We start from the raw sequence: 338354 nt of genomic DNA, 5'->3' as shown, positions 1-338354 counted from the left end.
GGAGAGGGGGAGAGGGGGAGAGGGGGAGCGCGGCGGGGCGTCAGCTGCCGAGCTGCCCCGCGGCCTCCCTGGCAGGCACGCGCAGCAGCGCGCCCTCATGTCGCACGGTCGCGGCCGCGATCGTCATCGCCGCGTCGAGGGCGAGCGACCAGGATGCCTCGTCGACGGGCAGCCCGCCATCGCCGATGTGGTGCGCGACGGCCGACAGGGTCGCATCGCCCGCCCCCATCGTGTCGATCACCGGGCCGGGCAGCGAGGCGATGTCGGCGTGCACGTGCAACCCTCCGTGATGCACCGCCGCACCCTCGCGCCCGGCGGTGGCCAGCACGGCGAGCGGGCGGGTGCGCGAGGCATCCGGGGCGTCGACGGACGCAGCACCTCGCAGGCGCGCGACGAACGCGTCGAGCCCGTCGCCGAGCAGGAGTGCGGCGTCTTCATCGCCGACCTTCACGAGCATGGCGCGCGCGGCGACGCGCTCGAATCCCGCGAGGAACGCGGCACGGTCGCGCAGCATGCCTTCGCGCGGGTTGCCGTCGACGACGAGACGGTGCTCGGGCTCGTCGATCGCACCGACGAGGGCGTCGAGCTGCTGCGCATCGTCGAAGGGGAAACAGCTCACCACGACGAGGTCGGCCGCGGCGATCGCCGAACGCGCCGCAGCGTCGAAGTCGAGCCGCCGCCGCCTCGCGGCGTCATTGAACTCGTAGCGCGGCTCGCCGTCTCGGCGGTCGGAGATCGCGCGCGACGTGCCGAGGGCCGACGGGGTCGCCACGAGCCGCACGCCGTAGTCGGCGAGGTACGAACGGATGCGCCGGCCCGCCTCGTCGTCGCCGACCATGGCGACGAGCGTCACGTCGTCACCGAGAAGAGACAGGCCCACCGCGACGTTCAGCGCGGCACCGCCGACGAACTCGCGCGAGCCCTTCGGGTCGCGCAGCTCGTCGATGAGTGCGTCGCCGATGACGGTCACCCGCGTGCGGCGAGCTCGCCTGCCCGCCGTCGTGCCGCCCGTCACCGCTCGGCCTTCGGCGGCAGCTCGCCCGATCCGCGCACGATGAGCGTCGTGGGCACGACCGTGCGCAGCGCGGGCGCCTCGTCGCCGTCGAGGCGGGCGAAGACGCGTTCGGCGGCGAGGCGGCCGATCTCCTGCGGATGCTGCGCCACGACGGTGATGCCGGGATCGAGCAGGTCGCCGAGCGGTACGTCGTCGAAGCCGACGAGCGCGGTGTCGTGGTGCCGACCGAGTTCGCGAAGCGCCCGGATCACGCCGATCGTCACGAGGTTCTGCGAGCTGAAGATCGCGGTCGGCGGCTGGTCGCCCGCGAACAGGGCGAGGGTGGCCTCGCGGGCGGTCGCCTCGTCGTGCAGTCCTTCGACGACCGGGAGGTCACGTGTCGCGACGCCGGCCCGGCCGAGCTCTTCGAGGAATCCACGACGGCGCTCGCGCGCAGTCTGGATTCCGGCCCGGTCGCCGAGGTAGGCGAGGCGGCGATGGCCGTGCTCGAGCAGGTGCCGGGTGGCGAGCGCCGCCCCATCGGCGTTGTCGCTGACGACGGAGTCGGAGGTGAGGCCCGCGGGCTCGCGGTCGACGAAGACGACGGGGGTGCCGCGGCGCAACTCGGGCGCGAGGTAAGCCTGGCTCTCGGAGACCGTGGTGAGGATGAGGCCGTCGACCCGGCGACGGAGGAACGCCGCGACCGCCTCCTGCTCGCGGGCCGGGTCGTCGTCGAGGCTCGAGGCGAACACGGCCACGCCCCGGTCGGCCGCCGCGTCTTCGACGGCGCGATGCACGGCGCCGGCGAAGGGGTTGTCGACGCTGCCGACGAGGAGCCCGAGGGTGCGGGTGCGGCCGTCGGCTCGACGGAGGTTGCCGGCGTGCAGGTCGGGCTGGTAGTCGAGCTTGCGGGCGGCGGCGTTGACCTTCTCGATCGTCGCGGCCGAGACATTGGGCTCGCCGTTGATGACGCGCGAGACGGTCTTCACGCCGACGCCCGCGAGTGCGGCGACGTGTCGCATGGTGGGTCGCGATCGGGTGTCGCCCGCTGCGGGCTCCGACTCTGACAACGGTGTCACGTTTCGGTCTCCAATGTGCTCGTTGGACTTGACTATACACATGGTGATCGACTAGACCTACCTTTGACATCGTTGTCAGGAGGACAACGGGTCCCCCACACCAGAGGAGATTCATCGATGAATCACGCAGCAACCGGCGGGCTCCGCCGTCGACTGATCGCCGGCGTCTCGATCACCGCAGCAGCCGCCTTCGCCCTCACGGGCTGCGCGTCGGGCAACGGCTCGAGCGCGTCGGGCGCCGACGACGAGATCGGCGTCTCGCTCATCGTGAAGACGACGACCAACCCGTTCTTCGTCGCGATGCAGGACGGCGCGAAGACCGCCGCCGACAAGCTCGGCGTCGAACTCACGCTGGCCGCGGGCAAGGAGGACGGCGACGAGGACACCCAGATCCAGGCGATCGAGAATGCCATCTCGAAGGGCGACGCCGGCATTCTGATCACCCCGAACGGGCCCGGCGTCGAGGACGCCCTCATCAAGGCCCGCGACGCCGGTCTCTACGTCATCGCCCTCGACACCCCGCCCGCCGATCCCGAGGCCGTCGACATCACCTTCGCGACCGACAACTTCCTCGCCGGCCAGGAGATCGGCGAGTGGACCGCCGCGAAGCTCGACGGCGAGAAGGCGACGATCGCGATGATCGACCTGTTCGACGACAAGGTCGTCTCGGTCGACGTGAACCGCGACCAGGGGTTCCTGGACGGCATGGGCATCGACCTCGCCGACGACACCAAGAACGGCGACGAGGCGAAGACCGGCAGCTACTCGGGCGGTGACTACGAGATCGTCGGCAACGAGGCATCCCAGGGCGCCGAAGACGGCGGCCGCACCGCCGCCGAGACGCTGCTGTCGCAGAACCCCGACATCAACGTCGTCTACACGATCAACGAGCCCGCCGCCTACGGCGCCTACGAGGCGTTCAAGGCGGCCGGCACGACCGACGACCTCATCGTCGTCTCGGTCGACGGCGGCTGCGCGGGCGTGCAGAACGTCGCCGACGGCGTGATCGGCGCGACGAGCCAGCAGTACCCGGTGAAGATGGCCGACCTCGGCGTGCAGGCGATCTTCGACCTCGTGGAGACCGGCGAGAAGCCCGAGACCAGCGACGGCCTCGACTTCTTCAACACCGGCGTCGCGCTCGTCACCGACGACCCCCAGGACGGCGTCGAGTCGATCGACACCGCCGAGGCCGGCGAGATCTGCTGGGGCTGATCGCGCCAGCCGCTGCAACCCGGTGCGGGTCGGGTGACGGATGCTCCGGCATCCCGTTCCTCCCCGGCCCGCACCGAACGCACGGGCGACGCCGCTCCGCGGCATCCCGCCCCTCGCACCACCGCACCGACCGACACGACGGAGTATCAACGTGAGTCAGCACACCACCGAACCGGCGCCCGCGCCGGGCCAGCCCGCCAGCGGGCCGCCGACCTCGGCGCTCGACCTGGCCGAGGAGTTCCTCGACCGATCCACCCCGCTCAGCCGCATCCGCAACGTCCTGCACCGCTACCCGGCGATCAGCCCGGCGATCGTGCTCGTCATCGCGGTCATCGTCTTCGGACTGCTCAACGACCGGTTCCTCAACCCGGCGAACCTCTCGCTCATCACCCAGCAGGTCGCCGTCGTCGGCACCCTCGCCGTCGCGCAGACGCTCGTCATCCTGACCGCGGGCATCGACCTCTCGGTCGGCGCGGCCATGGTGCTGAGCTCGATGGTGATCGCGCAGACCAGCGTGAACCAGGGCGTCCCCGCCGTGCTGGCGCTGCTGCTCGGGCTCATCGTCGGGCTCGCCGCCGGCGCGCTCAACGGCGTGCTCGTGACGCGGCTCAAGCTGCCGCCGTTCATCGTCACCCTCGGCACGCTCAGCATCTTCGTCGCGCTCACCCTGCTCTACTCGGGCGGTGCGACGGTGCGCGGCGGCGAGATGCCAGAACTGCTCACCTGGACGGGCTCGACGTTCGACATCGGCGGCGTCAACTTCACGGTCGGCGTGCTGCTCATGCTGCTGCTCTACGTGGCGATCGCACTGATCCTGTCGAAGACCGCATGGGGGCGGCACGTCTACGCGGTCGGCGACGACCCCGAGGCCGCGCGCCTGGCCGGCATCAGCGTCAACCGCGTGCTCATGAGCGTCTACCTCACCGCCGGCGCGATCCTCGCGCTCGCCGCGTGGATCCAGATCGGCCGCACCAACGCCGCCTCGCCGAACGCGGGCGCCGAGCTCAACCTCGACTCGATCACCGCCGTCGTCATCGGCGGCACGAGCCTCTTCGGCGGCCGCGGAACCGTGTGGGGAACCCTGCTCGGCGCGCTCATCGTCGGCGTGTTCCGCAACGGGCTCTCGCTCGCCGGGCTCGACGTGCTCTGGCAGACCTTCGCGGTCGGCGTGCTCATCATCGTGGCCGTCTCGGTCGACCAGTGGATTCGGAAGGTACGCAAATGACCATCGCAACGCCCGCAGGGGCGGCAACGGAGACCCGCACCCCGGTGCTGCAGGCACGCCGGCTCGTGAAGACCTTCGGCCGGGTCGTCGGCCTCGACGGGGTCAGCCTCGAGCTCTACCCGGGCGAGGTGCTCGCCGTGATCGGCGACAACGGCGCCGGCAAGTCGACGCTCATCAAGTGCCTCACCGGCGCCTACGTGCCCGACGAGGGCGAGATCTTCCTCGACGGGCAGCCCGTGCACTTCAAACGACCGCAGGACGCGCGCGCCGCCGGCATCGAGACGGTGTACCAGAACCTCGCCGTCTCGCCCGCGCTCGACGTCGCGTCGAACCTGTTCCTCGGCCGCGAGGTGCGCATGAAGGGCATCCTCGGCTCGGTGTTCCGCGTCGTCGACCAGAAGGGCATGCGCAAGCAGGCGCGCGAGCAGCTCACCTCGCTCGGCATCTCGACCCTGCAGGACGTCACCGTGCCGGTCGAGAACCTGTCGGGCGGCCAGCGCCAGGCCGTCGCCGTCGCCCGAGCCGCGGCGTTCGGGTCGAAGGTCGTCGTGCTCGACGAGCCGACGGCGGCGCTCGGCGTGCGCGAGTCGAACCAGGTGCTCGAGCTCGTGAAGCGACTGCGCGACCAGGGGATCCCCGTGATCCTCATCTCGCACAACATGCCGCACGTGTTCGAGGTGGCCGACCGCATCCACATCCAGCGGCTCGGCAAGCGCGCCGCGACGATCACGCCCGAGTCGCACTCGATGACCGACGCGGTCGCGATCATGACGGGCGCGTCGCAGGCATGACGCGACCCGTACAGCTCATCGCCGAGTTCACCGCCCGGCCGGGGCGCGAGGAGGAGGTCGAGCGCCTCCTCCTCGCGCTCACCGCCGAGGTGCGTCGAGAACCGGGATGCCTCGAGTTCACGCCGCTCAGGGTCGCGACCGTGCCCGTGCTCGACGCGGGCACGACGCTCGGCGTCACGCCCGGTCCGGCACCGGTGGGCCGCCGCTTCATCGTCACCGAGACGTATCGGGATGCCGCGGCCTTCGCCGACCATCTCGCCGCGCCGCACGGGGCGGTCTTCAACGCCGCGCTCGCACCCCTGATCGAAGAGGACGGCTCGCAGCTCACGTTCGTGGACGCGCTCGGCTGACCCGTCGAGCCCGGTCGCCGATGCGGCGCGGCCCCGATCCGGTCTACGCGGCTCCGTTGCGGCGACGTCGCGCGAGCAGCAGCACGAGGCCCGAGCCGAGCAGGAGGGCGCCACCGATCACGACGGGGAGGACGTCGGTGCCGGTGCTGGCGAGGTCGCCTGACTCGGAGCCCGACGCGGAGCCCGCGGGCTCGGCGTCCGGATCGGTGCCGCCGGAGCCGCCATCGCCCGGCGCCTCCCCACCGGGAGTCTCGACGCCGCCTGCCGCGGCCGTCACGGTGAGCTCGGCGGAGGCGCTGACGTCGCCGTCGCCGGTCACGACGACCGTGTGCGCTCCGGGCGCGGTGTCGGCGGGGATCGTCACGGTCGCCTGGAACGCGCCGACGTCGTCGGCCGTCACCGTGCCCAGCAGCACCGGCGTCGAGTGCAGTTCGACCCGCAGCTCGGTGCCCGGCGCGAAGCCGCTGCCCGAGATGGCGATCGTCGCACCGGCGGCGACGGAGCCCGCTCCGAGCTCGATGACCGGCGCGGCCGGCTCGCCGTCGTCGCATCCCTCATCGCAGACGCGGAACTCGGCGAGGACCGCCTTGTGGTCGCTCGGCCAGACGGCGTCGGGCGTGAGGATCTCGTCGGCGCTGTCGTCGTCGACCCGCTCGTTGCGCACGATGCTCGACTGCGGGCCGACGACGGCGGCATCGTCGATCGCGAGCCGCTCGTCGGGGGTCGCGAAGATGTAGTCGATGCGGTCGCGCTCGTCGGCCTCGGGCGCCCAGGTCAGCGAGGAGGTGGGGAACCGCTCGTTGTCGGACGGCCAGGTGATGCCGGGGTTCGCGACCGGGTCGGGGAACACCTCGCGGTACGCGTCGACGAGTCCGCCGTCGAGCAGGGTCTGCGTGGTCTGCCACTCGACCACGACGCCGTTGTGGTCTTGAAGGTCGGCCGTCGCCGCAGTCCAGTCCTGCGCCGAGGGCTCGTTGAAGTCGCCGCCGACGATCGCGATGCGGCCGGCCGCGCGCTCGGCGGCGATGTCCTCGACGAGGTCGGCAGCGGTCGCGGGCCTCCCGGACTGCACGTTCGCCGCGAGGATCTGCTCCACGTCGGTGACCGGGGCATCCAACTTGTTCCAGGTGTTCCAGCCCGACGGCCAGTCGCCGTGGATCTCGCCGCCGTAGCCGCGCGGCAGGTACGTGGTGTACCAGCGGTACTCGAGGTGGCCGCCGTACACGACGACCTCGGTGCCGTGCACGTCGATCACGGCCTTCGTCCACCAGCGGTCGATCGTGTCGCTCGAGACGATCGGGTAGCGCGAGACGACGCCCGTGTCGGTCGCGATGAGGTGCTCGTAGCCGAGCAGCTCGGCGACCTGCGCGGGCGCCTGCCCCACCTCGGGCAGGAACGTGACATCGGCGTCGGTCTCGCGGATGATGTCGGCGATCTCCTGCGCGCCGTTCGGGATCTGGGTGCCGCCGTGCCAGACGTTGAACGCGAGCACGTCGAGCTCGCTCACCCCGTCGACCTCGGGCTTCGGATCGGCGGGCGGCGTCGTCGGCTCGGTCGGCTCGCCGGTGACGGTGAGATCGATCGGGCCGGCGAGCACGCCGTAGCCGTCGTCTTCGAGCAGGTAGACGTCGTAGTCGCCCGCGCCCATGGTCGCGGTGTTGTGCGTCCAGCCGTCGCGAGCGGACGGACCCCACGAGACCGTGCCGCTCGGCTCGGGCACGTAGCGCCAGTCGAGGGACGCCGGGCCGCCGGGCATCACGCCGTCGCGGTAGATGCCGATCCAGTTGCGCTCGTGCACCGCCTCGCCCGCGTCGAAGGTGATCTCGACCGTCTCGTCGGCGGCGATGGTTGCGACATCGAGGCTCAGCGAGCCCCCGGCCGCGTGCGCCGGCGGCACGTACAGGAAGGCGGTGAGAGCGACACCGGCGCCGACGAGCGAGATGAGTGCGCGTTTCGCCGGCAGGGAGGCGGAGGCCATGCAGCTGGTCCTTTCAGAGGAGATCTGTCGGGACGCAACGGTAGGAGTGCGACATGGCCCGCGCCTTGCCGCGAGGTGAACGGGCGCGGGTGGCCGCGCAATTCAGGATGAGCGCGTCGACGGGTCTCGTGCGGGCACCGGCGACCGGCACATCCTGAATTGTGCGGATGCACTCCTGAGCGACGCGCTCGTCGACGGCTGCGACTAGATGATCACGGGGAACGTCGACATGATGACGATGCCGACAACGGCGACGACGAGCGCGAGTCCGAGCAGCGTGCGCGACACCCAGGTCGGGTTCTCGCGCTGCGACATCGCGGTGAGGAAGAGCACGAGCGCGAAGAGCACCGTGAGCAGCGAGTAGCGGTCGCCCCGTGCGTTGTTCTCGAGGGCTTCCTCGAACTTCGCGTCGGCGCGGGCGCTCGCCTCCTCGGCCTCGACGGTGCCTTCCGGCACGTACTCGGGCCTCGCGAACGGGCCGTTCTCGACCATGCCGTCGGCGCTCCAGGCGTCGTAGGCGACCTGGAACTCGGGCGTGAACCGGGCGCTGATGTAGTCGGCGAGCTCCTGGTTGCCGCCGCCGACGGCCTCGACGTACGCGCCGTAGACCGTCAGGTCGAACGCTCTCGCGTCGCGGGCCGCTCCCTCCGCGGACGCCGCGGTGATACGCGCGCTCGACGCCTGGCTGAACGCGATCGACATCTCACCGCCCCACTTCGACGACTCGAATCCGCACCACGCCGTGAGCACCGCCGTGATCGACAGTAGGAAGACGCCGACGATCTCGGTCGCGCGTGTCCACATCTTCGCTCGCTGCTGCTCGTCCTTCATGGGCGGCTTCCTCCTCCCAGCGCCGCACCCGGCGCCCCCGGGTGCAGCGTAACCGGTCGGGTCGCGCGCGCCGTGGATGAACCTGCCACCCGATGCTGTGCCGATGCACGGAGTCGTGGCGTCGTCGCGCTCGTTGAGTTGCCTGCACAAATCGGGATGAGCGCGTCGACGGCATCGGGCGCGAGCCGGAGGGCCGGTCGCCTCGCTACGGCGCCGACTCGCGCACGACGAGCCGGTAGGGCGCCTGCTCGACGCGCGGCGGCGAGTTCGGGTCGTCGACGAGGCGCAGCAGGGATGCCACGGCGAGCCGCGCGAGCTCGGTGAGATCTGGGGCGATGCTCGTGAGGGACGGTGCGGCGTACGCCGACTCGGGGGAGTCGTCCCAGCCCACGACGGCGACCTGACCCGGCACCTCGACCCCCGCCTCGCGGAAGGCGCGCAGCGCACCGATCGCGAGCAGGTCGTTCGCGCACACGAGCCCATCGAGGCCGTCGAGCGGGTCCGACCCGCCGCGCCCGGACCGGCCCGCGAGCAGCGCCCGCACCCGGGCATAGCCCTCCTCGCGCGAGTAGTCGCCGTCGGGCGAGGCCGGGTCCCACGGGGACACCTCGAGGAGGTGCTTCGGCCTCGCCTCGAGCCCTGCTGCGCGCAGCGCCGATCGGAAGCCCTCGAGCCGGAGGTCGGCGGCCGCGGCGCCGCTCGAGGCATCCGGAACCGCGCCGAGGAACCCGAGGGTGTCGCGGCCCGACGCGATCAGGTGGGCCGTGGCATCCCGCGACGAGGTGACGCTGTCGACGACCACGCGATCGACGCGAGCGGCGCGGATGCGCTCGCCGAGTACGACGAGCGGCGTGTTCCCGCGCGCGGCGACGAGCTGCGCGTCGCTCAGCGACATGGGGCTCAGCAGGATGCCGTCGGTGAGGAGCGTCTGGAATCCCGCGGCCGCGCGCAGCTCGCGTTCGGGGTCGCCGTGCGTCTCGTCGACCACGACGTCGTAGCCGACCCGTTCGGCGGCGCCGACGACGGCGTGCGCGAGCTGGGCGAAGTACGGCAGCGACAGGAACGGCACGGAGAGGGTGATCAGGTTGCTTCGTCCCATCCGCAGCTGGCGCGCGGCGAGCTGGGGCCGATAGCCGAGCTCGGCGATCGCGACCTCGACCCGCTCGCGGGTCGACTCGCTGACGTGCACCCGCCCGTTGATCACGTTCGAGACCGTGCGGTACGAGACGCCGGCGATCGCTGCGACGTCTTTCAGCGTCGGACCCGCCGAGCGGTGGCCGGGGCGCCCCGCCGGCGTCTCGGGCTCCTCGCCGCCCGTCACCAGCGGTTCCTGACGTCCTCGGCCCAGCCGAGCAGTGCCGTGACCTCGATGCGCTCGCCGCCGGCGTCGACCCAGCCCGAGTAGTGGCCGAAGCACTGGTGCCCGTGCGAGCCGAACACGACGAGCTCGGTCGCGCTCACCCGATCCCAGAACGGCTCGAACCGCAGCTCGACGTGCTCGCCGTGGATGCGCCACGGTGCGAGCCAGTCGTCGGCGTCGTATTCCCAGTCGAGCTCCTCGCTGATCTTGTGCAGCCGACCGTCGACCACGACGGCGTTCTCGGTCGACCCGGTGCCGTCGGTCCACTTGCCGCCGAGCTGCAGGCCGATGGTGCGGCCGTCGACGTGGCCCGAGGCGGCGCCCCAGTTCCAGATCATCTTGTACGGCCAGCGTCCGCGGCCGTGGTCGAGCACCGCCCAGCTCTCGCCCTCGGGCAGCTCGATCCGCTCGACGGTCCGGTCGCCGCCACCGACCTCGAGCCACCCGGTCGCGGGGCGCGCGACATCTTTCACCGTGTACTGGAACCGCCGATCCGACCACGGTACGACGACGCCGAGGCTCTCGTGACCCGCCGGGCGGTGCGCGACGAGGTCGAGGCGCACCCCCTCGGCACTGCCGCGGAGCCGAGTGCCGGCGGCGTCGGGCAGCTCGTCGATGTCGATCTCGATCGTCGAGGTGCGGGCTCGGGCAGGCCCGTCGCCGAGCGAGGCCGGCAGCGTCGCGCTCGAGCCGAGCGGCGCGATCGCCGAGCGGTCGATCGTCGAGCCGTCGCGTCGGTCGTGCACGAGGATCGCGTGCACCGCCGCGTAGTCGATCGACGAGACGGTCAGCGCGATGAGGTGGGTCGGCGTCGTGATCGCCCAGTACTCCCAGCGCTTGTTGCGGCCCCACACCCGTCGGCCGTCTATGCCCGAGGTGTCGTGCAGCGGCGTGCGGGTCCAGCCGACGGCGTCGCGGTTCAGCCGCCCGTCGGGCCCGCAGAGGGCGACGGGGGCGGTGAGCTCGCGCTCGGCGATGGTGCGGGCCATGGGGTTCCGTTCTGGGGTCGGGAATCAGCGGGTGGGGTGGGTCGGCGCCGGCGAGGCCGGGGATGCCGCCGCCGGTATCGCGACCGCGGCGAACTCGGCGAACAGCTCGCCGATGACGTCGCGCACGCGGTCGGCGTCGACCTTCACGACGGTGCGGTCGGCGGTGACGAGCCCGTTGAGCTCGTCCTCGACGTCGGAGAGCTGCGTGTACACGATGCCCGACAGCCCCGCCGCGATCGCGGGCAGCACCTCGTCGCGGTGCAGGCGGGCGAACCCTTCGGTGAGCGCGTCGACGCTGCGGTAGCGCCGATAGCCGAACTCGCGCGGCCCGAACTCGTGGCCAGGCAGACGCAGGCTGTACCCGCCGTACTCCGAGACCACGACGGCGCGCCCGTCGCGGCCCCAGCCTCGTCGCGGCCGCAGCCTCCGGAAGTACACATGCAGGCTCTCGAGGTCGCCGCCGCGCTGATCGTGCCATCCGCTCGCGTGGTCGATCACCCGGTCGGGGTCGATCGCCCGAACCCGGTCGACGGCCTCGAGCGCGTCGAACTGGCCCCAGCCCTCGTTGAACGGCACCCACACGGCGACGCTCGGAGCGTTCTTCAGCAGCCGCACCGTCGCCTCGAGCTCGGCGGTGAACTCCGCCCGCCCCGCGGCATCCTGCCGGCCGAACAGCCGGTGCCTGCGGTCGTCGAGGCGCACCGGCAGCTTGACCGGCGCCGTGATGACGGCCGGGTTGTAGCGGCGGCCGCCGTTCACCATGTCCTGCCAGACGAGGAGTCCGAGCCGGTCGCAGTGGTGGTACCACCGCAGCGGCTCGATCTTGATGTGCTTGCGCACGGCGTTGAAGCCGAGCTCCTTCATGCTGCGGAGGTCGTGCAGCATGGCCTCGTCGGACGGCGGCGTGTAGAGCCCGTCGGGCCAGTAGCCCTGATCGAGCACCGCCGCGTGGAACACGGGCTCGCCGTTGAGCATGAGCCGCGGTCGGCCGAACACATCGGGCGCGACGCCGACCGAGCGCATGCCGACGTAGCTCTGCACGAGGTCGTCGCCGAGGCGCACCTCGACCTCGTGGAGGAAGGGGTCGTCGGGGCTCCAGCGCCGGGCATCGGGCACGGGGATCGTGAGGGGTCGGCCCGCCGGGCCCTCGGCCCGGGCGAGCTCGCGGCCGTCGGCGCGCACGACGACGGCGGCGAGCGCCTGCTCGCCCGCGGCGATGCCATCGGGCACGGATGCCTCGACCACGACCTCGATCGTCTCGTCATCGAGTCGCGGGCGCAGCTCGAGGCGCCGCACGTGGAGGGCGGGCACCGACTCCATCCACACGGTCTGCCAGATGCCCGATTGCGCGGTGTACCAGATGCCGCCGCGCTTCAGCGACTGCTTGCCGCGCGAGTGGTACGAGGTGTCGCTCGGGTCGACGACGTCGACCGTCAGCTCGTGCTCCTCGCCGTCGGCGAGGGCGTCGGTCACGTCGAGCGAGAACGGCAGGTAGCCGCCCTCGTGCGCGCCGATCTCGACCCCGTCGATGAGCACCCGGCAGCGCTGGTCGACCGCGCCGAAGTGCAGCAGCAGCCGATCGACGAGGAATCCCTCGGGCATGCGCACAGTGCGCCGGTACCAGAGATGCTGGTCGGGCTGCAGCTGCCGCCCGACGCCGGAGAGCGCGGCCTCGGGCGAGAAGGGCACGAGGATGCGGCCGTCCCAGGCACTCGGCCGCCGGTCGTCGGCCGTGAACGCGTACTCCCACCATCCGTTGAGGTTCAGGTGGCTGTCGCGGACGAGCTGCGGGCGCGGGTACTCGGGCAGGACCGCGTCGGGGTCGAGTTCGTCGGCCCAGGGGGTACGACGGCTCACGGGCGGGTCTCCTCGGCGGGCACGGCGGCTTCGGCGGCTTCGGCGGGCACGTCGGGGCGTCGCAGCACTCGCGCGCGGAGCGCGGCCAGCACCGGCACGGCGAGGAGCACGAGGGCGGCGACGGGGAAGATCTCGGGCCCGGGCACGGGGTGCTCGCGCCCGAGCTCGACGTAGCTGTGCGCGGCGCCCGAGATGACGGCGGCGCCGATCGCGGGGCCGATCACCATCGGCAGCATCACGGCCATGATCATGCGGGCGCCCTGCACGCCGCCCGCCCGGTCGGCGGGCGTCTGGTCGCGCGTCATCGCGGAGACGGCGGCGATCGAGGCCATCATGCCGGCCATCATCAACGTCGCGGCGACGATCACCCAGGCGAAGTCGCGCACGAAGGCCATCGCGACGAGTCCCGCCACGAAGACGCCGACGGCGGGGAGGAGGAACCGCTCCTTGCCGACGCGATCCATCACACGGCCGCCGACGACGCTGAGCGCCGAGGCGAGGATGAGCACGATGCCGAGCGCGATCGCCGAGGCCTCGAGCGCCAGCGAGTAGCGCAGGTAGATCAGCACGAAGGGGATGAACACCTGCGAGCTGATTCCGATCACGCACCAGATCGCGAGGGTGAGGAAGAGCGCCGGCTCGCGCCGGATCGTCGAGGGCCGGAGGCCGTCGACGACCGCGCGCAGCACGCCGTGCTCGCGCGGGACGACGCCCCGGTCGCGGACGAGGAACCAGGCGGCGAACCCGGTGGCGGCGGTGATCCCGCCGACCAGGGCGAAGAAGGCCGGCCACTGCCCGGCCTGCGTCATCGGGTCGAGCAGCACGAACACGAGCAGCATCGCGACGAGCGGCATCGTCGCGAGCCACCCGTCGACCCGTCCGCGATTCGCGGGCACCGTCGAATCGGTGACCCAGGCGGCGAAGGCTGCGTCGTTCGCGCCCGAGCCGATGAAGCTCATGATGCAGTCGAGGGTGATGATCGCCACGACCGCGCCGATGAGCACCGGGGCGGCCTCCGCCGTGGCATCCGGTGCGCCGACGAGACCGAAGGCGGCGGTCACCGCGCCCCACGCGAGGTAGCCGCCCGCGACGAGTTCGCGGCGGCGGCCGAGTCGATCGGACCAGGCGCCCACGATGAGGGTCGCGACCGTCGCGGCGATCGCGCTCGCGGCGACCATCCAAGCGATGACGCCGGGGTCGGTCGAGACGGTCTCGTAGACGAACAGGTTGAGGTACATGTTCTCGATCACCCAGGCGAGCTGGCCGACGAGGCCGACGAGGATGATCGCGGCCCAGGTGCGCGGGCCGAGTGCGGGCGTGGTGGCGGCGCCGGCGATCGCGGTGCCGTGCGGTCGGGTTCGAGTCGTCATTGTCCTCTGCAAGCCGTTGTTTCAACGTTGAAATCAACACGACATTAGCAGGTGGCGCCGTGCTGCGGCGGCGATCTTCGGCTCATCCCTCGCGGGTTCGACGCGCGGGCGCCCGAACCCCGCCCCATCGTTCCGGCCCGCTATGGTTGCCCCATGACCGACGTCACGCGTCCCTCCCGGTTGGAGCCGATCGGCGTCATCGCGTTCGTGCTCGGCATCGTGCTCGTCCTCGTCGACTTCGCGAGCATCTTCATCGACGCGGCGTTCATCCGGTCGGGCGACTACACCTCGTTCTCGACGGTCTCGTTCGTCATCACGACGATCTCGGTGGTGCTCGCGCTCACCGCGATCACGATCGGCATCGTGGCCTGCCTGCGCGGCGGAGCCACCCGGGTCTACGGGGCCATCGGCACCACGGTCGGCGCGATGGTGCTGCTGCAGCAGTTCGGCACGCTGGTCTACGCACTCATCGTCAACGTCTGACCTCGCACTCATCGTCGACGTCTGACCTCGCCCGCCACCGACGGATGCGTCGGCGGCGCGCGCCGCCTATCCTCGTTCGTGGCGCCGAATACCGGCCGCACGACGAAACGAGGCCGAGATGAGCGACGGAACCGAACGCGGTCCGCGACCGCGCGGTCGCCGTGCCGCCGAGCCGGCCTCGCCGTTCGCGAAACGGGTCGATGCCGTCGCCGCCCGGCTCGCGCCGGCGCTGGCCGGTGCCACGACCTGGGTGTCGGCGCACCGCGCGGTGGCGCTCACCGGCGCCGCGGCGATCCTCTCGGTCGGGATCATCGCGGGCGGTGCCGCCGTCATCCAGTCCACCGGCGGCGGTGCACAGGACACCGAGGCCTCGTCAGGACTTGAGACGCCCCGACCCACCCCGAACGCACCGGCGAACACCCAGGCGTTCCCCCCGGTGCTGCCCACGGCGACGCCCGCACCCCCCGACGAAGCGGGCGCGGCCGAGCCGGGCGACGAGCCCGTCGCAGACGAACCCGACGAGCCGGCCGACGACCCCGTGATCGAGCCCGAGCCCACGCCCGAACCCGAGCCCGAGCCCGACCCCGGCACCGACGACGACCACCCGGGCCGCGGGCAGGGGTCGAAGAAGCCCAAGGGCTGACGGCGCGGCCGCAGGGCGCATCGAGAGGCGTCTCGGCGGCGCCCCGAGGCATCCGCAGGGCCTTTCACAGGCCCGGGGACTACCCTGAAGCGTGACTTCTGAAGAACTTCCCGCCCCGGACGCGGCTCCCGCTGAGCCCGCCGCGACGACATTCGCAGACCTCGGTCTCGACGGGGCGGTGCTCAAGGCGCTCGACGACGTCGGCTACGAGACGCCCTCCGCCATCCAGGCCGCGACCATCCCGACCCTGCTCGAGGGGCGCGACGTCGTCGGCCTCGCGCAGACCGGAACCGGCAAGACCGCCGCGTTCGCACTGCCCATCCTCGCCCGCCTCGACCTCTCGCAGAAGACGCCGCAGGCGCTCGTACTCGCCCCCACCCGCGAACTCGCGCTGCAGGTGTGCGAGGCGTTCGAGAAGTACGCCGCGCACCTGAAGGGCGTGCACATCCTGCCCGTCTACGGCGGCCAGGGCTACGGCGTGCAGCTCTCGGCGCTGCGTCGCGGCGTGCACATCGTCGTCGGTACGCCCGGCCGCATCATGGACCATCTCGACAAGGGCACCCTCGACCTCTCGGAGCTCAAGTACCTCGTGCTCGACGAGGCCGACGAGATGCTCAAGATGGGCTTCGCCGAAGACGTCGAGACGATCCTCGCCGACACTCCCGACGACAAGCAGGTCGCGCTGTTCTCGGCGACCATGCCGGCCGCGATCCGCCGCATGTCGAAGCAGTACCTGCACGACCCCGAAGAGATCACGGTCAAGACGAAGACGCAGACCTCGGCGAACATCACGCAGCGGTCGCTGATCGTCGCGTACTCGCAGAAGGTCGACGCGCTCACCCGCATCCTCGAGGTCGAGAACTTCGAGGGCATGATCATCTTCGTCCGCACGAAGAACGTCACCGAGGAGCTCGCCGAGAAGCTGCGGGCCCGCGGATACGCGGCCGCCGCGATCAACGGCGACGTCGCGCAGGCCCAGCGCGAGCGCACCGTCGAGCAGTTGAAGAACGGCAAGCTCGACATCCTCGTCGCCACGGATGTCGCAGCCCGCGGCCTCGACGTCGAGCGCATCTCGCACGTGGTCAACTTCGACATCCCGACCGACCCCGAGCCGTACGTGCACCGCATCGGCCGCACCGGCCGGGCCGGGCGCACGGGCGACGCGATCAGCTTCGTCACCCCGCGCGAGCGCAGCCTGCTCGCCCGCATCGAGAAGACGACGAAGCAGCCGATGACCCCGATGACGCTGCCGAGCGTCGACGACGTCAACGTCACCCGGCTCGCCCGCTTCGACGACCGCATCACCGCGGCGCTCGAGCAGAACGAGCGCATCGAGGGCTTCCGCGACATCATCGCCCACTACCTGCGCCACCACGACGTGCCCGAGGTCGATGTGGCCGCCGCGCTCGCCGTGGTCGCCCAGGGCGAGTCGCCCCTGCTGCTCGAGCCCGAGCCCGAGCGGCCCGCGCGCTTCGACCGCGAGCGGGGCCGCGACGACCGCGGGCGCGACCGCGACGACCGGCGCGACGACCGTGGCCGCGGCGACCGCTACGACCGCGACGAGCGACCCGCGCGCCGCCCCCGAGGCAGCGGGGCGCCCATGGCGACCTACCGCATCGCCGTCGGCCGGCGTCACCGCGTCGAGCCGCGCCAGATCGTCGGCGCGCTCGCGAACGAGGGCGGCCTGAACCGCGACGACTTCGGTGCGATCCAGATCAAGCCCGAGTTCTCGCTCGTCGAGCTGCCCGCCGACCTGCCCCGCGAGACGCTCGAGCGCCTCGACGGCACCCGCATCTCCGGACGCCTCATCGAGCTGCGGCCCGACCGGGGCGCGCCGCGCCGGGGCGACCGCGATCGCGACGGCCGCGGCGGGGGTTCGCGGTATCAGCGCGACGACCGTCCGCGTCGTGACGACCGGTACGAGCGGCCTCGTCGCGACGACCGCGACGACCGGCCTCGCCACGACGACCGGCCTCGCCACGACGACCGTGCCGTCGAGGCGGGCGATGACCGCCCGGCCCGCAAGCCCCGTCACAAGGGCCCGCGCGACGAGTGAGCCGCGCGGCGGGTGACCGGGGTGCGCGACTGGCATTCGCCGCGACCGCTGCGGTCGTGCTGCTCGTCGGCCTCGTGCTGCAGCTGCAGGGCCGCACGGTCGCGATCGACCTCGCCGGCAGCGCGCTCTACGCGTGCCTCGTCGGGCTCGTGATCGCGGTCGTGCGGCCGAGTTCGCCGGCGTGGGCGATCGCGGTCGCCGGGTTCGGCGTCTCGGCGGCGGTCGAGCTGCTGCAGCTCACCGGCGTCGCGTCGCGGCTCGTCGACGCCGTGCCGCCGCTGCGGCTCGTGTTCGGCAGTTCGTTCGACCCGGTGGACTTCATCGGCTACGCCCTCGGCGCGCTGCTGCTGCTCGGGCTCGTGCCGGTCGCACGCGCGGTGGCGGCCCGGGTCCTTTCCGGGGCTCGGGCGGCCCGTTCCGGCTCCTGACGCCCGGCGCGCTGGGTCCGTCAGTCGCCCGTGCCGGACCGTGACGCCTGCCAGATGGCGCGGAAGGCGTTGACGACGTCGTCAGGCGCGGCATCCGCCGCGTCGACCGCGACGACGAGTTCGCGGAGACGTCGCACGAGGCCGCCGGGGAGGGCGCCAGCGCCCTCGGCCACTCTCGTGCCGGCGCCGGTGCGTGCGACGACGAGCCCCTCCTGCTCGAGCATCTTGTAGGCCCGTGCCGCAGTGCCGGGAGCGACGCCGAGGTCGGCAGCGGCCTGCCGGACCGTCGGCAGGCGCTCGCCCGCGCCGAGTTGGCCCGACGCGATCATCCCACGGAATCGGTGCGCGATGTCGGTCGCAGCGTTCGTCGTATTCGCCTCGCCGAGCAGCGGCGAGGTGCCCGGTGTCCGTGATGCGGCCGGGGTCATCGGTTCGCGCTCTTTTCGACGTCGTCGGCTCCTGCTGCGATGTCGGATGCATCCGGCTGAGGGCGACGAGTTCGGCGGACCCTGCTGGCGACGAGCAGCAGGAGGACGAAGCCCGCGATCTCGGCGAACGGGGCGAGCCACCCGGCGAGCACCGCCAGTTCGGCGTACTGCCAGGTCGTGTCGTACAGATTCGGGTCACCCTCGATGCCGAGTTGCGAGGCGGTACCCGACCGGGCGATGAATCGCCATGCCCCACCGAGTGCCAGCAGCATGCCCGCTGAAGCGAGGCGGGCGGTCGCTGTGGCGATGCCGGCTCGCATCGTGGATTCGGACGCGACGGTCTCGGGCCGGAGGAACGGCCGGGCGGCGTTGACGTGCAGGACTGCCCAGACAGCCGCGATGAGAAATGCCGTGCAGATGAGGACCGGTACGCCGAAGGACCACCCGTAGAACCACAACTCTAGCGAGGAGATCTCGGTGTTCGGGACGGGGATCGACAGGTAGATGAATCGGCCCCGATCGTCCGACGATGAGGCGACACCTGCGCCGATCGTCGTCGCGATCAGGGTGACCGCGATGGCGCCGGCGCCGATGAAGGCGACGCGCGAGCCGAAGCTCGCCCAGGTGCGCCGGAGCGTCGAAAGCACCGGTGCATCCGGTGTGCGCCGTCGCAGCACGATGACGCCGAGCAGGGTGAGCGTCACCAGCAGCACTGCGAACACCGGGGTCGCGAACTGCCACCACTCGACGATGTCGGTGAGGTTCAGCACGTACCCGCGCACGATGTTCTCGACGGCGCAGCCGATGATCACGGCGATCGCGCCGATCGAGAGCGTGAGCACCTCGGGTCGGAATCGGGTGGCCGTGACCCCGGAGAACGCATCGGATCCAGCCTCCTCGGCCACGCGCGAACGGCTGAACGCGAGCACGAGGCCGGCGATGAACCCGGCGATGACCAGGCTGAACAAGGGAAGCGAGAACAGCGCTGCGATGAGGATGCCGGGGTCGGCGAACAGGGCGAGTCGGTCCATGGGTCTTCTCTCGATCGATTGTGTCGACAAGCTAGCACAATTTGTATTTAGGTATCGATACAATTTCACGCACGCGCTCGACTTCGTCGGGCAGCTCTCGCTCACGACAAGCCGGTGCCGGCCTGCCGCAACGGGCTGTCGCGATCCGTTTCCGGAGTACGGCGCGACCCGATATTCCCGCGCGATCGAACCTGTACGCGCACACATGTTCGCGGCGTAACGTCCGATCATGAACGCTGTACGAGGAGCCATCCGCCCACCCCCGGCAGAAGACGCGCGAGTCACCGTCCAAACCGCCGAGCACCGCCGGACCGACGCCTTCTGGACGCACTTCGAGGCGAACGGGTCGAGTCCGAACCGCTGGGCCGACAGCGCGGCGGCCTACTGGCGCGCGGCCGATGAGGTGAGCGCATCATGATCACCGCAGAAACGGATGTCTCGACCCTCGGGCCGTTCGCGATCGACCACGTCGTGGCGAGCGAACTGCCCGCCTCACTCGGCACGTCCGGGGCCCCCGAACGATACGTCGTGACCGCGGTCTTCACCCGGCGTCCCGACCCGCTCGAACTCGAGATGCTCGCCGCGGCGGGCCTCGCCGAACAACTTGCCGCCGACGGCTACCCGGGCATCACGCTGATGGCCGCAGACCGCCGGCTGCTCATCGGCAACACGAACCTGCTCGAACTCGAGTCCGGGCTCGCGCAGCGCATCGGGGAGATCCTCGCCGAGATCGGGACGCAGGTCGCGACGCTCCGCAGGACTCGTGACCTCGAGCGCGCGCGGCTCGCCGAGCAGGAGTCCGATCGTGCCGCAGCGATCGTGAAGCTGGCGAACCGCATCAGCTTCGACCCCCACAGCTCGACATACCGATGAACTGATTCGCGCTGCCCCCGGGCGGCGCGGGCTGGGAGCACGGCCTCATGGACGAGGCATCCGGGACGCGACTGGAGGCGGCCGCGCCGGCCGCCCGGACGAACCCCAACAGCGACTTCACCGAACTGGCACGGCTCGTGAAATCGGCCGGCCTCATGCGCCGGCGCTACGGCTACTACTGGACGAAGCTCATCGTCGTGCCGATGTCGGTCGCCGCGGCGATCGCCGTGTTCATCTGGATCGGCGACAGCTGGTGGCAGATGTTCACGGCCGCCGTCTTCGCGTTCCTGTTCACGCAGACCGCGTTCCTCGGGCACGATGCCGCGCACCGCCAGATCTTCCGCTCGGGCAAGTGGAACGACTGGACGAGCCTCGTGCTCGGCGGCATCGTCGGCATGAGCTACGGCTGGTGGCAGCACAAGCACACCCGGCACCATGCGAACCCCAACCAGCTCGGCGCCGACCCCGACATCGAGCTGCCGGTCGTCGCGTTCACACCCGAGCAGGCGGCGCGCGACCGCGCGGCGTTCTCGCAGTGGGTCATCGCGCACCAGGGCGTGTTCTTCTTCCCGATCCTGCTGCTCGAGGGGCTCTCGCTGCACGCGTCGAGCGTGCACCGGGTGCTCGCCCGCGAGCACCTCGCGCACCGCCCCATCGAGATCGCCTTCCTCGCCGTGCGCATCGTCGGCTACCTCGCCTTGGTGTTCCTCGTGCTCTCGCCGGACAAGGCCGCCGTGTTCCTCGCGATCCAGCTCGGCCTGTTCGGCTTCTACATGGGCATGTCGTTCGCACCGAACCACAAGGGCATGCCGCTCGTGCCCAAGGGCATGAAGCTCGACTTCCTGCGCCGTCAGGCGCTCATGAGCCGCAACATCCGCGGCAACCGGGTGCTCGACTTCGTGATGGGTGGGCTCAACTACCAGATCGAGCACCACCTCTTCCCGTCGATGCCGCGCCCGCACCTGCGGCGGGCCGCCCCGCTCATCGCGGGCTACCTGCGCGAGCACGACGTGCCGTACACGCAGACGACGCTGTGGCGCTCGTACGTGATCGTGTTCCGGTACATCAACCGGGTCGGGCTCGGCGAGCGCGACCCGTTCGAGTGTCCGCTCGTGGCGCAGCGCGCGAGTATCTGAGGGGCCGGGGTCTCGATACGCTCGCTGCGCTCGCTGCTCGACCGGCGGGGTATCGCCCTGCCCGCGGTCGGGTGACCCCGTGTGACACCCGGTTCCCCCGTGTGACGGGTGGGCTCGCGGCATCCGATCGCCTTCTCTAGCGTCGGAGCCCGGAGGTCGAGACATGACACGACTCATCATCGGCGCAATGGTCAGGGCGATCGGCGCCTACCCCTCGGGCTGGCGGTATCCGGGCGCGCATCGAGATCCGAGGGGGGATGCCGCGGTGCTGCGCCGCACGGCCGAGGTCGCCGAGCGGGCACGCCTCGACTACCTGTTCTTCGGCGACTGGCTCGCGACCGGGCACGACCTCGAGTTCCGCGACCCGTATCTCGTCGCGCGCATCGATCCGTTGTCGGCGGTCACCTACCTCGCGGGCGTCACCGAGCGCATCGGCCTGATCGCCACGGCGAACACGAGCTACTCCGACCCGTTCACGCTCGCCAGGGCGACCGCCTCGGTCGACCTCCTGAGCGGTGGTCGCGCCGGACTCAACCTCGTGACGGGCGCCGAACCGCGGGCGGCCGGCAATCACGGGCGCGACTTCGACGCGGCCAACGAGACCCGCTACGACCGCGCCGTCGAGTTCGAGCACGTGCTGCGCCGCCTCTGGGACTCCTTCGAAGACGATGCGATCGTCGCGGATGCCGCGGCGGGCGTCTTCATCGACCCGTCGAAGCTGCACGCCACCGACTTCGAGGGCCGGCACCTGAGCGTGACCGGGCCGCTGAACGTCGCACGGCCGGTGCAGGGGCACCTGCCGATCGTGCACGCCGGCACCTCGCCGCGCTCGCGCCTGTTCGCCGCGCAGAACGCCGACCTCGCGCTCGTCGCGGTGAGCGACCTCGAGCACGCCGTGCAGGTGCGCGAGGAGCTTCGGGCGCTCGCCTTCGAGTCGGGGCGCGACGACCGCACGCTGAAGGTCATCGCGCCCGTGCTGCCGATCGTGGGCGAGACCCGTGCCCATGCCCAGTCGATCGCCGACGAGCTCAGCGAGCTCGTGCAGATCGCCGAGGACTGGCCAGACGGCCCGCCCGCGGCGTTCCCCGCGAACCGTTCGCTGGCCCAGCTCTCGACCCTCCTGGGGGTGGATGTCTCGGGGCTGTCGCCCGACCGCGCGGTCACCCCGGCGATCGTCGCCGAGTTCAGCGCCCCGGGCCAGGAGCTCGTCGAGATCGTCGCCGAGCGCACCGGGCGAGGCCCCGCCGGCGAACGGCCGCCGACCCTCCGCCACCTCGTCGTGGCCGCCTCGGTGAACGCGTCGATGATCGTCGGCACCGCAGAGGACATCGCGACCGAGTTCGAGGCCTGGGGGGACGCGGGCGCCGTCGACGGCTTCAACGTGCTCTCCGCGATCCAGCCCGCCCAGTTCGACGCGTTCGCCCTCGGGGTCGTACCCGAGCTGCAGCGGCGCGGGGTCTTCCCGACCGAGTACGAGGGCGAGACGCTGCGCGATCACCTCGGTCTCGCCCGCCCCGAGAACGTTCACGTGGCACCGCTCGTCGCCTCCTCGGGAACGGCCCTCGCGTGACCCGCATCGGATTCTTCACCCGCCTGCTCGACGATGCCGGCGCCGCCGAGCGCTACCGCATCGCGACCGAGCAGGTCGTGGCGGCCGAGCGCCACGGCTTCGATTCGGCATGGGTCGCGCAGCACCACTTCCGTGCCGCCGAGGGCGGGTTGCCGTCGCCGTTCGTGTTCCTCGCGCACGTCGCCGCGCAGACCTCGCGCATCCGGCTCGGCACGGGCGTCGTGACGCTGCCCCTCGAAGACCCGGTGCGGGTCGCCGAGGATGCGGTCGTGCTCGACCTCGTCTCGGGCGGCCGCGTCGAGCTCGGCCTCGGTTCGGGCGCCACGCCCGCCTCCTTCCTCGCCTTCGGCGAGCGCTCCGAGGATCGGGGCCGGGTCTTCGGCGAGAAGATCGACTCGCTCGTCGCGGCGCTCGCCGGCGGGGCGCTGGGTGACGACGCCAACCGGCTGCAGCCGCCAGGCCGCGATCTTCTGGGCCGCGTCTGGCAGGCGACGTTCTCAACGTTCGGCGGCACGCGCGCCGGTCGCGCCGGTCATGGCCTGATGCTCTCGCGCACCCAGCCGCGAGGGGCGGATGCTCCGCACGCGAGCCTCTCGGAGATGCAGCAGCCGGTCGTCGACGCCTATCTCGAGGCACTGCCGCACGGGGTGCCGCCGCGCATCGTCGCCTCTCGCACCGTGTTCGTCGCCGACTCGCGCGAGGAAGCCCGCCGTCACGCCGAGATCGGGCTGCGTCGCGCTGCCGTCGGCTTCACCCGCATGGGCCAGCCGCCGGCCGGCGACACGCTCGACGAGCTCATCGCCGCCTACGACACGCACGTCGGAACCGTCGACGACGTGATCGAGTCGCTCTCGCGCGACGCAGTCGCCGCGCAGGCGAGCGAGGTCGCCTTCCAGGTGCACTCGGTCGATCCGCCGCACGAGCTCGTGCTGCGCTCGATCGAGCTCATCGCCCGCGAGGTCGCGCCGGCCCTCTGCTGGGGTGCGACCGCGCCCGCGCTCGCCCGCTGAGCCGATCGGGCAGCACCTCGACGCCGCAGGGGAGCGGGAGGTCGTCCTTCGAGCAGCGCGACCACATGACCACTCGGCCACACGTCCTCCGAAGGCGAGTTCCTCAGGTGTCTGCGCGCACGCGGCCTGCGGCCCTCCCGAGGAGCACTGAACAGCGAAGAAGGGCGCGAATGGCGGACCTCATCGACTGTCTCGTGGGGATCGCCGCCCCTGCATCGCAAGATCCCTCCGGCCGGCGTCACCCCCTTCGTATGTCCGATTGTTGCGCGCCGTGACGGCCCGCGTCACGAAGGGTTGAGGCGGTGCAGGGGCATCCGTAGCGTCGTCCGAACCACGCACCGAGGAGAGCCCTGTGATCGCCACCGAGTCGACCGCCGCCCGCATCGCGCGCACGTCGGAGCCGACGGCGATGATGGATGCCCCGGCCCCCGGCCCGCTCGCGCGCCTCGTCGACGCCGGCCTCGAGGTGCCGGTGCTCGGCGGCGGCCTCGTGCGGCACGTGAACCTCGACACCGCCGCCTCGGCGCCCGCCCTCGCGGCCGTCGCCGCGCACGTCGTCGAGGTGCTGCCGTACTACGCGAGCGTGCACCGCGGCACCGGGTACCCCTCGCAGCAGACCACCGCCCTCGTCGAGGCCGCCCGCGCGACGGTGGCCCGGCACGTCGGCGCGCGCGACGACGACCTCGTGGTCTTCACCCGCAACACGACCGACGCGCTCAACCTGCTCGCGGCGGCCGTGCCCGGCGACACGGTGGTGCTCGACCTCGAGCATCACGCCAACCTGCTGCCGTGGCGCGCAGGTGGGCGCCGGGTGGTCGTCGCCCGCCCGACGATCGCAGAGACCCTCGAGGTGCTCGACGCCGAACTCGCCCGATGTCCCGCCGCCCTCCTCACCGTGACGGGTGCCTCGAACGTCACCGGCGAAGTGCTGCCGGTCGACCGCCTCGCCACGCTCGCCCACGCGCACGGCGCCCGCCTCGCGGTCGACGCCGCGCAACTGCTGCCGCACCGCAGGGTGTCGCTCGAGGCATCCGGCATCGACTACCTCGCCTTCTCGGGGCACAAGGCCTACGCGCCGTTCGGTGCCGGCGCCCTCGTCGGCCGGGCCGACTGGCTCGACGCCGCGCCCGCGCACCTCGCCGGCGGTGGCGCCGTCGAGTCGGTCTCCCTCGACCGCGTCGCATGGAAGCAGGGCGCCGCCCGCCACGAGGCCGGCACCCCCAACGTCGTCGGCATCGCCGCGATCGCGCGTGCGCTCAGTGAGCTCGAGCGCCTCGGCGACGCCGCCCGCGACGGGCACGAGCGGGCGCTCACCGAACGGCTGAACTCGGGGCTCGCAGCGCAGCGCGGCGTGCGCGTCGTGCGCGGATTCGACGACGTCGACGACCGCCTCGGCATCGCCACGATCGAGCTCGAGCGCGGTTCGGTGGGGCTGCTCGCCGCGGCCCTCGGCGCCGAGCACGGCATCTCGGTGCGGGCCGGACGGTTCTGCGCGCACCCTTTCTTCGAGCGGGTCGCGAGCCGCGCGAACGGGTTGCGGGCGAGCCTCGGCGCGGGATCCTCGGCCGACGATGTCGACCGGTTCCTCGCGGCGCTCTCGCGACTCCTCGCCGACGGCCCGGCGCACGCCTACGACCGCGGGCCCGAGGGGTGGCACCCGCTCGTCGACGATCGGCCTCGCCCGGTCTTCTGAGGCACGGGTTCGCGTCGCCTACGGCGGCGCGTCGGGTCGGCTCGGCGGGGCTTCGCGATTCGCTCCTGTTGCGCGTCGCGTTCTGCAGGATGAGCGGGGCGCCGGCGCGTATACGAGGGGTGGTGAGGTTCTCGTCCTGGATTGTGCGGGCGGGATGCCGCGGACGGGGGACTGTTCGCCCGCCATCCGACGGACTAGCGTCGGCATCGGAGGGGCCTTGACGAGCGACGACGCGGAACTCGAGGCGCGGGCCGACGCCCTGCGCCGGATCGTCTACGGCACTCCCGACGGCTACGCCTCCGGCGCCGCCGACGAGCTCGAGTCGGTCGAGGCCGAACTCGCCCGGCGGGCCGCCGAGCGCGAGCGGGCGACCGCAGCCATCCGCGCCGGGCCGGGGCGGCCCGACGAGCAGCGGCAAGGCGAGGCTTCCGAGCCGGGCAATACCGGGGCAGGATCGGCCGCCGACGGCGACGTCACCGCGGGCGCGACGGAAGCGGGCGACCCCGTGGCATCCGCGACCCGCGACCGATGGCCGCGCCGTCTCGGCGCCCGCGTCAGGAGCGAACTCGCCATCGCAGCCGTGCTCGCCGGCTTCGCCGTGGCCGGCGCGGTCGCCGTGGTCTCCCTCGCAGCGCCGGTGCGGGGCCTCGCCGTATTCGACCGACCGCAGAGCTCCCGCGACGAGAGCCTCACGGTCGCGCTCGGCGCGCAGGCCGATACCGTGCGCCGCATCGACGAGGTCTTCGGCCGCGGCTTCTGGGTCTACCTCAACGGCAACGACCAGGTCTGCCTCTCGGTCGTGCAGCTGGGCACGAGCCTCGTCGAACGCGGCGAGTGCGCCTCGCGGGCGCGCTTCGTCGAGCACGGCATCCTGGTGCAGTACGCGGCGACCGAGCTCGGCCCGCACCGCCCCGACGGCATGGGCGAACGCGATGTGGTCGTGATCTCGTGGTCGGACGAGAGCGAGGGCGTCACCTGGGAGCTCGTGCTCATCGATCCGCCCGCCTCCGATCGGTCGACCTACGACGAGTGGTCGGTCAGCAGGGATGCCCCCCGCTGAGCGGGCTGCAGAGCCCGCTTCGTAGACTGGGGGAGTCGCACGAGGGGAGCCGCATGCAGCCGCTGGTCGAGTCCGAGGTTCGGGCGGTGCTCGGCAACGCCGAGGCCGCCGAGCTCGAACAGCTCTCGCTGCCGGTGAAGTTCTTCGTCACCGAATGGGCGCATCTCGACGCCTTCGCGTGGCGCGACCCGCGCATCGCCTCGCGCGGGTACCTCGTCACCGAACTCGGCGGCGAGCCCGCCGGCATCGTGCTGCGCAGCGCCGAGCGCACCGGTTCGCGGCATCGCGCCGCGGTCTGCAACCTCTGCCACACCCACCAGCCGGGCGATCAGGTCACGCTGTTCTCGGCCCGTCGCTCGGGTGCGGCGGGAGCCCGCGGCGACAGCGTCGGCACCTACATCTGCGGCGACCTCGCCTGCCAGGAGACGGTGCGGCTCGGCCGCCCGCCTGCGCCGTCGGAGGTCATGCCGAGCGCGCACGAGCTCGAACGCATCGAGGGGCTCGCGCGGCGCACCCGGGCGTTCGTCGCGGATGTGCTCGGGGCGTCGGGCTGACGCCCGGCCTCAGCGCGTCGGGCCGGAGTCGACCACCTCGAGCGTCGCGCGCTTCGCGACCCGCCCGTCGCCCGACGAGCGGCCGGTGAGGCGGCGCCCGATCCAGGGCAGCACGAACTCGCGGTAGTACGCGGCGGTGTTGCGGCTGCGCGGCCCGGGCGGCGCGGCGGCGACCTCCTCGACCCCCCACTCGGGCGGCACGGGCACCTCGAGCGCAGTGAGCACGTTCGACGCGACGCGCGCGTGGCCGAGGGCGTTGAGGTGCAGCTTGTCGGGCGACCAGTACCGGATGTCGCGGAGCCCCCGGTCGTTGAAGTTGTCGACGAAGGTGACGCCCTCGAGGGTGCCGAGGTCGACGAGCGCCGCGGTCAGGCGCGCACCGCGCGAGTCGAAGACCCGGCCCATCGGCAGGTGCTCGGTCGGGTTCGCTCCGCTCAGCATGAGCACGTGGATGCCGGCCTCGCGGATGCGGTGGATCGCGTCGCGGAAGCGGGTCGCGGTCGCCTGCTCGTCCATGCGGGGGCGCAGCATGTCGTTGCCGCCGCCGTTGAAGCTCAGCAGCTCGGGCTGCAATGCGATCGCGGCATCCAACTGCTCGTCGATGATCGGCCCGAGCTTGCGCCCGCGGATGGCGAGGTTCGCGTAGCCGATCGGCTCGCGCGCGTGCTGCGCGAGGCCGAGCGCCACGAAGTCGGCCCAGCCGCGCACGCTGCCGTCGGGAAGCTCGTCGCCGACGCCCTCGGTGAAGCTGTCGCCGATCGCCGCGTAGGAGTGGAACATGCCCTCCACGCTAGCGCGCCGAACTCACTGCTCGGTGTGCTCGATCTCGCAGTCGGCGCCGGGGTAGAGCAGCGTCTCGTGGCCGTCGTCGAAGCGCACGAGGTAGGGCGGCCCGCCGTTCTCGCCCCGCACTTCGAGGATCTCGCCGTGGCGGCCGGGCTGGCCGACCTGCTTGCCGTGGATGACGAGGCGTTCGCCGACCGTCGCATTCATCGGGGCCCCCTTCGACGCCTCCAGCGTACGCTCGCGCGCCGCGGGCGGGAAGAGGTGCCGGCCCTTCCGTGGGTGAGCCCTGACCGCTAGGGTGGTTCGAACTGGGTCAAGCGTCCCAGTTGGCGACGGACAGTGAGGTTCACGATGCAGGATGCCCCGACCACGCGTGCGACGACGGCCGAGCCGGCCGCCGCGGCCGAGTCCGCGCTGCGACTGCCCGCGGGTTTCCGCTGGGGCGCGGCGACGGCCGCCTTCCAGATCGAGGGCGCCACGGATGCCGAGGGACGAGGCCCGAGCATCTGGGACACCTTCACCGCCGAGCCCGGCCGGGTGATCGACGGCTCGAACGCGCTCGTCGCCGCCGACAGCTACCGGAGATTCCGTGACGACGTCGCACTGCTCGCCGAACTCGGCGCGAGCGACTACCGCTTCTCGATCGCCTGGCCGCGCGTGCAGCCGGGCGGCACCGGGCCCGCGAACGCGGCGGGGCTCGACTCCTACGAGCGGCTCGTCGACGCGCTCGCCGAAGCCGGCATCGACCCGCTGCCGACGCTCTACCACTGGGACCTGCCGCAGCCCCTCGAAGACGCCGGTGGCTGGCTCGTGCGCGACACCGCCGAGCGCTTCGCCGAATACGTCGGGCTCGTGCTCGACCGCCTCGGCGACCGGGTCGGGCGGTGGATCACCCTCAACGAGCCCGCGATGACGACGCTCGAGGGCTACGCGCTCGGCACCCAGGCGCCCGGCCGTCAGCTCATGCTCGGCGCCCTGCCGACCGTGCACCACCAGCTGCTCGGGCACGGGCTCGCGGTCGCCGCGATCCGGGCGGCGGCACCGTCGGCCGAGGTCGGCATCACGAACAACCACACCCTCGTCGTGCCGGCCGGCGACTCGGCGGCCGACCTCATGGCGGCGGGCGCCTTCGACCTGATCTACAACCGCATCTTCGCCGGCCCCGTGCTCACGGGCGCCTACCCCGATCTGACTGCGTTCGGGCTCGAGGAGTTCCCCGGGCTCGAGGCGGGCGACCTCGAGCTCATCTCGGCGCCGCTCGACTTCTACGGGGTGAACTTCTACAACCCGACGTACGTGGCCGCACCCGCCGCCGGCTCGGAGTTCGCCGCCGCCGGGCTGCCGTTCGAGCCGGTCGCGCCGCCCGAGGGCACACCGCTCACGGGCTTCGGCTGGCCGATCGTGCCCGCCGCGTTCACCGAGCTCCTCGTCGGGCTGCGCCGCGACTACGGCGACGCGCTGCCGCCCGTCGTCATCACCGAGAACGGGGCGTCGTTCGTCGACGAGGTGGTCGAGGCATCCGACGGCCGCGCGGTGCACGACGCCGAACGCATCGCCTACCTCGACGGCCACCTGCGCGCCGTCGCCGCGGCGATCGAGCAGGGCGTCGACGTGCGTGGCTACTTCGCATGGTCGCTCATGGACAACTTCGAGTGGGCCCAGGGCTACACGCAGCGCTTCGGCCTCGTGCACGTCGACTTCGAGACTGGCGAGCGCACCCGCAAGGACTCGTTCGACTGGTACCGGCGCCTGATCGCCGCGCAGCCGCTCTGACCCGGGGCTGAGCACACGGGCATGTGCCCGCCCCACTCGGGGCCGCGCCGGGCTGCGCCTACTCGACCGCGAGCAGCGCCGCCCAGAGGTCGGCGCGCGCGTGGAACCCCGAGAGGTCGCGACCGAGCAGCCGCTCGGCGAGGGCGATGCGGCTGCGCACCGTGTGCCGGTGCACGCCGAGGGCCTGCGCGGTCGCATCGAACTGCCCGCCGCGCTCGAGCCAGGTGCGGGTCGTCACGACGAGCGAGGTGCCGTTCGCGGCGTCGTGCTCGGTGAGCGGGGCGAGGGTCGCGAGGGCGACGGCCCGGGCGTCGGTGCGGGCGAGGAACGCGAGCACGCCCTGCCTGCTGATCTCGTCGAAGTTGACGACGCCCGCGCCGCTCTCGCGGGCGCGGTCGAGGGCGCGCAGGGCCTGTTCGTGAGCCTGCGCGACGGCGCCCCCGCCGACCGGGTCGGAGACGCCGACGGGCAGTTCGAACTCGGTCGCGATCTCTTCGGCGAGCGGCGCGTCCGACTCCTCGACGACGAGCACGTACTGCTCGTCGTCGCGGCCGAAGAACAACCGCCCGCCGCGCTCTTCGACGCGGAGCTCGAGGAGCTCGGTGAGGCGATCGGCTTGGGTGAGCGGGGCATCCGTCACCATGATGCGCAGCGGCGGCTCGGGCAGCGGCCCCCACATCTCGGCCGAGACGCGCTCGGCGAGGGTCGTGTCTCCGGCGAGGATGCCGCTGAGCAGCCCCGATCGCAGGTGGCCGCGTGCGCGGTCGAGGTCGCGGTTCTGCTCGAGCGCCAGGCCCGCGAGCGCGATCACCGAGGTGACGACCTCGCGTCCGGCCTGATCGAGCTCGGCCGAGTCGCCGATCGCGAGCACGCCGCGCAGCGCCCCGCCGCCGCCGAGGGTCTGCAGGGTCATTCGCTGCGGTGCGTCGGTCGACTCGGCGGCGAGCAGCGTGCGGCTCGCCCGCTGGCCGCGGCGCAGCATCGATCTGGCCTCGCCGACGACCTCGCCGAGCGCGGGCTGCGCGAGGCCGCCCTCGGGCGCCTCGCGGTCGAGCGATCCGGTCGCGTCGATGAGCCCGACCCAGGCGCCGAGCCGGTGCGAGAGCTCGGCGAGGGTCGCCGAGAGGCCGTCGGGGCGCAGCGCGGCGAGCGAGATCGCGCGCTGCGCGGAGAGCGCCCACGCCTGCCTGGCGTAGGCGTCCTCGGCGATGAGGTCGGCGACGGTGCGTGCGATCGCGATGAACGGGGTGCGGTAGGGCACCTCGAAGAGCGGCAGGCCCTGTGCGAGACACGCCGCGATGAGCGTCTCGGGGGTGCCGGCGCGGATCACCTCGGTGCCGAAGCCGAGGGCCGCGATACCCCGCTCGCGGAGCCGCTGCACGAAGGACTCGGCGAACTCGGCGTCGGCCGCAGCGCCGTCGGCGAACTGGGTGCCGGTGGTCAGCAGCACGTGCCCGGCGTCGAGGAACGGCGTCGGGTCGGCGAGGTCGGAGCTGTGCGCCCACACGACCGGGGCGTCGAGCGCGCCGTCGGGCAGGGCGACGGCGGGGGTCAGCAGGCCGAGGCCGAGCTCTGGGCGGTCGAGCAGGGTCTGCACGGTGGGCTTCACGGGGCTCCTCGGTGATCCCGGGTGGATCTCGAGTCGGCCCTGGCGGGCCTACTCGACCGGCGAGGTGGTGTACACGCCGGCGAACATGATGCCCTGAGTGTACACATCGGCCCCGTGGCATCCGTCGAATGTTGCGTGATGCCGCGATGGAGAGCTGGAGGTCAGGTGACCGCCCCGCGTCGCGCGAAGCGGGGCTCGCGCCAGCTCCCGCTCCTGAGGATCTCCTCGAGCGCCGCGACCGCGTCCCAGACGTCGGTGTGCGTGACGTAGAGGGGGGCGAAGCCGAAGCGCATGAGGTCGGGCGCGCGGAAGTCGCCGATCACCCCGCGCGCGATGAGCGCCTGCATGAGGGCGTACCCGTCGCCGGCGTCGAGCGTGCCGACCGCCCGCAGGGCGACCTGGCTGCCGCGCCGCGCCGACTGCCGCGGCGTCACGACCTCGATGCCCCACTCCGCGAGCCGTGCGTCGACGAGGCAGATGAACAGCTCGGTGAGCCGCAGGCTCTTCTCGCGCAGTTCGGCGAGGTCGACCTCGGCCCAGAGATCGAGGCTCGCCTCGAGCCCGGCGACCGCGAGCAGCTGCGGCGTTCCGACGCGGAACCGCGTGATGCCGTCGGCGGGTTCGTACCCGACGGTGAAGTCGAAGGGGCGGGCGTGGCCGTGCCAGCCCGTGAGCGGCGGCCGGGCGACGCCATGATGGCGACCCGCGACCCAGATGAACGAGGGTGAGCCCGGCCCGCCGTTGAGGTACTTGTAGGTGCAGCCGATCGCGAAGTCGGCCCGGGCGGCGTTCAGCTCGACCGGCACCGCGCCGACGCTGTGGCAGAGGTCCCACACCATGAGCGCACCGGCCTCGTGCACCCGCCGCGTCACCTCGGCCATGTCGTACATGCGGCCGGTGCGGTAGTTCACGTGGGTGAGCACGACGACCGCGACGTCGCCGTCGAGCACTTCGTCGAGCGTCGGGCCGTCGTCGTCGATCAGCCGGCGCTCGAGCGGGCGGCCGGGCTCGCCGAGGAGCTCCTGCACCGACTCGAGCACGTACAGGTCGGTCGGGAAGTTGCCGCACTCGGAGATGATCACCCGGCGGCCGGGGCGTATGCGGGCTGCCGCCGTGACCACCTGGAAGAGGCTCGCCGAGGTCGAGTCGCCCAGCACGACCTCGCCCGGCGCCGCACCGATGAGCGGCGCGATGCGGTCGCCGAGGACGGCGGGCTTGTCGAACCATCCCGCATCGTTCCAGCTGCGGATGAGGCCCGTGCCCCATTCCTCGGCGATCACCCGCTCGACATGCCCCGGCGTCGCGCGGGGCAGCGCGCCGAGCGAGTTGCCGTCGAGGTAGACGACGCCCTCGGGCAGCGCGAAGCGCTCGCGGAACCGGGCGAGCGGGTCGGCCGCGTCGAGTGCGGCGCACGTCGCGCGGTCGATCGAGTGGGGTGCGGATGTCGCGAGGCTCATGTGCGGGGTCTCCGAGGTCTGGGATCGGGGGAAGGGAGAGGGGCCGGAGAGGGACCGGGGGAGGTGGCCGGGCGGGGTGCCCGCGGCGCGGGCGCCCCGCTCAGATCGCCAGGAAGCGGCGGGCGTTGCCGTGGCGGATCGCCGCCTTCTCCGCGTCGCTCAGGAAGTCGGCGCGGTCGAGGACCGAACCCACCGGGCGTTCGCCGAGCGGGTACGGGTAGTCGCTGCCGACCATCACGTGCTCGGCGCCGAGCGTGTCGACGAGGAGGCGCAGCGGCGCCTCGTCGAAGACGACGGAGTCGACGCTGAACCGGTCGAGGTACGTCGAGGGCGGTCGCTCGCTCGTCGCGATGAGATCTGCCCGGCGGTGCCAGGCGTTCTCGAGGCGGCCGAGCCAGAACGCGAACGAGCCGCCGCCGTGGGCGAAGGCGATGCGCAGCGAGGGCGGCACCCGGTCGAAGACGCCTCCGAGGATCATCGCGATGATCGACAGGTGCGTCTCGGCGGGCATGCCGGTGAGCCAGCGGGCCATCCAACGGTCGAGTCGCGGCGACTCGGGCATGTCCCATGGGTGCACGAGCACCGGGACGCCCTGCGCCGCGCAGTGCTGCAGGAACGTGACGACGCCCTCGTCGTCGAGGTCGCGGTCGCCCACGTGGTTGCCGATCTCGACCCCGCGATGCCCGGCGGCGATCGCGCGGTCGACCTCGGCGCACGCGGCGTCCGTGTCCTGCAGCGGCACCTGCGCGAACGGCAGCAGGCGATCGGATGCCGGTGCGCAGATCTCGAGTGCGAGGTCGTTGAAGATGCGCGCCACCTTCACAGCCTCGTCGCCCGACTTGTCGTACGAGAAGAAGACGGGCGTGGGGGAGACGACCTGGAGGGCGACCCCGTCGGCGTCCATGTCCGCGAGGCGTGCCTCGGCATCCCAGCAGTCGGACTCCACGCGACGGAACTCGGCCTCGCCGAGCATGATCATCGCCTCGCGCTCGGAGTCGACCCGCAGCGACGGCCAGACCCCCGGCCCGATCTGCTGCGACAGATCGGGCCAGGCGCTCGGCACGTAGTGCGTGTGGATGTCGATCGTGCCCAAGGGGGTCAGCCCTTGCCGGGGTGGACGGTGCCGCAGTTCGGGCACGTCCGACCCTCTTCACTCTCGTAGAACTCGCGGAAGACGGGCGGCAGGTCCTCGACGATGTCGCGCACCTGCAGCTCGACCTCGTGCACCTTCGTGTTGCAGTTCGGGCAGAACCACGCGAACTTCTCGAGCGTGCCCTCCTCGCGGATGCGCTCGATCACGATGCCGATCGAACCCGGTTCGGGGCGCTGCGGCGAGTGGTAGACGTTGCCGGGCAGCAGCCACATCTCGCCCTCGCGGATGTCGATGCGCTTGGGGCCGTCCTCCGTCTGGATGTTCACGTGCATGTTGCCGCGGTACTGGTAGAACCACTCCTCGTACGGGTCGAAGTGGAAGTCGGTGCGCTGGTTGGGCCCGCCGACGACCTGCACGATGAAGTCGTTCATCGGGATGAACGCCTGCTTGTTGTTCACCGGCGGCTGGAGCAGGTGCTCGTGCTCCTTGATCCACGCGGCGAAATCGATCACGGGTGGGATGGTGCTCATTTCTTCTCCTCCTCGAGAGTGGCGGTATCGGGAACGTCGGAAGGCTCGGGGCGCCGCGCGACCGCCTGGATCTCGATGCGCAGGTGCGGGTGCGGCAGCTGGTGCACGGCGACGGTCGTGCGCGACGGGCCCTGCTCGTCGAAGTACTCGGCCCAGACCGCGTTGTAGGCGGCGAAGTCGTTCATGTCGACGAGGTAGCTCGTCGCCTGCACGAGGTCGTCGAGCGTGCAGCCGGCCTCCGCGAGGATCTCGCGGAGGTTCTCGATGACCGCGCGGGTCTGCATCGCGATGTCGAGCCGGGTGGCGCCGAACTCGTCGGCCTCTGCGCCCGCGATCGTGTTGTCGGGCCGGCGGCTCGAGGTGCCCGACACGAAGACGAGGTCGCCCGCGACCTTCGCATGCGGGAAGCGTCCGCGAGGGGTCGCCTTGCCGGCGACGAGGATGCCACGGGCGTCGCTCATGACGCGTCCTCCTGCTTGTCGGGGCCGCCGTCGGGCGAGCCGTCGGCGGTCGCCCCGCGCTCGACGCGGAACGACACCCGGCCGAGACCGGCGATCGTCGCCTCGACGAGGCCGTCGGCCGGAAGCGGGACGGCGGCGGTCGCGGCGCCGGCCAGCAGCACGGTACCGGCTCGCAGCGCGAAGCCGTGCTCGCGGGCGAGCCGGCGGGCGGCGGCGAGGGCGCGCACCGGGTCGCCGAGGATCGCGGCGGTCGAACCGGCCTGCGCGAGGCGGCCGCCGAGCTCGAGGCGCACCGCGCGGTTGTCGAGGGGGCCCGCCGCGGTGGGGGAGCTCCACGGGCCGATCGCGTAGGCGGCCGCCGAGGCGTTGTCGGCGACCACGTCGTCGAGGCTGAAGCGGAAGTCGCGGTAGCGCGAGTCGATCACCTCGAGCGCGGGCGCGACCGCGGCGATGGCGGTGGCGGGGTCGAGCTCGTCGTCCGACGCGTCGACGAGGTCGACGCCGAGGAGGTACGCGACCTCGGGCTCCACTCGGGGGTGGATCGCCGCGCGGGGGTCGAAGGCGCCGCCGTCCTCGATGCGCATCGCGTCGGTGAGCGTGCCGATGATGACGTCGTCGACGCCCATCTGCGCGGCCTTCGCCCGGCTCGTGAATCCGAGCTTCACGCCGGTGACGCGCTCGCCGCGGGCGACGCGGCGGGCGACGAGCGCGTGCTGCGCGGCGTAGGCGGTGCCGAGGCCGATGACCTCGCCCGCATCGAGGCGCGCGATCGGCGAGGCGGTGCGCTGCGCGCGGTCGAGCGCGGCGGCGAAGGCGGCTGCGGCGGTCATGCGGCGTCTCCGCTCGCGCGGGAGTCGGCGAGGGTGCTCGCCGCGGCGCGCTCGGCGACGAGGTCGAGGGCGACGTCGACGATCATGTCCTCCTGGCCGCCCACCATGCGGCGGCGGCCGAGCTCGACGAGGATGTCGCGGGCGTCGAGCCCGTGGCGCTCGGCGGCGCGCTCGGCGTGCAGCAGGAAGCTCGAGTACACCCCGGCGTAGCCGAGCGTGAGGGTTTCGCGGTCGACGCGGACGGGCCGGCGCTGCAGCGGCCGCACGAGCTCCTCCGCGGCATCCTGCAGCGCGAAGAGATCGCAGCCGTGCCGGAAGCCGAGGAGGTCGGCGACGGCGACGAACGCCTCGATCGGGCAGTTGCCGGCGCCCGCACCCTGCCCCGCGAGCGAGGCGTCGACGCGGAAGACGCCGTGCTCGACGGCCGTCACGCTGTTGGCGACGCTGAGCGAGAGGTTCTCGTGCGCGTGGATGCCGATCTGGGTCTCGGGCGAGAGCACCTCGCGGTACGCGTCGACGCGGTCGGCGACGCCCTGCATCGTGAGCCGGCCGCCCGAGTCGGTGACGTAGACGCAGTGCGCGCCGTACGACTCCATGAGCCTCGCCTGCTCGGCGAGACCCCGGGGGTCGTTCAGGTGGCTCATCATGAGGAAGCCCGAGACATCCATGCCGTGCTCGCGCGCCCAGCCGATGTGCTGGGCGGCGACGTCGGCCTCGGTGCAGTGCGTCGCGACGCGCACGCTCGCGACGCCGAGGTCGCGGGCCCGCGCGAGGTCGTCGATCGTGCCGATGCCCGGCAGGATGAGGGTCGTGAGCTTCGCCCGGTCGAGCACCGAGGCGGCCGCCTCGATCCACTGCCAGTCGGTGTGCGCGCCCTGCCCGTAGGCGACGCTCGAGCCGCCGAGGCCGTCGCCGTGGGCGACCTCGATCGCGTCGACGCCGGCGGCCTCGAGGGCTCGCGCGATGTCCTGCACCTGGCCGATCGTGTAGCGGTGGGCGATCGCGTGCATGCCGTCGCGGAGCGTGACGTCCTGGACGTACACCTCGGGCGCGGAGGCCGGCGCCGGCGTGGACGCGGTCTCGGCGGCGTTGGCGGTCATGCCGTGGCTCCGTTCCGCGCGGCGACGAGCCGTTCGGCCGTGCGCAGCGCCGCCGAGGTCATGATGTCGAGGTTGCCCGCGTACTCGGGCAGGTAGTGGCCGGCGCCCGCGACCTCGAGGAGGACGGTGACGCGAGTGCCGCGGAACGGCCGGTCGAGCGCGGGCACGTAGGGCTCGTCGACGCGGTCGAACTGCACCTCCTGCTTCAGCCGGTAGCCGCCGACGTAGCCCTGCACCTCGGCGACCATCGCGGCGACCGAGTCGCGGACGGCACCCTCGTCGAGCGGGGCGCGGTCGCCCCCGTCCTCGACGAGGCAGTAGACCGTGTCGCGCATGATGAGCGGCGGGTCGGCCGGGTTCAGCACGATGATCGCCTTGCCGCGCTCGGCGCCGCCGATCACCTCGAGCGCCCTCGCCGTCGTCTCGGTGAACTCGTCGATGTTCGCCCGGGTGCCCGGGCCCGCCGAGCGCGACGAGATCGACGCGACGATCTCGGCGTACGCCACCGGCGCAACGCGCGAGACGGCCGCGACCATCGGCACGGTGGCCTGGCCGCCGCACGTCACCATGTTCACGTTCGTGGCGTCGAGCTCGTCGCCGAGGTTCACGACGGGCACGACGTAGGGCCCGATCGCGGCCGGGGTCAGGTCGACCATCAGGCGGCCGCGATCGCGCACGATCGCGTCGTTGCGCGCGTGCGCCCCCGCCGAGGTCGCGTCGAAGACGAGCTCGACGCCCTCGAACTCGGGCATCGCGACGAGCCCGTCGACGCCCTCGTGGGTCGTCGCGACGCCGAGCCGTCGCGCCCGCGCGAGCCCGTCGGAGTCGACGTCGATGCCGGCCATGGCGGCCACGTGCAGGGTCGACGAGAGGCGCTTGACCTTGATCAGGAGGTCGGTGCCGATGTTGCCCGAACCGATGATGGCGACGGCGGTGGTCATGCTGCGGCTCCTTCGAGAGCGGTCGTCGTGAAGTCGGCACGCACCTCGCCGAGCCCGTCGAGGCGGGCGTGGAAGACCCCCGCGCTCGCCGCGACCATCGGCCCGAGCGCGCCCGAGAGCACGATCTCGCCCGCGCGGAGCGGCCGCCCGTGCCGGGCGACCTCACGGGCGAGCCAGGCGACGGCGATGACGGGGCTGCCGAGGCATGCGGCGCCCGACCCGGTCGAGACCGGCTCGCCCTCGTGGTCGAGGCGCATGCCGAGCTCGGCGAGGTCGAGGCCCTCGATCCGGCGCGGCGCGGTGCCGAGCACGATCGCCCCGCTCGAGGCGTTGTCGGCGATCGTGTCGGTGATGCGGATGTCCCAGCCGGCGATGCGGGAGTCGACGACCTCGATCGCCGGGAGCACGAACTCGGTGGCGGCGAGCACCTCGGCGACGTGCGTCGTGGGGGAGTCGAGGTCGCGGCCGAGCACGAAGGCGACCTCGGCCTCGACGCGGGGCTGCAGGAAGCGCCCGAGGTCGATCGGCTCGCGGTCGGCGAAGACCATGTCGTCGAGCAGCACGCCGTAGTCGGGCGTGAACACGCCGAACTGCGCCTGCACCGCGGGTGAGGTGAGGCCGATCTTGCGGCCGACGATCCGCCGTCCCTCGGCGAGCCGGCGCGCGATGCCGAGCGACTGCACGGCGTAGGCCGCATCCTGGTCGGTCTCGCCGATGAGCTCGCGCACGGGCGAACAGGCGAGGCCGTCGCGGGCAGCCGCGTGCAGCCGCTCCTCGGCGGCGTGCAGTGCCGCGGCCGTCGCGTCGCCCATCACAGCTGCACGCACACGTTCGTCGGCTCGGTGTAGAACTCGAGCGAGTGGTGGCCGCCCTCGCGGCCGATGCCGGAGAGGCCCACGCCGCCGAAGGGGCTGCGGAGGTCGCGCAGGTACCAGGTGTTGACCCACGACATGCCGACGCGCATGCGCTGCGCGACCCGGTGCCCGCGGGTCAGGTCGCTCGTCCACGTCACCGCGGCGAGCCCGTAGTCGGTGTCGTTCGCGAGCGCGATCGCCTCCTCTTCGGTGTCGAAGGGGATGAGGGCTGCGACCGGGCCGAAGATCTCCTCGCGCACGGTGCGGTGCGAGTTGTCGAGGCCGGTCCAGAGGGTCGGTTCGATCCACGAGCCGCCGTCGAGGCCGTCACCGAGGGTCGGGATGCCGCCGCCGGCGAGCACCGTCGCGCCCTCGGCCACGGCCAGGTCGAGGTAGGAGCGGACCTTCTCGCGGTGCGCGTGCGAGATGAGGGGCCCGGTCGTGGTGGCGGGGTTCTCGGGGCGGCCGAGGCGCAGTCGGCGCGCCTGCTCGGCGAGGCCGGCGGCGACGTCGTCGAAGACCGCGCGCTCGATGTAGATGCGCTCGGTGCAGAGGCACACCTGCCCCGTGTTGAGGTAGGTCGAGCGGGCGAGGCCCGCGACGGCGGCGTCGAGGTCGGCGTCGGCGAAGACGACGGCGGCGTTCTTGCCGCCGAGCTCGAACGACACGGGGCGCACCCGCGGCGCGACCGCGCGCATGATGGCCGAACCGGTCGAGGACTCGCCGGTGAAGGTGACGCCGTCGATGCCGGGATGCTCCGTGAGGAACGCCCCGGCCGAGCCGGCGCCGAAGCCGTGCACGACGTTGACGACGCCGGCCGGCAGCCCGGCCTCGGCGAGGATCTCGGCGAGCATCGTCGCCGACGACGGCGTCTCCTCCGAGGGCTTCACGACGACGGTGTTGCCCGCGGCGAGCGCCGGGGCGAGCTTCCAGGTGAGCAGCAGCAGCGGCAGGTTCCACGGCACGATGACCGCGACGACGCCGAGCGGCTTGCGCACGGCGTAGTTCAGCGCCCGGCGCCCGTCGGGCAGCTCGGTGAGGAACGAGTCGAGCCCGGCCGCCGCGACGGTGTCGGCGAACGAGCGGAAGTTCATGGCCGCCCTGGCCACGTCGAGGTCGCGGGCGAGGGTCTCGGGCTTGCCCGTGTCGCCGACCTCGGCCGCGACGAGCTCCTCGGCCCGGCGGTCGATGACGTCGGCGATGCGCCGCAGGAGGCGCGTGCGCTCGATCACCGACATGCGGCCCCACGGCCCGTCGAGCGCGGCGCGCGCGGCGGCAACGGCACGGTCGACCTCGACTCGGCCCGCCTCGTGCACCTGCCCGACGAGCGACCCGTCGACGGGATCGAGCTTGTCGAAGCCCCGGATTCCGTCGACGAACTCGCCGTCGATGAAGTTGCGGATCTGGCGGGGCGCGCGAGGCGTCGGCTTGGTCGGCAGGGCGATCGTCGCCGGTGACGTCGGGGAGGACATGGCTTCAGGTTAGGAACCGGGCGGGATGCCGACAAATGCCGAGTTGCCGCACTGCCATGCCCATTCGGCTATGGTTCGGTGGCATGAGCACTGACCGACTCCTCGATGGCCGACTCAAGATCCGGCACCTCGTCCTCGTCGCCGCCATCGCCGACGAGGGCACCCTCGTGCGCGCCGCCGAGGCGCTCCACATCACGCAGCCCGTCGTGACCCGCGGGCTGCGCGAGGTCGAGGACCTGCTCGGGGTGCCGCTGTTCGAACGACTGCCCCGGGGCGTCACGCCGACGGAGTACGGACGGCCGTTCATCGAACGCGCCCGATCGGTGCTCGCCGAGCTGCGCATCGCGGGCGAGGAGGTGCGGCTGCTGCAGTCGGGCCAGCTCGGCACGGTGACCGTCGGCACGCACCTGGCCGGATCGAACCTGCTGCTGCCCCGGGCGATCGCGGGGCTCAAGGCCGAGCATCCGCGCCTCACCGTCGTCGTCCGCGAGGGCACGCCCGACACCCTGCAGCAGCTGCTGCTCGCGGGCGACCTCGACCTCACCGTCGGCCGGCTCTCGTCGAGCGTGCCCGTTCGGCTCGAGCAGGAGCGGCTGCATCTCGAACCGATCCGGCTCGTCGCGCGGGCGGGGCATCCCGTGCACGACGGCCCGACGACCGCGCTCGCCCAGCTCGTGAGCTACCCGTGGATCTTCCCCGTGGCGCAGACGGCGCTGCGCGCCGAGCTCGAGGCCGTCTTCTTCCACGAGGGGCTGCCGCTGCCGGCCGACCGGGTGGAGTGCACCTCGATGCTGACGCTGCGCAACCTCCTCGTCTCGACCGACGTCATCGCCGCGCTGCCGATGTTCATCGCCGTCGACGACCGCGAGCTCCGCATCCTGCCGACGCCGCTGAGCTCGATCAGGCGCGCGGTCGGGGTCACGCGGCTCACCGACCGGGCCCCGTCGGCGGCGGCCTCGGCCCTGCTCGAACACCTCAGGGTCGAGGGTGCGCGCCTCGCGGAGTTCGAGCGCGAGCACGCCGAGCACGAGGCGCAGCAGTTCGGTCGGTATGCCTGAACGGTCATGGCTGCGAGCCGAATAGATATTGGACGGCATCGCAACTTCTGGCGACGCTGATGGGGACGACGCACCGCGTCGCGACGATCTCTGTTCCAGCTGCCAATGGAGGCGACATGGCCGGCTCTCCCTACGTTCCCGACGCGAAGAAGTACCGCCCCGAGGACTTCGAGCGCGTCGACGGCGAACCCCGCGATCCCGAGCCCGGCACCTGGGGCATGCAGCCCGACGGCAGCTTCCTGCCGCCCGAGTCCACCCCGTCGGTTCCCCGCGACGTGTTCGTCGACTGGCCGGGCCAGCTCGACTATCGCGACCCCGAGACGTACGCCCTCAACGCGACCGCCGAGGCGTTCTACCCGATCGTCGTGAACACGAGCCACTCGTGGCAGTGCATCTACGACCTCGACGGCACCCGCTACATGCTGCACTACGGCGGCGGCAACCACTGGAAGCTCTACGACATCACCGACCCGCGCGACCTGAAGATCGTCGATGAGGAGCAGTGGGGCTGGGCAGACCCGCGCCCGCAGTTCGGCGCGACCACCGTGCAGTGGAACGAGCGGCTCGGCAAGCACATCGCGATCCAGGCGAGCGAGACCCCGCGCTACTTCCTCAAGGGGCGCGTCGCCAACAAGTGGCTCGACGACACCGTCGAGGGGCAGCTGAAGGAGTGGGAGGGCCTGCGCGGCTTCCGCACCTGGGAGATGAACGGGCCGAGCCCCCGCGACTGGACGCTCCTCACGGAGGTCTCGACCGACCCGGACCACGGGCCCGACGAGATCCAGGAGGGCAACGGCGTGCTCGACCTGCCGGTCTACTACGGCGACAAGTACCTCTTCGTCGCGACCGCGCCCGACAACACCTTCACGAACCAGCCCTACCGCACGACGCTCTGGACCGCCGGCCACGCGGCGTACGACGTCAGCGACCCGGCGAATCCCGAGCTGCTCTCGCAGTGGTGGGTGCCGGGCTCCCGCGCCGGAGAGGAGGACGACTCCGAGTACCTCGCGGGCAACGACCGCTGGAACAACAAGACCTCGTGGTTCGGCTCGCGCATGGGCATCTTCATGCCGCGCTCGGTCGAGTCGGGGTGGAAGTACGGCTACGCCGCCCAGGGCGGCCAGGGCTTCTTCGTGCTCGACGTCTCGGACCCCTCGAACATCCACCACGTCGGATGGTGCGAACTGCCGACGAGCGTCGCCGGCACCGAGGGCGACAACGTCGACACGACCCAGGTCGAGGAGACCGGCTACGTCTACGTCTCGGGCTACCCGATGAACACCGACTGCTACGAGCCGGCGAAGGAGATCTACCAGATCGACGTCTCCGACCCGGCGAATCCGCGGGTGGTGCGCACGATGCCGCGCCCGATGCCGCCCGCCGAGGCCGCGTTCACCGACTGGGCGCAGCGTCGCGGTTCGTTCGGGCCGAAGCGCTCGGGCTACTTCACCAACACGGGCACCCCGCACGGCGGCGTGATCCCCTACGCCTTCTATGCGGCGGGGCTGCAGATCTTCGACGTCCGAGACCCCGAGGACCCGAAGGTCGGTGCATACTTCGTGCCCCCGATGGGCCTGAAGGACGACGACGACCTCGCGGCGCCCGTGCACGGCATCTTCGTCGAGTGGGACCGCAACCTGATCTGGCTCTTCGCGAACCACGGCATCTACGCGGTCTCGACGCCGCTGCTCGGCGAGCCCGTCGTCGGGCTGCCTGGCGAGCCATCCGCTGCGAGCTGAACCGCACCCCCGGCCCGTGACCTCCCCCTGCGAAAGCCGACCATGAACCAGACCGCCAGACCGTGGCCCGCCCTCTGGGCGCTCGTCATCGGGTTCTTCATGATCCTCGTCGACACGACGATCGTGTCGATCGCGAACCCGGCGATCCTCGCCGACCTCGACACCGACCTCACCGCGGTGATCTGGGTGACGAGCGCGTACCTGCTCGCGTATGCGGTGCCGCTGCTCATCACGGGCCGGCTGGGCGACCGCTTCGGCCCGAAGCGGGTCTACCTCGTCGGGCTCGTGGTGTTCACGCTGGCCTCGCTCTGGTGCGGACTCTCCGGTGACATCACGACGCTCATCGCGGCACGCGCAGTGCAGGGGCTCGGCGCCGCGCTGATGACCCCGCAGACGATGGCGGTCATCACCCGCGTCTTCCCGCCGACCCAGCGCGGTGCCGCGATGGGGCTCTGGGGCTCGGTTGCCGGAGTCGCGACGCTCGTCGGTCCGATCCTCGGCGGCGTGCTCGTCGACTCGCTCGGCTGGCAGTGGGTGTTCTTCGTGAACCTCCCGGTCGGCGTCGTCGCGTTCGTCGCGGCGTGGCGACTCGTTCCCGACCTCGAGACGCACGCGCACCGCTTCGACTGGCTCGGCGTCGCGTTGAGCGCCATCGGCATGTTCCTCCTGGTCTTCGGGATCCAGGAGGGCGGGACGTACGACTGGGGCGTGATCGTCGGACCGATCACGGTCTGGGGGCTCATCGTCGCGGGCCTGGTCGTGCTCGCGGGCTTCGTCGTCTGGCAGGCGTTCAACAAGGCTGAGCCGCTGCTGCCGCTCGGGCTCTTCCGCGACCGCAACTTCTCGCTGTCGAACGTCGCGATCTCGCTCGTCGGCGTCGCGATGACGGCGATGCCGCTGCCCCTCGCGTTCTACTTCCAGGTGGGGCGCGGGCTCACGCCGACGCAGGCGGCGCTCATGCTCGTGCCGATGGCGGTCATCTCGGGCGTGCTCGCCCCCCTCGTCGGCCGGTTCAGCGACCGGATCGACCCGAAGTGGGTCGCGCTCGCCGGGCTGTCGCTCTCGGCGCTCGCGCTCGCCTGGTACAGCGTGCTCATCGGGCCGGATGTCCCGTACTGGCTGCTGCTCCTTCCCTCGGCGCTGCTCGGGTTCGGCATCTCGGGCGTCTTCGCACCGCTCGCCTCGACCGCGACGCGCAACCTGCCGCGGGCGCAGGCCGGCGCCGGCTCGGGCGTCTACACGATGACCCGCCAGCTCGGTTCGGTGCTCGGCTCGGCGGCGATCGCCGCGCTCATGGGGTTCACCCTCGCCGCGCAGCTGCCGGGCGCCGGCGCCGAGCAGCTCGCACCCGGGGCGGTCGGAGCGCTGCCCGAGGCTGCGGTCGGCGGGTTCTCGACGGCGATGGCCCAGTCGCTGTGGCTGGCGGTCGGCGCGTTCGCGCTCTGCGCGCTCGTGGTGCTCTTCTTCGCCAAGCCGAAGGTCACGGTCGGCTGGGGCGCCCCGGCCGCGGCGGACCCCCGCGCCGAGGCGCCGACGCAGGCGGGCCCGCGCTGATGCCCGCGGCCCGATCCCGGCGGGGCATCCTCGCCCTTCAATCGGATCCAGAATACAGAAATCGCCAAGGAGTGGACGCATGACTACTGCAGCACACGGAGGCGGCCGCCTCGTCGTCGACGGCCTCGAGAAGCAGTACGAGCTCGACGGCGGCGCGGTGCCCGTGGTGAAGGGCGTCAGCTTCACCATCGAGCCGGGCACCTTCACCTCGCTCCTCGGGCCCTCAGGGTGCGGCAAGACCACGACGCTCCGCTGCGTCGCCGGCCTCGAGACGAGCAACGGGGGGCGGATCACGCTCGACGACAAGGTGCTCTCGACCGGCACCGAGCACATGCCGCCCGACAAGCGCGACGTCGGCATGGTGTTCCAGAACTACGCGATCTGGCCGCACATGACGGTCTTCGCCAACGCCGTGTTCCCCCTGCAGGTGTCGAGCGGCAAGCTTCCGAAGAAGGAGGCGCGGGCCCGGGCCATGGAGGCGCTCGAGCTCGTGCAGCTCGACGCCTACGCGAACCGGCCGGCCACCGCGCTCTCGGGCGGCCAGCAGCAACGGCTCGCCCTCGCCAGGGCGCTCGCGCACCGGCCCCGGCTGCTGCTGCTCGACGAGCCGCTCTCGAACCTCGACGCGAAGCTCCGCGACACGATGCGCAACGAGCTGCGCAGCCTTCAGCAGCGGCTCGGCATCACGGCGCTCTACGTCACGCACGACCAGTCGGAGGCGCTCTCGATGTCGGACCGCGTCGCCGTGATGAACCAGGGTCGCATCGTGCAGGAGGCGGCGCCCCGCGACCTCTACTACCGGCCGGCCGACCGCTTCGTCGCCGACTTCGTGGGCCGGGTCAACATGATCCCCGCGGTCGTGCGCGAGCGCGGCGGCGCGGGCGAGGTGCTCGTCGAGGCCTTCGGCACGCGCCTCGCGACCCCGTGCCCCGACGGGGTCGGAATCGGCGACGAGGTCACCGTCACCTTCCGCCCCGAGAGCGTGCGCTGGCACGAGACGGCGCCCGACCGCCCGAACCTGCTGCCCGCCCGCGTCGTGCGGGTCGAGTTCCTCGGCGAGATCGTCGAGTACGAAGCCCAGATCCTCGCCGGCGAGACCGTCGTCGGCACGATCGTCGCCCGCGGCGCCCCCCTCGACTCGCCCGCGAACGGCAGCGAGATCGTGCTCGAACTCGCGCCGCACGCCTGCCGCGTGCTCGCGGGCTAGCCACCCCATCGCGCAGGAAAGGTCGCTCCACCCGCTCCATCGCACCGTCCCCGCTCCACCCGCACCGTCCCACCCAGAGATCCACGTCAGAGAGGACACCAGGATCATGAAGACACCCACAGCCCGCAGCGGCCTCATCGCGCTCGCCGCGACCGGCATGCTGCTGCTCAGCTCGTGCAGCACCCCGTCGTCGACCCCGCAGGCCGTCGAACCGTCCGGTGACGCAGCGCAGGCCGGCGCCTGCGAGGCCGTCGAGGTCGGCCCCGTGACCCGCTGCGAGAACTTCTACGAGGACATCTGGCCTGCGATCGACGAGCAGATGGACGCCCTCTACGAACAGGCCAAGGAGACCGACGGCGGTCGCCTCGTGATCTGGGACTGGTACGAGCTCTCGCCCGAGGTCATCGCCGAGTTCAACAAGAGCTACCCCGACCTGAAGATCGAGACCCAGGGGCTCACCTACAACCTGTCGTCAGCGATCATCTCGGCCAAGGCCACCGGGGCCCGCAACACCGACGTGATCTCGGGCTCGATCGTCTCCTCGGCCGCGATGACCGACGAGGGCTACTGGGCCGACGTCGAGTGGACGAAGTTCGGCGTGCCAGAGGAGTTCCTCACCCTCGGTTCGCCCGGCATGCTGCCCGACAGTGTCAACGGCTCGCTCATGCAGGTGAACACCGACGAGATCGAAGCCCCCGCGACGCTCGACGGACTGCTCGCCCCCGAGTACACGGGCAAGGTCTCGGTCGCGAGCTACAACGCGAACGTGTTCTCGGGCGTCGGCATGGCCGACGGCGAAGACGCGATGGTCGACCTCATCGGCCAGCTGAAGTCGTCGGGCACTCTCCAGGTGCTCGAGGACCAGGACTCGCCGCTCTCGAACGGCGACGTGCCGATCGCGCTCGGCCAGACCCTGTTCAACCCGAACCCGAGCCTCACGGTGCAGCCGTACGAGAACGGCCCGGTGTTCGCGCAGTTCTCGGGCGTGAACGTCGACGCGAAGAACCAGGCCGGCGGCATGCTGTGGGTGCTCTGGAACGCCTTCAACCCCGAGTGGCTCAACCTCCGCATGACCGACGAGCAGTTCTCGACCACGCAGGTGCCGTACGCGGGGCTGCCGACCTCGGTGTTCGACGAGGCGACCGGCCTCATGAAGACGAACGCCGACGCGCTGCTCGCGGGCCTCGAGGGCACGACGAACATCGAGTCGCCCGAGAACCGCGACGACTGGATCGCGATGATCAACGCCGCCGACGCGGCACTGAACGGATAACCGCATGTCGACGGCAGGACGGACCACGACGGCCGGGCGAACCCGGCCGACCGGAATGAAGATCGCGACGATCGTCGCAGGAGCGGTGATCACCCTCCTCCTCGCGATCCCGCTCGCCGTGCAGGTCATCACGGCGTTCCGTGGTCCGTTCCTGCCGTTCGGCGTGTCGAGCGCGAAGTGGTCGGTCGACAACTTCGTCACCCTCTGGGAGCTGCGCGAGGACTTCTGGTCGGTGCTCGGCTCGACCGCCGTCTTCGTCGGCGGTTCGACGATCATCTCGCTGCTGCTCGCCTTCGGCCTCGCGTGGGTCACGGTGCGCACCGACATCCCGTTCAGGCGGGTGATCTCGGTGCTCGTCGTGGTGCCGTTCATCATCCCGCCCATCGTCAAGGCGCAGGCGTACCAGCTCATGCTCTCGCCCGAGTCGGGCGTGCTGAACCAGCTGCTGCGGCTGCTACCCGGCGACCTCGTCATCGACCCCTACTCGTTCGCGACGATGACGGTCGTGCAGTCGCTCACGAACGTGACGTTCCCGTTCCTCATGATCGTGCCGATCCTCACCTCGATGGACGGCTCGCTCGAGGAGTCGGCACGGGTGTCGGGCGCGTCGTGGGGGCAGACCCTGCGACGGGTGACCCTGCCGATGCTCTGGCCGGGCCTCCTCGGCGTCGCCGTGCTCACCGGCATCCTCGGCCTCGGCAGCCTCGAGATCCCGCTGCTGTTCGGCCAGGAGGCGGGCAAGGACATCTTCGCCCTGAAGCTCTGGAACCTCATCAGCGCGGGCGCCGGCGAACTGCCGCAGTACGGGCTCGCCGCGGCGTGGGGCTGCGTGTTCCTCGTGATCACGACGATCGCCTTCGTGATCTACCTCCGGGCGACCCGTAGCGCGGAGCGCCGCGCCTCGATCTCGGGCAAGGGGTTCCGGCCGACGACCATGAAGCTCGGCGGCTGGAAGGCGCCGGTGCTCCTCGCCATCTTCGTCTTCGTGCTGCTCACCGCCGTCCTACCGATGTTCGCCCTGCTCTGGTCGGCGATCACGCCGTACCCGATCGCGTTCTCGTTCGAGGCGCTCGCCACGCAGACGCACTTCACCGCCTTCGGCGAGGTGCTCGCCGACGGCGAGTTCTGGGCGTCGCTCGGGCGGACGCTCCTCATCGCGGCCGCCAGCGCGACGATCGCGTGCGTCGCGGCGACGGTGCTCGCCTACGGCATCGCGCGCGGTCGACGCACCCCGGGCGCAAGGGCCATGGATCTCTTCGCCTCCTCCTCGGTCGCGATCCCCGCGGTCATCGCGGGCTTCGCGATGTTCCTCACCTTCCTCGTGATCAACCCGGTGATCCCGCTCGCCGGCACGATCGCGGCGCTCGTGATCGCGTACTCGTACCGGGTGTCGATCGCGTACCGCTCGAGCTACAGCGCGACGCTGCAGATCCGCAAGGAGCTCGAGGAGGCGGCGGTCGTGAGCGGCGCGAGCCCCCTCGAGGGCTTCCGTCGCATCGTGACGCCGCTGCTCATGCCGACGGTTTTCGCGGTGTGGATCCAGATGTTCATCCTCGGCACGAACGAGTTCACACTGCCGGCGTTTCTCGCGACGCCCGAGTCGCGGCCGTTGTCGGTGTACATGTACGCGATGATCAGCCCGCGTTCGGCACAGCTCTACCAGCCCGACCAGGGAGCGGCGATGGCGCTCATCTTCACCCTGCTGGTGTTCCTCATCGGCTACGGGCTGCAGTGGGCGGTGTCGCTGCGCGCGATCGGCCGGGCTCGTCGTCGCTCGGCGATCCCGGGGCTCGGTGCGCGGACGGCGGCGCCGTCGAACGAGCCGCCCGCCCCCGCGACGCGCGCGGTCGCGGCGCAGGAGCTCGAAGAGCAACGGGAGCTCGCCGGTCGCTGAGACCCTCTGGCCCGACACCCGGCTTCTGCAGGAAATTCGTCACGATGGTCGCCTGACACGGCGTCTCGCGTCATTTCTCCTGCAGAAGCCGGGTGTTCGCGTTGTACGCAGCGTCCAAGAAGTGGATGCTTCGTGTACACGCGGGCGCCGAGGCATCCGTGCCGCCCGACCTACCATCGACGCATCAGCCACCGTCGTCACATTGCATCGGAGCAGCCATGACCCTCGTCGACACCCCGGCCACCACCACCCCCGGCGGCCCCGCACTCGCCCAGGAGCGCCGTCTCGTCACGGCCATCCCCGGCCCCCGCTCGCAGGAGCTCATCGCCCGCAAGGCGCAGGCCGTCGCGGCCGGCGTCGGCCACACCCTGCCCATCTCGGTCGTCGCCGCAGGCGGCGGCGTCGTCGTCGACGCCGACGGCAACTCGCTCATCGACCTCGGCTCGGGCATCGCCGTCACCGGTGTCGGCAACTCGGCCCCGCGCGTCGTCGACGCCGTCGCGGCGCAGCTGAACGCCTTCACCCACACCTGCTTCACCGTCTCGCCGTACGAGGGCTACGTCGCCGTCGCCGAGAAGCTCAACGAGCTCACCCCCGGCGACCACGAGAAGCGCTCGGCCCTGTTCAACTCGGGCGCCGAGGCCGTCGAGAACGCGATCAAGATCGCCCGTCACTACACGAAGAAGCAGGCCGTCGTCGCGTTCGACCACGCCTACCACGGCCGCACGAACCTCACCATGGGGCTCACCGCGAAGAACATCCCGTACAAGAGCGGCTTCGGCCCGTTCGCCCCCGAGGTGTACCGCGCCCCCCTCAGCTACCCGTTCCGCGACGGCGGCCTCGACGGCCGTGAGGCCGCGGCCCGCGCGATCCTCCAGATCGAGAAGCAGGTCGGCGTCGAGAACCTCGCCGCGATCATCATCGAGCCCATCCAGGGCGAGGGCGGCTTCATCGTGCCCGCCACCGGGTTCCTCGCCGCGCTCGTCGAGTGGGCGAACAAGAACGGCGTCGTCTTCATCGCCGACGAGGTGCAGACCGGCTTCGCCCGCACGGGCGCCTGGTTCGCGAGCGAGCACGAGGGCATCGTTCCCGATGTCATCGTCACCGCCAAGGGCATCGCCGGCGGCCTGCCGCTGTCGGCCGTCACCGGTCGCGCCGAGATCATGGACTCCGCCATGGCCGGCGGCCTCGGCGGCACCTACGCGGGCTCGCCCCTCGCCTGCGCCGCCGCGCTCGCGACGATCGAGACCTACGAGCAGGACGGCCTCGTCGAGCGCGCGAAGGAGATCGGCTCGGTGCTCATCGGGCGCCTCAACGCGCTGCGCACGGCCGACCCCCGCATCGGCGACGTCCGCGGTCGCGGCGCCATGGTCGCGATCGAGCTCGTCGACCCCGCCACCGGTGCTCCCGACGCCGCGCTCACGAACGCGGTCGCGAAGTTCGCCCACGAGCAGGGCGTCATCCTGCTCACGTGCGGCACCTACGGCAACGTGATCCGCTTCCTGCCGCCGCTCACCATCTCCGACGAGCTCCTCATCGAGGGCCTCGGCGTGATCGCAGAGGGTCTCAAGCAGGCATGAGCACCGTGATCGACAACGTCGTCGCCCCCATCTCCACCCCGCTGGCCGACGCGCGCTCGCAGCTGGCCGAGGCCATCGGGCTGCTCGGCTTCTCCGAGGGCACCCACCAGATGCTCGCGACCCCGCGTCGCGAGCTCACGGTCGCGGTGCCGCTGCGCCGCGACTCGGGTGAGACGGTGCTGTTCACGGGCTACCGCGTGCAGCACAACTTCAGCCGCGGCCCCGCCAAGGGCGGCCTGCGCTACGCGCCGAACGTCGACATCGACGAGGTGCGGGCGCTCGCCATGTGGATGACCTGGAAGTGCGCCCTGCTCGACGTGCCGTACGGCGGCGCGAAGGGCGGCATCGCGATCGACCCCCGCGAGCACTCCACGGCCGAGCTCGAGCGCGTGACCCGTCGCTACACGAGCGAGATCCTGCCGATCATCGGCCCGGAGCGCGACATCCCCGCGCCCGACATCGGCACCGACGAGCAGACGATGGCCTGGATCATGGACACCTACTCCGTGAACAGCGGCTTCACGGTGCCCGGCATCGTGACCGGCAAGCCGATCGCGCTCGGCGGATCACAGGGGCGCGCGAGCGCGACGTCGCGTGGGGTCACGCACATCGCGCTCGCCGCCCTCCGCCACGCCGGCATCACCCAGTCGCAGGCCACCGCGGCCGTGCAGGGCTTCGGCAAGGTGGGCGCGGATGCCGCGCGGTTCCTCACGGAGGCGGGCGTCACCGTGCAGGCCGTGAGCGACCAGTACGGCGCCGTCTTCAACGCCGCCGGCCTCGACATCGAGGCGCTCAGCGCCCACGTCCGCGAGACCGGAGCGGTCGTCGGCTTCGCCGGCGCCGAGGCGCTCGACGGCGCGGCCCTGCTCGAACTCGAGGTCGACCTGCTCGTGCCGGCCGCCGTCGAGGGCGTGCTGCACGAGGGCAACGCCGCACGGGTGCAGGCCAAGGTCATCGTCGAGGGCGCCAACGGCCCGACCACGCCGGCGGCCGACCGCATCATGCGCGAGCGCGGCATCCTCGTCGTCCCCGACATCCTCGCGAACGCGGGCGGCGTGATCGTCTCGTACTTCGAGTGGGTGCAGGCGAACCAGGCCTACTGGTGGCGCGTCGACGAAGTCGAGGCCAGACTGGAGGAGCGGATGCTCAGCTCGTGGCAGCACGTGCTCGGCTATGCGACCTCGCGGGGCCTGTCGCTCCGCACCGCCGCCACCGCGCTCGCGGTCGAGCGGGTCGCCGAAGCGCACAAGCTGCGCGGCCTCTACCCCTGACCCGACACCTTCCTCCCCGAGTCGCCCGTCTTCGCACGGAAGCGGGCGACTCGGAGACATCCGCACCCGCAGCACACTGCACGAACTGCACGAATCATCGAACGGGAAGTCACACATGACGAACGCAACGCTGGAAGCCTCGGTGCTCGACAAGGTCGAGACCGGCCTCTTCATCGCCGGCGAATGGGTGCCGGCCGAGGGCGGCAAGACCCTCGCCGTCGTCGACCCCGCCACGGGCGACACCATCAAGGAGATCGCCGACGCCTCGGTGGCCGACGGCCTCAAGGCCCTCGACGCGGCCGTCGCCGCGCAGGACGAGTGGGCGGCCACCGCCCCCCGCGTCCGCGGCGAGCTGCTGCGCCGCGCCTTCGACCTGCTGCAGGAGCGCAAGGAGGAGTTCGCGCTCCTCATGACCCTCGAGATGGGCAAGCCCCTCGCCGAGGCGCGCGGCGAGGTCGCCTACGGCGGCGAGTTCCTGCGCTGGTTCAGCGAGGAGGCCGTGCGCATCTCGGGCCGCTACGGCCTGAACCCCGAGGGCACCGGCCACATGGTCGTCTCGCAGCGCCCCGTCGGCCCCTCGTTCTTCATCACCCCGTGGAACTTCCCGCTCGCGATGGCGACCCGCAAGATCGCCCCTGCGCTCGCGGCCGGCTGCACCGTCGTCATCAAGCCCCCGGCACTCACGCCGCTCACGACGATCGCGTTCGTGCAGCTGCTCGAAGAGGTGGGCCTGCCCAAGGGCGTCGTGAACGTCATCGCGACCTCGACCTCCTCGGCCGTCTCGGGCCCGATCATCGAGGACCCGCGCCTGCGCAAGCTCAGCTTCACCGGCTCGACCGGCGTCGGCCGCGCCCTCATGAAGCAGGCGGCCACCGGCATCCTGCGCACCTCGATGGAGCTCGGCGGCAACGCCCCGTTCGTCGTGTTCGGCGACGCCGACCTCGACAAGGCGGTCGACGGCGCGATGCTCGCGAAGTTCCGCAACATCGGCCAGGCGTGCACCGCGGCCAACCGCTTCATCGTGCACGAGTCGGTCGCCGCCGAGTTCTCGAAGCGGGTCGCCGAGCGCGTCGCCGGCTTCTCGGTCGGCCGCGGCACCGAGGACGGCGTCAACATCGGCCCGCTGATCGACGACAAGGCGGTCGCCACGACCGACGAGCTCGTGCAGGACGCGGTCGGCAAGGGCGCGAAGATCCTCACCGGCGGCACCGTCATCGACGGCGCGGGCACGTTCTACGCGCCGACGGTGCTCGGCGACGTCTCGGCCGACGCCCGACTCCTCAAGGAGGAGATCTTCGGTCCGGTGCTCGGCATCACCACCTTCTCGACCGAAGACGAAGCGGTGCGCCTCGCCAACGACACCGAGTACGGCCTCGTCTCCTACGTCTTCACGCAGGACCTGGCGCGCGGCCAGCGCATGATCGAGAAGCTCGCCACGGGCATGATGGGCCTCAACACCGGCCTCGTCTCGAACGCGGCGGCCCCCTTCGGCGGCATCAAGCAGTCGGGCATCGGCCGCGAGGGCGGCGCAGAGGGCATCCACGAGTACCTCGACACCAAGTACACGCTCATCCCGGTGAGCTGAGCGATGCGAGCGGATGCCACCGGCCGAGCCCGTGGCATCCGCTCGCCTCTTTTCGGGCGCGAGCCCCACGAACCGCAAGCGAAAGCGAAACGAAGAAGATCATGGAACGCATCGAGACCGACGTCGTCATCGTCGGCGCGGGGGCCGCAGGCCTCACCGCCGCCAACAAGCTGAAGGACGCCGGCGAATCGGTCGTCGTGCTCGAGGCCCGCGACCGCGTCGGCGGGCGCCTCTGGACCGGCGACGTCGACGGCGCCATGCTCGAGATCGGCGGCCAGTGGGTCTCGCCCGACCAGGACGCCCTGATCGAGACGCTCGCCGAGCTCGGCCTCGAGACCTACACGCGCTACCGCGAGGGCAAGAACGTCTACATCGCGGAGGACGGCGAGCGGCGCCTGTTCGAGGGCGAGATCTTCCCGGTTCCGGCGAAGACCGAGGGCGAGATCGTCGGCCTCATCGAGAAGCTCGACGCGCTCGTCGCCGAGATCGACCCCGACGCCCCGTGGGAGCACCCGCGCGCGAAGGAGCTCGACGAGATCTCGTTCGCCGAGTGGCTCGGCACGCAGACCGACGACGAGGAGGCGAAGCTCAACATCGGCATGTTCATCGCCGGTGCGATGCTCACGAAGCCGACGCACGCGTTCAGCGCGCTGCAGGCCCTGCTCATGGCCGCGTCGGCCGGCTCGTTCTCGAACCTCGTCGACGCCGACTTCATCCTCGACGCCCGCGTCGTCGGCGGCCTCCAGCAGGTGCCGCTCGGCCTCGCCGCGAAGCTCGGCGACGCCGTGCGCCTGAACCAGCCGGTGCGCAAGATCCGCTGGAACCCCGACGACCTCGCCGAGGGCGTCGTCGCCGTCACCGACTCGATCGAGGTGCACGCCAAGCGCGTCATCCTCGCCGTGCCGCCGATCCTCTACAGCCGCATCTCGTACGAGCCGCCGCTGCCCCGCCGTCAGCACCAGCTGCACCAGCACCTCTCGATGGGCTTCGTCATCAAGGTGCACGCCGTCTACGAGACGCCGTTCTGGCGCGAGCAGGGCCTCTCGGGCACCGCGTTCAGCCCCTACGAGCTCTCGCACGAGGCGTACGACAACACGAACCACGGCGACACCCGCGGCACCCTCGTCGGCTTCGTCTCCGACGAGGAGGCCGACGGCGTCTTCGCCCTCTCCGCCGAGGAGCGGAAGGCGAAGATCCTCGAGTCGCTCTCGCACTACTACGGCCCCGAGGCACTCGACCCCGTCGTCTACTACGAGAGCGACTGGGGCAGCGAGGAGTGGACGCGCGGCGCGTACGCCGCGAGCTTCGACATGGGCGGCCTCGCCCGCTATGGCGCCGACCTGCGCAAGAACGTCGGCCCGATCCACTTCGCCTGCTCCGACATGGCCGGCAAGGGCTACCAGCACGTCGACGGTGCGATCCGCATGGGCCGCCTCGTCGCCGAGCAGATTCTCAACGAGCAGAGTCTCGCGAGCTGAGCGGAGTCCCCACGATGTCCGAATCGATCCGCATCGTCGTCGGCTACACGGCCGACGACTCGGGTGCCGACGCGCTCGCGTTCGGCGCACGGCTCGCCGGGGCGACCGAGGCCTTCCTCGAGGTCGTCATGATCCTGCCCATCGAGGCCCGCGGCGGCGTCGTCCCCCGCGACCCCGGCTACGAGCGGCACGTCAAGGCGCGCTCGCAGCGCTGGCTGGCCGAGGCGAGCGCGAAGATCGGCGACGACATCGAGCAGTCGCTGCACATCCGCTACGCCGAGTCGTTCGCCGAGGGACTCGTCGACGCCGCGCACGAGTTCGGCGCGTCGCTCATCGTGGTCGGTTCGGCCCGCGGCGCCGCGCTCGGGCGCGCGCGCATCGGTTCGGTCGCGAGCGCGCTGCTGCACGCCGCGGATGTCCCGGTCGCGCTCGCGCCCGCGGGCTCCCGCGAGGTGCCGACCTCGCTCGGCGTCACCCGCATCACCGCGGCGATCGGCCTGCGCGCCGGGGCGAGCGCCGTGCTCGAGGCATCCGTTCGCCTTGGGCGCGCGACCCACGCGCCGCTGCGCCTGCTCTCGCTCGTGCCCATCGACCTGCCGAACGGCATGGACGAGGAGCTCGCCGACCTCACCAGCACCGCCCACGCCGACGAGGTGCTCGCCGAGGCGCAGCGGGCGCTGCCCGACGGCGTCGAGGCGACCGTCTCCACCGCGACCGGCTCCTCGATCGAGGAGTCGGTGCGCGGACTCGACTGGCACGCCGGCGAGATCGTGCTCGTCGGGTCGAGCCGGCTCGCGACCCCGAGCCGCCTGTTCCTCGGGTCCACCGGCTCGAAGATGCTCCGCGAGCTGCCGGTGCCGATGATCGTCGTGCCGCGACCCAACAACTGAAAGACTCCGCAATGACGCACCCCCACCACTCCGAACCGCACGCGCCGCTCACCACCGCGAGCGCGTCCGTCGACGGGTCCGACACGGGCCTCTCGAAGAAGGGCCTCTCGGCAGGATCGGTCGGCCTGATCGGCGCGATCGTCATCGGCATCTCGTGCATCGCGCCGGCGTACACGCTGACGGGGGCGCTCGGCCCGACGGTCGCCGAGGTGGGCACGCAGCTGCCCGCGATCTTCCTGCTCGGGTTCATCCCGATGCTGCTCGTCGCGTTCGGCTACCGCGAGCTCAACAACGCGATGCCCGACTCGGGCACCTCGTTCACCTGGGCGACGCGGGCGTTCGGCCCGTGGCTCGGCTGGATGGGCGGCTGGGGCCTCATCGCGGCGACGGTGGTGGTGCTCTCGAACCTCGCGGGCATCGCGGTCGAGTTCTTCTACCTCGCGGTCTCGCAGCTCGTCGACTTCTTCGGCGGCGACGGCGCGGCCGTGGCCGCCCTCGTCGGCAACCCGTTCGTGAACGTCGCCACGTGCCTCGTGTTCATCCTCGGCGCGACGCTCATCTCGTACCGCGACATGCAGACCACCCAGAAGGTGCAGTACTGGCTCGTCGGGTTCCAGCTGCTCGTCATGATCGGCTTCGGCGTCGCCGCGTTCTGGCACGTCGCGAACGGCACCGCGTTCGACGCGACTCCCGTCGAGCTCAGCTGGTTCAACCCCTTCGAGGTCGGCTCGTTCTCGGCCGTCGTCGCGGGCCTCTCGGTCTCGCTGTTCGTGTTCTGGGGCTGGGACGTCACGCTCACGATGAACGAGGAGACGAAGGGCTCGCGCACCACGCCCGGACGTGCGGCGACCCTGACTGTCACGATCGTCGTCGCGATCTACCTCTTCGTCGCGATGGGCTCGCTCGCCTTCGCGGGCGTCGGCACCGAGGGCGTCGGCCTCGGCAACGAGGACATCCAGGAGAACGCGTTCTTCTACCTCGCGGGCCCAGTCCTCGGCCCGCTCGCGATCCTCATGTCGCTCGCGGTGCTCTCGAGCTCGGCGGCCTCGCTGCAGTCGACCTTCGTGTCGCCCGCGCGCACGCTGCTCGCCATGGGCCACTACGGCGCGCTGCCCGAGAAGTTCGCGCGCGTGAGCCCGCGCTTCTTCACGCCCGGCTACGCGACCGTGGTCGCGGCGATCGTCGCGGCCGTGTTCTACACGGTCATGCGCTTCGTCAGCGAGGACGTGCTGTGGGACACGATCACGACGCTCGGCATGATGATCTGCTTCTACTACGGCATCACGGCGTTCGCGTGCGTCTGGTACTTCCGCAAGACCTGGTTCCGCTCGGGCCGCGACTTCTTCTTCCGGCTGTTCGCGCCGTTCGTCGGCGGGCTCATCCTCACGGTGCTGTTCTTCACGACCCTCATCGACAGCATGGACCCGGCCTACGGCTCGGGCTCGAACATCCTCGGTGTCGGCCTCGTGTTCGTGCTCGGCATGGTGATCCTGCTCACGGGCGTCGTGATCATGTTCTGGCAGAGCTGGAAGCGCCCGGCCTACTTCCGCGGCGAGACGCTCTCGCGCGCGGTCGCGGAGGAGTGACGCCCGCGTCCCCTCCGTACGTACGACGAGGCCGCCCCCTGCGACACCAGGGGGCGGCCTCGTTCGTGCGCGTGGCCCGCGCGCGGTCCTTCCGTCCGTTGCGCGGCGGTCCCGTGGGGTGCGGTGCCCGCTCTCCGGTGCGCGCCATCCGGAGCGCCGAGGGCCCATGCCCGGGGGTGCTCTCTCCGGCTGGCGTTCTCCGGTGGGCGTTCTCCGGTGGGCACACTCTCCGGCCGGAGTTCTCTCGGCCGCCGTTTCTCCGCCGGGCGCTCTCTCCGGCGGGCGTTCTCGGGCGTGCGTTCTCCGGCGGGCGTTCTCGGGCGTGCGTTCTCCGGTGGGCGCAGATGGCCCGATGAGCTGTGCCAGTTGCGCCTCATCATGAGGCGGAACTGGCACAGCACCGAAGGATTGCCCTGCACCACGCGTGCTCAATCGGCGCCTGGGCATGGAGGGCCGACGAGACCAGGGGCCAGACCAAGGACCGAGCCGGGACCGACGCCAGGGACCGAGACCAGGGACCGAGACCAGGGATCGAGCCGGGACCGAGCCGGGACCGAGGCCCGGGGACCCGAGACCCCTACGCCTCGTAGGCGGTGCGGCCGCCGACCACGGTGCGGATGACCCGGGCGGTGAGCAGTGCCGCATCGCCCGCCGCGAACGGGTCGGCGTCGAGCACGGCGAAGTCGGCCGCGAGCCCTTCGGCGAGGCGGCCGCGCAGGTGCCCCTCGCGGATCGACGCGGCGGCGTCGCGGGTCGCATGGCCGACGGCCTCGCCGAGCGGCAGGGCGTACTGCGGCGTCAGTGCCTCGAGCGAGTGGTCGAGCGCCGAGCGCCGGGTCGCGGCGATGTAGAGGTTCGCCAGGGCCTCGTGCGGCGCCGTCGGCGCATCGGTCGAGAACGCGAGCAGCGCCCCGGCGTCGCGGTACTCGCTCCAGGCGAAGCCGCGGTCGGCGCGGGTGTCGCCGAGCTGCGCGATCCAGTTGTCCATGACCGCGGGGTCGCAGTGCACGGGCTGCATCGAGGCGGTGACCCCGAGGCGGGCCATGCGCTCGGCCGTGCCTGGGGCGGCGTACTCGAGGTGCTCGATGCGGTGGCGGCGGGACAGGTCGCCGTTCACCTCCGCCGCATGCTCGAGGGCGTCGAGCGCCGATTCGCTCGCGAGGTCGCCGATCGCGTGCAGGGCGATCTGCAGTCCGGCGGCGTCGGCGGCGGCGACGACCGGGGCCATGCGATCGTACGGCCAGATCGGATCCTCGTTCGAGCCGTCGGCGTAGGGCTCCTTCATGGCGGCGGTGCACGCGTCGATCACCCCGTCGGTGATGAGCTTGATGCCCACGATGCGAACCCCCGTGGCATCCGACCGCTGCGCCAGTTCGGCGGCTCGTGCGACCTGCGCCAGGTTCTGCTCGTCGTCGCCCGTGTTGTCGATGAGCCAGTACGCGACGAGGTGGAAGGGCAGCCCGCCGCGTCGCGCGACGACGCGCTCGATCGAGGCGAGCTCGAGCTCGCCGAACGCCATGTCGGCGGCGCCGGTGACGCCCGCCGCGAGGTAGGCGTCGAGTGCGCGTTCGACGGCGGCGTCGCGGTCGGCCTCGGTCGTCTGCTCGGCGAGGAACCGCCACACGAAGAACTGCGTCGCCGTCTCGTAGAGCATGCCGTCGGGTTCGCCGTCGGCGTCGCGCCCGATGCGTCCGCCGATCGGGTCGGGGGTGTCGCGGGTGATGCCGAGCTCGGTGAGGGCGGCGCTGTTCACCCAGGTCGAGTGCAGGTCGTTCGCGTCGAGGTAGACGGGCACGTCGGCGACGACCTCGTCGATCATCTGCCGGGTGGGCGCGCCGCCGGGCACCGAGTCGAACAGCCACGAGACGCCGAGGAGTCGCGGTGCCTCGGGGTCGGCATCGCGGCCCGCGCGGAGGCGCGCCTGGATCTCGCCGAGGTCGTCGGCGTCGCGCAGCTGCACCCGGCCGAGCGCGTCGCCGAGCATGTGCAGGTGCGTGTGCACGTCGAGGAAGCCGGGCATCACGAGGCGGCCGCCGAGGTCCTGCACCTCGGCGTCGGGGCCGGCGGCCAGGGCCGCGCCCGCGGCATCCCCGACGTAGGCGAGCGTCTCGCCGTCGACGACGAGCGACTCGGCCCATTCGGCGCCGTCGCCGGGCCGGTTCGCGGTGAAGATGCGGGCGTTCGTGACGAGCGTTCGGCTCATGCGGTGACCTCCTGGGTGGGGGTGGATGCCTCGGGCCGCGCGCCGGCCGACGGGTCGGCCTCGGCGCGCTGCAGGCGGGTGGACAGTCGGGCGACGGCGACCGCCGGCACGGCGAGCACGAAGCTCGCGATGCCGAGGGCGACCGCGAAGCCCTGGTAGCCGAGCACCCCGACGAGCGCCGCACCGATGACCGGGGTGAGGCTCGAGCCGACGAGGTAGACGGCGAGCAGCGGGCCGGACCAGCGGCCGTCGGCGTCGAGCGCCGCCGAGGTCGAGACGAAGTACATGAAGGCGAGGGCGTAGACGGTGTTCCAGGCGATGAACACGACGATGAAGCTCGTCTCGTCGCTCGTGAAGCCCTCCACGATCTTCAGGATGCCACCGAGCGCGAGCAGGATGCCGAGCGGGAGCGCGCGTCCGAAGCGGTCGCCGACGATCATGAGCAGCACCGAGCCGACGAGTCCGCCGGCGGTCGCGCCGCTGAGGGCGAGCCCGAGGCCCTCGGGGGTGAGCCCGGCCTGCTCGGCGCCCATCGACCCGGCCATCGCCCAGAGCGAGTCCTCGCTCGCGGCCCAGAGCGCGAAGGTCACGAGGAGCGTGAACCCGGCGATCGCGACGAGGCGGGTCGTGGCGGGGCTGCGCTCGGGCATGGCGCGCACTGCGCCGGTCGGCGGCACCTCGACCGGCACGGCCTCGGCGACCGCGGCGCCGGCCCGCGGTGCATGCACGGGCGCGGCGGGCAGCCAGCCGCTCACGACGATGCCGATGAGGCTGAAGAGCGCGAGCGCGCCGAAGACGTCGATCGGGGCGAGGCCGATGAGCGGGATGACGAGGAGCACGATGGTGATGACGCCGCGGTTCGCGAGTCCGTTGAAGCCCGCGACCCGGTCGGGGTTGCGGAACGCCGCGAGCGCGGCGCCCGCCGCGGCGACCGCGCCGCCGGCGCCGGCCCCACCGACGAGCAGCCCGCCGACGACGACGCCGGGTTCGGGCACGAGCGCCGCCGCGCCGAAGCCGACGACGCCGAGGGCGAGGCCGGCCCGGGCGACGAGCAGCCGGCGGGGGCCGGCGCAGAGCGGCGCCATCGCGAGGCCGACGATCGCGGTGGCGAGGAGGGCGCCCGTGACGATCCAGCTCGCGGTGAGCAGGTCGGCGTCGAGCGCGGTCTGCAGGGCCGTGATCATGTACGGGGAGAGGTTGACGCCGAGGTAACCGGCGATGGCGATCGCGAAGGTCGCGGTCGCGGTGGGCAGGCGCAGCGGAACGCGTGCGCTGAGGTCGGAGTGCGACATCGGGGCTCCGTGGGGGTCGGGGCACTGCGGTGTGCCGGAGGATGCGGCGGGGCGCCGCATTAAACGAATAGTGTTCGTTTATTATGCATCGTGAGTTCTGATCGCGAAACCCCGGCCCGGGGCATCCGCGTAGGCTGACCTGGCTGCTCGAACCCGAGCGACCGACCCGAGGAGTGCGCATGGCGAGGCCGAAGGTGCCGCTGCTGTCGGCCGATCGCATCGCCGACGCCGCGATCGACCTCGTCGACTCGGGCGCCGCCTTCGGCGTCAACGCGCTCGCCCGCAGTCTCGGCGTCACCCCCTCGTCGCTCTACAACCACGTCGACGGACGCGATGGCATCATCGAGCTCATGCGCGGTCGCCTCGGCCACCGGTACCTGCCCGAGCTCCCCACGGGCGCCTGGGACGAGGTCGTCGTCGCCACGATGCAGGGCCTGCGCCGGCTCTACGCCGAGCACCCGGCGATCGTGCCGCTGCTCGTCGGCAAGACGATCACCGACGACACCGTGATCGCGAGCTATGACGCCCTCGCGTCCGCGCTCGTCGAGGGCGGCTTCCCCGACGACGAGGTGCTCTCCGTCGTCGCGGTGCTCGACGCGTTCGCCCTCGGCTTCGGGCTCGACTACGCCTCGCCCGACGACATCTGGCAGCCCGGCGCGCCGACGCGGAGTCTCGACCGGCTCATCGCCTCGGCGGAGCGCGGCGACGCGCGCTCCGACCGGGTCTTCGAGCTCGGCCTCGAGCTCGTCCTCGATGCGCTGCGACTGCGGCTTGTGCGGCTGCAGGGCGACTGAGCCGACGGCGACCGCCCGGGCGGACGGCCCGGCCGGGTTCCGTCGGGGTGCCTCTTCCGCAGGCGCCGTCCCGCCCGATACCGTGAAGCCGCGGCGCCCCGACGGCGGGCGCGCAGAAATGGGGAACCCGAATGGCTGCAATCGACGACATCATCGCCGACCTTCCGATCGGCGACATCGCCGCGAAGCTCGGCGTCGACGAGGCCACTGCGAAGCAGGCCGTCGGCGATGCGCTGCCCGCGCTGCTCGCCGGCATGGGCGCCAATGCAGCCGACCCGGCCGGTGCGGCCTCGCTCGAGAAGGCCGTCGCGAAGCACGACCCGAAGCTCGTCGAGGGCGGGGTGAAGCTCGCCGACGTCGACGAGGCCGACGGCGAGAAGATCGTGAAGAACGTCTTCGGCGGCAACACCGACCAGGTCGTGAAGGCGCTCGACACGAAGCAGGGAGGCGGCGCCGGTGACCTCATCGGGCAACTCCTGCCGATCCTCGCGCCGATCGTGATGAGCTTCCTCGCGAAGCAGTTCCAGCAGAAGCAGGCCGCACCGGCCGAAAGCGAGGCCTCGGGCGGCGGCATCGGCGACCTGCTCGGCGGGCTGCTCGGCGGCGGCTCGGGCTCGGGCTCGGGGGGCTCGGCCGGCGGCATCGACCTCGGCGGGCTGCTCGGCGGGCTGCTCGGCGGCGGCTCGGGCGGCTCCGGCGGTTCGAGCTCGGGCGGCGGCCTCGGCGACCTGCTCGGGGGCCTGCTCGGCGGCGGCAAGCGCTGACCGGTCGACCCGCCCCGAATAGACTGGCCGGGTGTCTGTGAACCCCGAGCTGCAGGGGCGGGTCTACCCGTCCACCGAGCCGTACCTCGTCGGTCGTGAGAAGGTGCGCGAGTTCGCCCGCGCCGTGTTCGCGACGAACCCGATCAACCTCGATCCCGAGGCCGCCGCGGCCGCCGGCTACGCCGACGTCGTCGCACCGCCGACCTTCGCCGTCGTCGTGCAGGAGCACTCGCTCGCCCAGCTGCTCGCCGACTCCGACGCGGGCATCGACTTCTCGCGCGTGGTTCACGGCGACCAGCGCTTCACCTCGACCCGGCCGATCGTCGCGGGCGACCTGCTCACCGCGACCCTCACGGTCGCGAGCGTGAAGAGCCTCGGCGCCCACTCGATGGTGACCGCCGAGACGGCGATCACCGATGCCGCGGGCGAGCACGTCGTCACGGCGATCTCGACGCTCGTCATCCGAGGAGAAGACTGATGGCCGCCCCCGACTTCGCCTCCCTCGCCGTCGGCGACGTGGTCGCCGAGCGCGAGTTCCCGCTCACCCGTGACTCGCTGGTGCGCTACGCCGGCGCCTCGGGCGACTTCAACCCGATCCACTACCGCGACGACGTCGCCGCGTCGGTCGGCCTGCCGGGCGTGCTCGCCCACGGCATGCTCACGATGGGCTTCGCCGTGCAGCCGGTCGTCGACTGGGCCGGCGACCCCGGCCGCGTCGCCGACTACCAGGTGCGGTTCACCCGACCGGTCGTCGTCGACCCCGTCGACGGCGCCCTCGTCACCGTCTCGGCCAAGGTCGGCCAGCTCGACGAGCAGGCGACCGTCGCCCGCATCGACCTCACCGTCAAGCTCGGCGACGACACCGTGCTCGGCAAGGCGCAGGTTCGCGTCGCGCTCGGCTGACATGAGCAGCGCCACCTCGTTCTCGGAGCTCACGACCCTGCAGGTCGGCGGGCCGATCACCCGGCTCGTCACCGCGACGACGCAGCGCGACCTCGTCGACCTCGCCACCGCGGCCTGGTCGTCGGATGACCCGTGGCTCGCGCTCGGCGGCGGCTCGAACCTGCTCGTCGGCGACGACGGATTCGACGGCACCGTCATCCGCGTCGCGACCAAGGGCATCGAGGTGCTGCCGCGAGACGGCGGCACTGACGACATCGCGCGCCTCCGCGTGCAGGCCGGCGAAGTGTGGGACGACCTCGTCGCCTGGACGGTCGAGCACGGCTACTCGGGCCTCGAGGCGCTCTCGGGCATCCCGGGCTCGGTCGGCGCAGCACCCGTGCAGAACATCGGCGCCTACGGGCAGGAGCTCGCCTCGACGCTTGTCGCGATCGAGTTCCTCGACGAGGGCGCCGAGCGCCCGCGGCGCATGACGGCCGAGGAGCTCGAGCTCGGCTACCGCACCTCGGTGCTGAAGCAGGGGCTCCGCGGCATCGTCGTCTCGGTCGAGCTCGAGCTGCACGACACCGCCTCGGAGCTGGCAGTGCTCGGCGAGGCGCCGGGGCAGCCCATCGCCTACGCCCAGCTCGCCGGCGCCCTGCACGCGCAGCTCGGCGACCGGGTGCCGATCGCCCGGGTGCGCGAGACGGTGCTCGCGCTGCGCGCCTCGAAGGGCATGGTGCTCGACCCGGACGACCTCGATTCGGTCAGCGCCGGCTCGTTCTTCACGAACCCGATCGTGACCGAGCGCACGGCCCGCGCGATGCCCGCCGACGCCCCGCGCTGGTACCTCGAGCCCGACGAGCCCGACGAGGTCACGCCGCTCGCGACGATCGCCTCCGGCACCCCGCTCGACGCGTTCCTCGCCCTGCAGGCCGAGCTCGAGGCATCCGACCTCGAGACGCCGGCCGCGGCCGCAGGCCCCGGAGCCCTCGTGAAGCTCTCGGCGGCGTGGCTGATCGAGCACTCGGGCATCTCGCGCGGGTTCGCCCTGCCGGGATCGCGCGCCGCGATCTCGTCGAAGCACACCCTCGCGCTCACGAACCGCGGCGGTGCGAGCGCCGACGAGCTCGCACAGCTCGCGCGCTTCGTGCAGCAGCGGGTGCAGGCCGAGTTCGGCATCGTGCTGCGGCCCGAGCCCGTGCTCGTGGGCGTCGAACTCTAGCCCGGCGCGGCTGAGTGACGTTCGGCGCGCCGAGGCCGGTTCGAACCGTCCTCACGGCGAAGAACCTGCCGAGGAGTGCGCGAGCGGCGTGCCGGAGCGGGCTATCGTCGAACGGGTGGACCGCACCGACTTCATCGAACATCGCCGCCCCGACGGTGAGCTCGTCGGCTGGCTGCGCCCCGAGGGCGAGGGCTTCGTGCCGATCGACCTGCTCGGTCGCGAGCTCGGCGGCGCCGTCGACTGGCTCTCGGGTGAAGAGCAGCTCGAGGCGCACGGCATCGGCTACCTCGCCGACCCGTACGTGCTTCGGCTCGACGACGGTGCAGAGCTGCGGGTGCGCATCACCGAGGTGAGCACCGATCGCATCCTGGTCAAGAAGGACGACTTCGGCGCGATCGACATCCCGCTCATGCGGTTCGAGCTCGCCTGGCCGATGCCCGCCGAGCTCACGCCGCTCGGCGACCGCGAGCTGCCCGTCTGGTGAGTGCTCGAGCCGGGCAGACGCCGCGGCGAGTCAGCCTCGTGCGGCGCGGCGCTGGCGCTCGCCCCGGCGGATGAGCCCGACGACGCCGAAGAGCGCGACGACGACGCCGGCCGCTGCGAGCAGGTAGAGCGGCACGAGCTGCATCGGCACGGCGGCGATCCAGAAGAGCACCTCGTCGCGGTGCTGCAGGTCGACGAGCGTCCAGAGCGTGAACCCGGCGATCGTGCCGAACAGGAGCGCCCAGACGAGGGCGCCCCAGCGGATGGTCGGCCGGGGGAGCGGCGTGCTCGTCGCCGCGGCCTCGCCGATCGGCGCGGTGGCGGTCGCGGCGGCCGGGAAGCCGGGCGCGGGCGAGGGCGCGGGTGTGAGGGGGGTTTCGTCGGCGAGCACCCGGTCGAAGGCCGGCGTCTCGGTGTCGTCGTCGAGACGGGCGGTGGCGTCGAGACGGGTCGTCTCGGCGAGCCGCTCGGCGTCGTCGCGGCGCTCGTCGGGCGTGGGTTCGGGCATGTTCGCTCCGTTCATTCGTTGACATCGATGAAGACCGAGCCGGAGTTCTGGCGGAGGACGAGGCGCGCGTCGGCCGAGGCGCCCTCGGTGTCGTCGGCCGCCACATCGCCGAGCACCAGGACGCGGTCGTCGACGTCGCCGAACTGCCGCTGCGACGGAGTGCCGTCGGCGCCCCAGACGGTGTACGTGATGGCCCCCGCCTCGGTCGCGTCGAGCACGATCGACGTGTTCGGGTCGACCGAGATGTAGGTATCGCCCGTGCCCTGGGTCAGGGTGATCACCTGCGCATCGTTCGGGTAGCCGTCGTACGAGCCGGTTGAGACATATGCGTCGCCGACGGGCTGCAGGAGCTGCTGCGGGTAGCCGAGCGAGATCGACTGGGTAGGGCCGATGAGCGTGCCGTACGGGGCGAAGGCCGACACCGCGGTGCTCACGAGCATCGCCACGAGGCTCGCCGCCGTGATCGTCGCGAGGATGCCGCTGCGACGGCGCCGGAGTGCGGCGACGACCATGCCGAGCGAGAGCACGAGGGTCGCGGCGGCGAGTGCGATCGCGGCGCTGAACGCCGAGGTCTCCGGGGCGCCGTAGGCCCAGATCGCCGTGATGGCGCCGATCACGACGGCGATGCCGAGCAGGGTGAACACGTAGGCCGCGCTCGCACGGGGGCGGCTCGCCCTGCGGGCGGCGCGGGCGGCCGCCGCCTGGGCCTGGAACTCGAGGGAGCGCGCCCGTGCCTCCTCGGCGGCCTGTTCGCGGGCGGCGCGGTCGGCTTCGGCCTGACCGGCCTTCCACTCGGCGTGCGAGAGGCGCCACGCCTCGTGCTGGGCTCGCCAGTCGGCGATCGCGGCCGCGTCGGCGCCTTCGGCGGGCACCGGCGGTTCGGCGCCCGCGGGCGGCATGGCGGCGGCGGATGCCCCGGCCGAGACCGAGCCGGCCGCGAAGGCGGCGACGGCCGGACCCGATGCGGGGCCTGCGGCCGGTGCGCCCTGGTGCGCGGCACCGGTCGCGCTGAGCCCCGAGTCGGCGGCGCCCGGCGCGGAAGCCATTCGCGCCGCACCGCCGACCGGGGAGCCTGCGGAGGCCCGACGAGCGAGCCAGACGACGAACCAGACGATTGCACCGACGACGAGCAGCGCCCAGATGACGCGCAGCGGCCACGTGAGGTTGAACCCGAAGATCGGGTCGGACACCTGCCAGTCGGGCCACCAGCGCCAGCCGAGCCATCCGCCCTGCACGAGGGGGATGAAGCCGATGACGCCCATCACCGCGATGCCGACGACCGCGGGGTCGACGATGCCGCGGGTGAGCCGCTCGAGGTGGATCTCGCCCTCGACGTCGGGCAGCAGCATCCAGGCGATCGCGTACACGAGCACGAACGGGGCCCCGAGCACCGCGAGCACGACGACGATGCCGCGCACGATGATCGGGTCGATGCCGAGTCGGGCGCCGACGCCGGCGCAGACGCCGCCGAGCCAGCCGGCCCGCCGCGGCACCCCGAGCCGGCGGAGCCAGGCGTAGAAGCCGGGGCCCGTGGCATCCGGGCCGCTCATCGGGTTCGGAGACGAACCGGCCGCCCCGTCGGCCTGCTGGCCGGCGGACGTGGAGTCCCCCTGCACATCCTCCGGCGCTGGGCCGGCCCCTGGGGCGGTCTGGTTCGTCTCCATGCTTCGATGCTGGCAGCCGCGGCGGGTCGCCCGCCATGGGGTGGATCCCTGATTCGACCCTGAGGACGGCGCCCCCACCCGTGGTCGTGGCCCGGCCGTCTGCTTGGATTGCAGTCATGGAGCAGCGCACGGTGCCGGAGAGGGCCGCGTCGGCGACCGCCGAGGCGCCGCCGAGGATGTCGCGCCCGCGCGCCTGCCTCGCGACGGGCACCGCGGCCGGGCTCGCCGACCACCTCGGCTGGCCGGTCTGGATCGTGCGCGCGGCCTTCGTCGTGACGAGCCTCGTGAGCGGCGCCGGCCTGCTGCTCTACCTGTGGCTGTGGACGCTCACCCCGTGGCAGGAGGGCGAGGAGAAGCCCACCCGGAGTGCGCCGGTCGCGTGGATCCTGATCGTCGCCTCGACGGTGTGCCTCATCGTCGCGTGGGCGACCCCGGGGCGCGTCGTCGAATCGGGCGGCGAGGGCCTCATCGCCTGGCTCGGCCTCGTCGCCGCCGGGGTCGCGCTGGCCGTCGGCGCCGGGGCGTGGGCGACGCTCGTCGACCGCCCCGACCCCGAGCGCGGGCCGCGGGCCGAACTCGCGATCCGCACCGTCGCGACCCTGCTGCTCGCCGTGACGGCGCTCGCCCTCGTGCTCGGGCCGACCGCGTCGTGGTACCCGGTGCCGACCTTCGTCGCCGCGTTCGCCGCGCTCGTCGGCATCGGCCTCGTCTACCTGCCGACCCTGCTCGCACAGTGGCGCGAGCTGAGCGACGAACGCACGAAGCGCATCCGCGAGGAGCAGCGCAGCGAGATCGCCGCGCACCTGCACGACTCGGTGCTGCAGACGCTCGCGCTCATCCAGAACCGAGCCGGGGCGACGAGCGAGGTCGCCCGCATCGCCCGCGCGCAGGAGCGGGAGCTCCGCGACTGGCTCTTCGCGGGCGACACCCCGGCCGACAGCGATCTCGGCACCGACCTCCGCGACTTCGGGGCGGCGCTCGAGATCGACCACGCGGTGACGGTCGACGTCGTCGTGGTGGGCGAGATCCGCGAGCGGGCGAGCGGCGAACTCGCGGCGGCGGCCCGCGAGGCGATGTTGAACGCGGCGCGCCACGCCGGGGGAGAGGTGTCGGTGTACGTGGAGTCGAGTCACGAGGCGGTCGAGGTGTTCGTGCGCGATCGCGGGCCGGGGTTCAGCCTCGCCGAGGTGCCGGGCGACCGGCTCGGCGTGCGCGAGTCGATCATCGGGCGGATGCGCCGGGCCGGCGGCTCGGGCTCCGTCGCGCCGGGCGCGGGCGGGGTCGGCACCGAGGTGCGCCTGCGCTTCCCGGCCGAGCGCGTGAACGGGGAGGCGGGCCGTGGCTGAACGCGTGCGGGTCGTCGTGGTCGACGACCACTCGATCTTCCGGTCGGGCCTGAAGGCCGACCTCGACGACACGATCGAGGTCGTCGGTGAGGCGCACGACGTCGAGTCGGCGGTCGCGCGGGTGACGGATGCCGCGCCCGACGTCGTCCTGCTCGACGTGCACCTTCCCGGGGTCGCCGTGCCCGCGGGCACGAGCGGCGGGGCAGAGGTGATCCGGCGTGCGGCGAACGCCGTACCGGGCACGAAGTTCCTCGCGCTCTCGGTCTCGGACAAGGCCGAGGACGTCGTCGGCGTGATCCGCGCCGGGGCCCGCGGGTACATCACGAAGGGTTCCTCGGGCGCCGATGTCAGCCGAGCGGTGCACGCCGTCGCGGGCGGCGATGCGGTGTTCTCGCCGAAGCTCGCCGGATTCGTGCTCGACGCCTTCGGCGCCGCGGTCGGCGAGACGGCGCAGGCGAGCGACGAGCTCGACCGGCTCTCTGCTCGCGAGCAGGAGGTCATGCGGCTGATCGCCCGCGGCTACGCCTATAAGGAGGTCGCCGCCGAGCTCTTCATCTCGACGAAGACGGTCGAGACGCACGTCTCGGCGGTGCTGCGCAAGCTGCAGCTCTCGAGCCGTCACGAGCTGACGGCGTGGGCGAACGCGCGGCGCCTGCTCTGAGGCATCCCGTGCCCGTCGAGTCGTCGCGCACCGCTCCTCCCCAGGTTGCGATCTCCTCTCCTCGTCGCCGCCGTCGACTCGGCCACGCGCGCCGCGACCCGGCCGGGGCAGTATCTCCTCGGAAGATCGCGCCGCAACGCTGCACCACCACCGGTCCTGCGGACGGAAGGTCCCCGGCTGCGCAGCGATGCGTCGCCGATGGCTCCGAGAGGAATGACGACATGCCCGACGTCTCGATCAGGGTCGACGCCGACACGCACCGCGCGCTGACCGATCTCGCGTACCTGCTCGGCACGACGAAGAAGGCGGTCGTCGCCGATGCCCTCGCCGACTTCACCGAAACGCACGGTGCGGTCGTGCGAGCACCGGGACGCGTGACGTTCGACGAGTTGCCAGTGCTCGATCGGCTCGCTCTGCGGCGCCGTGCACTGCTGCGGGCGTTCGCCAAGCGCGATGCGACCGAGGTGCGGGTGATGCGCCGCGACGAGTCCGACCCCGATGCGCCCCTCGAGCTGCTCGTCACGACCGACCTCGGACGCGGCGGCGGTGAGGCCGACGAGCTCGCTCGGATCGCCCGCGGGCTGCTGCGCGAGTTCGTCCGGGTCGAGTCGGCGACTCGCCTCGAACTGTTCGATCGACCGGCGCTCGAACGCGCTCGGGCTTGCTCGACCCCGCTCTGACCCCGACTACCCGACACGGTCGAGGAGCGCATCGCGCACCTCGCGGCGCAGCACCTTGCCGATGAGCGACCGCGGCAGCTCGTCGAAGGGCTCGATGCGCTTCGGCACCTTGTAGGGCGTGAGGCTCGCCCGGCAGAAGTCGCGCAGCGCCGTCTCGTCGAAGACCGCGCCCTCGCGGAGCTCGACGCCGGCCGCGACGACCTCACCGCCCGAGCGACCGGGAAGACCCACGACGGCCGCCCCGCGCACGTCGGGATGCGCGAGCAGCGCCACCTCGACCTCCGACGGCGAGACGTTGAATCCGCCCGTGATGATGAGCTCCTTGCGGCGATCGACGATCGTGACGAAGCCGTCGCCCGAGACGCGCACGATGTCGCCGGTGCGCAGCCAGCCGCCCGGCAGCAGTGTCTCAGCGGTCTCGGCGGGGCGCCGCCAGTAGCCCTGGAACACCTGCGGCCCGCGCACCAGCAGCTCGCCGGCCTCGCCCTGCGGGAGGTCGACCTCGGGGTCGTCGGGGTCGACGACGCGGATCTCGGTGCTCGGGAACGGCACGCCGACCGTGCCCGGCCGACGGGTCGGGCCCATCGGGTTGCCGAGCGTGATCGGCGAGGACTCGGTCATGCCGTAGCCTTCGACGAGCAGCCCGCCGGTCGCGTTCTCCCACAGGTCGACGGTCGCGATCGGCAGGCTCATGGCGCCCGAGATGGCGAATCGGATGCTGCGGAGCGCGCGCGGCTGCTTCACGGCGTCCCGCACGAGGCGGTCGTAGATCGGCGGCACCGCCGGCAGGAACGTCGGCGGTGAATGCCGTGCGGCGTCGAGCACGAGCTTCGAGTCGAACGTCGGGAACAGCACGAGCCGCGCACCGATGCTCATGGCGAAGGTGAGGCAGAGGGTCATGCCGTAGGCGTGGAACAGTGGCAGCACCCCGAAGAAGACCTCCTCGCCCTCGGCGAGGCCCGGCACCCAGGCGCGGCCCTGCATCGCGTTCGCCCGCAGGTTGCGATGGCTCAGCACCGCGCCCTTGGGTCTGCCGGTGGTGCCGCTCGTGTACTGCAGCACCGCGGTGTCGTCGATCGCGGGGCGCGGGTGCCGCTTCGAGAGCGCGCGCCGCGAGGTGAGCCGCTCCCACGCGACGAGGCCGCGCGCGGTCGGCGTCGTCGTGAGCGCCGCTCGCGAGCGGCGCGCCCGCGGGATCGGCAGCCGGAGCGCCAGGCGCTTGCCGAGCGGGAAGGCGCGCGTCAGGTCGATTGCGACGATGTGGGCCGGCCGGATGTCGCCGGGGAACTCCGCGACCGTGTCGGCCACCGAGTTCCAGACGATCGCGACCTTCGCCCCATGGTCCTCGAACTGGTGCCGCAGCTCGGGCGGCGTGTAGAGCGGGTTGTGCTCGACGACGATCGCGCCGAGCCGCAGCACCGCGTAGAACGCGACGACGTGCTGCGGGCAGTTCGGCAGCACGATCGCCACGCGGTCGCCCGCCTCGACGCCGAGGCGGCGCAACCCCTCGGCGGCGCGGGCGATCTGCTCGCCGAGCTCGCCGTAGCTCGTCTCCGCCCCGAAGAACTCGAGCGCGGTGCGGCGGCGGAACCGGCCGACCGCGTCGTCGATCATGTCGACGAGGGTCTGCGACGGCTCCTCGATGGTGTGCGGCACGCCCTCGGCGTAGTGCGCGAGCCAGGGGCGGTCTTCGAACGGGGTCATGCGAGCCTCTCGAGGTCATCGGCATGCGCCGACGACTGGCTCGGCCCGTCGTTCCAGCGGTGCATGCGGACGCCACGTCAAGCGTAGGCGAATCCGCATGCACCCGACCGGATGCACGCCCGTCAGCCCTGAGCGGGCGTCGACCCCGTCGCCGACGAGACGGTCTCCCCGTCCTCGGCGGGCCCGGTCACCACGGTGCCGCCGCCCTCGCGCAGCGCCCGCTCCGCGGCATCCGCCTCGTCGCCGGCGACCGCCTCGCCGCGGGCGACCATGCCGGCCTCGTCGGAGAGCGGGATCTGCTTGAGGAACAACGCGAGCACGAACGCCGCGAGGATGAACGGGATGAGGTACCAGAACACGGGCGCGAGCGAGTCGGCGTACGCCGTCACGATCGCGTCGCGCATGGGATCGGGCAGCTCCGAGAGCGCCTGGGGGTCGAGGGTCGACATGGCGTCGCCGGCCTGCGAGGCGCTGGCCCCGGCGTCCGTGAAGATCTTCGTGAGGTTCTCGGAGAGGCGCGTCGTGAACATCGCGCCGAAGATCGCGACGCCGAGCGAGGCGCCGACCTCGCGGAAGTAGTTGTTCGTGCTGGTCGCGGTGCCCACCTGGGTGGCCGGCACGGCGTTCTGCACCACGAGCACCACGACCTGCATGATGAGGCCGAGGCCCGCGCCGAACACGAACAGGTACACGCAGATCAGCCAGATGGGGGTGTCGGCCGAGAGCGTCGTCATGGCGAGCATGGCCGCCGCCGTCACGAGCGTTCCCGCGATCGGATAGGCGCGGTAGCGGCCCGACTTCGAGATCGCGATGCCCGACCAGATCGAGGTGCCCATCATGCCGGCCATCATCGGCAGCATCAGCAGGCCCGACGCCGTCGCCGAGGTGCCCGACGACATCTGCAGGAAGGTCGGCACGAACGCGATGGCCGAGAACATGCCGATGCCGAGCGTGAATCCGATCGCGGTGGCGTTGATGAAGACGGGGTTCTTGAAGAGCGACAGCGGGATGATCGGGTCCTCCGCGCGTGCCTCGACCCAGACGAACACGCACGCGGCGGCGAGGAGGCCGACGCCCCACGCCCAGGTCTCGATCGCGTCCCAGCCGTGCTCGGCGCTGCCGCCGAAGTCGGTGAAGAAGATGAGGCAGACCGTCGCGGCCGAGAGCAGCATGACGCCGAGCACGTCGATGCGGTGCGTCGCCTTCTTGCTCGGCAGGGTCAGCGTGAACCACGCGATCGCGAACGCGGCGATGCCGATCGGGATGTTGATGTAGAACGCCCACTGCCAGGTGAGGTGGTCGACGAAGTAGCCGCCGAGCAGGGGGCCGGCCACGGCCGAGAGGCCGAAGATGGCGCCGAGCGGGCCCATGTACTTGCCGCGCTCGGAGGCCGGGACGATGTCGGCGATGATCGCCTGCGAGAGGATCATGAGCCCGCCGCCGCCGAGGCCCTGCATCGCACGGAACGCGACGAAGGCCCAGAAGGTCGGGGCGAACGCGGCGCCGATCGAGGCCACGGTGAACAGCGCGATCGCGATGAGGAAGAGGTTGCGCCGCCCGAGCACGTCGCCGAACTTGCCGTAGATCGGCATGACGATGGTGGTGGCGAGGAGGTAGGCCGTGGTGATCCACGCCTGGTGCTCGACGCCGCCGAGCTCGCCGACGATCGTCGGCATCGCGGTCGAGACGATGGTCTGGTCGAGGCTCGAGAGCAGCATGCCGGCGATGAGCGCCGAGAAGATGATCCAGATGCGCCGCTTCGTGAGGAGCAGCGGCGCGGCCGGGGCGGGCGGTGCGGTGGTCATTCGGTTCCTTCGGGGGTGGGGGAGAAGAGGGCGCGTGCCGCGTCGAGCGAGTCGACGAGCAGTGCGCCGAAGTGGGTGGTGCTGCCGGGGGCGAAGTAGCGGGCGGCCGATGCGCGCACGAGCGTGCCGATGAGCTGCACCGCCATGGCCGCGCGCGGGTCGCCCGCCTCGAGCCCTTCGCGGAATTCGATGACGCCGGTCATCCTGCGCTCGAGCTCGGCGCCCTCGCGCATGAACTTCGGCAGCAGCTGCGGCTCGCGTTCGACGAGCATCTCGGGGTTGGGCTCGTCGTCGAGGTGTTCGTCGTCGAAGGGGATGCTCGCGACAGCGAGGGCGACGAGGTCGGGCATGAGCGTCGACGAGATGCCGGTCGCCCCGCTCGGGCGCGCGTTCACGAACTCGGTGAGGGCCTGTTCGTCGAGGGTGTCGTCGCGGTGGCCGATGACCGCGTCGTCCTTCGCGTGGAAGTAGTTGAAGAAGGTGCGGCGGGAGACCCCGACGCGTTCGCAGAGCTCTTCGACGGTGAATCCGTTGAGGCCGTGCTCCATGGTGAGCAGGCGCGCCTGCCGAGTGAGTTCGCGGCGCGTGCGCTCGCGGCGTTGCGCGCGCACGCCGTCTGTTTTCGTTGCACTCTCGCCCATGGAGTGCAATTTTGCACTATTTCATTCGGAGTGCAAAATCTAGAGGAGCCCGAGCTCCATCGCCCGGGTCACGGCGCGGGTGCGGTCGTTCACCTCGAGCTTCTCGAAGGCGTGCAGCAGGTGCGTCTTCACCGTCGCCTCGCCGATGAACAGCTCGCGCGCGATCTCGGGGTTCGAGCGGCCCGAAGCGACCAGGCGCAGCACCTCGAGCTCGCGCGGCGACAGCGAGGGCGCGGCATCCGCGGTCTCCGCGGCACCCGCGCGCACGCGGGCGACGAGCTTCGCCGCGATCGACGGCGCGAGCACGGTCTCGCCGCCCGCCACCGCGCGGATCCCCGCGAGGATCTCCTCCTGCGGCGCCGCCTTCAGGAGGTACCCGCCGGCGCCCGCCTCGATCGCCGACAGGATGTGCTCGTCGGACTCGTAGGTGGTCAGCACGAGCACCCGGGTGCCCGGCACCCCAGCGACGATCTCGGCGGTCGCCGAGGCGCCGTCGACGCCGGGCATGCGCAGGTCCATGAGCACGAGGTCGGGATGCTCCGCGCGCGCCAGCTCCACCGCCTCCGCCCCGTTCGACGCCTCCCCGACGACCTCGATGCCGGCGGCCGTGCCGAGCAGCCCGACGATGCCCGCCCGCACGATCGGATGGTCGTCGGCCACGACGACGCGGATCGGATTCATCCCTGCTCCTTCCGCGGCACGGTCACCCGCAGCAGCGAACCGCCGCCCTCGGCCGCACCGAACTCGAACGCCCCGCCGACGAGCGCCGCGCGGTCGCGCAGGCCCGCCAGCCCGAAGCCGCCGGGCGCCGCCGGATCGCCGGTCCGCGCGCCGGGGCCGACGCCGTCGTCGCGCACGGTCAGCTCCACCCGGTCGACGTACGCCGTCACCCCGATCTGCGCCCGGCTCGCCTGCGCGTGCTTGCGCACGTTCGCGAGCCCCTCCTGGGCGCACCGCAGCAGCACCACCTCGAGCTCGCGGTCGAGCCCCGTGGCATCCGCCTCGATGCCCACCCGCACCCCCGTCTCGCGTTCGAAGGCGGCGCCGAGCCGACCGAGCGCGGCGGCGAGGCCGCCGTCGGCCGAGACCGGCATGAGCGAGGCGACGAGTCCGCGCGCCTCGGTGAGCGCCTCGCGCGCCATCTGCTCGATGAGCTCGACGTCTCCACGCGCGGCGACCGCCGCCGCGCCCTCGACGGTCGCGAGCCGGTTCTCGGTGCGCTGGGCCACCATCACGAGGCCGGTGAGGCTCTGCGCGATCGTGTCGTGGATCTCGCGGGCGAGCCGCGCGCGCTCCTCATTGACCCCGGCCTCGCGGTGCATCGCCGCGAGCTGGCCCTGCGCGGCCTGCAGCTCGTCGAAGAGCCGGGCCCGCTCCTCGCCGATCGACGCGATGTGGGTGATCCAGAGGCCGAGGGCGATGCTGAAGCCGAGCGAGAGCCCGGCGACGGTGAGGCCCGCGAGCCAGGCGCCGAGGCCGAAGTGCACCAGATACCCGGCGAGCAGTGCGAGCGCGATCACCACGTTCGCGATGATCGCGCGCCGGGTCGACGGGGCGGTGATCCAGATGAAGGGGTAGGCGAAGGCCTGCAGGATCGACGCGCTCGGGTCGTAGGCGACGCCCGTGCCGACGACGACCGCGAGCACGATGGTGATGACGACGTGGCGCGTCGCATCCTCGCCGCCGATGCCGCCGCGGAGGTAGGCGAAGTAGAGCACCAGGAACACGCCGGCGACCGCCCATGCGCCCCAGTCGCCGGGGCCGTAGGGCGGTTCGGCGAGCCCGAAGAGCACGGTCACCGCGGCGACCGCGAGCGCCCCGAGATCCCACCAGCGGCGGTTCAGCATGCCGTCATGCTCTCACGGGGCGAGCGCGGGGACCGCGATCGCTCGCGGGCCCCGTGCAGTGGGAGTTCACGCATCCCGCCGGATCCAGCGGAACGTGATCCGGCTGATCACGAGCCCGACCACGAGCCAGATGCCGAGCGCGATCGCGACGCCGGTCAGGTTCCACGACTCGTTCTGCTCGAGCACCTCCCAGCCCTCGGGCAGGAACACGTACCGCATGCCCTGCGCGATCCACTTGAGGGGGAAGAGGCTCGCGATGTCCTGCAGCCAACTCGGCAGCATGTTCCACTGCAGGTACACGCCCGAGATGAACTGCAGCAGCAGCACGATCGGGATCACCACGGCGGTCGCGCTCTTGCCGCTGCGCGGCACCGCCGAGAGGGCGATGCCGACGAGGGCGCAGGTCACGAGGCCGAGCACGAACACCCAGGCGAAGGTGAACCACTTCTCAGGTTCGGTGGGCAGCTCGATGCCGAGCACGAGCCATCCGGCGAGGATGAGCAGCGCCGCCTGCAGCGTGCCGGTCACGAAGACCTGGCCGATCTTGCCGAGGAAGTAGCCGACCGGCGACAGCGGCGTGCCGCCGAGGCGCTTGAGCGTGCCGTTGCTCTTCTCCAAGGCGATGTCGACCGCGAGGTTCTGCACGCCAGACAGCAGGATGCCGGCGGCGATCATGCCCGGGAGGTAGTACGCGGCGATCGAGATCTCGGCCCCGGGAGGGCCGACCTCGCCCTGCGCGCTGAACGCGGCGGAGAAGATCGCGAGCATCACGAACGGGAAGAGGAACGTGAAGAACAGGGTGTCGATCGAGCGGAAGTACGTCTTCGTCTCGTAGCCGATGCGCGAAGCGCCAAGGGCGACCGTGCTCATGCGAGCACCTCCTCGGGTTCGGCAGCGCCCTCGACGCTGCGCACGAGTTGCAGGTAGATGTCCTCGAGGCTCGGACGGATCACCTCGAGGCCGTCGGGCTCGCCGCCCGAGGATGCCACGACCGCGGCCACGACCCGGCCCGGCTCGTGGGTGCGCTCCTCGTGGAGCACGCCGCCCGCGTCGCGCCAGCGCACGAGCGGCACGCGGGCGGCGGCGCCGCCGATCTCGTCGATGCCGCCGAGGTCGACGAGCCGGCCCGCGGCGATGACCCCGGCCCGGTCGGCGAGCTGCGCGGCCTCGTCGAGGTAGTGGGTCGTGAGCAGGATCGTGGTGCCCTCGGCCTTGAGCCCTCGGATGACCTCCCAGAAGCGGCGCCTGGCCTCGGGGTCGAAGCCCGTCGTCGGCTCGTCGAGGAAGAGCAGCTCGGGGCGCCCGATGATGCCGAGCGCGACGTCGACGCGCCGCTGCTGCCCGCCCGAGAGCTTCGCGATGCGCGTCTTCGCCTGCGCCTCGAGCCCCACGGCCGCGATGACCTCGTCGACGTCGCGGGGGTTCGGGTAGAACCCGGCGAAGTGCTTCAGCTGCTCGGCCACGGTGACGAGACCGGTCTCGCCGGTCGTCTGCAGCACGATGCCGAGCCGCGCCTTCCAGCCGAGGCCGCCCTTCGCCGGGTCGATGCCGAGCACGCTCACCTCGCCGCCGGTGCGGCTGCGATACCCCTCGAGGATCTCGATGGTGGTCGACTTGCCTGCGCCGTTCGGCCCGAGCAGCGCGAAGGTCTCACCGGGGCTGATGTCGAAGCTCACCCCGTCGACCGCGGTCTTCTGGCCGTACTGCTTGCGGAGCTCCCGCACGCGCACGGCCGTCTCGTTCGTCGTCATGGCTCCAGCGTGGCAGGCGGCTCGCCCGGGCGGCAGCGTCCAACGGGTCGATTTCCGGCATCCACCGGTCGGTGGATGCCCACCCCAACTGGGGGTGACTGTCGAGCGGCCGAGGGAATAACGTGGGCGGCGACCGGCGCCGCGGACGACCCGACCGTGCACCGGAGATGGGGGACTTCCGATGCCTCGCTCCCCGCGCTCGCTCGCGCTCGCCGTCGTGACGGCGCTCGCCGCAACCCTCGGTGCCGTGATGATCGTCGGGTCGGCGTCACCCGCGGCGGCCACTCATGTGCCGAACCCGTCGGTCGACTGCTACTACGGCACCTTCGACGGGTGGCTCGGCAACAACAACGTCGGCGCGACCGACGACGTCTACGACCGCGACGAACTCGCCGTCCGCTTCTCGCCTCCGCCGTTGTACAACACGCTCCCCCTCGGGGTGTACGGCTCCGCAGTCGGCGTGCTCGAGAACGACTGGAGATACGTCGGCTTCACCGACGAGAAGGAGCCGGTGCTGAACTACAGCACTCGGGCCGTGCTCTGGCGCGGGCCCGACCACGCGAAGTCCTTCACGCTTCACGAGGACGGCACGTTCGACTACGTGCCGCAGGACGGCTACTTCGGCGCCGACAGCTTCCAGTACGTGTACGCGCGCGACGCGGTCGGCGCGCCGTGCTCGAATCCGGCGACGGTGAGCATCCCGGCGGTCGACCAGATGCGAACGCAGAACGACAGCTACACGGCGTATACGGATACGCCGCTCGAGGTCGGCAAGTTCGTCTGCGGCTTCACCTGCGGCGTGCTCGACAACGACGTGCTCGGCAACCGCAACAGCGAAGTCGGCTTCATCGCGTCCCGGTTCCCGGTGGTCTTCACCGCGCAGGCCGTCGGGACGTTCGCCTCGAAGGAGACCGCCGCGGGCGGCACGCTCACGTCGGTCAGCGCGAACGGGTCGTTCATCTACACGCCGCCGCCCGGATTCACCGGCACCGACTACTTCGCGTATCGTGCCTGGGGCGAGACGCCGACGGGCCTGCAACCGTCCTTGGGGCCGGAGCCCGATCACTATGCGAAGGTGACCATCCACGTGGTCGATCCGCCGCCCCCCGATGTGCCGGCGGGGTCGCCCGACAAGATCGACGTCGTCGAAGACGGGTCGGTCACCGTCACGAGCGGCGAACTCCGCGCGAACGATGCGAATGCGGCGTACGTCACCTATGTGAGCGGGGCCCTGTTCCAGAACCAGACCCCAGTCCGCACCGCGCACGGCACCCTCGACGTCAGCTGGACGCCGTTCATCCCCGGCGTGCCGTTCAACTACTACATCACCCAGATGACGTACACGCCCGACCCCGACTTCACCGGAATCGACCACTTCACCTACTACGTGGCGAACAACGTGATCGACGGCCCGTCGAACCCGGTGAGCGCGTACTTCGTCGTCTCGGAGGTCGCCGACGCCCCGAAACCGGTCAACGACACCGCCACAACCGAAGAGGACACGGCCATCACGATCGACCTCGCCGCGAACGACTACGACGGCGACGGCGATCTCGTACGGTCGTCACTCGCCAAGGATCCGTGCAACGCGCACCTGTGCGCGCCGGTCGGTTGGGACAACTACCTGCACGGCGAGTGGGCCGTGATCGGCGACGGCGTCGTGAAGTACACGCCCGAGGCCGACTACACGGGCGAGGCGATCTTCCTCTACGAGGTGCGCGATGCCGGCGGCAGGCTCGGGTACGCGCGGGCGACGGTGACGGTCGTCGCCGACGACGCGGTCGACGACGTCTACGACTGGCACGAGGACGAACAGCTGGTCGTGCCTGGGGCGACGGGCGTGCTCGCGAACGACGACGAGCCCGCTGCATCCGATGCGGCGACCCTCGTGTCGCAACCCGATCACGGAACCGTGCTGCTCGGTGCCGACGGGGCGTTCTGGTACACGCCCGATGCGGACTTCGCGGGCGACGACGCCTTTGAGTACTCGGCGGGCGGCGATACCGGTACCGTCTCGATCCGGGTCATCGGGCTGAACGACGCACCGGCGATCATGCTGCGGCCCTTCTGCGACTCGTCGCAGCCGAACGTCGTCTGCATCGGCGACCTCGACGACCGCGACCTCATCGAGGGCGAGACGGCGCAGTTGCGCGGCTCGATCAGCGACCCCGAATTCGATGCGGGGACCTTCACGATCGACTGGGGCGACGGATCGACGACGACCGGGATCTACCCGTGCGACGGCGACGAGTGCCCCTTCGCCGTGGAGCCGACCTGGAACACCGGCTGCATCGGCGACTGTCCGCAGTTCGACGGGCCGCTCTACTTCGAGTTCACGCACCGGTACGCCGATGACGCGGCGGGTGATGCGGCGGCGTTCCCGGTGTCGATGATCGTCTCCGACGGCGCGGCCAGCGTGTGGAAGGACACGTCCGCCCGCGTCGCGAACGCGCCGCCGAGTCTCGCGATCGGGCCGCACTGCGACCCCGGCGGAGTGGTCCTCTGCGTCGGCAACGTGTCGCTGCTCGAGGGAAGCCCCGGCGACGAGTTGCGCCTGAGCGGCAAGGTCACCGATCCGGGCGCCGACACCGGCACCGTCACGATCGACTGGGGCGACGAGACGGAGCCGACGGTGATCCCGACGGGTTGCGGCATCGACGACGACACGACCTGCCCGACACCGCCGCTCGAGCCCGACCTCAGGTGCCTGTCGCCGTTCACGGCACCGCCGGTCTGCGGCTACTTCGGCGCGACGCACGAGTACGCCTCGGGCGGCAGCTACGAGATCACCGTGACCGCCGACGACGGCGACGGCGGCACCGACGTCGAGACGACGAGCGCCGAGGTCGCGTGGGTGAACGCGGCGCCGACCGCCGAGGACGCGGTGCGCGAACTCGACGAGGACGGCGAGATCATCATCGACCTCACGGAGCTCGCCGGCGACGCCGAGACGTCCGACGCCGACCTCGGCTTCGTCGTCATGGAGGGCGGCGAACCGGTGAACGGCGAGTTCTCGAGGAGCGGCTCGCAGCTGAAGTACATTCCCGACGCCGACTACGTCGGACCGGACTCGATCACGTACGAGGTGTCCGACCAGGGCGCACCGTCGGGCTGCGGCGTGCCCGGACCCGACTGCGACGCCTCCGGGTCGGCGACCGGCACGATCGACTTCGACGTCCGGCCCGTGAACGACGCGCCGGCCTTCACCGGCGGCGACGACCAGCAGCAGGTGGCCGACGGCGTCGCGCGCAGCGTGCCCGGCTGGGCGACCGGCATCAGCGCCGGGCCGGCGAACGAGAGCGGGCAGACGCTCGAGTTCCAGGTGACCCCGCAGGACGCCTCGTTGTTCGCGCCCGACGGCCAGCCGGCGGTCTCCGCGGACGGCACGTTGACGTACACGCCCGTCGCGCCCGGTGAGACCGACCTCGAGGTCGTGCTCGCCGATGACGGCGCCGCTGAGGCGCCGAACGACGCGACGAGCGAGCCGGTGACCTTCACGATCACGCTGACCCCGCCGAACCTGCCGCCCGTCATCAGCACCGTGCCGATGGCCGCCACCTACTCCGACGCGGCGTCGTTCGACGTCTCCGCCCTCGACCCCGAGGACGGCAGAACCGGCGTGACCCTCGCGGTCGACGGGTTGCCCGCCGGGCTCGCCTTCTCGAGCACCGGTGCGAGCGGCACGATCTCGGGTGTCGCGACCGCCGAGCCGGGCGAGTACCCGTTGACGGTCACGGCGTGCGATGCCGAGGAGGCCTGCGCCGAGGCATCCGCGAGCCTCACCGTCGTGCCCGAGCAGGCGGTCGTGGTCATCGATGCGGCCAAGTCGGTGAAGGCCGCCAAGCCGACGGGTGCGGCGCCGGCGTTCGCAGTGCGGGCGAAGATCACCGAGGCCGCCGACCGCAGTTGGGGCGACCTCTCTCACGTGGCTCCCGACGACGTGCGGATCGTGCTCGAGTCCGGTGGATCGATCGTCGCGACGTGCGTCCCGGCCCTCGGCACGCCGAAGCCCGCCAGGGGCGCCGCCGGCGGCAGCGTCGACGTCTCGTGCGGCTTCGCGGTCGGTGTCCCGAAGGGCGCCTACACGCTGCGGGCGACCGTCTCGGGATGGTTCGCAGGCACCGCGAGCCAGTCGTTCACGGTGTCGAAGTAGGGTCGTCGACGTTCGCGAGGCGGCGCTCGAGGAACCGCACCTCGGGCGCCGTCGGCGCGAGCGCGATGGCGGCCCGATAGCGCTCGGATGCCTCGGCGAGCCGGCCCGCGCGGCGCAGGAACTCCGCCTGCGCCGCGGGCAGGAGGTGGTACTCCGCGAGGCGCCCGTCGGCCTCGAGGCCCGCGAGGGCGACGAGCGCCGCGGTGCCGCCCTCGGCCTCGCCGATGGCGACGGCCCGGTTGAGCCGCACGAACGGCGAGTCGGTGAGCGCCGCGAGCGCGTCGTAGCAGGCGACGATCCCGGGCCAGTCCGTCGCCTCGGCGGTCGTCGCCCTGGCGTGCACCGCCTGGATCTCGGCCTGCAGGCGGTACGGCCCGGCGAGCGTTCGCGCCGCTTCGGCTGCCGGGCTCGTGCGGTCGAGGAGGGCGAGCCCCTCGTCGATCTCGTCCGCGTCCCACCGGGACCGGTCCTGCTCGGCGAGGGGCACGAGGTCTCCCGCCGCGTCCACGCGCGCGGCGGCGCGCGCGTGCTGGAGCAGGAGCAGGGCGAGCAGGGCGCCGGCCTCGTCGGAGTCGGGCATGAGCGAGACGACGAGCCGGGCCAGCCGGATCGCCTCGCCCGTGAGGTCGAGGCGCTGCAGCCGATCGCCCGACGACGCGAGGTAGCCCTCGTTCGCGATCAGGTAGACGACAGCGAGCACGCCGCCGAGCCGTTCGGGCAGCGCCTCGGGCGGCGGCACCCGGTAGGGGATCCCGGCGTTCCGGATCTTGCGCTTCGCGCGAGCGATGCGCTGGCCCATCGTCGACTCGGGAACGAGGAACGCCCTGGCGATCTCGCGGGTCTCCAGCCCGCCGACGGTGCGCAGCGTGAGTGCGACCCGCGCCTCCATCGGCAGCGCCGGGTGCGCGCACGTGAAGACGAGGCGGAGCCGGTCGTCCCACGCCGGGTCCTCGCCGTGCGCGACGACCTCGCCCGGGTCGGCGGGGCCGTCGAGGCTTCCGTCCGCACGGGCATCCATCAGCCACTCCCTCACCTTCTCGGCCTCGACGCCGCGTCGACGCAGCCGATCGAGCGCGATGCGGCGTGCGGTCGTCGTGAGCCATGCGCCGGGGGTGCGCGGCACCCCGTCGCGCGGCCAGGTCGCCGTCGCCCGCTCGAACGCCCCGGCCGCGGCCTCCTCCGCGACGTCCCAGTCGCCGGTCGCGCGGATGAGGGTCGCGACGACCCGTGCCCACTCGCCGTCGAACGCATCGCGGAGCGCCCGCTCGACGTCGGCCGGAACGGCCCCGCCCTCCTCGGGCGGAGCCGCGTCGGGCGTGCCGTGCGCGCCGCCGGCCCGCGTCAGGACCCCGCCCCCGCGGCCGCTCCGACGACCTCGGCGGACCGGGGCTCGAGTCGCACCGCGACCTCGGCCGCCTCGCGCTCGACCCGTTCGACGTGGTCCTCGTGCGGGTCGAACGGCCACAGCGGGCGCAGCTCGAGCGTTCCGCCACGGGCCATCGGATGCTTCGACGCGACCTCGATCGCCTCGGCGAGGTCGGCCACCTCGAGCAGGTCGAAGCCCGCGATCCACTCCTTCGCCTCGGTGAAGGGCCCGTCGGCGACGAGCACTTCGCCGTCCCTCCGGCGCACGAAGGTGGCATCCTCGGGGCCGCGCAGCACCTCGCCGAAGAGACGCACGCCGCGGCCGTCCATCTCGGTCACCCACGCCTCGGGGTCGTCGTCACCGGCGTCGCCGTCGCCCGCGGGACGCTCACCTGCGGGGTCGACGATCACGAGCAGGAGGTACCGCCTGCCCGCCGGCTCCCGCTCTGCGAAACCGGCGGGCACGATACGGGCGCCCGGCTCCGCGCCGGGCCATCGCACGAAGGGACGCACCTCGACGCGCCCGAACGACGCGACCGGGTGCCGCGAAGCGATCTCGATCGCCTCGTCGAGGTCGCGGGCGTCGATGACGTCGAACCCGCCGATCGACTCCTTCGATTCGGTGAACGGTCCGTCGCTCACGAGCAGCTCGCCGCCCCGCACACGCACGGTCGTGGCATCCTGCTCGGGGCGCAGTCGCTCGCCGAACTCGGAGACGCCGCGCGCGACGACCTCGTCGACCCACTCGCCGACGTTGTCGTCGGCGGCGACGTAGGGCAGGGCGTCCGCGCCCTCTGCGTACAACAGCGCGTATTCCATGGTGGAATCCTCTCTCTCGATCACGCTACGCAGGTACGACGAACGGCGGAAGCGGTTTTCGACACCCCACGCGAGCTCGCGAGCGAGCGGCGCTCTCTCCACCCCGGGTCAGGCGCCGACGAGGAGCCTCGGGTGCTGCGCCTCGACGACGTTCGGGTGGGCGCGGAGCCGGCTCTTCAGCCAGTTCTCGCCGAACACGGCGTGCAGGGGGTTCGCCGGGTCCCGGGTGATTCCCGGCGCCTCGGCGGCGAGCTCGGGAGCGAGCTCGACCGTCGGGATCACCGCGTCGAGCGCCGGCCCGTGGAAGTAGGGGATCGAGATGCGCTCGGTGCCGGGCGCGGGCGAGACCACGCGGTGCTTGGTCGCCTTGAGGTAGCCGTCGGTGGCGATCTCGAGCAGCTCGCCGATGTTCACGATGAACGCACCGGACGGGGCGACGACGTCGATCCACTCGCCGTCCTTCTCGACCTGCAGGCCGGCCTTGCCGTCCTCGACCGAGAGCAGCGTGAGCACGCCGAGGTCCTTGTGGGCGCCGACGCCCTGGGCGGGCTGCTCGGCCGAGACGCCGGGGTAGCGCACGATCTTGAGGTACGGAGAGGGGCGTTCGAAGGCGGCGTCGAAGGTGTCCGGCGCCGCGCCGAGGGCCTCCGCCCAGGTGCGGAGGAGGCGCATGCCGACCTCGTCGAGCCGGGCGATCCACTCCTCGGAGACCGCCCGAAGTTCGGGCAGCGCCTCGGGCCACAGGTTCGGTCCCTCGAGGATCCAGTAGTCGGGGGCGTCGGCGGTCATCGCAACGGCCGGGCGCTCGGCGCCGAGGTCGATCTGCTCGCGGATGTCGACGCGTCCGAGCGTGCGTTCGCCGCCCATGCGCGTATAGCCGCGGAAGTGCGGGCTCGTGACGTTCTCGATCGCGAGCTTGTGCGACTCGGGGAGCGCGAAGAAGGCTCGCGCCGCCGCGTAGGCCCGGTCGATGAGCTCGGTCGGCACGCCGTGGCCGATGAGCGAGAAGAAGCCGACCTCGTGCGTCGCGCGACGGAGGTCGTCGCGGAACTTCGCCTGCTGCTCGGTCGTGCCGTTGAGCAGTGAGAGGTCGAGAACGGGGATGCCGGACATGGGATGGTCCTTTCGAGTGCCGGATGGTGCGCCGACGACGCGGCGGCCCCGGCATCCGTTGACGTCGGCACTGCGGCATCCCGGTTCGAGGTCGATGCGAGATCGGTTCGAGCGGGATGCCACGGACCTGACGCGGACGCGTCGGATGCGGCGTGAGCACGGGGCTGCGGTCGGCGGCGCGGGGAATCGCGCCCTGGGGTCGTCGGGGAGACGACCGCCTAGCGGCGACAGCAGCGACAGGTGTTGGTGCTCACGATGTCGGAAACGGTAGCACGGGCGGGGGCGACCCGCTATTCCCGATCAGTGGGGCAGCACGAGCGAAGCCGCGATGGCGAACATGACGACCGCGATCACGCCGTCGAGGATGCGCCAGGCCCGCGGGGTCGCGAGCACCCGGCCGAGCAGGCGCGCGCCGTACGCGAGGGCGAAGAACCAGACGAGGCTCGCGGCCCCCGCGCCCGCGGCGAACGCCCATCGCCCGTCGCCGTGGCTGTTCGCCACCGACCCGAGCAGGAACACGGTGTCGAGGTAGACGTGCGGGTTCAGCCAGGTGAGGGCGAGACAGGTGAGCACCGCTGCGGCGAGGGTCGATCGGGCCGGTCGGGTGCGTGTCGGCGCGAGCACCGTCGCAGGTGCCGCCGGGCCGAAGGGCGCCCTGGAATCCGCGGACGCGGCGGGAGTCCCGGCCCCCGCGTCCGCGGATTCCAGGGCGTCCGTCGCCGCCTCGCCGGTGACGAGCGCCTCACCGCCGGCCCTCAGCGCACGCCGGGCCGCGAGCAGCCCGTAGCCGACGAGGAACGCGGCGCCGACCCAGCGGATCACCTCGACGAGCCACGGCACGGCGCCGAGCACGGCGCCGATGCCCGAGACGCCCACGATGATGAGCACGAGGTCGCTCACGGCGCAGATCGCCGCGACCGCGAAGACGTGCTCGCGACGGATGCCCTGGCGCAGCACGAATACGTTCTGCGCACCGATCGCGACGATGAGCGAGAGGCCGAGGCCGAAGCCGGCGAGCACGGAGGAGAGGGGCATGGAACGAGGCTATGAGCCGAATTCACCTGAATCCAGCTCAAGATCCTTCAGAACCATTAGCCTTGCTTCAGATGCAGATTCCGCTCGACCTCGCCCGCACGCTCGCCGCCGTCATCGACGAAGGCACCTTCGACGCGGCCGCCCGGCGGCTGCGGCTCACCCCGTCGGCGGTGTCGCAACGGGTGAAGACCCTCGAGCAGCAGCTCGGCAGGGTGCTCGTCGTGCGCTCGAAGCCCGCGCGGGCGACCGAGGCGGGTGCCGCCGTCGTGCGGCTCGCCCGCCAGTTGGCGCTGCTCGAACACGACGCGCTCGCCGAGTTCGGGCTCGACGCCGATCACGCGGGCGGCCCCGCCGCCCGCAGCGGCCAGCCCGCCGCCGCTCCGCGCCACGTGACGATCCCGCTCGCGGTCAACGCCGACTCGCTCGCCACCTGGTTCCTGCCCGCGCTCGCCCGCGTCGCGCTGGTGCACCCCGTCGTGTTCGACCTGCATCGAGACGACCAGGACTTCACCGCCGGCCTCCTCGAGTCGGGCACCGTCATGGGAGCGGTCACCTCGCAGGCCACCCCGGTGGCCGGATGCCTCGTGCGCCCCCTCGGCGTCATGCGCTACGAGGCCGTGGCGACGCCGGCGTACCTCGCCCGGTGGTCGGCCGGGCACGGCGAATCCCGCAAGGCGGGTTCCGTGGCATCCACGCTGCCCGCCTGGTTGGCGCACGCACCGCTCGTCGACTTCGATCGTCGCGACCATCTGCAGCACGATGCACTGCAGGCCGCCGGATTCGATCCCGAGCGCGCCCCACGGCACTACGTGCCCGCGTCGAACGACTTCGCGAGCGCCGTGAAGCTCGGGCTCGGCTGGGGCATGCTGCCCGAGTTCCAGTCGTCGGCCGAGCTCGAGCGCGGCGAGCTCGTGCGCCTCGGCGGCGCGCCCGTCGGCGTCCCGCTCCACTGGCAGCAGTGGAACCTCAGCTCGCCCCTGCTCGACGCCGTGGCCGACGAACTCGCGCGCGAGGCCAGGAACACGCTGGTCTGAGCGCGCCGGTCGGCGAGACTCCAGTGCTGGCACGCATGCGGAGTCCAGTGCTGGCACGCACGCCGTCGGCCGGAGCCTGCGCTAGCGTCTCAGGCGACCCGGGCGAGGAGCCGCCGGCTTGGCGAGGAGCTGCGCATGAAGATCTGGGTGGTCGCGGCGATGGTCGCCGCAGCCACCATCACCGCAGTCGCCGCCGGATACGGCGTCGGGACCCTCGTCGGCCTGCAGGTGGCCACCTCGAGCGGGGCGACGGTCGAGCCGGAGGTGCCCGAGACGCCGGACACGCACGCCGGCGACCTCCGTGGCGACCTCGTCGTCCGCGAAGCCCAGGAGGTGCTCGGGTCGTACGACAGCGCGGGCTCCGCGGTCGCGTATTGCGAGCGCGGCGAGCTCGCGATGGGCGGCGGACGTCTCGGCTCGGGCAGCGGACTGCGGGCGGTCGACGACGGGCCGGTCGCGGGGAGCGCCGGTTCCACCCTGCCGATCGGCTGGCGGATCGAGGTCGAGCGGATCGAACCCGATCGGAGCCCGAGGTACTTCGCGGCCTACGTCGTCTGCCGGGTGGGCTGACCCGACCCCAAGCGAGCCGCGACGGACGCTAGCCGAAGAGGCGCTGCAGGCGCTGCACGCCCTCGAGCAGCGGCTCGTCGCCGAGCGCGTAGCTGAACCGCAGGAAGCCGCTCGGCCCGAACGCCTCGCCCGGCACCGCGGCGACCTCGGCCTGGTCGAGGATCAGGTCGGCGAGCTCGAGCGAACTCGTCGGGGTGACGCCGCCCCACTCGCGGCCGAGGAGGCCGGTCACATCGGGGTAGACGTAGAACGCGCCCTCGGGCACGGGCACCGTCATGCCGTCGATCTTCGAGAGCTCGGCGACGATCAGGCGGCGGCGGCGGTCGAACGCCCGGCGCATCTGCTCGACCGGCTCCTGCGGGCCCGTGAGGGCGGCGATCGCGGCGCGCTGCGAGATGTTCGACACGTTCGACGAGAGGTGCGACTGCAGGTTCGCGGCGCCCTTGATGACGTCGGCGGGGCCGACCATCCAGCCGAGGCGCCAGCCGGTCATCGCGTAGGTCTTCGCGACGCCGTTGACGAGGATCGTCTGGTTCGCGAGGCCGGGCACGGCCTCGACGATCGAGACGGCGCGCGGGGCGGCGCTGCCGACCTCGGAGTCGAGCGGGCCGTAGGTGAGGTTCTGGTAGATCTCGTCGGAGACGACCCAGATGCCGTGCTCGAGGGCCCATTCGCCGATCGCACGTGTCTGCTCGGGCGAGTAGACGGCGCCGGTCGGGTTCGACGGCGAGACGAACAGCAGCACCTTGGTGCGCTCGGTGCGTGCGGCCTCGAGCTGCTCGACGGTGACCAGGTAGCCCTGGTCGCTGCCGGCGAAGACGTCGACCTGCGTGCCGCCGGCGAGCTTGATCGCCTCGGGGTACGTGGTCCAGTAGGGGGCGGGCACGAGCACCTCGTCGCCCTCGTCGAGCAGCACCTGGAACGCCTGGTAGACCGCCTGCTTGCCGCCGTTCGTCACGACGACCTGGCCGGGGGAGACCTCGAGGCCCGAGTCGCGCAGCGTCTTCGCGGCGATCGCCTCGCGCAGCTCGGGCAGGCCCGCCGCGGGCGTGTAGCGGTAGTTCTTCGGGTCGCGCGTCGCGGCGAGGGCTGCCTCGACGATGTGCTCGGGCGTCGCGAAGTCGGGCTCGCCTGCGGCGTACGAGATGACCGGGCGGCCCTCGGCCTGGAGGGCCTTCGCCTTCGCGTCGACCTTCAGGGTCGCGGACTCGGCGATGGCGGCGATGCGGGCGGAGAGACGGGCGCGTTCGGTCACGGCAACCAGCCTACGGCGCGCGCGCCGCTGATGACAGGCGGTGACGCGGCGCAATCCATCCGGAGATGGCGGCCGTTCAGCCGAGGTGTGCGAGCTCCTTGCCGTGCACCGTGAGCGCGTAGATCACGAGGATGTCGAGGGTCAGCACGATGAGCGACCACCAGGGCTGCACCGGGAGCAGCGCGAGCTGACCGAGGGCGTTCACGATCACGAGGATCACCGCCACGACGCGCGCCCACGTCGCTCCGGTGAAGAGCACGGCGCCGACGAGGATCAGCAGCGCGCCGCTGATGACGTGCCACCAGCCCCAGCCCTGCACGTCGAAGAGCAGCAGTCCGCCCTGCGAGGTGACGAAGTAGGCGCTGTCGGACATGAACAGCGCGATGAATCCGTAGAGGAGGTCGAAGCCGCCCGCGACGATCAGCATGATCCCCGCGAACGCCCCCCAACCGACCCACCCGGTAGGCCGGGCTTCCCCGGTCTGCGTTCCACTCATGAGCCCACTCCCTGCTTTGCCGGGGGTCGAGCCTTACGGCGCCCCGCGTGATGATGCGTGATGGTGGTGCTGAGCCACATGCTACTCATCTCGAGCACTCAGCGGGAGTGGATCACGGTTCTGATCAGGTGAATCGCCGAGCGGATCAGAGGTTCTGGCCGATGTCCCACAAGCGGTCGGGGCGGCCGTCGATCGCCTCGGAGACCGCGAGCGCCTGGTCGTCGGAGAGGGAGGCGACGTAGTCGACGACGCCGCGGCCGACGCCGAGCCGGCGCACCGCGCCCGCGTCGGGCACGGGCACGCCGTCTGGCCGGGCGACCCGCACGAGCTCGTACCCGGCGATCGCGATGTCGACGAGCTCCTTCAGCCGCTGCGGCACGCGGTGCCGGTCGTAGTCGTCGGTCACCCACGCGGTGAGGCCCTTGACGGCCCGCGTCAGCACTCGGCTGAGGCCGCGCTGGTACATGGCGATGTCGGCCCGATCGAGGATGAAGTGCCGGTGCACGAACTTCAGGATCTCGACCTCGTGCCACGCACCGCGGTCGAGCGCGACGAGCCCCGTGCGGGCGACCCCCTCAGGGGCGGGCACGACCGAGGTCTGCAGGTGACCGATCCAGCGGTTCGTGAACGAGGAGAGGGCGCGCTCCGACGCGATCGAGCCGTCGAAGGGCGTCGCGAGCAGGCCGTCGACGAGATCGTCGGCGACGGTGTCGACCGCGGCGGCGAAGGCGTCGTCGTCGGCGATCCAGGCGTCGCTCGCGCCGAGCTTGCGGCGGAGCGCCTCGAGGGCGGCGCCCGCCGGCGCGCTGCGGGAGGCGAGCTCCTCGTCGCCGAGCCGGCGCAGCTTGCTCCAGCCCTCCACCCAACCGCGGAACTCGCGCGCGACCGCACCGTGGCTCAGCAGGCCCGCCCGGTAGAAGTCGTCGACGTCGTGGATCGAGTAGGCGATGTCGTCGGCGGTGTCCATCACCGAGCACTCGAGCGACTGCACCATCGGCGGCAGGCCCGTGCGCGCCGCCGCGAGATCGGCCGCGTCGAGGCCGTAGGCCGAGAACTTCGTCGCCACCGCCTCGCCGTCGACGAGGCGCATGCCGCGCGGCAGCCCGCCGTCGGGGAACGGCGCGGTCGTCGCGAAGCGGGTCCACGGGTACTTCGCGATCGCCGAGCGCACCGCGGCGGTGAGGTTCAGTCCATGGGATGCCGCGGTGCTGACGTCGAGGGTCGCGATGATGCGGTAGCTCTGGGCGTTGCCCTCGAACCCGTCGTCGAGGCCGAGCGTCTCGCGGGCGAGCCGGTCGAGCACGCGCTCGCCGAGGTGCCCGAACGGCGGGTGCCCCAGGTCGTGGGCGCTCGCCGCGGCCTGCACGACGACGGCGTCGCAGCCGTGCCTGGCCGCGAGCGCATGGGCCGGCGACGAGGCATCCGCGAAGCCGACCGCGATCGCGCGCGCGACGGCGGTGACCTTGATGGAGTGGGTCAGCCGGTTGTGGATGAGCGGGCCCGCACCCGGCTGCGCGATGACCTGGGTGACGGCCGAGAGCCGCGAGAAGTAGGGCGAGAATCGGATGCGTTCGAGGTCGAGGCGGAACTGCGAGTGCTCCCCGACGACCTCGACGCTCGAGCTCGGCTCGGGGGTGCGGCGGGCGGCGCGATCGAGGGTCATGAACCCAATGTAGGCGTCGGTTCGCGCGAGCCGCTCGCGTCGCATAGACTGTTCGATGTTGCTTTCCTCGGCAAAACTTCACTGCGCCCGAAATCCAGATTTCGGGTGCATGGAGTCGAGGCGGTGACTCCGAGGTGCCCTCGCAACAGGGCCCGAGGGCGGTGGCTCAATTGGTAGAGCAGCGGTCTCCAAAACCGCAGGTTGCAGGTTCGAGTCCTGTCCGCCCTGCGAGCCGGCAGTGATTGCCGGCCCACGAAAGGTGTACGAGGTGGCACGAAAAGTAATCGACGAACCGAGTGAGGACGTCGTCGCCAACGCGAAGCGCGACCGCGCCGCGCGTCGGAATCCCTTTTCGCGCATCGCCCTGTTCATCCGGCAGGTCATCGCTGAGCTGAAGAAGGTCGTCACCCCCACGCGGAAGGAGCTCTTCAGCTTCACGGTCGTGGTGCTGGTGTTCGTCATCATCATGATGGCGCTCGTCTGGGGCCTCGACCAGCTGTTCGGGTGGCTGGTGCTGTACGTCTTCGGAACGACCGGGGTCTGATCGAGGCCTTCGGCTCGCCAACCCGTTCGCCGTAGGCGCACGAAGAGAAGGATCGAGAATTGTCAAGGACTGAGCACGACGACGTCGATTGGGCCACCGCTGCAGAGCAGTCGGCCGAAGACGACGAGGCGCAGACGGGCAACGTCAACGAGCACGAGGAGCAGTCCTCCGAGTCGGCCGAGCACGTGGCCGTGCACATCGTCGACGACGAGGGCAACGACGTCGACCTCGACGCCGTGCTCGACTCGCTCGCCGAGGCGAACGACCCCGAGGCCGACGCGATCGTCGACGACGCACTCGACATCGACTCCGCCGACGAGGCAGAGGCCGCACTCGAGGCCGTCGAAGAAGAGGCCGACACCGAATTCGACCCGTACGAGGAGTTCCGCGCCGAGCTGCGCTTCCTCCCGGGCAAGTGGTACGTCATCCACTCGTACGCGGGCTTCGAGCGCCGCGTGAAGGCGAACATCGAGCAGCGACGCGAGTCGATGGCGATGGCCGACTACATCTACCAGGTCGAAGTGCCGATGGAAGACGTGGTCGAGATCAAGAACGGCCAGCGCAAGATGGTCACCCGCGTCCGCATCCCCAGCTACGTGCTCGTGCGCATGGAGCTGAACGAGGAGAGCTGGTCGGTCATCCGCCACACGCCCGGCGTCACCGGCTTCGTGGGCAACGCGCACAACCCGACCCCCCTCCGCTTCGAGGAGGCCTTCGGCATGCTGAAGAGCCTCGTCGAGATCAAGGACGTCGCGCCCGCCAAGGGTGCGAAGGCCGGCGCCGCCACCGGTGCCGCCCGCCAGATCCCCGCCGAGGTCGACTTCGAGGTCGGCGAGACGATCACCATCAAGGACGGCTCGTTCGCGGGCCTGCCCGGCACGATCAGCGAGATCAAGCCCGAGAGCGGCAAGCTCACCGTGCTCGTCTCGCTCTTCGAGCGCGAGACCCCGGTCGAGCTCAGCTTCGACCAGGTCACCAAGCTCTAGGGTTCTCACCCGGCACCCAGCCGACCCACCGGTATACTCGGGGGGTTGTGCTGTGTCGGCCTCCCGCCGAGCACACACAGATCACCGCATCCCGGAACGGCCGGGCGTGCGGGAGAGTGCCCCGATCGGGGCGTTCGAACAGAAAGAGAGAAATCATGGCACCGAAGAAGAAGGTCACTGGTCTGATCAAGCTTCAGATCAACGCCGGCGCCGCCAACCCCGCACCGCCCATCGGTCCGGCCCTTGGTCAGCACGGCGTGAACATCATGGAGTTCTGCAAGGCCTACAACGCGGCGACCGAGTCGCAGCGCGGCAATGTGATCCCCGTCGAGATCACGGTCTACGAAGACCGCTCGTTCACCTTCATCCTGAAGACCCCGCCCGCCGCCGAGCTCATCAAGAAGGCCGCCGGCGTCGCCAAGGGTTCTGGCGTCCCGCACACCACCAAGGTCGGCAAGCTCACGCAGGACCAGGTCCGCGCGATCGCCGAGCAGAAGATGGCCGACCTCAACGCGAACGACCTCGACGCCGCGTCGAAGATCATCGCGGGCACCGCCCGCTCGATGGGCATCACGGTCGAATAAGGCCGCGGCGGAGCTCGTCTGATCTCCGCTCCTCAGAACTCAGCATCAGTGGCAGCGCCCGCCAGGCGCAGATGACCACACTCTCTCAAGGAGAAGCAACATGGCACAGAAGTCCAAGGCCTACCGCGCCGCGGCCGAGAAGATCGAAGACGGCAAGTTCTACACCCCGAGCGAGGCCGTGGCCCTCGCGAAGGAGACCGGCTCGGCGAAGTTCGACTCGACCGTCGAGGTCGCGCTGAAGCTCGGCGTCGACCCCCGCAAGGCCGACCAGATGGTGCGCGGCACCGTCATCCTTCCGCACGGCACCGGCAAGACCGCCCGCGTCATCGTGTTCGCGACCGGCCCTGCGGCCGAGGCCGCGATCGCGGCGGGCGCCGACGAGGTCGGCGGCGCCGAGCTCATCGAGAAGGTCGCCGGCGGCTACACCGCGTTCGACTCGGCGGTCTCGACCCCCGAGCTCATGGGCCAGGTCGGCCGTCTCGGCAAGGTGCTCGGCCCCCGCGGCCTCATGCCGAACCCGAAGACCGGCACCGTGACCCCGAACGTGGGCCAGGCCGTCTCCGACATCAAGGGCGGCAAGATCGAGTTCCGCGTCGACAAGCACGCCAACGTGCACTTCGTCGTCGGCAAGGCCTCGTTCACGACCGAGCAGCTCGAAGAGAACGCGAAGGCGGCCCTCGAAGAGGTCCTGCGTCTGAAGCCGTCGAGCTCGAAGGGCCGCTACATCCAGAAGGGCGCCGTGTCGACCACGTTCGGCCCCGGCATCCCGCTGGACGTCAACGCCATCTGAACGACCCGGTGACCGGGCGCGCGCAGCGCGGCCCGAACTCCGAGAAGGCCCCGCCGGTTCGCCGGCGGGGCCTTCGTCGTCTGCGCGCGCTGCGCAGCGGATCAGTGCGGAACGGCGTCGTGGTGGGCCTGCATGCTCGGCCGGACGGCGAGCAGGGCGACGACGAGCGCGACGGCACCGCAGATCCACGACATCCAGGCGGCCCCGAACGTCATCGCGTCGGCGTAGCCGCCCATCCACGGCGAGAGGATGAGCAGGGCGCCGAGCGCGGCCTGGATGTACTCCATCGCGACCATGCCCGGTGCGGCGAGATTGACGACACCGGAGATGATCAGCAGGGCGCCCAAGACGAGCATCAGGGCGACCGAGGCGCCCATCGGGGGAACGAACAGCGTCGAGAGCATCGCCACGGCACCGGCGGCGATCGCGACCCAGTCTTCCCAGCGAGTCCATTTCTTCATAGAAACCAGCCTCCTCAAGGTCGGTGGCTCCCATTCGGGGGTCACTCCAACGGTACGTCCGCGCGATCATGCGGTCAATGAGCCGGCTGCGCGGGCTTCTGCCGGGAGTGAGGCGCTCGCGGGTCAGCGGATGATGCGGAAGCCCTCGTCGTCGCGCGGATCGAGCTCGGTGACGACGAGCCCCGTGACGCGCGCGCCCGGCGGGCCGGCCTCGAGCCGGCGGAGCATCTCGTGCACCGCGGCGTCCGCACCCTGCACCTCGGCCTCGACGGAGCCGTCGGGGAGGTTGCGCACCCAGCCCGTGACGGCGAGCCGAACGGCGTGCTTGCGGGCGAGATAGCGGTAGCCGACGCCCTGCACGAGGCCGTTCACCACCACATGCCGTCGGATCATCCGCTCACCCTATCCCGCGAACGGCGGCGAGGGCGGCCCGGGGCACTGCCCGGGACCGCCCTCGTTCGAGCTCGCGGCGCCGTCGCTCAGCGGGCGGCGGGTGCGTCCACCGCGGCGGTCGCGCCCGTGCGGGTGCGGATCTCGTCGGCGACCGCGATCGCGTCGCCCGCGGGGGCGTCGGACTTGCGGTCGGGGCGGGCGATGAACAGGTAGAGCGCGCCCGAGATCGCGACGACGCCGAGACCGATGAGCACCACGTAGTCGGTGAAGAAGTCGCCCGTCGCACCCGGCGTCGCGAGCAGCACCATGGCGAACACGCCGTAGGCGAGCGCCAGGATGTTGACGATGAGGCCCCAGGCTCCGAGCGAGAAGGGGCCGGCCGGCCGCCAGCCCTTGAGGCGCTGTCGGAGTGAGGCGAGCACCACCATCTGGAACGCGACGTAGATGCCGAGCACCGCGAACGAGGTGATGGGCAGCAGCAGGCCGTCGTTCAGGAAGATGAGCACCGCGAGGAGCGCCGGCACCGTGCAGGCCACGATGAGCGCGTTGGTCGGCACCTTGTTCTTCTCCGACACCTTCGCGAGCCAGCGGTGGCCAGGGATCATGCCGTCGCGGGCGAACGAGAAGAGCAGTCGGCTCGCGGCCGCCTGCAGGCTCAGCACGCACGAGATGAACGCGGTGACGGCGACGACGAGGAACAGCTTCGCGCCCACCGGGCCGAGCGTCGACTCGAGGATGTGGGGGATCGGGTCGGGGTCGTCGCCCGCGACGATCGACGCGAGGTCGGGGGCGGCGAGCACGTAGCCCCCGAAGGAGAACAGGGCCGAGACGCCGCCCACGAGGATCGTCATCGTCATCGCCTTGGGGATGCGGCGGGCGGGGTTCGACACCTCCTCGGCGACGTCGCCGCAGGCCTCGAACCCGTAGAAGAGGAAGAGCCCGGCGAGGGCGGCCCCCATGAACGCGGTGAGGTAGCTTCCGTCGCCTTCGACGCCCATGGTGTCGAAGAAGACGCTGAACTCCTGCTTGCGCTGGAAGATCAGCAGGTAGAGGCCCAGGCCGATGACGCCGACGAGCTCGGCGGCGAGGCCGATCTGCGCGACCCGGGCGAGGGTCTTCGTGCCCGAGAAGTTGAAGACGAACGCGAGCACGAGCAGCGCGAGCGTGATCGCGAGGTTGATCGTCGGAGTGAGCTCGAGCTCGAACAGGCTCGCGACGAAGCCCGAGCCGAACTCGGCGACCGAGGTGATCGTGACGATCATGGCCCAGATGTAGACCCACGCGGCCATCCAGGCGTAGCGGCGGCCCCAGAGGCGGCGGGCCCACGGGTAGACGCCGCCGTGGATCGGGTACTGCGAGACGACCTCGCCGAACACGAGCGAGACGAGGAGCTGTCCGGCGCCGACGATGACGATCCACCAGATCGAGGGCGGGCCGCCGATGGTGAGTGCGACGGCGAAGAGCGAGTAGACGCCGACGAGCGGGGAGAGGTAGGTGAAGCCGAGGGCGAAGTTCGCCCAGAGGCTCATCGAGCGGTTGAACGATCCCTCGTAGCCGAGGACCTTCAGGTGTTCGTCGTCGCCGAGCTGGTTCGGCGTGGGTTCTGCTGGCATGGTGCCCTTTCGATCGACGTTGATCTCGCGCCCACCCCACCCAGCAGGCGCACGGTACGGGCCAGCATAGCCATACCTGCGGCGCTAAAGCTATAGCACCGGATGATTTATTTCGGATGCCGCGCGGCGGGCTCCGTGGCAGGATGCGGGCATGGGAACCGTCACCGACTACCTCGCCGAACGCGAGGGTGAGAACCGCGTCGCACTCGAACACGTCATCGCGGTCGCCCGCGAACTCTCGCCCGACGCCGTCGAGGGCGAGAGCTACGGCATGCCCGCCCTGCTGCACCGCGACAAGGCGCTCGTTGCGGCGCTCGAGGCCAAGCAGCACCTCGGGCTCTACCCGTTCAGCGGGCAGATCCTGCCTGGGCTCGCGGCCGAGCTCGATGCGGCGGGCCTGAGGTGGTCGCCGGGGGCCCTGCAGTTCACGGCGGAGCATCCGGTGCCCGACGAGCTGCTGCGCCGCATCTTCGCCGAGCGCATCGCGCAGATCGACGCCCAGCTCGACAAGAAGCGGCGCTGACCCGCCTCCCGTGAAGGGGGCGCGGTCGTGTGACGACGGATGCCCCGGGGCGAACCCCGGGGCATCCGATCGTGAGGCGGTGATCAGCCGATGCGGATCATCTTCTTGTTGACGAACTCGTCGGCGCCGAAGCGGCCGAGCTCGCGACCCGAGCCCGAGCGCTTCACGCCGCCGAAGGGCAGCTCGGCGCCGTCGGCGCCGACCAGGTTCACGAAGACCATGCCGGCCTCGATGCGGTCGGCGACGCGCAGGGCCTGCTCGGCGTCGGTCGTGAAGACGTACGAGCCGAGGCCGAACGGGGTGTCGTTCGCGAGCTCGATCGCGGCCTGCTCGTCGGCGACCTTGAAGACCTGCGCGACCGGGCCGAAGAACTCCTCGTGGAACGCGTCGGAGCCGGGCTGCACGTCGGTGAGGATCGTGGCCGAGTAGTAGTTGCCGTTCTTCTTGCCGCCCGAGTGCAGCGTCGCGCCCTGCGCGACCGCGCGCTCGACCTGCTCGGCGAGCCCCTCGGCGGCCTTCGCCGACGAGAGCGGGCCGAGTGCCGTGCCGTCGGAGGCGGGGTCACCCTCTTCGACCGCGTTCATGGCGGCCGTGAACTTCTCGAGGAACGGCTCGTAGAGGTCTTCGACGACGATGAAGCGCTTCGCCGCGTTGCAGGCCTGGCCGTTGTTGTCGACGCGGGCGAAGGTCGCCGCCTCGACGGTGGCGTCGAGGTCGTCGGTCGAGAGCAGGATGAAGGGGTCGGAGCCGCCGAGCTCGAGCACGACCTTCTTGAGGTGACGGCCGGCGATCTCGGCGACGATCGCGCCGGCGCGCTCGGAGCCCGTCAGCGAGACGCCCTGCACGCGGCGGTCGGCGATCACGGTCTCGATCTGCGCGTGCGAGGCGTACAGGTTGACGTAGGCGCCCTCGGGGAAGCCGGCGTCGAGGAAGATGCGCTCGATCGCGGCCGCCGACTCGGGGCACTGCTCGGCGTGCTTCAGCAGGATCGTGTTGCCGATGATGAGGTTCGGGCCGGCGAAGCGGGCGACCTGGTAGTACGGGAAGTTCCACGGCATGATGCCGAGCAGCACGCCGAGCGACGAACGACGGATGAGCGCCGATCCCTCTCCTGCGAGCAGGTCGATCTGCTCGTCCTTCAGCAGCGCCTCGGCGTTGTCGGCGTAGTACTCGTAGATCGCGGCCGAGAACTCGACCTCGCCGACGGCCTGCTCGCGCGGCTTGCCCATCTCGCGCACGATGATGTCGGCGAGCTCGTCGACGCGCTCGTTGTGCAGCTCGGCGACGCGGCGGATGAGGGCGGCGCGCTCGGCGACGGTCGACTGCTTCGACCAGCCGCGGTGGGCCTCGTCGGCCGAGGCGATCGCGGCCTGGAGCGCCTCATCGGTGATGGTGTCGAAGCTCTTGACGACCTCGCCGGTGGCGGGGTTGGTCACGGCATAGGGCATGGGGATTCTCCTTCTCGGGGCACGCACGCCAGTCGGCCGGGGCCTGTCGGAGGGGTCGTCTGCCGCGGTGCATACGCTCGTCCGTCAAAGATATAACAACGGATGATTCTTCTCGACCCGTGCTCAGCGGATGCTCGGGTTCGGGATTCCGCCCTCAGCGATCGGTGGGTGCGGGCTCGACGAGCACGCGGAACGGCGTGCCCGGGCAGTCGAGCGAGGCCGGCGCCGCGGCATCCGCGAGCTGCCCGACCTGCAGGGTCGGCTCGGTCGAGAGCACCACCCGGCCGTCGGCGTTCACGAGCGCGAGCGGCACCTCGACGCCGAGGAACCGGGCGAGCAGCTCGCGCTCGAGCCGCCGCACCGAGATGTCGGCGCCGACGACGCCGACCATGCGCTCGCCCCCTTCTCCGTGCACGGGCATGGTGAGCGTGAGGATGTAGTCGCAGGTGCAGAGGTGGTCGACGAACGGCCCCGTCACGTGCGCGTGGCGGGTCGTCGCGGGAATGCGGTACCACTCGAGCGCGCGGAAGTCGCGGAGGTACTCGGTGTAGCCGCGGGTCGAGAGGTCGAGCCTCGTCGGGCCGTCGGTCGAGCCGAGCACGGGGTTGTCGTCGAGCGGTCCGAGCCACCAGGCGAAGTGCACCTCGCGTCCGCGCACGATCTCGCCGTCGGCGATGAACCCCGCGCCGGTGAGCAGCGCGTCGGGCTCGACGAGCCGGGGGATCACGAGGTCGGCGACGGTCTGGTCGAGCTCGGCCGGCCGCACCTCGCCGCCCGAGGCGGAGGAGCGGGCGATCATCGCCTCGATCGGGGTGCGCCAGGCGGCGAGCTGGTCGAAGACCCGCGCGAAGACCTCGCCGACGGCGTCGGCGACCGGGGTGAGCTGCTCAGTCGTGGTCATCGAGACCGCCTCCGCGTTCGACTCGGGCCTTGGCGGCGAGGAGGCTGGCCGAGAGCGCCGTGACGAGCACGCCGGCGGCCTCACGGGCCCGCGCCGGGCGATGGGTCGTGACGGCGCGCACGATGCGGCGGTCGGCCGCGGCCGCCTCGGCACGGGCGTCGGCGTCGTCGAGGCCGAGGAGCAGCAGCGGGCCGAACTCGGCCTGCAGGCGGATCTGCTCGCGGACGAGCCGGGCGGACTGGCTGAGCACGGCGAGCTCGAGGAAGAAGCCGCCCTGGTTCGTGCGGGCGCTCGCCGCGGTGCCGAAGTCCGCGGAGTCGAGCCACGCCGAGAGGCGGCTCGCCTCGGGGTCGCTCGCGCGTTCGGCGGCGCGCTCGGCCGCCCCGGCGAGGATCGCGCCGAAGTAGACCGCCATGTCGCTGAGCTCGACCTGGGCGAGCCCACGCAGCCGCGCGGTGAGCAGCGTGCGGTGCTCGGCGTCGTCGTGCACGACGAAGCTGCCGCCGTCGCGACCGCGGCGGGTCTCGACGAGTCCGGCCTCGCGGAGGATGCCGAGCCCCTCGCGCACGGTGATGAGGGCGACGCCGAAACGACGGGCGAGCTCGGGCTCGCTCGGGAGGCGCTCACCGGGGTCGAGCACGCCGAGCACGATGCCGTCGATGAGGCGCTGTGCGACCTGTTCGGCTCGACCCGCGTCGGCGAGCTGGGCGAACACGGCTTCGCGCGCGCCGGGGCCCACCCTCGATTCCATGCGTTCACGATAGCCGAGCGAGCCCGGGCCGAGTGGCGCCGCGCGCAAAAAAGATTCACTATAGGATGAATGGAGCGAGGCCGAACGGCCGGCACATGCGAAGGCGGATGACCCATGCACGAGCGACCCGACACGACGACCGGTGCCGCGCCGCGCGGCGCGCGCGACGGAGTGCTCGCCGGGCTCCGCGTCGCCGACTTCTCGCGCGTGCTCGCCGGCCCCTACGCGACGATGATGCTCGCCGACTACGGCGCCGACGTCATCAAGATCGAGCCGCCCGCGGGCGACGACACCCGGCACTGGAAGCCGCCGGTCGACGCCAACGGCACCGCGAGCTACTTCGGCAGCGTCAACCGCAACAAGCGCTCGGTCGCCCTCGACCTCGCGAGCGAGGAGGGCCTCGCCGAGGCGCGCCGCCTGGCGGCCACGGCCGATGTCGTCATCGAGAACTTCCGGCCCGGGGTGATGCGTCGCTTCGGCCTCGACCCCGAGGCCGTGCGCGCCGCGAACCCGGGCGTCGTCTACTGCTCGATCACGGGCTTCGGTGCGGGCGAGGGCGCCGGGCTCGCGGGCTACGACCTCCTCGTGCAGGCGGTCGGCGGCCTCATGTCGATCACCGGCGAGCCCGAGGGCGAACCCTCGAAGGCGGGCGTCGCCCTGGTCGACGTGCTGTGCGCGCAGAACGCGCTCGCCGGCATCCTGCTCGCGCTGCGCGACCGCGATCGCACGGGCGTCGGCGCGCACGTCGAGATCAACCTCATGCAGAGCCTGCTCTCGGCGCTCACGAACCAGGCCGCCTCGACCCTCGTCACCGGCCGCGCGCCGCGCCGGCTCGGCAACCAGCACCCGTCGATCGCGCCGTACGCGGTGTTCCCCGCCGCCGACCGCGATCTCGTCATCGCCGTCGGCAACGACAAGCAGTTCCGCGCGCTCGCCGCGATCCTCGGCCTGCCCGGGCTCGCCGACGACGAGCGCTACGCGACGAACGAGGCGCGCGTGGCCCACCGCGAGCACCTCCGGGCCGAGATCGAGGGCGCCCTCGCCGTCGGCCGCGCCGCCGCTTGGGCCGAACGGTTCAGCGCGGCCGGCGTGCCAGCCGGACTCGTGAACGACGTCGCCGAGGCGATCGCGTTCGCCGAGTCGCTCGGCCTCGAACCCGTCGCCGAGATCGACGGCAGCCGCACCGTGGCGAACCCGATCCGGCTCTCCTCGGCCCGCGCCCGCTACCTGACCCCGCCGCCCCGGCTCGACCAGCACGCGGGCGCCGACTGGCACACCGTGACATCCGACCTCACCGCCGACCCCTCGAAAGGACCCCGCGCATGACCACCGCCCCCAGCATCGACCAGGTCTTCGACTTCGACGCCCTCCTCAGCGAGGAGGAGCGCACGTGGCAGCAGAAGGCGCGCACCTTCGCACAGGAGCGGCTGCTCCCGGTGATCGAGGAGGACTTCGAGCAGAAGCACTTCCGTCGCGAGTTCGTGAAGGAGCTCGGCGACCTCGGGTTCCTCGGCATGCACCTGAAGGGCTACGGATGCGCCGGGGCCGGCGCCGTCTCGTACGGCCTCGTCTGCCTCGAGCTCGAGGCCGCCGACTCGGGCTGGCGCACCTTCGTGTCGGTGCAGGGCTCGCTCGCGATGAGCGCGATCCACAAGTACGGCTCCGAGGAGCAGAAGAACCGGTGGCTGCCCGGCATGGCCGCGGGCGACCTCGTCGGCTGCTTCGCCCTCACCGAGCCGCAGGGCGGCAGCGACCCCGCCGGCATGACGACGACCGCGCGCCGCGACGGCGACGGCTGGGTGATCGACGGCGCGAAGCGCTGGATCGGGCTCGCCTCGCTCGCCGACGTGGCCGTGGTCTGGGCCAAGGTCGACGACCCCTCCGGCGCGTTCGGCGAGGGCGGCAGCGCGGTGCGCGGATTCCTCGTGCCGACCTCGACGCCCGGCTTCACGGCGACGCCGATCGACGGCAAGCTGTCGATGCGCGCCTCGGTGCAGTGCGACATCGAGCTCGACGGCGTCCGCGTCGGCGACGACGCGATCCTGCCCGGGGCGCGCGGACTGAGCGGCCCGTTCGGCTGCCTCAACGAGGCGCGCTACGGCATCGTGTGGGGCGCGATGGGCGCCGCGCGATCCTGCCTCGAGGCCGCGATCTCGCGCTCGACCTCGCGCGAGGTGTTCGGCAAGCCGATCGGCGCGAACCAGCTCATCCAGGCGAAGCTCGCCGACATGTTCCTCGAGGTCGAGAAGGGCATCCTGCTGGCGCTGCACCTCGGCCGGCTCAAGGAGCGCGGAGCCCTCACGCCCGCCCAGATCTCGGTCGGCAAGCTCAACAGCGTGCGCGAGGCGCTCGCGATCGCGCACGAGGCGCGGGCCATCCTCGCCGGCGACGGCATCACGAACGCGTGGCCCGTCATGCGGCACGCGGCCAACCTCGAGTCGGTGCGCACCTACGAGGGCACCGACGAGATCCACCAGTTGATCCTCGGGCGCGAGCTCACGGGCCTCAACGCCTTCTGAGGGCGGCTCGGCAGCGGCGAGCGCAGTGACGAACGAGAAGGGTTCACGATGACGAACAGGGATGCCACGGGGATCGCACCGCGGGACGAGCCGGCGTTCGGGCGCGATGATCGCGTCGCGCTGTCGGCCGCCGCGGCCGTCGAGCTCGCGGTACGGGTCGCAGGGGCGTCCGGCCTCGGGCGTTCGAGCCGCGCCGAGCGGGGCAGCTGGCTCGTCGCGATCGCCGACGCCGTCGAGTCGCACCGCGACGAACTCGTCGCGCTCGCGGGCGAGGAGACCCATCTCTCGGCCGCACGCCTCGGCGGCGAGGTCACGCGCACCGCGACCCAGCTGCGGTTCTTCGCCGGCGTCATCGACGAGGGCTCCTACCTCGAGGCGACGATCGACTCGCCCGACGCCTCACTCCTGCCGCCGCGCCCCGAACTGCGGCGGATGCTCCGCCCGCTCGGCGTCGTCGGCGTGTTCGCGGCCTCGAACTTCCCGTTCGCGTTCTCGGTGCTCGGCAACGACACGGCCTCGGCGTTCGCCGCCGGGTGCCCCGTGGTCGTGAAGGCCCACCCCGGCCACCCCCGGCTCTCGCGCCGCATCACCGAGATCGCGCACGAGGCACTCGCCGCGGCGGGCGGACCCGCGGGCGCGCTGCAACTCGTCGAGGGCATGGAGGCGGGCCTCGCACTCGTGCAGCACCCGCGCGTCACTGCGGTCGGCTTCACCGGCTCGACCCGCGGCGGCCGAGCCCTCTTCGACCTCGCCGCCGCACGCCCCGAGCCGATCCCGTTCTACGGCGAGCTGGGCTCGCTCAACCCCGTCGTCGTGACGCCGGCCGCGGTCTCGGACGCCGGGCCCGGCGCCGAGGCGATCGCGGCCGGCCTCGCCGGGTCGTTCACCCGCGACGGCGGCCAGTACTGCACGAAGCCCGGCCTGGTGTTCGTGCCCGAGGGGTCGGGCATCGAGGACGCGCTCGTGGCCGCGCTCGGCGACGCCGCACCGCAGCGCCTGCTGACCGACGGCATCGCGGCGGCGTTCGACCGCGGCTCGGTCGAGCTGGCCGAGCGCGCCGACGTCGAGCTCGTCTTCGCGGGTGCGCGCGCGGCCGACGTCGCCGCACCCGTCGTCGTCTCGACGAGCACCGAGGCGTTCGTCGCGGCCCGAGAGACCTTCCTCGAGGAGTGCTTCGGCCCGCTCACGCTGCTGGTGCGCTACGCCGACGACGCCGGACTCGCTGAAGCGCTCGCCGCGCTCGAGGGCTCGCTCACCGCGTCGATCCACCACGCGCCCGGCGAGGACGTGACCGCGCTCGCCGCGGTGCTCGAACCGGTCGCCGGTCGCCTCGTCTTCAACGGCTGGCCGACCGGCGTCGCGATCGCGTGGGGCCAGCACCACGGCGGCGGATGGCCCGCCACGACCGCCTCGGTGCACACCTCGGTCGGCGCGAGCGCGATCCGCAGATGGCTGACTCCCGTCGCCTGGCAGGATGCCCCGGCCGCCGTGCTGCCGGCCGAGCTCGCCGACGGCAACCCGCTCGGCGTGCCCCGCCGGGAGGACGGGGTGCTGCGCCATCCCTGACGAGGCCGAGGCTTCTGCAGGAGAATTGCACTGAGATGGGTTGACAGCCGACCATCGCGCCCATTTTCCTGCAGAAGCAGCGGGGGAGCACGGGATGCTGGTGCGAGCGGGGAATGCAACGCGGGGTAACGCCGTTTCCCCTGAGGGTCGGTCCGTGATGGACTCGACCGCATCGTATCGCCGCCATCTGCGGCCCGCATCCCTCCCCACGAACGGAGCCCCCATGTCCCGCGCACCCCGTGCCCGCACCCTGCTCGGCCTCGCCGCCGCCTCCCTCGCGGTCGTCGCCCTCGCCGCCTGCTCGTCGAGCGCCCCGGCCGCGAGCGACTCGGCCGCCGGCGACGACGAGTTCGGGCTCGTGAACGCGGGCACCCTCACGGTCGCGACCGAGGGCACCTACCCTCCGTTCACCTATCACGAGGGCGGCGCGGGCGAGCTCGTCGGCTACGACGTCGAGGTCGCCGAGGCCGTCGCCGACAAGCTCGGCCTCGAGATCGCCTTCGAAGAGACCCAGTGGGACGCCATCTTCGCGGGCCTCGACGCCGGCCGCTTCGACGTGATCGCCAACCAGGTGTCGATCAACCCCGACCGGGAAGAGGACTACCTCTTCTCGACGCCCTACACCGTGTCGCCGAGCGTCGTCGTCGTCAACGAGGGCGACGACTCGATCTCGAGCTTCGAGGACCTGAAGGGCAAGACCACCGCGCAGTCGCTGACGAGCAACTTCTACCAGCTCGCCGTCGACGCGGGCGCGAACGTCGAAGCCGTCGAGGGCTGGGCGCAGGCCGTCGCGCTCCTCGAGCAGGGCCGCGTCGACGCGACGGTCAACGACAAGCTCACCTACCTCGACTACGTGAAGCAGACGCCCGACGCGAAGCTCGCGGTCGTGGCCGAGACCGACCCGAGCGAGAGCGCCCTCACCTTCACGAAGGACAAGACCGCCCTCGTGAAGGCCGTCGACGAGGCGCTCGCCGAACTCCGCGAGGAGGGCGTGCTCGCCGAGCTCGGCGAGAAGTACTTCGGCGAGGACGTCTCGCAGTAGCGCTCACCTGATCGACGGGCGGATGCCGCGTTCCGCCCCTGGTTCGCACGGGGAACACCCCCGGTGGAATCATGGGGTGACGCGGCATCCGCCGTATCTCGGAAGGCGGTGAGGCGATGACCGACTGGCAACTCGTGCTCGACTCGTTCTGGCCACTGCTCTGGGGCGGCCTCAGCGGCACCATCCCGCTCGCGCTGGCCTCGTTCGCGCTCGGGCTCCTGCTCGCGCTCGGGGTCGCGCTCATGCGCATCAGCCGCAACCGGGTGGTGAGCGGCATCGCGAGGTTCTACATCTCGGTGATCCGCGGCACCCCGTTGCTCGTGCAGCTGTTCGTGATCTTCTACGGCATGCCCTCGATCGGCATCACGATCGACCCGTGGCCGAGCGCGATCATCGCGTTCTCGCTCAACGTCGGCGGATACGCCGCCGAGGTGATCAGGGCGGCCATCCTCTCGGTGCCGAAGGGGCAGTGGGAGGCGGGCTACACGATCGGCATGTCGCCGGGCACGACGCTCACCCGGCTGATCCTGCCGCAGGCGGCGCGCGTCTCGGTACCGCCCCTGTCGAACACCTTCATCTCGCTCGTGAAGGACACCTCGCTCGCCTCGCTCATCCTCGTCACCGAGATGTTCCGGGTGGCGCAGGAGATCGCGGCGTTCAGCCGGGAGTTCCTGCTCGTCTACATCGAGGCGGCGCTCATCTACTGGCTCTTCTGCCTGGTGCTCTCGAGCGGACAGAACCTGATCGAGAAGAGATTGGACCGCTATGTCGCCCACTGATCACGAGCGGTCGGCGAACGACGGTGCGGCGAACGGCGGCGCGGCGAACGGCTCGGATGCCGCGGGCGCCGACCCGCTCGCCCCCGGCCAGACACCCGACGACAGCGTGCTGCTCGAAGCCCGCGGCATCCGCAAGTCGTTCGGCGACAACGAGGTGCTGCGGTCGATCGACCTCGAGGTGCGCCGCGGCGAGGTCGTCGTGCTGATCGGCCCGAGCGGATCGGGCAAGACGACCGTGCTGCGCTCGCTCAACGGCCTCGAGACGCCCGACGGCGGCACGGTCTCGATCGCGGGCGGGCCGTCGCTCGACTTCTCGACGCCGATCTCGAAGGCCGAGCGCTTCGCGCTCCGCGACCGCTCGGCGATGGTGTTCCAGCAGCACAACCTCTTTCCGCACATGACCGTGCTGCAGAACGTCATCGAGGGCCCGGTGCGGGTGCAGAAGGTGCCGAAGGCGCGGGCCGAGGCCGAGGCATCCGCCCTGCTCGATCGCGTCGGCCTCGCCGAGAAGCACGACGCCTACCCCTTCGAACTGTCGGGCGGGCAGCAGCAGCGCGTCGGTATCGTGCGCGCGCTCGCGCTGAAGCCGCAGCTGCTGCTCTTCGACGAGCCGACGAGCGCGCTCGACCCCGAGCTCGTGGGCGAGGTGCTGCAGGTCATCAAGGAGCTCGCCGACGAGGGCTGGACGATGGTCGTCGTCACCCACGAGCTGGGGTTCGCGCGGCAGGCCGCCGACGAGGTGCTGTTCATGGACGGCGGCGTCGTGGTCGAGCGCGGGGCGCCCGGGCAGTTGTTCACCGCGCCGCGCGAGGAGCGCACGCGGCGGTTCCTGCAGCGGATCCTGCGTCCGCTCGACTGAGGCTCGAGGTCAGGGCGGAGGTCTCGATACGCTCCTTCGTCGCTACTCGACCGGCCGGCGGGGGCGGCTAGCGTGGAGTCATGGCGGGCCCGCGTTCACCGGACGACGCGGGTCCACTGCGCGCGCGGCGGACGCTCGGCGTCTTCCGGCTCGCGATCGCGGCACTCGAGATCGTGGCCCTCATCGGCAACTTCGAGTACGTGCTCGGGTTCCGCTTCTTCGCGACCGCGAACTTCTTCAGCTACTTCACGGTGCAGTCGGCGTTCCTCGCGGTCGTGACGCTCGGCATCGCCGGCGCCTTCGCGCTCCTCGCGCCGCGAGACCCGGCGTGGCTCGGCGTGCTGCGCACGATGGTGACCGTGTACGTGCTGGTCTCGGGCATCGTGTTCGGGGTCATCGTCACCCAGGCCTCGACGCGCGACTACCGCGTCGACGTGCCCTGGTCCGACACGCTGCTCCACTTCGTCGTCCCGGCGCTCGCCGTCGTCGCCTGGACCGCCGACAGCATCATGGCGGTGAACCCGCGCGTGCCATGGGCGACCGTCGGCTGGGTGCTCGTCTTCCCCTCGGTGTGGCTCGGGTACACGCTCGTGCGCGGCGCCGACGTCGGCTGGTATCCGTACTTCTTCCTCGACGAGGCGCAGGTCGGCGGACCGGTCGGCGTCGCGCTCTACTGCGCCCTCGTGCTCGTCATCTTCGTGAGCCTGACCGCGGGCCTCGTGGCGGTCAACCGCCGGCTGTGGCGAAGGGCACGAGATCGGCGAGCACCGCGGCCCGGAACGCCTCGTCGTCGAGCGCCTCGAGACGTTCGGCCTGCGTCGCTGCGATGAGCCCGACGAGCACCGGCTCGCCGTCGGGACCGCCCGCGTCGAGCCAGGCGGCGACGCTCGGGGTCTCGCCGACGACGGTCAGCACCGCGACGGATGCCTCGGCGCCGGCGTCGTTCGAGTCGGCGTCGCCGTTCGGGCTGCGCCAGAACGCGTCGTCGAAGCGCAGCCACACCGTGTCGACGAGGCCGACGCCGAGGCGGGAGATCGCGCGCTGGTGCAGGAGCGGCAGGGCGGGGGAGAACTGCAGCGTGTCGGTCTTCAGCACGCCGAGGGGGACCGTCACGACCACGCGGTCGACGGTGAGCGACTCGCCCGAGTCGAGGCGCAGGCTCACCCGGCGCTCGTCGTAGGCGATGCGGGTGACGACGCTCATGACGGCGATGTCGAGCGCGTCGGCGTCGGCGTCGAGGGCGCCGGCGAGGCCGCGGGCGAGCGTCGGAGAGGTCCCAGCGGGTGCGTCGGGGTCGGCGCCGATTCCGGGTCCGGCCGCCGCGGCTCCCGGGCCGAGATCGGCGAGGGCCGCGACGCGGTTCGCCGTCGCCCCCGTCTCGACCCCGACCCCGCTCGTCACCGAGTGGGCGAGCCAGGCCGCGGGCGAGACCCCCGTCGCGTCGGGCGCGGTCGAGAGGGAGGCGCTCGTGCCCGACTCGACGAGCGCGGTCGCGAGCGAGAGCTGACGGGCACGGGCCTCGGGCTGCGCCGCGGCCCACGCCTGCGCCGCGGCGATCGCATCGGGGCCGGTGGTGGGGATGGCCACCGTCGTGCCGGCCGCCGTGCGCGCGTCCTCGGGGGCGGCGATCGGCAGCAGCGCGACCGAGTCGGGCAGCGCCGCCCGGAGCACCGCGCTGCCGACGACGAGCGCGCCGAGTTCGATGGGGCCGTCGAAGCCGTCGGCATCGACCGTGTCGATGCGTCCGCCGATGCGGTCCCTGGCTTCGATGACGACGACCTCGAGGTCTCGGTCGGCGAGCTCGCGGGCGGCCGTGAGCCCGGCGAGCCCTGCGCCGATCACGGCGACCCGTTCGCCGGGTTCCGCGAGATCGAGCACGAGGGACGCGGCGCGGGCGCCCGAGCTGCGGGCGCCCTGCAGGGTGCCGGGCGCCTCGGTGTCGCAGGCCTCGCCCGCGAAGAACACGCGTTCGGCGACGGGCTGCGCGAGTGCCTTGCGCAGCTCGTCGGTGCTGCCCGCCGCGTCGAAGCCGAAGGCCCCACGGGCGAAGGGGTCGGCGCCCCAGCGGGAGCGGCGCAGCGCGAGCGGTTCGGGGACGGGTGACGGCGTCGGCGCGGGGGAGGGCGTCGGGGAGGGTGTCGGCGTACCGGTCGGCGGTGGGCTGGGAGTCGGCTGCGGTTCGGTGCAGCTCGCGAGCACGACGGTCGCGGTGCCGGCGAGCGCGGCGGCGAGGAACCCGCGGCGGCTCACGCCGCTCCCGCCAGCCCGCACTCGCATGCCCTCAGGCTATCCGGATGGCGCCCCTGCGGTCGCCGGGCTGCGGCGACGGCGCGCGCCTCACGGCCGGAGACGACGGATCGCCCGCATCCATGCAGATGCGGGCGATCCGGTTCGAGTGGTGCGACGGCTACGCGGTGACGTACCCGTCGGCGACCGTGAGCGCCTCGTCGATGATGTCGAGGCCGCGCACGAGCTCCTCCTCGCTGATCACGAGCGGCGGGGCGACGTGCAGCCGGTTGAAGTGCACGAACGGCCAGAGGCCGGCCCGCTTGCAGGCGGCCGCGACCGCGCCCATGGGCGCCGCGTCGGCGCCTGCGGCGTTGAACGGCACGAGCGGCTCGCGCGTCGAGGCATCCTTCACGAGCTCGATCGCCCAGAACAGGCCCACGCCGCGCACCTCGCCGACCGAGGGGTGCTTCGCGGCGATCTCGCGGAGGCGGGGGCCGACCACGCGCTCGCCGAGGTCGCGCACGCGCTCGAGGATGCCGTCGCGCTCGAACACCTCGAACGTCGCGACGCCGGGAGCGCAGGCGAGCGGGTGGCCCGAGTAGGTCAGGCCGCCCATGAAGGCCACGGTGTCGAAGTGCGAGGCGATCTTCTGCGAGATCACGACGCCGCCGAGCGGGGCGTAGCCCGAGTTGACGCCCTTCGCGAAGGTGATGAGGTCGGGCGTGACGCCGAAGCGGTTCACCGCGAACCACTCGCCGATGCGTCCGAATCCGACCATGACCTCGTCGGCGATGTAGACGATGCCGTACTTGTCGCAGAGCGCGCGAACGCCCTCGAGGTAGCCGGGCGGCGGCACGAGCACGCCGTTCGTGCCGACCACCGTCTCGAGGATGAGTGCGGCGACGGTCGACGCGCCCTCGAGCACGATGACCTGCTCGAGATGGGCGAGCGCGCGCTGCGCCTCCTCTTCGGGCGAGGTCGAGCCCCAGGCCGAGCGGTACTCGTACGGGCCGAAGAAGTGCGCGACCGAACCGTCGCTGGGCTCGTTCGCCCAGCGGCGCGGATCGCCCGTGAGCGAGATCGCGGTGGCGGTGCCGCCGTGGTAGCTGCGGTACATCGAGAGCACCTTGCGGCGGCCCGTCACGGCGCGCGCCATGCGCACCGCGTACTCGTTGGCGTCGGCGCCGCCGTTCGTGAAGAACACCTTGTCGAGATCGCCCGGGGCGACCTCGGCGATGCGGCGGGCGAGCTCGCCGCGCACGTCGGACGCCATCGAGGGCTGGATCGTCGCGAGACGCCCGGCCTGCTGCTGGATGGCGGCGACGAGGTCGGGGTGCTGGTGCCCGAGGTTCAGGTTCACGAGCTGCGACGAGAAGTCGAGGTACGCGTTGCCGTGGTAGTCCCAGAACGTCGCGCCCTCGCCCGCGGCGATCGGCAGCGGGTCGATGAGGGCCTGCGCGCTCCAGGAGTGGAAGACGTGCGCCCGGTCGTCGGCGCGCACCTGCGCGTCGGCGGCGGCGTCGGGCAGCGCGTGCACGGCGCCGTGGCGGTCGGCGTACACCGCGGTGGCGGTGTCGATCGGGTCGATGGCGGTGTCGGTCATGTGATGGCTCCTCGCGAGATCAGTGGTTCTGGGGGAAGCCCAGGTTGATGCCGGTGTGGCTGCTGTCGTTGCGCGTGGCCGGGTCGAGCCAGCGGCTCGTGATGGCCTTCTCGCGGGTGAAGAAGTCGAAGCCGTGCGTGCCGTACGCCTTCGAGTCGCCGAACAGCGACTGCTTCCATCCGCCGAACGAGTGGTAGGCGACCGGCACGGGGATCGGCACGTTGATGCCGATCATGCCCACCTGCACCTCGTTCTGGAAGCGCCGGGCCGCGCCGCCGTCGTTCGTGAAGATGGCGGTGCCGTTGCCGAACTGGCCCGAGTTGATGAGGTCGAGGCCCTCGTCGTAGCTCGCGACGCGCACGATCGAGAGCACCGGGCCGAAGATCTCCTCGGTGTAGGCGCGCGAGGTCGTGGGCACGTCGTCGATCAGGGTCGGGCCGAAGAAGAAGCCGTCCTCGTGGCCGTCGACGGTGAAGCCGCGGCCGTCGACCACGATCTTCGCGCCGTCGGCCTCTGCGATGTCGACGTACGAAGACACCTTGTCGCGGTGCACGTCGGTGATCAGCGGGCCCATGTCGGGCTCACTGAGCGTGCCGTCACCGGCGTCGACGCCGGCCCCGTTGCCGATCTTCAGCTTCGCGATGCGCTCGGTGACCTTGGCGATCAGTTCGTCGGCGACGGGCTCGACCGCCAGCACGACGGAGATCGCCATGCAGCGCTCGCCGGCCGCGCCGTAGCCGGCGTTCACGGCCTGGTCGGCGACGAGGTCGAGGTCGGCGTCGGGGAGCACGAGCATGTGGTTCTTCGCGCCGCCGAGCGCCTGCACGCGCTTGCCGTGCTTCGAGGCGGTCTCGTAGATGTACTGCGCGATCGGCGTCGAGCCGACGAACGAGATCGACTGCACGATCGGCGAGGTGAGCAGCCCGTCGACGGCGAGCTTGTCGCCCTGCAGCACGGTGAAGACGCCGTCGGGGAGCCCCGCCTCCTTCCAGAGCTCGGCCAGCCAGAGCGCCGCCGAGGGGTCCTTCTCGCTCGGCTTCAGGACGACCGCGTTGCCGGCGGCGATCGCGATGGGGAAGAACCACATCGGCACCATCGCGGGGAAGTTGAAGGGGCTGATGATGCCGACGACGCCGAGCGGCTGCTTCAGCGAGTAGACGTCGATGCCCGACGAGGCGTTCTCGGAGAACGCACCCTTGATCAGGTGCGGGAACCCGGTCGCGAGTTCGACGACCTCCTGGCCGCGGAGGATCTCGCCCATGGCGTCGGAGAGCACCTTGCCGTGCTCGGCCGTGATGATCGCGGCGAGTTCGCCCTTGCGCGAGTTGAGCAGCTCGCGGAACGCGAACATCACGGTCTGGCGCTTCGCGATCGAGTAGCCGCTCCACACCTCGTAGCCGGCCTGGGCCGAGGCGAGCGCCGCGTCGATCTCGGCCTGGTCGGCGAGCGCGACCTCGGCGCGCACGGCGCCGGTGGCGGGGTTGTAGACCGGGGCGGTGCGACCAGAGGTCGACGCACGCAGCGCGCCGTCGATCCAGTGCCCGATCGCCGGGACTTCGGCGTTCGAAGTGGGCGACGATGCGGTCTCGGTGATACTCATGGCTGGTCCTTCCGGGCAGTGCATTCGGGGCGTTCAGACAGAATGGCCGACGCTCGGCTAAGCTTCTGATTCCCAGTGTTGCAGAGCCGAAGAGAGTGAAGCGGTGCCAGATCGTCGCGAAGATCAGTCGATCCGAACGGATCGTCCGGACGCCCGGAGCGGGGTGGTGGCGGGCGCGGCCGACGACGGTGCGGCCCTGCCGACGGTGCGCGAGATCCTGGCGCTCCCAGCGGTCGCGGCGGGCGTGCCCGAGGTGCTGTCGGGCGATGACGGGGCGCTCGACGCCCGGGTGCGCTGGGTGCACGTCTCCGACAGTGCGGGCGTCGCCCGGCTGCTCGACGGCGGCGAGCTGCTGCTGTCGACCGGCTCGGGCTGGCCGACCGACCCCGACGAGCTCCACGACTTCATCTCGGGCCTCGTCGACGCCGGCCTCGCCGGCCTCGTGCTCGAGCTCGGCGTGCACTACCGCTACGTGCCCGCGGTCGTCGAGCAGGCGGCGCGCGATCGCGGGCTCGCGCTCATCGCGCTGCACCGCGAGGTGAAGTTCGTCGCCCTGACCGAGGCGGTGCACAGTCGGATCATCTCCGAGCAGACGACCGCCCTCCGCGCCCGCGACGAGGTGCGCGAGCGCTTCACCGCGCTGAGCCTGCGCGGTTCGCCCGCCGACTACATCGTCGCGCAGCTCGCGCAGACGCTCGGGTCGCCCGTCGTGCTCGAGAACCTCGCCTACGAGGTGGTCGCCGCCGAGGTTCCGGCCGGGGCCGAGGAGGCGCTGTTCGCGAACTGGGAGCAGCGTTCCCGTCAGGCCCACCGCAGCCCCGGCGAATGGCTGATCGTGCCCGTCGAGGCGCGGGGCATCCGGTGGGGCCACCTCATCGCACTGCCCGGGCCGGCGCATCCGGCCGGCCGTACCGGCGTGCTCGAGCAGGGGGCGATCGCGCTCGCGCTCGGGCGCCTGGCCGACGGCGACGACGCCGACGAGTGGGTGCGCGCGGGGCGGCAGCGGCTCATCGACGGACTGCTCGAGGGGCGGTTCGCGGGGCTGCCCGCGGCGGCGGCGCGGCTCGGCGCCGCGGGCCTGCCGGTCGAGGGCGCGACGCTGCACGGCCTCGTCGTCACGGGCGCGCCGGTCACGGCGCCGCGGGCGGATGCCGCGGCCCAGGCGTTCGGCGGCCGTGCGCTCGCCGGGGCGGCGCCGGGCTGGCCGAGGCAGACCCAGGCGAGCGTCGTGCTGCTGTCGCTCCCGGCGGGGGCGCAGTTCGCCGATGCGACCGCGAGCGAGTTCGCCCGGGCCCTGGTCGGCGACGAGGCATCCCCCGAGCATCTGGTGCTCTCGGTCGGGCAGGCGGCGTCGGGGCTCGACGGGCTGCTGGGCTCGGTGCAGGAGGCGATCGACCTGGCGCGCGCACCCGGTGCCCGCTCGCGGCGGGGACTCGTGATCCGTCGGGCGGAGGACCGCCCGCTGATCCGGCTCGTGACCTCGCTGCGCGACGATCATCGGCTGTTGCGGCACAGCGAGCAGATGCTCGCGCCGCTCATCGAGTACGACCTCGCCCGCGGCGGCGACCTGCTCGACGTGCTCGCCGCGACGCTCGCGCACCCCGGCAATCGCACCGCCGCCGCGGGCGCGTCGCACCTGTCGAGGTCGGTGTTCTACCAGCGGCTGTCGCTCATCGGGCAGCTGCTCGGGGTGGATCTCGACGACGGCGAGACGCTCACGGCGCTGCACCTCGCGCTGCTCGTGCGGCGCAGCGCGTTGCGCTGATCCGGGATCGGGCGATGCCCGGGCGAGCCCTGCACGGGATGGGGAAGAACTACTCACTTGCTATTGACAAGTGAACTTGCAAAGAGCAAGCTGGGACTCGAAGCACCCGAACACGACACTGACGATCCCTCGGAGGCGATCATGACCGCGACCAGCATCTTCGTGAACCTGCCCACCAACGACCTCGACCGCTCGAAGGCGTTCTACGAGGCCCTCGGGTTCACCATCAACCCGCTCTTCACCGACGAGAACGCCGCCTGCGTGGTGTTCAGCGACAACATCTACTTCATGGTGCTCACCCGCGAGTACCTCGGCACCTTCACCGAGAAGCAGATCATCGACACGAAGACGCACGCGCAGGCGCTCATCGCCCTCAGCCGCGAGTCGCGCGACGAGGTCGACGCGGTGCTCGCGAAGGGCCTCGCCGCCGGAGGTACCGAGCCGCGCGACGCGCAGGACTACGGCTTCATGTACTCGCGCGACCTCGAAGACCCCGACGGCAACGTGCTCGAGTTCCTGTTCATGGAGCAGGCGGCCGCCGAACAGGGCCCCGAGGCCTACCTGGCCGACCAGGCCCAGGCCGCGCAGTCGGCCACGGCCTGACCGGATGGCGACCCGCGGCGCGCGCGGCTTCGGCCAGTACGGGGGAGCCGCCCGCGCACTCGAGCGGGTCGGGGACCGGTGGGCGCTGCTCATCGTCCGCGACCTGCTCGTCGGCGCGCGCCGATACGGAGATCTGAAGGCCGGGCTGCCGCGCATCCCGACGAACATCCTGAGCGACCGGCTGAAGGAGCTGCAGGAGGCGGGCGTCCTGCGCCGGGTGCCGAGCGTGCGCGGCGGCTACGAACTCACCGAGCTCGGGAGGGGCCTCGAGCCCGTCGTCGTCGCCCTCGAGCGCTGGGGGTGGTCGCTGCTGGGCGAGCCCGGCGACGGCGAGACGTTGAGCGCCGACTCCATCGCCTTCGCGCTGCGCGCGGCGTTCCGGCGGGATGCCGCGGCGTCGCTGCCGCCCACCGAGTACGTGCTGCACGTGGCCGACGACGGGTCGGCGGTCTCGGTGTCGGCCATCGTCATCGGCGCGGCCCTCGACGTCGCCCCGGTCGGCCCGGGCGCGCTGCCTCAGCCGCGCCGCTCGGCGCTCGAGCCGGTGCCCCAGGCCGTGCTCGAACTCGAGCTCGCGCCGGGCCCGCTCCGCGCGCTGCTCGTCGGCGGGGCATCCCCGGCCTCGTTCGTCGGCGATGCCGAGCTGCTCGCGCGATTCACCTCGACCTTCCGCATCGAGCCGGCGGGCCCGGTGCCCGGCGCGATCGACCGGGCCGGGGCAGTCGTCGCCTGAGCGCGCCGCGGGCGTTATCGAAGCGATATCGTTCGACGCTGCCGATTCGCGTGCTCCTGTCGTTAGCGTGAAGCAGGCGGTTCCTCCGCATGACCTGAAGGAGCACCCATGTCACGGAGCCGCCGGTTCGCCCGGTCGTCGATCGCCCTCGGCATCGCCGCGATCGCGATGTTCGCCCTCTCCGGCTGCGCCGCGCCCGGCGAAGCGGCCAGCGAGGAGCCGACGAACCCCGCCCCCTCGGCGGAACCCACCGTGATCGGGACCCCGTCGGCGACGCCGTCGGCCGCGCCCGTCGACCCTGCCGACGTGACGACGTGGACCATCACCACCGGCGGCATGGGGCCGATCCAGCGGGGAGCACCGGCCGAAGCGACGCTCGCCGGCCTCACGGCGTTCGAGACCGACGAGTACTGCCCCGGCAGGATCGCGCTTTCGGCCGACGGGGCGGCGACGCTGCTCGTGATCCACCCCGAGGGCGTCGACGAGGTCTCCGCCGTCTGGGCGAACGGGCGGCCCGACGCAGACGGCGTCCTGCCTGCGTCGCCCGCGACCGAGGCGGGCATCGAGCTCGGCTCGACCATGGACGAGCTCACCGCGGCCTACCCCGAGCTCGAGCCGACGAACCAGCCCGCCGCGGAGTCGTTCGGCTACGCCGTGGGCGATGATGCGAGCGGCTACGTCAACTTCCTCGTCGAGGACGACACGGTCGTGATGATCGGCGTGCAGGAGCGCGCGGGCGTGCCGAAGGAGTTCTGCGGCTGATCCGCATCGCGGGTCCCTGCTGAGACCCGACGAGGTCGGCCCGAGACGAGAACGGGCCCGCCGGCGAGTTCGCCGGCGGGCCCGTTCGGGTCTTGCGGTCGACTACCTCGCGACGAAGGAGAGACGGCGGTTGGCGAACTCGCCGATGCCGACCGGGCCCATCTCGCGTCCGAAGCCCGAGCGCTTCACGCCGCCGAAGGGCAGCTCGGCGGCCTCGGCGGCGATCGTGTTGACGTGGGTCATCCCGACCTCCAGGCGCGAGGCGACCCGGGCGGCGCGAGCCTCGTCGGTCGAGAACACCGAGCCGCCGAGGCCCAGCGCGCAGTCGTTGGCGAGCTCGAGGGCCTCCTCGTCGCTGTGCACCCGGTAGACGGTCGCGACCGGTCCGAACAGCTCTTCGCCGTACGACTCGGAGTCGCGGGGCACCCCGGTCAGCACCGCGGGCGAGTAGTACGCGCCGGGCCCGTCGGAGAGGACGCCGCCCGCCTCGAGGGTCGCGCCCTCGGCGACGGCCTTCTGCACCTGGGCGTGCACCGTCTCGGCGGCGGCGCGGGACGACATGGGGGCGTACTGCCCCTCGCGGAGGTCGAGCTGGTCGCCGGGCTCGAGGCCGGTGGCGAGACGGCGCAGCTCGGCGACGAACTCGTCGTAGATGTCGTCCATCACGATGAGCCGCTTGTTCGAGTTGCAGACCTGGCCGCCGTTGTAGACGCGGAAGTCCCACGCCGCCTTCGCGACGCCCGCGACGTCGTCGGCGTCGAGCACGACCATCGGGTCGATACCACCGAGCTCGAGCACGCACTTCTTCAGGTGCCGGCCGGCCTGCTCGCCGATGATGGCCCCGGCGCGCTCGGAACCCGTGAGGGAGACGCCCTGCACGCGGGGGTCGGCGATCATGCTCGCGATCTGCTCGTGCGAGGCGAAGACGTTCTGGTAGCCGCCGACCGGAACCCCGGCCTCCTCCATGATCTCCTGGATCGTCAGCGCCGAGCGGGCGCAGATGTCGGCGTGCTTCAGGATGATCGTGTTGCCGAGCACCAGGTTCGGCGCCGCGAAGCGGGCGACCTGGTAGTACGGGAAGTTCCACGGCATGACGCCGAGGAGCGCCCCCACGGGCAGCTGCTCGATGATCGCCTTGCCGGGGATCGTCGACGGGATCTCGTGGTCGGTGATCAGGCTCGGCCCGTGCACCGCGTAGTACTCGATGATCGAGCGGGCGAACTCGACCTCGTCGAGCGACTCGGCGATCGACTTGCCCATCTCGACCGCGATGAGCCGGGCGAGCTCGTCCTTGCGCTCCTCGAAGAGCTCGGCCACGCGCTTGACCGCCGCGGCGCGCTCCTGCACGCTGCGTTCGCGCCATTCACGGTAGGCGGCGTCGGCTGCAGCGAGGGTCTGCTCGATCTGCGCGTCGGTCGCGACCTCGAAGGTCTCGACGATCTCGCCGGTGGCGGGGTTCTGTACTCGATACTTCGTCATGGGTGATCCTCCTCCGTCGCGCCTCAGCGCGAGATGAATACCTTGCGCAGGTTCTCGCGCACCGTCCAGACGGTGCGCATGCCGGCCTCGAGCCGCACCACCGAACCCGGCGCGAGCACGATCGGGCTGCGGTGCAGCCCGTCGGACGCGGCCGACTCGAACTCGACCGTCGCGGCCCCGGCGAGCACGACGAAGACCTCGTCGACCTCGACGTCGCGCATGGCGCCGACCGACATCTCCCAGACGCCGATCTCGCCCGCCTCGGACTCGTCGAGCGCGAGGTAGGCCGTCGTCGGACTGCCGGCGACGACCTGCTCGGCCGGCACGGGCTCGTGTTCGAGGGCGAGCCCCGTGGCATCCGTCAGTGCGCCGGCGACGAGCCGGAGCACCGCGTCGGCCGCGCGCGTCTCGTCGCCGCTCACGAGTCGAACCCCAGGCCGAGCGCGTCGAGCGTCTTCAGCAGCACGTTGCGCTTGCCCCGGTTGTGGTCGGCGCGATCGAGCGACCATCGGGTCGCGTTGATGCCGATCGCGGCGGCCGGCTCGGGCGGGAAGGGCAGCGGGCGCTTGCGCACCATCTCGAGCGAGGTGCGCTCGTTCTCGCGGCGCTCGAGCAGGTCGAGCATCGTCTCGGCGGCGAAGCGCGTCGAACCCACGCCGAGCCCCGTGAAGCCCGCGGCGTAGGCGACGCGGTGGTCGCGGGCCGTGCCGAAGAACGCGGTGAACTGCGTGCTCGTGTCGATCGCGCCCGCCCACTGGTGGCTGAACTTCAGCCCCTCGAGCTGCGGGAAGGTCGTGAAGAAGTGGCTCGCGAGCCGCTGCCAGCTCTCGGGCCGGTGCTCGTACGACTCGCGCACCTTGCGACCGTAGTTGTAGATGGCGTCGTACCCGCCGAAGAGGATGCGGTTGTCCTTCGAGAGGCGGTAGTAGTGGAACTGGTTCGCCATGTCGCCGATGCCCTGGCGGTCGTTCCAGCCGATGTCGGCCAGCTGCTGCGCCGAGAGCGGCTCGGTCATGAGCACGTAGTCGTAGACCGGCACGGTCATGAGCCGGTTGCGCTTCAGCAGCGACGGGAACACGTTCGTCGCGAGCACCGCGTGCTTCGCGTCGACGCGGCCGCCGTCGGTGACGACGCTGACCGCACCCGTCGAGCCCGGCGTCTCGAGGCGGCGCACGGGGGAGTGCTCGAAGATCTCGACGCCGTGCTCTTCGGCGACGCGGGCGAGCTCCGCGGCGAGGCGGGCCGGGTGCAGCATGCCGTTGGTGCGCTGCTCCCAGACGCCCGCGAGATAGGTCGGCGAGGCGACCGAGGCCTGCATCGCGGCCTGGTCGAGGTAGACGAGCCCCTCCTCGCCCCGAGCGGTGCCCTCGGCGTACCACTCCTGCAGCCATTCGACCTGGTGCTCTTCGACGGCCGGTGCGAGCTGCCCGGTGCGCTCGAACTGGAAGTCCATGCCGTACTTCGCCTCGGCCGCCTCGATCGCGTCGAGGTTTTCGAGACCGAGCCGGTCGAGCGTCTCCATCTCCTTCGGCCAGCGCGCCATGCCGTTCTCGTGGCCGTGCGTGAGGCTCGCCTCGCAGAAGCCGCCGTTGCGGCCCGAGGCCGCCCAGCCGACCCGCTTCGCCTCGACGATGACGACGTGCGCATCGGGATTGCGGTCCTTGGCGAGCAGCGCCGTCCAGAGGCCGGTGTAGCCGCCGCCGACGACGACGAGGTCGGCGACCGCGGTGCCGACGAGCTTCGGCCGCGAGGGCTTCAGCGCCTCGGGCAGGTCGTCGATCCAGAAGGTCGAATGCGAGGTGCCACCGAGCGCGTGCTCGATGACGGAGGGCTGGGGGATGCGTCGTTCGAAGACGGTGGTGCCCACGGGATATCACTCCGATGCGATGGTTGGTCCCACCATCCTCGCCCGCAGGGGCGAGGGTCCGCCACCTCGCGCTGTCGCGAGTTCGGAGGTGGTCCGGACAAGGTGTCGTGCGGGGGTTCGGCGCGCGGACTCCCTAGACTCCGGTTATGGGCGGACTGACGACCGTGCACGAGGACGCTTCGTCGCGAGCGGGTGACGAGCCCGCCTCGTCGAAGTTCGCGCCGCCGCGCGGTCGCGGCGGCGGGGTGAGCCGCCGGCGTCTCATCGATCGCGCCCGGGCGTCGCGCGCTTCGCTCGTGAGCCTCGCGGCGCCGGCCGGGTACGGCAAGTCGACGCTGCTGCGCGAATGGGCGGAACTCGATGATCGCGTGATCGTCTGGGTCTCGCTCGACCGCTTCGACAACGACCCCTCGGCGCTCATCAACCTGCTGGCCCGTGCGTTCGACCGCGCGGTGCCCGGCGACGAGCGGCTGGCCGCCGTCGCCGCGCTCCCCATGACCGGCCCCGCGGTGCTCGGCCGGGCGGCCCCGATGCTCGCCGCCGCGATCGAGCTCGTCGACTCGCCGTTCGTGCTCGTGCTCGACGACGTCCACGAGGCCGCGACGCCCGCCTGCCAGGACGCGCTCGAGGTCGCGCTCGCACGTATCCCGACGGGGTCGCAGGTGGTCATGGCGAGTCGGCGGGTACCGGAGTTCCTCTCGCGCCTGCGTCTCGGCGGGGAGGTCGTCGAGATCGGAGCCGATCAGCTGCGCCTCGACGCGGGCGACGCCCGACGGGTGTTCGACACCCTCGAAGCCGCGGCGGACGACGAGGACCTGGCGCGTCTTGTCGCGCACACCGAGGGATGGCCGACGGGGATCGCGCTCGCCGCACTCGCCGCGCGCGACGGCGGCCATCCGGTCGACATCGACGGCGACGACCGCTTCGTCGCCGACTATCTCTACCGGGCCTGCTTCCGCGCGCTCGACGCCGACGACCAGTCGTTCCTGCGGCGCACCGCCCTGCTCGAGCACCTCTCCGCCGGATGCTGCGACGCGGTGCTCGCCCGCGACGATTCGCGAGCCCGCCTGAGCGAGCTCGAGCACCGCGGGCTCTTCCTGGTGCCGATCGACCGGCGTCGCGGCGACTACCGGTACCACCAGTTGTTCCGCGAGTTCCTGCTCGCCGAGTTCGACCGGGTCGAGCCGGGCGAGGGCCCCGAGCTCCACCGCAGGGCGGCGGCGTGGTGCGAGCAGCACGGCGAGGTCGCGTTCGCGATCGAGCATCTGCTCGCGGCGGGCGATCGGCGGCGGTCCGTGCGGCTCGTCGCCGAGCGTGCGCTGGGCGCCTATCAAGCCGGCGAGCTCGCCGCGGTGGCGCGATGGATGCACGAACTCGGCCAGGAGGCGATCGCCGGGTACCCGCCGCTCGTCGTGCTGGCGGGCCTGCGCGCCATCCTCGACGGGCACGCGGCGGAAGCCGACGGCTGGGCCCGGCTCTTCGACCGCATCGAATACGACGGCCCAGCCGAGTTCGGGCTGCCGAACTACGACTCGGCCCGTGCGATGGTGCGGGCGATCATGTGGCGCGACGGGCTCGCCGCGGCCACGGCCGACGCGGCCTTCGCGCTCGCCTCGGAGTCGCCGTCGAGCCTGTGGTACGACCAGGCGCTGCACCTCATCGGGTGGACCCGGTTGCTCGCGGGCGAGACGGAGGGGGCGATCGAGGCGTTCGAACGGGCGTCGGGCCAGGCAGAGCTCTTCGGCAACGCCGACTCGCTCGCGCTGAGCGAGGGCGAGCTCGCGATCATCGCACTCGACCGAGGCGACGTCGCGAAGGCCGACCGTCACGTCGATCGGGGGTTGACGGCGATCGCCGAGCACGGCATGGACGGCTACGCGACCACGACGCTCGTGCTCGCGGTGGGCGCCCGCGTCGCGATCCGCCGGCACGACGCCGCCGCTGCGAAGCGCCTGCTCGCCCGCGCGATGCGCGACCGGGGACTCTGCACCCACGTGATCCCGGTCCTCGCGGTGAAGGTCCGCCTCGAACTCGCCCGCGCCTTCGTCGCGCTCGGCGACGGCTCGACGGCGGCGCATCTGCTGGAGGAGGTCGACGACCTCCTCCGGGTGCGCTCCGGCCTCGGCACGCTCCTCGACGACGTCGCCGAGCTGCGTTCCTCGATGGAGCAGTCGCGCGACGCGCTCGGCGCCTCGCCGCTCACGCCGGCCGAGCTCCGACTGCTGCCGTACCTGCAGACCCACCTGACGATCGGAGAGATCGGCGATCGGTTGTTCGTCTCCCGCAACACCGTGAGCTCGCAGCTCGGGTCGATCTACCGCAAGCTGCGCGTGACGACGAGGGGTGCGGCCGTCGAACGGGCGCAGGAGCTCCGCCTCCTCGGCTGAGCCTCAGTCGTCGGCGGTCACGAAGGTCTCGAGGTCGAGGCCGAGCGCCACCGCGAGATGCTGGGCCGCCGCCACCGCGCGCGGCATGCCGATGACCGGCACCAGCGAGACGATGAGCTGCACGAGTTCGGGCGCCGTCGAGCCCGCCCGGATCGCCGCGTCGGCTGCCGAGGAGAATGAGGCATCGGTGCCGCCGACGCCGCAGAGCGCGCCGAGACGGGCGAGGGCGAGCGGCTTCGAGCGCAACGGCCCGGCCTCGGACTCGGCGACGCCCTCGCCCGAGAGCCGGTCGTCGTCGATCGCCAGGCGACGCAGCAGTTCCAGGTGATCCATGGCCGGGCTCCAATCGGTCCCCCGATTCCACCCCCTCCCAGGGGCCCCCGCATCATGCAGATCAGGCGAATGACGGCTGCGGCGTCCGCGTCCGCGTCGCGCGGCGATCGCGATTCACGCGAACTGCATGATGAAACGGGCTCCGGCCGCTCACTAGCGTGACCACGACGGACGCGGTGCGCGCCCGCCGAATCCACTGGGAGGAATCGACATGAGCGACACCGAAACGACCGGCTGGGTCGGTTGGGGGTACTTCGCGGCGATCATGCTGCTCGTCGCGGGCATCTTCGACGCGATCTACGGCCTCATGGCCATCATCGGCCCCGACAGCGCGTACTTCCTGACGAACGAGGGCCTGTTCCTCATGGATGTCTCGGGCTGGGGCTGGTGGCACATGATCATCGGCATCGCGCTGATCCTGGCTTCGCTGGCTCTGTTCGCCGGTGCGACCTGGGCGCGCGTGGTGGCGATCATCCTCGCGATCGTGAACGCGATCGGCCAGCTCTTCCTGCTGCCGTCGCAGCCGTGGTGGTCGCTCATCGTCATCGTGCTCGACATCCTCGTGATCTACGCGCTCACGGTGCACGGCAAGGAGCTCCGCAAGGCGGCGAGCTGAGCCGTTCGACCGACGCCCGGGCGGGCCGGACTCGTGCCGGTCCGCCCGGGCGATTCTGCGGGGTGCCGCCCGTCGCCGGCCGCCTCGCGCCGGCTCAGCGGGGGGCGTGCGCCTCGAGGAACTGGAAGACCTCGGTCTGGTCGACCCCGGGGAACGTGCCGGTCGGCAGTGCCGCCAGCAGCGAGGTCGGCGTGCGTGCGGCGGGCCACGAGGCATCCGCCCACTTCTCGGCGAGGCCCGACGGGGCCTGGCAGCACGCGGGGTCGGGGCATCGCGACACCGCACGATGGGGTGTCTCTCGCCCTCGGAACCACTTGACGTGCTCGAACGGCACGCCCACCGACACCGAGTACTCGCCCTCTTTCGCCTTCTCGATGCGCGAGGTGCACCAGAAGGTGCCCGACGGGGTGTCGGTGTACTGGTACCACGGGCTGTAGCGGTCCTCGACGTCGAAGACGGTGCGCGCCGTCCAGTTGCGGCACATCGTGGTGCCCTCGATCGCGCCGAGCGCGTCGCTCGGGAAGCGCACCCGGTCGTTCTCGTACGCCTTGATGATCGTGCCCGACTCGTGCACCTTCGTGAAGTGCACGGGGATGTCGAGGCGGGCGGTCGCGAGGTTCGTGAAGCGGTGGGCTGCGGTCTCGTACGAGACGGCGAAGGCGTCGCGCAGGTCCTCCATCGAGATGCGACGCAGGTTCTTCGCCTCGGAGAGGAAGCGCACGGCCGCCTGCTCGGGCAGCAGGAGCGCGGCCGTCAGGTAGTTCGTCTCGATGCGCTGGCGCAGGAAGTCGCCGTAGTTCTCCGGCTCCTCGTGGCCGAGGAGGTGGCTCGAGAGCGCCTGCAGGATGGGCGAGCGCGAATCGCGCGAGGGCGACTGCTGCGTCGGGAGGTAGATGCGTCCGTGGTGCTTGTCGGTCACCGATCGCGTCGAGTGCGGCAGGTCGCCGACGTAGTGCAGCGAGTAGCCGAGGTGGCTCGCCATGTCGGCGACGAGCTGGTGCGACACCGGGCCGCCGGTGTGCCCGACGGCCTCGAGGAGCTCGGCCGCCTTCTGCTCGAGCTCGGGGTAGAAGTTGTCGCGGGCGCGCATCTCGGCCCGGAGCTCGGCGTTGGCGCGGCGCGCCTCCTCGGGGGTGGCCGCGCGCTCGCGGTGGAGGCGGTCGATCTCGTTGTGCAGGGCGAGGATCGTCTGCAGGGTCTGGTCGTTCATCGTCTTCGCGACGCGGAACGGGTCGAGTCCGAGGGCGGCGAACACGGGGCCGCGCTGCGCGCGCTCGACGGCGATCTCGAGGGCGACCCGCTCGTTCGGGGCGTCGCTGCGCAGCAGTTCGTCGACCGTGGTACCGAGTGCGAGCGCGATCGTGCGCAGCATCGAGAGGCGCGGTTCGCGCTTGCCGTTCTCGATGGCGCTCACCTGCGACGGCGCCCGGTCGATGGCGCGGGCGAGCTCGCCGAGGGTCAGTCCTCGGGCGGTGCGACGGTCGCGGATGCGCCGGCCGAGCGTGAGCGCGTCGAGCTGCTCGGCGGCTTCGGCGGTGGCATCGACGGTGATCATGCCTTCGATGGTCACACGCGCCGACGGTTCACGCAAACGGAAGAATCGCAGAAGTTCTGCGAGCGATGCGTTGTGAACGAGGTCTGGTCAGTGAAACGGATGCCTCGGCCGCGAAGAATCGGCGAAGTGCTCACCCTGCGCGATGATCTCCTCGGCGCTCGCGACCGCGGCGTAGCTGCCGTCGAGCGCCGCCATGAAGGCCGCGTGCACCTGCGCGCCCGGCACGAGGACCCCGCCGAACTCGAGGTCGGGGGCGGCGCAGGCGTCGTGGGCGACGGTCACCCGGTAGCCGGCGTCGGCCGCCGCGCGCACCGTCGCGTCGACGCACATGCTCGACATCATGCCCGCGATGACGAGCTCGTCGGGGGCGAGTGCGCGCAGCCGCTCGTCGAGCTCGGTCTCGAGGAACGAGTTCGGATTCGCCTTCGTGACGAGCGGCTCGCCGGCGAGCGGCGCGACCGCGGGGTGGATCTCGACCCCCGGCGTGCCCGGCTGGAAGAACGCCGCGTCGGGGGCGTCCCAGATGTGCTGCACGTGCACGACCGGTTCGCCGCGCTCGCGCCAGGCGGCGAGCAGCCGGGCCGCGGCCGCCGCGGCCGCGTCAGGGCCGACGAGCGGGTGCCGGCCGCCGGGGAAGTAGTCCTGCTGGATGTCGATGATGATGAGCGCTCGGGTCACTCGCCCAATGTAACGAGCGCCGTCGCGACGTTGCGCGCCGATTCCGACCGCGCCCGCCGGAATGGCAGCCGAGATGCCGAGATTGGCGCCGTCGCGCCGTCGCGCCGTCGCGCCGTCAGCCCGTGGCGCGCTCGCGGGAGGCGAGCACCTCGGGGACATGCTGCTCCGCCCATTCGCGCATCGCGGCGATCGGCTCGAGCAGGGAGGTGCCGAGCGGCGTGAGCGAGTACTCGACGCGCGGCGGGGAGTCGGCGTAGGCGCGACGTTCGACGAGCCCGTCGGCCTCGAGCGCGCGCAGCGTCTCGGTGAGCACCTTCGGGGTGACCTCGCCGACCGTGGCCCGCAGCTCGGTGAACCGCAGCGTTCCGGCGCGCGAGAGGGCGAGGATGACGAACATCGTCCAGCGCTCCCCGATGCGGCTGAGGATCACCCGGCTCGGGCAGTCGGGCGAGAGCACGTCGCGTTCCACGTCGTCGGGGGGAGGCGCGATCGAGGTGGCGGGCGTCGTGGTGACGTGGTGTTGCGGCATCCGACCCCCGATGACGGCTCGTGCTTCCCTCGAGGGAAGTTCCGTTGAAGTAACCGGCGTCGGCTCCGTAGCGTCGCAGGCATGAGGATTCTACTGACCGGGGGAACCGGGTACATCGGATCGGCCGTGCTCGAGGAGCTCGTCGAGCACGGCCACGAGGTCGTCGCGGTCGTGCGCAGCGAGCGCGCCGCCGAGGCGGTCGCGGCGCGCGGCGCGACCGCCGCGATCGGCGATGCGACGGATGCCGCGTGGCTCGCGCCGCTGCTCGCCGACGCCGACGGCGCGGTGCACGCGGCCGCGCCGGCGTCGGACGCCGCGGCCTTCGACGCCGCGATCGTCGACGCCGTGCTCGGGGCCTTCGGCGGCACCGCCCGCCGCTACGTGCACACCGGCGGCATCTGGGCGTACGGCGCCGGCGACGCGCTCGACGACGACGGCCGGCCCGATGCGCCCGCGCTCGTCGCCTGGCGCGTGCCGATCGAGGAGCGGCTGCTCGAGTCATCCGTCTCGGCGACGATCATCGCGCCCGGCGTCGTCTACGGCGACGACCGCGGACTCGTGCAGCTCGTCACCGAGGCGCCGCGCGACGCCGAGGGCCGGATCCTGCTCCTCGGCGACGGCGAGCAGCACTGGACGTGGGTGCACGTCGACGACCTCGCCCGCCTCTACCGGCTCGCACTCGAGCACGACCGCGCCCTCGGCCGCATCATCGGCAGCGACGGCTCGCCCACGACCGTGCGCACGGTCGCCGAGGCCGTCGTGGCGCAGGGCGCTGCCGCCGGCGTCGTCGCCGAGGGGGCGGATGCCTCGCGCTCGCGCCTCGGCCCGGAGTTCGCCGACGCACTCCTGCTCGACCAGCAGGCCGACGGCGCGAAGGCGCGGGGGCTCGGCTGGCGGCCCGCGCACGAGAGCGTCATCGACGAGGTCGTCGGGCGGGAGGAGTCCGCCGCCTGACCGGCGGGCGGAGGGCCGGTGTCACCCCTCCTGCACGAGTTCGTCGCGCGCGGGCCCGGCGAGCATGTCGAGGTAGTGCACGTTCGTCATCACCCCGAGCACGTTGCCGAAGGGATCGACGACCGACGCGGTCACGAAGCCGGGGCCGTGCTCGGTGATCGGCAGGAGCGGGGTGGCGCCGAGCTCGACGAGCCGTGCGACGGCGGTCTCGAGCTCGTCGACGTGCCAGTGCACGAGGGCTCCGCCCACACGTCCGGCCGCATCGCCGGCCAGCCCGGCCGGGGCGAACCGGCGGTCGATGAAGCCGAGCTCCTGCTGGTGGTCGCCGATCCGGAACTCGACGTACGCGGGGCGCCCGTCGGGGCCGGGGCGCGAGAAGTACGGCTCGATGCCGAGCACCTCGGTGTACCAGGCGGCGGCGGCGGCCGGGTCCTCGACGTAGCAGTTGACGGTCGCGATGCCTCGCAGCATGGGGTTCTCCTTCGGTGATTCCGGCGACCCGTCGTCGCCGATGTTCTATGATCGAACGCAGAAGTGCTCACCTTCTGACTACTTTTACGAGGAGAATCGGAACATGCGCGCAGACCGGCTCGTGGCCACCCTCCTCGTCATGCAGGCGCGCGGTCGGGTCACCGCCCGCCAGCTCGCCGACGAGCTCGAGATCTCGGTCGCGACCGCCCGTCGCGACCTCGAAGCGCTCTCGGCCGCGGGCATCCCCGTCTATCCGCAGCCCGGTCGCGGCGGGGGATGGCGGCTGCTCGGCGAGGGCCGCACCGACCTGAGCGGCTTCACCGCCTCGGAGGCGCGGGCGCTCTTCCTCCTCCTCGGGCCGCGCGCCGGTGAGAGCGAGGCGGCGCGCTCGGCGCTGCGCAAGGTGCTCAGGGCGTTGCCCGCGACCTTCCGCGCCGACGCCGAGGCGGCCGCCGAGGCGGTGATCGTCGACTCGGGCGGTTGGGATGCCCCCGCGTCGCGACCGCCCCGCGCGGTCGAGCTCCTGCAGCAGGCGGTGCTCGAGCGGCGCGTCGCCAGGTTCGCCTACACGAGATGGGGCGGCGAGGCCGCGATGCGCAGGGTGCGCCCGCTCGGGCTCATCGAGACGCGCGGCATCTGGTACCTGATCGCCGATGTCGTCGGTGATCATGGCGCCGAGGCTCCGGTCGGCGAGGGCGTTCCCGTGGACGCTCGGCGACGGAGCTACCGGGTCGACCGCATGGCCGACGTCGTCGTCGAGGACGAGCGTTTCGAGCGCTCTGCTCCGTTCGACCTCGACGCCGAATGGGCGGCGCTGCGGGCGGCGGCGAACACGGCACGGCACCGGGCCGAGGCGACGGTGCTCGTCGACGCCGGGGTCGCGGAGGAGTTCAGGGGGTGGGTCACCGGCAGCAGCGCCGACGGCGATGCCGAGGCCGACGGCCGCGTCCGGCTGCGCGTCTCGGCTCCGAGCGAGCAGGTGCTCGAACGGCGCCTCGCCGCGTGGGCCAGTGAGGCCGAGGTGGTCGAGCCCGCGAGCCTGCGCGACCGGCTCGCCGGGCTCGGCGCCGCCCTCGCCGCGCGCTACGGCTGAGCGCGCCGGGCGTCCCCGATCCGCGGGCGTCCGCGATGCCGACGACGGGCAGCCCTCCCCATTTCCCGTTGTGGGCGGCGACTGCTTTGATGTACCGGGGGCCCGGGATCGACCCGGGACCGTTCTTTTAGGGGAATCATCACGATGACTGCATCACGTCCGCTCGCCGCCGCCTCGTTCGCGCTGCTCGCACTCCTGCTCACCGGCTGCGCTGCGGGCGCTCCGGCGGCCGACGCCGGCTCGAAGGGCGACGCCAAGACCGACGCCGCCGCACCCGCCGCCGACCAGTCGAAGGAGGAGGCCTGCGAGCTGGTGAAGACCACGCTGACCGAGCTCGAGGGCCTCTCGTCGGTCGACACGAGCGACCCGGCCGCCGCGCTCGAGGCGTTCAAGGGTGCCGAGCAGACGGTCAGCGAGACCGCCGCCCAGATCAGCAACACCGAGGTGAAGGCCGCCGCCGACAGCGCCGCCACCGCGATGACCGAGTACGTCACCTACGTCGACGGCATGCTCGCCGACCCGGCGAACGCCGACGTCTCGGCCATGGGCGACCACCTCACCGCGCTCACCGAGGGCATCACCGAGCTCACCACCGTCTGCGCCTGACGCACGACGTACGCGAAACGGGGGCGCACCGATCGGTGCGCCCCCGTTTCGCGTACTGGTCGCGGAATGCTCAGCTGCCCGCCATCGTGCGGGCGATGTCGGCCGCCGAGTCTCCCGCCCGCCGCAGCACGAGCGCGACGAGGCCGAGTGCGATGAGCGTGAGCACGAGCATGATCGTCGAGACCGCTGCGATCTCGGGCTTCAGGCCGCTGCGCAGCGCGCTCAGCACGTAGACCGGCCACGGCGTCGACCCCGAGACCGAGACGAATGCCGCGATGACCGTGTTGTCGAGGCTGAAGGTGAACGACAGCATGAATCCGGCGAAGACCGCCGGCATGGCGAGCGGCAGGGTGACCTTGCGGAACGTGCGGGTCGGCGTCGCATACAGGTCGGCCGAGGCCTCCTCGAGCTGCGCCTCCTGGCCCACGAGCCTCGCGCGCACGAGGTACGAGACGACCGTGATCGAGAACAGCGAGTGGCCGATCACGAGGCGCACGATGCCGTCGTTGAAGATCGACATGCCGAGGTCCTGGCCGAGGAAGACGGTCCACGGCAGCAGCGCGACGGCGTCGACGATCTCGGGTGTCACCGAGACGAGCAGCAGCAGTCCCATGAACCACCACACCCACTTGCCCGGATGCCGCGCCATCGCGATGCCCGCGAGGGTGCCGAGCGCCGTGGCGACGAGGGCGGCGATGAAGCCAGTCTGCACCGAGATCCAGACCGCGTCGCGGATCGCCGGCTTCGCGAGCAGTGCGAGGAACGAGTCGAATCCGAAGTGGTCCCACGAGACCAGCAGTCGCCCGACGTTGAACGAGGAGACGATGATCACCGCGATGGGGGCGAACAGGAAGACCATCACCAGGATGCCCCACACGTTGAACGCGACATCCGACCACGCCCTGCGCGGCCGTCGCACCTGTCGCTGCGCTGCTGGAGCACTCATGCCGCGACCTCCTCTCGAATCGAAACGGATGCCGGCGCGGCGGCCGGCGCACCGATCACGAGGCGGTGGCTCGCCCTGATCGGCAGGGTGACGAGCCACACGATGCCGGCGCCGATGGCGACGGTGAGGAGGATGACGAAGATCAGCACGACCGCCATGGCGGAGCCGAGCGCCCAGTTCTGCGCGGTCTGGAACTGGCTCGCGACGAGCTGGCCGACCATGTTGCCCTTCGCCCCGCCGAGCACCGTGGCGGTGATGTAGTCGCCCATGAGCGGAATGAAGACGAGCAGCACGCCCGCGACGATGCCGGGCTGGGCGAGCGGCAGGGTGATGCGGAAGAAGGTCGTCCACTTGCCGGCGCCGAGGTCCTTCGAGGCCTCGCGCAACGGCCCGTTGACCCGGTCGAATGCGACGAACAGCGGCAGGATCATGAGCGGCAGGTAGTTGTAGACGACGCCGAGGAGCACTGCGCCGCGCGTGTTCAGGATCGCGAGGGGCTCGAAGCCGACCGTCTGCAGCGCCGTCGAGATCCAGCCCTCGGGCGAGAGGATGACCTGCCAGCCGATCGTGCGCACGAGGAAGTTCGTCCAGAACGGCACCATCACGAGGGCGATGAGGAGGCCGCGCCGCGACGGCGGCGCCTTCACGGCCATCCAGTACGCGACCGGGAGCCCGATCAGGAAGCACAGGACGGTGCCGGCGACGCCGACCCACAGCGTGTTCTGGAACGTCGCGAAGAACGTCGGGCTGAACACCTCGGCGTAGCGGTCGAACGAGAGCTTGTCGGTGGCCTGGGTGGCGAAGATGCTCGGCTTGTAGCCGAAGCTGAACCACACGACCATCGCCACGGGTGCGACGAAGAAGATCGTGAGCCACGCCCAGGCGGGCGCCGCGAGCAGGAATCCGGGGAGTCGTCTACGCACCAGCCGCCGCCTTCGTCGTGTTCCAGATCTGCACGACGCGTTCCTGCGCCTCGGTCAGTTCGCCCTCGTGCATGGTCGCGAGCTGCTCGGGGGAGTAGAACACGAGGTCGAGCATCGGCAGGCCGGCATCGGCGGCCACCTGCTGGATGCCCTTCGCGCCGGTGTCGTATCCGATGTAGTCGAGTTCGGCGAGCGCATTCTCGGGGGAGAGCACGTAGTCGATGAACGCGTGCGCGGCCTCGGGGTTCGGAGCACCTGCGGCGATCGCCCAGTTGTCCATCCAGATCTCGGTCGCCGGTGAGCCGAGCACGAACTTCCAGCGATCGGGGTCGGGGCTCTCGAGCATGCCGAGTCGGGCGTCGCCGTTGTACGACTGCATGAGCATCTGCGTCGCCTGAGGGATGGCGCTGCCGCCGGGGTAGGAGTCGAACGCCGAGATGTGCGGCGCGAGGTCGACGAGGAACTCCTCAGCGGCGTCGAGGTGCTCGGGATCGGTCGTGGTCCACGGGATGCCGTTCGCCCAGAAGTAGAGCCCGGTGAGCTCCGACGGGTCGTCGAGGAGCGAGGTCTTGCCGCTCGCCTCGTTCTTCGCGGCGTCGATGAAGTCGTTCCAGTCCTTCAGCTCGCGGTCGATCAGGGTGACGTCGTAGACGAAGCCGGTCGTGCCCCACGCCTTGCAGATCGAGTACTCGTTGTCGGGGTCCCAGGTGCGGCCGAGGAACGCCGGGTCGACGTGCTTCAGGTTCGGGATGAGGTCGTGGTTGAGCTTGGCCAGCAGCCCGTGCTCGGCCATCTGCGCGACGAACGTGCCGGTCGGCACGACGATGTCGTAGCCGCTCGTGCCCCGCGCGCCGACGAGTTTCGCCACCATCTCCTCGTTCGAGTTGAAGGCGCTGAGCGAGATCTTCGGGCCGAGGTCGGCGGTGAAGGCGTCGAGCACATCGGGTGCGTCGTAGTCGCCCCAGGTGTAGATCGACAGCTTGCTCTCGAGCGGGCCGCCGGAGGCCTGCACGGTGGCGGGCGAACCGTTCGGCGCGCAGGCGGCGAGCAGCCCGGCCGAGCCAGCCGCGGCGGCGAAACTCAGGAAGCGGCGCCGCGAGAGCTCCCGGCGGATGGTCTTGGCCGCGCCCGCGGGCGCGAGGATTCGGATCTCTTCGGATGACATCGTGGCTCCTCGGGCGTTCAGGCCGTCGGCGGCGCGACGTAGCCGCCCGCGCTCGCCGCATCGTCGGCCGGGAAGAGGAGCACGCTCTCGGCGCGCCACGAGCAGACGACCGCGTCGCCCACCGCGAGCTGGGGCGCCTCGGGGGAGGGGCGGCGGGCGATGAGGCTCTGGTCGTCGCCGAGCCGCACGAGGTACTGCATGGTCTCGCCGAGGTGCGAGACGCCGATGAGGGTGCCCCGGGCGGTGTTCACCGCGCCGGAGGCATCGGCCGAGGCATCCGCGTCGATGCTCACGAACTCGGGGCGCACGGCCGCGAGGCCGGCGGTGCCCTCCTGGAGCGCGGGCGAGGCGCCGCGCACGAGGGCGTGGGCCGAGTCGACGGCGGCGCCGCGCTCGGCGACGGCGCCTCGGAAGAAGTTCTGCTGCCCCACGAAGGCCGCGACGTAGGCCGAGGCGGGTCGGGCGTAGACCGTGTCGGCGTCGGCGAGCTGCTCGATGCGTCCGCTGCGCATGATCGCGATGCGGTCGCTCATCGAGAGGGCCTCGCCCTGGTCGTGCGTGACGAAGACGAAGGTGATGCCGAGGCGCGACTGCAGCAGCTTCAGCTCGAGCTGCATCTCTTCGCGCAGCTGCCGGTCGAGGGCGCCGAGCGGCTCGTCGAGGAGCAGCACCGAGGGGCGGTTCACGAGGGCGCGGGCGAGCGCGACCCGCTGCTGCTGGCCGCCCGAGAGCTGGGTGGGCTTGCGGTCGGCGAATCCGCGCATCTGGGCGAGGTCGAGGGCGTCGACGACCCGGTCGCGGATCTCGGACTTCGGGGTGCGCTTCTGCTGCAGCCCGTAGGCGACGTTCTCGGCCACCGACATGTGCGGGAAGAGGGCGTAGGCCTGGAACACGGTGTTGACGTCGCGGCGGTACGGCGGCACGCCGAGCAGGGAACGGCCCGAGACGCGGATGTCGCCGGCGTCGGGCTCCTCGAAGCCGGCGATCATGCGCAGCGTCGTGGTCTTGCCGCATCCTGAGGGGCCGAGCAGCGAGATGAACTCGCCGGCCTCGATCGTGAGCGAGAGGCCGTCGACGGCCGTCGAATCGCCGTAGCGCTTCGTGACGGTGTCGATGACGACCGTTCCGGGTGCCTCACCGCGGGATGTCACGGGTTCGGGAGCCGTCCCCGATTCCGCCTCGATCGTGGATGCCTGGGTCACTGGCGACGCCTCCTGTTCACTCGCGCGCCATCGCGCAGAGGCCATTCAATCCCCGCGTCAGGGCGGGCGCAACGCGGTGCCCGGCGAATGAGACGAACCATCGGACGGGGGCGCGGTGACCTGACAGTCCGTCTGGTCGGTCGGCGCCCCCGCCCGGATCAGGTGCTGAGCGCGGCCGTCGGCGAGGTGCGCGCCGCACGGGCCGCGGGCAACGCGCCGGCGACCGCGCCGACGGCGACCGTCGCCCCGACCGCGGCCGCGAGCACCGCGATCGGCACCGCGACGGGCCATCCGTTGGCCCCGGCGACGACCGCCGTGATCGCCCAGCCGATCGCCGTGCCGGCGATGCCGCCGCAGAGCGCCAGCAGGATCGCCTCGACGAGGAACTGCGAGCGGACGTGCCTGCGGGTCGCCCCGAGCGAGCGGCGCAGGCCGATCTCCTGTCGGCGTTCGAGCACGGAGATCACCATCGTGTTCGCGACGCCGATGCCGCCGACGAGCAGGGCGATGGACCCGACGCCCACGAGCAGTCCGGTGAAGGCCTGATCGATCGTGTTCTTCGCGGCGAGCGCGTCCGAGGGTCGGCTGACCTTCACCTGGGTCGGCGACTCGGGGTTGATCGTCGCCGGGAGCAGGGCTCGCACCTCGGCCACGAGGTCGTCGTCGGAGCGCTCGTAGATGACCGACGGCGAGCCCCCGAAGTCGAAGTGCTCGGTCGCGACCGGCGCGCCGATGAGCGCGACGGAGTCGAGTTCGGGAGCGAGGGGCGATCGGTCGAGGATGCCGGCGACGGTGAACTGGCGACCCCCGATCTCGATCGCACTGCCGATCGTGACGATGCCGAGCCGTTCGGCCGCGGCAGCGCCGAGCACCGCCACCGGGAACTGCTCGGTCGCCCGGTTGAGCCAGACGCCGGAGCCGAGCTCGGTACCGGTCGCCTCGAGCAGTTCGAGATCGGCGACGGCGACCGTGAGTCCGCCGGTCGCACCTCGGTCGATCATCTGGTTGCGGTAGACGTGCACTTCGGAGAGCGAGGCGGTCCAGCTCGCCCGCTCGACACCCTCCACCCGGCGCACGCGGTCGATCGCATCGGGCGGGAGCTCGGCGTCCTGCCCGAAGAAGTCCGACCCGGCCGACGCGGTGAGCAGGTTCGTGCCGAGCGAGGCGAGCCGCTGCTTCACGAGCGCCTCGCTCGACGTCGAGATGCCGACGACCGCGACCATCGCCGCGATCCCGATGGCGATGCCGAGCGCCGAGAGCACGGCGCGCATCGGACGTGCGCGGAGCCCGTGCAGGCCGAGCGAGAGGAGGTCGCTCGGACGCAGCCGGGAGCGCAGGCCGTTCACGATCCGGCTCCGGCGAGGACGCCCGCGCCCGTCGACAGCACACCGTCGCGGATGCCGACGCGGCGGGGCATCCGCTCCGCGACCTGCAGATCGTGCGTGATGACGACGACGGTCGTGCCCCCCGCGTTGAGCTCGGCGAGGATCGACACCACGGTCTCGCCCGAGCGGGTGTCGAGCGCACCGGTCGGCTCGTCGGCGAGGAGGAGGGCCGGTTCGCCCACCACCGCCCGTGCGATCGCGACACGTTGACGCTCACCGCCCGACAGTTCGTTCGGACGATGGCGGGCGCGGGGCGCCAGGCCGACGCGCTCGAGCGCGGCGGCGGCGCGCGCCCGCCGCTCGGCCTTCGGTGCGCCCGTGTACAGCAGGCCCGTCGCGACGTTGTCGAGCGCGGTCACTCCCTCGGCGAGGTGGTACTGCTGGAACACGAACCCGATGGTGTGCGCTCTGAGCCCCGAGAGCTCGGCGTCGCTCATCGCGCCGGTGTCGTGGCCGTCGATGCGGATCTCGCCGGAACTCGGCCGATCGAGCGTGCCCATGAGATTCAGGAGCGTCGACTTGCCCGAGCCGCTCGGCCCGACGATCGCGAGCATCTCGCCGCGATCCACGTCGAGGTCGGCGTGCGAGAGCGCGACCGTGGGCGGCGAGCCGTACGTGCGGGACACCGACCGCATCCGGATCAGCGGGGCGCTCATTCCGGCACCACGACCTCGTCGCCCGCCTCGAGCTCGCCGTCGGTGACCTCGACGAGCCCGTCGGCGAACAGCCCGAGTTCGACCGGAACGGCGGCGACCTCGCCCTTCGTCACGACCTCGACCGAGAATCCGCCGCCCGTGCGGGCGAGGAGCGCGGTGACGGGCACCATGAGCGCGTCCTCCCGACGCACCGCGGTGAGCTCTCCGCTCACCCCGACATCGTCGAGCCCGTCCGCGGCGGCTGCATCGTCGAGCGTGATCGTGACCGGCAGCTTCAGCTTCTTGCCGCCCTCGTCGTCGTCCTGCTCGACCGGCGTGCCGACGGCGCTCACCGTGCCCGGCGCCGTGGCGCCTCCCGGCAGCGTGATCTGCACCTTCGTGCCGACGGGCGCGATCGACTCGAGATTCGGCGCGAGGAAGACGCTCACGCGCTTCGCCGTGCCGGTGACGGAGATCACGGCGGAACCGGCCGGGGATCCCGGCTTCAGCTTCTGCTCGGCGACGCGCAGCGACTCGGGAGCGAAGACGATGCGGCCGAGGTCGATCGCGCCCGTCTCCTCGAGCCCGAGTGACTCCTGCCAGTCCTCGATCGCCGCCGCGGTCGACCAGGCGAACTCCTCGTCGGGCTCGCGGTCGAAGAATCCGAGGGCCGCGAGGTTCTCCTCGAGCTGCCGCACGTCGGGCCCGTCCTCCATGCCCTCGGAGAACGCCCGCCACGCCGGCAGTTCGCCGAGGAACAGCACGACGGGGTCGTCGTCGACGCGGAAGATCGTGGCGCCGCGATCGAGCACCGTGCCGACGCCGGGCAGCCAGGTGATCGTCCCTCCGAGGCTCGTGCCGAGCTCCCTCGATCCGCCGTAGCCGAGGCGCCCCGTCAGCCGGACCCGCTCGGTGAGGTCGCCGCGCGTGACGGGCGTGGTCGCGACCTCGGTGGCCCGCTTCTCATCGCGGTCATCCGCAGCCGGCGCGGGAATGGTCGCCGCGAGCACTCCGCCGGCGATGCCGAGCACGGCGATGCCGGCGCCTGCGATGAGCCAGGGGGCACGGCGACGTCGGGTCGGCGAGGTGGCCGTGGCATCCGTCGTCGTCGTCGACTGCTCGCTCGCCACTACTGCTCCATCTTCGGGTAGTCGGCCTGCTCGGTGCAGGCGTCGATGTCGGCGGGGTCGAACTCGTCGATCGACATCGCCTCGGTCATGCCGACCGAGCCGTCGGCCGAGATCTCGGGATCGGGGTAGTCGTAGCCGCGGTCGCGCATGCACGCGGAGAAGCGCAGCGTGGCCTCGTTCATCTCCTCGGCGTCGGGCATGCCGGGTACGGCGGGCGGCTCGCCGAGCTTGTCGATGCACGTGCGCTCGGCCGCGGCCATCGCCTCGGGATCGATCTCGTCGGGATCGACGGCATCGCTCGAATCGCTCGTGTCGCCGCCGCCCGATGCCGTGGCCATCTGGATGTCGACGCCCTCGTCCTTCATGCAGGAGACGAAGTCGGCCGACCACTCCTCGTAGGCGGCGTCCTCGCCGCCCGACTTCAGCTCGGCGGAGTCGCCGCCGCTCGGTGCGCCGGTGCACGCCGTGAGGGCGAGCAGCAGGCCGATGCCGGTGAGGGCGAGACGGGCGCGGGCGCCGCGGGAAGTTCGTGTGGTCATCGGGGTGTCCTTTCGATCGCGCGGTGATCGTGCGCGGGTCCCAGCACACTCCCAGCGCGGTCGTAGTGAGGTAAAAGGTGGCACTGACCTTTTCCTTATGCCCCGCGGGGTGTGATGGAACCTCCGGATGCCGCAGACCGAAGGAAGTGGAATCGTGCGCGTGCTGATCGTGGAGGATGAGCCCTACCTCGCCGAGGCGGTGCGCGCGGGGCTCGCGCTCGAGGCGATCGCCGCGGATGTCGCCGCCGACGGCGAATCCGCGCTCTTCAGCATCGACGTCAACGAGTACGACGTCGTGCTGCTCGACCGTGATCTCCCCGGCGTGCACGGCGACGAGGTGTGCCGCATGCTCGTGGCGCGCGAGACGCGCCCGGCGATCCTCATGCTCACGGCGGCCCGTCGGTTGGGCGACAAGGTCGAGGGCTTCGAGCTCGGCGCCGACGACTACCTGGCGAAGCCGTTCGAGTTCCCCGAGCTCGTGGCGCGCGTGCGCGCGCTCGGACGCCGCCGGTTCTCGGCGCTGCCGCCGCAGCTCGAGGCCGCCGGGGTGACGCTCGACCCGTTCCGGCGCGAGGTCTTCCGCGACGGGCGCTTCGTTCGCCTCAGCCGCAAGGAGTTCTCGGTGCTCGAAGTGCTGATGCGCGCCGGCGGCGGCGTCGTGAGCGCCGAGACGCTGCTCGAGAAGGCGTGGGACGAGAACGCGAACCCGTTCACGAACTCGGTGAAGGTGACGATCTCGACCCTCCGGCGCAAGCTCGGCGAGCCGTGGATGATCCGCACCGACCCCGGCTCGGGCTACGCGATCGACGTGGCGCATGGCTGAGCCCGTCGCATCCGTGCCCCGTACCTACCGCCTGACCGTGCGCGCGCGGCTGGCGCTGACGTACGCCCTGCTGCTCACCACCGCCGGGGCCGTGCTGCTCGTGATCGTCGCGTTCGTCGTCGGTCTGGTGCCGAGCTACGAGTTCGCCTCGACGTCCGCCTCGACGCCGGCGTCGACGATGACGCCGGCGATGCAGGCGACCCCCGCCGACGTGCCGACCGGATTCGCGGTGCCCGCCGAGCCGCTCTCCGACCCGGGGCTCCTCGCCGCCTCGACCGAGGCGGCCGTCGTCGTGAGTTCGCGCGCCGACATCCTGCAGCTGCTGCTCTGGGTGTCGGTGGGCGCGCTCGCACTGCTCGCGGCCGGCGGCGCCTGGGCCGGTTGGTTCGTCGCCGGCCGGATGCTGCGCCCGCTCCAGGAGGTGAACGTCGCCGCGCATCGCGCCTCGCGCGGTCACCTCGACCACCGCATCGCCCTCGCCGGGCCGCGCGACGAGATCACCGATCTCGCCGACACCTTCGACGGCATGCTCGATGCGCTCGAGCGCTCGGCGAACGCCGATCGACGCTTCGCCGCGAACGCCTCGCACGAGCTGCGCACCCCGCTCGCGACGACGCGGACGATGCTCGACGTGGCGCTGAACGCTCGGGCGACGGCCGACGCGCAGCTGCTCGAGCGGCTGCGGGAGATGAACGAACGGAGCATCGCGACCGTCGAGGCGCTGCTCGACCTCTCCGAGCTCGAGTCGACGGAGTCCGGCGCCTTCGGACCGGTCGACCTCGCCGCCGTCGCGGCATCCGTCGTCGACGAGTCGCGAGCCGAGGCGGAAGCGGCGGGAGTGCGGCTGACGCGGTCGGCTGCGCCAGGGACGTCGTTCGTCGAGGGCGACGAGGTGCTGCTGCGACAGCTCGCCGTCAACCTCGTGCAGAACGCGATCCGTCACAACGAGCGGGGCGGTTTCGTGACGGTGACGACGGATGCCACGGGGCCGATGCCCCTCCTCCGGGTCGAGAACAGCGGGACCGAGCTCGATGCCGCGACCGTAGCGACCCTCACCGCGCCGTTCACGCGGGGCGGCGGGCGCACGCGCGACGCGGCCGACCGAGGCCGTGGGCTCGGCCTCTCGATCGTCGCGGCGATCGCGGCACGCCATGGGGCCGAGCTCGAACTCTCGCCGCGAGCGGGCGGGGGCCTGCGAGCGGTCGTGCGCCTCCCGCGGTGACGCCGAGCGGAGCGGACGGCTCGTCGGCGCCGCCCGCCTCGCTCAGGCGAAGTCGAACACCGGCGGGAAGACGACCACGAGGATCGCGGCCCAGGCGAAGTACACCGGGAGCATCGCGGTCTGCCACCGTTCGAGCGCGGCGAAGCCGGTTCGGCGGCGCAGGAAGCCGAGCTGCAGGCGCAGGGCCCAGGCGAGGTTGACGAGCAGGATCAGGTTCACCCCGAGCGAGGCGGTCTTGTTCGCGCTGAAGCCGAACTCGCCCGTGCGCCCGATCATCGCGACGAGCACGATCGCGTCGAGCACGAGGGCGCTCGCGAGCATCAGGGCCTGCAGCCGGTCGTACCAGCCCGGGGCGAGCAGCGGATCGCGGGCCGAGATCGAGTAGACGAGCAGACCGACGACCACGACGAGCACGAGGTCGAAGGCGATGAGCAGGTCGCGGCTCACGTCCACGAGGTTCCACTGCATGATCGCGGCCACGACGAGCGCGAGCAGCATGAGCGTGAACAGCGGGGTGAAGACCTTCGTGAGCACCGGCGCGATGTTCTCGATCACGCGCTGCTTGGCCCCGACGAGCCATGCCGCGACGAGCACCGCGCCCGCCGCGCCGAGCGGCAGCACCCATTCGCCGACGAACTGCGCCACGTCGACGCCGATCGACGAGAACACCGCGACGGTCAGGGCGGAGAGCGCGCCGCCGCCGAGCGCGATCAGCAGGTAGTAGACGAACCACTCGCCGCTGAACCTGATGAAGTCCATGCGTGTGCGCTCGTCGCGCCAGCCGTCGCCGGCGTACGCGAGGCCGACGGTGAGCCAGAGCGCGACGAACGAGCCGAGCATCGCGATGATCTCGGTCGCCGCGGCGATCCCGGCGATCTCGGTGCCGACCGCCGGCTGGGGGACCGCGAACGGGTAGAGGTTCAGCGCGAGCCCGGTGCCGAGGAAGACGGCGCCCACGATCGCGAGCATGCCGAGCGAGGGCCGCCGGCGCCACGCGAACCAGAGCGCGAGGAACGGCAGCACGATGACAGCGCTGTTCAGCACGACCTGCGAGGGGTCGTCGGTCGCGAGGTTCACGGCCTTCACGGCGAGGCCCGCCCCGGCGCCGAGCCCCAGCGCGACGGCGAGGCCGTTCGCCCGCCGGTGGAATGCGAGCGGTCGGCCCGCGTCCTCCTGCTCGGCGTCGTCCGCGGCGCCGTCGCCCGTCAGCGCGAGCTGCTTCCAGAGCCGCTCGGAGTGCTCGCGGGCGTACTCGCGCGACAGCTCGTCGGTGGCGCCGAGGCGCTTCACCGCCACGAGGAATGCCTCGTCGGGCGCGAGTCCCACGGCGACGAAGTGGTCGACGGCGTCGGAGAGGTGGCTCTCGAGTTCGGCGAGGTCGGCGGCGTTCACGGCGTCGTGGCGCTGCATCCACCTGCGCCACGAGGCGAAGAGCGCGTCGAGATCGGTGGGCAGGTCGCGGGGTGCGTCGATGGGCATGTCAGGCCTCCCCGAGGGCGAGGCGCAGTCGCGGGCCGCCGTCGTCGGGCCAGACCTTGCTCAGCACGTCGCCGACGACCGACCACTGCCTGCGCTGCTCGGCGAGCACCGCTGCGCCCTGCTCGCTCAGCCGGTACTGCTTGCGCGGGCGGCCCGAATCGGCCTGGCGCCACTCCGAGTGCACGTGCCCGAGGCGCTCGAGCCGGTGCAGCAGTGGGTAGAGCATGCCGTCGCTCCACTCGAGCTCGCCATCGGAGAGCGCGGTGATGCGCTGCAGGATCGCGTAGCCGTACGACTCGCCCTCGGCGAGGATGCCGAGCACGACCGGGGTCGCGGCCGCCGCGACGAGGTCCTTGCCGATGCGCATGCGCGCCTCCATACCTTGTACTGCTAGATACCTAGAACTGCAAGGTATCACGCGAGCGGTGCGCGGTCGAGCGCGGTCGAGCGGTTGACGCCGCCGACCCGTGGGGCCATGCTTCTTCCGCGTCGCAGAACTTCTGCAGAAGTTCACCCCCCGAAACGCCGGTCGGGTCGGTCGCGGCAGGCGCAGCATGGGTTCAGGACGAACGGATGACCCGCCACGAGGCATCCGGAGAACGCACCCGCAGCACCGAAGGAGCACGACGATGAGCACCCCCAACCGCCCCGGCGACCAGACCCAGACCGCGGCCGAGCTGCAGCTCGAGTGGGACGCGGACCCCCGCTGGGAGGGTGTGAAGCGCGACTACACCGCCGAAGACGTCATCGCCCTCCGCGGCCCGGTCCGCGAGGAGCGCACGCTCGCCAAGCGCGGCGCCGAGAAGCTCTGGGAGAACATCCAGAAGAACACCGGCAACGCCTTCGAGCGCATGGAGGACCCCGAGTGGTCGGCCGCGCTCGGCGCCCTCACCGGCAACCAGGCGGTGCAGCAGGTGCGCGCGGGCCTCAAGGCCATCTACCTCTCGGGCTGGCAGGTCGCCGCCGACGCCAACCTCTCGGGCCAGACCTACCCCGACCAGTCGCTCTACCCCGCGAACTCGGTGCCGGCGGTCGTGCGCCGCATCAACAACGCGCTGCTGCGCACCGGCCAGATCGAGCAGGGCAACGAGTCGCAGACCGGCATCAGCGACTGGATGGCCCCCATCGTCGCCGACGCCGAGGCCGGCTTCGGCGGTCCGCTCAACGCCTACGAGCTCATGCACCAGATGATCGAGGCCGGTGCGGCAGGTGTGCACTGGGAGGACCAGCTGGCGAGCGAGAAGAAGTGCGGCCACATGGGCGGCAAGGTGCTGATCCCCACCGGCCAGCACATCCGCACCATCAACGCGGCCCGCCTCGCGGCCGACGTCGCCGGCGTGCCGTCGATCATCATCGCCCGCACCGACGCGCTCGCCGCGACCCTCCTCACGAGCGACCACGACGAGCGCGACAAGCCCTTCGTCACCGGTGAGCGCACCGCCGAAGGCTTCTACAACGTGCAGAACGGCATCGAGCCGGTCATCGCCCGCGGTCTCGCCTACGCCGAGTACGCCGACCTGCTCTGGGTCGAGTCGGCCGAGCCCGACCTCGAGCTCGCGCGCCGCTTCGCCGAGGCCGTGCACGCGAAGTTCCCGGGCAAGCGCCTCTCGTACAACTGCTCGCCGAGCTTCAACTGGAAGAGCCACCTCGACGACGACCAGATCGCGAAGTTCCAGCGCGAGCTCGCGTCGATGGGCTACGCGTTCCAGTTCATCACCCTCGCGGGCTTCCACTCCCTGAACCACGGCATGTTCACGCTCGCCAAGGACTACAACGAGCGTCACATGTCGGCCTACGTCGAACTCCAGGAGGCCGAATTCGCCTCGGAGGCTGCCGGCTACACCGCCACGCGCCACCAGCGCGAGGTCGGCACCGGCTACTTCGATCAGATCGCCACCGCGCTGAACCCCAACAGCGCAACCCTCGCCCTCGTCGGATCGACCGAGGAAGAACAGTTCAACCACTGAGCCGCCAGCCGAGCGGGCGGTGCTGAGCACCGCCCGCCGGCGAACCGGAGGAGACGACACCATGAACACCCTGATCATCGAACGAACGGATGCCCCGCCCGCACGCGCGTCCGAGGCATCCACCCCGCGCCCCGCAACGGGGAGCTTCCAGACCGTCGAACCGCGCATCGAGGTCACCGCGCCGCTCGGCGCGCGCTACGACGAGATCCTCACGCCCGAGGCGCTCGCCTTCCTCGCCGAACTGCACGACCGCTTCGCCGGCACCCGCCACGAGCTGCTCGCCGAGCGCCTGCAGACCCGCGTCGACGCCGCGAACGGCCGCGACCCGAAGTTCCTGCCCGAGACGGAGTGGATCCGGAACGACACCACCTGGAGGGTCGCGGGCGCCGCCCCCGGCCTCGAGGACCGCCGCGTCGAGATCACCGGGCCGACCGACCGCAAGATGGCGATCAACGCACTGAACTCGGGTGCGAAGGTGTGGCTCGCCGACCAGGAGGACGCCACGAGCCCCACCTGGGCGAACGTCATCGAGGGGCAGCTGAGCCTCTTCGACTTCCTCAGGGGCGAGCTCGAGTACACGAGCCCCGAGGGCAAGGAGTACCGTGTCACCGCCGCGGAGACGCCGACGATCGTGATGCGTCCGCGCGGCTGGCACCTCGTCGAGAAGCACCTGAAGTTCCACGACCGCGCGGGCCGTGCGATGCACGCCTCGGGCTCGCTCGTCGACTTCGGGCTGTACTTCTTCCACAACGCGCAGGCGCTCATCGCCGCAGGCCGCGGACCGTACTTCTACCTGCCGAAGCTCGAGTCGTACCGCGAGGCGAAGCTCTGGAACGACATCTTCGTCTACGCGCAGGACGCCCTCGGCATCCCGCAGGGGACGGTGCGTGCGACGGTGCTGATCGAGACGATCCAGGCCGCGTTCCAGATGGACGAGATCCTCTACGAGCTGCGCGACCACTGCGCCGGCCTCAACGCCGGCCGTTGGGACTACATCTTCTCGATCGTGAAGACCTTCCGCTCGCGGGGGCGCCGCTGGGTCATGCCCGACCGCAAGGCCATCACGATGACGGTGCCCTTCATGCGGGCCTACACCGAACTGCTGGTGCAGACCTGCCACAAGCGCGGTGCGCACGCGATCGGGGGCATGAGCGCGTTCATCCCGAACCGCCGCGACCCCGAGGTGACCGAGCGCGCGCTCGCCGCGGTCTCGGCCGACAAGCGCCGCGAGGCGGGCGACGGCTTCGACGGCACGTGGGTCGCCCACCCCGACCTGATCCCCACCGCACGCGCCGAGTTCGACGCGGTGCTCGGCGACCGGCCGAATCAGGTCGACCGCCTGCGCGACGACGTGCAGGTGACGGCGGCGCAGCTGCTCGACATCCCGTCGATCGGCGGCGAGGTCACCGAGGGCGGGGTGCGCGACAACATCTCGATCGCGATCCGCTACATCGAGTCGTGGCTGCGCGGCGTCGGCGCCGCGGCGATCGACAACCTCATGGAGGATGCCGCGACCGCCGAGATCTCGCGCTCGCAGCTCTGGCAGTGGTTGAACGAGAACACCGTCACCGCCGAGGGCACGCGCATCGACCAGACCTCGATCGTGCGCCTCATGGCGGCGGCCGTCGCCGAGCTTCCCCGCTTCGAGGGCGACCGCTTCGACGACGCGATCTCGGTGTTCCGCACCGTGGCCCTCGAGCCCGAGTTCCCGACGTTCCTCACCGTGGGGGCGTACGCGCGCTTCCTCTGAGGCTCGGCCCGGCGACGACCAGGGCCTTCCCGACCGCATCCGGCGACCCCGGAGGTGCAGCGGTCGGGGAGGCCCGTTCGTCGTGACGGGTCACCGCGGTCCATGCAGGCGCTCGCCCGTCGCACGGTTTCAGGATCTCGGATGCCTGTCAGGACGATACTCGGGAATGCGTCCTGACGGGCTTCCGTCTTCCTGAAACGGGGTGTCGCGCTTCTCGCGGCCGCGCGTCGCTCTGGCAGAATCGCGAGGTGACCGCGCTCGTGATCCGACCCGCGACCGCCGGCGACGTCGACACGCTCGCGGGCCTCGCCGCCGAAACCTTCCCGCTGGCCTGCCCGCCGCACACCACGCCCGAGGCGATCGCCGACTTCATCGAGCGGCACTTCCGGCCCGAGCACTTCTCTGCGTACCTCGCGGACGCCGAGCGGCGGGTGCTCGTCGCAGAGCGGGGCCGCGGGGCATCCGCATCGCTCATCGGGTACAGCATGCTCGTCGGCGGCGAACCGGGCGATGCGGATGCCGCGGCCGTCGTCGCAGGCAGGCCCGCCGTCGAGCTCAGCAAGTTCTACACGCGCGCCGGCGAGCACGGCCGCGGCGTTGCCGCGCCGCTCATGGCGGCGACGCTCGAAGCGGCGCGCGCCGCGGGAGCCGTCGCCTGCTGGCTCGGCGTCAACGAGGAGAACGCGCGGGCGATCCGCTTCTACGAGAAGCAGGGCTTCGTGAAGGCGGGGCGCAAGCACTTCACCGTCGGCGGCCGGGTCGAGGACGACTGGGTGCTCGCGCAGCCGCTCGCGCAGCCGCTCGCGCAGCCGCTCGCGCTCGCGGCGGAGTGACGCAGCGCGGCCTCAGCGCAGCGGCACGCCGACGTCGCCGCCGCCTTCGGGGGTCAGCCTCGCATTCATCGTGAGGAGCATCGGCGCCGGCGTGAAGCCCCCGGCGAACAGCGCCTCGCCCTGGCGGAACCACGGTGATCGTTCGATGAGCGCGGTCGGCGCGTAGCCGAAGTAGGTGGCGAGCCCGTCGAGGTCGATGGGCGAGCTCATCTTCATGAGTGCGAGGTTGTCGCACTGGGAGATGATGCTCGGATGCACCTTCGACGGCCGCTGCGTCGAGAGCAGCAGCCAGAGGCCGAACTTGCGCCCCTCCGCGGCGATCTGCACGATGCGCTCGCGCACCGCGACGGCGAGCGGCGAGGTCAGTTCGGGCGAGCAGAGGTTGTGCGCCTCGTCGATGACGAGCAGGGCCGGCCGACGCTCCTCGCGCCGCTCCCACAGTTCGTCGAGCACCGAGAGGGCGACGACGAGGTGCTGGTCGGGCGTCGAGAATCCGCCGAGGTCGAGCACCGTGGCATCCGCCCGTTCGTCGACGACGAGCGTCGCCTCGCGGTCGCGCCCCGCCCAGACCTCCCATTTCAGGAGCCCCATGTTCTCGATGCGCAGGCCCAGCGCCCGCCGCGCGGGGTCGTCGGAGCCGAGGAGCGCGGGGAGCACCTGGTCGGGCTCGCTCGCGCTGAGCGTGTCGCTGAGATGCACGACCGCGTTGAACTCCTCGCGGTCGGCGACGGGGTCGAGGCGCAGCACCGCGGCCTTCGCCGCCATGCTGAGCGAGGGGAACCGGGCGCGCAGCGGCTCGGCGCCCGGGGTGCTCGGGCGGAGCACGCGGATGTCGCGCTCGCGCAGCAGCTCGGCGGTGTCGCCGCTCGCACCGGGGTTCAGCTCGCCGAGCCGCACGAAGTCGGAGTTCGGGTCGAAGACCACGACGGGCAGCGCGGTGTGCGCGATGAGCTGCTCGAGCACGACGCCGAGCGCATAGGTCTTGCCCGATCCGCTCTGCCCGCACCAGAAGGTGTGACGGTTGAAGCGGTGCGCGAGCAGCAGCGCCGGGCGGATCGGCGGGCTGAGGTTCACGCCGATCTCGAGCGTCGCCCCCATCGCTGCGTGCACGAGGTCGATCGTCGCGGCATCGGCGACCTCGACGGTGCCGCCCGTGAACGGCGCGCCGCCGCGCTGGTCGAAGCGGTCGCCGTCGATCTCGCCGAGGAGGCGCCCGTGCAGCGCCTCGGCGTCGTCGTCGGCGGCGGTCAGCTCACGCGCCTCGACGAGGGCGAGCATGCGGCCCCTGGCCGTCGTCACGAGCAGCAGCGTGCCCGCGATGAAGGGCGTGCCCGAGGCATCCGGGATCGTGAACGATCGGCCGTCCTCGGAGTGGGCGGTCAGCTGCGCACGGTGCTCGGCCATGCGCCGATCATGCCACGGCGGCGGCCCGCCGCGCGATCCACCACGTGCCGAGTCCCGAGGCGAGGAAGATCGCCGCGAGCGAGGCCCACCCCACGAGGCCGTGCGTGATCGCGGTGGCGTTGACGACGAGCGGCGCGGCGAGGGCGCCGACCGAGTACCCCATGCCGAAGACGCCCTGGTAGGTGCCCGCCCGCACGGGGTCGGCCAGCTCGAAGCTGAGGCCCCAGCCGCCGGCCTGCGAGAGCACCTCGGCGAACGCGTGGGCGGTCGCCGCGATCACCAGCACCGCGATCGCGAATCCGGTCGGCAGTCCCGCCGCGGCGGCGTAGACCAGGCACGCGCCGGCCATCAGCCAGGCGGCGATCGCCGAGACGCGGCCGGCGACCCGCAGGTCGTGGGTGCCGCGCGACATCGGCACCTGGAAGACCACCACGATGACCGTGTTGAGGATCAGCAGTGCGGCGATGAGCACTTCGGGCGCGTCGGTCTCGCGGGTGATCCAGAGCGGCACGCCGAGCTCGCCGACACCGAACTGCATGCCGAAGATCGCGCTGAGCGCGGTGAGCCAGAGGTAGCGGGGGTCGCGCCAGGGCGAATGCGAGCGCCAGTCGCGCCGCTCGCTCGCGATCGCCTCGGCCGTGGCCGCGGCATCCACCGAGCCGGTCGCGGTGACGACCTCGGCGACGGCGGCGCGGGCCGGGGCGTCGACGCGGGCGGGAAGGCGCACGAGCTGGAACAGGCCGAGCAGGTAGAGCACTCCGGCGCCGATGATGAGCCCCCGGTAGGCCTCGGCGGTGCCGAGGGCGAGGGCGATCGCGCCGAGCCCCGAGCCGACGGCGATCGACACGTTCGTCACGGTGCGGAGGACCGCCCGGGCGTGCACCCGCGACTCGCCCGTGAAGGCCCGGGCGATGATCGCCGATCGGGTCGAGTTCGCACCCTGCTCGAAGAGCCCGCAGACGACGGCGATCACGAGTGCCGTGACGAAGTCGCCGGCGAAGACGTAGGCGATGAGCGCGACGCCCTCGATCGCGGTGAACAGGATGATGAGCCGCTTCGCACTGAACCGGTCGGTGAGCCAGCCGCCCGCGAAGGACGCGATCACGCCCGCCCCGCTCGCCGCAGCGAGCACGATCGCGACCTCGCCGGGGGTGAGGCCGACGATGAGCGTGAAGTAGAGCACGGTGACGGTGAGGAAGATGCCGCGGCCGAGTCGCGAGATGAGCGTGGCGCCGACGAGGATGCGGAGCACCGGGTCGGCGACCGAGGCCGCGAGGCGGGCGAAGAAGTTCGGCCGCGGGCCGGAGTCGGCGGGGCTCGCGTCGACCGCGGGGGTCGCGCCGGTGTCGGGGGAGGCTGGTGCGGTGCCGGGCGGGGAGGTAGGGCTCACGAGACAGTTCTGTCAGAGGCGGCGACGCCTTCGAAATTGATGTAGCGTTCTGCTTCATGTTGAGCTACGTGCTGAATGAGGCGGATGTCGCGGCGGTGCGTTTCGGCATCTCGCCGTTGTGCGAGCTGGGGCTCTCGCTCCGCGCCATCCGCGACCCGTCGCGCTTCCCCCTGCAGCTGCCCTGGCTCCGGCGCACCGAGGCCGCGCGCGCCGAGCTCGACCTCGACGCGCTCACCGGCCTCATCGACGACCGGCTCTGGACCCCCGACTTCCTGAACCCCAGGCCGACGAGCCCGCTCACCCGCCTCGACGACGAGATGGCGGCGCTGCGCTCGATCTCGCCCGCCGAGTTCGAGCGCGACCTCGTGGCCGTGCACGGTCGCATTCCCGAGGTCTTCGCCGGGTCGCCGCGCGCCGCGATCCGCCGGCTCGCCGATGCACTCGACGAGCTCTGGGCCGCGACCTTCGAGCCCTACTGGCCGCGCATGCGCGCCGTGCTCGAGGCCGACGTGGTCTACCGGGGGCGGCAGATCGCGCAGCAGGGCCTCGCCGCGATGCTCAACGGCATCTCGGGCACGGTCGACTACGAGGGCGGCGTCGTCAGGGTGCGCCTCAGAGACCCGAACGACCGGGTGCAGCCGATCGACGGCCTCGGCCTCACGCTCGTGCCGACCATGTTCACCCGTCGCGGCTCTGCGCCGGTCGGCGACGGCCCGCCCATGATCATGTACCCGGCCCGCGGCCAGGGCGCCCTCTGGGAGGCCGAGCACGTCGCGAACCCGGCCGCCGTGGCCGCGGTGCTCGGCGAGACCCGGGCCCGGCTGCTCTCGGCGCTCGGCGACCCCGCGTCGTCGACCGAGCTCGGCGTGCGCTTCGGCGTGACCGCCTCGGCCGTCAACCAGCACCTGAGAGTGCTTCGCGACGCGGGCCTCGTCGTCTCGACCCGGTACGGGCACAGCGTGCTCTACCTGCGCAGCGAGCTCGGCGCGTCATTGCTCGCGGCGGGGCGGTGACCCGAGGTGCAGGCTGCGTCTCAGGCGGGCCCGGGCGCGAGCCGCGCCTCGCGCGTAGGGTGAACGCATGACCCGCGTTCGCGACCTCGACTTCGTCGTACGCTCTGCGCTCTACGCCCCGGACGGCTCGGGCGCCGCCGAGATCGAGCGCACCGAGGATGTCGCGGGCGGGTGTTGGTCTCGGGTCACCGTCGCCGGGGGAGGGCTCGACGGGTATCTCCACATCAGGCACCGCGCCGACGAAGAGGTCTTCGCGGTCGACGGCGACGCCGATTCGGCCCCGCCGCGCGACGGGCGCACCGACCTCGACGGGCGATTGCGCCCCCTCGGCGCGTTCTTCCCTGCGGCCTCGCTCGCGGACGCCCGGCGGGAGGCGGAGACGCTGCGCGAGCGCCTGCGAGCGCAGAACGAGGCGATCCGGGCGTCGACCTTCGAGGTCTCGGGCCTCGTCGACGGCCGGAGCCGGCGCGTGCGGGTCGGACCCACGGTCGCGGGTCGCACGAGCCTCGAGTGCCTCGCCGACGAGCGCGAGGGCACCCGGGTCATGTACACCTCGGCCGAACGCGCCGAACTCGAACGTGCGCAGCGCGGGCCGGTCGAGATCGAGGCGACGTTCACCGAGCGTCGCCCGGTCGTCGGCGGGATGCGCACGCGTTCCGTCATGGTCTCGCTGTCGCCGCTCCGAGCTCCCGTGGGGTGACCGACGCACATGGGGAGCGCTCCCCATCGTCGGTCGAGCCGAACCGGCGCAGCCTGTCCGGCGTCCCGTATCAGGTCGACCGGCACACCGAGGGGGAACCATGGGAGACGGCGTCGAACTCGATCTCGAGCGGCTCGAGGAGGCCGGACGGCAGCTGACCGCCGTGAAGCACGAGCTCGAGCACGCCTCGAACAACTCGCGCTCGCTCGCCGACGCCGTCGGCCACGACGGCCTCGCCGATGCCCTCATCGACTTCGCCGACGAATGGGACGACACCCGCGAGGCCATGGTCGAGAACATCGGCACCCTCGCCGAGGCTGCATCGGGCATCTCCGAGGCGTTCTCGCAGCTCGACACCGAGTACGCCGCTGCACTCGAGGGCGCGCAGTGAGCCGTCCCGCCGGCTGGTCGGCGCTCGGGCTGGGCCGTGACCCGATTCCCGGCGACCCCGACCGGGTGCGCAACGGAGGGCTCGAGTACCTCGAGGTCGCCGGTGCGATCGGCGGCGCGGTCGATGCGCTGCGAAGCATGGAGCTCGACCGCGACGCTTCGGAGGCCCCGCCCGCGAGTTCGACCTCCGGCGGGGCGTGTCGCTCGCCCCGTTCCTCGAGCAGTATCGCGACCGCATCGCCCGCGTGGTGTTCGACCCGGCCGGCCCGCACCCGGTGGCCGCCCCCGTCGATGCCGTGCTCGAGTCGCTCCGTTCGCGGTCCGATGACGACGAGGTCGCCTGGCTCGCCGGTGGCTCTGCGAGCGCGGCCGCCGGTGCGCCGACGGCTCGTACGGGCTCGGCGACCGGCTCCGACGAGGTCGTCGACTTCCGGCTCGCGGTGCCCCTGCGCGGCTGGACGCGAATTCCGGCGGGCGACGTGCTCGAGTACCCGAAGCACGCGGTCAGGCAGTTGCGAGGCGAACGGCGACGGATGCCTCGCGCCGAGCGCGCCGGCTCGTTCGCGTGGCTCGAGGCGATGATCGGCCGCGTGGCGGGGGCCGCCGGTGCGCGCGAGGTCGGAACGACCGTCGACCTCTCGGCGGCGGCGACGCCCGTGCTGTTCGCCAGGTACTGGCGGCCTGGGGCCGACCACGCGACCGCGCGTGCCCCGGCCGAGGACGGCCGCGTCGACGAATCGATCGCGCCGTTCTTGGTCGACGGCGCCGAGTTCGGCGTCGTGCGCACGGCCGAGCCCCTCGAGCCCGCTTCGCCCGGCGGACGGGCCAGCGTCCTCGAAGTCGCGCTGCCGTGGCCCGATGGCGGCGGTGCATGCATCGTGCTGCTCATGTCGCCCGCGACCGACAAGCACGCCGTACTGCTGAGGCTCGCGACCGCGATCATCGGCGGGGGTGCATGGGTGACCCGCTCGCGCGGCTGATCCCGCCGCGCTGCCGCCCCCGTTCGCCCCTCAGGCGGGGTCGGGGGCGACCCGCAGCACGAGCTTGCCGCGCACGTGCCCGGCCTCGATCAGCCGGTGCGCCTCGGCGCCCTCGGCCAGCGGCAGTACGCGGTCGAGATGCACCCGCACCGCGCCGTCGTCGATGAGGCGCGTGATCACCGCGAGGGTGCGCGCATCGGGCGAGACGACGTAGCCGGTGGCACGGATGCCACGGGCCTTGGCCTCGTCGCGCATGGTCGGCCACGAGCCGGTGGGCACCGTCACGATGAGCCCGCCCGGGCGCAGCGCGTCGAGCGAGCGCGTGCCCGTGGCATCCTTCACGTTGCCGATGAGGTCGATCACGACGTCCTGGTCGCGCGCGACCTCTTCGAAGCGTTCGCTCGTGTAGTCGACGACGCGATGCGCGCCGAGCGCGCGCAGGAACTCGGCGTTGCGCGGCGAGGCGGTCGTCGTGACGGTCGCGCCGAAGTACGCCGCGAACTGCACGGCGAAATGCCCGACCCCGCCCGCACCGGCGTGGATCAGCACCCGCTGGCCGTCGTGCACCCGCGCGGTGTCGACCACGGCGCCCCACGCGGTGAGCGCCGCGAGCGGCACCGCCGCGGCGTGGGCGAAGTCGAGCGAGGCGGGCATCGGGGCGAGGCTCATCGAGCTCACCGTCGTGTACTCGGCGTGGGTGCCCGGCATTCGCGGCACCCGCACCATGCCGTACACCCGGTCGCCAGGCCGCAGGGGGTGCGCGGCGTACGGCACCTGCTCGACGACGCCCGCGAAGTCGTGCCCCAGCACCGCGGGGTAGCGGCCGATCGCCGCCGAGGTGCCTCGGCCGGCCCGGGTCTTCACGTCGATCGGGTTCACGCTCGCGGCCACGACGCGTACGAGCACCTCGTCGCTGATGCGCAGCGGGCGCTGCACCTCGGCGAGGTGCAGCTCCTCGGCTTCGCCGGTGCGGTCGATCACCAACGCCTGCATCGTCTCCTGCGCCGTCTCCGCCTGCATTCCCCGTGCCTTCCGTCGTAGGTCTCGCTCCATTCTGCCCGCCGTGGCTATGCTGCGAGGAGTGTCGTCGCAGGGCGACCGGGAGGGTGGATCGTGCGTCGGACTTTCGGAGTGCTGCGGGTGCTGGCGGCCGCGGCGATCATCGTGGCCATCGTCGGGCAGTTCGCGAAGAGCCTGTCGATGGTTCCCGACCCCACGGCCTTCGTCGTGAACTTCTTCAGCTTCTTCACCATCCTCTCGAACGGGGTCGCCGCGATCGTGCTGCTCGTCGGCGCCGCGTACGCCTTCCGCCGGGCGAGCGACCCGCCCCTCTTCGACCTCGTGCGCGCCTGCGCGACCACCTACATGGCGACGACGCTCGTCGTCTACAACCTGCTGCTTCGCGACATCTCGCTCGACCAGGCCACCACCCTGCCGTGGTCGAACGAGATCCTGCACGTGTGGGCGCCGCTCTACCTCGTGCTCGACTGGGTGCTCGCGCCGGGCCGGGGCCGCATCCCGTGGAGCCGCTTCTGGTGGATCGCGGCGTTCCCCGTCGTCTGGGTGGTCTACACGATGCTCCGCGGGGCGGTCACCGGTTGGTACCCGTACCCGTTCCTCAACCCCGAGGTGAGTCCCGGTGTCGGATACGACGGCGTCACCGTGTACGTCATCGCCATCGCCGCGTTCATCCTGCTGGTCGGTTCGGGCGTCGTCGGGCTCACCATGCTCGGGCGGCGGGCAGCCGTGGAGGAGCCGGCCGCCGACGACCGCGCGATGACCCCGACCGCCGGCTGAGTCGCGCCGGCCACGGCGTCAGCCCCGGGTTCCCCGCCGGGCGTCGCTCGCCTCGAGCCAGCGCGCGAGCTGCCGGCCGAGCACCGCGTTCTGCCGCGCCTGGCCGTCGTCGCGAGCGGTGAGCATCACGAGGGGTGCCTCGAGTCCGATGGCCCAGCGTTCGGCGATCGGCACCGGGTGCACGGGGTCGCGAGGGGCCGCGACGACGAGCGAGCGGATGCCTCGAGGTGCGAGCCGGGCGAGTTCGCCGTCGTCCACGAAGGCGCGGTTGCGGGGGATCTCGATGAGTCGCATCGCGCGCCGCGCGGCATCGGGCGAGGTGAACTGCGAGAGCAGCCCCTTCGCCCCCGCCGGCGACTCGGCTGCGATGCGGTGGAAGATCTCGCGTTCGCGGAACTCGGCCGCACCCGCAGCCCCGGCGTCGACGAGCAACTGCCCGATGACGGGGAAGACCCGCAGGTTGTCGGGCAGCGAGCGATCGTCGAAGGCCGGCCGAACGAACACCGCGCGATCGATCGGCAGCAGCTCGTCGAGGGCGAGCCGCAACGCGATCGCCGCGCCCATCGAGATGCCGAGCACGGTGAGCGGCTCGCCGTCGTCGAGGGGGCGCCCAGTGGACTCCTCGAACTGCTCGCGGACCGTCGTCGCGATCTCGGCCGCAAGGCGGTCGAGCGCGAAGTCGGCGGGCTCGCCGACCGTGAGATAGCCCCCGTGGGCGCGGACGTCGGGGGCGATGACGAGCTCGTCATCGCCCGCGACCTGGCGCACGACGGGCGCGAGGAGTTCGAGCGGCTGCCTGCGATCGGCGCCGAGGCCGTGCAGCAGGAGCGTCGTCACGCGAGCGCCCCCGGGCGATAGACCGCCCGCGGGTCGACGTCGCCCGGGTTCGGACGGATCGCCTGCAGCAATTCGTTCGCAAGACCGACGAGGATCTCGATCTGGTCGTCGTCGCGGTCGACCCAGCGGGACTTCGGCTCGTCGGCCACGGGCACGAAGTCGGCGTGCTCCTCCCAGACGACGAGGGTGCGCTCGGCGCCGAGCACGTACTGCTGCCACCAGACCTGCCGGAGGTAGCCGCGGGGGATGCCGCGCCACGGCTTCGACGTCGTCTTGATCTCGCACAGCTCGAGCGAGCCGTTCGCGGCGACGCCCAGGCCGTCGGGGGTCGCGAGGTGCCGGCGCTCGAACTCGGAGTGGAACAGCAGCGTGGACGGCGCGAGCCCGTGGGTCTGGCGGACCCACTCGGCGATCACGGGTTCGCGGGCGCGCCCGTGGTCGGTGTAGCGGCTGCCGCCGAAGCTGCGACGGGCGCCGTGCAGCTTCTCGTGCGCGGCGGTGCGCACCGAGTCGCGGGTGGCGAGCTTGGCCGCATCGGTCGCGGTGATGCCCTGCGCCCGCGCACGCAGCCACGCCACACGGTCGCCCGAGTCGGCGACGATGCGGGTCTCATGCGGATGCCTCGGGCGTGGCTCGGCCGGCGGCGCCCACGTGTCACCCTCGAGATCGAAGAGGGCGAAGGGTTCTGGCACCCTCCGAGCGTACTCGCCGCCGCCTCCATGCGCCGTACGATCGACGGAATGGCAGGTGATTCGAGAACGGTGCCGCGCGGGCCCTCCCGCGCCGCCCAGGGCGACCGCGACCTCTCGCGTCCGCTGCCCGCGACGCTCAGCTGGGGGGTGCTCGTCGGCTTCGCGCTGGTGCTCCTCGGCGCCCTTGTGCTCGCGGCGGTGCCGTGGTGGGTCGGCGCCTGGTACGGGGGGTTGTCGATCGTCGCGTTCGCGGCCTACGGGATCGACAAGGCGGCGGCGCGGCGGGGCGCGGGCCGGGTGCCCGAACGCACGCTGCACCTCGTCGACCTCGTCGGCGGATGGCCGGGGGCGCTCGCGGCGCAGCAGCTGTTCCGGCACAAGACGCGCAAGCGCAGATTCCGCCGCGTGTTCTGGGCCGGGGTGGTCGGCAACCTGCTCGCGCTCGCCGCGTTCGTCGTCTGGCTCGGCGCGTCGCGGTAGCCCGCGGGCTCGGCCTTCCGTCTCTCCATCCCCGGGCTCGCCCTGCCGGTCCCGCCTCGGTCGCCCCTGCCCGCTTCGCTCCGCAGCGCGATCGTTCGGATGCCTCTCACACGACTTCTGCGGGCGTCGCAAGCGACTTTTGATTGACGCGACGACAAAAGTAGGCGACAGTGTTCGAGCACGGAACTCTCGACGATGAGTGGGAAGGGAACAGCATGTGCTACGGACATGATGGGAAGGGCGCGCTTCGCGCATCACTGCAGGAGCGCGGGGTGAGCCGGCGCGGGCTCCTCCTCGGCGCATTCGGCGCGGCGGCCGCGGCGGCGACCCTCTCCGCAGGCACGACGCCCGCCGTGGCGGACGTCGCGAAGAAGCCGTGGAAGCCGGTGCCGCCCGGCAAGATCAGCCTCCAGCTGTGGACGGTGCGCGAGGCGCTCGGCGCCCCATGGGGCCCCGGCGACTACGACACGACGCTCCGCGCGATCGCGGACCTCGGCTACCCGCGGGTCGAGCAGGCGCTCGGGTACTTCGGCCGCACTGCCGCGCAACTGCGGTCGTTCTACGACGAGATCGGCATCCGGGCGACGTCGTCGCACGACGGCCCCTCGTCCGATGCCGCCGCCCTCGAGCAGAAGCTCGAGAACGCGGCGACGCTCGGCCAGCGGTACCTCAACGTGCCGTACTTCGCCTCGGGTGCGCTCGCCGACTGGCAGCAGCTCGCCGACACGATGAACGCCGAGGCGCAGGCCGCCGCGTCGTACGGGATCGCCTACGGCTACCACAACCACGCGCACGAGTTCACGACCGACCTCGGCGGCGGGCTCACGCCGTGGCAGGTGCTCACCGAGCGGCTCGACCCCGCGCTCGTGCACCTCGAGGCCGACCTCTACTGGGTCGTCACCGGCGGCATCGAGAGCGGCGACGGCGCCGCCGATCCCGAGCAGTTCGCGATCGACGTGATCGACCAGGCGCCGCAGCGCGTGCGTCAGTTCCACGTGAAGGACCGGCACGTGGGCGGCGACATGGCCGACCTCGGCACCGGCACGATCGACTTCGGGCGGATCTTCCGGGCTCACGCCGTCGAGGAGTACATCGTCGAGAACGACACCCCCGACGTCACGCCGCTGCAGACCGCCGAGGTCGGGTACGACTACCTGCGCGAGCTGCGATTCTGAAGGTTCGTCGCGACCGGTCAGCGGGCGCCCGTGCGCGGTTCAGGATGCCTGGATCGCGCGCGGGGACGCCGCGGCGGCCGGGCGCGGAGCGCAGGCGGCCGTGAGGCCGCCGGAGATCCCCGGCTCAGCGCGCGGCGAGCGCGTCGATGCCCTCGGGCGAGAGCGCGTGGTGGATGGCGAGCATGGCCGCGCCCAGCACGGCCGCGTTCTCGGCCGCGGCCGACTGCACGATCGCGAGGTGCTCGGTCGCGAGTGGCATCGACCGCGTGTAGACGACCTCGCGGACGCCCGCGATGAGGTGCTCGCCGGCGCGCGCCATGGAGCCGCCGATCGCGATGACCGAGGGGTTCACGAAACTCACGCAGGCGGTCAGCACCTCGCCGATGTCGCGGCCGGCCTGACGCACGGCCTGGATCGCGTCGATGTCGCCGCGCTTGACGAGCTCGACGACGTCGCTGCCGGATGCCGCGTCGAGTCCCTGCTCGCGGAGCGCCCGCGCGATGGCGGGGCCGGAGGCGAGCGCCTCGAGGCATCCGCGATTGCCGCAGTGGCAGGGCACCTCGCTGCCGCGGGCGACGCGGATGTGCCCGATGTCGCCCGCGATGCCCTGGGCGCCGCGCTGCAGCAGGCCGCCCGAGATGATGCCCGAGCCGATGCCGGTCGCGACCTTCACGAACATCAGGTGCTCGGTCTGCGGCCAGGCGATGGCCTGCTCGCCGAGCGCCATGATGTTGACGTCGTTGTCGACGAGCACGGGCACCTCGAGGTGCTGCTGCACCCAGCCGGGCACGTCGAAGCGGTCCCATCCGGGCATGATGGGCGGGTTCACGGGGCGGCCGGTCGAGTGCTCGACGGGGCCGGGCACGCCGATGCCGATCGCGACGAGCTCGTGCCGGTCGCGGCCGAGGCCCTCGATCAGGGCGAGTCCCTGCTCGACCATCCAGCCGAGCACGGGCTCGGGGCCCTGGGCGATGTCCATGCGCTGCGAGTGCTCGGCGAGCACGGTGCCGGCGAGGTCGGTGACGGCGAGGGTGGCGTGCGAGGCGCCGAGGTCGGCGGCGAGCACGATGCGGGCCGCCGGGTTCAGTGCGAACTGCGAGGGGGGCCTGCCGCCGGTCGAGGCTGCGTCGGCGACGGGCGAGACCAGGCCGAGGCGCATGAGCTCGTCGACCCGCGCGGCGATCGTCGAGCGGGCGAGGCCCGTCGATTGGGCGAGTGAGGCGCGCGTGCGAGGGGCGCCGTCGCGCAGCAGCTGGAACAGCTCGCTCGCCCCCGAGGTTCCGAGCGCCGATCCGCGGCTGATGTCGACCATGCCACTGAGTAAAGCACACCGACTTCGCCAATGGCTCACACGACATGATGATCTCGAACGAACAACTTTTGCCGAAGGACTAGCAAAAGCTGTCGGGTATGTGTCAGCATGTCCCCATGACAACGGACGTCACCGCCCCAGCCCGCACGAAACGTGCCGGCTTCGTCGGAGGCGGCTTCATGGCCGCCGTGCACTCGCGTGCGGCCAGAGCTGCCCGGGCCGAACTCGTCGGCGCCGCCTCCTCCTCACCCGAGCGGGCTGCCGCAGCGGTCGAGCGACTCGGGCTGGGCGCCGCATTCGAGTCGCTCGAGGCGATGCTCGCCGACCCGGCCGTCGAGGTCGTGCATATCTGCACCCCGAACGCGACCCATGCGGGCTTCGCCAGGGCGGCGCTCGAGGCCGGCAAGCACGTGATCTGCGAGAAGCCGCTCGCCACCACCGCGGCCGACGCAGCCGACCTCGTCGCACTCGCCGACGCGCGGGGCCTCGTCGCCGCAGTGCCGTTCGTCTACCGCTTCCACCCCATGGCGCGCGAAGCGCGGGCGCGGGTCGCCGCCGGCGAGGCCGGGCGCCTGCTCAGCGTGCACGGCGCCTACCTGCAAGACTGGCTCGCCGCTCCGCACGACGACGACTGGCGGGTCGACCGGGCCGTCGGCGGCCCCTCGCGGGCGTTCGCCGACATCGGCTCGCACCTCGTCGACCTCGTGGAGTTCGTCGCCGGCGAGCGCATCGTGCGGCTGAACGCCGCGAGCCGCACCGTCTACGCCGACCGCGCCACGCACTCGGGCATCGAGACCGAAGACCTGGTCGCCCTCGTCGTCGAACTCGACTCGGGCGCACTCGGCACCCTGCTCGTCTCGCAGGTCGCCCCGGGCCGCAAGAACGCCCTCTCGATCGAGCTCGCCGGCACCGACGCGAGCGTGCGCTTCGAGCAGGAGCGGCCCGACACCCTGTGGCTCGGCCGCACCGGGGCATCCAGCGTCATCGAGCGCGACGCGAGTCGCCTGAGCGCCGACGCCGCCCGCCTCGCGATCGTGCCCGCCGGGCACCCGATGGGCTATCAGGACGCGTTCAACGCCTTCGTCGCCGACGCCTACGCCGCGATCGACGGTGCCGCGCCCGACGGGCTTCCGAGCTTCGCCGACGGGCTGCGCGCCGCGCAGGTCACCGAAGCGGTGCTCGCCTCGGCCGAACGACGCGACTGGGTGGAGGTGCCCGCATGAGCGGCGAAGCGGTGCTCGTGGCCGAGGGCCTCGAGAAGTCGTTCTTCGGCGTCACCGTGCTGCACGGCGTGGGGCTCACGCTTCGCGCGGGCGAGGTGCACGGCCTCGTCGGCGAGAACGGCGCCGGCAAGTCGACGTTCATGAAGATCCTCGCGGGCGTGTACGAACGCGACGCCGGCACGGTCACCCTCGGCGGCACCGAGGTCGAGTTCAGCCACCCGGTGCAGGCCGCGCGGCAGGGCCTCGCCACCGTCTTCCAGGAGTTCAACCTGCTGCCCGAGCGCACCGTCGCGCAGAACGTCTTCCTCGGTCGCGAGCCCAAGCGCCGCGGCCTCGTCGACAAGAAGGCGATGCTCGCCGAGACCCGGGCGCTGCTCGCCGAGCTCGGCATCGACTCGATCGAGGCGGATGCCCCGGTGCGCACCCTCACGGTCGCCGAGCAGCAGATCGTCGAGATCGTGAAGGCGCTCTCGGTCGACGCCCGCGTGATCCAGATGGACGAGCCGACCGCCGCCCTCGCCGACCACGAGGTCGAGCTGCTCTACACGATCGTGCGACGGCTGCAGGCGCGCGGGGTCGCGATCCTCTACGTCTCGCACCGCCTGAAAGAGATCTTCGACCTCTGCGACACGATCACCGTGCTGAAGGACGGCGCGCTCGTCTCGAGCGGTCCGGCTGATGAGCTCGACACCGACGAGCTCGTGCGCCGCATGGTCGGCCGGCCGATCTCGGCGTACTTCCCCGAGGCCGAGGCGGGCACGGTGCTCGGCGAGCCCCGGCTCGAGCTGCGCGGGGTGGGCAACGCCTACGTCGACGGCGTCGACCTCGAGCTCCGCGCGGGCGAGATCGTCGGTGTGGCGGGCCTCCAGGGCTCGGGCCGCACCGAACTCGTCGAAGGCGTCTTCGGCATCGCGCCGTTCACCCGCGGCGAGATGCGCCTCGACGGCGAGACCGTGCGACTCGGTTCGGCCCGGCAGGCGGTGAAGCGGGGCCTCGCCCTGATCACCGAGGACCGCAAGGCCCAGGGGCTCGCGCTCAACCAGTCGATCACCGACAACGCGCTCCTCGTCATCCGCTCGGTGTTCTCCCGGCGCACCCGCGACACCCGGCGCGAACTGCCGGGGGTCCTCTCCTCGCTCGAGCTCGCCTCGCGGGGTCTCGACCAGGAGGTGCAGTACCTCTCGGGCGGCAACCAGCAGAAGGTCGTGCTCGCGAAGTGGCTCGCCACGAAGCCCCGCGTGGTGCTGCTCGACGAGCCGACCCGGGGCATCGACGTCGGCGCGAAGGTCGCCGTCTACACCCTCATGCGACGACTCGCGAAAGAAGGGGTCGCCATCCTCATGATCTCGTCAGAGCTCCCCGAGGTGATCGGCATGTCCGACCGCATCATCGTCATGCACGACGGTCGCGCCTCGGCCGAGCTGCCGGCGCGCAGCGACGAGGCGACCATCCTCGGGGCCGCCACCGGAACACTGCGCGTCGGGGGAGAGGAGCTGCGATGAGCACCGCGACCCCCACCCGGGCCCCGCGCCGCTCGGGCTCCCGCCGCCGGCTCGACTCGAGCCTCATCGTCGGCATCGCCCTCGTCGCCGTCATCGTCATCGGCGCGATCCTCGTCGCCTCGGTCGGCCGCAACTTCTTCAGCGCGGGCAACATCCGCGACATCCTCACCGGCATGAGCGTGCTCGGCTTCGTCGCCATCGGCCAGACGCTCGTGATCCTCTGCGCCTCGCTCGACCTCTCGGTGCCTTACGTCGTGAGCCTCTCGAGCCTCATCGCGGCCGACCTCATGGCCGGCAACCCGGCGAACATCCCGTTCGCGGTGCTCGTGGTGCTCGTGGTGGCGGCGCTCATCGGTCTCACGAACGGGCTCATCGTCACGAAGCTCAAGGTGAACGGCTTCATCGCGACGCTCGGCACGGGGCTCATCATCAAGGGCTACCTCGACACGAACTACAAGGGCACGAGCGGGCAGGTGCCGTGGGAGTTCCAGCTGATCGGCGCCACCGGCGTCGGACCGGTGCCCGTGTCGACGCTGCTCATGCTCGCCGTCGCGCTCGGTGCGGCCTTCTTCCTCGCCCGCACCCGCACCGGCAACCACATGTTCGCGGTCGGCGGCAACGAGCAGGTGGCCCGGCTCTCGGGCATCCGCACCGCACGCCCGCTCATCGTCGCGCACGTGCTGTGCTCGGTGACCGCGGCCCTCGCCGGACTCCTCCTCGCGAGCCGGCTCGGCGTCGGCAGTCCCGTCGTCGGCACCCAGGGCGGCTACGACCTGCTCTCGATCGCCGCGGTCGTGCTCGGCGGCACCCTGCTCATGGGCGGCCGCGGCTCGATCTGGGGGACCATCGGCGGCGTCGCGATCTTCGCGGTCGTCGACAACGTGATGAGCGTCATGCAAGTGAACCCGTTCCTGAAGGACGTCGTGCGCGGCGTCGTCATCGTCGCGGCGGTCGCCGTGTACACGAGCCGCTCCCTCGACCGGCGACGGCCGAGATTCACCGCGGGGGCCGAGCCGCCCGCAGCCGCCGAACCCGCCGCCGTCGACGCACCGAAGGGAGGCGCGGCATGAGCGCCGTGACATCCGATCGCCCGAGCGCGGGGGCCCGCCTCGCCCGACTCGGCCGCACCCTCGTGAGCCCCCGCGGCGCCGTGTTCCTCCTCCTCATCGTGCTGCTCATCGCCATCGCGGTGCTGAACCCGTCGTTCGCCGAGCCCGGCCAGTTCATCAGGTTCATCCAGCGCGTCGCCCCCGTCGCGATCGTGGCGATCGGCCAGTACTTCGTCATCGTGGGCGGCGAGTTCGACCTCTCGATGGGCTCGGTCGTGACCGCGCAGGTCGTGATCGCCGGCAACCTGATCGGCCAGGACGAGGCGAAGTCGCTGCCCGTGCTCCTGCTCATGCTCGCGTTCGGCGCCTTCATCGGCCTCGTCAACGGCCTCATCGTCACGCTGCTCAAGGTGCCGAGCTTCATCGTCACCCTCGGCATGATGCTCGCTCTGCTCGGCGGCACCCTCTACTGGACCGGCGGCGCCGCGACCGGCAACCCCGCCGACGGGTTCCGCGAGATCGGCCGCGGCGGCATCCGCGGCATCCCGGTCATCGACATCCTCCCCTGGTCGGTCGTCGTGCTCGCCGCGGTGCTCGCCGCCGCGATCTGGTTCTCGAAGCGGCCCTTCGGGCGCACGATCATCGCCCTCGGCGACAACCCGACGACCGCGCGCTTCTCGGGCACCCGCAACTGGTGGGTGAAGACGTCGACGTTCATGATCTCCTCCCTCTCGGCGACGGTCGCGGGTGTGCTGCTCGTCGGCTATGCGGGCGTGCACCCCTCGGTCGGGCGCGGCTACGAGTTCATCGCGATCACCGCGGTCGTGCTCGGCGGCGTCGTGCTCGGCGGCGGCCGCGGCTGGGTGGTCGCGGCGGCCGCGGGCGCCTTCGCCCTCGAAGCGCTCTTCACCGTGCTGAACTTCGCCGGCGTGCCCTCGACGTACCGCGACGCGGTGCAGGGCGCGATCATCATCCTCGCCGTCGCCTACTCGGCGACGACGTTCCGCTCGCGCCGTCGAGGGCGCGGCATCGAGGCATCATCGGATGCCCCGAGCCAGACCTCGCCCGACGCGGCGACCCAGACCTCGCCCGACGCGGCGACCCAGACTTCGCCGGCACCGGCGGAGGAGCGCGATGCCGAGGCATCCGCTCGCCCTGCACCCATTCCCTCGACGTCGAGGGCTGACAACGAAACCAAGGGAGGTTCGTGATGCGACGCAGGTATACGGTGGCATCCGCAATGGTCGGCGCCCTCGCGCTGCTGACGATGGCAGGCTGCACCACCGACCCCAATGTGGCCGCTCCGACGGAGGACGCCGCCACGGAGGAGTCGGTCGAGTGGTTCGACCAGGAGCTCTTCGACAAGCAGGACGCCGAGCGCGACGTCGTGCCCGAAGGCCCCGAAGGGCAGCCCTGGCTGCAGCACATCAACGCCGAGATGGTCGACACCTCGGAGTTCGCCGCGGAGGGCGCCAAGAAGGCGTGCTTCGCCAACGCCTCGATCTCGAACCCCTGGCGCACGACCGGCTGGATCACGATGAACCAGCAGCTGGAGGTGCTGCAGGAGGCCGGTGTGATCAGCGAGATGGAGACGCGCGATGCACAGGACTCCGATGACACGCAGATCGCCGACATCGACTACTTCATCGAGGAGGGCGGCTGCGACGTCTTCATCATCTCGCCGAACTCCACGGCGGCGATGACGCCGGCCGTCGAGCGCGCCTGCGACACCGGCAAGCCGGTGATCGTGTTCGACCGCGGCGTGCAGACCGACTGCCCGGTCACGTTCATCCACCCCATCGGCGGATTCGCGTGGGGCATCGACACGGCCGAGTTCCTCATCGACGAGCTCGACGAGGGCGACAAGGTCGTGGCGCTGCGCATCCTGCCGGGCGTCGACGTGCTCGAACAGCGCTGGGCCGCGGCCGAGAAGCTGTTCGACGAGGCCGGCATCGAGGCCGTCGACTACTTCACCGGGGCCGACCCGGCGGAAATCAAGAAGATCATCTCCGACGAGCTCGCCAAGGGCGACGTCCAGGGCATCTGGATGGACGCCGGCGACGGCGCCGTCGCCGCCATCGAGGCGTTCGAGGACGCCGGCGTCGACTACCCCGTCATGACGGGCGAAGACGAGATGAGCTTCCTCCGCAAGTGGAAGGAGACCGGGCTCACGGGCCTCGCGCCGGTGTACTCGAACTTCCAGTGGCGCACGCCGCTCCTCGCCGTGCAGAAGATCTTCGCCGGCGAAGAGGTGCCGAGCGAGTGGGTGCTGCCCCAGTCGCCGATCACCGCCGAGGAGGTCGACGAGTACCTCGCCCTCAACGAGAACATGCCCGACGGCCACTACGCGAAGTTCGGCGGCGAGGACCTGCCGGGCTACCCGCAGGTCTGGGAGGACCGGATCGTTCCGTAACCCCTGATCCGTCGGTCGAGTAGCGACGAAGGAGCGTATCGAGACCACGCGCGTGATGGTGGTCACGATACGCTTCGCTACTCGACCGGCAGACCTCGATACGCTCGCACCGACGGAGTTCTGCAAGGAGGCAGCATGCGCCGCACCATCGGCGTCAACACCTGGGTGTGGGCTTCGCCCCTCACCGATGAGAACCTGCCCGCGCTCGCCGCGAAGGCGGCCGAGCTCGGTTTCGGCGCGATCGAGCTGCCGGTCGAGAGCCCCGGCGACTGGTCGGCGGATGCCGCGGCCGAGGTGCTGGCCGAGCAGCGCCTCGCCCCGATCGTGATCGGCGCGATGGGCCCCGGCCGCAACCTCGTCGCGGCCCCCGGCTCCGAGATCGTCGCCACCCAGAACTACCTCGTGCACTGCCTCGGCGTCGCCGAGCGGCTCGGCTCCCCGGTCGTCGCGGGTCCCTTCACGGCGGCCACCGGCCGCGCCTGGCGCATGGACGCCGAGGAGCGCGAAGCCCGGTACCGCGAGCTGCGTGCGAGCCTCGCGCCCCTCGTCCGGCAGGCGGAGGCACGTGGCATCCGGCTCGCGATCGAACCCCTGAACCGCTACGAGACGAGTCTCGTGAACACGGTCGAGCAGGCGCTCGAGGCCCTCGGGCCGCTGCTCGGCCCCGGCCTCGGGCTCGCCCTCGACAGCTACCACCTGAACATCGAGGAGAAGTCGATCGGCGAGGCGATCCGCGCCGCAGGCCCGCACCTCGCCTACGTGCAGGTGTGCGGCAACGATCGCGGCGCCGTCGGCGACGACCACCTCGACTGGCCCGCGTTCCTCGACGCGCTCGACGACGTCGGGTACGCGGGGGCGCTCGGGCTCGAGAGCTTCACCGGCGAGAACGCGACGATCGCGGTCGCAGCCTCGGTCTGGCGCCCCCTCGCCCCCTCGCAGGACGAACTGGCGGCGCGCAGCATCCGCTACCTGACCGCGCTGCAAGACGAAAGGAACCCGGCATGACCGCCACCCACCCCGTCACGCTCTTCACCGGCCAGTGGGCCGACCTGCCCTTCGGCGAGGTCGCGCGCCTCGCCGCCGAGTGGGGTTACGACGGCCTCGAGATCGCCTGCTCGGGCGACCACCTCGACCTGAAGCTCGCCGAGGAGGAGCCCGGGTACCTGGCCGAGCGCCAGGAGATCCTGAAGCGGCACGGGCTGTCGGTGTACGCCATCTCGAACCACCTCACCGGGCAAGCGGTGTGCGACGACCCGATCGACTTCAGGCACGAGGCGATCGTGCGCCCGTACACCTGGGGCGACGGCGATCCCGAGGGTGTCAGGCAACGTGCCGCCGACGACATGAAGCGGGCGGCGCGGGTCGCCCGCGCGCTCGGCGTCGACACCGTCGTCGGCTTCACCGGCTCGTCGATCTGGCCGTACGTGGCGATGTTCCCGCCCGTGCCGGCCTCGGTCATCGACGCCGGCTACGAGGACTTCGCGAACCGCTGGAACCCCATCCTCGACGTGTTCGACGCCGAGGGCGTGCGCTTCGCGCACGAGGTGCACCCCTCCGAGATCGCGTACGACTACTGGACGAGCGTGCGCAGCCTCGAGGCGATCGACCGCCGCGCGGCGTTCGGCTTCAACTGGGACCCGTCGCACATGATGTGGCAGGGCATCGACCCGGTCGGCTTCATCTGGGACTTCCAGGACCGGATCTACCACGTCGACTGCAAGGACACGAGGATGCGGCCCGCGACCGGCCGGCCGGGGGTCCTCGGCTCGCACCTGCCGTGGGGCGACCCGCGGCGCGGCTGGGACTTCGTCTCCACGGGGCACGGCGATGTGCCCTGGGAGGACGCATTCCGCGCGCTCGACGCGATCGGCTACACCGGCCCGATCTCGGTCGAGTGGGAGGACGCCGGCATGGATCGGCTGCACGGCGCGGCCGAGGCCGTCGGGTTCATCCGCTCGAAGCTGTTCCCGCGGCCGACCGCCTCCTTCGACGCCGCCTTCTCGAACCAGTAGGAGCCGCCGCATGTCGATCGAGCACACCGTCGTCTTCCGGCTCGTCCATGAGCCGGGTTCCGCCGCCGAGCAGGAGTTCTTCGCGACCGCGCGCGAGACCCTCACCGGCATTCCCGGGGTCGCCGACTTCGCGATCAGCCGGCAGGTCAGCCCGAAGAGCGCCTTCACGCATCGCTTCGGCATGGTGTTCGCCGATCAGGCCGCGTACGACGCCTACAACGCGCACCCCGCGCACGTCGGCTTCGTCGAGGGCCGGTGGGTGCCCGAGGTCGCGGAGTTCCAGGAGTACGACTTCGAGCGGCTCTGAGCCGTCTGCAGCGGCCGGGCCGGTGGGTCAGCCGATGATGCTCCAGTAGAAGACCTGCGTCTCGGGATGCCTCGGGTGGTCGTCGACCGAGCGGTCCCACGTGGCATCCGTGTGCCCGCCGTAGAAGACGTCGACGTTCCCGTTATCGTCCTCGATGACCGCCGTGACGATCGCCGTGTGGTCGCGGTCGCCCGAGGCGTCCCAGTCGAACTGCACGATGTCGCCAGGCTTGACCTGCGCGCGCTGCGCGTCGTCGAGCGGCGTCGCCCGCTCGGGGTGGGCGGCGAGGTAGTCGCGGAACACCGTCGACGAGCGCCAGGCCGCGCTCGCCGCGTAGGGGTCTCCGTCCTCCGAGTACCACCACTCCTCGTCGGGCAGCCAGCCGCGCTCGATGAGGGACTGCGAGGTGAAGTTCACGCAGTCGTCGTCGCCGAGCACGCCGTAGCGCTCGCTCTCGTCGGCGTCCCAGTGCGCGCGCACGTATTCGAGCTGGCGCAGCACCGGAGCGGGCAGTTCGGGGTCGAGCTCGAGGGCGGCCGCGTTCGGGTGGCTGCCGTCGCCGCCCTGCGTGCCCGGCCCGCGCGGCGCCGTGGCCGCGATGACGATGGCCGCGACGCCCCAGGCGATGAGCGCGAGCACCACGACGAGCGCACCGCCCACGACCAGGCGCCGGCGCAGGTACACCCGCCGGTCGGCACGCGCCGAGGGGCGCGGCGCCGACGGCTCCGCGACCTCGGGGGTCGCCTCGGCCACCCGGCCGGTCTCGCTCACGTCATCCACCCGATCCACCGTACGTGGGTTCGGTGGGTGTTCACTCCTTGCTCGGCGACGGCATGGCGGATGCCCCGGCCGCACGCGCGGCCGGGGCATCCGCCCGTGCACCTCAGCGTTCGGTGACCGTGCCCGCCGCGAGGTGCAGGCGGCGCTCGGCGCGGCGGGCGACCGCCGAGTCGTGCGTGACGACGACGAGCGTCAGCCCGCGCTCGCGGCGGATCCCCTCGAGGATCTCGAGGATCTCGTCACGGGTCTCCTCGTCGAGGGCCCCGGTCGGCTCGTCCGCGAGCAGCACCTCGGGCTCCTTCACGAGCGCACGGGCGATCGCGACCCGCTGCTGCTGACCGCCGGAGAGCTCGCTCGGCAGGTGGGCGGCCCGGTCCGCGAGTCCGACGGCCGCGAGCGCCGCGGCGGCGCGCTCCGCCCGCTGCGCGCCGGGGACGCCGAGCGGTTCGAGCGCCGTCTCGACGTTCTCCTGCGCCGTGAGCGTCGGGATCAGGTTGAAGTTCTGGAAGACGAACCCGATCTCCTTCGCGCGGATCTTCGCGAGCTTCGCATCGGGCATCTTCGAGATCTCGTCTTCGCCGATGCTGATGGTGCCGGACGTCGGCCGGTCGAGCCCGCCGAGCATCTGCAGCAGCGTCGTCTTGCCGCCACCGGTCGGCCCCTGGATCGCGACGTGCTCGCCCGCCCCGATCGAGAGGTCGACGTTCTTCAGGGCGTGCACCGTGCGGTCGCCCTGCCGGTACGTCTTCGTGAGCTTGGTGAGTGTGTACATGGTGTCCTCGGTGGGTCGTGTGTCGATGCGGTGGACGCCGCCGGCGGGGGAGGCGATGCCGGTCATCCGACGCTCCGGAGCGCTTCGGCGGGGCGGAGGCGTGCGGCGCGCCAGCCGCCGATCGCACCGGCGAGCAGGCCGCCGAGCACGGCGATGCCGACGGCGATGGCGATCACCGACACCGTGACGGGGGCGTTGAGGGCGATCTCGGTCGTCGCCGCGGCGGTCTGCCCCATGGGGCCGAACGCGCGCACGCCGCCGGTCGCTTCGCCGCCCGTCGCTCCGCCGGGGCCGCCGCCGGGGTCCGCCATCTCGAATCCGCCGCTCGATGCGCTGCCCGAGAGGGTGGGCGCGATGAGATTGATGACGGCGATGCCGAGCAGGCCGATCGCGACGCCGGCGGCGCCGCCGATGAGGCCCTGCACGAGCGACTCGCCCGCGACCTGGCCGACGACGCGGCGGTTCGACCAGCCGATCGCCTTCAGCGTGCCGAACTCGCGGGTGCGTCGGGTGACGCCCGAGACGGTGAAGAGGATGGCGATGAGGAACGCCGCGACGAGCACGGCGAGCGAGAGCCAGAGGCCGAGGTTCGCCACGAGGCTCGAGGCCGTCGCGAGCGAGCCCGAGACGCTCGAGGCGAGCTCCTCCTGGGTCGACACGGTGGCGTCGGGCAGAGCGGCCTCGATGTCGGCCTGCACCTGCGAGATGTCGGTCGACGAGGCCGCCTGCACCGAGATGCTCGAGATCATGCCCGCTTCGCCCGAGAGGGTCTGGGCGACGTCGAGCGGGATGTAGACGTTCGACGCGCTCGCCGAGTCGGCGTCGTTCGCGGTCACGGTGCCGACGATCTCGAACTCGGTACCGCCGAGGTCGAGCGTGTCGCCGATCGTGAGCTCGGCGCTCGTCGCGTAGTCGGCGTCGAGCACGGCGACGTGCTCGCCCGTGTCGCCCTCGTCGAGCGCGCGGCCGTCGGTCAGCGAGACGGCCGACAGCGGTCCGACCGCGTCGGCCGCGGGATCGAGGCCGAGCACGCTGAACGAGTCGACGTCGAAGGCGCTGCCGCCCGCGCCGTCGGGCCCGCCCTGCGGGGGAGCAGCCTGCCCGGTGCCCTCCTCGGCGACGGGCCCGCCGTCGGAGCCCTGCATCTGAGCGAAGTCGGGCATCTCGCCGTTGAAGGTCGTGTTGGTGAGCGACAGCGTCGCGGCCGTGGCCGCGACGCTGTCGATGCCCTGCACGGTCTCGAGCGCGCTCTCGTCGAAGGTGCTCGAGCCGAAGCCCGCGCTGAGCCGCGACTGGCTGAGCTCGGTGGTGCCGTCGGCCGTGGTGCCGGCGCCCGCGTCGAACTCGAATCTGGGTCCGCCGCCCTCGCCCTCGCCGGGCGGGGTGGGCGACTGGGCGACGGTGATGTCGGTGCCGACGCCGTAGACCGACTCGAGCACGGAGGCCTGCGCGGCCTTCACGCCCGAGGCGACGGAATCGACGATGATGACGAGCGCGATCGCGAGCGCCATGCCGATGGCGATGATCGCCGTCTGCCTGCGGCGGCCGGCGAGTTCGCGCCGGAGATAGGTGAAGAACATGAGCATCCTCGGGGGTCGGAAGAGGCGGGAGCGGAGCGGGAGGGCGTTCCCGGACGGGGCGCCGATCGCGACATTAGGCAGCCGTGCTGTGGCCGACCGATGGTGCGGCTATGATCTGCCTGTCTCCCTCGGCCGAGGCGCCGTCGCCCGGCGACGGAGCGGCGCGGGGCATCCGTCCATGAAAGCCATAGGAAACGCATAGCCGGGTGCGGATACTGGAACCATGACCACGACCCCAGCCGCCGCATCCCATCGCGCTCCCGCCATCGCCAAGGGCGACGGGTCGATGGTGCGGGTGCTCGTGGTCGACGACGAGCACTCGCTCACCGAGCTGCTGAAGATGGCGCTGAAGTACGAGGGCTGGGACGTGCGCACCGCCGGAGACGGCGCGACCGCGGTCAAGATCGCCCGCGAGTTCCGGCCCGACGCGATCGTGCTCGACATCATGCTTCCCGACTTCGACGGGCTCGAGGTGCTGCAGCGGGTGCGCGCCGACGGCACCGAGACGCCCGTGCTGTTCCTCACCGCGAAGGACTCGCTCGACGACCGCATCGCCGGGCTCACCGCGGGCGGCGACGACTACGTCACGAAGCCGTTCAGCCTCGAGGAGGTCGTGGCGCGCCTGCGCGGCCTCATCCGTCGCTCGACCCTGACGCTCGCCCAGGCGAAGGACCCGGTGCTCACCGTCGGCGACCTCACCCTCGACGAGGACTCGTACGAGGTCGCGCGCGGCGGCGAGCCCATCGAGCTCACCGCGACCGAGTTCGAGCTGCTGCGCTACCTCATGCGCAACCCCCGCCGCGTGCTCTCGAAGGCGCAGATCCTCGACCGGGTGTGGTCGTACGACTTCGGCGGCAAGGAGTCGGTCGTCGAGCTCTACATCTCGTACCTGCGCAAGAAGGTCGACGCCGGCCGGGCGCCCATGATCCACACGGTCCGCGGCGCCGGGTACATGCTGAAGGCCGCCGGATGACCCGGCCCGGCGACCCGGGGCACGCCGCAGCGTCGCGCGAGGCGAGCGCCGCCGTCGCGGCCGGCGCGGTCGGCGCGGTCGCCGACGAGGCGGATGCGCCGCACCGCGGTCGTCCGTGGACCCTCCGCCGTCGGCTGCTCATCATCGTCGCGTCGCTCCTCGTCGCCGTGAGCGCGGTCGTCGGCCTCGTGAGCGTCGCCGTGTTCCACAGTTCCTCGGTCGCGCGGCTCGACGCGAACCTCGACTCGACGATCTCGCGTGCGAACCTCGCCATCTCGGGCCAGCCGCCCGGCTTCCCCGGCGACCCCTCGGCGGCGCCCTCCCTCGTGCTCAACATCCCCGGGCAGGAGGCGGGCACCCTCGCCGCCCTCGTGCCCGCCGACGGCGAGACGAGGGCCGGCTACATCACCGAGGGCGGCCGGGTGCTCGACCTGCCTGCCGAGCTCGCCGAGGTGCTCGCCGGGGTGCCGACCGACGGCGAACCGCATTCGATCCGGGTCGGCGAACTCGGCGACTACCGCGCGCTCGCCCTCGAGCAGACCGACTGGGAGGGGGTGCGCATCGTGCTGGCCCTGCCGCTCGCCGAGGTGAACGCCGACAGCTCGCAGCTCGCCCTGACCATCACGATCGTCGCGCTCGCCGGGCTCGTCGTCGCGATGGGGCTCGGCTCGGTCATCGTCGCGAGGGCGCTCAGTCCGCTCGAGCGCGTCACCGCGACCGCGCAACGCGTCTCCGAACTGCCGCTCGACCGCGGCGACGTCGCGCTCGCCGAACGGGTCGACGTCGACGACGACGGCACCGAGGTCGGACGGCTCGGCTCCGCATTCAACCGCATGCTCGGCCACGTGGCATCCGCCCTGACCGCCCGCGAGCAGAGCGAGCAGAAGGTGCGTCGCTTCGTCGCCGACGCCTCGCACGAACTGCGCACCCCGCTCGCCTCGATCCGGGGCTACGCCGAACTGACGCGACTGCACGGCGGGCAGCTGCCCGACGACGTCGTGCACGCGCTGTCGCGGATCGAGTCGGAGTCGCTGCGCATGACCGGACTCGTCGAGGACCTGCTGCTGCTCGCGCGGCTCGACGAGGGCCGCGAGCTCGTGCACGGGCGGGTCGACCTGCGCGCGATCGTGGTCGACGCGGTCGGCGATGCGCAGGCCGCCGCTCCCGACCACGACTGGTCGGTCGACGCGCCCGACGACGCCGTCGAGGTCTCGGGCGACGACGCCCGCCTGCGGCAGGTGCTGACGAACCTCCTCGCGAACGCGTGGGTGCACACGCCGGCCGGCACCGAGGTCGTGGCCCGGCTCGGCGTCGTCGGCGACCGTGTGCGCCTCCAGGTCGTCGACGACGGCCCCGGGATCGACGAGACGGTGCGCGCCACGCTCTTCGAGCGGTTCGCACGCGGGGATGCCTCGCGCTCGCGCCGCGCCGGGTCGACCGGCCTCGGCCTCGCCATCGTGCGCGCCGTGGTCGAGGCGCACCACGGCACGGTCGAGGTCGAGAGCGAGCCGGGGCGCACGGTCTTCACGGTGGAGCTGCCGCTCGCGACGGCACCGGTCGCGCCGTCGTCGCCGGTCGAGTAGCGCAGCGCCGCCGGTCGCGCGCCGCCCGCGCGCCGCTGCCCGCCGCCGCCGGTCGCTCTGGCGTGTCGTGCTCGCGCGCCCGTAGCGTGTGGAGCAGCCACGGGGCGGTGGCACCGCGCCCGGCGCGGGTGGAGGCCCTGGCCCCGGCACGACCGAAGGAGCATCCGCATGATCCGAGCGGTACCTACCACCGCAGGGCGGCGACGCGGTCATCGCGTCGCCGTCGCCGTGACGGCCGCGCTCGCCTGCGCGGGCGTCGCGATCGCGTCGCCGGCGTACGCCAGCCCCGAGCCTGCAGAGCCGACGTTCGTCGACGGTCTCTCGCAGGCCGTCTTCACCAAGAACTCGGCCGAGTGGATCAACCACGAGGCGTGGGTCGAGAGCGAGGTCGACTCCGACCGCGACGGCCTGCCCGACCTCGTGCACATCGACGTGAGCCGGGTTCCCGAGACCGAGTCGGCCGGCCTCGACGTTCCGGTGCTCATGGAGCTGAGCCCCTACTACGCCGGTGGCACGCAGGTCACGAACTGGTCGGTCGATCACGAGATCGGCGACCCGCCGAGCGAGAAGGAGCCGTGGCCCGCCTACGTGCCGCGCAACCGCACGAGCCCGACCATCTCGCGCTCGCTCGAGAGCACCTGGGTGCCCCGGGGTTACGCGGTCGTGCACGCCGAGGGCTTCGGCAGCGGCTGGTCGGAGGGCTGCCCCACCTCGGGCGGCACCAACGAGTCGCTGGCGGGCAAGGCCGTCGTCGACTGGCTGAACGGCCGTGCGACGGCCTACACGAGCCCCGACCGCACGACCGAGGTCGCCGCCGACTGGACCACGGGCCGCGTCGGCATGATCGGCACCTCGTACAACGGCACGCTGCCGATCGGCGTCGCCTCGACCGGGGTCGAGGGGCTCGAGGCGATCGTGCCGGTCTCGGCGATCTCGAACTGGTACGACTACTACCGCGCGAACGGTGCGGTGCGGGCGCCCGGCGGCTACCAGGGCGAAGACCTCGACGTGCTCGCCGATTACGTCTACACCCGCTTCGACCAGGAGATCTGCCAGCCGATCATCGACGAGCTGCGGGCGAACCAGGACCGCGCCACCGGTGACGAGAGCCCCTTCTGGGCCGAGCGCGACTACCTCGCGAACGCCGACCGGATCAGCGCCGCGACCCTCGTCGCGCACGGGCTCAACGACTGGAACGTCATGACGAAGAACGCCGCCGACCTCTACGAGGAGCTCAAGGCGAACGACGTGCCGCACCAGATCTACCTGCACCAGGGCGGCCACGGCGGCAACCCGAACGACACCCTGCTGAACCGTTGGTTCACCCGGTACCTCTACGACGTCGAGAACGGCGTCGAGGCGCTGCCGAAGGCCTACGTCGTGCGCGAGGACAAGACGCTCACCGAGTACGCGGAGTGGCCCGACCCGGCGACCGCCGACGTCAAGCTGAAGCTCGGCGGCGCGGCCGAGGCCGACGGGGTCGGCACGATCGCGGTGTCGCGTTCCGGCGGCAAGGCGAGCGAAGACCTCGTGGATGACGCGAGCCTCCGTGCGGCGGACCTCGCCGCCGCGACGTCGTCGCCGAACCGCCTCGCGTACCGCACCGAGGTGCTGGGGGAGCAGATGCGCCTCTCCGGCACGCCCTCGGTGTCGCTGCGCCTCTCGGTCGACCGGCCGAAGGCGAACCTCACGGCGCTGCTCGTGGAGTACCCGACGACCGGCGCGCCGAAGATCATCACCCGCGGGTGGATGGACGTCGAGAACCGCGAATCCGCCGCGGTGACCGACCCGATCACCCCCGGCCGGTCGTACGACTTCGCGTTCGAGCTCGAGCCGAAGGACTACGTGTTCTCGGCCGGCTCGCAGATCGGGCTCGTCGTGCTCTCGAGCGATCACGAGTACACGGTGCGTCCGGCGCCGGGCACGACGCTCACGCTCGACCCGTCGAAGTCGACGGTGCACCTGCCGCTCGTCGGCGGCATGGGCGCGCTGCAGCAGTCGCTGCACGCGGGCTGAGTCCTCCGGAGGTCGAGGAGCGACGAAGGAGCGTATCGAGACCCGTACAGGGTCTCGATACGCTCCGCTCCTCGGCCGGCCTGCGGGCCTACGCCTCGGCGAGCCCGCCGAGCATCTCGGCGAAGAGCTCGAGCTCGGCGACCGAGCGCTCGCGCAGCACGGCGTGCAGGCGCGACTGGTTGCGCGCCCGCACCGCCGTGATGCGCTCGACCGCGTGCGGCGTGGGCACGATCACGCGCACCCGCCCGTCGCGCTCGTCGGGCCGGCTCTCGACGAGGCCGACCTCCTCGAGCATCCGGATCTGACGGCTCACCACGCTCTTGTCCATGTCGAAGAGCTCGGTGAGCACGTGCGCGTTCGTCGAACCGAGCCGGACGACCGTCGCGAGCAGCTTGTACCCGGCAGGGTTCAGCTCGGGGTGGATGTGCTGCGCCGCCTCCTTCCACACCGTTCGGGCACGGCCGAAGACGAAGGAGAGCTGGTCCTCCACGTGGGCGATCGCCTCGTCGACGGTGGGCTCTGCGGCGGGGTCGGCGGTGGGCTCGGTCACGACGTTCATGCTACTTGCGGGCGCCTGCGGCTTCGGCCCCGGCGTCGCGGGCGGATGCCCCGTCGCCGCGGTCGCTCGTGTCATCCGACCCGTCGACGAGCTGCATCGACGAGGTCACCGGCGCCGCGATCTCGGCCTCGGCGAGGTCGATCGCGACCTGCTCGGCCTCCTCGGCCAGCGTCTGCGCGGCGTTCTTCGTCGACAGCGGCTTGTTGGGCAGGAACGCGATCGCGATGAGGCTGACGATCGCGAGCGGCACGGCGATGAGGAAGACGTCGGCGATGCCGCGGCCGTACGAGCCCTCGACGATCACGCGGATCGTGTCGGGGAGCTCGGACACCTTCGGCAGGGAGCCGCTCGCGAGCGACTTCAGCGCATCGACCTCGCCGGCCGAGGCGGGGGTGAACTTCGCGAGCCCGTCGGTGATGTGGCTCGTCACCTGGGTGGCGAGCACCGAGCCCATGACGGTCACGCCGATGGTGCCGGCGATCGACCGGAAGAAGTTCACGTTCGAGCTCGCCGCGCCGAGCTGCGACGCGGGGGTGTCGTTCTGCACGATGAGCGTGAGGTTCTGCATCACCATGCCGAGGCCGGCGCCCAGCACGAACATGTAGATCGAGACGAGCGTGAAGTCGGTGTCGTAGCGGAGCGTGGTCATCAGGCTCACGCCGGCGAGGGTCAGCACGGAGCCGAGGAGCATCCAGCCCTTCCACTTGCCGAAGCGGCTGACGAGCGCGCCGATGCCGATCGAGGCACCCATCTGGCCGACGATCATCGGGATGGTCATGAGGCCCGACTCGGTCGGGGTGGCGCCGCGGGCGAGCTGGAAGTACTGCGCGAGGAAGACGCTCGTCGCGAACATCGCCACGCCGATCGAGATCGACGCGATCACCGAGAGGGTGAAGGTGCGGTTCGTGAAGAGGGTCATCGGCACGATGGGCTCCTCGACGAGGAACTCGGTGACGATGAAGCCGATGATCGCCGCGGCCGAGACGCCGATGATGGCGAAGCTCTCGACGGAGTTCCACTCGAACTGGTTGCCGCCCATCGACACCCAGATGAGGAGGAGCGAGACGCCGACGGTGAGGAGGATCGCGCCGAGGTAGTCGATCTTCACGCGCTCGCGGTTCGGCTTCGGCAGGTGCAGCGTTCGCTGGATGAGGATGATCGCGGCGACTGCGAAGGGCACGCCGATGAAGAAGTTGGCGCGCCAGCCGAAGGCGTCGGTGATGACGCCGCCGAGCAGCGGTCCGCCGATCGTCGCGAGGGCCATGATGCCGCCGACGACGCCCATGTACTTGCCGCGTTCGCGCGGCGAGATGATGAGGGCGACCGCGATCATGACGAGCGACATGAGGCCGCCGGCGCCGAGGCCCTGCACGACGCGCACGGCGATGAGCATGCCGGTCGACTGCGAGAAGCCGGCGACGACGGTGCCGACGACGAAGAGGCCGAGCGCGATCTGCAGCAGCATCTTGCGGTCGACGAGGTCGGCGAGCTTGCCCCAGATCGGCGTGGAGACGGCGGTCGCGAGCAGGCTCGCCGTGATGACCCAGGTGTAGGCGGACTGGTCGCCGCCGAGGTCGGCGATGATGACGGGCATCGAGGTCGACACGACCGTGCCCGAGAGCACGGCGACGAACATGCCCATGATGAGGCCCGAGAGGGCGGTGAAGACCTGGCGCGGCGTGCGTGCCGTCCCGAGGTCGTTCGGAAGCGTGGAGGTCACAGAGGTTCCTTGCATGAGTAGTTGATCAAGGTCAACTATAGAGAAAGTCGTTGCTTTCGTCAACTGTCGATGTTCGTCAACTATTCCCGTGGTGTCGTCCGACCGTGCGCGGCGTCCGATTTGGCGGAGCCCGAGGCATCCGCTACCCTTGACGGAGCCGAAGACCGCTGGTTGTCGTGCGTGCTCGTGAAAACGAGTGAACGCGACCGAAGTCTTGCGAAAGCAAGGGCCCGCGCAGGTGTGACGAAGACTTTCCGGGTCATCCGGGCCGAGCTCCGCGCAACTGCGCCGGAGCTTTTTTCTTTCTCCCCATGCTTCCAGCGCTCCAGGCCGTGCATCGCCACCGTGATGCACGTTGAGTACACAAGGAGTGGCCATGGCGAACAAGGAAGCCTCGGTTGCCGAACTCACGAACCTGTTCGAGAGCTCTGCAGCCGTTCTGCTGACCGAATACCGCGGCCTGACGGTTGCCCAGCTCAAGCAGCTGCGCAACAGCATCCGTCAGGACGCGAACTACGCCGTGGTGAAGAACACGCTGACCAAGATCGCCGCGAACAACGCGGGGATCACGACGCTGGACGCCGACCTCACCGGTCCGTCCGCCGTCGCCTTCGTGCATGGTGACTTCGTCGCCACCGCCAAGGCCGTGCGTGACTTCGCCAAGGCGAACCCGAATCTTGTGATCAAGGGCGGCGTCTTCGAGGGCAAGACCCTCGACGCCGACGAGGTCAACAAGTACGCCTCGCTCGAGAGCCGCGAGGTTCTGCTTGCGAAGGCAGCGGGCATGATGAAGGCGACGATGGGCAAGGCTGCCGCCACCATCGACGCGCTTCGCGAAAAGCTGGAGACCGCCGAGGCCGCGTAAGCGCCCGACGGACTCGTTCTACAAAAACCCCACCATTAGGAGAAACATCATGGCGAAGCTCACCACCGAAGAGCTGCTCGAGCAGTTCGCTGGTCTCACGCTTGTCGAGCTCAGCGAGTTCGTGAAGGCGTTCGAGGAGAAGTTCGAGGTCACCGCTGCTGCTCCCGTCGCCGTTGCCGGCGCCGGCGGCGCGGGCGCTGCCGAAGAGGTCGAGGAGAAGGACTCCTTCGACGTCATCCTCGAGGCTGCCGGCGACAAGAAGATCCAGGTCATCAAGACCGTCCGCGAGCTCACCTCGCTCGGCCTCGGCGAGGCCAAGGCCGTCGTCGACGGTGCTCCCAAGGCCGTGCTCGAGGGCGCGAACAAGGAGACCGCCGAGAAGGCGAAGGCTGCCCTCGAGGAGGCCGGCGCCACCGTCACCCTCAAGTAATCCCGTGCGCCGGTTCTCGGCGCTCGCGGCTTGAGGTGACCTGCGTCACCAAGCACACGGATGCCCCGTGGTCGATCATCGACCACGGGGCATCCGTCGTTTCGGGGCTCGGTCGCGGCGCCGTTCCCGAGCCGTCGCGGACCCGAGTCGCCAGAATCCGTGATTCCAGGGCGAAGTTCGAACGCTTTCTGGCGACTCGGACGCCACTCGACAAATAGATAGCACGGCTATATAGTTGAGCTATGCAATCTTCCACCGACACGTCGGGCCTGACCGCGCTCATCGGCGATCTCGTCTCGGTGAATCACCGCCTCACCCGCCTCGCCGCCGCCGCGACCGCATCCGCCGAATCGCCCGCCGTCTGGCGCACGATCGCCGTGCTGCGCGACCTCGGCCCCATGCGCCTCGGCGAGCTCGCCCGGGTCAGCCGGGTCAGCCAGCCCACGATGACCAAGCTCGTGCACACGCTCGACGAGCGCGGCTGGATCCGTCGCATCGCCGACGCGAACGACGCACGCGCCTGGCTCATCTCGGCCGACCCCAGCGGTCTCGCCGCGCTCGACGACTGGCGCGAGCAGCTCGCCGGCGAGATGGCCCTCTACTTCGACGACCTCGCCGACGACGAGCGCGCGGCGCTCGCCCGCGCCGTGGCGATCATCCGCACCCGAATCGAGCGCGCGGACGACGCCGCGCGGAATGGAGCACCGACCGCGTGACCGCACACGCCAGCCACGAGACATCCGCATCGATCCTGAAGCAGCCGAAGGCCGTCTGGGCCGTCGCCTTCGCGTGCGTCATCGCGTTCATGGGCATCGGCCTCGTCGACCCGATCCTGCCGGCGATCGCCGAGAGCCTGCAGGCGACGCCGACCGAGACCGAGATGCTCTTCACGAGCTACCTGCTCATCACCGGGCTCGCGATGCTCGGCACGAGCTGGCTGTCGAGCCGCATCGGCGCGAAGAAGACGCTGCTCATCGGGCTCGCGCTCATCATCGTCTTCGCCGCGGCCGCCGGCCTCTCGCAGAACGTCGAGGAGGTCATCGGATTCCGCGCCGGGTGGGGCCTCGGCAACGCCCTGTTCATCTCGACCGCGCTCGCGACGATCGTCGGCGCCGCGGCAGGCGGCACGGGCTCGGCGATCATCCTCTACGAGGCGGCGCTCGGCCTCGGCATCGCGGTCGGGCCGCTGCTCGGGGGCCTGCTCGGCCACGTCAGCTGGCGCGGCCCGTTCTTCGGCACCGCAGCGCTCATGGCCGTCGGCTTCATCGCGATCGTCGTCTTCCTGAAGGACGAACGGGATGCCTCGGCCCGGCCCGAGCCGACGAGGCTCTCCGCCCCGATCAGGGCGCTGCGCCAGCCTGCGCTCGCGGTGCTCGCCGCGGCCGCCCTGTTCTACAACATCGGCTTCTTCGTGCTGCTCGCGTACTCCCCGTTCCCCCTGGGGTTCGACGCCCTCGGACTCGGGTTCACGTTCTTCGGCTGGGGCCTCGCCCTCGCGATCACCTCGGTGTTCGTCGCCCCGCTGCTCACGGCGAGGATGCCGCGCACCCGTGTGCTGTGGATCGCGCTGCCGCTGCTCTCGCTCGACCTTGTGGCGGCCGGGCTGTTCATCGAGGATCCGACGGCGCTCGTCGTCTGCATCGTCGTCGGCGGACTCGTGCTCGGCGTGCTCAACACGGTGCTCACCGAGTGCGTGATGGAGGCGACCGATCTCCAGCGATCCGTGGCGTCGAGCGCGTACTCCGCGGTGCGGTTCCTGGGCGGCGCCCTCGCCCCGCCCGCCGCCGCCGAGCTCGCGCACCTGATCTCGCCGTCGGCGCCGTACTACGCAGCGGCCGGGTCGGTGCTCATCGCTGCCCTCGTCGTCGTGGCGGGTCACCGCGCGCTGCGCCGGGTCGACCGGGTCGAGCACGGCGCCGGGGCGTCCGAGCGCGAGGCCGAGGCGATCACGGTGGGCGATGCCGCCTGAGGCGGTGTCGCGCGCTCAGCCGCGCGGCGGTGCGGTCGTGCTCGAGCGCACCACGAGGCGGGTCGGCAGCGGGGCGCCCGAATCGGGGAGCGGGTCGGCGACCTCGCCCTCGCCGAGCAGGCGCAGCACGGCGTCGACGGCGAGGCGGCCCTGCTCGCCCGGCGCCTGCTCGACCGTGGTGAGTCCGAACATCTCGGCGTACTCGTGGCCGTCGACGCCGATGACCGAGAGCTCGCCGGGCACCGCGATGCCGAGCCGCTCGGCGGCGATCATCGCCCCGATCGCCATCTCGTCGGAGGCGGCGAACAGCGCGGTCGGGCGCGGGCCGGGCCGGCCGAGGAGCTGCAGCGCCCCGGTGCATCCGGCCGGCATCGTGGTGTCGGCCTCGACGACGTGGCCCTCGCCCGGCGCGAGGCCGGCGGAGGCGAGCGCGTCGAGATAGCCCCGCAGCCGTTCGCCCGGCACGCTGCCCGGCTCGGCCACGGCGTCGAGGCCCGCCAGGTGCGCGATGCGGGTGTGGCCGAGGCCGAGGAGGTGCTCGGTGGCGAGCGTGCCGACGGCGTGGTCGTCGATCGCGAGCCGGGCGTCGACGGCGCCGCGCCCGCCGAGGCAGACGAGCGGTTTGCCGCTCTGCGCGAGTCTCGCCGCCTCGTGCTCGGCGAGGTCGACGCCGATCGCGATGACCGCGTCGACGCGCTTGCGTGCGAGGAAGAACTCGAACACCCGATCGCGCGCAGGACCGTGCTCGCCGACGTTGTAGAGCGTCAGGTCGTACCCCGCTGAGAGCAGCGCGCGCTCGATGCCTTCGAGCACCTCGCCGAAGAACCACCGGTTCACGATCGGGATGACGACGCCCACGTTCTTCGTGCGTCCGGTGACGAGGCTGGCGGCGGCGGGCGAGGCGATGTACCCGATCTCGGATGCCGCGGCCTCGACCCGCCTGCGGGTGTCGGCGGCGACGTGGCCGCCTCCGGAGAGCGCTCGCGAGGCGGTCGCCTTCGACACGCCCGCCAGGCGCGCGACATCGCCGATGGCCGCCATCCGCAACCCCCTCCGTCGGGCAGTTCCGGGGCCGAGCCTAGTGGCAGACCGGCTTGGGATGGAACCGGTTCCGGAAGAATCGCCCGACGACGCGTGGGAGCGCTCTCGCACAGTGAACCCGCACGTCTGTACGGTGACTGATTCGTGACCACGGTTCCCTTGTGGACGCCAGTACCCCTGGCCTAGCGTGGGGTCTGGAACCGGTTACCGGCTCCGCCCTGCACCACACTCAACGAGGAGATGACATGAGATTCACACGGCATCGCCGTCTGATGGCCCCCGTCGTGGTGGCCGCAGCGGTCGGTCTCACGCTCACGGCCTGCACGGGCGACACCGCGAACGACGAAACGGCGACCGGGGACTGCGGGCCCTACGAGACCTACGGCGCCTTCGACGACGGCACCGAGGTCGACGTCTACGGCACGATCCTCGACCCCGAGGCCGAACTGCTGAACCAGTCCTGGGCCGACTTCGAGAACTGCACCGGCATCGACATCGTCTACGAGGGCTCCGACCAGTACGAGGAGCAGCTCAACGTCCGCATCGAAGGCGGCAACCCGCCCGACCTCGGGATCACCCCGCAGCCGGGCCTCATCGCGCGCCTCGCCCAGCAGGGCGACCTGCTGCCCGCTCCCGAAGCGGTCGCCGACAACGTGGCCGAGTACTGGTCCGACGACTGGGCCGCCTACGGCACCGTCGACGGCACCCTGTACGGCGCCCCGCTGATGGCGAACATCAAGGGCTGGATCTGGTATTCGCCGACGCTCTTCGAGGAGAACGGCTGGGCGGTGCCCGAGACGCTCGACGAGCTCGCCGCACTGACCGACGAGATCCGCGATTCGGGCGCGGTCGACAAGCCGTGGTGCGTCGGCTTCGCCTCCGGCGTCGCGACCGGCTGGCCCGGCACCGACTGGGTCGAGGACTTCGTGCTCCGCATGTCGGGCCCCGAGGTCTACGACCAGTGGACGACGCACGAGATCCCGTTCAACGACGCGGCGATCGCCGAGGCGTTCGACTCGGTCGGCGAGTTCATCCGCACCGACGACAACGTCAACGGCGGTCTCGGCGACGTGCGCTCGATCGCGACGACCGACTTCGGCGACGCGGGCCTGCCCATCATGGACAACGCCTGCGCGATGCACCACCAGGCCTCGTTCTACGAGGGCTTCTGGCCCGAGGGCACCACGGTCGCCGAAGACGGCGACGTGTGGGCGTTCATGCTGCCGGGCACCGAGGCCGGCGCCAACGCGGTCACGGGCGGCGGCGAGATCGTCGCGGCATTCGCCGACACCGACGAGGTCGTGGCCGTGCAGACGTACCTGTCGAGCCCCGAGTGGGCGAACTCGCGGGTCAGCCTCGGCGGCGTCATCAGCGCCAACACCGGGCTCGACCCCGAGAACGCGGGCAGCGAACTGCTGAAGGCATCGGTCGCCCTCCTGCAGGACCCGAACACCACGTTCCGCTTCGACGGCTCCGATGTGATGCCCGCCGCGGTCGGTTCCGGTACGTTCTGGACCGGCATGGTCGACTGGATCGGCGGCAAGAGCACGGCCGACACGCTCGACTTCATCGAAGCGAGCTGGCCGCAGGAGTGACGGATGCCCCGGGGTCGCGCCGTGCGCGGCCCCGGGGTGCTCCGACCCCACGGCGCGTCGCGGCGCGCCGGACCGTCGTCGTATCCTTCTGCGATCGGAGGCCCTCGAGGTGACCACAGCCGACCTGCTCGGCAAGATCTTCCAGATCCTGCTCGGGCTCGCGATCTTCGCGGCCGTCATCGGGCTGATCCTCTTCCTGATCGACCGTGCTCCCAAGCGCGGTCGTGACTGGTATCAGCTCGTCCTGTTCCTCGCCCCCGCCTGCATCCTGCTGGCGGTGGGCCTGCTCTACCCGGCGGTGCGCACCGCCTTCACGTCGTTCACCAATCGCGCCGGCGACTTCATCGGCTTCGACAACTACGTCTGGATGTTCACCCAGCCCGAGGCGCTGCAGACCCTCGGCAACACGATCCTCTGGGTCGTGCTCGTGCCGACGCTCTCGACCGCGGTGGGCCTCGCCTACGCGGTGTTCATCGACCGATCGCGCGGCGAGCGCATCTACAAGTCGCTCGTGTTCATGCCCGTCGCGATCTCGTTCGTCGGTGCGGGCATCATCTGGAAGTTCGTCTACGAGTACCGCCCGGCCGCCAGGCCCCAGATCGGCCTGCTCAACCAGGTCGTGGTCTGGTTCGGCGGAGAGCCGGTGCTCTGGCTGCAGGAGCCGATCGTCAACACGATCCTGCTCATCATCGTCATGATCTGGGTGCAGACCGGTTTCGCGGTCGTCGTGCTCTCCGCATCGATCAAGGGCATCCCCTCCGAGCAGCTCGAGGCGGCCGAGCTCGACGGGGCGACCAACTGGCAGCGGTTCCGCAACGTGACGCTGCCCGGCATCAGGGGCGGCCTCGTCGTCGTGGTCACGACGATCACGATCGCGACGCTCAAGGTGTTCGACATCGTGCGCGTCATGACCGGCGGCAACTTCAACACGAGCGTGATCGCGAACGAGATGTACACCCAGGCGTTCCGTGCGGCCGAGCCCGGTCGCGGAGCAGCGCTCGCGCTGGTGCTGTTCCTGCTCGTCGTGCCGGTCGTGGTCTACAACATCCGCGTGCTCCGCAAGCAGAGGGAGATCCGATGAGCCAGACCACCGGTTCGACCGACCGGGCTGTCGTGAGAGAGCTCGACGCCGCCGCCCGGCGCGGCTACAACCTCGACGGCACGAAGGCGGCACGCGTCAAGCGCCGCCTGACCTCGCGCCGGGGGACCGCGTTCGCCCTGCTCATCGCGGTGCTGTGGACAGTGCCGACCTTCGGGCTGTTCGTCTCCTCGTTCCGGCCCGCCGAACTCATCAACACGACGGGCTGGTGGACGGCGTTCGAGAATTGGGGCTGGACGCTCGACAACTACAACGAGGTCCTGTTCTCGGCGTCGTCGTCGGCGCCCCAGCTCGGCTCGTACTTCGTGAACTCGCTCGCGATCACGATCCCGGTGGTCGTCTTCGCGACGGTCCTCGCCGCGATGGCCGCCTACGCGCTCGCCTGGATCAAGTTCCCCTTCGCCGACTGGGTGTTCGTGATCATCTTCGCGCTGCAGATCGTGCCGCTGCAGATGGCGCTCATCCCGCTGCTCCAGATCTTCACCACGACGCTGAAGCCCGCGCAGGAGTGGCTGCACGGCGTCGTGCCGATCATCCCCGACGAGACGTACGTGCAGGTGTGGATCGCGCACACGATCTTCGGTCTGCCGCTCGCGATCTTCCTGCTGCACAACTTCATCTCCGAGATCCCGCGCGAGCTCATGGAGGCCGCGCGCGTCGACGGGGCCACGCACGGCCAGATCTTCCTCCGCATCGTGGTGCCGCTCTCCGTGCCGATCCTCGCGTCGTTCGCGATCTTCCAGTTCCTCTGGGTCTGGAACGACCTGCTCGTCGCGCTCGTGTTCTCGGGCGGCACCGCCGACGTCGCGCCGCTCACGCAGCGCCTCGCCGAGCTCGCCGGCCAGCGGGGGCAGACCTGGCAGCGCCTGACGGCCGCGGCCTTCGTCTCGCTCGTCGTGCCGCTCATCGTGTTCTTCAGCCTGCAGCGCTACTTCGTGCGCGGGCTGCTCGCCGGATCGACGAAGGGCTGACCCGCAACGGGCAGGGGGAGCCGGATGCCGCGTGGTCGACCACGCGGCATCCGTGCTGCCGTTGCGGCGGCGGACCGCTCCGCCCGAGGCGAACCGAGGGCAGCCCGGTGCGATCGCGGTCGTAGGGTGAAGCCATGAGCATGCACGGCGGTGGGGGCGGTGGCGGGGGCGCACAGGTCGGGCGCTACGGCACGGCGCGCACGCGCATCGCCTCCTCCGACGAGTCGGCGCAGCGGGCGGCCAACGCCGAGGCGCCGAAGATTCCGCACCTGTTGCGGCGCATCGCCGAGCTCTTCGCCCCGCACCGGGGTGCGCTCGTCACGACGGTCGTGCTCGTGCTCGTCGGGGCGGCGCTCGCCATCATCCCGCCCCTGCTCACCCAGCGCGCGTTCGACGACGGCTTGTTCCCGGTCGACGCGAGCGGAGCGGTGTCGGGACCGAACCTGCCGGTGCTCATGTGGCTCGTCATCGCGATGATCGCGGTGTTCGTCGTCTCGGCGCTGCTCGGCGTCTGGCAGACCTGGCTCACCGCCACGATCGGCAACAGCGTCATGGGCACCCTGCGCGTGCGGCTGTTCACGCACCTGCAGGCGATGGAGCTGAGCTTCTTCACCCGCACGAAGACGGGCATCATCCAGTCGCGCCTGCAGAACGACGTCGGCGGCGTCGCCGGCGTGCTCACGAACACCGTGTCGAGCGTGCTCGGCAACACGGTCACCGTCATCTCGGCGTTCATCGCGATGCTGCTGCTGAACTGGCAACTGACGCTCATCGCCCTCGTGCTGATGCCGTTCATGGTGATCGCGCAGCGCCGGGTCGGGCAGGTGCGGGCGCGCATCGCGGGCAAGACGCAGGAGTCGCTGTCGGAGATGACGGCGATCACGCAGGAGACGCTGAGCGTGTCGGGCATCCTGCTGTCGAAGAGCTTCACGCGGCAGCGGAGCGAGATCGAGCGCTACGCCGAGGAGAACCGCAATCAGATCCGGCTCCAGGTCAAGCAGCAGATGACCGGCCAGTGGTTCTTCGCGATGGTGAACATCTTCATGTCGTCGATCCCCGCGATCGTGTACCTGGTGGCGGGCTGGCTCATCGCGGGCGGCACCGCCGGCCTCACCGCCGGCACCATCGTCGCGTTCACGACCGTGCAGGCGCGGCTGCTGTTCCCGCTCATGGGGCTCATGCGCGTCGCGCTCGACCTGCAGACCTCGAGCGCGCTGTTCGCGCGCATCTTCGAGTACCTCGACCTGCGCCCGACGATCACGGATGCACCGGAGGCCCGCGAAGTGCCGGTCGGGCACGGCGTCGCGCCCGACGGTGCGGCCGACGTCGGCGAGGTGCCCGGCACGCGGGGCGCCCTCGGCCGCGTCGAGTTCGACGAGGTGTCGTTCCGCTACCCCGACGCCGACGACGAGTCGCGCCCGACGCTCGACGGCGTGAGCTTCACGATCGAGCCCGGCCAGTTCGCCGCATTCGTGGGGCCGAGCGGTGCCGGCAAGACGACGGTCTCGTACCTCGTGCCGCGGCTGTACGAGGCATCCTCGGGCACCGTGCGCTTCGCGGGCGTCGATGTGCGCGAGCTTCGGCAGGAGTCGCTCATGTCGCACATCGGCATCGTGAGCCAGGAGACGTACCTGTTCCACGCGACGATTGCCGAGAACCTGCGATACGCCAGGCCGGATGCCACGGACGCCGAGCTCGAGGCCGCGGCCAGGGCCGCGAACATCCACGACACGATCGCCTCCTTCCCCGACGGCTACGACACCGTCGTGGGCGAGCGCGGCTACCGCCTCTCCGGCGGCGAGAAACAGCGCATCGCGATCGCCCGCGTGCTGCTCAAGGATCCGGCGGTGCTCGTGCTCGACGAGGCGACGAGCGCGCTCGACACCATCTCGGAGCGCGTCGTGCAGCAGGCCCTCGACGACGCGGCGCGCGGGCGCACGACCATCGCGATCGCGCACCGCCTCTCGACGGTCGTCGCCGCCGACGTCATCTTCGTGGTGGTCGCCGGCCGCATCGTCGAGCGCGGCACGCACGCCGAGCTCGTCGATGCCGGCGGCGTGTACGCCTCGCTCTACCGCCAGCAGGAGGAGCGGCCGGTGCAGGGGGCCGGGGCGCTCGAACCCTGATCCCGCTCGGAATTCGCCCTTGCGTCGTGTGGGGGACACCCCAATAGAGTGTGGAGCGTTACGTGCCGGGGGGCCGAGGGGGGCGAGCTTGTCGACGACCGAGACCGATGTGCCGACGACCGCAACGGGGGACACCGGGTCTCCGCCTCCGACTCCGCAGGCAGCACCACCCGCATCGGCGGCGCCCCGACCGAGGCCCGCCCGCCAGCGCCGGGTCGGCCTCAGCATCCAGTCGAAGCTGTTGATCATGCTGCTCGGCGTCAGCCTCGTCTCCTCGATCATCGTCGGGGTGATCGGCTTCATGAGCGGCCGCGAGTCGCTGAAGGCGGCCGCGATCGACCAGTTGACCACGATCCGCGAGCTCCGCACCGGCGAGCTCGAGCGCGTCATGGAGGGAGTCCAGACCGGGGTCGCCCTCGATTCGCGCAACCTCAGCGCGCAGACGGCGTCGAAGGCGTTCAACGCGGGGTGGGCCGAGCTGCAGGACGTCGAGCTCACCGCCGAGGAGGAGGCCGAGCTCCAGGAGTTCTACGACGAGGGGTTCATCCCGCGCCTCGAGGAGGCGACCGGTGAGGACTTCGCGAGCGGCGGATTCGTTCCCGACTCGTCGGCGGGCAGGTACCTGCAGCTGCACTACACCGCGCCGTTCGACGGCGACTACGACGCCGCCCATGCAGTGATGGATGCGGGCGACGGCAGCGCGTGGAGCGCGGCGCGCGCCCGGTTCCACGACTACTTCCAGCGCATCGTCGCCGCCTCCGACTACGAGGACGTGCTGCTGCTCGACACCTCGGGCAACGTCGTCTACTCGGCGTACGGCGGTGTCGACCTCGGAACGAACGTGCTCGACGGGCCCTACGAGAACAGCCTGCTCGCCGGCGCCTATCGCGATGCGATCGCGTCGAACACGGTGAACACCGCGATCACCACCGACTACGAGCGGTACCAGCCGTCGCTCGGCGTGCCCTCGCTGTGGATCGTGTCGCCGGTCGGCAACGACACGACCATCACCGGCGCGCTCGCGTACCAGATCCCGATGAGCATCGTGAACGATGCGCTCACCGGCGACGAGCGCTGGAAGGAGCAGGGACTCGGCGACACCGGCGAGATCTTCGTGGTCGGCCGCGACCGGCTCATGCGGAGCATCTCGCGGATGCTCGTCGAGCACCCCGACGACTACGTCACGGCCGTGACCTCGAACGGCACGCCGCCGAACGTCGCCGAGCGCATCGTCGAGGTCGGCGGCACGGTGCTGCTGCAGCCGATCGACTCGATCTCGGTGGAGCGGGCGCTCGAGGGGGCGACAGGCACGAACGAGTCGATCGGCTACACCGGGACCGACGGCATCACGGCCTACACGCCCGTCGAGATCGACGGCGTGGACTGGGTCGCGGTCGCCCGCATCGACACCTCCGAGGCTTTCGCGCCCGTCGACGTCTTCACCCGCAACCTCGTCATCTCGACGCTCGCCATCCTGCTCGCGGTGAGCCTGCTCTCGATGGTGCTCGCCCAGGTGTTCACCCGCCCCGTCCGGCGTCTCTCCGACGCCGTGCGCCGGGTCGCGGGCGGCGACCTGTCGGTGCAGGTGCCCGCCGGCTCGCGCGACGAGTTCGGCGATCTCGGCAACGCGTTCAACGACATGAGCTCGAGCCTGCGCATCAAGCAGGAGCTCATCGACGAGCAGCGAGACGAGAACGAGCGGCTGCTGCACACGCTCATGCCCGAGACCGTCGCGAAGCGCTACCGCGACGGCGAGGAGACGATCGCGGAGGTGCACCAGGACGTCTCGGTCATCTTCGCCGAGCTCGTCGGCTTCGATGACTACGCCGCGACGCTCGACGACGAGGAGGAGCTCGCGCAGCTGAACACCCTGATGCGCAGCTTCGACGAAGCCGCCGAGCGGGCGGGCGTCGAGAAGGTGCGCACCCTCCGCAACGGCTACCTCGCGAGCTCGGGACTCATCGTGCCCCGCGTCGACAACGTGCGCCGGGCGGTCGACTTCGCGGTGGAGCTGCGCAGCGTCATCTCGCGCTTCAACGCGCAGCACGAGGCATCCCTCGAACTGCGCGCCGGGGTGTCGAGCGGAAGCGTGACGAGCGGGCTCGTGGGCCGGACGAGCCTCGCCTACGACCTCTGGGGCGACGCGGTGAACCTCGCCTACCGGGTGCGCGGGGTGACCGGCAGCCCGGGCATCTACGTCAGCCAGGCGGTCAAGGACCGCATGCTCGAGGGCGCCCGGATCGTGTCGGCCGGCACCATCGAGACGGCGAGCGGCGACGAGACCGTCTGGCGGGTGGAGTAGTCGTGGAGGAGCTCTTCGGCTCGGGCTGGCTCGTGTGGGCGATCGTGCTCGCACTGGGCGTGCCGCTGCTGCTGGTCGTGCTCACCGAGGTGCTCGGCTGGCTGACCCGGCGGGGCAGCGCCGCGGCGAAGCCCGTACGGCTGCTGCGCAACTGGGTGGTGCCGGTCGCCGCCCTGTTCGGGCTCCTGGTCTTCGCCGTGCAGTCGCCGGCCGACCAGGTCTGGGCACGCGTCGTCGCGACCGTGCTCGGCTTCCTCGTCATCCTGCTCGTGCTGAGCGCGCTCAACGTCGCGCTCTTCGCGAACGCGAAGCCGGGCAGCTGGCGCGAGCGGATCCCGTCGATCTTCGTCGACCTCGGCCGGCTCGGGCTCACGGTCGTGGGGCTCGCCATCCTCTTCTCCTGGGTGTGGAACGCCGACGTCGGCGGCCTGATCGCGGCCCTCGGCGTCACCTCGATCGTGATCGGCCTCGCGCTGCAGAATGCGGTCGGCGGCATCATCTCGGGCCTCCTGCTGCTCTTCGAGCAGCCGTTCAAGCTCGGCGACTGGCTCGACGCCGCGGGGGTGCGCGGCCGGGTCGTCGAGGTGAACTGGCGGGCGGTGCACATCGACACGGGCGCGGGCGTGCAGATCGTGCCGAACTCCTCGCTCGCGGGCGCCTCGTTCACGAACCTCAGCCTGCCCACCGAACTGCATCGGGCCGGCACCACCGTGCAGTTCTCGACGGACGATCCGCCGCACGAAGTCATCGAACTGCTCATCGAGGTCGCTGGCACGCTGCCGATGCGGATGACCGGCGAGGCGCCGTCGGCCCGCTACCTCGGCGCGGCGAAGTACGAGGTCGACGTGCCCGTGCAGGGGCCTGCGACGGCCGACGCCGCGGTCTCGCTGCTGCTCGCCTGGCTCTGGTACGCCGCCCGGCGGCGCGGGCTCTCGCTCGACGGCGACGCGAGCGACCCGATCGCCGAACCCGATCGGCTCGACGAGGCCCTCGCGCAGGTCGCCCCGGCGTTCAGGCTGAGCGCCGACGACCGTGCCCGCCTCGCCCCGAGCTGCCGGCTCGAGCGGTACGGCACGGGCGAGATCGTGCAGCAGCCCGACCGCGTGCCCGACGTGATGCGGGTCGTCGTCGACGGTCGGCTCCGGCTCGCGGTCGTGACCGATCGCGGGGCGATCGAGTCGGGCCTCGCCGACGTGGGCGACTCGGTCGGCCAGACGGTGCTGACGCGCGAGCCCTCGTTCGTGCGCGCGACCGCCGCCGAGGTGACGACGGTGCTCGTGATGCCGCTCGCGGTGATCGACGAGATCGTGCATGCGAACCCCGCGGTCGCCCGCGACATCGGCCAGGCGATCGAGACGCGTCGCCGGGCGGCGGCCGACGCGGTGGCGTCTGCGGGGATCGTGCGGGGAACGCTCGACCGGCGTTGACGGGCTCGGCGACGGTGCGACCCGGTTCCACCCGGTGAGACCGGGGTCCGAGAGTTCACGCAGGCGGGGCGAACTCCGCCAGCGGCGACGCAAGGCCGACGATGGTCTCCGTGATCTGTTCGGGAGCGAGGTGGTGATCGGCGAAGGCCAGCACCGGGTGGGACCCGACGCGGTAGCTGACCGCAGCGTGACGGAGAAGCCGCTCATCGTTCGTGTCGTTGCCGAACGCGATGTACGAACCATCCGCGATGCCGAGCCGCCGGAGCGCGTCGTGCTTCGTGACATTCGGACCGGAGATGTCGACCAGGCCCTCATCGGGGTGCACGTGAATCGACAGCGTGGAAGCCCTGAGCGCGTCGACGACCTCAGCCGCGGTCGTGAACAGCACCACTTTGGAGTACGTGTCGAGCTCTTCACGCGGTACATTGCGTGCGAGCCGGCCGGCGTCGAGCTGTCGGAAGATCCGATGTGACGGATCTCCGGAGAACGAATAGTCCCACTCGCCGTCGATGAGCGCAGCGAGACCGTGCCGTTCGATCAGCGCGTCGACCACGCCTCGCTCGTTCGCCGCGATCCCAACGGTCGTCGTTCGCCCGTCGCTGCGGGTGAATGCCCCATTGCCGCCGATGAGGTCGAGGTGCTGCAGGTCGGCAGGGAGGACGGGAAGCAGGTCGCGAATCGGTCGAGCGGACGCGAACACGACTCGCTCACGAGTTGTGAGTTCACGGAGCGCATCGAGCGTTTCAGCAGGGATCGTTCGGCCATCGAAGCAGACCGTACCGTCGATATCGAAGACCACGGCGCTCGTCATCCGAACACCGTACCTGATCGCATGTCGAGTGCGGCGGGCGGTGCCTGCCCCGACCGGTGATGCAGGAACCCGGAAGGTCCGTCCGGTCTCCGCCGGCTCTGCCGGGACTATCCGACGAGCGGCGTGCGCTCGGCGAGCATCGACTCCATGAGCTCGATCTCGCTCGTCTGGCTGTCGACGATCGACTGGGCGAGCGCCACGACGACCTCGGTCGACGAGCGGTCGAGCACGGCCTCGGCCATGTCGACGGCACCCCGGTGGTGGGCGATCATGAGTTCGAGGAACCGCACCTCGGCCTCGACTCCGGAGAGTGTACGGAGTTCGGCGACCTGGGCGGGCGTCGCGAGTCCGGGCATCGGCGCACCGGGTTCGTGCAGGGTGCCGTCGGCCCCGGACTCGTCGGCACCGGAACCGTCGGCCCCGTGCGAGGCATGGCCGGAGCCGTCGGCGGCGGGCCGGGTCATCCACGTCATCGACGGTTCGCGGCCCGCCTGCGAGAGCCCCCAGCTCGCGAGCCAGCCGTACATCTGCCCGGCCTGCTGGGCCTGCGTGGTCGCGATGTCGTAGGCGAGCAGCCGCACCTCCTCGTCGGAGGTCTCGTCGCGGACGATCATCGCGAGCTCGACGCCCTGCTGGTGGTGCACCTGCATGTCGCGCGCGAAGCCGGCTTCGGCGCTCGTCGTCGTCGGCGTCGGCTCGGCGAGGGTCGAGAGCCGGCCGAACGCGAACGCAGCGACCGCCACGACGACGACGGCGAGAAGGGCCACGACCACGACCGCGACGCGCCCGCCTCGGCCGGCTGGACCGCGTCGGGGCGACGGCGGCTGCGGCGCAGCGGACGAGGCGGCGGTCGTCGCCGTCTCGGGTGCGGTCACGACACCTTGCCGGGCGCGTCGTACGCGCCGGTGCAGGAGGCGCCCGGCTCGGGCACGTTCTGGCTCTGCCAGTACTCCTCGAAGAAGGCGGCGATGCGCGGGTCGTCGGCGTCGTCGAGCTGGAGCTGCGAGTTCCAGCCGCTCAGCACGATGGGGGAGGGCAGCCCCTCGAAGGGCGACAGCACGACGTAGCTCGAGGGCAGCTTCGACTTCAGGGTCGCGAGCTCGTCGTCCGAGACCTTCGCGGCGTCGTAGGTGACCCAGATCGCGCCGTGCTCGAGCGAGTGCACCGCGTTCTCGTTCGGCACGGGCTGCTCGTAGACGCCGCAGTTCAGCCACATCTGGTTGTGCTCGCCGCCCGCGGGAGGGGTCTGCGCGTAGTCGACGACGCCCTCGACGTGGCCTGCGCCGTTCTCGAAGGTCTCGACGCCCTCGATCGCCGCGCCGTCGCCGCCGGCGCCGTAGCTGGCGGGCTGCGGCGTGAGCACGATCGCGGTGATCAGCAGCGCGATGACGGCGACGCCGCCGGTGACGCTCGACCAGAGCACGATCTTGCGATTGCGCTTCGCCCGCGCCTCCTTCTTGCGGAACTCCTCGAGCTTGCGCTGGCGCTCGGCGGCGCGCTGCTCCTTGACGCTCTGCTGCTTCGCCTGCTGCTTCGCCTTCGGGGGGATGGGCGGGGTCGCGCTCACGCGGGCCTCTCTCGATTCGGGGACGCCGACGGTGTGGGGAACACCGTCGATGTCGCGGGACTAGGAACCATACGAACGCATGCGGCTGGGAGAACGCCGCATCGCGCTCGAGGATGCGGCACGGTGCATCCGCCTCGCGCCATTGCCATCGTCATCGTGACAGGCTGCGCGCCGCGGGGCTAGAGTTGACCACGTGATCCTCTCGCTGTGTTGTCGCTGACGCCGACGTCTCCCGACCCCACGCACGCACACTCGCCCCGATCTCTCGCCGCCCGTCATACCGCCGGCCGAGCAGCCGCGGCCGATACGCAAGGACACCCATGAAGTACGCAGAATCCATCGTCGACCTCGTCGGCGATACGCCCCTCGTCAAGCTCCAGCACGTCACGAAGGGCGTCACGGATGCCACGGTGCTGGTCAAGCTCGAGTACCTGAACCCGGGCGGCTCCTCGAAGGACCGGATCGCCGGTCGCATCATCGACGCCGCCGAGCGCGACGGCCTGCTCAAGCCGGGCGGCACGATCGTCGAGCCGACGAGCGGCAACACCGGGGTCGGCCTTGCGCTCGTCGCGCAGCAGCGCGGCTACCGCTGCGTGTTCGTGTGCCCCGACAAGGTGGGAGAAGACAAGCGCAACGTGCTCACCGCCTACGGTGCCGAGGTCGTCGTGACGCCGACCGCGGTCGCGCCCGACAGCCCCGAGTCGTACTACGGGGTCTCCGACCGGCTCGCCCGCGAGATCCCCGGGGCGTTCAAGCCCGACCAGTACTCGAACCCGAACGGGCCGCGCTCGCACTACGAGACCACGGGCCCAGAGATCTGGCGCGACACCGACGGGCGGGTGACGCACTTCGTCGCGGGCGTCGGCACCGGCGGCACGATCACCGGCACCGGGCGGTACCTGCGCGAGGTGTCGAACGACCGGGTGCGCATCATCGGCGCCGACCCCGAGGGCTCGGTCTACTCGGGCGGCACGGGCCGTCCCTACTTCGTCGAGGGCGTGGGAGAGGACTTCTGGCCGACGGCGTACGACCCGGCGGTGCCGCACGAGATCATCGCGGTGAGCGACGCCGACTCGTTCGCGATGACCCGGCGCCTCGCCCGTGAGGAGGGCATCCTCGTGGGCGGTTCGAGCGGCATGGCCGTCGTCGCGGCGCTCGAGGCCGCTGCGGCGCCCGGCGTCACCGCCGACGACGTCTTCGTCGTGCTGCTGCCCGACGGCGGCCGCGGGTACCTCGGCAAGATCTTCAACGACAAGTGGATGCGCGCCTACGGCTTCGGCAACGCGCCCGCCGGGCACACCATCGCCGAACTGCTCGCGGCGAAGGCCGACCGCACCGCCCCGCTCGTCTACGTGCACCCGAACGACACCGTGAAAGAGGCCATCGACCGCATGACCGAGACCGGCGTCTCGCAGCTCGTCGTGCTGTCGGCCGAGCCGCCCGTCGTGCTCGGCGAGGTGCTCGGCGCGCTGCATGAGGAGGTGCTGCTCGACCAGGTGTTCTCGGGGGTGGTGAAGCTCACCGACGAGGTGAGCACCGTCGTCGGCGAGCCCCTGCCGCTCATCGGCGTGACCGAGCCCGTGGCGTCGGCCCGCCAGGCCTTCGCCGGCGCGCCGGCGATGCTCGTCACCGACGGCGGCAAGGCGCTCGGCGTGATCACCCGCACCGACCTGCTCGGCTACCTCTCCCACTAGACACCCATCCTCACCGATTCAGGAGATCGCACGCCAGTCAGGACGATTCCCGCCGAATCGTCCTGAGCAGCCTCCGAATTCCTGAAACATCCGCGAAAGGCACCGCACCATGCACGACGACGCACGCTTCGACACCCGCGCGATCCACGCGGGCCAGGCCTTCGACCCGACGACCGGCGCGGTCATCCCGCCCATCTATCAGACCTCGACCTACGTCCAGGACGGCATCGGCGGCCTCCGCGGCGGCTACGAGTACTCGCGGGGCGGCAACCCGACGCGCACCGCACTCGAGACCCAGCTCGCGGCGCTCGAGGGCGGCGCGCACGGCCTCTCGTTCGCCTCGGGCCTCGCCGCCGAGGACGCGCTGCTGCGCACGGTCGTGAAGCCCGGCGACCACGTGCTGATCGGCAACGACGTGTACGGCGGCACCCACCGACTCATCCGTCGCATCTTCGGCGACTGGGGCGTGCGCCACTCGACCGTCGACACGAGCGACGTCGACGCGATGCGTGCCGCGATCGAGCCGGGCGCGACGAAGGTGCTCTGGATCGAGACCCCCTCGAACCCCCTCATGAAGGTGTCGGATGTCACGGCGCTCGCCGAGCTCGGACACGAGGCGGGCCTCCTCGTGGTCGTCGACAACACCTTCGCGTCGCCGGCGCTGCAGCAGCCGCTCGCCCTCGGCGCCGACGTCGTCGTGCACTCGACGACGAAGTACCTCGGCGGGCACTCCGACGTGGTCGGCGGGGCGCTCGTCTTCGGCGCCGGCGAGCGCCTCGACGAGGTGCACGAGCGGGTGCGGTTCACCCAGTTCGCGGCGGGTGCCGTGTCGGGTCCGTTCGACGCGTTCCTCACCTCTCGCGGCATCAAGACCCTCGGGGTCCGCATGCAGCGGCACAGCCAGAACGCGCTCGCGATCGCCCGTCGCCTCGACGAGCACGCAGGCGTCGAGCGCGTCTACTACCCGGGGCTCGAGTCGCACCCGGGGCACGAGCTCGCGGGCCGTCAGATGTCGGGCTTCGGCGGCATGCTGTCGATCTCGCTCGCAGACGGGGGTGCGGCGGCGCGTCGCTTCGCGGAGTCGACCGAGCTGTTCCAGCTCGCCGAGTCGCTCGGCGGGGTCGAGTCGCTCGTGAACTACCCCTCGGAGATGACGCACGCCTCGGTGAAGGGCACCGAGGCCGAGGTGCCCGAGTCGGTGGTGCGGCTCTCGGTCGGCATCGAGGACGTCGACGACCTGCTCGCCGACATCGACCAGACGCTCGCACGGCTGTAGCTCTCCCGACGTCGACCGCCGTCGCGCGGCTGCCGGTCTCCGGCGGCCGCGGCGCGGAGCCGAGCGCTTCCTGAGCCCGGGTGCGCCCGGGGTGCGACAATGGAGGTGACGGCGCGCGGCACGTCACCGGCGCCGAGGAGATGAGCGCCATGGTCTGGCTCTGGATCACCCTCGTCATCGCGATCGTGCTCGCGATCGTGCTGTTCTTCATGTCGGTGAAGATCGTGAAGCAGTACGAGCGCGGCGTCGTGCTGCGATTCGGCCGGCTGCACAACGTCCGCGATCCCGGCATCCGGTTCATCATCCCGATCGTCGACGTGATGACGAAGGTGTCGTTGCGCATCATCACCGTGCCGATCCAGTCGCAGGGCATCATCACGAAGGACAACGTGAGCGTCGGCGTCTCGGCGGTGGCGTACTACCGCATCGTCGACCCGGTGAAGTCGGTGATCGCCATCGAGAGCGTGCAGTCCGCGATCGACCAGATCGCACAGACCACCCTGCGCAAGGTCGTCGGCCAGCACCACCTCGACGAGACGCTCGCCGAGACGGCGAAACTCAACGTCAACATCCGCGAGATCCTCGACGTGGTCACCGTCGACTGGGGTGCGCAGGTCACGCTCGTCGAGCTCAAGGACATCCTGCTGCCCGACTCGATGAAGCGGGCGATGGCCAAGCAGGCCGAGGCCGAGCGCGAGAAGCGCGCGAAGATCATCGCGGCCGAGGGCGAGGCGCTCGCGGCGACGCAGCTCGGCGTCGCGTCCGACACGATGATGTCGCACCCGCTCGCCCTGCAGTTGCGCACCCTGCAGACCCTCGTCGAGGTCGGGGTCGACAAGAACACGCTCGTGGTGGTGCCGGCGCCGCTGATGGGCTCGATCAGCGAATTGACGTCGTTCATCGATCGCGAGGCGGCGGTCGCGCAGGTGCGCGGGCGGTGATCGAGGGCGCCGTCGGCGCGGTGCGTGCCAGCCCCTGGGGCGCACCGGGGATCGCCGTTGCATCGAGTGGCAGGATATCGATGAAGTGTGTCGATCCAGCCATCGCGGCGTGTCGGCGGGATGCCCCAGAATGAGCGGGTGACTTCGAACGACACCGCCGCACCCGCGGCCCAGCACGCCGCGAGCGGCGAGCACCACGGCGGCACCCTCGGCCTCGGTCAGGGTACGGCGCTCTACATCGCGAGTGTGCTCGGCACCGGCATCCTCGTGCTGCCCGGCCTCGCCGCGAAGGCCGCCGGGCCCGCCTCGATCGTGGCCGTGGCGGCGGTGCTCGTGCTCTCCATCCCGCTCGCCGGCACCTTCGCCGCGCTCGCGGCGCGCTATCCCGACGCGGGCGGCGTGGCGAGCTACGTTCGGCGCGCGCTCGGCGACACCGCGGCGCGCATGGCCGGCTACTGGTTCTACTTCGGCGTGTGCATCGGCGCACCGGTGCTCGCGGTGCTCGGCGGCGAGTACGTCGTCGCCGTGCTCGGCATCGACCGCTCTGCCGTGCCGCTCATCGGCCTCGCGGTGTTCGTGCCGCCCTACATCGCGAACTGGTTCGGGGTGCGCGTCGCGGGATGGGTGCAGTTCGTGCTCTCGGGCCTGCTCGTCACCGTCGTCGTCGGTGTGGTCGCCGTGACCTTCCCCGCGGCCGAGGCGTCGAACTTCCAGCCCTTCCTGCCGAACGGCTGGGCTGGGGTCGGCGTCGCCATCAGCCTCTTCGTCTGGGCCTTCGCCGGATGGGAGGTCGGCACCCACATCGCGGGCGAGTTCAAGAACCCGCGCCGCACCATCCCGCTCGCGACGGCGATCGCGGTCGCGGTGGTCGGCGTCGCCTATCTGGCCCTCCAGTTCGTGACCGTCGCGGTGCTCGGCGACCGCGCCGGAGACGGGCAGGTGCCGCTGCTCGCCCTCGTCGAGACCACTGCGCCCGGCATCGGCCCGGTGCTCGTCGCCATCATCGCGGGCATCGTCACGGTCGGCGTGATGAACGCGTACCTGCCGGCGTTCGGCAAGCTCGGCGCCGCGCTCGGCCGCGACGGCGACCTGCCGCGCTTCCTCGCGAAGGGTGCCGCCGACGGCGAGGTGCCCCGCCGCGCGCTCGCCGTGACGGGGGTGATCATCCTCATCTACTACGGGCTGATGCTCGCGAACTATCTCGACCTCTCGGGCTTCATCCTGATCCACACGAGCAACATGGTCGCGATCTACGCCGCCGGCATGCTCGCCGCGACCCTGCTGCTGCGCCGCTGGTCGTTCGGCTGGTGGCTCGCGGTCGTCGCGACCGTGATGACGGTCGGCCTGCTGGCGCTCGCCTGGGCGAACCTCCTGGTGCCCGCGTTGCTCGCGCTCGCCGCGGTCGCCGTGACCGTCGTGCGCCGGTGGCGGGCGAGGCGCGCTCCGGGCGGCACGAGCGCCCATCACGAGTCCGACGCCCCCGTCGTCGCGAGCTCCGCCACTGACCCCGCACCCGCCCCCATCGCCCAGGAGCAGCACGCATGACCGAGTACCGCGCGCATTTCGACGCCGAGATCGACTTCGTCAACGGGGGAGGGCTGCGCGCGGAGGGGTTCCGCCTCGACCTGCCCTCGCCCGACCTCGGCGAGGCGGAGATCGGCGAACTGCTCGTCCGGCACCTCGGGCTCGCGCTCGTCGGCCGGGTCGCGCTCGCGAACCTCGAGATCGTCGCGGAGCCGCATCGCGGTTCACGGGGCGTGGGCGCAGAGGCCGGCACCGCGAGCGGGGCGGCGAGCGAAGCATCCGCCGGGCTTCGCGCGGGGCGCCCCGCGCTCGTCGACCTCAGCCACCCGATCTCGGCCGGTCTCGTGACCTACCCCGGCCTGCCCGCGCCGACGATCACGCCGCACCTCACCCGCGAGGCATCCCGCGAGCACTACGCACCGGGCACCGAGTTCGCGCTCGACGTCATCACGATGATCGGCAACACCGGCACCTACCTCGACAGCCCGTTCCACCGCTACGCCGACGGCGGCGATCTCGCGAGCCTGCCGCTCGAGACGCTCGTCGGCCTCCCGGCCGAGGTGTTCAGGCTGTCGGATGCCACGGGGCGCGGGATCCCCGCCGAGGTCTTCTTCGATCGCGAGCTGGCCGGTGCCGCCGTGCTGCTGCACACGGGGTGGAGCCGCCACTTCGGGCGTCCCGAGTACGCGACGGGAGCGCCCTTCCTCACCGAGGCCGGCGCGCGGCACCTCGTCTCGGCCCGAGTCGCGGCGGTCGGCATCGACTCGCTCAACATCGACGACGCCGAGTCCGAGGGCGAGCGCCCGGCGCACTCGATCCTGCTCGCGGCGGGGGTGCACGTGATCGAGCACCTGACGGCGCTCGAGCGGGTACCCGTGCACGGTGCACGGTTCACGGCCGTGCCGCCGCGCGTCGAGGGCTTCGGCACCTTCCCGGTGCGCGCATTCGCAGAACTCCCGTCGGGGCGTCCGGTGGCGTGAGGGCCGCGCGTGCGTGAGTATTGAGGAATGAGCGTTCCCGCCTATTCCCTTCGCGACGGCAACACGATTCCCGCGATCGGGCTCGGCACCTACGGGCTGAACGACCAGCTCGGCATCGACGCCATCACCTCGGCCATCGCCGACGGCTACCGGCTCATCGACACCGCCTACAACTACGGCAACGAAGAGGCGGTCGGCGAGGCGATCGAGCGCACCGACGTCGACCGCAGCGACCTCGTCATCACGACGAAGCTGCCCGGTCGCCACCACGGCTTCGACGAGACGCTCGCGAGCTTCGAGGAGTCGCGGAAGCGGCTCGGACTCGAATGGGTCGACCTGTACCTCATCCACTGGCCGCTGCCGCGCATCGACAAGTACGTCGAGAGCTGGCGCGCGATGATCTCACTGCGCGAGAAGGGGCTCGTGCGGGCGATCGGCGTCTCGAACTTCACGCCCGCGATGCTCGAGCGGCTCATCGACGAGACGCGGGTCGCCCCGGTCGTCAACCAGGTCGAACTCCATCCCTACTTCCCGCAGGACGAGCTGCGCGCCTTCCACGACGAGCACGACATCCGCACCGAGAGCTGGAGCCCGCTCGCACGCCGCACCGAACTGCTGCGCGAGCCGGTCGTGGTCGATCTCGCGGCCGCGCACGGCGTGAGCCCCGCGCAGCTCGTGCTGCGCTGGCACGTCGAACTCGACGCCGTGCCGATCCCGAAGTCGTCCGACCCCGAGCGTCGGCGCGAGAACCTCGACGTGTTCGGCTTCTCGCTCAGCGCCGAAGAGGTCGCGGCGATCTCGGCACTCTCGCGGGGGCGCATCTGGGGCGCCGACCCCGAAACGCACGAGGAGTTCTGAGCCGCGAGCTCGATGCATCCCCCTCGCACGTGCTTCGGCTTCCACCCGGGGATCACCAGAGCAGGACCGGCACCGGGAGCGTCCCCGAGTCCCCGAAACCGCTTCGCACGAGGACTGGAACATCATCTCCCCGGGCGCTGCCGCGGCCGAGATCGGCGTCAGCGCCGCCGCGGCGTGCGGAAGACCGTGACGATCCGGGCGTCGTTCCGGTGCGGTGCGCAGCGACCCGCGGGCGCGGGGGACTTGAGTTCAAGCGCCCTTGAGGTCGTAGGCTCGATCAGGTGAGTGAGCCGACCGCCGAGACGCCGATCCCGACCCGCGAGACCGGGGGGATCGAGACCGTGGAGGCCGTCGCCGCCCAGGCGAAGGGGCCCCTGTCGCCGCCGTACCGCTGGCTCTCGATCGGCATGTTCTCGCTCATCTTCCTCGCGGCGTTCGAGGCGATGGCGGTCACGACGGTCATGCCGATCGTCGCCCGCGACCTCGACGGCGTCGCGCTCTTCGCGCTCGCGTTCGCCGTGCCGCTCGCCGCCGGCATCGTCGGCATGGTGATCGCGGGCAACTGGACCGACCGCTCGGGGCCGCTGCCCTCGCTCATCACCGCGGCGGTGCTGTTCGTCGTCGGACTCCTCATCGCCGGCACCGCGACCGACATGACGGTACTCATCATCGGCCGCTTCGTGCACGGGCTCTCGGGTGCCGCCGTGATCGTGCCGCTCTACGTCATCGTCGCGCGCGTCTACCCCGACGCGCTGCGCGCCCGGGTGTTCGCCGGGTTCGCCGCGGCGTGGGTGATCCCCTCGATCATCGGCCCCGCGGTCGCGGGCGCCATCGCCGAGGTGTTCAGCTGGCACTGGGTGTTCCTCGGCGTCATCGTGCTCGTCGCCCCGGCGGCGGCGATGGTCGTGCCCCCGATCGTGCGGGTGCGCGAGAAGATCCAGGGCGACCCGGCCGTCGCGTGGAGCATCGGCAGGGTGGGCTGGGCCGTGCTCACGGCGGCCGCCGCTCTCGGGCTGTCGCTGGCGAAGGAGTTCGCCGACCCGTGGCGGTGGGTGGTCGCCGCCGTGGCGATCGTGCTCATCGTCGTCGCGGCCCGGCCGCTGCTGCCGGCCGGCACGCTGCGAGCCGCGCGCGGGCTGCCCGCGACCGTGCTGCTCCGCCTCATCGTCGCCGGGGCCTTCTTCGGCAGCGAGATCTACCTGCCGTACCTCTTCATGGAGCGTTACGACTTCCCGGCGAGCCTCGCGGGCGCGGTGCTCACCGGCGCGGGGGTCAGCTGGGCGGTCGCGTCGTGGCTGCAGGGGCGCCTCGGTGATCGCGTCTCGAACGCGCAGGCGGTCATGATCGGCTCGGTGCTGCTCACGATCTCGCTCGTCGGCGTGCTCGCGGTGGCGGCGTTCACCCTGCACCCGGCGATCGCGTTCGTGGCGTGGACGCTGGCGGGCGCCGCGATGGGGTTCATGTACCCCCGTCACTCGGTCGCGGTGCTCGGTCTCTCGCCCGTCTCGGCGCAGGGGTTCAACAGCGCCGCGCTCTCGATCGGCGAGTCGCTCGGCGCATCGTCGGCGCTCGCGGTCACGGCGCTCGTCTCGAGCGCGGTCGCGGCGTCGGCGTTCACGGCCGACTTCTCGGTGACGGTCGTCATCGCGCTCGTCGCGGTGGTGCTCGCACCGCGGGTGCGCCCGCGCCCCGTGGCATCCGTCGGCTGAACGATCGCCCGCCCGACGGCCGGATCGCCGCGAGCGCTCGCCGGCCCCGCTGGCCCGACGCTCGCGCGTCCGCCATCGCGACCGAACCGGGTCCCTGCGACGGAACCCCGTTCCCTCGGGGTTCCGTGCGGAAATCGCCCCCGGAGCGGGGGCGGGCATCCGGATCGGTGGATCGAGGTGAATCGAGGTTTGTACTTGCCGCCGAAGTTGCATACGACGACCGGACCCTTGATCTCTGCGAGAACCTGACGGCCGGCGGCCATTATCTCCTCGGTGAGCAGGACGCGCTCGGCGGCGAGGTCGACCTTGTGCGCCTCAAGCGCGGCCGCCGTCTGCGACCGGTCGAACGACAACCCCTCAGAGTCAGCCCACCGCGACACCGTCGACGGCGAACACTTCAGCTCCTTCGAGATCGCACGACACGACAGACCCTGATCGAAGAGCCGCCGCGCCTCTACGCGTTTGCTGTCGAGCGTCCCGCGTCGCGCCATTCGGGTTCACCTCGTCGGGCCTCTTGCCCCCTGCGGTGTGCGTCGAGACGGGGCGGGTGCGATTCGGTGGGATGGAACCTGGCGGCTCGGTAGGTTCAATACGTGATCAGCTTTGCGATTCCAGTCGAGTTCGGACGCCCCGAGGCGGGCTGGTGGATGGTGGCCATCACTGCGTGTTCGGTGGTCGCATCCGGGGTGTTGGCTTGGCTCGCCTACATGAATGGGCGGAAGGCCACAACCATCGCGGCGGAGGCTGCGGCGCGCGATGAAGAGCACCGCACGCGGGAGCTCGATCGTCGAGCGCAGGACGAGCGGTCGCAAGTGGCCCTTGCCATGCTGCGCGCGCTCGCCGCTGTGGAGCGATACGCGAGCAATGATCTCGGTCAATGGCAGACCACGGTGGCCGAGGTCGAGAAGGAGATGATCCTTCGTCGCTCGGAAGCGCTGGCATTCATCGACCTCTATGCGACGGAGGAAGACGACGAGGAGTTGCACGTCTGGTTTGATTCCGCCTTCGACGCACTCGTCAAGCTGGGACAGATGACTCCGACCCCCATTCTGAAAGTGCTCCCTATCGTCCACAACACTCGGCGAGGAGCAGTGCTTTGGAACGAACGTCTAGTGACTTCGGGTCAGCTGGCTGTGGGAGACCTTCCATAGGCTGTCGCACCCCGTGGCACCGGCTCGTTACCTTTTCGGAGGCGCATGGCCTCGTTCGGGGGTCTCACCTGCGACACGTTCGAGAGGTTGATCGATAGTCTGCTGGGATGACCAATCCGGCGCGGCGGTTGCAGATGATCTTTGCCCGGTGGAGCGATGCGTACACCGGGCACACATCGGCGCACAGTGCGCGGGAGTGGAACTCGGCGCCCTCAGTGGCGATGGATCAGCACCTCGAGGCGTTCCGGCTGTTGCTAGCCATCGGAGACAGCCTCGATTATCTCGAAGCGAAGAACGTCAACGTGAACGTCTATCGGGCTGCGTACGTGGAATGGACGAAGATAGTCCTGAACAACCCGAACGCTTGGACAACTGCGCTCGGGCGCGAGGCTGCGTTCCCTGAACACCCGATCGCACACCTCGACACGCTCGCAACCGTGCTCGACCTTGATCGGCCTGTTCTGCACCCGGAGCCGGAGGCGAAGCTGCGCGCCGTGGTTGACCAGGTGATGGAGCTACTCGGAGCCGATGAGTCGATCTCGCCATCACTACGGGAGTACGTGTACCGGCTCGTGACGGAGATCCGAACAGCGCTCGATGACGAGGCCGTGATGGGTTCGTTCGACTTCGCTGAGGGCGCGCAGCGGCTTTGGATTGCGCTGTTCGCGGCAGCGGGTCAGTCGACGAAGATGCGGTCGAAGTGGAAGGCTGCGGCGTCCGGCATATTCAGAGATGCGGGCGTCGCCGCGTTGGGTAGCTTGCCGAGCGTCGGGCTCACGATCGCCCAAATTGCGAGCACCGCCTCATGACCGCCCACTGAGCGGCTGCGACCTACCGGCCTGACCGATTCTGGAGCTCGCTCGAATGTCGGGGGCGAGTGAGAGTGTGTAGGGCTCGGCTCAACGTGGGGCGAGCAGGAAGGTTGGTCTGAACGTTGTCTGCTGAAGCTCGGTACTTCGTGACGTACTACTTCGAGGGCGAGGTGCTCTTCCAGAACGAGTACGCGCTGCTTCCGCCGGTGGTTGGGCAGGGCGTGCTGCACGGCAAGTTCTACAGGGTGGCGGACGTCTGGGAAGTGAACGAAAAGCACGCGCCGGTGACGCACGGGATCGCAGTGTTCCTGGAGAAAGTCGAGACGCCTGCCGTGTTCCGCGAGGTCGACCCCGCGTACTACGCCTAGGAACGACGAAACCCCCGTGCCTTCTGGCCGGGGGTTTCGTTGTGGACACACACATCCTGTGCAAGCTCCACCGTACCTGATCGAATGACAGGTATGTAGTTCAGCTGGGTGTGTCGGGGATGGCTCGGTAGTCGTAGAAGCCGTTTGCGGCGTCGCTGTTGCCGATGAGCTCGTAGGTCACGCCGGCGTGGTTGAGTTTCTCCTGTGGCGTGCCGTCGGAGTTGAAGTTCGCGATGATGATGTCGCCGGCGCCGACAGGTGCGGGGCCTCCGAGCGCTCCGTTGTAGGTTTCCGGGTTCATGGTGCCAGGGTATGAGGCGCCCCCGACAGCTTGTGGGATTGAGTGCTTCAGGTCAGCCTCGGCCTTATGCCTGTGGCCTGGGCAGCGGGGGTTGCCTACTCGCGTGCAGTCGTACCCGCCACCGAGTATCGGCGGACAGGCGCCGCACACTCGAGGACCGTTGGCAGCACAAAGCCCCGAGCCGATCTAACTCGGGGCGTTGTCGTGCTGTCAGCGGTCGCGGTGGCGCTTGAGTCCGGCTCGAGCGAAGTAGCTGTCGAACTCGTTGTGCCCGAACCCGTCCACGGTCCTCGCGAGGCCGTAGTCCCACTCGTCGACGTAGAAGTCGTAGGCATCCGTCGACTCGGCGGGCTCCATCGGGCTTCCACCGTCGATCCGGACCGCGTCGGCGACGGGGAGGTAAGCGCGGCCGCCGTCGACCGAGACGAGCGTGTTGCGATCGACGAGGGCACCGCGGTAGAAGATGTCGACCCAGAAGGTGTAGGCATTGGGGTCCGGGAACGACTTCGCCCACGGCCACCACAGCTCCCCGCGGTCGCGCGCGTCATCCCATGTGAAGCCCCACTCGATCGAGATGTCGATGTCGTCGCGGAGCACAACCTTCGACCCGTGGCTTCGCGCCTCTTCGATGCGCAAGCCACCCCCGCCGCCGCTTACGGTCGAGAATGCGTCGTGGTAGTACGGGCCGTGGGTGACCAGTTCCCAATCGGCAGGGGTGGTGTTGGTGATGATGTCGCGGAGTTCCTGAAGCTTCACGACACTCCTTTCGGATCGGAGTGGCTGCGCGCGATGTGGCGAGTCCGTCGAGACTACTGACAGCCACCGACACCCGTCCCGATATCTTCGATGCATGGATGCGGCGATGCTCTGGGTCACTGGTGTTGGTGCGGCTGCGGCGATTACCTCGGCGGTGATCGCTTTCGTTCAGGCAAACACGGCCATTCAAGGGCGGCGTGATGCTGAGGCCGCCCGCGATGAGTCGAGACGGGCGCGAGATGAGGCGGCGACCCTCGCTCGAGAGGCCAACGCAGCTCTCGACCGGCAGGCGAACGCCCAAGAGATGGCGCTGCCACCCGCGTGGAGCCCTGCAATCTCCGGCGGCGGGCAGAAGGTCTCCTTCCAGAACACCTCGAGTCGCCACATCATCGTCGAGCAGGTGGAGGTCGAGCCGGGCGAGGCGGCTGGCTTCACCCGGCTCCACGGAGAGGTCCCGCAGCGCATCGAGTATGGCGACTATCTCTCGGCGAGCGTTCTCAAGGGATTCGGATCGGGGCCGGAGCGTCTGATCGTGACCTGGCGGTTCGAAGGAGAGACGGGGACGCAGCGGACCGAGCGCAAGGTCTAGGCATTCTCTGAACCGTCGGTTTCAGGGGTGATCGGGCGCCACTCGTGCCGCTCGCTGTCGTACTCGACTTCGCCGACGATGTCGGCTGCGGCGGTCGAATCGAATCGACCCCGCGATGTGACTGTCACATGGCGGCATTGTGCGATCGCGCCGGGCGTGCATAATGGAATCACCTTCGATGTGAACGTGCACATCGACGTCGATCGGTCTGGCAGTGAATCCTGATTCTCCCAAGGGGCGGGCGCCCAGCATCCGCGATGTCGCGCGCCTCGCGGAGGTCTCGCACCAGACCGTCTCACGGGTGCTGAACGACCACCCGAGCATCAGGCCCGAGACCCGCGATCGCGTGCTCGCCGCGATGGAGACGCTGCAGTACCGGCCGAACCGCGCCGCCCGGGCGCTCGTCACGAGCCGCTCGCACACGATCGGCGTGCTCGCCTCGACGAGCACCGAGTACGGCCCCGCGACGAGCATCGCCGCGATCGAGGACGCGGCGCGCGAGCACGGCTACTACGTGAACACCGCGAACATCGCCGACGCCTCGCCCGAGGGCATCGCCGACGCGCTCGAGCACCTCATGCTGCAGGCGATCGAGGGGCTCGTGGTCATCGCTCCGCAGGTGCGCGTGTTCGAGGTGCTCGCAGGCGCGCCGGTCGGGGTGCCGTTCGTGAGCCTCCAGTCGACCGGCCGCAGCGACCACCTCGCGCTCTCGGTCGACCAGGTGACCGGCGCGCGTCGGGCGACCCAGCATCTGATCAACCTCGGCCACCGCGAGATCGTGCACCTCGCCGGCCCGCAGGACTGGATCGAGGCGGAGGCGCGCATGCGCGGCTTCCTCGACGCGATCGGCGACGCAGAGCTCGACCTGCACCCGCCGATCCTCGGCGACTGGAGCGCCGACTTCGGCTACTTCGCTGGCCGGGAGCTGCTTCGCCACCGCGACTTCACCGCGGTGTTCGCGGCCAACGACCAGATGGCGATCGGTCTCATGCACGCCTTCCGAGACGGCGGGCTCGACGTGCCCGGCGACGTCAGCGTCGTCGGCTTCGACGACATCCCCGTCGCGCAGCACGTGTGGCCGCCGCTCACGACCGTGTACCAGGACTACCGCGAGAGCGGGAGGCGCGCGGTCGCGCTGCTGCTGAACCAGCTGCACGGCGAGCAGGTGCTCGAGGTCGAGCAGATCGTGCCGCGTCTCGTGGTGCGCGGTTCGACGGCCGAGGCGCCGGTGCGGCACCCGGTCGCGCGCGCCTGATCCACGACCGTTTGCGACCCGCGCTTGACAGCGGCGCATGTCGGATGCACCATTGGTCTCGATGTGAACGGTCACACGTGTCACATCGAGTCCCGAACCACTGACACCGAGGTCGCGAATGTACCCGTCGATGATGACCGCAGCTCCGAGAGGCCGCCGATGAGCGCGCCGCCGATCCTCGAGATGCGATCCATCACCAAGGAGTTCCCGGGTGTGAAGGCCCTTTCCGAGGTCTCGCTCACGGTGATGCCCGCCGAAGTCCACGCGATCTGCGGCGAGAACGGCGCCGGCAAGTCCACGCTCATGAAGGTGCTCTCGGGCGTCTACCCGCACGGCACGTACACGGGCGAGATCATCTTCCGCGGCGAAGAGGTGCAGTTCCGCGACATCCGTGCCAGCGAACAGGCCGGCATCGCGATCATCCACCAGGAGCTCGCCCTCATCCCCGAGCTCTCGATCACCGAGAACATCTTCCTCGGCAACGAGATCGCGCGCGGCGGCCGCATCGACTGGGCTGCGGCGAAGCTCCGCGCCATCGACCTGCTCGCCAGGGTCGGCCTCGACGAAGACCCCGACACGCAGATCAAGCACCTCGGCGTCGGCAAGCAGCAGCTCGTCGAGATCGCGAAGGCGCTCGCGAAGGACGTGAAGCTGCTCATCCTCGACGAGCCGACCGCCGCGCTCAACGAAGACGACTCGGAGCACCTGCTCGACCTGATCCGCGGCCTCAAGGGCAAGGGGATCACGGCGATCATCATCTCCCACAAGCTCAACGAGATCGAGGAGATCGCCGACGAGATCACGATCATCCGCGACGGCCACACGATCGAGACGCTCGACGTGAAGGCCGGCGGGGTCGACGAGGACCGCATCATCCGCGGCATGGTCGGTCGCTCGCTCGAGAGCCGCTTCCCCGACCGCACCCCGCACATCGGCGAGGTGTTCTTCGAGGTGAAGGACTGGACGATCCAGCACCCGCAGGTGCCCGAGCGCCTCGTCGCCAAGGGCTCGAGCTTCACCGTGCGTCGCGGTGAGATCGTGGGCCTCGCGGGGCTCATGGGGGCCGGGCGCACCGAACTCGCGATGAGCGTCTTCGGCCGCTCCTACGGTAACTACATCTCGGGCACGATCGTGAAGGACGGCAAGGAGATCGTCCTGAAGGACGTCGAGTCCGCGATCAACCACGGCCTCGCCTACGTCAGCGAGGACCGCAAGCAGCTCGGCCTCAACCTCCTCGACACCATCAAGCGCTCGATCGTCGCGGCGAAGCTCTCGAAGATCGCGAAGCGCGGGGTCATCGACGACTCGCGCGAGTTCGGCATCGCCGAGGACTACCGCAAGCAGCTGCGCATCAAGACGCCGAGCGTCGAGACGGGCGTCTCGAAGCTCTCGGGCGGCAACCAGCAGAAGGTCGTGCTGGCGAAGTGGATGTTCACCGACCCCGACCTGCTCATCCTCGACGAGCCCACCCGCGGCATCGACGTGGGCGCGAAGTACGAGATCTACACGATCATCCAGTCCCTCGCGGCGCAGGGCAAGGGCGTCATCCTCATCTCGAGCGAGCTGCCCGAACTGCTCGGCATCGCCGACCGCATCTACACGGTCTTCGAGGGCCAGATCACCGACAACATCCCCGCATCAGAGGCGAACCCCGAGGCGCTCATGCGCAGCATGACCTCGGCGAAGAAGAAGGCGAACGCATGAGCACGGCGAGCACCCCTGCGAGCACCCCACCGAAGAAGAGCGGCGGTCTCGCCGACATCCGCAAGGTCTTCGGAGGCGGGCAGTCCACCCTCCGCCAGTTCGGCATCCTCGGCAGCCTCATCGTCATCATCGTGATCTTCCAGATCTGGACGAACGGGCTCACGCTCTCGCCGACGAACCTGATCAACGTCGTCAACCAGTACTCGTACATCCTGATCCTCGCGATCGGCATGGTGATGGTCATCATCATGGGCCACATCGACCTCTCGGTCGGATCGGTGGCGGCGTTCACCGGCATCATCGTGGCGAAGTCGATGGCCGAGTGGAACCTGCCCTGGCCGCTCGCGATCGTGCTCGGCATCGCGGTCGGTGCTGCGATCGGTGCCTGGCAGGGCTTCTGGGTGGCGTTCGTCGGGGTGCCGGCGTTCATCGTGACGCTGGCGGGCATGCTCATCTTCCGCGGCGGCAACCAGCTCATCGGCCAGTCGACCACCACCCCGGTTCCCCAGGAGTTCGGCATCATCGGCGCCGGCTACCTGCCCGAGCTCGCGCTGCCGCTCGCCTTCAACGTGCTCACGATGCTGCTCGGCGTGCTCGGCGCCGGCTGGATCGTCTGGAACGAGTTCCACCTGCGCCGCACCCAGAAGAAGCTGGGGTCGGAGATGGCGCCCGTCTGGGTGAGCATCGTCAAGGTGGTCGTGCTCGCCGGCGTGATCCTCTGGGCCGCGTGGCTGTTCGCGACCGGTCGCCCCGGCACGAGCTTCCCCATCTCGGGCATCATCCTCGTCGTGCTCGTGATCGTCTACTCGTTCATCACGAACAACACGATCTTCGGCCGTCACATCTACGCGGTCGGCGGCAACCGCCTCGCGGCGACGCTCTCGGGCGTCAAGGACCGCCGCGTCGACTTCTTCGTCATGATGAACATGTCGGTGCTGGCGGCACTGGCGGGCATGATCTTCGTCGCACGGTCGACGGCCTCGGGTCCGCAGGACGGCAACGGCTGGGAGCTCGACGCGATCGCCGCCGTGTTCATCGGCGGCGCGGCGGTCTCGGGCGGCATCGGCACCGTGATCGGCTCGATCGTCGGCGGTCTCGTGATGGCGTTCCTCAACAACGGCCTCCAGCTCATCGGCGCCGGGGCCGACGTGGTGCAGATCATCAAGGGCCTCGTGCTGCTCCTCGCCGTCGCGGTCGACGTGTGGTCGAAGCGCCAGGGCGGTCCGTCGATCTTCGGAATCTGGTCGAGCCGCCGCAAGGCGAAGCTCGAGTCGGAGGGGCCGGTCGAGCCCCCGGCGGTCGCTCCGAGCGTCGCGTCCAACGAGTCCTCCCAGCCGAGCGACCTCCGCTCCCGATGAGCGAGCACGGATGCCCCGGCGCTCCGCCGTGGCATCCACCCCAAACCTTCCCCTCCAAGAGAAGTCAGCAATCCCAACAAGAAAGTGAATGATCAATGAAGAAGCTCACTCTTGCGGCCGCAGCAGTCGCAGCGGTCGCGGCGCTCGCGCTCGCGGGCTGCTCGTCCGACCGCGGCGGTTCGACCGGCGGCGACGAGTCCGGCTCGGCCGGTTTCGCCGCCGACGCCACGATCGGCATCGCCCTTCCCGACAAGACCAGTGAGAACTGGGTGCTCGCGGGCGGGCTGTTCGAGGACGGCCTGCGCGAAGCCGGCTTCAAGGGCGACGTGCAGTACGCCCCGGCCTCGAACACCGTCGCCGAGCAGCAGAACCAGATCTCGGCCATGGTCACCAACGGCGCGAAGGTCATCGTCATCGGCGCGAAGGACGGCAAGCAGCTCGGCACGCAGCTGCAGCAGGCCGCCGACGCCGGCGTCAAGATCATCGCGTACGACCGCCTGATCGAGAACACGCCGAACGTCGACTACTACGTCGCCTTCGACAACTTCGAGGTCGGCAAGCTTCAGGGTCAGGCGCTGCTCGACGGCCTCGCCGAGCGTTCGGGCCACGAGGCACCGTGGAACATCGAGCTGTTCTCGGGCTCGCCCGACGACGCGAACTCGGCCGTGTTCTTCAACGGCGCCATGGAGGTGCTGCAGCCGAAGATCGACGACGGCACGCTCGTGGTCGTCTCGGGTCAGACCGACATCGCGCAGACCGCGACCCAGGGCTGGGAGGCCGAGAACGCGCAGAGCCGCATGGACTCGCTGCTCGCCGCGAACTACGCGGACAAGGACGTCGACGGCGTGCTCTCGCCGAACGACAACCTCGCCCGCGCGATCATCACCTCGACCAAGCAGGCCGGCAAGGACATCTCGAAGGTGACCGTCACCGGTCAGGACTCCGAGGTCGAGTCGGTGAAGTCGATCATGGCCGGTGAGCAGTACTCGACCATCAACAAGGACACGAGCCTCCTCGTGGAGCAGACGATCAAGATGATCCAGCAGCTCCAGCAGGGTGAGGAGGCCGAGGTCAACGACACCGAGCAGTACGACAACGGCGTGAAGGTCGTTCCGGCGTACCTGCTCGCTCCGGTGATCGTGACGAAGGCGAACGCGGCCGAGGCGTACGCCAACAACCCGAACCTCCTCGACATCGTGAACCAGGCGGGCTAGTCCCACCCGCCGAACGGCACGGAACGACGGCCCCCGCTCTTCGGAGCGGGGGCCGTCGCCGTGCTCACTGCGCCTGCTGCGACCAGTCGGGCAGCTGCTGCAGGGTCCAGCGGTTGCCGTCGGGGTCGGCGAAGGTGACGAACCGCCCCCAGGCCTGCTCGTCGACCCCCTGCGCGTCGACGCCGGCCGCGCGCAGCTGCTCGAGCGCGGCGTCGGCGTCGGGGATCACGGCCTGGATCACGTCGAGCGAGCCCGGCTCGATCGTGCCGCCCATGCCCTCGCCGAAGGCGATCGAGCAGGCCGAGCCGGGCGGCGTCACCTGCACGAAGCGCAGTGTGTCGCTGACGCGCTGGTCGTGGTCGGCGTTGAAGCCGCACCGGTCGACGTAGAACGCCTTCGCGCGGTCGACATCGGTGACGGGTACGTGGATGAGTTCGATCTTGACGTCCATCTCGAGCGCCATGGCTCTCCTCCGTTGATCATCTGAATTCGGAATCGTTCGGATCTCGGGTTGCAGGTGCGGGGCTTTCGGACCCGACCCATTCCAGCACTGTCCGCCGATATCCGCACCCTGTGGCGGCACCCGATCCCCGGTGCGAGGATGGAACGCATGGCACTGCACATCACGGGGGAACGGGTGGCCGACGAGCTGCTCTCGAACGACGCGTTCGCGCTGCTCACGGGCATGCTGCTCGATCAGCAGGTCGCGATGGAGACCGCGTTCACCGGGCCCGAGAAGATCCGCGAGCGGCTCGGCACGATCGACGCCGGCGCGATCGCCGCGACCGACCCCGAGCGGTTCGCCGAGATCTTCACGCAGACGCCGGCGGTGCACCGGTTCCCCGGGTCGATGGCGGCTCGGGTGCAGGCGCTCGCGGGGGCCGTGCGCGACGACTGGGGCGGCGACGCGGCCGCCATCTGGACGCAGGGCGAGCCGAGCGGCGCCGAGGTGCTGAAGCGACTCAAGGCGCTGCCGGGCTTCGGCGAGCAGAAGGCGAAGATCTTCCTCGCGCTCCTCGGCAAGCAGTGCGGCCTCGAGGCGCCGGGCTGGCGCGAGGCCGCCGGGGCCTACGGCGACGAGGGGTCCTACGCCTCAGTGGCCGACATCGTGAGCCCCGAGTCGCTCGCGAAGGTGCGTGTCACGAAGCAGGCGGCGAAGGCGGCGGCGAAGGCCGCGAAGGGCTGAGCCGAGCGAGACGGCACCCGCTTCGTCGACGGGGGGACTTCGGGTGCCGCCTCTCATTGAGAGACGCGCGAGCTGCCGGATCGTGACGCGGCAACCCGAGATCCGTTCGGGCCCCCCGACACGCTCGCGCGCAACGCCGCGATGTCGGTGGGTGGTGGCATGGTGGGGGCTACAACACCACATGTAGGGGTGGCGGAGCTCGAGGGCCCCCAAGTGTCGTGCATCGCGACACGCCGGGGCGTTCATCCACAACCGTGAGATCGCGTTTTCGTTCGTCTGTGGATAACCGCGCGGCACCCCAGCAAACAGGCCGATCATCGCGACATCCGTTGTTCACAACCGGTGGAAAACCCCGTGGATAACTACATGAATGTAACTACATCATGTTGTGGCGGTTCAGTTCGGCAGACACTAGATGTAGTATTGAAGTCGTCAATCAGCAATACGGGGGATGGGCCTTGAAAAGCCCGAGAACGAGGGGAAAACCATGACGGTCACGGTCTACACGAAGCCTTCCTGCGTCCAGTGCAACGCGACGTATCGCGCCCTCGACAGCAAGGGCATCGAGTACGAGGTGCTCGACCTCTCGGTCGACGAGAACGCGCTCGCCCAGGTCAAGGAGCTCGGCTACCTGCAGGCCCCCGTCGTGATCACCGACGAAGACCACTGGTCGGGCTTCCGCCCCGACAAGATCAACGAGCTCGCCTCGCGCCTCGCGTAATCGCGGCCGGTGAGCTCGGTGTTCATCGACACCGCGGAGTGAGCCGGAACGCGAAGGAGACGATCATGACGAAACTGGTCTACTTCTCGAGCGTCTCGGGCAACACCAAGCGCTTCATCGACAAGCTCGGCCGACCGGCTGCGCGCATTCCGCTGCACGCCCGCGAGCCGGCCCTCGAAGCCGACGAGCCCTATGTGCTCGTCGTGCCGACCTACGGCGGCGGCGACGGCAAAGGCGCCGTGCCGAAGCAGGTCATCAGATTTCTCAACGACGAGCGCAATCGCGCACTCATCCGAGGCGTGATCAGCGCAGGCAACACCAACTTCGGGTCGGCCTTCGGTCTGGCCGGCGACATCATCGCCGCGAAGACCGGGGTGCCGCACCTCTACCGCTTCGAAGTATTCGGAACCCCAGACGACGTTCGCGCCGTCGACGATGGATTGGACGCATTTTGGCGAAGTCAGCAGCAGCAACGGACGGCGTAGCTCTCATGGAGGCCCCGCGCACCGCGATGGACTATCACTCGCTCAACGCGATGCTGAACCTGTACGGTGCGAACGGCGAGATCCAGTTCGACAAGGACCGCGAGGCGGCGCGCGAGTACTTCCTCCAGCACGTCAACCAGAACACGGTCTTCTTCCACTCGCTGAAGGAGCGTCTCGACTACCTCGTCGAGAAGGAGTACTACGAGCCCGAGGTCATCGCGCAGTACGACTTCGCGTTCATCCAGAAGCTCAACGACCTGGCGTACTCGAAGAAGTTCCGCTTCGAGACCTTCCTCGGCGCGTTCAAGTACTACACGAGCTACACGCTGAAGACCTTCGACGGCAAGCGTTACCTCGAGCGCTTCGAAGACCGGGTGGTCATGACCGCGCTCGGCCTCGCGCAGGGCGACGAGCAGCTCGCGATCGACCTGGTCGAAGAGATCATCGGCGGCCGCTTCCAGCCGGCGACCCCGACCTTCCTCAACACGGGCAAGGCCCAGCGCGGCGAGCTCGTCTCGTGCTTCCTCCTCCGCATCGAAGACAACATGGAGTCGATCGCCCGCGGCATCAACTCGGCGCTGCAGCTCTCGAAGCGCGGCGGCGGCGTGGCGCTGCTCCTCTCGAACGTGCGCGAGTCGGGTGCCCCGATCAAGCAGATCGAGAACCAGTCCTCGGGCATCATCCCCGTGATGAAGCTGCTCGAAGACAGCTTCAGCTACGCGAACCAGCTGGGTGCCCGCCAGGGCGCCGGTGCGGTGTACCTCTCGGCGCACCACCCCGACATCATGCGGTTCCTCGACACCAAGCGCGAGAACGCCGACGAGAAGATCCGCATCAAGACGCTCTCGCTCGGCGTCGTCGTGCCCGACATCACCTTCGAGCTCGCGAAGAACAACGAAGACATGTACCTGTTCTCGCCGTACGACGTCGAGAAGGTCTACGGCAAGCCCTTCGGCGACGTGCCGATCACCGAGCACTACCGCGAGATGGTCGACAACCCGCGCATCAAGAAGACGAAGATCAACGCGCGCGAGTTCTTCCAGACGATCGCCGAGATCCAGTTCGAGTCGGGCTACCCCTACATCGTGTTCGAAGACACGGTGAACAAGGCGAACCCGATCAAGGGCCGCATCAACATGTCGAACCTCTGCAGCGAGATCCTGCAGGTGAACACGCCGACCACGTACAACGAAGACCTCTCGTACGACCAGATCGGCAAGGACATCAGCTGCAACCTCGGTTCGCTGAACATCGCCCTCACGATGGACTCGCCCGACTTCGGCAAGACCGTCGAGACGGCCATCCGCGGCCTCACCTCGGTGTCGAACCAGAGCCACATCGCCTCGGTGCGTTCGATCGAAGATGGCAACGACAAGTCGCACGCCATCGGCCTCGGCCAGATGAACCTGCACGGCTACCTCGCTCGCGAGCGCATCTTCTACGGCAGCGAAGAGGGCATCGACTTCACGAACATCTACTTCTACACGGTGCTGTTCCACGCGCTGCGCGCGTCGAACAAGATCTCGATCGAGCGCGGCGAGACCTTCGAGGGCTTCGCCGACTCGAAGTACGCCTCGGGCGAGTTCTTCGACAAGTACACGGATGCCGCGTGGGTGCCCGAGACCGCGAAGGTCACGCAGCTCTTCGCCGACGCCGGGGTGCACATCCCGACGCAGCAGGACTGGCAGGAGCTCAAGGCCTCCATCCAGGAGCACGGCATCTACAACCAGAACCTGCAGGCGGTGCCGCCGACCGGTTCGATCTCGTACATCAACAACTCGACGGCGTCGATCCACCCGATCGCCTCGAAGATCGAGATCCGCAAGGAGGGCAAGCTCGGGCGCGTCTACTACCCGGCGGCGTTCATGACGAACGACAACCTCGAGTACTACCAGGACGCGTACGAGATCGGCTACGAGAAGGTCATCGACACCTACGCCGCGGCGACGCAGCACGTCGACCAGGGCCTCTCGCTCACCCTGTTCTTCAAGGACACGGCGACGACCCGCGACATCAACCGCGCGCAGATCTACGCGTGGAAGAAGGGCATCAAGACGATCTACTACATCCGTCTGCGCCAGCTCGCGCTGGAGGGAACGGACATGACGGAGTGCGTCAGCTGCATGCTCTGACGCCGGTCGAGTAGCGAAGCGTATCGAGACCCATCAGCCACGCGGCATCCGCCCCACTTCTTGAAGGAACAGAAATGACCCTCACCGACCCGGTCAACTCGGCCAGCAACGACCCGGCGCACGTCGGCGGCAAGCTGAAGCTCGTCGACCACGTCAACGCGATCAACTGGAACCGGATCCAGGACGACAAGGACCTCGAGGTCTGGAACCGCCTGGTGAACAACTTCTGGCTGCCCGAGAAGGTGCCGCTGTCGAACGACATCCAGTCGTGGAACACGCTGACGCCCGAGGAGCAGACCCTCACGATGCGCGTGTTCACCGGCCTCACCCTGCTCGACACGATCCAGGGCACGGTCGGTGCGGTCTCGCTCATCCCCGACGCGATCACCCCGCACGAAGAGGCCGTCTACACGAACATCGCGTTCATGGAGTCGGTGCACGCGAAGAGCTACTCGTCGATCTTCTCGACGCTGTGCTCGACGAAGGAGATCGACGACGCCTTCCGCTGGTCGGTCGAGAACGAGAACCTTCAGAAGAAGGCCGCGATCGTCATGGAGTACTACCAGGGCGACTCCCCGCTGAAGCGCAAGGTCGCCTCGACCCTGCTCGAGAGCTTCCTGTTCTACTCGGGCTTCTACCTGCCGATGTACTGGTCGAGCCGCGCGAAGCTCACCAACACGGCCGACCTGATCCGCCTCATCATCCGCGACGAGGCCGTGCACGGGTACTACATCGGCTACAAGTTCCAGAAGGGCCTCGAGCGCATCTCGCAGGCCGAGCGCGACGAGCTGAAGGACTACACCTTCTCGCTGCTCTACGAGCTCTACGACAACGAGGTGCAGTACACGCAGGACCTCTACGACGGCGTCGGCCTCACCGAGGACGTCAAGAAGTTCCTGCACTACAACGCGAACAAGGCCCTCATGAACCTCGGCTACGAGCCGATGTTCCCGAAGCAGGTCACCGACGTGAACCCGGCGATCCTCTCGGCGCTCTCGCCGAACGCCGACGAGAACCACGACTTCTTCTCGGGGTCGGGCTCATCGTACGTCATCGGCAAGGCCGTCGTGACGGAGGACGAGGACTGGGACTTCTAAGTCCTGCTGCTTTCTGACGTGAGGGGTGGATGCCGCGTGGCATCCACCCCTCGTCGTCTGTACGCGGTCGGGAGTATTCACATCTTTGCAAGACGTGTGAGTGTCTTTCTGTACTGGGAAATGAAACCGTCGACCGGTAGAGGGTCCGTCCCATAGAAGGACGCCGAATCCACGCCGTGCTCTTCGGAAAGCTGGAGTTCACGGCGCAATTCTTTGATGTGCCCCCGCCCCACCTGACGGCCATCACCGCCGTATGGCAGTGTGTACTTCTTGAGCCGGGATGACCGGCCAAGGAGTCCCCGTCGTTCGTGCACTTCTCTGCTCACGATTACCCGCCCGCCACGGTTCCCGGTCGATTGGATCTCGCACCCGTGAGCGATGAGCCGTCGTCGAAGCGCACTCCACGTGATGACACGCTCTCCCCGGTCAATGGATCGAGAGTTATCGGTGATCCAACGCGCCATCTCGGATACTTCAATGTCGTGAATGTCCCCGTGCAGTCGGCGCGTGTTCAGCCGGTGCGATGCAACTCGAAGCGTCCATCGGAACAGATCTTCTTGAGCGCATGTGATCACGAAGCCGTTGCGGTCCAAGGCGACAAGCATGGAGACCAACCCAGTTCGCTTGTTGCCGTTGTAGAACGGATGATTGTGCACGAGGGAGTGCATGAGCGCGCCCGCAGCGAGTTCGACAGTGCCATACTTCGTGTGATTGCCAGAGCCAGTCATTGGGCGGGACGCAGCGCTACTGAGGAGGTTTGCGTCGCGGACCCCGGCGGGGAAGATCGGGTCAGAACTGTCTCGGAAGTCTTCGGCAATCGCCCAATGGATTTTCTCGATTTCGTCTGAAGCAAGGTGCTGTATTCGATCGCGCTGGTGGCCGATGTCCCGCCAGACGAATTGTTCGCGATTGATCTGCTCGGCGGGTGCTGCTTCGGCAATTGGCGACGGTGTCCCGGTTACTGGGGAGTACGCTCGATCGAGTTTGGCAAGTGCGCCCTTCGGAAGCCGGCGCGCGCCGGTACCGATGTGAATTCCGAGATCGGCGGCGCGTGCAAGGAAGGCCTCGCGGTCACCTCCATCCAGCGTCACCCAGTACTGGACGTTCAGCTTCTCTTTCGGTGTGGCGAGGCCGCAAGCACGCTCTGCATGGCTCACATCCTGCGGCCGGATAACCGAGTTCGCACTCTTTGGATAGGTGATTCCTGCATCCCAAATCATCAGCAGGACATCGTCCACCTCTGTGTGTGCCCGGGTGGCGATATCCGCGGGTGTCGTACTTCGTCGTGCCAACTGACCTCCTCGTCACGATGAAGGTACACCCATCCCCTGATGTGGTTCGCAGCGTGATGCCCCTCATGAACTCTGGGTCCGAGCCGATGCCCCCGAACAGGTCATCGCGGTGAACATGGCGATTCTGTCCGCGCTCGCCGAACTCCGTGAGAACCAGGATTTTCTGCTTGGCCGGGGCGATTCAGATGCGTGGATGGAGCCCGTGCTGGAGCGCAACGATCGCGAGCCCGTTCGCGGGGGCGAGCGTCCCACGGCGAGCGTCGTAGACGAAGAGCACCATCTTCGCCCGGTCTGCGAACTCGACGCCGCCCGAACTGTACGAGCCGCTCGTGAAGAAGATCGGCAGCCTGCCGTCGTGGGCGGCGACGCCGGCGAGTTCGCGGATCTGCGCTACCGGGACAGTTGAGCTCGCGGCGAGGTTCTTCACCTGGGCAATGCAGCGATAGGAGACGACGTCAACACCACCGTCGCCGGAGAATTGCGTGACTGCGGCGTCCACTGCGCCGAGGTGTCGCATCCAGGAAGCAGCGAGTTCTTCAGCGCCTTGGTGGGACACGCCATATGGCTGCGGTGCAGGCCTAGGCCAGGTTGGTTGGAGGGTGGCTGTGGGTGGTATTCGACCAGGTCGGTTCGCTTCAGCCCATGCCCACTGCATTACCTCCTCGCGGAGCGTGCTTGTGGTTGCCCGTGCGGCTTCGTCGATCTCCCTGATCCGAGTCTTGTGGTTCATCTTCCGGACCTTGCCGGTCAGGAAGAGAGCGAGACCGCCGATAACGAGAGCAATCGCAATCGTTCCAAGTGCCACACGAACTTCGTACGGGAACTTGCCGTTCTCCACCTCGACGCGTGAGACCAGCACCATCGAGAGCCATAGACCGGCGTATCCGACCCACCACGGCCACATGCGAGGCTTCGGTGGGTACGGCTTTGATTCGGCCGGTACCGCCGCTGCGATCGCAGACCGAAGCGTGTCCGCGAGAACCTGCGGCGGGAGTCCGGCGGGTGCGCGGCTGCCGATGTCGCGTCCGAGCGCGGACCCGTTCAGTTCGGGCGTTTGAGTCGTCACGCTCGAATCCTAGGGTTGAGCGCCGACCTTGTTCGCGAAGAGCGCGTCGCGTGGCTGCACGATTCAGACCGGAGCGGCCGTCGGAGAAGGGTGATCCTTCTCCGATTGGCGTCGGTACCCCGACGGCAATTATGAAGACCGGAGTGAGGCCAATCGGGCGAATCGCGATTCACGTGCCGATCGCTGCCATCGCCGGAGGTCGTTCGCCGTGCAGAACGAAGCATCCGGCGACGTCATGCAGCTGTGTACCGCTCCCGGGCCGAGCGTGACGCTCATCCGTCGCCCGCGCCACCGGCGTCCGACGGCTGCCCCGGATGCTCGAGCTGCGCCGTGACCGCGCGGTCGACGTTGCCGTGGATTCGGTCCGTGCCGAGCCGCTCCAGCACGCCGTCGCGCGCCAGCGTGGCGCGCACGACCTGCTTCACCCGGGCGAGGCGGAGGGTGACCGCGGAGTCCTTCGCGAGCTCAACGATGTCGCTGAACTTCGCGCAGCCCTGCGAGTCGATGAAGTTGATGCCGCCGCAGTCGAGGACGATCCCGGTGAGGTCGGGCGTCGAGTGGATGATCTCGCGGATGCGGTCCTCCAGCGCGTCGGAGGTCGCGAAGAACAGGCCGCCGTCCATGCGGATCACGACGACCCCGGGCACGCGCTCGTCGGCGGGGTGCTCGTCGACGTCGCGGAACACCTGCGTGCCCGGCTCCCGCGCCAGGGTCGCGATGTTGCGGTGCGTGGCGACGCCGATGAGCCAGATGATCGACAGTCCGATGCCGATCATGACCCCGGCGAGGACGCCGAACGCCAGCGTGCCGACGATGGCGGCGACGGCGATCCAGAAGTCGAACGGCTGCACCCGGGCGAGGCGGCGCATCTCGGGGACATTGATCATGCCCATCACGACCGCCTCGATGATGAGCGCGGCGAGGACCGGTTTCGGCAGGCCGGAGAACAGCGGCGCGAGCACGAGGAGCGTCAGGAGAACCGTGGCGCCCGAGGTGATCGAGGCCAGCCCGGTGCGGGCGCCGGAGCGGTCGTTGAGCGAGCTCGCGGACAGGCTGGTCGACACCGGCATGCCCTGGAAGAGCCCGGCGCCGGCGTTCGCCATGCCCTGGGCGATCGACTCCTGGTCGATGTCGACCTGGCGCCGCCGGCTCATGTCGCCAGTGCTCGCCATGCGACCCTCCCGTTCGACGAAGTCCGGCAACGCGCATCTCCGCAGGCGAGGGGCGGATTCTCCGTCACGGTCAGGCCCCGCGCGTGGCCTCGCGAGCCGCCCTGCGGAGCGCGGGCGACGGATCGTCGGCCCAGCGGGCGAGCACGCCGTCGGCTCTGCGACGGGCGCCGGCGCCGAGCCCGCCGACGAGCGGTCGCAGCACGTCGGCGATGAGCGGCTCGATGAGGGCGTCGACGGATGCCTCGCGCAGGAACCCCTCGATGCGGGTGAGGTCGCCGTTGCCGAGCATCCGCACGTTGCGCTGCAGCAGCACGACGGCGGCGAGGCGCCGCTCGAAGACCGGCACCGACCAGAGCTCGGACGCGAGCGCGGTGATCGCATCGCGGTCGAGCCCGCGGTAGCGGTTGCCCACGTCGCGGATCGTGCCGCGCACCGCGCCGACCGAGGCGCCGTAGGAGTCGAGCCCGAGCTGCTCGCGCACGTCGTCGGCACGGTACTCGTCGCCCTCGTACCGCAGCGTGCGGTCGACGAAGTCGGCGGGTTCGGTCACGCTCCCATTCTCGGCGCCCGGCGGCGCTGCGCGCGCCTCTTGTCCACGCCCTCCGCCCGGTGGTAGGAACAGCGCATGGGGGAAACGGTGGATGTCGCCGGCTCCGCCGCGACGGTTGCGGCCAAGCGCGCGGCGCTCGCCGCGCTGATCGCGACGTGCGTGTCGGCGCTGGTGGTCAACGCGAACACGTCGGCGGTGTCGATCCTGATCCCGGCGATCTCGGCCGACACGGGCACGCCGACCGACACGCTGCAATGGGCCGTGACCGGGTACTCGCTCGTGGGCGCGGCCGTGATCGTCACGTCGGGGTCGCTCGGCGACGTGTTCGGCCGGCGACGCATCTTCTTCTGGGGCCTCGTGCTCTTCATCGCGTCGTGCGTGCTCATCGCCCTGTCGCAGGAGGGCGTCGGCGTCATCGCGGGCCGATGCATCCAGGGCGCGGCGGGAGCGACGATCCTCGCCTGCGGGATGAGCCTCCTCTCGGCGGCGAACACCGGGAAGGAGCAGTTGCGCGCGGTCACGCTGTGGGGCGCGGCATCCGCGGTCGGCGCGGCGGCGGGCCCGCTCGTGGGCGGCCTGCTCGCCTCGACGCTCGGCTGGCAGGGCCTGTTCTGGATCGACGCCGCGATCGCCGCGGCGTGCATCCCGATCACCCTCCTCGGAGTGAAGGAGTCCTCGGACCCGTCGAAGCCGCGCTCGATCGATCTGGTCGGCTCCGTGCTCATCGCCGCGACCCTGGCGCCCCTCATCTTCGCGCTCACGAACGGCACCGCGTGGGGCTGGCTCTCCTGGCAGACGATCGGATGCTTCGCCATCACGGTCGCCGCGGCCATCGGGTTCGTGCTCGTCGAGCGGCGCGTCGCCGCACCGCTGCTCGATCTGAAGCTGCTGCGCAACACGGTGCTCGTCGGTGCGACGCTCTCGATCCTGCTGGGCTCAGGCACCGTGAACGGCATCATGTACGTCGTCAGCCTCTACTTCCAGAACCCGGCCGCACTCGAGATGGACGCCTTCCAGGCGGGGCTCGCGACGCTCCCCGTCGCGGCCGCCGCCGTCGTGCTCTCACCGCTCATCACGCCCATCGTCGGTCGCATCGGCGTTCGCGTGACGATCGTGCTCGGCTTCGTGATCATGTCGGCCTCGTTCGCGGTGCTCGCGTTCGTCACCGACTCGTGGGGGTACGGCATGTTCGTGCTGCCGCTCGTCGGCGTCGCCGCGGGCATGAGCCTGCAGAACGGCCCGTGCTCGTCGCTGTCGACCTCGAGCGTCGAGCCGCGCGAGGTCGGGGCGGCATCGGGCGTGTCGAACATGGCGCGCTACGTGGGCGCGGCGGTGATGACGGCGATCGTCGCGTCGGTCTACAGCGGGGTCAACGCCCGACAGCTCACCGACGGCGCCTCGGAATCCGCCGCCCTCGCGCAGGCGTTCTCGTGGTCGTCGATCTCGATGGGCATCTGGTGCGTGCTCGGCATCGGGCTCGTCTTCCTCGTCGCGCGTCGCGTGCGCCGGAACTCGGGCCAGTTCGAGGCGGTGGCGGCCGCGGCGTCGTTCTCGCACACGATCGTGCCGCCCGAGCCGGTCGCGGCGGAGGCGACGAGCGGCGACCCGCGCTGACGGTCACCGGTCGTCGCGAGCCGCCGTCGCGGCATCCGCTACTTGTCGTTCGACGTGCCGTCGGCGGCGTCGAGGAGCGCGCGATCCTCGGGGAGCAGCGCGTCGGCGCCCTCGTCGCCCTCCGCGATGACCTCGTCCTCCTCGAGCGACATGCGGAGCTTCCGCCGGAAGAACCGCGTCATCACGAGGAGCGTGACGAGGCCGACGGCGAGCCAGATGAGGCCGTACATCATCGCCTCGCCGCTGAGGTTCACCCAGAGCAGCACGGTGAGCACGACGCCGATGACGGGCAGCAGGATGTTGCGCACGATCTGTCCCGCGGTCTTCACCTCGCGGCGGCGCACCGCGAAGTGCAGGATCACCGTGACGTTCACGACCGTGAACGCGATGAGCGCACCGAAGTTGATGAGCGAGAACACGAAGTCGAGGTCGGCGACCGCGGCGAAGAGCGAGACGACGCCGACGAACACGATCGCGACCGCCGGAGTCTGGAACCGCGGGTGCACGTACGACATCCGCCGGCCGATCGGGCCCGAGCTGTTGCGGCCCATGACGTAGAGCATGCGCGAGACGCTCGCGTGCGAGGCGAGGCTCGACGCGGCGACCGCCGCGACGGCCGCCGCGACGAACAGGATCTGGAAGAGCATGCCGCCGACCGAGAACGCGAGCTCGGGGAGCGCGGTGCCCTCGGTGAGCCCCTCGACGCTGGGGAAGAGCGACTGGGCGAACCACCCTGCGACGAAGAACAGCGCCCCGCCGATCAGCAGCGAGAGCACGATCGCCTTGGGCACGGTGTTCGCGTCCTTCGCCTCCTCGGTGTACATCGTGATCGCGTCGAACCCGATGAACGAGAAGCAGACGATCGTGGCCGCACTGACGACCGTCGCGATCTGCACGTTCGCGTGGTACAGCGGTTCGATGCTGAACGGCGTGCCATTGCCGGCACCCGCGTTGAGCGCACCCCACGCGAGGCCGATGAACACGACGATGAGCACCACCTGGAAGATGAGGAGCGTCGCGTTCACGCGCGAAGTCGAGGTGATGCTCCACAGGTTCAGGAGCGTGATGAGGGCGACGTAGCCGCCGACCCACACCCAGCCCGAGATATCGGGGAAGAACGCCTCGAAGTACTGGCGCAGCAGCAGTGCGTTGACGAGCGGCAGCAGGAGGTAGTCGAGCAGCGCCGTCCACCCGACGAGGAAGCCGAAGTTCGGGTGGATCGTCTCGGAGGCGTAGGTGTAGGCGGAGCCCGCCGACGGGTAGACGCGGGTCATCCGGCCATAGCTGATCGCGGTGAAGAGCATGACGACGAGCGCGAAGAGGTAGGCGAGCGGCACCACGCCGCCGCTCTCGTCCGAGACGTAGCCGAAGGTGTCGAACACCGTCATTGGGGTCATGTAGCCGAGGCCCAACCCGACGATGGCCCAGAGGCCGAGGGATCGCCGGAGCTTCGTGGGGTGGGCTGCGAGAGCGGGGGAGGTCATGCGTGGTTCCTGTCGTCGCCATTGATCGAGCGGACAGACACTACGCTACGACGACGGAGGGCGTGCTTGCCGCGGCGGCCAATTCGCGAGACGCGATTGGACGTAATGTCCAGCGAGGTGGGAGCAGCCGAGTCAGCCCATCAGTCCGTACGCTCCGGCGGTGGCGACGAGGTTCGACGCCGCGTGCACGACGATCGAGGGGGCGGTTCGGCGGGTCGCCATCGCGAGGGTTCCGAAGACGATGCCCGCGAACAATGTGGACGCGGCGAGGCTCACCCCGTTGACGCCGCCGATGATCTGCGGGAGATGGAGCGAGCAGAAGATCACCGCCGTGATGAGCACCGCGCCGTTCGTCGCCCTGACGCTGCGGTCGGGGTCGGGCCACTCGCCGTCGAACCATCGCTTCAGCGAGGGCTGCAGCATGCCGCGGAACACGACCTCCTCGATGAACGGGGCAGCGACCACCGCCAGGATGAGCTCGGGCAGCCACACCGCCGGCTCGGGGGAGACGACCACGTTCGTCTCGAGCCCGCCGGGGTCGCCGAAGATCATCAGGGCGATGAACACGACGATCGGTTCGATGTACCAGATCGCCGCGAAGGCGACCGGGATGCCGAGCAGGTCGATCCAGCGGAAGCTCAGCCCGTAGTCGCGGATGAGGTTGCCGGTGCCCCACTTTCGGGACACGACGACGATCCATCCGGTGATGAGCACCGGCATGGCGAGCGCGGATGCCAGCCAGACCGGGTAGCTCCATGCATCGGCCGGGATGAGTGCCGGAAGGAAGATGCAGGCGACGAAGATCCCGACGCCGACGAACGCATGAAGAAGACCCCATCGGGTGGCTGCTGGGGTCTCTCGAGCGCGGGTGTCGACGGCGTCTACATCGACGACCGCAGCGGAACCTGAGCGTGAGATCGGATGTCGGCCGCCGCCGCTATCGTCCGATCATGAGCGCAACGGATTTCGACTTCCTCCTCGGCGACTGGTCGGTGCATCACCGGCGGCTGACCGATTCACTCGATCCAGACTGCACGACCTGGGACGAGTTCGAGAGCATCGCCGAGGTCGAGAGCATCCTCGGCGGCCTCGGCAATGCCGACCAGACTCGCGGCACGCTCGCCGACGGCACGGCCTTCGATGGTTACTCGCTGCGCCTCTACTCGCCCGAGACCGACGAGTGGGCGATCTGGTGGGCGTCGGCCTCGCGCCCCGGGGTGCTCGACGACCCGGTGCGCGGCCGATTCGTCGACGGCGTCGGCACGTTCATCGGCCCCGCTGAGCACGGCGGCATCGCATTCCACGCTCGATTCCGCTGGCTCGACACCGACGGTCCGAACCCCGTCTGGGAGCAGGACTTCTCATTCGACGAGGGGGTCAGCTGGGCGCCCGTCAACTGGCGGATGGTGCATACGCGGCGAGGACCGGCCTAGGACCGAGGATCGGCGTCAGCCCGCGACGGACTCCTTCGGCGGGTTGAACATGAACTCGAAGCGGATGCCGTTGTCGTCTTCGATGAACGCCGCGTAGTAGCGCTCGTTGAAGCGCGGGTACGGCTTCGGCTCGCGCACCGAGGTCCAGCCCGCCTCGACGGCGATCGCGTGCAGCCGGTCGACGTCGTCGCGCGATTCGACGGGGAACGCGAGGTGCTGCCAGCCGACGCGGCCGTGGCGGTGCGGGCCGGTTCCGGGTTCGCGCGCGGGGAAGAGGATCAGCTCCTCCTCGCCCTTGTACCAAGAGACGCCGTTGTCGGCGTCTTGGCGGGTACAGCCGAGCGCCTGCATCACGGGGTCGAACTGGGCGATCGAGCGGGGCAGGTCCTCGACGCTGAGCCCGAGGTGGTCGAAAAGCGGCATTCGCACATCCTTCCGCGCGATTTCGAGGCACGTCAAATCAGTGCGAGAAGGCCGGATGCCCCTCCTCACGCCACGGCGGGGGGAGGGGCATCCGGCCCTCTTCGACGGCGAGCCGTGCGATCAGATCGCCGCCGTGACCGCGAACTCGACGAAGTAGTCGGGGGTGGCGAGCTTCGCCTCGACCGTGGCGCGGGCGGGAGGGTTGGCGCCGTCGACCCAGGCGTCCCAGACCGAGTTCATGTCGGCGAAGTCCGCGATGTCGGCGAGGTAGATGGTGACGCTGAGCAGCTTCGACTTGTCGCTGCCGACACTCGCGAGCAGCTCGTCGACGCGTTGCAGCGCAGCGCGGCTCTGCTCGACGACGGTGGCGCCTTCGGCAACCTGGCCGGCGAGGTAGACGGTGTCGCCGTGGACGACGGCCTGGCTCATGCGGGGGCCGGGCTGGATGCGCTGAATGCTCACAAGGATCTCCTGTTGCGGGTCGGGGGTGGGAAGTCAGGCTATCGCTCGCCATCGGCGCCCGCCCGCGCCAAGCTTGAGTGCATGACGATCTCAGAGGCCGACCTCGTCCATCTCCGTCGCGCGGTCGAGCTCGCCCGCGAAGCGCTCGCCGGCGGTGACGGCCCGTTCGGGTCGGTGCTCGTCGACGCGGCCGGCGTCGACCGGTTCGCCGACCGCAACCGTGAGGAGACCACCGGCGATCCGACGCGGCATCCCGAGTTCGAGATCGCCCGCTGGGCCGCGACGAACCTGACCGTCGACGAGCGTGCGGCGGCCACGGTGTACACCTCGGGGGAGCACTGCCCGATGTGCTCGGCGGCGCACGCCTGGGCCGGGCTCGGCCGGATCGTCTACGTCGCCTCGGCCGAGCAGATCGCGGGGTGGCGCCGCGAGCTCGGCGCCCCCGCCTCGCCGGTCGCGCCACTGCCGATCACCGTCGTCGCGCCGGGCCTGCCCGTCGAGGGGCCGGTCGACGAGCTCGTCTCCGAGGTGCGGGTGCTCGTGGAGCGCGCGGTCCGCTCCGCGTAGCGACGCCCGCTACTCGACGAGCTTGCCCGCCACCGAGACCTCATCGCGCATGAGGGCCGCGATCTCGGCCGGGATCGGCGGGATCTCCTCGCGCGTCACACCGGTCGCGGGCGACCAGACGAGGTTCACCTGCAGCTCGGGGTCGGTCGACGGGTAGTCGCTGCGGTTGTGGCAGCCGCGGGTCTCGCGGCGCTCGAGCGCCGCCTCGAGCGTCGCGCGGGCCGCGAGCACAGCCGACTTGAGGTCGAAGGCGTGTGCGAGGTCCTGGTACCCGGCGATGTCGGGGTGCACGCCGAGGTCGGCCATGCGGGCCTCGATCGCGTCGAGCTCGGCGAGCCCGGCGGTGAGGCCCTGCTCGTCGCGCACGACGCCGGCGTGCTCGGTCATCGTGTCGCGGATGACCCGCTGGAGGGCTCGCACGTTCTCGGTGCCGTCGGCGGTGAGCAGCGCGTCGATCTCGTCGCGGGCGGTCTGCACGGCGGCGGCCGAGCGAGTCTGCGCCGCGAGCGAGCGCGAGTAGGCGGCCGCGGCCTCGCCGACGATGCGCCCGAAGACGAGCAGCTCGATGAGCGAGTTGCCGCCGAGGCGATTGGCGCCGTGCAGACCACTGGATGCCTCGCCGATGGCGTAGAGCCCCGGGACATCCGTGCCGTGGTCGTCGGGGCGCACCCACACGCCGCCCATCGAGTAGTGCGCGGTCGGCGCGATCTCGATCGGCTGCGTCGTGATGTCGAGCATCTGCAGCTCGAGCATGGTCTGGTACACACGGGGGAGGCGCTGCATGATCGTCTCGCGGGGCAGGTGCGAGACATCCAGCCAGACACCGCCATTGGCGGTGCCGCGGCCCTCCTTGATCTCGGTGTAGCAGGCGAGGGCGACGCGGTCGCGGGTCGAGAGTTCGAGGCGCTCGGGGTCGTACTCGTGCATGAAGCGCTCGCCGAGGCCGTTGGTGAGGATGCCGCCCTCGCCGCGGGCGGCTTCGGAGATGAGGGTGCCGGCCGCGTTCTCGGGCTCGATGATGCCCGAGGGGTGGAACTGCACGAGCTCGGGGTCGCGGAGGCGGCCGCCCGCCTCGACGGCCAGGCGGAACGAGTCGCCCGTGTTCTCGTCGCGCCGAGATGAGGTGCGACGCCAGATGCGGTTGTGGCCGCCGGCGGCGAGGATGACGGCGTCGGCGTGGATGAGGTAGCGCGTGCCGTCGTCGAGGTCGAAGCCGTAGGCGCCGAACACCGTGCCGTCGTCGTTCACGAGGATGCGGGTGACGTAGACCGTATCGAGGATCGGGATGTCGAGCTGCGTGGCCCGGTTGACGAGCGTGCGCTGGATCTCGAGCCCGGTGTAGTCGCCCGCGAAGGCGGTGCGGCGGTAGGTGTGCGCGCCGAAGAACCGCTGCGAGATGCGACCGTCGGCCTCGCGGGCGAACGGCATGCCGTAGCGCTCGAGATCGTCGATGCCGCGGGCCGCGCCCTTCGTCACCGTCTCGACCGTGCGGGGGTCGGCGAGCAGGTAACTCTCCTTCAGGGTGTCGGCGGCGTGCTGCTGCCAACTGTCGTCGGCGTCCATGGTGGCGAGGGCGGCGTTGATGCCGCCGGCTGCGAGCGAGGTGTGGGCATCGTGCCTGGGCCGCTTGCCGAGCGCGAGCACGTCGACGCCCGCCTCGGCGAGCTCGATGGCGGCGCGCAGACCCGAGCCCCCGGCGCCGATCACGAGCACGGTGGTGGAGATCTGCCGCTCTGACGCGGTGCTGACTGAGGTGGTCATGCGTTCAACGGTAGGTTCGAGAGTTCGATTACTCCAATGCATCATTCATGTAGCAACGATGCGCGTACGCTATATGTCATGAACCTCGAACAACTGCGCGGCTTCGTCGAGGTGGCCCGGTTCGGCAACTTCACCCGCGCCGCCGAAGAGCTCTACCTCGCCCAGCCCTCGCTGAGTCGCCAGATCGCCGCCCTCGAGCAGGACCTCGGCGCCGAGCTGTTCCACCGAGCTCGCGGCGGCAGCACCCTCACGGTCGCCGGCGAGTCGTTGCTGCCGCTCGCCCGACGCATGCTCGCCGACGCCGAATCGGTGCGCAGGGAGCTCGCCGAGCTCGCCGGCCTCGAGCGCGGGCGGGTGCGGCTCGGGGCCACGCCGACCCTCTGCATCAGCCTCGTCGCCGAGGTGCTCAGCGCGTTCCACGCGGAGCATCCGGGCATCGAACTGCACCTCTCGGAGCGCGGGTCGCGGCGCCTCCTCGACGAGCTCGCCGGCGGCGAGCTCGACCTCGCGTTGATCACCACCTCGGATGCCTCGTCGGCCGAGCGCTTCACCGTGACCCCCCTGCTCGTGGAGGAGCTCGTCGTGATCTCGTCGGCCGGTGCCCCGCCGCTCACGATGCACGACCGCATCACGCTCGGCGACGTCGCCGAGCTGCCGCAGATCGTCTTCAGCGCGAGCTACGACCTGCGCGCGGCGACCGATCACGCCTTCGCCGCGGCGGGGCTCGCTCCCGAGGTGGTGCTCGAGGGTGCCGAGATGGACGCCGTGCTGCGGTTCGTCGAGCGCGGCCTCGGCGTCGCGATCGTGCCGGCGATGGTGCTCATCGACCGGCCCGGCCTGCGTTCGGTGAGGCTCGACGCCGCCTCGCTCGACCGCACCATCAGTCTCGCCCGACCGGTGGGCGTCGCGCCGACCGCGGCCGTCGAGGTCATGCAGCGCACGATCGCGGCGACCGCGGCCGGATTCGCCGCGCGGGCCGGTGCGACCATGCGGCCGGCCGACGAGGTGGAGCCGCCGCGGGGGTAACCGGTCGAGCGGGGTCGACGAAACCGGGTGAACCGGTCGAATCTGGGCCGACGATGCCGGCCCGACACCTCACGAGGTGGTGCCGGGCCGGGTGCCCGTGGCGTACCGCCCGTGCGAGACTGCTCGGATGACCGACATCGACCTCGCCCGCATCGAGGCGGGCTCGGTCACGCTGCACGACGCCCGTCGCAAGGTGCGCTGGAGCGTCGAGCTCGAATCGTTCGAGATCGGCGTCTACCCCGTCACGCAGGAGCAGCTCGGCGAGCTGCTCGGCGAGACGGCCGAGCATCCGCGGCGACCGGCGAGCGACGTCAGCTGGCTGCGCGCCGTGCGGTTCTGCAACGCGGCCTCCGAGTGGGAGGGCCTCGACCCGGCGTACTCGTTCGACGGCGAGGAGGTCGCCTGGCACGTCGACTCCGACGGCTACCGGCTGCCCACCGAGGCGGAGTGGGAGTTCGCCTGCCGGGCGGGCTCGACCGGACCGCACTACGGTCCGCTCGCCGAGGTCGCCTGGACGGCCGCCGACGGCGTGGGCACGCCGCAGCCGATCGGGGGCCGGCTGCCGAACCTGAACGGCCTGTTCGACACGCTCGGAAACGTGTGGGAGTGGTGCTGGGACCTGCTCGACCCCGCCCGCTACGACGACTACCGGGTGTTCCGCGGCGGCGGCTTCGCCGACGACGCGTGGAGCGTGCGCGCCTCGACCCGCCGGGGCGGCGCCCCGCGCATGCACCACGAGGATGTCGGGTTCCGCGTCGCTCGCGGCGGCTTCGATGCGACGGATGCCGCGCAGGGCTGGTCGGCGGCCGCCGACCGCGAGCGCGCCGATATCGACGGGCCGTTGCCGCCCGGGTGGACCCCGCGGCGCTGAGCCGTCTCGGCTCCGCGCGGAACCTGTGGGCTGAGCGCCGGAAGGCCCGGCACCTCGATCGAGGGGCCGGGCCTTCCGTCTCCGAATGTTCTTGCGGTGTCAGACGCGCGCCCCGCGGGCGACCGCGTCGCCGAGCGCGGCGGCGTCGAGCGCGAAGAGGTCGCGCGAGCCGGCGGTCGCCGCACTGGCGAGGCCGGCCGCCTGCGGCAGCAGCTGCTCGGCGTAGAAGCGGGCGAGCGGCAGCTGCGTCTCGGCGATGCCGTCGGCGTCGAGGCCGCGCGCGGCGAGCGCCGACTTCGCCATCAGCCAGCCGCCGACGACGAGGCCCCAGATGCGCTGGTACGGGGTCGAGCCCGAGAGCACGGCGTTCGGGTCGGTCGCGCCGGTGCGGAGCATCCACGCCGTCGTCTGCTCGAGCGTGCCGAGCTGGGCGTTCAGCTGGGCGCGGATCGAGGCGAACTCCTCGCCCGCGGCGGCCAGGTCGGCGTCGAGTTCGCGCATGGTCGCGATGAATTCGAGTGCGGATGCCCCGTCGCGCACGGGGAGCTTGCGGCCGACGAGGTCGGCGGCCTGGATGCCGTTCGTGCCCTCGTAGATCGCGGCGATGCGCACGTCGCGGTAGTGCTGCGCGGCGCCCGTCTCCTCGATGAAGCCCATGCCGCCGTGGATCTGCAGCGCGAGCGAGGTGAGCTCGTTGCCGAGGTCGGTGCCGAACGACTTGCTGATCGGGGTCAGCAGGCCGACGATCTCGTTCGCGCGGGCGCGGATCGCGGCATCGGGGTGATGCGTCGACACGTCGGCGTACGTCGCGGTCAGCAGCATCATGCGGCGCATCGCGGCGATATACGCCTTCTGCGTCATCAGCATGCGGCGCACATCGGGGAAGTCGATGATGGGGGAGTCCTCGGTGGCGCCGATCGCGCGGCCCTGGATGCGCTCGCTCGCGTAGTCGAGCGACTGCTGATACGCGCGCTCCGACACGGCGAGGCCCTGCATGCCGACCGAGAGGCGGGCGCTGTTCATCATCACGAACATGATGCGCATGCCGATGTTCTCGGCGCCGACCAGGTAGCCCGTGGCGTCCTCGTACGAGAGCACGCACGTCGGCGAACCGTGGATGCCCATCTTGTGCTCGACGCCGACGGTGTGCACGCCGTTGCGCTCGCCGATCGAGCCGTCCTCGTTCATGAGGAACTTCGGCACGATGAAGATCGAGATGCCCTTGGTGCCGGCGGGGGCGTCGGGCGTGCGAGCGAGCACGAGGTGCACGATCTGCTCGCTGAGGTCGTGGTCGCCGAAGGTGATGAAGATCTTCTGGCCGGTGATGCCGTAGGTGCCGTCCTCGCGCTTCACGGCCTTCGTCGTGAGGGCGCCGACGTCGGAGCCTGCGTGGGGCTCGGTCAGGTTCATGGTGCCGGTCCACTCGCCCGAGACCATCTTCGGCAGCCACTGCTGCTTCTGCGCGTCGCTGCCGTAGTGCAGCAGAGCCTCGATGGCGCCCTGCGTGAGCAGCGGGGCCAGCGCGAACGCCATGTTCGCGGTCGTCATGAGCTCTTGGAGGGCGAGGCCGACCGTGCGCGGGAACCCGCCGCCGCCGAACTCCTCGGGCAGCGGCACCGAGCCCCAGCCCGCGCCGACGTAGGCCGAGTAGGCCTCCTTGAAGCCCGTCGCCGTGGTGACGGTGCCGTCGGGGTTCAGCGTCGAACCCTCGAGGTCGCCGGCACGGTTGGTGGGGGCCACCATCTCGGTCATGAAGTTGCCGGCCTCATCGAGGATCTCCGTGACCGTCTCGAGGTCGGCGTGCTCGTAGCCGGGCAGCTGCGCGACGGCGTCGTAGTCGACGACGTGCTCGAGGGCGAAGGCGATGTCTGCAACAGGGGGTCGGAATCCGCTCATGCCCGCAGCGTAACCCCGCCCCTCCGTGCCGGCCAGCGAAACTGTGGGGGTTCCACGAGCGGCTCGGGCGAGCCCTCCGGCTGCTTTGGCGGCATCCCACAATTCAGTGCCCTTCTCAGGCAAGCAAGTGCTTGGTTAGGATGAATCGTCTCTCGTCGAAGGAGCGGAATGAAGATCGTCGTCCTGGTCAAGGAGGTCCCCGACACCTACGGGGACCGCAAGCTGAACCTCGAGACCGGCCTCGCCGATCGCGCGGCGAGCGACACCGTGCTCGACGAGATCGGCGAGCGTGCCCTCGAGGTGGCGCTCTCCTACGCCGACGGGCACGCCGACACCGAGGTGGTCGTGCTCTCGATGTCGCCCGAGGCTGCGGCGGCGACCGTGCGCAAGGGCCTCGCGATGGGGGCCTCATCGGCCGTGCAGCTCGTCGACGAGGCGCTCGTCGGCGCCGACCTCGGTCTCACCGCCGAAGCGCTCGCCGGGGCGTTGCAGCACATCGGGTACGACCTGGTGATCGCCGGCAACGAGTCGACCGACGGATCGGGCGGGGTGCTCCCCGCGATGATCGCCGAGCTGCTCGACGTGCCGAACGCGACGAGCCTGAACTCGGTCGAGATCGCCGAGGGCGAGGTGCGCGGCGAGCGTGCCAGCGACCACGGCACGATGCAGGTCACCGCGACGCTGCCCGCCGTGATCTCGATCACCGAACGCCTGCCCGACGCGCGTTTCCCGAACTTCAAGGGCATCATGGCCGCCAAGAAGAAGCCCTTCGAGACCCTCTCGCTCGCCGAGGTCGGAGTCGACGCCGAGACCACCGAGGCCTCGCGCTCGATCATGATCTCGCTCGCCGAGAAGCCGCCGCGCACGGCGGGCACCAAGATCGTCGACGAGGGCGACGCCGGCGAGCGCCTCGCCGAGTACCTCGTCCAGAACCGGCTCGCGTAAGGGGATCGACCATGACTGACTACCCGGCCGACTCGATCCTCGTCCTGCTCGACACGACGCCCTCGGGCGCGCTCACCAAGAGCGCCGCAGGGCTGCTCGGCGCCGCCGCCGGCGTCGGCACCCCCGTCGCCCTGATCGTCGCCGCCGGTGGCGAGCAGCTCGCATCCGACGCGGCCGCGCTCGGCGCGGCCCGGGTGCTCGTCGCCGAGCCCACCGAGCTCGGCGCGCAGCTGACCGTGCCCGTCGCCGATGCCCTCGCCGCCGCCGCAGAGCTCGTGCGGCCCGACGCCGTGCTCGTCTCGAACTCCATCGAGGGCCGCGAGATCGCGGCGCGGTTCGCGGCGCGCTCGCGCTCGGGCCTCGCCGTCGACGCCGTCGGCGTCTCCCGCGACGCCGAGGGCGTCATCGCCCACCACTCGGTCTACGGCGGTGCCTACAACGTCGACTCCGCAGTGACCTGGGGCGCTCCCGTCATCACCGTTCGCGAGGGCGCGATCGATGCCCGAGCTGAGGCGCAGCCCGTCTCGATCGAGCGGCTCGAGGTCGCGGCATCCGCACGCAGGGCAGCCGTGATCGACAGCGTCGACGAGGCGGTCGTCACCTCCTCCCGCCCCGAGCTGCGCGGCGCGGCGAAGGTCGTCTCGGGCGGCCGCGGCCTCGGATCGGAGGAGCAGTTCGCCCTCGTCGACCAGCTCGCCGATGTGCTCGGTGCCGCAGTCGGCGCCTCGCGCGCCGCCGTCGACGCCGGCTATGTGCCGCAGTCGTACCAGGTCGGCCAGACCGGCGTCTCGGTATCGCCGCAGCTCTACATCGCGCTCGGGATCTCGGGCGCGATCCAGCACCGGGCCGGCATGCAGACGGCGAAGACGATCGTCGCGATCAACAAGGACGCGGACGCCCCGATCTTCGAGATCGCCGACTTCGGCATCGTGGGCGACCTGTTCACGGTCGTGCCGCAGCTGATCGCCGCGCTCGAGGCGCGGAAGGCGTAGCGGCCGATGGCGACGTACGGGCGAACGACGCGGCAGGGGCTGCCCCGCATCTCGGGCGGCGAACCCTGGCCGCCGGTGTCCGAGCGGGCGGCGGCAGCGCCTCCCGCCGAGGCGCCGGCTGCCGTCGTCGTCGCTGCAGAAGCGGCCGAACCGTCGGCACCTGCTGCGTCGTCGACCGAGACCGCGACGGCCGCTGCGGTCGCTGCGGTCGCTGCTCCCGCCGCTGCGACCACGCGTCCGCTGCGGCGAGGCCTGCCGCGCGTGTCCGGCGGCGAGCCGTGGCCCCCGGCCGGCGCAGCGCCGGCTGCTGCTGCTGGCATCGTGGCTGCGTTCGCCCCGGCGGTGCCGGCGGCTCCGGCGGACGTCCCGACGGCCGCTGCTCCCGCTGCCGCGACGGCCGGCACGAGTGCCGTCGCAGCCGGCGTCGCGCTGCGACGTGGGCTGCCGCGCACCCCCGACGGTGAGCCCTGGCCCCCGGCCGGAATCGCGCCCGCCCGACCCGAACGCGCGGTCGAGGCGCCGGTCGTCGAGGTCGCACCCGTGGTCGAGGCGGCTCCCGTCGAGGCCGAGCCCGCCGCGCCCGCCGAGCCCTCCGCCGCACCGGCGCCTCGGCGCACCCCGATGACGCAGCCTCGTCCTGCGGCGGTCGCCGCGGCATCCCCCCGCCCTGCCGCCGAGCCGTGGCCGAAGCGCTACGGGCCGTACACGCGTGCCGAATGGGCCGGAGGCCTCGCCATCGGCGGATTCGGGCTGCTGCTCGCCGCGACCGGGGTCGTCGTCGTGGTGAACTGGCTGCTCGCCCTGGCGCCGATGCAGGACTTCATCGCGCGCTACCCGGGCGAGTATCACCTGCCCGAGTCGGCCCCGGTCGGCATTCCGGCGTGGATCGGCTGGCAGCACTTCTTCAACGTGTTCCTGATCGTGCTCATCATGCGATCGGGCCTGCAGGTGCGAACCCAGAAGCGGCCGACCGCGTTCTGGTCGCCGCGGTGGAACGCCAAGCGCAAGATCAGCCTGTCGCTCTGGTTCCACCAGTCGCTCGACATCCTGTGGCTCGTCAACGGCCTCGTGTTCGTCGTGCTGCTCTTCGCGACCGGACAGTGGATGCGGATCGTGCCGACCAGCTGGGAGGTCTTCCCGAACGCGATCTCGGCGCTCCTGCAGTACCTCTCGCTCGACTGGCCGACCGAGAACGGCTGGGTGAACTACAACAGCCTGCAGCAGATCGCCTACTTCGTCACCGTGTTCCTCGCTGCGCCCCTCGCGGCGATCACCGGCGTGCGCATGTCGGGGCTCTGGCCGAAGAACGCGAAGACGCTCAATCGCATCTATCCGGTCGAGTGGGCCCGTGCCGTGCACTTCCCGGTGATGCTCTACTTCGTCCTCTTCATCATCGTGCACGTCGGACTCGTGTTCGCGACCGGGGCGCTGCGCAACCTCAACCACATGTACGCGAGCCAGGACGTCGTGAACTGGACGGGATTCTGGATCTTCGTCGGATCGCTCGCGGTGATCGCCGCCGCGTGGGTCGCCGCGCGTCCGCTCGTTCTGGCCCCCATCGCACGCCTGTTCGGCAAGGTCAGCGGGCGCTGACGTGGGCGACGGTTCCGCGCGGCGCGAGCAGATCATCGCGATCGCGACGAGGCTGATCGCCTCGCGCGGCTACTCGTCGACGACCGTGCGCGACATCGCCGACGAGGCCGGCATTCTCTCGGGCAGCCTGTACCACCACTTCGCCTCGAAGGAGGCGGTGCTCCAGGAGATCCTGCGTACCTTCATGGATGACACGCTCTCGCACTTCGAGCGCATCGTCGCGAGCGGGGGCAGCCACCGCGAGCACCTCGACCAGCTCATCGAGCACGCGTTCCTCACGATCGAGCAGCGACCCGATGAGGTGAGGATCTACCAGAACGAGACCGGGTTCCTGATGACCCAGCCCGGGTTCGAGTTCCTCGTCGACGGCGCCGCGCGCATCGAGGAGCTCTGGATCGAGCAGATCACGGCGGGCCAGTGCGACGGCGTCTTCCGCGACTCGGTCGATCCCCGTCTCGCGTTCCGCTTCATCCGCGACGCGGTCTGGTCGACCGTGTTCTGGTACCGGCCCGGTGGCCGCCACACCGCATCGAGCGTGAGCGCGAACTACCTCGAGCTGCTGCACTCGGGACTGCTCGCGAGCTGAAGAGCGGCGCCGTCGCGTTCAGCGCGCGCCGAACAGCCGTCGAGCGATGATCATGCGCATGACCTCGTTCGTGCCCTCGAGGATCTGGTGCACGCGCAGGTCGCGGACGACCCGCTCGATGCCGTACTCCGACAGGTACCCGTACCCGCCGTGGAGCTGCAGCGCGCTGTTCGCGACGGTGAACGCCGCATCGGTCGCGAACCGCTTGGCCATCGCGCATCGCGCGGTGGCGTCGGCGTCGCGCGCGTCGATCGCCGCGGCCGCGTCGTGCACGAGCAGGCGAGCGGCATGGAGTTCGGTCGCCATGTCGGCGAGGGTGAACGCGACCGACTGGTGCTCGGCGAGCCGGCGCCCGAAGGTCTCGCGCTCGCCGACGTACCGCAGCGTGCGGTCGAGGGCCCATTGCGCGCCGCCGAGCGAGCACGCCGCGATGTTCACCCGACCGCCGTCGAGCCCCGACATCGCGATCGAGAAGCCGTCGCCCTCCTCGCCGAGGCGGTTGCGCACGGGCACGCGCACCTCGTCGAGCACCACCTGGCGGGTCGGCTGGGCGTTCCAGCCCATCTTCTTCTCTTCGGGGCCGAAGGAGAGGCCGGATGCCCCGCCGGGAACGATGATCGCGCTGATCCCGCGGGATCCGGACTCGCCGGTGCGGGCGAAGACCAGGTACACCGCCGACGAGCCCGCGCCCGAGATGAACTGCTTGACGCCGTTCAGCACGTACTCCTCGCCCTCGCGCCGCGCGGAGGTCGTGACGGCCGCGGCATCGGATCCCGCCGACGGCTCGGTGAGGCAGTAGCTGCCGCGGTCGACGAGCGAGCTCATGCCGGGCAGCCATCGCTCGCGCTGCGCGTCATCGCCGTACCGGTCGATCATCCAGGCGACCATGTTGTGGATCGACAGGTAGGCGGCGATCGCCGTGTCGCCCCTGGCGAGCTCCTCGAAGACGAGCGCCGCGGTGAACCGCCCCAGTGACGAACCGCCGAATTCGTCATCGACGTAGACCCCGCCGAGACCGAGCCGGCCGGCACGTTCGAGGGTGTCGACCGGGAAGTGCTTCGTCTGGTCGCGCTCGTTCGCGAACGGGGCGAGCTCGGCCGCGGTGAACTCGCGCACGGCGGCCACGATGGCGAGCTGATCTTCGGAGAGTGCCTTCGACATTTCTCAATCAGCCCTTCTACGTGCCGACGTGGCCGAGCCTAGTCGGGTGGGCGGCGATTCACGAGAGCCGACTGGCACGCGATGCGCGCGGAGGCCGCGACGGGCGCGTACTGTGGTTGGGGGTCGCCGCAGTCGCACTCGAACGAGTGGCCGGGCCGGCCCCGCGGGCACCTGAACCGACGCCCGAACGGAGCAACGATGTCCTGGGACGACGATTTCGACGCCGACGATCGCGGCGAGCGTCGGTCAGCCCGCTCCCGGGTCGGCTGGGGGCGGGCCATCGGCCGCGTCGCACTCTTCCTGGGCGCCGCCGTCGGGGTCGTCGCACTCGTGGTCGGCGTGGTCGTCGCCGTGAACCTCATCGGCACCGCCAGGAACCCCGGCGGATTCGCCGCGCCCGCGGCGTACGGCTCGTACGTCGCGCTGCCGCCGACGACCTCGCAGCCCGACGAGCTCGACCAGGGCGACGGCGACGACTCGGCCGACGGCGGTACCGCGACGCCCGACGACCCGGCGGGGCTGTCGGGCTCGGGCCACGAGTCGCTGCCGGTGCCCGCGATCGACGGCGACTGGCTCGGGATGGTGGCCGATGCCACCGGGATCCCCGAGCGGGCGCTCTCGGCGTACACGCTCGCGCACGTCGCGCTCGCCGAGGAGGAGCCGCAGTGCGGCGTCGACTGGGCGACGATCGCCGCGATCGGGTCGATCGAGTCGGACCACGGCCGCCACGGCGATTCGGTGCTCGGAGAGTCGGGCGACGTGGCCCCGCCGATCATCGGCCGGGCGCTCGACGGCGACGGAGTGGCGAAGATCGCCGACACCGACGGCGGCGTGCTCGACGGCGACACCACCTGGGACCGGGCGGTCGGGCCGATGCAGTTCATCCCGTCGACGTGGGCGAAGTGGGCGAGCGATGCGAACGGCGACGACGTCGCCGACCCGCACCAGATCGACGACGCCGCGCTGACGACGGCGCGCTACCTCTGCGCGGCGGGCTCGATGACGAGCCCCGAGGGCTGGCGCGATGCGGTGTACTCGTACAACCACGACAACGACTACGTCGACAAGGTCGCGCGCGTCGCACAGGAGTTCGCGGACCTGGTGGGCTGATCGGCCGATCGCCAGCGCGGCGGCTCAGCGCTCGGCGTCGAAGGCCTCTCGGGCATCGAGGATGTCGGTGCGGTGGGCCGCCGCCCAACGGGCGAGCTCGATGACGGGCTCGGAGAGCGAGCGGCCGAGCGGGGTCGCCGCGTACTCGACCCGCGGTGGGATCTCGGGGTAGCTCGTGCGGGTGACGAGGCCGTCGCGCTCGAGGCTGCGCAGCGTCTGGGTGAGCATGCGGTGCGAGATGCCGTCGATCTTGCGCTGCAGTTCGGTGAAGCGCAGTGGGCCGTCGTGCAGCACGCCGATGACGAGCATGCTCCACTTGTCGCCGACGCGCGAGAGGATCTCGCGGATGAGTCCGCTCGCGGGGTTGTCGACGCTGCATGCGGCGGTGCCCTCGTGCCCGACGGGTGCGTCGATCGGCGGAGCGGCGAGGACGCGTGGGGATCGCGTCGGCATGGGCGGCTCCTTTCGCTCGGCCCGTTACGCACCTCGAGGTGCGTTTCGCACGAAGAAGTGCCGGGGCCTCGAGGCATACGATACCGGATCGTGCGTTACGAACTCATCGTAACCGAGAAGGGACTCCCATGATCATCGCCCTCTGGATCGCCACCGCCGTGCTCGCCCTCGCCTTCGTGATGGCCGGCACGATGAAGGTCGTCACCCCCTACGAGCGCGTCGGCGAGAAGATGGCCTGGGTCGAGGTCGTGAACCCCGCCCAGCTCAAGGGCATCGGCGCACTCGAGGTGATCGGTGCGATCGGCATGATCCTGCCCGCCGCGACCGGCATCGCCCCCTGGCTCACCCCTATCGCGGCCTTCGCGCTCGCCGGCATGATGGCCGTCGCCGTGGGCCTTCACGTCCGCCGCCACGAGCCCTTCGCCCCGAGCCTCGTGCTCGGCGTCATCGCGCTCGCGATCGGTGCGGGATGGCTGGTCTTCGCCTGAGCCGGGCCCGGGCGGCGCCCGCCGCACGGCGCCTACGAGCGGGGCGCGGTCGCGCTGGGTGCAGTCGTCTGCCGGGAGAGTTCGGCAGAAGCGTCGACGAGGATGTCGCGGAGGCGCGCGAGTGCCGGAAGCTGCGCGTCGCCGCGGGTGACGAAGGCGAGGCGGCGCAGCCCGAGCTCTTGGACGGGCGGTCGCACCACCACCTCGAACCCCGGCACGAAGGTCGACGGCACCGCGAGCGCGACCGCGAGGTCGGCCGCAACGAGGCCGTGGATCATGTTGAGGTCGTCGGTGCGGGTGAACACGTGCAGCTCCTGGCCGAGTGCGGCGCTCGCGCGGCGGAGGACCCGCTGGGATGCCTCGTCGTCGTTGCGGCTGCCGATCCAGCTGCGGCCGAGCTCGCCGAGGTCGAGCTCGTCGAGGGCGGCGAGCGGGCTCGACGCCCCAACGAGCACGTGGAACGGCTCGGACATGAGCAGGGTCGACTCGAGATCGGGCGCGTCGAACGCCGGGTCGCCCTCGAGGTCGTAGATGAGCGCCGCGTGGAGTGCGCCCTCGCCGAGCATGCGCACGAGCTCGGTCGGTTCGCCCTCGACGAGTTCGACCTCGACGTGCATCGACTCCCGGAGCGCCCGGATCGCCTCTGGCAGCAGACGCGCGCCGATCGAGGGGAAGGTTCCGACGACGAGGGTCATCGCGCCGGCATCCCGATACGTGGCGACGAGCCGCTCGGCGTGCGCGACCCGCGCGAGGATCTGCTCGCCCTCCTCGGCGAGCAGTTCGCCGATCGGAGTCAGGCGGGCGCCCCGCGGCGTCCGCTCGACGAGTTGCGCGCCGAGCCGCGATTCGAGGGCGTCAAGGTGGTGCGTGACGGTCGGCACCCCGTAGTGCAGGGCGTTCGCCGCCTTCGTGAGGCTGCCGTTCGCGCGCACGGCGAGGATGACGCGGAGTTGCTGCAACGAGATCACTCATAGAGCGTATGTCGCTGCGGTAACGATTCACCCACTTCTCATGTCATGAGTTGCTTCCTAACCTGAACGTCATGCTCCACGCCGCACCGACGCAGCTCCCCACGCAGACCGAGGTCCCGTACGCCGACGCACTTCGCGCGCTCGCCGCGGGGGACTGGCAGCACATCCACGTGCCCGCTCACCACGGTCACGCCGAGAACGCCCCGGGGATCGCCTCGTTCGTCGGCGAGCAGGCGCTGCGCATGGACAAGCCGATGCTCTTCAGCGGCATCGACCAGGACAGCTGGCGCATGATCAACCCGGCGAAGCCGACGCCGCTCGCCCGCTCGCTCGAGCTCGCGGCCGACGCGTGGGGCGCTCGCCGTGCCTGGTTCCTCACCAACGGCGCATCGCAGGGCAACCACATCGCGACGATGGTCGCCCGTGCGCTCGGCCGTGAGCTCGTCGTGCAGCGGGGCGTGCACTCGAGCGTCATCGACGGCATCGCGCACGGCGGCATCGATGCCCACTTCGTCCAGGGCGCGGTCGACAGCGCCCTCGGCTCCTCGCACGGGCTCACCGCCGAGCAGGTCGACGCCGCACTCACCGCGCACCCCGACAGCGGGGCCGTCTACCTCACGAGCCCGAGCTACTTCGGCGCCGTCTCCGACATCACCGCGATCGCCGGCGTCGCGCACGCCCATGGCGTACCGCTCATCGTCGACGAGGCGTGGGGCGCCCACTTCGGGTTCCACCCGGGCCTGCCGACGAACGCCGCCCGCCTCGGCGCCGACCTCGTCGTCTCGAGCACGCACAAGGGCGGCGGCTCGCTCACCCAGTCGGCCATGCTCTTCCTCGGCGAAGGGCCGTTCGGGCAGCGCCTCGAGGGGCTCGCCGACCGTGTGCACCGCTCGTACCAGTCGACCTCGTCGAGCGCGCTGCTCATGGCCTCGCTCGACGAGGCCCGCCGCCGGCTCGTCGTCGACGGCGAGCGCTCCATCGGCGAGACCCTCGACGCCGCCGAGGCGATCCGCCGGGGCGTCCGCGAGGGCGGTCGCTTCCGCGACGCGAGCGACGACATCCGCTTCAGCGACGGCACCGTCGACCTCGACCCGTTCAAGATCGTCATCGACACCCGCGCCGGGGGCATCTCGGGCGGCGAGGCGCACCACCGGCTCATCCGCGACCACGGGGTAGTCGTCGAGCTCTCGACCCACTCCGCGATCCTGCTGCTGCTCGGCGCGACGAGCCGCCTCGACGTCGACCGGTTCCTCACCGCGCTCCATGCCCTCCCGGAGGTGCCCGAGAGCCTCAGCGAGCCCCGTCAGCTGCCCCGCGTCGCCCCGATCGCGATGAGCGTGCAGGACGCGTTCCTCAGCGAAACCGAGGTGATCCCGTGGGAGGAGGCGGTCGGCCGAATTTCGGCTGACGCGCTCGCCGCGTATCCTCCTGGTATCCCCAATGTGCTTCCCGGTGAACCGTTCACCCGTGAGGTGCTCGATTTCCTCCGCGCCACCGCCGCCGATGCGTCGGGTTATGTGCGCGGCAGCGTGGATCCCCGGCTCGACCGGGTGAGGGTCGTCGCCGCGGTCTGATCGCGGCCGTCCTGATCGCGGCGCGTCCGCACGAGCATCCCAATCCCCCCCCCCCCCCGCACAGACGAAGGAGTCTCTGACATGACCGATCTCGCAGCGCCGGCCGCCCCGGCCGACGCCCCGCCCCGCGACCTCGAACGCGGCCTGAAGAACCGCCACCTGCAGCTCATCGCGATCGGCGGCGCCATCGGCACGGGGCTCTTCCTCGGCTCGGGTACCGTCATCAGCCTCACGGGGCCGTCGATCATCTTCGTGTACATGATCATCGGCGTCTTCGTGTTCTTCATCATGCGGGCGCTCGGCGAGCTGCTGCTATCGAACCTGCACTACAAGACCTTCGGCGACATCGCGAAGGACATGCTCGGCCCCTGGGCCGGGTTCTTCGTCTCGTGGACCTACTGGTTCTCGTGGGTCGTCGCCTGCGTCGCCGACATCGTCGCGATCACCGCGTACACGCAGTACTTCGCCCCCGACATCCCCGTCTGGGTGCCGGCGCTGCTCACGGCGATCGGCCTGACCATCCTGAACCTGCAGCCGGTGAAGTGGTTCGGCGAGACCGAGTTCTGGTTCGCGATCGTGAAGATCGTCGCGATCCTCGGGCTCATCGCGGTCGGCATCGTGCTCATCGTCACCGGCTACACGAGCCCCGACGGGGTGCAGGCCTCGGTCACGAACCTGTGGGAGCACGGCGGGCTGTTCCCTCTCGGTGCCTCCGGCTTCATCATGGGCTTCCAGATGGGCGTGTTCGCATTCATCGGCGTCGAGCTCGTCGGCACCGCCGCCGCCGAGACGCAGAACCCGCGCCGCAACCTGCCGAAGGCGATCAACTCGATCGTCGTGCGCATCATCGTCTTCTACGTCGGCGCGATGGTCGTCATCATGAGCATCACCCCCTGGGACCAGATCGAGGCGGGCACGAGCCCGTTCACCTCGACGCTGCTGCTCGCGGGCTTCGGGGCGGCGGCCTTCGCCATCAACCTCGTCGTGCTCACCTCGGCGGCCTCCAGCGCGAACTCGGGACTGTATTCCGGTACGCGCATGTTGTTCGGCCTCGCGAAGGACGGCCATGCCGCGCGCGTCTTCGCGAAGGTGGATCGCCGGTTCATCCCGCGCAACGCCGTCTTCTTCACCTGCGTGTTCCTCTTCGCGGCGATCCCGCTGCTCTACGCCGGCGACGGCGTCGTCCAGGCGTTCACCTTCGTGAGCTCGGTGTGCGCGACCCTCGTGCTCTTCACCTGGGGCTCGATCGTCGCGAGCCACCTCGTGTACCAGCGCCGATATCCCGAGAAGCACGCGTCCTCGGCGTTCCGCATGCCCTTCGCGAAGGTCACCCCGTGGCTCGTGTTCGCGTTCTTCGCGTTCATCATCGTGACGCTGCTGCTCGGCGAGTCGACGCGCCCGGCGCTCCTCGCCGCCCCGATCTGGTTCGCGGTGCTCGGGGGGTGCTGGATGCTCCGTCGTCGCCGTCTGCTCCGCGAGGGCCAGCCGCTCACCGGGGCGATCCCCACCACCACGCATCCGCTCGACGAGGTCGACTCGGAGCGCTGAGCCGGGCCTGCGGCCACCTCGGGGGGATCGGGGGGAGGATGGTCGCAGGCCCATCGACGCCCGCGCGCGATCCCCCGCATCGCGGAGATCGAGCACGCGACACAAGGAGCACACCCGCACCATGGCGATGACCCGACGCACGAAGCAGCGCCTGCTCGCAGCCCTGATCTGGATCGGGGGATGGGCCCTCGCGCTCGCCTTCGTGAGGACCTCGCTCTACTGGTCGGACGCGCAGCCCTACGAGGGCGAGGTCACCGAGCAGCGCTACATCGTGTTCGCGATGATCGCCGGCGTCGTCATGATCGGCAGCGTCATCGCCGCGATCGTCGTCTGGTGGCGCGCGGGGCGCACCTCGCGAGGCCCGCGCGGCTGACGGGGCGGAGCCCGCCCAATCGACGGCCCGGGGTCAGCGCAGCCAGACCGTCGTCGCGCCCGGCAGGGTGCCATCGCCGGGCAGGGGCCCGCTCACGACGAGCACCTCGCCCGCGGGCAGCGGCACGGCCTCGTCGCCGAAGTTTGTCACGGAGCGCCAGCCGCCCGGCCGGGCGAAGGCGAGCACCGAGGGCCCGGATGCCTCGAGCCACTCGAGCTTCTCGTCGCCCTGCAGTTCGCGGCGGAGGCGCAACGCCGCTCGGTAGAGCTCGAGCGTCGAGCCCGGCACCCCCGCCTCGGCGTCGACGGCGAAGCCGGCGAACCACTCGGGCTGCGGCAGATGCGGCGCCGCGCCACCCGTGGGGCCGAATCCGAACGAGGTGCCCTCTGACGTCCAGGGCAGTGGCACGCGGCATCCGTCTCGACCGACCTCGACGCCGGTGTTGCGGAAGAACACCGGATCCTGCCGGTCGAGGTCGGGGATCTCGCCCACTTCGGGCAGGCCGAGCTCCTCGCCCTGGTAGAGGTACGCGGACCCCGGCAGGGCCAGCATGAGCAGCGTCGCCGCGCGGGCGCGGCGGAGTCCGAGGGCGGTGTCGACGAACTCGGGGTCGCCGCCCGCGAGCAGCCAGGCCTTGCCCTCCGCGCCGGTCGGCGTGCCGCCGACCGCGCCCGAATCGACCGTCAGGCCGTAGCGGGTCGCGTGCCGCACGACGTCGTGGTTCGAGAACACCCAGGTCGACGAGGCGCCCGTCGCGGCGGCCTCCGCGAGGTTCTTCGCGATGACCTCGCGGAAGCCCGCCGCGTCGAAGCCGGCCTGCAGCAGGTCGAAGTTGAACGCCTGGCCGAGCCCCTCGGGCGAGGCGTAGCGGGCACGTCGGTCGGCATGCACCCAGGCCTCGGCGACCGCCGTGCGCGGCGGATTGTACTCGTCGAACACCCGCCGCCACTCTGCGTAGACCTCGTGCACGTCGTCGCGGTCCCAGAGGGGGTGCGACCCGTCGGCGAACAGATCGGCGCGGTGGATCGTCGAGAGGTCGTCGTGCGAGCCGTCGAGGTCTTTCTTGAGCCCGTGCGCGACATCGACGCGGAAGCCGTCGACGCCGCGGTCGCTCCAGAACCGCAGGGTGCGCCGGAAGTCCTCGTGCACCTCGGGCAGTTCCCAGTTGAGGTCGGGCTGCTCCTTCGCGAAGAGGTGGAAGTACCACTGGCCGGGCGTGCCGTCGGGCTCCGTGACGCGTTCCCACGCGCTGCCGCCGAAGATCGAGGTCCAGGCGTTCGGCGGCAGCTCGCCGTTCGCGCCACGCCCGTCGCGGAAGAGGTAGCGCTCGCGCTCGGGGGATCCCGGGCCGGCGGCGAGCGCCGCGCGGAACCACTCGTGCCGGTCGGAGCTGTGGTTCGGCACGATGTCGACGACCACCTTGATGCCGGCGCCGTGGAGCGCCGCGACCATCTCGTCGAAGTCGGCGAGCGTGCCGATCTTCGGGTCGACGTCGCGGTAGTCGTCGACGTCGTACCCGCCGTCGGCGAGCGCCGAGGGGTAGAACGGGCTCAGCCACACCGCGTCGACGCCGAGCTCGGCGAGGTAGGGCACCCGCGAGGTGATGCCGACGAGGTCGCCGATGCCGTCGCCGTTGTCATCGGCGAAGCTGCGCGGGTAGATCTGGTAGACCGCGGCCTGGCGCCACCAGTTCGGGTCGGCCGTCGTCGTGTCCGCAGCCGGGTTCGCGGATGCCTCGCGGCGGGCGTCGTTCGTCATGCGGGTCCCTTCGGAGCAGCGCCGACGTTCGCCGCGCGCATCCCGCCATTCTTCCCGAGCCGCGCGTCGTGCTGCTACGCCTCGAACGGGGCGAGTCGCACGGTGACGCCGTAGCGGTGCTCGCCGACCACCGTGCCGACGATCTTCTCGCCGTAGCGGTCGTACTTGCGGTGGTACTCGGCGTCGAGCGGCGCGTTCGCCTCGGGGGCGCCTGGTTCGAAGCGCACCTCGCGTTCGACGCCGCCCGCGAGGATCCGACCGCGGCCGCTCGCGAGGGCGCGCCGGTACCAGCCGGCGTCGGGACCGTACGCCGAGCGCGTGTAGAGCTCGTCGCCGACCCGGGCGACCCACATGACGACGTACGGGCGCAGCGTGCCGTCGGGGCGGTACGAGGCGAGCTTCAGCTCTTCGGCGGCGCCGATCCGCTCGAGTTCGTCGGTGTTCCATGCGGTCATGCGGTGCTCCTTCGGCCTGATCCGGATCGTTCCATCCTGAGCCCGGCGGCGGACCCGCGCCAGCGTGCTCGCTCTCGGCGTACCACCCCGTCGGCGAACCACCCTGTCGGCGAGCGGTGAACGCGCCTACCCTCGAAAGATGGTCCAGGTCCGCGTGCTCGGTATCGCGCTCGACGCCTCGCAGCAGCACCTCGTGCTGCTGAAGCCGCTCGACGACGAGCTCGAGCCCGGGGCTCCCCGGGTGCTGCCGATCTGGATCGGCGCCCAGGAGGCGACCTCGATCCTCATCGCCCTCGAGGGCGAGCGGGCGCCGCGACCGCTCTCGCACGACCTCATCACCACGCTCTTCGCGACCGTCGACGCGCGGATCGAGCGCGTCGACGTGACCCGCATCGAGTCGGGCACCTTCTACGCCGAGCTCACGCTCACCACCCCGAGCGGGCGGCAGGTGGTCGATGCGCGGCCGTCGGACGCGGTGGCCCTGGCGCTGCGCGCCGCGGCGCCGATCTTCGTCGCCGACGAGGTGCTCGACGACGCGGGAATCCCCGCCGAGTTCGCGGGGGAGGACGACGGCGGGACCGAGGGCGGCCGCGCCGACGAGGGCCGCGACGACGAGGCGAAGCTCGCCGAGTTCAAGGAGTTCCTCGACGACGTCGACCCCGAGGACTTCCAGGGCTGAGCCCGCGGCGGCGCGACGCGACCGAGCGAGGTGCAGCGCGAGGCATCCGCGAACCGGGAGAATGGCCGACATGGATGCCTCGCTTCCGCAGCTGACCGCAATGCCCGACCCGCAGTTCGTGATGACCGCGGAAGGGCGGCGCATCGCGACGTACTCGTGGGGCGACGAGTCGTCGCCGACGGTGCTCGCGGTGCACGGCTTCGCATCGAGCTGCCGCGACAACTGGGTGAACACCGGTTGGGTGCGCGACCTCCTGAACGCCGGGTACCGGGTGCTCGGCGTCGACCAGCTCGGGCACGGGGCGAGCGACAAGCCGCGCGAGGCGGCCGAGTACGCGATGTCGGCGCTCGTGCAGGACCTCGTCACCGTGCTCGACACCTACCTCCTCGACACCGTGCGCTACGCGGGCTACTCGCTCGGCGCGCGCGTGGGCTGGCAGCTCGCCGTGCAGGCGCCCGAGCACGTCGAGTGCGCCGTGCTCGGCGGCATCCCCGACGGACGGCCGCTGGCGCGACTCGACATCGGGCAGGCGCGCGAGTACGCCCTGCACGGCACCCCCGTCGACGACCCGGTGACGCGAAACTACGCGACCCTGGCCGAACGGGTCGAGGGCAACGACCTGCTCGCGCTGATCGCGCTCGCCGAGGGCATGCGGCACGGCGGCGACGCCGACCCCGACGTGTCGAGGCCGCCGCGCCAGCGGATCCTCTTCGCGACCGGCACGAAGGACGCGATCATCGAGGAGTCGCGGCTCCTCGCTGCGGCGACGCCGAACGGCGAGTTCGTCGAGCTGCCCGGGCGCCATCACTTCAACGCGCCGGGGTCGCGGGTGTTCCGCGAGGCGGCGATCGGGTTCTTCGGCGCGAGGGACTGAGACGCCTGGCGTCGACCGGGCGCATCCCGCTGTCGTCAGCTCAAGGCGCGGGCGCCCTCCCGCCCCGATGTCCGCCCGAACGCGTACGATGAAGCCGACCCTGCAAGGAGCGAGCACGACCATGAGCGACGAGAATCCCACGATCGAGACGGGACCGTCGACCCACACCCCGACCGAGTGCCCCGAGTGCTTCGTCGAGGTGCGCCACGACGGCCACTGGTGGATGGCGCGGCCCGAGGGCTCACGACTCGTCGGCCTGGTCATCGCTCGCGACGACATGCCCCCGATCCTCGAGCAGCGGAACGACCTGCTCGCGTTCGGGGTGCAGATCCTCGACTTCCGCTACCCGGCCCCCGAGAACCTCGGCGAATCGTGGGAGCAGCGGCTCGCGCGCTTCTTCGGCACCCTGCACGGCGGCGACGTGCTCGTCGTGGCGAACGTGCACGCGTTGGGGCGCGACGTCGACGAAGAGCTGCGCACGCTCGGCGAGCTGCGCCGGCGCGGGGTCGTCGTCAAGGTGCTGAGCCACGGGGCGCGGCACCTCGCCGACACCGCGATCGAACAGGGCGCGGCCGAACTGGGCTGATCCTCGTGGGCGCGGGCGACCCGCACCTGCCGGTCACGCGAGTGCGCGCACCATGAGCTCGCGCAGTTCGGGGGCGAGGGTCGGTGCGGTGGCGAGCGAGACCTCGCGCGCGAGCACCGGGCCCTCGACCTCGACCACGACGAGGTCGTCACGGCCGACGGGAACGGCGAGTTCGGGCACGAACGCGAGGCCGAGCCCGGCCGCCACATACTCGACGACGACGCGGTAGTCGTCGCTCCGGGGGCCGAGCAGCGGCTCGAATCCGGCCTGCACGGCGGCCGAGCGGAACGCGACGTCGACCGGGTCGTCGTCGAGCGTGCCGACCACCCAGCGTTCGCCCGAGAGTTCGGCGAGCCGCACCGCAGCGGAGCCGGCGAGCGGGTGGAGGGACGGCACGACGAGCGAGAAGTGCTCGGTGAACAACGGCGTGCGCGTCACCCCCGAGCCGGACCGACGGCCGCCGTGCCGGGGCGACCCCGGTGCGGCGTAGACCACGGCGGCGTCGAGCTCGAGCCGGTCGAGCGCCGAGTGGAGCACGTCGAGCTCACCCTCCGTGATGTCGGGGACGAGCCCGGCGGCGTCGAGGGCCGCGACGAGGCCCGGAAGCAGCCTGGCCGCCGCGGTCGGGAAGACGCCGAAGCGCACGGTGCGGCGCCCTGACTCGAGGGTCGCGGCGACCTCGACGAGCGCGCGGTCGGCGCGATCGACGATGGCGGAGGCGTGCGGGAGCCAGAGGCGACCCGCCGTGGTGAGCGAGGTGCCTGCGGCCGAACTCTCGACGACGACGGCGCCCGTGGCACGGCCGAGCCCGGCGAGGTGGTGCGACACGGTCGGCTGGCTCCAGTCGAGCGCCCGAGCCGCCGCGGCCACGGAGCCGTGTTCGGCGATCGCGCACAGGGCACGCAGCTGACGGAGGTCGATCACCGCGCCTCCCTCGAACGGGTTCGATACTGGTTATCGATCATTCCAGAAGGATCGGTATTCCGTATCGATCCCCGATCGAGCAGGCTTGAGGCATGCCCACTCCCTACGCCGACGCCGTCGCCCGCTACGCCGAGATCGACCGGGCCCGGGTCTACGTTCCCGGCCATGCGGCCGACCCCGGAGCGGCCCCCGCGCTCACCGAATGGTTCGGCGCCGAGGTGCTGCGACGCGACGTGCCGCCGCTGCTCGCCGGCATCGACAAGGGTCCGGGCAACCCGCTCGCCGAAGCGCTGACGCTCGCCGCCGAGGCGTGGAGCGCGCGGCGCACGTGGTTCGTCACCAACGGCGCCTCGCAGGCGAACCGCATCGCCGCACTCGCGCTCGGCGCGTTCCGCGACTCGGGCGACCCCGTCGTCGGCCAGCGCAGCGCGCACTCCTCGTTCACCGACGGGGTGATCCTCGCCGGGCTCTCGCCGAGCTTCGTCTCGCCCTCGATCGATCCGGTCCTCGGCATCAACCACGGCGTCTCGCCCGAGGTGCTCCGTGCCGCGCTCGCCGGGGTCGCGCGGCCCAAGGGGGTCTACCTCATCTCGCCGAGCTACTTCGGAGCCGTCGCCGACATCCCCGCCATCGCCGAGGTCGCGCATGCCGCGGGCGCCCCCCTCATCGTCGATGCCGCCTGGGGTGCGCACTTCGGCTTCCACCCCGATCTCCCCGAGAACCCGGTGCGCCAGGGCGCCGACCTCGTCATCTCGAGCACGCACAAGCTCGGCGGCAGCCTCACCCAGTCGGCCATGCTGCACCTCGCCGACGGGCCCTTCGCCGACGAGCTCGAACCGCTCGTCGAGCGCGGCTTCACCCTCACCCAGTCGACGAGCGCGAGTGCACTGCTGCTCGCCTCGCTCGACCTCGCGCGCGAGACGCTGCAGACCGGCGAGGCCCGCATCGCCGCGTCCATCGGCGCCGCCGACCGGCTGCGCGACGAGATCCGGAGCCGCGGCCGCTTCGCCATCGTGAGCGACCGATTCGGCGACTTCGCCGACATCGTCGACGCCGATCCCTTGCGGGTCTCGATCGACGTCGCCTGCGGCGGGCTGCACGGCCACACCGTGCGCGACCGGCTCGAACGCGACGGCGTCTCCTTCGAGATCGCCACCGACTCGGCCGTCGTCGCCGTGCTCGGCGCGGGCGTCGTGCCCGACGTCGACCGCATTGTCGAGGCGCTGCACGCGCTCGCGCCCGAACAGGGCGGTGGCGAGCCGGCCGCTGCGGAGGCGACCGTCGCCCTGCCCGAGCCGGGCCCCCTCGCGATGCTGCCCCGCGACGCGTTCTTCGCCGCGGGCGAGGCCGTGCCGACCGCCGACGCGATCGGTCGGGTGTCGACCGACGCGCTCGCCGCGTACCCGCCCGGCATCCCCAACGTGCTGCCGGGCGAGGTGATCACGGCCGAGGTCGTCGAGTTCCTGCAGCGCATCGCCGCGACCCCCGGCGGCTACGTGCGCGGTGCGGTCGACCCCTCGCTCGCGACGCTGCGGGTCGTGGGCGCCTCGGTCTCGAAGTAGAGGTGCGTGTGCAGCCGGCACCGCTCGTTGAAGCGCGAGCCGCACGCCGGGCACGCGTCGGCCGCGAGGTAGGCGTCGATCGTCAGCTCGGCGCGGCACACGCCGCAGAGCACCGCCTCGCGCCCGCGCTCGGCGAGCGGCCACTGCTCGGCGGGATGGCCCGCGGCCTCCTCGTGACAGGCGTGGCAGGGGTAGTACTCGCCGCAGCACGCGAAGCGGATCGCGACGATGTCGAGCTCGGTGCGGTAGTGCACGCACCGGGTCTCGTCGTCGACGGTGGCCCCGAGCACGCGGAGCGTGCCCGGGGCATCCGTCTCGGTCATGCCGTCGACGATCGCCCGATCAGGCCGCGAGCACTGCGGCGAGGCTCTCGCGCACGATCGCGAGGCCGCGACGCAGCTCGTCCTCGCCGATCGTGAGCGCGGGCAGGAACTTCAGCACCTCGTCGTGGGCGCCCGAGGTCTCGATGACGAGGCCTCGCGTGAAGGCCGCCTTCGAGATGCGGCCGGCGAGCGTGGGGTCGCCCTCGCAGACGAGGCCGTACATGAGGCCGCGGCCGCGCACCGTGAGGCCGAGCGAGGGGTTCGCCGCGGCGATCTCCTCGAGCTCTGCTGCGAGCACCGACGAGGTGCGGGCGATCGTGTCGACGAACTCGTCGTCGGCCCAGTAGTTCTCGAGGGCGACGCGCGCCGAGACGAAGGCGAGGTTGTTGCCGCGGAAGGTGCCGGTGTGGGCGCCGGGCTTCCACACGTCGACCTCGGGGCGCAGGAGCACGAGCGACATCGGCAGGCCCGAGCCCGAGATCGACTTCGAGACGGTGACGAGGTCGGGCACGATGCCTGCGGCCTCGAACGCGAAGAACGCGCCCGTGCGGCCGACGCCCGCCTGGATCTCGTCGAGGATGAGCAGGATGCCGCGCTCTGCCGTGATCGCGCGGAGGCGCTGGAGCCACGGCACGCTCGCGACGTTGATGCCGCCCTCGCCCTGCACCGCTTCGACGATGACGGCGGCCGGCAGGTCGAGGCCCGAACCGGGGTCGCCGAGCATCTTCTCGAACAGGTCGAGCGTGTCGACGCCGTCGCCGAGGTAGCCGTCGTAGGGGAGGCGCACGATGTCGTCGAGCGAGACGCCCGCGGCCTCGCGGTAGTGGCTGTTGCCGGTCGCGGCGAGCGCGCCGAGGCTGAGCCCGTGGAACGCGTTCGTGAACGCCACGACCGTCGAACGGCCGGTCGCCTGGCGGGCGACCTTGAGCGCCGCCTCGACGGCGTTGGCCCCGGTCGGGCCGGTGAACTGCAGCTTGTGGTCGAGGCCGCGCGGCTCGAGGATGTGCCGCTCGAACGCCTCGATGAACGCCTGCTTGGCCGAGGTCGCCATGTCGAGCCCGTGGATGATGCCGTCGCGTTCGAGGTACTCGATGAGCGCACGCGTGAACAGCGGGTTGTTGTGCCCGTAGTTGAGGACGCCGGCGCCCGCGAAGAAGTCGAGGTACTCCCGGCCGTCGGCGCCGATCAACGTCGACCCGATCGCGCGGTCGAACACGGTCGGGAACGAGCGCACGTAGCCACGCACCTCGGACTCGCGGCGGTTGAAGACGTCAAGGTTCGCGGCGTCGCTCATGGCTGGCTGACTCCTCTGCAGCTCGGGAATGGCGGTGCCATCGAGCCTACGGCCTTCTTGTCGGGAGAACGCCGCACCCCCTGTGGAGGATCTCCCTCGCACGGCGGATCCTCCGCGGGGCGGCGCTCGGTAGCGTGAGGCGGGTGAGCGAGAAGATCGAGACCCGAGCCGCAGCCGACATCGCACCGCAGCCCGAGCCGCGCGCGCGCGTGCCGTGGGTGGCCGTCGGCGTGTTCGCGGTCGTGTCGTGCGGGCTCGCCTGGCTCGTCGCAGCACCCCTGTGGGCGCGCGGGCAGGGGCTCCACGACCCGCTGCTGCCGCTCATCGCGATGGCGATGATGCTGACGCCGGCTGCGGCGACGTTCGTCGCGATCGTCGTCGACGGGATGCTCCGCGGCCGGCGCCCTGCACGTGACATCCTGCGCGAACTCGGCATGTGGCCGCTGCGGCCGGTCGGCCGCACCATCGGCACGAGCCTCGCGATGATCGTCGCGATGCCGCTCATCGTCGGCGCCGGGCTCGTCGTGGTCGGGGTGCTCGGGCTCGCGGAGTTCGACCTCGTCGGCTTCTCGGGATTCACCGAGCTGATCGCCGCACAGCTGCCGCCGGGCCAGCCGCTGCCGCCCATGGGTCTCGTGGTCGCGGCCCAGTTCATGATGATCCCGGTCGGGGCGCTCATCAACGCCCCGCTCGCATTCGGCGAGGAGGTCGGCTGGCGCGGGTGGCTGCTGCCCGCCCTGCGCCCGCTCGGGGTGTGGCCGGCCCTGCTGCTCTCGGGGGCGTTCTGGGGTTTCTGGCACAGCCCGCTCATCCTGCTCGGCTACAACTACGGCCTGACCGACGGCACCGGGGTGCTGCTCATGATGCTCGCGTGCACCCTCTTCGGCGTGCTGCTCGGCTGGACCAGGCTCCGAACGGCCTCGGTCTGGCCCGCGGTGTTCGCGCACGGCGCCTTCAACGCCTCGGCGGGGCTCGGCGCGCTCGTGATCGCCGCCGGCTCGCCGACCCCCGAGGCGTGGCTCGCGAGCCCGCTCGGGGTCATCACCTGCGGGGTGTTCGCCGTGCTGATCGTGCTGCTCGCCGCGGTGGGGCAGTTCCGCGGCTCGCGGCTCGCGGCGCGGCTCGGCTGAACCGGGCCGCGCCGCCGCGCAACGTCAGGGGTTCGGGTTCGTCGCCTTGCCGTCGAGCCAGAGGGTGTCGGTGGCGTCACGGTGCACGCCGTCGGTGCCGACGTGCTTGGCGCTGATCTGCGGGCCCTTCGTGATGACGTGCACGAGCGCCATCGCGTGGCCGCGACCGAGACCGTAGTCCTCGGCGAGCCAGGCGACGATCGGGGTCGCCTTGGTGGTCTCGTCGAAGCCGCGTTCGTGCGCGAGGTCGACGAGCTGGCGCGGGGTGAGCCCGGTCTTCGTCTCGATGTTGTCGAGGTAGGCCTGGAACGACATGCGGATGCTCCTTCGGTGGTGGTCGGTGGTGCGGTGGTGCTCGTGGTCGGGGCTAGTCGGCCCAGGTCTGGACGATGGTCTCGGCAGCGTGGATGCCGATGAGCTGCAGCCGTCCCTCTCCGGCGTTCTTGAAACCGTGCCACACTCCGGCCGGCGCCGTCGCGGTATCGCCGGCGCGGGCGATCAGCTCGGTGTCGCCGACCGTGATGCGCGCGATGCCCTCGAGCACGATCCACGTCTCGGCGTAGGGGTGCCAGTGCAGGTCGGGGCCCTCGCCGGGCTCGTTGTCGACGAAGAAGTACGAGATGCGCGCGCCGTGCTCGAGGCCGACGAAGCGGCGGGTGCGGCCGCTGCCGATGCGGAGTTCGTCGGCGGAGACGACCCGCGGGGTCTCGGGCGGCGTCATGGTGGGGGAGAGGGTGATCTCGGCGGCGTTCACGGTGGCTCCTTCGTTCGGTTCGAGGGGCCGGATGCCTCGGCACCGCCCCGGTTCGATCTGCGAACAGCCTCCGCCCGAGGCATCCCCGAGCGTTAGAGTTTCGATGTGAATCGAAACTTCGTGGAGTTCGGACTCGCCCCCGGGGATATCTCGGCGATCAGGTTCGGCATCTCGCCGGGGCACGAGCTCTGCCACGCGGTGCGCGTGCTGCAGCGCCCGGCCGAGCATCCGTTGCAGTGGGGCTGGCTGCGAGCGGTGCGCGGGCGCCTGCCGCGCGAACCCTTCGAGCTGCTCGCCGTGCTCATCGGGGTCGACGGCTACATGCCCGACTTCCTCACCTCCGAGCCCGGCTGGGATCTCGAACCCGATGAGGAGGCGGCGCGCCTCCGAGCGGCGCCGGTCGCGCCGATGCTCGTCGACCTGCACAAGATGGTGCCGCGTTCGAGCGGGGCGAGGCAGCAGGCGATCCTGCGGATGATCGCCGAGCCCGAGCGGGCGCGGGCGATGATCGCCGACGCCTGGGTCGAGGTGTGGGCCGCGGTGCTCGCCCCGGTGTGGACCCAGCTCGAGCGGCTGCTGCGCGCCGACATCGCGGTGCGATCGCGCCGGGTGGCGACCGCCGGCATCGCCGCGATGGCCGGCGAGCTGCACCCCTCGATCGTCTGGCACGAGAACGCCGTGCGCGTGGGACTGCGCCTCCACCACGAAGTGCTCGACTGTCGCGGCAGCGGGCTCGTGCTCGTGCCCTCGGTCATGTCGTCGTACGGATGCATGGTGCTCACCGAGCCGCCCGCGCAGCCCACCGTGTTCTACCCCGCCCAGGGCGTGACCGAGACCTGGGCACGCGACCCCGGAGCGACCGCGTCGGCGCTCGGTGCGCTCATCGGACCCGCCCGTGCCGCGATCCTGCTCGCCGCACGCGACGCCCGAACCACCTCGCAGGTCGCCGCCGATCACGGCATCGCGGTGTCGACGGCGTCGCACCACCTCGCGGTGCTGCGCGAGGGCGGGCTCATCGTCTCGACCCGCGACGGGGCGCGGATGCTCCACCTGCGCACGCCGCTCGGGGAGGCGCTGGTCGGCGCGATGCTCTGATCAGCCGGCCTTCAGCGGGTCGCCGCTGCGGCGGCGGCTCGCCGCGTCTCGAGGCTCCATGCCTCAGGCCGCGGCGGCGTCGATCCAGCGCAGGACGCGCAGCGCGCGCAGCGTGTTCCACCGGCTCGGCTCGCCCTCGGGGGCGTCGACGGCGAAGTGGACCTCGCCGTGCCATGGCATGCCCGCGCGCCATCGTCCGTCGTCGGCGCGCTGCGCGAGCAGGAGGTCGACCGCGGGGGAGATGCGGGCATCGGGCGCCGTGCCTGCCGCCCGGAAGTGATCGAGGGCGCGCAGCACGTCGTAGAACCAGTACGGCGGGAACGCGAGGTTCGCATAGCGGGGCAGCACGATCTCCCCGGTCGAACGGCGCCGGAACAGGTTCCGTTCGAGCAGGTACTCCTCGCCGAGGCGCCGCGCCGCGCTCACCGCGGAGGCGTCGCCGTCGGAGGTGTCGTCGCCGACCGCCTGCTCGTAGGCCAGCAGCCCTTCGAGCACGCAGATCGTGGAGTCGAACGACGAGCGCTCGGACTCCTCGCGAGGCTCGCAGTTCCAGCCGCCGTCGGGGAGCTGCTCGTCGAGGAGGCGTGCCACCATGCGGTCGCTGCCCTCGCCGAGCACGCCGAAGTACGAGGCGAGCGCGAGCACGCCGCCGTTCGCGCACTCCTCGACCTCGCCGTGGAAGAAGGGCAGGTCGCCGTGTCGGCGCCACACCACGCCGTCGCGCACGCGGGCGATCGCGGCGCGCACGGCGGATGCCTCGGGGTCGACGCCGAGCCGGCGCAGCAGCTGCAGCGTCCAGATCGTGCTGCGGCGGTCGCCCTTCTCGCCGTACTCCTCGCCGCCCCAGTACCCGTCGGCGTCCTGGAGGGCGAGGAGCCTCGCACCCCAGCCCTCGGTGGCGACGCGGGCCCGCTCGGCCGCGGCGCCGTCGGCGTCGTCCTGCAGGTCGAGCAGTACCTGCCAGCGGATCGCGGGGTCGGCGTCGAGCAGCCAGGCGATGACGTCCATGCCGCCATGTTCGCGCATCGACGCGGCCGCCGCGAGCCCTTCACCCCCGCAACGAACGAGGATGCCCCGGGCTCTCGCCCGGGGCATCCTCGCTCACGAACCCGCAGTGCGGCTCAGCCGGCCCGGCCGAGCTCGCGCATGGGCTTGCCGTTCTTCGGGTTCGCGGGCTTCACCTTGCGCCGCTCGCCGTCGATCACGACCGTGACGTTCGACATGTTCGGGGCGCGGTCGGCGACGACGTCGTACGAGACGACCTCGCCGTCGCGCCACTCGCAGCTCACCGAGTAGCCGCCGCGGGCGCGGAGCCCCGTGAACGAGCCAGAGGCCGCCCAGTCGGCGGGCAGCGCCGGCAGCAGCCGGATGACGCCGTCGTGGCTCTGCAGCAGCATCTCGGCGATCGCGCCCGTGATGCCGAAGTTGCCGTCGAGCTGGAACGGCGGGTGGTTGCACCACAGGTTCGACAGCGTGTTGTAGGTGAGCAGGCCGCGCAGCATGATGCCGGCGCGCTCGGCATCGCCGAGCCGCGCGAAGAGCGCGGTGCGCCACGGCCACGTCCACGAACGACGGCTGTCGCCCGAGACCGTGCCCGCCGTGAACGGCACGCCCTCCTTCTCGCCGCAGCGCGCCTTGAGCGACACGAGGGCCGCCGCCGCGAGCTCGGCCGACTCGGGCGTGATCTGCCGGCCCGGGTACACCGCGAAGAGGTGCGAGGTGTGGCGGTGGATGTCGGTCGGGCTGTCGCGATCGGCCTGCCACTCCTGCAACTGGCCCCAGCTGCCGATCTTGTTCGGCGCCAGGCGGGACTGCAGCTCGGCGACCGTCGCCCGGTACTCGGCGTCGATGTCGAGGGCGTCGGCGCAGTCGAGGTAGTTCTGGAAGAGATCCCAGATGATCTGCTGGTCGTACATGACGCCGTCTTCGCGGGGGCCGTGCTCGGGCGACCAGCCGTCGGGCGCCACGAGGGTGCCGTCGGGCAGCTCCTTCAGGCGGTCCTCCCAGAACTCGCAGATCTCCTTGATCAGCGGGTAGGCGACGTCGCGCAGGTACGTCTTGTCCTGCGTGAACGCCCAGTGCTCGTACACGTGCTGCATGTACCAGGCGCTCGCAACGGTGTTCCACTCCCACGAGTTGCCGCCGAAGATGCTCTGCGAGGTGCGGGCCGTCCAGCCGCGGGTGCTCTCGCCGAAGGCATTGCGCGTGGCGACCCGGCTCGGCACCGCGACCTGCTGCACGAACGCGACGAGCGCCTCGTGCGACTCGGGCAGGTCGGTCGTCTCGGCGCCCCAGTAGTTCATCTGCACGTTGATGTTGGTGTGGTAATCGCTCGCCCACGCCGGCTGGTTCGAGTTGTTCCAGAGGCCCTGCAGGTTGGCGGGCAGCCCGCCGGGGCGCGAGGAGCTCAGCAGCAGGTAGCGGCCGAAGTCGTACATCGACTGCTCGAGCGTCGGGTCGGCCTCGCCCGCGCCGTAGCGCGCGAGGCGCGCGGTCGTGGGCAGCGCCAGCACCGAGGCATCCGTCTCGCCCCACTGCACCGCGGCACGCGACATGAGCTTCGAGACCTGGGCGACGTGCTCGTCGCGCAGCTCGTCGAAGCTCCGCGCGCCGGCCGCCTCGAGCGCGGCGTCGATGCCGGGCTGCGGTGCGGCGCCGCGCCAGCCGTCGGCGGCGCTGAGCTTGTAGTCGGTGCGGGCGTCGAGGAGGAGCGTGATGGTGGACGCCCCGGTCACGCGGAGGCCCGCGCCGTCGACGGTGACGTCGCCGTCGGTGTCGGCGATGCGCACCGTCGCCGCGTGGCTGAGGTCGTTGGCCATCGTGCCCGCGAAGCCGAGGCGACGGGCCGCCGCGTCGACCGTGGTCGGCGAGTTCTCCTGCTCGGAGACCAGGGCGATCGTGCCGGTCAGTGCGCCTGCGGTGTCGCTCGTGTACCGCAGCACGACGACGTCGGCCTCACGGCTCGCGAAGGCCTCGCGCAGCACCGTGCCTGCGACGGTCGCGAAGTGCGCGGAGTGCACGCCGACCGTGGGGTCGAGCGCCCGGCGGTAGCCGACGACCGCGCGCTGTCCGCGGGTCGTGTAGCCGCTGCCCGTGAAGGCGACCCCGGCGAGGCGGAACGCGCCCGGAGCCGTGAACGTCAGCCGGTAGTGCGAGTACGCGGTCGAGTTGGCGAAGGCGAAGCTCTTCGCCTCGCCGCGCGCGGCGAACGCGACGCCCGACTTCGTGTCGAGCGTCTTCCAGGTGACGCCGTCGTTCGAGGCCGCGAGCACCCACTCGCGCGGGTCGGCCTCGGGCACGTCGGGCGCGCTCGTCAGCACGTAGCCGGTGAGCGCGCGCTTTGCGCCGAGCTCGAGCTGCCACGCGGCGCCGGGCCCCGCGTCGGCGACCTGCCAGACGGTGGATGCCTCGCCGTCGATGCTGCCCATGAGCGAATCGGCGTGACCCGTGGGCGACGAGATGTAGACGCTGCCGCCCTGCGCCAGTTCGACGCCGCCGAGCCCGATCTCGGAGAGCTGGAAGTGGCTCACGCCCGCCTTGGGCACGAAGTCGATGCGGTAGAAGCGGTAGGCGTTCGCATTCTGGAACTCGTAGGTCTTCGTCTGGAAGCGCTGCTCGAACGGCGCCCCGGTGCGCGCGTCGAGCGTCGCCCAGGTGCTGCCGTCGTTCGAACCGAGCACCCGCCACTCCTGCGGGTCGCGCGCGGGCACGTCGTTCGCGCTCGTCAGGCTGTACGACGTGACCACGGCCGCTGCCGGCAGTTCGGCCTGCCACAGCACGTGGGCGGGCGGACCGTCGATGCACCACTTCGTCTGGCTGTTGCCGTCGTAGCTCTTGTCGACGTCTTCGGCGCCCCAGATCTTGTAGGGGCCGCCCGGCGCGGTGACCTTCGGGCGCGCGCCGAATCCGATCGTGAGGGTGCCGAAGTCGCGGTACGAGCCGAAGCCGGTCACGCTCGTGTCGTAGGCGCCGTCGGGTTTGCCGGCGAGCGCGTTGTCGTAGTCGTTGAGGCCGCCCCAGAGGCTCTGCTCGTTGAACTGCACGACCTCCTCGTCGGGGTTGCCGAAGAGCATCGCCCCCAGGCGGCCGTTGCCGATCGGAAGCGCCTGCGTCTCCCAGTCGGTGGCGGGGGTGCCGTACCAGAGCGACTTCGGTGAGAGTTCGGGAATCGGGATGCCCCCTCCTGCGGCGGCGGTGGCCCGGGCGCCGACGAGCGCGGCGGCGGGCTGGGCGGCGAGGAACTGGGGCACGAGCGGGGCCAGGGCGACGAGCCCGCCGAGCTGTAGGGCGCGACGGCGCGGAATCTCGCGTTCGAGCATGCGGGGGAACCTCCGGAGCATCATTGATCTGGTGTTTCGGTACGGAATGGTCGCGATTCATCGTGAATCTGCGACTGTCGCTCATCCTGCCCGATTAAAGATCGGATGTATAGCCCCGGTGTTCGAGCTGCCCGGTTCAGGCGAGATCGAGTCGCATCAGCACGCGCGGAAAGCGGTTGAGCACCGAATCGGTGTCGGCGACCTTCGTGAACCCGCCCTGCTCGAACAAGCGGCGGGTGCCGACGTACGCCATCGTGAGGTCGACCTTCGCTCCCCGGTTGTCGACCGGGTAGCCCTCGATCGCGGGTGCGCCGTTCGCCCGTGCGAACTCGACCGCTCCGGCGAGCAGATGGTGCGCGATGCCCTCGCCGCGATGGCCGGGGCGCACGCGGAAGCACCAGACCGACCACACGTCGAGCTCGTCGACGTGCGGGATCTTGCGGTTCGTCGCGAAGGCGGTGTCGGCACGCGGATGCACCGCAGCCCACCCGACGGGTTCGTCGCCGTCGTAGGCGAGCACCCCCGGCGGGGGAGTCTGCGCGCACAGTTCGCGCACGCGCTCGCCGCGGGCGGGGCCGACGAGGGCGAGATTCTCTTTCGACGCGCGCAGCCGGTAACTCAGGCAGAAGCACACGTTCGACGTCGGCTTCTTCGGCCCGATCACCGCTGCGACGTCGTCGTACACCGTCGCGGGCCGCACTTCGATCGCCATGCACCAAGCCTGCCACCGCCCGCAGACACGGGCCCGTTCCGGCACCGGGAATTCGCTGGTGACAGCGGCCCGCGCGTCCACGAGACTGTCTCTCACCGTCATCACGAAGGAGTGATCACCACATGGGTCCTTTGACCACGATCGGGCTGCCCGTCGCGCTCGGCATCATCATGTTCGGCCTCGGGCTCTCGCTCACCCCGCGAGACTTCACCCGCGTCGCGAAGCAGCCGAAGGCGGTGCTCGTCGCCCTCGCCTGCCAGCTCGTGCTGCTGCCGCTCATCTGCCTCGGACTGGTGCTCCTCTTCCAGCTGCCGCCGGTGCTGGCGGTGGGCATGATGCTGCTCGCGGCATCCCCCGGCGGCACGACCGCGAACCTCTACAGCCACCTCTTCCGCGGCGACGTCGCGCTCAACATCTCGCTCACGGCCGTGAACTCGGTGCTCGCGGTGTTCACGCTGCCGCTCATCACGAACCTCGCGATCGCCTACTTCCTGCCGGGCGACGACGCGCTCGGGCTGCAGTTCGCGAAGACGATCGAGGTGTTCGCGATCGTGCTCGGCCCGGTCGTGCTCGGCATGCTCGTGCGGTGGTGGAAGCCGGCCTTCGCCGATCGCATGGACAAGCCCGTGCGCATCGCCTCCGTGGTCATCCTCGTCGTCGTCATCGCCGGTGCGATCGCGACGAACCTCGAGCTGCTCCTCGCGAACGCCGGAACGCTCGCGCTCATCACCGTGCTGTTCTGCGTGCTGAGCCTCGCCGTCGGGTTCGCGGTGCCGCGGCTGCTGCGCGTCGGGCGCGCGCAGTCGGTCGCGAGCTCCTTCGAGATCGGCATCCACAACGCGACCCTCGCGATCGTCATCGCGCAGACCGTCATCGGCAGTGTCGAGATGAGCCTGCCCGCGGCGGTGTACGGCGTGCTGATGTTCTTCGTCGCGCTCGCGTTCGGGTTCCTCATCCGCGAGAAGAAGCCCGCGTCGGTCGCGGTGCCTGCCTGAGGCGCGACGGCCCCGGGCTCAGACCGGTCCGAGCTCGGGGCCGTGCGTGTCCATGATGTGGGCGCGCAGCGCCTCGGCGAATCCCGCCGGGTCGTCGGCCCGCAGCCGCTCGATGAGGGCGCGGTGCTCGGCGATCGTCTCGTCGACGCGGTCGAAGAGGAGGTCGCGGTGGGCGCTCAGCAGCAGCCGCTGCCGGTCGGCCAGCCGGTCGCCGATCTCGACGAGCACGGCGTTGCCCGATGCCTCGACGAACGAGCGGTGGAACGCGATCGTGAGCGCCACGAACCCGTCGATGTCGCGCGCGACGAGCGCGTCGCGCTGCGCGTCGAGCTCGGGTTCGAGACGGTCGGCGAGTGCGCGGCGCACCTCGCTCGTCGCCCGTTGCACGCCCATCGCCTCGAGGATGAGGCGGGCGTCGGCGAGGTCGGCGATCTCACGGGCTCCGAGCTCGCGCACGAGGGCGCCTCGTTTCGGGTAGATCGTGATCCAGCCCTCGTCCTGGAGGCGGGCGAGGGCGGCGCGCACCGGGGTGCGGCTCATGCCGAGGCGCCCGGCGAGCTCGTTCTCGCTCAGCATGGCGCCGGGGCGGTGAGTGCCGTCGAGGATCGCCGTACGGGTCGCGGCGTAGGCTCGCTCGGCGGCGCTGTCGATGGTCGGCACCCGCCCATCATGGCCGCTCGCGGGCCCCGTCGCATCCGATCGCGTCGTTTCGCGACCCGCGAGGCTCATGCCTCGCCCGCCGCCTGCGTCGACGGCGCGTCCTCCGTCGTCCGGGTCGCACGCCGCGCGGCGCGGTGGTGCAGCAGCCACACCGCGACGAGCATCGCGATCGCGATGCCGACGAACACGAGGTCGGGCACGCCCGAGGTCAGGCGCAGCGCGCTCGACTCGATCTCGAACTGCTGCGAGGCGCCGAGGAGCCCGGAGAGTCCGGCGGTGCCGTCCGTGACGATGAGCAGCACGCCGAGGCCGATGCCGAGGAGGCCGGCCACGAGCTGCGTCCACGTGTTCGACCAGCGGCCGATGCGGATCGTCCGCGGGCGCACGAGCCGTCGCACCCACGTCGACCGCGACCAGGCGAACGCGAGCACGAAGAGCGGCACCGTCATGCCGAGGGCGAAGACCGCGAGCGTGAGCGCGCCGTAGAGGGGGCTGCCGCCGAGGGCGGCGAGGGTCAGCACCGAGCCGAGCACGGGCCCGGCGCAGATACCCGCGATCCCGTAGACGGTGCCGAGCAGGTAGACGGATGCCACGGAGCCGGCCTCGCCCGCATCGTCTCCCGCGCCGGTGTCGCGGCTGAACGAGGGCAGCGGGATCCCGAGTGCCTGCACGAGGCCGAGCGCGATCACGACGACCGCGGCGATCGTGACGAGCAGCGTGCGGTTCGCGCTGACGAAGGCCCCGACGGTGCCCGAGAGCATGCCGACCGGCACGAGGGTCGTCATGAGGCCGAGGGCGAAGACCCCCGTACGGGCGATGAGGCGGGTGGGGGTGGTGAACGCGTAGGCGAAGAAGGCGGGCAGCAGCATCACCGAGCACGGGCTCAGCAGGGTGAGGATGCCGCCGATGAACGCGCCGGCGAAGCCGAGGTCCACCGCGGGTCAGCCTGCGGTGGGCAGCTCGCCCGGGTCGACGCCTGCGGCGAGCAGCTGCTGGTCGAGGAAGGATCGGACGGCGTCGAGCGGCTGCGCACCCGAGAGCGCCTGGTCGCCGGCGACGAAGAAGGGCACGCCGGTGACGCCGAGCTGCTGCGCCTGGGCGGTGCTCGCGGTGACGGCGTCGCGGAGGTCGGCCCGGTCGAGATCGGCCTCGAACGCGGCGAGGTCGGGCACGCCCGCCTCCTTCGCGAAGCCGATGAGCTTCTCGCGCGGCATGTCGGGGTGGCCCTTCTCGGGGGCGGCGGCGTACACGACCTCGAGGTACTCGGCGAAGCGCCCCTGCTCGCCGGCGGCGCGGACGGCGACGGCGGCCGCGGTCGAGTCGTCGCCGAAGAAGGCGACGTCGCGGAACTCGTACCGCACGAGCCCCGTCTCGACGTACTCGTCGAGGACGACCGGCAGGGTCTCGTTCGTGAAGACCGCGCAGTACGGGCAGCGGAAGTCGGCCCACTCGACGAGCACGACGGGCGCGTCGACCTCGCCGATGGCGAGGGGGTCGTCGGGGTCGCGCAGGGCGATCGCGGGGTTCTCGGCGTAGCCGGCGGCCTCGGATGCCTCGGGGCCGGTGCTCGCCGAGGGACCGGCCGCGGCGACGGTCGACTGCGGGAAGCTCTGCGCGATCACGACCACGAGGAGGAACGCGATCGCGATGCCGAGCACGATGTTCAGGACCTTCGAGCGGCGGAGTCGCCGTTCGAGTGCGGCGCCGTGGGCGGTCGCATGGCCGGGCCGTGCCGCGTTCTGCGGGTTCGGTGCGGACTCGGGGGTGCTCTGCTTCGTGCCCATGCCGGAAGGATACAACTTGTATCCAAGATGAAGCTGAGTCAGCGCTCCACGTCGTCGCCGAACACGAGCGCCCCGAGCAGCACCTCGAGCGAGGCCTGCACGCGCTCGTCCGTCCACGCCTCGGGGTCTTCGACCGCCTTCACCTCGTACCCCCGGCAGTACAGGTAGAGGATGTCGGCGATGTGCGCCGCGGCGACGCGGTCGACCGGCTCGCCGCCCGCCACGACGTGCTCGGCGCCCGCGAGGAACTTGCCGTAGGTGGCATCCGTCACCCCGCGGACGACCTCGTAGGCGCGTCGGTTCGCGCCCCGCACGTCGGCGATGACCTCGATCCAGAGGCTGCGCAGCACGTTCTCCTCGGGGGAGGAGGTGCACATCCACCGGGTGAGCGAGGCGAGGCGTTCGACGCCGACCAGCTCGCCGAGGTGGGCCGCGCGCTCCGCGTCCCACTGGGCGCGGGCGTGGTCGAGCGCGTTCGCCATGAGGTGCGCGCGCGACGGCACGAAGTTCGTGATGTAGGCCGTCGAGCGGTCGAGCCGCTCGGCGACGGCGCGCAGCGTCACCGCTCGCGTGCCGCGTTCGCGGGCGACCTCGACCGTGGCGCGGGCGATGTCGGCGAGGCGTTCGTCCTGGTCGACCTCGATCGGCACGGCGACCCCCTTCGTTCGTCGTTTGACAGCCTGCCACGGCGGGCAGTACGTTTCAAAACACTGTTTTATCATCTGTGGATCGACCCGATGGAAGAGGAACCCGCATGACCGCGAACGGCGGCGTCTCGTACTGGTGGCAGCACCTCGGCCTGCCCGCGCAGCGCCCCGCGCTCGGCGGCGACCTCGACGTCGACGTCGCGATCGTCGGCGCCGGCTACACCGGCCTCTGGACGGCGTACTACCTGAAGCGCGAGCAGCCCGACCTCCGCATCGCGGTGCTCGAGCGCAGCTTCGCCGGGTACGGCGCCTCGGGTCGCAACGGCGGATGGCTCACCAACTCGGTGACCGGCGGGCGCGCGCAGTACGTGAAGCAGCACGGGCGCGACGCGGCGATCGCCCAGCAGCGCGCCCTCAACGAGACCGTCGACGAGGTCATCGCCGTCGCCGCGGACGAGGGCATCGCCGCCGACATCCACAAGGGCGGCGAGCTCAACATCGCGCTGAACCCCGCGCAGCTCGGGCGTCTGAAGGCGGCCGCCGCCGACGAGCAGTCGTGGCCGGCGACCGACGTCGAACTGCTCGACGCCCGCGAGAGCGCCGCACGGGTCAACGTCGCCGGCGCCCTCGGCGGCATCTGGCACCCGCACTGCGCCCGCGTCGACCCCGCGAAGCTCGTCAGGGGGCTCGCCGAGACGGTCGAACGACTCGGCGTGACCATCTACGAGGGCACCGCCGTCACCGAGATCCGGCCGGGCGAGGCCCGCACCGAGCACGGCACCGTGCGGGCGACCCACGTGCTGCGCGCGACCGAGGGATTCACCCCCGATCTGCGCGGCGAGCACCGCACCTGGCTGCCGATGAACTCCTCGCTCATCGTGACCGAGCCGCTCGCGCCGGCCGTGTGGGACGAGATCGGCTGGAACGGCCGCGACACCCTCGGCGACTTCGCCCACGTCTACATGTACGCGCAGCGCACCGCCGACGACCGCATCGCGTTCGGCGGCCGCGGCGTGCCCTACCGCTACGGCTCGCACGTCGACCGCGACGGCGAGACCCAGCAGCGCACCATCGAGGGGCTCGGCGCACTGCTCGCGCGGTTCTTCCCCCAGGCGGCGGATGCCCCGATCGCCCACGCCTGGTCGGGCGTGCTCGGCGTGCCGCGCGACTGGGCCGCGACCGTCGGCCACGACCCCGCGACGGGTCTCGGCTGGGCGGGCGGCTACGTGGGCACGGGCGTCACCGCGACGAACCTCGCCGGGCGCACGCTCCGCGACCTCGTGCTCGGTCGCGACACCGAGCTCACCCGACTGCCCTGGGTCGGCCATCGCGCGCGCAAGTGGGAGATCGAACCGCTGCGCTGGCTCGCCGTGCAGGCGATCTACACCGCCTACCACGCCGCCGACCGGGGTGAGCAGCGCGGCCGGGCGACGACCTCGCCCATCGCCCGCGTCGCCGACCTCGTCGCGGGGCGCTGAGCACCGTTGCTGCTTCTGCAGGAGAAATGCACTGACGGCCCCGAATCAGGGGGCATCGTGACACTTTTCCTGCAGAAGCCGTATCGCAGGTACTGAACCAGGAGGAATCATGACCGACCAGCCCGCCGCCGTGGCGACCGTCGCGGCGCTCGCGCCGATCGCGCGCGACCTCGGGCCCGCCACCCCGAAGCCGACCGCGCTGACCGAGGGAGTGCTCGAGGCATCCGACTCGCTCTGGGCGACCGCCGGCCTCGACGTCGGCTACTGGGAGTGCTCGCCCGGCCGGTTCGCCGCGACGCGCGAGGGCTGCACCGAGGTGTGCCAGTTCCTCTCGGGGCGGGTGACCATCGAGGTCGAGGGCGAGGAGCCCGTGACCTTCGGCGCCGGCGACACCCTCGTGACGCCGAGCGGCTGGCGCGGCGTGTGGGACGTGCACGAGACCGTGCGCAAGCTCTACGTGATCATCGACGACGTGCCGCCGGCGACGGCGGAGACGTACTGAGCGCTCTTCGCGGATATGAGAGCGTGGTCGGGTGAGCTTCACCACGATCCAGGCCCCCGATGCGGTGTACACCCTTCGACGCGCTCGCCGTGACGACGTCGACGCGCTCGTCGCCCTCATCGCAGCCGACGCGTTGCGCGCGGCCGAGTTCGCGTTCGACGACGAGACGCTCGCCGGCTACCGTCGCGCGTTCGAGGTCATCGACGAAGATCCGGCGCAGCTGCTGGTGGCGGTCGAAGACCCGGGCGGTGCGATCGTCGGCACGATGCAGCTCACGTTCATCCCGGGGCTCTCGCGCGGCGGCGCGACCCGGATGCAGATCGAGGCCGTGCGGGTCGCGGATGCGCTGCGCGGGGCGGGAATCGGGTCCGCGATGATCCGGTGGGCGGTCGAGCACGGTCGCGAACACGGCGCGCGTCTCGTGCAGCTGACCTCGGATGCGCGCCGCGACGACGCGCATCGCTTCTACGAGCGGCTCGGCTTCGAGGCATCCCATGTGGGGTTCAAGCAGTACCTCTGAGCGCGGCGAGGCTGCCGGCCCCTCAGCCGAGCGCGACGAGGAGGCTCAGCACGGCGAGCACGGCGCTGAGCGGCGCCATCGTGAGGCGCTCGGCTCGGCTGCGCGAGATCGCGTTGAGCGCGATGCCGAGCACGAAGTAGCCGAACACGACCCACATCGCCACGGTCGAGACCGCATCGGGCACGACGTCGACGAGCCCGGCGCGATCGAGCGCGAGCGCCGCGATGAGCGCGTAGATCACGATCGACACCGCGCTGCCGATGCGCAGGCGCACCGGCAGCACCTCGTGCTGCCCGCCCCACGCGAAGCGCCCGATCGGCGCGCCGAGCACGAGCGCGAGCTGGAACACGGCGAGCACCCCGAGGACGACGCAGAGCAGGACCGCGGCGAGGGGCATGCGGTGAGCCTAACGGACCGCCGATCCCGAGCCGCCGATCCTCCCTCAGGCGTTCTCGAGCTCGGCGATCACGACCTTCTTCTGCCGCATCATGACCTGGATCTGCGCAGGCCGCCGGGTCAGCTCGCCCATGTTCACGGGGATGACCTGCCAGCTGACGCCGAAGCGGTCCTTGCACCAGCCGCACTGCTCCGACTCGGGCACGTGCGAGAGCGCGGCCCAGTAGTGGTCGATCTCGGCCTGGTCGGCGCACGAGACGACGAACGAGATCGACTCGCTGAAGGTGAACAGCGGCCCGCCGTCGAGGCACACGAAGTCGACACCGTCGAGCGTGAACTGTCCGTTGAGCACCTTGCCCGACATGCCCGCGAAGTGTTCATCGAGCGATTCGTCGGGGTACTCGTCGATACGGGTGATGCGCGAGTTCGGGAAGACCCCGACGTAGTACTCCATCGCCTCGCGCGCCTGGTCGTCGAACCACAGGCACGGCTGGATCGGTGAGAGCGCGGCCATCGGTGACCCCCTTGTTCGGCTGATCGCTTCGGCGGCCACGATACGCCGGTGGGCCTCGGCGGTCGAGAGGAGGTGCAGTGCGCCGGCGTGTAAGATCCCGCACTGTGAATCGTGCTGACGGGCCCGCGATCGTGCGCGGGCGTGAGGGGGTCGCGGGCGCTTCGTGCGCCGCGCTCAGGTGACCCCGCCCTCGGTCGGTGGCGTTCGACGCCGCGGGCCTCGGTCGGTCGCGCCTGCGACCGGTCATCCTCACGTCAGCGTGCCGTCCGTCGGGGCGGCGAACAAGAACAGGTTCCGATTCCATGCTTCCCATCACCGACGCGCAGATCCGCGCATCGTTCATCAACGCCAGCGTGCGCGAGCGCGCCGCACTCAGCCTGCCGGCGGACTTCGCCGAACTCGACTGGGATCGCCGCGACTTCCTGGGCTGGCGCGACCGCAAGCTGCCGAACGTCGCCTACGTCGTGGCGCCGATCGGCGGCGAACTCGTCGGCGTCATGCTGAAGCGCGCCGAGGGCCGGCTGCGCTCCCGGCCGCAGTGCTCGTGGTGCGAGGACGTGCACCTGCCGAACGACGTGCTCTTCTTCGTGGCGCGTCGAGCCGGAGCCGCCGGTCGCAAGGGCGGCACGGTGGGCACGCTCGTGTGCGCCGACTTCCAGTGCTCGGCGAACGCGCGCAAGCGCCCGTCCGTCGCGTACCTCGGCTTCGATGTCGAGGCGGCCCGCGACCGCCGCGTCGAGGCGCTCCGCGAGCACGTGATCGGCTTCATCCGCGAGATCGCCGAGGCGCCGCTCGAGGGCTGAGCACCCAGCCGGTCGTGCGGGGCGGTGCGCCGCGTTCTCGGGCTCAGCGCGCCGCCGCGCGCAGCTGCAACCAGGCGGCGAGGCGGTCGTCGGCGTGCTCGAGGCGGAGGCCGTGCGCCTCGCCGGCGCGACGCAGGCGGTGGCGCACGGTGTTCTCGTGCACGCCGAGCCGGTCGGCCGTCTGGGCCACGTTGCCGAAGCACTCGAGCCAGGTGAGCAGGGTCTCGATGATCGCAGCGGATGCCTCGTGCTCGTCGCGGACGGCGAGCAGCGCGTCGATCGCGGGGTCGCGCAGTTCGGGTGCGGCGGCGAAGAGCTCGGCGGCGCGCTCGACCACGAGCTGCGGCCGCAGCCCCGCCGCTGTCACGATGCGGCCGGACCGCGGGTCGTTCGCGCGCGCGGCCGTGTCGAGCAGCCGGTCGGCGAGCTCGCGCGCGCCTGCGACATCGCCCGAGCGGTGCGCAGGCCCCGAGACGGCGATGCGGATGCCGTCGCCCACGAGGCGGTCGACGAGCGGCAATAGCGGTTCGGCCGAGCGCACCGCCTCGTCGACGGACCCTGCGGCGAAGAGCGCGTAGACGCGCCCGCGATGGGCGACGGCGACGGCGTCGGGCCGGTGCAGCACGAGATGGCGGATGGCGGTCGAGCGCAGCTGCGCGATCGCCGTCGGACCGGCACCCGGCACCTCGATGGCGAGGAGGGCCGCGCCGCGCTCCTCGTCGATGCCGAGCTCGGCGAACTCGGTGCCGGTGAGCTCGATGCCCGTGAGCAGGGTGCGCAGCCGGTCTTCACGGGGGCGCTGGTTGGTCGCGTGGGCGCGCAGGTCGTCGAGCAGGTGGGCGCCCGCGAGGGCGCTCGCCCGCCGCATCCGCTCCTCCTGCTCGGGGGTGGTCGGCCCCTCGCCCGAGGCGTCGATCGCCCAGATCGATCCGAGCGGCAGCGCGCCCGCGCGGATCGCGAACGCGACGCGGGGCTCCTCATCGCCGAGGCGTGGGTACTTGATCGGGTGATCGGAGCGCAGCACGGTGCGGTACTGGTCGTCGTTGTAGGGGGAGGCGGGCACCTGCCTCGCGAGGATGCCGTGGGTGCGGAGCGCGTCGATCAACTGCCCGGGCACCGAGGAGTAGGCGAGGATGTTGCGGCTCAGATCCTCGATGGCGACCGAGCCGCCGAAGAACTCGGCCAGTTCGTTCGCGATGGCGAACAGGGGCTCGGCGCCCCGGCCCTGCGGGCCGGCGAGCGGAGCGTCGGCCTCGCCGAGCAGGTGCGTGAGCTGCGCGTCGAGGAGGCGCCAGCTGATGCGGTCGGCGACGCGCACGATCGGCAGCCCCGTGGCGTCGGCGATCGCCGCGAGCGCGGACACCCGGTCGGCGCTGCACTTCACGGCGAGCCCTGCTGCGCCCTGCTCGGCCGCGGCGGCGGCGATGGCCGCGAGGCGTGCGGTCGAGAGCGAGGCGGTCGAGGGGGCGAGCAGCAGCGTGCCCGGGGCATCCGTCATCTCGTCGACGATGTCGATGAACTCGGTGCCGGTGACCGCGACCCCGACGCCGAGCGCGCCGATCGGGGTCGCGGTGCGCGGGCCCAGCTGTTCGACGAGCTCCGCGAGCGTCACCCGAGGAGCGGAGGCGCGCAACACACCGCTTGGAGAAATCCCTGCATCCACACCGCAAATCTATCTGAGATCGACAACCAAACGCCGAGTCGATCTTCCTAGGCTGGCCACCGTCGACGGCGAAGGCGCCGCGCACGAGGAGGACAGCATGACCACGGACCGGCCCGAACCCGACGGCACCCGCCTGGGCGAACTCTGGCGGATCCTGCCCGAGGAGGCGACCGCGAACGCCGACGGCGTGCTCGAGATCGGCGGCGTCGCCGTGACCGAGCTCGCCGAGCGCTTCGGCACCCCGCTGCACGTCTACGACGAGACCGGCCTGCGCCGCCAGGTCCGGCGCTTCATCGACGGACTGCGCGAACGCTGGCCGAACTCCGAGGTGCTCTTCGCCTCGAAGTCGCTGCCCGCGGTCGGCATGTACCGCCTGGCGCAGGAGGAGGGGCTCGCGGTCGACATCGCCGGCGGCGGCGAACTGCGGCTCGCGCTCGCCGCGGGCGTCGACCCCGAACGCCTCTACTTCCACGGCAACGCGAAGACCGACGCCGAACTGCGCATGGCGCTCGACGCCGGCATCGGCGCGATCATCGTCGACAACGACGACGAGCTCGACCGGCTCGAGCGCCTGCTCGAACGGCCCCAGCGACTGCTGCTGCGCGTCATCCCCGGCGTCGAGGCGAAGACCCACGCCTCGCAGGCGACCGGCGGCCTGAACTCGAAGTTCGGCCTGCCCATCGACCAGGCGGCGCGCGCGATCGCCCGCATGCAGGCCCACCCGCTCATGCGCTTCGAGGGCGTGCACCTGCACATCGGTTCGCAGATCCTGGATGTCGCGCAGTTCGCCGAGGCCGTCGAGAAGATCTCGGGCGTCGGCACCTTCGGTACCTACGACGTCGGCGGCGGACTCGGCATCGCCTACACCTACGAGGAGGAGGCACCCGAGGTCGGCGCCTACCTCGACTCGATCGTCGCCGCAGCGCGGGCGCACCTGCCGGCCGATGCGAAGCTCATGATCGAACCCGGCCGCTCGATCGTCGCCCGCGCCGGCGTCACCCTCTACCGGGTCACGACGGTCAAGCGCACCGGTCGCACCTTCGTCGCCGTCGACGGCGGCCTCGCCGACCAGATGGACATCGCGCTCACCCAGCAGCGCTACGAGGCGATCGTCGCCGACCGGCTCCACGAAGCGTGGACCGAGAGCGTGCAGCTCGTCGGCCGGCAGTGCGAATCGGGCGACCTGCTCGTCGACGGCGCGCCCATGCCGCCCGCCCGCGTCGGCGACCTCGTCGTCATGGCCGCGACCGGCGCCTACGCGTACACGATGTCGAACAACTACAACGGCGCGCTCAAGCCCGCGATCGTCTTCGCCCGCGAGGGCGACGCCCGGCTCGTCGCCCGCCGCGAGAGCTACGACGACCTGCTCGCGACGCACGCGCCGGCGATGGCCGACGCCGAGGCGTTCGCCTGAGGCATCCGCTCGTCTTCGTCACCCCCACCCCCGCCCCACCCCACCCCACGACAAGGAAGTCACCGATGAACGCACGCACCACCACCCTCGTCGGCGCGACGGCCGCCGCGGCCGCCCTCGCCCTCGCCCTGACCGGCTGCTCGGGCGCCGGATCGGGCGCCTCCGCAGCCCAGGGCCCCGAGCTGCCCACCGGCGACGAGATCTCGACGACCGTCGACGCGAAGCTCACCGCGCTGCTGCCGGACGAGCTCGTCGAGAAGGGCCGCCTCGACATCGCCCTCGACATCCCGTTCCCGCCCATGGCGATGTACGACGAGACGAACCGCCCCGTCGGATTCGATCCCGAGCTCGCGCGCCTGCTCGGCCAGAAGCTCGGCATCGACGTGTCGCTCAACAAGCAGGCCTTCGACTCGGTGATCCCGTCGCTGCAGGCGAACAAGAACGACCTCATCATGAGCGGCATGAACGACACCCCCGAGCGGCAGGAGACGCTGAGCTTCGTCGACTACACGCACGGCGGCTTCGCGATCCTCGTGCAGGCGGGCAACGAGGTCGGCGTCACCACGCAGCAGGACCTCTGCGGCAAGACCGTCGCGGTGCAGAAGGCGACCGTGCAGGGCGAGCTGCTGCGGGCGATGGAGTGCGACGGCGACCCCGTCACCGTCACCGAGCTGCCGAGCGACCTCGACGCCCAGACCGCACTGCGCGCGGGCAAGAGCGACGCCTACGTCGCCGACGCCGTCGTGGCCGAGTACGTCGCCGCGACGACCGACGACGGCGAGGCGTTCGACGTCGTGCGCGATCCCGAGAACCCCGCGGGCTTCAACCCGGTGTACAGCGGCATCGGCATCCTCAAGGAGGACGCCGAGCTCGTCGAGGCCGTGCGCCAGGCGCTGCAGGCGCTCATCGACGAGGGCGCCTACCAGCAGGTGCTCGAGCGCAACAACATCGCCGCCTACGCCGTCGAGTCGGCCGAGGTGAACCAGGGGGCGGCGCAATGACGACGGCACCCGCGGCACCCGCCGAGCAGGGCATCGCCGTCGCACCGGATGCCACGGACGACGACGTGCGCGCGATCCCGCTGCGCCGCCCGTGGCGATGGATCGGGGCGGCCGTGGTGCTGCTGTTCGCCGCCGGATTCCTGACCTCGGTGCTGACGAACCCCAACATCGACTTCGCGGCGATCGGGCAGTTCCTCGTCGACCCGCGCATCTTCGACGGCGTCGTGCTGACGCTCGTGATCACGCTCATCGCGATGATCGTCTCGACGCTCCTCGCGATCGTCATCGCGGCGATGCGGCTCTCGTCGAACCCGGTGCTCTCCTCCGTCGCGTGGTGCTACGTGTGGGCGTTCCGCGGCACGCCGCTGCTCGTGCAGATCGTGCTGTGGGGCTACCTCGGCCTGCTCTACGAGCAGCTCACCATCGGCATCCCGTTCACCGACATCGTGTTCTGGCAGATCGACACGAACGTGCTGATCACGGCCATGGTCGCGGGCCTGCTCGCGCTGACGCTCAACCAGGCCGCATACTCCTCGGAGATCGTGCGCGCCGGCATGCTCTCGGTCGACGAGGGGCAGCGCGAGGCCGCGTTCTCGCTCGGGATGTCTCCGCTCTACACCTTCCGGCGGGTGCTGCTGCCGCAGGCCATGCGCGTCATCATCCCGCCGATGGGCAACGAGACCATCTCGATGCTGAAGAACACCTCGCTGCTCTCGGTCATCGCGGTGCTCGAGATCTACACGCAGGCGACCGTGATCTCGTCGCAGAACCTCAAGCAGGTCGAGCTGCTCATCGTCGCGAGCCTCTGGTACCTGCTGATGACGAGCATCCTGTCGATTCCGCAGTACTACCTGGAGCGCCGTTTCGGGCGCGGCTCGAGCCGCACCCTCCCGCCGACGCCGTGGCAGCGGCTGCGGGCGACGTTCACCACGCGCCGGGCCGTCGAGCCCGCGCCCGAGACGAAGGCGGTCAGCGCCGTATGAACACCATCGCCACCACTCCTCCCGCAGCCGGCACGGCGAGTGCCGCGGTCGATGCCCGTGCGCTCGTCGAGATCCGCCGGGTGCGCAAGAGCTTCGGCGCCCACCAGGTGCTCCGCGACGTCTCGCTCGCGGTGCCCGAGGGCACCGTGACGGTGCTGCTCGGGCCCTCGGGCTCGGGCAAGTCGACCCTGCTGCGGTGCATCAACCACCTCGAGTCGATCGACGGCGGTCGCATCCTCGTCGACGGCGAGCTCATCGGCTACCGGCAGGCCGGCCACACCACGCACGAGATGACGCCCCGGCAGATCGCCAGGCAGCGTCGCGACATCGGCATGGTGTTCCAGAAGTTCAACCTCTTCCCGCACCTGACGGCGCTCGAGAACATCACCGAGGCGCCGGTCGGCATCGCCGGGGTGCCGCGGGCGAAGGCGAAGGCGCGCGCGCGCGAACTGCTCGACCGCGTCGGCCTCGCCGACTTCGCCGGGCACTACCCGTCGCAGCTCTCGGGCGGTCAGCAGCAGCGCGTCGCGATCGCCCGCGCGCTCGCGATGGACCCGAAGCTCATGCTCTTCGACGAGCCCACCTCGGCGCTCGATCCCGAGCTCGTCGGCGACGTGCTCGACGTCATGCGCGAACTCGCGAACGACGGCATGACGATGATCGTCGTCACCCACGAGATCGGCTTCGCCCGGGGCGTCGCCGACCAGGTCGTCTTCATGGACGGCGGTGTCGTCGTGGAGGCGGGCCCGCCCGGGGAGGTGCTCGACCGCCCGCAGCGGCAGCGGACGCGCAACTTCCTCGAGAGCGTGCGCTGAGGGGGCGCAGCGGGAAGCAAAAGGGGGGACCCGGGGGGAGCCGCAGGCTCGGCGACGTGACCCGTCGCCGGGCCTGCGGTGTGCGGGGGCCGGGCGCGTGCGCGTGCGCCCCCGGTCGCTACACGTACGCCAGGTACCGCAGGATCATGAAGCTGATGAGGAACCCGACGATGGCGCACATCACCCATGCGAGCGCCGCCCCGAGGTACCAGCTCTGCGCGAGCTCGAGCCGTTCACGGGCAGGGTCGTCGTCGGGGCGTCGTCGGATCGCCCGTTCGGTCGCCCAGAGCACCGGGAAGACGAGGGCGAGCATCACGATGAACGCCCCGAGCTGCAGTGCGAGCCACCAGGAGCGGGCGCCGGCGCTCGCGGCGTCGAGCGCCCCGAGGAGTGCGAGCGTCACGGCCTGCGGTCCGCAGATCGCGAGGAGGCTCAGCGCACCGACGAGTGCGATCGCCGCTCGCACCCAGCGGTCGCCGGCCGTCAGCCGGACCTTCGGCACGGGCGCGGTCGGCTCGGCGCCCCACCGGACGGGTTCGCCGGGCCGCCTGCCGCGGAAGTGCCAGAACTGACGCTGCGAGCCGCGGATCGCGATCGGCCAGAGCAGGAGCGCGACGAGCGCCGCCATGAGCCACGCGAAGATCCCGTCGGCGGTGAGACTCCAGCCGAGGCGGTCGCCCGCGAGCACGAGTCCGATCCATGCGCCGAGGCAGAGCGGCACGCCGACGCCGACCGCGAGCCCGCCCCAGAGCAGCTGCTTCGCGAGCGAAGGGCGGGTTGGTTCTGGCGCTGAGGTCACTCGCCCAGCCTAGGGAGCCGGGCAGGTCTCGGGTGAGCCTTGCGCTCAGTGTGCCTCGGCGAGCCGCCGGCGTTCGAGGCCGTCGAGCAGCAGGTCGAGCCCGAACTCGAACTCGGTCTGGTCGTCGCACCAGCCCAGGGTCGAGTCGGGGTCGTCGTGCACGACGTCGGCGAGCATCGCGGCGAGGTGCGGGGCGAGGGCGGCGAACTGCACGGGGTCGGCGGGCGGCTCGGCGGCGTTGTCGTCGTTGAGCTCCTGCACGTAGCCGTACATGCGGCTGCCGATCGCGTGCAGCCCGTGGTGGATGAGGTCGTGCGAGAGCCCGCCGCCGCGCATGATGCCGACGATGCCGTCGGCGTAGCCGATCGCGAGGGTGCCGGGGGTGCCGCGCACATTCATCAGGGCAGGGGCCCAAGGATGCCGCAGCAGCACCCGGCGCGCGTCGAGGATGCGCGAGCGCAGCACGGCCGACCAGTTCGAGGCGTTCGTCGCCGGGGGCGCGAAGCCGCCCGTCTCGGCCGCCATCTCGGCGAAGACCTGCTCGATGAGGCCGTCGAGGATCGCCGGCTTGTTGGGCAGGTGGTAGTAGATCGACATCGCCTCGACGCCGAGTTCGTCGGCGAGAGCACGCATGGTGAGCCGGTCGAGGCCGTCGCGGTCGGCGAGCTGCAGGGCGGTCTGCAGCACGCGCTCGCGACTGAGCGGGGTGCGCTCGGCGGTTCTCGGCATGGATTCACCGTACAGCGTCAGGTTTCTCGGCGGAGGTCTGGACACGCCTCCCCGCTCGGCGTATCTTACAACGTAAGACTTACGACGTAAGGGAGCTTCGCATGTCCATCGGATCGCACCACCAGACCACGCACCCGCGTCACGGAGGCGAGCCCCGCGCCGAATCGAGCACGGTGATGCGCGCCGCCCGCATCGAGCGATTCGGGGGGCCCGAGGTCGTGCGCCTCGTCGAACTGCCCCGCCCCGAGCCGGGCCCAGGCGAGCTGCTCGTGCGTGTGCGCGCCTCGACGGTCAGCGTCGCCGACGAGCGGATGCGCTCGCGTCGCCTGCCGCGCGGCTTCAGCCTGCTCGTGGCGCCGACGGTCGGACTGTTCCGGCCGAAGGTGCGGGTGCTCGGCATGGATGCCGCGGGGGTCGTCGCGGCGGTCGGTTCGGGCGTCGGGCGCTTCGCCGTGGGCGACGAGGTGATCGTCATGCGCGGTTCGCGCATGGGCTGCCATGCCGAGTTCGTGACGATCGCGGCCGACGGCCAGGTCGCGCGCAAGCCGGCGAACCTCTCGTTCGAGGAGGCCGCCGCGATCGTGTTCGGCGGGCACACCGCGCTGCGCTACCTCGATCGCGTCGAGATCGTCCCGGGCAGCGAGGTGCTCGTGAACGGCGCCTCCGGTGCGGTGGGCTCGGCGGCGGTGCAGCTCGCCGCCGCCCGCGGCGCACGGGTGACGGCGGTGACGAGCGGCCGCAACGCCGAGCTCGTGCGCTCGCTCGGCGCCGAGCGCGTCATCGACTACACGCAGCAGGACTTCGCGGCGCCGGGCGAGGCGGCCCGCTACGACGTGATCGTCGAGTGCGTCGGCAACGCCCCCTTCGAGCGGGTCGCGCACCTCCTCCGCCCGGGCGGCACCCTGCTCCTCGTCATCCTCGACCTGCACGGGCTGGTCTGGGCGAAGCGGCAGTCTCGCCGCAGCGGCCTCGTCGTCGATCACGAGGGCGGCCGCATGGATGCCGCCGGCATGGAGCGGCTCGCCGCGCTCGCCGAGGCGGGGGTGCTGCGGCCGGTCGTCGATCGCGTCGTGGGCTTCGACGGGATCGTCGACGCGCATCGCCACGTCGACGGCGGGCACAAGCGGGGGAGCGTGGTGCTCCGGGTGGGCTGAGCGGGATGCAACCAAAGGGTTGCGCTCGTCTCGATGCTATGCAACTATCGAGTTGCAGGTGATCGATCGATCGCCGAGACATCCACCGCACCACCCGCTGGAAGGAGCGCGATCATGGTGAGTCAGACCCGCAACGAGGCATCCGTCGTCGATGAAGGGGCCTTCACGGTACGGCGCACGATCCGCATCGGCGCCCCCGTCGACAAGGTGTGGCGCGCCGTCACCGAGCCCGAGCACATCTCCCGCTGGTTCGGGGAGACGGTGCTCGACGGCGCCGGCGTCGGCGCGGCCGGCACGATGACGTTCGACGGGTACGGCGTGATCCCGATCCGCGTCGAGACGATCGACCCCCCGCGCAGCGTGTCGTACCGCTGGGGCAACGACGACGCGGCCCGTCGCGCGCACGGCGCGATCGACGAGACGACGACGACCGTCTTCACCTTCACCCTCGACGAGGTCGACGGCGGCACCGAACTCACGGTCGTCGAGACCGGGTTCGACCGCACGAGCGACCCGGCCGCCAACATGGCCGACCACGCCGAGGGTTGGGTCCTCGAACTCGACAAGCTCGTCGCCCTGCTCGAGGGCGACGCATGAGCACTGCGACGCTGGTTCCCGTGTTCGCCGCCCTGGGTGACGAGACGCGATGGAGCATCCTCGCGGCGCTCGGCGAGGGGGATGCCTCGGCGTCCGCCCTCGCCGAGCGGCTGCCGGTGACCCGGCAGGCCATTGCCAAGCACCTCGCCGTGCTGGCGGAGGTCGGCGTCGTCGAGCCGGTGCGCGTCGGCCGCGAGGTGCGCTACCGCGTGCTCGGGTCGGAACTCAGTGCGACCGCGGCCCGCCTCGACGCCGTCGGCCGCGAGTGGGAGCGCCGACTGGCCGCGATCAAGGAGATCGCGGAGGGGTTGTGAGCGGGGCGAGCTGCTCGAGTTCGTCGAGCAGGGTGTTCGCCGCGACATCCCGGTTGATCGCCGCGCCGAGTCGGACCGCAGCCGCCCGGTAGCGCTCGTGGCGGAGCACCCGTTCGATCGCCGCGGCGATCTCGTCGGCGGGCGCGCGACGCGGCACGGCGACGCCGGCGCCCCGCGTCACGACCCGGGCGGCGTTGTCGGCCTGATCGCGTCCGTGGTGGAGGACCACGAGCGGCAGGCCGGCCGCGAGCGCCTTCATCACCGTGCCGTGACCGCCGTGGGTCACGACGAGGCTCGCATGGCGCATCGCCACGCGATGCGGCGCGGAGGCCACGACGACGGCGTTGCCGGGCGCCTCGATGAGTTCGGGCGGAATCGACGGCCCCGTCGTGATGACCCCGCGCACCGGCAGCATGCCGAGCGCGTCGGCGATGCGCTGCAGGCAGTCGGCATGGTTCTGGAACGTCGACGAGAGCGACACCAGCACGAGCGGGGCGTCGCCCGCGGGCGGATCGAACTGCACGAGCGCGGCCCAGGCCGGGTCGTCGAGCACCGGGCCGACGAAGCGCACGTTCGGCGGGAAGTCGCCGCCGAACTCGAACTCGGCGGTCGTCAGCACGAGTTCGCGTCGCGCGCGGTGCACCTGATCCCAGACGTGCCCGATTCGGTCGAGGCCGTGCCGCGCCCGCACCGCGTTCAGCGGATCCACGGTGTAGCGGTCGAGCAGCCGCGTGGTCGCGGCGCTCGCCATGCGATCCCGCATCGCCCCGAGCGGTCCGCGCATCGGCCGCATGCCCGCGCCCCCAGGCGGGCGACCCGGCACCGGCGCGATGTAGACGTTGGGCATCAGCACGTCGAACGGCACTTCGTGCGCCTCGGCGGCGATCATCGCACCGAGGGTGAAGAACGTCGTCACGACGAGATCGGGGCGTGCGGCGTCGATGGCGGCGCGCGTGTCCGCCGCGTGGCCGGCGGCCGGACCCGAGAGGTAGTGCTCCGACATGCTCTTCGCGAGCTCGAGGGGGTTCCTGATCGCCCAGTCGCGGAACTCGGTGCCCGGCCGGGCGCTCCAGGGGTGCACTGCCGCACCCGTCGCGCGGCTGGGCGCGGCCATCGACTCGTCGACGAGCGCGGTGACCCGATGGCCGCGCTCGACGAGCCGGCGCACCACGCCGAGCTCGACGGGCACGGTGCCGCCCCCGTCGGCGAGCGCGACGAGGTAGTGGTGCGACGGCGAGCCGCTCATGGGTGGCAGCGTAGGGTTCGGCATCAGTGCGGAGCATCCGTGCTGGCGCGGAGATCGACGAGATGCACTGCGGGCCCGACGACGACGTCGCCGGGCCCGCGGTGCTCGCGCGATCAGCTGCCGAAGACGCCGAGCTCCCAGATCGAGTACCCGTAGTTCGTGGTGCGATCGGTGCAGTGCACGCGCACGTACCGCGCGCTCGTCGCCGCGAACGCGGCGGTGTCGAGGCCGCCGTCGCCGCTCGTCGTCGACCAGACGGTGCGCCAGCTCTGGCCGTCGTCGGAGAGCTGCACCTCGTACGCCTTCGCGGCCGACCGCTCCCACGTCACCGTCACCCGGCTGATCGGCTGCGACTCGCCGAGGTCGACGCGCAGCCACTGCGGACTCGTGCCCCAGTTGCCGCTCGCCCAACGGGTGTCGCTCCGACCGTCGACCGCCCGCCCGGGGGCGTAGCTCGTGAACGGGTTCCACTCATTCGAGCTCGACGTCGCCGCCTTGCCGGTCGCGAGGTTCTGCGCGCTCTCGTGCGTGCGCGTCGCCTCCCAGGTCTGCAGGTACGACTCGGCGCCCGACATCAGCTCGTCGACGAGCTCGTCGCCGCCGCCGGCGAGCCGCAGCTGCTCGATGTAGTCGGGCGTGAGGCCGGCGTGGGCGAACCCGTCGGTGTTGACGTCGAAGGTGCGCTGGCCGCTGACCTGCCGGTCGACGACGGTGCTGCCGTCGGCCGCGGTGAAGGGGTACGAGACCGCGACCGGCGCGGTGCCGCCGGCGGGATGGCTGCCGACCCCGTTGAAGTCGAGGCCGAAGCCGTAGGCCTTGCCGTACTGCTCGCGGAGTGCGGCGCCGTCGCGCCACTCGTCGAGGAAGCCCGCGGCGTCGTGCGGGTAGCCGGTCTTGAACCCGCCGAGCCGGTACAGGCGCTCGGACCAGTTCGAGTCCATCCAGCTGTGGCTCGACAGCACACCCGGGTAGTCCTCGGCCTCGAGAAGGTCGAGTGCGCGGCCCGCGGCCTTCACGCTCATGTGGTCGATCTCGACCATCATGTTGCGCGACATCACCGCGCGCAGCGCGTACTCGCCGAGGGAGGTGAGCCCGCGGGTGTTGCACTGCGCCCCTGAGGGGTAGGTCGGCGGGTCGGCGCCGGGCAGCTCTTCGGGCACCTCGGCGTTGCCGATCGGGTTGTCGTGGTGCGGGCCCGTGCACGCCTCGGTCTGCCAGTAGGTGCCGGTCGAGTAGAACTGGCCGACGTTGATGATCGTGCCCTGCGTGCCGGTGTCGAAGCGCACCCCGCAGAGCGCGTTGTCGAACTTGTGGCAGAGGAACATGCTCGAGATGCCGAGCGCCTCGAACTCGTCGAGCCCTCGGTCGATGTCGGCCTTCGAGCACTGCGCGACGTCGAGGATCATCTTGCAGCCGAACGGCTCGCTCATCTCGACGCCGAGCACGACGGCGAGCTTGCCTTCCGCGATCACCGCGCGCGCCTGCTCGGGCGTCGTCACGATGCGGAAGAAGCCCTTGCCCGGCCCGCCGTAGATGCCGTCGATGTACGACTCCATCTCGCGCACCTTCTGCGCCTCGAGCCGGATCGCGCTCATCTCGTCGCACGAGCGGTCCTTCGGCATGATCGGCAGCGAGCAGATCACGCCGTTCGTGACGAGGTCGTTGACGAGCACGCGCTGCCCCGCGCGCCACGAACGTTCGACCCAGGCGTAGTACGAGGCCTGGTGGCTCATCGAGGTGGTCTTCGGCCAGTCCGTGAACGTCGGCCATCCGACGGGGTCGTGCTTGCCGTCGGGGTCGCTCGTGAGCATCTCGAACAGGGCGCCGCTGCCGTCGGGGTAGTGCTCGGGGCAGTCCTTCAGGGCGTCGGCGACGCCGTTCGGCGAGAACGGGGCGCCGCAGATCATGCGCCCGCCGAAGCCCTCGTTCGAGTTGAGGTGCGTGTGCGAGTCGATGAAGCCGCGCACCTCTTCGCCGGGAGCGGACGTGATCGGGGCCCCGGTGACGTTCAGCTCGACCTCGACGGCCGGGCGGTTGGGGGCATCCCACCAGTCGTCGGCGGCTGATGCCGGGGCGACGGGAATGGTGAAGAGCAGTGCGCCGATCGCGGCGATGCCGAGGATGGAGCGGGTGGAGCGGGTGGAGCGTCGTCGCCGACCGTCGGCGAGCGGTGTTGCGGCGGATCTCGAGTGAACGTGGTGCGCCATGTGAGCCTCCTTGCTCGATGGCTCGCAGCGTATTGTGGGTCGTGCGTCCCAGTCAAGCGTCCCAGAGGAATCGGGTCGAGGCGGGTGGGCACCGAGCGTGACCGGGCCCATGACGGCGGCCCGCCCTACGCTGCAGAGATGACGACCGACCGCGAACTCGCCCGCTGGCGGCTGCGCTCGCAGTCGCTCACCGCCCCGGCCGACGATGCCGAGCAGGTCGTGCGGTCGCTGCTCGCGGTGCAGGCCGAGAACCCGTCGCAGTCGGCATGGGCGGTCGCGACCCGCACACCGTCACCCGAGGCGAGCGACCTCGCCCGAGCACTCGAGAGCGGTCGGGTCATCCGTACCCACGTGCTCCGTCCGACCTGGCACTACGTACACGCCGACGACGTGCGCTGGCTCCTCGAACTCACGGCGCCCCGGGTGCTGCCCGTGTTCGACCAGCAGTTGAAAGCGCTCGACGACCGCATGACGGCGATCACCGACGCGGTCGAGTCGGCGCTCGGCGAGGCACCCGATCAGACGCGGGCCGACCTCGCCGCAGCGCTCGCCGACCGCGGGTTCGAACTGACCGGGCAGCAGCTCATGCTGGTGGTCGGCCGGCTCGAGATGGTGGGGCTCGTGTGCAGCGGTGCACCGCGCGGCGGCGAGCACAGCTACGCCCTCATGAGCGAGCGGGTGCCGGCGGCCCGGCCGTTCGATCGCGACGAGGCGCTCGCCGAGCTCGCATCGCGCTACTGCACCTCGCACGGGCCGGCGACCGAACGCGACCTCGCCTACTGGGCGACGCTCACGGTGACCGATGCGCGGCGTGGCATCGCCGCCGCGGACGACCGGCTCGAGTCGATCGAGCACGACGGGCGCACCTTCTGGCACGCTCCGGGGGCGGCGCCGGCCGAGGCGGCCGAACCGGCCGGCCACCTGCTGCAGGTGCTCGACGAGATGTACCGCGGCTACCAGGACTCGCGGTGGGTCATCGACTCCGAGGGCGTGGTGCCGCGGGCTCGCGAGACGGCGATCGGCATGGCCCTCGTCGACGCGCAGCTCGTCGCCGCGATGAAGCGCACGATCGCGGCGAAGGCGGTCACGTTCTCGCTGCGTCCTCACCGGGAGCTCGCGGCGCGCGAGCGGCAGGCGATCGAGGATGCCGCGTCGCGCTACGCCGCCTTCCTCGGGCTCGAACCGCGCGTGACGTTCGAGGCCGCCTGAACCGGAGGCCTCAGGCGTCGACCCACGAGGGGTCGGCGAAGAGCTGCTCGAGCTCGCCGATGAGGCGGGCGGTGTGGAACCCGTCGGCCGAGGCGTGGTGGATCTGCACCGCGAACGGGAGGAAGGTGCGCCCGTCGCGCTCGACGTAGCGACCGAGCGCGAAGATCGGCGCGAAGTGGTTCGTGCCGCCGTCGATCTGCAGGGTGAAGCCGGTGAAGCTCGCCCACGGGATGCTCGACACGTCGAAGCCGTTCGCGGGCAGGCCGCCCTGCGGGAACATCTCGGTGGCCGCCGCCGCGTCGGCGAGCACCTCGACCGCCGTCTCGTGGAAGCGCGCGAAGTCGGCGTCGTACGGCGCCGACACCGCCGCGAACGTCTCGCGTTCGGGATTGAACACGGTGAACGCGGGGTGCACGACCGGCCAGGTCGCCGGTGCGCCGTCGTCGGTGAGGGTCATGCGGAACTCGGGGTGCCGGTTGACGACGTTCGCGATCGCCCAGATCTGCGCCGGGTAGGTCTTGCGGGTCGAGGTGCGCAGCGCGGCGACGAAGGCGGTCACCTCGAGCTCGACCGTCATCGCGTAGGTGCACGGCACCCGGTGGCGGTAGTGGTCGAAGGACTCGCGACGGGGCCAGGTGTCGAGGTCGATCGGGATCGGGGTCGGCATCGGAGTCGGCATCGGAGTCGGCATGCGTTCGATCCTCGCATCCCGGTGGGGTTCGAGGCGGGAGCCGATCAGGGCGAGCGCCGCCGGAAGACGTCGAACAGCACCTTGAGCGTCAACAGCCCCGAGACGATCACGAGGAGGTAGCCGAAGAGCTGGTACAGCGAGAAGTCGGTCGCGACCTGCGGCCCGCCCTCGCTGATGAGCAGCATCGCTGCCATGATGCCGAACACCCCCGCGAGGAATGCGACCGCGACGAGGTTCACGAGTTCGCGCACGAGCGACCGGTCGCGACGGTCGGCGAACAGGCGCACGTTGAACGAGAGACGTCCGTCGGCGAGCGCCGCGCTGATGCGGTCGGCGCGACGCGGCATCCGGCGGAGGATCGGGAGCAGGCCGCCGATCTCGTCGATGGCGGTCGAGAACAGCGCCGACGGGCGAGCAGCCTCGGCAACCCGGGTCTTGGCGAAGCCCTCCGCCTCCGTGAGGAGGTTGAACCGGGGGCTCATGAGCCGGAGCGTCCCCTCGAGGGTGCCGACGGCGCGGAAGGCCGCGGCGAGGTCGCCGGGCACCGCGATGCGGTTCTCGGCGAGGAGGCGCACCATCTCGGTCACCACGGTCGCGTCGACCGTGCCCCCGGGGCCGAGCCGGCGCGACATGAACGCCCCGATCTGCCGCCGGAGCGCGACCTCGTCGATGTCGTCGGGCAGTTCGATGAGCCCGAGCAGCGCGTCGCCGAAGCTGCGGGAGTCGCCCCGGTAGAACGCGAGGAGCACCTCGCCGATCTGGCGGCGGAGCTCGGAGTCGAGACGTCCGATCGACCCGAAGTCGAGCAGCACGATCTCACCCGACTCGGCGACCACGATGTTTCCGGGGTGCAGGTCGGCGTGGAAGACGCCGTCGTCGATGATCTGCGACATCGCCGAGGAGAAGAGGCGATCGGCCAGCTCGGCGCGTTCGTCGTCGGAGCGGCCCTGCAGCGTGCCCGGGTCGCTCAGCGTACGGCCCTCGACGAGGTCCATGACGAGCACGCGCTCACCGCTGAGCTCGGCATGGTGTCTGGGCACGGTGACGCGCTCGGGCGCCGGATGCCCGGACAGCGTCGCGCGCATCGCCGCCATGTTCGCCGCCTCGATGCGGTAGTCGAGCTCCTCGCGGAGGTTCGCGGCGAAGGCTTCGGCGAGCCCGCGCACGCCGAGCGACCGCCCCCACTCGGTCGACTTGTCGAGCTGGTCGGCGACGCGCAGCACGATGTCGAGGTCGCGGTCGACGAGCGGCACGATGCCGGGCCGCTGCACCTTCACGGCGACCGGCTCGCCCGAGGCGAGCGTCGCGCGGTGCACCTGCCCGATGGATGCCGCGGCGAGCGGCACGTCGTCGAAGTCGGCGAAGACCTCGCCGATCGGCCTGGCCAGCTCGGCCTCGAGCGCTGCGCGGACCTCGCCCCACTCGGCCGGCGGCACTCGCTGCTGAAGCCGGCTGAGCTCGGCGACGAACTCGGGCGGCAGCACGTCGCTGCGGGTCGAGAGCACCTGACCCAGCTTCACGAACGCACCGCCGGCGTCTTCGAGCGCGGCCCGCAGGGCGACGGCCTGACGGGTGCGCTCGGCGCGGCCGGCGACCGTCGGCTCGGTGTTCGGCCGGAAGGGCACGAGCCCGTGGCGCACCGCGATGCGCGAGATCTCGCTGTAGCGCCGCGTCCGCGCCGCGCTCCGCCGCAGCGACGGCAGCCACTGGTCGGGCCGCTGGATCGTGCCGGGCGGCACGATGATCTCGGCGAGCACGAGGAACGCGACCGACGCGAACATGACGATGCCGAGTTGAACGGGCAGGAGCGCGGCGCTGTACTCCTGCTTGCCCCAGACGACCTGCGACTCGAACCCGACCTCGGCGGCGAGGCCGACGAAGCCCGCGATCACGATGCGCACGATCCCCACGCGCACCCCGAGCACACGTCGCACGAACGCTGTGAGCACGGCCAGGAAGACCAGCGTGAGCGCGATCATGAGCCCCACGTTGAGCAGCACCTCGGCGACGTCCATCCCGACCCCCGTCTGCGGCCCGGCGACCGTCACTGCTCACGTTAGCCAACCCGGCCGGTCGGCGGAGCGCGCGGAGAGGCCGCGTGAGACGTCCGGCCGGGAGTGCAGGCCCGCTCGGTAGACTCGACGCCGGCTCGAGGCATCCGTCTCGCCGTCTCTCGCGCTTCGCGCGAAACCCGCACCGCACCCCGAAACCGAGGACCCTCGTGAGCCTGATCCGCCTGAACGACGTGAGCATCGAGTTCGACGGGCGACCGGTGCTGAAAGAGGCGTTCCTGAAGCTCAAGCAGGGCGACCGCGTCGGCCTCATCGGCAAGAACGGCACGGGCAAGACGAGCCTGCTCGAGGTCGTGCTCGGCCGGCGCGAGCCGACCGGCGGCACCCGCGACGTCACGCTCGGCACGACGATCGGGTACTTCTCGCAGTTCTCCGAGCTCGACGGGGAGCAGAGCATCCAGCAGACGCTGAGCGCGCACTTCGCCGACGTGCACGAGACGCAGGCGCGCCTCGACGAGATCGGGCTCGCGCTCGCCGAGCCGATGGGCGACGACGAGATGACGCGCCTGCTCACCGAGCAGGGCGAGCTGTTCGAACGCATGGACCACATCGGCGGATGGACCTACGAGACGACGATCGACACCGTGCTCACCCGGCTCGGCTTCGACGCCGAGCGACGGCGACTGCCCGTCGACCGGCTCTCGGGCGGTTGGCGCAACCGGGCCGCGCTCGCGCAGATCCTCGTGCAGGCGCCCGACGTGCTGCTGCTCGACGAGCCCACCAACTTCCTCGACCTCGACGGAGTGAAGTGGATCGAGAACTGGCTGCAGGGTTTCGCGGGCGCCGTGCTGGTGGTCTCGCACGACCGGCAGTTCCTCGACGGGGTCGTCGATCGCATCATCGAGCTCGAGAACTACCGCCTGCAGGAGTACGAGGGCGACTATTCGGCGTACGTGCACGCGAAGCAGTCGCGCCTGAAGATGCTCGAGAAGCAGTTCGCCCACGAGGAGGAACTGCTCGCCTACGAGCAGGCGGCCTCGACCGCGCGCCGCGAGGCGGCCCGCAATCCCTCGAACGCCGTCGCCCGACGGCTCGCCGACATCAAGAAGCGTCAGGCCCCGCGCCCCATCGACCAGATCATCACCTCGATCTACGACGGGCTGAAGGTCTCGAACGACCTGCTCACCGTCACCGGGCTCAGCAAGGGCTTCGGCGGCGCGCCGCTCTTCGATGGCGTCTCGTTCGACCTGCAGCGCGGCGACCGCGTCGCCGTGATCGGCTCGAACGGCTCGGGCAAGTCGACGCTGCTCGACGTGCTGACCGAGGAGACGACGCCCGATGCGGGCAGCGTGCGCTGGGCGAAGGGCGCCCGCTTCGTGTCGTACAACCGTGTGTACGCGGAGCTCGACCTGACCGACACCGTCGGTCACGCGGTGAACGCCTACCCCGACTCGCTCGCGTTCACGGCGACGAAGAAGAGCGTCGGCCGCTTCCTCGCGATGCTGCAGTTCTCGGAGGCCGACCTGAAGCAGAAGATCGGCACGCTCTCGGGCGGCCAGCGGGCCCGCGTCGCGATCGCCCAGTGCCTGCTCTCGGGCGCCGCGGTGATCGTGCTCGACGAGCCCACGAACCACCTCGACATCACCTCGACGCAGGTGATGGAGCGGGCCCTCACGCACTTCCCGGGTGCGGTCGTCGTCGTGTCGCACGACCGCTTCTTCGTCGACAAGCTCGCCGACCGGCTGCTCGTGTTCGAGGGCGACGGCAGGGTCGTCGAGAAGCCCGCGACCGGGGCGCTGTAGCGGGATCGCCGAACGGACTCTTCGGGCAGCGCGAGGAGTTCGGCCGATCGTCCGTGACATCACCCTGACGCCGGGGCAGGCTGGAACGCATGGGCAAAGTGACGATCTCTTTCGAAATGACGCTCGACGGGGCCTTCGACCAGATGGAGCACTGGTTCGACGAGAACGATCCGGGGCTGCAGCGAGCGAGCGACGAACTCGTGTTCGGCGCCGACGCCGTGCTGCTCGGGCGACGCAGCTACGAGTTCTTCCGCGAGTACTGGCCGGCGCAGACCGACGACCGCGGCTTCGCCGCGCACTACAACGCGCTGCCGAAGTTCGTCGCCTCGACCACGCTGACCGGCCCGCTCGACTGGAACTGCACCCTCATCGAGGGCGACCTCGCCAAGGCCGTGCGGGGCCTCCGCGGCCGGTACTCCTCGATCGTCTCGCACGGCTACGGGGGAGTGGCGGCCGCCCTCGTCGACGCCGGGCTCGTCGACGAGGTGCACGTCGGCATCCACCCGTTCATCGTCGGCAACGCCGAGGACCGGCTGCGATCGCCGCACCCGGTCGGGCTGCGGCTGCTCAGCACGGAGGTGTACGACTCGGGCATCATCGCCGCGAAGTACGCACCGCTCGACTGACCGGCAGAACGGGCGTTCAGATCGGCAGCGGTCGGTCGTCGACGATCGTCTTCATGACGAGCGTCGACTCGACGCGTCGCACTCCGGGCAATGCGGAGAGCTGCTCGTCCCACAGTCGCTGGTACGCCTGGAGGTCGCGGACCGCGACGCGCAGCAGGTAGTCGGGGTCGCCGAACAGGCGGAGCGCCTGGATCACCTCGGGGATCTCGGCGACCGCCGCGTCGAACGCCGGCACGGTGGCGCGATTCGCCTGCTCCATCGTCACGAAGACGAGCGCGCCGAAGCCGAGCCCGACCTGCTCGGCGTCGATGTTCGCCCGGTAGCCGGTGATCGCGCCCGACTCCTCGAGGGCGCGCAGCCGCCGGTGCGTCGGCGACATGCTGAGCTGCACCCGCTCGGCGAGCTCGGTGAGGCTCAGCCGGCCGTCGCGCTGCAGTTCGGCAAGGATTCTCCGATCTATGGCGTCCATTGGGCAGATTATTCCACAACACCCCCGTTGAGAGGTAGAACTCGGCAGCGGCTGCCTCGACGATTCACGTACCGTCGAGCTGTTCGACCGAAGGGGGTGCCGTGGACCTGCAACTGCTGCTCGCGTGCTCGGTCATGATGACGCTCATGGTGATCCTGCCGGGGCCGGACTGGGCGTATCTCATCGCGGCCGGCACGAGCGGGCGGAGCATCCTGCCCTCGCTCGGCGGGGTGCTGCTCGGCTACCTCGTGACGGTGGCCGCCGTCGCGGTCGGCGTGGGCGCCGCGGTCGCCGCGGTGCCCTGGGTGATCGTCGCCCTGACGTTCGCCGCCGCCGCCTACCTCGGCTACCTCGGCGTGCGCGTGCTGCGCGATCCGCCGGTCGTCGCTGGCGCCGGCACCGGCGCGGTGGACGCGCCGGTCGGCGGCGAGCACCCGTGGCGCCGTCTCGCGCAGGGTGCGGGGGTCAGCGGCCTCAACCCGAAGGGCCTGCTCGTGCTCGTGGTGCTGCTGCCCCAGTTCACGGATGCCTCGGGGTCGTGGCCCATTCCGGTGCAGCTCGCGGTGCTCGGGCTCATCTTCGTGGCCTGCTGCGCCGTCGTCTACACGGTCGTCGCACTCGGTGCGCGGGCGGTGCTGCGGCTCCGTCCCGCGGCGATGCGCATCGTCTCACGGGTGTCGGGCGCCGCCATGATCGTGCTCGCCGCCGTGCTCGTGGTCGAGCAGGTTCCGCACCTGGCGGGGTGGGTCTGAGACGGCGCGGTGCCCTCCCGCTCGCAGCGAGCGGGAGGGCACCGGGTCAGCCGGTCAGCCGTTCATCGGGCGACGAGCCTCAGCTCGCCGCATAGATGCCGAACTCCCAGATCGAGTAGCCCCAGGTGGTCTTGCGGTCGATGCCCTGCATGCGCACGTACTGCACCGGGTCGGCCTCGTCGATGGTGAAGAGGTCGAGCCCGCAGCTCGAGTCGTCGACCGTGCGGATCGTCGTCCACGTCACCCCGTCGTTCGAGGTCTGCAGCTCGTACGCGTTCGCGCAGGCCGACTCCCAGTTGAGCGTGACGCCGCGCACGACGGTCGGCTCGGCGAGCTTCACCTGCACCCACGAATCGTCGCTGTAGCCCGAGGCCCAGCGCGTCGTCGCCTTGTCGTCGTTGACGTTCTGCGCGCCGAACTGCGGCACCTCGACACTCGACGCCGTCGCGGTGCCCTTCGGGGCGACGTTGACGACGTCGCCGGCCTCCCACATCGCGAGCGTGAACGCGATGCGACCGTGGAAGACGTCGAGCACGCCGTCGGCGATACGAACCTTGGCCTTGCCCCACGCGTTGTCGACGGGGTCGACGACGACGGCTGCGGCCTCGGCGGCGGTCGCCTTGGCCGACGCCGCGAGCTCGGTCGAGGAGGCCTCGTCGCCGTCGATCCTCGCCTGCACGGCGTCGAGCAGTTCGACGGTCGACGCGCCCCAGAGGGCCGTCGCGTCGAGCCACGGGCTCGCGTCGGCGAGGAACGCCACATCTGTCGGTCCGGTGCGGATCGCGTCGGGCGCGTCGGCGATGGCGACGGCGTACTCGCGCAGCTCGGCGACCGCGCCGGTCTTGTCCCCGGCCTCCCAGCTCTCCCAGAATGCGGCGATCCGGGCGTTCAGCCCGGGCGACTGGGGCTGCCACGGCGCCCCGAAGCTCGGTGCGAGGTGGTTGAGGTCGGCGAAGACGCGCAGCGAAGCGGTCGTCGCGGCATCCCCGTTCGCGACGTAGCGGAGCGCCTGCGACCAGTTGTGCCCTGCGTCGTACGCCTCGTCGTTCCAGGTGAAGTCGGCGACGCCGAAGATCGCGATCTTGCTCGCGGCCGCCTGGTTCATCGGGTTCGACACGATGCCCGAGAGGTACTCGCCGAGGCCGGCCTCGCGCTTGTCGTAGGGCGCGAGCAGCAGGCGGCCCGAAGTCTGGCCGTAGTCGTTCACCGGGTAGTTGTCCCAGAGGAAGGTCGGCCCGCCGAACATGGTCGCGGCCTTCTGCGCCTGCGCGACGGTGACCTCCTGCGGTACGACGCCCTCGCCGGTCCACATCACGACGACGTCCTCGTCCATGCCGCGGAGCGCCGTCTTGTAGCCCGAGTCGCTCGTGTTGTAGTACTCGGTCGGCACCATCTGCAGCGGCTGCACGCCCTCGTGCGTCTCGACGAACTCGCGCTGCACCCGGTCGAGGAAGCTCGCCTGGGCGATGCCGGCCGTGCGCCCGCTCGGCGCGCCGAACGCGGTGCGGTCGCCGTCGCAGTGCCAGCGTCCGTAGTCGATGTCGTCGAGCGGGATGTTGAACGCCCGCACCCCGAGGTCGTACATCTGCTGCAGCTTGCCCGTCAGCGCCTGGTAGTCGGCGTCGCTCGAGTAGCAGACGGTGTTGCCCGGGGAGAGGGCGAAGGTGAACCGCACGTGGTTGTCGGTCGCGGTCTGCACGAGTTCGCCGAGCTCGGCGAGCTTGTCGGCGGGGTACGGCTCCTTCCACTTGTCGCGGTGGTAGGGGTCGTCCTTCGGCGCGTAGATGTAGGTGTTCGCCTTGACGTCTCCGTAGAACTCGAGCTGGTCGAGGCGTTCCTCGTGGGTCCACGGGTTGCCGTAGAAGCCCTCGATGGTTCCGCGCAGCGGCATCGAGGGGAAGTCGCTCACCGAGGCGCCGGCGATGCGATACCCGCCGTCGTCGTTGGGCACGAAGAGCTGCTCGAGGGTCTTGACGGCGTAGTACTGGCCGGCCGCGTCGACGCCGCCGAGCGCGACAGTGCCGAGCGGGCCGTCCGACGCGTCGGCGCGGATCGCGTAGCCCTCGGCGTGCGTCGGGACCTCCGTCTCGCCGAGCACCGAGCGGATGTCGCTGCGCGAGGCCGCACCCAGCTCGATCGTGAGCGGGGCCCGGCCCGATCGGCTGGCGCGTTCGTCGATGCGGTCGACGCCGTGCGCGGTCAGGGTCTCGCGCAGCTCCGCCAGCGCTGCGGCATCGGTGCCGTCGTCGACGACGATCTCGACCCGTCCGGGCACGTTGAGGTCGCTGCCGGCGCGGTCGATCGACTGCGGAGTCGGGCTCACGGTCGGCAGCGCACCCGCGGGCGGGGTCGCAGCGGCCGGCAGCGGCACGAGCACCCCGGCCAGGGCGACGGCGCAGACTCCGGCCGTGGCCAACGTCTTGCGAATTGATTGCATCATTGCCTCCAACTTCTCGACGATCGTTGTGTCGACCGAGTCACGGAGTCGTCGCCACGCCGACGGCGCGCAGCACCGCGCATCGGCGGCAGGGCGCGCAGACGGAGCCGGGAGTCCCGCGGCCAATCCCCGACCGCGGGACTCGTGCGACGGAGGAGATCCGTGCATCTGGCCCACTTTATTGACTTAGTAAACTAAGTTGGGACGAACCTAGGCGATCGCTGTGGACGCGTCAAGGGGCAAGATGTTCTCGTGCCCGGCAGCGCGGCCGGCGACCGCTTCGCCCGATCGAGGAGACGATGACCGTGAGCACCGCCAGCCCGCAGCGCCGATCAGCTCTCCTGCGTCGATTCGCGAGCACCGGGCTGCTCGACGCGCAGACGGCGATCCGCCGCGACAACCTGCTGCGGGCGCTTGCCCTCATCGCACGCGAACCGGCCCCCGTCACCCGCGCGGTGATCGCCCGGCGCACCGGGCTCACCTCGGCGACCGCGTCGTCGCTCGTCGCCGAGCTCATCGAGGTCGGCCTCGTCACCGAGACCGGCCCCGCCGAGAGCACCGGCGGCAAGCGGGCGACCCGCCTCGCGATCGACGGCGACACCCACCTCATCGTCGTCGCGGTCGTGCGCACGCGCGCGATCGACACCGCCCTCGTCGACCTCACCGGCCGCACCGTCGCGAGCCGCCGCGTCGATCATTCGGACGGGGTCGAGGTCTCGGCGGTCGTCGACGCGGTCCGCGAGATCACGCAGGGCGTCGAGCCGAGGGTGCTCGCCGCCTGCGTGCAGGTGCCCGGGGTCACCGCCGACGGCGTCGTCGTCGACAGCGTGCAGCTCGGCTGGTTCGGGGTGCCGCTCGCGAGCCTGCTGGAGGAGGCCATCGACGCCCCGACCTCGGTCGTGAACGACGTCGACGCCGAGGCGCTGACCGAGGCGGCCGATGCGGGCGAGGGAGTGATCCGGCTGGTGGTGCACCTCGGCGAGGGCGTGGGCGCCGCGGTCACGAACGGCGGCACGCTCATGTCGGGTGCGACCGGTCGGGCGGGCGAGATCGGTCACGTCCGGGTCGTCTTCGAGGGCGCACGGGCGACATGCCGCTGCGGTCTGTCGGGATGCCTCGAATCGGCGGCCTCGATGAGCGCGATGCTCGGCGACGCCTACACCGACGAACTCGACGGCCACGACACGAGTCTGCTCGCCTCGACCGCCGATTCCCGTGAGCGCATGGCGTTCGGCGCCCGCGCCCTCTCGCGCGCACTGCGCATCATGGCGGCGCTCCTCGACCCGCAGGAGGTCGTCATCGCCGGTGCTGCCCCAGCTCTCGGCCCGCACTTCCTCGGCACCCTGCGCGACGAGTTCGAGATGTACCCGGCGAAGGGCACCGCCGCGGTGCCGATCCGCTACGGCCGGCCCGAACTCGGCCGGTACCTCGGCCCCGCGCGATCGGCGCTCGCGCCGATCCTCGGCGATGCGCTGCCGCTCACGGAGGCCCCGCCCGCGGGCCCCGCCCCGGTGGTCGGCGAGAGGGACTGACCGCCGACGTCGCTCGAGTCGGTCAGGCGCCGCGTCCGTGCACCGGACGCGCCGTTTCGGGTGGATCTCCGATCTCCTCGACGGTGTGCCTCGTGCAGGGCATCGCGGTGACCCGGGCCTGCTGGACTCGCGCGACCACGAACCAGCGCATCGCGTTGCGCAGTCGGCACCAGCCGATCAGGTACCACCGTCCGCCGGTCGATGCGAACAGCACCGGTTCGACGTCGCGCGACGTGTTCGTGCCGTCTGCGGAGCTGTAGCGGATGCGGACCACCCGCTGTTCGGTCATGGCCTCTTCGAGCGCCGACCTGACCGCCCGCCTCGGCGTGGGCGGCGCGTCGACCCAGACACGATCCGCCAGCCGTCGAACTCTGGCCCGGGTGGCCGGATCGAGCACGTCGAGGATCTTCTGCATTCCAGCGGAGGCCAGGTCGGCGTAGGGGGCATCCGGCGCGGCGGACACCGCCGCCAGGATCGCGACGGCCTGCGCGGGGCTCAGGCTGACCGGTCGAAGCGAGGCGATCTCGGCCAGACCGTAGCCCCCACCGGGGCCCGGGCGGGACCACAGGGGCGCACCGCTGCGTTCGAGGGAGGCCAGGTCTCGCTTGATGGTGCGGACCGACACGCCGAACTCGGCCGCCATCCGACCCGCGGTCGACCCGCGAGACCCTTGGCGGCGCAACATCTCCGAGAGTGCGTGGAGGCGCTCAGCTCGCTTCACCAGTGAATCATCTCAAATTCATGCCAGAAATAGTGACACTCTGCTGTCCGTGCGGCCCGCAAGACTCGAAGACATGACGAGTGAAGAGCAGAACCCGACCATCTTCCTAATCCCCGGCCACTGGCTTGGGGCCTGGGCCTGGGACGACGTGGTCGAACACCTGCGCGCAGCCGGACACCGCGCCACCGGCCTGACCCTGCCCGGGCTCGATCCCGAGGACGCGCAGCGCTCCTCGAGGACCCTGGACGAGCAGGCGGACGCGATCGAACAGGCACTGGCACAGGACGCCGCGACCGGAGAGCGGTCGGCGGTGATCGTCGCGCACAGCGGCGCCAACGCGCCGGTCAGCATGGTGCTCGACCGGCACCCCGAGCTGGTGCGCCGCATGGTGTGGGTCGACAGCGGCCCGCTCGCGCCGGGCAGCGTCTTCGCCCCCGATGCGACCGCTGAGATCGACGAGCTCCCCCTGCCCCCGTTCGAGGCGCTCGCCGAGCAAGCGAGCCTCGACGGGCTGAGCCCCGACGACCTCGAGCGGTTCCGTCGCCGGGCCGTTCCCGAGCCCGGCCCCGTGCTGCGCCAGGCCGTCGCGCTCAGCGACGACGAGCGCCTCGAGGTGCCCACCACGCTGGTGTGCTGCTCCATCTCGAGCGGCCAGATCCGGGAGCTGGCCGCCGCGGGCCATCCGATGTTCGCCGAGGTGGGCAGGCTGACGCAGGTCGAGTTCGTCGACCTCCCCACCGGCCACTGGCCCATGTGGAGTCGCCCCGCAGATCTTGCGCAGGTCATCGCCTCGGCGGCCCTCGTACAGTGAGGGGATGGACGCCTGCGCCGCCCTCGCCGACTCGATCGCCCGTCTTGCTGTACGCGGCTACTCGAATCGGCGGTTCCTCACGGAGCTCGGGCGGATCGCCGGCGTGCGGCGGGGGCCGCTGTGGGTGTTCGACGCGGCGCGCGGTGGACGCAACCACCTGCGCGGCCGCGGCTTCCATCGGGCGGTCGACGACCAGACCGACGGTCAGGCGCGCCACTTCGCCGGCACCGTGGCCGTCACGGCCCGCATCGGCGGCCGGCTCGCACGGTGGCTGACCGTCATTGTGCTGCGCGATACGCCCGACACCGCTGACGGCCGGCTGAGCGAGCAGGCGATCGAGTTCGCCCGCGCGATCCGTTCGGGCGAGCTCGCGCAGGCGGATGCCGCGGGGTGGATGCGTCGCCGCCTCTGCCACGCCGCGGCGTGAGGGCGCGGGTCGCTCGGCGGGTGAGCTCGCCGCGTGCCCGGGCTCAGCGCAGGTGCCCCAGCTTCGTCGGGTTGCCGATGCCATGGATGACCGAGATCCGCTCGCCGCTGAATTCGAGCGCGAGCACCGAGACCACTCGGCCGCGTCGTCGCACGACGACGCCCGGGGCGGCGTTCACCTCGGCCGCCTCGAAGTCGAGACCCCGCCCGCCGACGGCGGCGAGCAGTCGCCGTGCGATCGTTTCGGCGCCGATGAGCACCTCGGTCGAGGCATCCGGGTAGAAGCCGCCCGAATCGAAGTGACCCCGCGCGTCGACCGCGAGCGCCGAGATGAGGCCGTCGAGGTCGCCATCGGCGGCGGCGCGTGCGAACCGCTCCGACAGCCGGCGGGCGTCGGCCGCGTGGACCGAGAACCTCGCCTCGCCATGCGCCGCGATGCGCCGGCGGGCCCGCGAGGCCGCCTGGCGTGCGCTCGCCGTGCTCACCCCGAGCACCTCGGCCACCTGGGCGAAGCCGAGGTCGAACACGTCGTGCAGCAGGAATGCGGTGCGCTCGCCGGGTGTCAGCTGCTCGAGCACGACGAGCAGCGCCATGCGAACGGAGTCGTCGAGCGTGACGCGGTCCTCGGGCAGGGTGCGTTCGTCGGTCACGATCGGTTCGGGCAGCCACGGGCCGACGTACGCCCGGCGGGAGTGCTCGTGCGCCCGCAGCCGGTCGATCGAGAGTCGCGACGCGACCGTCACGAGCCAGGCGCGCGGGTCGTCGAGCGGTTCGTCTCCGCGGGCCAGCAGCCGGAGGTACGTCTCCTGCGTGACATCCTCGGCGTCGGCGACGGAGCCGAGCACCCGGTAGGCGACGTCGCGCACGACGCGACGGTGCGCGGTCCACAGTTCGGAGAATTCGGTCATCTCACTGAGACGATCCACCCGCGCCGGGTGTGACGGCAAGTGCGGATGTCACGTTCACGGCCGCTCGATCGTCTCCTCTGCATGAACGAACTGCGTTCCGACCCACGATCACCCCGTGCCAAGGCCTCGGGCGGACCGCCGCGTCGGCTGGTGAACGCGACGGCGCCCGTCGCCCGCGCGCTCGCCGGCCGGCGGTGGATGCCGCTGTGGGCGGTGATCCGTCACCGGGGGCGCAAGAGCGGCACCGCCTACGTGACACCGATCGCGGTCGTGCCGACGACGAGCACGGCGATCGTGCTGATCGGGCTGCCGTGGGGTGCCCGCACGAACTGGGCGCGCAACGTCGTCGCGGCCGGTGGCGCATCGCTGCGGTGGAAGGCGCGCGACGTCGAGCTCGTGCATCCGCGCATCATCGACGGCACCGAGGCGCAGGGCCTCGCCAAGGCGCCGTTCCGTCGGGTGGTCGAGCGGATCCCCGCGGCGATCGTGCTCGACCTGGCCGTTCCGCCGGTCGAGTAGGCGCCGCAGGACGGGTGCTCGTGCGACCTCCGGATCGATTTCGGCAGGGATGTCACACCCGCCCGCCGGCCGGTGTCTTCATGTGCGACGGGATGATCCCGGGAACCGAACCCCGGGCCGTCGACGAACGCAGGAGGACACGATGACCACCCAGACCCGCATTCCGCCGACCGAGCTCACCGGCGTCTTCGGCACGGTCGTGAAGGTCGCAGCGAAGCGCATGATCGGCCGGGTGCCCGACTCGATGGGCGTGCTCGCACACCACCCCGCCCTCATGCGGGCGTCGATGGGCATCGGCCGCAAGATCGAGGCGCTCGACGAGCTCGACGAGAACCTCGCGAGCTACGCGGTGATGGCGACGGCGGCGTACATCGGCTGCAGCTGGTGCCTCGACTTCAACTACTACAAGGCGCACAACGAGGGCCTCGACGAGGCGAAGGCCCGGCAGGTGCCGGCCTGGCGCGAGGCATCCGTGTTCACGCCGCTCGAACGCAACGTCATGGAGTACGCCGAGGCGATGAGCCAGACCCCGCCCGCTGTCACCGACGAGCTGTCGGCGGCGCTCCTCGACGAACTCGGCCCGGCCGCGCTCATCGAGCTCACCGCGAAGGTCGCCTTCATGAACATGAGCTCGCGCATGAACGTCGCCCTCGGCATCCACTCCGAGGGCTACGCCGATTCGTGCGAGCTGCCGCCGCTCGCGACCCGGGCGACCGCGATCGCCTCGGCGACCGCGGATGCCGCGCCCGAGGTCGTAGGCTCGGCGTCATGACCGACGACCCGTTCGTCACCCACCGCGCCCTGCTCTTCACCGTCGCGTACGAGATGCTCGGCTCGGCGGCCGACGCCGAGGACGTGCTGCAGGAGTCGTGGCTGCGGTGGAACACCGTCGACCGTACGGAGGTGCGCGACGAGCGCGCGTACCTCGTGCGGATCGTCACCCGCCAGGCGCTGAACCAGCTGCGCACCCGGTCGCGCCGGCGCGAGTCGTACGTGGGGGAGTGGCTGCCCGAGCCGCTGCTCACGAGCCCCGACGTCGCGGAGGACGTGGAGTTCGCCGAGAGCGTGTCGATCGCGATGCTGACCGTGCTCGAGACGCTCGGGCCGACCGAGCGCGCGGTGTTCGTGCTGCGCGAGGTGTTCGACGTGTCGTACGACGAGATCGCCGATGCGGTGGGCAAGTCGCTCGCCGCCGTGCGGCAGATCGCCCACCGCGCGAAAGCGCACGTCGCCGCCCGGCGGCCGCGGGTGGCGGTCGACCGCGCCGAGCAGGAGGCCGTGGTCGCCCGCTTCGTCGCCGCGGTGAACTCGGGCGACCTGCAGGGCCTCATGGACGTGCTCGCGCCCGACGTGGTCTCCGTCGCCGATGGCGGCGGCTTCGTGAAGGGCGCCGCACGTCGGCCGATCGTCGGCGCCGACAAGATCGCCCGCTACCTGCTCGGCGGTCTCGCGAAGCTCGGCCTGCCGTTCGAGGCGCGACCGACCTGGGTGAACGGGCATCCGGCGATCCGCGGCGAGATCGACGGGGCGCTGGCGGGCGCGATCTGCTTCGAGGTCGAGGGCGGGCGCATCACCCGCATCTTCTCGATCGCGAACCCGTACAAGCTCGGTCACCTCGACGAGGAGGCCGAACTCACGCGGTAGCCCGTCGCGACCCGCCGGAATGGCGGGGGCGCGGGGGCCGCGGCTCCCTACGATGAACGGGTGGACTTCTCCCTCGCCCTGACCCCCGACCTCATCGCCGTCTTCCTCACGCTGTTCGTGCTCGAGATCGTGCTGGGCGTCGACAACGTGATCTTCATCTCGATCCTCGCGTCGAAGCTGCCCGTCGAGCAGCAGGCGAAGGCCCGCAACCTCGGCCTGACCCTCGCGATGGTGATCCGCGTGGTGCTCGTGTTCTTCGCGGGCTGGATCATCACGTTGAAGGAGGATGTCGTCGAACTGTGGGGCATGGGCTTCTCGGTGAAGGACTTCATCCTCATCGCCGGCGGTCTCTTCCTCGTCTACAAGGCCGTCACCGAGATCCACCACAAGCTCGAAGGGGCCGAGGAGGAGCACGGTTCGGCACCCAAGCGCATCACCTTCGGCTCGGTGCTCGCGCAGATCCTCGCGCTCGACATCGTGTTCTCGCTCGACTCGGTCATCACGGCCGTCGGCATGACCGAGAACCTCGTCGTGATCGTCACGGTCGTGGTGCTCTCGTTCGGCATCATGCTCTTCGCCGCGCGCTTCATCTTCACCTTCGTGAACCGCCACCCCACCGTGAAGATGCTCGCCCTGTCGTTCCTGCTGCTGATCGGCGTGTTCCTCATCGCCGAGGGCTTCGGCGTGCACATCGACAAGGCCCTCATCTACGCGCCGATGGCGTTCGCGATCCTCGTCGAGGCGCTGAACCTCATCGCCTCGTCGCGCAAGGCGAAGCGAGAGCAGCGCCGACGCGAGCCCGTGCAGCTGCGCCCGCAGTACCCCGACGTCGACGAGTCGGTCGCGGTGGCGGCTGCGCTGTCGAAGGGCGAGCCGGGGGCGGGATCGGTCGGCCTCTCGAACCGCCCGGTCGAGGGCGAGCGGGATGCCTCTGAGGAGCGCGCCGGGCTCGGCTGACCCTCAGCCCACCCGTTCGGCGAGCGCCACGATGATGCCGGCCGGGCCGCGCAGGTAGCAGAGACGGTAGATGTTCTCGTAGTTCGCGATCTCGCCGAGGACCTCGGCGCCGTGCCCGCGCAGGCGGGCGACGGCGTCGTCGACGTCGTCGACGGCGAACATCACGCGGTGCAGTCCGAGGGTGTTCGGCGGCGGGTTGGGCGGCGACATCTCGGATGCCACGGGCTCGAGGTACTTTGCGAGCTCGAGCCGGCCGTGGCCGTCGGGCGTGACGAGCACGGCGATCTCGCTGCGGACGCCGTCGATCCCCACGGTCTGATCGGCCCAGGGGCCCTCGATGGGGGCGCGGCCCTCGACGGCCATGCCCAGTTCGACGAAGAAGGCGACCGCGGCATCGAGGTCGTCGACGACGATGCCGACGTTGTCCATCCGTTGAATGGTCATGTGGGCGAGCCTACGCCCGGGTCCTCTTCAGCGGGACGGATGCGCCCGCGAAGGAACGGCAGCGCGGGCGCCCGGTAGACGAGCGCAGCGGGATGCCCCGGCGCGAGCGCGAACTCGGCCGCGCCGAAGCGCCACACCCGGTTGAAGAGATAGGCGCCGATGACGGCCCGCTCGTCGGCGCGAACCTGCCAGGTGCCGACGCCCCACTGGCTCGGCTGGCCGCGGCCGTCGACGACGAGGGTCGGCTTGACGCCCCAGTAGAGCGCGAACCAGGGCTTGTGCAGCGTCAGCTCGATGCGGCGGGTGGCGGGGGCGGTCATCCGGCGAGTCTAGGCGGCCCGGCACGCCGAATCGGCGGAACTTCGTGCGCCGGGCACGCGTCGACGGCGGGATGACCGACGCGACCGCACTCGCCACCAGCGGGAGGCGGCCTTCCGTCGCTCGTCGTCAGCTCACGGAATACTCGAACGCCCACTTCCCGTCGTACGAGCGGTAGTGGCACGCCGTCACGATGTGCGCTCCCGAGGCGCGGTACTGGTTCTGGACTCGCAGACATTCGGACTGGCTGTATCCCGTGACCTTGTACCAGACCTCGGCGGCGCTGGCCGACATCGCAGCCCCGCCTGCGATCATCGCCACGCTCAGCCCGACGGCAGCCAGCGCCTTCGTCACCCGTGCACGCATGTGTTCCCCTTCATCGCGGTTTCCGTGCGGAGCGGCGCCCCGACGGTTCGACCCGAGGCTAGTGATGATGGAGCGGGAGACGAATGGGCACCGCTCCCCATCGCGCGGCGCGAGCAGCGGCACGCCGAATCGGCGGAACTCGGTGCGGCGGCAAGGCGGAATCGGCGGGATGATTGGGGTGAGCGGCATTCGCCACCGGGAGGAGGCGATCCCATGGCATTCGACACGTCGAACGGAACCCACGGGGCGCACCAGCCGGCCCGCAACCGATTCGAGCGGTGGGCCAACCTGCGCATGGCCGAGCGCATCCGCCGCAAGGGCGATCGTCGCGGCACCAAGCTGGCGCTCGTCACGATCGGTCGCCGGACGGGCCTCGAGCGGGTGACGCCGGTGCGATGGTTCCCCGCGGGCGGCGGCGCGAGGTACATCGTCGCGTCGGCGAACGGCGCCGCGCAGAACCCCGCCTGGTACTACAACATCGCCGGGCACCCCGACCAGGTGCGCATCGAGTTCGCGGGGCGGCGCATCGACGTCGTCGCCGAGCAGCTGCACGGTGCCGAGCGTGCCGCCGCATGGGCGCAGATCACGGCGACGGCCCGGGGTTTCTCGAGATACGAGCGGATCACCGATCGGGAGATCCCGGTGATCGTGCTCCGGCCGCGCTCGGGTTGATCTGCAATCGATTGATTGCACTTCTTTTCGCAATATGCAACCATTGAGTTGCAATTCAGGCGAAGGGGAGGTGCGACATGCTGCTCGAGAACAAGGTGGCCGTGATCCACGGCGGTGGCGGTTCGATCGGAGGCGCGGCAGCGCGGGTGTTCGCCCGCGAGGGCGCCCGGCTGTACCTCGCGGGGAGGAGCCTGCCTCGGCTCGAGGCTGCGGCATCCGCGGCGAGAGCAGAGGGTGCTGAGGTCGAGGTCGCGGTGGTCGACGCGATGGACCCCGACGCGGTCGAGCGGCATGTCGACGACGTCGCCGAGGCCGCCGGCCGCATCGACATCGCCCTCAATGCCGTCGGCTTCGACCACGTGCAGGGCCTGCCGATCGCCGAGACCTCCCTCGACGACTACCTGCACCCCGTGGTCGGGTACCTGCAGACGAACTTCGCGACCGCGAAGGCGGTGGCGCGGCACATGATCGCGCAGCGGAGCGGGGTGATCCTCACGATCTCGACGCCGGGCGCGCGGCTCACCGGGCGTGGGCTCCTCGGCAACGCGGCGCAGTCGGCCGGGCTCGAGGGATTCTCGCGCGCGCTCGCCGGCGAGCTCGGACCCGACGGGGTGCGGGTGGTCTGCGTGCGGCCGCACGCCATGTCCGACGCGCTCGCGACGTCGTACACGGGAGCGATGTTCGGCCGAACCGCGGCGGCCGGTGGCATCCCGATGGATGAATGGCTCACCGGGCTGGTGGGCATGACGGTGCTGGGCCGCCTGCCGACGCTCGAAGAGGTCGCGGACTACCTCGCGTTCGTGGCATCCGACCGTGCCCGCTCGATGACCGGAGCGATCGCGAACCTCTCAGCGGGGGCGCTCGTCGACTGAGCCGGGCAGCCGCACCGGCGCGGTCAATCGGGGCGGTTGTCGGCGTCGCCGTCGATGGTGAACGGCGTCGTGACCCCGTCGTACATGAGATGGGCGATGACGTAGTCGCAGGAGCGATTGGGCGAAGCCGGGTCGAAGTCGAGCGGCGCTGGTGATCCGTAGGCGAGCAGGTCGAGGGTCTTCGCGGGCTGGCGTACGGACGGCGCGGCACCTTCGGCTTCCGAGACGCTCTCGGCGCGCGAGCTCGAGGTACTGCGCGAGATGGTTGCAGGCAAGACGAACGCCGGAATCGAACAGGCGCTGTTGCTGTCGACCTCGACCGTCGAGAAGCACGTGAACGCGATCTTCACGAAGCTGCGCCTCCCTGAGTCGGGTGTGCACCGGCGGGTGGCCGCGGTCCTCGCGTTCCTGCAGAGCGACGCGGGCACAGGGCATCCGGCCCAGGGCGACCCGGCCTGACTTCGCTGCAAGAGAACGGATGCCGCGCGCCCTCGCCGGGCGCGCACAATGAGCAGATGGTGGAGATCTCCGACGACGACTTCGAGCAGATGGTCTCCGAGGTGTTCGACGCGCTGCCCGACGACATGGTGCGCGGCGTCGAGAACGTCGCGATCCTCATCGCGAACCAGCCGCCGGGGGAGCGTCCCCGGCTCTACGGCCTCTACGGCGGGCGCCCGCTGAAGACGCGTGGGGTCTACGGCTACGGCGAACTGCCCGACCGCATCACGCTGTTCAAGAACAACATGCAGGCGCACAGCGCCGACCTCGACGCCCTGCGCACGCGGGTGCGCATCACGCTCGTGCACGAGATCGGGCACTACTTCGGGCTCGACGACGCGAAGCTCGGCGAGCTCGGCTGGGCCTAAGGGCTCGGCGCCGAGGGCGCCGAGTGATCAGGCGGATGGCTCGGCGCCCTCGGCCTCGGCGTGCCGTTCGTCGATCTCGGGCTCGAGCAGGTGCCGCTTCGCCGCCTGCAGTGTGTGCGAGTAGCCGACGAGTTCGTGGCCGACGACCTCGATGACGCACGACAGCGACACCAGCCCGATCACCGTCACGAGGGCGGTTAGGTCGCCGCCGGGCTCGAGGTCGATCGGGGCCCCCGCGTCGACGACGGCCGCGATGATCACCGCGGCGACGAGCGGCACGAGGTTGCAGATGAACAGCGGCACGTGCGTGAAGTCCATCGAGTGCATCAGCACGCTCCAGATGAGGAAGACGAGCACGACCACGCACGCGACCGGCACCGCGAGTGCGAGGGTGATCTGCAGCAGGCTGAGCTCCTGGTGCTCGACCCCGAGCGCGGCGACGTGGAGCCCGGCGCCGACTGCGGCGATCGCCCCGAAGAGCGGCAGGTGCACGTAGCGCCAGCCCCAGGTGCGCTCGGGCCAGCGCTCGAGGATGGTGCGCGACGGAATCAGGTAGTACGCCCACCACAGCCCGGCGGCGATCACGAGCCCGGCCGCGACGATGGCGACCGCCGCGACCGACCACCCCTGCTCCGCCACCAGGGCGCCGACCGCCGCGACCGTTCCCGCGATGACCTCGCCGATCGTGATGAGCGTGAGCAGGCCGAACCGCTCGGCGATGTGGCCCGCGTTCCACGGTGCCCGACCGTAGCGGCGCTCGATGACGAGCGGTGCGATGAGCTCGGCGGCCGCGAGCACCACGATCGCGACGACGGTCGCACCGGCGGGGATGCCGGGGACGGTCGTGAGCAGCCAACCGAGCTGTGCCACCGTGATCACGACCGCGTACGCGACGGACGTGCGCCGATGGGTCGGATCCTCGCGCGCCGCGCGCAGCCAGAGCGCGATCAGCGGCACGCGCATGACGATGTAGCCGGCGACGAGCAGCATGTTGTTCGGGCTGCCTCCGTGCGCGGCATCCTCGAAGCTGACGGGCAGCCCGAAGACGAAGATGACGACGCCGACCATCTGCGCGACGACGGCCGCCCGCACCAGCGCGTCGTCGTTGTCGTAGGCCGACGAGAACCACGTGAAGTTGAGCCAGGCCCACGACACCCCGAACACGGCGAAGAGGTACGCGCCGATGCCGGACCCGACCTCGCCGACGAACAGCGCGTGCGCGAGCTCGTCGGCCGCGGCGGCGAACGCGATGACGTACGTCAGGTCGTAGAGCAGCTCGAGCGGGGTGACGGCGCGATGCGGTTCGTCGGGGTTGCGGCCCGACATGGGTCGCAGGCGATGCCTGAGGTCGAGCCGGAGCTGCGCGGTGAGGGTCGGCGTCGTCATGGGGCCATGATGCGCCCGCGCGCGCCGCACGTCGAGACCCTCGGCTCGCTCCCTCGGTCGAACCGCGTCGAGCCGGCTACGGAGTGAGGTCGACCTCGACATGGCCGAGCGTGAACGGGATCATGAACGGCTCGCCCGGGCTCGGCGGGTCGAGCGGGATCGCGAAGAACGAGACCATCGTCAGCGCCGCCCAGACGAGTGTGCCGGCGATCATGACGACGACCGCGCGGTCGATGATGCGGAGGGCGGACGCCTCCGTCCGTGCGGGTCGGAGGACGAGCGTGATCGCCACGATGACGGTCACCGCGATCGCGACGAACACGATCGCGCTCGGTCGCAGGTTGAGTTGCACGCACGTCGGAGTGATGTCGGCGGGGCTGCCGTTCACCTCCATGAAGCCGTCGGCGGCGGAGCCGCCCACGCAGCCGCCCCTGCTCGCAGCGCCGATCATCGAGTAGACGAGCGCCGTGCCCAGCGCCGAGAAGATCATTCCCCGGATTCGGCGGATGATCGCCGCACCCGGCAGGGTCGAGGGTGCAGCGGCCGTCGGCCGGTCGAGCGTGTCGGGCATCGGGTCTCCTGTCACGTCAGGTTTCTGGCATCGTGGCAGCCCGGACGGCGGCGGGGCAACCCCCGCGATTCGCTACTGGCTCGGCGCCTGCCCGATGCTCAACCACCCGTCGGGGCCCTCGCGATGCTGCTGCGAGCTGCGACCCGACGGAGCGTCCTGCTTCATCGCCTGCAGCTGGCGGTCGACCTCGGCCTTCGCCGAGAGCACCGCGAGCTGGCGCTCGATGTCGGCGTCGGGGGCGGCGGTGAGATCTTTCAGCGCCCCGCTCGCGAGCAGTTCGTCGGTCGCGGCGGCGCGCGCCTGCATCTGCGAGACCCGGTCGCGTGCGCGCTCGAGGCTGGCGCCGACGTCGTCGATGCTCGACCCGATGCCGGCGACGGCCTCGTTCGCCTTCACCTGCGCTTCGGAGGCGGTGTAGGTCGCCTTGATCGTCTCCTTCTCGATGCGGAACGCGGCGACCTGCTCGGAGAGCTGGCGCTCGCGCTGCTGCAGCTGCGCGGTCTGCTGCTGCATCGCGCTGTACTGGTCCTGCAGCTTTGCGACCTGGGACTCGAGCAGGGCCCGACGCTCGAGGGCCGCCCGGGCGAGGTCCTCGCGCCCCTGCGCCATCGCCTCGCGGGCCTGCTCGCCGAGGCGCTGGTACCGGGTGCCCATCTCCTGCCCCTGCAGATCGACGCGCTTCTTCGCCGTCGCGACGTCGGCGACCGCCTGGCGCACCTGCTGAAGCAGTTTCAGCTGCTGCTCGTAGCTGTCGTCGAGGGTTTCGCGCGGGTCCTCCATCTTGTCGAGGGCCTTCTTGGTCTTGCTGCGGAAGATGGTGCGGACGCGCGAGGTGTTGTCGCTCATGGTCGGTTCTCCTTCAGGTCGAACGTCGGATTCTGGCGGCGCACGGCGCTCGCGGGACGCGTCTGCGGTCGTGCCGGCGGCCTGGGCGGTGCGACGACCTCGTCGCGGCGGTTGAGGCGCTGCAGCTCCTGAACCCCGGCGGCGAGCGCGGCGACCTCCCGCTCCATCTCGGAGTGGAGGGTGCCGAGCGTGTCGTCGGTGGAGCCGGCGAGGCCCGAAGCGACCGCAGCGCGCAGGCGGCGCACGAGAGCGCCGACCTGCTCGACGCGATCGGCGGCGAGCGGCAGTTCGCCCGCGAGCACCGCAGTGTCGGTCTCGCTCTCGAGCAGCCGCAGCTGCAGGTCGAGCGCCTCGCCCTCGGCCCTGATGCGGGCGAAGAGCCGAGGCAGTTCGCCGTGCGCTCCGCCGCTCTGCGAGGCGAGATCGATCGCGGCCCGCCCGCTGTCGAGCGTGTCGGCGAGCTGCACGCGCAGCGCGAGCACCTTTCGGCGCGGACCCCGGCTGAAGCCGGCCCGCGTGCGCAGCGCCGTCGCGGCGACCGCGCGGTTCCGGCGGATCCGCCGGTAGATCGCCCGCAGGACGAGCACGACCGTCGTGATCGAGACGGCGACGAAGATCAGGAACGCGATGAACATCCAGAGCAGCACCTCCACGGTTCCCACCTCCCGTCGGTGCGTCCGAGTGCGTCGCGCGCGACGAGCCGTCGTTCGTGATCCACGTTCATGTCTCCGCCTTCGTCGAGCCGTGACCCGACGCCGCCGCCAGGTCTGAAACGCGATATAACGCAATCTACGCTCGACTCGCCGGAAGCCCTAGCGCTCACTGCGAATTCGGAGCGTGAGGCGGCGCACACCCGCCCCTAGGCTGGACCCGTGAGGTTCGCCGGAGCGGTCGTCGGAACGTCGAGAGTCATCGCAGCGCTCGGGCTCGTGGGGGTCGGTGCGCTGCACGCCGCATGGGCGAGCGGATCGAGCTGGCCGGCCCGCAGCCGCCGCGAGCTCGCCGAGGCGGTCGTCGGCTCGGATGCCGCGCCGGCGCCGCTGCCGACAGCGGTGGTGGCGGTCGCCGCGACGGCGGCCGGCATCGTCGCCGGTGGTGCACTGGGAGACCGTTCGATCGCCGTGGCCGGTCGCCGAGCCGCGGGAGCGGCCCTGCTCGCGCGAGCGGTCGTGGGCGGCCCTGCCGCCTGCCGCGTGCTCGGCCTGCCCGAGCCGAGCGACCGGTTCCGCGACCTCGACGCGCGGGTCTACCGACCGCTCTGCGTCGTGCTCGGGGTCGCTGCGATCCTCGGCGCGCGGCGCCCGTCGGGTCGGCAGGCCTGAGCACGCGGATGCCGCGGCGTTCGGTCATGACCGAATGCACCGCGGCATCCACCGATCGCTCAGCTGATCCAGTAGTACGAGAACGCCCACTTCTGGTCGTACGAGCGGTAGTGGCAGGCGGTCCAGATGCGAGCGCCCCAGCCGCGGTACTGGGTCTGGATGCGCTGGCATTCGGTCTGGCTGTACCCGGTGATCTTGTACCAGACGTCGGGCGTCGCGCTCGCCGACACCGCGGCACCGCCCGCGACCATCGCCACGCTCAGCCCCACTGCGGCCAACGCCTTCATCACTCGTGCGCGCATCTGTGTTCCCCTTCATCGCGGTTCCGTCAGGAGCGGTTGCCCCCGCCGACTCGTCCCGAGGCTAGCGACGGGGCGGCAGCACCAGAATGGGCAGGGCTGCCCATGGGGAGGTCCCGGTCGGCGGGCGCCTTCTCGGTGGCGACGGCGACCGCCCGCCAGCAGCAGACGACACCGGCCGCGAATCACGGCGCGCATCGGCCGCCGAGCGTTCACCCGATCGTCGGCCCGCTGATTCGTAGACTCGCAGCATGGGCGATTCGGCAGATCGCGTGGTGAGACGTGTCGCGCGGCACGGGCGCGCGGCCGCCGCAACAGCGCTGGCGTGCCTCGCCCTGGCCGCGTGCTCGTCGAGCGGGGGTCCAGGGCCGACGGGTGGAACGAGCTCTGCCGTGGCATCCGCCTCGCCCGACCGCACCGAGACGCCGGCGACGTTCGCCGTCGTCGGCGACTCGATCACCGATGCGAACAGCCCCGACCTCGCGAACGGCGACCTCGGCAGCGAGTCGTGGGCCGCGTACGTGGTCGACGAGGGCGTGGGGTTCGCCGGCGGCTGGGCCGAGTGGGGCGCGCAGACCTCGCTCATGGCCGACTCGGTCACCGCGTACGACGCCGACGTGCTCGTCGTGCTCGCGGGAACGAACGACCTCGCCTTCGGCGTTCCGTTCACCGAGACGGCGGCGAATCTCGATCGCATCGTGGCGACCGTCGGCATCGCAGAGGTCGTTGTCTCGTCGATTCCGCCGGCGGGCGTGTTTCCCGAGGCTGCCGTGAACTACAACGAGCAACTCGAGGCGCTCGCCGATGATCGGGGTTGGCGGTTCGTCGACGCGTCGGCCGGCCTGCGCAGCGCCGACGGCGGGTTCGCCGACGGGATGTCGTACGACGGGTTGCATCCGACTGAGCAGGGCGCGCGAGTGCTCGGCGAAGCGATCGCGGAAGAACTGCGCTCCGGGTGACGCGTGCGAACCGCCTCACTCGCCCGGCAGGGCGGCGAGCGTCACACCGAGCTCGTCGAAGACGTGGTCGATCCTGCAGGCGTAGCCGTAGTAGCGATCGGTCGCCATCACGATGCCGATGATCTGGTTCGGGCCGTTGACGAGCGGTGAGCCCGAGTCGCCCTCGTCGCAGAACGTCGGGTACGCGGCATCCGGCCTGACCTCGATGAGATCGCGGAACGTCTTGCCCTCGAGTTCCATCGTGAGGTTGACCGCGCTGACGGTGCCCGCGGTGTAGTCGGTGGTGCGCCCGTGCTTCTTGACCGCACTGCCGAGCACGGGGTCGGCCGATCCGGTGAGGTTGCCGATCTTCCACACGTAGTTCGTGTGTCCGACATCGCTGTCCATCTTCGCGACGCCCGCGTCGACGGTGCCGCCGAAGATCGAGTCGGTCGTGAGCGCGACGCGGTTGATCCAGCCGACGGGCACGGCCTGGTAGACGATCCCGTCCATCATCTGGTGGTGCAGGTTCCTCAGCACGTGGGCCGCGGTCAGCAGGTAGACGCCGTCGCTGCCGTTCTTGTTCACGAAGCAGCCGCTCGTGCCGCTGTAGAGGTCGGTGTTCGCGCCGACGAGCGAGATCTCGAGGCCGCACGGCACCGGGCGCTCCTTGAAGCCCTTGACGTCGGCCAGGGTCACGGGCCGGGCCTCGATGACGTCGGTCGGCACGCCGTTCACCTCGGCCGGGATCCGCCGCTCCTCGGGCAGTTCGTCGAGCGGCAGCTTCTTCTCGACGTATACGCGGATCACGACCTCATCGGTCGTCGTGCCTCCCCGCTCGCGATATCCCACGCCCATTCGCAGCACGTCGGGACGGCCGAGCACCTCGTCCTCGACCTCGCGCGAGCGCGCCACAGCTTCGTCGATGTCTCGCATCGTGACCCCCCAGTTCGGATGCGTTCCGCGCCCGCCACCGGGTGCGATGACCGGAATCTACACCTCGGGGCGCGCGCCGGTCAGAGCAATGTTCGCGGCGCCGCATCGGGCTCTGACCGCCCTCGAAGTCCGCATTCCCGCGTGATACGGGGCATCTGCGGGCCCCGAGTGAGGCGCGGGGCGGCCGTCGCTTCCCCTGTACTGGGGGCGGGTCTGCGCGCTCGCCCGTGGGCTGATCGAGCGGCGCGGGCCTCGACTACGCCGCCCCGGCGCTCGCGGCCTCGGGCGGCCAGACCACGTCGAAGCGCTCGAAGACGACCTCGTGCTGCTCGGTCCATTCGATGCCGATGGCGTCTGCCGTGCGTCGCCAGTACCGCGCGTGGTTCTCGCGCCAGGAGTCGAGCGAGCGGTCGTCCTCGCCCTCGTCGTACGCGAATTCCGCGTCGACGCTCGTGAACGGCCCGATGCGCAGCTCGGTGCTGCGCAGGATGACCCGGGGTGCGCCGGTCGAGTCGCACGCGATCCAGTGGCTGCCGACGCGGGGGAGCGCCTGCCCCTCGGCCTCGAACTCGGCGACGAGCGTCGCGGTCGCGCGTTTCGTGCCGTCGCGCACGAGCCTCAGCAGTTCGTCGGTCAGCTCGGGGTGGTCGCCGAACCGCTCGACCGACGGCGCCTCGGCGTCGGTCGCGACCGTCGGGTGCGCGGCGCGGTACTCGGCCCACATCGTGAGCGCGGCGTCGTGGTCGATCGGTGCGTTCGGCATCCTGCCAGTGTGGCAGGCCGCTTCGCCGCGTGCGGCTACGCGCTCCCGTCGCGCGGTCGGGTGCCGTCGATGAGCAGGCGGATGCCGAGACGCGCGACCATGAGCACGATGATGAGCAGCGTGACCGAGAAGAACCCGCCGAGCTGCACCGCGTCGCCGAACAGCAGGCCGGTGAGCCACAGGATGAGGAACTTGCTGCCCGCTCCGAGCAGCAGCAGATGGGCCGCGTTCAGCGTCTTGAGCGCGGGCGTGCGCGACGTGCGCACCCGATCGAGGATGCGCGTCTTGAAGACCGCGATGACCTCGAGCGCGACCTTGAACAGCACCGCCGTGAGCAGCGAGACGATGAACGACTCGGCGATGACGGCGGGGAAGAACTGGGTGAACAGCCCGAGCACGACGAGGTAGACGAAGACGTCGACGATGTCGACGGCACGTAGGCGCACGGGTCGCTCCTCGGTGGCGGGGTTCGATGCGCCGAGGCCCGGTCGCAGCGGTGCTCGCAGGCTACACCCGGGTGTCGGCCCGCTCGCGTCGCGAGCATCTATGTGGTCGCGAGAGCCTGATACCGCTACGCGATCCCGTCGGCCGCTGCGAGTCGCTGCGCCTGCGCCGCGAGCGTGTGGGCGAGCGCGGTGACCTCGTCGCCGAGGCCGGTCCAGTCGTCGTCGGCCTCACCGAGGTAGCCCGCCCGTGCGCGGTCGAGCAGTGCCCGGTCGCTCGGCTCCAGCGTGGCCGCCACCGCCGCGGCCGCGACATCCTTCGGCACGATCTCGCCGGTGCGCAGCGTCGTGACGATGCGGGCGAAGGCGAGCAGCGTGTTGCGCTCGTCGCCGACGATCTCGCCGAGGATGTCGGGGATGCTCGCGAGCATCGCCTCGCGCAGCTCCGCCTGCGTCACCCGGTCGAGCACCTCGGCGAGCGGGCGACCGCGCAGCACCCGGTGCGCGGTCTGCGCCGTCGCGAGCAGGATCGGCACGTCGGGGTCGTTGGTCGGCTCCAGCGTCTGCCCGCCCTCGATGTCGGCGCGCAGCCACTCGCCGTACTGGAAGTCGTGCTCGGCCGGTACCGGCCACCGTCGGTGCTCGTCGACGATCACGCACGTGAGCTCGAGCGGGCGGCCCGTGCTGCCGTCGGACAGCGCGAGAGGGTGCGCCGAACCGCTCGACGCGTCGAGCAGTGCCCGCGTCAGCGCCGCGCGCTCGTCGGCGGTGAGCGCGCGCCGTGTCAGCACGAGGACGTCGAGGTCGCTGTCGGGGCGGAGCCCGCCCGACTCGGCCGAGCCGTACCGGTAGACGCCGACGATCTCGCCGGGGTCGGCCCGGTCGAGGTGGTCGAGGACGGGTGCGAGCTGCTCCTCCATCCGGCCACGCTAGCAAGCGGTGGCGACGGTTCGGAACCGGGTCTCAGCAATCGAGCGTGCCCGCGACGCGCAACCACGGCACCGAGGCATCCGGTCGCGCCGCCGAGCCGCGCGCCTCGCCGTCGCAGCGCACGACGACCGCCCAGTCGTCGAGCGAGGTGCCGGCTTCCTCGAGACGTGCTCGGAGCCGGCGCACCGCCCGCGCCGAGGGCTCGCCCTGCACCGAGGCGGGCGCCATGTGGGTCTCGGCGATGGCGGCGGCCGCGATCACGAGCGGCTGGGGGAGCCGCAGCCGTCGCCCCATCGACCGGATCACCTGGGCGCCGCGCTCGGCGTGGCCGTACGAGATGATGCGCCCGTCTCTGCGGCGGGTGGTGTCGGGCTTGCCGATGTCGTGGAAGAGCGCGGCGAACACGAGCAGCGCGCGGCGGTCGTCGTCGACCCCGTGCTCGACGGCGTATGCGGCCGCGAGATCGGCCGCCCCCAATGAGTGCACGAGTACGTCGCCCTCGGGATGCCACTCCGGATCTTGTGGGGTCGTCGCGAGTGCGGCGAGCTCGGGAACAGCCTCGACGAGGCCGCGCTCGCGAATCGCGTGCGACGGAACGCGCTCGCCTCGCGCGATCGCGAGCAGTGCGGCACCCGCCGCGGTATCCGATGGGATGCCTCGGGGGCGATCGGGCAATGCGTCCTCCTCCGTTCGGGGCTCGGGACACGCGTCGGACGCGAAGTCCTCGGGCCACTACGGTGGCAGTTGTGGATGTCGAACAGCAGTTGATTCTTGTCACGGTCGCGTCATGGGCGGCAATCATTCTTGCAACCGTCATCGGCCTACTGCTTCTCTACGTGGTGATCCGTCAGGGCGTCTTCCACGGGCTTCGCGCGCACACGAGGTGGGTCGACGGCGGCAAGCGCTGACGCCGCGCGCCGCCGCAGCGGCGCGTTCGCGACGAACACCCCGGCGACGAGCACCAGCCCGCCGACGGTCTCCCACACGTTCGGGATCTGCCCGAGCAGCAGCGCCGCCGACGCCATCGCCACCACCGGCGCGAGCAGCACCCACGGCACCACCGACGCCGGGCGATTGCGCGCGAGCAGCGCGTTGAAGATCGCGTAGCCGACGAGGGTGCAGAGCCCCGCCGTATAGAGCGTCGAGACGATGGGGCGCCAGCCGAACGCCGCGATGCCCCCGGCGATCGCGTCGGGGCCCTCGATGAGTGCGGACAGCGCGAGCGCCGGCAGCGGCACGACGAGCGACGACCACACCGTCAATGACAGCGCGCCGAAGCGCTTCGCCGGAGCGACCGGGCCGGCCTTGCGCGAGATGACGTTGCCGATCGCCCACGACAGCGCGGCGAGCAGGCACAGCACGACCGCGATCGCCGGTGCGTCGCCGCCGCGACCGAGCGCGACGACGCCGAGCCCGACGGTGCCGACCAGCGCGCCGATCGTCTGCATGCGGCTCGGGCGCTCGCGCAGGGCGAGCGCCGCCACCACGATCGTCAGCACGACCTGCGCCTGCAGCAGCAGGGCCGCGATGCCGGGCTGCAGCCCGAGCGCGATCGACGTGTAGAGCAGGGCGAACTGGCCGAGACTCATGAACAGGCCGACGCCGACGACGGTCTTCCAGCTCGCGAGCGGACGGGGCACGACGACCACCGCGAGCGCGACGAGGGCGAATCGCACCGCGACGAAGAACAGCGGTGGGATGCCTTTCATGCCCCAGTCGATCACGACGAAGTTGACGCCCCACAGCGTCGCAACCATGGCGGCCAGCAGCATGTCGCGTCTCGTCATGGTTCCACCTCACCGCGGGGAACCCGGAAACACCAGCGATGATTTCTATCTCTGATTCGGTAGCATCGCTGCATGATCGATCTCGAGGCCGTGGTCGCGCTGCGCGCCGTGGCCACCAACGGCAGTGTCGCGGCTGCAGCCGACGCGCTCGGCTTCACGCCCTCGGCGGTGTCGCAGCAGATCAAGCGGCTCGAGCGCGGCACCCGCGTCTCCTTGCTCGAGCGCGCCGGCCGCGGCGTCGTGCTCACCGATGCCGGGCGGCAGCTCGTCACCTCGTCGGCGACCGTGCTCGCCGACCTCGAGCGCCTCGAGGCCGACCTGCACCTCGCCGGCGGCGGTGGCACCGGGAGCGCCGACCGCAGGGTCACGGGCGAGGTGCGCATCGGCGCGTTCTCGACCGCGGTGCGCGGCCTCCTCGTCGAGGTGCTGCCGCGCCTGCGCGCGGAGCATCCCGAGCTGCGGGTGCCGATGCGCGAGAGCGAGCCGTGGGAGACCATCGCGCTCGTCGCGTCGGGGCAGCGCGACCTCGGTATCGTGCACCGATGGGGCGGCGTCGCCCTCGCGATGCCCGATCACCTCGTCGAGACGCCCCTGTTCACGGATGTCGCGGACGTGATCGTGCGACGCGACCATCGGCTGGCCGGGCGCACTGAACTGGAACCCGTCGATCTCGCCGACGAGGAGTGGATCGCGACCTTCGACTCGACGATCTGCCGGCAGTGGCTGCGACGCCTGTTCGACGGCGTCTCGAATGCGCCGCGCATCGTGCACGAATCGATGGAGTTCGAGAACCACCTCGAGCTCGTGCGCGCCGGCCTCGGGGTAGCACTCGTGCCTCGGATGGGGCGGCCGGTGCTGCATGACGATCTCGTGGCGATTCCGACGGTACGGCCCGCCTCGACGCGCGGGGTCTCGGCGGTGCATCGGCGCAGTCAAGCGGATTCGCCGGCGCTGCAGGTGGTGCTCGACGCGGTGCGCAGCGTCGCCACCGAGTCGGCGGCCGCCATGACCTGACCTGGGCACTGAGGTCGGCTCGGCGAGTCCGCGACATCCGCGCGCGATCGAAGGAAGCCGCGCCCAGGAGCGCAGCGCACTCGGCGCACAGGAGCCACCGGTCGCAACCGCACGCAATCACGCCGCCCGATTCTCGCGCAGCTCGAATCGCGCCCGCCCGCCGAGCCTGGGCAGCTGGTCGGGGTCGATGTGCGGTGGCGGAATGAACCACACCTCGCTCGGGCCCGCGTCGATCCGCCACCCGTCGCGGTGGATGCGGTGGTGGCAGAAACTGCACAGCATCACCCCGTTCGAGAGGTCGGTCGGGCCGGTATCTCGCTGCCACCAGTCGATGTGGTGCGCCTCGACGTAGGCGATGTTCTGGCCGCAGGAGGCGCAGCCGCCGTCGCGCTCGCCGAGGGCGAGGCGCTGCGCTCTGGTGAAGAGTCGGGCGGCTCTTCCGAGGTCGAGCGGGAGGCTCTCGCCGCCGAGCACGGCCGGGATGAGCTCGGCATCGGCGGCCATGCGGCGAGCCGTGGACGCCGAGACGGGCTGGTCGAGCCCGTCGATGCGGGCATGCCCGAGGTCGTTCACGAGCGTGTCGAGGTCGACCCGCACGACGACCGTGGTCTTCGCGAGCGGCGCGAGGGTCTGCGTGCACCCGAGCGTGTGGCGGGCGAGCGCGGCGAGCGCGTCGACCTGGATCTGAGGGATCGATCGCTGGTCGTCGACGACCGGTGCGGGGTCGCCGGCCGGATCGCGTCGGCGCAGCGCGTCGCTGACGAGCGCCTCGATCGCGGCCTTGACCGGTGCAGCGCTCTCGGGGTCGAGTCGGGCATGCAAGTGAACCATGCCGTGACGGTCTTCGCGCATCGTCAGTGAGCGCTCGGAGCGGAGCTCGTCGTCGCGGGGTTCGCCGCCGTCGGGATCGCGGCGCGCCTCGGCCTCGCGAACTCCGCGGATGAGAGTCTCGAGCGGTACCTGCGCCGCCAGGTCGACGAGCGCCGCTTCGACGATGTCGACCCTCGACGCCTCCGCCCGCGCCCAGGCACGATCGAGCATGGACGTGATCGCGGAGGCCGCCTCGAGTCCGATCGCCGCGGTCGCGAGGGCGGCGGCCACATGCGGATGCCGTGAGGGCGCGCGTTCGCCGCTGAAGGTCGGCCGCTCGGCGGTTGCGGTACCGACGGCGATCAGCCGCTGCGCGTCGGTGCGCGACGCCCCGGTGGACGCGGCGAGGAGCCGCGTCGGATTGTGGAATCCCTGTGCCTTCGCGAGCCCGGTCTCGCCGAACTCGGGCCCGGATCGTCTCGCGACCTCTGCGGCGGCGCGGGCGAGCACGGCGTCGATGTCGCGCCGCGTCTTTGCGGGCGCATCGGTGACCCGCACGAGGCCCGGATCGCTCATCTGCTCGAGGTCGACCTGCGCCGCCCCGAAGTTCGCACCCCATGCCGGCATCGCACCGGCCCACGCCTCGCGGAGCGTCGCCACGTCGCGCTCGAGGGCGGCCAGCGCGTGCAACGCATGCAGCGCGGACTGCGCCGCATGCGCAGACTGCGCCGCATGCGCAGACTGCGCCGCATGCGCAGACTGCGCAGACTGCGCGGTGGTCGGGGGCTCTTCCATGTCTCCATCCTGCACGCACCCACCGACATTCCAGCGCGTCGGAAATGGCTGACGATCGGCCATTCTGCCTATGGATGGTTCGGACGCAAATCGCCCTGTGGAGGAGAAGTCGCGCGCCGCGACATCCGCCATCGAACCCGGGGCCGACGTGCCTCGCCGTTGACGATCCGACGAGATCGGGGCCAGCATGGGGGCAGAATCTGAATCGGGTGGCATGGCGATGGGCGACTCCGCGCGCAGGGTCCGGCGACGAGACGGCGGCCGTGCTGCTCGCGATCCCCTTCGGGCTGTCGGTGGCGACGGCCGGGGTCTTCATGTGGTCGGCAGCGGATGCCTCGCTCTACGCGGTCCCGACCGAACGCTGACGCACGTGCCCCTCACACGGCGACCGCCGCCCCGCACCATCGCAGCAGTTCGACCTCGTGGTCGCGCATCCAGTGCCCGCCGTCGGGCACCACCTGCAACTCCGCGTGCGGCAGCAGCATCAGCCACGCGCGCCCGTGCGAGGCGGGCACGAGCACGTCGGCGCCGCCATAGACGAGTCGCGTCGCCGCTCGTACTCTGTTCGGGTCGAACGACCACTCCCTCGCGAACAGTGCGAGGTCGTCGTCGACCCAGCCGTCGATGCCGTGCGCGCCCCACTCGGTCGCCTCGACGGCCTCTTCGTGCTGCACCTCGGGCCGGCCGAGCACCTCGCGGTCGCTCATGGGCAGCCGCTCGAACCAGTCGACGAGTGCGTCAGCGCCGTCGCCGAGCGAACTCAGGTGCTCGCGCAGCACGGCATCACCATCGCGGGCGGCCGAGATCTCGGCGACCGTCTCGGCCACCATCTCCGTCGCGCCGTCGAACCCGAACCCGGCGGGCCCGAGCCCCACGTCGACGCAGAGCGCCGTGACGCGATCGGGCAGCAGCGCCGCCGTCGCGACGGCGTGCGGTCCGCCGCCCGAGGTGCCGATCACCGCGAAGCGGTCGGCCCCGCACGCGTCGGCGATGAGCCGGCTCCACTCCGCGGCATCCGCGACGGTGCGCCCCGGTGTCGACGGCGAGCCGCCGTAGCCGGGGCGATCGTACGAGCACAGCCGCACGCCGGCGGTCGCGGGCCCGGCCCAGCCGCCGGGCACGGCGATCGAGCTGCTCGGCGTGCCGTGGTGGAAGACGACGAGCGGGCCAGCGGGGTCGCCCCATTCGCGCACGCGGATCGATCCGGTCGCGGTGGGCAGGTCGAACTGCCGCGTCCAGGGGGCATTCACGCGAACTCCAGCACGTCGCGCGGCAATGATGACAAGAATCGCGGGCCGGATGCCTCGAACACGACGGTGTCGACGAGGATCAGCGACGTCCACGACTCGAAGTTCGTGACGAGCCCGGCTTCGATCACGTCGTCGCGCTCGTCGTCCATCGCCCACGCGAACTCGCCGACCCAGTCACCGGGTGCGACCGAGAGCCCGAGCTCGTACCCGCCGACGCCGCCCTCCGCACCCGGCGACACCCCGGCCTCGACGAAGTACCGGCGCAGCGCGGTCAGCAGCCCCCGCCAGGATGCTCCGACGGTGCCGTGCTCGGCGACCACCTCGTACGACCCCGCGGCGATGGCGATCTGCCGTCGGCTCTCGTCGGAGACGCCCCCGAACATCAGCGGTCGGGTCGCACGGGCGTGATAGCCGTCGACCGCGGACGCCATGTCGGGGTGCACGACCGGCCCTGAGCCGAGTCGGGTTCGCCCGCTCAGCCGGTGCAGCGCCGAGACCGACGATCCGGCCGCGACGGTCTCATGCAGCACGGCGGGTTCGCCGCCCGCCCGCACCATACCGAGCGAGTAGAGCGCCCACGCCTCCAATTCGGTCGTGTCGCGCGTGGCCTCGGCGAGGATCGCGCGGATGCCGGCGTCGCACGCCGCCTGGGCGAGTTCGATCTTCGCGAGCTCGGCGGGGCTCTTCAGACGCCGGATGCCGCGGAACGGCAGCGTGACATCGACCACCCGGCATCCGATGCCCTCGAGCATGGCGTCGACGACGTCGGCGACCGCGGGACTCGGGATGCAGCTCCACCGCTCGAGGCCGACGCGGCTGCCCGCCCACGGGCGGAGCTGCTCGGCGAGGAACGACACGTAGTCGTCGAGCGAGGCCTCATGCGTCTCGCTCGAGGTCGGCAGGGTGCGGATGTCGTCGAGCACGGTCGAGGTGCGGGCGAGCTCCTCGTGGTAGCCGGCGTCGATGATGAAGGGATGCCCCTCCTCGACGTGCACGACGATGCACTGCGCCGGCGGCATCGACGTCGAGGTGTGCTGGCGGTACCAACGGCTGCGGTAGCCGGTGAGCCAGGCCATCGTGTCGGGCGCGGTGATGATCGCGACGTCGACGTCGGTGTCAGCCATGGCGCGGCGCAGACGGCGGAGCCGATCGTCGTACTCTGCACGGGTGAAGGGGAGTTCGGTGGCGTCGTTGGTCACCCGACCATCGTCGCCGTGAGGCGGCGGTCGCGCCTGCGACATCCGTCGCAGATCAGCGCGCGAACTTCCACGGATGTCGAAACCTGCGCCGATCACGATCGGATTGACTCTCGGCAACCCCCGATGCCGCGCCGCGGCCCCGATGCTCCAATGGAGGCGCAATGACCGTCAGCAGCCCGCCGACAGCCCCACCGACGCAGCGAACGTTCTTCGGACTGCCGCGCACCATGTACCCGGTCGCCGGCTTCGCCGCGTTCGACGCACTGGCCTTCTACGGCATGCAGACGATCCTCGTCTACTACGTGTACTTCGCCGTCGCCGAGGGCGGCCTCGCGCTGTCGACCGACGTGGCGATCGCGATCGTGTCGACGTACAGCGCCGCGACGTTCCTCGCGACGATCTTCATGGGCTGGCTCGCCGACAACGTGCTCGGCGCCGGCCGCGGCCTGCGCTGGGGTGCGGTGCTCGCGCTCGCCGGGTACCTCGTGCTCGCCGCCGTGCCCGGCGAGGTCGGTCTCGCGACCGGCCTCATCGCCATCGCGTTCGGCGCCGCCTCGATGTGGGTCAGCGAGGGCGCTGTGCTCGGCGGCACATTGAACGCGCATGAATCGAAGCGCGAGTCGGGTTTCACCGTCTACTACCTCGGCAGCGCGGGCGGCGCCCTCGTCGGCATCACCCTCACGGGAGTGCTGCAGTCGGAGGTCGGATTCCGCCTCGGTTTCCTCGCCTCGGCGGTCGCGATCCTCATCGGGCTGCTCGTGTACCTGCCCTTCCGCCGCTCCACCGAGGCGACCGCGCCCGTCGTGCACGGCCACGGCGTGAAGGGCTGGGCGCTCGCCTGGCCGATCCTCGCCGTCGCCCTCGGAGTCGCGGCGATCATCGGCACCGTCGCGGCGGGATCGAACCCGTCGACGATCGTCGGACTCGGCGCGCTCGTGCTGGCCGCCGGAATGTTCGTGAAGCTGTTCTCTCGGCGCGACCTCGACCGCGAGCACAAGCGGCGAGTCCTGCACTACCTGCCGTTCTTCGGCGCGACGGCTGTGTTCGCGATGCTCTACCAGCAGCTCTATACGACGGTCGCGATCCACTCCGAGGCGAGCACCGACCGCGTCGTCTTCGGCATCGAGTTGCCGCCGTCGACCGTGCTCGGCATCGCGCCGCTCTGCACGATCATCGTCGCGCCGATCCTCGCGACGCTGTGGGGCGCTCTCGGCGACCGCCAGCCGTCGCTCGCGGTCAAGTTCGCCATCGCATTCGGTGGCTGCGCACTCGCGATGGGATGGCTCGCCGCGGCCTCGGGCACGGGCGAGCTCACGCCGATCATCGTGCTCGTCGTCATCGTGTTCGTCTTCGGCGCCTCCGATGTGGTGGTGTCGCCGTCGGGCCTGTCGCTCGCGAGCGCGGTCGCTCCGGCCGGCTTCGAGACGCGCATGCTCTCGCTGCACTATCTGGGCGCCGCGATCGGCATCGCCGCAGCGGGCGTCGCGGGCGAGGGCTTCTCGCCCGGTGAGAACGAGACCGCCTACTTCGCCGCCTTCGCCGTGGTCGGCGCCGTCGTGGCGGTCGCCATGATCTTCGTGCGGTTCGCGTTCGGCAAGCGACTGATCGCGACGGATGGCACGACCGACGGTGTGGAGGTGCTGTGATGACCACCACGACGAACCACATCAGTGTCATCCGCGCCGGCGCCGTCGCGGACGTGATCACCGGCGAGGTGCTCGCCGACCACGCGATCGTCCTCGACGGCGAGCGGATCGCCGCCGTCGAGCCCTGGTCGGCCTCGCGCCACGGCAGCGGCAACGAGGTGCTCGACCTGCGCGACCACCTCGTCGCGCCCGGCCTCATCGACCTGCACACCCACCTCGTCGGGGAGCTCGAGCGCGGCAGCTACAGCCCGTACCTCACCGGTTCGCCCGCCCGCGATGCGCTGCTCGGCGTGCGCAACGCCCGTGCCACGCTGCGCGCCGGGTTCACGACGGTGCGCGACGTCGGCAGCTTCCGCGCCTTCGTCGACTGCGACCTGCGCGACGCGATCGACTCCGGCATCTGCGAGGGTCCGCGCATGGTGTGCGCCGGCGCTTACGTGACGTGCTCGTCGGGCGGCGGCGAGATCACCGACCTCGCGGTCGACATCGAGCTGCCGCGGTCGTTCCGATTCGGCGTGGCCGATTCGGTCGACGAGGTGCGGTCGGCGGTGCGCCGCATCGCGCACCGCGGCGCCGACGTGATCAAGGTCATCGCGACCGGCGCCGTCTACGCCGCGGGCACCGTGCCCGGCGCGCCCGAGTACACCGAGGCCGAGCTGCGGGCGTGCGTCGACGAGGCCGCGCTGTACGGCCTCTACGTCGCCGCGCACGCGCACGGCGAAGAGGGCGCGCTCCGGGCCATCCGTGCGGGCGCCCGCACCATCGAGCACGGCACCATGCTCGGCGAGGCCGCGATGTCGGCCATGCTCGAGCACGGCACGTACTACGTGCCGACCACCTACCTGCTGCAGTGGGACGACGCCCACGGCGACCTCGACGGCTACCCGGCGGGCGTTCGCGAGAAGACCGCGCTCGTGGGCGAGTCGGCCCGTGCGTCAGTTCGACTCGCGATCGAGGCCGGGGTGCGCATCGCGTACGGCACCGACGCGATCGTCTTCCCGCACGGGCTCAACGCCGGACAGCTGCCCGAGTTCGTCGAGTTCGGCATGACGCCGATGCAGGCGCTGCAGTCCGCGACGTCCGTGGCGGCCGACTGCCTCGGCCGGTCGATGGATGTCGGTGCCCTCGCGCCCGGCCGCTACGCCGACCTCGTCGCCGTGCCCGGCGCGCACCTCGACGACGTGCACCGCTTCACCGAGGTCGCGGCCGTGGTGAAGGGCGGAGCGCTCGTCGTGTGACGGCGGCGGGCGACGCGCGCGGCATAGGATCGGAGGCGTCCCGCCGGCCAGGTAGCGGAGGCCCGATGTTCGACACCGTGCAGGAGACCGTCGATCGGCTCGCGATGGCGCTGAACCGCTCGGTGGTGCTCGAAGACGCCGAGTTCGTGCTGCTCGCCAGCAGCGCGCACTACGACGACCTCGACCCGGCCCGGCTGCAGACCCTGACCGCCCGGTGCCCGACCGAAGCACTGGCGGCCGAGCTGCGCGCCCGCCGCCTGCACGCGCGCCTCGCGATCACGCTGCGGTCGCGGTACGGTGTGCTCGGCTTTCTCTGGGTCACGCTCGTGCGCCCGCTCACGCCGAGCGAGGCATCCGTCATCGCCGAGACCGTCGAGACGCTGCGTTCGCTGCTCGTCAACGTCTCGCAGTCGATCGAGGCCGTGAACGCTGAGGTCGAGTCGGAGATGCTCGGGCTGCTCACCCCCGATGCGCCGAGCCGCAGCAATGCGGCGAGCGAGCTCGTCGACCTCGGCATGTACACGCGCTCGCGCCGGTTCGTGGCGCTCTGCCTCTCGCTCGGCGCCGAGTGGGCGCCGTGGGGCGGACCTCCGCCGCGCGAGGTGATCTCGCGCGTGCTGCTGCGCGCGATCACGACGCCGATGATCGACGCCTACAGCTTCGTGCCGAGCACGCCCGACACGTTCATCCTCATCGGGTTCCGCAACGAGCCGACGCCCGAGGCGATCGACAGCATGGTCGCGGCGATCGTACGCGAGGCGGATGCCGCGGACGTGCACGAGCCGCTCGACGCGGTCGTCGGCATCGGTGCGCCGGTCGACGGGCTCGCGGACGCCTGGGAGTCGTACGAGCAGGCGCTTGTGGCGGTGCGGGTGGCGCGATCGCGGGGGAGGAGATCGGCGTCGTGGACTGCCGACCCCATCGCCGCCTCCGTCGCGACCCTGCTCGCGCAGGAGCCGCCGCCGCACCTGCTGCCCGATCCGCTGCGCCGCCTCGCCGCGGCGCCGCCCGAGACCATCGAACTCTTCGAGGCGTACGTCGCCCACGGCGAACGCATCACCGAGGTCGCCGAGCAGCTCGGCGTGCACCGGGCCACCGTGCACTACCGCCTCAAGCGGGCCGCCGCGTCGATCGGCATCGACATCGACGCCGACGACGCGCGGTTCGTGATCGGCGCGTGGTTGCGGCAGCGGTGGTTGCGGGGGTGAGCGGTAGCACCCCACGGGATGACGTGTCGCTACATCATCGACTGCAGCAGTTGCGTGGCGCGCTGGTTGTCGCTCGTCGCGAGCACGATCCGGTTTCGGGATGCCACGTAGACGAGCGAGATGTTGATGCCGGCTTCGGCGAGGGCTCGAGCCATGCCGCCGAATACGCCCGGTGTGTCGAGGTCGGGCTCGGGCAGCGCCGGGCTGACGATGACGTCGGTCTCGGCATCGACCGTGATGCCGACGCCCTCGAGCGCAGCCCTGGCTCCCGCGACGTCGTCGACGAGCACGTGGACGGCGCCCCGACCGCCCTCCATGATCGCGCAGAGCCCTTCGATGTTGACGCCCGCGTTGCCGAGCGCCTCGCCGAGTCGAGCCCCCTCGCCGGGCTGGTCTTCGAGGGTGATCAAGAGATCCTTCGCCATGACGGCACCTCACTTCTCGGGTGCTTCAGGTCTACGCCTGCGTCCGCGACGCGTCAACGGCCCAACGGCTCAACGGCTCAACGGCTCAACGGCCCAACGGCTCAGCGGCTCAACGGCCCAACGGCTCAGCGGCTCGCCGGCTCGAACGGTTCGGCCGCGGGTGAACACCACGGCAGCACGACGTCGACCACGTGCGGCGGCATATCGTGGTCGACATGAGCGAGCCGGTCGAGGGCGAGGACTTCTTCGCCGATGACGAAACGGCGCGGGCCATCTACCGCGCGTTCGCCCGACCGCTCGTGCGCCTCGAAGGGGTCGAGGTGCGGGTCTCGAAGAGCCAGGTCGCCTTTCGCGCCAGACGGGGCTTCGCCTACGCCTGGGCGCCGAAGCAGTACCTCGCGTCGGACGTGCCGGTGGTGGTGTCGATCGCGTTGCCGCACCGCGTGGATTCGGAGCGGTTCAAGGAGGTCGCGCACCCTGCGGCGTCGACGTGGATGCATCACGTCGAGCTCCGGCTGGTCGAGGACGTCGACCGTGAACTGATCGGCTGGGCGAAGCAGGCGTGGGAGCACGCTCGCTGAGGCCGGCTTCGGGCTGCATCACTCGGGATGATTGCCCGCGCGCCCGTTGATGGTGAACGGCGTCGTGACGCCGTCGTACATGAGGTGGGCGATGAGGCCGTCGACCGCGTGCGGGAGGGTGTGGCAGTGGTCGCTCCAGATGCCCGGGTTGTCGGCGACGAAGGCGATCTCGTACGACTCTCCGGGGTGCACGTCGAGTGAGTCGACCCACCACGGGCTGCCCGAGGCGGGCTCGTCGTCGCGTGAGAGCACCACGATGTGATGTCCGTGCAGGTGCATCGGGTGCACCTCGCCCGACTCGTTGACGACGCGCATCCTGACGACGTCGCCCTCGGTCACGTGGAACATGGGCACGTCGGGGAACATGCGGCCGTTGATCGTCCAGAAGTTGCCCGGGCGGCCGTCGATGATGCCGAACCGGCGGGCGATCGCGTAGTCGTAGGCGCGGTCGGGTGACGACGGGTCGAACCCGAGCGGCGCCGGCGTGCCGTAGGCGAGCAGGTCGAGGGTCGTCGAGGGCTGCACCGCCGACGGCGCGGATGCCTCGGGGTCGCCGATCACGACGCGGCGCGCACCGCCGACGTGCACACCGGTCGCACCATGTTGCGGCGCCCGCACCGTGACATCCGCTCGCCCGCCGGCGGGGATGAGCAGCCGCTGCCCGGCCACCTCGGTCGGCCCGGTGACCTCGTGCCCGTCGGTCGCGACGACGCGGAACTGCGCCTCGGACCACACGGCCGCCGTGCCCTGGTCGGTGTTGATGACGCGTACGCGCACGGTCGATCCGGGCGGCGCGTCGACGCGCTCGTCGGCGACGCGGCCGTTCAGCGTGTGCTGGCCGCCGTAGACGTGCAGCAGTGCGGTCACGTCGAGTTCGGCCGCGGCCTCGGGCGGCGTCGCGGGGTCGATGACGAGCGCGCCGAGCAGTCCGCGCAGCACCTGCTCGTGCGACACCTGGTGCGAGTGGTACCAGTACGTGCCGGCGTCCTCGGCGATGAAGCGGTACACATGGCGGCCGCCGACCGGTACGGCGTCCTGGGTGATGCCGGCGACGCCGTCGGCCGCGTTCGGCACGTCGACGCCGTGCCAGTGCAGGGTCGCCCCCGCCGCCACCGACTCGTTCACGAACGCGACCTCGACGAGGTCGCCCTGCCGCGCCCGCAGTTCGGGCCCCGGCGACGAGCCGTTCACGGTGTACCCCTCGACCGAGCGTCCGCCCGGCACGTCGATGGTCTGCTGCCGGGCGACGAGCTCGACCTGCACGTCGGCGGCGCGGTCGGGGTCGGCGGTGAGCGAGGTCACGCCGACCTCGCCGGCCGCGAAGGCTCCGGATGCCTCGGCCGCCCCGCCGACCGCGCCGCCGCGCTGCACGTGGTTCGAGTGCCCGTCGTGCTCGCCGCCCGCGCCGTCGCCCATCGACATCACCGAGTACTCGCCGAGCAGCGTCGAGCTCCACGCGAGCACGCCGGCGCCGAGCGCGGTCGCCACCGCGACGCCGACGGCGACCCGCCTGATGAGCTCACGCCGTGACGGCATCGGGGCTCGCCCCCTCGGGGGATGCCGGTGGCGCGTCGGCCGACTCGGCTGTGGCGCGGGCGCCGCTCGCCTCGCCCGCGTCGGTCGTGCGCCCGCGCCGAACGCGCAGCGCGGCGACCGAGGCCGCGGCCACCACGGCCAGGGCGTTCGCCCCGTGGATCAGCCCGAGGTACGGCACGTCGGTGATCGAGAACCCGAGCACCACCTGCAGGGCGACGAGCCCGAAGACCGTCGCCGCCCACAGCTTCGCGCCGCGCACCCGCACGAAGAACGAGACGACGAGCAGGGTGAGCGCGATGAGGGGGATGAGGATGCCTCCGACGAGGCCGTGGATCATGAACCCGAGTTCGCCGACGCCCGCAGCCTGGAAGCTCTCGAGCAGCGCCTTGTCGACGACCCCGCCCTCCGAGACGAGGTTCAGCATGCCGCCGAACGCGAACGCGATGGCGGCGGCCTGCACGACGACGGCGCCCGCGACGGTCCAGGCGAGGCCGGTGTAGAGCTTGCGCATGATGCCTTCTCCTTCGTGCGGCGCCGGTGCGTGGCATCCGCTCGCCCTTCACGCTGTCGGGTCGCGGAGCGCGCCGGAACGGTGGCAGCCGGATGCCGCATGGCGGCGCGCCGCACCGCGCATGGGGGCTGCCTGCCAAGGGATGCCGGGGAAGACCCCCTCCCGCGATCGACCCGACAGGAGGAGCATGGAACCGTGCAACGCAGGTGGGTGTGCCTCGCGACGCTCGGCCCGATCGGGGTCGCCGCGCTGGGGTACGTCGTCGTCGTTCTCGGGTTTCTCGAGGCCGACGCCGATCACGCCCTCGCCTGGCCGTTGCTCGGCGTGCTGCCGCTGTTCGTGTTCGGCATGTGGCTGCTCACCGTGTCGTCGTCGCGCATCGCGGTGCTCGTCGCGCTCGCCGCGACCGCGATGCTCGTCGGCTCGGCGTACGAGACCTTCATCCAGCGCAACATGCAGATCGTCGTCGAGCCGTGGTTCCCGCTGTTCAACGTGCTCGGGCTGACGGCGGACGCGACGGCGACCTCGGCGTTCCTGATCGTCTTCGCGACGTTCCCCGACGGGGTCGTCGAGCGGCGCTGGCAGCGCGTCGCCGTCGCGACCCTCTGGGTGCCGATGCTCGTCGGCCCGCTCACGCTGCTCACGACGCCGCACGTGGTGATGTCGCCGTACGCCGGCTTCAGCGGCGAAGGAATCCCGAACCCGTACGTGGTGCCCTGGCTCGAGTGGGCCGCCCCCGCGGTGCACCTGCTCGTCTACCAGGCCTGGCCCGCCGTCGCCCTCGGGCTGGCGGTGCTCGCCTCCCGCGCCCTCTTCGGCGAGCCCGAGGTGCGCGCACGCACGCGGGTGATGGCGCTGACCGTCGCCGGCGCCGTCGTGGCGTTCGCGCTGTGGACGTTCCTGCCCGACGTCGGGATCATCGCCCTGTTCGTCTACGCCTCGCTCATCGCGGTGCCGATCGCCGCGATCCACGGGATCCTGCGCTCGGGCGCGTTCGAGATCGCGCCGGGCGACCGGGGTCGCCTCGTCGCCCGCTCGTCGAACCTGCTCATCACGGTCGTCTACGCCGCCGCCGTCGCGACGCCCGCCATCCTGCTGTCGGGGCAGCTGCGCGTGGTGCCGGCGGTGCTCATCACGACCATCCTCGCCGTCTGCCTGCTGCCGCTGCGCACCTGGATGCAACGGTGGATCCTCCGCGCCGTCTTCGGCGACCGCGACCGCCAGCTCACGATGCTCAGCGAGCTCGGCGCTCGACTCGAGCAGGCGGTCGAGCCCCGCGACCTGCTCACCCGGCTGGCCGAGGCCGTGCGCGAGGGGCTCGGCGCGTCGTGGGTGCGGATCCGGCTCGCCACGGCCGACGGCGCGCTCGCCGCGGCGCCCGTCGGCGTCGCGGGCGACGTGGATGCCTCGGGCGGATCTGTCACCGCCGGCGGCCCGGGCGGCTCGGGCGGCTCCGGCGGTTCGGGCGCCTTCGCCGCCGAGCCGGCCGAGTCGTGCGACCTGATGCGCGGCGACGAGCGGCTCGGCCGCATCGAGCTCGGCCCGCGGCGACGCGGCGAGTACAGCGACGCCGAACGCGCGCTGCTGCGCACGGTCGCGGGCCAGGCCGCGGCATCCGTGGCCAATGTGCGCCTGACCGAGCAGCTCGCCGAGCAGCTCGACGAGCTGACCGCGTCGCGCGAGCGCCTCGTCGCCGCGCAGGACGACGAGCGCCGACGCCTCGAGCGCGACCTGCACGACGGCATCCAGCAGGACGTGGTGGCGCAGATCGCCGCGCTGCGGCTCGCCCGCAACCGGCTGCAGCGCGGCGAGCTGACGCCCGACGAGCTGGCCGAACTGCAGGATCAGGCCCGCGAGACCCTCACCGACCTGCGCGAGCTCGCGCGGGGCATCCACCCGCCGGTGCTGAGCGACAACGGGCTCGTCGCGGCGGTCGAGTCGGGGGTCGCGCGGTACCCGATCCCGTTGACGGTCGAGGCCGATGAGGGCGTGCGCGCCGAGCGCTTCTCCGACGAGGTCGAGACGACCGCCTACTACGTGGTGCGCGAGGCGCTCGCGAACACGGCCAAGCATGCGAACGCGTCGCACGCCTCGGTCGGGCTGGCGCGCGACGACGGGCACCTGCGCATCGCGATCAGCGACGACGGATGCGGCATGGGCGAGGTGGTGCCGGCGTCGGTGGCCAGCGGCGGGCTCGCGAACATCCGCGACCGGGTCGCGGCGCTGCGCGGCACGATGCGGGTCTCGCCCGGCGAGCCGACGGGAACGACCCTGCTCGTCGAGCTGCCGGTCGACGGCGTGGCCCCCGCGACGGGAGCGGAGGTCGCCGCCGTTGGATGAGTCGGGAGTGCTGCGCGTCGTGATCGCCGAGGACAACTACCTCGTGCGCGAGGGGCTGCGGCGCCTGCTCGAGGACTCGGGCGAGATCGACGTGGTCGCCTCGACCGGCAACGCGACCGAGCTGCTCGACGCCGTGCGGCGGCTTGCGCCGCACGCGGTGCTCACCGACATCCGCATGCCGCCCGGCCATCACATGGAGGGCATCGAGGCGGCGCGCGCGATTCGCGCCGCGCACCCCGAGACCGGGGTGGTGGTGCTGTCGCAGCACGCCGACGAAAGCTACGCGCTCGCCCTGTTCGCCGACGGCTCTGCAGGCCTCGGGTACGTGCTGAAGGATCGCATCGGCGATCTCGAAGACCTCGTGCACGCGCTGCGCGAGGTGTGCGTGGGCGGTTCGGTGATCGACCCGCTGATCGTCGACACCCTGGTGCGCCGCCGCAGCGCGGCCGGGGCGTCGAGCCCGCTCGCGACGCTGTCGCCGCGCGAGCTCGACGTGCTGCGCGAGATGGCGGTGGGCAAGACGAACGCGGGCATCGAGCAGGCGCTCTTCCTGTCGACGTCGACGGTCGAGAAGCACGTCAACGCGATCTTCACGAAGCTGCGGCTGCCCGAGACCGGCGTGCATCGCCGGGTCGCGGCGGTGCTTGCGTTCCTGCAGGACGGGGACGGGGCGGAGAGTCCTTAGGCTTCGGCTCGGGCGGGTGGGGCGGACCGGTCTGCATCGGCGCGCGACGTCGGTTCGGGTTCGGGCGCGGGCGCCGGCATCGTCGAGAGGATGTCCCTGGCCTGCTCGGCCGCGCGGGCGATGCTCTCGCCGACGAAGTCGACGAAGCGGGCCATGTTCTGCAGCCGGTTGCCGGCCGGGGTCTCGCGTCCGAACACGTTGACACCGCGGCGGGCGGTCTCGGCCAGCTCGGCGTTCGATCGCGCCGCGGCGAGCATCGACTGGTACCAGGCGTCGTTGTCGGCCGAGTAGCGCTCGCGGCGGCCGGACTCGACGACCCGGCGCACGAGGCCGACGTTCTCGAGCAGCGCGACCGCCTTCGAGACCGACGCAGGGCTCACCTGGAGCCGCTGCACGAGCTCGGCCGCGGTCAGGCTGCCGGCGTCGGAGGTGTAGAGGCAGGTCAGCACCGAGGCAGCCATGCGGGGGAGCCCCGACTGCATGAGGATCGTGATGAACGCCTCCTCGTACTCGTGCACGGCCTCGGCGTCGCGGCCGTGGGCCTGCGGGGGCGCCTGCTGGCCGCGCGGTGCCGCAGGCTTGCGCTGGTGCGTGCGTCGCTCGGTCGCCCGCTGGGCGAGGTCGGCGCGGTAGGCCGCCGGCCCGCCGTTGCGCATCACCTCGCGGGTGATCGTCGAGGTGGGGCGATCGAGGCGCCGGGCGATCTCGGCGTACGCGAGGTCGTCGGCGAGGCCCAGCGAGATCTGCTGGCGTTCGTGCTGGGTGAGCCTGCCTCCCGGCATGTCGGCCTCCTTCGTCGGCTGGATGCCCCAGTATGACGTTCGTTCCCTATCCATTGCAACGATGAGGACGACGGGAGTTGCATTAGATTCTGCACCGTTGCAACGATTTATGTCGTATGAACTGGGATTTCCTACGACAATTGCAATTCGGTTGTTGTGCAATGTGTGAACGCAACGTAGCGTTACCAACATCAGAAACACCGACGGAAGCAACACCGACAGCAGAGGAATCATCATGGTCCAGAAGTTCGACACCCCCGCCCCCATCGCCGCAGTGCTCGACATCTCGGCAGGCCGCGTGCAGGTCATCGCCGCCGACCGGGCCGACACCGCGGTCGAGATCCGCCCCGCGAACGCCTCGAAGAGCCGCGACGTCAAGGTCGCCGAAGAGACCACCGTCGACTACCGCGACGGCGTGCTGCGCATCGCGACCCCCTCGGGCAACCAGCTGCTCGGCCCCTCGGGCTCGGTCGAGGTCACGGTGCAGCTGCCCGCCGGCTCCCGCGTCGAGGCGAAGGCGGCCGCCGCCGAGTTCCGCGGAGTCGGTCGCCTCGGCGAGGTCGTGTTCGACGGCGCGAACGGCGCGATCAAGATCGACGAGGCCGACAGCGTGCGCCTCTCCGCACTCGCCGGCGACGTCGTGGTCGGCCGCCTCAACGGCCCGGCCGAGATCAGCACCCAGAAGGGCGACATCCGCATCGCCGAGGCCGTGCGCGGCTCGGTCGTGCTGAGCGCGCAGGCCGGCAACCTGTCGGTCGGTGCCGTGCGCGGGGCATCCGCGACCCTCGATGCGGGCACCACCTACGGCCGCGTGCAGAACTCGCTCACCAACACCAAGGGCGCCGACGCCGAGCTCGCCATCACGGCGACCACCGCGTACGGCGACATCGAGGCACGCAGCCTCTGAGCCCGTCGCCCGCCGCTCGCCGCTCGCGACGAAGCCGCCGATGCCCTCACCGGGTGTCGGCGGCTTCGCATATAATGAACGAAAGTTCATTGAAAGGGTGCATCGGATGGCGCGGACGGCGGAGCAGAACGAGGCCATGAGGGCCACGACCCGCGAGGCGATCGAGACCGCCGCCGTTCGGGTCTTCGCCCGACGAGGCTTCGCAGACTCGAACATGCGCCAGATCGCCGCCGAGGCCGGGTTCAGCGCCGGATCGATCTACCGGCACTATGCAAGCAAAGAGGAGCTGTTCGAGTCGCTCCTCGGTCAGGCATCCGACGGGCTCCGGGCGACTGCGACCCACCTGTCGGGCGACGGCGACCCGCTCGAGCAGATCCGTGGGTTCACCGAGGTGTTCCTCGCCGATCTCGCGAACGGCGAGGGGGCGGCCGAGTTCTTCATGGTGGTGCACCACGGCTTCGCGACCGACACCCCGGTCGGAACCGCCGGCCGGCTCGCCGTGGCGCAGCGCGAGCTCTGGGACGCGGTCGCGGCCCTCGTCCGCCGCGGACAGCGCTCGGGGCAGTTCGCGGCGGGCGATCCTGCTCGCGTCACGGCGAACTACTTCGCCTTGCTCACCGGGCTCACGATGATGAGTTTCGCGTTGGGCGACGCGCTGCCCGAGCCCGACATCGACCTGGTGCTGCGCACACTCAGAGGAGGAGCAGAGAGATGATCGAGATCACGCGGGGCGACGAACTCGGCGAGGAGTACCGGCGAAAGATCACCGAGGTGCTCGTGAACGGCTTCGCCGACGACTTCGAGTTCTTCTCCAAGGATCCGCGTGTGCTCGCCGACGCCTTCGAGCACATGGTCATCTTGGAGCGGTTCCACGTCGCGCTCGTCGACGGTGAGCCGGCCGCGATCGCGTCGGTCACCGAAGGCGCGCAGGAATGCTTCGCCCCCGAGAAGCGCCCGTTCCAGCGAGCGCTCGGGCGGATACGTGGCGCGATCAGCTATCGGATCGTCCGGAGTCAGTTCGTCGGGGCCTACGACGGTGCACGTGCCGGGCTCGCCGAGATCGGGTTCGTCACGACCGCGCCCGAGCACCAGGGCAAGGGCGTGGCCACCGCACTCATGCGCAAGCTGCTGGAGCTGCCGTACGACGAGTTCGTGCTGCGCGACATCAAAGACACGAACGCCCCCGCACTCGGGCTCTACCGCAAGCTCGGCTTCATCGAGACCCGCCGTCGTGCGGTGAGGTTCGCCAAGCGCGCGGGTTTCACGGACTACGTGTCGATGGGCCTGCGCCGGGCCTGACGAGGTACTCGTTCGGAGAGGTCTCCTGTTCGAGCAGGAATGGCGCGGCCTCGGAGGTCGTCAACGAACGCCGCATCGCCTCACGCGCCGGCGAAGGATGCCTCGGCGAGCACCGTGCGCACCTCGCGCGCCGGCCGCCCGAGCACTTCGCCCACCGTGGCGGTCGCGGCCTCGTTGCGGCCGTCGAGCACCTCGCGGCAAAGCTCGGTGAGCATCGTCGCCACCTCGGGGCCGTCTTCTTCGGCGACGGCGGCGAAGAACTCGTCGAACGTGACGGGCACGTAGACGATCTCTCGCCCGGTGGCCGTGGAGAGCAGGCTCGCGACCTCGGCGAACGTCAGCGACTCGGGCCCGGTCACCTCGAGCACGCGACCCGCGTAGCCGTCGCCGGTGAGTGCCTCGACGGCGACTGCGGCGATGTCGTCGACGTCGATGAACGGCTCGCGCACGTCGCCGGCGGGCATCGCGAGCACTCCGGTCGCCACCGCGCCACGCAGCATCCCCTCGGTGAAGTTCTGCGTGAACCAGCTGGCGCGCACGACCGTGCCCGCGATGCCCGGGGCGTTCAGCACGAGCTCTTCGCAGGCGCGGGCGCCGTCTTCGCCACGGCCCGAGAGCAGTACGACGCGGCGAACGCCGGCGCCGCGTGCCACCTCGATGAGACGCGCGATGTCGTCGTCGGCTCCGGGCACGGCGAGGTCGGGAACGTAGGCCGCATACAGACCCTCGACGCCTTCGAGCGCGCGGGCCCACCCCTCCGGCTGCTCCCAGTCGAAGGCCGGGCTCGTGCCGCGAGCGAGGCGGCGCGTGGTCTGGCCGCGCTCGTCGAGCAGGTCGGCGATGCGACGCCCGGTCTTTCCGGTGGCGCCGATCACGGCGGTGGTGGAGGTCGTGGTGGAGGTCGTGGTGGAGGTCATGGTGGTGTCCTTTCGGTCGGTGTGCGTCCACCCTCGCGGCATCCAATGAGACGAACAATGGCTGTGGGTACGCATTTCTATGCCGATCGTCCAGGGACTCGGACTTCTGGGACCTCGGCATGCCAGCGTGGACGCATGGTCAATCCGCGCAGCACGAGGGAAGGCGCACCCGCAGCAGCCGTGAACGCCGGCGCCGCCGGCGCCGGCGAACCACTCGGCGACGGTCTGCACCTGCTCCGGTTCACCGGCGCGCTCTACTGCCGCGCCGAGCTCTCCGCCCCGTGGGGCGTCGAGTTCCCACGCCTCGACGGCTACATGACGTTGCCCGTCGTCTTGGCCGGCAGGTGCGTGCTCGAGATCGGCGACGAGCGGCACCTGCTCGAGGCCGGCAGCGCAGCGCTCATCACACGCGGACTTCCGCACCGAATGCTGAGCGAAGCCGATGCCGCGTCGACGCCGCTCTTCGAGATCCCCGTCGAGCAGCTGAGCGAAACGTACGAGCACATGCGTTTCGGCGGTGGCGGCGAGCGGGCGCAGGTCGCCTATGCGGCGCTTCGGGTGGATGCCCCGCTCGCCGCGCGCTTGATCGCCGAGCTTCCCGACCTCATTCGCGTCGACGCGTGGGATGACGGCGAGGCGGGCGCCTTCCAGGCGGTGCTGCGGCTGTTGGCGCGTGAAGCCGAGGTCATCGAGCCCGGCGGCGAGGCGGTGATGACCAGGCTCGCCGACGTGCTCGTCATTCAGGTGCTGCGATGGTGGCTGCGCAACGCCGACCACGACGCGACCGGGTGGCTCGCCGGGCTGCGCGACCGACAGATCGGTCACGCGCTCGCGCGCATGCATGCTCGACCCGACGAGGACTGGTCGCTCGTCGAGCTGGCCAGGCAGTCGAACATGTCGCGGTCGGCATTCGCCGAGCGGTTCACGACGCTCGTCGGCGAGCCGCCGATGCGCTACCTCGCCGGGTGGCGACTCGAGCAGGCGCACGCCGAACTCGTGCACACGATCGATCCGATCGCCGTGATCTCGAGCCGGGTCGGCTACTCGTCGGAGGCCGCGTTCAGTCGGGCCTTCAAGCGGTACCACGGCACGACGCCGGGTTCGGTGCGGCACTCGGCCGCAGCGACTCAGCGTCCGACCGCGGTGCGGGCGGGTCACGCCGGCTGAGTCCCCGGGGCGCATCGAGTTCGCCGGTCCGGATGTCGGCGGCTTCGTCGCCGTGCTCGTGCACTGCATCGCCCCGCGGGTTCGGCTGTGAGCGAGGTCGCGTCGCGATACTGCTCCGCTGCGATCCGCGGCGGAGCACCTGACATCGACGCGATTCAGGCGGGGTCGATGCGCAGCACGGGCGCCGATTCGCCGACGGTGAGGTCGTCGACGATGCGGATGCCTCGTGCGAGCTCGTCGACCGCACCGACGACGGTGCCGAATCGTTCGCGGTCGCTGCACACGGCCGTGACGGTCACGAGGTGCGTGCCGAGATCCCAGGTGTACGTGGCGAACGGCGGGCGGCCACCCGACGGCAGCGGCATGACGAGCTTCTCGCCCACGCCGAGGTAGGTGCCACGGAACTCCTCGGTGTCGTCGTACTCGATCGGCATCGAGGCTCGCGCGATGCGGATCTCGGGTGTCGCCGCCTGCACCTGGGCCATCACGACGAGCAGATCGGGCTCGGCCTTCCAGACCCACACGAGCACACGCCCCGCTGCCTTGCGCATCAGGAACGGCACGGCCTGACTCATCGCCCAAGCACTGAAACCGCCGCCGCGCTTCGACCCCGTGGCATCCGGACCCTTGGCCTGCGACAGCAGCATGCCGATCGCCTGCTTGCGGGCGCGGCGACCGCGGAAACCGAGAGAGTCGGTGACGGGCACCCACTTGGAGCGATCGGGTTCTGCGTGAAGACGGGGCACGCTCTCAGCCTACGAGGCGAGGCTGTGCGGTCGGCGGGTGGGCGGGCGCTGCGGGACTGACCATGACCTCGTTCTCGGCATCGAGCGCCCTCAGCCGCTGATGCGCAGGTCCTTCCGGCGTCCGAGAACGGATGTCGCGCCGCACCGCTTTCGACGGCATGAGCTGCTCGGCGTCGTCGATCGGGAAGGGAGTGTCGCGTCAGCGCAGCCGGTGCCGATCGGCCCACTGCCCGATCGCGGCCGCGATCGCATCCGGCTGGTCCTCCTGTGCGTGGTGGCCGGCGCGCCCCCCGTCGGCGATCTCGAGCGAGGCGATCGCGGCCGCGCACCACTCGGTCATCGCAGTGTCGATGAGCAGGGTCGGCGAGCCTGAGAAGGTCAGCAGCAGCTTCGGCACCGAGGTGCTCGTTGCGAGCCACCGGTCGTAGGCCTCGATGCGCTCGACGAGTTCGGCCGGTTCGCCGCCGAGTGGCATTTGCCGTGCCCACGCGAGCACGGGAATGCGGCTTTCGGGGGTGGGGAAGGGTGCCAGGTATGCGTCGAGCTCGGCACCCTCGACCGGCGCCAGCACGCCACCGGTGAAGGCCTGACGGATGAAGGCGTCGGTGCTCAGCACGCGCTCCTCGCCGACGCCCGGTGTGCGCACCGACTCGGAGCGGGCTCGCGCCTGCGGCGAGAGATCGCTCCAGTCCATGGGTTTCACGATGCTCTCGAAGAACGCGACGCCGAGTACCCGCTCGGGATGCCGCGTGGCCCAGTCGAACCCGAGCGCGCCGCCCCAATCGTGGCCGACGAGCACCGCTCGTTCGATGCCGACGGCGTCGAACCACTCGTCGAGGTAGCGCGCGTGGTCGGCGAATCGGTAGTCGAGGTCTGGCTTGCCGGATCGCCCCATGCCGATGAGGTCGGGTGCGAGCAGATGCCCGTCGCCGACGCGATCGATGACGTTCCGCCATTGGTGAGAGGAACCGGGGTTGCCGTGGAGGAACACGAACGTCGTGCCCTCGCCGCTCTCTTCGAAGTGCATGGTGGAGTCGAGTACTGGGATCGATGGCATTGCATCTCCTTGGGCGTATATCGTTGGCGCCGCCAACGATATTCAAAAACGTTGGCCGCGTCAACGAACTGCTACGGTGAGGCCATGGCCGACGAACTCGCTCCTCGCTTCGCGCATCGCGCCACATGGCGGCTCTCGATGGTCACGCAACGTTCGCACCAGTTGCTCGCGGCAGCGTTCGCCGAACGTGGCAGACGCGGCTACGACTTCCGCGTGCTCGCGGCGCTCGACCACTTCGGTGAACTCCATCAGGCAGCGATCGGCCGCCATGCCGGCCTCGATCCGAGTGACGTCACCCAGACCGTTCGTGATCTCGAGGCGGCCGGAGATCTCACTCGACGGCCGAGCAGCGACGATCGACGCCGCATGGTGATCGCCATCACGCGGGCCGGAAGACGTACGCTCGATCAGTTGGATGCCGCGATCGATGAGACCCAGGCGGCACTGTTGTCACCGTTGAGCGATGCACAACGCGAGCGACTCTTGGAGAGCCTGGAGATTCTGGCGAGGGTTCACGAGCCGCGCTGACGGCGCTCAGCGACTGACCCGCAGATCCTTCCACCCGAACCCGCCAGCCTCGGGCAGGCTCTCGCGAATCTGCTCGGCCGTGAACTTGCGCCGCGGTCGCAGATCGTCGGGCACGGATGCCGCGGGCGGCGCGGCATCGGTCACGCCCTCGGCGAGCATGCGCACCTGGGCTTTCGCGACGAGCGGCACCTTCATGGTCCACTCGGTCAGCTGCGCGAGCGCGAACTGCGCCCACACCGGCCACGGCACCACGACCACGCGGCACCACGGCGGATCTGCGCGGGGCCCGGTGGGGAGGGGTCGCCGACCACGCGCTCGAGTGGGCGCTCGCCCACGCCGGTTCGACCGGGTCGATCGTGGCGGCGGGCGCGGAGCCGGCGGTAGAGTCCGCGCAATGAGGGACTTCGCGGCATGAGGGACCCGAGGGGATTCGGTGGCATGAAGGAATTGGCTGCATGAAGCTGACGCGCATCGGCGGCCCGACCGTGCTGGTCGAGCTCGACGGCTGGCGCCTGCTCGTCGATCCCACGTTCGACCCGGCCGGCCGGCACTACTCGTTCGGCTGGGGCACCGGTTCGACGAAGATGGCCGGCCCGGCGATCGGCGTCGACGAGCTCGGGCCGATCGACGTCGCCCTCGTCAGCCACGACCATCATGCCGACAACCTCGACGACGCAGGCCGCGCGATGCTACCCTCGGTCGGCGCCGTCGTCACCACGGCGAGCGGTGCCGGCCGACTCGGGGCGGGCGGGCCCGGCGGCTCGGCCTCCGGGCGCGCGGTGCCCGCCGATCGGCTGCACGGGCTCGAGGCGGGGGAGTCGGTCACGCTGTCGGGCACCCGCCCCGGGCTGCCAACGCTCGTGATCACGGCGACGCCGTGCCGGCACGGGCCGCCGCTGACACACCCCATCGTCGGCGACGTCATCGGGTTCGCCGTGCGCAGGCAGGGCGAAGACCGGGTCGCGATCTGGATCACGGGCGACACGGTGCTCTTCGGCCCGCTGCGTCGCGTCGCCGATGAGCTCTCGATCGACGTCATGCTCGCCAACGTGGGCGGTGTGCGCTTCGGTGTCACCGGGCCGCTGCGCTACACGATGAGAGGTCGCGACGCCGTGGAGCTCGTCGGCCTCGCGGCTCCCCGCGTCGCGACGTTCGCGCACTACGACGGCTGGTCGCACTTCGTCGACGGCGAGCAGGGGTTGCGCGACGCACTCGATGCGTCGGCGGCGTCAGTGCACGACCGGGCGGTGTGGCTGGTGGACGGGGTCGCCGTCGAGGTCTGACGATGAGCCGAATGCTTGGGTGCTCGCCGTGCAGAAATCCTTCGGCGGAATCGTTGAATCGGCCTGCGGGACCAGCGCACCAATCGGCGGAGATTCCTCAGTACATCGGCTCCGCATTAGTGTGATCGCGTGACACCCGACCCGAAGCGTGACGCCGCCGTCAGGGAGATCGACGCGCACGCGAGGTATCTGCGTGGCGGATGGTGGTGGACGGGCTGGGTGGGCGCCGCCGTCATCGGCGTCATCGCGGCGGGTGCCGTTGTCGCGCTGGGGGAAGGCGGTTGGCCGCTCGGCCTGGTGGGCTTCCTCACGTTCGTCGTGGCGGCGGTCTTGATGTGGTTCGAGTTGCAGCATGCGGCGCGAGTTCGTGCGGCTGAGCGAGTCGCACCGGCTGCAGCAGTGATGCCGTTCGTCGTGCCGGCTCGTTTGCGGGACCAACTCGATGCGGCCGGCGAGGCTGTTGGGCATCGTGCACCGTATGTGCCGAACCAGGGCTATGGTCTGCTCGTCGCCGACACGAGCGGCATTCGCGTCCTCTCGGGTTGGGCCTTTTCGACTGCCGTGGCCATCCCTCGTTCGGCTATCGAAGGCGTCGAGCTCGGCACGATCGAGTATCCACTCGGCACGGCGCAGTCGGTCGACCTCCTGATCACATCTGAAAGTCGGCCCATCCGCGTCTCGTTCCGGCCGCTGACAATGCCGACCCGATACTTCGGCGAAGAGCGGCCGGAGATCATCGCCCGTTATGTCGAAGCATTGCGGGACGCGTCAAGCGTGCCCAGCCGGGCTGACTGAGTCTGCGAGGGCGATCGGTATCGCTCTCAGTAGCGGGGACTGCATCATCGACGGCAGCAGTTGCGTGGCCCGCTGGTTGTCGCTCGTCGCGAGCACGATCCGGTTTAGGGAGGCGACGTAGACGAGCGAGATGTTGATGCCGGCTTCGGCGAGGGCTCGAGCCATTCCGCCGAACACGCCCGGTGTGTCGAGGTCGGGCTCGGGCAGCGCCGGGCTGACGATGACGTCGGTCTCGGCATCGACGGTGATGCCGACGCCCTCGAGCGCCGCCCTGGCGCCCGCGACGTCGTCGACGAGCACGTGGGCGGCGCCCCGACCGCCCTCCATGATCGCGCAGAGACCCTCGATGTTGACGCCCGCGTTGCCGAGCGCCTCGCCGAGTCGAGCCCCCTCGCCGGGCTGGTCTTCGAGGGTGATCAAGAGATCCTTGGCCATGACGGCACCTCACTTCTCGGGGATGCCTCAGGTCTACGCCGGTGGACGGGGTGCATCGACGGCGCATTGAGGAGCCCAGAGCATGGGCCATTTCCTCTTACGTATGCTGACGAGCGGAAGCGAGCTGTCGGGACCAGGCTGACGTTCGACGTAACGATCTGGTGGCGGTACCTCCGGCGGTGATGGTCGAAGCACCCGATGTTGGACGAAAAGCGGATCGCCCGGGACAACTTGGGTGCCAAGATTGCCGGGGACTCTCCGCCCGTAAGTGGCCAGCGTGACAGGTATGTCTGGGCGCACGGATCAAGAAGGGAATGACGCGATGGTCAGAGCATCGGAACCGAGTGGGATCGATTCCGTCCCGCTGCCTCCGGGGGGTTCCACCCCGACTGAGCTAGTCGAACACTATCTGGCGGGATACGAGGCCCAATACAAGAAGGCACGAAGGACTGCCAAGCGTCGAGCCTCGCGTGTCACGATTGCGGTAGCGGTGTTGACCGGAGGCGTCGCGGTGCTCGGCGCAGTAAGTGCAGTTCTATCCGATGACGTGACGAGCGGCGTCTTGGCCGTCGCAACGACGCTCACTTCCGCGGTCATCGCGGTCTTGCTCGCATGGAACGATCATTCCCACCACCGTGAACTTTGGGTACAGCGTTCGACTGTCCTCGCTGAGCTGAACGGACTGCGCCGACGATTTCTGTTGCGAAGCTCCCTTCCGGTCAAGTCCCTGGTGGTGGTGTAGCGCGGTGTCCTTCGTTCTGATGGGTTAGGCGCTGAGTTCGAGGACGGTGTCGGTGCTTACCTCGTTTCGGGTGTCGGGGACGAGGGTGAGGCGGCTTCTGGCGAGGATGTCGAGCCCGAGGTAGCGGCGGCCTTCGGCCCATTCATCGGTCTGCTCGGCCAGGACGGCGCCGACGAGGCGGATGATCGCGTCGCGGTTGGGGAAGATCCCGACGCTGTCGGTGCGGCGGCGGATCTCACGGTTGAGGCGCTCGTTCGGGTTGTTGGACCATATCTGCGCCCAGAGCCCTTCGGGGAACCCGGTGAACGCGAGGATGTCGGCCCGTGCTGCGTCGAGGTGCTCGAACGCGTCAGGCAGTTTGCCGTCGACGTAGTCCAGGAGCCGGTCGAACTGGGCGTGCACCGCTTGGGCGTTGGGTTGGTCGTAGACCGAGTGCAGCATCGCTTTCACGGCCGGCCACATGCTCTTCGGCGTCGCGCTCATCAGGTTCGCTGCGTAGTGCGTTCTGCAGCGCTGCCAGGTTGCGCCGGGCAGGTTCGCCGCGATCGCCTCGACCAGCCCGGCATGCGCATCACTGGTCACGAGCCGGACACCGGACAGGCCGCGGGCGACGAGGTCGGCGAAGAACGTGTTCCACGCCGGGCCGGTCTCACTGGTCGCCACGCGCAGCCCGAGCACCTCACGTCGGCCGTCGGCGTTGACGCCGGTCGCGATCAACAC

General features: G+C 71.1%; 332 protein-coding genes, 1 tRNA gene and 1 pseudogene. 180 read left to right on the top strand and 154 right to left on the bottom strand.

What is annotated here, in order from left to right:
- Positions 1-40: 40 nt before the first annotated feature.
- Both GQQ93_RS16145 and GQQ93_RS16140 read right to left on the bottom strand, forming a co-directional pair.
- Positions 41-1015: a PfkB family carbohydrate kinase gene (locus GQQ93_RS16145; protein ID WP_246192366.1), complete on the bottom strand. Its 975-nt coding sequence runs from the start codon at positions 1013-1015 to the stop codon at positions 41-43.
- Complete coding sequence (locus GQQ93_RS16140) at positions 1012-2016, bottom strand: LacI family DNA-binding transcriptional regulator (RefSeq protein ID WP_157425255.1); 1005 nt, start codon at positions 2014-2016, stop codon at positions 1012-1014. The genes GQQ93_RS16145 and GQQ93_RS16140 overlap by 4 nt, the downstream gene beginning before the upstream one ends.
- A gap of 174 nt (positions 2017-2190) precedes the next feature.
- Here GQQ93_RS16140 and GQQ93_RS16135 point away from each other — a divergent pair, with 174 nt between their 5' ends.
- From GQQ93_RS16135 to GQQ93_RS16120, 4 genes are all read left to right on the top strand, one after another.
- Positions 2191-3285 carry a substrate-binding domain-containing protein gene (locus tag GQQ93_RS16135; protein WP_157425254.1) on the top strand — a complete coding sequence of 365 codons (1095 nt, stop codon included), beginning with the start codon at positions 2191-2193 and terminating at the stop codon, positions 3283-3285.
- Between the two features lie 151 nt (positions 3286-3436).
- Entirely contained in the window at positions 3437-4510 is a 1074-nt protein-coding gene (locus GQQ93_RS16130; protein WP_246192365.1) for an ABC transporter permease, read from the top strand.
- Positions 4507-5301: an ATP-binding cassette domain-containing protein gene (locus GQQ93_RS16125; RefSeq protein WP_157425252.1), complete on the top strand. Its 795-nt coding sequence runs from the start codon at positions 4507-4509 to the stop codon at positions 5299-5301. Before GQQ93_RS16130 ends, GQQ93_RS16125 begins: the two co-directional genes overlap by 4 nt.
- Positions 5298-5651, top strand: a complete 354-nt coding sequence (locus GQQ93_RS16120) for a putative quinol monooxygenase (RefSeq protein WP_157425251.1) — start codon at positions 5298-5300, stop codon at positions 5649-5651. The genes GQQ93_RS16125 and GQQ93_RS16120 overlap by 4 nt, the downstream gene beginning before the upstream one ends.
- A gap of 43 nt (positions 5652-5694) precedes the next feature.
- Here the strand turns inward: GQQ93_RS16120 and GQQ93_RS16115 are convergent, their stop codons facing one another.
- The 6 genes from GQQ93_RS16115 to GQQ93_RS16090 all read right to left on the bottom strand — a co-directional run bounded on the left by GQQ93_RS16115 (position 5695) and on the right by GQQ93_RS16090 (position 14036).
- Positions 5695-7629, bottom strand: a complete 1935-nt coding sequence (locus GQQ93_RS16115; RefSeq protein WP_246192364.1) for an endonuclease/exonuclease/phosphatase family protein — start codon at positions 7627-7629, stop codon at positions 5695-5697.
- Positions 7630-7833: 204 nt separating this feature from the next.
- Positions 7834-8460 carry a hypothetical protein gene (locus GQQ93_RS16110; RefSeq protein WP_157425250.1) on the bottom strand — a complete coding sequence of 209 codons (627 nt, stop codon included), beginning with the start codon at positions 8458-8460 and terminating at the stop codon, positions 7834-7836.
- A gap of 205 nt (positions 8461-8665) precedes the next feature.
- The gene (locus tag GQQ93_RS16105) at positions 8666-9781 is read right to left on the bottom strand and encodes a LacI family DNA-binding transcriptional regulator (protein WP_212277366.1); all 1116 of its coding nucleotides are present in this window, start codon (positions 9779-9781) and stop codon (positions 8666-8668) included.
- Entirely contained in the window at positions 9778-10809 is a 1032-nt protein-coding gene (locus tag GQQ93_RS16100; RefSeq protein ID WP_157425249.1) for a DUF2804 domain-containing protein, read from the bottom strand. Before GQQ93_RS16100 ends, GQQ93_RS16105 begins: the two co-directional genes overlap by 4 nt.
- Before the next feature lie 24 nt (positions 10810-10833).
- Positions 10834-12666 carry a glycoside hydrolase family 2 protein gene (locus GQQ93_RS16095; RefSeq protein WP_157425248.1) on the bottom strand — a complete coding sequence of 611 codons (1833 nt, stop codon included), beginning with the start codon at positions 12664-12666 and terminating at the stop codon, positions 10834-10836.
- Positions 12663-14036, bottom strand: coding sequence for an MFS transporter (locus tag GQQ93_RS16090; RefSeq protein WP_157425247.1), 1374 nt, complete (start codon positions 14034-14036; stop codon positions 12663-12665). The genes GQQ93_RS16095 and GQQ93_RS16090 overlap by 4 nt, the downstream gene beginning before the upstream one ends.
- Before the next feature lie 153 nt (positions 14037-14189).
- Between GQQ93_RS16090 and GQQ93_RS16085 the strand changes: the two genes are divergently transcribed.
- From GQQ93_RS16085 to GQQ93_RS16070, 4 genes are all read left to right on the top strand, one after another.
- Positions 14190-14519 (top strand): hypothetical protein, encoded by a 330-nt coding sequence (locus tag GQQ93_RS16085; protein WP_157425246.1) that lies wholly within the window; start codon positions 14190-14192, stop codon positions 14517-14519.
- A gap of 118 nt (positions 14520-14637) precedes the next feature.
- Positions 14638-15162: a hypothetical protein gene (locus tag GQQ93_RS16080; RefSeq protein ID WP_157425245.1), complete on the top strand. Its 525-nt coding sequence runs from the start codon at positions 14638-14640 to the stop codon at positions 15160-15162.
- Positions 15163-15253: 91 nt separating this feature from the next.
- Entirely contained in the window at positions 15254-17218 is a 1965-nt protein-coding gene (locus GQQ93_RS16075) for a DEAD/DEAH box helicase (protein WP_157425244.1), read from the top strand.
- The gene (locus tag GQQ93_RS16070; RefSeq protein ID WP_157425243.1) at positions 17215-17646 is read left to right on the top strand and encodes a ribosomal maturation YjgA family protein; all 432 of its coding nucleotides are present in this window, start codon (positions 17215-17217) and stop codon (positions 17644-17646) included. The genes GQQ93_RS16075 and GQQ93_RS16070 overlap by 4 nt, the downstream gene beginning before the upstream one ends.
- A 20-nt stretch (positions 17647-17666) precedes the next feature.
- On the opposite strand, the gene GQQ93_RS16065 is transcribed toward GQQ93_RS16070, so the two are convergent.
- Together GQQ93_RS16065 and GQQ93_RS16060 are read right to left on the bottom strand one after the other, a co-directional pair.
- Positions 17667-18074, bottom strand: a complete 408-nt coding sequence (locus GQQ93_RS16065) for a GntR family transcriptional regulator (RefSeq protein WP_157425242.1) — start codon at positions 18072-18074, stop codon at positions 17667-17669.
- Positions 18071-19105 (bottom strand): hypothetical protein, encoded by a 1035-nt coding sequence (locus tag GQQ93_RS16060; protein ID WP_157425241.1) that lies wholly within the window; start codon positions 19103-19105, stop codon positions 18071-18073. The genes GQQ93_RS16065 and GQQ93_RS16060 overlap by 4 nt, the downstream gene beginning before the upstream one ends.
- 414 nt (positions 19106-19519) lie before the next feature.
- Here GQQ93_RS16060 and GQQ93_RS16055 point away from each other — a divergent pair, with 414 nt between their 5' ends.
- The 7 genes from GQQ93_RS16055 (at position 19520) to GQQ93_RS16025 (ending at position 27001) form a co-directional block, all read left to right on the top strand.
- Positions 19520-19978: a hypothetical protein gene (locus tag GQQ93_RS16055; RefSeq protein ID WP_157425240.1), complete on the top strand. Its 459-nt coding sequence runs from the start codon at positions 19520-19522 to the stop codon at positions 19976-19978.
- Between the two features lie 47 nt (positions 19979-20025).
- Entirely contained in the window at positions 20026-21114 is a 1089-nt protein-coding gene (locus GQQ93_RS16050; protein WP_157425239.1) for a fatty acid desaturase family protein, read from the top strand.
- 163 nt (positions 21115-21277) lie between these two features.
- A complete protein-coding gene (locus GQQ93_RS16045; RefSeq protein ID WP_157425238.1) occupies positions 21278-22684 on the top strand; it encodes an NtaA/DmoA family FMN-dependent monooxygenase in 1407 nt (468 codons plus the stop codon).
- A complete protein-coding gene (locus GQQ93_RS16040) occupies positions 22681-23694 on the top strand; it encodes a putative FMN-dependent luciferase-like monooxygenase (RefSeq protein ID WP_157425237.1) in 1014 nt (337 codons plus the stop codon). Before GQQ93_RS16045 ends, GQQ93_RS16040 begins: the two co-directional genes overlap by 4 nt.
- A gap of 352 nt (positions 23695-24046) precedes the next feature.
- A complete protein-coding gene (locus GQQ93_RS16035; RefSeq protein ID WP_212277365.1) occupies positions 24047-25387 on the top strand; it encodes an aminotransferase class V-fold PLP-dependent enzyme in 1341 nt (446 codons plus the stop codon).
- 217 nt (positions 25388-25604) lie between these two features.
- A complete protein-coding gene (locus GQQ93_RS16030; protein WP_157425236.1) occupies positions 25605-26447 on the top strand; it encodes a hypothetical protein in 843 nt (280 codons plus the stop codon).
- A gap of 53 nt (positions 26448-26500) precedes the next feature.
- A complete protein-coding gene (locus GQQ93_RS16025; RefSeq protein ID WP_157425235.1) occupies positions 26501-27001 on the top strand; it encodes an FBP domain-containing protein in 501 nt (166 codons plus the stop codon).
- A gap of 9 nt (positions 27002-27010) precedes the next feature.
- On the opposite strand, the gene GQQ93_RS16020 is transcribed toward GQQ93_RS16025, so the two are convergent.
- Together GQQ93_RS16020 and GQQ93_RS16015 are read right to left on the bottom strand one after the other, a co-directional pair.
- The gene (locus GQQ93_RS16020) at positions 27011-27781 is read right to left on the bottom strand and encodes an SGNH/GDSL hydrolase family protein (RefSeq protein WP_157425234.1); all 771 of its coding nucleotides are present in this window, start codon (positions 27779-27781) and stop codon (positions 27011-27013) included.
- Positions 27782-27805: 24 nt separating this feature from the next.
- Complete coding sequence (locus tag GQQ93_RS16015; protein WP_157425233.1) at positions 27806-27994, bottom strand: DUF1918 domain-containing protein; 189 nt, start codon at positions 27992-27994, stop codon at positions 27806-27808.
- Positions 27995-28138: 144 nt separating this feature from the next.
- Between GQQ93_RS16015 and GQQ93_RS16010 the strand changes: the two genes are divergently transcribed.
- Complete coding sequence (locus GQQ93_RS16010; protein ID WP_157425232.1) at positions 28139-29560, top strand: GH1 family beta-glucosidase; 1422 nt, start codon at positions 28139-28141, stop codon at positions 29558-29560.
- 58 nt (positions 29561-29618) lie between these two features.
- On the opposite strand, the gene GQQ93_RS16005 is transcribed toward GQQ93_RS16010, so the two are convergent.
- The 10 genes from GQQ93_RS16005 to GQQ93_RS15960 form a co-directional block, all read right to left on the bottom strand.
- On the bottom strand, positions 29619-31169 hold the full coding sequence (locus GQQ93_RS16005) for a PucR family transcriptional regulator (protein ID WP_157425231.1): 1551 nt from the start codon (positions 31167-31169) through the stop codon (positions 29619-29621).
- A gap of 161 nt (positions 31170-31330) precedes the next feature.
- A complete protein-coding gene (gene kynU, locus GQQ93_RS16000) occupies positions 31331-32626 on the bottom strand; it encodes a kynureninase (RefSeq protein WP_157425230.1) in 1296 nt (431 codons plus the stop codon).
- A gap of 100 nt (positions 32627-32726) precedes the next feature.
- Complete coding sequence (locus GQQ93_RS15995; protein WP_157425229.1) at positions 32727-33719, bottom strand: amidohydrolase family protein; 993 nt, start codon at positions 33717-33719, stop codon at positions 32727-32729.
- Positions 33720-33724: 5 nt separating this feature from the next.
- Entirely contained in the window at positions 33725-34249 is a 525-nt protein-coding gene (locus GQQ93_RS15990; protein ID WP_157425228.1) for a 3-hydroxyanthranilate 3,4-dioxygenase, read from the bottom strand.
- Positions 34246-34710: a RidA family protein gene (locus GQQ93_RS15985; protein WP_157425227.1), complete on the bottom strand. Its 465-nt coding sequence runs from the start codon at positions 34708-34710 to the stop codon at positions 34246-34248. Before GQQ93_RS15985 ends, GQQ93_RS15990 begins: the two co-directional genes overlap by 4 nt.
- On the bottom strand, positions 34707-35540 hold the full coding sequence (locus GQQ93_RS15980; RefSeq protein WP_157425226.1) for a 2-keto-4-pentenoate hydratase: 834 nt from the start codon (positions 35538-35540) through the stop codon (positions 34707-34709). Before GQQ93_RS15980 ends, GQQ93_RS15985 begins: the two co-directional genes overlap by 4 nt.
- Positions 35537-36640 (bottom strand): 4-hydroxy-2-oxovalerate aldolase, encoded by a 1104-nt coding sequence (gene dmpG, locus GQQ93_RS15975; RefSeq protein WP_157425225.1) that lies wholly within the window; start codon positions 36638-36640, stop codon positions 35537-35539. Before dmpG ends, GQQ93_RS15980 begins: the two co-directional genes overlap by 4 nt.
- Positions 36637-37581 carry an acetaldehyde dehydrogenase (acetylating) gene (locus GQQ93_RS15970; protein ID WP_157425224.1) on the bottom strand — a complete coding sequence of 315 codons (945 nt, stop codon included), beginning with the start codon at positions 37579-37581 and terminating at the stop codon, positions 36637-36639. The genes dmpG and GQQ93_RS15970 overlap by 4 nt, the downstream gene beginning before the upstream one ends.
- Complete coding sequence (locus GQQ93_RS15965; RefSeq protein WP_157425223.1) at positions 37578-38393, bottom strand: 2-keto-4-pentenoate hydratase; 816 nt, start codon at positions 38391-38393, stop codon at positions 37578-37580. The genes GQQ93_RS15970 and GQQ93_RS15965 overlap by 4 nt, the downstream gene beginning before the upstream one ends.
- Complete coding sequence (locus GQQ93_RS15960) at positions 38393-39907, bottom strand: 2-hydroxymuconic semialdehyde dehydrogenase (protein WP_157425222.1); 1515 nt, start codon at positions 39905-39907, stop codon at positions 38393-38395. The genes GQQ93_RS15965 and GQQ93_RS15960 overlap by 1 nt, the downstream gene beginning before the upstream one ends.
- Before the next feature lie 83 nt (positions 39908-39990).
- Here GQQ93_RS15960 and GQQ93_RS15955 point away from each other — a divergent pair, with 83 nt between their 5' ends.
- The 12 genes from GQQ93_RS15955 to GQQ93_RS15900 all read left to right on the top strand — a co-directional run bounded on the left by GQQ93_RS15955 (position 39991) and on the right by GQQ93_RS15900 (position 57022).
- Positions 39991-40965 (top strand): LysR substrate-binding domain-containing protein, encoded by a 975-nt coding sequence (locus GQQ93_RS15955; protein ID WP_157425221.1) that lies wholly within the window; start codon positions 39991-39993, stop codon positions 40963-40965.
- A 116-nt stretch (positions 40966-41081) separates the two neighbouring features.
- Positions 41082-42704 (top strand): LVIVD repeat-containing protein, encoded by a 1623-nt coding sequence (locus GQQ93_RS15950; RefSeq protein ID WP_170296221.1) that lies wholly within the window; start codon positions 41082-41084, stop codon positions 42702-42704.
- A 42-nt stretch (positions 42705-42746) separates the two neighbouring features.
- Positions 42747-44258 carry a DHA2 family efflux MFS transporter permease subunit gene (locus GQQ93_RS15945; RefSeq protein WP_157425219.1) on the top strand — a complete coding sequence of 504 codons (1512 nt, stop codon included), beginning with the start codon at positions 42747-42749 and terminating at the stop codon, positions 44256-44258.
- A 79-nt stretch (positions 44259-44337) separates the two neighbouring features.
- Positions 44338-45465 (top strand): ABC transporter ATP-binding protein, encoded by a 1128-nt coding sequence (locus GQQ93_RS15940; RefSeq protein ID WP_157425218.1) that lies wholly within the window; start codon positions 44338-44340, stop codon positions 45463-45465.
- Positions 45466-45571: 106 nt separating this feature from the next.
- Positions 45572-46738, top strand: coding sequence for a type 2 periplasmic-binding domain-containing protein (locus GQQ93_RS15935; protein WP_157425217.1), 1167 nt, complete (start codon positions 45572-45574; stop codon positions 46736-46738).
- 4 nt (positions 46739-46742) lie between these two features.
- On the top strand, positions 46743-48632 hold the full coding sequence (locus tag GQQ93_RS15930) for an ABC transporter permease (protein WP_157425216.1): 1890 nt from the start codon (positions 46743-46745) through the stop codon (positions 48630-48632).
- A 218-nt stretch (positions 48633-48850) separates the two neighbouring features.
- Positions 48851-50212: a 4-aminobutyrate--2-oxoglutarate transaminase gene (gene gabT / locus GQQ93_RS15925; protein WP_157425215.1), complete on the top strand. Its 1362-nt coding sequence runs from the start codon at positions 48851-48853 to the stop codon at positions 50210-50212.
- A complete protein-coding gene (locus GQQ93_RS15920) occupies positions 50209-51483 on the top strand; it encodes a Glu/Leu/Phe/Val family dehydrogenase (protein WP_157425214.1) in 1275 nt (424 codons plus the stop codon). The genes gabT and GQQ93_RS15920 overlap by 4 nt, the downstream gene beginning before the upstream one ends.
- A gap of 115 nt (positions 51484-51598) precedes the next feature.
- Positions 51599-53068: an NAD-dependent succinate-semialdehyde dehydrogenase gene (locus tag GQQ93_RS15915; RefSeq protein WP_157425213.1), complete on the top strand. Its 1470-nt coding sequence runs from the start codon at positions 51599-51601 to the stop codon at positions 53066-53068.
- Positions 53065-54546, top strand: a complete 1482-nt coding sequence (locus tag GQQ93_RS15910; RefSeq protein WP_281349928.1) for a flavin monoamine oxidase family protein — start codon at positions 53065-53067, stop codon at positions 54544-54546. Before GQQ93_RS15915 ends, GQQ93_RS15910 begins: the two co-directional genes overlap by 4 nt.
- 14 nt (positions 54547-54560) lie before the next feature.
- Entirely contained in the window at positions 54561-55436 is an 876-nt protein-coding gene (locus tag GQQ93_RS15905) for a universal stress protein (protein ID WP_157425211.1), read from the top strand.
- A gap of 11 nt (positions 55437-55447) precedes the next feature.
- Positions 55448-57022, top strand: coding sequence for an APC family permease (locus tag GQQ93_RS15900; protein WP_157425210.1), 1575 nt, complete (start codon positions 55448-55450; stop codon positions 57020-57022).
- 577 nt (positions 57023-57599) lie between these two features.
- Here the strand turns inward: GQQ93_RS15900 and GQQ93_RS15895 are convergent.
- Entirely contained in the window at positions 57600-59225 is a 1626-nt protein-coding gene (locus GQQ93_RS15895) for an amidohydrolase (RefSeq protein ID WP_157425209.1), read from the bottom strand.
- Entirely contained in the window at positions 59222-60517 is a 1296-nt protein-coding gene (locus GQQ93_RS15890) for an MFS transporter (protein WP_157425208.1), read from the bottom strand. Before GQQ93_RS15890 ends, GQQ93_RS15895 begins: the two co-directional genes overlap by 4 nt.
- A 179-nt stretch (positions 60518-60696) precedes the next feature.
- On the opposite strand from GQQ93_RS15890, the gene GQQ93_RS15885 reads away from it, so the two are divergent.
- The 6 genes from GQQ93_RS15885 (at position 60697) to GQQ93_RS15860 (ending at position 64663) form a co-directional block, all read left to right on the top strand.
- Positions 60697-61311 carry a TetR/AcrR family transcriptional regulator gene (locus GQQ93_RS15885; RefSeq protein WP_157425207.1) on the top strand — a complete coding sequence of 205 codons (615 nt, stop codon included), beginning with the start codon at positions 60697-60699 and terminating at the stop codon, positions 61309-61311.
- A gap of 131 nt (positions 61312-61442) precedes the next feature.
- A complete protein-coding gene (locus GQQ93_RS15880) occupies positions 61443-62075 on the top strand; it encodes a DUF937 domain-containing protein (RefSeq protein WP_157425206.1) in 633 nt (210 codons plus the stop codon).
- 31 nt (positions 62076-62106) lie between these two features.
- Positions 62107-62553, top strand: a complete 447-nt coding sequence (locus GQQ93_RS15875; RefSeq protein ID WP_157425205.1) for an FAS1-like dehydratase domain-containing protein — start codon at positions 62107-62109, stop codon at positions 62551-62553.
- Positions 62553-62978, top strand: a complete 426-nt coding sequence (locus GQQ93_RS15870; RefSeq protein ID WP_157425204.1) for a MaoC family dehydratase — start codon at positions 62553-62555, stop codon at positions 62976-62978. Before GQQ93_RS15875 ends, GQQ93_RS15870 begins: the two co-directional genes overlap by 1 nt.
- Before the next feature lies 1 nt (position 62979).
- On the top strand, positions 62980-64179 hold the full coding sequence (locus tag GQQ93_RS15865; RefSeq protein WP_157425203.1) for a UDP-N-acetylmuramate dehydrogenase: 1200 nt from the start codon (positions 62980-62982) through the stop codon (positions 64177-64179).
- 115 nt (positions 64180-64294) lie between these two features.
- A complete protein-coding gene (locus GQQ93_RS15860) occupies positions 64295-64663 on the top strand; it encodes a hypothetical protein (protein WP_246192363.1) in 369 nt (122 codons plus the stop codon).
- Between the two features lie 30 nt (positions 64664-64693).
- Here GQQ93_RS15860 and GQQ93_RS15855 read toward each other — a convergent pair whose 3' ends face one another.
- Together GQQ93_RS15855 and GQQ93_RS15850 are read right to left on the bottom strand one after the other, a co-directional pair.
- Positions 64694-65170, bottom strand: coding sequence for a hypothetical protein (locus GQQ93_RS15855; RefSeq protein ID WP_157425202.1), 477 nt, complete (start codon positions 65168-65170; stop codon positions 64694-64696).
- 11 nt (positions 65171-65181) lie between these two features.
- Positions 65182-66834: a PspC domain-containing protein gene (locus GQQ93_RS15850; protein WP_157425201.1), complete on the bottom strand. Its 1653-nt coding sequence runs from the start codon at positions 66832-66834 to the stop codon at positions 65182-65184.
- A gap of 116 nt (positions 66835-66950) precedes the next feature.
- Here GQQ93_RS15850 and GQQ93_RS15845 point away from each other — a divergent pair, with 116 nt between their 5' ends.
- The 3 genes from GQQ93_RS15845 (at position 66951) to GQQ93_RS15835 (ending at position 69521) form a co-directional block, all read left to right on the top strand.
- Complete coding sequence (locus tag GQQ93_RS15845) at positions 66951-68180, top strand: ATP-binding protein (protein ID WP_157425200.1); 1230 nt, start codon at positions 66951-66953, stop codon at positions 68178-68180.
- Entirely contained in the window at positions 68173-68841 is a 669-nt protein-coding gene (locus GQQ93_RS15840; protein WP_157425199.1) for a LuxR C-terminal-related transcriptional regulator, read from the top strand. Before GQQ93_RS15845 ends, GQQ93_RS15840 begins: the two co-directional genes overlap by 8 nt.
- A 221-nt stretch (positions 68842-69062) precedes the next feature.
- Positions 69063-69521 carry a hypothetical protein gene (locus tag GQQ93_RS15835; protein WP_157425198.1) on the top strand — a complete coding sequence of 153 codons (459 nt, stop codon included), beginning with the start codon at positions 69063-69065 and terminating at the stop codon, positions 69519-69521.
- Positions 69522-69527: 6 nt separating this feature from the next.
- Here GQQ93_RS15835 and GQQ93_RS15830 read toward each other — a convergent pair whose 3' ends face one another.
- The 7 genes from GQQ93_RS15830 to GQQ93_RS15800 form a co-directional block, all read right to left on the bottom strand.
- On the bottom strand, positions 69528-71225 hold the full coding sequence (locus GQQ93_RS15830) for a long-chain-fatty-acid--CoA ligase (protein ID WP_157425197.1): 1698 nt from the start codon (positions 71223-71225) through the stop codon (positions 69528-69530).
- 122 nt (positions 71226-71347) lie between these two features.
- Positions 71348-73030, bottom strand: coding sequence for an MDR family MFS transporter (locus GQQ93_RS15825; RefSeq protein ID WP_157425196.1), 1683 nt, complete (start codon positions 73028-73030; stop codon positions 71348-71350).
- Positions 73027-73671: a TetR/AcrR family transcriptional regulator gene (locus tag GQQ93_RS15820; RefSeq protein WP_157425195.1), complete on the bottom strand. Its 645-nt coding sequence runs from the start codon at positions 73669-73671 to the stop codon at positions 73027-73029. Before GQQ93_RS15820 ends, GQQ93_RS15825 begins: the two co-directional genes overlap by 4 nt.
- A 39-nt stretch (positions 73672-73710) precedes the next feature.
- Positions 73711-74352: a response regulator gene (locus tag GQQ93_RS15815; protein ID WP_157425194.1), complete on the bottom strand. Its 642-nt coding sequence runs from the start codon at positions 74350-74352 to the stop codon at positions 73711-73713.
- On the bottom strand, positions 74349-75518 hold the full coding sequence (locus tag GQQ93_RS15810; RefSeq protein ID WP_157425193.1) for a sensor histidine kinase: 1170 nt from the start codon (positions 75516-75518) through the stop codon (positions 74349-74351). Before GQQ93_RS15810 ends, GQQ93_RS15815 begins: the two co-directional genes overlap by 4 nt.
- A 66-nt stretch (positions 75519-75584) precedes the next feature.
- On the bottom strand, positions 75585-76388 hold the full coding sequence (locus tag GQQ93_RS15805; protein ID WP_157425192.1) for an ABC transporter permease: 804 nt from the start codon (positions 76386-76388) through the stop codon (positions 75585-75587).
- Positions 76385-77269 carry an ABC transporter ATP-binding protein gene (locus GQQ93_RS15800; RefSeq protein ID WP_157425191.1) on the bottom strand — a complete coding sequence of 295 codons (885 nt, stop codon included), beginning with the start codon at positions 77267-77269 and terminating at the stop codon, positions 76385-76387. The genes GQQ93_RS15805 and GQQ93_RS15800 overlap by 4 nt, the downstream gene beginning before the upstream one ends.
- A gap of 181 nt (positions 77270-77450) precedes the next feature.
- Between GQQ93_RS15800 and GQQ93_RS15795 the strand changes: the two genes are divergently transcribed.
- Positions 77451-81422, top strand: a complete 3972-nt coding sequence (locus GQQ93_RS15795) for an Ig-like domain-containing protein (protein ID WP_157425190.1) — start codon at positions 77451-77453, stop codon at positions 81420-81422.
- Here GQQ93_RS15795 and GQQ93_RS15790 read toward each other — a convergent pair.
- The 4 genes from GQQ93_RS15790 to GQQ93_RS15770 all read right to left on the bottom strand — a co-directional run bounded on the left by GQQ93_RS15790 (position 81406) and on the right by GQQ93_RS15770 (position 85754).
- Complete coding sequence (locus GQQ93_RS15790) at positions 81406-82767, bottom strand: DUF6596 domain-containing protein (protein WP_157425277.1); 1362 nt, start codon at positions 82765-82767, stop codon at positions 81406-81408. The two genes, GQQ93_RS15795 and GQQ93_RS15790, sit on opposite strands and share 17 nt — an antisense overlap.
- Positions 82764-83606 (bottom strand): YciI family protein, encoded by an 843-nt coding sequence (locus GQQ93_RS18215; RefSeq protein WP_343032751.1) that lies wholly within the window; start codon positions 83604-83606, stop codon positions 82764-82766. Before GQQ93_RS18215 ends, GQQ93_RS15790 begins: the two co-directional genes overlap by 4 nt.
- Before the next feature lie 108 nt (positions 83607-83714).
- Positions 83715-84719 (bottom strand): isopenicillin N synthase family dioxygenase, encoded by a 1005-nt coding sequence (locus GQQ93_RS15775; protein WP_157425189.1) that lies wholly within the window; start codon positions 84717-84719, stop codon positions 83715-83717.
- 300 nt (positions 84720-85019) lie between these two features.
- The gene (locus GQQ93_RS15770) at positions 85020-85754 is read right to left on the bottom strand and encodes a LysE/ArgO family amino acid transporter (protein ID WP_157425188.1); all 735 of its coding nucleotides are present in this window, start codon (positions 85752-85754) and stop codon (positions 85020-85022) included.
- A gap of 71 nt (positions 85755-85825) precedes the next feature.
- Between GQQ93_RS15770 and GQQ93_RS15765 the strand changes: the two genes are divergently transcribed.
- Together GQQ93_RS15765 and GQQ93_RS15760 are read left to right on the top strand one after the other, a co-directional pair.
- Entirely contained in the window at positions 85826-86788 is a 963-nt protein-coding gene (locus GQQ93_RS15765; RefSeq protein WP_157425187.1) for a LysR family transcriptional regulator ArgP, read from the top strand.
- 135 nt (positions 86789-86923) lie between these two features.
- Positions 86924-87358, top strand: a complete 435-nt coding sequence (locus tag GQQ93_RS15760; protein WP_157425186.1) for a hypothetical protein — start codon at positions 86924-86926, stop codon at positions 87356-87358.
- A gap of 28 nt (positions 87359-87386) precedes the next feature.
- Here GQQ93_RS15760 and GQQ93_RS15755 read toward each other — a convergent pair whose 3' ends face one another.
- The 3 genes from GQQ93_RS15755 to dgt form a co-directional block, all read right to left on the bottom strand.
- Positions 87387-88613, bottom strand: a complete 1227-nt coding sequence (locus GQQ93_RS15755) for a pyridoxal phosphate-dependent aminotransferase (protein WP_157425185.1) — start codon at positions 88611-88613, stop codon at positions 87387-87389.
- Positions 88614-88689: 76 nt separating this feature from the next.
- Positions 88690-89109, bottom strand: a complete 420-nt coding sequence (locus tag GQQ93_RS15750) for a DUF7144 family membrane protein (protein WP_157425184.1) — start codon at positions 89107-89109, stop codon at positions 88690-88692.
- A 145-nt stretch (positions 89110-89254) separates the two neighbouring features.
- Positions 89255-90772: a dGTP triphosphohydrolase gene (gene dgt / locus GQQ93_RS15745; protein ID WP_157425183.1), complete on the bottom strand. Its 1518-nt coding sequence runs from the start codon at positions 90770-90772 to the stop codon at positions 89255-89257.
- Positions 90773-90927: 155 nt separating this feature from the next.
- Here dgt and GQQ93_RS15740 point away from each other — a divergent pair.
- From GQQ93_RS15740 to rplA, 5 genes are all read left to right on the top strand, one after another.
- Positions 90928-91000: transfer RNA gene (locus GQQ93_RS15740), tRNA-Trp, on the top strand.
- 40 nt (positions 91001-91040) lie between these two features.
- Positions 91041-91316 carry a preprotein translocase subunit SecE gene (secE, locus tag GQQ93_RS15735; protein ID WP_157425182.1) on the top strand — a complete coding sequence of 92 codons (276 nt, stop codon included), beginning with the start codon at positions 91041-91043 and terminating at the stop codon, positions 91314-91316.
- A gap of 59 nt (positions 91317-91375) precedes the next feature.
- Entirely contained in the window at positions 91376-92302 is a 927-nt protein-coding gene (gene nusG / locus GQQ93_RS15730; protein ID WP_157425181.1) for a transcription termination/antitermination protein NusG, read from the top strand.
- A gap of 155 nt (positions 92303-92457) precedes the next feature.
- Entirely contained in the window at positions 92458-92886 is a 429-nt protein-coding gene (rplK, locus tag GQQ93_RS15725; RefSeq protein WP_157425180.1) for a 50S ribosomal protein L11, read from the top strand.
- Positions 92887-92986: 100 nt separating this feature from the next.
- Entirely contained in the window at positions 92987-93676 is a 690-nt protein-coding gene (gene rplA, locus GQQ93_RS15720) for a 50S ribosomal protein L1 (RefSeq protein ID WP_157425179.1), read from the top strand.
- A gap of 101 nt (positions 93677-93777) precedes the next feature.
- Here the strand turns inward: rplA and GQQ93_RS15715 are convergent, their stop codons facing one another.
- From GQQ93_RS15715 to GQQ93_RS15705, 3 genes are all read right to left on the bottom strand, one after another.
- Positions 93778-94137 carry an SPW repeat domain-containing protein gene (locus tag GQQ93_RS15715; protein WP_157425178.1) on the bottom strand — a complete coding sequence of 120 codons (360 nt, stop codon included), beginning with the start codon at positions 94135-94137 and terminating at the stop codon, positions 93778-93780.
- A 123-nt stretch (positions 94138-94260) separates the two neighbouring features.
- Entirely contained in the window at positions 94261-94530 is a 270-nt protein-coding gene (locus tag GQQ93_RS15710; protein ID WP_157425177.1) for an acylphosphatase, read from the bottom strand.
- An 86-nt stretch (positions 94531-94616) separates the two neighbouring features.
- Positions 94617-96143, bottom strand: a complete 1527-nt coding sequence (locus GQQ93_RS15705) for an APC family permease (RefSeq protein ID WP_157425176.1) — start codon at positions 96141-96143, stop codon at positions 94617-94619.
- A gap of 151 nt (positions 96144-96294) precedes the next feature.
- Between GQQ93_RS15705 and GQQ93_RS15700 the strand changes: the two genes are divergently transcribed.
- A complete protein-coding gene (locus GQQ93_RS15700; protein ID WP_157425175.1) occupies positions 96295-96666 on the top strand; it encodes an iron chaperone in 372 nt (123 codons plus the stop codon).
- Positions 96667-96749: 83 nt separating this feature from the next.
- Here the strand turns inward: GQQ93_RS15700 and GQQ93_RS15695 are convergent, their stop codons facing one another.
- The 3 genes from GQQ93_RS15695 to GQQ93_RS15685 form a co-directional block, all read right to left on the bottom strand.
- Complete coding sequence (locus tag GQQ93_RS15695) at positions 96750-98114, bottom strand: NAD-dependent succinate-semialdehyde dehydrogenase (protein ID WP_157425174.1); 1365 nt, start codon at positions 98112-98114, stop codon at positions 96750-96752.
- Positions 98115-98268: 154 nt separating this feature from the next.
- Positions 98269-99015, bottom strand: a complete 747-nt coding sequence (locus GQQ93_RS15690; protein ID WP_157425173.1) for a PDC sensor domain-containing protein — start codon at positions 99013-99015, stop codon at positions 98269-98271.
- Positions 99002-99766 (bottom strand): GntR family transcriptional regulator, encoded by a 765-nt coding sequence (locus GQQ93_RS15685; protein ID WP_157425172.1) that lies wholly within the window; start codon positions 99764-99766, stop codon positions 99002-99004. The genes GQQ93_RS15690 and GQQ93_RS15685 overlap by 14 nt, the downstream gene beginning before the upstream one ends.
- Positions 99767-99880: 114 nt before the next feature.
- Here GQQ93_RS15685 and GQQ93_RS15680 point away from each other — a divergent pair, with 114 nt between their 5' ends.
- The 7 genes from GQQ93_RS15680 (at position 99881) to GQQ93_RS15650 (ending at position 107361) form a co-directional block, all read left to right on the top strand.
- Entirely contained in the window at positions 99881-101092 is a 1212-nt protein-coding gene (locus GQQ93_RS15680; RefSeq protein WP_212277363.1) for a CaiB/BaiF CoA transferase family protein, read from the top strand.
- Positions 101089-102285, top strand: a complete 1197-nt coding sequence (locus GQQ93_RS15675) for an acyl-CoA dehydrogenase family protein (RefSeq protein WP_157425171.1) — start codon at positions 101089-101091, stop codon at positions 102283-102285. The genes GQQ93_RS15680 and GQQ93_RS15675 overlap by 4 nt, the downstream gene beginning before the upstream one ends.
- 48 nt (positions 102286-102333) lie before the next feature.
- A complete protein-coding gene (locus GQQ93_RS15670) occupies positions 102334-103851 on the top strand; it encodes an aldehyde dehydrogenase family protein (RefSeq protein ID WP_157425170.1) in 1518 nt (505 codons plus the stop codon).
- Between the two features lie 223 nt (positions 103852-104074).
- Positions 104075-104893 (top strand): amino acid ABC transporter substrate-binding protein, encoded by an 819-nt coding sequence (locus tag GQQ93_RS15665; protein WP_157425169.1) that lies wholly within the window; start codon positions 104075-104077, stop codon positions 104891-104893.
- Between the two features lie 116 nt (positions 104894-105009).
- Complete coding sequence (locus GQQ93_RS15660; protein WP_157425168.1) at positions 105010-105672, top strand: amino acid ABC transporter permease; 663 nt, start codon at positions 105010-105012, stop codon at positions 105670-105672.
- A complete protein-coding gene (locus tag GQQ93_RS15655) occupies positions 105659-106531 on the top strand; it encodes an amino acid ABC transporter ATP-binding protein (RefSeq protein WP_281349926.1) in 873 nt (290 codons plus the stop codon). Before GQQ93_RS15660 ends, GQQ93_RS15655 begins: the two co-directional genes overlap by 14 nt.
- A gap of 80 nt (positions 106532-106611) precedes the next feature.
- The gene (locus tag GQQ93_RS15650) at positions 106612-107361 is read left to right on the top strand and encodes a Pr6Pr family membrane protein (RefSeq protein ID WP_157425167.1); all 750 of its coding nucleotides are present in this window, start codon (positions 106612-106614) and stop codon (positions 107359-107361) included.
- Here the strand turns inward: GQQ93_RS15650 and GQQ93_RS18205 are convergent.
- From GQQ93_RS18205 to GQQ93_RS15635, 3 genes are all read right to left on the bottom strand, one after another.
- Positions 107258-108808: a flavin monoamine oxidase family protein gene (locus tag GQQ93_RS18205; protein ID WP_157425166.1), complete on the bottom strand. Its 1551-nt coding sequence runs from the start codon at positions 108806-108808 to the stop codon at positions 107258-107260. The two genes, GQQ93_RS15650 and GQQ93_RS18205, sit on opposite strands and share 104 nt — an antisense overlap.
- 130 nt (positions 108809-108938) lie before the next feature.
- Positions 108939-110363 carry an aspartate aminotransferase family protein gene (locus GQQ93_RS15640; protein ID WP_157425165.1) on the bottom strand — a complete coding sequence of 475 codons (1425 nt, stop codon included), beginning with the start codon at positions 110361-110363 and terminating at the stop codon, positions 108939-108941.
- A gap of 19 nt (positions 110364-110382) precedes the next feature.
- Entirely contained in the window at positions 110383-111963 is a 1581-nt protein-coding gene (locus tag GQQ93_RS15635) for a CoA-acylating methylmalonate-semialdehyde dehydrogenase (RefSeq protein ID WP_157425164.1), read from the bottom strand.
- A gap of 166 nt (positions 111964-112129) precedes the next feature.
- On the opposite strand from GQQ93_RS15635, the gene GQQ93_RS15630 reads away from it, so the two are divergent.
- The 4 genes from GQQ93_RS15630 to GQQ93_RS15615 all read left to right on the top strand — a co-directional run bounded on the left by GQQ93_RS15630 (position 112130) and on the right by GQQ93_RS15615 (position 115826).
- On the top strand, positions 112130-113728 hold the full coding sequence (locus GQQ93_RS15630) for a PucR family transcriptional regulator (protein ID WP_343032750.1): 1599 nt from the start codon (positions 112130-112132) through the stop codon (positions 113726-113728).
- A gap of 141 nt (positions 113729-113869) precedes the next feature.
- Complete coding sequence (locus tag GQQ93_RS15625) at positions 113870-114331, top strand: VOC family protein (RefSeq protein WP_157425163.1); 462 nt, start codon at positions 113870-113872, stop codon at positions 114329-114331.
- Positions 114332-114335: 4 nt separating this feature from the next.
- Positions 114336-115064 carry a winged helix-turn-helix transcriptional regulator gene (locus GQQ93_RS15620; protein WP_157425162.1) on the top strand — a complete coding sequence of 243 codons (729 nt, stop codon included), beginning with the start codon at positions 114336-114338 and terminating at the stop codon, positions 115062-115064.
- A 108-nt stretch (positions 115065-115172) separates the two neighbouring features.
- Positions 115173-115826: a hypothetical protein gene (locus GQQ93_RS15615; protein WP_157425161.1), complete on the top strand. Its 654-nt coding sequence runs from the start codon at positions 115173-115175 to the stop codon at positions 115824-115826.
- A gap of 102 nt (positions 115827-115928) precedes the next feature.
- Here the strand turns inward: GQQ93_RS15615 and GQQ93_RS15610 are convergent, their stop codons facing one another.
- The 3 genes from GQQ93_RS15610 to GQQ93_RS15600 are packed head-to-tail and all read right to left on the bottom strand — an operon-like array spanning position 115929 to position 119172.
- A complete protein-coding gene (locus GQQ93_RS15610) occupies positions 115929-117305 on the bottom strand; it encodes an NAD-dependent succinate-semialdehyde dehydrogenase (protein ID WP_157425160.1) in 1377 nt (458 codons plus the stop codon).
- Between the two features lie 23 nt (positions 117306-117328).
- Positions 117329-117727: a cupin domain-containing protein gene (locus tag GQQ93_RS15605; RefSeq protein WP_246192361.1), complete on the bottom strand. Its 399-nt coding sequence runs from the start codon at positions 117725-117727 to the stop codon at positions 117329-117331.
- Positions 117724-119172, bottom strand: a complete 1449-nt coding sequence (locus tag GQQ93_RS15600) for an NAD(P)/FAD-dependent oxidoreductase (protein WP_157425158.1) — start codon at positions 119170-119172, stop codon at positions 117724-117726. The genes GQQ93_RS15605 and GQQ93_RS15600 overlap by 4 nt, the downstream gene beginning before the upstream one ends.
- Before the next feature lie 146 nt (positions 119173-119318).
- Here GQQ93_RS15600 and GQQ93_RS15595 point away from each other — a divergent pair, with 146 nt between their 5' ends.
- Positions 119319-121559, top strand: a complete 2241-nt coding sequence (locus GQQ93_RS15595) for a winged helix-turn-helix domain-containing protein (protein ID WP_157425157.1) — start codon at positions 119319-119321, stop codon at positions 121557-121559.
- A 3-nt stretch (positions 121560-121562) separates the two neighbouring features.
- Here GQQ93_RS15595 and GQQ93_RS15590 read toward each other — a convergent pair whose 3' ends face one another.
- Complete coding sequence (locus GQQ93_RS15590) at positions 121563-121892, bottom strand: hypothetical protein (protein ID WP_157425156.1); 330 nt, start codon at positions 121890-121892, stop codon at positions 121563-121565.
- A gap of 211 nt (positions 121893-122103) precedes the next feature.
- Between GQQ93_RS15590 and GQQ93_RS15585 the strand changes: the two genes are divergently transcribed.
- Positions 122104-122508 carry a DUF7144 family membrane protein gene (locus tag GQQ93_RS15585; protein ID WP_157425155.1) on the top strand — a complete coding sequence of 135 codons (405 nt, stop codon included), beginning with the start codon at positions 122104-122106 and terminating at the stop codon, positions 122506-122508.
- A gap of 94 nt (positions 122509-122602) precedes the next feature.
- Here the strand turns inward: GQQ93_RS15585 and GQQ93_RS15580 are convergent, their stop codons facing one another.
- The 3 genes from GQQ93_RS15580 to GQQ93_RS15570 form a co-directional block, all read right to left on the bottom strand.
- Positions 122603-124063 carry an XRE family transcriptional regulator gene (locus GQQ93_RS15580; protein WP_157425154.1) on the bottom strand — a complete coding sequence of 487 codons (1461 nt, stop codon included), beginning with the start codon at positions 124061-124063 and terminating at the stop codon, positions 122603-122605.
- Between the two features lie 87 nt (positions 124064-124150).
- Positions 124151-124741, bottom strand: a complete 591-nt coding sequence (locus GQQ93_RS15575) for a cysteine hydrolase family protein (protein ID WP_212277362.1) — start codon at positions 124739-124741, stop codon at positions 124151-124153.
- A gap of 115 nt (positions 124742-124856) precedes the next feature.
- On the bottom strand, positions 124857-125270 hold the full coding sequence (locus GQQ93_RS15570) for a winged helix-turn-helix transcriptional regulator (RefSeq protein WP_157425152.1): 414 nt from the start codon (positions 125268-125270) through the stop codon (positions 124857-124859).
- A gap of 81 nt (positions 125271-125351) precedes the next feature.
- Between GQQ93_RS15570 and GQQ93_RS15565 the strand changes: the two genes are divergently transcribed.
- Entirely contained in the window at positions 125352-126224 is an 873-nt protein-coding gene (locus GQQ93_RS15565) for an NAD-dependent epimerase/dehydratase family protein (protein ID WP_157425151.1), read from the top strand.
- Between the two features lie 21 nt (positions 126225-126245).
- Here GQQ93_RS15565 and GQQ93_RS15560 read toward each other — a convergent pair whose 3' ends face one another.
- Positions 126246-126695, bottom strand: coding sequence for a VOC family protein (locus tag GQQ93_RS15560; RefSeq protein ID WP_157425150.1), 450 nt, complete (start codon positions 126693-126695; stop codon positions 126246-126248).
- A 103-nt stretch (positions 126696-126798) separates the two neighbouring features.
- Between GQQ93_RS15560 and GQQ93_RS15555 the strand changes: the two genes are divergently transcribed.
- A complete protein-coding gene (locus GQQ93_RS15555) occupies positions 126799-127788 on the top strand; it encodes a helix-turn-helix transcriptional regulator (RefSeq protein WP_157425149.1) in 990 nt (329 codons plus the stop codon).
- A 144-nt stretch (positions 127789-127932) separates the two neighbouring features.
- The gene (locus tag GQQ93_RS15550; protein ID WP_157425148.1) at positions 127933-128394 is read left to right on the top strand and encodes a hypothetical protein; all 462 of its coding nucleotides are present in this window, start codon (positions 127933-127935) and stop codon (positions 128392-128394) included.
- Positions 128395-128464: 70 nt separating this feature from the next.
- Here the strand turns inward: GQQ93_RS15550 and GQQ93_RS15545 are convergent, their stop codons facing one another.
- The 8 genes from GQQ93_RS15545 to GQQ93_RS15510 form a co-directional block, all read right to left on the bottom strand.
- A complete protein-coding gene (locus GQQ93_RS15545) occupies positions 128465-129340 on the bottom strand; it encodes an ABC transporter permease (RefSeq protein ID WP_157425147.1) in 876 nt (291 codons plus the stop codon).
- Positions 129337-130263 (bottom strand): ABC transporter permease, encoded by a 927-nt coding sequence (locus tag GQQ93_RS15540; RefSeq protein WP_246192360.1) that lies wholly within the window; start codon positions 130261-130263, stop codon positions 129337-129339. The genes GQQ93_RS15545 and GQQ93_RS15540 overlap by 4 nt, the downstream gene beginning before the upstream one ends.
- Positions 130256-131428, bottom strand: a complete 1173-nt coding sequence (locus GQQ93_RS15535) for a polyamine ABC transporter substrate-binding protein (protein WP_157425146.1) — start codon at positions 131426-131428, stop codon at positions 130256-130258. The genes GQQ93_RS15540 and GQQ93_RS15535 overlap by 8 nt, the downstream gene beginning before the upstream one ends.
- A gap of 17 nt (positions 131429-131445) precedes the next feature.
- On the bottom strand, positions 131446-132630 hold the full coding sequence (locus tag GQQ93_RS15530; protein ID WP_343032749.1) for an ABC transporter ATP-binding protein: 1185 nt from the start codon (positions 132628-132630) through the stop codon (positions 131446-131448).
- Positions 132631-132788: 158 nt separating this feature from the next.
- Positions 132789-133976 (bottom strand): ABC transporter permease, encoded by a 1188-nt coding sequence (locus tag GQQ93_RS15525; protein WP_246192359.1) that lies wholly within the window; start codon positions 133974-133976, stop codon positions 132789-132791.
- Positions 133973-134650, bottom strand: a complete 678-nt coding sequence (locus GQQ93_RS15520; protein ID WP_246192371.1) for an ABC transporter ATP-binding protein — start codon at positions 134648-134650, stop codon at positions 133973-133975. The genes GQQ93_RS15525 and GQQ93_RS15520 overlap by 4 nt, the downstream gene beginning before the upstream one ends.
- A 17-nt stretch (positions 134651-134667) precedes the next feature.
- Positions 134668-135780, bottom strand: a complete 1113-nt coding sequence (locus GQQ93_RS15515; RefSeq protein ID WP_157425143.1) for a peptidoglycan-binding protein — start codon at positions 135778-135780, stop codon at positions 134668-134670.
- Entirely contained in the window at positions 135780-136319 is a 540-nt protein-coding gene (locus GQQ93_RS15510; protein WP_157425142.1) for a hypothetical protein, read from the bottom strand. The genes GQQ93_RS15515 and GQQ93_RS15510 overlap by 1 nt, the downstream gene beginning before the upstream one ends.
- A 154-nt stretch (positions 136320-136473) precedes the next feature.
- On the opposite strand from GQQ93_RS15510, the gene GQQ93_RS15505 reads away from it, so the two are divergent.
- The gene (locus GQQ93_RS15505; protein ID WP_157425141.1) at positions 136474-137142 is read left to right on the top strand and encodes a response regulator transcription factor; all 669 of its coding nucleotides are present in this window, start codon (positions 136474-136476) and stop codon (positions 137140-137142) included.
- Complete coding sequence (locus tag GQQ93_RS15500) at positions 137135-138364, top strand: sensor histidine kinase (protein ID WP_157425140.1); 1230 nt, start codon at positions 137135-137137, stop codon at positions 138362-138364. Before GQQ93_RS15505 ends, GQQ93_RS15500 begins: the two co-directional genes overlap by 8 nt.
- A gap of 42 nt (positions 138365-138406) precedes the next feature.
- Here the strand turns inward: GQQ93_RS15500 and GQQ93_RS15495 are convergent, their stop codons facing one another.
- Together GQQ93_RS15495 and GQQ93_RS15490 are read right to left on the bottom strand one after the other, a co-directional pair.
- Positions 138407-139843 carry a permease prefix domain 1-containing protein gene (locus tag GQQ93_RS15495; RefSeq protein WP_157425139.1) on the bottom strand — a complete coding sequence of 479 codons (1437 nt, stop codon included), beginning with the start codon at positions 139841-139843 and terminating at the stop codon, positions 138407-138409.
- Between the two features lies 1 nt (position 139844).
- Positions 139845-140210 carry a PadR family transcriptional regulator gene (locus GQQ93_RS15490; RefSeq protein ID WP_157425138.1) on the bottom strand — a complete coding sequence of 122 codons (366 nt, stop codon included), beginning with the start codon at positions 140208-140210 and terminating at the stop codon, positions 139845-139847.
- Between the two features lie 262 nt (positions 140211-140472).
- Here GQQ93_RS15490 and aceA point away from each other — a divergent pair, with 262 nt between their 5' ends.
- The 3 genes from aceA to GQQ93_RS15475 all read left to right on the top strand — a co-directional run bounded on the left by aceA (position 140473) and on the right by GQQ93_RS15475 (position 144393).
- Positions 140473-141810: an isocitrate lyase gene (gene aceA, locus GQQ93_RS15485; RefSeq protein WP_157425137.1), complete on the top strand. Its 1338-nt coding sequence runs from the start codon at positions 140473-140475 to the stop codon at positions 141808-141810.
- Positions 141811-141871: 61 nt separating this feature from the next.
- Positions 141872-143560: a malate synthase A gene (aceB, locus tag GQQ93_RS15480; protein WP_157425136.1), complete on the top strand. Its 1689-nt coding sequence runs from the start codon at positions 141872-141874 to the stop codon at positions 143558-143560.
- Between the two features lie 248 nt (positions 143561-143808).
- Positions 143809-144393: a GNAT family N-acetyltransferase gene (locus tag GQQ93_RS15475; RefSeq protein ID WP_157425135.1), complete on the top strand. Its 585-nt coding sequence runs from the start codon at positions 143809-143811 to the stop codon at positions 144391-144393.
- Between the two features lie 12 nt (positions 144394-144405).
- Here GQQ93_RS15475 and GQQ93_RS15470 read toward each other — a convergent pair whose 3' ends face one another.
- Together GQQ93_RS15470 and GQQ93_RS15465 are read right to left on the bottom strand one after the other, a co-directional pair.
- Positions 144406-145797 (bottom strand): ATP-binding protein, encoded by a 1392-nt coding sequence (locus GQQ93_RS15470; protein ID WP_157425134.1) that lies wholly within the window; start codon positions 145795-145797, stop codon positions 144406-144408.
- Between the two features lie 7 nt (positions 145798-145804).
- Entirely contained in the window at positions 145805-147187 is a 1383-nt protein-coding gene (locus tag GQQ93_RS15465) for an MFS transporter (protein ID WP_157425133.1), read from the bottom strand.
- A 56-nt stretch (positions 147188-147243) separates the two neighbouring features.
- Here GQQ93_RS15465 and GQQ93_RS15460 point away from each other — a divergent pair, with 56 nt between their 5' ends.
- The 4 genes from GQQ93_RS15460 (at position 147244) to GQQ93_RS15445 (ending at position 150270) form a co-directional block, all read left to right on the top strand.
- Entirely contained in the window at positions 147244-148200 is a 957-nt protein-coding gene (locus tag GQQ93_RS15460) for an ArsR/SmtB family transcription factor (protein WP_157425132.1), read from the top strand.
- Between the two features lie 67 nt (positions 148201-148267).
- Positions 148268-148900 (top strand): hypothetical protein, encoded by a 633-nt coding sequence (locus GQQ93_RS15455; RefSeq protein WP_157425131.1) that lies wholly within the window; start codon positions 148268-148270, stop codon positions 148898-148900.
- Positions 148901-149000: 100 nt separating this feature from the next.
- The gene (locus GQQ93_RS15450) at positions 149001-149291 is read left to right on the top strand and encodes a hypothetical protein (protein WP_157425130.1); all 291 of its coding nucleotides are present in this window, start codon (positions 149001-149003) and stop codon (positions 149289-149291) included.
- 196 nt (positions 149292-149487) lie between these two features.
- Positions 149488-150270 (top strand): hypothetical protein, encoded by a 783-nt coding sequence (locus GQQ93_RS15445; RefSeq protein ID WP_157425129.1) that lies wholly within the window; start codon positions 149488-149490, stop codon positions 150268-150270.
- Positions 150271-150300: 30 nt separating this feature from the next.
- On the opposite strand, the gene GQQ93_RS15440 is transcribed toward GQQ93_RS15445, so the two are convergent.
- Positions 150301-151290, bottom strand: a complete 990-nt coding sequence (locus GQQ93_RS15440; RefSeq protein WP_246192358.1) for an NADP-dependent oxidoreductase — start codon at positions 151288-151290, stop codon at positions 150301-150303.
- 93 nt (positions 151291-151383) lie between these two features.
- Between GQQ93_RS15440 and GQQ93_RS15435 the strand changes: the two genes are divergently transcribed.
- Positions 151384-152067 carry a Pr6Pr family membrane protein gene (locus GQQ93_RS15435; RefSeq protein ID WP_246192357.1) on the top strand — a complete coding sequence of 228 codons (684 nt, stop codon included), beginning with the start codon at positions 151384-151386 and terminating at the stop codon, positions 152065-152067.
- A gap of 18 nt (positions 152068-152085) precedes the next feature.
- On the opposite strand, the gene GQQ93_RS15430 is transcribed toward GQQ93_RS15435, so the two are convergent.
- Entirely contained in the window at positions 152086-152904 is an 819-nt protein-coding gene (locus tag GQQ93_RS15430) for an alpha/beta fold hydrolase (protein ID WP_157425128.1), read from the bottom strand.
- Positions 152901-153506 carry a YqaJ viral recombinase family protein gene (locus GQQ93_RS15425; protein WP_246192370.1) on the bottom strand — a complete coding sequence of 202 codons (606 nt, stop codon included), beginning with the start codon at positions 153504-153506 and terminating at the stop codon, positions 152901-152903. Before GQQ93_RS15425 ends, GQQ93_RS15430 begins: the two co-directional genes overlap by 4 nt.
- A 138-nt stretch (positions 153507-153644) precedes the next feature.
- On the opposite strand from GQQ93_RS15425, the gene GQQ93_RS15420 reads away from it, so the two are divergent.
- A complete protein-coding gene (locus GQQ93_RS15420; RefSeq protein ID WP_212277361.1) occupies positions 153645-154076 on the top strand; it encodes a DUF1294 domain-containing protein in 432 nt (143 codons plus the stop codon).
- Between the two features lie 272 nt (positions 154077-154348).
- A complete protein-coding gene (locus GQQ93_RS15415) occupies positions 154349-155251 on the top strand; it encodes a sugar phosphate isomerase/epimerase family protein (protein ID WP_212277360.1) in 903 nt (300 codons plus the stop codon).
- A 124-nt stretch (positions 155252-155375) separates the two neighbouring features.
- Here GQQ93_RS15415 and GQQ93_RS15410 read toward each other — a convergent pair whose 3' ends face one another.
- A complete protein-coding gene (locus GQQ93_RS15410) occupies positions 155376-156563 on the bottom strand; it encodes an ROK family transcriptional regulator (protein ID WP_157425124.1) in 1188 nt (395 codons plus the stop codon).
- Positions 156564-156679: 116 nt separating this feature from the next.
- Here GQQ93_RS15410 and GQQ93_RS15405 point away from each other — a divergent pair, with 116 nt between their 5' ends.
- The 8 genes from GQQ93_RS15405 (at position 156680) to GQQ93_RS15370 (ending at position 165069) form a co-directional block, all read left to right on the top strand.
- Positions 156680-157786: a Gfo/Idh/MocA family protein gene (locus GQQ93_RS15405; protein ID WP_212277359.1), complete on the top strand. Its 1107-nt coding sequence runs from the start codon at positions 156680-156682 to the stop codon at positions 157784-157786.
- A complete protein-coding gene (locus GQQ93_RS15400; RefSeq protein ID WP_157425122.1) occupies positions 157783-159288 on the top strand; it encodes a sugar ABC transporter ATP-binding protein in 1506 nt (501 codons plus the stop codon). Before GQQ93_RS15405 ends, GQQ93_RS15400 begins: the two co-directional genes overlap by 4 nt.
- Positions 159285-160358: an ABC transporter permease gene (locus tag GQQ93_RS15395; RefSeq protein ID WP_157425121.1), complete on the top strand. Its 1074-nt coding sequence runs from the start codon at positions 159285-159287 to the stop codon at positions 160356-160358. The genes GQQ93_RS15400 and GQQ93_RS15395 overlap by 4 nt, the downstream gene beginning before the upstream one ends.
- Positions 160355-161548, top strand: coding sequence for an ABC transporter permease subunit (locus tag GQQ93_RS15390; RefSeq protein ID WP_212277358.1), 1194 nt, complete (start codon positions 160355-160357; stop codon positions 161546-161548). The genes GQQ93_RS15395 and GQQ93_RS15390 overlap by 4 nt, the downstream gene beginning before the upstream one ends.
- Positions 161548-162750 (top strand): substrate-binding domain-containing protein, encoded by a 1203-nt coding sequence (locus tag GQQ93_RS15385; RefSeq protein ID WP_157425120.1) that lies wholly within the window; start codon positions 161548-161550, stop codon positions 162748-162750. Before GQQ93_RS15390 ends, GQQ93_RS15385 begins: the two co-directional genes overlap by 1 nt.
- Before the next feature lie 135 nt (positions 162751-162885).
- On the top strand, positions 162886-163755 hold the full coding sequence (locus tag GQQ93_RS15380; protein WP_157425119.1) for a sugar phosphate isomerase/epimerase family protein: 870 nt from the start codon (positions 162886-162888) through the stop codon (positions 163753-163755).
- On the top strand, positions 163752-164762 hold the full coding sequence (locus tag GQQ93_RS15375; protein ID WP_157425118.1) for a sugar phosphate isomerase/epimerase family protein: 1011 nt from the start codon (positions 163752-163754) through the stop codon (positions 164760-164762). Before GQQ93_RS15380 ends, GQQ93_RS15375 begins: the two co-directional genes overlap by 4 nt.
- A 10-nt stretch (positions 164763-164772) precedes the next feature.
- Positions 164773-165069, top strand: coding sequence for a Dabb family protein (locus GQQ93_RS15370; RefSeq protein WP_157425117.1), 297 nt, complete (start codon positions 164773-164775; stop codon positions 165067-165069).
- 27 nt (positions 165070-165096) lie between these two features.
- On the opposite strand, the gene GQQ93_RS15365 is transcribed toward GQQ93_RS15370, so the two are convergent.
- The 3 genes from GQQ93_RS15365 to GQQ93_RS15355 all read right to left on the bottom strand — a co-directional run bounded on the left by GQQ93_RS15365 (position 165097) and on the right by GQQ93_RS15355 (position 168201).
- The gene (locus GQQ93_RS15365) at positions 165097-165849 is read right to left on the bottom strand and encodes an amidase domain-containing protein (RefSeq protein WP_170296220.1); all 753 of its coding nucleotides are present in this window, start codon (positions 165847-165849) and stop codon (positions 165097-165099) included.
- 103 nt (positions 165850-165952) lie between these two features.
- Entirely contained in the window at positions 165953-166621 is a 669-nt protein-coding gene (locus tag GQQ93_RS15360; protein WP_157425269.1) for an ABC transporter ATP-binding protein, read from the bottom strand.
- A gap of 62 nt (positions 166622-166683) precedes the next feature.
- A complete protein-coding gene (locus GQQ93_RS15355; protein WP_157425115.1) occupies positions 166684-168201 on the bottom strand; it encodes an ABC transporter permease in 1518 nt (505 codons plus the stop codon).
- A 223-nt stretch (positions 168202-168424) separates the two neighbouring features.
- Here GQQ93_RS15355 and GQQ93_RS15350 point away from each other — a divergent pair, with 223 nt between their 5' ends.
- The 3 genes from GQQ93_RS15350 to GQQ93_RS15340 all read left to right on the top strand — a co-directional run bounded on the left by GQQ93_RS15350 (position 168425) and on the right by GQQ93_RS15340 (position 172773).
- On the top strand, positions 168425-169174 hold the full coding sequence (locus GQQ93_RS15350; protein WP_157425114.1) for a response regulator transcription factor: 750 nt from the start codon (positions 168425-168427) through the stop codon (positions 169172-169174).
- Positions 169171-170757 (top strand): sensor histidine kinase, encoded by a 1587-nt coding sequence (locus tag GQQ93_RS15345; RefSeq protein ID WP_157425113.1) that lies wholly within the window; start codon positions 169171-169173, stop codon positions 170755-170757. Before GQQ93_RS15350 ends, GQQ93_RS15345 begins: the two co-directional genes overlap by 4 nt.
- A 168-nt stretch (positions 170758-170925) precedes the next feature.
- Positions 170926-172773 carry a Xaa-Pro dipeptidyl-peptidase gene (locus tag GQQ93_RS15340; protein WP_157425112.1) on the top strand — a complete coding sequence of 616 codons (1848 nt, stop codon included), beginning with the start codon at positions 170926-170928 and terminating at the stop codon, positions 172771-172773.
- Positions 172774-172861: 88 nt separating this feature from the next.
- On the opposite strand, the gene GQQ93_RS15335 is transcribed toward GQQ93_RS15340, so the two are convergent.
- Together GQQ93_RS15335 and GQQ93_RS15330 are read right to left on the bottom strand one after the other, a co-directional pair.
- The gene (locus GQQ93_RS15335; RefSeq protein ID WP_170296219.1) at positions 172862-173323 is read right to left on the bottom strand and encodes a MarR family winged helix-turn-helix transcriptional regulator; all 462 of its coding nucleotides are present in this window, start codon (positions 173321-173323) and stop codon (positions 172862-172864) included.
- Between the two features lie 10 nt (positions 173324-173333).
- Positions 173334-175067 carry an MDR family MFS transporter gene (locus GQQ93_RS15330; protein WP_157425110.1) on the bottom strand — a complete coding sequence of 578 codons (1734 nt, stop codon included), beginning with the start codon at positions 175065-175067 and terminating at the stop codon, positions 173334-173336.
- A gap of 361 nt (positions 175068-175428) precedes the next feature.
- Here GQQ93_RS15330 and rplJ point away from each other — a divergent pair, with 361 nt between their 5' ends.
- The 4 genes from rplJ (at position 175429) to GQQ93_RS15310 (ending at position 178316) form a co-directional block, all read left to right on the top strand.
- Positions 175429-175917, top strand: a complete 489-nt coding sequence (gene rplJ, locus GQQ93_RS15325) for a 50S ribosomal protein L10 (RefSeq protein ID WP_157425109.1) — start codon at positions 175429-175431, stop codon at positions 175915-175917.
- 49 nt (positions 175918-175966) lie between these two features.
- A complete protein-coding gene (gene rplL, locus GQQ93_RS15320) occupies positions 175967-176347 on the top strand; it encodes a 50S ribosomal protein L7/L12 (RefSeq protein ID WP_157425108.1) in 381 nt (126 codons plus the stop codon).
- 242 nt (positions 176348-176589) lie between these two features.
- Entirely contained in the window at positions 176590-177063 is a 474-nt protein-coding gene (locus GQQ93_RS15315) for a MarR family winged helix-turn-helix transcriptional regulator (protein WP_157425107.1), read from the top strand.
- Positions 177060-178316 (top strand): MFS transporter, encoded by a 1257-nt coding sequence (locus GQQ93_RS15310; RefSeq protein WP_246192356.1) that lies wholly within the window; start codon positions 177060-177062, stop codon positions 178314-178316. The genes GQQ93_RS15315 and GQQ93_RS15310 overlap by 4 nt, the downstream gene beginning before the upstream one ends.
- Positions 178317-178331: 15 nt before the next feature.
- Here GQQ93_RS15310 and GQQ93_RS15305 read toward each other — a convergent pair whose 3' ends face one another.
- A complete protein-coding gene (locus GQQ93_RS15305; RefSeq protein WP_157425106.1) occupies positions 178332-179357 on the bottom strand; it encodes a LacI family DNA-binding transcriptional regulator in 1026 nt (341 codons plus the stop codon).
- A gap of 245 nt (positions 179358-179602) precedes the next feature.
- Between GQQ93_RS15305 and GQQ93_RS15300 the strand changes: the two genes are divergently transcribed.
- The 6 genes from GQQ93_RS15300 to GQQ93_RS15275 all read left to right on the top strand — a co-directional run bounded on the left by GQQ93_RS15300 (position 179603) and on the right by GQQ93_RS15275 (position 188877).
- The gene (locus GQQ93_RS15300; protein ID WP_157425105.1) at positions 179603-180952 is read left to right on the top strand and encodes an ABC transporter substrate-binding protein; all 1350 of its coding nucleotides are present in this window, start codon (positions 179603-179605) and stop codon (positions 180950-180952) included.
- 109 nt (positions 180953-181061) lie between these two features.
- Positions 181062-182033, top strand: coding sequence for a carbohydrate ABC transporter permease (locus tag GQQ93_RS15295; RefSeq protein ID WP_157425104.1), 972 nt, complete (start codon positions 181062-181064; stop codon positions 182031-182033).
- The gene (locus GQQ93_RS15290) at positions 182030-183022 is read left to right on the top strand and encodes a carbohydrate ABC transporter permease (protein ID WP_157425103.1); all 993 of its coding nucleotides are present in this window, start codon (positions 182030-182032) and stop codon (positions 183020-183022) included. Before GQQ93_RS15295 ends, GQQ93_RS15290 begins: the two co-directional genes overlap by 4 nt.
- A gap of 140 nt (positions 183023-183162) precedes the next feature.
- The gene (locus tag GQQ93_RS15285) at positions 183163-185148 is read left to right on the top strand and encodes an ABC transporter ATP-binding protein (RefSeq protein ID WP_246192368.1); all 1986 of its coding nucleotides are present in this window, start codon (positions 183163-183165) and stop codon (positions 185146-185148) included.
- Positions 185149-185395: 247 nt separating this feature from the next.
- Positions 185396-187450, top strand: a complete 2055-nt coding sequence (locus tag GQQ93_RS15280) for an adenylate/guanylate cyclase domain-containing protein (protein ID WP_157425101.1) — start codon at positions 185396-185398, stop codon at positions 187448-187450.
- A gap of 2 nt (positions 187451-187452) precedes the next feature.
- Positions 187453-188877, top strand: a complete 1425-nt coding sequence (locus GQQ93_RS15275) for a mechanosensitive ion channel family protein (protein WP_157425100.1) — start codon at positions 187453-187455, stop codon at positions 188875-188877.
- A 55-nt stretch (positions 188878-188932) separates the two neighbouring features.
- Here GQQ93_RS15275 and GQQ93_RS15270 read toward each other — a convergent pair whose 3' ends face one another.
- The 3 genes from GQQ93_RS15270 to GQQ93_RS15260 all read right to left on the bottom strand — a co-directional run bounded on the left by GQQ93_RS15270 (position 188933) and on the right by GQQ93_RS15260 (position 191255).
- The gene (locus tag GQQ93_RS15270; RefSeq protein WP_157425099.1) at positions 188933-189688 is read right to left on the bottom strand and encodes an HAD hydrolase family protein; all 756 of its coding nucleotides are present in this window, start codon (positions 189686-189688) and stop codon (positions 188933-188935) included.
- Between the two features lie 107 nt (positions 189689-189795).
- Positions 189796-190563 (bottom strand): DUF305 domain-containing protein, encoded by a 768-nt coding sequence (locus tag GQQ93_RS15265; protein ID WP_157425098.1) that lies wholly within the window; start codon positions 190561-190563, stop codon positions 189796-189798.
- Positions 190560-191255, bottom strand: coding sequence for a thioredoxin-like domain-containing protein (locus GQQ93_RS15260; protein ID WP_157425097.1), 696 nt, complete (start codon positions 191253-191255; stop codon positions 190560-190562). The genes GQQ93_RS15265 and GQQ93_RS15260 overlap by 4 nt, the downstream gene beginning before the upstream one ends.
- A gap of 320 nt (positions 191256-191575) precedes the next feature.
- Between GQQ93_RS15260 and GQQ93_RS15255 the strand changes: the two genes are divergently transcribed.
- The 7 genes from GQQ93_RS15255 (at position 191576) to GQQ93_RS15225 (ending at position 200237) form a co-directional block, all read left to right on the top strand.
- The gene (locus GQQ93_RS15255) at positions 191576-192949 is read left to right on the top strand and encodes a cystathionine beta-synthase (RefSeq protein ID WP_157425096.1); all 1374 of its coding nucleotides are present in this window, start codon (positions 191576-191578) and stop codon (positions 192947-192949) included.
- Between the two features lie 109 nt (positions 192950-193058).
- Positions 193059-194225 carry a cystathionine gamma-synthase gene (locus GQQ93_RS15250; protein ID WP_157425095.1) on the top strand — a complete coding sequence of 389 codons (1167 nt, stop codon included), beginning with the start codon at positions 193059-193061 and terminating at the stop codon, positions 194223-194225.
- A 149-nt stretch (positions 194226-194374) separates the two neighbouring features.
- The gene (locus GQQ93_RS15245; RefSeq protein ID WP_212277357.1) at positions 194375-195166 is read left to right on the top strand and encodes a slipin family protein; all 792 of its coding nucleotides are present in this window, start codon (positions 194375-194377) and stop codon (positions 195164-195166) included.
- A 138-nt stretch (positions 195167-195304) separates the two neighbouring features.
- A complete protein-coding gene (locus GQQ93_RS15240) occupies positions 195305-196711 on the top strand; it encodes an APC family permease (protein ID WP_246192355.1) in 1407 nt (468 codons plus the stop codon).
- Entirely contained in the window at positions 196708-197670 is a 963-nt protein-coding gene (locus GQQ93_RS15235) for a cyclase family protein (protein ID WP_157425092.1), read from the top strand. The genes GQQ93_RS15240 and GQQ93_RS15235 overlap by 4 nt, the downstream gene beginning before the upstream one ends.
- 27 nt (positions 197671-197697) lie before the next feature.
- Complete coding sequence (locus GQQ93_RS15230; protein ID WP_157425091.1) at positions 197698-198528, top strand: aldo/keto reductase; 831 nt, start codon at positions 197698-197700, stop codon at positions 198526-198528.
- 281 nt (positions 198529-198809) lie between these two features.
- Entirely contained in the window at positions 198810-200237 is a 1428-nt protein-coding gene (locus GQQ93_RS15225; RefSeq protein WP_246192354.1) for an MFS transporter, read from the top strand.
- Between the two features lie 377 nt (positions 200238-200614).
- Here GQQ93_RS15225 and GQQ93_RS18270 read toward each other — a convergent pair.
- Positions 200615-200728, bottom strand: a pseudogene (locus GQQ93_RS18270) (helix-turn-helix domain-containing protein); the annotation flags it as partial.
- 102 nt (positions 200729-200830) lie between these two features.
- Between GQQ93_RS18270 and GQQ93_RS15215 the strand changes: the two are divergent.
- From GQQ93_RS15215 to GQQ93_RS15205, 3 genes are all read left to right on the top strand, one after another.
- Positions 200831-201388 (top strand): hypothetical protein, encoded by a 558-nt coding sequence (locus GQQ93_RS15215; protein WP_157425089.1) that lies wholly within the window; start codon positions 200831-200833, stop codon positions 201386-201388.
- A gap of 107 nt (positions 201389-201495) precedes the next feature.
- On the top strand, positions 201496-202197 hold the full coding sequence (locus GQQ93_RS15210; RefSeq protein ID WP_157425088.1) for a hypothetical protein: 702 nt from the start codon (positions 201496-201498) through the stop codon (positions 202195-202197).
- A gap of 149 nt (positions 202198-202346) precedes the next feature.
- Entirely contained in the window at positions 202347-202568 is a 222-nt protein-coding gene (locus GQQ93_RS15205) for a hypothetical protein (RefSeq protein WP_157425087.1), read from the top strand.
- Positions 202569-202668: 100 nt separating this feature from the next.
- Here GQQ93_RS15205 and GQQ93_RS15200 read toward each other — a convergent pair whose 3' ends face one another.
- Together GQQ93_RS15200 and GQQ93_RS15195 are read right to left on the bottom strand one after the other, a co-directional pair.
- Positions 202669-202869, bottom strand: a complete 201-nt coding sequence (locus GQQ93_RS15200; RefSeq protein WP_157425086.1) for a hypothetical protein — start codon at positions 202867-202869, stop codon at positions 202669-202671.
- A gap of 210 nt (positions 202870-203079) precedes the next feature.
- Entirely contained in the window at positions 203080-203625 is a 546-nt protein-coding gene (locus GQQ93_RS15195; protein ID WP_157425085.1) for a hypothetical protein, read from the bottom strand.
- Between the two features lie 94 nt (positions 203626-203719).
- Here GQQ93_RS15195 and GQQ93_RS15190 point away from each other — a divergent pair, with 94 nt between their 5' ends.
- The 5 genes from GQQ93_RS15190 (at position 203720) to GQQ93_RS15170 (ending at position 209745) form a co-directional block, all read left to right on the top strand.
- Positions 203720-204214 carry a hypothetical protein gene (locus GQQ93_RS15190; protein WP_157425084.1) on the top strand — a complete coding sequence of 165 codons (495 nt, stop codon included), beginning with the start codon at positions 203720-203722 and terminating at the stop codon, positions 204212-204214.
- 214 nt (positions 204215-204428) lie between these two features.
- Complete coding sequence (locus GQQ93_RS15185; protein ID WP_157425083.1) at positions 204429-205469, top strand: LacI family DNA-binding transcriptional regulator; 1041 nt, start codon at positions 204429-204431, stop codon at positions 205467-205469.
- Between the two features lie 159 nt (positions 205470-205628).
- Positions 205629-207173 (top strand): multiple monosaccharide ABC transporter ATP-binding protein, encoded by a 1545-nt coding sequence (mmsA, locus tag GQQ93_RS15180; RefSeq protein WP_157425082.1) that lies wholly within the window; start codon positions 205629-205631, stop codon positions 207171-207173.
- Positions 207170-208531 (top strand): multiple monosaccharide ABC transporter permease, encoded by a 1362-nt coding sequence (gene mmsB, locus GQQ93_RS15175; RefSeq protein WP_157425081.1) that lies wholly within the window; start codon positions 207170-207172, stop codon positions 208529-208531. Before mmsA ends, mmsB begins: the two co-directional genes overlap by 4 nt.
- A gap of 95 nt (positions 208532-208626) precedes the next feature.
- A complete protein-coding gene (locus GQQ93_RS15170) occupies positions 208627-209745 on the top strand; it encodes a substrate-binding domain-containing protein (RefSeq protein WP_157425080.1) in 1119 nt (372 codons plus the stop codon).
- 64 nt (positions 209746-209809) lie between these two features.
- Here GQQ93_RS15170 and GQQ93_RS15165 read toward each other — a convergent pair whose 3' ends face one another.
- Complete coding sequence (locus GQQ93_RS15165) at positions 209810-210196, bottom strand: glyoxalase superfamily protein (protein WP_157425266.1); 387 nt, start codon at positions 210194-210196, stop codon at positions 209810-209812.
- 150 nt (positions 210197-210346) lie between these two features.
- Between GQQ93_RS15165 and GQQ93_RS15160 the strand changes: the two genes are divergently transcribed.
- From GQQ93_RS15160 to nrdF, 5 genes are all read left to right on the top strand, one after another.
- Positions 210347-210931, top strand: a complete 585-nt coding sequence (locus GQQ93_RS15160; RefSeq protein ID WP_157425079.1) for an HhH-GPD-type base excision DNA repair protein — start codon at positions 210347-210349, stop codon at positions 210929-210931.
- Between the two features lie 487 nt (positions 210932-211418).
- Positions 211419-211652 carry a glutaredoxin-like protein NrdH gene (gene nrdH / locus GQQ93_RS15155; protein WP_157425078.1) on the top strand — a complete coding sequence of 78 codons (234 nt, stop codon included), beginning with the start codon at positions 211419-211421 and terminating at the stop codon, positions 211650-211652.
- A 65-nt stretch (positions 211653-211717) separates the two neighbouring features.
- Positions 211718-212137 carry a class Ib ribonucleoside-diphosphate reductase assembly flavoprotein NrdI gene (gene nrdI, locus GQQ93_RS15150; RefSeq protein WP_157425077.1) on the top strand — a complete coding sequence of 140 codons (420 nt, stop codon included), beginning with the start codon at positions 211718-211720 and terminating at the stop codon, positions 212135-212137.
- 5 nt (positions 212138-212142) lie between these two features.
- Positions 212143-214269 (top strand): class 1b ribonucleoside-diphosphate reductase subunit alpha, encoded by a 2127-nt coding sequence (nrdE, locus tag GQQ93_RS15145; protein ID WP_157425076.1) that lies wholly within the window; start codon positions 212143-212145, stop codon positions 214267-214269.
- A 74-nt stretch (positions 214270-214343) separates the two neighbouring features.
- Complete coding sequence (gene nrdF / locus GQQ93_RS15140; RefSeq protein WP_157425075.1) at positions 214344-215366, top strand: class 1b ribonucleoside-diphosphate reductase subunit beta; 1023 nt, start codon at positions 214344-214346, stop codon at positions 215364-215366.
- Between the two features lie 77 nt (positions 215367-215443).
- Here nrdF and GQQ93_RS15135 read toward each other — a convergent pair whose 3' ends face one another.
- The 4 genes from GQQ93_RS15135 to GQQ93_RS15120 all read right to left on the bottom strand — a co-directional run bounded on the left by GQQ93_RS15135 (position 215444) and on the right by GQQ93_RS15120 (position 219446).
- Positions 215444-216604 (bottom strand): type II toxin-antitoxin system death-on-curing family toxin, encoded by a 1161-nt coding sequence (locus GQQ93_RS15135; protein WP_157425074.1) that lies wholly within the window; start codon positions 216602-216604, stop codon positions 215444-215446.
- 235 nt (positions 216605-216839) lie between these two features.
- Positions 216840-217724, bottom strand: a complete 885-nt coding sequence (locus GQQ93_RS15130) for a restriction endonuclease (protein WP_157425073.1) — start codon at positions 217722-217724, stop codon at positions 216840-216842.
- A gap of 272 nt (positions 217725-217996) precedes the next feature.
- Positions 217997-218896 (bottom strand): SulP family inorganic anion transporter, encoded by a 900-nt coding sequence (locus GQQ93_RS15125; protein ID WP_157425072.1) that lies wholly within the window; start codon positions 218894-218896, stop codon positions 217997-217999.
- A gap of 70 nt (positions 218897-218966) precedes the next feature.
- Complete coding sequence (locus GQQ93_RS15120) at positions 218967-219446, bottom strand: DNA alkylation repair protein (protein WP_157425071.1); 480 nt, start codon at positions 219444-219446, stop codon at positions 218967-218969.
- Between the two features lie 75 nt (positions 219447-219521).
- On the opposite strand from GQQ93_RS15120, the gene GQQ93_RS15115 reads away from it, so the two are divergent.
- On the top strand, positions 219522-221060 hold the full coding sequence (locus GQQ93_RS15115; RefSeq protein WP_157425070.1) for an MFS transporter: 1539 nt from the start codon (positions 219522-219524) through the stop codon (positions 221058-221060).
- Positions 221061-221098: 38 nt separating this feature from the next.
- Here the strand turns inward: GQQ93_RS15115 and GQQ93_RS15110 are convergent, their stop codons facing one another.
- Complete coding sequence (locus GQQ93_RS15110) at positions 221099-222544, bottom strand: APC family permease (protein WP_157425069.1); 1446 nt, start codon at positions 222542-222544, stop codon at positions 221099-221101.
- Between the two features lie 132 nt (positions 222545-222676).
- Positions 222677-223264: a CPBP family intramembrane glutamic endopeptidase gene (locus GQQ93_RS15105; RefSeq protein WP_157425068.1), complete on the bottom strand. Its 588-nt coding sequence runs from the start codon at positions 223262-223264 to the stop codon at positions 222677-222679.
- A 230-nt stretch (positions 223265-223494) separates the two neighbouring features.
- On the opposite strand from GQQ93_RS15105, the gene GQQ93_RS15100 reads away from it, so the two are divergent.
- Positions 223495-223977: a hypothetical protein gene (locus GQQ93_RS15100; RefSeq protein WP_157425067.1), complete on the top strand. Its 483-nt coding sequence runs from the start codon at positions 223495-223497 to the stop codon at positions 223975-223977.
- A gap of 15 nt (positions 223978-223992) precedes the next feature.
- Here the strand turns inward: GQQ93_RS15100 and GQQ93_RS15095 are convergent, their stop codons facing one another.
- Complete coding sequence (locus tag GQQ93_RS15095) at positions 223993-224400, bottom strand: VOC family protein (protein WP_157425066.1); 408 nt, start codon at positions 224398-224400, stop codon at positions 223993-223995.
- Between the two features lie 120 nt (positions 224401-224520).
- The gene (locus tag GQQ93_RS15090; RefSeq protein ID WP_157425065.1) at positions 224521-224862 is read right to left on the bottom strand and encodes a RidA family protein; all 342 of its coding nucleotides are present in this window, start codon (positions 224860-224862) and stop codon (positions 224521-224523) included.
- An 81-nt stretch (positions 224863-224943) separates the two neighbouring features.
- Here GQQ93_RS15090 and GQQ93_RS15085 point away from each other — a divergent pair, with 81 nt between their 5' ends.
- Positions 224944-225429: a nucleoside deaminase gene (locus GQQ93_RS15085; protein ID WP_157425064.1), complete on the top strand. Its 486-nt coding sequence runs from the start codon at positions 224944-224946 to the stop codon at positions 225427-225429.
- Positions 225430-225438: 9 nt separating this feature from the next.
- Here the strand turns inward: GQQ93_RS15085 and GQQ93_RS15080 are convergent, their stop codons facing one another.
- The gene (locus GQQ93_RS15080) at positions 225439-227190 is read right to left on the bottom strand and encodes an L-aspartate oxidase (protein ID WP_157425063.1); all 1752 of its coding nucleotides are present in this window, start codon (positions 227188-227190) and stop codon (positions 225439-225441) included.
- Positions 227191-227268: 78 nt separating this feature from the next.
- Here GQQ93_RS15080 and GQQ93_RS15075 point away from each other — a divergent pair, with 78 nt between their 5' ends.
- Complete coding sequence (locus tag GQQ93_RS15075; protein ID WP_157425062.1) at positions 227269-228216, top strand: LysR family transcriptional regulator; 948 nt, start codon at positions 227269-227271, stop codon at positions 228214-228216.
- A 127-nt stretch (positions 228217-228343) separates the two neighbouring features.
- Complete coding sequence (locus GQQ93_RS15070) at positions 228344-229087, top strand: formylglycine-generating enzyme family protein (protein ID WP_157425061.1); 744 nt, start codon at positions 228344-228346, stop codon at positions 229085-229087.
- A 99-nt stretch (positions 229088-229186) separates the two neighbouring features.
- Here the strand turns inward: GQQ93_RS15070 and GQQ93_RS15065 are convergent, their stop codons facing one another.
- Entirely contained in the window at positions 229187-230983 is a 1797-nt protein-coding gene (locus GQQ93_RS15065; RefSeq protein WP_157425060.1) for an acyl-CoA dehydrogenase family protein, read from the bottom strand.
- Between the two features lie 168 nt (positions 230984-231151).
- Here GQQ93_RS15065 and GQQ93_RS15060 point away from each other — a divergent pair, with 168 nt between their 5' ends.
- Genes GQQ93_RS15060 through GQQ93_RS15045 form a run of 4 tightly spaced genes read left to right on the top strand, consistent with a single transcriptional unit; the run spans position 231152 to position 235099 of the window.
- On the top strand, positions 231152-231928 hold the full coding sequence (locus tag GQQ93_RS15060; RefSeq protein WP_157425059.1) for an electron transfer flavoprotein subunit beta/FixA family protein: 777 nt from the start codon (positions 231152-231154) through the stop codon (positions 231926-231928).
- Positions 231929-231939: 11 nt separating this feature from the next.
- On the top strand, positions 231940-232920 hold the full coding sequence (locus GQQ93_RS15055) for an electron transfer flavoprotein subunit alpha/FixB family protein (RefSeq protein WP_157425058.1): 981 nt from the start codon (positions 231940-231942) through the stop codon (positions 232918-232920).
- Between the two features lie 6 nt (positions 232921-232926).
- Positions 232927-234513, top strand: a complete 1587-nt coding sequence (locus GQQ93_RS15050; RefSeq protein ID WP_157425057.1) for a cytochrome b/b6 domain-containing protein — start codon at positions 232927-232929, stop codon at positions 234511-234513.
- A 1-nt stretch (position 234514) separates the two neighbouring features.
- Positions 234515-235099: a TetR/AcrR family transcriptional regulator gene (locus tag GQQ93_RS15045; RefSeq protein WP_157425056.1), complete on the top strand. Its 585-nt coding sequence runs from the start codon at positions 234515-234517 to the stop codon at positions 235097-235099.
- A gap of 18 nt (positions 235100-235117) precedes the next feature.
- Here GQQ93_RS15045 and GQQ93_RS15040 read toward each other — a convergent pair whose 3' ends face one another.
- On the bottom strand, positions 235118-236260 hold the full coding sequence (locus GQQ93_RS15040) for an acyl-CoA dehydrogenase family protein (RefSeq protein WP_157425055.1): 1143 nt from the start codon (positions 236258-236260) through the stop codon (positions 235118-235120).
- 198 nt (positions 236261-236458) lie between these two features.
- Here GQQ93_RS15040 and GQQ93_RS17970 point away from each other — a divergent pair, with 198 nt between their 5' ends.
- Complete coding sequence (locus GQQ93_RS17970) at positions 236459-237370, top strand: lytic transglycosylase domain-containing protein (RefSeq protein ID WP_212277356.1); 912 nt, start codon at positions 236459-236461, stop codon at positions 237368-237370.
- Between the two features lie 24 nt (positions 237371-237394).
- On the opposite strand, the gene GQQ93_RS15030 is transcribed toward GQQ93_RS17970, so the two are convergent.
- Positions 237395-237823 (bottom strand): winged helix-turn-helix transcriptional regulator, encoded by a 429-nt coding sequence (locus GQQ93_RS15030; RefSeq protein ID WP_157425054.1) that lies wholly within the window; start codon positions 237821-237823, stop codon positions 237395-237397.
- A 128-nt stretch (positions 237824-237951) separates the two neighbouring features.
- Between GQQ93_RS15030 and GQQ93_RS15025 the strand changes: the two genes are divergently transcribed.
- Positions 237952-238311, top strand: a complete 360-nt coding sequence (locus tag GQQ93_RS15025) for a DoxX family protein (protein WP_157425053.1) — start codon at positions 237952-237954, stop codon at positions 238309-238311.
- Positions 238312-238343: 32 nt separating this feature from the next.
- Here the strand turns inward: GQQ93_RS15025 and GQQ93_RS15020 are convergent, their stop codons facing one another.
- Entirely contained in the window at positions 238344-239279 is a 936-nt protein-coding gene (locus GQQ93_RS15020) for a LysR family transcriptional regulator (RefSeq protein WP_157425052.1), read from the bottom strand.
- A 74-nt stretch (positions 239280-239353) separates the two neighbouring features.
- On the opposite strand from GQQ93_RS15020, the gene GQQ93_RS15015 reads away from it, so the two are divergent.
- The 3 genes from GQQ93_RS15015 (at position 239354) to GQQ93_RS15005 (ending at position 242777) form a co-directional block, all read left to right on the top strand.
- On the top strand, positions 239354-240856 hold the full coding sequence (locus GQQ93_RS15015) for an aminotransferase class I/II-fold pyridoxal phosphate-dependent enzyme (RefSeq protein WP_157425051.1): 1503 nt from the start codon (positions 239354-239356) through the stop codon (positions 240854-240856).
- A gap of 81 nt (positions 240857-240937) precedes the next feature.
- Positions 240938-242404 (top strand): amino acid permease, encoded by a 1467-nt coding sequence (locus GQQ93_RS15010; RefSeq protein ID WP_157425050.1) that lies wholly within the window; start codon positions 240938-240940, stop codon positions 242402-242404.
- A gap of 127 nt (positions 242405-242531) precedes the next feature.
- The gene (locus GQQ93_RS15005) at positions 242532-242777 is read left to right on the top strand and encodes a hypothetical protein (RefSeq protein ID WP_157425049.1); all 246 of its coding nucleotides are present in this window, start codon (positions 242532-242534) and stop codon (positions 242775-242777) included.
- 33 nt (positions 242778-242810) lie between these two features.
- On the opposite strand, the gene GQQ93_RS15000 is transcribed toward GQQ93_RS15005, so the two are convergent.
- Both GQQ93_RS15000 and GQQ93_RS14995 read right to left on the bottom strand, forming a co-directional pair.
- Complete coding sequence (locus tag GQQ93_RS15000) at positions 242811-244535, bottom strand: glycoside hydrolase family 13 protein (RefSeq protein ID WP_157425048.1); 1725 nt, start codon at positions 244533-244535, stop codon at positions 242811-242813.
- A gap of 74 nt (positions 244536-244609) precedes the next feature.
- Complete coding sequence (locus GQQ93_RS14995) at positions 244610-244990, bottom strand: DUF2255 family protein (protein WP_157425047.1); 381 nt, start codon at positions 244988-244990, stop codon at positions 244610-244612.
- A 139-nt stretch (positions 244991-245129) separates the two neighbouring features.
- On the opposite strand from GQQ93_RS14995, the gene GQQ93_RS14990 reads away from it, so the two are divergent.
- The 3 genes from GQQ93_RS14990 to GQQ93_RS14980 all read left to right on the top strand — a co-directional run bounded on the left by GQQ93_RS14990 (position 245130) and on the right by GQQ93_RS14980 (position 247129).
- Positions 245130-245669: a bifunctional nuclease family protein gene (locus tag GQQ93_RS14990; protein WP_157425046.1), complete on the top strand. Its 540-nt coding sequence runs from the start codon at positions 245130-245132 to the stop codon at positions 245667-245669.
- Positions 245670-245739: 70 nt separating this feature from the next.
- A complete protein-coding gene (locus tag GQQ93_RS14985) occupies positions 245740-246543 on the top strand; it encodes an alpha/beta fold hydrolase (RefSeq protein ID WP_157425045.1) in 804 nt (267 codons plus the stop codon).
- 121 nt (positions 246544-246664) lie between these two features.
- Positions 246665-247129 carry a recombinase family protein gene (locus GQQ93_RS14980; RefSeq protein WP_157425044.1) on the top strand — a complete coding sequence of 155 codons (465 nt, stop codon included), beginning with the start codon at positions 246665-246667 and terminating at the stop codon, positions 247127-247129.
- 33 nt (positions 247130-247162) lie between these two features.
- Here GQQ93_RS14980 and GQQ93_RS14975 read toward each other — a convergent pair whose 3' ends face one another.
- A complete protein-coding gene (locus GQQ93_RS14975) occupies positions 247163-248053 on the bottom strand; it encodes a LysR family transcriptional regulator (RefSeq protein WP_157425043.1) in 891 nt (296 codons plus the stop codon).
- Between the two features lie 92 nt (positions 248054-248145).
- Between GQQ93_RS14975 and GQQ93_RS14970 the strand changes: the two genes are divergently transcribed.
- A complete protein-coding gene (locus tag GQQ93_RS14970) occupies positions 248146-249615 on the top strand; it encodes an aminotransferase class I/II-fold pyridoxal phosphate-dependent enzyme (protein WP_157425042.1) in 1470 nt (489 codons plus the stop codon).
- Here the strand turns inward: GQQ93_RS14970 and GQQ93_RS14965 are convergent.
- Both GQQ93_RS14965 and ectB read right to left on the bottom strand, forming a co-directional pair.
- Positions 249546-249938: a CHY zinc finger protein gene (locus GQQ93_RS14965; protein ID WP_157425041.1), complete on the bottom strand. Its 393-nt coding sequence runs from the start codon at positions 249936-249938 to the stop codon at positions 249546-249548. The two genes, GQQ93_RS14970 and GQQ93_RS14965, sit on opposite strands and share 70 nt — an antisense overlap.
- Positions 249939-249957: 19 nt before the next feature.
- A complete protein-coding gene (gene ectB / locus GQQ93_RS14960; RefSeq protein ID WP_157425040.1) occupies positions 249958-251232 on the bottom strand; it encodes a diaminobutyrate--2-oxoglutarate transaminase in 1275 nt (424 codons plus the stop codon).
- A 143-nt stretch (positions 251233-251375) separates the two neighbouring features.
- Here ectB and GQQ93_RS14955 point away from each other — a divergent pair, with 143 nt between their 5' ends.
- Positions 251376-252362, top strand: a complete 987-nt coding sequence (locus tag GQQ93_RS14955) for a CPBP family intramembrane glutamic endopeptidase (protein WP_246192353.1) — start codon at positions 251376-251378, stop codon at positions 252360-252362.
- A 24-nt stretch (positions 252363-252386) separates the two neighbouring features.
- On the opposite strand, the gene GQQ93_RS14950 is transcribed toward GQQ93_RS14955, so the two are convergent.
- Complete coding sequence (locus GQQ93_RS14950) at positions 252387-252677, bottom strand: DUF4287 domain-containing protein (RefSeq protein WP_157425039.1); 291 nt, start codon at positions 252675-252677, stop codon at positions 252387-252389.
- 52 nt (positions 252678-252729) lie between these two features.
- On the bottom strand, positions 252730-253116 hold the full coding sequence (locus tag GQQ93_RS14945; protein ID WP_246192352.1) for a cupin domain-containing protein: 387 nt from the start codon (positions 253114-253116) through the stop codon (positions 252730-252732).
- 105 nt (positions 253117-253221) lie between these two features.
- Between GQQ93_RS14945 and GQQ93_RS14940 the strand changes: the two genes are divergently transcribed.
- Positions 253222-254211, top strand: coding sequence for a DUF5937 family protein (locus GQQ93_RS14940; protein ID WP_157425038.1), 990 nt, complete (start codon positions 253222-253224; stop codon positions 254209-254211).
- 63 nt (positions 254212-254274) lie between these two features.
- On the opposite strand, the gene GQQ93_RS14935 is transcribed toward GQQ93_RS14940, so the two are convergent.
- From GQQ93_RS14935 to GQQ93_RS14925, 3 genes are all read right to left on the bottom strand, one after another.
- Complete coding sequence (locus tag GQQ93_RS14935; RefSeq protein ID WP_157425037.1) at positions 254275-255219, bottom strand: prenyltransferase/squalene oxidase repeat-containing protein; 945 nt, start codon at positions 255217-255219, stop codon at positions 254275-254277.
- Between the two features lie 113 nt (positions 255220-255332).
- Entirely contained in the window at positions 255333-258530 is a 3198-nt protein-coding gene (locus tag GQQ93_RS14930; RefSeq protein WP_157425036.1) for a glycosyl hydrolase family 95 catalytic domain-containing protein, read from the bottom strand.
- Positions 258531-258666: 136 nt separating this feature from the next.
- Complete coding sequence (locus tag GQQ93_RS14925) at positions 258667-259242, bottom strand: GNAT family N-acetyltransferase (RefSeq protein ID WP_157425035.1); 576 nt, start codon at positions 259240-259242, stop codon at positions 258667-258669.
- A 122-nt stretch (positions 259243-259364) separates the two neighbouring features.
- Between GQQ93_RS14925 and GQQ93_RS14920 the strand changes: the two genes are divergently transcribed.
- Positions 259365-260237: a bile acid:sodium symporter family protein gene (locus GQQ93_RS14920; RefSeq protein ID WP_157425034.1), complete on the top strand. Its 873-nt coding sequence runs from the start codon at positions 259365-259367 to the stop codon at positions 260235-260237.
- A gap of 18 nt (positions 260238-260255) precedes the next feature.
- Here the strand turns inward: GQQ93_RS14920 and GQQ93_RS14915 are convergent, their stop codons facing one another.
- The 4 genes from GQQ93_RS14915 to GQQ93_RS14900 form a co-directional block, all read right to left on the bottom strand.
- Positions 260256-260897, bottom strand: a complete 642-nt coding sequence (locus tag GQQ93_RS14915) for a GntR family transcriptional regulator (protein ID WP_246192351.1) — start codon at positions 260895-260897, stop codon at positions 260256-260258.
- 65 nt (positions 260898-260962) lie between these two features.
- Positions 260963-261832, bottom strand: a complete 870-nt coding sequence (locus GQQ93_RS14910) for a cytochrome c biogenesis CcdA family protein (RefSeq protein ID WP_157425032.1) — start codon at positions 261830-261832, stop codon at positions 260963-260965.
- A gap of 6 nt (positions 261833-261838) precedes the next feature.
- On the bottom strand, positions 261839-262681 hold the full coding sequence (locus tag GQQ93_RS14905; RefSeq protein WP_157425031.1) for a DsbA family protein: 843 nt from the start codon (positions 262679-262681) through the stop codon (positions 261839-261841).
- Between the two features lie 38 nt (positions 262682-262719).
- Positions 262720-263331, bottom strand: coding sequence for a TetR/AcrR family transcriptional regulator (locus tag GQQ93_RS14900; protein WP_157425030.1), 612 nt, complete (start codon positions 263329-263331; stop codon positions 262720-262722).
- Positions 263332-263435: 104 nt separating this feature from the next.
- Between GQQ93_RS14900 and GQQ93_RS14895 the strand changes: the two genes are divergently transcribed.
- From GQQ93_RS14895 to GQQ93_RS14885, 3 genes are all read left to right on the top strand, one after another.
- Complete coding sequence (locus GQQ93_RS14895) at positions 263436-264806, top strand: NAD(P)/FAD-dependent oxidoreductase (RefSeq protein WP_157425029.1); 1371 nt, start codon at positions 263436-263438, stop codon at positions 264804-264806.
- Positions 264807-264915: 109 nt separating this feature from the next.
- A complete protein-coding gene (locus tag GQQ93_RS14890; protein ID WP_157425028.1) occupies positions 264916-265308 on the top strand; it encodes a cupin domain-containing protein in 393 nt (130 codons plus the stop codon).
- Positions 265309-265339: 31 nt separating this feature from the next.
- A complete protein-coding gene (locus GQQ93_RS14885) occupies positions 265340-265828 on the top strand; it encodes a GNAT family N-acetyltransferase (protein WP_246192350.1) in 489 nt (162 codons plus the stop codon).
- A 22-nt stretch (positions 265829-265850) separates the two neighbouring features.
- On the opposite strand, the gene GQQ93_RS14880 is transcribed toward GQQ93_RS14885, so the two are convergent.
- Both GQQ93_RS14880 and GQQ93_RS14875 read right to left on the bottom strand, forming a co-directional pair.
- A complete protein-coding gene (locus GQQ93_RS14880; protein ID WP_157425027.1) occupies positions 265851-266225 on the bottom strand; it encodes a hypothetical protein in 375 nt (124 codons plus the stop codon).
- 45 nt (positions 266226-266270) lie between these two features.
- Positions 266271-266738 (bottom strand): VOC family protein, encoded by a 468-nt coding sequence (locus GQQ93_RS14875; protein WP_157425026.1) that lies wholly within the window; start codon positions 266736-266738, stop codon positions 266271-266273.
- A gap of 302 nt (positions 266739-267040) precedes the next feature.
- On the opposite strand from GQQ93_RS14875, the gene GQQ93_RS14870 reads away from it, so the two are divergent.
- Complete coding sequence (locus tag GQQ93_RS14870; protein ID WP_157425025.1) at positions 267041-267541, top strand: FBP domain-containing protein; 501 nt, start codon at positions 267041-267043, stop codon at positions 267539-267541.
- A 43-nt stretch (positions 267542-267584) separates the two neighbouring features.
- On the opposite strand, the gene GQQ93_RS14865 is transcribed toward GQQ93_RS14870, so the two are convergent.
- Positions 267585-269153 carry a PucR family transcriptional regulator gene (locus GQQ93_RS14865; protein ID WP_157425024.1) on the bottom strand — a complete coding sequence of 523 codons (1569 nt, stop codon included), beginning with the start codon at positions 269151-269153 and terminating at the stop codon, positions 267585-267587.
- Between the two features lie 148 nt (positions 269154-269301).
- Here GQQ93_RS14865 and lysA point away from each other — a divergent pair, with 148 nt between their 5' ends.
- The 4 genes from lysA (at position 269302) to GQQ93_RS14845 (ending at position 273417) form a co-directional block, all read left to right on the top strand.
- Positions 269302-270618, top strand: a complete 1317-nt coding sequence (gene lysA / locus GQQ93_RS14860) for a diaminopimelate decarboxylase (protein ID WP_157425023.1) — start codon at positions 269302-269304, stop codon at positions 270616-270618.
- A 65-nt stretch (positions 270619-270683) separates the two neighbouring features.
- On the top strand, positions 270684-271619 hold the full coding sequence (locus tag GQQ93_RS14855; protein ID WP_157425022.1) for an ABC transporter substrate-binding protein: 936 nt from the start codon (positions 270684-270686) through the stop codon (positions 271617-271619).
- Positions 271616-272602, top strand: coding sequence for an amino acid ABC transporter permease (locus GQQ93_RS14850; protein ID WP_157425021.1), 987 nt, complete (start codon positions 271616-271618; stop codon positions 272600-272602). Before GQQ93_RS14855 ends, GQQ93_RS14850 begins: the two co-directional genes overlap by 4 nt.
- On the top strand, positions 272599-273417 hold the full coding sequence (locus tag GQQ93_RS14845; protein WP_157425020.1) for an amino acid ABC transporter ATP-binding protein: 819 nt from the start codon (positions 272599-272601) through the stop codon (positions 273415-273417). The genes GQQ93_RS14850 and GQQ93_RS14845 overlap by 4 nt, the downstream gene beginning before the upstream one ends.
- A 118-nt stretch (positions 273418-273535) precedes the next feature.
- Here the strand turns inward: GQQ93_RS14845 and GQQ93_RS14840 are convergent, their stop codons facing one another.
- Positions 273536-274216 (bottom strand): hypothetical protein, encoded by a 681-nt coding sequence (locus GQQ93_RS14840; protein ID WP_157425019.1) that lies wholly within the window; start codon positions 274214-274216, stop codon positions 273536-273538.
- A gap of 45 nt (positions 274217-274261) precedes the next feature.
- The gene (locus GQQ93_RS14835; protein WP_157425018.1) at positions 274262-274945 is read right to left on the bottom strand and encodes a TetR/AcrR family transcriptional regulator C-terminal domain-containing protein; all 684 of its coding nucleotides are present in this window, start codon (positions 274943-274945) and stop codon (positions 274262-274264) included.
- 101 nt (positions 274946-275046) lie between these two features.
- Between GQQ93_RS14835 and GQQ93_RS14830 the strand changes: the two genes are divergently transcribed.
- The 3 genes from GQQ93_RS14830 (at position 275047) to GQQ93_RS14820 (ending at position 277010) form a co-directional block, all read left to right on the top strand.
- Positions 275047-276099: an NAD(P)-dependent alcohol dehydrogenase gene (locus GQQ93_RS14830; RefSeq protein WP_212277355.1), complete on the top strand. Its 1053-nt coding sequence runs from the start codon at positions 275047-275049 to the stop codon at positions 276097-276099.
- Positions 276100-276213: 114 nt separating this feature from the next.
- Positions 276214-276696 carry an SRPBCC domain-containing protein gene (locus tag GQQ93_RS14825; RefSeq protein WP_157425017.1) on the top strand — a complete coding sequence of 161 codons (483 nt, stop codon included), beginning with the start codon at positions 276214-276216 and terminating at the stop codon, positions 276694-276696.
- On the top strand, positions 276693-277010 hold the full coding sequence (locus GQQ93_RS14820; RefSeq protein WP_157425016.1) for an ArsR/SmtB family transcription factor: 318 nt from the start codon (positions 276693-276695) through the stop codon (positions 277008-277010). The genes GQQ93_RS14825 and GQQ93_RS14820 overlap by 4 nt, the downstream gene beginning before the upstream one ends.
- On the opposite strand, the gene GQQ93_RS14815 is transcribed toward GQQ93_RS14820, so the two are convergent.
- Positions 276985-278256 (bottom strand): nucleotide disphospho-sugar-binding domain-containing protein, encoded by a 1272-nt coding sequence (locus GQQ93_RS14815; RefSeq protein WP_157425015.1) that lies wholly within the window; start codon positions 278254-278256, stop codon positions 276985-276987. The two genes, GQQ93_RS14820 and GQQ93_RS14815, sit on opposite strands and share 26 nt — an antisense overlap.
- Before the next feature lie 113 nt (positions 278257-278369).
- Positions 278370-280463 carry a galactose-binding domain-containing protein gene (locus GQQ93_RS14810; protein WP_157425014.1) on the bottom strand — a complete coding sequence of 698 codons (2094 nt, stop codon included), beginning with the start codon at positions 280461-280463 and terminating at the stop codon, positions 278370-278372.
- 138 nt (positions 280464-280601) lie between these two features.
- Here GQQ93_RS14810 and GQQ93_RS14805 point away from each other — a divergent pair, with 138 nt between their 5' ends.
- Positions 280602-281672: a winged helix DNA-binding domain-containing protein gene (locus GQQ93_RS14805; protein ID WP_157425013.1), complete on the top strand. Its 1071-nt coding sequence runs from the start codon at positions 280602-280604 to the stop codon at positions 281670-281672.
- Positions 281673-281682: 10 nt separating this feature from the next.
- On the opposite strand, the gene GQQ93_RS14800 is transcribed toward GQQ93_RS14805, so the two are convergent.
- Both GQQ93_RS14800 and GQQ93_RS14795 read right to left on the bottom strand, forming a co-directional pair.
- The gene (locus GQQ93_RS14800) at positions 281683-282363 is read right to left on the bottom strand and encodes a CatA-like O-acetyltransferase (protein WP_246192349.1); all 681 of its coding nucleotides are present in this window, start codon (positions 282361-282363) and stop codon (positions 281683-281685) included.
- 44 nt (positions 282364-282407) lie between these two features.
- Complete coding sequence (locus GQQ93_RS14795) at positions 282408-284411, bottom strand: ABC1 kinase family protein (protein WP_157425012.1); 2004 nt, start codon at positions 284409-284411, stop codon at positions 282408-282410.
- Between the two features lie 173 nt (positions 284412-284584).
- Between GQQ93_RS14795 and GQQ93_RS14790 the strand changes: the two genes are divergently transcribed.
- Both GQQ93_RS14790 and GQQ93_RS14785 read left to right on the top strand, forming a co-directional pair.
- Positions 284585-286177, top strand: coding sequence for an ABC-F family ATP-binding cassette domain-containing protein (locus GQQ93_RS14790; RefSeq protein WP_157425011.1), 1593 nt, complete (start codon positions 284585-284587; stop codon positions 286175-286177).
- Positions 286178-286266: 89 nt separating this feature from the next.
- Complete coding sequence (locus GQQ93_RS14785) at positions 286267-286803, top strand: dihydrofolate reductase family protein (RefSeq protein WP_157425010.1); 537 nt, start codon at positions 286267-286269, stop codon at positions 286801-286803.
- A 16-nt stretch (positions 286804-286819) separates the two neighbouring features.
- On the opposite strand, the gene GQQ93_RS14780 is transcribed toward GQQ93_RS14785, so the two are convergent.
- On the bottom strand, positions 286820-287272 hold the full coding sequence (locus GQQ93_RS14780; RefSeq protein WP_157425009.1) for an Lrp/AsnC family transcriptional regulator: 453 nt from the start codon (positions 287270-287272) through the stop codon (positions 286820-286822).
- 101 nt (positions 287273-287373) lie between these two features.
- Between GQQ93_RS14780 and GQQ93_RS14775 the strand changes: the two genes are divergently transcribed.
- On the top strand, positions 287374-288024 hold the full coding sequence (locus tag GQQ93_RS14775; protein WP_246192348.1) for a LysE family translocator: 651 nt from the start codon (positions 287374-287376) through the stop codon (positions 288022-288024).
- 79 nt (positions 288025-288103) lie between these two features.
- On the opposite strand, the gene GQQ93_RS14770 is transcribed toward GQQ93_RS14775, so the two are convergent.
- Positions 288104-290464, bottom strand: coding sequence for a glycoside hydrolase family 84 protein (locus GQQ93_RS14770; protein ID WP_246192347.1), 2361 nt, complete (start codon positions 290462-290464; stop codon positions 288104-288106).
- A 302-nt stretch (positions 290465-290766) separates the two neighbouring features.
- On the opposite strand from GQQ93_RS14770, the gene GQQ93_RS14765 reads away from it, so the two are divergent.
- Positions 290767-291993, top strand: a complete 1227-nt coding sequence (locus GQQ93_RS14765; RefSeq protein ID WP_246192346.1) for an ROK family transcriptional regulator — start codon at positions 290767-290769, stop codon at positions 291991-291993.
- 22 nt (positions 291994-292015) lie between these two features.
- On the opposite strand, the gene GQQ93_RS14760 is transcribed toward GQQ93_RS14765, so the two are convergent.
- Positions 292016-292714, bottom strand: coding sequence for a helix-turn-helix transcriptional regulator (locus GQQ93_RS14760; protein WP_157425007.1), 699 nt, complete (start codon positions 292712-292714; stop codon positions 292016-292018).
- A 73-nt stretch (positions 292715-292787) separates the two neighbouring features.
- Between GQQ93_RS14760 and GQQ93_RS14755 the strand changes: the two genes are divergently transcribed.
- Together GQQ93_RS14755 and GQQ93_RS14750 are read left to right on the top strand one after the other, a co-directional pair.
- Positions 292788-293525 carry an alpha/beta fold hydrolase gene (locus GQQ93_RS14755; protein WP_157425006.1) on the top strand — a complete coding sequence of 246 codons (738 nt, stop codon included), beginning with the start codon at positions 292788-292790 and terminating at the stop codon, positions 293523-293525.
- Between the two features lie 4 nt (positions 293526-293529).
- Positions 293530-293952, top strand: coding sequence for a hypothetical protein (locus GQQ93_RS14750; RefSeq protein ID WP_157425005.1), 423 nt, complete (start codon positions 293530-293532; stop codon positions 293950-293952).
- Positions 293953-293995: 43 nt separating this feature from the next.
- On the opposite strand, the gene GQQ93_RS14745 is transcribed toward GQQ93_RS14750, so the two are convergent.
- Complete coding sequence (locus tag GQQ93_RS14745; protein WP_157425004.1) at positions 293996-294859, bottom strand: sigma-70 family RNA polymerase sigma factor; 864 nt, start codon at positions 294857-294859, stop codon at positions 293996-293998.
- Between the two features lie 81 nt (positions 294860-294940).
- On the opposite strand from GQQ93_RS14745, the gene GQQ93_RS14740 reads away from it, so the two are divergent.
- The 4 genes from GQQ93_RS14740 to GQQ93_RS14725 all read left to right on the top strand — a co-directional run bounded on the left by GQQ93_RS14740 (position 294941) and on the right by GQQ93_RS14725 (position 297979).
- Positions 294941-295378: a PNPOx family protein gene (locus GQQ93_RS14740; RefSeq protein ID WP_157425003.1), complete on the top strand. Its 438-nt coding sequence runs from the start codon at positions 294941-294943 to the stop codon at positions 295376-295378.
- Positions 295379-295520: 142 nt separating this feature from the next.
- Entirely contained in the window at positions 295521-296150 is a 630-nt protein-coding gene (locus tag GQQ93_RS14735; RefSeq protein ID WP_157425002.1) for a carboxymuconolactone decarboxylase family protein, read from the top strand.
- Positions 296147-297022: an RNA polymerase sigma-70 factor gene (locus tag GQQ93_RS14730; RefSeq protein WP_157425001.1), complete on the top strand. Its 876-nt coding sequence runs from the start codon at positions 296147-296149 to the stop codon at positions 297020-297022. The genes GQQ93_RS14735 and GQQ93_RS14730 overlap by 4 nt, the downstream gene beginning before the upstream one ends.
- Before the next feature lie 60 nt (positions 297023-297082).
- Positions 297083-297979: a TerC family protein gene (locus GQQ93_RS14725; protein ID WP_157425000.1), complete on the top strand. Its 897-nt coding sequence runs from the start codon at positions 297083-297085 to the stop codon at positions 297977-297979.
- A 3-nt stretch (positions 297980-297982) separates the two neighbouring features.
- On the opposite strand, the gene GQQ93_RS14720 is transcribed toward GQQ93_RS14725, so the two are convergent.
- From GQQ93_RS14720 to GQQ93_RS14710, 3 genes are all read right to left on the bottom strand, one after another.
- Positions 297983-298423 carry a VOC family protein gene (locus GQQ93_RS14720; protein WP_157424999.1) on the bottom strand — a complete coding sequence of 147 codons (441 nt, stop codon included), beginning with the start codon at positions 298421-298423 and terminating at the stop codon, positions 297983-297985.
- Entirely contained in the window at positions 298420-298743 is a 324-nt protein-coding gene (locus tag GQQ93_RS14715) for a hypothetical protein (protein WP_157424998.1), read from the bottom strand. The genes GQQ93_RS14720 and GQQ93_RS14715 overlap by 4 nt, the downstream gene beginning before the upstream one ends.
- Positions 298744-298870: 127 nt before the next feature.
- On the bottom strand, positions 298871-299107 hold the full coding sequence (locus tag GQQ93_RS14710) for a hypothetical protein (protein WP_157424997.1): 237 nt from the start codon (positions 299105-299107) through the stop codon (positions 298871-298873).
- 213 nt (positions 299108-299320) lie between these two features.
- Between GQQ93_RS14710 and GQQ93_RS14705 the strand changes: the two genes are divergently transcribed.
- Positions 299321-299779 carry a nitroreductase/quinone reductase family protein gene (locus GQQ93_RS14705; protein WP_157424996.1) on the top strand — a complete coding sequence of 153 codons (459 nt, stop codon included), beginning with the start codon at positions 299321-299323 and terminating at the stop codon, positions 299777-299779.
- Between the two features lie 77 nt (positions 299780-299856).
- Positions 299857-300651, top strand: a complete 795-nt coding sequence (locus tag GQQ93_RS14700) for an SDR family NAD(P)-dependent oxidoreductase (RefSeq protein ID WP_157424995.1) — start codon at positions 299857-299859, stop codon at positions 300649-300651.
- 23 nt (positions 300652-300674) lie between these two features.
- Here GQQ93_RS14700 and GQQ93_RS14695 read toward each other — a convergent pair whose 3' ends face one another.
- A complete protein-coding gene (locus tag GQQ93_RS14695) occupies positions 300675-300926 on the bottom strand; it encodes a hypothetical protein (protein ID WP_157424994.1) in 252 nt (83 codons plus the stop codon).
- Between GQQ93_RS14695 and GQQ93_RS14690 the strand changes: the two genes are divergently transcribed.
- Both GQQ93_RS14690 and GQQ93_RS14685 read left to right on the top strand, forming a co-directional pair.
- Entirely contained in the window at positions 300913-301110 is a 198-nt protein-coding gene (locus tag GQQ93_RS14690; protein ID WP_157424993.1) for a LuxR C-terminal-related transcriptional regulator, read from the top strand. The genes GQQ93_RS14695 and GQQ93_RS14690 overlap by 14 nt on opposite strands.
- A 56-nt stretch (positions 301111-301166) precedes the next feature.
- Positions 301167-301517 carry a metallopeptidase family protein gene (locus GQQ93_RS14685; RefSeq protein ID WP_157424992.1) on the top strand — a complete coding sequence of 117 codons (351 nt, stop codon included), beginning with the start codon at positions 301167-301169 and terminating at the stop codon, positions 301515-301517.
- A 27-nt stretch (positions 301518-301544) separates the two neighbouring features.
- Here GQQ93_RS14685 and GQQ93_RS14680 read toward each other — a convergent pair whose 3' ends face one another.
- The 4 genes from GQQ93_RS14680 to GQQ93_RS14665 form a co-directional block, all read right to left on the bottom strand.
- Positions 301545-302903: a low temperature requirement protein A gene (locus GQQ93_RS14680; RefSeq protein ID WP_157424991.1), complete on the bottom strand. Its 1359-nt coding sequence runs from the start codon at positions 302901-302903 to the stop codon at positions 301545-301547.
- A gap of 76 nt (positions 302904-302979) precedes the next feature.
- Complete coding sequence (locus tag GQQ93_RS14675) at positions 302980-303474, bottom strand: hypothetical protein (RefSeq protein WP_157424990.1); 495 nt, start codon at positions 303472-303474, stop codon at positions 302980-302982.
- A gap of 72 nt (positions 303475-303546) precedes the next feature.
- Positions 303547-304320, bottom strand: coding sequence for a PspA/IM30 family protein (locus tag GQQ93_RS14670; RefSeq protein ID WP_157424989.1), 774 nt, complete (start codon positions 304318-304320; stop codon positions 303547-303549).
- Positions 304317-304973 (bottom strand): hypothetical protein, encoded by a 657-nt coding sequence (locus GQQ93_RS14665; protein ID WP_157424988.1) that lies wholly within the window; start codon positions 304971-304973, stop codon positions 304317-304319. The genes GQQ93_RS14670 and GQQ93_RS14665 overlap by 4 nt, the downstream gene beginning before the upstream one ends.
- A 219-nt stretch (positions 304974-305192) precedes the next feature.
- Between GQQ93_RS14665 and GQQ93_RS14660 the strand changes: the two genes are divergently transcribed.
- Positions 305193-305642 (top strand): DUF3995 domain-containing protein, encoded by a 450-nt coding sequence (locus GQQ93_RS14660; RefSeq protein WP_157424987.1) that lies wholly within the window; start codon positions 305193-305195, stop codon positions 305640-305642.
- A gap of 59 nt (positions 305643-305701) precedes the next feature.
- On the opposite strand, the gene GQQ93_RS14655 is transcribed toward GQQ93_RS14660, so the two are convergent.
- The gene (locus GQQ93_RS14655) at positions 305702-305944 is read right to left on the bottom strand and encodes a hypothetical protein (RefSeq protein ID WP_157424986.1); all 243 of its coding nucleotides are present in this window, start codon (positions 305942-305944) and stop codon (positions 305702-305704) included.
- A 389-nt stretch (positions 305945-306333) separates the two neighbouring features.
- Between GQQ93_RS14655 and GQQ93_RS14650 the strand changes: the two genes are divergently transcribed.
- Positions 306334-306900 (top strand): SGNH/GDSL hydrolase family protein, encoded by a 567-nt coding sequence (locus tag GQQ93_RS14650; protein WP_170296217.1) that lies wholly within the window; start codon positions 306334-306336, stop codon positions 306898-306900.
- Between the two features lie 15 nt (positions 306901-306915).
- On the opposite strand, the gene GQQ93_RS14645 is transcribed toward GQQ93_RS14650, so the two are convergent.
- From GQQ93_RS14645 to GQQ93_RS14620, 6 genes are all read right to left on the bottom strand, one after another.
- Complete coding sequence (locus tag GQQ93_RS14645) at positions 306916-307815, bottom strand: trypsin-like serine protease (protein WP_157424984.1); 900 nt, start codon at positions 307813-307815, stop codon at positions 306916-306918.
- Between the two features lie 256 nt (positions 307816-308071).
- Entirely contained in the window at positions 308072-308578 is a 507-nt protein-coding gene (locus GQQ93_RS14640) for an ASCH domain-containing protein (RefSeq protein ID WP_157424983.1), read from the bottom strand.
- A gap of 35 nt (positions 308579-308613) precedes the next feature.
- Positions 308614-309024 (bottom strand): hypothetical protein, encoded by a 411-nt coding sequence (locus tag GQQ93_RS14635; RefSeq protein WP_157424982.1) that lies wholly within the window; start codon positions 309022-309024, stop codon positions 308614-308616.
- Positions 309025-309149: 125 nt separating this feature from the next.
- The gene (locus GQQ93_RS14630) at positions 309150-309941 is read right to left on the bottom strand and encodes an aminoglycoside adenylyltransferase domain-containing protein (protein WP_157424981.1); all 792 of its coding nucleotides are present in this window, start codon (positions 309939-309941) and stop codon (positions 309150-309152) included.
- Positions 309942-309984: 43 nt separating this feature from the next.
- On the bottom strand, positions 309985-310626 hold the full coding sequence (locus tag GQQ93_RS14625; RefSeq protein WP_157424980.1) for an HD domain-containing protein: 642 nt from the start codon (positions 310624-310626) through the stop codon (positions 309985-309987).
- A 146-nt stretch (positions 310627-310772) separates the two neighbouring features.
- Positions 310773-311738, bottom strand: coding sequence for an EamA family transporter (locus tag GQQ93_RS14620; RefSeq protein WP_157424979.1), 966 nt, complete (start codon positions 311736-311738; stop codon positions 310773-310775).
- Between the two features lie 72 nt (positions 311739-311810).
- On the opposite strand from GQQ93_RS14620, the gene GQQ93_RS14615 reads away from it, so the two are divergent.
- Positions 311811-312752 (top strand): LysR family transcriptional regulator, encoded by a 942-nt coding sequence (locus GQQ93_RS14615; protein ID WP_157424978.1) that lies wholly within the window; start codon positions 311811-311813, stop codon positions 312750-312752.
- A gap of 117 nt (positions 312753-312869) precedes the next feature.
- Here GQQ93_RS14615 and GQQ93_RS14610 read toward each other — a convergent pair whose 3' ends face one another.
- Complete coding sequence (locus GQQ93_RS14610; RefSeq protein ID WP_170296216.1) at positions 312870-314357, bottom strand: HNH endonuclease signature motif containing protein; 1488 nt, start codon at positions 314355-314357, stop codon at positions 312870-312872.
- Positions 314358-314566: 209 nt separating this feature from the next.
- Between GQQ93_RS14610 and GQQ93_RS14605 the strand changes: the two genes are divergently transcribed.
- On the top strand, positions 314567-314722 hold the full coding sequence (locus GQQ93_RS14605; RefSeq protein WP_157424976.1) for a hypothetical protein: 156 nt from the start codon (positions 314567-314569) through the stop codon (positions 314720-314722).
- 12 nt (positions 314723-314734) lie between these two features.
- On the opposite strand, the gene GQQ93_RS14600 is transcribed toward GQQ93_RS14605, so the two are convergent.
- Positions 314735-315607, bottom strand: coding sequence for an alpha/beta fold hydrolase (locus GQQ93_RS14600; protein ID WP_170296215.1), 873 nt, complete (start codon positions 315605-315607; stop codon positions 314735-314737).
- On the bottom strand, positions 315604-316806 hold the full coding sequence (locus GQQ93_RS14595) for a M24 family metallopeptidase (protein WP_170296214.1): 1203 nt from the start codon (positions 316804-316806) through the stop codon (positions 315604-315606). Before GQQ93_RS14595 ends, GQQ93_RS14600 begins: the two co-directional genes overlap by 4 nt.
- Before the next feature lie 161 nt (positions 316807-316967).
- On the opposite strand from GQQ93_RS14595, the gene GQQ93_RS14590 reads away from it, so the two are divergent.
- The 3 genes from GQQ93_RS14590 to GQQ93_RS14580 all read left to right on the top strand — a co-directional run bounded on the left by GQQ93_RS14590 (position 316968) and on the right by GQQ93_RS14580 (position 320898).
- Positions 316968-318452 (top strand): peptide MFS transporter, encoded by a 1485-nt coding sequence (locus GQQ93_RS14590; protein WP_157424973.1) that lies wholly within the window; start codon positions 316968-316970, stop codon positions 318450-318452.
- Positions 318452-319690, top strand: coding sequence for a metal-dependent hydrolase family protein (locus tag GQQ93_RS14585; RefSeq protein WP_157424972.1), 1239 nt, complete (start codon positions 318452-318454; stop codon positions 319688-319690). Before GQQ93_RS14590 ends, GQQ93_RS14585 begins: the two co-directional genes overlap by 1 nt.
- Before the next feature lie 65 nt (positions 319691-319755).
- Positions 319756-320898, top strand: coding sequence for a PucR family transcriptional regulator (locus tag GQQ93_RS14580; protein WP_157424971.1), 1143 nt, complete (start codon positions 319756-319758; stop codon positions 320896-320898).
- A 29-nt stretch (positions 320899-320927) separates the two neighbouring features.
- On the opposite strand, the gene GQQ93_RS14575 is transcribed toward GQQ93_RS14580, so the two are convergent.
- A complete protein-coding gene (locus GQQ93_RS14575) occupies positions 320928-321323 on the bottom strand; it encodes an amino acid-binding protein (RefSeq protein ID WP_157424970.1) in 396 nt (131 codons plus the stop codon).
- Positions 321324-321538: 215 nt separating this feature from the next.
- On the opposite strand from GQQ93_RS14575, the gene GQQ93_RS14570 reads away from it, so the two are divergent.
- Positions 321539-321904, top strand: a complete 366-nt coding sequence (locus GQQ93_RS14570) for a DUF5655 domain-containing protein (protein ID WP_246192345.1) — start codon at positions 321539-321541, stop codon at positions 321902-321904.
- An 18-nt stretch (positions 321905-321922) separates the two neighbouring features.
- Here GQQ93_RS14570 and GQQ93_RS14565 read toward each other — a convergent pair whose 3' ends face one another.
- Together GQQ93_RS14565 and GQQ93_RS14560 are read right to left on the bottom strand one after the other, a co-directional pair.
- Positions 321923-323440, bottom strand: coding sequence for a multicopper oxidase family protein (locus tag GQQ93_RS14565; RefSeq protein WP_157424969.1), 1518 nt, complete (start codon positions 323438-323440; stop codon positions 321923-321925).
- Positions 323424-323951, bottom strand: coding sequence for a hypothetical protein (locus tag GQQ93_RS14560; protein ID WP_157424968.1), 528 nt, complete (start codon positions 323949-323951; stop codon positions 323424-323426). The genes GQQ93_RS14565 and GQQ93_RS14560 overlap by 17 nt, the downstream gene beginning before the upstream one ends.
- Positions 323952-324146: 195 nt before the next feature.
- On the opposite strand from GQQ93_RS14560, the gene GQQ93_RS17965 reads away from it, so the two are divergent.
- Complete coding sequence (locus tag GQQ93_RS17965; RefSeq protein ID WP_157424967.1) at positions 324147-326291, top strand: sensor histidine kinase; 2145 nt, start codon at positions 324147-324149, stop codon at positions 326289-326291.
- The gene (locus GQQ93_RS14550) at positions 326284-326976 is read left to right on the top strand and encodes a response regulator transcription factor (protein ID WP_246192344.1); all 693 of its coding nucleotides are present in this window, start codon (positions 326284-326286) and stop codon (positions 326974-326976) included. Before GQQ93_RS17965 ends, GQQ93_RS14550 begins: the two co-directional genes overlap by 8 nt.
- On the opposite strand, the gene GQQ93_RS14545 is transcribed toward GQQ93_RS14550, so the two are convergent.
- Positions 326973-327758 carry a GbsR/MarR family transcriptional regulator gene (locus GQQ93_RS14545; protein WP_157424966.1) on the bottom strand — a complete coding sequence of 262 codons (786 nt, stop codon included), beginning with the start codon at positions 327756-327758 and terminating at the stop codon, positions 326973-326975. The genes GQQ93_RS14550 and GQQ93_RS14545 overlap by 4 nt on opposite strands.
- 235 nt (positions 327759-327993) lie before the next feature.
- On the opposite strand from GQQ93_RS14545, the gene GQQ93_RS14540 reads away from it, so the two are divergent.
- From GQQ93_RS14540 to GQQ93_RS14530, 3 genes are all read left to right on the top strand, one after another.
- Complete coding sequence (locus GQQ93_RS14540; protein ID WP_157424965.1) at positions 327994-328665, top strand: DUF4097 family beta strand repeat-containing protein; 672 nt, start codon at positions 327994-327996, stop codon at positions 328663-328665.
- A gap of 136 nt (positions 328666-328801) precedes the next feature.
- Positions 328802-329380: a TetR/AcrR family transcriptional regulator gene (locus tag GQQ93_RS14535; protein WP_246192343.1), complete on the top strand. Its 579-nt coding sequence runs from the start codon at positions 328802-328804 to the stop codon at positions 329378-329380.
- The gene (locus GQQ93_RS14530) at positions 329377-329964 is read left to right on the top strand and encodes a GNAT family N-acetyltransferase (protein WP_157424963.1); all 588 of its coding nucleotides are present in this window, start codon (positions 329377-329379) and stop codon (positions 329962-329964) included. The genes GQQ93_RS14535 and GQQ93_RS14530 overlap by 4 nt, the downstream gene beginning before the upstream one ends.
- 80 nt (positions 329965-330044) lie before the next feature.
- On the opposite strand, the gene GQQ93_RS14525 is transcribed toward GQQ93_RS14530, so the two are convergent.
- Entirely contained in the window at positions 330045-330881 is an 837-nt protein-coding gene (locus GQQ93_RS14525) for an NmrA family NAD(P)-binding protein (RefSeq protein WP_157424962.1), read from the bottom strand.
- 135 nt (positions 330882-331016) lie between these two features.
- On the opposite strand from GQQ93_RS14525, the gene GQQ93_RS14520 reads away from it, so the two are divergent.
- On the top strand, positions 331017-332048 hold the full coding sequence (locus GQQ93_RS14520; RefSeq protein WP_157424961.1) for an AraC family transcriptional regulator: 1032 nt from the start codon (positions 331017-331019) through the stop codon (positions 332046-332048).
- A 155-nt stretch (positions 332049-332203) separates the two neighbouring features.
- Here GQQ93_RS14520 and GQQ93_RS14515 read toward each other — a convergent pair whose 3' ends face one another.
- Both GQQ93_RS14515 and GQQ93_RS14510 read right to left on the bottom strand, forming a co-directional pair.
- Positions 332204-332794 (bottom strand): hypothetical protein, encoded by a 591-nt coding sequence (locus GQQ93_RS14515; protein WP_157424960.1) that lies wholly within the window; start codon positions 332792-332794, stop codon positions 332204-332206.
- A 199-nt stretch (positions 332795-332993) separates the two neighbouring features.
- Positions 332994-333851 carry a haloalkane dehalogenase gene (locus GQQ93_RS14510; protein WP_157424959.1) on the bottom strand — a complete coding sequence of 286 codons (858 nt, stop codon included), beginning with the start codon at positions 333849-333851 and terminating at the stop codon, positions 332994-332996.
- An 84-nt stretch (positions 333852-333935) separates the two neighbouring features.
- Here GQQ93_RS14510 and GQQ93_RS14505 point away from each other — a divergent pair, with 84 nt between their 5' ends.
- Positions 333936-334379 carry a MarR family winged helix-turn-helix transcriptional regulator gene (locus GQQ93_RS14505; protein WP_157424958.1) on the top strand — a complete coding sequence of 148 codons (444 nt, stop codon included), beginning with the start codon at positions 333936-333938 and terminating at the stop codon, positions 334377-334379.
- 6 nt (positions 334380-334385) lie between these two features.
- On the opposite strand, the gene GQQ93_RS14500 is transcribed toward GQQ93_RS14505, so the two are convergent.
- Entirely contained in the window at positions 334386-334637 is a 252-nt protein-coding gene (locus GQQ93_RS14500) for a hypothetical protein (protein ID WP_157424957.1), read from the bottom strand.
- Between the two features lie 197 nt (positions 334638-334834).
- Between GQQ93_RS14500 and GQQ93_RS14495 the strand changes: the two genes are divergently transcribed.
- Positions 334835-335662 (top strand): MBL fold metallo-hydrolase, encoded by an 828-nt coding sequence (locus tag GQQ93_RS14495; protein ID WP_157424956.1) that lies wholly within the window; start codon positions 334835-334837, stop codon positions 335660-335662.
- A 129-nt stretch (positions 335663-335791) separates the two neighbouring features.
- Positions 335792-336457, top strand: coding sequence for a hypothetical protein (locus GQQ93_RS14490; RefSeq protein ID WP_157424955.1), 666 nt, complete (start codon positions 335792-335794; stop codon positions 336455-336457).
- Here the strand turns inward: GQQ93_RS14490 and GQQ93_RS14485 are convergent.
- Positions 336431-336892: an amino acid-binding protein gene (locus GQQ93_RS14485; protein ID WP_157424954.1), complete on the bottom strand. Its 462-nt coding sequence runs from the start codon at positions 336890-336892 to the stop codon at positions 336431-336433. The two genes, GQQ93_RS14490 and GQQ93_RS14485, sit on opposite strands and share 27 nt — an antisense overlap.
- A 286-nt stretch (positions 336893-337178) precedes the next feature.
- On the opposite strand from GQQ93_RS14485, the gene GQQ93_RS18265 reads away from it, so the two are divergent.
- Entirely contained in the window at positions 337179-337634 is a 456-nt protein-coding gene (locus tag GQQ93_RS18265; RefSeq protein ID WP_157424953.1) for an SLATT domain-containing protein, read from the top strand.
- A 24-nt stretch (positions 337635-337658) separates the two neighbouring features.
- On the opposite strand, the gene GQQ93_RS14475 is transcribed toward GQQ93_RS18265, so the two are convergent.
- The coding region (locus GQQ93_RS14475) for an IS256 family transposase (protein WP_157424952.1) at positions 337659-338354 on the bottom strand (696 nt) is incomplete at its 5' end.

The sequence above is a fragment of the Agromyces lapidis genome (assembly GCF_009749405.1).
Taxonomy (GTDB): domain Bacteria; phylum Actinomycetota; class Actinomycetes; order Actinomycetales; family Microbacteriaceae; genus Agromyces; species Agromyces lapidis.
The sequence above is the reverse complement of the archived record's forward strand: the minus strand, read 5'-3'. Positions and strand labels throughout refer to the sequence as shown.

What these genes read in the sequence shown, in the direction of transcription:
- GQQ93_RS16140 (WP_157425255.1), bottom strand. Translation starts at nt 2,016, where the DNA reads ATGCGACACGTCGCCGCACTCGCGGGCGTCGGCGTGAAGACCGTCTCG.
- GQQ93_RS16135 (WP_157425254.1), top strand. Translation starts at nt 2,191, where the DNA reads ATGAATCACGCAGCAACCGGCGGGCTCCGCCGTCGACTGATCGCCGGC.
- GQQ93_RS16125 (WP_157425252.1), top strand. Translation starts at nt 4,507, where the DNA reads ATGACCATCGCAACGCCCGCAGGGGCGGCAACGGAGACCCGCACCCCG.
- GQQ93_RS16120 (WP_157425251.1), top strand. Translation starts at nt 5,298, where the DNA reads ATGACGCGACCCGTACAGCTCATCGCCGAGTTCACCGCCCGGCCGGGG.
- GQQ93_RS16115 (WP_246192364.1), bottom strand. Translation starts at nt 7,629, where the DNA reads ATGGCCTCCGCCTCCCTGCCGGCGAAACGCGCACTCATCTCGCTCGTC.
- GQQ93_RS16110 (WP_157425250.1), bottom strand. Translation starts at nt 8,460, where the DNA reads ATGAAGGACGAGCAGCAGCGAGCGAAGATGTGGACACGCGCGACCGAG.
- GQQ93_RS16100 (WP_157425249.1), bottom strand. Translation starts at nt 10,809, where the DNA reads ATGGCCCGCACCATCGCCGAGCGCGAGCTCACCGCCCCCGTCGCCCTC.
- GQQ93_RS16090 (WP_157425247.1), bottom strand. Translation starts at nt 14,036, where the DNA reads ATGACGACTCGAACCCGACCGCACGGCACCGCGATCGCCGGCGCCGCC.
- GQQ93_RS16085 (WP_157425246.1), top strand. Translation starts at nt 14,190, where the DNA reads ATGACCGACGTCACGCGTCCCTCCCGGTTGGAGCCGATCGGCGTCATC.
- GQQ93_RS16080 (WP_157425245.1), top strand. Translation starts at nt 14,638, where the DNA reads ATGAGCGACGGAACCGAACGCGGTCCGCGACCGCGCGGTCGCCGTGCC.
- GQQ93_RS16065 (WP_157425242.1), bottom strand. Translation starts at nt 18,074, where the DNA reads ATGACCCCGGCCGCATCACGGACACCGGGCACCTCGCCGCTGCTCGGC.
- GQQ93_RS16060 (WP_157425241.1), bottom strand. Translation starts at nt 19,105, where the DNA reads ATGGACCGACTCGCCCTGTTCGCCGACCCCGGCATCCTCATCGCAGCG.
- GQQ93_RS16055 (WP_157425240.1), top strand. Translation starts at nt 19,520, where the DNA reads ATGATCACCGCAGAAACGGATGTCTCGACCCTCGGGCCGTTCGCGATC.
- GQQ93_RS16050 (WP_157425239.1), top strand. Translation starts at nt 20,026, where the DNA reads ATGGACGAGGCATCCGGGACGCGACTGGAGGCGGCCGCGCCGGCCGCC.
- GQQ93_RS16045 (WP_157425238.1), top strand. Translation starts at nt 21,278, where the DNA reads ATGACACGACTCATCATCGGCGCAATGGTCAGGGCGATCGGCGCCTAC.
- GQQ93_RS16025 (WP_157425235.1), top strand. Translation starts at nt 26,501, where the DNA reads ATGCAGCCGCTGGTCGAGTCCGAGGTTCGGGCGGTGCTCGGCAACGCC.
- GQQ93_RS16020 (WP_157425234.1), bottom strand. Translation starts at nt 27,781, where the DNA reads ATGTTCCACTCCTACGCGGCGATCGGCGACAGCTTCACCGAGGGCGTC.
- GQQ93_RS16015 (WP_157425233.1), bottom strand. Translation starts at nt 27,994, where the DNA reads ATGAATGCGACGGTCGGCGAACGCCTCGTCATCCACGGCAAGCAGGTC.
- GQQ93_RS16010 (WP_157425232.1), top strand. Translation starts at nt 28,139, where the DNA reads ATGCAGGATGCCCCGACCACGCGTGCGACGACGGCCGAGCCGGCCGCC.
- kynU (WP_157425230.1), bottom strand. Translation starts at nt 32,626, where the DNA reads ATGAGCCTCGCGACATCCGCACCCCACTCGATCGACCGCGCGACGTGC.
- GQQ93_RS15990 (WP_157425228.1), bottom strand. Translation starts at nt 34,249, where the DNA reads ATGAGCACCATCCCACCCGTGATCGATTTCGCCGCGTGGATCAAGGAG.
- GQQ93_RS15985 (WP_157425227.1), bottom strand. Translation starts at nt 34,710, where the DNA reads ATGAGCGACGCCCGTGGCATCCTCGTCGCCGGCAAGGCGACCCCTCGC.
- GQQ93_RS15980 (WP_157425226.1), bottom strand. Translation starts at nt 35,540, where the DNA reads ATGACCGCCGCAGCCGCCTTCGCCGCCGCGCTCGACCGCGCGCAGCGC.
- dmpG (WP_157425225.1), bottom strand. Translation starts at nt 36,640, where the DNA reads ATGACCGCCAACGCCGCCGAGACCGCGTCCACGCCGGCGCCGGCCTCC.
- GQQ93_RS15970 (WP_157425224.1), bottom strand. Translation starts at nt 37,581, where the DNA reads ATGACCACCGCCGTCGCCATCATCGGTTCGGGCAACATCGGCACCGAC.
- GQQ93_RS15965 (WP_157425223.1), bottom strand. Translation starts at nt 38,393, where the DNA reads ATGGGCGACGCGACGGCCGCGGCACTGCACGCCGCCGAGGAGCGGCTG.
- GQQ93_RS15960 (WP_157425222.1), bottom strand. Translation starts at nt 39,907, where the DNA reads ATGTCCTCCCCGACGTCACCGGCGACGATCGCCCTGCCGACCAAGCCG.
- GQQ93_RS15955 (WP_157425221.1), top strand. Translation starts at nt 39,991, where the DNA reads ATGAGCACTGACCGACTCCTCGATGGCCGACTCAAGATCCGGCACCTC.
- GQQ93_RS15950 (WP_170296221.1), top strand. Translation starts at nt 41,082, where the DNA reads ATGGCCGGCTCTCCCTACGTTCCCGACGCGAAGAAGTACCGCCCCGAG.
- GQQ93_RS15945 (WP_157425219.1), top strand. Translation starts at nt 42,747, where the DNA reads ATGAACCAGACCGCCAGACCGTGGCCCGCCCTCTGGGCGCTCGTCATC.
- GQQ93_RS15940 (WP_157425218.1), top strand. Translation starts at nt 44,338, where the DNA reads ATGACTACTGCAGCACACGGAGGCGGCCGCCTCGTCGTCGACGGCCTC.
- GQQ93_RS15935 (WP_157425217.1), top strand. Translation starts at nt 45,572, where the DNA reads ATGAAGACACCCACAGCCCGCAGCGGCCTCATCGCGCTCGCCGCGACC.
- GQQ93_RS15930 (WP_157425216.1), top strand. Translation starts at nt 46,743, where the DNA reads ATGTCGACGGCAGGACGGACCACGACGGCCGGGCGAACCCGGCCGACC.
- gabT (WP_157425215.1), top strand. Translation starts at nt 48,851, where the DNA reads ATGACCCTCGTCGACACCCCGGCCACCACCACCCCCGGCGGCCCCGCA.
- GQQ93_RS15920 (WP_157425214.1), top strand. Translation starts at nt 50,209, where the DNA reads ATGAGCACCGTGATCGACAACGTCGTCGCCCCCATCTCCACCCCGCTG.
- GQQ93_RS15915 (WP_157425213.1), top strand. Translation starts at nt 51,599, where the DNA reads ATGACGAACGCAACGCTGGAAGCCTCGGTGCTCGACAAGGTCGAGACC.
- GQQ93_RS15905 (WP_157425211.1), top strand. Translation starts at nt 54,561, where the DNA reads ATGTCCGAATCGATCCGCATCGTCGTCGGCTACACGGCCGACGACTCG.
- GQQ93_RS15900 (WP_157425210.1), top strand. Translation starts at nt 55,448, where the DNA reads ATGACGCACCCCCACCACTCCGAACCGCACGCGCCGCTCACCACCGCG.
- GQQ93_RS15895 (WP_157425209.1), bottom strand. Translation starts at nt 59,225, where the DNA reads ATGAGCCGAACGCTCGTCACGAACGCCCGCATCTTCACCGCGAACCGG.
- GQQ93_RS15890 (WP_157425208.1), bottom strand. Translation starts at nt 60,517, where the DNA reads ATGTCGCACTCCGACCTCAGCGCACGCGTTCCGCTGCGCCTGCCCACC.
- GQQ93_RS15885 (WP_157425207.1), top strand. Translation starts at nt 60,697, where the DNA reads ATGGCGAGGCCGAAGGTGCCGCTGCTGTCGGCCGATCGCATCGCCGAC.
- GQQ93_RS15880 (WP_157425206.1), top strand. Translation starts at nt 61,443, where the DNA reads ATGGCTGCAATCGACGACATCATCGCCGACCTTCCGATCGGCGACATC.
- GQQ93_RS15870 (WP_157425204.1), top strand. Translation starts at nt 62,553, where the DNA reads ATGGCCGCCCCCGACTTCGCCTCCCTCGCCGTCGGCGACGTGGTCGCC.
- GQQ93_RS15865 (WP_157425203.1), top strand. Translation starts at nt 62,980, where the DNA reads ATGAGCAGCGCCACCTCGTTCTCGGAGCTCACGACCCTGCAGGTCGGC.
- GQQ93_RS15855 (WP_157425202.1), bottom strand. Translation starts at nt 65,170, where the DNA reads ATGCCCGAACCCACGCCCGACGAGCGCCGCGACGACGCCGAGCGGCTC.
- GQQ93_RS15850 (WP_157425201.1), bottom strand. Translation starts at nt 66,834, where the DNA reads ATGGAGACGAACCAGACCGCCCCAGGGGCCGGCCCAGCGCCGGAGGAT.
- GQQ93_RS15845 (WP_157425200.1), top strand. Translation starts at nt 66,951, where the DNA reads ATGGAGCAGCGCACGGTGCCGGAGAGGGCCGCGTCGGCGACCGCCGAG.
- GQQ93_RS15835 (WP_157425198.1), top strand. Translation starts at nt 69,063, where the DNA reads ATGCCCGACGTCTCGATCAGGGTCGACGCCGACACGCACCGCGCGCTG.
- GQQ93_RS15830 (WP_157425197.1), bottom strand. Translation starts at nt 71,225, where the DNA reads ATGACCCCGTTCGAAGACCGCCCCTGGCTCGCGCACTACGCCGAGGGC.
- GQQ93_RS15825 (WP_157425196.1), bottom strand. Translation starts at nt 73,030, where the DNA reads ATGACCACCGCACCGCCCGCCCCGGCCGCGCCGCTGCTCCTCACGAAG.
- GQQ93_RS15820 (WP_157425195.1), bottom strand. Translation starts at nt 73,671, where the DNA reads ATGGGCGAGAGTGCAACGAAAACAGACGGCGTGCGCGCGCAACGCCGC.
- GQQ93_RS15815 (WP_157425194.1), bottom strand. Translation starts at nt 74,352, where the DNA reads ATGAATCCGATCCGCGTCGTCGTGGCCGACGACCATCCGATCGTGCGG.
- GQQ93_RS15810 (WP_157425193.1), bottom strand. Translation starts at nt 75,518, where the DNA reads ATGCTGAACCGCCGCTGGTGGGATCTCGGGGCGCTCGCGGTCGCCGCG.
- GQQ93_RS15805 (WP_157425192.1), bottom strand. Translation starts at nt 76,388, where the DNA reads ATGAGCACGGTCGCCCTTGGCGCTTCGCGCATCGGCTACGAGACGAAG.
- GQQ93_RS15800 (WP_157425191.1), bottom strand. Translation starts at nt 77,269, where the DNA reads ATGACGACGAACGAGACGGCCGTGCGCGTGCGGGAGCTCCGCAAGCAG.
- GQQ93_RS15795 (WP_157425190.1), top strand. Translation starts at nt 77,451, where the DNA reads ATGCCTCGCTCCCCGCGCTCGCTCGCGCTCGCCGTCGTGACGGCGCTC.
- GQQ93_RS18215 (WP_343032751.1), bottom strand. Translation starts at nt 83,606, where the DNA reads ATGGAATACGCGCTGTTGTACGCAGAGGGCGCGGACGCCCTGCCCTAC.
- GQQ93_RS15775 (WP_157425189.1), bottom strand. Translation starts at nt 84,719, where the DNA reads ATGTCCGGCATCCCCGTTCTCGACCTCTCACTGCTCAACGGCACGACC.
- GQQ93_RS15770 (WP_157425188.1), bottom strand. Translation starts at nt 85,754, where the DNA reads ATGCCCCTCTCCTCCGTGCTCGCCGGCTTCGGCCTCGGCCTCTCGCTC.
- GQQ93_RS15765 (WP_157425187.1), top strand. Translation starts at nt 85,826, where the DNA reads ATGCAGATTCCGCTCGACCTCGCCCGCACGCTCGCCGCCGTCATCGAC.
- GQQ93_RS15760 (WP_157425186.1), top strand. Translation starts at nt 86,924, where the DNA reads ATGAAGATCTGGGTGGTCGCGGCGATGGTCGCCGCAGCCACCATCACC.
- GQQ93_RS15750 (WP_157425184.1), bottom strand. Translation starts at nt 89,109, where the DNA reads ATGAGTGGAACGCAGACCGGGGAAGCCCGGCCTACCGGGTGGGTCGGT.
- dgt (WP_157425183.1), bottom strand. Translation starts at nt 90,772, where the DNA reads ATGACCCTCGATCGCGCCGCCCGCCGCACCCCCGAGCCGAGCTCGAGC.
- rplK (WP_157425180.1), top strand. Translation starts at nt 92,458, where the DNA reads ATGGCACCGAAGAAGAAGGTCACTGGTCTGATCAAGCTTCAGATCAAC.
- rplA (WP_157425179.1), top strand. Translation starts at nt 92,987, where the DNA reads ATGGCACAGAAGTCCAAGGCCTACCGCGCCGCGGCCGAGAAGATCGAA.
- GQQ93_RS15715 (WP_157425178.1), bottom strand. Translation starts at nt 94,137, where the DNA reads ATGAAGAAATGGACTCGCTGGGAAGACTGGGTCGCGATCGCCGCCGGT.
- GQQ93_RS15710 (WP_157425177.1), bottom strand. Translation starts at nt 94,530, where the DNA reads ATGATCCGACGGCATGTGGTGGTGAACGGCCTCGTGCAGGGCGTCGGC.
- GQQ93_RS15705 (WP_157425176.1), bottom strand. Translation starts at nt 96,143, where the DNA reads ATGCCAGCAGAACCCACGCCGAACCAGCTCGGCGACGACGAACACCTG.
- GQQ93_RS15700 (WP_157425175.1), top strand. Translation starts at nt 96,295, where the DNA reads ATGGGAACCGTCACCGACTACCTCGCCGAACGCGAGGGTGAGAACCGC.
- GQQ93_RS15695 (WP_157425174.1), bottom strand. Translation starts at nt 98,114, where the DNA reads ATGCCCTATGCCGTGACCAACCCCGCCACCGGCGAGGTCGTCAAGAGC.
- GQQ93_RS15690 (WP_157425173.1), bottom strand. Translation starts at nt 99,015, where the DNA reads ATGACCACGACTGAGCAGCTCACCCCGGTCGCCGACGCCGTCGGCGAG.
- GQQ93_RS15685 (WP_157425172.1), bottom strand. Translation starts at nt 99,766, where the DNA reads ATGGAATCGAGGGTGGGCCCCGGCGCGCGCGAAGCCGTGTTCGCCCAG.
- GQQ93_RS15680 (WP_212277363.1), top strand. Translation starts at nt 99,881, where the DNA reads ATGCACGAGCGACCCGACACGACGACCGGTGCCGCGCCGCGCGGCGCG.
- GQQ93_RS15675 (WP_157425171.1), top strand. Translation starts at nt 101,089, where the DNA reads ATGACCACCGCCCCCAGCATCGACCAGGTCTTCGACTTCGACGCCCTC.
- GQQ93_RS15670 (WP_157425170.1), top strand. Translation starts at nt 102,334, where the DNA reads ATGACGAACAGGGATGCCACGGGGATCGCACCGCGGGACGAGCCGGCG.
- GQQ93_RS15665 (WP_157425169.1), top strand. Translation starts at nt 104,075, where the DNA reads ATGTCCCGCGCACCCCGTGCCCGCACCCTGCTCGGCCTCGCCGCCGCC.
- GQQ93_RS15660 (WP_157425168.1), top strand. Translation starts at nt 105,010, where the DNA reads ATGACCGACTGGCAACTCGTGCTCGACTCGTTCTGGCCACTGCTCTGG.
- GQQ93_RS15655 (WP_281349926.1), top strand. Translation starts at nt 105,659, where the DNA reads ATGTCGCCCACTGATCACGAGCGGTCGGCGAACGACGGTGCGGCGAAC.
- GQQ93_RS15650 (WP_157425167.1), top strand. Translation starts at nt 106,612, where the DNA reads ATGGCGGGCCCGCGTTCACCGGACGACGCGGGTCCACTGCGCGCGCGG.
- GQQ93_RS18205 (WP_157425166.1), bottom strand. Translation starts at nt 108,808, where the DNA reads ATGCGAGTGCGGGCTGGCGGGAGCGGCGTGAGCCGCCGCGGGTTCCTC.
- GQQ93_RS15640 (WP_157425165.1), bottom strand. Translation starts at nt 110,363, where the DNA reads ATGACCGACACCGCCATCGACCCGATCGACACCGCCACCGCGGTGTAC.
- GQQ93_RS15635 (WP_157425164.1), bottom strand. Translation starts at nt 111,963, where the DNA reads ATGAGTATCACCGAGACCGCATCGTCGCCCACTTCGAACGCCGAAGTC.
- GQQ93_RS15625 (WP_157425163.1), top strand. Translation starts at nt 113,870, where the DNA reads ATGACCGCGACCAGCATCTTCGTGAACCTGCCCACCAACGACCTCGAC.
- GQQ93_RS15620 (WP_157425162.1), top strand. Translation starts at nt 114,336, where the DNA reads ATGGCGACCCGCGGCGCGCGCGGCTTCGGCCAGTACGGGGGAGCCGCC.
- GQQ93_RS15615 (WP_157425161.1), top strand. Translation starts at nt 115,173, where the DNA reads ATGTCACGGAGCCGCCGGTTCGCCCGGTCGTCGATCGCCCTCGGCATC.
- GQQ93_RS15610 (WP_157425160.1), bottom strand. Translation starts at nt 117,305, where the DNA reads ATGACGAAGTATCGAGTACAGAACCCCGCCACCGGCGAGATCGTCGAG.
- GQQ93_RS15595 (WP_157425157.1), top strand. Translation starts at nt 119,319, where the DNA reads ATGGGCGGACTGACGACCGTGCACGAGGACGCTTCGTCGCGAGCGGGT.
- GQQ93_RS15590 (WP_157425156.1), bottom strand. Translation starts at nt 121,892, where the DNA reads ATGGATCACCTGGAACTGCTGCGTCGCCTGGCGATCGACGACGACCGG.
- GQQ93_RS15585 (WP_157425155.1), top strand. Translation starts at nt 122,104, where the DNA reads ATGAGCGACACCGAAACGACCGGCTGGGTCGGTTGGGGGTACTTCGCG.
- GQQ93_RS15580 (WP_157425154.1), bottom strand. Translation starts at nt 124,063, where the DNA reads ATGATCACCGTCGATGCCACCGCCGAAGCCGCCGAGCAGCTCGACGCG.
- GQQ93_RS15570 (WP_157425152.1), bottom strand. Translation starts at nt 125,270, where the DNA reads ATGCCGCAACACCACGTCACCACGACGCCCGCCACCTCGATCGCGCCT.
- GQQ93_RS15565 (WP_157425151.1), top strand. Translation starts at nt 125,352, where the DNA reads ATGAGGATTCTACTGACCGGGGGAACCGGGTACATCGGATCGGCCGTG.
- GQQ93_RS15560 (WP_157425150.1), bottom strand. Translation starts at nt 126,695, where the DNA reads ATGCTGCGAGGCATCGCGACCGTCAACTGCTACGTCGAGGACCCGGCC.
- GQQ93_RS15555 (WP_157425149.1), top strand. Translation starts at nt 126,799, where the DNA reads ATGCGCGCAGACCGGCTCGTGGCCACCCTCCTCGTCATGCAGGCGCGC.
- GQQ93_RS15550 (WP_157425148.1), top strand. Translation starts at nt 127,933, where the DNA reads ATGACTGCATCACGTCCGCTCGCCGCCGCCTCGTTCGCGCTGCTCGCA.
- GQQ93_RS15545 (WP_157425147.1), bottom strand. Translation starts at nt 129,340, where the DNA reads ATGAGTGCTCCAGCAGCGCAGCGACAGGTGCGACGGCCGCGCAGGGCG.
- GQQ93_RS15535 (WP_157425146.1), bottom strand. Translation starts at nt 131,428, where the DNA reads ATGTCATCCGAAGAGATCCGAATCCTCGCGCCCGCGGGCGCGGCCAAG.
- GQQ93_RS15520 (WP_246192371.1), bottom strand. Translation starts at nt 134,650, where the DNA reads ATGCGGTCGGTGTCCCGCACGTACGGCTCGCCGCCCACGGTCGCGCTC.
- GQQ93_RS15510 (WP_157425142.1), bottom strand. Translation starts at nt 136,319, where the DNA reads ATGACCACACGAACTTCCCGCGGCGCCCGCGCCCGTCTCGCCCTCACC.
- GQQ93_RS15500 (WP_157425140.1), top strand. Translation starts at nt 137,135, where the DNA reads ATGGCTGAGCCCGTCGCATCCGTGCCCCGTACCTACCGCCTGACCGTG.
- GQQ93_RS15495 (WP_157425139.1), bottom strand. Translation starts at nt 139,843, where the DNA reads ATGCCCATCGACGCACCCCGCGACCTGCCCACCGATCTCGACGCGCTC.
- GQQ93_RS15490 (WP_157425138.1), bottom strand. Translation starts at nt 140,210, where the DNA reads ATGCGCATCGGCAAGGACCTCGTCGCGGCGGCCGCGACCCCGGTCGTG.
- aceA (WP_157425137.1), top strand. Translation starts at nt 140,473, where the DNA reads ATGAGCACCCCCAACCGCCCCGGCGACCAGACCCAGACCGCGGCCGAG.
- aceB (WP_157425136.1), top strand. Translation starts at nt 141,872, where the DNA reads ATGAACACCCTGATCATCGAACGAACGGATGCCCCGCCCGCACGCGCG.
- GQQ93_RS15470 (WP_157425134.1), bottom strand. Translation starts at nt 145,797, where the DNA reads ATGGCCGAGCACCGTGCGCAGCTGACCGCCCACTCCGAGGACGGCCGA.
- GQQ93_RS15460 (WP_157425132.1), top strand. Translation starts at nt 147,244, where the DNA reads ATGTTGAGCTACGTGCTGAATGAGGCGGATGTCGCGGCGGTGCGTTTC.
- GQQ93_RS15455 (WP_157425131.1), top strand. Translation starts at nt 148,268, where the DNA reads ATGACCCGCGTTCGCGACCTCGACTTCGTCGTACGCTCTGCGCTCTAC.
- GQQ93_RS15450 (WP_157425130.1), top strand. Translation starts at nt 149,001, where the DNA reads ATGGGAGACGGCGTCGAACTCGATCTCGAGCGGCTCGAGGAGGCCGGA.
- GQQ93_RS15440 (WP_246192358.1), bottom strand. Translation starts at nt 151,290, where the DNA reads ATGCAGGCGGAGACGGCGCAGGAGACGATGCAGGCGTTGGTGATCGAC.
- GQQ93_RS15420 (WP_212277361.1), top strand. Translation starts at nt 153,645, where the DNA reads ATGGCAGGTGATTCGAGAACGGTGCCGCGCGGGCCCTCCCGCGCCGCC.
- GQQ93_RS15410 (WP_157425124.1), bottom strand. Translation starts at nt 156,563, where the DNA reads ATGGTCGACATCAGCCGCGGATCGGCGCTCGGAACCTCGGGGGCGAGC.
- GQQ93_RS15405 (WP_212277359.1), top strand. Translation starts at nt 156,680, where the DNA reads ATGACAACGGACGTCACCGCCCCAGCCCGCACGAAACGTGCCGGCTTC.
- GQQ93_RS15400 (WP_157425122.1), top strand. Translation starts at nt 157,783, where the DNA reads ATGAGCGGCGAAGCGGTGCTCGTGGCCGAGGGCCTCGAGAAGTCGTTC.
- GQQ93_RS15395 (WP_157425121.1), top strand. Translation starts at nt 159,285, where the DNA reads ATGAGCACCGCGACCCCCACCCGGGCCCCGCGCCGCTCGGGCTCCCGC.
- GQQ93_RS15390 (WP_212277358.1), top strand. Translation starts at nt 160,355, where the DNA reads ATGAGCGCCGTGACATCCGATCGCCCGAGCGCGGGGGCCCGCCTCGCC.
- GQQ93_RS15385 (WP_157425120.1), top strand. Translation starts at nt 161,548, where the DNA reads ATGCGACGCAGGTATACGGTGGCATCCGCAATGGTCGGCGCCCTCGCG.
- GQQ93_RS15380 (WP_157425119.1), top strand. Translation starts at nt 162,886, where the DNA reads ATGCGCCGCACCATCGGCGTCAACACCTGGGTGTGGGCTTCGCCCCTC.
- GQQ93_RS15375 (WP_157425118.1), top strand. Translation starts at nt 163,752, where the DNA reads ATGACCGCCACCCACCCCGTCACGCTCTTCACCGGCCAGTGGGCCGAC.
- GQQ93_RS15370 (WP_157425117.1), top strand. Translation starts at nt 164,773, where the DNA reads ATGTCGATCGAGCACACCGTCGTCTTCCGGCTCGTCCATGAGCCGGGT.
- GQQ93_RS15360 (WP_157425269.1), bottom strand. Translation starts at nt 166,621, where the DNA reads ATGTACACACTCACCAAGCTCACGAAGACGTACCGGCAGGGCGACCGC.
- GQQ93_RS15355 (WP_157425115.1), bottom strand. Translation starts at nt 168,201, where the DNA reads ATGTTCTTCACCTATCTCCGGCGCGAACTCGCCGGCCGCCGCAGGCAG.
- GQQ93_RS15350 (WP_157425114.1), top strand. Translation starts at nt 168,425, where the DNA reads ATGACCACGACCCCAGCCGCCGCATCCCATCGCGCTCCCGCCATCGCC.
- GQQ93_RS15345 (WP_157425113.1), top strand. Translation starts at nt 169,171, where the DNA reads ATGACCCGGCCCGGCGACCCGGGGCACGCCGCAGCGTCGCGCGAGGCG.
- GQQ93_RS15340 (WP_157425112.1), top strand. Translation starts at nt 170,926, where the DNA reads ATGATCCGAGCGGTACCTACCACCGCAGGGCGGCGACGCGGTCATCGC.
- GQQ93_RS15330 (WP_157425110.1), bottom strand. Translation starts at nt 175,067, where the DNA reads ATGCAAGGAACCTCTGTGACCTCCACGCTTCCGAACGACCTCGGGACG.
- rplJ (WP_157425109.1), top strand. Translation starts at nt 175,429, where the DNA reads ATGGCGAACAAGGAAGCCTCGGTTGCCGAACTCACGAACCTGTTCGAG.
- rplL (WP_157425108.1), top strand. Translation starts at nt 175,967, where the DNA reads ATGGCGAAGCTCACCACCGAAGAGCTGCTCGAGCAGTTCGCTGGTCTC.
- GQQ93_RS15315 (WP_157425107.1), top strand. Translation starts at nt 176,590, where the DNA reads ATGCAATCTTCCACCGACACGTCGGGCCTGACCGCGCTCATCGGCGAT.
- GQQ93_RS15305 (WP_157425106.1), bottom strand. Translation starts at nt 179,357, where the DNA reads ATGGCGGCCATCGGCGATGTCGCGCGCCTGGCGGGCGTGTCGAAGGCG.
- GQQ93_RS15300 (WP_157425105.1), top strand. Translation starts at nt 179,603, where the DNA reads ATGAGATTCACACGGCATCGCCGTCTGATGGCCCCCGTCGTGGTGGCC.
- GQQ93_RS15290 (WP_157425103.1), top strand. Translation starts at nt 182,030, where the DNA reads ATGAGCCAGACCACCGGTTCGACCGACCGGGCTGTCGTGAGAGAGCTC.
- GQQ93_RS15285 (WP_246192368.1), top strand. Translation starts at nt 183,163, where the DNA reads ATGCACGGCGGTGGGGGCGGTGGCGGGGGCGCACAGGTCGGGCGCTAC.
- GQQ93_RS15280 (WP_157425101.1), top strand. Translation starts at nt 185,396, where the DNA reads ATGCTGCTCGGCGTCAGCCTCGTCTCCTCGATCATCGTCGGGGTGATC.
- GQQ93_RS15270 (WP_157425099.1), bottom strand. Translation starts at nt 189,688, where the DNA reads ATGACGAGCGCCGTGGTCTTCGATATCGACGGTACGGTCTGCTTCGAT.
- GQQ93_RS15255 (WP_157425096.1), top strand. Translation starts at nt 191,576, where the DNA reads ATGAAGTACGCAGAATCCATCGTCGACCTCGTCGGCGATACGCCCCTC.
- GQQ93_RS15250 (WP_157425095.1), top strand. Translation starts at nt 193,059, where the DNA reads ATGCACGACGACGCACGCTTCGACACCCGCGCGATCCACGCGGGCCAG.
- GQQ93_RS15245 (WP_212277357.1), top strand. Translation starts at nt 194,375, where the DNA reads ATGGTCTGGCTCTGGATCACCCTCGTCATCGCGATCGTGCTCGCGATC.
- GQQ93_RS15235 (WP_157425092.1), top strand. Translation starts at nt 196,708, where the DNA reads ATGACCGAGTACCGCGCGCATTTCGACGCCGAGATCGACTTCGTCAAC.
- GQQ93_RS15230 (WP_157425091.1), top strand. Translation starts at nt 197,698, where the DNA reads ATGAGCGTTCCCGCCTATTCCCTTCGCGACGGCAACACGATTCCCGCG.
- GQQ93_RS15210 (WP_157425088.1), top strand. Translation starts at nt 201,496, where the DNA reads ATGACCAATCCGGCGCGGCGGTTGCAGATGATCTTTGCCCGGTGGAGC.
- GQQ93_RS15200 (WP_157425086.1), bottom strand. Translation starts at nt 202,869, where the DNA reads ATGAACCCGGAAACCTACAACGGAGCGCTCGGAGGCCCCGCACCTGTC.
- GQQ93_RS15190 (WP_157425084.1), top strand. Translation starts at nt 203,720, where the DNA reads ATGGATGCGGCGATGCTCTGGGTCACTGGTGTTGGTGCGGCTGCGGCG.
- mmsA (WP_157425082.1), top strand. Translation starts at nt 205,629, where the DNA reads ATGAGCGCGCCGCCGATCCTCGAGATGCGATCCATCACCAAGGAGTTC.
- mmsB (WP_157425081.1), top strand. Translation starts at nt 207,170, where the DNA reads ATGAGCACGGCGAGCACCCCTGCGAGCACCCCACCGAAGAAGAGCGGC.
- GQQ93_RS15170 (WP_157425080.1), top strand. Translation starts at nt 208,627, where the DNA reads ATGAAGAAGCTCACTCTTGCGGCCGCAGCAGTCGCAGCGGTCGCGGCG.
- GQQ93_RS15165 (WP_157425266.1), bottom strand. Translation starts at nt 210,196, where the DNA reads ATGGACGTCAAGATCGAACTCATCCACGTACCCGTCACCGATGTCGAC.
- GQQ93_RS15160 (WP_157425079.1), top strand. Translation starts at nt 210,347, where the DNA reads ATGGAACGCATGGCACTGCACATCACGGGGGAACGGGTGGCCGACGAG.
- nrdH (WP_157425078.1), top strand. Translation starts at nt 211,419, where the DNA reads ATGACGGTCACGGTCTACACGAAGCCTTCCTGCGTCCAGTGCAACGCG.
- nrdI (WP_157425077.1), top strand. Translation starts at nt 211,718, where the DNA reads ATGACGAAACTGGTCTACTTCTCGAGCGTCTCGGGCAACACCAAGCGC.
- nrdE (WP_157425076.1), top strand. Translation starts at nt 212,143, where the DNA reads ATGGAGGCCCCGCGCACCGCGATGGACTATCACTCGCTCAACGCGATG.
- nrdF (WP_157425075.1), top strand. Translation starts at nt 214,344, where the DNA reads ATGACCCTCACCGACCCGGTCAACTCGGCCAGCAACGACCCGGCGCAC.
- GQQ93_RS15125 (WP_157425072.1), bottom strand. Translation starts at nt 218,896, where the DNA reads ATGGCGAGCACTGGCGACATGAGCCGGCGGCGCCAGGTCGACATCGAC.
- GQQ93_RS15115 (WP_157425070.1), top strand. Translation starts at nt 219,522, where the DNA reads ATGGGGGAAACGGTGGATGTCGCCGGCTCCGCCGCGACGGTTGCGGCC.
- GQQ93_RS15110 (WP_157425069.1), bottom strand. Translation starts at nt 222,544, where the DNA reads ATGACCTCCCCCGCTCTCGCAGCCCACCCCACGAAGCTCCGGCGATCC.
- GQQ93_RS15105 (WP_157425068.1), bottom strand. Translation starts at nt 223,264, where the DNA reads ATGCCGGTGCTCATCACCGGATGGATCGTCGTCGTGTCCCGAAAGTGG.
- GQQ93_RS15100 (WP_157425067.1), top strand. Translation starts at nt 223,495, where the DNA reads ATGAGCGCAACGGATTTCGACTTCCTCCTCGGCGACTGGTCGGTGCAT.
- GQQ93_RS15095 (WP_157425066.1), bottom strand. Translation starts at nt 224,400, where the DNA reads ATGCCGCTTTTCGACCACCTCGGGCTCAGCGTCGAGGACCTGCCCCGC.
- GQQ93_RS15085 (WP_157425064.1), top strand. Translation starts at nt 224,944, where the DNA reads ATGACGATCTCAGAGGCCGACCTCGTCCATCTCCGTCGCGCGGTCGAG.
- GQQ93_RS15080 (WP_157425063.1), bottom strand. Translation starts at nt 227,190, where the DNA reads ATGACCACCTCAGTCAGCACCGCGTCAGAGCGGCAGATCTCCACCACC.
- GQQ93_RS15075 (WP_157425062.1), top strand. Translation starts at nt 227,269, where the DNA reads ATGAACCTCGAACAACTGCGCGGCTTCGTCGAGGTGGCCCGGTTCGGC.
- GQQ93_RS15070 (WP_157425061.1), top strand. Translation starts at nt 228,344, where the DNA reads ATGACCGACATCGACCTCGCCCGCATCGAGGCGGGCTCGGTCACGCTG.
- GQQ93_RS15065 (WP_157425060.1), bottom strand. Translation starts at nt 230,983, where the DNA reads ATGAGCGGATTCCGACCCCCTGTTGCAGACATCGCCTTCGCCCTCGAG.
- GQQ93_RS15060 (WP_157425059.1), top strand. Translation starts at nt 231,152, where the DNA reads ATGAAGATCGTCGTCCTGGTCAAGGAGGTCCCCGACACCTACGGGGAC.
- GQQ93_RS15055 (WP_157425058.1), top strand. Translation starts at nt 231,940, where the DNA reads ATGACTGACTACCCGGCCGACTCGATCCTCGTCCTGCTCGACACGACG.
- GQQ93_RS15050 (WP_157425057.1), top strand. Translation starts at nt 232,927, where the DNA reads ATGGCGACGTACGGGCGAACGACGCGGCAGGGGCTGCCCCGCATCTCG.
- GQQ93_RS15040 (WP_157425055.1), bottom strand. Translation starts at nt 236,260, where the DNA reads ATGTCGAAGGCACTCTCCGAAGATCAGCTCGCCATCGTGGCCGCCGTG.
- GQQ93_RS17970 (WP_212277356.1), top strand. Translation starts at nt 236,459, where the DNA reads ATGTCCTGGGACGACGATTTCGACGCCGACGATCGCGGCGAGCGTCGG.
- GQQ93_RS15030 (WP_157425054.1), bottom strand. Translation starts at nt 237,823, where the DNA reads ATGCCGACGCGATCCCCACGCGTCCTCGCCGCTCCGCCGATCGACGCA.
- GQQ93_RS15025 (WP_157425053.1), top strand. Translation starts at nt 237,952, where the DNA reads ATGATCATCGCCCTCTGGATCGCCACCGCCGTGCTCGCCCTCGCCTTC.
- GQQ93_RS15015 (WP_157425051.1), top strand. Translation starts at nt 239,354, where the DNA reads ATGCTCCACGCCGCACCGACGCAGCTCCCCACGCAGACCGAGGTCCCG.
- GQQ93_RS15010 (WP_157425050.1), top strand. Translation starts at nt 240,938, where the DNA reads ATGACCGATCTCGCAGCGCCGGCCGCCCCGGCCGACGCCCCGCCCCGC.
- GQQ93_RS15005 (WP_157425049.1), top strand. Translation starts at nt 242,532, where the DNA reads ATGACCCGACGCACGAAGCAGCGCCTGCTCGCAGCCCTGATCTGGATC.
- GQQ93_RS15000 (WP_157425048.1), bottom strand. Translation starts at nt 244,535, where the DNA reads ATGACGAACGACGCCCGCCGCGAGGCATCCGCGAACCCGGCTGCGGAC.
- GQQ93_RS14995 (WP_157425047.1), bottom strand. Translation starts at nt 244,990, where the DNA reads ATGACCGCATGGAACACCGACGAACTCGAGCGGATCGGCGCCGCCGAA.
- GQQ93_RS14990 (WP_157425046.1), top strand. Translation starts at nt 245,130, where the DNA reads ATGGTCCAGGTCCGCGTGCTCGGTATCGCGCTCGACGCCTCGCAGCAG.
- GQQ93_RS14985 (WP_157425045.1), top strand. Translation starts at nt 245,740, where the DNA reads ATGGATGCCTCGCTTCCGCAGCTGACCGCAATGCCCGACCCGCAGTTC.
- GQQ93_RS14980 (WP_157425044.1), top strand. Translation starts at nt 246,665, where the DNA reads ATGAGCGACGAGAATCCCACGATCGAGACGGGACCGTCGACCCACACC.
- GQQ93_RS14970 (WP_157425042.1), top strand. Translation starts at nt 248,146, where the DNA reads ATGCCCACTCCCTACGCCGACGCCGTCGCCCGCTACGCCGAGATCGAC.
- GQQ93_RS14965 (WP_157425041.1), bottom strand. Translation starts at nt 249,938, where the DNA reads ATGACCGAGACGGATGCCCCGGGCACGCTCCGCGTGCTCGGGGCCACC.
- ectB (WP_157425040.1), bottom strand. Translation starts at nt 251,232, where the DNA reads ATGAGCGACGCCGCGAACCTTGACGTCTTCAACCGCCGCGAGTCCGAG.
- GQQ93_RS14950 (WP_157425039.1), bottom strand. Translation starts at nt 252,677, where the DNA reads ATGTCGTTCCAGGCCTACCTCGACAACATCGAGACGAAGACCGGGCTC.
- GQQ93_RS14935 (WP_157425037.1), bottom strand. Translation starts at nt 255,219, where the DNA reads ATGGACGTCATCGCCTGGCTGCTCGACGCCGACCCCGCGATCCGCTGG.
- GQQ93_RS14930 (WP_157425036.1), bottom strand. Translation starts at nt 258,530, where the DNA reads ATGCTCGAACGCGAGATTCCGCGCCGTCGCGCCCTACAGCTCGGCGGG.
- GQQ93_RS14925 (WP_157425035.1), bottom strand. Translation starts at nt 259,242, where the DNA reads ATGGCGATCGAAGTGCGGCCCGCGACGGTGTACGACGACGTCGCAGCG.
- GQQ93_RS14920 (WP_157425034.1), top strand. Translation starts at nt 259,365, where the DNA reads ATGGGTCCTTTGACCACGATCGGGCTGCCCGTCGCGCTCGGCATCATC.
- GQQ93_RS14905 (WP_157425031.1), bottom strand. Translation starts at nt 262,681, where the DNA reads ATGGGCACGAAGCAGAGCACCCCCGAGTCCGCACCGAACCCGCAGAAC.
- GQQ93_RS14895 (WP_157425029.1), top strand. Translation starts at nt 263,436, where the DNA reads ATGACCGCGAACGGCGGCGTCTCGTACTGGTGGCAGCACCTCGGCCTG.
- GQQ93_RS14890 (WP_157425028.1), top strand. Translation starts at nt 264,916, where the DNA reads ATGACCGACCAGCCCGCCGCCGTGGCGACCGTCGCGGCGCTCGCGCCG.
- GQQ93_RS14880 (WP_157425027.1), bottom strand. Translation starts at nt 266,225, where the DNA reads ATGCCCCTCGCCGCGGTCCTGCTCTGCGTCGTCCTCGGGGTGCTCGCC.
- GQQ93_RS14875 (WP_157425026.1), bottom strand. Translation starts at nt 266,738, where the DNA reads ATGGCCGCGCTCTCACCGATCCAGCCGTGCCTGTGGTTCGACGACCAG.
- GQQ93_RS14870 (WP_157425025.1), top strand. Translation starts at nt 267,041, where the DNA reads ATGCTTCCCATCACCGACGCGCAGATCCGCGCATCGTTCATCAACGCC.
- lysA (WP_157425023.1), top strand. Translation starts at nt 269,302, where the DNA reads ATGACCACGGACCGGCCCGAACCCGACGGCACCCGCCTGGGCGAACTC.
- GQQ93_RS14855 (WP_157425022.1), top strand. Translation starts at nt 270,684, where the DNA reads ATGAACGCACGCACCACCACCCTCGTCGGCGCGACGGCCGCCGCGGCC.
- GQQ93_RS14850 (WP_157425021.1), top strand. Translation starts at nt 271,616, where the DNA reads ATGACGACGGCACCCGCGGCACCCGCCGAGCAGGGCATCGCCGTCGCA.
- GQQ93_RS14845 (WP_157425020.1), top strand. Translation starts at nt 272,599, where the DNA reads ATGAACACCATCGCCACCACTCCTCCCGCAGCCGGCACGGCGAGTGCC.
- GQQ93_RS14835 (WP_157425018.1), bottom strand. Translation starts at nt 274,945, where the DNA reads ATGCCGAGAACCGCCGAGCGCACCCCGCTCAGTCGCGAGCGCGTGCTG.
- GQQ93_RS14830 (WP_212277355.1), top strand. Translation starts at nt 275,047, where the DNA reads ATGTCCATCGGATCGCACCACCAGACCACGCACCCGCGTCACGGAGGC.
- GQQ93_RS14825 (WP_157425017.1), top strand. Translation starts at nt 276,214, where the DNA reads ATGGTGAGTCAGACCCGCAACGAGGCATCCGTCGTCGATGAAGGGGCC.
- GQQ93_RS14820 (WP_157425016.1), top strand. Translation starts at nt 276,693, where the DNA reads ATGAGCACTGCGACGCTGGTTCCCGTGTTCGCCGCCCTGGGTGACGAG.
- GQQ93_RS14815 (WP_157425015.1), bottom strand. Translation starts at nt 278,256, where the DNA reads ATGAGCGGCTCGCCGTCGCACCACTACCTCGTCGCGCTCGCCGACGGG.
- GQQ93_RS14810 (WP_157425014.1), bottom strand. Translation starts at nt 280,463, where the DNA reads ATGGCGCACCACGTTCACTCGAGATCCGCCGCAACACCGCTCGCCGAC.
- GQQ93_RS14805 (WP_157425013.1), top strand. Translation starts at nt 280,602, where the DNA reads ATGACGACCGACCGCGAACTCGCCCGCTGGCGGCTGCGCTCGCAGTCG.
- GQQ93_RS14800 (WP_246192349.1), bottom strand. Translation starts at nt 282,363, where the DNA reads ATGCCGACTCCGATGCCGACTCCGATGCCGACCCCGATCCCGATCGAC.
- GQQ93_RS14785 (WP_157425010.1), top strand. Translation starts at nt 286,267, where the DNA reads ATGGGCAAAGTGACGATCTCTTTCGAAATGACGCTCGACGGGGCCTTC.
- GQQ93_RS14780 (WP_157425009.1), bottom strand. Translation starts at nt 287,272, where the DNA reads ATGGACGCCATAGATCGGAGAATCCTTGCCGAACTGCAGCGCGACGGC.
- GQQ93_RS14770 (WP_246192347.1), bottom strand. Translation starts at nt 290,464, where the DNA reads ATGATGCAATCAATTCGCAAGACGTTGGCCACGGCCGGAGTCTGCGCC.
- GQQ93_RS14755 (WP_157425006.1), top strand. Translation starts at nt 292,788, where the DNA reads ATGACGAGTGAAGAGCAGAACCCGACCATCTTCCTAATCCCCGGCCAC.
- GQQ93_RS14750 (WP_157425005.1), top strand. Translation starts at nt 293,530, where the DNA reads ATGGACGCCTGCGCCGCCCTCGCCGACTCGATCGCCCGTCTTGCTGTA.
- GQQ93_RS14745 (WP_157425004.1), bottom strand. Translation starts at nt 294,859, where the DNA reads ATGACCGAATTCTCCGAACTGTGGACCGCGCACCGTCGCGTCGTGCGC.
- GQQ93_RS14740 (WP_157425003.1), top strand. Translation starts at nt 294,941, where the DNA reads ATGAACGAACTGCGTTCCGACCCACGATCACCCCGTGCCAAGGCCTCG.
- GQQ93_RS14735 (WP_157425002.1), top strand. Translation starts at nt 295,521, where the DNA reads ATGACCACCCAGACCCGCATTCCGCCGACCGAGCTCACCGGCGTCTTC.
- GQQ93_RS14730 (WP_157425001.1), top strand. Translation starts at nt 296,147, where the DNA reads ATGACCGACGACCCGTTCGTCACCCACCGCGCCCTGCTCTTCACCGTC.
- GQQ93_RS14720 (WP_157424999.1), bottom strand. Translation starts at nt 298,423, where the DNA reads ATGACCATTCAACGGATGGACAACGTCGGCATCGTCGTCGACGACCTC.
- GQQ93_RS14715 (WP_157424998.1), bottom strand. Translation starts at nt 298,743, where the DNA reads ATGACCGCCCCCGCCACCCGCCGCATCGAGCTGACGCTGCACAAGCCC.
- GQQ93_RS14710 (WP_157424997.1), bottom strand. Translation starts at nt 299,107, where the DNA reads ATGCGTGCACGGGTGACGAAGGCGCTGGCTGCCGTCGGGCTGAGCGTG.
- GQQ93_RS14705 (WP_157424996.1), top strand. Translation starts at nt 299,321, where the DNA reads ATGGCATTCGACACGTCGAACGGAACCCACGGGGCGCACCAGCCGGCC.
- GQQ93_RS14700 (WP_157424995.1), top strand. Translation starts at nt 299,857, where the DNA reads ATGCTGCTCGAGAACAAGGTGGCCGTGATCCACGGCGGTGGCGGTTCG.
- GQQ93_RS14690 (WP_157424993.1), top strand. Translation starts at nt 300,913, where the DNA reads ATGGTTGCAGGCAAGACGAACGCCGGAATCGAACAGGCGCTGTTGCTG.
- GQQ93_RS14685 (WP_157424992.1), top strand. Translation starts at nt 301,167, where the DNA reads ATGGTGGAGATCTCCGACGACGACTTCGAGCAGATGGTCTCCGAGGTG.
- GQQ93_RS14680 (WP_157424991.1), bottom strand. Translation starts at nt 302,903, where the DNA reads ATGACGACGCCGACCCTCACCGCGCAGCTCCGGCTCGACCTCAGGCAT.
- GQQ93_RS14675 (WP_157424990.1), bottom strand. Translation starts at nt 303,474, where the DNA reads ATGCCCGACACGCTCGACCGGCCGACGGCCGCTGCACCCTCGACCCTG.
- GQQ93_RS14670 (WP_157424989.1), bottom strand. Translation starts at nt 304,320, where the DNA reads ATGAGCGACAACACCTCGCGCGTCCGCACCATCTTCCGCAGCAAGACC.
- GQQ93_RS14655 (WP_157424986.1), bottom strand. Translation starts at nt 305,944, where the DNA reads ATGCGCGCACGAGTGATGAAGGCGTTGGCCGCAGTGGGGCTGAGCGTG.
- GQQ93_RS14645 (WP_157424984.1), bottom strand. Translation starts at nt 307,815, where the DNA reads ATGCGAGACATCGACGAAGCTGTGGCGCGCTCGCGCGAGGTCGAGGAC.
- GQQ93_RS14640 (WP_157424983.1), bottom strand. Translation starts at nt 308,578, where the DNA reads ATGCCGAACGCACCGATCGACCACGACGCCGCGCTCACGATGTGGGCC.
- GQQ93_RS14630 (WP_157424981.1), bottom strand. Translation starts at nt 309,941, where the DNA reads ATGGAGGAGCAGCTCGCACCCGTCCTCGACCACCTCGACCGGGCCGAC.
- GQQ93_RS14620 (WP_157424979.1), bottom strand. Translation starts at nt 311,738, where the DNA reads ATGACGAGACGCGACATGCTGCTGGCCGCCATGGTTGCGACGCTGTGG.
- GQQ93_RS14615 (WP_157424978.1), top strand. Translation starts at nt 311,811, where the DNA reads ATGATCGATCTCGAGGCCGTGGTCGCGCTGCGCGCCGTGGCCACCAAC.
- GQQ93_RS14610 (WP_170296216.1), bottom strand. Translation starts at nt 314,357, where the DNA reads ATGGAAGAGCCCCCGACCACCGCGCAGTCTGCGCAGTCTGCGCATGCG.
- GQQ93_RS14590 (WP_157424973.1), top strand. Translation starts at nt 316,968, where the DNA reads ATGACCGTCAGCAGCCCGCCGACAGCCCCACCGACGCAGCGAACGTTC.
- GQQ93_RS14585 (WP_157424972.1), top strand. Translation starts at nt 318,452, where the DNA reads ATGACCACCACGACGAACCACATCAGTGTCATCCGCGCCGGCGCCGTC.
- GQQ93_RS14580 (WP_157424971.1), top strand. Translation starts at nt 319,756, where the DNA reads ATGTTCGACACCGTGCAGGAGACCGTCGATCGGCTCGCGATGGCGCTG.
- GQQ93_RS14575 (WP_157424970.1), bottom strand. Translation starts at nt 321,323, where the DNA reads ATGGCGAAGGATCTCTTGATCACCCTCGAAGACCAGCCCGGCGAGGGG.
- GQQ93_RS14570 (WP_246192345.1), top strand. Translation starts at nt 321,539, where the DNA reads ATGAGCGAGCCGGTCGAGGGCGAGGACTTCTTCGCCGATGACGAAACG.
- GQQ93_RS14565 (WP_157424969.1), bottom strand. Translation starts at nt 323,440, where the DNA reads ATGCCGTCACGGCGTGAGCTCATCAGGCGGGTCGCCGTCGGCGTCGCG.
- GQQ93_RS14560 (WP_157424968.1), bottom strand. Translation starts at nt 323,951, where the DNA reads ATGCGCAAGCTCTACACCGGCCTCGCCTGGACCGTCGCGGGCGCCGTC.
- GQQ93_RS14545 (WP_157424966.1), bottom strand. Translation starts at nt 327,758, where the DNA reads ATGCCGGGAGGCAGGCTCACCCAGCACGAACGCCAGCAGATCTCGCTG.
- GQQ93_RS14540 (WP_157424965.1), top strand. Translation starts at nt 327,994, where the DNA reads ATGGTCCAGAAGTTCGACACCCCCGCCCCCATCGCCGCAGTGCTCGAC.
- GQQ93_RS14535 (WP_246192343.1), top strand. Translation starts at nt 328,802, where the DNA reads ATGAGGGCCACGACCCGCGAGGCGATCGAGACCGCCGCCGTTCGGGTC.
- GQQ93_RS14530 (WP_157424963.1), top strand. Translation starts at nt 329,377, where the DNA reads ATGATCGAGATCACGCGGGGCGACGAACTCGGCGAGGAGTACCGGCGA.
- GQQ93_RS14525 (WP_157424962.1), bottom strand. Translation starts at nt 330,881, where the DNA reads ATGACCTCCACCACGACCTCCACCACGACCTCCACCACCGCCGTGATC.
- GQQ93_RS14520 (WP_157424961.1), top strand. Translation starts at nt 331,017, where the DNA reads ATGGTCAATCCGCGCAGCACGAGGGAAGGCGCACCCGCAGCAGCCGTG.
- GQQ93_RS14510 (WP_157424959.1), bottom strand. Translation starts at nt 333,851, where the DNA reads ATGCCATCGATCCCAGTACTCGACTCCACCATGCACTTCGAAGAGAGC.
- GQQ93_RS14505 (WP_157424958.1), top strand. Translation starts at nt 333,936, where the DNA reads ATGGCCGACGAACTCGCTCCTCGCTTCGCGCATCGCGCCACATGGCGG.
- GQQ93_RS14495 (WP_157424956.1), top strand. Translation starts at nt 334,835, where the DNA reads ATGAAGCTGACGCGCATCGGCGGCCCGACCGTGCTGGTCGAGCTCGAC.
- GQQ93_RS14485 (WP_157424954.1), bottom strand. Translation starts at nt 336,892, where the DNA reads ATGGCCAAGGATCTCTTGATCACCCTCGAAGACCAGCCCGGCGAGGGG.
- GQQ93_RS18265 (WP_157424953.1), top strand. Translation starts at nt 337,179, where the DNA reads ATGTCTGGGCGCACGGATCAAGAAGGGAATGACGCGATGGTCAGAGCA.